This window comes from Rhizobium sp. P43 (genome assembly GCF_056730705.1).
Window position 1 is genome coordinate 2,787,575 of record NZ_CM161539.1, and the last position, 453,772, is coordinate 3,241,346.

The window sequence follows — 453,772 nt, forward strand, 5'->3', positions numbered from 1 at the left end:
TGAAGCAGACCCATGTGCACCTGATCAGCGTTCTTCTGCGATGCGAGGATCATCTTGGCCGGCTTGCCCATCAGCACAAAACAACGCTGCAGGCCGGTCGCACCCATGGTCAGCACGCCCTGCCAATGACATTCGGCTTCAAGGCGGCCGCCTGGCATGCGGAACTGCGTCGTGGCCGGGAGCGCCTCGCGGTCCGGGCGGACGGTGCTTTCCTCACTTATTTCGGCGGCGCCATCGGCACCTTCGCGGCCATGGGCGGCAAGGGCCGAGCCGTGGAAGAAGTCGCCGCCCGACTGCTCGGCCTTGCGCCGGCAAGGCTACCCGTACGCTCATCCTTCGACAGGGTGGCGGATTACCTGGCCGGGTTTGCCGTGCTCGCCGGCACGCTTCAGAAGATCGCCGGCGACATCGTCTTTCTGCAGAGGACGGAAATCGGCGAAGTGGAGGAAGCTTTCCACATGGGCAAGGTTGGGAGTTCTACCATGGCCCAGAAGCGCAATCCCTCCGCAGCCCTCGTTCTTGTCAGCCTCTGCCGCCTGCTGGAAGCGCGCGTGCCGCTGATCCTGTCGAGCATGGTACGCATGGATGAAGGCGACTCCTCCGCCACCAACGTGTCCGACATCGTTGTTGGTGAGATGGCGATCCTAGCCACATCGATCGCCGAAGCAGCAGAACGCGTGCTGGGCGGCCTCCAGGTAAACGAGGCCGCGATGGCCCGCAATCTGGAGCTCACCCAAGGGCTGATCATGTCGGAAGCTGCCATGATGCAGCTATCCCCGATGATCGGACGCCACAAGGCCCATCATCTTCTCTACGAGGCAGCACAGGAAACAGCCACGCGCGGAACGCCCTTCGCCGATACGATGGGCAATGCACTGAAAAGTGTCGAACTCGCCCATGTTCGCCTGGATCTCTCTCCATCGGCCTATCTCGGGGAGATCAGCGAGATCATCAAGGATGGCACGATCGACGACGCTTCCGCTAGCGACAGAGTGGATCAGCCCCTGGAGCTGGGCAAGAGCACGAGCAGCCGCTAACAGCTTCGTTCTTGCTCTTTCGACCTGAAGCCGAATGGCAGCTCTTACATTTGCGAATTGCGTGTCGAACGACCGACTTTGGGGGCGCGAAGCTGCCGCGCGAACATGCCCGCTTTAACCCCGCCTTGATGTTTCCGAGCGGAAACAATTGCCGCTCTCGCGCCGTGTTGACGTCGGCCCAAAGCCAGGGCACAAAGAAGGCATCCACGGTCGCTCGCGACAGAGAAACAGCGGAAAATCAAAGGCTATTTTTCTAAGCCATTGAAATCATGTGGATCCAAGTTTTTCAGGCAGGCCATTTTAGGCCGGTTTTCCGCTAAGAATCAGCACCTTTTTCTCAGAGAAAAAAGCGACGCCTTCTCAACAACTTGAGCAATCCCGGCCGCTGTTCTGCAGTCCATCCTGCGTGCTGAAGCGAGTCTTACTCGGCTCGGGGCCGGAACTCAACATCCGCTTGGGGTGTCACGAGCCACGTAATAAGGCCGTACTTAAGATGAGTTCATGTTTTTGGCAAGCACCTCCCTTTCGCCCTTTGATTGTGCACAGCTTGATACAACTGCCCTTCATAATTTCGTTGCAGGTTCGTTTCTTTTCATTTTGAATAGATAGCGCTTCAAACGAAGCGCACTTACGTCAGTTCTGGGAGGTTCTGACGACAAAATATCTGGTGAGCATATCGCTGGACCAGGTGGAACACTCGGGAGGCACCATGTCTAAGACACGTTTCGCTGCATCAGCAGCAACACTCGCACTTTCGCTTTCTTTCGGCGCTTCTGCCTTTGCAGCGACGGAGCTGCAGTGGTGGCATGCCATGACCGGCGCAAACAACGAAGTCGTCGATCAGCTTGCCAAGGAATTCAACGAGAGCCAGAGCGACTATAAAATCACACCCGTCTTCAAGGGCACCTATCCAGAAACTTTGAATGCCGGCATTGCCGCATTCCGTTCCAAGCAGCCACCGGCAATCATCCAGGTCTTTGATGCCGGTTCGGGCGTGATGATGGGCGCAGAAGGTGCCATCGTTCCCGTTGCGGAAGTGCTCCAGAAAGGTGGCTTCGAATTCAACAAGTCGGACTATTTGGCCGGCATTGTCGCCTATTATTCGAAGCCGGATGGCACTATGCTGTCCTTCCCCTACAATTCGTCGTCGCCGGTCCTATACTACAACAAGGACGCCTTCACGAAGGCCGGCCTCGATACGGAGAACCCGCCGAAGACCTGGCCGGAAGTTTTCGAAGCCGCGCGTAAGATCAAGGACAGCGGTGCCGCGCCCTGCGGGCTGACCTCGACCTGGCTGACCTGGATCCAGACCGAGAACTTTGCCGCCTGGAACAACGTCTCCTATGGCACCAACGAGAATGGCCTTGCCGGCGGCACCGTTGAACTGAAGGTCAATTCTGATCTCTACGTCCAGCACTTCCAGTCGATCGCCGATCTGGCCAAGGATGGTGCATTCCGCTACGGCGGCCGCACATCGGAAGCCAAGCAGCTTTTCCTCTCGGGCGAATGCGCGATCATGACCGAATCCTCGGGTGGTCTCGGTGATATCGTGAAGTCCGGCATGAACTACGGGATTGGCCAGCTTCCCTATTACGAAGGCAATGGTCCGCAGAACACCATCCCGGGCGGCGCGAGCCTCTGGGTCTTCGGTGGCAAGAGCGATGAAGAATACAAGGGCATCGCCCAGTTCTTCAACTTCCTGTCGCAGACGGAAATCCAGGCACGCTTGCATCAGGTTTCCGGCTATCTCCCGGTGACCAACGCGGCTTACGAGGCGACCAAGGCCTCGGGCTTCTACGAGAAGAACCCGGCCCGCGAAACGCCGATCCTGCAGATGACCGGCAAGGCACCGACCGAAAACTCCAAGGGCGTGCGTCTGCCGAACCTGCCGCAGGTTCGTGACATCATGAACGAAGAGTTCGAAGCCATGCTGTCAGGCTCGCAGGATGCCAAGACGACGCTCGACCGCATCGTCGAGCGTGGCAACGCAGCCATCGCTTCCGTCTCCAGCAACTGATCTGACTGAATGACAACACTGCCCGTGTCTGATGATGCGGGCAGTGCTTTTTCTCTGACCGGCTGAGGAGCTTTGCCTTGCACACGGTTCACTTCCCGAACAAAATCCTTCCCTACCTGCTCTTGGCGCCTCAGATCATTCTGACGCTGGTATTCTTCTTCTGGCCGGCAAGCCAGGCGATCTACCAGTCGATGCTCAGGGAAGATCCCTTTGGGCTGAAAAGCACCTTCGTCGGTTTTGCCAATTTCTCCGACATTCTCTCGGACCCCAACTATCTGCATTCGTTCCAGGTCACGATCGTCTTCAGCGTGTTGACGGCGCTCGTCTCAATGGCGGTCGCTTTGCTTCTCGCCACGGCTGCCGACAAGGTAGTACGCGGTCAGACCTTTTACCGCACACTGCTGATCTGGCCCTATGCCGTGGCGCCTGCCGTTGCTGGCATGCTGTGGCTCTTCATGTTCAACCCGGCCATGGGAACGCTTGCTTATCTGTTGCGCTCCACCGGCTTCGACTGGGACCCGCTTCTGAAGGGCGATCAAGCCATGGCGCTGATCGTCTTCGCGGCTGCCTGGAAGCAGATCAGCTACAATTTCCTCTTCTTCGTCGCCGGCCTTCAGGCGATCCCGAAATCGCTGATTGAGGCGGCTGCCATCGACGGGGCCCGTGGTAGCAGACGGTTCTGGACCATCATCTTCCCGCTTCTGGCGCCGACAACCTTCTTCCTGCTGGTCGTCAACACGGTCTACGCCTTCTTCGATACCTTCGGCATCATCCACGCCGTCACCGGCGGCGGCCCGGCAAAGGCGACCGAAACGCTGGTGTACAAGGTTTACAATGACGGCTTCGTCAACCTGAACCTCGGCTCATCCGCAGCGCAGTCGGTCATCCTGATGATCATCGTGATCGGCCTGACGGCCTTCCAGTTCCGCTTCGTCGAGAAGCGGGTTCATTACGGCTGAGGACCGGACATGATTGAAAAACGCCCCATCGCCAATCTGATTGGCCATCTGATCCTCGTCATCGGCATCATCGTCGTTGCCTTTCCGATCTACTACACCTTCATCGCCTCATCGATGACGTCGCAAGACATTATCCGGCCGCCCATGTCACTGTTGCCGGGCGACCACCTGGCCGACAACTACTCTGAAGCCATGTCAGGCGGCGTCGAACGTGTCGTCGGCGTCAGCCTCGAGCGGCTGCTGTTCAATTCCTTCGTGGTCGCGATCGCGATTGCTGTCGGCAAGATCATCATCTCGTTCCTGTCTGCCTTTGCGATCGTCTTCTTCCGCTTCCGATTCCGGATGTTCTTCTTCTGGATGATCTTCATCACCCTGATGCTGCCGGTCGAGGTGCGCATTCTGCCTACCTACAAGGTCATCGTGGATCTCGGGCTAATCGACACCTATGCGGGGCTCACACTTCCCCTGATGGCGTCTGCGACGGCAACCTTCCTGTTCCGTCAGTTCTTCCTGACCATACCGGGCGAGCTGGTGGAAGCCGCGCGCATCGACAATGCCGGGCCTTTCCGGTTCATGAAGGACATCCTGCTGCCGCTCTCGACCACCAACATCGCAGCCCTCTTCGTGATCCTCTTCATCTATGGCTGGACCCAGTATCTCTGGCCCCTCCTGGTGACGAACGACGCCAAGATGAACACCATCATCATCGGCTTGCGCCGCATGGTCGATTTCACCGACGCCTCCACGCCCTGGAATTACGTCATGGTGACCGCGATCCTCGCCATCATCCCTCCCATCGTCGTCGTCGTTCTGATGCAGCGATGGTTCGTCAAAGGTCTTGTGGAGACAGAAAAGTAATGGCCCAGATTGTTTTAGATGATGTCCGCAAGATGTATGGCAATGTCGAAGCCATAAAGGGCGTGTCTCTCCAAATCGCCGATGGCGAACTCGTCGTGCTGGTCGGCCCTTCGGGTTGCGGCAAGTCCACGCTGCTGCGCATGATTGCCGGCCTTGAGGGCATTTCGGGTGGTCAAATCTCGATCGGTGACCGGGTGGTCAACGAGCTGGAACCCTCCGAACGCGATATCGCCATGGTGTTCCAGAACTATGCGCTCTATCCGCATATGACCGTCCGCCAGAACCTCGCCTACGGATTGAAGAACCGCAATACACCGAAGGACGAGATCGACCGCCGTATCGAACAGGCCGCCAAGGCGCTGGAGATCGAGCAGTTTCTCGAGCGCAAACCGCGCCAATTGTCTGGCGGCCAGCGCCAGCGCGTTGCCATGGGGCGGGCGATCGTGCGCGAACCGGCGGCCTATCTCTTTGACGAACCCCTGTCGAACCTCGATGCGAAGCTGCGCGTACAGATGCGGGTCGAGATCAAGCGGCTGCAGCGGTCGCTCGCCACGACCAGCGTCTACGTGACCCACGACCAGATGGAAGCGATGACGCTGGCTGACAGGCTGGTGGTGCTGAATGCTGGGCGCATCGAACAGGTTGGCACGCCGATCGAGCTTTACGAGCGTCCGGCAACGACCTTCGTGGCGACCTTCATCGGTTCACCCTCGATGAACTTGCTGCAAATGGCGAAGGCGAGCGAGAGCTGGTCGATGGCATCAGATACGGCGGTTCCGTCAGGCACGGCTACCCTCGGCATCCGCCCTGAAGACCTGCACCTGACCACGGACGTGCCGGGGAACGAGATCTTCACCGCAAGCGTCAAGGTTGCCGCCGTCGAGTTGGTCGGGGCCGAAAGCTATGTGCATGGAACGCTGGCCGATGGCAGCGACATTGTCTTCCGGGTTGCCGGTCGCTCGCGGATCGAGATGGATGACATGGTGGAGATCGGTGCGAAGGCATCGGACCTGCACTTCTTCGGGTCAGACGGCGCCCGTCTTAACTGATGCCATCGGGAAAACTGTGGAGCGGGGCCTCTTTCGGCCCCGCTTGAAAACCTAGAAGAAATGGTGCGGCTGCAGTCTTAAAGCGTGTCGCATTTATTCAGCCTCATATCCTGCGGCTTTGAAGAAGTTTCGGCATTCAGTGACAGAGAAGAGGGCGATGATGTCGCCGAGGGCTTGGGCAATCGTGTCGAAGCTCCTGGCTGCTCGCTTTCGCAAGAGCGCCTTGAGCTTTGAGAACGCCATTTCGATGGGGTTCAGGTCCGGCGAATAGGGCGGCAGGAAGAGAAGCCAGGCCCCCTTCGCCTTGACCAGTTGTTCGGCTTTCTCGCTTTTGTGGAAGCCGACATTGTCGAGGATGACAACATCGCCGGGCGACAGTGTCGGCGCAAGCTGTGTCTCGATCCATGTTTCAAAGATGCGGCTGTTCATGGGTGCATCGACAATCCATGGCGCGGTCAGGCCATGGCAGCGCAGTCCGGCGATGAATGTCTGCGTCTTCCAGTGGCCGAAGGGAGCGTAAGCCGCAAAGCGACTGCCTTTGGCAGACCATCCGGTGCGCTTCGTCAGACGGGTATTCGTGGACGTCTCATCGATAAAGATGAGCCGTGACAACGCCTTGTTGAAGAACCGCTTTCGCCGGCTAATCCAAAGATCACGCGCCTTGGCGATCTCCGGTCTGAGCTGCTCGCTTGCCTTGAGGCTTTTTTTTATTGCTGAGCCCAAGCCGATGTAGAAACCGCCCGACGGTTGCGCGGTGGACTTCGATGCCGCGCTCGGCCAGTTCGAGACACAGTTCGTCCAGCGTCACTTCGCCATTGAGGGCTACGCGCTCGCTGATCCATTCCCCATGCGGCGAAAGTTTACTGCCAGGCGGGTGGCCCTGTCTGGCAGGCCGAAGAGAACCAGAGGAACGATGCAGGATCATCATGTTGTTGACGAACCGGGGCGAAACCCGGAAATGCCGGGCGGCTTCCCGATTGCTGTTGCCTTCATTCACAAACGCAACGACACGCTCACGCAACTCCATCGGATGCGGCTTGCCCATGGCGCTTCTCCTTCCACGGGCACAGTCAATCACAGATCAAGAAAAACCGGAATCCTGAATCCCGTTTGCCGCGACACGCTTTAGAGATTGCTGATGTGCAAATCCAACAGCTCATCGTAGCAGGACCGATTTGCCGCCAGGACCGGATGACCCTGGAGGAATTCTGCACCACTTCCCGGGAAAGCAAGATTCTTGCCTCCTGCTTCGCGCACCAGGCAGAAGCCGGCCATGCAGTCCCAGGCGCGCATATGCGGCTCGTAATAACCGACCAGTCGGCCGGCGGCAACATAGGCGAGCATCAGGGCGCCAGAGCCATTGCGAATGAAATTACCGCCACGCTGCATGAGGCCGGTGATGATGGCGCCGACGCGCTCCGGCGTGACATAGTTGTTGCAGCCGATGCCGGTCATCGCGTTTTGCAGGTTACGGCTGGGGTCGAGGCTGAGGGGCTCGTTGTTCAGCGTCGCACCCAAGCCATGGGCGGCGGCAAACAGCTCGTCGGAACAGGGCACATGGATCACGCCGACGACCGGTTCACCATCCCGCACGATTGCTACGGAGACACACCAGGTGGGCATGCCGTTGACGAAGGGGGCGGTGCCATCGATCGGGTCGACAACCCAGGTGAAGCCCGAGGAGCCTTCGTCATGACCGAACTCCTCGCCCAGAAAACCGTCATGGGCGTAAATCTCGGCAACGCGCTGCTTCAGGAAGGTTTCAACATTGCGGTCCGCGATCGACACCACATCCTGCAGGTCGCGCTTCGTTTCAATCACTAGCGTATCGCGCCGGTTGAAATAGTCGAGGGCCATAGCTCCCGCTTCCGCTGCCAGCGTCTTGGCCAGGGCAAAACGCGCTGCGAGTGCCGTATCATTCACTGTCATTCTCGTTTTCCTTGGTCTTCTTTTAAAAAAATCATCAGCCGCTGATGACGGCAATCCCACGGTTCTTGAACGCGAGTGTGACATCGCTTGTGGCGGCATGGGCATGGTCGACATCGTGATCGATCACGAAGAGTGTGCCGACATCGGTCTCGACCTCATATTCGACATGCCCGCCGAGATAGGCAGAGTGCAGGACCCGTCCCTTCAGGCCCTCTGCGCCGGCAGAGCCGATCCGGATGGCACCGGGCCGCACGGCAAGTTTGGCTGGGCCTCGGCCTGCTTTGGACTGCAGGCGGTGCTCGATATTGCTGACCCGTACCAGGACTTGGCCGCCTTCAGATTGGACCACCTCACAGGGAAGCACATTCGCCTCCCCCATGAAGTCGGCGATGAACGGCGAAGCCGGGGCTTCATAAAGTTCGCGCGGTGCCCCCGACTGGGCGATTTCGCCATCCTTCATCACGATAATCCGGTCGGAAACGGCAAGTGCCTCGTCCTGATCATGGGTCACATAGACGGCGGTGAAGCCGAGACGCTGCTGCAGGTCGCGGATTTCGGTGCGGACTCGGCGTCGCAGGCGCGCGTCGAGATTGGAGAGTGGTTCGTCGAGAAGCAGCACCTGCGGCTCCAGAACCAGGGCACGGGCGACAGCGACACGCTGTTGTTGCCCCCCCGAAAGCTCTGCTGGCAGGCGATGCCCCATGCCGGCGAGACCTACGAGCTTCAGCCCTGCCTCCGCCTTTTCCCGTGCTTCCTTCTTGCCCAAACCAGACGACTGTAAGCCATAGGCGACATTCTCGAGCGACGTCATATGCGGAAAGAGCGCATAGGACTGGAACACCATGGAAACGTCGCGCTCGTTGGCCGGTAGCATGGTCACATCCTTGCCGCCGATGAGGATCTTTCCGGAAGACGGGTGCTCCAGACCCGCCAGCATGCGCAGCGTCGTCGTCTTACCGCAACCGGAGGGGCCAAGCAGGGTCACCAGCGTTCCGGGTTCGATGGTGAGTGAAAGATCGTGAATGGCGGTGAAGGCACCGAAGGTCTTGCGGACGTTCTGGAAGGTGACGGATCCGGCTTTGACGGTGATCATGCAGTTTTCTCCTGACCGAGAGGAACGGAACGGGTATTGCCGAGACCGGCAATACGATTTTCACGACGCAGCTTTCGTTCGCCGACAAGGAGCTGAAACCCACCGATGACAGTGATCATCACGACGATCAGCATCGAGGAATAGGCAATGGCCACCCCGTATTCGCCGTTTTCAACCAAGCCGACGATGTAGGAGGTCGCCATGCTGTGTTCAGCGCTGACCAAAAAGATGACAGCGCTGATCGAGGTGATCGCCCGGACGAAGGAAAAGACCAGTGCGGCTGTAATCGCCGGACGCAGAAGAGGCAGAATGACCTTGCGCACGGTGCGGAAGCTATCAGCCCTTAGCGTCAGTGAGGCTTCATCCAGGCTCTTGTCGAGCTGGCTCATCGCCGCGATCCCGCCGCGCACGCCGACCGGCATGTTGCGGAAGACGAAGCAGGCGATCAGGATCAACGCTGAGCCGGTCATTTCGAGCGGCGGCAGGTTGAAAGCCATGATGTAGCTGACGCCGATGACCGTGCCGGGGATGGCGAAGCTCATCATCAGGGCGAACTCGAAGAGATTCCGACCGGCGAACTTCTGCCGGACGATGATGTAGGCGGTCAGCAATCCGACTGCGGCCGTCAGAGGTGCAGAGATCAGCGAGATCTCCATGGTCGTCCAGAAGGAGTTCCAGGCGACACCGGTCCAGGCGATTGAGCCGTTCTCAATGCTGATAGAAAACGCGCGGGCATAGTGTTCGAGCGTCAGCGTGTTGTCGAGACCCCAGGTTGTGACGAAGCCACCGACGAGGATCATGCCATAGACGACAACGGTGAAGATCATCCAGGGGATGACGATGGCATGCACGCCGATCGAGATGCTCTGGGGCAGGGCAATATGGGCGCCACTGTCTCCCTTGCCGGTGACGGTCGCGAAATTCTTGCCGGAGAGCCAGAGACGCTGGGCGAGAAAGGCCGACAGCGTAAAGAAGAGGAGAACGAGCGCAAGCACCGCTGCTCGTGAGGGATCGTTCTGGGAGCCGACAACGGCAAAGAATATCTCGGTGGAGAGCACGCCATTGCTGCCGCCGAGCACCAATGGATTGCCGAAGTCGGCCATGCTTTCGATGAAGCCGATCAGGAAGGCATTGGCGAGACCCGGTTTCATGAGCGGCAGCGACACGCGCCAGAAGGTGCGCCAGCGGTCGGCACGTAGCGTCTGCGATGCTTCCTCCATCGACGGACTGACGCCCTCGACAACACCGATGAGAACTAGGAAGGAGATAGGGGTGAAGGACAACACCTGGGCAATCCAGATGCCGGTCAGGCCATAGAGCCAGCGTCCCGGTTCAATGCCGAACAGGCTGGACAGAGTTTCAGTGACCACGCCGGCGCGACCGAACAGCAAAACGAGCGCCAAGCCAATGACGAAGGGCGGCGTGATGATCGGCAGGACAGTCAGGAGCCGCAATCCTTTCTTGAATGGGAAGCGGGTGCGGGTGGCGACAAGCGCGAAGGCGAGGCCCAGCAGAGTGGAGGCAGAGGCGGTCATGATGGCGAGGGCAAAGGTCCGCCAGGCAACGCCGCAGCGTCCTTCGCCGATGACGCAGCTCAGGCTCCAGATGCCGGGATCTTGCAGGTTTTTTATAAACCCATCGGGCTTGAAGGAGCCGTCGAAATCCTGGACGGCCGCCACCAGCATGCTGCCGATCGGATAAAAGACAAAGACGAACACCAGGAACACCAGCAGCGAAATCGAACCGACAACGAAGGCGTCGCCTTTCATCACCCCGCGTTCGACAAGGCCGAAGGCGAACATTAGGACGAAAACGATCGCCATGGTGACAGCACCGGCACCCATGGAGGGTTGCCCGTCAGAGAGCGATCCGAACAGGGTCTCGCTGATCCCCCAGGTCCAGCCGGAGAACCCGACCGCAAGCCCCTGCAGGCAAAGATAGACGAGGCCTGCGGCACCCGCTGCCGCAAAGAACGCACCCCGGCGCATCGGCTCTGCGATGAACCGGGCGGCGACACCGAGCCCGAAGAAGAGGACGACGCCGAGTAGCCAGAGGCGACCGTGACCGAAGAGCTGCAGGATCCCCGGCGCTGTGTTTTCGGCGAGTGGGAAATCGCCGAGCCAACTAAGGCCGAAAAAGCCGGCTTCCTGCCGATACCAGGGAAGCAGAAGGAAGGACGCGGCGCCAAAAGCCAGCAACAGGTCCAGTCTGCGGTTGCCATGTCTCATGGTCGACCTCATTCAAGGGAAAGCAAAGGTGGGAGGGGCCGGCAATCGTGGGACTGCCGGCCGGAATGTTGTCGTGTCAGTTTGCGACGGCACCGATTTCACGATCCCAGCGCTCAAGCAGCGCCTTCCGCTTGTCCGGATCGCCAAAAGTCTTGAAGTCGTAATCGATCAGCTTGATGTCCTCGAAGCGCGGCGCTTCCTTCGGAATTTCGGCGCTCTTGTTCGAGGGAAGCTGGAAGGATTTGGCATCCTTCATCCGGGACTGGACCTCAGGCTTCAACGACCAGTCGTACCAGATCTTGGCGTTTTCCATGTTGCGGGCGCCTTTGACGATCGACATGGAGCCGATCTCGTAGCCGGTGCCTTCGCACGGTGCGATCGACTTGACCGGGAAGCCCTCGGACGTCTGGGCCACGGCGTCATGCATGAAGACGATGCCGAGGCCGGTCTCGCCACGGGCAGCAGCCTTCACCGGCGCAGAGCCGGACTTGGTGTACTGGGACACGTTCGTATTCAGGGACTTCAAATATTCGAAGGCCTTGTCTTCACCCATGATCTGGACGAGCGAGGCGAGCGCTGTGTAAGCCGTTCCCGACGAATTGGGATTGGCGATCTGGATCTCGCCCTTCAATTCAGGTGCCAGCAGGTCAGCCCAGCAGGTCGGTTCCTTGTAGCCCTTCTGCTTGAAGATCTCGGTGTTGTAACCCCAGCCGAGAGCACCGGCATAAACGCCGACGGTCTTGAAGCCGGAGCTTTCGGCCTGGTTCTTGGCCCAGTCCTGCAACTGGTCGAGCATCGGCGACTTGTATTCTTCCGTCAGCCCTTCGGCAGCGGCCTGCAGATGGGGGTCGCCGGTGCCAGCCCACCAGAGGTCGGTCTTCGGGTTGCGGGCTTCGGCACGGATCTTGGCATAGGCTTCGCCGGAGGACATGCGCACCATATTGACCTTGATGTCATGGGCCTTTTCGAAATCGCCCTGCATCTGCTCGCAGATGACGACGTCAGCAGCGCAGATGAGGTTGAGCTCACCGGCGGCAAGAGCCGAGCCGGCAGACAAGCTCGTGCCGGCAAAGAGTAGCGTGGAGAGTAGGGTCAGTCGCATGGGTATCCTCCTGTTGCTTGCGTCTGATGGAAGTCGACGAAAACGGACAAGCCTTCGGCGGCGGTGCCTTTGGGGCACCGGGTTGATGGCGGTCCGGTTAAAGTGAAATCAGTTGGTCGGGTTGATCTCGCTGTCGAAGCGGCTCAAGAGCCGACTTCGCTGTTCGGGCGATCCGAAGGTGGCGAAATCATAATCCACCATCTTGATCATCGAAATGTCGGGAGCGGCAGGCGGAAGTATCGCCCGGGCATTGGATGGCACCTGGTTCTGGCCGGCGGCGGCACCCGTTGCCTGGCCCTCCGGGCTCAGCGCAAAATCGACAAAGCGGCGCGCCTCCTCCAGATTACGGCTGCCCTTGACGATGCTGACAGCGCCGATCTCGTAGCCGGTGCCCTCGCAGGGAGCGACGATAACCAATGGCGCGCCCGCCTCCTTTTGCGTCACGGCATCATGCATGAAGGAGATCCCGATGGTGATCTCTCCCCTGCCCGCCGCCTTCACGGGCTCTGCGCCGGCCTTGGTGTATTCAGTGATGTTCTGGCCCAGCGCGCGCATGTAGGCGAAAGCTTCGTCTTCGCCGAGCAACTGGACGAGCGTCACCAGCGTGGTGAAGGCTGTGCCAGAGGAATGGGGATTACCGGAGAGGATCTGGCCACGATAAACAGGCTTGGCAAGATCTTTCCAGCAATTGGGCGCGGGCAGGCCTGCCGCCGAGAGAAGATCCGTGTTGTAAGCGAAGCCAAGTGCTCCGGCGTACAGGCCGACGGATGTGCCGCCCGACAGAGAGAAGAAGTTTCGCGCCCAGGGCAGAAGGTCTGCTTCCTGTTGAGGGCGGTAGGGTTCGAGCAGACCTTCATAAGCAGCCTGCAGGTGTGTGACGCCTGTGCCGCCCCACCAGACATCCACGGTTGGCTGATCCTTTTCAGCCCGGACATATTCGAGAATCTCGCCCGTGCTCATGCGGGGCATGTTGATCTGGAGACCGGTTTTTGCCTCGTAGGTCTTTTCCATGACGGCACACCAGACCTCGTCAACACCACAGAGAATGTTGAGCGTATCCGTCGCACCACTGTCCGTGGCCGTGGCCAAGGTCACGAGTACCCCGGCACCGATGGCGGTCAAGAGCTTCACGTCGTCCTCCCCTGGAACCTCCCCGTTCCAATGACTTAAGCATGTCGCGATCGGTTGGGACTGGCAACCGGAGAATGGTTACCGATCTTTCACTGCATTGACGGAGCCCGTTGCAGAGATTGCAAATATTACAATTGTGACGCCCGCCGATAACCGGCAAGTCTTTGGCCTTTTCGTCCCACACGGTTATGATCACCGTGGGAGGACTGCACATGTTGAACCAGAAGGTGAAAATTCTGATCGTCGAGGACGATCCGGATATGGCGGAGCTTATCTGTGATCTGGTGGAGGCAGAGGGATGGATACCTGTGACGGCTCCATCCGCCGAGGCTGCGCAGGAGCGATTGCAGCAGGGGGCGGTTCAACTGGTTCTGGTCGATCACAATCTGCCGGGCCTCTCTGGCCGAGCCTTCGCGCAGCGGCTGAGGGCGCAGACCGATGTCGGCATCGTCATGGTGACTGCAGCCGGGAGCGCGACCGATCGGGTGCTGGGGCTGGAGACCGCGGCGGACGACTATGTCGTCAAACCGTTCGAACCGAACGAACTCACAGCACGGATCAAGGCGGTTCTCCGACGCACGCACCCGCAATTTCGCCATGACAGAGAGAGCGACCGCGACCATCCGGCAGCAGCGCTTCGGCTCGGTGAATGGGCCGTTGATCTTACGCAGCGGCGCGCGGTCTGCCTTGCCGATCCGACGAAAACGCTCACCGCAGCGGAGTTCGCTCTGCTCGAAATCCTCGCGGAAACACCGAACACCCCTGTCAGTCGGGCCCAGATTCTAGACCGGATGGGAGCCGACTCCGACCGTTTTGTCGATCGTAATGTCGATGTTCTGGTGCTCCGGTTGAGACGCAAGATCGAGCGAAATCCGGACCTCCCCCGCCATATCCAGACGCGACGCGGCAAGGGCTATGTGCTGCACACCGACGACGCAGGGTCGTCGCCGTGATCAACCGCGCCTTTCTCTCCTCCATCGCCTTTCGATTGCCCTTCGCAATCGCCTTCATCTGCGTCTCCGTTCTCCTCCTATCGGTCGTCGCAATCTATGGTCTCCAGAGAGCGCGCAGCGAGATGTCGGCCTACAGCGTGCAGGCCTTTTCGAGTCTCGCCAAAGCCTCTCTGGTCTCCCGTCAGGTCTCCGACCTCGTCTCAAGCGCTCCATTTTTGATGAACGCGACATCGCCCTACCGGGTTTCGAGCGAAAGCCGTGCCGTGGTCGCCCAGGTTGAGACCCTCCTCACGACCATGTCTCCTGAGGTGACCGGCACAGGATTGCAGGGCGATGGCGCACGCAGGATCATCCAATTGCTGGAAAGCATCGAGGCACAAACGCTTGCACTGGCTCAAAACGCGGATGCCGCGCAAGCCCATAAGGCTGAAGCCGCGGTTGCCTTGGGCGAGATTGCGACAGCACGGGCCATTGAAGATCAGGATCTCCGGCAGCGTCTGAATGGCATCGCGCAGTCCGCTTCGACATCGGACAGCCTGTTCCAGCTTGGTGAGCTTCAACGACGTTTCGTGGCCGAAACATCCGCCCGAATGATCGTGCCTGGCCCCAATTTGCGCGTCTCCCCCGAGCAGCTTGAGCCCTATCGTAGGATCTTCGAGGCGCAGACACGCTACCTCCTGGAAATGTTCACCATTCGCGCCTCGGTCTCGCGGCTGCATACCGTCTCGCGTGATCTCTCGCATGCGACGGAAACACAGAGCGCATGGGTAGCAGGCGCGCTGAACCAAAATCTTGAGGCCACCTCGAGTGCCTTGCGCCAGTTGCTTGTCATGATCGTGCTCGCGTCCTTTGCGGTCGTGATCCTCGCCATTCTGTCCATCCGATCCGTCATGCGCGTCTCGCATGGGATCGGAGATCTGTCTCGCGGGATGAACGCGCTGGCCCGTGGAGAGGAGAATGTCGGGCCACCTGCCTATACCGGGACAGAAACGGAGCTGATCCGCCTGCTGGATGCATTTCGCGCCTTCAAGGAAAGCGTCGATCGAGTGTCGCGGCTCAGGCGCACGGCTGAGGCGGCAGCCCGCACAATCCGCTCGACCTTCCGCATGATGAACGAAGGCATTGCGCTCTTCGACCCCTCTGGCCGGCCGATCACCATGAACCGTCGTATCATAGAGCTCATGCGACAGACAGGCTCGTCGCGGAAAATGCCGCTGCGCCGCTTCGTCGAGACGGTCCCGGAGATCGATCCAGATTTAATGCCGAGTGAGAACGAGAGCGGTTCACTCTTAGAGCGTCACGTCCTCCGGCATCGGTTCGTTGGCGACCAGGTCGTAGAGATCTCTGCCTCACGACAACCTGACGGCGGCGTGGTCCTGCTCGCTCGCGACGTGACGGCGATGGATCGCCAGGAGATGGAAGCAGCCCGCGCCCAGCGCCTCGATGTCGTGATGCGCATGACGCATCAGGTGAGCCACGAAGTCGGCAATATGATCGGCATCATCACGGGAAGCCTTGGCCTGCTGGAGCGCGAACCCGGTTTCACAGAACGGCAGAAGCGCCACCTTGGGCGCATCCGCAAGGCGGCGGAACGCGGGCGAGCGCTTGCATCCAGCATGTTGTCCGTCGGCAGTCAGCAGCAGATCCGTCCGACATCGATTGATGTTGCCACCATCCTTCATGGGATGGCGGATGTTCTGGAGATGGCAATCGGCACCCGCAATCGTCTGGAACTGGAGCTTGCAGCCAATCTGCCAACCGTTAGCCTTGATCCGGCGCTGCTCGAGCAATCCATTCTGAATCTGTGCCTCAATGCGTCGGCCGCAATGCCGGATGGCGGAACAGTCCGGATTGAAGCGCGGGGGGAGGTGGACACGGTCACCATCGCAGTCATCGACGCAGGTGTCGGTATGTCGCCCGAAGTCCTCGACCAAGCGATGGAACCCTACTTCACCACACGGTCGAAAACCGGAGGGTCTGGCCTCGGGCTCGCCATGGTCTACGGATTTGTTCGCCAGTCAGGTGGTGAAGTCAGAATCACCTCTCGTTTGGGGGAAGGAACGCGAGTGGAGCTTCGTTTCCTTCCGTCGAAGTCCGATGGAACGCCTTGGCAGGCTGAACACGAGCGGGTCCAAGCCCACCATTGAAGGCCTTTAGCCCTCACCATTCAACCGAATATTACAGAAACCTGGATAACCAGAAGCGGAAATAATTGCCGCTCTCCCGCCAAGTTGACGTCGGCCCAAAGCCAGGGCACAAAGATGGCATCCACGGTCGCTCGCGGTAGGAAAACAGAGGAAAATCAAAGGCGATTTTGTTAAGCCTTTGAAATAATGTGAGAATCCAGGTTCCCCAGCCAATTCTCCCTAAAAGCCTTGATTCTCTTCTTTTTTCCGTCGTACCGGATCCCGTTTTGGCGTCATCGGCGACCTGATGCCCAAAGGTGAGACCCAAGCCGAAATCGGCACGGGGTGACCTCAGGGGCTGATTCAGGGTGTCTTCGTCATGGCAGTCCGCCACGGGGTCGAAAATCTTATCCGCCGGGGAAACATCTTCACCTGGCCGCCACGCATTCCAGCAGCCTTCATTCACTGCCAACCCGGCAGCCGACTTTCACTGACCCTTCATTGTTCGGATCATAGGAAGGCACAGATGATCGGCCGCAAACTCAACACGCGGCTTGCCGAATTGAAGATGCAGTCGAAGGAAACAATGTCAATGAAACCGGCAGCAGGCCAAATCTGTTGTTCGGAGCAGCGGTTGGCGCCCAGTTCGACAATGGAAAGTGGTGTGCAAGACTTTGAACACGCTCGGAGTGCTTGTCGCCATCGATTGTCCGGGTATAACCGACCTCGACGTCGTTTAAGCCAATCTGGGCAGAACAAAAATGATCAGGAGAACGACCGATCAGGCCCTCTACGGTCACTCAAAAAAGGCGTTCAGGGCCTTGCTGGTCGTTCAGGGGCTCAGCGTGTTTGCGCATAATCAATTGCGTTTCTGGCTGCTGACCTTTGTGGCCTTCGGCAATGTCTCATTTTTAGGACTCCCTGGCGAAACCGTCATTGGGCTGAGCACCATCATCATGGTGCTCCCCTTACTTCTTGCTTCCGTGCCGGCTGGCCGAATGGCCGACCGATGGGACAAGTCCGCGATCATCCGGCGGGTCAAGTTTGGTCAGTTACTGCTGTTTGCGGTGTCGGCGCAGGCGTTGTGGTGGGATAACTTCCCCCTGCTTTTGGTGTGTCTCGCCCTATGCGGCCTTGAAAATGCGTTGTTTGGCCCGGCCAGATACAGCATATTGCCTGAACTCGTTCCACCCGCCGCACTCGTTTCCGCCAACGCTTCCATGAAGGCTACGATCATCACCTGCATTCTCGGTGGGATGATCACGGGCAGTCTCTTGGCCCAAACGGAAGCTGGGAAAACATGGGTGGCTCTACTGGGTATTGCTGCCGCCTCTGTTGCTTGGGCAGCCAGTCATGCTTTGCCGAAGCTTCAAGCCCGTGCGCCTTCAATCCCAGTGTCGATTCTGGAAATCCTGCTTGATTTCAGACGCGGTATGAAGACAGTTCTCAGTATCCCAGGTGCAAAGGCACCAATCATCGGGGCCAACTGGTTCTGGTTCCAAGGAGCCATTACCACCACCCTCTTACCCGTATATGTGCAACAATCGATGGGCTTGCCGCCGAGTTCAGTGGCCGTGCTGCTCACCGTCACGAGCATTGGTGCAGTTGCGGGGGCAGCAATTGTCAAAGCCGTTGATTGGCAAAATGCGAAGGAGATAGCACCGTTCCTGACCCTTTTGGTCATCTCGGGACCGGCGCTCTGGATCTGGTATCTCGGGACCGGCGTGAGATCGGAGAGTTTTCCGCTGGTGCTCACCGCTCTCTTCGTCATTTCAGCGGGGACCGGTTTTTTCGTTGTTCCAGTTACCACTCTCGTGCAGCTTCTTTCTCCGGAAGCAGAGCGATCCAGATTGATTGGTGTCAGCCAGACCTTGAGCGGCATAGCTTTGGTGGCTTCAGGCTTGGTCATTACGAGCCTAGCGGCCATCGGCTTAAGGGCAGTGGATATTCTCACGCTTAACGCCATGACGACCGCGATTGTCGCGGCATTCACGCTCAGGAAATCAGTCACTTGGCTGAATGTTCACCTTGATACGCTGCAATCAACGGTCAATACTCGCCGTTTGTAATCATGACTTCTTGAAACAGTGCATGAGTTGTAAATTTCGTCAATAAACGACCTCATTGCAAAGGTGCCTCAGCGTGAAAGAGACGTGGAACTGGAGACCGGATCTTGGGCCTTGGCAGCTTGATCGGCATGGCTTCCCGTCGGAGCCTACGCCTGTGTCTATTTCGACCTCCAGCGTTCATCACTCCCAAGCCTATGACTACTGGCGTACCATCGCGTTCACCGATTTCTGTGCCGATGCGCCGTCCAAACAGATCGAGCGAAGATTCCAGGCGGCAGCCAGGGGCGTAACTTGCGAGGCTGCTGACTTTTTCGTTACACAGTCTGATCCGGTAAGCGGCAAGCGCTTGATGAAGCATATAGACCAGGACGGCTTGGACAGCATCAGCCTTGGCTTCATCCTGCAAGGGACGAGGCGGGCGCGCAGCCAAGACGGAACTGAGTCCGTCGCCAGTGCCGGGGATCTTTTTGTCTACGATGCGCGGGTTCCAAGCGAAGTGTCTTTGACGCGTCACAAGGCGATCTATCTGGTGATCCGACGCAAGGAGCTAAGAGAGGTACTTGGCCCGGATATCCCGTCGGTTGCAATTCTGAAGCAGCGCCTTCAGACCTCGCCCTTAATGCCGGTTCTGCGAGAAAATCTAGGTCTGCTGTCACGTAACCACGAGACACTAACGGGCGGCGAGAGGAACGTTCTCATCGATCAAGCACGACAGATCTCAAGGCAAGCCTTCATGGACCGGACCGTAGGTTCGGCGACGAAGGAGGGCGACCCGCTGATCTTCGTGGCCGCACTCCGCCATATCGAAGGCAATTATGCCGATATAAACCTCGACGTCGATAGTCTTTGTCATGCGCTGAAGTGCTCTAGATCAACGCTTTATCGCGCATTTGCCGCGCGGGATCTGAAGGTGGCGGAGACCATTCTCGCTGTTCGGCTTGATCGGGCCAAACAACTGATCGAGCATCGCGATCTGTCCATGACGATTTCGTCGATTGCCGAGCAATGCGGGCTGTTTGACTCAGCGAACTTTTCTCGCCAGTTCAAACGCCGTTTCGGTATGACACCCACTGAGCGGCGGCATGAGGTGTCGACGATGTAATTGCGATGGAAGAGACCGTCTGATCGCGTGACCAAGGCCGGATTCACTCTCTCGCGGGTGCCGTCACGTCGTCAAAGCACGGCAGCTCTGAACCGAACAGGCACGTTTGCGCAGACTGTACTCCCGACACACCATGCGGCATGTCGGGAGTAGCGCTGTTAGGTTGTACGCCCTAGAAGGCATCCAGAGTAAAGCGGCGTATACTTAGAGCATGTACCGTGAAAACGGGATCACCTGAAAGGCTCTATCTATCTGTTTTGACCTAGTCAGGACGCAAAACCGCCAATGAAATTTCACCGGACCTGCTTTAGCTGGCAAGTCCAGGGAGGAAAGGGAAGAAATGGGATAAGCGTTGGTTCATCTTACGAAGCTCAGCCTCGGTCAATTTCCCGCTTATGTACAAATTCAGATTATCTCCCTGCCACTTAATCAAGTCAAGAAGGAATGCAGCATAAAGATCGTCCACTAAGAATTGACGCAGATTCTCATCGTTTCGTACAACGAGCATAATCATATTGGGGGTTATTCCTTCAACCCGGTCTCCCAGCCCCTCAAGACGTGCCTCTATCAGGGCTATGCGCACCGCGTCTGCGGCCTGCTTCAGAGTGGCATTAACGCTCGTCTGCTGTGCATGCGCCGTGACGGGCAAGGCCGCTGTAAGTATTGAAAAAGCAAGGGCCGCCGAAGTCCGGACGATAAATCTCGAAAGTTGTTTTTTCATTTCACGCATCCTCGGTTTTCTTGTTTCATGCGGAGAGATATTTGGCATTCATCTCAAAACCTGTAATTCATGCCTGCCGAAATCTGGGTGAAGTTAAACTTACTGTTGCCAGCCCATGTAAGACCGCTCACTTTCAGATCAATCTTGTCGGATAACGCATAGGTCGCGCCAAGCTCAAGGGCCGTCCAGTTTCTGTCATTGGGCGTGTCGGCCGGCGCAACAGTCTGGGACAGGATATGATTGAAGCTGACTTTCCCCCAAACGGTCAGATCCGGCATTGCCTGGTAGTCAGCCCCCAGGGTCAGGGTCATCATTTCCGCATCCCATGATGCTCTTGGTGGGTTATTGGTCGGGGCATAGCTCTGATCGTTCCAGATCGTGAGATAGTTGACGTCAGCGGAGAATAAAAAAGGCCCGACGGGATAAATGCCTCCGACAAAGCCGCCAAGGCGTTTGCTCGTACTGTCGCTATCAGAACCGCCAGCGAAAGCGGTAAAGGCGTAGTTTGCATCACCATTGCCAATGCCGCCGGTCACGCCCATGCGAAGGAAGGGTAGGACGTTTAGACCGATTGCGGCGTCGATGTCCCGAGCATAGGCGTCGGCGGCGAGGTCCAGCGGAAACTCTACCACCCTTGATTCCATTTGGTAGGCGGAAAAACTGCCCCGAACGACGGCGAAGCCAACTCCGCCAAGACCGGTCGCAAGGCTGATATCGGCGCCCTTGCTCTCTGCTCGAAGTCGGGCCGGCTGTCCGTCCCTGTGCTCCAGATAGCTATAGTTTCCTTCGACGGAGAGTATGACATCGTGGAAGAAACTGGGTTGATATCCGTCGAGAGCGGATGGCGGTAGCGGCTTGATCTCTTCAAGGCTTGGCAAACGCGAATTGTCGAAAGAACTATCGTCTGCCTTCGCGTTGCTATGGAATAGCAGCGAGACGAACGCAGTGGATAGTAGAGCGAATTGTTTCATGGACCAAAAGCCCTTGTTTCACCAATTCGCCTTGGCTAGCAGCAATTGCCGCTGGACCAGAAATCACTGCGTCTCACCGATCATCAATCTGTCTCATTGAGCGAAGATATCTCGCAATGTTGCAAAATTCACGCAGCAGACGATCATGTAGCGCAGCTGCCGGAGCCTTTGAGTCTCTATAAGAATGGTGTTGAGTCAGCGGCCCCCGTGATGATTCGGATGAGATGTCCGAAGCCTGAATTGCAGCGTCATGCGGAACCCAACACTCGGCGGCATTGCCGTCGCGATGAGTCCCGATATGAAGTTGAGGGGCTTCTCCGTGAGTGATGTCTGCTTTGAGGAAGTGACAAGTGCAGCGCTAGAAGACCGATTGGGAGGAGCTCAGCTGCTAGGCTCCGGCTTAGCGCCCCAGAGCGAAAATAATTGCCGCTCTCCCGCCATGTAAACGTCGGCTCAAAGCCAGGGCACAAAGATGGCATCCCCGGTCGCTCGAGGCACACAGATGGACGAATACCCGCACCATGCGAATGTAGGTCAAGTCCATCGCTCAGCCTCTGGTATGGGCCGGGCAACCGCCAGCTTGCGGCGCGCGGCTTGATATGGTGTCTCTTGTTCACGGCATCGAAGCCGAAGTCAGGCAGATGCTCCCCTTATCCTGGCTGTCAGATTTCCCACGCCACCTCTCTCCAATCTCCTGAGCCCGATGATGATGATTGACTTGCTCCTCGGGTGAATTGAAGTAGTTTCTAATTCAGGGCTAGGGGGCATTCGTGGATCATTCGACATCTGCATCGCAGCGCTTGGTGCTGGAGCGCAAAGGGCCTGATTTTCCGTTTTACTCAGACAAACCGGCGAGCGTGTCGGGGACCGCCTGGCTTTGGGTTCTCGCGGCTGCAGGGGCCGGCTTTGCTGCGCTGGGTGTTCCGTTGCCCTTTGAGGACAATATTCTGACCGGCTGGCTTAGGGCCGTTGCTTTCGTGGCTTTACCGCTGGCCGCTCTCGCCATCGCAGCCCCCAGTCACTGGCGGGCAATCTTCCGGCGCATTGGCATCGGCGACGTGCTGCTGATGCTTGGCTTCGCCATCCTCAACATCATCGTGACCCTTGCCGTCGGAGCGTTGGTTCAGGCCTTCGGCACGGTGAACTCCAATGCAGCGATTGCGGATGCGGCCGACCTCGAAGGCGCGCGGTTGGCGAGTTTCTTTGCCAAGGTCGGCTTCCAGTTGCTCGGGGAGGAGTTGATCACAATCCTGCCCTTCCTCGCCATTCTTGCCTATCTGCATAACAAGGCGGGTCTGGGCCGCAATGCAGCGGTGCTGGCTGCGTGGCTTTTGTCGGCGGTCATCTTCGGGATGTTGCACCTGCCGACCTATGACTGGAACTTTGTGCAATGCTTTGTTGTGATCGGCTGCGCCAGACTGATCCTGACCTGGGCCTATGTTTGGACCAAGAATATCTGGGTCAGCACCGGGGCGCATATCATCAACGACTGGCTGTTGATCGGCTCGACAGTCTTCCTGGCCCCGCTTGCCACTGCGGCCTGAAGCTCTCGGCTGGCGCAGACTGGTACCCCGGCATGGGAGGGGCCCTTTTGGCAGCGGTCATTTCCCGTCTGAAGCCGCTTATTCCATAGATCCAAGCCGGAGACGGGATGAAACTCACCCTCTGCAGTCTTGGGGTGTCAGGACAATGAGCCAGCGCCTGAAAGCCGGGCTGTCCTCATAGCGTCCGGCCCCTTCATAGCGCACGGGTGGCAGGCCCAGCCGGGCCATATCAGCCAGCGAAAAGCCCCAGCCACGCTGGGCACCGCTCAAGCGATTGTCGAAGCGCGAGCCGACGCCGCAAACAGCGAAGGTATCGTTGGGCAGTCCGATCCTGGCATAAAGTGCCGCCTCCTCAGTCATCCGGGCCTCGGCGGCTGTGACCGCTTCGTCGAGAAAGGCTTCCATGTCGACCGGCTTGCCATCTGGCCCAACGGCGTCGCTCGCCTGCGGGGCCACCATGGCGCGCAGGTGTTCGCGCAATGTCACCCCCTCTTCGGCAGCCGTAATGGCAAAGCCACGATCATTGCCGTGCCATCCCAGGAAGGCGTTTTCGCGGATCGCGATCGTCGCCGCAGCGGGTGCGATGAAATTGGCGCAGGATGAAAAACAGCCCGTATCGATCGTCAGATGTGGCTTCAGGTCGGCGATGATAAAACCGATCTGGATGGCGGCCTTGGTGTCGCCGCCGCCGGAATTCACCAGCATTTTCGTGATCTGGCCATCCTGAACCTTGGCCAGCACCGCCTTCAGCGCCTGCAGGCCATGGTCGTTGGTCCCGCCGATATAGATCAGGATGTCGCCATCGATCCTGACATCGGGCATGGGGTTGGTCGAAGGCTTGCCTGCCGCATCAGCGAGAGCGGGGCTGGCCAAGCACGCTATGGCAAACATGGCCGTCAGTAGTCTCATCGCGTCCTCTCCCAGTCTCGACTTAGGGGTTTCTCCATGGCCAGCTCTGCGGCACACCGGCAGACGGTTCACGCCATGATGACGAAGTCCTTGCCTGTGCGGGTGTCGGGCGCCAGCGGTGCATCGGTCAGGATGAGCACTGCGCCGGGGTGCAGGACCCTCTGCATGGTCGATACAAAGGCCGAGTCGGCGGATATCCGGGCAAGGAGGTTTGCGGCCATGTTGACCACGCCTTCATCATCGTTCGGATTGGCAAAGGCGATCCAGCGCATGCCACTTGTCGCTTCGTCGAGGCCATCGAGCAGGAAGACGTGGCTGCCGAGCTTGTCCCGACCGTTGACGATGATCCGGCCCTCGGCGCGGATCTCGGAGTTTTCAACCAGCAAAGCCCGCCCATCGAAAGTCGACATGATGACCGAGACGACGGGTTGCTTCTTGAGGTCGGTCCAGTCATTCGGCCGCTCTCTGCCGCGCAGCGCCGTCACGGCATCGCTAAACTCGCGGGCGGCATAGGCACCAAGCACCTTGCCGGGATGGACGAGTTCCTGCGGATCGGCGGCAGCACCCGAGATAATGACGGGAGTGCCGAGATGGGTAATGTCGAAGAGGCGTTCGGAAAAGGCGAGTGGCAGGCGCACGCAGCCATGCGAGGCCGGATAAGCCGGCAGATTGCCGGCATGCAGCGCGATCCCGGACCAGGTCAGCCGGTTCATGTTCGGCATCGGCGCATCGTCATAGGTGCTCGACTTGTGGTGCTTGTCCTTCTGCAGGACGACAAAGACCCCGGTCGGGGTCTCGTGGCCGGGCTTGCCGGTCGAACAGGTGGAGACGGCGATGCGAATGCCGTTGCGATAGACATGCACGCGCTGTTCCGGAAGAGAGACTACGACCGCCACCGCTCCCGTGCGCTGCCGCTCCGGATGCCACGTGAATTCGCCGGGCTTCAGCGCGGCAATTTCCTTCATCACCTCGCCGGCGAGTGTGCGGGCCGGGCCGGCCAGAGCGGCGAAAGCCACCAGACCGGAGATGAAACATCGCCTGCGCTGATCCTTTCCCGTCATGGCCGATCTCACCTTCAAATTCGCGTTTGCTCAGACCATTTCAGGGCTGGTCGCAGCTGTCCAATGAGTTTCCTGCTTGTATTTCAAAAATCTCTCATGAAACGTTGTATCGTTCCGCCACCTCAGCCGAAGCGCGCGTGAAGCGCTGCGGATTCCTGGGGCCCGCATCGAGGTGATCAAAGCATGGATTGTCGGCATAACCTGCGCGCGCTGCACACGTTCGAAACGGTATCCCGCCATCTCTCCGTTGCGGCTGCAGCCGCAGAACTCGGCGTCACCCAAAGCGCTGTCAGTCACCAGTTGCGGATACTCACAGAAATCGTGGGCGAGAGGCTGATCCAGAAGAATGGGCGTGGCATTGTTCTGACCGATGCTGGTCGCGATCTCGCACGGCGCCTGCAACCGGCTTTCGCCGAAATCGACCGCTCGCTCGCCGAGGCGATCGGCGGGTCTCGTGATCGCGTGCGGCTTGCCGTCTGCAGCAGCTTTGCCAGCGCGTGGCTCGTGCCGCGGCTAAAGTCCTTTTATGCAACGCATCCCGACATCGACCTGCAGATCATGATGTATGCGCAGGATCCGGAACTCAGCGATGCCACCGGCGACGCTTTCGTCACGACCTTGCCGAAAGACCGCGGTTATCACGCGCAGCTTCTCTGGCCTGAATTTCTGGTGCCCGTCGTCTCGTCTGCACTCCCCTGTGGCAAGGCAGCGCCCAGCTACATCACCACCGAATTGTTGCCTGGTCGGATCGGTTCGGACTGGCAAGCCTATGCGCGACACAGCGGACGTACCGACCTCATTCCGCCCACCGGTCGTTGGCTCTTTGCATCCCACTACGTCGTCGCGCTCGATATGGTTCGTATGGGCCTTGGTGCGGCACTGCTTCCCGATTTCCTGGTCGAGCCCGACATCAGAGCGGGGTACCTCCGCCTTCTGAACGAGGCTGCGATGCCGACACACGAGGATTATCATCTCTGCATCAAGCAGAGCCGCCGGTCCGAACCTGCGCTCGAGGCATTGGGGCGATGGTTCCGGCAGGAGTTGGCAAAAGACGAGAGGCTGCCGCAGCGGGAACGGCTGCGGCTCGTGCAACCATGAGGCAATTTCACTTTAGACTAATTTAATTCACTGGTTCCTTCTCTTTGAGCGTGCCAGTCTCAAGACATCGACGGGCTGCGGGGCAACCGATCCAGGCTTTGCGAGCGGGAGATGTACGATGCGTTGGTGGCGTGCCTGCGTGGGTGGAATGGTTGCAGTGATGCTTGGCATCACGGTCAATGCCGGGTCTCAGACGGCCATGGCACAGGATCGAAGCGCCCGGGTCGAGTTCTCACGCGGCCAGAGCTCGACGGTCATCCGTGGCACGGTCCGGGGCTATGAGGGTGTCAGTTACCGTGTGAGTGTTCGTGGAGGACAGCGACTTGCCGTGACGATGAACACCTCGAACGGTAGCAACTACTTCAATATTCTCGGTCCCGGCGGCGGTGAGGCCCTGTTCAACGGGTCGATCTCCGGCGATTTCGCTGACATCATCGTTCCCGACAGCGGTGAATACACCGTCCAGGTCTACCTGATGCGCAATGCTGCGCGGCGTAACGAACAGGCGCGCTTCACGCTCCGCATCGAGGTCACAGGCGGTAGGCCGGTTGCGCCGCCCTCGCCCGATTTTGCCGACGGCCTGTCCGGTGGCCCGGACTTCTTCCAGGTGGCCGGCGTATCGCGTGGCGATGCGCTGAACATCCGCAGCCGACCGAGCGCCCAGAGCCCGATCATCACCCGCGTCGTCAACGGCGAAATCCTGCGCAATGGCGGCTGCCGGATGACTGGGCAGACGCGCTGGTGCAGGGTTTCGCGGCCCGATGGCAGCGATGCCGGATGGGCTGCGGGTCGGTTTCTGATCGAGGCGAGCAACTGATACCAAGTGTCGATGACGAACGAGGGCAGCCTCTAGGTCGCTTAAGCCGAGCCATCAGGCCAAGCTTGCGACCTCGCGTTTCAGGAAAATCAGCCAAGGGGATCACCATGCGACCGTTCACCTCCAGTCTGCTCCTCTGCCTTGCCATGGCCCCTGTCGCCCACGCCAATGATCGGCCACCTGTTCCTGCGATCGGACCCGATCAGTTGGCCTTTTCCCTTGAAAACATGGACAAAACATCCGACCCGGGCACCGATTTCTACCGCTTTGCACTCGGCGGCTGGATCGATCGTGTCGAGCGTCCGGCGGACCGGGCGATGATCGATGCCTTCGACTTCATGGGCCAACGGCTGACGGCGCAAATGGAAGAAACGCTGCTCGATGCCGCCGCAAAAGCCGGAACGGCGGAAAAGGGAACGCCGATCCAGCAGGTGGGGGCCTTCTATACCTCCTTCATGGATGTCGCGACACTCGATGCCAAAGGCATGACACCTCTGGATCCTGAAATGGCCAGGATCGATGCGATCGCCGATCTGGGCGACCTCGCCAGCTATCTCGGCCACTACCTGCTGGTCGCCGAGGATCTGGCACTGGCGGGCTTCGTACCCACGACCGACATGGCCGATTCCACGCGCAATTCACTCTACTTTGTCGGCGCGTCCCTCGTGCTCGGCAAGCAGAACCTCTATGACGAGCCGGCCGGTTCCGCGCTCGACCTCGCCTTGCGCAAGAACCTGGCGGACATGCTGGTCGCAGCCGGCTATGACCCCGCGCGCGCGACGACGGTCGCGGCGCTCGTCGCCGATATCGACCGCGAATTGCATGGTGGGATGCTCACGCCAGTGGAGGCGGCCAATCCGGCCAACACCTATCAGCCGATCACCTTCGCCGCCCTACAGGCCGAAATCCCAGAGCTGGACCTGACCGCTCTGCTCGCCGGTCTCGGCATGACGCCGCCGGAACGGATCATCAAGTCGGAGCCACGCTACCTTGCCGTCCTCGGCAAGCTGCTACGTGAACGCCCTATCGAAGACATCCGGGACTACCTCAAGGTCAAACTGATCAACCGCTTCAAGCTTTATCTTGGCAGCCGATTCGAGCCAGTGATCGCCGATCAGCAGAAGATCCTGCTCGGCGTCGAAAAGCTGCCGCCCCGCGAGGAACGGGTGCAAGACGAGCTCAAGCTCTTTCTCGGCCATCCAGTTTCGCAGCTCTATGTCGAGCGCCATTTCGACGATGAGAGGCGGGCCAAATCGGCTGACATGGTCGGACGCGTGAAGGATGCCTTCCTTGCGCGGATCGAGACCCGGGACTGGCTGACGGAGGCCACACGGGCGGCGGCGAAGGACAAGCTGGAGAAACTCACCTTCGAGGTCGGCTACCCCGAGACGTGGATCGACATGTCGAGCGTTGAGGTGCGCCCGGACGACCTGATCGGCAATATCCAGCGGCTGATCGCCTTTGACGTGAAGCGGTCGCTCGACAAGTTCGACGACCCGGTCGAGCATGAATCCTTCGCCAATGTGCAATCGACGCTGCCGATCATCATCAATGCGGCCTACAACACATCGATCAACGGCTTCGAAGTTCCTGCCGCCATCCTGCAGCCACCGGCCTTCGAGGCTGACCTCGATGCGCCGGTCTACTTCTGCCGGCTCGGCGCCGTGCTGGGACATGAAATGACACATGGCTTCGACAGTCGCGGTAGGCAATACGATGCCGATGGCAATCTGCGCGACTGGTGGAGGCCCGAGGATGCGGCTGCCTTTACACGAGAAGCCGAAAAGCTCGTGGCGCAGGCAAATGCCTATGAAGTTCTGCCGGGGCTTACCCTCAACGGTGCGCTGACGGTTACGGAGAACATGGCCGATGTCGGGGGCATCACGCTCGCTTATGCGGCGCTGCAGGACTATCTCGCCGAAAACCCGACGGAAAATGTTGAAATCGACGGCTTCTCGCCGGCGCAGCGTTGCTTTCTTGCCTGGGCGCAATTCTGGGGCATGAAGGGAACCGACGGGGTCATCCGCAGCGTCTTCATGAGCGATGTGCACGCACCCGGCATGTACCGCTCGGTGGCCGCACTCAAACATGTCGACGACTTCTATACCGCATTCGACATCACTGAAGGCGATCCGGAATGGCTGGCGCCGGAAAAGCGCGTGCGGGCCTGGTGAGACGCCTGTCTTGGCGGTCTGGGTGACCGATGCGGTCCATGATTGACCTGAGTTGAGGAGATCGAAAATGCAGCGGTGGTTTGGCGGGATTGGGGCGTTGCCGATCGTTCTGGCACTGATCCTACTGTTGGGTACAGCGCCTGCGTCACAGGCCTCCGGAGCGCTTCCGGACTACGAGGCAAAGGCCGGGATGCTCGAGATCGGCATCGACCCCGAGCGGCCGGATGCCGAGATCTTCCACATGGATTACATCCTGAAGGGGGGCGATCCGGCCACGCGGCCGGTGACCTTCGTGTTCAATGGCGGCCCGGGGGGATCGAGCATCTTCCTGCATATGTCGGCGCTCGGCCCGAAGACGATCAAGACGTCTGGAGACGGCACATTCCCGGCCGTTCCGGCACGGCTGGAGGACAATTCGGAAAGCTGGATCGTCTTCACCGATCTCGTCTTCATCGACCCCGTCGATACCGGATACAGCCGCATGCTGCCGAGCGCAGACGGCAAGCCGGGCGATCCCAAGCCGTATTACAACACGACGGCGGACGTGAACTCGATGGCCATCTTCATTCGCAAGTGGCTGACGGTGAACAATCGCTGGGCTTCGCCGAAGGCGATCGCCGGAGAAAGTTATGGGGGCCTCAGGGTCGCGGCCCTGATGCGGATCCTTGCGGATCCTTGCGGAGAACTATGCCGTCAACATCAACCGCGCCATCCTGATCTCCCCTGCCCTCAAGGTCGATGTCGATGCGGGCAACTATTCCATCCTCTATCCGATGACCCTGCTGCCCACCCAAACGGCGATCGCCTCCCATCACGGCTTGAACGACGTGAAGGTCGATGAGGCAGGGATGAAGGCGGTCGAAGACTATACGCTGAACGGGTTCCTGACAGGGCTTGTCTCAATCGGACGCTCGACGCCGGACGAGCGAAAGATCTTCTTCGATACGGTGGCCCGCTATACGGGTCTCGATCCGAGGCTCGTCGAGCTTCACAACGGGCGCATTCCGGAAACGCTTTATGTCGGCAGCCTCTTGTCCGATCGCGGTCTCATTCTCGACCGGTATGACGGGACACAGGCGACCGACAACCCCACCCCACAAGAGCCCGGCCTCGCCGTGCTCGACCGATCGCTGACCGTGTTGAGCGGCGTTCTCCTCGCGCCCTTCATGGACTACGTCCGAAACGACCTCGGCTATACCAGCGACAGGCCCTACATCCCGCTCAACTTCGTGACCAATGCCTCCTGGGATTATAGCGGAGACATTGGCACTCCGGACGATATCGGCATTGCGCTTGCCCAGAACCCGGATCTGAAGGCGCTAGTCGTACATGGATACCACGACCTCGTGACCAACTACTTCCTGTCCCGCTACACGCTGGAGCAGACGACACGGGCGCGTGGCGCTCGGGAGCGGCTTTATTTCGGGACTTATCCCGGTGGTCACATGTTCTATCTGCAGAGCAAGAGCCGATCGGAATTCTTTCAGGACGTGAAGGGGTTCTTCGCGGAGTAGCCAACAGCGAGCATCGCGGGCGGCTGTCACAAGTTGAACTACTACGGCTGTGCCGGATACCCCACCTCGTGGGAGGTGGGGACCATGTCAGCCAAAACGACGAACAGAGTTTCTTCCGAAGTTCGTGGCCGCGCGCTTATTTTAAGGCGCTTGTCGTCTTCGCAGGAGGCTGGAAAACGGGGTCGGCACCTGCTAGTGGTGTAAAGCTCATCAACCCTGTTTTGTGACCTCGATCCGGCCCTGCCGGATCAGGTCTGCTGCTTTTTCGGCGATCATGACAACCGGAGACGCCGTGTTGCCGGAGATGATGCGCGGCATGATGGAGGCGTCGACAACGCGCAGGCCCTGGATGCCCACCACGCGCAGCGAGGGGTCGACCACGGCATCGGGGTCCGGACCCATGCGGCAGGTGCCGACGGGGTGGAAGATGGTGGTGGCGATGTCGCCGGCCTTTTGCAGCAAGGTTTCGTCATCCTGGAACTCTTGGCCGGGCAGGATTTCCTCGGGTTGGAAGGGACGCAGGGCGGCAGCCGACATCACCTGTCTTGCCTGGCGGATGGCGGCGATCGCGACGGAACGATCATGGTCGGTCGAGAGGTAGTTCGGACGGATTTCCGGCTGCAGGGCCGGGTCGGTCGAGGTGATGTGGCAGGTGCCGGCGCTGGTCGGGCGCAACTGGCAGACCGAGACGGTGATCGCCGGAAACGGGTGCAGCGGGTCACCGAGCTTGTCGGTGGAGAGCGGCTGGATGTGATATTCGATGTCGGGCCGGTCTTCTTCCGGGCTGGACCGGGTGAACATGCCGAACTGGCTGGGTGCCATCGACATAGGGCCAGAGCGGAAGAGCGCATATTCGGCAGCGATCTTCATCTTGCCGCGCCAGGAATTGGCGAGCTGGTTCAGCGTCACCGTGTTCTTCACCTTGAAGACCGTGCGGATCTGCAGATGATCCTGCAGGTTTGCGCCGACGGCCGGCTTTGCCATGATAACATCGATGCCGAGCGACCAGAGACGAGCGGGATCGCCAATTCCGGAGAGTTCCAGGAGCTTCGGCGAGTTGATGGCACCGGCAGCGAGGATCACTTCGCCTGACGCCTTTGCGGAGAACGCGCCTCCCGGCGTGCGATAGTGGACGCCGGTCATGCGTTTGCCCTCAAAGGTGAGGCGTTCGACCAGGGCATGCTGGACCATGCGCAGGTTGGGGCGTTTCAGGGCGGGCCTCAGAAAGCCGCGGGCGGTGTTCCAGCGGACGCCCTTGTGCTGGTTGACGTCGAAGAAGCCGGATCCTTCATTGTCGCCATCATTGAAGTCGGCGCGCGGTTCGATGCCGAATTCACGGGCACCTTCCTGCACGGCTTCGAGGATATCCCATTTCAGGCGCTGGCGGCTGACCTTCCAGGGGCCGCCCTTTGCATGCATGTCTCCTGAAGGCCCGTGATAGTCCTCGGATTTGCGAAAATAGGGCAGCACATCCGACCAGCCCCAGCCGGGATTGCCGAGGTCGCGCCAGCCGTCGTAGTCGGCTGCCTGGCCGCGCATGTAGATCATGCCGTTGACCGAGGTGCAGCCGCCGAGCACCTTGCCGCGCGGATAGGCAAGGCTGCGGCCGTTGAGACCGGGTTCGGATGCGGTGCGCATCATCCAATCGGTGCGCGGATTGCCGATGCAGTAGAGATAGCCGACGGGGATCTGCACCCAGTGATAGCGGTCGGAGCCTCCGGCCTCCAGGAGCAGCACGCGGATCGTCGGATCCTCCGTCAGGCGGGCGGCGAGCACGCAGCCTGCCGTCCCTGCCCCAACGATGACATAGTCATAATCGCCATCGAGCCGTGTCGTGTCCGGCATGGTCTGTCCTTTCGTTGGCGATCAGGATCGCCTCTGTTCGTCTGTCGTCTTGGGCCGACCTAGGACTTCAGGCGGAGCGCGCTCCAGAAGTCCCGCATCTGGTCGGTCAGGGCGGTGTATAGCCCGTATCGCCTGCGAAAATGCTCCGTCCACCCGGTATTCGGCTGGAAGTCTCTGGCAGAGCGGGTCATGGCCGCCACGGCCTCTTCATAAGAAGCATAAAGGCCGATCGCGACCGTGGCACCGATCGCCGCCCCCAGAGCACCCGTCTCCCGGGCCTCAGCAACGGTGAGCGGGATCTCCAGAACGTCGGCCATCATCTGCGGCCAATGAGGGCTGCGCGAGCCGCCGCCGGACATGACTGCGCGGTCGACGGACAGTCCGGCATTGCGCAGCACTTCGATGTGCCGTCGATGTTCGAAACAGACGCCTTCGAAAAGCGCTCGGAGCATGTGGCCTTCGCCATGCCATCCGGCCAGTCCATAAAAGCCGCCGCGAAACTCGGCACCAAGGCGTGAGCCGAAGATGAAGGGATGGAAGAACGGGTCGTCGGCGCGGGCTACGACCTTGCCGACCTCCTCGTTGCAGCGATCGAAGGCCTCGCCGCCATGGTCGCCGCGCATGCGATGCACATACCATTCGAGATTGGCGGCGGAGGTCGCGCTCGACTCGATGTTCACATAGCGATCCTTGCCGAAGGTGGTGACCATGAAGACGTCGGGGCTGATGACGGGCTCATCGGCAAAGACCTGGTTGATGCTCCAGGTCCCCGCGATTACCGAGGCTTCACCGGCATGGATGACGCCTGAACCCATGGCGCTGGAGACCACGTCGAAGTAGCCACCGATCACAGGCGTGCCTTGCGCCAGACCCGTTGCCTTGGCCGCCGCTGCGGTAACCCGGCCGACGATATCTGCGGACTGCACGCGCTCCGGGAAGAAGGCCAAGGCATCCTCGAGGTGATAGAGGCCAAGCAAATCAGCGTCGAGTTGGCCCTCCGGCATGGCGAGGAGCCCGGCGCCGCTCAAGTCGGAGATATCGTTGGCGAGGCGATCGGTCAGGCGGAAGTTGATGAAATCCTTGCAGAACAGGACGGTGCCGATCTTGGCGTAGGTCTCCGGCGCGTGGCGCTTGATCCAGGCGAGAAGGCTCGGGGTCTGAGATGGCCAGGGGCGCTGCAGACAGCGCGCCTGGAGCGCGTCTCCATTCTCGCGGTCGAGCTCTGCCGCGATATCGGCTGCCCGGCTGTCCAGCGACTGGATGCCCTTCAGCGGCTGGAAGGCCCGATCGAGCAGATAGAGGCCATTGCCATGGCCGGCACATCCGAGACCAAGGATCCGTGTCGGATCAACACCGGAGTTGGCGATGACCTCGCGGATCGCCGCGCAGCCGTTTTCCCAGAGTTCGGAGAGATCACGCTCGACATGGCCTGGCTCGGGAAAGCTCGACTGGCCGTCGATGGCGCAGTGGGCGATCTGATGGCCTTGCGTGTCGAAAAGCACGGCCTTGATAACAGTGTTTCCGGCATCGACGCCCAGAATGTAGTTTTTCTCAGCCACGGTTATAGACATCCCATGCTTGATCGCCGCTGGCGCGCTGGTGGATGATGGCCATCAGCGCCTTCACGACAGCCTTTGGATTGTCATGCTGATAGATGTTGCGTCCATAGACCATCCCGTTTGCGCCTTGAGCCATCAGGGCCGCTGATTTGGCGAGCACGACGCGCAGATCTTCGCGACCGCCACCACGCACCAGAACCGGGCAGCGGGCAGCTTCCACGACCTTGTGAAAGTCTTCGGGATCGCTGGTCGGATCGGCCTTGATGATATCGGCGCCCATTTCGGAGGCCAAACGGACCAGCGTGACGATCTTCTCGGCGTCGCCATCCACCTGGTAGCCACCCCTGATGTCGTTGGGCAGCATCACCAAGGGTTCGATCATCAGCGGCATGCCGTAGCGATGGCAATCGGCGCGCACGCGGGAAATGTTTTCGACGCATTGGCGGAAGAGTTCCGGCTCGTCCGGCAGCATAAACAGATTGACGACGACGCAGGCCGCGTCCATTTCCAGCGCGCCGATGATCGGTTCGTCATGGTTCTGCAGTTGCGACCACATGCTGCGGTGGCGCGTGGAATTGTAGGGGTTGCCCATGTCGATGCGCATGACGAGCGCCGGCTTGTCGCGCTCGGGTCTTGCCTGCAGCAGATCGGCCTGGCCATAGGCCATCTGGATGGCATCGGGGCCTGCTTCGACGAGCTTGTCGACCACGCCGGCCATGTCCTCCAGGCCGATCAGGAAGCTCGGCTCGTTGCAGACACCGTGATCGATGGCGACGTCGAGGCAGCCGCCCTGGCGAAACAGCCTGTTCATTCGTGCCTTCTTTGAAATTCGCATCATGACGCCTTGTCCTTTTCCTTGCATCTGTCCTGAAGCATTGCGACCGAGACCCCGTAATAGGTCCCCAGTTCATCGATGAGTTGCCGCCGCTCCGCCAACATCTGCTCGCCCGACCAGGCGAGCTCGCGGGCCATGACGGTCAGCAGGGTGTCGAGAATTTCGAGATCGATCTGGCCGGTGATCGCAAGGCTCGTGCGGCGGAGCACGATGTCGGCCAGGTGGTGAACGTCTTCGCCTCTCATGAGCCAGAGGATTTCGGCGAGCGTCATCACAGTTGTGGAGGACAAGGGAACGTCATCCGGGTGTCCGTCGCAGAAGGCCATCACATCGAAGGCCCTTGATCCATAGGTGGATGCCAGGTGATCAGCACGGGCCTTGCCGATCGGAAACTCGCGGGAGAGCAGCGCCGACAACCGCTCGCCATCGGCCGGATAGTTCCTGCCGCCACCGATGGGACGGTCGGCGGTCGTCGCGATGCGGGGACGACCGAGGAAGGCGAGCACCTCGTCGGTCACCTGTTCGCCGAAGGCGCGGAAGGTCGTCCACTTGCCGCCCACCATGCAGAGCTGGGGCGGATCGCTCTCGACCCGGTGGATGACATGGCTGCGCGAGATCTTGCCCGTAAATTCCGCATCGCTGCGCGGCAGCGGACGGATGCCGCTGAAGCTGAAGACGATATCGGAGGCAGCGATGGCGAGATCCGGAAAGACGATGCGGATGGCAGCGAGGATGTAGTCGCGTTCCTCGGGCTCGCAGCGCGTCCGTCCCGGCTTGTCGACCTTGATATCCGTCGATCCGGCCAGTACGCGGCCGAGATAGGGAAAGAGGATGCAGACCCTGTTATCGGTGTTCTCGAAGAAAATCATGTGGCCGTTCAGGGCCTGATAAAGGGCGTCATTCGCGAGGATGAGATGTGAGCCCTTGGTGCCGGTCACCGTCTTCTCGGCAGGTGCTGCGCCGTCGCTGAGCGCCGTGATCGTCTGATCGATCCATGCGCCTGTGGCATTGACGATCATGCGTGGCCGCACGACGATCAGTTCGTTCGAACCTTCTGCCGAGAGCTGGTAGCTGTCACCGATCCGCAGGAGTTTCGCGTAGTTCAGCGCGATCGCCTGGGGCGCATCGCTTCGCGTGTCGAGGACGAGTTCGAGCGCCAGGCGTTCCGGCTGACTGATCCAGGCATCATAATAGGTCGCGGAATAGCGGACTTGAGGCGTCAAGGCCGGCCAGAAGGCCCGGGTGCTGCGGGCATTGCGGAACTGGTGGCGCGGAAGAAGCCGGTTCTTGCGGGTGACGAAATCATAGAGCGAGAGGCCCGCCTTGATCGCGAGCGCCCCACGGCTCGACGGTTTGCCGGCCGAGCCGAAGAAGGTCGCAGCCGCGTTGAAGAAGCCGCTGAAGATCGAGTGGATCGGGATCGTCGTCGGCAGGGGGTGAACCATGTGGGGTGCGAGCCGCAGCAGGGCGTCGCGCTCGGCCAGGGATTCCCGGACGAGATTGAATTCGCCATTTTCGAGATAACGCAGGCCGCCATGGATCATGCGCGAGGGGGCGGCGCTGCAACCGGATGCGAAGTCGTTCCGCTCGACCAGAAGCACGCGCAATCCCTGCAGCGCCAGATCGCGATAGGCGGCAATGCCATTGATGCCGCCGCCGACCACGACGACATCGAAATCGCCGTCCTGTCGAATTCGCCTGAGCGCGTCCTCGCGGAATGTGGACATGGAAGTACCGTTCGCTGGTTTTGAGGCCAACGTCCCAATTCTCTGTTGTAGTCTGTGATGGTTACCGGTCGAGTTCGACCAGATGGTCTCTTATGCCGTCCGTGATGGTCGACAGTTCGTGTTCGGTCAGGCGCAATCGTGCGGCACCGGCATTCTCGATCGCCTGGGTTGGGTCGCGCGCACCGCAGAGCGAGAAGGTGATGCCCGGCTGGGCGAGCGTCCAGGCGATGACCACCTGGGCGACCGATGCCTTGTGCTGGTCTGCGATCGGGCGGATCACGTCCATCAGTCGAGCGACCTTTTCCCGATTGCTGAAACTGAAGCGCGGATTGCCATGCCGCTGGTCATCATCCGCAAAGACGCGGTCGGGACCGATCTTGCCCGAGAGCAGGCCGAGCGCCAGCGACGAATAGCTGAGAATGGAAACCCCGTTGTCGATGCATGTGGGTACGAAGCTCGTCTCTATGTCGCGCTTCACCATGGAGTATTCCTCCTGGATCGCATCGAGCGCACCCGTCGTGAGATAGGCGGCGAAATCCGCTTCAGACACATTGCTTGCGCCGATCGAACGGATCTTGCCCTCCTCCTTCAGGCGAAGCAGTTCCCCGACCGTCTCGGCAATCGGCGTCGTCGCATCCTGCCAGTGGGTGACATAGTGGTCGATATAGTCGGTACCCAGGCGGCGCAGGCTTTGTTCGACTTCGTAGCGAATGGACGACGGCCCCAAGTAGCGATGAACCGGCTTGCCAGCCTGCTCGAAGAAGTAAGTCCCCTCGCCCACATGCCAGACGAGACCGCATTTGGAAACGAGCACGACCTTGTCGCGCTGGCCTGCAATCGCCTTGCCAACGATGGTTTCGGCCAGCCCCATGCCATAGGCGGGTGCGGTATCGATGAGCGAGATGCCGGCATCCACCGAGGCCTTGATGGCGTCGATCGATTGTTTCTCGTCCGTGCCGCCCCACATCCAGCCGCCGATCGCCCAGGTGCCGAGCCCGACCGCCGATGCCTTGATGCCACTTCGGCCGATGGGCCTGTTGAGTATGCCTTGGTCCGTCACCGGATCATCCTTCCCCATGTGTATCGAGTGCCCGGGCGATTTCTTCGTCCACCACGAGCGAGGTCAAAAACCGCCCGGCAAGGGTTGCTGCCACCGGGCCCGCCTTCAGGCTGCCAGCCGCCACGCCAATGATGGTCGGGCAGTTGGCAAGGTCTGCCGGGTCGAGTGCCACGACCCGCGAATTGAGATCGATTTCGGCGAGCGAACCGTCCGCCTTGATCAGATGCGCCAGGAATTCCCCGGCAATGCCGGCGTCAACAAGCGCCTGGCCACCCCGTGCCGGATCCGGCAACAGGTCGTAATAGCCGGAACCCGGCGCCTGGACCGAGCCGATGCCAACCAGGGCCACGGTTGCCTTACGCGCGAGATCAAAGACCTCGCGGATCGAGGCGACATTCATCAAGAGGTCACGCTGCTTATCGTCCTCGGCAAACAGCGGCGCATGGACGAGTTGGGCACTGCCACCAAGCTTGTCGGCCAGTTGCGTCGCCAGATGGTTGACGTCGGTATAGTGCTTGCCCTGAACGCCGCCGGTCAGCGGCACGACCCGGACATCGAAACGACGCTCGGCTTCCAGGTTTTCGACCACGGCACTCACCGCCTTGCCGCCGGTGATGGCGATGACATCGCCATCCCGAAGCGTTTCGAGGAGATGGTTGGCCGCAACACGTCCGACCATCTGCAGCGTCGTCTCGGGATTATCCGATACGGTTGGCGTGACCACCGACTGCTTCAGGCCGAAGCGCTGGGTGACGTCGTTTTCCATGTCGACCAGCCGCTGATAAGGGCTGGAGATGCTGATCTTGACCATGCCCGCCTTGCGGCCGGCGGCGATCATGCGGTTCACCTTCGTATGCGAGAGGTTGAGCTTCTCGGCGATCTCCGACTGCTTCACTCCCTCGATGAAATGCAGGACGAGGACCGAATACATCTGGCGCTGCTGATCGAATTCATCCCTGTTGTCCACCATGACGCGTCGTCTCCTCGTTGCTTCCCGGCTGCTCAGCGGCGGCGCTTGACCAGGTAGTGGTCGAACAGCACGGCGGTGAGCAGAATGCTTCCCTTTATGATGTCCTGCCAGTAAACCGACACGTTGAGCAAGGATAGCGAGCTGGAAACCACCGAAAGCAGGACCGCGCCGAGGATGGCACCGAAGATGGTGCCGGCACCGCCCGAGAGGCTGGCGCCACCGATGACCGCTGCCGCGATCACGTTCAACTCCATGCCGACGCCGAAACTGGGCTGGGCGGAGCCGAAGCGGGCCATGTAGATGACGCCGGCCACGCCGCAGAGCGCAGAGCAGAGCGTGGTGGTGGCGAAGACCACGCGACCGACGCGGATGCCGGAATAGGCGGCCGCCTTGGGATTGCTGCCGGTATAGAAGACCTTGCGGAAGGCCGTCGTCCGGCGCAGCAGGAAGTCGAAGGATACCACGACGACCACGAAGATGATGATGACCAGCGGGATGCCGTAGACCGCGCCCTGGCCGATGAACTTGAACTCCGGCGGCAGGGAGAAGAGCCCGAGCGGTCGCCCTCCCGTCGCCAGCAGGCAGACGCCGCGGGCAATCACCATGACGCCGAGCGAAACGATGAAATGGTGCAGACCAACCACCGTGGTCAGGAAGCCCATGAACATGCCGATGCAGGTGGTGACCGCGATGGCAAAGGCGGCTGCGGCCCAGGGGTCGATCCCGTTGATGAATAACCAACCGGCAACCACCATGGCAAGCGCCGTGACCGAGCCGACCGACAGGTCGATGCCACCCGAGATCAGGAGGATGGTCATGCCGACCACCACGATGCTTTCCACCGCAAAGGCCATGGCCATGGCGCGGAGGTTGTCGACCGTCAGGAAGTAGGGCGAGATGAAGGACATCACCGTGAACAGCGTCAGGATGATGACGATCAGGCCCGTCTCGCGCGCCTTGATCGCGGGTGTCCACCACTGGACCCGGCGCTCGGCGGCCGAGCCTGCGTGATGCTGTGTTTCGATCGTTGCCATCTTGTCCCACTCCCTCATGCTTTGCCCACGGGCGAGGTATCGCCCTGGGCCAACTGACTGCTGATCGATGCAAGATGCATGATCCGTTCTTCGGTCATCTCGGCACCGGTGACCTCTCCCGTGATGCGCCCCTCGCGCACCACCAGCACCCGGTCGCTGACCCCGATGAGCTCGGGGAGTTCGGACGAGATGACGACGACGCCGACGCCCTCATTGGCGAGATCCCTGATCTGACGATGGATCTCCGCCTTGGCGCCAACATCGACACCTCGGGTCGGCTCGTCGAGAAAGACCACTTCGGGCTCGACCGACAGCATTCTGGCAAGCGCCACCTTCTGCTGGTTGCCACCGCTCAGCGTGTTGACCGCGTCGGCAACTCCGTTGGAGCGCAGCTTGAGCCGCGTCCCGAACTGTTCGGCCCTGGCCGTCTCCCCACGCCGATTGATCAAGCCGAAGGGGTTTGAGACCCGCTTGAGGTCCAGCGCCGAAACATTGTTCGAGATCGACATGTTGAGAAACAGGCCGTCGCCCTTGCGGTCTTCGGATACATAGACCAGCCCCTCGCGGATGCTGTCGCGATAGTCGCGGAGAGAGAGTTTGCGGCCCTTCAGGACCACCTCTCCCTCGGCCTTACCTTCCAGCCGGCAGATGGCACGGACGATCTCGCTGCGCCCTGCCCCGATCAGACCGGCCAGGCCGAGGATCTCGCCCTTGCGTAAGTCGAAGCTGACGTTAGAAACCCTTCGCCCTTCGGTCAGATTGCGTACAGAGAGGATGACATCGTCGGACTTTGCATCCGGGGCCTGCTTGGGCGGATAGAGCTTGTCGAGCACGCGCCCCACCATGCTGTTGACGACATCCTCCGGCGTGATCGCCGCAATGTCGGCCGTCTTGATGTGGCAGCCGTCGCGCATGATGGTAATGCGGTCACAATGCTGGAAGATCTCCGCCATGCGGTGGGAAATATAGATGATCGCGATGCCGCGATCGGCGAGGCGACGCATGATCTTGAACAGCGTCTGCGCTTCGGTTTCGGTCAACGCCGCCGTCGGCTCGTCGAGGATCAGGATGCGGCAGTCGAGCGTCAGCGCCTTGGCGATCTCGACGATCTGTTGCTGCGAAATCGAGAGATCGCCGGCACGGCGCCTCGGATCGATATCGCCGATTTCCTTGAGGATCTCCCCGGCGCGGACGACCAGCGCGCGGTAGTCCATCAACAGGGTACGGCTGCTGCCGGTTTCGGCCATGAACATGTTTTCGGCGACCGAGATCTCCGGGCAGAGGGCGATTTCCTGGTGGACGAAGCCGATGCCGAGCCGGTTGGCGACATTCGGCGAAGCAATGCGAACGGGGGCGCCGTCGAGGCGGATCTCGCCGCTGTCGGGCTGCAGGATACCGTCGATGATGTGCATCAGCGTCGACTTGCCTGCGCCGTTTTCGCCCGCCAGCGCGTGGATCTCGCCGCGGCGCAGTTCGAACTCGGCGCCGCGCAGGGCCTGGACCGGTCCGAACGACTTGTGCACATCCGTCAAGCTGAGGACGACCTCGGCCATGACACCCCTCCCCTTCCATCACTTCGACTTCCCCGGCGCCGCAAGAGGCGCCGCCGGGGTCACGTCGGGTCGCGCTCAGCGGCCCTTCATGTATTCGTTGAGGTCGAAGGATGCGGCGTTGGCCTTGGTGATGACCGCAAAGCCATTGTCCATCGACGGGATCTGCATCGGGTTGAAGCCGGAGACCTTGTAGTCGTTGAACGGATCGATCAGCTCCGGATGGGCGCCAAGGAAGGTGTTCATGAAGCCCATGAAGCCCTGGATGCCCTGGTTCGGGTTGATCGACATGTGGATGTTGCCCTGCTTGATGTGTTCAAGCGTGGTGGGCGTGATGTCCGCGTGGAGGATCAGGACCTTCTTCCTGGCTTCGAGCACGGAGGCAACCGCGCCTTCTGCCGAACCGGCTTCGGGGATCCAGAGCGCGCCCAGGTTCGGATTGGCCTGCAGCATGGCGGAGACTGCCTGATAGGCCGCGTTGGAATCCTGGTTCGTCGCCTGGCGGCCGACCAGCTTCATGTCCGGATGGGTCCGCTCCATGTAGTCGATGAGCGCCGTGACCCGAAGATCATGGTTGCTCTGGCCCGGGTTCTCGAGAACAGCGTATTCACCCTTGCCGCCGAGCGCCTTGACGATCTCCTCGGCTGCAAACTTCGCCTCGGCGACATTGTCAGAGGTGATATAGGCAGTGCGCTTCGACTTCGGTGAGTTTGCCGCAAATGTCGTGACCGAGATGCCGGAGTCGATGGCCCGGTTGATCGGCTCGATGAAGGGATCCGACTGCATCGGATGGAGCAGGATGCCCTTCGGCTTCTTCACCACTTCCTGCTCGAAAGACGCGATCTGCTTGGTGATGTCGTATTCCGGCGTGCCGGTAAAGGCAGCTTCGCAGCCCAGCGCTTTGGCCGCCTGCTTGAAGCCTTCGAAGACCGGGACCCAATAAGGATGGCCGGAGACCATGACGTTCATGACATAGGTTTCGCCCGGCTCGCAGGCAAACTTTCCTTCGGCGTTGGCCGGCGCGACGGCCCCGGCAATGGCGGCGGCGGCAATCAGGCCGATGGCAGTCGCGGCCTTCAGAGACTTCAGCATTTTTCCCCTCCCAGAGATGGTGATCATCTGCAATAAAAATCGCTTTAAGCAATTTATTGCATGACGCGATCAATATCGCGGCGGCGGGCTTGCGTCAACCACATCCGCATAATATTTTTCATTCTGAAATTTATTGCGAGAAAGGAGGATCACATGAACCAGCAGCGGCGGTCGATTGGGGTGCATCTGCGGATCACCTGCGCACCTCTGGAGGCAGAACGCCTGCTGAGTGCCCTTCAGGATCTGCAGCGCTTGAGCCGCGCAGAACCCGGAAACCGAATGTTCGACATTCTGCAGTGCTGCGAGAATGCCGGTGGATTTCTGGTGCTCGAGGAATTTGAAAACGAAGCCGCGCTGAAGGCGCACCGGGAATCGAACCACTTCCGGCGTTTCAAGGAGGCCACGGCGTCGCTAAGGTTGACGATCGAGCGTTATGCTCCGGTCTGATGAAGAACCTTAGCGGGTGACTGCAGCATTGGATTTTGCAAGCATGAAAGTCTCAGGCCTTTGATCGACATGGTGCCACGGAGGGATGTGGTAGATCAGACGCGGACATCATCACCGCTCTCCCGCAAAGCAGGTTTTGGCCCAAAACCGTTGGACCCATTGGTTCTCGGCCGACCATACCCAGACGGAAGAAGCACTGAAGGCCTCGGGCCTGACCTCTACGATCCTGCGCAACGGCTGGTATTGGGAAAACCACACCGTCGCCATCGCCCCGTCCCTGGCGCATGGCGCCTTGATCGGCAGCGCAGGCGATGCGCTCATCTCCTGGGCTTCGCGTCAGGACTTTGCGGATGCGGCAGCGATCGTGCTGACGACGCCCGGCCATGAGGGCAAGACCTACGAACTCGGCGGCGACAAGGGCTATCGTATGGCCGATATCGCAGCGGAAGTAGCCCGTCAGACGGGCAAGCCCTATGTCTATCAGAACCTGACCGAAGCGCAGCACGCAGGCGTTCTGGAACAGATCGGCCTTCCGAAGATGTTTGCCGAAGTGATCGCCGGCGTCGAAGCCCAGGGCGTCTCCACCGGCGTCCTGCATGAGGACAACGGCCAGCTTGGCAAGTTCATCGGCCGGCCGACGGCCACCCTGGCCGAGGCCGTCTCCGAAGCACTTTCCGTAGCGCATTAGCGCCGACACCAATCCGGCTCGCTCTCTGGCATAGCAAACAGCGAGCCGGCTACCACGCCATGCGGAATCAATAACCCCGGCGATCCAGGAAGGTTGAAGCAACTCGACCAGTCAGCTGCGATCGACGGAAGGCAGACGATTTGCCGCTGTGGTCCTCCGAGAGGCGCTCTCACGAGCGCACTGAACGTGCGGAATAGAGTTGAGCTGCAAGGCCTTCTAGACTTTGCAGCTCAGACCCAACGGGCCAAAGCCCCCTTGTGAGCGGGATTGCTTACTTCGCAGCTGCGACCGCCGCATCCATGCGCTCACGGGCCTTCTTCGGCAGTTTGGCGGCGTTGAAAGCGTCGAGGTTGGCGGCGGGGGCTTCTCCAACGAGTATGGCCGCGACCATGCCCATGCCGACATGCGGCGCGCATTTGACGCCGTAGAGACCCGGCACATCAAAGGTCACCTTGATCTCCTCATTCATCTTGCCCTTGAACTCGGCAGCTCCCTCCGGGATCATGCCCTTGATCGCCTCGGCATTGTGGCTCTTGTCCGTGGGAACAAAGGTGACGGTGTCGCCGGGAGCAATCTTGAGGCCAGCCGGTTCAAAGACCATGGCACCTTCCGCGCCCTTGTTGAGCATCTGGATCTGGAAATCGGCGGCTGCTGCAAAGCCCGGAATGGCGAGTGCCAATGCGGCGACGGCAGCGAGGTTTTTGAAGTGGCGTGTCATGGTTTGTCTCCTTGAAACGGGAACGTCAGCGTTCCGTTGACCGAGACTTAGGCTGACCCAGGGCGTCCTTCTTTGCGCAAAATCAATTAGAAAGACGGTAGGCGGCATCGAGCGGTCAGGGCGTCAGCGGCGCTCGACGGATGCCGTGGCGAGTTGCTCGAGCGCGACGAGATCCCGGACGAGCAATTTCTGACGGCCGCCCTCTATCAGGCCCTTGCCTTCCCAGGCGCTGAAGATGCGCGAGACCGTGTGCAGGGTCGTGCCGGTCATTTCGGCGATGTCCTGGCGTGAAATCGGGAAATCGATACGCAGGCCGGCGGGCTCGGGTCGTCCGGCCTTCTTCGCCAGCCGCAGGACCGTGTGTGCCACACGCCGTTCGACCTCCTGGGTCGACATTTCGCGGATGCGGATATGGGCTTCTTCCAGCCGCTGGCCGATGGTTTCCATGGCGCTGACTGCAAGGCGCGGATTGTGTTCGACGAAGTTCGGCCAGAGATCTGTCGGCCAGCAGAGCGTCACGCTGTCGACGGCTGCGATCGCGGTGCCCGGATAATCCGAGCGCTGCAGAGCCTTGGCGAAACCGAAGAGATCGCCGGGATGGACCATGCGGACGATGATCTGCTGCCCGTCGGCGGTCACCTGCGTCACCTTCAGCCGCCCATGCAGCAGCAAAAAGAAGTTTTGCGCCGGTTCGCCCTGTTCGAAGACGGTTTCCCCGATCGGGACGCGTCGGGATTGAGCCGGCACGAGCAGGCGGTCGAGCTCGTCATCGGTCATGCGATCGAAGAGAGGCAGCGATTTGATGATCGTCCGGTCGAGTTTCAAAACGGCTTCCTTCGCCCAGGCGCATATCGCATCGGCCGACATCAGAAACCGGCCGCTTCGCATCAGTACAAGCTGCACGAAGCGGGGGCAGGCTACATCACCGCGCGTGAAGAGCAAAGAGCAAGGGTGCGTACCAGCTGTTGTCCTTGACGAGGCGGAAACCGACATGATCCGGTGGCACACCGACCACACAGCCACCGCTCTTCGGGTCGCGGATGAAGGAACTGAGCGGCGTGCGATGCTTGCCAGACGCGATATAGACGCCGCAGCTTTCCACGCTGCTCGCCTTGCCGCTGGAGGTCAGATCGACGCGGCGGTTGCAGGTCGAGGTCCATTCCCAGACATTGCCGGCGAAATCAGCCAGCCCATGGCTGTTTTCACCAAAGCTGCCATAGGGGAGCGGGTCCGGATCGCGCGAGCGTTTGCGGGCGGCTTCGCGTTCGTAATCGGCAAGCCAGCGCAGCGCCGGATTGCCACTGTCGGCATCGACGCCGAGAGCGTCATCGGGAAAGTCTTCGGCAGCGGCGAAGGCGAGCTCACGGTCGCTGGGCAAGCGCCAGAGCGTGCCGGTCTTATCCGACAGCCACTTCGCATAGGCGCTGGCATCGTCATGGCTGATGCCGGTCGCCGGCATATCGGCGCGCGAGGCCGTTGTAGTTTCACGCGCGGGGCAGACACTCTCGGCGACGCAGGCATCATAGTCCAGCGTGCTCACCTGATACTTCATGATGGTCAGGCCGTGATTTACCGTCTCCTCCGCCTTGGGTGCATCAACCGCAAAGCCCGAACGATAGAATTCGCCAGGCTGGCGGTAGGCAAAGCTGCCTGGCTCGACGGTTATGACCACCGGTTCCGCGCGCGACGGGGCCCTGAACGGGATCACGCCCGTCTGCAGGACGACGCCCGCAGACAGGGCGACGATCAGGCCCAGGGGCACCAGGAGGGAACCGAGGGCTTTATGTGGCAGGGCGACGGATATCGAGGCGGGCATCGAACCGATCCTCAGAGAGAGCGGAGTTGAGCGAAAGGGCGCCCGTGTCGAGGCGCCATTTCGCAGTTCGATCAGCTTTCCGGCTTGACCACGGCGGTCATCAGATCGTCGTTCCAGTCGCCGGTGACCTTGAAGTGGGCGGCGGCACCCTTTTCGAAGGCTTCGATCAGGTTGTGGTTGACATAGGCGTAGATGCCAGGCTGCTGGAAGGTGTAGTAGGCAGCACCCGCAGCGCCTCCGGGGATGAACCAGGTTTCCTGGTCGAGTTCCGGCGGGTTGGCGAATTTGCCGGTCGCCCAGACATAATCACCATGGCCGCCGATCAGGTGCGGACGGGTGTCGCGATTGGCCTGCGAATGCAGGATCAGGACCCGATCGCCGACTTCGGCCGTCATCGCGTTGTCGCCGGTCAGCGCACCGACCGCACCATTGAACACGATGTGGCTCGGGGTCAGCGTGTTCATGACCTCCAGGACATCCGCATAGGCGTCGCCGGCGCTTTCGTATTTCTTGTAATTGCCCTCGGCATCCTTCGGCACGTAGAAGTCCTGTTCGCCGACATAGTAGACCTTGTCATAGGGCAGATCGTTGCCCTTGTGGTCCTTCAGGCCCTCTCGCGGCAGAACCATGATCGCGCCGTTCATGCCGGCGGTCACGTGCCACGGCACCATGCCGGGAGGTGCGCAATGGTAGACGAAGACGCCGGCCTTGGTGGCCTTGAAGCGCAGGACGGCCTTCTCACCCGGGTTGACCAGGGTCAGCGCACCGCCGCCGAGCGCACCGGTGGCCGAATGGAAATCGATGTTGTGCTGCAGCGTGTTGGTATCCGGGTTGATCAGCGTCAGCTCGACATAGTCGTTCTGGTGCACGACCATCATCGGGCCGGGGACCGAACCGTTGAAGGTCATGGCATGGACTTCCGTGCCGGCATCATCGACGATGATCTTCTTTTCCTCGATGGTCAGCGTGAACTCGACGACCTTCGGGGCGCCTTCGGCCTTCTGCGTATGGGCATGGACGAAGGGCGGCGCGACGAGGTCGACTTTCACGCGTTCCAGCTTGGCAATATCGGCGGCAACGGCGGCCGCGTTGGTCTTGAGGTCGCCACCTTCGGCGCGGGCAGCGGTCGCGGCAACCATCGGCATCAGAGCGCCGGCGATTGCGGCACCGGCCAGCATGGTGCGTCTTGTCAGTGTAAGGCCTTGGGTCATCTCAGTCACTCCTTTGGAAAGAGCGAAGCGTCAACCGCTCCGTTGCTTTCCGTTTTACGACCAAAGCGGGATTTCTATTTGTTGCGGAACAAATTCGGGAGGAATTCCGACCAATCATGCTTCTGATTGGCAAGAATAAATTCGTCTGCCGTTGATGTGGATCAAGACAAATTCGAAAGGCTGCAGGAGTTCAGCCCTGGCGCGAGCAGATTACCTTTGCCGATGGGCACAGGCATGCCGATACGCCGCCACATGACGTCGTCGTGCGGTGTCGAGATGGGAAGAGTGCGGGATCAGCCGCCGCCGACGCGGATCAGCATCCGGTAACCTGAGCCGTTTGTATCGGGTTTTCCGACCCATTGATGGCCATGCTTTTCGAGCTTCCGGCATCAGAAAGACCGGCTCTTCTGAAAAGACTGCAAAGAGAACTTCGCCTGGCTCCATGAGGCCTATGCGCGACAGGACCTTTTCCATCGGGACCGGGGCGTCCTGCCCGACGAGATCGAGCTGCCAAAGCGGATCGGGCCAGCCGGCGGCTTCCTCGGCACCGGTTGACACAGCGATATTGGCGGCAGCGCTCGGGATGGGAGAGAACAGGACTTGCCAGTCGCCCTCGCCCAGTTCCGTGACGTCGGCCTCAAAGCCGCGTCTTGCCATGACGGTCAGCAGGGGTGTGGGGCGGAAGGTGGCGAGCAGGCGGAGCCCTTCGCCCGGCTGAAGCGCCTGCACCGCCTGCATGATGGCCGGGAAGGGTTCGCCGCCTTCTTTCAGGATCGGACGGACATCGAGGTCCTTGAAATATGGCGCCATCGGCTTTTCCTCCCAGAACCGGCGGCCTTGAGGCTTCACCGGTCGTCTTGTCCGCGGCGCGACATGGCAGTCCTGTCGCGCCGCTTTTCTTCAATGACCGCCACCGCAATTGCAATTGCAGCCGTCATGCTTTTCGCGGGCAATCCGCACGCGCCAGTTCTCCGGGCCGCGCTCCAGATAGTCCCAGCCGAACAGGCCAGAGAAATGCATCTCCAGATGATAGTAGAGCGGGAGCGGGTCGTGGTCGACGGTCAAAGTCACACCATGACCGGGCTGAAGCGAATTCAGCATGCCGAAAATGCGCGGGTGGCGTTCCGGGCGGGGGATGGTGCGGACATCAAGTTCAAGGACATCGGAGGCGGTCGCTGTCATGGGATATTCCTGTCGAAAGAGGATCGGGCCGAACCGCGCCATGCGGGCCGGCGTGCCATGCCATTTGAGCTGCGGCATCGCGGCTGTCGTTGTGCTGCGACAAAGAGAAGAACAGAGGACATGCCGAGACCAAGAAGGCCCGGGCCGATCTCTCGACCCGGGCCTTCGGATGCGCGCTCGCGGATCAGCGGACGAGCGTGCGGTAAATCTGCGGCAGGGCGGCCGGCAGGCGCCGGATGTCGGGTACGACCGCATAGCCATGATGGCCGAAGACGGCGGGCACATAGGTCTTGGCATCCTGATCAACGGTGACGCCGAAGACATGGATGCCGCGCCGGCGAGCTTCCGTCACCGCGCGGCGTGTGTCTTCGAGCGCGAAGCGGCCTTCATAGTGATCGACATCATTTGGCTTGCCGTCGGTCAGGACCAGCAGAAGATGTTTGCGGTTGGGACGTTCCGCGAGCTTGGCCGTAGCGTGACGGAGCGCGGCCCCCATGCGGGTATAGTAGCCGGGTTTGAGGGCGGCGATGCGATGGCGCACCAGCGCACTCATTGGCTCGTCGAAGTCCTTGATGGTCTCGACACGCACCCAATCCCGCCGCCTCGAGGTGAAGCTGAGGATGGAATGCATATCGCCGCAGGCGGATAGGCCCTCGGCCAACACCAAGAGAGCCTCCCTCTCGACATCGAGCACCCGGCGGTCGTTGAACCAGGCGTCGGTGGACAGGGAGACGTCAACCAACAAGGTTACGGCGAGATCATGGGCCTGCGGACGGCTTGCGAGGTGGATCCGATCGGAGCATTCGCCGCTCGCGGCAAGCTCGGTCCGGCTGCGCACAACCGCATCGAGATCGAGATCGGCGCCATCGACCTGCGCCCGCAGCAATTCGTGACGCGGGCGCATCGCCTCGAACTGACGCCTCACCCGGCGCACCAGCGCCTTCATATCCTCCGACGGCACCATGGGCGAACTGTCATCGGACGCCGGGCCGGCGAAGACCCGGCAATGATCCTTCAGATAGGTGCCGCGCCTGTAATCCCACTCCGGATAAGTGAGGTCCGCTTCGAGTGCGGAATGGATGAGCGCTTCCGGCGGCAGGTCGAGGTCGAAGCGGAACTTTGCCGAGGGCCGACCCTTGCGCTCGCCCAGCACCATTTCATCGAGTTCATCTGCGGCTGTGGCATCGTGATCGTCGCTGTCATCGGCTGGTCGGTCGACATTGACCATCTCGGCCATGGCCAGGATCTTTTCAAAGCGGTTAAGGATGAAGGGGCTTCGCTCGCCCTTGGCAGCGGAATCCTTCTCACGGGTCGCCACATGGCGGCCGGCCGCCTCAGCAGCCGCCTGGCTCGAGCCAACCGGCTGATCCATCTCCTGTCGGCCAGCCCATTCCTCTCTGATAACGGCCTGCGGCCAGAGCGGCACGGGCAGCATCGGGAGATAACCGGGAGGCGCCCGCTCCGGAAAATCCTGATCTGTGGAGAGCGGTGCCAGACCTGCGCCCTGACGCAGGAGGTCTATGATCCTGTCTTCGAGCAGACCTTCGACGCGGGGGAGCGAGCCTCGGCGACGTTCCGACAGCAATGCAAGGCAAAGCCGGCGATAGGGGTTGGCAAGGCCGGGGAAGGTCTCCAGCACTTGCCCTACCAGCGTCGATGCGGCGCCCAGTTCTGCCAAATCGGCCCTCAGCGGATCGCTTTCCGTGATCGGCTGAAGCGGCATGAGGGCCATGGCGGCAGCCAGCCAGCCATAGAGATCTCGGTTGAGCGCCGGCTCCGGCATCAGGTCGAGAACCGGGGGCAACATGACGCTTGCTTCGTCCCGGGCGGGGTGGATGAGCTTCTCCTCGCCCAGACCCATCCGCTGGCGGAGCTTCAGACGGTGCTGCGAGGTCTTGCCCCTGGCCGGCACGAGCTGCACGGTTCTTTCGCCGCCGAAGCCCCGGAAGCAGACGGACAAGACCGGCAGCATGTCCTCCAGCGTGACGGCGGCTTGCGGGTATCGCGGCCAGGTTCGGGTGTCGCCGGCCAGCCTGTGCCAGGCGCGACCAACCGTTTCCTCAAGCTCCAGAAAGTCCAGCATGACAGTCTCTCCTAGCGGATAACCGCCTGGGCCAGTTCGAGAAGGGCGGTGCGCACGTCCGGTTCATCGGTCAGAGGCTCGATCATGGCCGCACGGACGGCTTCGCGGGGGGAAAGGCCGGCGTCGATGAGACTGGCACAATAGACGAGCAGGCGGGTGGAGACCCCCTCCTCCAGATCATGGCCTTTCAGAGCCCGCAGCCGCCGCGCCAATTCGACCAGCGGCTCGACCGTTACCGCCGGCAAGCCGCTTTCGGCCGAGACAACCTCGATCTCTCGGGCCTTGGGGAGGAAGTCGAATTCGATGGCAACAAAGCGCTGACGGGTCGAGGGTTTCAGCGCCTTGAGCAGGCTCTGGTAGCCGGGATTGTAGGAGACGACGAGCATGAAGGAGAGCGGCGCTTCCAGCTCCTCGCCGGTGCGTTCCAGCGGCAGGATGCGCCGGTCGTCAGTCAGCGGATGCAGCACGACGGCAACGTCCTTGCGAGCCTCAACCACTTCATCGAGATAGCAGACCCCGCCTTGACGCACGGCGCGGGTCAGCGGGCCATCGGCCCAGACCGTTTCGCCGCCCTTCAGGAGAAAGCGCCCTGTCAGATCGGCTGCGGCCAGATCGTCATGGCAGGAGACGGTGGTGAGCGGCAGGCTTAGTTTCTGGGCCATATGGCTGACGAAACGGGTCTTGCCGCAGCCTGTTGGTCCCTTGAGGAGAAGCGGCAATTGTCGTGTCCAGGCTGTCTCGAACAAGGCGCATTCGTTGCCGGCGGGGGAATAGGCCGGGATATCCGGCTCAATGTTGCGGGCGATGATATTCATGGAGCTGATCCTTCAAGATTGGGGAGGACCCCGCCGCTTTTGAAACAGCGGGGCCGCTGTTTCACTCGGCAGGCTCGACATAGCCGCCAAAGGCAGGCTCTTTTTCCTTGCCCGGCATCAGCACAGCCCATACGAACATCAGGGCGGAGACCAGCACCACGGCACCAGAGCCAAGACGCACCCAGTAGAAAAGAGCCAACTGGTCCTGGACGGCCATATAGCTCTCACCCAGCACGCGCTGCAGATGCACCTGCAGAACCCCGGCAAAGGTGAGCGCGAAGGTCATCACCGACATCGCCGTGCACATCATCCAGAAGCTCGCGATCGACAGCCACTGGTTATAGGGCTGGCGGCCGCGCATTTCCGGAATGGCATAGGCCATGATCGCAAGGTTGAGCATGACATAGGCGCCGAAGAAGGCGAGATGCCCGTGGGCGGCTGTCACCTGTGTGCCATGGGTGTAGTAGTTCACCGAAGACAGCGTGTGCAGGAAGCCCCAGACGCCGGCACCGAAGAAGGCCATCACCGAGCAGCCGATCGACCACAGCAGTGCTGCCTTGTTCGGGTGCTTGCGGCCAGCCTTCCAGGTCATCACGAAGGTGAAGATGACCATCGTGAAGAAGGGTGCGACTTCCAGCGTCGAGAAGAGCGAGCCGATCCACTGCCAGTAGCCGGGGGCACCGATCCAGTAATAGTGATGGCCAGTGCCGAGAATGCCGGAGAACAGCGCCAGACCGATGATGACATAGAGCCACTTCTCGACGACTTCGCGGTCGATACCGTTGAGCTTGATCATCAGGAAGGCGAGTACGGAGGCCATGATCAGCTCCCAGACGCCTTCGACCCAGAGGTGGACGACATACCACCAGTACATCTTGTCCAGCGCCAAGTTGACCGGATTATAGAAGGCGAACAAGAAGAAGATAGCCACACCCCAGAGGCCGAAGATCAGGATGTTGGTGACGACGGTCTTGCGCCCCTTCAGCGACGTCATGGTGACATTGAACAGCAGCATAAGGGCGACGATGACGATGCCGACCTTGATGATGAAGGGCTGTTCGAGAAATTCGCGACCTTCATGAATGCCGAAGAGATAACCGACGACGGCTGCGGCTGCGGCGATCAGAAAGATCCAGAACTGCACGATGGCGAGCTTCGGGCTGTAAAGCTCCGTCTCCGCCTCTTCCGGCAGCAGATAATAGGTCGCGCCCATGAAGCCCATGAGCAACCAGACGATCAGGGCGTTGGTGTGGATCATGCGGACGATGTTGAAAGGCAGGAGCTCGGAGAGCGTATTGGGCAGGACGTAGATCGTGCCCGCGACGACCCCGAACAGGACCTGGGCAACGAAGAGGCCAAGCGCGCCGTAGAAATACAGCATCGCGACCTTCTGGCTTTGATATTTCATGGTGATGTCTCCTTGGGTCACGAAGGGCTCATCCGGCCTCGTTCGGCGGCCAGTTCTGCGTCTTGATCTTGCTGGTCCATTCGAGGAAATCGGCGAGGTCGTTGATTTCCTCGTCGGTCAGATTGAATTGTGGCATCTGCCGGCGGCCTTCGACGCCCGAGGGCTGGGCGGCCATCCAGGCGCGCAGCGTCTCGCGGGCGCTCTCCCGGTCGTCCTGCCCGCCCCAGCGGGTCCAGACATTGCCGAGTTCTGGCGCGAAATAAGCCCCCTCGCCGAGGATCGAATGGCAGTTGATGCAGGCGTTTTTCTCCCACACGTGTTTGCCGCGCGCGACGCTGTCGGTCAGCGTCGTCTCATCTGTGGAGGTGGTCCGGATGTAATAGTGACTGTGGGCCGTGAGCCCCACGAAGATCGCAAAAAAGAATATGGAGCCGCCGTAGAAGACGTTGCGTGCTCCGGTCTTGGTCAGGCGCTCTGCCATGCCTTTGTCCTTCCGTCTGCCGGTGTTTGTGATGCCGGTCGTTGAGGCCGCCGCGATGCGCCGGTGGTTGCGTGGTCGTCATGCGGGACGGTTCGTTTCTAGCGACTGGTGGAAAGTCTTCTTTGCGCATCGACAAACAGCGCAACGATCACCCGGTGATCGCGATCGTCAGCGAACGGGCAAAGGCTGCGGTGAGCAGCAAGGCCGGCCAGGCCATCAGGGCAAAGCGCATGGGATGAGCGCCGCCGCGAAGCTCAAGGAAGTCGAGAATGACAAGGCGCCCCTTGGCAAAGGCGATGGCGAGCGCTGCGAGGATCGGCACGACCGTCTCGCCGGCAAGGGCTGCGACGATGGCGCCACCCACGGCAAAGGTGATGAGCATGGCAAGAACGCCACGAAGGTCTTCCTGTTGTCTGCGGGTCATGGGGGCCTCACGCGAGATAGAGGATGGGGAAGATGACCAGCCAGACCAGGTCGATGACATGCCAGAGGGTCGCGATCAGGAGGAGGTTCTCCCGTCCCGGTCGCCAGGCGACCAGAAGAAGGGCTATCGCGCCGAAGACGACATGCAGGAGATGGAAGCCGGTGATGATGAAATAGAGCTCGAAGAAGGTGTCGAGCGTCGCATCGCCGGCGAAGCGGACCTCGCCCCAGTATTCGAAAAGCTTGACCGCCACGAACCCGAAGCCGAGCATCGCTGCTCTGGTGAGCGGCCGTTTCACTGCGTTGAGATCCTTGCGCTCCCGCATTGCCACAGCGACGAAGTATCCGCTCAACAGGAGGATGAGGGTGTTGGCGCCGGCGATCCCCGGTCTCAGATGCAGGCGGGCGAGTTCGAAGGCCTCCGCCTCGAAGGTCGAGACCACGAGAAAGCCGAGGATCAGGATGCCAAAAGCGATCAGCTCGCTCCAGACCAGGATCCAGAGCAGCAGGTGGTCGTCTTTCGTCTCGTCACGGAGGCTCGTTTGCATGGCCATGGTCGCATCTCCTTTGGGTCGGGAGATCTTTAGGCGAGCAAAGACTGTTCCTCTTTGTGGGAGCGCAAAGAAGCCTGACGAAAGACAAGGCAGAGTGGCGGCATAACGAAAGGAAGATCGCCATGACGGATGCACAAATTGGCCTCGTCGTCGCCACGCCCGTGATCATGGGCTTTGCCCTCATGCTGCATCGCATGGGCGTGCTGCAGCCGACCGGCACAATCTCCGCGATTGCCGCTTCCGGGCTGATTGCCGCCATCCTGTTTCTCGGACAGTGAGGAGGGGTTCATGCGCAGGAAAGACCGTTTGCCCGCTTCGCAGGTCAGTCTTCTGGAAGACCGCCATCGCGCACTGCTTGCGCTGTGCCTGGAGCTTGAGGATCTGGCATTGGAACTCGACGGCGGGGCGATCCCGGCGGCAATCTCTGGCATTGCCCAGCGACTGGAGCCGCTGCTGACTTCTGCCCAGACGCTCGAGGAAGAGAGCTTCTATCCGAGCCTTGAAGACAATGCCGGCTCCTGCTTCGGTTCGCTGATGATCGCCCAGATCAAATCCGAGCATCGTCTCGATCGCCGCGCCGCCCACGAATTGTCCAGGACATTGGAGGCGGTGGCCACCGGGCGCTGTGGTTTAGGCCTCGATACGGTGGCGCATATGACGCGCGGCTTTCAGGAATATCTGCGCCGGCACATCGCTGCCGAACAAATGCTGCTTGAGACGCTGACTGCGACCGCTGCAGAAGACGCGCCGGAGCCAGTCTCATGAACGTGCTTCTGCTCTCGCTTGCGGTTTTCGTGGCCTTGCATTCCATTCCGGCGATCCCGGCGCTCAAAACGGGATTGATCGCGCAATTCGGACGGAAGACCTATCTTGTCGTCTATTCGCTCGTCTCCACTGTCGCGTTGATCTGGGTCCTCCAGGCGGCGCTGGCCAGCGATTATGTTGAGCTCTGGCCTGTTGCCTCCTGGCAGGTCATGGTGACGCTCACGCTATCTCCGGTCGGTCTCTTCTTCGTTCTGGCGGGGCTGATCAGTCCGAACCCTGCCTCAGTGACACTGCGTGCCGGGGATGCCATGGGCGCCATCACAACGATCACCCGCCACCCGGTGCTTCTGGGCTTCGTTCTTTGGTCGTTGGGTCATCTCGCGCCGAACGGGGATCTTCGCTCCCTCATCCTGTTCGGAGGGCTTGGCATCTTCTCTATAGGCGGGGTGTTCATGGTTGATGCGCGCGCCCGACGACGGCTCGGCCAGGACTGGGATCAGATCAGGTCGACAACGACCATCGTGCCTTTCGCGGCGGGTCTGAAAGGGGACACACGGATGCGCGTCGATTTCCCCCTGAGCATCGCTCTGATCGGGACCGTCGTCCTGACCATTTGGTTTCTCCATGGTGGCCATGCGCTGCTCTTTGGCCCGGATCCCCTGTCGGCACTCGCCTTTTAGGGCTCCCTTTTCCTGTCTCTCCCCCTCAGAACTCGTCCCCAGCCCCGGGGATCGGCTCACGGCTTCGCCTCGAAAGGCCTCTTCATGCGTACAATTCCCCATCGTTCCTTGATCGAAACGCTGCTCTCCAGTGGTTTTCGTTTGTTCTTTCCGGCAAGTGCGCTCGTCGCGGCGCTTCTCGTCGCCCTCTGGGTGCCCTGGTATATGGGGTTTCTCGACATACCATCGGCGCTGCCCCCGCTTTTCTGGCACCAGCATGAACTGCTGTTCGGTTTCGTTCCGGGTGTTGTGGCCGGCTTTCTCCTGACCGCCGTACCGAACTGGACGGGACGACCGGCCATCGCGGGAAGAACGCTGCTCTTCCTGTTCCTGCTCTGGCTCGCAGGCCGGGCCGCGATCGCGCTTTCCGGCTGGATCGGCATGGTGATCGCCTTCCCCGTCGCATTCGCCTTTCTGCCGGTGTTCACGCTGATGATTGGTCGTGAACTCGCAGCCGCCGGCAATCGCCGCAACTACAAGATCCTCGTCATTCTTGTGGTTCTCAGTCTAGCGCAGGCAATGTTCCACTGGGAGCTCCAGCATTTCGGCGATGTCTTGATCGCTTCCCGTCTGGCCCTTTCGACAATCATTCTGATGATCAGTCTGGTTGCCGGCAGGATTGTTCCCGTCTTTACCGGCAACTGGCTGAAGGCCAACAAGCCCGGCCGGCTACCGACCCCGTTTTCGCGCTTCGATGTCGCCGTGGTCATCTTGTCTCTGGTGACGCTGGTCGCCTGGATCGGGCAGGCGCGTTCGTCTTTTGATTTGGCCGCGCCAGTTGCCTTTCTGATGCTGGCCACCGGCATCGCTCATCTCGTTAGGCAGCTTCGCTGGTGCCCGGAACGAACCCTCAAAGAGCCGCTGCTATGGATCCTGCATCTCGGCTATGTTTTTGTGCCATCAGGTTTTCTGCTGACAGGGACGGCCCTGCTTCTGGACCACGCCGGTCTTTCCACCGCTGGCACACATGCCTGGACGGCCGGCGCGATCGGCATCATAACGCTCGCGGTCATGACCCGCGCCACGCGGGGACATTCGGGTCAGGTGCTGCATGCTCCCTGGACGACGACCTGGTTGATCTATGCCCTCGTCATCCTCGCCGCACTCGCCAGGCTCGGCGCTGCCCTCCTGCCGTTGGCCGCAGGCTTCTTGCTGCCTCTCTCGGGGCTGGCCTGGGTCGGAGCATTTTTGGCCTTTGTTGCACTCTACAATCCGATCAAGCCTGTTCGGTCCTAAAGCGAGCCTGCAGTCGGATCACATGGACCGGCGCGCCGACGCCCGGCTCCGGCAGCCATCAAGCATAGTCTGCCAACATGCGTGACAGCGGCAGGCGGACACGCAGCCTCATGCCGAGTAAAGCAAGGCCAGTGATCTTCCGCTGCAGAAACATCTTGTCGGGGGACGGCAAGGCCCAGAGAGCCCGATCTGCAAAGATCGGGACCGCGCGCTGACGGATCTCGACGAGCGGACCACGATCGCTGAAATCCACCAGTCCATCCGGTGCCTTGAGCACTTGGTCGAGGACGACGCGGGTCATTTCATCCAGTGTGTGGCCATACCGTGCCGTCTGGGCGCGGGAGAGATACTGCATGACGATCAGTGCCTCTCGGACCTCCTTCACGCTGCCCGCCAGAGTGGCTCTGAGGAGCGTGCGATAGTCCGTGGCACTGGTGTGGGAGACGGGTCGAACGGCGCCGAAATCGAGCAACACGATACGATTGTCGGCCGATCTCCAGAGATAATTGGCGAAATTCGGGTCCGTCTGCATGAAGCCGAAGACGAAGAGTTCTTTCAAAGCCAGTTCGGACAACGCGGTCATGGCTGCATTGCGTTGCGCCTCGGTTGCCTGCAGCAGCGTATCGAGAGGCTCGCCATCAATGAAGTCCATCGGCAAGACGGTCGGTCGCAATAGGTCTTCGACCGGGGCCGGCACGATGAAGCGATCGTCTGCGGCGACCAGTTTACCGAAACGGCGCATTTGCTCGGCTTCGCGCAGATAGTCCGCCTCTTCGTGCAGCTGGCGTTTGGCTTCCTCCAGGTGCGGCGCGATATCGAGACCTGCGGGAAGAAGGCCGGACAAACGCAGGAATGTCGCCACGTTGTCGATGTCGGAATCGATGCTGCGGGCGACACCCGGATACTGGACCTTGACGGCGACACGCCGGCCGGACACCAGGGTACCCCGGTGAACCTGGCCGATCGACGCTGCCGCGATCGGCGTCATGTCGAAGTGGCTGAAATGGCGGCGCCAATCCGCGCCCCAGGCATGGGAGAGCGCCGCCGAAAGCTGGCTCGCCGGCATGAAATGGGCGGAGGACCGCAGTTGGGCGAAGATTGCCTGAAGCTCGGGCGGCAGGAACTCACCCGGTTCCAGCGAGATCATCTGGCCGAGCTTCATCGCTGCACCGCGCATACGCGACAACTGATCGGCTGCTCTCAACGCATTGGATGGCGTCAGGAGCATGTCGCGCAGATGCGGCCGCTCGCCCTTGGCGAGGCGGCTTAAGCCTTCCGCCACCATGCCCGAGGCGACGCCACCGGCGATCTGACCAAGGGCAGCCAGGCGGCTCAGGCGCCCCTGCGGAACGGACCTGTAACGATCGCGGTCGCTCATGGATATCCTTGTGGCATAAAAGACACCATGTCAGCCCCTCGCACTTCGGACGAGCGTCGGTATTTTTTCCTTGAGCGCGAAAAAGCCCTTCCGGCAATGTGGCCAGCCGTGACGGTCCCAGTCGCGCAGGCTCTCAGTCAAAGCCAGACCCGATCGGACGCACTCGGCGCGAATGGCCACAAGAGACGAAGCGACCGGCCCGGTTGGCAAAAAGGCGGTGGCGATCTGTGCACATCCTGCCGCTTTCGCCGTAGCGGGGAGATCGCCCGCAGACTTTGCGCCACACAGGACGGCCTCTGGCCAAAGCAGGGCTGCGCGCGCAAGCGCGTCGTCAAGGGCGACCTGATCCCATTCATTGCGACCTTGCATGATCGCGATGGCACGGACCGGCAAAGCGCGCAGCTCTGCGATCGTCTCGATCGACAGATCCTCCGTTGTCAGCAGCAACAGGGTTGCCAGCGCAGGGTCCGGCGCGGCGGCCGCGCGGATGGATGTCGGAGGCGGGATCTGAATGCTGTCGGCAGGAATGCGGGCATGACGGGCAAGACCCGAGGGCGAATAGCGGCCGTCGGTCATGGCGCGGATACGTTCGGCATCGGCGAGATAGGCCTTGCCAGCCGTATGCAGTCCCGCAACCCAGCGCCATGACAGGGTGTTCGATGCCGGATCAGCATCGATAAGGCGATTGAACATGAAGTCGGCCCCGAGCTCCCATGGAAGATCCAGCGTGAAGATCCAGATCGAGGCGAATTGCATTCGGGCCCAATTGTGCAGGTAGCCCGTCTGCCGCAACTCGTTAACCCAGGCATCGAAGCAGTCGATGCCGGTGCGCGCTTCGATGGCCGCCTCATATCGCGCACGCCTTGCCGCAGAAACATCCAGGCCGTTCGACGCATGCTCCAGCGCGGCGAGATATTGCTCCCAAATCGTCGCCCTCTGCTCGAGCCAACCCTTCCAATAGGTCCGCCAAAAGACCTCGCTGACAAACTTTTCGGCCGCTGTGAGACCGTGCCGGTCTAGGACGGCGGATACGACCTCCTCTTCGCTGATCAGCCTTCGGCGCAACGCGGCAGAAAGCCGGGACACATGCTGGTGTTGCCCCTCCCCTTTTTCCTTGTTGCGCAAGCGGGCATAGGCACCACCGGCTGCGGGAAGAAAGGCGTCGAGGCGCTCAAGTGCATCCGTCCGGGTGAGCGGAAATTGGGGGGGTGCCATCTTTACTCCGGGCTGGTCCGTCGGCCGTACAGGCTAGGCTTGCTTGCCTGATGTTTGCCGACACTACGCAAGCGAACCGGGGATGGACCTGCGATCTCATCCTGATATCGAGCCGCTGCGGCAACGCGTCCCTGTGCCGTTATGAAAGTGCACGGCAAGGGTATCAACCGCCCGCACCGAACGGACCGTTCTTCGCCATCTCGGGATACTGCACCGTCTCTTCGTCCTTGGTGTCGATCGACGGCGAAGCCGGCGCAGAAAGACGTATGCCGGCACCGCCAGCAGCGCTTGTTGTCCGCGGATCGATAAACGTGATGCCAGCATCCTCAAGCACGCGTCTGATGGAGGCTGTCTCTTCGGCGTCAGCGGCAGCGTCTGCATCATCAAGGCGCGCCTCAATGCGTTGGACCACCGTCTGCGACAACCCGGCTGCATCGGCAACCTCGGCGTCCGTCATCCCGAGGAGCGCGCGCGCCGCTGCAATCTGTCTTCCAGTTATCACGGCAAACCCTTTCGACTTCAGCTTATGGGCGAACTTGCATGCTCACAAAACTAAATAGAAACAAGAGCCTGCAGTTCAACCCTGGACGCGATACCCCGGTTTGGACGGCTTGCGGGTAGAAAGCCAGGCTGCGTTCGGTCTGCCATCGGCCGATTCAGTCAAAATCGGGGGGATAAAAGTGGCGATTGATAAATCCGCACCACTAAATTCAGAAGAATCTTAAGGAACGCGTGCTGAATTAGGCCTTCAAGGGAGACCACATCATGCGCCTTATCGTTTCTGCCGTCCTCTGTCTGTTGCTGACCTGCCTTGCCAGCATTGCCTCGGCCGCCGGGGATGCCTGGGTGGCTGCCAAGACGACAACGCAGGTGGCGTATACGGTCGATAAGAAAACCTGGATTCCACTCAAGCGCGGAATGTCGGTGCCGAACACGGCCTGGATCTCGACGGGTCCGCGCGGACGCGTGCAGTTGGTTCGTGGTCCCGAAAGCATCGCTTTCCAGCCCAACACACTGGCTGCGATTATCACGCGAGGGCGTGCCAGCGACCGCAAAACGGAAGTGGTTCAGCAGATCGGGGAGATCAACCTCGAGATCGAGAAGCGTCAGCGGCCACATACCACCGTGCAGACGCCTTTTCTGGCAGCCGTGGTGAAAGGCACGCAATTCACCGTCAAAGTCGGCAAGACCAATGCCGCTGTCGCCGTCGAACGCGGATTGGTGCAGGTCACCAGTTTCAGCAGCGGCGAACGCAGCGATCTTGGCGCCGGCCAGGGCGCACGTGTGGATTCCTCGGGCATGACGGTCGCAGGTCTTGGGCAAGAACCGGCCGTCACCCGCGTTGCGCCTTCACGCTCTCTCGTGCCCGCCGTCGGCGCCGTTATCAACACGAGATCTGCGGCTGATGATGCGGGAGAGATGCCCAACCGCAGCCAAGCGCTCGGGAATGCGGCTGGAGAGGCCAACCGCAATGACGGAAACAGCGGCGGCAATGGCAATGGTGGTGGGAACGGCAATGGCGGCGGAAACGACAACGGTGGCGGGAATGGAAACGGTGGCGGGAACGGCAACGGCGGCGGGAACGGCAATGGTGGCGGGAACGGCAACGGCGGCGGGAACGGCAATGGTGGCGGGAACGGCAATGGCGGCGGGAACGGCAATGGCGGCGGGAACGGCAACGGTGGCGGGAACGGAAACGGTGGCGGGAACGGAAACGGCGGCGGGAACGGAAACGGTGGAGAAAACGGAAACGCTGGCGGAAACGGAAACGGCAATGGCAATGGCAATGGCTGATAGCCATCGTATCCAAAGCGCAAGCCGCTGGATTTCTCGATGAGGATGAAAGCACGTCCAGCACCAAGCCTGCTTTCCCGACTGTTGTCATTTCGGGTCGCCATGATCGCCGTGATCATGGCGCTTCCGCTTTTGCTGCCGTCACTGTCTGTCGTGCAGCATCTCGACAATGAGCTGATCGCTTTTCGCGCTGATGCGGCGCCTCGCGACGCGACTGGGGATTACGTCTTTGTTGCCATCGACAAGAAAAGCCTGACACAGGTCGGGACATGGCCATGGCCGCGTGAGGTGCATGCGGAGATCATCGACCGGCTTGTGGCAGCTGGCGTTGGCGACATCTTTCTGGACATCGACTTCAGCACGGCATCGCGGCCAGAGGGAGACGCGGAACTTGCAAGGGCGCTCGACGATGCCGGTGGCGGCGTTATCCTGCCGATCTTTCGTCAGCAGTTCGGGGCACGGTCCGCAGATCCGCTAACGGTGACATCGCCTCTGCCACTCTTTGCAGATCGAGCCTGGTTGGCTCTGGTGGACGTGGCTCTGGATGAGGATGGCTTGATGCGATCCTTCCCCGTGACCGAGTTGATCAACGGCATCCCGACACAATCGGCACCGGCGGTGCTTGCGGGATATAGCGATGCCCGCGCCGGCAAGCTCGACATTGATTTCTCGATTCGTCCTGAAACCGTGCCGACGTATTCGGCGGCAGATCTTTTGTCCGGCGCCGTGCCGCGCGACGCGCTTGAGGGAAAGACTGTCGTGGTTGGCGCCTATGCGACGGAACTGAAAGACCTCTTCGCCGTTCCAATCTATGGCATCCTCAGTGGACCCATGCTGCATGTGTTGGCCACAGAAACCCTCGTCCAGGATCGTATTCTGACGTCGCTGCAAGTTGAGCCTATCGGGTTCTTGCTTGCGGCCTTGATCGTTGGCTACACGCTCGCCTTTCATCGGATTTCCCTGGCTGTGCCTATCGCGGCCTCAGCCGTTCTTTTCCTCTCGGGAGAGGCAATCGCCTTCCTGCTCTACAAGCACGATGCACTCGTCTTTCAGACTGCAACTCTGTGGCTGACGCTGGGCTTCGGTTTCTTCATGTTGATGGCCGAGAAGGTCGGTCTCAACGGCTGGCTTGCCGAAATTGCCGTCGTCGAGAACCGCGAGATCCGCCGTGTCTTGAAGCGGGTGATCAATGATAGCGTCGATCCCGTGATCGTGCTCGACGGGAAGCGGAATCTGCGCGATGCAAGCCTGACGATGGGCGAGCTGCTGGAGCTTGATCACGCTGTTTCCCCTGGAAGCAATCTGGTCAGCTTTGCCCCAGTTGCACTCGTTGATGCCGTTCTTGTGCTGGAAGAGAGATACGAGACCGAGCCAAACAAGGTGCACAGCGAAACAGTGCCGATTGATCTGCCCGGGCGGCATGGTCGCCGACACCTGGAGGCGGCGATCACCATCTCGCCATTCGAGACCCATGACGGTCGAGGGCTGTCTTCCGTTGGTCGATTTGTCATCTGCATCACGTTGCGGGATGTGACGGCACGCCGTCTCTACGAAACCAAACTGGAACAGATGGCGCGGATCGATGACTTGACGGGTCTTTTGACCCGGCGCGGGCTTGCCGACGCATTAGCCTCTGCCGGTGGGGAGTTTTCCGTCTTCGTTATCGATTTGCACCGGTTCGGACATCTCAACGAGATGCTCGGTCGTGAGAAGGGAGATGGCGTCCTGCAGGCTGTCTCGGCAAGGCTGCGCCGCTATGCCGGCGTCGACGGGTTCACGGCAAGAATTGCCGGTGATGTTCTCTGTCTGGCGACACCTGGCATTGATACGCCAGAGGCCCTCGCTGAGAACGCCGCACGTCTGCTTCATCTCTTCGATACACCTTTCGGCGTCGATGGCGTCAAGATCGAGCTCAACGCGCGCATCGGCGCCTGCCTGGGCTCGTTTGATCTGGGCGATCCGTGCAAATGGGTCGAGGCGGCGGAACTGGCGCTGATCGAGGCGAAGAAGGTCGGTGGCAGCGGTTGGCGCGCTTATGATCCGGCCTCTGCGATGCGAAGGGCCCGCTCGCGTCTGCTGGAAGCAGAGATGCGATCCGGGCTGGATCAAGGCGAGTTCTTCCTGCTCTACCAGCCTCAGGTCTCGCTGAAGTCGGGGCGCCTGACCGGGGCTGAAGCGCTTTTGCGCTGGCAACACCCGACACTGGGCATGATCTCGCCGGCCGAGTTCATCGGCATTTCCGAAGCCAATGGCTTCATCTGCGATCTCGGACAGTTCATGTTCAAAGAAGCCTGCAAGGCGGCGACCAGTTGGCCAGCGCATGTCAATGTCGCGGTCAACATTTCGCCGGTGCAGTTCCTGCGTGGTGATTTGCTGTCTGACATCCGTGCGGCATTGGCGGTCAGTGGGCTGGCGCCGCATCGGCTGCATGTGGAAATCACCGAGTCGATCTTTATCGAGCGCTCGGAGGAACTCTTCTCGACCTTGGATTCGTTGCGCGACCTCGGGGTGACGATCGCGCTCGACGACTTCGGGACGGGCTATTCGTCACTGAGCTACATCTCGAGCATGCCGCTCGACAAGTTGAAGATCGACCAATCCTTCGTGCGCGACATGGTGGGTGATCCCTCAGCTCAAAGTATCGTTCAGGCTGTGACAAACCTTGCCCATGGTCTTGGACTGAAGGTGGTGAGTGAAGGGATCGAAAACGCGCTGCAATGTGAAATGCTCGCGGCCATGGGCTGCGAAGAGGGTCAAGGCTATTTGTTCGGTCGACCGCAATCGGCCCGTCAGATCCAGGCGCTTTCGGCGGTCCATTCTCTGTTGAAGACGGAGGAGAACGACCGCGTCACCGGCCTGGCGCAGGCCGGCTGAGCACGAAGGCCGCGCAGCCGACGAGGATCGCGCCGATCAACAGCTTCAGCCAGAGCTGCGGTGGCCCGAAGACCAGCACGATGCCGTAGCTTGCTGCCATCAGCCAGACAGAGGCGATTTTTGCCTTGCGGGAAATCGCACCTTCGCGGCGCCAGTCGATCAGGGGCTGGCCGTAGCGAGGATGGTCGAGCAGCCACTGCTCAAAGCGGGGTGATGAGCGGGCGAAGAGCGCAGCTGCAAGGATCATGAAAGGCGTCGTGGGCAAAACCGGCAGGAAGATGCCGATCACTCCGATGCCGACACACAGCCAGGCAGCGGCAAGAATGAGCAGGCGCATGGCATTCCCCTCGCTGGCCACTGACTTATCAGCTGCAGATATGGCATGATTCGGTGCCGACCAAGGATTTTGAGGATTGCGGCAAATGCGGCGATTTTTCGTTTGCGCCGCAACAGGCTGAAATGCATCCTTGACCGCGTAATCCCACCTGCAGGAATTCAACTCCCATGTCCAAGGTCACCCTCGTGCTCGGCGCCGGCATCATCGGCGTTTCCACAGCCATCCATCTCGCCCGTCGGGGGCGTTCGGTGGTGCTGGTGGATCGCCGGGGGGCTGGCGAGGAAACCTCCTTCGGCAATGCGGGCCTGATCCAGCGGGAAGGCGTGGTGCCCTACGGCTTCCCCCAAGACCTGAGCATGTTGATCCGCTACGGCTTCAACAACCGGATCGACGCCCATTATCATGCAAGCGCAATGCTGAAGCTCGTGCCTTTCCTGTCGCGCTACTGGTGGCATTCGGACAAGAGTCGGCATCAGGCCATCGCGCGCGCCTATGCGCCGCTGATCGAGAACTCGATCACCGAGCATCAGGACCTGATCCAGGCCGCAAATGCCGACCATCTGATCCGCAAGGACGGCTGGATGGAGATCTTCCGCACCACCGGCAAACGCGACACGGAACTCGCCGAGGCAGAGCGTCTGGCGCGCGAATACGGCGTCAGCTACCGCGCGCTGAACCGCGAGGAGCTTGCCAGGGAAGAGCCGCACATTCGCGGTGACTTTGTCGGCGGGTTGAAGTGGAACGATCCGTGGTCGGTGACCAATCCGCATGGCCTGACCCAGGCCTATCTCAGCTATTTCCAGTCTCTCGGCGGGCGCTTCGTCAAGGGCGATGCCATGTCGCTGGAGACCGGCGCCTCGGGCAAGGGCTGGCGCGTGAAGACCGACGACGGCCTGGTCGAGGGCGACGAGGTGGTTCTGGCGCTCGGGCCTTGGTCTGAGGAGATCACCCGCAAATTCGGCTATCGCTTCCTGCTCGGCGTCAAGCGCGGCTATCACATGCATTACGCACCTGCCGGCAATGCGGTCCTCAACAACTGGACCATGGATGCCGAGCGCGGTTACTTCCTCGCGCCGATGGAGAAGGGCATTCGCCTGACGACGGGCGCGGAATTTGCCAATCGCGATGCACCGAAGTCGCCGGTGCAGCTCGCGCGGGCCGAAAAAGTGGCGCGCGAGATCTTCCCGCTCGCTGAGCGTCTGGATGCCGAACCCTGGATGGGTGCCCGCCCCTGCACGCCCGATATGATGCCTGTTATCGGCAAGGCGCCGCGCCACGAGGGCCTGTGGTTCGCCTTCGGCCATGCACATCACGGCTTGACACTGGGTCCGGTCACCGGCCGTCTGATCGCCGAAATGATGGATGGGGAGAAGCCATTCCTCGACGCCAAGGCCTGGAGCCCTGAGCGTTTTCGCCCCTGACAAACAAAGCTTTTCTGGCCCCCGTCTCAGGGGGCTAGCCTTTTTGGCGCCGAGGTGGTACTCAGTTCGCACAATTTGATCAAATTGTTTCCCGTCGGAAACAGGCCGGGCTGAAGCATGCGTCGCCAGAACGCGACCGGTCGAGGGGATCAGCAAGAGACGGACAGTGGCATGCGCCGGTGTTTGATCCATAACGCGAAAAGCGTCTATCGTTAGCGGACCAGCATCCGCTCGCGCCCTTGCGCGTTTCGACCCGATCGACATCAGCCACACGGTGATCCATGGACATGGCCGAAGAGGCACGCGAATTCTTCGCGGCAAATCCCGATATTGAAGTACTTGAAGCTTTCGTCATTGACGTGAACGGCGTTCCCCGCGGCAAGTGGATCCCGCGCGAGCGAGCGATCGACGTGCTGACCAAGGGCATGGCCATGCCGCGCTCCGTCTATGCTCTCGACGTCTGGGGGCGTGACGTGAATGCCGCAGGTCTCGCCGAGGGGACTGGCGATCCGGATGGCATCTGTTTTCCAGTTCCCGGCACGCTGTCCCGCGTGACCTGGCTGTCGCGCCCGACGGCGCAGGTGCTCTTGCAGATGCACACGCAGGAAGGCGAAAGCTTCTATGCCGATCCGCGTCAGGTGCTCGCCAATGTGCTGGAGCGCTTCAAGGCCGCAAAGCTGACGCCTGTCGTTGCCACCGAACTCGAATTCTACCTGATCGACCCCGTTCGCTCGGCGCTCGATCCGGTGCGTCCGCCGAACACGCGAGACGGTCGCTGGCATACCGGCCAGACGCAGGTCCTGTCGATCTCCGAACTGCAGGACTTCGAAGAGGTCTTCCACGGCATTTCGACGGCCGCCCGCGCACAGAAGGTGCCGGCAGACACGACACTGCGGGAAAACGGTCCCGGCCAGTATGAGATCAACCTGAACCACGTGCCGGATGCGCTGGCGGCTGCCGACTACGCGGTGCTCCTGAAGCGCATCGTCAAGGGCGTGGCGCGTGCCAGCGACCTCGACGCGACCTTCATGGCCAAGCCCTACGGCACCCAGGCCGGCAGCGGCATGCATGTGCATTTTTCCGTGCTCGATGAGAACGGCCGCAACATCTATGTAGGCGAAGACGGCCCTTCCGAAGCGCTCTTCCATTCCGTCGGCGGGCTTCTTGAAAGCATGGGCGAGAGCATGGCGATCTTTGCGCCGCACCAGAATTCCTACCGTCGCCTGCGTCCATCCGAACATGCGCCGACCTATGCATCCTGGGGCTTCGACAACCGCTCGGCGGCCGTGCGCGTCATCACCGCATCGAAGCCGGCGACCCGCATCGAACACCGCGTCGCCGGTGCCGATACCAATCCCTATCTGGTTCTGGCGATGATCCTGTCGGCGGCGCTTGCCGGCATGAAGGAGAAGCTTTCGCCGGGTGGTGCGATCTCAGGCGATGACCATGCGGTCAGCCACGAGCCTTTGCCGACCAACTGGGACTACGCGCTGCAGCGCTTTGCCAAATCGAGCTTCGCCTATGCGGCGCTCGGACCGAAGTATCGAAGCCTTTATACCGCCTGCAAGCAGCAGGAACTCTCGGAGTTTTCGCTGCGTGTGACCGACGTCGAATACGATGCCTATATCCGGACCGTGTGAGGTGAAGCCATGACCAAGTCGATCGGACCAAACCCCGGCCATGCGGCCTCCTATTACGCAGCCTCTGCCCGCGACAAGCGCGTGCGCCCGAAGCTCGATGGCCAGCACACCGCCGACATCTGCATCATCGGCGCTGGCTTTACCGGCATTTCGGCGGCACTCGAGCTGTCGGAAAAGGGCTATGCGGTCATCGTGCTAGAAGCCGACCGCATCGGCTTCGGCGCGTCCGGGCGCAATGGCGGCCAGATCGTCAATGGCTATAGCCGTGACCTCGAAACCATCGCCCGGCGCTACGGCCAGGACAAGGCCGACAAGCTCGGCGAGATGTCGCTGGAGGGTGGCCGCATCATCCGCGAGCGCGTGGCGAAATACGGGATCGAATGCGATCTCGTGAATGGCGGTTTCTTCGCTGCCTTTACCGACAAGCAGGTCAAGGAAATGGCCGGCGTCCGGGAACACTGGATGAAGCATGGCCATGACGGGCTGGAAATGGTCTCCAAGGCCGAGGTTGCGAAATATGCCAAGACCGACCGTTATGTCGGCGGCATGATCGACCGTCACGGCGGCCATATCCACCCGCTCGATCTGGTGCTCGGCGAGGCCGCCGCCGCCGAAAGCCTCGGCGCCAAGATTTTTGAGAACTCCAAGGTCGTGCATCTCGACACCGGCCCGCAGCCCTTCGTCTGCACCGAGGGCGGCATCGTCAGGGCCAAGCATATCCTGGTCTGCGGCAACGCCTACATGGCCGGCATCGCGCCGAAGGTGACCGAGAAGATGATGCCGGTTTCCAGCCAGGTGATGGCTACGGAGCCGCTCGATGCCAAGCTGATCGAGGAACTGCTGCCTTCCAACTACTGCGTCGAGGATGCCAATTACGTGCTCGACTACTACCGCCGCACCGCCGACAACCGCCTGCTTTATGGTGGCGGCATCGGCTATGGCGGCCAGGATCCGAAGAACCTGACGGGCGTCATCCGGCCGAACATGCTGAAGACCTTCCCGCAGCTGAAAGACGTGAAGATCGACTTTGCCTGGAGCGGCAATTTCGCGCTGACGCTGACGCGCATCCCGCATATGGGCAAACTGTCGGACACGGTCTACTTCTCACATGGCGACAGCGGCCACGGGGTGACGACCACGCATCTGCTCGGCAAGATCCTCGGCGAGGCCGTGCATGGCCAGATGAGCCGCTTCGACGTCTGGTCGTCGCTGCAGGCCTATCCGTTCCCGGGCGGACGCATGTTCCGCGTGCCGTTTACCGCACTCGGTGCCTGGTATTACGGTCTGCGCGACCGGCTTGGCGTGTAAGGAGAGAAGAGATGACCCGCACCGTTACCGTCGCCGCCACGCAGATGGCCTGCTCATGGGATCTGCCCGGAAACATCGCACGGGCCGAAAAGCTCGTGCGTGACGCGGCCGCCAAGGGCGCGCAGATCGTCCTGATCCAGGAACTCTTCGAAGCCCCCTATTTCTGCCAGGACCAGATCGCGGAGTTTTTCGATCTCGCAAAGCCTGCGCATGACAATGCCTTGATCGAGCACTTCGCATCCCTCGCCGAAGAGCTCAACGTTGTCATTCCCGTCAGCTTCTTCGAGAAGGCGGGGCAGACCTTCTTCAATAGCGTGGCCATCGTCGATGCGACCGGCGACGTGCTCGGCATCTATCGCAAGAGCCACATTCCGGATGGTCCTGGTTATACCGAGAAGTTCTACTTCTCGCCCGGCGATACCGGGTTCGAAGTATGGGAGACCCGGCACGCGACGATCGGCGTCGGCATCTGCTGGGACCAGTGGTTCCCGGAGGCGGCCCGCGCCATGGCACTGCAGGGGGCGGAACTTCTGTTCTATCCGACAGCCATCGGCTCTGAACCGCAGGATGCAAGCCTCGACAGCTCGGGCCACTGGCAGCGGGTGATGCAGGGCCATGCGGCGGCCAATGTCATGCCTGTCATCGCCTCCAACCGGATCGGCAAGGAAGACGGTCGCAAGGGCACGTCGCTCACCTTCTACGGCTCGTCCTTCATCTGTGATCAGACCGGCGCAATGGTGGCGACCGCCGATCGGGAGACTGAGACGGTGTTGACCGCGACCTTCGACCTCGACCGCATTGCCCGTCAGCGCGCCAGCTGGGGTCTGTTCCGCGACCGTCGTCCGGAGCTTTATGGCCCGCTGATGGGCTACGAAGGCTGAGCCTTAGACTTCAGGCACCAAGACCCTTGAGGGCGTCGGCGACGATGCCCTCGACCGGCTGGTCGATGGTGACAGTGACCACACCGGGTTCGCCGGTCGGCACTTCCAGCGTCGCAAGCTGGCTGTCGAGCAGCGTCAGCGGCATGAAATGGCCGGTGCGGGCGCCCATGCGGCGGCTAAGCAATTCTCGCGAGCCCTCGAGATAGACGAAGGAGAGACGGCCATCGGTCGCGACGCGCAGGTGGTCGCGGTAGGTCTTCTTCAGCGCCGAACAGGAGACCACGATCCCCTCGCCGCGCGACAGTGCATCTGCCATACGTGCACCGATCAACGTCAGCCACGGCCAGCGATCCTCGTCGGTCAGCGGCGTTCCGGCTGCCATCTTCGTGACATTGCTTTCGGGATGCAGCCTATCGCCTTCGATGAAGGGGAGCCCGAGGCGGGATGCGAGCGCCTCGCCGACCGAGGACTTGCCGCAGCCGCTGACGCCCATGACGATTACCGCCCGGGCGGCGACGGGCATATTCTCCTGTGGCATTCTCTTCCTCTTCCCCACCCCTCATCCAAGGGCCGCGACAATAGGAAGGTTCAGGCGAAATGCAATCCGCTCTTGCTGGCTGCATCACGGGTGACACCGCGCTCTTTCGCTGGCCGCAGTTCGCCACGGATCGATGCCGCAATCTTCTCGGCCATCATGATGACGGGCGCATTGGTGTTGCCACCGATCAGGCGCGGCATGACGGAAGCGTCCACGACGCGCAGGCCCTCAATGCCGTTGAGCCTCAAGGCAGGGTCAACAACCGCTTCCTCGTCCGAGCCCATGCGGCAGGTGCCGACAGGATGGTAGATGGTGTCGGCCCGGGCGCGGATGGCGGCATCCAGTTCCGCATCGGACTGACCGGCCGGATAGAGTTCCGCACCGCGATACTTGTTGAGGGCGGGAGCGCCCATGATCTCGGCCATCATCCGGGCCCCCTTACGCAGGGTTTCGACGTCGCGCGGGTCGGAAAGGAAGGCGGGATCGATTAGCGGGGATGCCGAGGGATCGGCGCTTGAGAGGCGAACCGTACCGCGCGAATGCGGACGCAGCACGCAGACATGGCAGGAATAGCCGTGGCCCCAATGCATCTTGCGCACGTGGTCATCGACCATCGCGACAAGGAAATGCAGCTGGATATCCGGACGATCAAGGGATGGATCCGTCTTCAGGAATGCTCCCGATTCCGCGCAGGTGGATCTCAAGTGGCCCATGCGCTCGGTGCGCCACTCGTTTGCGGCGCGCAGGATGTCGCGTGTTGCCGTGATGCCCAGGCCAAACATGTCGGTATCCGGCGAGCGGAAGATCATGGTGTAGTCGAGATGGTCCTGCAGGTTGCTGCCGACTTCGGCGCGGTCCAACAGGACCGAAATCCCGAGGGATGTCAGATGGTCGGCAGGGCCGATGCCTGAGAGCATCAGGATCTGGGGTGATTGCAAAGCGCCCGCCGAGAGTATCACCTCACGACCGGCGCGGACGATGCGCTCTTCCTTGCCAAAGCGGTAGGCCACGCCCACCGCCCGACCCCGCTCGACGATGATGCGCGAGACATGCGCCTCGGTGACGACGGTCAGATTGCGGCGCGTCATCACGTCGTGGAGATAGGCGGCCGCCGCCGAGCAGCGCTCGCCACGCTTTGGGCCGTTCCAGAACTGGGTGGCCTGATAGACGCCTGCCCCCTCCTGCGTCGAGCCATTGAAATCGTCGTTCTGCCGATGGCCCTTTTGTTCGCAGGCCTTCAGGAAGGCCTGGTTGATGGGGCGTATCCAGTTCTGGTCGCAGACCTGGAGAGGGCCGCCACGGCCATGCAGATCATCCGCCCCACGGATATTGTCCTCCGATTTCCTGAACCAGGGCAGGACATCGTTCCAGGACCACCCCTCGCAGCCCAATGCGGCCCATTCGTCGTAGTCCTTTGCATGACCACGGACGTAGAGCATGGCGTTGATCAGGCTCGACCCGCCCAGACCGCGACCACGCGGCTGATAGCCACGGCGTCCGTTCAGGCCTGGCTGGGGCACGGTCTCAAAGCGCCAGTTGCCGCTTTTCACATGACCCGGCACCACGGCGGCAGCGGCCATCGGCACCCGGGCAAAGATGCTGTCACCCCGTCCGCCGGCTTCCAGAAGGCAGACGGTGATGGACGGATCCTCGCTCAGCCGCGCCGCCAGAACCGAACCGGCCGATCCACCACCAATGATGACAAAATCGTACATGCTCTCCCCCCAGAGATCTGCACTTCGACGGCCTGTTTCGCATCGCCCTAATTAAGCAGACTTATAGTGCCGTGAACGTAAGCGTAGCAGAGCGCTCGAAGGAAGCAATACGGGAAGAGGCAGCTTGTAAGGCAACGAAAAACCCGCCTTTCGGCGGGTCGCAGTCTGTCATCAATTCGAAACTCAAGCCGCAGGAGCGGAGGCAACGCGACGCGGTTGCAGGTCGTCGATGCCGAGCAGGAAATTGATCTGCGGACGGGCCTTCACCAGATCATCGATCGTGTACTCGGCGAGCACGTCAAAAAAGGCATTCAATGCCTTTCGCAGCGCTGAATTCAGGCCGCAGCTGTCGATCAGAGGGCATTCAACATCGCCGTCGTCCTCGAAGCACTCGGCCATGGCGAAGCTGTCTTCGGTCACCTTGACCACATCGAACAAGGTGATCTTGTCCGCAGCACGCCCGAGACGCACACCACCATTGCGGCCACGCACGGTCTCGACCAAGCCGGCCTTGTTCAACGGCTGCAAGATCTTAAACAGAAAGAGCTCGGACACACCGTAGGCCTTGGCGATCTCCGGAATACGGCTCAACTGATCATTGTTTGCTGCACAATACATCAGCATGCGCACGGCGTAATTTGTCTGCTTTGTCAAACGCATGCACGATTCCTCTGTTTTCTTGCGATTTATATAGCGCCTTTTGCAGTTTTGAACAATTCCAAAATACTCAAGTTCTCTGCCTCACGTGTTGGTGATTAAACTGGACTGCAATTGACAGCTTATCTGATTTCATGAATATGCGCCTCAACAATCCGCAAGAGGGAGGCCTACCATGACATCCATCCGTAGCATCGCACTCGGCGCAGTTTCTGTGCTGGCCCTTTCGGCCGGCTCGGCACTGGCAGAAGGCGAAGTCAACATCTACTCCTATCGCCAGCCGGAAGCTCATCCAGCCACTGATGGACGCCTTCACCAAGGAGACCGGCATCAAGACCAATGTGCTCTTCCTCGACAAGGGCCTGGTCGAGCGCATCGCTGCAGAAGGCGCCAACTCGCCGGCCGACGTGATCCTGACGATCGACATTGCCCGTCTGACGGAAGCCAAGGACGGCGGCGTGACCCAGTCGCTCAATGATGAAGACATCAACAAGCAGATCCCCGCGCAGTATCGCGATCCCGAGGGCAACTGGTTCGGCCTGACCACCCGTGGCCGCGTCCTCTACGCCTCCAAGGACCGTGTCTCGGAAGACGCGATCACCTATGAAGAACTGGCTGATCCGAAGTGGAAGGGCCGCATCTGCATGCGTGACGGTCAGCACGCCTATAACATCGGCCTCTTTGCTTCGATGATCGCTGAACACGGCGCTGAATACACCGAGAAGTGGCTTGCCGGCCTGAAGCAGAACCTCGTCAAGAAGCCGGATGGCAACGACCGCGCCCAGGCCAAGGCCATCCATGCCGGCGAATGCGATCTGGGCCTTGCGAACACCTATTATCTCGGCCTGATGGCGACCAACGAGAAGGATCCGGAAGAGAAGGATTGGGCTGCTGCCGTCAAGGTTCTCTTCCCGAACGCGGCTGACCGTGGCACGCATGTCAACATCTCCGGCATGGCACTGGCCAAGAACGCTCCGAACAAGGATAATGCCGTCAAGCTGATGGAATTCCTGGCGTCTGACGAAGCCCAGACCCTCTATGCCGAGAAGGTCTTCGAATATCCGGTCGGACCGAACGCCAAGGTTTCCGATGTCGTTGCCGGCTTTGGCGCAATCAAGGCCGATCCGCTGCCGCTCGCCGAGATCGCTGCCAACCGCAAGCTTGCCTCGGAACTGGTGGACAAGGTTGGCCTGAACGAAGGCCCGACCCAGTAAGCCTGGGTAGCAATCATGACAACCGTAGAAGGGGCGGTCCGCGACCGCCCCTTCTTCCATTCTGGCCCTTGCCGGCCAACTTGCCACAATGTCCGGAAAACGTTCAGCTCCCACCCGCACCGATGGCTTTGGCGTGATCATCGATCGCCTGGCGACGTTCCGTCGTACCGGGATGGGTTGAGAGAAATGACGAATCTCCGTCCAAGCCAAGCTTTTCTTCGAGCCTCGCAAAGAAGCGGCCGATAGCACGGGGATCGCGCCCCGCCTTAGCCATCAACTCGACCGAGATACGATCGGCCTCATTCTCGGCGTCACGCGAATGGGAGAGCGACATGAGAGCCGCACCATTGGTCAAAATGTCTTCGCCGGCAGCACCGACATCTCCGGCGATCAGCATGATAAGGCCGGCCATGCCGGCTGCGCGGTAGAGCTGACGCAGCGAGTGCTCTTCCTCCACATGGCCGATCTCATGGGCGAGGACTCCGACGATCATGTCCATGTCGTCTTCAGCCAGCTCGATGAGTTCGTCGGTGATGACGAGCGTCCCGTCCGGCAAGGCGAAAGCATTGGGGCCAATCGGGCCGCCTCCACGGAAGTTCAGATTGTAGCCGGCCACACCGCGCGAGGAGAATGCCGCGACCTCGTTGAATGCGTTGAGGATTTCCGCCTGCCGCGTGGCGGGCAGCCGGGTTTCCGTAAAGACTGCCTGATCTAGCGAGAGGAGCGTACCGCTGGACATCCACTGCGTGACCGCCGGTGGCGTCACCAAGACTGCGACTTCGACAAGGGCGGGCAAGGCGAAGCGATAGATCAATCCGGCGAACAGGAAGACGGCAAGGACCACGGCGAGCAGGCGTGGATGGAAACGCTCCAGCTCGTGGACAAAACCGCGTCTGCCATGCCGCTTCAACCATCCATCAATGGCATCGTTGTCTTCGGTCTCGAACAGCGAGCCATCAGCGAAGGTGATGCGACGCGGCACCCGCCCGATGCGCGCTGACACTTCAGTCCGGGCCAGGTCGCTGATCGACACCGGGTCCCCGCCAGCGGCGAGCCGCACGTAGAGCGTTTTCCCTTCACCCCGAAGGTCTGCGGGCTCCGCCCGGCTGGAGCCGGGCGGATACCAGCGACCGGAGGCGATGCGCTTGTCGTCAGAAGCCAAAGTCGAACCCTTCGAGATCAAGATATTCGGCCGTCAGGGCCGAACCCGATGCCTGCATCGAGGATACCACATCGTCGAGCTCGCCATCGACAACGATGCCGGAATGCTCGATCACATAGCGGTGCTCGCGCACAGCCGCCCAGGGGCGCATCAGGCTAAGCGTCAGGATGGTGACGACCAGGTTGGAGATGACGATCCAGAGATAACGCAGACGACCGAGATCCGAGAACAGGCTGTGACGCCCATCAAAGCGGGCAGCGTTCATCACGACGTTGCGAACGCCGATGCGATAGAAGATGGCGGCGACACCCCATAAGACGAGGATTGGGATGAGGGCCGCATAGATGGCCGCCACCACCAGCATCTCCGGGTCGGCAGAGGGATCCTGGACGCCCTCCGCGCCATAAAAAGCAAAGATGCCGATCACAGCGCCGATTGCGCCGCCCACCAGCATCAGGAGAAAGGCAGGTAGCCAGACGCGGTAGAGCGCGCCGATCTTTGGATCGGTCTCGAAGGCGCGGTCGCCGTAACGCAGGTTGTTGAAGATGTAGCGATGGAGCCAACGGCTGGCGAAAGGAGCCAGGAGCCCCAGCGAGAAGAAGGCAACAAGGCCACCAAAGATGATTGCGACGAAGGCGCCCCAGGTTTTTCCGACAAAGTCGAAGCGGATGTTGCGGTAGCTCGTCACGCGTGCGTTGAAGCGCAGGCTGCGCATGACGATCCACGGGAGCAGGAACAGCATCAGCAGCGCCAGAATGCCGCCGGCGATCGGGCTGAAGGTCAGAAGCACGTTGTAGGCGATGATGTAGCCGAAGACGATCGCGCGACCGATAAAGATCTGCAGGCCCTTGGCGTGGTAGTCGAAGGAGTGACCATCGACGAAGGAATTGCCGTAGAAATAGCGGTTGCGGCGGACCTTGGCCCAGGCCGAATAGATGCCGAGCGTGACGATGGTCAGGAGGATGTTGACGATCCAGATGCCGAAATACTCGCCGGCGCTGCCGCGGAACTCGCCACGACGCAAAGCGTCCACCCGGCCGAAAACTGCCTGCTGCATGAAAAATGTCCCTCATGAAATCACTTCGCGTGACGCTATCCCCCGCGTCACACCTGACATTGATCACGAGAGCGTCATGCACTCAAGTGCGCTTGGACACTCTGGAACAGAGTGTCAGGCCTCACGGATCTCGATGCACCACCATTTGGGCCGTCCGCCCTTGTAGGAATGGTAGGTGGGCTTGAGGTCTGCGGCGCTGGTGCGATCGAAGGCGCCGAGCAGGAGAGCCACGGTCGGCTGATCGTCAATCGCGCCGAGCGAGGAGCCGCAGGTCGGACAGAAGGCGCGGGAGGAGAAATCCGAAGAGCGCCAGGTGGTCGGAAGACCGCCGGGGCCGACCCAGCGGACAGCTTCGCGTGGGAACTCCACCCAGGTTGCCGTGAGGCTTCCCGTATGGCGCTGGCACATCTTGCAGGAACAGGTGTGTGGTTTGGCGGCCGGCGCATCGGCCTCGAAGCGGATCGCCCCGCAAAGACAGCCACCTGTATGCAGTTTCTTCTTCGGCATCTTGAGCCCTCCCCGACGGGGGAAGCTAGCATCCGGGTTGCGGCTGACAAGAGAACGCCACCCCCTCTTTCGAGGGGGTGGCGCGAAAGTGATAGAACGGGTGGTTCGCTTACTTCATGGTCGGCATCACGAATTCAGCACCGTCCTTGATGCCCGCCCGACGCCCGCAGCAAACGAAGTGCCGCGAGGACGTCGAAACAGGCAATCGTCCGGCATCACTTCATCGTCGGCATGACGAACTCGGCACCGTCCTTGATGCCGGACGGCCAACGGCTGGTGACCGTCTTGGTGCGGGTCCAGAACTTGATCGAATCGGTGCCGTGCTGGTTCAAGTCGCCGAAGGACGAGGACTTCCAGCCACCGAAGGAGTGGTAGGCGAGCGGAACCGGGATCGGCACGTTGATGCCGACCATGCCGATGTTGATGCGGCTTGCGAAGTCGCGGGCGGCATCACCGTCGCGGGTGTAGATCGCAACGCCATTGCCGTATTCGTGCTTCATCGGCAGCTCGAGGGCTTCCTCGTAGTTCTTGGCGCGCACGACCGAGAGGACCGGACCGAAGATTTCGGTCTTGTAGATGTCCATGTCCGGCGTGACGTGATCGAAGAGGCAACCGCCGACGAAATAGCCGTTCTCGTAGCCCTGGAGCTTGAAGTCGCGGCCATCGACCACGAGCTTGGCGCCGGCTGCAACGCCGCTGTCGATCAGCGACTTGATGCGGGCCTGGGCTTCCTTGGTGACGACGGGGCCCATGTCGGCCTTGTCATCGGTATAGGGGCCGATGCGCAAGCTTTCCACCATCGGGGTCAGCTTCTCGATCAGGCGGTTGGCGGTTTCCTCGCCGACCGGAACGGCAACCGAGATCGCCATGCAGCGCTCGCCGGCAGAGCCGTAACCGGCACCCATCAGCGCTTGCGCAGCCTGGTCGAGGTCGGCATCCGGCATGATGATCATGTGGTTCTTGGCGCCGCCGAAGCACTGGGCGCGCTTGCCGTTCATGGCAGCCGTTCCATAGACGTAACGGGCGATCGGGGTCGAGCCGACGAAGGAGACGGCCGAGATATCAGGATGCGTCAGGATGCCATCGACGGCAGACTTGTCGCCGTTGACGACGTTGAGGATGCCGGCTGGCAGGCCTGCCTCGATCATCAGTTCGGCGAGGCGGATCGGAACAGACGGGTCACGCTCGGAGGGCTTCAGGATGAAGGCGTTGCCACAGGCGATCGCCGGGGCAAACATCCACATCGGGATCATGGCCGGGAAGTTGAACGGCGTGATGCCAGCGCCGATGCCGACCGGCTGGCGGATCGAATACATGTCGATGTTCGGGCCGGCCCCTTCGGTGAATTCGCTCTTCGACAGATGCGGAATGCCGATGACGAATTCGCAGACTTCCAGACCACGGACGATATCGCCCTTGGCGTCTTCGATGGTCTTGCCGTGTTCGCGCGACAGCGTCTCGGCGAGGCTGTCCATGTTGTCGTTCAGGAGCTGGACGAACTTCATGAAGACGCGGGCGCGGCGCTGCGGGTTCATGGCGGCCCACTTGGCCTGAGCCGACTTTGCGTTCTCGACGGCGGCGTTCAATTCCTCAGCGCTGGCGAGCGAAACCTCGCCCTGCACTTCGCCGGTGGCCGGATTGAAGATGGCCTGCTTGCGGCCCGAGGTGCCGGCGACATGCTTGCCGCCGATGAAATGACCAACCTGATACATGGGTTTCCTCCTGGATTGTTGTGGAGGCAGTATGCGCTTTGATTTGCACAAATCAACGCGATGATTTACGCATCTGTTGTGCGTAGATTGATGTTCTGGTGATGACTTGCAACGATCTGAGGTGTGGTACCCCCCTCTGCCCTGCCGGGCATCTCCCCCTCAAGGGGGGAGATCGGATTGCGTTGGCCTCACGCCCTGTTTCAGCCTTCAGAATCTGATCAAGTCGGCCTTCAGCCCTGCACGGCCTCGCCGCAACGCTCGAGGCGATGCAGACCTCGGCGTCGCGCCGATCTCCCCCCTTGAGGGGGAGATGGCCGGCAGGCCAGAGGGGGGTAACGCGCATTCAGAGTTCAGAGGCATATGCCATGAACTGGGATGACGTTCGCATCTTTCTCGCCGTGGCCCGGACTGGGCAGATTCTAGCCGCCTCCAGACGTCTGGGCCTGAACCATGCCACCTTGTCCCGACGGCTAACGGCCTTGGAGACGGCCCTTAAGACACGACTCTTCATTCGACGCACTAACGGCTGTGAACTGACCGCCGAGGGCGAGGCGTTTCTTGGCTCTGCCGAGCGGATGGAAACCGAGATGCTGGAGGTGCAGGCGCGGCTTGGGCGTACGGATACGCAGGTGGCGGGCACTGTGCGAATTGGGGCGCCGGATGGTTTCGGTGTGTTCTTTCTGGCCTCGCGGCTCGGCGCGCTCATCGAGCGGCATCCGGAACTGAAGATCCAGCTGGTGCCGGTCCCGCGATCGTTTTCACTGTCTCAGCGCGAGGCGGATATTGCCGTGACCCTGGAGCGGCCGGATCAGGGACGGCTCGTTTCGTCGAAGCTCGTCGATTATACGCTCGGGCTTTATGCTTCGAAGGGTTATGTCGAAGCGAACGGCCTGCCGGCGACCCCGGAGGAGCTCAAGGCCCATCGCCGGATCGGCTATGTCGAGGACCTGATCTTCACGCCGTCGCTGAACTTTACCGGCGAGGTGATGCGCGACTGGAATGCGGGCTTCGAGATCTCATCCGCCATTGGCCAGACGGAAGCGGTGCTGGCGGGTGCGGGGATCGGCATCCTGCACAGCTACATCGCGCGGCAGCACAAAAGCCTGGTTCGCGTGCTTCCCGAGATCACGATCCGGCGGGCCTACTGGACAACGTTTCATGAGAGCGCGCGTGAACTGGTGCGGGTGCGAGCGGTGGTGCAGTTCCTGCAGGATGCCGTCGAGCAGGACCGGGTGATCTTCGGCTGACCCAGCGGATCTGTTGTAACGCTTTTCTGCTGACGTCGCCCGCGATAGACTGAGGCGATCGCATCACCAATGGATATTCTCATGCGCCAGCCTCTCGTTCGCCTCGGGCTTCCTGCCGCCCTGCTCGCCTTTCTCTCCGCCCTGCCGGCCAGTGCCCATGTGATGGACGGGCCGCTCGGCGGCTTCGGCTCGGGCTTCGGCCATCCGCTCGCCGGTTTCGACCATCTGCTCGCCATGCTGGCGGTCGGGCTCTGGGGCGCGCAAATGGGTGGGCGCTCGGTCTGGACGCTGCCGGCCACCTTCCCGATGATCATGTGCGTGGGCGGGATCATCGGCATGACCGGCATTCTGCCGGACCAGCCGATCGAATACGGAATTGCGCTCTCGGTCATCGTCCTCGGGGGCGCCATCGCTGCGGCCTGGAAGGCGCCGGAATGGGTGGCGCTGGTGCTGATTGCCGCCTTCGCCCTGATGCACGGCTATCCACATGGGGTCCTTGCGCCCCGCGCCAGCGACCCGGCGGCCTTCACCGTCGGCTTCGTCGTCTCGACCGGTGTCATCCATGTGATCGGCATTGCGATCGGTGCGGCGCTGAAGCCGATCGGCGGCGGGCGGCTGGTGCAGGCGATGGGTGCTGCCATTTCGCTGGCCGGGTTCTGGTTCCTGTTTCAGCTCGTGTCGGCATAAAACAGCTGCCGGCCCTGCGATACAGGCGTTTTGCTGCATCGCGATAGCATGGTTTCTGTTGACAAATCCGGATCAAACCGCACAAACGACGGCACCGCCCGCGACCGCACACAGCGGCGCGGCCCGCGCAACCGTGAACAGTTCAGGCATAGGCTCTCCATGACCACGAATCCCGCACTCCTCGACTTCCAGATCGTTCCGAATGCCTCGCCCATGCCGGAAGCCGAGCGGCTGAAGGCCTTCGAAAACCTGGGCTTCGGAACGCTGTTCACCGACCATATGGCGGTGGTGCACTGGCATGTCGACAAGGGCTGGCACAGCCCGGAGGTTTCCGCCCGCAAGCCGTTCCAGGTCGATCCGGCCGCAAGCGTGCTGCATTATGCTCAGGAAATCTTCGAAGGCATGAAGGCCTACAAGGGGGCCGACGGCCGCATCACGCTGTTCCGTCCGGAAGAGAATGCCCGCCGCTTCAACAAGTCGGCCGAGCGCATGGCGATGCCGGAAGTGCCGGAAGAGCTTTTCCTGAAAGCCGTCGAGGAACTGGTCAAGATCGACGCCAAGTGGGTTCCGGAAGGCGAAGGCAGCCTTTATCTGCGTCCCTTCATGTTCGCCAGCGAGGCCTTCCTCGGCGTTCGTCCCTCGCGCGAATACGTGTTCTGCGTCATCGCCTCGCCTGTCGGTCCCTATTTCAAGGGCGGCAGCAAGCCGGTCACGCTTTGGGTCAGCGAGCACTACACGCGCGCGGCCCCTGGCGGCACGGGTGCCGCCAAGTGCGGCGGCAATTATGCGGCCAGCCTTCTCGCCCAGAAGGAAGCGTCGAGCCGCGGCTGCGACCAGGTCGTTTTCCTAGATGCCGCCGAGCACAAGTGGATCGAAGAACTCGGCGGCATGAACGTCTTCTTCGTCATGGATGACAACACGGTCGTCACACCGCCGCTTTCGGGCACGATCCTGCCGGGCATCACCCGCAACTCGATCATCAAGCTTGCCAATGACAACGGGTTGAAGGTCATCGAGCGCCCGTACTCGTTCGATGAATGGATGGCGGATGCCCGCAGCGGCAGACTGCGCGAGGCCTTTGCCTGCGGCACGGCTGCCGTCGTTGCCGCCATCGGCACGGTGCGCCATCCGGGGGGCGAATTCGTCATCGGCAATGCCGGCACCGGCATCGAAACCGAAAAGCTGCGCAACCAGCTGACCGGCATCCAGCGCGGTTCCGTCCCCGATACCCATGGCTGGGTGAAGGAAGTGACGCGCGTCTGACGGCCTGCCGCAGAGCAGCATTGTGAACCCCGCCATGGCAGCATGGCGGGGTTCCTCGTCTCGGCAACTGTTTCAGAAAATGGAACGGTTCTCGCCGAACAATGAATTTTTCAAACTGGCTTTGCTGCGGCATCAGGGCAATACGCAGTCGCTTCGGGATTTGAGATGCAGGACAACAGCAAAAGGTCAGAGGTGGTCCTGCCACAGCGGGTGGCGATGGCGACCATGCACGGCAAGGAGCAGTCCCTGAGGCCGGCCTTTGCCGCTCTGGGCCTGGAGCTTGTCCTGCCTGTTGGGCTCGATACCGACCAATTCGGCACCTTCACCCGCGATCGCCCAAGGGCCGGCACGATGCTGGACGCAGCGAGGGCGAAAGCGGAGGCCGCGATGGAGGCGACCGGGCTTCCTGCCGCTCTTGCCAGTGAAGGGTCCTACGGTCCTCACCCGACCGTTCCCTTCATCGCCGCCGGGCGGGAAATGCTGCTTTTCGTCGATCGCGAACAGGGATTTGAGATCGTCGAGATTGTTATCGACGAGGAACCCGTCTTCGCTCACTGCCAGGTATCATCGACGACGGAGGTTGCCGAATTTCTCGAGCGCATCGGCTTTCCGGCACAAGGGGTGATCGTCGCGCCTGCCGGACGGCTGAACGAGCCGGTGGCGAAGGGCATCCGTGCCCAGAGCGATCTGGAAGCCGCGATCTCGGTGGCGGTAGAGCGCTCGGCGGAGCGTAAGGCGCATATCGAAACGGACATGCGCGCCTTCATGAACCCGCGTCGCATGGAGGTGATCGGCAGGCTTGGCGGGCAGCTCGCCGCACGCCTTTCCACCCCTTGTCCGCATTGCAGACATCCCGGCTGGGGACAGGTTCGAACCGAGCGAGGCCTGCCCTGCAGCCTGTGCGGCAGCCCGACCTCCCTGCCACGATTTGATGTCTATGCATGCGTTTCCTGCGATGGGGAAGAAAAGCGGGAGCGAGCCCCGGGCAACCAAGCGGATCCGGCCTATTGCCCGCTGTGCAATCCCTGAAATACGGGTCCTCAGCTGTACAGCGGCGACGGAATGTGTGGCTGAATCCGGCGGTAGGCGGCTGCGCTTCGCCAGTTGCAGATCCGTGCGCCAATCGTCTCGCCGTGTCGCCAAATGACCTCGCCATGCACCACGCCGAAGATCTCGCAAGACAGCACAAAGGCATCCCGGTCGGCAAGCGCCAAGCCGTCTGAAAGCTGAAGTCTCAAGCCATGACTGCTAAAGTCCGCAATCCGTCCCCGGAATTGGCATCCGAAGCTGAGCACCAAAGCCCTTATGTGGCAAGGGATGCGTATGCCGGTTCGCCGCTCCATGAGATCTCCGTCATCAAGGGTTCGAGCAGAGCATCAAACCGAGACACGGGAAACACGAAGTTGCGGAAACCCTTTCATTCGGGTCAACACAATCAGTAAAATTTTACAGATCAAGATTGCAGAGAAGCCTGTAGAGCAGATGACGCTGCCAACATGCCAAACTCAAAAGCATTCGTGTGGAAAATGGTACGGTTGGGGGGTCTCGAACCTCCGACCTCAGGTGCCACAAACCTGCGCTCTAACCAACTGAGCTACAACCGCACATGACCGCGTCGTTGACGCCGTCGAGGGGTCACATACGAGCAGACGGATTTTTTTTCAAGCCCTTTTCTGCGAGCTTATGAAATGGTTTGTCATAGAAAGGGCCGGGCACGAGGCCCAGCCCTTCATCCTTGGGAGGATCTTGTCTCAAGCCTGAAGGATCAGGCGACCTTGAGCGAGGACATGACCTTCTCGGCAGCTTCCTTGCCCGGCTTGGTCACGGTTTCGGCAACCTTCTTGGCGGTTTCCTGGATCGCCTTGGCCTGTTCGATTGTCACTTCAGCCTGCTTGCGGATGAAGGCGGTCTGCAGCTCGACGAACTCAGCCATGGACTTCACGCCGAGAAGCGCTTCCATGTGGGAGAGCGAGAGATCGGCATTGGTGCGCATGGCGTCGATGGCCTTGAGGCCGAGTTCAACGGTGCCGGCCTGGGCGGTCTGGACGGTGGCTTCCACGGTCTTCGTGGCTTCTTCCGTGGCAGACTTCATCTTGGCATAGGCTTCCTTGGACTGGGCTGCGCCCTTTTCGGCGAAGTCACGGAAGCTTTCCTGCATCTTCGAGGGATCGAAGGAGGAGAAAGAGAAGATATCCTTGGTGTTCATGACGCATTTCCTCTTGTCGGGGGACCTCGGTGATCCCGTTGTTTCATTCATGAACCCTATATAGCATCACTCATTGTGCATTGCAATATGATTGTGCGCTGCACAATTAGATTTTCTGCATGTTGATAATCCTGCCGGATTAACCTTACCGACCGAAAGGCCCCCGACTTTCTGGACCCGAAGGCACTGCCTAGCTATTAAAAATCTGTTAATTTACTCGCAGGCCATGAAGCGACAGGTCCGAAGATGCCCGCTCAATACCCATTCATCGACGTCGCCGTGCACGACCTCATCCGACCGCGCCTTGCGCGGGGTGAGGCGCTCGTACTGTTTGCGCCGGCGTTGGCACGGGTTCTGTGGTGCAATGGCGCCGGCGCGCGTTTCTTCGGTTCGACATCGATCTATGACTTTCTGGAAGAAGGTCCGAACCGCTCAGACATCACCTTTCGGCAGATCGAGAGTGTTGCCCGTCAACTCGCCTCGATGGGAGACAGCCGCAGCCTGATGCTGCGCGTCACATCGGGCTTCCAGAAGCTCGCGGTGACGGCAACGGCGGAATTGGTCGAGATCAAGAAGGGCGAGCCGGTGATCCTGCTCGCCATCCCTGCCCTGAAGCGGGACTCGGGTGACAGTCGCCAGCTGGCACTCGAACTGATGAGTGGCTTTGATGACCCTGATACGCATATGGCCGTTCTCGATGGCGACGGTGGACTAGTTGCGCATTCCGAGGGCTTCGCCAGCCTTGGAATGACGGCACAGACGGCGCGCATGCTCATCAATCTGGTGGAGGCGGATGCAGATCGGCTGGTCAAGCGGCCAATCCCGACAGGCCGAGGCTATCTGCCCGCCGCCATCGGCAAGATCGCCGATATGCCGGCCTTGCATCTCTTGTTTGCGGTCGAGACAATCCTCGGCCAGATGGATCCGAGCGACGATTTCTCGAAGTCAGAGGTGATCGAGACAGTCGAGACCGAGCAGAGCCCCGCTGATGACACGCCGGGCGACGAACCAGAGATGGATGTCGAGCTGTCTGCCGATCCGGGAGCCGATGCTGAGACCGAGACCGTCGAGGTTCAATCGCAAGAAACAGGGTCAGCCCCTGCCGAGAGCGACGAGCTGGTTTCACCGGATATCTCCGCCCCTGCCGCCCCTTTCGAGAGCGTGATTGCGGCGATCGGTGATATTGAAGAGATAGAGCCCGAAACCGATGCGCTTGATGAGCGGGACGACACCAGCGCGGTTGACGAGCCCGCGGCGGAAGCTGTGGAGACTGTTTTCGATGAGACAGAGACAGCTGCCGACATCGCTGCGGACACGCCGGCTGAAGAGCCATCACATGCGATAGAGACGGTTGATCGGCCGCTGCTTGCGGCTTCCCTGAACGTCAACACTGAACCGACCTCCGCTGCAACTGCTGCAGCGAACGGGGGCCCAGACGGTGACAGCTTTACCTTCCGCCAGGATCGGCGTGCTACGCGCTTCGTCTGGAAGATTGATGCGGAGGGGCGCTTCAACGAAGTATCTTCAGAGTTTGCCCAGGCCGTCGGGCCACGCGCGGCAGACATTCAGGGGGTCGCCTTTTCCGATCTCGCGGCGCTCTTCAATCTCGATCCGGAAGGCAAGATCGTCGAACTTCTGAAGAAGCGCGATACCTGGTCTGGCAAGACAATCTATTGGCCGGTCGAGGGCACCAGTCTGGTCGTGCCCGTCGATCTCGCAGCGCTGCCGACCTATACCCGCAACCGCGAATTCGACGGCTTCCGCGGTTTCGGGATCGTGCGTGTGGCCGACGCACAGGAGGACCCGGACGCCATCGGGATGACTTTCGTGCGGGCAGAGCCTGCGGCCGAAACCGTTCTGGACGACACGATGCCAGTCGATGGGGACCGGGCCGGGGAACTGGATGAGTTCCTGACTGAGCTCAGCGAAGGCGAAAGCCATCCGCCAGAGGACTTCATTGAGGACCAGATCGCCGAGACCGGTGAGGACACGCTCGACGCTCTTATCGATGGAGAGGACGAGCAAACCGACATCATGGTCGACGAGCCCGAGGCGTCGCAGGACGAGCCGGCCGCCAGACCGGTCAGCTATGAGCCGCCGGTGCTCCGGATCATGGAGCCGCGAAAGCCGAATCTGCCGGACAAGGTCGTCCAGCTGCAGGATCATCGCGCGCGGCAACGCGACAGTCTCACACCGGGTGAACAGGCAGCCTTTCAGGAAATCGCGCGTAAGCTCGATCCGCTGAGCCTGCGCGCCAAGGTCGAACAGTCACTGGCACCGTCCGAACCTCCGGCTCTTCGGTCGGAACAGACAGCTGACAGCCAAAAGGCGTCCGAACCCTCGACAGGTTTGACAGGGTCGGCCGAACCCGAATCGCCCGTTGCTACACCTGCAACAGAGGCAAATCATCGGGAACCGCAGAGCGAGCGCTCCCCGGTCAAACGCGAGCGCAGCCTGACAGCAGATATCGTCGATTTGATGCCCGTCGCGCTGCTGGTGCATGTCGGCGACCGGCTGATCCATGCCAACCCGGAATTCTTCAGCCTGACGGGCTACAAATCCTTGACCGAACTGGACGAAGCCGGTGGCCTGGATACGCTCATACAGCGGCGTGATCTGCAGGAACCGGGTGATGAGGCCGGCCAGATGATGGCACTTTGTGCAGACGACCGACTGGTGCCAGTGACCGCGCGGCTTCAATCGGTGCGCTTCGATGACACCAGTGCTCTGATGCTCGCGCTCATCGCCCAGCCGGAGCAAGCGGCGACCCCGGACGTGCCCGCCACCCAGAACGTCGTTGCGCCGGCATTGGTTGCACCCATGGCAACCCCAGCTCAGGCCGGTGAGCTCTCCCGCCTGAAGGTGGAAGTCGATGAGCTGCGCTCGATTCTTGAGACGGCGACCGACGGTGTGGTGATCCTTGATTCCGACGGAGATATCCGTTCGATGAACAGGGCGGCCAGTGCGCTGTTCAACTTCGACGATATGGAGACTCGCGGCAAACCCTTCGTCATGCTGTTTGCCCATGAGAGCCAGAAGTCGATCCTCGACTATCTCAACGGGCTCTCGGGTCATGGCGTGGCCAGTGTCTTGAATGATGGCCGCGAGGTGATCGGCCGCGAAGCATCCGGCGGTTTCCTGCCACTGTTCATGACCATCGGCAGACTGAACTCCTCAAACGGCTACTGCGCCGTGATCCGCGACATCACCCAGTGGAAGCGGACGGAAGAGGAGCTGCGTAACGCCAAGCGAGCCGCTGAAACCGCCAATGCCCACAAGACGGACTTTCTCGCCCGCGTCAGCCATGAGATCCGCACGCCGCTCAATGCGATCATCGGTTTTGCCGACATGATGGCAAACGAGCATTTCGGTCCCGTCGGTCATCCGCGCTACGGCGAATATGCCCATGACATCGTGCGGTCCGGCCGGCACGTGCTCGACATCGTCAACGACCTCCTCGACATCTCCAAGATCGAGGCCGGCGAAATGGAGCTCGACTTCTCCTCCGTGGGCTTGAACGAGATGGTCCAGGCTGCGGTCTCGATCGTGCAGCCGCAGGCGAACGGGCAGCGGGTCATCATCCGCACGGCCCTGTCGCAGGCGGTGCCGAATGTCGTTGCCGATGGTCGCTCAATCAAGCAGATCGTGCTCAATATTCTCGCCAACGCCATCCGCTTCACACCGTCCGGCGGGCAGATCATCGTCTCGACCGCCTATGAGGCCAACGGCAGCGTGGTGCTTCGGATCCGCGATACCGGGATCGGCATGTCGCGCAGCGAACTCGAACAGGCGATGAAGCCTTTCCGCCAGGTCTCGACCGGCACGCCGCGCAATCGCGGCGACGGCACCGGCCTTGGCCTGCCGCTGACCAAGGCGATGGTGGATGCCAACCGGGCGCAGTTTGCGATCTCATCGACGCCCAACGAGGGTACGCTGGTCGAGGTCACCTTTCCGTCGCCCAGGGTGTTGGCCGACTGAGGTCTCGCAGCAACAACGACGAAGCGGAGAACGGCATGACAACATTCGGTGTTCTCCTTAGCATTGCAGTGGCCATCGCGATCGGCGCGATGAGCCCGGGGCCGAGCTTCGTGCTGGTGTCGCGCATTTCCATAGCCAATACGCGGCTGCACGGCCTTTCGGCAGCGGTCGGGATGGGGCTTGGCGGAGCCCTATTCGCCGTTCTGGCTTTGGCCGGTCTCGTTGCCCTGCTCGAACGGGTGGAATGGCGCTATCTGGTTCTTAAAATTGCCGGCGGGCTTTACCTCATTCATCTCGGCCTGATGATCTGGCGCGGCGCCCGCGAGCCGATTTCGGTGAGCTTGCCGGATGGCAGGAGCATGCTGTCTGCTCCGCGTGCCCTGGTTCTCGGCTTCGTGATGCAAGTGAGCAATCCGAAGACGGCCGTGGTTTATGCCAGCATCTTTGCCGCCCTGATGCCACAGAACCCGCCGCTTGCGGTCATGCTTGCGCTGCCTCCAGTGATCTTTCTCATCGAGGCCGGTTGGTATTCCGTCGTGGCGATCGCCTTTTCGGCGTCTCGGTCGCAGAAGGCCTATCTGGGGGCGAAAGTCTGGGTCGACCGGCTGGCCGGAGCCGTCATCGGGGCGCTTGGCGTAAGGTTGATCGGCGAAAGCCTGGCGCAGTTACGCCGCTAAGCGGAGCCGCGACAGTCGCGCCGGTTTTCATTGCCGCCGCTTTCGGTTAGAGGAAAGCCATTCCCGCTTTCGCAAGGGCCGACCGCTTGTCCACATTGCCGCGCACGGGCACTGCCCAATCTGTCCAAGCCAAGGGCACCCATGCCCCCCGACGTATGGGATCCGCCACGTTTGCAGCCCTTGTTGCAGGCGCGATCGTCTTCATGCCGATTGCCGCGATCTTCGTGATCGGTTTCTCGGCTGAGCCCGAAAACTGGCAGCATTTGGTCACCAATGTGCTTCCACGCGCTGGCGTGCGGACTGTTTGGCTGCTGTTTTTTACCGGTCTGGCGACCGCCATCATCGGGATTGGCACGGCCTGGCTGGTTGCGGCTTGCGACTTTCCGCTCCGCCGGTTCCTGTCACCGGCGCTGGTGCTGCCGCTGGCCATCCCGTCTTATCTAGCGGCTTATGCCTTTGGGGAGTTTCTCGATTTTACAGGCCCCGTGCAAACGGCCTACCGAGCATTGTTCGGGTTCACCACAGCGCGGGATTACGACTTTTTCGATGTAAAGTCGCTCGCCGGCGCTGTTTTGGTCATGTCAGCGGTGCTCTATCCTTATGTGTACCTTGCCTGCCGCTCGATGTTCCTGATGCAGGGGCGCGCAGCAGCCGATGTGGCCCGAACACTGGGCTCAAGCCCATTCAGGGTCTTTGCCCGCATACAGGTTCCAATGGCACGCCCGGCCATCATGATCGGCCTGACCCTGGTCATGATGGAAACGCTGAACGATATCGGCGCCGTCGAATACCTCGGCGTTCAGACTTTGACCTTCTCGGTCTACGACACCTGGCTCAATCGCGGCAGCCTGGCCGGAGCAGCCCAGATCGCCTGCGTCATGCTGGTGATCGTGGCGGGTCTCCTGATCGTCGAACGGATGGCGCGTCGGCAGCAGCGTTTCACCAGCCATAAGACCACAGCGATAGTCCCCGACGCCATTCGCCTCCAGCTCAAGGGGCTGAAAGCCTGGCTCGCGACGACCTTCTGCCTCGTGCCGATCCTTGTCGGTTTTGTGGTTCCCGTCTTCGTGCTCGGAGGTTTTGCTCTGCGTCGCATGGAAGACTTCCTGGAGCCACGTCTGCTCGATGCACTTTGGAATTCGACGGTCGTGTCATCGGCCGCCGCGCTGATCACCGTCTTTCTTGCCTTTGTCCTTTCCTATGCCGCCCGGGCAGATCGTTCTCGGCTTGCCAAAGGCGCCGGACGGCTGGCTTCTCTCGGTTACGGCATTCCCGGCACGGTCCTGGGGATCGGCGTGCTGATCCCGCTCGCCAGCTTTGACAATGCTCTGGATGGCTGGCTCCGCGCCAATCTCGGTGTTTCGACAGGTTTGCTCTTGTCCGGCACCGGCTTTGCCATCGTTTATGCCTATACGGTCCGTTTTCTCACCATGGCGGAAGGCACCGTTGATGCCGGCTTCCAGAAGCTCTCGCCGCATCTGGATATGGCGGCACGAACGCTTGGACGCTCCGGCCTTCAGACACTGCGGCAGGTCTTGCTGCCCAATCTGAAGCCTGCGGTCCTGACAGCCGCATTGCTGGTGTTCATCGAAACGCTGAAAGAGCTTTCCGCAACGATTTTGCTGCGCCCGTTCAACTTCAACACGCTTGCGACACTGGTTTATGAAGATGCCTCGCGCGGCATGGCGCAGGATGCTTCCGTCGCGGCGATCATCATCATTGCGGCGGGTCTGATCCCGGTGATCCTCGTGTCGCGATCACTCGACGAAAAACGCTGAAGATAACATCCGAACAAAAAAATGGGCGGCCGAAGCCGCCCTTAGTTCAATGCTGTCGAACCGGAGTCATGAGGCGACCGTCGCTTGTTGCAGGCCCTATTCTGAAGGCTCACCACGGCTGATCGCACATCTCCAAGTTGGGCATAGTCTTGCCGAATGCCAGTTAAGAGAACCTTACCGCAAGTCGCCCCCAGCTACCCAACATTTGAGGTATTGTCCGGAAAACGCAGCCTTTCGGGACACTTTTTCGTCAGGAGCGGAGCTCGGCCAAGTCAGCATAGAGGGAAAGCGCCTCCGGATTTGCCAAGGCCTCCTTGTTCTTGACCGGCCTGCCATGGACCACCTCGCGAACTGCAAGCTCGACAATCTTTCCGGACTTGGTCCGGGGAATGTCGGTGACCTGGATGATCTTGGCAGGCACATGGCGCGGTGATGCGCCGGTGCGGATCTTGGTCTTTATCTTCTTGTCGAGATCATCCGTCAGGGACACATCCGGCGCAAGGCGCACGAAGAGGATGACACGGACATCATCTTCCCAGTCCTGTCCGATGCACAAAGCCTCGACCACTTCATCCAGTTGTTCGACCTGGTTGTAGATCTCGGCCGTACCGATCCGTACACCGCCGGGGTTCAAGGTCGCATCGGACCGTCCGTGGATGATGATGCCGTCATGCTCTGTCCATTCGGCGAAATCACCATGGCACCAGGTATTGTCGAAACGATCGAAATAGGCGGCTCGATATTTGGATCCGTCGGGATCGTTCCAGAACATGACGGGCATGGAAGGGAATGCCTTGGCACACACAAGTTCACCCTTCTCGCCCCGCACAGGTTTGCCGTCATCGTCCCACACATCGACGGCCAACCCCAGGCCCGGCCCCTGGATTTCGCCACGCCAGACCGGCTTCAGCGGATTGCCGAGCACGAAGCACGAGACAATGTCGGTGCCGCCGGAGATGGATGCCAACTGGATGTCGTCCTTGATCCCCTCATAGACGAAGGAGAAGCCTTCAGGAGACAGCGGCGAGCCGGTCGACGTCATCAGCCGCAGGCTTGAAAGATCATGGGACGTCTTCGGCACCAGACCGCCCTTACGGACGGCATCGATGTATTTGGCTGATGTGCCGAAAATCGCGAATTTTTCAGCGCTGGCATAATCGAAAAGGATATTGCCATCGGGATAGAAGGGCGAGCCGTCGTAAAGGCACAGTGTCGCGCCGCAGGCGAGACCCGATACGAGCCAGTTCCACATCATCCATCCGCAAGTGGTGAAGTAGAAAAGCCGCTCGCCCGGCTCCAGCCCGCAATGGAAACGGTGCTCCTTGAGATGCTGCAACAATGTGCCGCCGGCAGAATGCACGATGCATTTGGGGACACCTGTCGTACCAGAAGAGAAGAGAATGTAGATCGGGTGGGAAAAGGGCAGGCGTCGATACTCGATCTCTTTCACAGAGAACGCAGCGATGAACTGATCGAAGCTTTTGCCATCCGGCAGGCGCTCAAGCAGGGCGGGGGTGTCGCCCGCATAGGGGACGATGAGCACAGGCACATTAAGCTTGCCGGCGACAGCGACGATCTTGTCGGCCACGTCCTGGCGCTTGCCGTTGTACCAATAGCCGTCACAAGCGATGAAAAGCTTTGGCTCGATCTGGCCGAAGCGGTCGAGCACGCCCTGATTGCCGAAGTCGGGCGAGCAGGACGACCAGATCGCCCCGAGCGAGGTGACGGCCAGCATGAGCGCGACAGTCTCCGGCATATTCGGCATCATCGCTGCAACGCGATCACCTTCACCGATGCCCATGGCCGAAAGCGCCTGCTGCAGGCGCGAGACAGTTGCCGTCAGACGCGACCAGGACCATCGGGCAGAAACCTTGTTTTCGCCTCTGAAGATCAGCGCGTCGCCTTCCCTCGCATGGGCGAGAAGGTTTTCGGCGAAGTTCAGCCGGGCTTCGGGGAAGAAGCGTGCTTCCAGCATTCGGTCGCCACTCGAAAGCGCCACGTCGCCCTTGTCTCCGAGGACAGCGCAGTAGTCCCACAGGTGAGACCAGAAAGAGGCACGATCGTCGATGGACCAGCGATAGAACTCATCATAATCGGCAAAGCGCCTGCCAACCCGTTCGGCACACCAAGCCATAAAATGCGTCAGCGGCTGCTTCGCCATGAAGGCTTCACTGGGCGTCCAAAGGGCTTGCTGTGCAGTCATGCTGATCCTCCTCTTAAGCATGATCAGTCTATAGCATGCCGCATTGCAATAAACAGGCGATAACGCCTTGGAATATGGTCGGAGATTTGCACAAAAGTCCGATTTCCTATATCCGCCCTGAAGTTCAAAAAACCTCAGGATCAATCAACGGGCATGCACAAAACAGGAGCCGGCGACCATTCTCCACGCTCTTCTTCCCGTTGGCCGCGCGGTCGCGCTGGTGGAATGATAAAGCTCGTCCTGCTGGTCGTCGCTTTGGCCATTGTCGTTTCAATCGCTTTGCGCGTTGTTGCGCCCTATCTTGTCTCAAGCTCAGTGGTTCGATCGGCCATTGCCTCGTCGATCACTGCCTGGGTCGGCCATGAGGTTTCGATCGATGATGTCGCGGATGTCCGTTTCTGGCCACAACCCGAGATCACACTGACCGGCATCAAGGTGACCCGCCTCGCATCCGGTCGGGCGGAACAGGTGGGAGAGATCGATCGTCTGTCAGCCCGGTTTGGCTTGATCTCCGCCCTGGCGGGGCGCCCAGACTTTAGCTCGTTTCGCCTCGAACGGCCTCGGCTTCTGGTCTGGCGTGACGCTGAGGGCGGGTTGGACTGGAGTGATCAAGGCCTGCTGAGTGACGCGGTTCGCGCGGCCGTCGCCGAGACCAACGGTATTCCAGGAGAGCACTCCACCCACGCGGAAATCGGATCGGTCGAAATCGTTGATGGCGAGGTCAACCTCACCGATGTTGCAAGCGGTGCGACCGTCATGGTCAGCCAAATCAACGCTGTGATCGACTGGCGAGATCTGACCGCTCCGCTCACGGGACGAGCAAACTTTCGCGTCACGGACAAACCGATTTCCCTCACTCTGCAGACGCCCACACCGCTGGCACTGATCGGCGGGGCCGCAAGCACGGTGGATCTGTCTGCGACCCTGGCCGGCATGAGTCTGGAGGTCCAGGGAATAGCCAACCTGCGAGACGTCAGTCTGCAGGAGACGGAGGTCAAGCTCCGCGTTGCGGATGTGTCTCAGACCAGTGCAGCGCTTGGCTTCAGGCTCGCCGGTACCGAACGCTGGAGAACCGCTTCGCTGGACACGAAGGTGACGCGCACCGATGACGAATGGCGCTTCGAAAGCCTTGAGTTTGAGATCAACGGCAGTCGCGGCGATGGCATTGTCACCTTGCGCAACAGAAGCGGCAGTCGGCCGTTGCTGGGCAGCACGCTGGCCATCGACCATCTGCAACTGGACGATCTGTTGCAGGCATTATCCATCAACATGGGGGATCGGGCTGATGTGCGGTTGCCCAGCCTGACGCAGTGGATGGATATTGATCTGCGCCTTTCGGCGACAACTGCCAGCTTTCGCGATTTCCCTCTGACCGACCTCGGGGCAAGTCTTGTCGGTCGGGGTGACACGCTCAACCTCGTGATCGGCGATACACGGTTCCTTGGTGGGACGATCTCCGCACAACTGACCGGCGCAGGTCACGGGTTCGACAAGGGAGCCGATGTATCCGTCTCCATGGAACGGGTTGATCTCGGACAGCTGACGTCAAAGCTCGTGCTCGAAGGTGGTCCGACGCTGGCGGGCGTGGGTTCCGCCAACTTCAGTGCCAAACTGGTGGGAACCGGATGGCAGCGCAATATCGAAGCGATGTCTGGACGGCTGACAATCACATCCGATGACGGCGAAATCCTCAATTTCAGTGCGGCGGGTCTTCGACGGCTTGCCGCCGACCGCGCTTATTTCCAGCTCAGTGCGGCAGGCGACGAGAGCTTCGACTACCGCACGCTGGACATTGCGGTGCGCTTCTCTGAGGGATCGGCCGAGGTGGAAAAGGCGGAGATCGTTGGCACCAACCAGACGCTCAAGCTCACCGGCATCATTCCCTACAGTCGCCGAGCGCTGGCCCTGACAGGGCAACTTTCTGGCAACACCGCCGGCTCCGAGGGGCAGGCCCCGCTCAGCTTCTTCATCGGGGGGGCCTGGAATGACCCTGTGATCTCCCCTGTCCCGTCCGTCACACCATCAGACGAATAATCCGCACAGTTCGAGCCGTTCCTGCTGTTCCATTCGAAAACCCAAATACTAGAATGGGCGAATCAAGCATGGGAGTCGGCGGGTGCAAACAGTGCTGTCGGGTGTTCTGAAACTGGCTCTGGCATCGCTGCTGGCGGGAAGCCTGCTGTCTGTTTTCGGCATCACCCCGCGGTCGGTCCTGGAATTCCTGGGGCTGACCGCCGAGGAACTGCGTGATGGTATGGTCGCGGCTTTCGCCTGGGCCGCCCCTCGCATGCTGATCGGGGCGGTGGTGATACTGCCGATCTGGCTTGTGACCTATCTGCTGATGCCGCCCCGCAATTGATACGTCAGATTATGGTCTCAGGTCGCGGTTCCGCGTGCTGCAACATGCTCGTCTCGCTGGCGCTGCAGTTCGCGCTGCTTCGTGCCGATCGAGGCGATGATGACGCCGATTGTCACGATGCCGATCAGGATGGTGCAGATGGCGTTGATTTCGGGTGTAACCCCTAACCGAACCTGCGAATAGATCTTGATCGGCAGCGTCGTCGCGCCCGGTCCGGTGGTGAAGCTCGCGATGACGAGATCGTCCAACGACAGTGTGAAAGCGAGCATCCATCCGGAAATCACTGCCGGCAGGATCAGCGGCAAGGTGACCTTGAAGAAGGTCCGAACAGGCGGGCAACCGAGATCCTGGGCCGCCTCTTCGAGGCTCGTGTCGAAGATGAGCAGCCGCGACTGAACGACGATTGCCACATAGCACATGGTGAAAGTCGTATGCGCGATCACCACGGTCATGAGACCGCGATCAACGCCGATCGCGACAAAGAGCAGTAGCAGCGACAGGCCCGTGATCACCTCCGGCATGACCAGCGGCGCATAGACCATGCCGGAGAACAACAGGCGCCCTCGGAACCGCGTAAAGCGAACGAGGGTGAGAGCCGCCAGCGTTCCAAGGATGGTCCCCAGGGTGGCACTCAGGAGGCCGACCTGAAGGGTCACCCAGGCGGCACTCATCAGACCGTCATTGTTCCACATCTCGCCATACCATTTCAGCGAGAAGCCACCCCAGACCGTCACCAGCTTCAACTCGTTGAACGAGTAGATCACCAGGATCAGGATCGGGATGTAGAGGAAGGCGAAGCTGAGCGTGAGGATGGTCGCGTCGAGTTTTCCAGGTTTCATCGGTCCGCCCTCATACCTTCTGCTGCTGATTCTGGAAGATCGCGATGGGCACGACCAGAATGAGCAAGAGCAGGACGGCAACGGCAGATGCCAGCGGCCAGTCGCGATTGCCGAAGAACTCGGTCCAGAGCGTCTTACCGATCATCAGCGTATCGGCGCCGCCGAGCAGGTCGGGGATGACGAATTCGCCGGTGATCGGAATGAAGCAGATCATCGAGCCGGCAATGACGCCGGGGATCGAGAGGGGGAAGGTGATCTTCCAGAAGGCCTTCCAGGGCGGGCAACCGAGATCGCTTGCGGCTTCGAGCAGCGTGCCGTCCATCTTTTCGAGTGCCGCATAGAGCGGCAGGACCATGAAGGGCAGATAGGAATAGACGATGCCGATGAAGACCGCGATCTCGGTGCGGAAGATCTGAACCTGACTGCCCTCGTCCATCAGGCCGACGGATTGCAGCAGAACGGTCAGCAGGCCTTCGGGCTTCAAGATACCGATCCAGGCATAGACGCGGATCAGGAACGAGGTCCAGAAGGGCAGGATCACCAGCATGACCAGCGTCGGGCGGATGGTGACCGAGGCGCGCGCCATGGCCAGCGCCATCGGATAGCCGATCAGCAGCAGAAGAAAGGTCGAAATCAGCGCAATCCGCACCGACGACAGGTAGGCGTTGACGTAAAGCGGGTCCTCGGTGAGAAAAATGTAGTTCTCGAAGTCGAGTTGGCTGATGAAGTCACCGATTGCCGAGAAGCCTTCCAGCACCGGCGTGTAGGGCGGCATGGCGATCGCCGTATCGGACAGCGAAATTTTCAGAATGATCAGGAACGGCGTCAGGAAGAAGAGCGCCATCCATAGATAGGGAATGATCACGACCAGCCATTTGGCTGATCCGGGCTTTGAGGGAGCGACGGTGTCGGCCATGCTCGCCTCCTCAGCGTGTCAGTACGAGGCCGGCATCGGCCGACCAAGACAACCAGACCATGTCGCCGAAGGTGATCGGGCGATCGACAAGGCGGGCAACATTGGCCTGGGCGGCGCGAAACATGCGTCCATCGTCCAGACGGACGATGAAGACCGAGAAGTCGCCGAGATAGCCGATGTCCCAGACCTCGCCATGAAGTGCGTTTGCAGAATTGCCTTCCGGCTGGGTGGTCGAGATGCGCACCTTTTCGGGCCGGATGGCAAAGGCAACGCTGTCGCCCTTGTTTGCCTCGCAGGCCTGTTCGACCGTGATCTTCACACCGTCGCTGTCGATGCGGACGAGGTCACCTGCACCATTGATTTCCTTGGCCTCGACCTTGGCTTCGAGGATGTTGATGTCACCGATGAAGTCGGCGACGTAACGCGAGTTCGGCGCCTCGTAGATTTCGGCCGGCGTTGCCACCTGAACGAGGATGCCCTTGTCCATGACGGCGATGCGGTCAGACACGGTCATGGCCTCTTCCTGGTCATGGGTGACGATCAGGAAGGTCAGGCCAAGCTTGGTCTGGATGTCCATAAGTTCGAACTGCGTCTCTTCGCGCAGCTTGCGATCCAGCGCGCCAAGCGGTTCGTCGAGCAGCAGGACCTTCGGACGCTTGGCCAGCGAACGGGCGAGCGCCACGCGCTGGCGCTGGCCACCGGAAAGCTGATTGGGCTTACGCTTGGCGAACTGTTCGAGCTTGACCAGCTTCAGCATTTCCTGGACGCGGGCATCGATCTCCGCCTTCGGCAGATTGTCCTGCTCCAGACCGAAGGCGATGTTCTTCTCCACCGTCATATGCGGGAAGAGCGCGTAGGACTGGAACATCATATTGGTCGGACGCTTGTAGGGCGGCACGCCCGACAAGTCCTGCCCCTGCAGCAGGATGCGGCCCGAGGTCGGCTGTTCGAAGCCGGCCAGCATGCGCATCAGCGTGGTCTTGCCGCAGCCCGAAGGTCCAAGCAGGGAGAAGAACTCGCGCTCGTAGATGTCGAGGCTCAGATTGTCGACCGCGACGAAATCGCCGAAGCGCTTCGTGACGTTTTCGAAGCGGATGAAGGGAACGGCATCCGGATCGGTCCAAGGAGAGAATTTACGCTTAACAGGCCCCAGTGTCTTCGCCATTACCAACCCAGCCGTTTTTCTTGTTGCCCCTGTCCATAAGAAATTCGCCGGGCGTTTGTGGCGCCCGGCGAATGATCCTTTTCATCAGCTACCGGTCTTGATCTGTGTCCAGACCCGGTTCAGCACGCGTTGTTCTCTCGGGCCGTAAGGCGAGATGGTGAAGAGTTTCGCCATGACGTCTTCCGGCGGATAGACGGCCGGGTTGTCCTTTACGGCCGGGTCCAGCAGTTCCTTCGAGGCCAGGTTGCCGTTGGCATACTGGACATAGTTGGAGGCCTTGGCGATCACGTCGGGACGCATCAGGAAGTTGATGAATTCGTGGGCTTCGGCAACGTTCTTGGCATCCGCGGGGATCGCCATGTTGTCGAACCACATGTAGGTGCCTTCCTTCGGGATCACATAGTTGATCTCGACACCATTCTTGGCCTCTTCGGCACGCGCCTTGGCCTGCAGGATATCGCCCGACCAGCCGATGGTCATGCAGATGTCGCCATTGGCAAGATCATCGATATAGGCCGAGGAATTGAAGGTCCGGACAGACGGGCGGATCTTCTGGAAGACTTCACCGCCGGCTTCGAGATCGGCGGTTTCCTTGCTGTCCGGATTCTTGCCGATGTAGTTCATGGCGATCGCGAAGGTTTCGTCCGAGGCATCAAGGATGTTGATGCCGCAGGCCTTCAGCTTTTCGGCGTTCTCCGGCTTGAAGATCGCATCCCAGCTATCGACCTTGAAATCGGCGCCGAGCACTTCCTTGACCTTGCCAACATTGTAGCCGATGCCGGTCGTGCCCCACATGTAATTGACGGCGTATTCGTTACCGGGATCATATTTGGCCAGCCGTTCCGATACCATCGGCCAGAGGTTCGGCAGATTGGTCAGCTTTGACTTATCGAGCTTCTGGAAAACACCGGCCTGGATCTGACGGGCCAGGAACGGTGCCGTCGGCACGACCACGTCATAACCGGAACCGCCGGCAAGCAGCTTGGTTTCCAGCAGTTCATTGGAATCGAAAACGTCATAGACGACCTTGATGCCCGTCTCCTTGGTGAAATCCTCAAGGACCGACTCGTCGATATAGTCCGACCAGTTGTAGACGTTGACGACGCGTTCCTGCGCCTGGACAGCCGATGCGATGAAGATCGTCGCCAGGCCTACCGACGCCATACGGATGAATTGAGTCTTCATTTTTTCTCCTGTTCCAGCCCTGGAGGCACAGGCCTCCGATGCCATTCCCTTTGTTTTTTTAAGAGACTAGAAAGGAATTGGACGGGCGACAAGCGAAAATCTTCGCAGTCGCGAATGCGTTATCGGCTATCATCCCATCACTGAAAATCGAAGGCGGAAAGTCCGGTGACCATCTCGTCGAGCCCGAGCGGACGGGTCAGCGGCGGCTCGGCACGGGCAAGACAGCCTGATCGCTCGCAGAGTCGGCAGGCCGGCCCGACGGCAATCGCAGGCACAGACCGATCCGGCAGAGCGGCGGAATAGGCGACCTCATCGCGGCTTGCCGCATCGCAGCCGATCAACAGCGCGGTCCGCCGGATCCGTTCGCCGAAACTCGCCTGCGGCCCCTCCAGGGTCCTGGACATGGTCAGGAAGGCCGCACCATCCGGCATCTCCACCTGCTCGACCAGAACCTGGCCCGGCTGGGCGAAGGCGGCATGCACATTCAGCTTGGGACAGCCGCCGCCGAAACGCGCCTGGGGAAAGCCGCTCGCTCCAGCCCGACGGAAACGATTGCCGGCATTGTCGATCTCCATCATGAAAAAGGGAACGCCGGTGGCACCCGGTCGCTGCAACATGGTGAGCCGGTTGGCCGCCTGCTCGAAGGAGACGTTGAAGCGGGCGCGCAGTACGTCGATGTCATAGCGGGCGCGAATGGCTGCCGACAGGAACGCGCCATAGGGCATCATCAGCGCGTGGGCGGCATAGCGGGCCAATTCGAAACGGGCGATGCGACGCGCCTCGCCGGACGACAGCTCGAGCGCCTCCAACTCCGCCTGCACATGCTCCCCGAGCGCCAGCAGCACGACCTCCATCGCCACCTCACGCAGCTGATCGAAGGGCGACAGCCGTTCGGAAAGAAAAAGGCGCATGGAGTGGCGGTCATAGCGCCTGCGCAGCGAGGGCATCGTCTGAACCGGCAAAGCGCGCACCACGATGCCATGGGTCGAGCGCAGCCAGGCTTTGAGGGCGACGGCGAGATCGTCACCCGGCGCAAGGCTCAAACCGGCATGGAAGACCTCGGCTGCCTCGTCGAGCCGGGCAAAATAGTTCGGTCGGCGCTCGAAGACTTCGCGCACTTCGTCGATCGGCAGGCGCGCACCCGAGAGCGATGTTTCATGTCCCTCACGGGCGAGAAGGTCAGCGAGATCGGAAAGCCGCGCGGCCTGCTCACGATAGGCTCTGTAGAGCTTGACGATGCCGCTTGCCGCATTCGGAGCCGCTTCCGCCACCTCGATCAGCTCCTGATCGCCGGGAAGCTCACCCGACAGCAGCGGATCGGCAAAAACCTCGCGGAGCTGGCTGGTCGAGCCGCCCGCCTCGCCCTGCAGTTCATCGAGATCGACCTTGTAGACGGAGGCCAGCTTAAGCAGCAGCTGCACCGTCAACGGGCGCTGATTGCGCTCGATCAGATTGAGATAGGACGGCGAAATCTCGAGCGCCTCGGCCATGGCGGTTTGGGTCAGACCCAGGCCGTTGCGAATACGACGGACGCGAGGGCCGGCGAAAATCTTGCGCTCTGCCATTTTACAGCTCCTTTACAAGATTGGCCATCTTCGGCGCCACAACGATCTTGACTAGATTTACAATTTTACATGGGCCGTCTGTCAAAGACAATACAGCCTAACCTCTTTCATCTCGTTGTTTTATCGAATTTTCTAGGCGCATTTCGCAGTGCGGTGTAAATCTAGTCACATCAGAAGCGGTACAGAGGACCGGAGACTTCCGGCATGATCCGCCTCTAGCAGTGAACAGGGAGACCCGACATGACTGAATTTTACAATCTCGTTCCGAATGCACCCAAGGGCCGCTATGACGGCATTGATCGTCCCTACACTGCAGCAGACGTCAAGCGCCTGCGCGGCTCGGTCGAGATCAAGTATACGCTTGCCGAGATGGGCGCCAATCGTCTTTGGAAGCTGATCAACGAGGAGCCCTTCGTCAATGCGCTCGGCGCCCTCTCCGGCAACCAAGCCATGCAGATGGTTCGTGCTGGCCTCAAGGCAATCTATCTTTCCGGCTGGCAGGTCGCTGCCGATGCCAACACGGCATCTGCCATGTATCCGGACCAGTCGCTCTATCCGGCGAATGCGGCACCGGAGCTTGCCAAGCGCATCAACCGGACGCTGCAGCGCGCAGATCAGATCGAGACCCAGGAAGGCAAGGGCCTTTCGGTCGACACATGGTTCGCACCGATCGTTGCCGATGCAGAAGCCGGTTTCGGCGGACCGTTGAACGCCTTTGAAATCATGAAGGCCTTCATCGAAGCCGGCGCTGCGGGCGTTCACTTCGAGGACCAGCTCGCATCCGAAAAGAAGTGCGGCCATCTCGGCGGCAAGGTTCTCATCCCAACAGCGGCCCATATCCGCAACCTGACGGCTGCGCGTCTGGCGGCCGACATCATGGGTGTGCCGACGCTGATCGTCGCTCGTACCGATGCGGAAGCCGCAAAGCTGCTGACCTCCGACATCGACGAGCGCGACCAGCCCTTCGTTGACTACGATGCCGGCCGCACGGCGGAAGGCTTCTATCAGGTGAAGAACGGCATCGAGCCCTGCATCGCCCGTGCGATCGCCTACGCACCCTATTGCGACATGATCTGGATGGAGACCGGCAAGCCGGATCTGGAACAGGCCCGCAAGTTCGCCGAAGCCGTGCACAAGGTCTATCCGGGCAAGAAGCTCGCCTATAACTGCTCGCCTTCCTTTAACTGGAAGAAGCATCTGGATGACGCGACGATCGCGAAGTTCCAGCGCGAACTGGGTGCCATGGGCTACAAGTTCCAGTTCATCACGCTCGCCGGCTTCCACCAGCTGAACTACGGCATGTTCGAACTGGCGCGCGGCTACAAGGATCGCCAGATGGCGGCCTATTCGGAACTGCAGGAGGCGGAATTCGCGGCTGAGGTCAACGGCTACACCGCGACCAAGCACCAGCGCGAAGTCGGCACCGGTTACTTCGACGCCGTCTCGCTTGCCATCACCGCCGGCCAGTCCTCGACGACCGCGATGAAGGAATCGACCGAAACCGAGCAGTTCAAGCCGGCTGCTGAGTGACCGGGGCGATAGCCCCTCACCCTACCCTCTCCCCGCAAGCGGGGAGAGGGAGCCCTGAGACCGACGCCTGCGTAGTGCGTCTTCTCCCCGCTTGCGGGGAGAAGGTGGCGGCAGCCGGATGAGGGGCCGAGCTTCACGAGATCAACAGTTCAAGAACCCCCAACACCAAGAGGAGAAATGCCATGACACCCCAGACCCGAGTCAAGGAACGTGCCGAAGAACAGTCCTCGGCCATGAACGCCGATCAGCAGGCCATGATCCGCATGCTGGCCAACGACCTGCATCGTCTCAACCATTCGATCATGAAGGCCGTCGATGCCGGCGTTTCGGTCGAACTCGTTCGCTCCGCTCGCCATCATGGTGGTGACGGCAACTGGGGTGATCTCTTGATCCCCGTCATCGTGACCCAGGGCAACCATCAGGCCGCCTGAGTCCCGACACATCCCCCGTCCGGCACCTGACCTCCGGATCGGTAGCCGCACGATGATCGCCTCTGGGGAGGAGGCAGATCGTCGTGCGGTTTTTTCGTTGTCCCGAAATGGGCCCGGACGAGCCGGACCTATGGATCATGCCAGAGCCGTCGAGATCAGGCTGCGCGCCCGACCTGACGCTGGCGATCGGCCTCGATACGGAACTGTTGCAGGAGGTCGCGTAGCGCATCCGTCTGGGCCGAGAGGTCCTGGGTGGCGGCTGTCGCCTCCTCGACCATGGCGGCATTCTGCTGGGTCATCTGGTCCATGCGGCCGACGGCGCCATTGACTTCCTGCAGAGCGCCGGACTGCTCGCGGCTGGTCTCGGCGATCTTTTCAATATGTTCGCTGATTGCAGCGATCTGGCCACCGATGCGTGACAGAACGGTGCCTGTCTGCTGCACATGGGTGGAGCCGCTCGCCACCTCTTCGGCCGAACGGTTGATGAGGGCCTTGATTTCCTTCGCCGCGCCGGCAGAGCGCTGGGCGAGTTCGCGGACCTCCTGTGCGACGACGGCAAAGCCCTTGCCGGCTTCGCCGGCGCGTGCGGCTTCAACACCGGCGTTCAGGGCAAGCAGGTTGGTCTGGAAGGCGATCTCGTCGATGACGCCGATGATGTTGGAGATCTGGCGCGAGGCCTCCTCGATACGGCCCATGGCCGAGATCGCGCTGCCCACGACCACAGCGGATTCATCGGCATTCTTCTTGGCTTCGTGGACAACACCATTGACCATTTCGGCACGCTCGGAGGACGAACGCACAGCGGCCGTGATCTCGTCAACGGCAGCGGCGGTCTCCTCAAGGGAAGCTGCCTGCTGCTCGGTGCGGCGGGCAAGATCCAGCGCCGACTGTGCCATCTGGCGGCCGTTGTTCTGGATCTGGTCAACATTCCCGGAGATCTGGTGCATGGTGTCACGCAGGCGGGCCAGCGACAGGTTGAAGTCGTTGCGCAGCTGTTCCAGGCGACCGTGGAAGCGGCCTTCGATCTCGAAGGAGATATCGCCATTGGCTAGACGCTCCAGCGCCTGAGCGAGCTTGCCGACGGCATGTTCGATCTCGCGGTCGAGAGCCTGCTTTTCCTCGTCGTTGCGGCGACGCTCAGCCTCTGCCTCGATCTGCTCACGCTGCCGCTCGGATTCGATTTCGAGCTTGGTGCGGGCATTGGTCTTGAACACGGCGAGTGCGCGGGCCATGGCGCCGATTTCGTCACCGCGCTTGTCACCGGCGATACCGGCCTCAAGGTCGCCTTCTGCAAGACGCTGCATGGTCGAGGTGATGCGGGTGATCGGACGCTGGAGGGTCACCACAAGAGCAATGCCACCGATCACAGCAAGCAAGACGCCAGCGATCATGGTGCCGATCGACAGGCGGTTTGCTTCCTGGCGTTCGGTGCCGGCAACATCCTTCTGCAGGTCGGCAAACGAGGTGAGCGATGCCCAGATCGCGTCCATGGTCCGGCTTGCTTCATCGAAGCTTGCAATGCGGTCGGCGCTGGTCTTCACCAAGGCTTCCGTATCGGTGGTGAGCGAGGCGAGCAGCGGCGTGATGGCGGCCGTCAGGCTGTCGTAGAAGGCCTTGTCGGCGATACTGCCGCCGAGCACGGCGAGATTGTCACCGATCAGCTTGATCTGGCGCAGGATCGGCTCGCGGGTCTTGTCGTCCTTCACGTTGAGGAAGGTCGCGGTCATAATGCGCAGGTCGTAGACGTCAGCGATCAGAGTGCGGCTGCCGACGAGGACGTCAGCGGCCTGAACGGCACCCGTCTCCACGGCTGCGAATTTCTGCACCGACGCCGAATATTTGGACGCCGCGCCCGCAGCCAGGGTCTCTTCGAAGCCACGGAAGCGGGCGATGATCGAGCCGATCGCGCGAGCGTTTTCGAGACGCGTGTCGCCGCTTGCGACCTTCGGCTTGATTTCGTTGATCGCCGCGAGAAAGGCCTTGCCCATGTCCTTGCTTTCGGCCGGCAGGGCATTGGCGATCTTGCGCTGGGTCTTGACCAGTTCCGGCAGCTGTTTCTGCAGGTAGGGCAGTTGTTGTTCCGGAGTGGCTGCCGCGAAGAACCCCTTGGTGACCTCGGCCAGATGCTTGGCGCCGGACGACAGACGCTCGGCTTCCTTCAACGCGCCCTTGGCGTCGTTCTCACCCGCGACCACGGCGCGCTGGAGCTTCTGAGCTTCGTCCGCAACGCGGATCTGCTGGGCCATCAGACCTTTCAGGTGCTCCTGAATGGAGCCCGCGAGTTTCATTTCGCCCTCGTGGAGCTGCCAGAGCGTGTCGATCTTCTGGTTGACGGCGCCCGTTCCTGCGATCGCCTCGTCCAGGAAGTTTCGCCCGGTACCATCGGCGCCAATCTCCGAGATGTTCTGGGTCAGGGTCGCTTGCTGCGAGGCCAATTGATCCAGCACGGCGCTGCGCGTCTCCTCCGATGTCTGATCGAGGAAGCGTGTCATGGCGGCGGTGACGTTTTTGAAGCCATTCAGCGAGCGCATCGTACCGTTGGAGATCTCCATGCGCTGCTGCAGGAGACCAGATGCGTAGAGGCCCATGAGACCGACTGCGGTGATCGACAGAACAAAAGGCAGGACAAACGCCATGACCTTGGTTGAAATCGAAAAACGCGACAATATCTGATCGATCAACATAGTTCCCCCGAAAGAAGGCAGTGCTTGTGGCCTGCCCGCCTTAAAAAAATTGTGCGGCAGCGCCGACGCTCGGTCGTGCCGCCCAGACCCTACTCCGATGAAAAGAGTTGCACCAAAGTCTCAAGACGGAGTTAAGAGCCGGGGGTGTGCGCTTATGCCAAGCTCCGATGATGGCAACCTATAGGATCGGGTCGACCGGCCTTTGTGGCCAGGAGAGATCCGACGAGCGATGCGTCAGATTGGCCGGCTCGCCTCGCCTAAAAAGAGACGTAGGCGGGGCCTTTTATGCCACGCCGGCAAGTCACAGCTCAGCTTGGAGCGGATAGAAAAAGTTCTCCTCAGGCGAGGAGACCAAAGGCAAGCGCAGCAAGGGCGCTGACGGCGTAGAGGCAACCGATGCCGAGATGGCGCAAACGGGCGCGCTCTTCATTACGAGTTGCGGTTGCGGCAATTGCGATGGCACGGGGCTTGCGGTTCTCATGGATCATCGGCGCGGTCCTTGATACGGCCAGGGAGGAGATCATGCCCTTTCGGAGCTACAGCCGGCCTGACCTCATGTCGCGATATCAGCGGATATCACACCGGCATTCGAGCAGGATGACCGACGCATGTTAACAAGCCCTGAATTACCAATATAAGCTTGTCCGGAGCGTGAGCCTCCAACTATACGGCCTCACCAACCGCGTGGCCGGAAGCCCAGGCCCACTGGAAGTTATAGCCGCCGAGCCAGCCCGTGACATCGACACATTCGCCGATGAAGTAGAGACCAGGGATGGCCTTCGCCTGCATGGTGCGGCTGTCCAAAGCATCGGTATCGACCCCGCCCAGGGTCACTTCAGCGGTTCGATAACCTTCCGACCCTGCCGGCTTGATCGGCCAGCGGCGGATGCGCTCACCCAGCGAAACAAGTGCCTTGTCGGGCAGATCTGCGAGCGGGCGCTCGAGCTTGGCGGTCTCAGCAAGATATTGCGCCAGCCGCTTGGGCAGATACTGGGACAGCACGGTCTGAACCTGCTGGCGGCCGTTCTCGTGTTTTGCCGCCTTCAGGAGCCCGACGAAATCGGTTTCGGGCTGGAGCGATAGCTGAACCTCGTCACCTTCGCGCCAGTAGCTGGAGATCTGGAGGATCGAGGGGCCGGACAAGCCGCGATGGGTGAAGAGAAGCGCCTCGCGAAAGCGGGTCTTGCCACAGGACACATCGGCATCCACGGCGACGCCCGAGAGTTCAGAAAGTTCGCCCAGGAGGTTCGGCTCCAGGGTAAGGGGAACAAGAGCGGGGCGGGTCTCGGTGACAGGAAGGCCAAATTGCTCGGCGATGCGATAAGCAAAACCGGTCGCCCCCATCTTCGGGATCGATTTGCCGCCACAGGCGACAATCAATTGCTCGGCAAGGATCAAACCCTCGCTGGTAGACACTCGAAATCCATCAACGCCCTTGGCGACCTCGGAGATCTCGCAGGAAAGCCTCAAGTCCACTTGCACCGCGCGCATCTCATCGAGCAGCATGCGGATGATGTCCTTGGCGCTGTCGTCACAGAAGAGCTGTCCGAGGGTCTTTTCGTGCCAGGCGATCTTGTGCCGATCGACCATCGCGATGAAATCAGCAGGCGTGAAGCGGGCGAGCGCCGACTTGGCGAAATGCGGGTTCTGCGAGAGATAGTTCTTCGGTCCGGCATGGATGTTGGTGAAATTGCAACGGCCGCCGCCGGAGATGCGGATCTTCTCGCCCGGGGCTTTGGCGTGATCGAGCACGATGACGGATTTGCCACGCCGGCCGGCGGTAAAGGCCGCCATCATTCCGGCAGCACCGGCTCCGATGATCGCGACATCAAACTTTCTCGCCATAGGCTATTGCTCCCGGAAAACAGCCGTCTGTCTCGACAAACTTATGATCAAAGTCAACGCGTCCCCCTCGCCAAAGGCCAAACTCCGGCTATGATGACCATCATCAACAACCAACCGGTGAGACATGCCCGCGAAGAAATCCATGCTGAGACCCCAGAGCGCGCCCTCCAAAAAGGCGGTTGTTCCGCCGGATCCCGGATCGAAGCGCGGCGTCTCGAACTGGAAGGAAGCGGCAACCTGGCTTCGAGCGCGCGGCATCGAAGACATCGAATGCATCACGCCCGACCTTGCCGGCGTGCCGCGCGGCAAGATGATGCCGTCGTCGAAATTCACCTCCAATACCTCGCTGGCGCTGCCTTCGGCTCTCTATCGCCATACGATCTCGGGCGAATATCCTGACGAAACCGAGAACTTCCGCTACGAGCCGCGCGACAGCGACCTGAAGCTCGTGCCCGATCTTTCGACGCTTTCCGTCGTTCCATGGGAGACCGATCCGACGGCACAGGTGATCTGCGACATCGTCAATGTCGACGGCGAGAACGTTTCCTATACCCCGCGCAACGTCTTGAAGAACGTGCTGCGGCTCTACGAAGAGAAGGGCTGGAAGCCGGTCGTAGCACCGGAAATCGAGTTCTACCTGGTCGCGATGAACGATGATCCGGACTATCCACTGCATCCGCCGAAAGGCCGCTCGGGCCGTTCGATCGTCGGTGGTCAGGGCTATTCGATTGCCGGGATCAACGAGTTCGACGAGTTGATCGACGACATCTACCACTTCTCGGAAAAGCAGGGGCTCGAGATCGACACCCTGATCCATGAGGAAGGCCCGGCGCAGCTTGAGATCAACCTGCGCCATGGCAATCCGATCGAGCTTGCCGACCAGGTCTTCATGTTCAAGCGCACGATCCGCGAGGCGGCGCTGAAGCACGGGATCTACGCGACCTTCATGGCCAAGCCGATGCAGGGGCAGCCGGGATCTGCGATGCACATCCACCAGTCCGTGGTCGACATCAAGACGGGCAAGAACGTCTTCTCGAAGCCTGACGGCTCGGCATCGCCGGAGTTCTTCCACTTCATCGGCGGCATGCAGAAATATGTGCCGAATGCGCTGGTGATGCTGGCGCCCTATGTGAACTCCTATCGTCGTCTGACGCCCGACATGGCCGCGCCGGTCAACAATGCCTGGGGCTATGACAACCGCACCACCGCCTTCCGCGTGCCGGTGTCGGATGCCGCCGCCCGTCGCGTCGAAAACCGCCTGCCGAGCTCGGATGCCAATCCCTATCTCGCGCTCGCGGCTTCGCTGGCCTGCGGCTATCTCGGGATCATCAAGGAGATCGAACCGACGGCCGCAGCCGAGGGCTCGGCCAACGAGGGCTCGGTCGATCTTCCGCGCGGCCTGCTCGAAGCCGTCGCTCTTCTGGAAGGGGAGCCTGACTTCAACGAGGTGTTCGGCGCCGAATTCGTGGGGCTTTATGCTGGCGTGAAGCGCGGCGAATTCGAGACCTTCATGCAGGTGATCAGCCCGTGGGAACGCGAATTCCTCCTGCTCAACGTGTGAGGGAGGCGATCTCATGGCATGGCAAAGCCCGATTGCACCGGGGATCTCCTGGTATCAGGCAAGCTTGGGCGAGCGGCCGGAATATCCGGCCCTCGACGGCTCTGTAACAACTGACGTCGCCATCATCGGCGGCGGCTTCACCGGGTTGCAAGCCGCCTACAATCTCGCCCGGCTCGGTGTCTCCGTCGTGCTCATTGAGGGCAACCGCTTCGGTGACGGGGCTTCCGGTCGCAATGGCGGCCAGCTCGGCACCGGGCAGCGCGCCTCGCCGGCAGAACTGGAAGCAGAACTCGGCTTCGAGCGTTCCAAGGCGCTGTTCGACATGGCGGAGAACGCCAAGCGCTATCTGCTCGACTTTTGCGACCAGCATGGCATCGATATCGACTATCTCCCGGGCCAGATGAACGTCGCGCACAAGCGGGGCTGGGAATCGGACTATCGCCATGAAGCCGAGATCATGGCGGTGCGCTACGGCTATCCGCATGTCGCCTTCATGGATCGCGAGGAAACCCATGAAAGGGTGGGCTCGACGCGCTATCACTACGGCGTCCGCGATACGGGTACCGGACATATCCACCCGCTGAAGCTGCTCGTCGGCCTTGCCAAGGTCGCAGCTGCGGCAGGGGCAAAAGTCCATGAAATGACACCGGCAAGCGCGATCCGCCAGGCTGGCGGCAAAACGATGATCGAGACGCCGAGAGGCACGATCACCGCCGACCGGGTGCTGATTGCCACCAATGCCTATATCGGCAACCTGGAGCCGGTGACGGCGGCCCATGTCATGCCGATCCGATCCTTCATCGGCGCAACGGCGCCACTCGACCGGTTTCCGCAGGTTCTGAAGGGATCGGAAGCGGTGGCGGACAGCCGGTTCGTGGTGCGTTACTTCCGCAAGAGCCGCGACGGGCGTCTGCTGTTTGGCGGGCGCGAGGCTTATACCGCCGACAGTCCCCGCGACATTTCGAGCCATATCCGCCGGCAGATTGCAGAGATCTATCCGGATCTGCGCAATGTCGAGATCACCCATGCCTGGGGTGGTTCGGTCGGGATTACCCTGCCGCGCAAGCCGTTCGCCCGGGATGTGATGCCCGGCGTGACCTCGGTTGCCGGCTATTCCGGGCACGGCGTGATGCTCTCCAACTATTCCGGCAAGATGTATGCGGACATGGTGGCGGGCAATGCACGGGAACTCGATCTCTTCAAGGAATTGAAGATCCCGCCCTTCCCCGGCGGGGCGAAACTGCGCAAGCCGCTGCTGTTCCTGGCACTGACCTGGTACGCATTGCGCGACCGCTTCTGAGAACGCCATAGGTCGCTCCCTGACCCTGATTGCGCGGTGCCCGGGAGGTGTGTTGCATTGTCGCAGAACACATTTTGTTCATCCCTTCCGCGACATGAAAAGACAAATTCCACCCCATCGGGGTGGCTTTTTTAAATCGATTAGATTAGAACCGGTCCAACCAGATTGCCGAACGAGAGATGCGCATGAGCAGCCAGATCATCCCCGTTGAACCCTTTGACTACGTCGTCTTCGGCGGTACCGGCGACTTGGCGGAGCGCAAGCTTCTGCCCGCGCTGTTTCACCGTCAGCTGGCCGGCCAGCTGACCGAGCCGACCCGCATCATCGGCGCTTCGCGCACGGCGATGACGAATGAAGAATATCGCAAGTTCACGCTCGATGCCCTGCATGAGCATCTGAAGGCCGAAGAGCTGGAAGAAAGCGAAGTCGCGAAATTCCTCGCCCGAGTGTTCTACGTCTCGGTCGACGCGAAGTCGGACCAGGGCTGGGAAGATCTGAAGAAGCTGTTGGACCAGGGCAAGGACATCGTTCGTGCCTTCTACCTCGCCGTTTCGCCGTCGATCTTCGGCGACATCGCCGACAAGATCCGCGACCACAAGCTGATCACCAAGTCCACCCGCATCGTCGTCGAAAAGCCGATCGGCCGTGACCTCGCCTCGGCGCAGATCCTCAACGACACGATCGGCAAGGTGTTCAAGGAAGAGCAGATCTTCCGCATCGACCACTATCTCGGCAAGGAGACCGTGCAGAACCTGATGGCTCTGCGCTTCGCCAACGCGCTCTACGAGCCGCTGTGGAATTCCGCCCATATCGACCACGTGCAGATCACCGTGGCCGAATCCGTCGGTCTCGAAGGCCGCGTCACCTATTATGACAAGGCCGGCGCGCTGCGCGACATGGTGCAGAACCATATCCTGCAGCTCCTCTGCCTCGTGGCGATGGAAGCCCCCTTCTCGATGGATGCCGAAGGCGTGCGCGACGAGAAGCTCAAGGTTCTGCGCTCGCTGAAGCCGATTACACCTGCCAATGTCGAGAAGCTGACAGTGCGCGGCCAGTATCGCGCCGGCGCTTCTGCCGGCGGTGCGGTCAACGGCTACCAGGAGGAACTGGGAGCGGCGTCGGATACGGAAACCTTCGTGGCGATCAAGGCGGAGATCAACAACTGGCGCTGGGCCGGGGTTCCCTTCTACCTGCGCACCGGCAAGCGTCTTGCGACACGCATGTCCGAGATCGTCATCGCCTTCAAGCCGATCCCGCATTCGATCTTCGGCGATGCGGCCGGTCGTATCGAAGCCAACAAGCTGGTCATCCGCCTGCAGCCGGACGAAGGGGTCAAGCAGTGGCTGATGATCAAGGATCCGGGCCCGGGCGGCATGCGCCTGCGCCATGTGTCGCTCGACATGAGCTTTGCCCAGGCCTTCGACGTCCGAAATCCGGACGCCTACGAGCGCCTGCTGATGGACGTCATCCGCTCCAACCAGACGCTGTTCATGCGCCGCGACGAAGTCGAGGCGGCATGGAACTGGTGCGATCCGATCCTGAAATCCTGGGAAGAGATCGGCCAGAAGGCGCAAGGTTACACGTCCGGCACCTGGGGTCCGAGCCAGGCTATTGCGCTCATCGAGCGTGATGGCCGCACCTGGCACGAAAACGACTGAGGCCGGGACGGATGGCACATGAGATGAACACATTCGAGACGGGGGCAGCACTCGCAGCCGGTCTTGCCGATGCCGTCGCCTCGGCACTAGCTTCGGCAATCGGAGCGCGGGGCGAAGCTACGCTTGCCGTCTCCGGCGGCTCGACGCCCAAGGCCTTCTTTGAGGCTCTTTCAACGCGCGCGCTCGCCTGGCCGAAGGTCAAGGTGACGCTGGTGGATGAGCGCTTCGTACCGGAAGACAATCCGCGTTCGAACCACCTGCTGGTCAAGACGCATCTCCTGAAAAATGCGGCTGAAGCGGCAGAGTTCGTACCGCTCTACCGCCCGGAAGCGACGATCGAGGAGGCTGCAAGGACGGCTTCCGGCATCGTGCCCGGCATGACTAAACCCTTCGACGTTGCGATCCTCGGCATGGGCACGGACGGGCACACCGCCTCGTTCTTTCCCGGCGGCGACCATCTGGACGCCGCGCTCGATCTGAAGCAGCCGCGCCGCGTCATGACCATGGAAGCGCCAGGTGCGGGTGAAGCCCGCCTGACGCTGTCATTCTCCGCTCTTCATGATGCCGGCCTGCTGGTCGTGCATATCGAAGGTGCAGAAAAGAAAGCTGTGCTGGACAAGGCGCTTGCCGGCACTGACGAAAAGGAGATGCCGATCCGGGCCGTTCTTGAACGGGCTCAGACGACACCCGAAATCTATTGGGCGCCCTGAGGGAGAGCCCCGCCTGCCGTAGACGTTCGGCAGGCTGATGCGCATATGACGAGTTTCCCGGCCGGACAGGCCTTTGCGCGATGTGCGCCTTCAGCGCCCGCGCCAGATGAGGAGCCATATCCAATGAGTGCAGATCGCCGTATCGAAGCCATCACCAAGCGGATCGTCGAACGATCCAAGCCAACCCGCGAAGCCTATCTCGACCGGACACGCCGGGCGGTTTCCAAAGGGGTACACCGCTCGACACTGTCCTGCGGCAACCTCGCCCATGGCTTCGCCGTCTGTTCCCCCAAGGACAAGGCAGCGCTTGCGGGCGATGTCGTGCCGAACCTCGGCATCATCACCGCCTATAACGACATGCTGTCCGCCCACCAGCCGTTCGAGACCTATCCGGCACTGATCCGTCAGGCGGCCTCCGAAGCCGGTGGCGTGGCACAGGTCGCAGGCGGCGTGCCTGCGATGTGTGACGGCGTTACCCAGGGCCAGCCGGGCATGGAGCTTTCGCTGTTCTCCCGTGATGCCATCGCGATGGCAGCCGGCATCGGCCTCAGCCACAACATGTTCGACGCGGCCATTTATCTCGGCGTCTGCGACAAGATCGTACCGGGCCTGATGATCGCAGCGCTGACCTTCGGCCATCTGCCGTCGATCTTCGTTCCGGCCGGTCCCATGACCTCCGGCCTGCCGAACGACGAAAAGTCACGCATCCGCCAGCTCTATGCCGAGGGCAAGGTCGGCCGCGCCGAACTGCTCGAAGCGGAATCCAAGTCCTATCATGGCCCGGGCACCTGCACCTTCTACGGCACGGCCAACTCGAACCAGATGCTGATGGAGATCATGGGCTTCCATCTGCCCGGCGCCTCCTTCATCAATCCGGGCACGCCGCTGCGCGATGCACTGACCAAGGAAGCGGCGAAGCGGGCACTCGCCATCACCGCGCTCGGCAACGAGTTCACGCCGGCCGGCGAGATGATCGACGAGCGTTCGATCGTCAACGGCGTTGTCGGCCTGCATGCGACCGGCGGCTCGACCAACCACACGATCCACCTGATCGCCATGGCACGCGCGGGCGGGATCCAGCTCACCTGGCAGGATATCTCGGAACTCTCCGACATCGTGCCGCTGCTCGCCCGCGTCTATCCGAACGGGCTTGCCGATGTGAACCATTTCCACGCTGCCGGCGGCATGGGCTTCCTGATCAAGCAGCTCTTGAAGGCCGGCTATCTGCATGACGACGTGCGCACGGTCTATGGCCAGGGTCTTGCCGCCTACACGATCGATCCGAAGCTCGCCGACGACGGCACGGTGTCGCGAGAACCCGCCGCAGAGGTGAGTGCCGACCCGAAGGTGCTGACGACGATCGACAAGCCGTTCCAGCCGAATGGCGGGTTGAAGATGCTGACCGGCAATCTGGGCAAGGCCGTCATCAAGATCTCGGCAGTCAAGCCCGAGCGCCATATCGTCGAGGCCCCGGCCATCGTCTTCAACGACCAGCAGGAACTCCAGGAGGCCTTCAAGGCCGGCAAGCTGGAAAAGGACTTCGTTGCCGTCGTGCGTTTCCAGGGGCCGAAGGCGAACGGCATGCCGGAACTGCACCGCCTGACGCCACCGCTCGGCGTGCTCCAGGACCGCGGCTTCAAGGTGGCGCTGGTCACCGACGGGCGCATGTCTGGCGCATCGGGCAAGATCCCGGCAGCGATCCATTTGACACCCGAGGCCGTGGACGGCGGGCCGATCGCCAAGATCAAGGATGGCGATATCGTCCGCCTCGATGCGGTTGCCGGCACGCTGGAAGTGCTGGTCGATGCTGCCGAATTCAACGCGCGGCCACTGGCGACCACCAATCTCGAGGACAACGAATTCGGCATGGGTCGCGAGCTTTTCGCAAGCTTCCGCCGGATTTCCGGCCCGGCGGATCAGGGCGCGAGCGTCTTCTTCTGATCCTGAGTAGCAGAGCAGATCGTTTCTCAAGGGGGCCGCGTGCAAGCGTGGCCCCAAATGCGTTCAAGGCCTCGGCATCTTTGCAAAACCCTTGCCAATGATCGGGCCGGTCGGCTTGCCGGTTGGCGATCCCCCGAGCGGCTCGACTGTGATCTCGTAGAGCTGTTCTTCCATCGGTCCCGGCAGGTCCGGCCCTTCGATCATCGCCGTGCGCCAGCCGTCGAGGACGCCGAGCGAGACGGGACCCGTGTCGCGCGACGGCAAAGTCCAGAGCTGCAGGGATCGATCCGCAGCAACGGAAACCTCGGCGAGCGGGATGACCTTTGCCGTGTCGTTGCCGAAATCCTCGATCATCACGACCGGTTCGCCTTCGGCATTCATCAGGATGGCAACTACCTGAGGCTCCGCCTGCCGAAGAAGGGTGTAGGACAGCGCACCGACAAGCAGAAGCGAAGCGGCAGCGGCCGAAAGCCCGACGCCGCGCCACCAAGCAAGCCTGTTGTCGTTGACGGCAGGTCTTGGACTGGCCTCACGGATCGCAGTCTGCTGTGGGCCGAGCCTGGTCTCGATCCGGCTCCAGAGATCGGCCGAGACGGGTGACGTGGGGCCGACCAGATCCAGTTCAAGGAAACGATCGCGCGCTTCACCGACTGCGCGGGCGAGTTCCGCGTCGGCTTCGATCTCGGCTTCGATCGAACGGCGCTCGTCTTCGTCCATCAGGCCGAGGACGTAGGCATCTGCGCGTTCGGCGGGGGTTTGCCAGTTGCTCATGCCATGCACTCCCTCAAGGCGGAGAGAGATCGGCGTATCCAGGCTTTCGCCGTTCCGAGCGGTAGCTTCAGGCGACCCGCGATCTCGCCGTGGCTGTAGCCGGAGACGTAGGCCATCATCACCGTCTTGCGGCGCAAGCCGTCCAGGCGAGAGAGACAGGCGCGCAGCCGACTTGCGGTATCCAGTTGGTCGAAGAGGTCGTGGTAAAGGGCGTCCGCGCCTTCGTCCTGCAGGCGCTCCAGGCTGTCGGTTTCCGTCAGGTCCTCGCGACCACCGTCACGCAGGGCATTCAGCGATCGAGAGCGGACGATCGAAAAGATCCAGCCGCGTGCGGAGCCACGGGATTGATCGTATTGCCAGGCCTTGTTCCAGATCTGCAGGAAAGCTTCCTGGACGATCTCCTCCGCCAGATCATGGCGGCGCAGAATGCGCTCCGCCACCGTCACCATGCGGGCGGCCTCGCTTTCATAGATCAGCGCCAGCCCCTTGCGGTCTCCCGCAGCACAGGCCTTAAGCGCCGCAGCCAGTTTCTCCTGCTCGTCCCCCATCCGGGCTCCTTCGCTTGTCATGGCTCGGAAGTAGGCCTTCGCGCAGGTTTTGCAACGGGCTCCATCGCTCCGTTCCGTCACTGCGCCATTTTCCATCACGCCATCCATCCTGATCTCCTTTGAAGGAAGGACACGGCAGAACGGAAAACGGATGCAGAAAAAATTTGAAGCGGCTGCATCCAAACAGCATCGGCCGCGTGTCGTGAGATCAGGAGGCACCAGACCGGTGTCGCCACCATTCAATCGGGAGAGTTTTCATGACCAGCATCCGTATCCTCAGCCTCGCTGCCGCCACCGCCCTCACGGCCTTTGGAGCGCAGGCCGCTCAGGTCGTCGGCCTTGCAGGCGACAAGACCCTCGTCATGTTCGATACCGCCACGCCCGATACCGTAAAGTCGATGGAAGTCACCGGCATCGACCGCCTCGTGGGCATCGATTATCGTCCGGGCAACAAGACGATCGTCGGCGTGACGGCTGAAAACGCGATCGTCACCATCGACCCGGCAACCGGTGCGGCCACAGAGCTCGCCAAGATGGACAAGCCGCTGACGATCGGCGACGCACCCGTCATCGTCAACTTCAACCCGGCGGCAGACCGCCTGCGCTACATGACCGGCACGACCAACCATCGGGTGAATGTAGACACGGGAGAGGTCACGGTCGATGGCAGCCTCGTCTTCGAAGAGGGCGACATGCACAAGGGCGAAACCCCGAACATCGTCGCCGCTGCCTACACCAATTCGGTTGGCAAGCCGGAGAAAACGGCGATGTACAACATCGACGCGACGATCGGTGCGCTGATCCAGCAGACCAAGCCGAATGACGGCACGCTGAAGGCGATCGGCAAGCTTGGCATCGAAGGCAGCCCGAAGACCTATGCCTTCGACATCGAAGCGGGCGCAGACGGCAAGAACACGGCCTGGCTGGTCGCCGACAGCACCCTCTACACGGTGAACCTGGAAACGGGTGCGGCGACCAAGGCCGGCGACATTTCGGGCGCACCTGCCGCGATCAAGTCGATCACCGTTATCCCGGCTATGTAAGCCACAAGTCGACGGCCCCGTTGTTCGGCGCGGCGCCCCTATAAGCGATAAGGCCTCCGCGAATTGATCGCGGAAGCCTCTTCGTCAGAGCATTGCCATGTATTTTGGCAGTTCCCTCATGCTGGGCACGACGATGAGCGTGTGCACGTGCCCGCGCTTATAGGCATTGAGGAACTTGTTATAGTCCTCGAATACGACACAGCCCGAACTGTCACCGCGGCGGCGCAGCAGATAGGTGTGGGTCAGGAAGCCGTCGCGATTGTACATCTTCGCATCGCCGACCGGGTTCATGCGGATCGCCTCGACACCATGGAAGCGGGCTTCCCGCATACGCAGGCGATAGACGTTGGGCGGCGTCGGGCCCATGTTTTTGACATGGACGTATTTCGGATTGTCGCGCATGTGGCCGCGACCGGAATGGGCGCGCAGCTTCTCGCCGTTCGGCATATGGACCACAGCATCTTCGATGACATAGACGGCAATCCGGCTGCCCGGTCCCGGCAGGCCATTCTTGCGGTTGAAGATGCCCCCTGCCCCGTCATCCGTGGTGATCGGATTGTCGGGCTTGGCATAGGCCAGCATGTCAAGAAGGGTCTTCTTCTTAGGCTTTTCCTGCGTCTCGGCCGCCACGCGGGCTTCCGGTGGCGGCACGCGCTCAACGCGCGGCTTCGCCTTAGGCTTAGCGCCAGGAACCGGGCCGTCGTCCGGCAGGGCGCCATGATCTTCGGTGGCCGGTTCAGACAAAAGTTCCTGGAAAGGCTCCTGGCGCGGATCGTCTGCGGCCATGGTCTCGGACGCGGCCGGCGTTGCGGCATAGCCGAGCGCGACGGGAGACACGGCGGTCGTGCCTGTTGCGATGGAAGCGGTCACGACAGGATCGACGTCATCCATTCCGCTTCGGCGCTCATGGGCGGCCGTTGCGAGTGCTGCCTGCTGACGACCGGCTTCGGCCTTCAACATGGCATCGCGCAGCACGGCCAAGGCCTGAGAGCCCGTGACACTTTCGACGCGGGCAAGCAGCAGGCGATCGGATTTGTCCACCTCTGCGAGACGCATGGCAGCGGGCAGCATCAGCAATCCGAGATGGTCGGTCGCGGCGATGGCCTCCGCGAACCGGTCGCGCATGTCCTCGATCGCCGCAAAGTCGGTCGAGCGTGCCGGCTCGTTGCTCGGCACCGGCGGCTTGACGAGCGCTATTTCCGGTTTCGGCAGGCTGTGGCCTGCGATCGGGGATACTTCGATGGTGGAGGATGAAAGCCCCTTGAAGACGGCGAGGCTCGCTGTGCCCCAGAAGAGGCAGGCCAGTCCAATGCCCAAGACCGTCGGCAGGCTGGAGCCGCGCTTCTTTCTGCGCGACTTCGTCATTTGAACGGCGACGCCATTGCCGCCGGTGACCTTACGGGTCGAGGACGCCATGATACTTGAACTCGCTTACCAAAACTCTGGGGACCGGCCGCCTAGCAGCAGAAGCCGACCTTACTGAGACAGGGTTGTGGCAAGGCCGTCCTGTCGACTGCCCTAAAGAATGAAGAAGTTTGGTAACCAAGAGGTTTACGCCGGGCGGATTCTGTCACATTCCGAACGCCCGGCGTGAAATAGTTTCAGACGTGACGGGTTAACCCGCCGTCGACCTTCAGGTTCTGGCCGGTGATGTAGGCTGCTCCATCCGAGGCGAGGAAGGCGATCGTGGCGGCGATTTCCAAGCTCGTGCCGTAGCGCTTCATCGGCACGCCATCCCGCCGCTCCTCGGTCGACGGCAGGCTGTCGATCCAACCGGGGAGGACGTTGTTCATCCGAATGTTTTCCGCTGCATAGTTATCGGCGAAGATCTTGGTGAAGGATGCCAACCCGGCGCGGAAGACGGCCGATGTCGGGAACATCGAGGACGGCTCGAAGGCCCAGGCGGTGGAGATGTTGATGATGACGCCGGATTTCTGGGCCTGCATGATCGGTGTCACGAGGCGCGTCGGGCGGATGACATTGAGCAGGTAGACATCCATGCCCTTCACCCACTGCTCATCGGTGATCTCCAGGATCGGCGCACGGGGCCCGTGGCCGGCGCTGTTGACCAGAACGTCGATGCGGCCATAGCGCTCCATGGTGCCGTCAACGAGACGCGCGATGTCCTCCGGAGACTGATTGGAGCCCGTCACACCGAAGCCGCCAAGTTCAGCGGCCAGCGCCTCGCCCTTGCCGGAGGAGGAGAGGATGGCAACCTTGAAACCATCGGCGGTAAGCCGCCGCGCTGCCGCTGCCCCCATGCCGCTTCCCCCTGCCGTGATGATGGCTACCTTCTGAGTGGTCATTCGATATTCTCCCTTGAATGTGCGGGGAAGATCGAAGGTCCTGATGGCGAAGTCCAGTCAGAAATGCTGAAGGCCGGTGCAGCTTGCGCCACACCGACCTTCCGAAAAAGGGTTGTCAACCGTTACCAGCTGCGGACGTCGAGCACGCGGTCCTTGTGGGCCGGATGGGTGGAGAAGACGAAGATGCGATCCAGCTCCTTCTGCGTCAGCAGGCGAAGGAAGCGGATTTCGGCCGTGTTGTTTGCGAAGGTCTTCATCAACACCGCGCCCACCTTGTTAATGCGTGCGTCCGGGATGTCGAGATAGAATTGCTTGGGGAGATTGACCTGGGTGATCAGGCCGATCACCGCGCCGCTCAACGAGATGCGGAGCACATCGCAGCGCCGCGCAGCCATGTGGGTCATTCCGTTTTCTGTGTATTCCAGGCGCCCGGCATTCATCGTATCCTCCATGCGATACCGGTTTTCCCGGTCATACATGAAGGATTCCTCCTTCTTCAGGAAATGAGATCCGCCACTTGCCGTTCTCATCGTTGCTGCCCTCGTCTTTTGTCTGTTGTTATGGACAAAAAGCTAGCAGTGACAACTTAACAGTCGGTGTTGGGAAAGGGGCCATTCCTGCCCAGCAGAAAGCCCTGTTATCAGCAGGGATAACAGGGCCTTAAGCCGATCGTTAAAAAGCGCATCAACGGCGGTAGGTCTGGCCTGCCGCGTCGAACAGGTGGAGCTTGGTCTTGTCGGCGGAGAAGCGCAGTTTCTGGCCCTTCTTCACATCCACGATACCCGGCAGCTTGACGACAACAGGCTCTTCCTCGACCGGACCGTTGACATAAAGCAGCGTGACCTCGCCCAGCGCCTCGACGATTTCGACTTCGCCCTCGAAGAGAGACTCGTCGCCGGTGGCGATCGCCAGGTCTTCAGGACGCACGCCGAAGCTTGCGGTCTTGCCCTGTTCGGAGGCTGCGGTCGTCACATCGACGCTGACCTCCGAGCCGTCCTTCAGCTTGATGCGCGTGGTATCTCCCGTGCCAATGATTGTCACCGGCATGACATTCATGGCGGGGGAGCCGATGAAGCGCGCGACGAAGAGGTTGGCTGGACGCTCGTAGAGCTCAAGCGGCGGGCCCACCTGCTCGATGCGACCGGCCGAGAGAACGACAATGCGGTCCGCCAGCGTCATCGCCTCGACCTGGTCGTGGGTGACGTAGATCATCGTCGTGTCGGCCATTTGCTCGTTGAGCTTGGCGATCTCGATGCGGGTCGCAACACGCAGCGCCGCATCAAGGTTCGACAGCGGCTCGTCGAAGAGGAAGACCTTGGGGTTGCGGCAGATGGCACGGCCGATCGCCACACGCTGGCGCTGACCACCCGACAGCGCCTTTGGCAGGCGGTCGAGATAGGGGCCGAGCTGCAGGATGTTGGCGGCCGAGCGGACACGGCGGTCGATCTCTTCCTTGGTCTCTCCGGCGATGCGCATGCCGAAGGCCATGTTGTCGTAGACCGTCATATGCGGGTAGAGCGCATAGGACTGGAAGACCATGGCGATGCCGCGCTTGGAAGGCGGTACCTCGTTGACGAGCTGGCCGTCGATATACATCTCACCGCTGGTGATGTCCTCAAGACCGGCGATCATGCGCAGAAGCGTGGACTTGCCGCAGCCTGACGGGCCGACGAAGACCACGAACTCGCCTTCCTTGATCTCCAGATCGATGCCGTGCAGAACCTTGACCTGCCCGTATGCCTTGCGGATGTCCTTGAGAACCAGACCCGTCATGCTTTCCTCCCCTGTCAGGCGTGACGCGCGAAATAGGCGCCCCAAGCCGGCAATTCTACCTTGTTATCGTTGACTCCACTGTCGAAACCATGGCCCTCAAGCGCGATCCATTCTCCCGCCGGCAGGGCGATCGCGGTGGCTTCTGCGCTCATGTTGAACACGCAAAGCAGCTTCTCGTTGCCGAAGGCGCGGGTATAGATCAGCTGATCCTCGCCGGCATCGTGGAACGCGATGTCACCCTTGGCGAAGGCCGGATACTGACGACGGAAGGCGAGGAAGCGTCGATAGTGCTCCAGGACCGTTTCCGGCTTGCCGACCTGGGTGTTGACGGCGCGCAGCACATGCTCGACCGGGATCGGCAGCCAGGTCTTCTGGGCTGTGGAGAAGCCGGCCTGAACCGCGTGATCGTCCCAGACCATCGGCGTGCGGCAGCCGTCGCGGCCCTTGAATTCCGGCCAGAACTGGATGCCATAAGGATCCTGCAGATCTTCAAAGGCGATGTCGGCCTCGGTTAGACCCAGTTCTTCGCCCTGATAGATGCAGACAGAACCGCGCTGGGTGAGCAGCAGGGCCGAGCTGATCTTGGCATAGGCGTCGCGATCCAGAACATTGGCGCCCCAACGGGACACGTGGCGCACGACGTCGTGGTTGGAGAAGGCCCAGCAGGCCCAGCCTTCGGGAGCCGCATTTGCGAAGGCGTTCTGCGTGTTGCGGACGACGGCCGGTGTCAGCGGTTCCGGCGCCAGGAATTCGAAGGCGTAGCACATCTGCATCTTGTCGTTGCCGGAGGTGTACTCGCCGACGATCTCCAGACCACGCTGGCTGTCGCCAACTTCACCGACGGCGGCAATTGCCGGATACTCTTCGAGCAGCGCGCGGAAGCGTTTCAGGAAGGCGATGTTTTCCGGGCGGTTCTTGTCGTAGATGTGTTCCTGGAAATTGTACGGGTTGACGGCGGGTGCCGTCGACGCATTGCGGCGCTCGGGGGCGAGCGGCGGATTGTCCCTGAGTTCCTTGTCGTGGAAATAGAAGTTGATGGTGTCGAGGCGGAAGCCATCGACGCCGCGGTCGAGCCAGAAGCGCGTGGCGGCTAGTAGCGCATCCTGAACCTCGGGATTGTGCAGGTTCATGTCCGGCTGCGAGGTCAGGAAGTTGTGCATGTAATACTGCATGCGGGTCGGGTCCCACTGCCAGGCGGAACCACCGAAGATCGACAGCCAGTTGTTCGGCGGCGTGCCATCCGGCTTGGAGTCCGCCCAGACATACCAGTCGGCCTTGGGGTTGACGCGGCTCGAACGGCTTTCGACAAACCAGGGATGCTGGTCCGACGAATGCGACATGACGAGATCGATCATGACGCGGATACCGAGGCGGTGGGCTTCGGCGATCAGACCGTCGAAATCAGCAAGCGAACCGAACATCGGATCGACGTCGACATAGTTCGAGACGTCGTAGCCGAAATCCTTCATCGGCGAAGTGAAGAAGGGCGAGATCCAGATAGCATCGGCGCCGAGTTCGGCTATATGCGCCAGGCGGGCGGTGATGCCCTTGAGGTCACCGATGCCGTCGCCGTTCGAATCCTGATAGGAGCGTGGGTAGATCTGGTAGATCACCGCGCCGCGCCACCAATCCTTGTCGGCGACCAGCGTCGATTGCGTCGTGGAACTCATTCTTGATCCTCATGCATGTCAGTGTGTCGAAAAGCCCCGCTCAACCACCCTTCACCGAGCCCGCCAGCAGACCCCGGACGAGGTAGCGCTGGAGACCGAAGAAGACGAGGAGCGGAACGATGATGGTGATGAAGGCAGATGCCGTCAGGATTTCCCAGTTGCCGCCGCGCGAACCCAGCAGGTTGACCAGGCGACCGGTCAGGACCAGTTCGTCATTTCCGGTACCGAGGAAGACCATAGCCACGAGCAGGTCGTTCCAGGTCCAGAGGAACTGGAAGATCGCGAAGGAGGCAAGCGCCGGATAGGACAGCGGCAAAACGATCTTGATGAAGATCTCGAAATCGGAGGCGCCATCGACGCGGGCCGATTCCATGATCTCGCGTGGCAGACCGGCGATGTAGTTGCGCAGCAGATAGATGGCGAGTGGCAGGCCGAAGCCCATATGGGCGAGCCAGATGCCGACATAGCCCTTGGCCGGGACACCGAAGAAGGCGCCGACGTCGTTGTACATCTTCAGAAGCGGGATCAGCGACATCTGCAGCGGCACGACGAGCAGGCCGACGATCACTGCGATCAGGATCGAGCGACCCGGGAACTTCATCCAGGCGAGCGCATAGGCCGCGAAGGCTGCGACCAGGATCGGGATGATCGTCGACGGGATCGCAACCGTCAGCGAGTTGATGAAGGACTGGCCGATCCCTTCGGCCGTCAGAACCGTCTGGTAGTTCTCAAGCGTGAAGCGCGGCGGCGTCTCCGCGGTGAAGAAGATACGCTGGCCGCGCGATCCCTCGAAGGCTGTCGGCGATTCCAGGCGGAAGTCGCCGTTTTCCTGGACGGTCAGTTTCTGGCCGTCACGGATATCTGCGGTCGCGCCCGCCTCGAAAGCCGAGGGCTGCTGGCTGGTCGCACCGAAGGCCGAGACGGCACCAGGTCCACCTTCAAAGACATTGCCCTTGATGACGTAGACGCCGTTTTCCTGGACCTGCGTTTCAGGTCCGGGGGCACGGTAAATCTCGTTGCGTGTGGAGGACGACAGTGCCGTCCACCAGCCGGAAGCGACGATCTGATCCTTGTCACGCAGGGACGAGATCAGGAGGCCTGCGGTCGGCAGCGTCCAGGCGGCGACCAGAACGAGGACGGTGAGGTTGACGACGATCGTCAGCGGAGAAAGCTTGCGCGTCATGTCAGCGTCCTTCCATTTCCCGGCGGGCATTGCGGATGTTCCAGATCATGATCGGGATGACCATAACCATGATGACGACGGCAATCGCCGCACCACGGCCAAAGTCACCGCCGCCGCGGAACATCCAGTCGAACATCAGGTTCGCGAGAACCTGGCTCTGCCACTGGCCGTTGGTCATCGCCAGAACGATGTCGAAGACCTTGAGGACGAGGATGGTGATGGTGGTCCAGACCACCGCAATGGTGTTCCAGATCTGCGGCACCTTGATCTTGATGAAGATCTGCCACGGATTGGCGCCATCGATAACGGCAGCCTCGATGGTCTCTTCCGGAATGCCGCGCAGGGCCGCCGACAGCAGGACCATGGCGAAACCGGTCTGGATCCAGATGAGGATCACCATCAGGAAGAAGTTGTTCCAGAAAGGCAGCGCAATCCAGATCTGCGGATCGCCGCCGAAATAGACGACGATCGCATTGAGGATACCGATCTGCTCGGAGCCGGCGTCGCGGTAGTCGTAGACGAACTTCCAGATGACCGATGCGCCGACGAAAGAGATCGCCATCGGCATGAAGATCAGCGACTTGGCAATGTTGCCCCACCAGATGCGGTCGGTGAGCGCTGCAATGATCAGGCCGAAGAAGGTGGAGGCCGCAGGCACCACGATCAGCCAGAGCATGTTGTTGAAGATCGACTGGCGGAATTCCGCGTCATTGACCATCCAGCGATAATTCGCGAGGCCGACGTAGTTTTCGCCGCTGCGGTCCATCACGGAATAGAGGACCGAGGAAAACAAGGGGTAGATCAGGTAGATTGTCAGCGATACCAGAGCAGGCCCGAGAAAAAGCCAGGGGCGGATCAGGGCCGCACGTCTCAGGTTTCTCGATGCTTTCCCCGTATCGGCGATGCGGGACGGAAAAATCAGGTCCAGCAGATAATTCGAGCCGAAAAAGTATCCGATCGCTGCCGCAACGCCGACGATGATCGTCAGCAAGGCAAAGAGTAACTGTTCCAAAGACGTCCCCTCCCTGTCGATTGCTCCGGATCACAAACAAGCGCCGGATGCATTTTTCTTCTTCATCGACGTCCGGGCCGCATCCTGTCGAATGCGGCCCGGCATGCGTTTCGGGAGTGCTTACTTCAAGCCGTCCCAAGCCTTCTGGATATCGGCTGCGACGTCGGCTGCAGCCTTGCCACCCGAATAGTCAACCATACCCGTCCAGAATGCGCCAGCGCCGATCTTGCCCGGCATCAGGTCGGAACCGTCGAAGCGGAAGGTGGTCGCGTTCGTCAGGATCTCGCCCTGCTTGCGCAGCGCGTCGTTGGCATAGGTTTCCGGCTTTGCGGACTTGAACGGCGTCAGGAAGCCCGACTGTGCCATCCAGACTTCATGCGCGATCGGGGTCTTCAGCCACTCGATGAAGGCGCGAGCGGCAGGCGTATCCTTGGTGATCGAGACAAGGGTGCCGGCGCCGAGAACCGGGGTGCCGAGGTTCTTCTCGGCATAGGCCGGGAAGTAGAAGAAGTCTGCATCCACGCCAAGTTCAGTGCCTTCCGGGAAGAAGGACGGGATGAACGATGCCTGGCGGTGCATGAAGCACTTCGGCGGCGAGGAGAACAGGCCCTTCGGGCTGTCGCGGAAGTCGGTCGAGGCCACGGCCTTGGAGCCGCCATCGACGAACTTGTCGTTGCGGGCAAACCAGCCGAATTCTTCGATTGCGCCGACAACGGCGGGATCGTTGAACTTGATCTCGTTGGCGACCCACTTGTCGTAGACGTCAGGCGACTGCGTGCGCAGCATCATGTCTTCGACCCAGTCGGTGGCCGGCCAGCCGGTTGCACCACCAGAGCCGAGACCGATGCACCACGGCGTACCACCGTCGGCAACAATCTTCTCGGTCAGAGCCTTCAGCTCTTCCATGGTCTTCGGCACTTCGTAGCCTGCGTCCTCGAAGTTTTCCGGCGAATACCAGACGAGCGACTTCAGGTCGGCCTTGTAGGGGAAGGCGAAGAACTGTTCAGCGCCAGCCTTGTCCTTGTAGGTGCCGAGGCTGACCCAGCTGTCGCCAGCGGCGTAGTTGGCCTTCATCCAGTCGGCCGATTCAGTGCCGAGCGGAACGAGGAAGCCCTTGGAAGCGAGGTCGGCGAGCAGACCAGGCTGCGGCAGAACCGCGATATCCGGCGGACTGCCCGCCTGGGTGTCGATGACGATCTGCTGTTCGTAGTTTTCCGAGGACGAGTAGCTGACGTCGACGCCGGTCGCGTTTTCGAAGTAGGCGAGCATGGATTCGACCAGAACCTGGTCGTCACCGCGCCAGGGGCCGAAGATCTTCAGGGTCTGACCCTTGAGGTCGCCGTGAGCCTTCTTGAACTCCTCAAATGTCGACCAGCTGAACTTGGCATCCGCACCCGGAGCGAACTTCAATTCCTGCGCGCCGACCGAGCCGGCCACGAGCGCGGCAGCGGCCACGGTCATCAAAAACATTTTCTTCATGTGATTTACCTCCCATCACATCGGACGGCCAATCGTCCCAGGTCAGCGCGTTTTCCTCAAAGCGCTTTGGCCCCTATTTCATCACATTGGGCTCCATCCCGAGTCAAGGCCTTTTCATGGTGTTGCTGCAATTCATCGCAAAGCGCCGCCAGATCTCGTGCAAATGCATCTTCGATAGTCAGATTCCACTTGCCGCAAGGCTCGGCTCTGCGTCATATTCGAAGCGCTTTGGCCGTTGGCGGGGGAGGCCTTCAGCCAGGTGAGGAGAGGAAGTCCGCAGTGAACCTGAAAGAATTGTCTCAGATGCTCGGTCTGTCGCAGACGACGATCAGCCGGGCGCTCAACGGATATCCGGAGGTCAACGAGGAAACCCGGCAGCGGGTCATGAAGGCCGCGAAGGAAACCGGCTATCGTCCGAACCGCGCCGCCCAGAGGCTTGCGACCGGCAAGGCCGGCTCGATCGGCCTGATCATGCCGATTTCCCCCGATCACAGCTCGGACATGCACTTTGCCGAATTCCAGAGCGGGCTCGCCGAGGCATCGATTGTCCACGACTTCCATTTCGTCATCATGCCGTCCAAGGCCGAGGACGAGGAACAGGCTATCCGCTGGCTCGTCGCAAGTGGCAGTGTCGACGGCTATTACCTTGCATATGTCCGCGAGAAGGATCCGCGCATTGCGATGGCCAAGTCGCTGTCGCTGCCCTTCATCGTGCATGGCCGATCTTTCGGGCTCGATCTCGACTATCCGTTTCTCGACGTGGACAACGAGGGCGCCTTCTTCGATGCGACACGCTTCCTGCTGCAGCTTGGCCACAAGCGCATCGCGCTCCTGAATGGCCAGGCGGATCTCGACTTTGCCCATCGCCGTCGGCTCGGAACCGAAAGGGCGTTGGCAGAAAAGGGCTTGCTGCTGGACCCGCGCCACACGCGGCACAGCTTTATGGGCGACGAGCAAGGCTATCGCGGCATGAAGGAGATCCTCTCCGGACCCGACCGGCCGACCGCCGTGCTCTGCGCCAGTACGGTGCTTGCACTCGGTGCCGTCAGAGCCATGAACGAACTCGGCCTGAAGCTCGGTGTCGATGTCTCGCTGATTGCCCATGACGATGAGCTGCCGCTTCTGAAGCCAGAGAACTTCTCCACGCCGCTCACGACGACGCGCTCGTCACTGCGGGCGGCCGGAAAACGGATCGGTGACCGGTTGATCGCGATGATCAACCAGACGGAACCGGCGCCGCCGGAGCAGGAATTGTGGAAGGTGGAGCTCGTGGTCAGGGCGTCTACCGGGCCGGCGCCCGCCTGACCCGGCTACCCGTTATTCAGCCAATCAGAAGCGTGGAGCTGCCATACCCGCCCGGCGATGGGCGGCGATCACCGTATTGGCCATCAGCATGGCGATCGTCATCGGACCGACGCCGCCCGGAACCGGGGAAATGGCCCTGGCAACCGGCTTGCACTCGGCGAAGGCGACATCGCCCACCAGCTTGAACTTGCCCTCGCCCTTTTCGGGTGCTGCCACACGGTTGATGCCGACATCGATGACGGTGGCACCCGGCTTCAGCCAGTCAGCCTTCACCATTTCCGCACGACCGACGGCGGCAACGAGGATATCCGCCTGACGGGCAAGCTCCGGCAGGTCCCGGCTGCGCGAATGGCCGATGGTGACGGTGGCATTGGCGTTGAGCAGGAGCTGCGCCATGGGCTTGCCGAAGAGATTGGAACGGCCGATGACCAGCGCGTTGAGGCCCGAGAGGTCGTTGCCGTGGATCTGGCGGACCAGGATCATGGCACCGGCCGGCGTGCAGGAGAGAAGACCGGTCTTCAGATCACCGGTCGCCAGCTTGCCGGCATTGACGATGTGCAGACCGTCCACGTCCTTTTCCGGAAGGATAGACTGGATGACCGGCTCGCTGTCGAGATGTTTGGGAAGCGGGAGCTGGACGAGAATGCCGTCGACATCAGGGTCGGCATTCAGCGACGCGACCAGGGCCATAAGCTCTTCCTGCGATGTCTGTTCGGGCAGCGTGTGCTGGATCGACTTGAAACCGCACTGCTTGGCCATACGGCTTTTTGCGCCGACATAGGCGTGGCTTGCCGGGTCATTGCCAACGATGACGACCGCGAGACCTGGCTTGCGATGGCCGGAGCTTTCCAGCGTCGTTGCTGCTGAGGTTACCGCTTCGATCACCGAAGCGGCGGCTGCCTTTCCATCGATTACCGTGGTCACTGTGCTCAATCCCCGTCTTCAACTCGCAACAAGCTAGCGCCAACACGAAGGCGCCATTTGCCTGTCGCCGTCCTATGCTGTCAAATTGCGGCATATTGCAAGGCAGGATTTTGCTGCCCGGCCTCAAACGGCGGGCGTGGTCGGGTGACGCAGCCGGTGGCAAAGCACATGGGTCAGGAAGACGGGAATCCCGAGAACGTAGCGCCGCCAGAGACGGGACGGTTCCAACCACAAACGGAACAGCCATTCCAACCGCAGTTGACGCACCCAGTATGGCGCGCGCCGGATACGACCGGAGACGAAATCGAGCAGAGCACCGACACTGATCACCACGCGGGCATGATCCGCCGTCAGGTGCTTGTCCACCCATTTTTCCTGCAGCGGCGTTCCCATCGCGACCAGGAGAAGATCGATACGTGCGGCCTCTATGCGCTTGAGTATAAAGCTGGGATCAGCCCGGTCGAAATACCCATCGGAAATTTCGACGAACTCGTGCCAGGGCGTGTGCTTACGAAAGTTGGCCGCAGCATCGCGAAGCACGTCCGAAGAGGCTCCGAGCAGGCCTATGCGCAGGGGCTGGGTGATGAAGTTTAAGGCGGCGGGCACAAAGTCCGTGCCGTTCAGATTGGCCGTGAACCGGCCGCCATGCAGGAATTTTGCGGCAATATCGACACCTATACCGTCTGGCAGGACCAGGCACCTTGTCAGGACTTCACGATAGTCGGGATCGCGCATCATGACATTGGCATTGTTGGCATTGAGAAATGCGATATGCGTGAGGCCCTGCTTCGAAACAAGTTTCTCCTCCAGCAGGTGGAGGGCGGGCTTCCAACCCATGTCATGCACCGGCATATCGAGGATTGTCAGCACAGGAACTGTGCTTCGGACTACCTCGTTCCCAACGTGCTCGGGGACGCTGAATGCTGAAGAATGCGATGCTGGCATGGGGCAGGTCCCGAGGATCGATGTCGGGGAACCTATCAGTCACAGCTAAAGTTGCGGTTAAGCCCAGCCTGACAATTCGAGCTTTTTTAGCAGGGCTTTGTTTAGAATATCAGTGATGGCCGCATCAATGGCCGGACGAGGCTGGCTTCTCTTCGACCTGTTCGCCTTCGACCACGGTCGTCATCTCGAGCGGCTCCGAGCCGCCGTCGGCGGCCTTTCGCGCCGCCTCCTTGGAAACGTAGTCGAGCTGCTCGATCAGGACCTGGGCAACCATGCCTTCACCCAGTCTAGCATTCATCTCTGTCTTGATCTTCTCGCGAAAACCGTTGACGTCAAAGGCGGAGACATTGGCAATGTCGACCATCTTGTTGCCGACCAGTAGCGTGAACAGCTGATCGGTCATCAGTTCGGTTGTGGGCAGTGTCTGCCCCTTCACCTTTTCCTTGTCCATCATGAACGATATTCGGGTGAGGAAATAGCCGGTCACGTCACCGCCGCCGATCACTGGAATGGTGATCGGTTCGCCACGGATCAGCTCAAGTGCGGCCTGCTGGTTTTCTTCCTCGCTCGGACCGGCAGGGGCTGTCGCAAGGTAGATCGAACCGTAAACGGTCCCCAGCGTGACAATGCAGACCCAAAGGCCGATTCCGAGTATCTTGCCCATCAGAACTCGCTGAACTGGAACTGTTCCTGGGAATAGGTTCCGTCACCATCGGCGTCACGGACTGCGTTCTTCAGAAGGTCGGCAACGGCGCGAACGGCGGCGAGATGCGCTTCGACACGGCGGGCGTTGAGCGCGAGCTTTTCCTTGAGAACGTGAAGCTGCTCGACATAGTTGACGGCGAATTCGCGCGGATCCGTGTCGCGAAAGAGCATCGTCAATTCGTAGAGGCAACGGCTCTTGTGCGCGTTGGAGACCTTGAAATCGAATTCCGGATCCTTGCCAATCCGCTCGTTCTCATTGTCGATGATCCGCTCGAGACGGCTCAGCACCGTTTTCACACGATATTCGCTCGAAACAACTTCCATGAAATTCTGCCCTGCCGTTAGAAAATGAATCAGTTCTGGCTGTCGGTATCAGCGCTCGCACCCAGCGTGCGGCGCTCAAGATCAGTTACCCAGCTCATGGCGAGGCCGCGATCAGTCTCGTCTGTGGCAGCACTCACGCTTTCTTCGTTCCGTACGCGCTTCAGCGCTTCGTCATACATTTGTTGCGCGATGCCCACGCCACCGGACTCAGCGATGGTCGTGCCAAGTTGCTCGGCCATCATGCTCTTCCACATCTCGCCGGCATTGCCCTTACCGTAGACTTCCTCGCTTTCGTCCGGCAGCATGCTCTGGACGAAGTTGGTCAGATAGACGGCTTCGAAATCGCGGTAGACTTTCGGCGGCTTGCCGACCTCTTCTGCCCTCTCCGCAGTCGCCTCAATCCGCGCGGCATTGGCCGTCCGATTGAGAATATCGACGGTGGCGCTGAAACCGGCGCCCTTTTCGGCGAGGCTCGTCGCCATGAAGTTGGCGCGGTTGGTCTTCAGCTGTTCCTGCGCTGCCGCGACTTGCGCCGGATCAGCGGCGCGGATCACGTCCAGTACCAGATCGCTCGGAGGAGAAATGGCCACGGTGACATCCTCGATTTCGGTTCGAGGCGACTATCACTCGTGAAGCTTGCTGGAGGCTGGTGTGGCAAACTTGATGTCGATCAGGTCATAAATGGCGTCATCATCGCGCTCACGCTCCTCGTGATCGCGTGCGTCCTTCATGTTCTCTTCCAGACGGTCGCCCTTGGCGCGCTCACGCATCAGCTTCATCTCCTGGACCTGCTGGAGACCGTGCAGCTGTTTGTCGGTATTGGAGAGCCTGTCGAAACGGTCGGCATAGTTCTGAGCGAACAGCCGATGCAGCGGATCGAGCGATCCGATGGCATCCATCACTGTTTCCATGGATCGGGCATTTTCTTCGATGCGCTGGGCAGTGATGCCCAGGTCGCTTTCGGCCATGCGCTCCATATGGCGCTGCACGGCGACCAGGCGTTTCAGCTTGTCGGATTTCTTCTGCGGTCCCAAGGTGCCCTCATCAGAAATTGAAGATCATCGGAAAATACTGAGCGAACTGCATGACCATAGCAGCGATGGTGAAATACATCAGCAGCAAGCCACCGAGCAGCAGATATGGCGTCGAGATGTAGAACACGGGAACCTGTGGCGCGAGCTTGTTCACCAGACCGACGGCAACGTTGAACATCAATCCGAAGATCAGGAACGGGCTTGCAAGACGCAGCATCAGCAGAAACGTCTGCGACAGGGTATCCGTCAGGGTGATCAGCATTTTCTGGCTGTCCGGCATGCCGCCCAACGGCATAACAGCATAGGAATCGACCAAGGCTCTGAAGACGACATGATGGAAATCCATCATGAACAGGACCAGCAGACCACCGAAGGAGATCAGGTTCGTCATCTGGTTCTCAGGCGTGTCTTCGAGAATATCCGAGGCTCCGGGCGTGTTCAGACCGATGGCCATGGAGATTGCCGAACCAGCAAACTGGAGGCCGAGCACGAAGAACCGGGGCACCAGGCCATACATCATGCCGATCAGCAGTTCACCGACGATGACACCGATCAGAGATGCCCCTCCCCCCTGAACACGCGGATAGATCGTATCGAACAGGACAGGCGTCATGGCCATCGAGATGGCAAAGGCAAGGAAGAACCGCACCGTCATGGAGATGCGGGCCGAGGAGAAGCCCGGCAGGGTCATGATGCAGGCGCCGATGCGACAGAAGATCGCAAACAGCACCAGCACAGTCCCCTGCGGGTCAGCAATCATGAGATGGAGCCCAAAATCTTGATCTCGATGCCCTTGGCCAGTTCCACATGGGAGAGAACCGGCAGGGTGGCAAAGAGTCGTTCGATGATCATGCGCACATAGGACCGCGTTTCCGGCGATGTGACAAGAACGAAGGGCAGTCCGCGGTCCATGAATTCACGGATAACCTGGCTCGCCTGTTCGGAAAACTCTTCCAGGCTGCGCGGGTCGATGTCGAATTCGACGATTTCGCCCTTGGCGTCGCGCTTGAGCGCCTGGTGGAAGACGAGGTCCCACTTGGAACCGAGGCGCAGGACACGAAGGACACCATTGTCGGTAAGGTCGCCGCAGAGCTGCTGGGCCATGCGCACCCGGACGTGTTCGACGATCTGCTCGGTCTTGCGGACATGCGGCGCGAGTTCGGCGACTGCTTCCAGAATGAGATGCAGGTTTCGGATCGAGACGCGTTCGGCAAGCAGAAGCTTCAGGACGGCCTGCAGACCGGAATAGGACATGTGCGAGGAGCAGATTTCGTCCGCGAGCTTCTTGTACTCAGGGTCGAGGCGATCGATCAGCACCTTGACGTCCTTGTAGGACAGGAGTTGCGGCAGATTGTTGCGAATGACTTCCGAGACATGGGTCAGGACGACCGAGACGTTGTCGATCGGGTGGAAGCCTTCGCGCTTCAGTTCTTCGGTGAAGGTTTCGAGAACCGAGACCGCCGGCATGCCGAAAGCGGGTTCGCGGATATCGTCGCCGGGCACGTTCGGCTTGCGGCCGGAACCGGTGACGACGAGGACCTCTCCGACGCGCAGGTTGTTGGAGGCAACCGTCGTGCCGTGAATACGGATCTGGTAGGCCTTTTCCGGAATGGCGATGTCGTCGGTCACCTTAATTTCCGGAACCACGAAGCCGTACTGGCTGGCAAACTTCTTGCGCATCTTGCCGACGCGGAAGGCTAGCTCCTGGTGCGCCCCGAGAAGACGGGTGGAGACGAGCTTGCCGAGAGCGAGTTCGATTTCCGACGTCTTCAGGACAGACTTGACCGAATCCTTCTCGGCTTCCTTGCTCTGAATGACCTTCTTTTCTTCCTGCTCGCGCTTCAGCTGGTTTTCAGCTTCGAGCTGGCGGGGGATGAACCAGGCGCCGAAGGCCATGAGGCCACCAAGAGCGACGAAGGGGATGAAGGGCAAACCGGGCACGAGTGCCAGCGCGCCCATCAAACCGGCCGATACGAACAGCGCGCGAGGATAGCCGCTCAGCTGATCGACTACGGCCTTGTCCGTCGAGCCCGGGGTGCCGCCGCGCGAGACGAGGAGGCCGGCGGCCAGCGAAACGATCAGGGCCGGAACCTGAGAGACGATACCGTCACCGACCGAGAGCTTGACGAAGACGTCGGCGGCTTCGCCGAGTTCCATGTCGTGGCGGAAATAACCGATGATGATGCCGCCGAAGATGTTGATCGCGGTGATGATCAGACCGGCGATCGCGTCACCGCGGACGAACTTGGAGGCACCGTCCATGGCACCGAAGAACGAGCTTTCCTGCTCGAGTTCACGGCGCCTGTGCTGTGCTTCCTTTTCGTCGATGATGCCTGCCGAGAGGTCCGCATCGATCGACATCTGCTTGCCGGGGATCGCATCGAGGGTGAAGCGGGCGCCGACTTCCGCGATACGGGTGGCACCCTTGGTGATGACGATGAAGTTGACGGTGATCAGGATCAAGAAGACGATCAGACCGATGACGAAGTCGCCGCCCATCACAAGGTTTGAGAAACCCGCGATAACACCACCAGCGGCATTATGGCCTTCGTGACCATGGGAGAGAATGACGCGCGTCGTGGCAATATTCAGCGCCAGACGGATCATCGTCGAGATCAGCAGGATCGTCGGGAAGGACGAGAAATCGAGTGGCCGCTGGATCCAGAGCGCAACCATCAGAATCAAGACGGAGAGCGCAATCGAAAAGGCGAGACCGATATCGATCAGGAAAGGCGGAATCGGCAGAAACAGGATGCACAGGATCATTACGATCCCGAACGCAAATCCAATGTCGCGTCCGCTTGGGGCTACCTTCGGAATTACGATTGCAGGTGGTTGCGCCATGTCCGTTCCATCTCTTCATGAGAAGTCATCCGGAAAACCATGCTTCCGGCAGTCTGCCCATGAGAAATAGACGGTGAAGCTTGCGCGAGGATGGCAGTACGACGGTCGCTAGAAGCCGGACTCTATTCGCGAAAAGACGAGATTGGTGAAGAGGTTGATCTGTGCGCCGACAAATGGGGCGGAAATGCCGATTGTGATCATGATCGCGAGGATCTTCGGCACGAAAGTCAGTGTCATTTCCTGGACCTGGGTCAGCGCCTGGATCAAGGCGATGACGACACCGATGATCATGCCGGCTGCAACGGCGGGGCCGGAGGCAATGATGATTGTCCAGATCGCGGCTTGGAGAATATCGAGAGCATCGGCCTCATTCATGAGACGGTATCCTTTCGGAGCGGCGAATCATGCCTTCCACTCCGAAAGGCGTATCACGTCAGGAGCCGGTCGTCGTCCCGGTTGTTGGCTTTGTACCAACGCGAACACCAACGGTGATCGGGACTTCCTTGCCGTCCGTGGTCGTTGCGACCATAGTATCGCTGTAGACGCGAACGGAAGCCACGATGCCCGTGGTCTTTTCATCGGCGCTGGTGATCGTCTTGCCGATGTAGGATGACGCATTGGTCAGGGCATTGCCGGTGATCAGTGTTTCCAGGTTCGAGTTGGTCTGGATCGTCTGTTCAACCTGCGAGAAGGTCGCGAGCTGAGAGATCTGCTCGGTCGCATCCATCGGATTGGTCGGATCCTGGTTCTTCATCTGGGCGATGAGAAGCTTCAGGAAGCTATCGTAATCCAGCGATGCCTTCGCGGCGGCTTTGCTCGCGGTGCTGCTTGCCGAAGATGAGGAAGCGGCGTTTGCGGCGGCCGCAGCATTGGTCGCTGACGTCGTTGCCGCAGTTGCGTCTACCGCCATGGTGCGATCTCCTTGCGGATCTGCTCGATCGTCGCCGGCGCCATCTCCTGATTGTTCAGGATGCGGTCCTCGATCGGGTACAGCTGACGAATGGCCTTGAGAGCATCGAAGGCGCGGCCCGACGAAACCATGCCGTCGATGCGCTTCAGCTCGGCGAGGATTTCCTCGTTCTCGAAGCACGACAGAAGCATGATGACCGACTTGCGGAACATCGCAAGCGACTGATCCTTGCCTTCCGGGTTGATCAGCATCATCTGCGCGATGAAATAGAGCTGACGCAGGGGGGTGGTCGCCTGTTCCGGCTGCAGAACATGGTTCTCAAGCAGAAAGGTGACATCGTTCAGGAACTCGAGGGCAACCTTGCGGTCGACGCGCAGAACCGCTCCATTGATAAAAATACGTTCACCCGACTTGAGCGAAATGCGCAAAGTGCTCTTCATTTAAGTCCATCCCTGATGATGGTTGTCACGTCAATAATGCCCTGGAAGTTTTCGGATTCCCGTTTTCGAATCCGCTCACACTCTTTCAAGATCCAGATGGCGATGGAGATCAGATTGGCGCGGACTTCGTCGCCCAACTGGTTTTCGGGATTTTGTAGATCCTCAATGAGACGGATCCACACCCGGCGGGTATAGAACAGCGCCTCGATCGCCTCTCGGGAATATCCCTGCTTGTCCCGGGCCGCGCTCAGAAGCTGGATGCAACGGTCAAGGGCCTGACGTTCGCGATCCTTGGCGTCAGCAACGCCATCCTCCATGATTTCGGCATATGAGAACTGGTACATTCAGCTGCCCTTCAGGTTCATTTCACCCTTTGCTCATCAAAGGTAGTTTACAAGTGTCAACGCCTGGATCTTCGCAGTTAGCGTGTAGGATGCTTCCACCATGGAAAGCAGAGAGTTAACGCGAGTGGAGGCTTCGTACGCATCTACTTCAATCTTCGCCGACAGACTCGTTTCGATTATATCCACCTGAACCTTGAGCGAGGCATCCGCCTTCTCAACGCGGTTCTGGGAAAGACCGAGTTCCGACCGGACTGCGTTCACGCCAGAGATGGCGCGACCGGTGTAGTCGATGGCCTTGTTGATCGCGGCCGTCACGGCATTGGCAGGCGCACCGATCGTCATCAGTTCCTTGGTGACGATGGATGCGAGAGCGAAGTAGCGGAAGCCGTTTTCGTTGGCGGAAGCGGATGTCTGCACGGTTTCGGACTGGCTGATCCGGCTGGTCATTGCCCGATCAGTGGCGCTGGACCAGGTGGTGGTCCAGTCTGCGCCGGTGTACATGGGCTCCAGCACCGTGGTGATGAAGTCATCCATGCTGGGCACGCCGGTCGCGGCAATCGTCGCGGTGTTCGTCGTATCGGTCGGTGGAAAGCCGAAATAGCCGGTGAAGGCGGCATCAAATGCAAGCTTGGCTGGCGACGTGTCGGTGTATTCCGTGAGCGGCTTTACATCCGTATTGATGCCGGCGAAGAGAAACTCACCATTGGCCGTCTGGTTGGCCATGCTGGTCATGGTCGAGAGCGAGTTGGCGACCGTCATGACGGTCGTATTGATCGTGTCGCTATTCGACGAGCCGGAGATCGTGATCAGCGCGTTGTTCATATCCTCGGCTGCTTTGGCGATCTGATTGAGGGCCTCCTGAGAGGCCGACAGACGCTGTGTCGCAATCGAATTGTTGCTGATCATCGAGTTCAGCCGCAAGCTTTCCCGATTGAGATCGACGACCGTCGATGTCTTGCTGCCGAGCTCGGCGCCAACATCCGCATAAAAGCCAGTGCTGACTTCCTGCTGCGACTTCAGGAGCTCATTCTGCGCCTGACGGATCGTCAGTCGCATCGATGTCTGGGTCGAAAGATTAGAAACGCTTGACGTCGACATCAGGTTTTACCCCGCCATCTCGAGAACGGCCCTCAGCATCTCATCGACCGTTGAGACGAGCTTGGCTGCAGCCTTGTAGGACTGCTCTACATCGAGCAGCAGCGAGAGTTCTTCGTCGAGGCTGACCGCCGTCTTGGAAGAGTAAGTCTGGAAGGTCCGCTCAAAGAGCGCCTGCTTGTTTTCGTTGGCCGTCGTCGCGTTCGAGCGCAATTCCTCAAGCCAGCCGATCGAGTTGCTCGCAAATGCCAGAACGCTGGCATCCGTCTTCAGATCCGCGTCAGCGGAGAAGCTGCGATTGGCTGCGAGTTCATCGACATAGCTGTTGATCAGGTCGGTAAAGCCGGACGAACTGTCGGTGTTCTGCACATAGGCCGCACCATTGATGCCGCCGTCGCGGATGAGCATCGGGTCACCGCCAGCATCCGAACGAACCGCCGGGTTGACGCGGATCAGCGCGGCAAGTCCTGGTTCGACTGTTGCGGTGGTCGGGATCGTGCCGGTCGGCCATGTGAACAAGCCCGGCAGTTCGCCGCCGCCACCGGTGTCAAGCTCCTGGAAGGCTTCGATCAGGCCGCGAGCGATTTCATCGAGCTGTGTCTGGAAGGTTGGTGCAATGACATCACGGATCTGCACCAGCGAGGCAAGCGAACCCTGGCCGTCGGTGTTACCGCCGACGCCTGCCCGCACGGGCGTTCCATCGATGTAAATGGGATTGCCGCTGACCGTCGAGTCATAGGTGTAGGTGCGCACGAAGCTGACTTCGCGAGGATCCGTTTCGAACAGCGTGGTGCCATCATAGGTGTAGAGCACCATGTCGCTGTTGTCGCGCATGTTGACCGACACACCGACGATCTTGGAGATTTCTTTCAGCAGCGTATCACGACGGTCGAGATAATCATCGGCACTGCCGCCGGTCGCAGTCTGCCGAACGATTGTGTCATTGACCGTCTTGAATTCGGCGAGCAGCTTATTCAGCGACTGGACCTGCTCGAAGATCTGAGCATCGGTATCCGCACGCAGTTCCTGGGTCGTCTTTGTAGTGTTGTTCAGCGAATTGACGACGTCGATCGCATCGGTCACGACCGTCGAGGCAAGCGCATATTCACCCGGCGCGGCAGCGAAAGCCTGCAGGCTGCTCTGCAGGTTCGCGAGATAGGCAGAGGGTGACAATTCCTTGTCATTGCCGCCAAGTGCGTTCGAAAGCGTGGTCAATCCTTCCAGCAGCGTCGATTGGGCGCTTTGCTGCGCCGTCGAAGATGCCATCTGTCGCAGCAGAGCCATCTGCTGCGACCGCTCGTTCTGCACCGTCGATGCACCGTAAACCGTCTGCACGACCACCGCGTCACGGCGAACGTAGTTCTCGTTGCCGGTGTTGGCGATATTCGTCGAGATTACGGACGTCTGCTGCGACGTATTCCGGAATATCGAGTTTGCCGTGTTGAGTGACGATGCAAGCGACATAGGACTAACCTACTCTTTCGATTATCTCTTCAGGTTGACCAGGACTTCCATCAGTTCGGAGCCGGTCTGAAACACCTTGGAGTTTGCAGTGTAGTTGCGCTGGGATTCGATCATCGCGGTGAGCTCTTCGGCGACATCCACGTTGGAGTCTTCGAGAGCGCCGGACAGGATCGTGCCGAAGCCGCTGGAGCCGGCATAGCCGAGAATGACGACACCGGAATCGTTCGACTGGGTGTACATGTTGCCGGCCACGGGGTTGAGGTTGTCCGGGCTCTGGACGCTGGCAAGTGCCACACGGAACTTCGGCACCAGATCGCCATTTTCGTAGGCGATGGAGACGATGCCCTTGTCGTCGATTTCGTAACCCTTGACCTTCGAGGCCGCGTTACCGTCAACCTCACCTTCTTCGACCGAGAAGTCCGATGCCAACTGCGTGGTGTTGCCGATATTGAGCGTGATGCCGACGCCGCCGGTAAAGTCACCGACCTCTGCCCCACCTACCTGATAGGGATCGATGATGATTTCCGGCGGATCAGGGTCGATCAGATTACCGTCGACATCGAATTCCAGCACCGTGGGTGCAACAACCTGGGTGCCACCATCAGCTTCTTCCGCCGAAACCGTCCAGAAGTTGTCGGCCGTCTTTTCGTAGGTGAACGTGATGAGACGGCTCGTTCCCTGACTATCATAGACCTTCAAGGAAGTGGTCTTGATATCAGCTGCAACACCGACTTGGGCTGCGTTCGGCAAGTTCACATTCAGTGTGCCGGTCATCGAGCGAACGGCGGAAATGCCGGATCCCGACAGGTCGACCGGTTCCAAGCCGTCGAAGCCGTTCACGACGATGGTTGGATCAGCGGTCGAGTCATATTCATAACCCTGCAGCGTGTAGCCAGCCGTGTTCTTGAGCGTTCCGTCGTCCTGGAGGACGAACGAGCCTGCGCGGGTCAGATAGGGGGTTCCGTCATCGCCCTTGACGATGAAGAAGCCATCGCCGTTGATCGCGAGGTCGGTCTCAGAGGTTGTGTAGCTGAAGGTACCCTGGGTGGAAATCGAGTAACGGATGTCGGTCTCGACGCCGCCTGAATTGTAGGCGCCGTTCGTTGTCGGCAAAATCATGGATGAAAACTGCACCGAGGCCTTCTTGTAGCCGACGGTGGTGGAATTGGCGATGTTGTCCGCGACGGTGCTCAGCCGGTTCGACTGCGCATTCATGCCGGAGACACCCGTTCGCATGGTTCCGTAAAGGCTCATGTCAAAATCCTCGTTTGGTAGTCAATTCGGAGAGTATGAGGTGGGCCTTGCGTGAAGCTGTCTGGCTTGCTGGCCTTGGTGTTTTTTCATCTCAGGACGAGGAAAAAACGACGGCCGCACAACGGCGGCCGTGGGAATTCAAATCAGCTCCAGTCGATGCAGTAGCCGAGGAAGCGTTTGGAATCGACCGGGTCGAAACCGAGCTTCTTGCGAAGCTTTTTGCGAAGCTTCGAGATGTGGCTTTCGACGACGTTTTCTTCGACTTCCTCGTCGAAGATGCCGTAGATCGCGTTGAAGATCTGGGTCTTCGAGACGCGCCGGCCGCGGTTGGCGACCAAGTATTCGAGGATGCGGCGCTCGCGGCGCGGCAAGGGGAAGACGTCACCGGCGATCTCAGGGTCGCGGCCGTCGGAGAAGACCTTGATCGGGCCAATCTCGGTGAAGTTGGTAATGGCCCGCAGACGCCGGCGGATCGCCGCAGCGCGTGCCAGGATCTCACGAGGATGCACAGGCTTGCGAACCACGTCATCGACGCCGCAATCGAAAAGTGCTAGTGTTGCTTCCAGGGATGGTTGATCGCTGACCGCGATCACCGGGGCTTGGGTCCTGTCACGAATTGCCCGTGGCAATTCCAGGGTCGATTCACCCTGGCCGAGGAGAAATGCCTCGACTGCCGCAATGTCGGAATCGGCCGCTGTGTTGACCCATTCCCCGAACTCTCTCGGGTCAAACCCCGTCGAGGGAATTCCCTCTCGACCAAAGAGAGATGTGTATCCGTCCTTAACGAGCTCGCGCTCATCAACCACTACGATCATTCGTCCGCCTCCGAATCAGTGTGGTGTTTCGATGCACAATGCGTACGAATCGAGGGATTCATGAACAACTAGGAGAACTTAACCATAGTTATTAACGATTGATTAACCTTTTGGTGCCGATTTGAACTAGATCTAGTGGCTTTTCGATTAACGAGGCACAATTTTCTGGTGGAAAAGTTAACGCAAGTTTCGCACAAGGTCCCATCTGGGCTTGCCATATCGCAGTCTCGCCACAATTCGCAAATCGGCACAATCGTGACTGTCAAACAACCTTTGGCTGTTATTCACCGCAAAATTGTCGCGCATTAGGCGTCCAGTTTCCATAGCCCGTGGCCACCAGATTGGAGATGACGCGGCACACATAGCGCTTCTGCGCCGGGTCGTTGTTGGGGCCTGCATGGTATCTGGCAACAGCCATGGTCCATGTTTCATGGCGACCATGCAGATCGCTCAGGAAGCGTGCGGCGTATTCGACGTTGCGCCGGGGATCGAACATCGCCTCGACGGAGGTAAAATGTTCGCCGTGGAAGTGCTGGTTGATCTGCATACAGCCGACATCAATGAGGACTGCGCCGCCTTCCCGCGCCCGCTGAAAGGCTTCCAGCGCCTCGTCAAGATTGTCGAAATAGAAGGCCTTGCCCTCCACGTTCATCGCATAGGGCGCCAGGCTTCCCTTGCGACCGGTCTCAGTGAGACCAACCGAATAAAGGATGCCTTCGGGGACCCCATATTTGGCTGCGGCCGCACTGATCGCACCCTCACAGGCGCCCAGACTGGCCTGCACCTCAGACGTAAAGCTGATCAGGGCGAGCGTTGCGATTGCCGGAAACAGGGACGTCCGCCGCTTGAACCACACGCTCATCCGTCGTCCTCACCATATTGCCAGAGGTATCGCTGCGTTGCGACTGCCGTTCGTTGCCGGACTGGTTCCCGGACTGGAATGTCTGCTGTCCGGTCTGTTGGCTGGATTGCTGGTTCTGATTGCCGTTCTGTCCGGAATCAGTACCACGATCTGCCGGCGACATCTGCATGATGACCTGCACCTGATCGACCACAAGCCCTTGCGCCCGAAGCGCCTTCAACATGTCGCTCTGGTCGTTCTGGAGTTGGCGATAGGCAGCCGGATTGTCGACAGCCAGCTGAACACTGAGCTCCTCACCATTCAGTCTGAGCGTTGCCGTGACACTGCCGAGTTCGATCGGCGTCATCTGCAGCTTCAGGGTATGGACCACCTTCCCCTGGCTGGATTGGGCTGCGGCATTGGCAAGCTCCGAACCAGCCGACATGGCCGACACCCACTCACCGTCACCCAACATGGCAGCGGTAATTGAGGCGGCATTTGTCGTTGAAACGGGCGCAATATAGCGACGGCTATCAACCACGGTGACAGTTTCGACGACTTTCGGCTCGGTCTGCTCAGGACCTGCGGTTGTCTCGTTCCGGAGAAGCAGCGGCTGACCCTTGCCGTCTGCCCTGATGAAGCGGAAATCGCGATCCCCGTCAGACTGCTGTTCATCGGAAAGCGGAGCATCGCCCGGATCTTCGTTCTGGGCGACCATCGGAAGCCCGACGATCACCTTCTGCTCATCCTTGCCGGTCTTTTCGCCCTTGGCGACCTCTCCGGTCTTTTCGTTCACATCGGCCTGAGCGCTGGTCAGCAGTTGAAGCACGTCAGCGAGACCCGCGAGGGGGCCGTCTGTCGCGGGCGACCCTTCAGCGGTTGCCACCTCTGCCGCGATCTGATCGGTCGGGGTTGCGCTTGCCTCAGCCGGTTCCTTCCGGTCTCTGAAGGCCATCATCGCCTTGGCCAACTGGGCCTTGGTCTCCGGGTCCAACCCTTCGATCTCTACCTCCGGCTCCTTGGCGGCCGGTGTTTCGCCCTTGCCCTTAACCTGGGCCTTCGCCAAAGCCTTCATAAGGTCTTCGGTCGAGAGGTTATCAGGGAGAGCGTCGAGTTCGGCGAGCAAAGTATCATCAAGGACTTGCAGCGATCGCTCGCCAGTACGCAGAGGCGGTTTTGCAGACGCATCCTTGATTTCGGTATCCGGGGTCTGGCTGTCGTCGCTTGCGCGCTCTTGATTGGGCGCACCGGACTCCCGCTCACCCGACTTCGAAAGCACCTTCGAGAAGCTGCCTGTGTCGTCTGCCTTGTCGGCACGACTGGCTGACGGCGGTGACGCCGGGCCTTCCGATACAGGCAATCTGGGGGCTGAAAGTGCATCCATCATGTTACGGGCCTTCTTGGTTGAGAAGATCGTCAATTGCATCAAGCTTCGAACGACCGGACTCCACGAAGCTGCGAAGTTCCGGATCGATTTCAGCTTGCTGGGCTGGCGCAAGCGCCGGGTCCGCCGATGCTGGCTGCATTTCGGCGTTAGGGGCAGCGGCCGGCTCTGGGGCCGTCGCTGGTTGGGCAAACGGGTCCTGGAGATCCGGATCGATCGCGGCGGACTGTGCCTCAGCGCTGACGTCTGGCGCTGCTTGGCTTGCTATCGCAGGGCTCGGCATCGGCTCCGGCTCGCGTAGAACTTCCTTGGCAACGGTCTCGGCAGCCTGTCGCAATGCGCGGTCACGGGGCGACAAAACCTCCTCCGGCACCTGCATCAGAGCTTCCATGGCAGCACTGACATTTTCGGTCGGCACGCGAACCATGGTCCCATAGAGCCTTGCCAGCGCGTCGGCACCCTCTTCGCTTCCCGAAAGGAGCTTCGCCTGCTCCGCCGCCATGGTCGCCAAAGGTTTGCGACCGGCGATCGCGGCTTCCCGGGCAATTCGTAGATAGACCTCGCGCCGCCGGTCTGTGTCCATGTAGCCGAGCGTTGCTTCGATATCCTCGGGCTTCAGTACATCGTAGTGCTCGACGACAAAGCGGACAAAAAGATCGGCAAACTGGCTGGCGTAGGGGGAATAGAGAAAACGGCGCGCATAGCTGTTGGCGTAGAGCGAGGCCTTGTCGACGATCTTGGCATCAACCGCAACGGCGAGCGATCGGCGCAAAGCTGCCTCCTCGACAATGGTGCCAGGAGCCGTCAGACGGGCCCAGTCATAGAACTTGAGCGCAGCGGCCGGATCTCTTGTCAGGGTGACGTTACCTGCGACCAGCGCAAGATACGGACCGATCTTTTCGCTCTTGTATTCGGTGGCGATATCGGCGAGCGATTTGGCAATCAAGGTTCCCTTGCCACTCAGATACTTCCGTAAGACATCACTTACGCGGGTATCGAAATTGCCATCGATATCTCGGGCGACCAGAAACTCCAGAGTGGCGGGATTGCCCCCGCTCATCGCGTAGATCAGTGCCGCATCTACATTGCGCGGATCCTGAAACACTTTCGGATCGGCCGTGCGCAAACGCTCGTCAATCGTACTCAGCATGAAACGCTGCATCTCTGCAGCAGAATGATCTCCGCGCACCACCGTATCCTGAACGAATTGCAGCGAACGCAGCATGCGATACGGTTCGAGCGTCTCATCAACGGACTGCGCATGACCAATGGATGAGACCGAAAAGACGATCACACCGGACAACAGCAGTCGGAAGATGGAACGCTGGATGCGCATGATCACCCCTGCTCCGCTTCAATCAGGATCTCGATCCGTCGATTGGCATCGGCCAGCGGATCATCCGGAACCTGCAGGCGCCGATCGGCAAAGCCTGAAACCTGTTCGACACGGTCTTCGCTCAGACCACCACGAACGAGCATGTAGTAAGCGCTATGGGCGCGCGCCATGGACAGACGCCAGTTGTCGTTTTCAGTGCCCCGAAACTGGCGACCGTCGGTGTGGCCGCGAATGACAATACGGCCCGGCTTTTCCTGCAAGACCTGACCGAGCTTTTCCATCGCCAGCACCAGTTCGCGTCGCGGCACGGCCGAGCCGACATTGAACATGGCAGCGTCGGACTGGTCGCTGATGGTAACGAGGAGACCCCCTTCTGCGGGCGTGACGATCAGCCCTTCGGCGAGCTTTCCAGCGGCGCCACCAATCGCGTTCTCGATTTCGGCCTTGAGCTGATCTGCGGCGGCGAGCTGAACTTCCAGCTGAGCCTCGGCCGTTTCGGCGGCCGCTTCGGCTTGCTGGATCTCCTTGGCATCTTCCGGCTTATCCGCTGTCAGAGAGTCGCTCGGTGTCGTCTCGGGCTCAGGCCTTTGGCCCGGCACGACCAGCGCGATCTGCTGCTCGGGCTCCGTCAACGGCTCGGCTGGGTCCTGTGGCTGCTGCTCTGCAGTCTGAGCCTGTTCGGCTGGCGTCTGCGCATCTGTCGGTTCGCCCGGAGGGCCGTTGGCAGTCTGAACCTGCTGGGTCCAGAAATCAGGATCAAAGGGGTCGCGATAGGCTTCGCCACCCTGGGCGCCAGTCGAGGGACCGGAATCCGCTGCGCCCCCTTCACCCTTGGCACTCACATTCGCCTGCTGGCCGACTTCCTGCGCGATCTCGGCCAGGACCGAATAGGGATTTTCAAAGAAATCCGCTTCGGAATAATTGGCCTGGTCCCCTGAGGATGCCGTCTGATCGTCACCGGTTGCCGCAGCCGAACCGACCTTGTCCTGGTCTTCGTCGACCTCAGATCGCTCTTTCTTTTCCTCGCCTTCGCTCGTCTCAACCGGCTTTTCGAGCCCCTTCTCGGTGGGCTTTTCGTCGGCGAGCTTGATCGGATTGAAATAGCTGGCAACCGAGGCCTTCGTCTCCTCATTGGCGGCGTTGACCAGCCACATGACGAGGAAGAAGGCCATCATTGCGGTCATGAAGTCGGCATACGCAATCTTCCAGGCACCGCCATGGGCGCCATCGTGATCGCCTTTATGGCGCTTGACGATGATGATTTCGTTTTTGCCGTGGTGATGATTGTCTTCGCTCATCCCAGAACTTTCTTCAGGCTCGCAGTAAAGGCAGAGATCCGTGTAACGAGCGCGGCGTCGCCAAACTCGGCCGTCAGGTCGAGATCAGCACCCTCCGTGAAACGCAGGAAGTTTGCCTGTTCCGGCATCTCTGCCTGGAGCTTGTCGAACAGCTGGCGTGGGCCCGTAATGGTGATTGCACCCGCCTCTCCAGCTGATATCGCGGTCTGCAGAACCACAGAAAGATCCTTTATGGCTTTCTCGGCGAGAGCCTCGGCGATGACGGGCGCCAGGGCGACGGCGGCCTGCTCACTTACAGCCAGAGACAACTTCTGAATGACTTCCGACAATTTCACCGCGAGCACTGCAGCGAACTCTTCGCGCAGCTTCTGGTCACGCTCGGACAGGGCTTGTGCATGGGCGATCTCCATCGCCTGGCGATCGGCCTCGAAGCGTTCCATCGCCGCCTTTTCACCCGCCTCGTGTCCCTCGGCATAGGCTTCACGTCGGATGGCTTCGACATCAACCACTTGAACTTCGGGTTCGGGAAGTGCCGGAAAATCAAGGTCGAAAGCATCAACCGTGGGCATCTCGAAACTCGCCGGCGGCGATGGCGGCGGCGGTGCGTCGGTTGAGAAATCCTTGAGATAGCGGGCCAGAGGCATGCTCATCGGCAATCGCCTCCATCGGCGAGATATTGGAACCGGCAGGCACGTTCATGTGCGCAAAGAAGATCAAACATCAGCATATCCGTACGCGTTCTCTCATCTTCCGGGATCGATCGAAGTTCACTCGTCATGGACCGGGCATCACACGCCACGTCCTCTCGATGAAGCTAAGGGTTCAAACTTGCGCGAAGATGAATGGGGTCTGCGACGGCCTGCTTCAAAACGGCACAGAAACGCCGGATTCCAAAAGATCCGGCGTTTCAAGCGTTAGCGCTGGAAGAGGGTCAGGAGCTTCTCGGCGGCGGTGTTGGCAATCGAGAGTGCCTGGATACCGAGCTGCTGTTGGGTCTGGAGGGCCTTCAGACGGGTCGATTCCTCGTTCATGTTGGCATCGACCAGGCGTCCGATGCCCTTGTCGATCACGTTCATGAGGTTGGAAACGAAGTTGTCCTGCATTTCGATACGTGAGGTGATCGCGCCGAGCGTGGCTGCGGCGTCGGTCAACTGCTGGATCACATTGTCGACAACAGCAATCATATCGTCGAGAGTTGCTTTGTCGGTGGTTGTACTGATGGCAATCTCAGTGGCGCCAACGGGCGCCCCTCCCATGTCGAGCAGGAAGTATTCACGGGCGCCAGTCCCTGTGCCACGCAGTGCATCGGCATCAATCGCCTTGGTCAGAAATCCACGTGAGGCGTCGCCAGTATCGATCAGGACAGACTCTTCCGTGTCGAAATCGAGTGTGGTGACCTGGACGCTGCCGTCGGCGCCGCGAACGAAAGACGAGACAACCTGCTTCGTGCCGAGCTCAGCGGCATTCGTGTTGTACAACCAGTTTTCGCCAGAGAAGGAGGCAGACTGCGCCGCCGATATCAGCTGATTCTTCAGCTGCTTCATTTCCTCATTGATCTTGTTCTTGTCGACGCCCGGCTCGCTGGCCGCGACAAGCTTGGCCTTGATGGAAGACATGACATCGACAACGTTATCAAGCGCCGTGTAAGCGGTATCAACGGTTGCCGCACCAAGGCCCAGAGCGTCGGATACGGTGGAGAGCGCAGCATTGTCGGAGCGCATCGTCGTTGCGATGGACCAATAGCCAGCATTGTCGGCTGCGGTCTCTACCCGGTAGCCCGAGGAAACGCGTCGCTGGGTCGTCTCGAGGTTGTTGTCGATCGAACGAAGCGTCTGCAGCGCCGCCATTGCGGCTGCGTTGGTCATAATACTGGTCATGCTTGGTGCCCCTAAGCGTGTCGGACTGCACATCCGGCAGCTCGCCGGCGATACGGGTGGGCATCATGCTGACCGCTTAGCGCGCGGTCCCCGTCACTGTTAACAAATCGTTAACAGCGGCAGTTAACAAAGCGTTGCGGCATCTGACAAGGGCGGGCCACCGCTTTTGTCCAGGAAACGAAAACGTGAAAAGTTTCGCGCAAGCCACAAACGAAAATCCGCGCCTCTTGCGAGGCGCGGATTCACACCGAGCACATCCGACACCGTCAGGGCGGGACGAAGTCGCCCCTAGCCAGGGCGCCGCTTACTGACGGAAGAGTGTCAGGATGCTTTCGGAAGAGGTGTTGGCGATCGAGAGCGACTGGATGGCCAGCTGCTGTTGGGTCTGCAGTGCCTTCAGGCGGGTCGATTCTTCGTTCATGTCGGCATCGACGAGGCGGCCAATGCCGCTGTCGATCGAGTCAGTCAGCCCGGCCACGAAGTCTTCCTGCATGCCGATGCGCATGGAGATCGAGCCAAGGGCAGCTGCGGCACTGGTCATCTGCTGCAGGCCGTACTCTACGAAAGCAAGAGCTTCCTGCATGCCTGCCGTCGTCAAGCTGGTGATGACCAATGTGTTGATAGACATGGTGCCAATTTCGGTAGCACCAGTGCCTGCCGCGCCATCGTTATCCCAGTCCACTTCGTTGTCGAAGGTCGAAGACACGCTACCCAGGATACCCGAATCATAGTCAATGAGGCCGCTCACATCGCCACCAAACAGGACGGTCATGCCGTCCGTGGTCGTGGCATCGAGAGAGTAGGTGGTCGTGGAAACCGACACATTCCCATTCGAGTCGCGGATAAATCCAGAAACGACAGTCACGTCGGCGGGCTGCGTTACTGTATCGGGACCCGTTGCCACCCAGTTCTGGCCGCTGAAGCTGGCAGATTCGGAGATCGAGCGCAGCTGTTCCTGCAACTGGTCGATTTCTTCCTGGATCTTGTTCTTGTCGACGCCTTCTTCTGTGGCGGCAACGACCTTCGCCTTGATTTCCTTAACGACTTCGATGGCGCTTTCCATCGCGGCGTAAGCCGTGTCGATCTTGGCTGCACCGAGACCCAGCGCATCCTGAACGGCGGAGAGTGCCATGTTGTCTGATCGCATGGTGGTCGCAATCGACCAGTAAGCGGCATTGTCAGCTGCCCCACCAACGCGAAGGCCGGAGGATACACGCGCCTGGGTATCCTGCATCTTCGAGTCAAGCGAGCGGAGTGTCTGTAGTGCAGCCATCGCTGCATTGTTCGTCAAAATGCTGGTCACGGTCGTGTCCCTTAAATGGCTAGTTCTGGGGACATCCCGGTCTTTCCGGGAACGATGACGCGGCTTAATGCCCTTAACCATTTCTTCGTCTTGGTTAACTCATCGTTACATGTGACCTGTGTAGCGGTCTTATGGTTAACAGATGGTTAAGGAGGCACAAAAAAGTCGTTAAGACGCAAAAAGCCGCCCCGGAGGGCGGCTTCGATGCTGAAACTCTTCAGTCTTAACGGAAGAGCGAGAGGATAACTTCCGAAGAAGAATTCGCGATCGAGAGCGACTGGACAGCCAGCTGCTGCTGGGTCTGCAGGGCCTTGAGACGGGTGGATTCTTCGTTCATGTCCGCATCGACCAAGCGGCCGATACCGGAGTCGAGCGAGTCGGACAGCTTTTCAGCGAAATCTTCCTGCAGTTCGATACGCATGGAGATTGAGCCGAGTTCCGCACCAGCACTGGTCATCGAGGCAAGCGCCTCATCGACGAGCGTCAATGCTTCTGCCATTTCAGCACCGTCGAAGCCCGAGATGTCGAGTTCGAATACGGACACGTTGATCGTGGCGCCACCGGCAGTGCCGAGGATGCCCGAGGTGTCGAGAATGCCGCCAGAACCGTCACCACCGAAGAGCAGGGTGCCGTCTGCAGCGTCCGTCAGCGCGTAAGTCGTCGTCTTGACGGATACAGCATTGTTGGCGTCACGGACGAAGCCCGATACGACGGTTACGTTCCCGGCGTCACCGGCAATCCAGTTTTCGCCGCTGAAGGAAGCGGATTCGGCAATCGACATCAGCTGTTCCTGGAGCTGAGCGATTTCTTCCTGAACCTTTTCCTTGTCAACGCCTTCTTCAGTTGCGGTGACCAGCTTGGACTTGATTTCCTTCACAACCTCGATTGCCGATTCCATACCGGCATAGGCGGTGTCGATCTTGGAGGCGCCGAGGCCAAGGGCGTCGGAAACGGCGGACAGCGCCATGTTGTCAGAACGCATCGTGGTAGCGATCGACCAATAGGCGGCGTTGTCGGAGGCTTCACCGACGCGGAGACCGGACGATACGCGGCCCTGGGTGTCTTCCATGCTGCTGCCGATCGAGCGCAGCGTCTGGAGTGCCGACATTGCGGCGACATTGGTAAGAATGCTCGTCATAGTAGTGTTGCCCCTTGAATGGCTGACTAAGAAGGGACATTCCGGGCTCACCGGTAAGGGCGCACAGCATCATGCCTGCTAACTGGCTGATTTTAAAACGTTAGCTCGCCGCTTCGATAGGCCTAGATAAAACTATCAAGGTTAACGAAGACCTAAACGAAGACTGGGCCTGACGATTTTCCGAAATTTTTCTGCAACTCTTGCGCGTGCGCGCGCGTGCCAGATTAAGATTAATAAAACGCAAAGGCCGCGTTCGTTTTTTGAACGCGGCCTTCGTGTAGCTTCCGTTCCGGATCAGCCTCCGGAGGGTTGAGCTTTCCCTTCGCACGCCTCTGGTCAGCCACCAAGGCATACCGGCGATGGGATAGGCTGGCCGGCCCTTACGGGCCGACCTCATGGTACGATTAACGGAAGAGCGACAGGATGTTCTGCGAGTCGTTGTTGGCGATCGACAGCGCCTGGATCGCCAGCTGCTGCTGGGTCTGCAGGGCCTTGAGGCGGGTCGACTCTTCGTTCATGTCGGCGTCGATGAGACGGCCAACGCCGGTCTCGATGGCGTCAGACAGCTTTTCGGAGAACTCGCTCTGGAGATCGACGCGTGCCGAAATCGAGCCGAGAACCGCACCGGCGCTGACCATAGACGTCAGGGCGGTTTCGACGTCCGTCAGCAGTTCATCAATTTCATCGCTCGTCGTCGTGTCGCTGATCGTGAAACCAACAACGCTTTCACCGCTGACTGCACCAGCAGCGCCGAGAATACCGGTTTCTTCATCGATCACACCGGCGTTGTCAGCGGTAAACAGCAGGTTTGTCGCCGCATCGAGGGTGATGCTCGTCGACTTGACCGAAACCGTGTTGTCGGCGGCGCGTGTAAAGCCCGTCACGACGGTCACGTCGCCTGCTTCAGCAGCAAGCCAGTTCTGACCGTTGAACGATGCGGATTCGGCGATCGAGGTCAGCTGCTCCTGAAGCTGCGTGATTTCTTCCTGGATCTTGCCCTTATCGACGCCATCTTCCTTGGCGGCAACCAGCTTCTTCTTGATTTCCTTCACGACGTCAATTGCTGCCTCCATACCGGCATAGGCAGTATCAACCTTGGCGGCGCCGACGCCGAGTGCATCGGTAACGGCCGAGAGGGCCATGTTGTCAGACTTCATGGTCATCGAGATCGACCAATAGGCTGCGTTGTCAGACGCCTTGGAAACCTTCATGCCGGTCGAGATGGCACTCTGCGTCGATTCCATGCTGGATGCGATCGAACGCAGGGTAGAAAGCGCGGACATCGCGCTGGAGTTGGTCAGAATGCTGGCCATGTCTATTTGTCCCTTAAAACGAGATACAAGAGGGGACATACCGGACTTACTAAACTTACCGGTCACGAGCGTGCGGCATCATGCCATTTGGTATTTTTCTTAATTACCAGACCCGTCGTGCGAGCTCCAAACTCGCAGCGAATTCTTGCCAAGTCATTTAGATTCGACACCAGGTCCGTGGCCGGTGAGAACGTAGTGAATCGTCGGTAATCTGGCGTGGTAAACCATGTGCAAACGCACGTGGTTAACGCTTAGGCAAACGAGCGGACGAGGCTTCCCACGAGCAGGTTCCAGCCGTCGATCAAGACGAAAAACAGGATCTTGAAAGGGAGGGAAATCGAGGTCGGCGGCAGCATCATCATACCCATCGCCATCGTGATTGTTGCGACAACCATGTCGATGACGAGGAAGGGCAAAATGATCAGAAAGCCGATTTCGAAGCCGCGACGGATTTCGGAGAGCATGAACGCCGGGATCAGGACGCGGTAGTCGATCTTGCCGTCTACGATCGTGGCCTGGCCCCGCTCATTGGCGATGTCGACGAACAGTGCCAGATCCTTGTCGCGGGTGTTGGCGGTCATGAAATCGCGGAACGGCTCGGCAATCAGGGCGACGGCCTGCGCTTCGGTGACCTGACTGTTCAGCAAGGGCTGGACCCCCTCGCGCCAGGATCGATCCATGGTCGGAGCCATGACATAGAACGTCATGAACAGCGCCATACTGGTGAGGATCATGTTGGAAGGGGTCGTCGCAAGCCCCATGCCGGAGCGCAAAATCGAAAAGGCAATGATGAAGCGCGGGAAACTGGTGACCATGATCAGAATGCCCGGCGCGATCGACAGCACCGTGAGCAGACCGAAGGTACGAATGATCCACGCCGCCACCGATCCATCGATCGGGGTGTTGAAGATATCCGTCGGCAACTGCTGGGCCACAGCCAGTTGCGGCGCCATCATCATGACGGCGACGATGAGTAGAAACCGAATCATTCGATCACGAGTGTTCTGAACATCACCTTGGATACGCGGCCTTCCGAGCGCAGGTCAACTCGCTCCTGAAGGTCATCCTTGAGATATTGAAAGCCGCGCGGCCCCTCGACCTGCTGCAGTGATACCGTACGCATATAAGCCAGAATATCCTGGTGGACCGCTTCGGCGATCTGCACGTCCGGCGGACCGTTGAACATCAGAGCCACTTCAATGCGGATCCAGTTCTCCGAGGGATAAGCGAGGTTGGTGGTGATCGGCTCAAGAGCCACAACGCCGTTTGCCTCGGTGGAGATCTTGGGCAGGCCCTCTTCCTCCTTACCGCCCTTTTTCTCCCCCTCGGCGGCGGCCGCCTCCTCCGCCGCTTTCGCAGCATCGGCGGCCTGCTTGACCTGCGGAGCCAGCATGTTGCCGATGACCCAACCGCCGCCGCCGCCGACGGCGGTCAGCACCACCAGCGGGATGACGAGCGCCATAAGGCCCGACTTCTTCTTGCCTGCGCCTTCCTGGCCTTCTTCCATGTCCCTAAACCTCCCTCGCGTCAGAACGGCGAGTAGATATCGACAACCTGCTGGCCGATCGGCGGCTGCTGGACTTCGGTCAGGCGACCACGTCCACCATAAGAAATGCGCGCCTCGGCAATCCGGTCATAGGAGATCTCGTTGTCGGCATTGACATCCTGCGGTCGAACGATACCCGCGACGTTGAGGATGCGCAATTCGTGATTGACGCGGACTTCCTGCGATCCACTGATCAGCAAGTTGCCGTTTTCCAGCACACCGGTGACGACGGCGGCAACGAGCAGGTTCAGTCGTTCCGAACGCTCTGTTGAACCTCTGCCTGAAGAGCTTGTCGTCGAGTCGGTCGATAGGTCGCCAGTGGTCCCCGCCTCGGTCGAGAAGCCAAGGAAATTCGAGATCTCCGCGCCCCAGGTGAGGCCCGTGTTGTTGTCGCGACTGCGGTCGGTCTCGTTGTTGAACGAGGCCCGGTCATTGATCTCGATATTGACCGTCAGGATGTCACCGACGTTGAGCGCACGGGCATCCTTGAACAGAGCCGACTGACTGTCACTCCAGAGGGAGTACCCGCTGGCCGTCTGCGCCTGCTGCTTCGGATACATGGCCATCTGCGGTGTCTGACTGTAACGCAGCCCGGACCCGATGGGGCTCATCGACGGCGCATTGCCGATTTCCTTGATGGTCTGACTCTGGCAGCCGGCGAGGAGGAGAATGGCCAGCAGTGCCGGATAACGCTTCATCATGACGGGTCCTTCGAGGTATTGGGGTCGCCGGCACTCGACATGATCGAAGCGACCTGGGCCGCTCTTTCAGGACTCATCTCAGTGAGAATAAGGCTCGACTGGCGGGGAGGCAGTTTCATGATGATGGCCGCCGCGAGGAGCACATTCGTCTCCTCGAGCTGGGGTGCTGCCGCATCCGGCGCCATCTTTCTGTAGATTTCGACCAGCTGCCCTTCGGCTTGCTTCATGAACTCGTTGCGACGGGTCAGCCAGTCTTCATACTCGGTGCGACGCTGTTCCAAAATGGCGATGCGGCTGTCCACATCGGCCTGCAGCTTTTCAAGCTCCTGCTTCTGGAGCAGATAGCGCTGATCGCGTGCGGCATCGGCAATCCCTGTGCAGAACTGCCGGATCTCCGCCTCTGTGGGGCTTTCGGCAGGTTGCTGCTGCCCGACGGCCGTTTGGGCGAACGCCGGCAGCGTGGCAATCGCCACGATCAGGGCCGTGTTGCGAAGAACGGTCCGGGACAGGCCATAAAAGCGCGTGTTTATCATTGCAGGACGAGCTCCGCTTGCAGTGCTCCGGCAGACTTGATGCCCTGGAGGATTGCGATGACACCATCCGGCTTGACGCCGATGCTGTTCAGACCACTGACGAGGGTTCGCAAATCCGGGCCCTCGACGATGGCCATCTGATCGCCCTCTCGGCGGATGGAGATATCCGTCTGCGGCTGGACCGCCGTTTCGCCGAGCGAAAACGGTTCTGGCTGGATGACCTGGGGGGTTTCCTGGACCTGGACCGTCAGGGTCCCGTAGCTCACGGCAACACGAGAGACGCGAACATCTGCGCCAATGACGATGGTTCCGGTTCGTTCATTGATAACGACACGCGCCGGCGAGTCGGTCGTTACGACCAGATTTTCTATATCGGCCATCAAGCGGGCAAGATCTGCCGTGCGGGGACGCTGGACAACGACTTCCTGGCTGTCACGCGCTTCCGCAATCGGCGCACCATAATTGGCCGCTGCATAGGCGTTGATCGTATCGGCTATGCGCAGCGACGTCGTGAAATCGGGATTGCGAAGCTGCAGGACCAGATTGACACTGTCCTTGAACTTCGAAGGCAGTTCCCTTTCGATGATCGCGCCGGTCGGGACGCGGGCGGACGTTGTGATGCCTTCCTGAACGCTGGCTGCCGCGCCCTGCGCACTGATACCGGATACGACAACCGAGCCCTGGGCCACGGCATAAATCTGGCCATCAGCGCCAGTCAGCGAGGTCATGACCAGCGTGCCGCCGCGCAAGGATGTGGCGTCACCCAGCGAGCTCACAGTGACATCGATCCGGCTGCCGGGGCTTGCAAAGGGCGGAAGGTTTGCGGTCACCATGACGGCCGCAACGTTCGTGGCGTTCGATTGTCCGCCTTGGGTCGATATGCCGAGGTTCTGCAACATCGCGCGCATCGATTGCTCGGTGAAAGGCGAGGAACGCAGGCTATCGCCGGTGCCCTGAAGACCCACCACGAGTCCATAGCCGATCAACTGATTGTCCCGCCCGGACTGCAACGAAGCGATATCCTTGATGCGCGAATTGGCGCTGATCGCTGGCTGCAACGGAGCCATGACCAGCGCCAGTGCGCAAAGCGCGATCCGCATAGGAGCCATCATTCTCATTTTGCCATCACCTGTACCGTACCGTCGGCCATGACCGTGCCGGAGACGATCGAGCCGGAATCGATGTTACGTACTTTCACGATCTCACCGACGGATGCGTCGGCAAGCGGTGTTCCACTTGCGCTGATCAGCATGTTGCCGATCGCAAACGTCAGCCGGACACTGCTGCCACGCTTGACCGCGAAGGCTTCCCGCAATCCGTGGACCGGAATGGTGCGACCCGGCAGCAAGGTGCGCTTTGCCACCATGCCAACCACTTCCTCCTTGGTGCGGGCATAGCCGCCAGCGAGATTGGGATTGGTCACGGCCACGACGTCGAGCTGTTCGGAGGAAATGGTTTCGCCGGGATAGATCACCTGCTTGGGGATCACGGCCGTGTTCTGCGCCAGTGCAATGCCCGCGCCAAAGCCCAGCGCGGCAGCTGCGAAAGCGACTGCACGCAAGGCATGTCCGATTTTCCGGCGAAACCTCATGTTTGCCTCCAGTTGTCTTACTTGAGGTTCTTGCTGACGATCTGAGCCATCTCGTCGGCGGTGGTGATGACCTTGGAATTCATCTCGTAGGCGCGCTGGGCGGAAATCATGTCCGTGATTTCCTTCACCGAATCGACGTTCGAGGCTTCGAGATAGGACTGCTTGATGTAGCCGAAGCCCGGATCCTCGGGGGCGCCGACAATGGCAGCACCCGAGGCTGCCGTCTCTGCGAAGAGGTTGTCACCCAGCGGCTTCAGACCGGCTTCGTTGACGAAGTTGGCGATCGTCAGCTGCCCAAGCTCGGTGTAATCAGCATCATTGCCGATGCGCGCCTGCACCTGGCCGGTGCGGCTGATGATGACTTCGCTGGCATCCTGGGGAATCGTGATCTGCGGCGTGACGAGATAGCCGTCGATGGTGACCAACTGGCCCTCGGCATTCATGTTGAAGGCGCCGGAACGGCTGTAGAGGGTTGTACCATCCGGGCTTTCGATCTGGAACCAGCCACGGCCAACCAAGGAAAGGTCGAGTTCGTTGCCGGTTTGGGTGAGCTGTCCCTGGGTGTGAATGTTGCGGACGGCCGCCGTCTGCACACCGAGACCGATATTGGCACCCTCGGGCACAATGGCCTGGTTGGCACGGTTTGGAACGCCCTGAGCGCGCTCGGTCTGGTAGAGCAAGTCCGAGAACTCAGCACGCGCACGCTTGAAGCCGGTCGTGTTGATGTTCGCGATGTTGTTGGCGATGACTTCGAGATTGGTCTGCTGGGCGTCCATACCCGTGGCTGCGATGGCGAGCGCTCTCATAGTTCGGTACCCCTGTCAGATCTGCATCTTGGTGATTTCGAGATAGGCGTTGACGACCTTGTCGCGGAACGCGATCGCCGTCTGGAGCGACTGTTCGGCCTGCATGACGGCGTCAACAACCTCGCGGGTGTTGGCTCTGCCCATCAATCCTTCGAAGGAGGTATGCTCCGCCTGCTTGAGGTTGTTGGCAGCATCCGTTGCGATGTTGCTCAGCGCGGCCATGAAGGTCTCGCCGGTCATGGTGCCAGGCGTGGAGCCCTCTGTCGTAAGGCCGCGCGTCGACATGGAACTGGACAGTGAGTCCAGCCCGTTCAAGCTCGAAAGCGCACTGGTCTTGGTGATGGATTCGATCATTGCGAGGCCCTCAGAAGCGCGATTGTTGCGGAGATCATTTCCCGTGTCTGCTTGATCGTCTGCAGGTTGGCTTCATATGTCCGGTTGGACTCACGCATGTCGCCCATTTCAATCAGGATGTTGACGTTCGGCATCTTGACGATGCCGCGTTCGTCGGCTGCCGGGTTGCCTGGGTCATATTCCTCGATGAAGTCGCCCTGATCGACGCCGAGCTTCTTGACCTCGACCGTTTCAGCACCAGTCACACGGTCCAGCTCCGAGCCGAAGGTGACCGTCTTGCGCCGATAGGGGTCAGCGCCCGGGGTGTCGCCCGTGGTGCGAGCGTTGGCGATGTTTTCCGATACGATGCGAAGGCGGGTCGATTGGGCTTCAAGCCCGCTTCCTGCAACCCGCAAAGTTGCCAGCAATGGATCACTCATCAGCGTTTCACCGTCATTAGCATCATGCGATGGAAGGAAGACACGAGCGAGGTGTTGAGCTCGTGGTTGCGCTTGTTCTCGCCGGTCTTTCTAAGTTCCTGGGCCAGGGCAACAGTGTTGCCGGACTCCTGGATGCCGATCTCGTTGTTGAGATCTTCCTCTTCTACGGCGATGTTGCGATCACTGAAGTCAGCGGCGGCCATATGGCCGGGCTGGGTCACGGCCATGCCCTGCACTGTGCCCGTCTTTTCGAGGACTGCGCTGAAGGGCGTGATATCCTTGGCCAGATATTTGGGCGTGTTGGCGTTGGCGATGTTGGTCGCAACGACCTGCTGGCGGACAGAAAGCCATTCGGCCTGTCGAGATGCCAGCTCGAACAACTGGATGGGATTCATTCACATCACTCCGTCTATAACTGATCGGAGCTTAGAATGGTAATCTTGCGTGGGACTTGCCCGCCCCACGCCGCCTCAATTGTTTTGTACGACGTCTCCGGCGGAGGTCACGATGACCCATTTGCCATCGCGTTGCTCCAGCGTCGCGACTCGGCTGTTGTCCGGCAGAATTGATCCGACGCGAACCAGATACATTCCGGCCTTGTCTTCGATCAGCGCGCGACCGTTGGCGACATGCAGCAGACGGAAGCCCACCCTGCCAGGGAAGGGCTGAGAAACGGCCGTTTCGGATGGTTCCGGTGGCTCGAGACCCAGGGTTGGGACGGTCGCGGTGACGATTTGATCGACACTTGCAGCCTCGCCGTCGCCGCCTTCGTCATCCCGATCAACGAGTGCCAGAGGTGACACGCTCACGACATCGCGACCAGGACCTTCCGGCAGGTCACGCGTCCGCTCCCAGTCCGCGACCTGGATGCCGAATTTCTCTTCGTTGAAGAAGACGTACCAGGGAAAGAAGGCCGCACCACATGCAAGTGCGATACCCGTTATGGCCAAAACCCGGTCGATGGTCGGAATCCGGCGCTTTTTCAGGACCGGTCGCAGCGGAGCAACTGGCTCGTCAGCTTCGAAATCGGTCATGGTCAGCCCCTTTGTCTCATGCCCTGCCCGCCCGCTGCCGCCTTCAAGGCATTGGCAAGGTCGGCATAGGCATCGAGCGCCGGCTTCTCACCGGGCGTCTGCTTCAGAATATCGTAGATGACAGGCACCTGCTTGATCGCCATGTCGAGATCGGGATCAGAGCCGTTGCGGTAGCCGCCGATGAGGCGAAGATCTCGCGTTTCCTCGAAGCGATGGATCAGCGCCTTGAGACGCGACACCAGCTTTTCCTGCTCAGCAGTCCAGGCCTTGCGGGCCAATCGGGAAATCGAGGTCAAGGGATTGATCGGCGGATAGCGTCCTTCGTCGGCAAGTGCGCGATCAAGAACGATGTGGCCGTCGAGAATGCCGCGGGTGGAGTCGGCGATGGGATCATTGTGATTGTCGCCATCGACAAGAATGGAGATGATGGCAGTGATCGTGCCCGCCCCTTCCGCACCCGGACCGGCACGCTCCAGCAAACGCGGCAACTCCGTGAAAACCGAGGCTGGGTAACCGCGGGCAATCGGTGGCTCGCCTGCGGCGGTCGCCACCTCGCGGATCGCATGGGCAAAACGCGTCACGCTGTCGACGATAAAGAGGACATTCTGGCCTTTGTCGCGGAAGTGTTCGGCGATGGTGATCGCCGTCAGTGGCGCCATCTTGCGCAACATCGGGCTTTCGTCGCTTGTCGCAACCACCGCGATGGATTTGGCCATGTTGTCGCCCAGCGTATCCTCGATGAATTCTCGGACTTCACGGCCACGTTCACCGACCAGCGCGATCACAACCTTGTCGAAGGCATCCGCACGAGCCAGCATCGACAGAAGCGTCGATTTGCCGACACCGGATCCGGCGAAGATGCCGAGACGCTGGCCCAGGCAGAGCGGCGAGAAGATATCGATGGCGCGGACACCCGTCTTGAAACCACTCTCCACGCGTCGACGCGTCATGGACGGCGGTGCTGTGGTCGAGATGGGGCGGCGCTCGGGTCCCGGCGCAAGGGCCGGACCATTGTCGATCGGATCACCCAGGGCGTTGATCGTGCGCCCACACCAGCTGTCGTCCGGAGCGACACGGAATGCACCCTTTCGGATCACAACATCATGGATGCCGATGGGCTCACCAGGCTCGATCGGGCAGACGTAACAGACATCCGGTTCGACGCGAACCACCTCGCCCAGGTGCACGCCTGTCGCTGACCGGTGAGCGACGAACTCTCCCAGACGCACATGGCGGGACAGACCCGTCACGGTATAGTGGCCGGCGGCGATCGTGCGCACGTGGCCGCCCTGGGTCACCGAATTGGTAGGCTGCATGTAGCGATTGGCCAGAGCCGCTAATTGTCCAAGCTTGGGTGAAAGCGGGAACTCGTCGGATGTCAGCGTGCTCATGATGATCCGATCTCAGGCTTAGTTGCCGCCGCCAAGAACCTTGATGGCTTCGCTCATGGTGCTCTCGCTGGAGCTGATCAGGGCACTGATGGCCTCAAAGGCTCGGTTGACCTGAATAAGCTGGGTCATTTCGCCAATGCCGTTGACGTTGGAGTTCTCGACATAGCCCTGAAGCACGGAGATCTCAGGGTTATCGACGACAGGCTGCGGATTATCGACCGTGGTCACGCCACTGTTTTCGTAACGAAGGAAGCCGTTGCGAACGTCTGCGGTGAAGATGCCAAGCGTGGCAACGACACGACCATCCTGCATGATCTGACCGCCTGCTCCGACTTCCGGCGGGCCACCTTCGCGGTTCAGCTGGATCGGAGCGCCGCCGGCGTCGAGAACGGGGTAGCCACGGGTGGAGATAAGTTCACCTGCATCGGTCATGGTGAAGCGTCCGTCGCGGGTCAGAACCTGACCCACCGGGGTGTCGATAGCAAACCAGGCTTCACCCTTGATTGCAAAATCAAGCACGTTGCCGGTTTCGATGAGTTCGCCGCTCTTGGTGGAGAGATAGTCGTTCCCCTGGCTGACGAAAGCGATCTGGGCATTGAGCTCGTTGTTCGTTTTGCTCAGCACCTCGTCGAACTTCACCTCCGTCGAGCGGAAACCGACGGTGTTCACGTTGGCCATGTTGTCCGCAATGGTGGTCAGACGGCGCTCAAGAGCCATCTGCGACGACAGGGATACATAGATACCGGATTGCATCGCTTTGCCTCCGCAGGGAAGAAGATCAGTAAATCATTAATTAACGCAGAATAGCCTACGCTCGACCCGCTCTTCTTGCGGCAAAAGGCTTGTGCGAAACTGTCGAGGGCAAGCTTGTGACCGAGAGCCCGCGCAGCTCAGAACGGGTGCCCGGATTCAGCCTCACGCAAGGCAGGAGCACTATCGCTTACGATGAATAGTAACGTTCGGGTGCGGGCAAAATGAACATCATTGTCGGTTTCATCATAACATTGGGCTGCGTTCTCGGCGGCTACATGGCCATGGGTGGCAAGCTCGCCGTGCTGTTTCAGCCGTTCGAGCTCGTCATCATCGGTGGTGCGGGTATCGGCGGCTTTATCATGGCCAACCCGATGAAGGTCATCAAAGACACCGGCAAGGCCATGGGCGAAGCGTTCAAGCAGACGGTGCCGAAGGAGCGTGACTATCTCGACGTTCTCGGCGTGCTCTACTCACTGATGCGCGACCTGCGTACCAAGTCACGCAACGAAATCGAAGCGCATATCGACAACCCGGAAGAATCCTCGATCTTTACCGCAGCTCCGAACCTGCTGAAGAACAAGGAGCTGACCGCATTCATCTGTGACTATGTTCGCCTGATCATCATCGGCAATGCCCGCAGCCATGAGATCGAGGCGCTGATGGACGAGGAAATCGAGACCATCCATTACGACAAGATGAAGCCGTATCACGCGATGACCGCTATGGGTGACAGCTTCCCGGCGATCGGTATCGTCGCGGCGGTTCTCGGGGTTATCAAGGCCATGGGCGCCATCAACGAGTCTCCCGAGGTGCTTGGCGGCCTTATCGGCGCGGCCCTCGTCGGCACCATGCTCGGCATCTTCCTCTCTTACTCCCTCTGCAACCCGATCATCACCCAAATCAAGATGGTCCGGACCAAGCAGCACCGCCTTTACATCATCGTCAAACAGACGCTGCTCGCCTACATGAACGGCTCGGTTCCGCAGGTCGCTCTCGAATACGGCCGCAAGACCATCTCCTCCTACGAGCGCCCGTCGATCGACGCCGTGGAGCAGGAAATGATGAACCCCGGCGGCGGCGGTGAAAGCAAGGCAGCCTGATCATGACCGAAACGATCACCGAAAAAGCCCCAGGCATGGATCGCGCCCTTCTCGCCAAACTGACCGGCGGGCTGGGTGATTCCAAGACCCTGCAGCGTCTCTGCGCAGACTTTGGCCAGCTCTATATCGAGTTTCTGCCCGATGTTTTTCACAGCGAAACGGGCCTTACCATGCAGGTCCACTACAACGGTCACGAGAGCGGTCTGATGACCGATTTGATCGCCGAACTCGGCGACAATGTCTCGCTTGCCGATGGACAGCTGCGCAATTGGTCGCCGAACTTCGTCCTGGCTTGTGGCAACAGCTTTGTCATCACGCTGATGGAAAACCTGCTCGGTGCCTTGCCCGAGACCATTCAGGAGCCGATAGAACGGCCACTGTCACAGATCGAACTCGATCTCGCCGTGATGATCTTCGACAAGATTGCGAATGTTCTGCGATCCGGCGTCAATGCTCCCGGCGGTTTCGAGCCCCTGCTCGAAAAGGCTCACAACGCCGAAGATCGTCCAAAGCTGGACGAGGACCATGTCGATGAATATGCCGTGACCGTCAAGCTTGGCATCACACTCGGGACGGTGACCTCCGAATTCTACCTCGTCATCCCGCAGAAGGCGCTGCTCAAGACTGTGGTCACCATGCCGAAGTCGAAGAGCCAGTCCGGCAAGGCGAAGAAGGAATGGCAGGAGCAGATCGCCGAGCAGGTGCGCCGCTCCCAGGTCACGCTCGAAGCCCGGATCCGGCTCGAACAGCTGACACTGGCAACCGTTTCACGCCTGATCGCAGGGGATGTCATTCCGTTTCGCGACAAGGGCGACGTGATGGTCGATGTGAGTGCCAACGGAAAGAACCTTTACAGATGCGAATTCGGTCGCGCGGGGGATCGGTATACGGTTCGGGTGAAGGACAATGTCAGTAGCGAAGATGAAATTTTAAAGCATTTGATGAGCTAGCAGTTTAGGGGCTCAGCCCACGGCAGCTTGAGGCAAGTTTCAAGAGGAATAATCACTCCATGGCAACGAAGAAGACACCACCGAAGGATGACGACGCGCTGGCAATGCCAGGCGCGAGCGACATGGACTTCGACCAGGCCGTAGATGACCTGCGTGGCGTTCTGAAGGCGGACGCTGAAGGCGGGCTCGGGGATTTCGGCTCGGACCTCGGACTCAAAGACGACCCGCTTGCTGCGTTCGAATCGGATTTTGGCGGCGGCGCTGCAGCCGCGCCGAGCGATGATTTCGGACTGGGCGATTTCGGCGGAGCGAGCGATCTCGACGGAGCTAGCGACTTCGGCGGGACCAGTGATTTCGGCGGTTCGAGTGATTTCGGGGGCTCCAGCGATTTCGGAGGCTCCTCCGGCACCCAACAGGAGCCTGGCAGCGGGCTCAGCGCCAATCTTGACCTGATCATGGACATTCCGATCGAAGTTCAGATCGTGCTGGGTTCGAGCAAGATGCAGGTTTCTGGGCTTATGAATCTTGAGGAAGGCGCCATCATCGCGCTGGACAAGAAGATCGGCGAGCCTGTCGAGATCATGGTGAATGGCCGGCGGATTGCGCGCGGCGAGATCACCGTCCTCGAAAATGACGATACGCGATTTGGTGTCAAACTGATTGAAGTGATGGCGACCAAGACATCCTGACCCATGACGGGCCAGAGAGGAAAAGACCATGATGGACTTTGACGATTTTGGCGGACCTTTAACCGGAAAACCGCTTTCCCAGGCCGATAAGGCAGCCGCAGTGCTGCTGGCCATGGGAAAGGGTGTCGCCGGCAAGCTGCTCAAATACTTCACGCAGGCGGAACTGCAGACGATCATCGCGTCGGCACAGACCCTGCGCACGATCCCGCCGGATGAACTGACCGAACTCGTCAACGAGTTCGAAGACCTGTTCACCGAGGGTGCGGGCCTCATGGACAATGCCAAGGCCATCGAGAGCATTCTCGAGGAAGGCCTGACGCCGGAGGAAGTCGATGGACTTCTCGGACGTCGCACCGCGTTCCAGGCCTATGAAGCCTCAATCTGGGACCGCCTGCAGGATGCAGATCCAGACTTTATCGCGAAGTTCCTGATGCGCGAGCACCCGCAGACGGTTGCCTATATCCTCTCGATGCTGCCCTCTTCCTTCGGCGCCAAGGTTCTGCTGAAGCTGCCGGAAAGCCGCCGTGCCGACATCATGAACCGAACGGTCAACCTGAAGAATGTCAGCCCGAAGGCCGCACAGATCATCGAGAACCGCGTGCATGACCTGATCGCCGAAATCGATGCCGAGAAGAACTCGACGGGTTCGGCCAAGGTTGCGGAACTGATGAACGAGCTCGAAAAGCCGGAAGTCGACACGCTGCTCCAGTCGCTCGAATCCATCAGCAAGGAATCGGTCAACAAGGTTCGTCCGAAGATTTTCCTGTTCGAGGATTTGCTGGCGATGCCGCAGCGCAGTCGCGTGCTGCTGCTGAACGACATCTCCGGCGAAATCCTGACCATGGCGTTGCGCGGAGCAAGTGCGGAGATCAAGGAATGCGTTCTCGCCTCGATCAGCCCGCGTTCCCGCCGCATGATCGAATCAGATCTGCAGGCCGGCACGGCCGGAATCAATCCGCGCGAAATCGCGATTGCCCGCCGCGCCGTCGCGCAAGAAGCCATCCGACTGGCCAATGCCGGTCAGATCCAGCTCAAGGATACAGAGGGCGGCGATACACAGGCCGCCTGACAGGTCACCTCTGTTGAAAACTCCAACCATCATTGACCCGCCGATTGAACCCTGATCGGCGGGTCTCTACGTTCAAGAGGTTGGGTGTCTCCCGACGGCCGTGCAAGCGCGTTGCGAGCGGCTCAATTGACCGGCACATGATCGATTTGACCCGGTTCAGCCCCCAAGGATGTCAGCGGCCATGGCCGAAGATGACGACGAAGACAGCAAAACCGAAGACCCAACCGAGAAAAAGCTTCGGGATGCTTTGGAAAAAGGCAATGTGCCGACCTCGCGCGAGGCGCCGCTCTTTGCGACGGCGCTCGGCTTTTATCTTTATGCCGTCTTCTTCCTTCCCGGCGCGGTCACGCGACTGAGCCAGTCACTGAAGGACATCTTCGAACGACCCGATCAGTGGTATCTCGGCACGGCCGTCGATGTCGTCTCACTGTTTACCCATCTTGCCTGGGAGATCGGCGCGTTCCTGGCACCGATGCTGATCATGTTGATCCTGCTCGGGGTGGGGGCCAACGTGGCCCAGCATATGCCCTATTTCGTGCTGGAGCGGATCAGACCGCAGGTGAACCGCATCTCGATCTTTGCGGGGTGGAAGCGGATCTTCAGCGCTCAGGGCATGGTCGAGTTCGCCAAGTCGATCTTCAAGATCCTGGTGGTCTCGGCGATCATGGTCTTTGCGCTGCGTGGCGACTACTTCGCCGTGATCGACGCGATGTTCTCAGACCCGCAGGTCATCTTCGTCAAGATGGCCGAGATCCTCAACAAGATGATGGTCATCGTCGTGATGGCAACGGCGCTGCTGGCCGTCGTCGATGTCTTCTGGACACGGTACCACTGGTACGAACAGCTGCGCATGACGAAGCAGGAGGTGAAGGAGGAGTACAAGCAGGCCCAGGGTGACCCGATCGTCAAAGCGCGCCAGCGTTCCATTGCCCGCGACCGGGCCCGCAAGCGCATGATTGCAAGCGTGCCTCGCGCCACTCTGGTGATCACGAATCCGACCCACTATGCCGTGGCTTTGCGCTATGTCCGTGAAGAAAACGAGGCACCTGTCGTGGTGGCCAAGGGCCAGGATCTCGTCGCACTGAAAATCCGCGAGATCGCCCAGGAAAACAATATCCCCATTTTTGAGGACCCGCCGCTCGCACGCTCCATGTTTGCGCAAGTCTCGGTGGATAGCGTCATCCCGTCAATATTTTACAAGGCAGTCGCAGAACTCGTCCATCGAGTCTATGCGTCCAAGGCCCCCAAGAGACGGATACGCTAGGCCCGATGAAGAAGTGCTCCTATACAAATCAGCGTGAACGCATCGTGGCCGAGGCTATCAGCCCTGTTGCGAGTGAGTTGCGCCTTCTTGATGCTGCCGACCTGATTTCACTTTTGCGCTTTGAACTTTATGGGAACCTGTCCGACCTCGTTTCCTCCGCAGCCGAGCTTTATTTCCATCCGGGCACCGTCGTGTTTGGAGCCGGCGGCGATTTTCGGCTGGACTGGGGCGGCCCGCCCGAGGTGGTGCTTGATCTCGAAATCAAGCCACGCGGCATCACGATCTATTCGCAGCTGACGCTGACCAACGATCATGCCGGTCTCGACATCAAGCACATCGCCTTTCACGACACCTCAGGGGACCCCGACGCAAACACGCGGATGCTGGAAGATCGCCTGCAGGAGGCGCGCTTCGTCAAGGGTCAGGCGTCACCGCTTTACGGCTAAAGAGGCATCAGGTGATGTAGCCAAGGCGGATCGCCTTGGCGATGGCCTGGATTCGGTTGACTGAATCGAGCTTGATCGTGGCCGAGCCAAGATAGGCGTTGACGGTATGAACCGACAGACCCAGCCGCTCGGCAATTTCTTCACTGATCCGACCATCGCCGGCCAGCTGCAGGCAGGCAATCTCGCGTTCGCTCAAAGTCTCAGAAGGAGCGGCGCGCCGCTCATCGAGGGAGAGGATGTCAGTCATGACCTTGTAGCAACGGCTGTGGACAGCGAGAATCAGCTCTCCTGGCAAGTCAGCGCCACCGATGGTCGGGAAAACCACATAGCCGTTGCCAACCGCTCCGAGACGCACGGGAAAGGCGATACCGGAATGTGGCAGAAGCCGCTGCTCAAGCTGAATCCCGAACGGCGTGAAATCGGACGCATCCAGAAAGCTGGTCTTCTCCTCTGCGCTCCAGAGGATGGGCAGTGTCGATGTCTCGATATGTGCAAGAAGGATGTCGCCATAGGCTGCAACGAAAGCCTCGCGGCTGCTGCTCAGGCCACTGCTCCAATTCTCGAATTCCGGCTCCAGCCGACGCTTGTGCGGCAGGCTGGCCCCTGCAATGCGAAATGCCGCAAAACCGCGGGCGTTGAGAGATCGCTGCAGCGAAACGAGCTTCGGAAAGATGTCTGACCGCGATGTGACGGGACGCTGGCCAGACCAAGTCGCATCTTCGAGGATGGATCCGCCCGGTCTGGTATTGGTCGCCATTCCTGTTCCCTCAAACGAGATTGTTGCGCACCGCATAGGCGATGGCTTCTGAACGTGTCTTGGTCGCAGTCTTGCGCATCACGCTCGTGATGTAATTGTTGATCGTATTGCGCGAGATGCCGAGGATCATTGCGATCTCATCGCTGGTCTTGCCTTCTGCGATCCAGAATAGGCATTCCAGTTCCCGATCGGTCAGATCAAAGTCCCGGTCGCTCTTTTGCCCCTTGTTGGCTGAGAGGCTGAGCGCATAGGCCGCGAGAAGACCGACCTCCCTCAATCGCTCCGGAGACAGGACATAGTCCTGCGGAAAGAGCAGGAGCAAGGCCAGGCGGGTGCGCCCGACGTTCAATGTCACGGTGCAATACTGGCGACTGGTGCCGAGCGGCACATGCGCATCATCGGGAAGAATGGCGTATTTCGGTTGCAGCACCGAAAGGCACTTTTCCAGTTCCGTCGATTGGGAATAGCTCGTGGCCAGCTCGCTCTCAAGGCGCCTCACCAAATCGAAAGGCCAGTCGGCGGCAACGACGAAATCCAGCCCCTCCTCCTGCACAAGGTCGTAGCGTGCCAGCAAGTGATGAGAAGCACCGACATAGTCACAGAGAACCCGGAGACAATGACTCATGTCGCCCGAAAGCGCCGGCGTTGCGAGCTTTCGAATGAGAACGTCCTTCGAAGATGAACCCTTGTGTACAGGTTCCATCTGAGGGGCCGGTTGAGAGCGCCCCTTATTCCCCTCTGTGGTCAGCTCGGCATCCATTCAATGTGCCCCTTTGAATTGCCAGCCTAGCATTCTCTCTGATTTCACTGCGTTCGATTCGACCCGACTCATGCGGGTCAACGACCTCAGACTACCGAATCATGTCCAATGTAGAATATAAAGTGGCAAAGGTCACAAGCATTTGCGGTCTTGCGAGCAAGGCTGAAGCATGGCGACCGCGCGCTTCTGTTGCAATGCCTTATCGTTATGAGACTACAATGCAAAACCGCGCCCGGTGGGCGCGGTGGCTACTGACTTGTTCTTCGAGATCAGGCGGCGTTGTCCACAGCCCATTTGCGAAGGATCTTGGCGGCACGCTCTTCGGAGATTTCGACCATGCGCGACAGACGCCGTTCGGGGCCTTCCTTGACCCGGCGGTTGAAGCCGCCGTTCGGGTCGTCGTCCATGGTGAGCAGGTCGTCGGTCGAGTCGAAACCGAAGTCCGAGCCGAAGCCTTCCATGAGGCCGCCGCCACCCGCACCGCCGCCGATGGCCGGCGAGAAATCGGGCAGTTCGAGACCAGCCGCCTGTTCGCCGATGCCGCCGGCGAGTGCTGTGTCGGCACCCCCGCCACCTGCGGTGCGGATCATTGGACGGATACCCATCCAGACGATCAGGAAGGCGACGGCGACAAAGGCGAGCGAGTTGATGATGCCACCGATATTGCGGCTCAAGATTTCCATGAAGCCGGGGCCGGTCGAGGCCTCTTCCAACAGCTGGTTTTCCAGGAAGTCCATGGCGGTCAGCGTAACCACGTCACCACGCTCGACGTCGAGGCCAGAGGCAGAGGTCACGATCTTCTGCATTTCTGCCAGATAGGCATCGATCTTGGCCTGGTCGACAGGCTCGCCGACCATCTGGGCGATCCGGCCGCGATTGACGACAACGGCGACGGAGAGTTTTTCAACCGTGAAGCTGTTCTTTACAGTTGCGACCGTCTTGCTGTTGATCTCGTAGTTGGTCTGCTCTTCCTTCTTGTCCTGCTCGTCAGACGACTCCGGACCACCGCCACCCGCGTCGGGTGCGGCCTGAGGAATGTTCTGCTCGACGGTCGCGGCGGTGTCAGACTGACGCTGGAGCGACTTCTGCTGTTCCTTGGTGACGCGCACGGAGCGCTCGACGCGCGATTCCGGATCGTAGATGGTTTCCTGGATCTGCTGGCTGTCCGTGTTGATCTGGGCAGTAACGCTCGAACGGAAGTTGTCCATGCCGAGGAAGGGAGCCAGCGCCTTGTCGATATTGGTCTCGATTTCGCGCTGGACAGACTGGACCACGCCGAGCGAACGCGTCGCTTCGCCGCCAGATTCGTCGCCTGCGGCCAACAGCTGACCGGTCGAATCCAGGATCGTCACGTCCTCCACGTCCAGACCCGGCACAGAGGAGGCAACCAGCTGGCGGATCGAGGCCGCAGCCTTTCGACCTGCATCCGATGAGGCGCGAATCATGACGGAGGCGGTGGGCTTCTGTTCGCCGCGGCGGAAGTTGCCAATGTCGGGCATCACGATGTGGACGCGAGCGGCGGCGATGCCGGCGATCTGCTGGATGGTGCGTGCGACTTCACCTTCCAGAGCGCGGACACGCGTGACTTCCTGCATGAACGAGGTCAGGCCCAGCGAGCCGACATTGTCGAAGAGTTCGTAGCCGGCATTGGCGCTGTTGGGCAGGCCGCGCTCGGCCAGCAGAAGACGCGCCTTGCCGGTCAGGCCGGCACGAACGCTGATGCTCTGGCCGTCGGCACCGGTTTCAAAATCAATGCCGGATTCGGCGAGTGCGATGCTGATCTGGTTGAGGTCGACCGGTTCGAGGCCGACATAGAGGGTCTCATAGGAGGGTTTGTTAACGTAGAGGGCGCCAGCGATGATGACTGCGAAGGAAATTACGGCAACGCCGGCCATGGCGAGAATCTTCGCCTGGCCCATGGCCGCGAAATTTTTTGGTATCTGAACTAATTGATTTAACAGATTCATTCTGTCTCGCACCATCTACATAGAGGGTTTGGGCGCTTTTGCCCTTGGCGCGACAATAGAAATCGAAACTTGTGCGAACGTTTCGCCAGGCCGGAAAGCCGAACTCATTTCGGCAAATTGCAGAACCGGCGGATCTGCGGGCCTTGTTTCGCAGAGGCTTTAGAAGAAATCGAAGTCGCCAGCCGCCTTGACCAGTGGTTGGGAGTGGCCGTGTCTGAGACCCGCGCCGAGTGCCTTTTGCATATCGGCAAGCTTGACGAGACTGAGCGCTGTCGTCATGTCGATCATCCAGTCGGACGGAATCGTTCCGGTGATGGTATCGACGAATTCCGCAAGCCCGCGAGCCTTCTGTACGGCAAGATCGATACCCTGCAGCACCTTCAGACTATCAGGATGCTCCAGAACCTTCGGGCCGCCCAGCTCAAGCAAATGGGGCTCTACACGCTCGATCAGATATGCCACGTCGTGCAGCTCGCTGACGATGCGCATGAGGATTTCCGGAAGCTCTTCCAGTGTCTCCTGATTCCCCGCGAAATTTTCGTTTTGCATCCGTTGTCCAGTACTAGAAGAACTCGATTGATGTTTCCACCGGCTTCGAAACAGGAACCGGACGCTGCTCCAGCGCCACCGTCTTCTGTGTTTCTGCACCCGTGAGCGGATACTGTCTCGCCCGGCCGCTGACCGGCCAGAATTCCAATTTGCGGCCGTGTTCTCCGCCCGTAGAGGCCCCGACCACCTTGATGCCTTCGTCGCGCAGGAACTGCTGGGCGAAGGCTGCGTTCTGCTCGCCGACATTCGAGAATGTCGCGATCGTCTTGGCGCCGCCGAAGATCTTCGCCTCCAGGCGGTCCCTGCGGGCGCCCGATTTCAAAAGACCGTTGATCAGCAATTCCATGAGATGAACGCCATACCGTGTGGCGTCACCGCCACCGGCACCCGGCACTGCGGAACCCGGGAGGAGAAAGTGGTTCATGCCACCTACTCCTGCAATCGGATCCCGAATACAGGCAGCAACACACGAACCGAGGATCGTCGACAGGACCACATTCGGGTCCTTGCTGACTTTCCACTCCCCCTGGATAATATGGACGCGCTTTGCTGCACTGTCGTCAATCATTTCAGTGCTCCGAATACAGCCTCGATGGCCGCCTTCATCTTTTCGATCGTGAACGGCTTCGCCAGAACATTGTTTGCGCCCAGCTGTGCGGCCTTCTGCACGAGTGCTCGGTCACCCTGGGCGGTCAAGATGATGAAGGCCGCCTTCTTGGTGTTCGGGTTGGTGCGCACCGCCTGCAGAAGTCCCAACCCGTCCATCTTCGGCATGTTGAAATCCGAGATAACGAGGTGATGGGGCTGCTGCTCCATGATCTTCATGCCCTGCTCGCCGTCACCGGCGGCAGTGATCTGCTTGAAGCCGAGCTGGGTCAGCGCGTCGCTGAGCAGCAGGCGACTTGTGACCTGATCGTCGACGATCAGAACTTTGATTTTTTCAGCTAGGGACATTATTCGATACCTTCTTTTCGGGCAGCAGTGAGTTTCAGGATTTCCTCCCCAATGGAGGTAAGCGGCAGTTGATGCTCGACAGCGCCCAGTTCATAGGCGACTCGTGGCATCCCATAGACCACACAGGTCTTTTCGTTTTGGCCGATGGTGCGAGCGCCGGCGTGACGCATCTTCAACAGGCCGGAAGCGCCGTCGCGCCCCATTCCGGTCAGGATCACGCCGACTGCATTACGACCAGCGAGCTCGGCAACCGAATCAAACAGCACATCGACCGAAGGACGATGTCCGTTGACCGGCGGGCGCTCAACCAGACGGCAACACGGTGCAGATGCGTTCGACACCTGCAGATGACGCTCGCCACCCGGCGCCAGATAGATCTTGCCGATCTCAAGCCTTGCACCATCCGTGGCCTCCTCCACCACGGGGGCGCAGAGGCGGTTGAGGCGCTCGGCGAAGCTCTTGGTGAAGGTCGGAGGCATATGCTGCGTGATCACCGTCGGCGGGCAGTTGCGCGGGAACTTCTGCAGGACTGCAATCAAAGCCTCGACACCACCCGTCGAAGACCCGATGGCGACGATCTTGCGTCCGACACGAAAATCTGCGGCCGGCGTGGCGGTTGCCACGGGCTGAACCTGGGGAGCGCCATGATAGCGATGCTGCGAGCGGGCAGCCGCCTTCACCTTGTCGGCAAGCTCCCCGAACGGACGCGCCTCACCCGGCTGGGGCTTGGCGACGCAATCGAAGGCCCCGATTTCCAACGCGGCCAAGGTTGCCTCTGCGCCACGATGCGTCATGGTGGACACCATGATCACCGGCATCGGCCGGAGCTTCATGATTTTTTCCAGGAATTCCAGGCCGTTCATGTTGGGCATCTCGATGTCGAGGGTCACGACATCGGGATTGAGCTGCTTGATCGCCGCGCGGGCTTCCATAGCATCGCCGGCCTGGCCGATGACGTTCACGTCCGGATCCTGATTCAGGACAGCGGTAATCAGCCCGCGCATGGTGGGGCTGTCATCAACGACGAGAACGCGTGCAGGAGCCGCCATTATTTGCGCCCCCCGTTCTTGCCGAGATAGCGATAGGTCGTAATGCCGATATTGTCGAAGTCGTTCTTCGAGTCGCCGGAGACGCGCTCCGAATGGCCGATATAGAGATGTCCGCCAACCGGGAGGAGATCGGCAAATCGGGTCCAGATCCGCATCTGGGTCGGCTCATCGAAATAGATGACGACGTTGCGGCAGAAGATCACGTCAAACTTGCCCTTGAACGGCCACTGGGCCATCAAGTTCAGCTCATTGTAGGTGATCAGACGCTTCAGCCGGTCATCAACCTGGAATTTTCGACGACCGTTGACATCGACTTCCTTGAACCATTGTTTGCGTATGGCAGGAGAGACCGTTTCAAGCGCCTGCTCGTCATAGGCACCCTGACGGGCGATCGCGAGGATCTTCGGATCAATGTCGGTCGCGAGGATCTTGAAGTCGTAATCGAGCACGTTCGGGAAAGCCTGGAATACCGTCAGCGCGATCGAATAAGGCTCCTGACCATCGGAACTGGCGGCCGACCAGATGCGGACACGACCGCCGGACTTCGCACGCTGAATCAGTCCCGGAAGAACATCATCACGCAGATGATCGAAGTGATGGTTCTCGCGGAAAAAGCGCGTGAAGTTTGTCGTCAGATGCGACAGCATTTCGCGGCGCTCGGCCGCGCCCTCTGCAGAGGCGACGAGCTGGCAATAAGCGCGGAAGCCAGAGAGGCCGAGATTGCGGATGTGCTTCGACAGGCGCGAATAGACGAGCGACGCCTTGCTGTCGTTCAGTGCGATGCCCGCATCCGAATAGATCATGGCAGCAATCTCGTTCAAATCCCGTCGGGTCAGCGGGTATTCGCCGCTGGCCAGGACTTCATCGTCCGATTGACGGGATGTACTCATTGCAAAGGTCATGCAGCCTCGCTTTCGGCGGCTTCGTTGAAGAGTGCACCAAGCTCGACGAGACAGATCATCCGCTTGTCGATGGCGAGAATGCCCCGGGCATATTGTTTCTCGAGGTCGGAGGAAACCTCCGGCGTCGGCTGAATGTCTGCGTCGGTCACGGTGAGGATGTCAGACACGGCATCCACCAGCAGGCCGACGACCCGAGACTTGACCTGGGCCACGATAATCACGTGGCGGGCGGATGGCTCGGCGGGCTTCATGCCCAAACGCAGGGACAGATCCATGATCGGCAGAACGGCACCACGCAGATTGATGACGCCCATGACATAGTGCGGAGAATGCGGTAGCGGGGTCGCCGGGGTCCATCCCCGGATCTCGCGCACCGACATGATGTTGACGCAGAACTCCTGGTCGCCAATACGGAAGGCGATGAGTTCCCGGCTCCCATGCATCAAGTTTTTGACCGCATACGACATACTATTACCCTGCGACGGCTAACGACATTTCCTGTTTGAGGGACTGACCACGCGAGGCGGCGACGACGGCATCCACGTCAAGGATGAGAGCGACGCGACCATCACCAAGGATGGTAGCTGCTGCAATGCCCGGAACATGGGTGTAGTTGGCTTCGAGCGACTTGATGACGACCTGACGCTGACCCTGGATGGCATCGACCATCAGTGCGCGCTGACCGCCGCCTTCGGATTCCACCAGGAGGGCGACGCCATCCATCGGGTTTGCCTGGGAGGCTCGGAAGTTGAGGATCCGGCCCACATCGACCAGTGGGCAGAAAGAGTTGCGGATCGAGATCAGGCGCTGGTTTGCGCCGAAGGAATGGATGTGCTGCGCTTCCGGCTGCAGCGTCTCGACGATCGCGGTGAGCGGAACGACGAGGGTCTGACCGGCGACCGTGACGACCATGCCGTCGAGAACGGCGAGTGTCAGCGGAAGGCTCATGGTGAAGGTCGAGCCCTGCCCCGGACGTGAGGTGATCGAGATACGACCGCCCAGTGCCTGGATCGAGCGCTTGACGACGTCCATACCGACGCCGCGACCGGAAATGTCCGAAATCTTGTCCGCCGTGGAGAAGCCCGGCATGAAGATCAGGTTGTCGATTTCCTCATCCGTCAGGTTGGCATCGGCTGCGATCAGATCGTTGTCGATGGCTTTCTGGCGGACACGTTCGCGATTGATACCGGCGCCGTCGTCGACCAGTTCGATGACGATACGGCCCGAACGATGCTTTGCGGTGAGCTTGACCGTGCCTTCCGGGTTCTTGCCGGCGGCCGCACGCTTCTCGGGGCTTTCGATGCCGTGGTCGACGGCGTTACGGATCATGTGAGTCAGCGGCTCGGCCAGCTTGTCGATGACCGTCTTGTCGACTTCGGTGTTTTCACCTTCCGTGACGAGGCGGATCGACTTGCCGACCATGTCGGCAACTTCGCGGACGATACGCGACATGCGCTGGAAGACGGGCTTCACCGGCTGCGCGCGGATCGCCATGACCGAATCCTGGATCTCGCGGGTGAGCTGCTGCAGCTCTTCGAGGCCCATGTTGATCGACGACGTGCCGCCATTGTTGTCGTTTTCGATGACGCTCTGGGAGAGCATCGCCTGGTTGATGACCAACTCGCCGACGAGGTTGATCAGACGGTCGACGCGATCGAGATCGACGCGGATGGTCTGACCGGCGGCGGCATTGGCCTGCGCGGCGGCGGCAGCGGCGGCGGCAGCGGCCGGAGATTCCTTCTTCTCCGGCTTTGCCGCGCTGGCAGCCATCTTCATAACGTTGGACGCGGTCTCTGCCGCCTCGACGGCTGCCTGGACGTTGTCATCCGAAGTCTCTTCAGAGGCCTCCGGACCTTCATCCAGGGCCGAAAGGTCGAAGGGAACCGGGATCATCGGCAGCTCTTCGCTGGCCTGTGTGGCTTCCGGCTCACGGAGCTTGATCTCGAGATCACAGTCCCACTCGGCGAATTCGAAAACCTGGCGAATGCCTTCTTCGCCCTTCTCGGCCTTGATCTGGATTGTCCAATGGAAATACGCGGCTTCCGGATCGAGATCCTCGAGCGACGGCAGGTCGTCCATGTTGCAGTTGATGCTCATCTCGCCAAGGCGGGAGAGGTCACGCAGCAGGAGCGCCGCTTCATTGCCCTTTGAATAGAGATCACGGCGCGGCTTGAAGGTGACATCGAAGGTCGAAGGCACAACCGTTTCTTCGTCTTCACCATCAAAGCTGTCGAAGGTGAAGGGAATTGGCTGGAAGCCGCTGTCATCGGTCGGAGCGACTGCAGGTGCCGGAGCCGGTGCGGGTGCTGCGGCTTTTGGAGCCGGCTTTGCAGCGGCCACGGGAGCTGCCGAGGGCGCCGGTACCTCGCCATTTGCCAGCGCTTCGAGTTCCTTGACCAGACCGCTTGAGCGGCTTTCATCGACACTGCCGCCGTCACGCGATGCACTGACCAGGTCGGCCAGAACGTCGGCCGACTTCAGCATCACCTTCATGACTTCCGGGCCGGGCTCCAGCTTGTTGGAACGAACGCAATCAAGAGTCGTCTCGAAGACGTGCGCAAAGGCGACCAGGTCGTCAAGACCGAAGGCGCCTGCACCGCCCTTGATGGAGTGAACGGCGCGGAACACGGCATTGACCGTCTCCGGATCGCGATCCCCATCGTTCATTTTCAGAAGACCGGATTCCAGTTCGGCGAGCTGCTCCTCGCACTCCTGGAAAAAGATCTCTTTGATTTCGTTCATATCCATAGGAGAAATTCCCGACTTAGGCGGTTACACGCTCAATGGCATCGATCAGCTTCGTCGGATCGAACGGCTTGACGATCCAACCGGTCGCGCCAGCCTGACGAGCGCGGTTCTTCTTCTCGGCATCGCTTTCCGTGGTCAGAACCAGGATCGGAACCGCACGATACTTTTCGTTCTTGCGGACACCTTCGATGAAACCGAAACCGTCGAGACGCGGCATGTTGATGTCGGTCACGATGACGTCGGGATTGCATTCCTCGAGCACTTCAAGGCCCTCGACGCCGTCTTCGGCCTGAATGGTCTCGAAGCCTGCGTTGTTGAGGGTGACCAGAAGCATGTTTCGAATGGTTCTGGAGTCATCCACGGTGAGCACTTTTTTCTTCATTGCCGGATCTCCTTAGCGAGCAGATGATCGATGTTCACGCCAATCAGTTGAAGGGTTTTGAGGAAAGCCTCGGAGGCCTTCCCGTACGAGAAGGGGTGCTTGTCGGCTTCCCAAGCCTTGGCGGCGGCCACCAGGACCTGCACGCACTGTGCGCCGACGCGCTCGACGCCGGAGGCATCGATCGTGAGAGGGGCACCACGCATCGAGAGAATGTTGGCCTTAAGATTGGAAGCCTCGTTCAGGTCCAACACTGCGGCCAGCTTCAGACTCTTCTGTTCGCCTTTCTTACTTGCCATTACTTCTTTCCTTGTGTCCCGAGGCTGCGGCAACCAGACCCGACTGAGGGTCCCTGGAGAACCATTCTCCCGGAGAAATTGCCGAAATTCCCGCCCTTAGCTTTCTTGTGTAGCGCATGGTGGTAAACAATCCCCTCATCTTCCAAGCCCGGCGATATGGACCGGGAAGCCAAAGTCAGTGGATGTGTCTTCCTCGCCCTCATCGGTCGAGAAGGCTGCAGTCGAGGGTGCCGCCACAAGCTGCTCGCGCTGACCCGTCAGCTGGATGCGGCTTGTCGCAGGTCGTGGCGCACGCGTCTGTCGCTCGATGTGGAATTCGCGGATTGTCGCGCCCAGTTCGAGGATGACCTTGTGCAGATCGTCCGTGCCTTCGCTGGACTGGCGTGCAACGGCGGCCGTATTGCCAATATCAGCGCCGAGAGCGGCGACCGAGCCGGCGATCCCGGCAAGTTCGGTGGCCTGCCGATCCGTTCGGGCGGCGATGTCTGACACAGTGCCGCTGATGTCTCCGACCTGCACGACGATGTCGGCAATGGCCCCTTGCGTCTTGGCCACCATCTCCACACCGGCCTCGACCTGGTTCTTGGTGGTTGCGACAAGTGTCTTGATTTCGCGCGCCGCGTCGGCGGATCGCTGGGCGAGAGCCCGGACTTCCTGAGCGACGACCGCAAAACCCCGGCCGCTGTCGCCTGCGCGGGCGGCTTCGATGCCGGCGTTCAAGGCGAGCAGATTGGTCTGGAAGGCGATCTCGTCGATGGCGCCGATGATATGGCCGATCTGCTCGGCGGAAGCCTCGATATCGGCCATGGCGGATATGGCCTGGCCCACCACCTCGCCACTCGACTCGACCGAGGTGCGGGTGGCTGCGACCGTTGCCTCCGCCCGTTTCGTCTGTCCGGCGCTTTCGCGCACATTCATGGTCAGGTCCTGAAGCGCCCGGCTGGTCTCATCCAGCGCACCCGATTGGGTTTCGGCGCGGCCGGCATAGCTGCGCGAGGACTCGGCCATACGTGATGTTGCCTCGCGGGCAAAAGCAAGCTTCTCCTCTGAGGAGAGGAAAGCGGTCTGGAGCTGCTCTATCGCGTCGTTCATACGACCGGCCAGATCGGCATAGGCTTCCGGCACATCTTCGGCTGCTCTGACCGTCAGGTCGCCTGAGGCAAGAGCATCGACGATCGGACGGAAGATGCCCTCGAATTCGGCGCGGTCCTGCTCCCGTTGAGCGGCAAGATCGCGGTGATGCTTGAGCCGCAGCTCATTGAAACGCAGCGAAACAGAAATTTCGACATCGACCATCACCAGCCGGACGAGAGCTGCGACGAGATCGGCGGTTTCACGCTGGCGACGGCGACTGGACGGCAGAAGGCCGGATCCGGCCGCCTCGCCAATGGCATTGGTCAGAAGATGCTCGAGCACCACAGCGTGACCTGCAACATGCCAGCGCGGATCCAGGCCCATACGGCTTTCGCTGTCGGCAAGTACCTTCACGCGTTCGGCATAAAGCGCATCAAATCGCGCGTCGGTCAGGACATCCCAATGCGATGAAAGTAGATCGTGCAGCCGGTCGTATTGCCGCTCGCTAGTGAACACGCGCGCGGCGTCTGGAGACGACTGCAAGCGTTGGAAAAGGTCGCGGAGGGCTGTCTTGAGAGGCTGAGAAAGAACATGGCGGTTCTGACGGAGAAGCTCACACTGGGCTTCATCCAGGCCGGCAAAGCGTAGCCGATCGCGCAGGCTGCCCGCCTGTGATCCCGTCGCCCGCTCCGTGGACATCCCCTGACCCGTCATTCGCCCCGCACAATGTCTGCCGCTGCGGCAGACCTTCCGTCGCTCAACTTGACTACAGTCAAAAATGCGAGACTGGGAATGGTGGGAAATTGATCCCCCTGCCGCCCGCATCATGGACTGTCAGTTCGTCGAACTGTCTCCATCTGAAATACAGACCGGACCAGAACCGGTACGACGGGTTGGCGTCATGCCCGAAGGAAACTCTGAAGCGAGTCCCACTCCGACGTGTCTCCCAATCTTTATGGTTAATTCCTTGCTTGAAGGTTAATGAAATCTCCACTTCAAGCCGCAATCCCTAATATGAGAAAATATTGTTCTATATCCATGGAACGGATATTCGGGCCGCCGGAACAAAGCTGTTCTCCTCGTCGTTGCGCCAGAAAGCGAGGGGAGTGAAGCGTGAGCGCAAGAGCTATCTGGAAGGGACGTCTTTCGATCGGCGATCTCGGCTGTGCGGTTGCCCTCTATTCTGCCGTCAATGCCCAGGAGCGGACAGCCTTTCACATCATCAACCGCGACACGGGACACCGGGTTCGACGCGAATATGTCGGTGAGGATAACGGACGTCCGGTGGACAAGGACGATCTGGTCAAGGGGTATGAAACGCCGGAAGGACAGACGGTGATCCTGGAGCCGGACGAGATCCGCGATGCCGTTCCAGAAAGCGACAAACGGCTGGAGCTGTCGGCCTTTCTTCATTGCAACGAGATCGACACTTTGTATCTGGAACGTCCGTACTTTCTGGCCCCCGCAGACCGGCAATCCGTCGAAGCCTATGATCTGATCCGTACGGCGATGGAGAGCCAGGGGGTCGCAGCAATTGCACGCACCGTACTTTTCCGACGGGTCCGCAGCGTCCTGATCCGCCCGCAGGGCCAAGGTCTGATCGCTACGACACTGAACTACGATTACGAAGTCCGTGATCCCGCAGAAAGCTTTTCCGATATCTCCAAGGTCCGTATAGATAAGGAGATGATGGACCTCGCCCGGCATATCATCGCCACCAAGATGGGCGAGTTCGAGCCGAGCCAGTACGAGGATCGGTACGAGGCTGCCTTGACCGAACTGGGGAAGGCCAAGATCGCCGGCCGCAAGCCAAGGAAGCTGCCGAAACGCAAGCCCGACAACGTCACCAGTCTCCTGGATGCGCTGCGCAAGAGTGCGGACGCTGCAGGTTCAAAGGCGGCTCCGAAACGGAAGCCAAAGGCCGCACCGCAGAAGAAGGCCAGCTAACCATGTCGCTCACCGAGTATCGCCGCAAGCGCGACTTCAAGGCGACGCCGGAGCCCAAGGCAAACAAGGCCAAGAGCAAGGGCAACAGTTTCGTCATTCAGAAGCATGCGGCCCGACGGCTGCACTACGATTTCCGCTTGGAGATGGATGGCGTTTTGAAAAGCTGGGCCGTCACGCGCGGCCCGAGCCTTGTGCCGGGCGAAAAGCGGCTCGCCGTGCATGTCGAGGATCATCCGCTTGCCTATGGTGATTTCGAGGGGGTGATCCCGCCGGGTCAATACGGATCCGGCGAGGTGATCATATGGGATCGCGGCACATGGGAACCGATCCATGATCTGCAGAAGGGGTACAAGAAGGGACACCTGGAATTCACGTTGAAGGGTGAGAAACTCGGCGGACACTGGCACCTTGTGCGGATGGCCGGCAAAGAGGGCGAAACGCGGGAAAACTGGCTGCTGATAAAGGGTGATGACGAGGCGGCACGCCAACCTGATGACCCTGATATCATTGAGGAGATGCCGCTTTCCGTGAAAAGCGGCAGACCGATCGAAAGCTTAAAGGGCGACGGCAAGGCCGCAGTGTGGAACTCCCGCAAGACGGCGAAGAAGACGCGCGCGGTTCGCAACCCTCCGTCCCAGGCGGGGGAAGCCCCGATCAAAGGCGCTAAAGCCGCCGCTTTGCCGGACTTCCTGGCATTGGTCCTGGCGACCCTTGTCAAAACTGTGCCGAAGGGCAGCCGCTGGCTCCACGAGATCAAACTGGACGGCTATCGGATCGAGGCGCGGATCGACCATGGCCGCGTGCAACTCCTGACCCGCACGGGGCTGGACTGGACCGACCGTTTCGGTGAGCGCATGGTTGCATCCCTCAAGGGGCTGCCTGTGCAGACGGCGCTGCTCGATGGGGAAATCGTTGTCGAGAGCGGCAATGGCAGCAGCGATTTCTCCCTGCTTCAGCAGGATCTGAGCGCCGGTCGTGACGATCGCTTCACCTATTACGTCTTCGACCTCATGCATCTCGATGGGCAGGATCTGACCGCAGCCTCGCTGACGGACCGCAAGAGACGCCTCGAACTGTTGCTCGGCGATGCAGACCCGCCGCTTAAGTATTCCGGCCATTTCGACGAGAGTGGCGACCTCGTGCTGAAGCATGCCTGCCGCCTCAGCCTGGAAGGGGTGATTTCCAAGGTCGCCGATGCGCCATATCGCTCTGGGCGCGGGCGCGACTGGGTGAAGTCGAAATGCACGGCGCGCCAGGAGCTGGTCATCGGCGGCTATGTGCCATCCTCTGTTTCTGACAAAGCCATCGGCTCTTTGATCATGGGGGTCAACGAGGCAGATGGCCTTCGCCATGTCGGACGTGTCGGTACTGGCTACAGCCAGACGCTCGCCCGGCAGATCTTTGCCAGGCTGCAGCCCCTGGTGCGCGAGAAGAGCCCATTCAGCGGCAAGCTGACCGGCGCCGAACGCAAGGATGCGGTTTTCGTTGCACCGGAGCTGGTAGCCGAAGTCGAGTTTCGAGGTTGGACCGGTGACGCGCATCTTCGCCACGCCTCTTTCCGGGGGCTTCGCGAAGACAAGGCCGCTAGCGATGTCATTCAGGAGATGCCTCAGGACAGAGTCTCGCGCGACACCACGATGGGGCGGAGCAGGAATGCCACTGGATCGCTTGGGGAAACGCAGGCGGCACGGCGGCATATCACGTTGACCCATCCCGACCGTCTCTATTGGCCGGAGGCCGGCGTCACGAAAGAAGGCCTTGCGGATTACTATGCTCTGGTCTGGCCACGCATCGCCCCCTTCATCGTTGACCGACCGCTGGCATTGCTGAGATGCCCCGAGGGGCATGAGACCTGCTTCTTCCAGAAACACGGCTGGCGGGGCATGCGCAAGGAGATCATCACCATTCGTGACCCGCAAGATGACGAAGGTCTGGTTGGTATCCACGACCTCGAAGGCCTGCTTGCGCTGGTGCAAGGGGCCGCGCTCGAAATCCACCCCTGGGGCTCCCGAGGCGGCGATCTGGAACGGCCGGACATGGTGAATATCGATCTTGATCCAGGTCCCGATGTCGATTGGGAGCGGGTGGTTGAGGCGGCTTTCGAGGTGAACAGGCGTTTTGCGGACATGGGCTTGACCGGCTTCGTCAAGACATCCGGCGGCAAAGGGCTGCATGTGGTGGCACCGCTCAAGCCGAAGGCGAAGTGGCCTGACGTGAAGGCGGCCATGAAGGCGCTCGCAGAAAGCATGAGTGCGGACAGTCCCGATGACTACGTTTCGACCATCAGCAAGGCGAAACGCAAGGGAAAGATCCTGATCGATTATCTGCGCAATGGCCGGGGAGCGACCGCAGTCGCGCCCTATTCGACACGGGCGCGGCCGCATGCACCTGTGTCGATGCCGCTGTCGTTCGACGAGTTGAGCCCAGACATCCTGCCGAACCATTTCACGGTAGAGAATGTGCCGGGAAGGCTCGCAAGTCTTGAGGCAGACCCCTGGGCCGACTTTCGCAAGGCCGAGGCGCCTTTGGCCATTGCGGCCAAGCGGACCAAGAAAGCCCGCTGACGCCGCCTAGAGTATCCGTTTTGATCAAGCGGGTTTCTTCTCAGAGGCGATGCTGCGTCTTAGGGCTTCCATGATGTCGATGACATTATCCTTGCGCTCGGGTTCGGCCGCCTTTTTCGGCTTGGTCCGTTTGGATGTTTTCGTCCGGTTTTCGATGATCTCATGCAGGCGCTCCTCCACCGGGTCGCGCACCAGTTTCGGATCCCAGCTCCGCAGCCTCGCCTCCATGAGTTTTCTCATCATGGTCTTGGCCTTGGGAGCCACGGGGGAGCTTCCTGCCTTCTTGAAGAAGGGATCGGGATCACGGACCTCGTCGCCAAAGCGCAAGGTCCAGACAACCATGCCTTCATCACGGGGAACCAGCAGCACGGCGTGCTCGCGGCGATAGAGCACGAGGCGCGCAATGCCACCGGTATCGGTCTTGCGCATGGCCTCGCGGATGACGGCGAAGGCCTCTTCGCTGACCTTGTCTGCAGGAGCCAGATAGTGGGGACTGTCATACCAGATCCAGCCGATGGAGCTCCGCGGCACGAAACTCTCGATATCGATGGTGCGCGTACTTTCCAGCGCCACATCATCAAGTTCGTCGTCTTCGAACAGAACGTAGTCGTCCTCGCTGCGCTCGTAGCCCTTCACCTGATCTTCATCGTCGACGGGCTTGCCGGTTTCGGCATCGACATAGCGGCTCACAACCCGGTTGCCGGTCTTGCGATTGATGTTGTGAAAACGAAGCTTGCTGCTTTCCGTAACGGCCGGTGTCATCGCCACCCGACAGGTCACGAGGGAGAGTTTCAGATAGCCTTTCCAGAAAGCGCGCTGCGCCATTTGCCCTACCTCCCGAACGCCATCCAGCCATAGCACTGCCCCGGAAAACGTGCCCGGCAGGGAACCGTTCCGACGCCTGCTCAAATCGTCGGTTGCAACGGGAACTGTTTGCCCCTGATGGCGTTCCTCTGTTGCCAGTTCCTCTCCAATGATGAGCCGGCGGATCGTTGGTCGATATGGGGGTATCGCAGACTGATCCGACCGGGGAGCCGGCGGGTGCGACGAGACCGCGCTCGGCCGAAGTTCAGTGGTGGGTGGGCGGCAATGGGCGACGACGGAGACATGCCATGCCTGAACGAGACTATGACTGGATTGCCCGAAGAGCCTATTCGCTCTGGGAAGACGAAGGGCGCCCTGACGGGCGGGACGAAGCGCATTGGCAGACAGCACTGAACGACTGGGAAACCCTGAACGCTTCTGCGTCTCAGACGACGGCGAAGGCCGGGCGGCGGATTGCCGAGGCCAAGGCGTCGGCCGAGCAGGAAGGACTTGTGATCACCGAAGAGCCGGTTCGACCGGTCAAGAAGATGGCAAGGAGCCGAAAGGGGTGAATAAGGTGGCAGGAGTCGATCTTTCCCCGGCGCTCGGCCGGGCGCAATTCATCCAGCGGGTTCGGGAAGCCTATTATCGCGACGAGGAAGAGCAGCGTCCCAAGCGCCACTCTCCGACACGTGTGCCGCTGCATGTGCTGGCGGTGACCTCCGAAATCTATCCGCTGATCAAAACCGGCGGTCTGGCCGACGTGACCGGAGCTCTTCCCAAGGCCCTCTCCTCATTCGGGATCGAAACGCATACACTTGTCCCCGGCTATCCCTTCATTCTTGCACTGGCTCGGCTCCATCCACCGCTGATGGAGTTCGATGATCTTCTGGGTGAGAAGGCAACCTTGCGGCACCTGGAAATCGATGGCCTCAGCCTTTTCGTCCTTGATGCCCCGGCGCTTTATGAACGGCCTGGTGGCCCTTATGTGGACGCACATGGCGTCGATCATGCCGACAACTGGAAGCGGTTTGCCGTGCTCTCGCTGGCGGGCGCCGAAATCGCTGCGGGTGCCCTGCCCGGCTGGAAGCCGGATCTGGTGCATACGCATGACTGGCAGTCGGCCCTGACGTCGGTTTATCTCCGCCAGATGGGCTCCGCCGTACCCGTGGTGCTCACCATTCACAACATCGCCTTCCAGGGCCAATATTCGGCGCAGCTTCTGCCCCAGATCGGCCTGCCGCCGGAGGTCTATTCCATCGATCAAATGGAATATTTCGGTGATATCAGTTACCTCAAAGGTGGTCTGGTCACAGCAGACCATATCACCGTCGTCAGCCCCACCTATGCAAGAGAGATCCTGTCACCGAGCTTCGGCATGGGGCTTGATGGCGTGTTGAACGCCCGGATCGACAGGCTGCAGGGTATCGTCAACGGGATCGACAAAGAAGTCTGGAATCCGGCGACGGACCCGTACCTCCCCTTCCGCTACGATCTGAAGAACCTGCGCCTGAAGAAGAACAACAAGGCGCTTCTACTCGAGCGCTTCAACCTCGAGCCCGGGGACGGACCGCTGTTTTCGGCGGTCACACGGATTACCTGGCAGAAGGGCATGGACATGCTGGCCGAGGTCGCCGACGAGATCTTCTACCGCGGTGGACGGTTGATCGTGCATGGCCAGGGGGATCACGACATCGAGGACGCCCTCAAGGCGACTGCGGCACGCTTTCCGGGCCGTATGGCGGTTTCGATCGGCTATAGCGAGCCGACAGCCCATCTCATTCACGGAGGTTCAGACGCTATCATCCAGCCATCGCGCTTCGAACCATGCGGGCTCACACAGCTTTATGCGCTGCGCTACGGCTGCGTGCCCGTGGTATCGCGCACCGGGGGGCTGTCGGAAACCATCATCGATGCCAACGACGCGGCAATCTCCGCACGCGCGGCCACCGGCTTCCAATTTCATCCGGTGCGACCAGAAGGATTGCGCCACGCGTTGCGTCGCGCGGTGGACGCCTACGAAGACAAACGGAAATGGGCGCGTCTGCAGCTGCAGGCGATGCGTGCCGACTATTCCTGGGATCGCAGTGCCGAGAGCTATGCCGAGGTCTATGGCCACCTGACCGAAGCGAGGGTGCAGTTGCGCCACTGAAGCGTCTTCAAACAATCGCTCAACATGTCAAAGGGCCCGGAATTGCTTCGGGCCCTATGACGTTTTTCTGCAGCTGGTCAAGGTCTTGTCTCGCCACCCTGCGCGCCGGGAATGGTGCCTCCGGTGCCGGTTTGGGGTGTCGGATCGCTGTCGGACTCCATGGCGGGAAGCGTCCCGCTCGTCGTAGGACGGCTATCGCTGGCGTTGTTGCTGCTGCTTCCTCCCTCGCCACAAGCGGTGAGCAGGACAAGGACGGCGGACAGTGCGGTGACTTTGCTGAGGTTCATCTCCAGTCCTCTCTCTGATGATCGCCCAGAGCATGCAGCTGCTCGCGAAACGCGATGGTTCGTTCCAGGGCGGCGACGTCCTCGCCGTTTGCAGGGACGGGGTCTTCGACAATGGCCTCCAGGACGGCAGGATCAGTGACCCCAGAGCGGAGTGCCTGGCGTAGCGTTTCACGCGTCTGCCGTTCAGCCTCCAGCTGGGCGAACAGCGCAACAATCAGACGATCGCGCGGGTCGGGAAAGCGACGCCAGCGCGGCGGGCGCACCGTCTCGGACATGATCCACTCCTTAAAAGAGTTATTGCTCTTCAAGGAAACTTTTCGCGCCCGCCAAGGTTCCCCTCCCGACGGCTTAGCAGACACGGGGAGAAAGCATTTGGATGCCGATTTGAAGTCATTGGAGGCTCGGCTCAACGCGCACCGGGAAATTCTTGTCTCGCTGCTCAGCGAGATCCTCACTTCGCCGGAAAACGTTCCGGGATTACTACGAAACCTCGAACAGGAGGTGCTGCTGCGTGATGGCTCGGAAGATCCAGGCGTCGAGCCCTCAGCCGGAGTTGATCGCGGTCATCAGAAGGGCGAAGCGATCCGCGACATCCTGGACACTGCCAAAGAGCGTGCCGCAGCTCTGCGGCGGGCATCGAACGATCTCAATGCGCCCAATGGTTTCACCGAAGCACTCAAGAAAGGGAACTCGCCATGATTTCACGACTATTCACCCAATGGCTTCAGAGGTTCCGCAAGCCGAAGGAACAGGAGAATGGACCGGAGCATACCCAGGTCGCGCTGCCGCTGCGGGCCGATCTGCCGCTTCGCGAGCGCTCGCGCTCTCTCGTTGCTGTTCCTGCGCAGATCAACGGAGCCTGCATGGGGTCAGGCAAATTCTAACATCACCGGCGGTTCGTCTGGTCCCGGATGTCGAAATTGACATCCCAGTCTTTCGGCGGGTCTTTCTTGCCGGGCGGCCATTTGTTGATGGTGGCATCCTGCGAACCGGTGACGACGGTAGGCTTGGCGCTGACGACGCCGTCGCTATCGCCACCCGCTTGGGTCCCGGCGAACTGCCCTTCGGCATCTTTTTCAATCGTCCTCTTGTCTGTCTTCTTTCGATCTTCGCTCATGGTCTTTCCTCCGATGATCTCATCGTGATCAACCCGGTCATCGGCACAAAGGTTCCTGTTGCTACTCGGCGCTTGCCGCCAGGAAAGACGACAGCGAAGCGATCAAGGTCCAGCGCAGACCCTGCGGATCAAAGTCGATCTTGACCTCGCCCGCAAAGGCGCTTGCCGCATGCCGCTCGATGACGGTCGAGCCAAAGCCGCGCCGCGTCGGCTGCTTTACCGGTGGACCGTGCCGCTCGACCCAGGAGAGTTCAAGCCTTGGCTTGCCGGTCTCCTCGTGGGGATCAAGGACCTGCCATGCGATTTGAATACGGCCTTCAAGGACCGAGAATGCGCCATATTTCACGGAATTGGTCGCCAGCTCGTGAAAGACGAGGCCAAGGTTCTGAACCGCGTTGGCATTGACGAGCAGGTCCGGCCCTTGGCGATCCACCCGATCCATCGAACCGGTGACCGTCGTGAGATGCAAATCGATCAGCGAAGCAAGCGGAATGCCACCCCATTGCTGCTTGGCAAGCGCCTCGATCGACTGGGCGAGCCCCGCAAGGCGGCCGCTGACGGCACGCTGAAACTCCTCCACGTCACTCGTGCCGCGGGCCAACTGACGCATCATCGCCTGAACCAGGGACAGGATGTTCTTCGTTCGATGAACCAGTTCCTGTAGGATGAAATGAATGCGCTCCTCCGCCTCCGCGCGATCAAAGGAGGCGTTCGAAAGTGCAACGGCGACCTGGTTTGCCTCGACGATCTTGGTGGATTCAGGTGAGACGATTTCCCCCTGGCCGATGCGCTCCGCCATGCAGGCGATCCTGCGAATCGCGGAGCGAAGGTGGTGAGCCGCCACCGCCACAATGCCGAACAGAAGGCTCAGCAGCACCAGACTGCCGATCAGCAGGTTCTTCCAAAGCGTAACGAAAGACCCGTTCAGGCTATCGACAGGCCCCCAGACCACGGCGCGCCATGGCCAGTCCGCGACTTTGGCGTAACCCATCAGATACTGCCGACCGGCCTGATAGAAGACCGCACTGTTGTTGGTTCCGTACATCAGCTCAAGCCAGCTTTGGTCCAGTTGTGTCCCGGAGGACCGGGCCTCGACACCGTCGGAGACAACGATCCGCCCATCGCCATCCACCAGCGCGGAAGACCAGCCTGGGGGAAGCGCTTCTCGGGTGGCGAGGCTCGCGAGGCTGGCTGCATCTTGCGTGAGCACGACGGCATCCATTGGGCCTGATGCGACTGCAGCCATCGGCTTGGTCAGGTTGACCACCCAGCGCTGGCTTGTCGCACCGAAAAAAACTCCGGATAACTCAACTTTGCCGGACCTGATGGCAGCGCTCACCGAGCCGGGGTTTGCCATAGGCCGGAGCTCGGCTCCCCAAGGCATCCGGGTGTTGAGGATTTGAACCCCATCCTCCCGCGCCAGCATGACATAGAGAGAACTTTCCTTAAGGCTCTCGCCGACGCGCGTATGGAAGGCCTGGAGATCGCCCTGCTGCAACTCCACGGAGTTTGCGACCAAGGCGAGCGTTATCTCCATATCGGCGATCTTCCGCTCCACGGCCCGGCTGATCGCCTGTGCGTCGTCAGCCACGTCGGTTCGTAGTGTTTGGAATTGCGAGCGCTCGAGCTGCAAGAGTAGGAAAGCGACAAAAGCCAGCAAAGGCACCGTCGCCAGCAGCGCCATCGCCGCGAGATACGAACCGATGGACGCGGTCGGGAAAAGACCGAGAAACAGTCTGCCGACGCGGTTCAAAGAGCTCTCCTCCTGCCGTTAGGCGCAGTTTTCACGCTGCCGGGGTCGAACCAAAAGCGGATCGCGGCGTTAGAGACGGGAGACCTGCAGAGGAGGTTGCGATGATTTTCAAGCCACAGAGATTTCACGGAGACGCAGCTGCCGTCGCGCAGGAGTTTCCAGCCGAGGCGCAGCTTGAGCAGCGCGTCGCCGAAGCCTTGGCTGCGTCTGATGGGACCGGCGCCGAGGGCCTCAGGGTGGTTGCCACGAAAGGCGAAATCTTCCTCTTCGGCGTGGCGACACGCGACGAGATGGACCGAGCTGTGGAGGTCGCATTGGCGGTGCCCGGCGTCGAGAAGGTGACCGTTCGGATGGAAAGTGGGAAAGGGCCCTGAAACGCTGACATGCCCCCCAGAGCGAGGCTCCTGCGGTAGGACGAAGCCGGTCCGATGGGCGGCTTTAGGCCGGCACCACAGACCAGGCGGATCCGCCTTTGCGTCGATCGCTTTCACCGCTGTTCCGATGTTGTTGGACGGACCATGGGTCAGGCGCGGCCACTCATCCCAGTGCCGTCCGGACCCCATGGCTGCGTCATGCCAGCAATCTCCAGCATCCGGCCACGCAAATCCTGCTGTCGGAGCACCGTTACTTTGTGTTTTGTGCTCTGACTGTCAGAATAGGTTCGCGCAGCCTCAACGGCGAGCCTGTAGCTCGGGTAGACCGGCGACTGTCCCTCCTCCGAGAGAAAGCACCAGCCATTTGCCTGAGGGATGATGTCACAATAAACCTGAGTCATGCCGCACTCCTCCTGATGAGCGTCGAACTCGCGATCGGACGAACGGTTCCGGCGTCAGCCAGATTTATTTGTCGACCGGTTCAACTCATCCGCAGGCGAAGAGAAGCGAGTGGGAGCGGAAGTTGGACAGGTCACGCATGTCTGCCTCTGCCTCCTCAGGCGTTGCATGGATCGTGATGCCATGGACCGGTGGCAATGTTGCGTCACGGTCCGTGAAATTCGCGCGCAGCTGCCAGCGATGCTCACCCAGCTGCCAGTCGATTGCCAGCAGCCCCTCCTCGGCTTTCAGCACATGACCGACGCCGCCACCAACATCGCGCAGCAGAGGGATCAAATGGCGTCTGCGTTTTTCCAGCAGGCTTTGGCAGAGGCTATGCGCGATGCGTCCCCCGTCCGTCTCGGCCTCCTGCCAATCGAGTTTCGAGGCCAGAAAGGTTTCAATGTCATTCGGGCCGCGTATCTCGTCCAGCGTCAGATCGTCGGTGCCGAAGGCTTGCGATTGCCGCAGCCGATCCTCAGGACTGTTTTGGTCGAGGTCCGGAGGGTAGTCGCTGAAGAAGAAGAAGCGGCCCACAGACCGGAACTCATCGCCCATGAACAGCATCGGCACCTGCGGCGCGAGCAGCAACATCGCCATCAGACGCTCCGCCAGATCGGGAACGATGAGGCTCCACAATCGATCGCCACGGCCGCGATTGCCAATCTGGTCGTGGTTCTGGAGAAAGTTGATGAAGGTGATAGGCGGCAGATGTCCACTGGGTTCGCCGAGCGGCTTATTCCCTTTCTCTTTAATTCGTTCGCCCTGAAGGGCAAAGCCGCTTGCCAGCGTCCTGGCGATGCGCGGCCAGAAATCCCTGGCGAAGACCTTGAAATGACCGCCATGCTCGCCGGTTGCCCAGGCGTGGATGAGATGGTGATAGCCGTCATTCCAGACCCCGTCATAGAGCCGGGCCGAATTGTCATCGTTGCGCTCGTGCAGGGCGGTGATACAGCGTCCGTCCTCCACCACCAGATGGATATGCCGTTCCGGCAGGGATTTTCTAATCGTGAGCGCCAGCTCCTGCATGACAGGGATATTGCTGTCCTCGTCGCCCATCCGATCAGCGGCATCGAAGCGCAGACCGTCGAGGGCGAATTCCTTCAGCCAATAGAGGGCGTTTTCCGTGACGAAGTCCCGCATGGGCTGGCGCGAGACATCCGGCCTCGGTCCCCAGGGCGTGCCCTCGGCCATGAAGAGATCCGGCGCATAGATTTGCAGGTGATTTCCATCCAGGCCGAGGTGATTGTGGACAACATCAAGCATCACCATCAGACCAAGACCATGGGCCTGGTCAATGAAAGCCTTCATGTCGTCAGGTGCGCCATAGGCGGGGTGCGGTGTGTAAGGGAGCACACCGTCATATCCCCAGCCTCGGCTCCCTCCGAAGGCGGCGACCGGCATCAGCTGGATGACCGTTATCCCGAGTTCCGCGAGCGTAGGCAGCCTCTCTGCGGCGGCGGCAAACGTGCCTTCCTGCGTAAATGTGCCGACATGAATTTCGTAGATGATGGCCTCGGACCAGGGTCGCCCGATCCAGCCGCTGTTCTTCCAGCGATAGGCGGTCGGGTCGATGATCAGCGAGGGGCCGTGGACATCGCTCGCAAGCGCACGCCCGGCGGGATCCGGCACCTGCTTACCATCCGGCAGAACGAATGCGTAAGCGGTGCCCGGCGCTATATTGGTGGCTAGAAGCTCCCACCAGCCATCGCCCATGGCTGTCATCGGCACCTCTTCATCACCAAGGCGCAGGACCAGCATCTCGACGGCCGAGGCCCAGATACGAAAGCGAACTTCGCCGGCTGCGGTGTATTCCGCGCCCCAGCTTTTTGGGGAGACCCGATATTCCTGATCGACCGCGAGTGCCTCAGTCTCAGGCGTGGATAGCCGGTCATCCATTTCTTGCACCTTCGCGTGGTCGCTTGAGCGCATCGAACAGCGCGGCGCGCGGAAAGGTTCCGGCACGTGGAGATCGGAGGCCTCCACTTTTGGGTATCGGTTTATCTCAGGAACAAAGACGGGGCCGATCGAATTGGTCTTTCACGACGCCGACATCGATCGCATCCTGCGGCAGGCGGCTTTCTAGGAGATGACCATGCCAACACCCGATCCTTCATCGCCTTTTGGCGACCAGCCGCCCATGCCCGCCCCGGTCTGGACGCCGGAGATCCCGATCGACGAACCGCAACCGGATGTGCTGCCGGACGAGGTCCCGAGGCCCAATCCCGACGAAACACGGGATCCGCCAGTAACGGATCCCGGTGCGAATATCTGACGTGAGAAGGCTCTGCCGGTTTTATCGCAGGCCGGCGACCCGCTCCCAGCTCTTCTTGCCGGCAACCCAGTTCTGCCAGTCGGACACCGAGCCGTAGAAGACGTTGAGGTCGATCTTGCCGTTCACGCCCTGGGAAAGGCCGGAACCGGAATACTGCCAAAACACCCACTTGCGACCGGGATAGACCTTGGACGGATGGGCAGCCACCGAACGCAGCCAGAAGGGATAGTCGAGGAAATGGCCGCGCAGGTTGTCCTTGTAGAAATCGGGTGCCGTGTAGATCACCGGACGCTTGCCGTAGTGCTGCTCCAGGCGATCCATGAAGACCTGCATCTTCTCGCGCGCCTTTTCCGGCGACAGGCGGAAGCGGCAGCTCGACTCGCCGTTGTATTCGACATCGATGACCGGCGGCAGGGCATCCGGATCGCGCGGAACATTGCGGATGAACCAGTCGGCCTGCTCTGAGGCGACGCGGCACCAGTAGAAGAAGTGATAGGCGCCGCGCTTCAGACCGGCGTCCTTGGCCCGCTTCCAGTTGGTGTGGAACATGGGATCGAGATGATCACCACCGTCGGTGGCCTTGATATAGGCGAAGTTGGCGCCCTGGCTTCGCAGCGTCGCCCAATCGATATTGCCCTGCCAGCGCGAGACATCGACGCCGTGAACCGCATGATGCTTCGGTTTCACCTTGCCGAAATTGATCGGCTTGGCATCACTGAAACGCTGGTTGTAGACGCGGTGGCGGCCGGTCGAGCGCGCAGCGGGCTCCTGCGGGGCCACAGCGGAGGGCATCGGCGGAGCCAGCATGGCCATGGAGCGCTGATCGGGAACCGGCATGCCTGCCGTCATCGGGGACGTCTCGAAATGTGCCTGGTTCGGGGTCCTGCCCGCCCAGGCTAGAGCCTGAGGATCGGCAGCAGATGGAGCAGAAACTGGGGTGATTGCGCCAGTCTGCTCGTTCACGGCAACAGCGGGTGTTGGCACTGCAGCCGTCTGTGTCGGCTGGGGGCGCAACTGCAAGGCTTCGACAGGATTTGTCCGGGCACTGCAGCCGCTGAGCACAAGGCAAGCGATGAGGAGCGAGGGCAAGACCTTGGAACGCATGACACACGGACTCTAACTATCGGCCGGGCATAAGCGGAGGCGAGCACCCGGAGCTTCAGGGAAATTGCTAACAAAGCTTTACCGGAAAAAGGTGAATGCAATCTTTACGGATCAAACAGAGTGTTTTGAGAACCCATGGCTTCAATCAGCGAACGATTTGCGTTCACACGCATGTGCACCGTGAGCCCTGATCCTTAGGGCTTGAGCCATCGTAAGGCGTTTCATTCGGTCATTTCCAGCCCAGGGATAAGCCATGCTTCGCCGACGCTCCTTTCTCGTGACCTCGATGTTTTTCCTCGCCGGCGGCCCGGCACGCAGTGAGGATGCCTGGGAGGCTCTTCGCAGCCGGCGAGCCTTTGTGCTCCTGCGCCACGCGATCGCACCGGGTACGGGCGACCCACCGGGCATGCGACTCGGCGACTGCAGCACCCAGCGCAATCTCTCCCAGGAGGGCCGTGCGCAAGCCGCGCGGATCGGGTCCTTGTTCCGCGACAACGGCATTGAAAAAGCGGCGGTCTATTCGAGCGAATGGTGCCGGTGTCTGGACACAGCGACGCTGATGGAGCTTGGGCCCGTCTCGCCGCAGCGGCTGTTGAATTCTTTTTTCGGCCGACCGGAAGATGGTACGGGACAGACAGAAGCGCTGAGGACCTGGCTGTCCTCCCATACTTCGGAGTTGCCGCTGGTCCTCGTCACGCACCAGGTGAACATCACGGGACTGACCTCAATCGTGCCAAGGAGCGGAGAACTCGTCTTCGCAAGCCTGGATGCGGGCAGCAATGTCAGTGTCGTCGGTCGGCAGTCTACCGAAGCATGACCGGAACATGGGTTGGCGGGCTCAGGCCTGCCAGGGGTAAGCACGTCGACAATCGGCATCTGTCGGTTGAACGATCGGCTTTGCACTGACAAAAGTTCAAGATGTAATCGCTATCACGGCAAACCTGTTTGAAACATGTTACTTTGACGCTGCCACGATTGGGGAGCGGCGAGACCATGGACGTATTGCGGGCGAGGCTGGACGATCAGGCCTATGAGGATGCCATTCGCTATTGCGCCAACAGCATCCTGCCGATGCATTTCAGTGAGAAGCTGATCAACAAAATCTTTGGTCGCAACCTGCAATCCCATGCCGCTGGCCTTCTCGCCGTCATGCATTGTGAGGCGGAGCTCGGTCTGGGCGCACGCCCGACGCTAACGCGTATCCAGGCGGAGATGGGGCGCTCCCGAACGCTGTCGAGCTTCTTTGCCCTTCTGCGGTTCGCGCGTTTCATCGAGGCGATCGATCATGAGGAGGATCGAAGGGCGAAGGTGCTGGTGGCCAAGCCCCCACTTCTGGATGGGCTGAAAACCTGGCTGTCCCATCATATGACCTGCGCGGAAGTGGCCGGTCTTCTGCAGACCGGCAGCACGCATCGTCTGAAGACAGACGAGGAATATGGGCTGCGCTACATCGCGGCCGCGCGGCTGATGTTCGATCGGGTCAGGGCGCATATGGCCAATGGCCAGGATGCCTGGTCCTGGTTTGACGGCTTCGATTGCGGTGACAGGATAGCGCTAGCACTGCTGAGAGCGCATTACGAACATCCGGGGGATCAGGAAACGCGTTGGTTTCTTCTCGAAGCCCGGCAGCTTGCCGATCGCCTGGGCATTTCGCATTCGCATGTGCGCAATGTGATGAACGGGGCGGAGGAGCGGGGTTTCGTCCTTCAGGATCGTCGAACGCATAACATAGCACTCACGGCGCGGATGCTCGATGATATCAGGGACTACCATCTGTCCTTCTGGAGCTGGGTCGCCGAGACCGCAGAACAGGCAGAGAGCAGGCGATCGTCGCTTGCCTGATCGCCCATCTTACCTCTCGCACTTGCCGTCCTGCCGCACTGCAAAATAGGATCGTGTTGCAGCAACAGGCAGAGGGGATCTTATGGACGCAACGCATGACACGAGCCAGCTTGAAATGGTGGTCCTGATGACCCCCGACATGGCGAATTTCTCCGGCAAGGTACATGGGGGCGCCCTGCTCAATCTGCTCGACCGCGTGGCCTATTCCTGTGCCTCGCGATACTCACAGCAGTATGCGGTCACCCTTTCGGTCGATCAGGTCGTCTTCCGCCAGCCGATCCATGTCGGTGAACTCGTGACCTTCCGGGCCTCGATCAATCATGCGGGGCGCACCTCGATGGAAATCGGCATAAGGGTGGAGGCCGAAAACATCCGGACCGGCGAACGGCGCCACACCAATTCCTGCTATTTCACCATGGTCGCCGTGGATGCCGAGGGCAAACCGACTGCCGTTCCTCCCTATGAGCCGCAATCGGACATCCGCAAGCGGCGGCAGCGCGCCGCCGAGACCCGCCGCGCACTGCGTCTGGAATTCGAAGCGCGCTTCAAGGAGGCGAGCCAGATGGCGGATGGAGATCGGGCACACGGCTGAATCCCATCCTGCCCGTTCAGGTCAGGCGCTCACGGACTGATAGGCACGGCGGAAATAGACGAGGGCCTCTTCGCTATCACCGGCGCGAACATCAACGACACGGCACATCAGGATAAAGTGCGTGCCAACCTCGACCGTTTCGGTCACTTCACAGTCAAAAGAAACGAGTGCGTCTGCAAGGAGCGGTGCACCCGTCTGGCCGGATGTCCAGCGGGCGGCGGCAAAGCGGTCTTCCATGGGCGTCTTGCCGCCAAAGAGCGAGGATACCGCTTCATGGCCCGGCGCCAGCGCGTTGACGGATACCACCTTGTTTTCCATGACCGCCGGGGCAGCCGAGCTTGCCCTGTTGAGGCAGACGAGCAGCGTCGGCGGGTCGTCGGTAACGCTGGTGACGGCGGTTGCCGTGAAACCTGCTCGCCCCGACGGCCCGTCGGTTGCGATCAGGTTCACGGCGGCGGCAAGCGACGCCATCCCGTTGCGATAGGTTTCGCGCGTCACCGGCGGCAGCGGCGCCCTGGTGCCAGACGGGGCGCAATGAAGCTCTGTCATGACGGATCCTTCTCGTGAGGTTCGAACCAAGCCTTGGAGCCAAGCGATTATCGTCGTTGCGTCAGAATTCTCGCAGATTGTCGCGCAGCAGTTCGTGAGCGTATGACGTACGGGCGAGGCCTCGCTTCTGCAGCGCCGGCACCAGACCGTCGGCCACTTCCGTGAGGTAGCGTCGGGACACACGAAGCACCGGTGTCGTGATGAGGAAACCGTCGCCGCCGACTGCGTCCATGACCTCACCCATGCGCTCGGCCACCTGGTCCGGCGTGCCGATCAGCTCGACGGAGGAGACGAGACCGCCGCCGCCGGAAACGACGAGCTCGCGCAGCGTCTTGCCACTGCCCCATTGCTGGAACTTGTCGAGGGAACCAGACTCGCCGTTGGTCACCAGCTTTTCCGGCAGCGGCTTGTCGAGATCGAACTTTGAGAAATCGATTTCGGTGATGGCGGAAATCGACGCCAGCGTATCGGTGATGAAATAGTCGGAGGAGACAAGGCGCTTGTACTTTTCCTGCGCCTCGAATTCCGTCTCGCCGAGCGTCGGCGTGACGCAGAAGAGCACCTTGATCTCATCGGGATCGCGGCCCACCTTTGCCGCACGGGCGCGGATATCGTCGCGGAAGGCTTTCATCTCCGCCACGCCTGAGGCTACCGAGATGATCGAATCTGCAAAGCGGGCGGCAAAGTCGCGGCCACGCGGCGAGGCGCCGGCCTGGACATAGATCGGTCGATGCTGCGGCGACGGCACCGTGTTGAGCGGCCCGCGCACCTGGTAGTGCTTGCCGACGTGATCAATGGTCCGGACCTTGGACGGGTCGACATAGATCCCCTTCTCCCGGTCGAGGACGACGGCGTCCTTGTCCCAACTGTCGAAGAGCTTGTTGACGACCTCCATATACTCTTCCGCCATCTCGTAGCGCGTTTCGCGCAACGGCAGCTTGTCCATGTTGAAATTCTTGGCCGCCAGATCCTCGGCGCTGGTGACGATGTTCCAGCCGAAACGGCCGCGTGTCAGGCTGTCGATGGTCGAGCAGAGACGGGCGAGCAGGAAGGGCGGATAGGCCATGGTCGACATGGTCGCGACGACGCCGAGGCGCGACGTGGCCATGCCCATGGCGGTCGCAAGCGGCGCCGGATCGTGCTTTGGCACCATCATCGCGTTCTTCAGCGCGAAATCCCGCGAGCCGCCATAGGTCTGCGGCACCATAAGCTTGTCTTCGATCATGATGTAATCGAAGCAGGCACGCTCCAGGGTCTGCGCCATCTCGATGTAGAAGCGCCCGTCCCAGGGATAGCCGCCCTGCCCGAAGGGTTCGCGCCATTCGTCGGGCGTGAAATTCATGAACCAGGCGAGGTGCATCTTCTTGGCCATGGGAAGGCTCTCCTTTGTCAGCGGGCAGTCTGGAGGGGGATGATCTTGGAACGGGTGAGTTCGAAGCGGGCGGAATCGCGCACGATCCTGGGCTTGGCTTCGAAGTCGGAGATGATGCCGGCGCCGTAGCGCTCGGGCGCCTGTGGGTCCTTACGATGCTTGTCGATAGCAATCACACGGGTTCCGAGTTCGAAAGCCTCGCCCATGTCATGGGTCACCATGACGATCGTCATCTGGCGCTCGCTCCAGAGCTCGCGGATCAGCACATGCATGCTCTTGCGGGTTACAGGATCGAGCGCGCCGAAGGGTTCATCGAGCAGCAGCACCTTGGGCTGCATGATCAGCGCCTGGGCAATGGCCAGTCGCTGTTGCATGCCGCCGGAGAGTTGCTGGGGATATTTGTCGACCGCGTCTTTCAAGCCGACACGCTCCAGCAAGGCATGTGCACGCTCAAGCAGCGCCTTGCGTCGTGGACCGTAGAGCTTGCCGAGAAAGGTCGAGCCACGCCATTCGGGGCCGAGCATGATATTGCCGAGCACCGTCTTGTGCGGGAAGACCGAGTAACGCTGGAAGACGACGCCGCGATCCTCCGTCGGTTCGCCAGCAATCGGCTGGCCGTCGATGCGGATCTCGCCACGTGTCGGCACCTCCTGGCTGAGCAGCAGGCGCAGCAGCGTCGTCTTGCCCACACCGCTCGGGCCGACGATCGACAGGAATTCGTGATCCTTCAACGTCAGGCTGACATTTTCGAGGATGATGGCGTCGCCATACTCCTTCCAAACCTTGTCGAAGACGATCTCGACCATCTCAGCCCTCCTTCAAGACGGACCAGGGGAAGAGCCAGGCCGAGAGTTTGCGAAGGGCTAGATCGACAAGAAAGGCGAGGAGCGTGATCCAGATGACGTAAGGCAGGATGATATCCATCGCGAGATAGCGACGAACGAGAAAGATGCGGTAGCCCAGCCCGCCTTCGGCGGTGATCGCTTCGGCAGCAATCACGAAGAGCCAGGTTGCGCCGAGCGAGAGACGCACCGCGTTGATCAGTCCCGGCATGATCTGGGGCAGGACGACATGGATCAGCATGTGCCAGGTGGAGCCGCCGAGCGTCTGGGCCTTGATGATCTGCTCACGCGGGATGGCATCCACCCGCAGCACGACATCGCGCATCAGGAAGGGGGCAACGCCGAAGACGATCAGCACGATCTTCGAGACCTCGCCGAGACCGAAGAGGATGAAGAGGATCGGCAGAACGGCGAGCGGCGGCACCAGGGAGATCGCAGCCAGCACCGGATCGAAAGTGGCCCTAAGCTGCGGGATAAAGCCGATCGGTGTTCCCAAGACGAGGCCCATCAGGGCGGAGAGGCCAAGGCCGACAAAAAGGCGCCAGAGGCTGAGATATGTATCCCACCAGAAGAGAAGCGCACCAGTCGCACGATCCTGCTCAAACATCATCCGCTGCATGGCTGCGACGAAGGAGGGAACCCCCGGCATCAGCTTGTCTGTGGGATTGACCAAGAGACGGGCCTCGGACGCCAGGAGATAGGCGACCGCAATCAGGATGAAGGGAAGGATGCCGAGGAAGAGACGCTGGCCTCGGGACGGGGGGTAGTTGATGATCCGCTTCATGGTTCGTCCCCTTTCCCGTCCCCAGGCCTTTCGAGTTCAGAGCCCGCCGTCTGCGCCGAGCTTGGCGTAGGACGCGTCAATCCTCAGCTTGATGTTGGCGGGATCACCGAGCACGGTGCCATCAGCGAGTTCGATCCCGATCGCATCGACCGACGTGGCGCCTTGGCCGAAGAGGCCTCGGTCGAAGGAGAACTTGCGAATGTCATCCATGATGGTGCCGGTCTTGGGATCGGTGAGGAAAGCCGCGGCTTCGGCCGGCGTGTAGAAGAAGAAGGTCGTGTCGATCTGGGTTTGCAGGCCTGCCTGATCGGTGCCAAGTGCCGAGGCCATGTATTCGTTGACCGGCTTGGCTGCGTCACCGCCTGCCTTCATCGCCGCAAGCGCTTCATACCAGGCGCCGGTCAGCGCCTTGCCGAAGGCGGGATTGTCCTTGAGGACCTCAGTATTGCCGATGAAAACGTCCATGATCTCACCCGGGATCTTGGAGCTGTCAAAGAGCACCTTGCTCTCCTTGGACCCGGCCAGCATATCGGCCGACATGGGCTTCCAGGCCGCAGCATTCTGGATGTCCGGGTTGGCGAGATAGGCCGCGGCGATATCAGCATCCGAGATGTTGACCGTCTTCACCTCGCCGACGCCGCTCAAGCCGTTGAGGACCAGAGCGCGGTTCAGCAGATAGTGCGAGACGCTGTATTCGACGAGATAGACTTCCTTGTCCTTGAGATCAGCGACCGACGCCGCCGACTTGGACATCAGCATGTCATTTCCGTTGGAGTAGTCGGTGATCAGGAAAATCGACGTATCGATGCCACCCGCAGCCGGCATGGTGAGCGCATCCATACCGGCAACGCCAACGGCATCGAGCTCACCGGCGATGAACTGGTTGATGGAGCCGACATAGTCGTTGACGGCGATCATCTCGATCTCGATGCCGTATTTGTCGGCCCACTTCTTCAGGATGCCGCTTTCCTTCATGTAGCCCATCGGCATGAAGCCGATATAGATCGAGTACCCCACCTTGAAGCTCGTTTTCGCTTCCGCTGCAGCCGGCAGAACCGATGCGGCCAAGAGCGTGGTGGACAGGATGATGGACTGGGCAATGGCACGAATTGAGTACTTCATCGGCTTGTCTCCAGATCGGATCGCGGGGCTGATTGCGGTTAACTAAGCAAGCGTTTAATAGCTTCGCAAGTGCAAAAATGACGAAGATCAAATTTTGGGCAAACGAAATCAGTGATTTAGCGAGAAACCTGTTTTTTGGGCGCAAGCCAATGCTGCATTGCACATAATCCAGTCAGCGATTTTGCACTGGCATTGTCCTGAAAGTGGCGGTAACGGCTCCGGAACAACCTGACGAGGACTTCAAGAGTTTGGGCAAGGTGGCACGACAGAGGCTGGACCCGGAACGGCGGATGGAGCTCATCCTCGACGCCACGCTCGGGCTGGTGGGTACATCGCATTTCAGCGTCGTGACCATGCGGGACATCGCGCTCGCCTGCGACGTCAATGTGGCGCTTCTCTACCACTACTTCGCCAGCAAGGATCAGTTGATCCGCGCGGTGCTCGCCCGCGCGCTCGGGCAGGTCACCGGAGACTATGAGCTGAGGCGACATGCCCATCAGGACGACTTTCTCGGCGATATCGGTGCCTGGTTCGCCACCCATGCGGCGATGGCGCCGACCATGATGTCGAGGATGGTCAAGCTGATGTCGGACCAGGCCGCCCAACCCGTGCGGGATCCCGAGCTCGACACACTCGTACAGGGCTTCTACAGCTTCGAGCGAACACTGATCGTATCAACCCTTGAAGCCGGCATGACGTCCGAGCGCTATCGCAAAGTCTCACCTGAGAAACTTGCACGCTTCATCGGGTTGCATCTGGACGGGATCTTCCATGCCGCAGAAAGCCGTGGCGAGGTTTGCATCGCGGACGATATTGCCGAGCTTCCGGGAACTGTTGATCACGCAGCTGCGCCCCTGAACGTTAGAACAACTAGATCCGGGAAAAGGCCGCAAGCACGGTGCGTTCGGACTGCAGCAGATAGGCTTCCAGAGCTGCGGCTGCACCTTTCGGGTCCCCGGCTTCCAGCTTCTGCAGAATTTCCGCATTCATCTCGACATAGGGAGCATGGAGCAGCTCTGGCTCCTTGAGGAGACCGAAGCTCAAGCGCAGTTCGGCTGCGATCTGGGCATAGAAGCCGTTCAGGCGCTGGCTGTCGGCCAGATCGACGATCGCCGCATGGAACTTCATGTTCTCGCTGCCGACTGCCGTCCAGTCGTTGCGATCGCGGGCCGATCGAGCGGCGTCGACCGACGCGCGCATACGCGCTACGGCGGGATGATTGGGATAGGCGTTGGCGAGCGCCTGGCCCTCGACGATGCGTCTTACCCTGTAGATGTCGATGATCGAGGCCATGCTGGGGGTCGCGACGAAGACGCCACGGTTCGGCTCGTGCTGGAGAAGGCCGTCCTTGGTGAGCAGGCGGAACGCCTCGCGCAGAGAGTTGCGGGAGACATCGAAGTCAGCACTCAGGGCAGCTTCTGACAGACGCTGGCCTGGCTTCAGTTCACCGCTGATCAACCTGTCGCGAATTGCTTCCGCCAGGCGCGGAGCCAAGGCTGCAGTGGTATCCGTGTCTGCCATCAGTTTCCCCAGTTGGCCCGGTCAAGCCGGCACATCATCTCGGACCGCGCACCGACAGGGCGTCAGCAAGCTGCCCGCCGCTTTATCATCCAAGCGCGGAATCGCAGCAAGAAGTGGAGCAGAAAGCGACCAAAAATTGTTCCAGCTGCGCGGATATCCGCCCAACCGTGCATCATTCTGCTCATTTCAGAGTCAGAAAGTAGAACGATAAAATAAAATCGTTGAACAATATTGACAGAATTGTGAAACCACGCGAGGCTGACCTCGCAGGTGAACAACAAGCCCCGCGTCAAGCCGGGACAGGTCAACCGAGAGGGAAACATGGAACAGACTTCGACCACGGCCGGTGAGGCCGCACCCGGCGGCATGTCCGCCAAGACGCGGCGCGCCGCGCTGACTGCAGCAATCTTCCTGATGGCGACGTCCGCCATCGGACCGGGCTTCATCACCCAGACAGCAACCTTCACCACCAAGCTCGGCGCTGCCTTCGCCTTCGCAATCCTGGCTTCGATCCTGATCGACTTCGTCGTGCAGCTGAACATCTGGCGGATCGTGACGCTGACGAAGATGCGTGCCTCCGACATCGCCAATGCGGCCATTCCCGGTACCGGCTATCTGCTCGCGGTCCTCGTGATTGTCGGTGGTCTTTTCTTCAACATCGGAAATATCGGCGGCACCGGCCTCGGCATCAACGCCATGGTCGGGCTCGACCCGAAATGGGGTGGCGCGATCAGCGCGCTGATCTCGATCGGCATTTTCCTGTCGCATCGCGCCGGTGTTGCGATCGATCGGCTGATCGTGGTGGCCGGCGTCGCGATGATCATTCTGACGCTCTATGTCGCGATCGTCTCGCAGCCTCCGGTGGGTGACGCTCTCTTCCAGACCTTCATTCCGTCGACCATCGACTTCGCGACGATCACCACCATCGTCGGTGGTACGGTCGGGGGCTACATCACCTATTCGGGCGCCCATCGCCTGCTCGACAAGGGCACGGTCGGCATCGAGAACCTCAGCGCCGTCAACCGTGCGGCCCTGTCGGGGATCGCCGTCACCGGCGTCATGCGCTACGTGCTCTTCCTCGCGATCCTTGGTGTTGTCGCAAGCGGTGTCGTGATCGACGTATCCGGCAAGGGTGCCAACCCGGCAGCACAGGCCTTCCAGGCGGCCGCCGGTGACGTTGGTCTTCGCATCTTCGGTGCGGTGCTCTGGTTTGCGGCGATCACCTCGGTCATTGGAGCTGCCTATACCTCGGTGTCCTTCATCACCGTCTTCAAGCCTGATATCACCGAACGTGGCCGCAACATTGCGACTGTCATCTTCATTGCCGTCTCGCTGTTCTTCTACGTTATCATCACCACGCCGCCGGCGCAGATGCTGGTCTTTGTCGGCGGTCTGAACGGCCTCATCCTGCCGATCGGTCTTTCGATCTTCATCTATGCGGCCTGGGCACGCTCCGACCTGATGGGTGGCTATCGCTATCCGCGCTGGCTGTTGATCCTCGGAGCCCTCACTTGCGCGCTCACCTGGTACATGGGCTACAAGTCGATCGGACCGATCTTCGCGCTGCTGACGGCCGCCTGAGCAAGACGAAAGGGGAGGAAGACATGACTGCTATCGATCTGAACAGCGACCTCGGCGAAAGCTATGGCGCCTGGGCCATGGGCGACGACGAGGCGATGCTTTCCATCGTCTCCAGCGCCAATGTCGCCTGCGGTTTTCATGCCGGCGATCCTGTCGGCATCCTGAAGACCGTCAAGGCTGCCGCAGAGCGCGGTGTCTCGATTGGGGCGCATGTCTCCTACCCGGACCGCGTCGGCTTTGGCCGGCGCGACATGGATGTCACATCGGCGGAACTGACCGCCGATGTGATCTACCAGATCGGCGCGCTGAAGGGCGTTGCGGCGGCTGCCGGCGTCAGCGTCGGCTATGTGAAGCCGCATGGTGCGCTCTATAATCGCATCGCCCATGACCCGAAGCAGGGCCAGGCTGTCATCGACGGCATCCGGGCGATCGATCCGAAGCTCATCATGATGGGGCTCGCGGGCTCGCCGATCCTCGATCTCGCCCGCGCCTCGGGGTTGAAGGTTGTCGCAGAGGCGTTCGCCGATCGCGCCTATATGCCATCGGGTGCGCTTGTCTCCCGCCGGGAGCCAGGGGCCGTGCTGCATGATGCAGGGCTTATTGCCCGACGCATGCTGCAGCTTGCCCATGACGGGACGATCGAGGCGATCGATGGCTCGACGATCAAGATCGACGCGCAATCCATCTGTGTCCATGGCGACAGCCCCGGTGCCGTCGCGATCGCGCGGGAAATCCGGCAGGCTTTCGAGAAGGACGGGATTGCAGTGCGATCCTTCCTCAAAAAACACGCCTGAGGCTCAGATGCGTTTTCTCCCCGTCAGTCTGACTGTCCTGATCGTCGAATTGAAAGATCTCGACGAAACACTCGCGCTTTTCGCATCGCTGGAAGCCGAACCGGTGGACGGCATCGTCGACATCGTCCCGGCCGCGCGGACGCTGATGATCCGGTTTCGACCAGAGGTGCTGACAGCGGAAGGCCTGGCTGGGGCGATCAGCTCTCGTGATCTCTCGGCGAAGATCCCGCCGTCTGACATGCTGGTCGAGATCCCCGTCATCTATGACGGCGAAGACCTGCACGACGTCGGAGAGCTAACCGGACTTTCCGTTGCTGAGGTGATCGAGCGGCATACGGCGAGCGAATTCACCGTGGCATTCTGTGGCTTTGCGCCGGGTTTCGGCTATCTGGTCGGCGGCGATCCAGCGTTGCAGGTGCCGCGGCGGCAAAGCCCGCGCACGAAGATCCCCGCCGGATCGGTCGCGCTCGCCGGCGCCTTTTCCGGCGTCTATCCGCAGGCGAGCCCCGGCGGCTGGCAGCTCATTGGCACGACGCCGCTCAAGATGTGGGACCTGACGCGCGATCCGCCCGCGCTGTTCCAGCCGGGATACCGGGTGCGGTTCTTCGATCTTGCCAAGCGGCCGCAGAGCGTGGTTGCATCCTGTCGCGTAGAACCGACCCCCGCAGGCAACACTGCATCTCATGCCGCCACGACGATCACGGTCACCGCCGCCCCGATGCCGGCGCTGGCGCAGGATCTCGGCCGTTTCGGCCAGGCAGGACAGGGCGTCTCCTCCTCAGGCTCCCTTGACCAGGGGGCCTTCCGGGCTGCGAACCGGATCGTCGGCAATCCCTTGGAAGCGGCCTGCCTGGAGATCACGCTCGGTGGTTTCGCCTTCGAGGTTTCCGGGCCGACCGTGATGGCCCTGACGGGCGCCCCCTGCCCCATCTCGGTTCGCAACAAGGAGGGTCGGAGCATCGTCGCCGAAGGATATCAGCCGATTTCACTGGAAGCGGGAGACACGGTTTCCCTCGGTTTCGCGGCGCGCGGCGCCCGCAGCTATCTCGCATTTCGCGGTGGCCTCGATGTCGCACCGATTCTCGGCAGCGCCTCGACGGATACGCTTGCCGTCGTCGGGCCGGAGCCGGTCGGCGTCGGCGCGGTGCTTGCCATTGGCAAGGGGGAGCACCGCCTTTCGCCGGTGTCGCTGACCGAGAGCCCTGCCTTTATCTGTCCGGCACCGGGCGAAATCGTGACGCTCGATGTCGTCATGGGTCCCCGCAGCGACTGGTTCACCGAGCGGGGGATCGAAACGCTGTCGAGCCAGGTCTACGAGGTGACGCCGCAATCGAACCGGGTCGGGATCCGGCTCTCCGGTCCGGAGGCCCTTGAGCGCAAGGACAAGGCCGAGCTTCCCAGCGAAGGCACGGCGACGGGCGCGATCCAGGTTCCGCATAGCGGGCAGCCCGTGCTCTTCCTCGCCGATCATCCGCTCACCGGCGGCTACCCGGTCATCGGCACGGTTGCCGAATACCATCTCGATCTCGCCGGCCAGATCCCGGTGAATGCGAAAATCCAATTCCGGCCGATCACGCGTTTCGCCGAGATCGTGCCCGACCGGGCGTGATCCGCGAAGCGGCGATGGCAGGCCAAGAGAGACAGTGAGGAGACCCCGATGAAGAAAGTGCTGATCGCCAATCGCGGCGAAATCGCCGTGCGCATCATCCGCGCCTGCCGCGACTATGGGCTTCAATCCGTCGCAGTCTATGCCGATCCGGATCTGGATGCGCTGTTCGTCAAGTTGGCAGATGAGGCCTATGGGCTTGGCGGCAGCCGCCCGGCGGAGACCTATCTGGACATCCAGAAACTCGTCGAGATTGCCCGACGGTCAGGGGCGGACGCGGTGCATCCCGGCTACGGGTTCCTGTCCGAACGGGCGGAATTCGCCCGCGCCGTACAAGAGGCAGGCCTTACCTGGATCGGCCCCGATCCGCATGTGATCGAAGCGCTTGGCGACAAGGTCGAGGCGCGGCGGATCGCGCTTTCGGTCGGCGCGCCGCTGGTCGCCGGCAGCGATGGTCCGGTCGAGACTGCCGAGGAGGTCGTTGCGTTCGCCAAGCAGTACGGTTTGCCCGTTGCGATCAAGGCTGCGCATGGCGGCGGTGGGCGGGGCCTGAAGGTCGCCTGGAAGATGGAGGATGTGGCAGAGCTCTATCATTCCGCCGTGCGCGAGGCGCAAGCCGCCTTCGGTCGTGGCGAATGTTTCCTTGAGCGCTTTCTTGATCGACCGCGCCATATCGAGGCGCAGGTTCTCGCGGACAAGCATGGCAATGTGCTGGTGCTCGGGACACGCGACTGTTCGCTGCAGCGGCGCAATCAGAAGCTTGTGGAGGAGGCGCCGGCGCCCTTTCTCAGCGATGCCCAGCGGCAGGCGATCCACGATGCGGCGAAAAAGATCTGCGCGGCAGCGGGTTACTCCGGTGCCGGCACCGTCGAATTCCTGCTCGGTGTCGACAGCACGATCTCGTTCCTCGAGGTCAACACCCGCCTGCAAGTCGAGCATCCGGTGACCGAGGAAACGACCGGCATCGACCTCGTCGTCGAGCAGTTCCGGATTGCCGAGGGCAAGGCGCTCGAAGTGCTGCAGACCCCTGCCCCGCGCGGTCACTCGATCGAGTTCCGCATCAATGCCGAGGATCCCGGCCGGGGCTTCCTGCCGACGCCGGGCGCAATCACGCGCTTCGATCCGCCATCCGGCCCGGGCGTGCGCCTCGATACGGGCGTTACCACCGGCTCGACCGTTCCCGGGACCTTCGATTCCCTGATGGCAAAGCTGATTGTCACAGGCGCAACCCGCGAACAGGCGCTTGCCCGGGCGCGACGCGCCTTGGCTGAATTTGCGATTGAGGGTGTTGCGACGGTCCTGCCCTTCCATCGTGCAGCAATGGAGAGCCGTGATTTTACCGGTGAAGAGGGTTTCCGTGTTCACACGCGCTGGATCGAGACGGATTTTGCCGAGACGCTGACTACGGCTGTCCGACCCGAGCCGCTTCCAGACACAACGCTGATCCGCACCCATGTCGAGATCGACGGCAAGCGCCACGAACTTGCTATCCCGGCTCTGCTGCTGTCCGGGCTCGCCGGTGCCGCCGGAAGTGTTGCGAGTGACTTAGGGCACGCTGCGGCGAAGGCCGAGGATGCCTCCAGCATCATCGCGCCAATTTCCGGGACACTTCAGGCCTTCAAGATCGAAGACGGCGCCATGGTCGAAGCGGGTGACCTGATCGCGGTGATGGAAGCCATGAAAATGGAAACGCAGGTTATGGCGTCGCGCTCAGGGCAAGTGAAGCTGATTGCGGAAGCCGGGTCCTATATCCAGGCTGGCGCACTTGTCGCCCGATTCGAGTCCTGATCAAAACAGATAACGCCCGCAACAAGTACGGGCGCTCTGATCGACAATTCGCTTTGCCTCAGCGCTTGTAGGCGCCGAGACCGGGGCGGTAGGTCTTGTCGTCGAGGAACTGCTTCAGGCCCTCGGCGCGACCATTGCTCTTGTCGAGGAAAAGCATCTGCTCGAGCTTGGCATAGATGTAATCGTCGGCCTGCTCCCAAGGCATGTTGCGCACGCGCTTGAACGTGTCCTTCGCCGCCTTCAGGACGACAGGGTTCTTTTCAAGCAGGCTCGCGCACAGTGCACGAACGCGGGTTTCGAGATCGGCCAGCGGCACGGACTCGTTGACCAGGCCCATTTCGCGGGCCTTCTGGCCGCCGAAGGTCTCGCCGGTCATGATGTAGTAGAGCGAGTCGCGGTGGTTCATGACTTCGGCCACGGCGCGCGTGACATTGCCGCCCGGCAGGATGCCCCAGTTGATTTCAGAGAGGCCGAAGGTCGCCTCATCCGCGGCGATCGCGAGGTCGCAGGAGACCAGCGGGGTGAAGGCGCCGCCGAAGCACCAGCCGTTGACCATGGCGATGGTCGGCTTTTCGAAATACATGAGGCGGTTCCACCAGCCACCGGACTGACGACGGCTCTTCAGGACTGCGGCGCGACCCTTGCCGTCGTTCTCACGGAAGTATTCCTTCAAGTCCATGCCGGCCGACCAGGATTGGCCGGCGCCGCGCAGGACGAGAACGCCGCAACGATCGTCGGCTTCCAGTTCGTCGAGCACCTCAAGCATGCGGATATTCAGCGTCGGGCTCATGGCGTTGCGCTTTTCCGGCCGGTTCAGCGTGACGTAGGCAATCCCGTTGTCGAACTCGACGAGAACCGGGTCTGGCTTGGCATTGGTGTCGGACATGATTGGCTCCTTGAGGTATTTCGTTGGGGCGTTGGTGCCCATTCATAGGCGTTCAGTGCGATGCATGGGTCTGGCGCAGAATGTGTTTCTGCGCCTTGCCGGATGCCGTTCGCGGAATCTGGTCGAGGAAGACGATTCGGGCGGGCCGCTTGTAGGATGCAAGGCGTTCGGCACAATGGGCGATAATTTCATCTGCCGACGGGGCCTCCGCATGCGCCACGATAAAGGCAACGCCGCATTCCCCCCATTTCGGATCGGGAAGTCCGAGCACTGCGACGTCCCGAACCTTGGGATGAGCACCAATGACCGCCTCTATCTCGGCCGGGAACACGTTCTCACCACCGGAAATATACATGTCTTTCAGGCGATCCGGAACGTGAATCACACCGCCTTCCGCCCGACGCCCGAGGTCTCCGGTGCGATACCACTCCCCGACAAAAGCGCGTGCGGTCTCGGCAGGCTTTTTCCAGTAACCCGGGGTCACGGACGGTCCCTTGACCCAGATTTCGCCGACCTCACCATCTGGCACGTCCTGACCGTCTTCACCAACGAGCCGGACTGCGAGAAGCGGTGCAGGAAAGCCGACGCTGCCGGGATGGCGCGCAACCGCATCACGATCCAAAGGCATGTGGATCGAAGTGCCGGCCTCGCTCATGCCATAGCCGTTGACGAGGGGAATGCCGTCGTCAAGGAAGGTCTGGATCAAGGCCGGAGACAGCGGCGCTCCGCCGATGAAGATCGCCTGCAGTGCCTTGAGCGCCGTAGGATCCCAGGAGGGCGACTGTCTTAGGGCTGCGGCCATCTGCGGAACGGCAAAATAGTGCGTGATGCTGAGCGCGGGATCGCCGAGCACGGAGAGCGTCCGATCCGGGAGAAACCGGTCGGAGATGATCAGGCGCCCGCCCATCATCAAGGTGGTACGAGCGATGGCGACCAGACCGATCGTATGAAAGAAGGGAAGATCACAAAGGGCTACCGAGCGGCCCGTGACCTCGCCGACGAGCGAGAAGTTGATCGCAGATGCAAAGGCGTTTCGGCGGGTGATGACGACACCCTTGGGGCTGCCCGTGGTGCCCGAGGTGTAGAGCATGATGCACGGTGCACTATCATCAAGCGCGACCGGCTCTGCCTCTGTCGCCGTAGCGACCATCTCTGCCCAACCATTTTCGCCTTCAACAGCGATCGTCCTCGGCAGCGCCTCGCCCATATCGGCAACGACAGCTGCGAACTCTGCATCGTGCAACAGCAAAGACGGTTCGCAATCGGCCAGGATCTGGACGAGTTCGGCAGCGCCGAGGCGCCAGTTGAGCGGGACAAAGACCAGACCCGCCCGCTGACAGGCCAGGCAGAGAACCAGTTGCTCGATGGAATTGCGTCCTAGAAAAGCGATCCGCTGCGCCTCAAGCCGATTGCCGACGATTTCGCGAAGCCGATAGGCAGCGCGCCCGACCGCGGCATTGAGCGATGCATAAGTCTCGCTGCGTCCTGTCACGACCTCGTAGACCGCCTGCCGTTCGGGCGCGACCAGAGCGCGATAGATGACGGGATCATCCGTCTCCAATCCAACGGCTCCCTTGTCTGCCAAAGCCGGCCGGAATTCAGGCTGCATTCTGATCCTCCCTATCGCCACCCTGACAGGGCCTCCATGGCGAATTGTATGTTACACATACTAATTGTCCGGAAGGTGTTTGACAAGCGGTAATTTGACTGTTGCAGTCGAAGTGATCATGAATGATTCCACACCGTTGGTGCCGCATGAATGGAAGAGGAGCCATGACCTTACATAATGACCTGAAGCCGGCAAATGACGACGAGGTCTTCGAAGTTGGCTCCCCCTTGCGCACGGGCCGCCTCAACGACATTCTCGGCTTCCACCTGAGGATGGCAAATGTCGCCATCTACCAGGATTATACGGCGGCGATGGGAGACATCGGGCTGACGCAAAAGCAGTTCGCCGTCTTGGAACTGATCGCCGCCAATCCGAGGGTAAGCCAGATCGATATCGCCAACCAGCTTAGCATGGACAGGGCGACGATGATGGCGCTTGTGAACCGCCTGGAAAGCCGTGACCTTCTGGAGCGGCAACCTTCCCCGGTTGATCGGCGACGTCAAGAACTGCTGCTGACCGAGGCCGGCGCGGAAATCCTGAAGCAGGCGCGGAGCATTCAAGAGCAGCACGAGCTGCGCTTTACCTCCCGCTTCTCCCCGCAAGAGCTTGAGGATTTCATCCGCGGGCTGAAACGCATTTATGCGGACATCGTCCCCGGGGGCACGCAGATCGACTGATCCGCAAGGGCACATCCGAAAGCAAAACGGCCGCCCTAAAGGCGGCCGTCGCATTTCTGGGTTCAGAAAGGATAATGCTGGTTCGGATCCTCGATCGTGATCCAGCGCAGCTCGGTGAACTCGGAGATTGCCGCCTTTCCACCGAAGCGGCCGTAACCGCTGCCCTTGACGCCGCCGAACGGCATCTGCGGCTCGTCGAAGACGGTGGGGCCGTTGATGTGGCAAATGCCGGATTCGATGCGTGCGGCGACCGCCAGGGCGCGGCGAATGTCGCGGCCGAAGACTGCGCCAGAAAGACCGTATTCGGTATCGTTGGCGACACGGATGGCTTCTTCCTCGCCGCTCACTCGGATGATCGGCTTAACCGGGCCGAAGCTCTCTTCCGTGTACATGCGCATGTCGGGGGTGACCTGATCGAGCAGGGTTGCTTCTACAACACTACCCTCGCGCTTGCCGCCGGCCACGAGCTTGGCGCCCTTGGAGACGGCATCCGCAATCAACTCATCCATCTTCTTGGCCGATTCCAGGCTGATCAGCGAGCCGAGAACCACGTGGCCCTTGGGGTCACCGGCCGGCAGCTTCGAAGCCTTGGCAGCAAGCTTGGCGACGAACTCGTCGGCGATCTTCTCGTCGACGATGATGCGCTCGGTCGACATGCAGATCTGACCCATATTGGCAAAGGCGCCGAAGGCGGCTGCATTGACGGCAGCGTCGATGTCGGCGTCGTCGAGAATGACCAACGGGGCCTTGCCGCCGAGCTCGAGGAGCGCCGGCTTCAGATGGCGGCCGCAAAGCTCGCCGATGATCTTGCCGACCTTGGTGGAGCCTGTGAAGTTGACCCGCTTGACCGCCGGATTGGTGATCAGGGCCTCAACGATCTTGCCAGCATCTTCCGGGGCGTTGGTGATGACGCTGATCGCGCCGGTCGGCAGACCTGCTTCAACCAGGCACTGGGCGATCAGGCGGTGCGTGGCGGGGCACTGTTCGGAGGCCTTCAGGATGACGGTGTTGCCGCAGGCGAGCGGCATGGCAACCGCACGGGTGCCGAGAATGATCGGCGCATTCCAGGGTGCGATACCGAGGCAGACACCAACGGCTTGGCGAACGCCCATCGATAGTGATCCCGGCTTGTTCGAGGGGATCACTTCACCCGAAATCTGTGTCGTCATCGCGGCTGCTTCACGCAGAATGCTGGCAGCAAACATCACATTAAATGCGCCCCAGTGGCCAGTCGCGCCCGTTTCCGCAATCACGAGCTCCGAAAACTCGGCAGTCTTCGACTCCATGATCTCAGCTGCCTTGAGAAGAATCTTGCGGCGCTCGCCGGGGCCCGTCTTCGACCAGGCCGGGAAGGCTGCGGCGGCGGAATCAACGGCTGCCTTCACATCTTCGAGACTGGCGGCCGAAGCCGTGGTGGCCACTTCCTGGGTGAAAGGATTGATGCGGTTGAAAGTCCGTCCGCCAGTGGCCGCCTTTTCGGCGCCATTGATCAGCAGGGATACGTGCATGTTCATGGGTTAGTCTCCTCCGTAATGTTCGCGTTCGACTTCAGATCCCGCGCGGTGCTCCGCCTGTTGCCCTGCTCCGGTCTCTGAGGATCCGTCGGCAGGCCGATCTGGTCATGGGATACGCCTCCGTCACCCCATATTTTGTAAGTCTAGCAAACAAATATTTTTTCACAAGACCCAACCTGTCGAGTCAGTAGGGCAAGCCGACATAGTTCTCGGCCATGGCAGTGGATGCGGCTCGGGAATGGGTGAGATAGTCGAGTTCCGCTTCCTGGATCTTCTGGCCGAAGTCTCCCGTGTCGGGGAAGCGATGCAACAGCGTGGTCATCGACCACGAGAAACGAACCGCCTTCCAGACACGCTTCAAGGCGCGCTCGGAATAGGCGTCCAGACCGGCGTTGGATTTCTCTTCGTAATGCTCCAGCAGTCCGGAGATGAGGTAGTGCACATCGGACGCCGCCAGATTGAGGCCCTTGGCACCTGTCGGCGGCACGATATGGGCTGCATCCCCGACCAGGAACAGCCTGCCGAAGCGCATCGGCTCGGCAACGAAGGAGCGCAGCGGCGCGATGGATTTTTCAAAGCTCGGGCCTGTGACCATTGCTTCGGCATGGTGGGCCGGCAGGCGGCGGCGGATCTCATCCCAGAACCGGTCGTCGGACCACATCTCGACCTTGTCATCCAGCGCGCACTGCACGTAGTAACGGCTTCTCGTCTCCGAGCGCATCGAGCACAGCGCAAAGCCTCGCGGATGGTTGGCGTAGATCAGTTCGTGATCAACCGGCGGAACGTCGGCGAGAATGCCGAGCCAACCAAAGGGATAGATCTTCTCGAAGGTCTTGATCGCGCCTTCCGGAACCGCCTTGCGGCTTGCGCCATGGAAGCCGTCACAACCGGCGATGAAGTCACAGTCGATCCGCTGGCTCACCCCATCCTTCTCGAAGGTGACAAAGGGATGCTCGCCTTCGAAACCGGAGGGCACGACATTGACCGCGTCATAGATCGTAATGCCGCCGTCGCGCTCGCGCCGCTCGATCAGATCGCGCGTCAGCTCCGTCTGACCATAGACCATCACTCGCTTGCCACCGGTAAGATCGAAGAGATCGATGCGATGTTCGCGGCCATCGAAGGCAAGCGCAAAACCATCATGTGGCAGCCCCTCGCGATGCAGGCGCTCTCCGACACCGGCGCGGTCCACAAGGCCAACCGTTCCTTCTTCGAGCACACCGGCGCGGACACGGGCGAGGATGTGGTCCTTGCCGACGCGATCGACGATGACGTTGTCGATACCGGCATTGGTGAGAAGTTGACCGAGCAGCAGGCCAGACGGGCCTGATCCGATGATGACGACTTTGGTCCGCATGTGTCCTCCCACGACTTAACCAACTTGTCTTTCGGCAAATTCTGCGGATCCGGATGCCCATCAACAATGGACGTTTCGCGTCTTTTGTTGCACAAATCGAACATGACGAAACGCAAACAAGAGATGCGGGCACCCATCCCGACCTATGAGCTCTATGGTGAGGATGATCCCGCAGGATCGCGCTTTTGGGTGCATTGCGAGACGATTCCGGCTCGAAGTGCGCTTCACCATTGGGAAATTGGCCTTCATCGGCACGAACGCTACTTCCAGATCCTGCTGGTGACCGGTGGATCCGGAGATGCGATTTTCGAAGGAGAAATTGCCCGATTCGAACCGACATCCATCGTCACTGTGCCGCCGGCCATCGGACATGGCTTCCGTTTTTCCCCGGAGATCGACGGCTATGTGTTTACATTTCTGGCAAGTCGCCTCCCCGTTCGACCGGGCGAGCCGAATGCGCTTGGGCAATTCCTGTCCAGGCCCAGCGTCACGCGCCTTGAGCCACAAGATCCGGACGGCCAGCTGATCCTCGCCCATCTCCTGCGGGTTGCCGCAGAGTGGCAGGGACGGTTGACCGGACGGACCGTTCTCATGGAGACGGGCCTCGCAGCAGCACTTGCCCTTGCGGCCCGGCTCGCCGCACAGGGCCGGACCGAGACCGAGGAGACGGATGACAACGACAGGCGGGTCGAAGCCTTTTCTTCCCTTCTTCATCGCGAGGTGCGCAACCATCGGCCGGCTTCGTTCTATGCCGACGCGCTGGGCATTACGCCGACGCATCTGAACCGCGTTCTCAAGGCGAAAGCGGGCTTGGGCACCCAGGAACTCGTGGCTCGGCGCCTCGTCGAAGAAGCACAAAGAGAGCTCCTCTTTACGCCCGGGAGCATCAAGGAAGTTTCGTTCCGCCTCGGCTTTACCGACCCGGCCTATTTCTCCCGATTCTTCAGTCGCCAGACGGGAATGACCCCGGCCACGTGGCGTGCGCAGGAGCAGGCGCGGCTGGGATCGCGCGCGGAGCGCAACTAGAGCCATTCATTTTTAAATGGAAGCAGTTCTGCCGGAGCAGGTTTTCGTCAGGACAGCGACGATCGGCGCTGCACATACCCTGGGGTATGGGCGAGACGATCGCCGCTGATCCTGGCGGAAAGATGCCCGGCCCTTCGGGTTGGCTGGAACAGGCCGCCTGATCGCCCGGCTGGCTTGGCCGTATGCTGTGGATACGACGCGCGCCAGCCGGGCGACCATCCGGAACCGTTTCAGCCAACAGAACTGATTCCATTTAGAAATGAACGGCTCTAAGTGATCAGGGTTCGCTGAAAAGATCGATGAGAACCTGCCGCATTTCGTTCATCGGCCACTCGCGCGTCTGGCCCGCCGGGATCATGCCAGACAGGAAACCCTCGCGTTCAAATCGGGCGACAAGTTCCCGGTCAGACGACACAACATGGATCGGAACGGCGCGTGATGCATTCGGACCTGTGATGATCGCAGCAGGCTGGTGATCGCCGAGGATTACAAAGACGGTGTCCTCGCCAAAACGCGACATGTAGCTGCCAAGCGTTTGCAGAGAATAGTCGATTGTCTGGATGTACTGACTGCGCACACGTTCCGGGTCCGCCCAGACAACGGAAGGTGGATCACCGCTTTCCGCCTGCTCGTTGAAGATTGTACCATCCCCGACCGCATCCCAGTCGATGAGCCGTGCGACCGGCGTCCAGGGGGCGTGGCTGGAAATGAGTGCGACCTCGGCCATCACCCTATCGCCTGAAGCCCTGGCAGGCTGACGGCCCAGGCGTTCAAAGGCTGATAGCGTGTATTGATCCGGCATGGTCACCCAGTTGAACGGCTTGCCGCGATAATCCAGATCCGCCGCCGCCAGCACCTGTCGATAGCCGTAATAGGCGCTTTCCGGCCAATCCATGGTGATTGCGGGCATGGCCGCAATGCTCTTCCATCCCGCCTCGGCAAAGAGGCGGTTGAGGCTCGGTTGATTGCTGATCATCAGCCGGTCGTAGCGCGCCTGGCTATCGACCCAGAGCCCAGACAGGAGAGTGCCGTGGGCGAGCCAGCTCAAGCCGCCGACTGTCGGAGATGTCACCCATGCACTTGCGGAGTGGAGGCCTGCCTCCGAAATCTCGGCTGTCACGCTTTTAAGACGCGGAAGTGTCGTGGAAGCATAGCGCAGGTCTTCAATGGCGGATCGACCGTAGGATTCGACGAAAATCAGGACAAAATCCTTGTCCTTCAGCTGCTGGAAGAGACCGGAGCCGCTGCGCGGGCCTTCACCCCTAGACAATGCAGTTTCAAAGACATGCATGTCCTCGACCGACCGGATGACCAGGGCAATTCTGTTGTTGAGATAGGCGGGCATCCTCGCCTCTACGCGGGGTGTCCCAGCGTAAACGGCGATGCCGCCGAAAACCGTGAGCCCTGCCATTCCGAGCACCAACCACGATCGAGCCGGACGCGTCATCTGCGATAGCCAGCGGGCTGCCGACAGGAAGAGGAGGAGCACGAGAAGCAGTCCGATCAGCGATGCGGCAACGCCAGCGAATGCCGCAAGCGTTCCGACGGTACCTGACATCAAGTTCCAGCCATCCGACAGCATCTTGACATCAAGATAGGGATTAAAGGGCCGCTGGAAGGCAGCCTGCGTGCCAATATCGGCAAGCTTCAGAGACAGGATGGCCAGCAGCAGCAAGCCGCAGACCATGGCCAGCGTTCTCCTGAAACCGCTGGGCACAACGAGCAACAGAAGCACCATCAATGGCCATTCAAGCGGCAGCCGGGCGAAGGCCGAAACGCTGATCGCATCGGGATGATCCGGCAGTGTGAAGGCGATCCATGCGATGACCGTGACGACCAGGACGCCGATTATGGGCCGAAGAATACCTGTCTGGCTCATGGCTGCTTGGCCCCTAGTCCATGATGAACATTTCCGTTGCGTGCAGATGCTTCTGGAGCCATGAAGGTCCGCGAAGCGATTTCCTGCGTAACCGTCAACGACGATTGCTTCATCCTCGATGAGAGTTCCAAAACTTGCCCATCCTGCGTTTCCTTGCGCCTGCCGCGCTGATTGCTCTCCTGGCCTTTCTCGTTTCCAGAACGGATTTCAATGCGCTGGGCTCCGCGTTCTCGCAAGTCTCTGTCTTTCACGTCATTGCGGGTCTGATGCTCGTGCAGGTGCAGGTCGTCGTATCGGCGCTGCGCTGGCGCTTTACGACGATCAGGCTCGGTGAGCCGATCCCGGCTCCTTTGGCAGTGAGCGAGTATTATGTGGCCAGTTTCCTCAACCAAAGCCTGCCGGGCGGCGTGGCAGGAGATGCCATCAGGGCCTACCGAATGCGCAAGGCAGGAAATGGAGGCTGGAAGGGACCGGCCAAGGCGGTTGTTTTCGAGCGTCTCTCCGGGCAATTCGCCTTTTTTGTGCTTGCCATGACCGGCCTGTTTGCATGGCCGCTCGTTCTGGGCGGAGATGAGGCCGGGCGACAGGCATTGCTGCTGGTCCTGGGCTTCCTGCTTTTTGCAATCAGCCTGGGCCTCACTCTGGTGATCGCCAAGCGCAGGTTTTCGGCAATCAGAACAATCGGAGAAGATGTCGCCGAAGTCTTCATCCGTCGCGGAGCACTTGGAGCTCAGTGCGGTTTCAGCGTCCTGGCTGTCGGGAGCTATGTGGCGACTTTCTTTCTGGCGAGCCATGCTGTCGGCGCGCCGCTTCCATGGCTCGCGGGGCTCACCATCATCCCACTCTGCCTGATCGCGATGCTGATACCGGCCGGTTTCGGAGGTTGGGGTACGCGCGAAGCTGCCGCCATGGCGCTTTGGCCGCTGCTCGGCGCAACCCAGACCGAGGGACTGGCGGCGAGCCTGGTCTATGGTGGCCTCTCTCTCGCAGGCGCGCTGCCGGGGCTGGCCATCATCACGCTCGAAGCGATCCGTGGCAAACCTCGCCGCGCCTGAGCCAGTCATCATGGATTTTCGATCCGGGCGTAGACATCACCGGATTGCGCTTCCGGAGGCATTTGGGAGAGCTCAACCAGAAGCTCATCGGCTGATTTCCACCGGTCCCAGACAAAATGATGTTGCTCGCCAACGACGCGGTTGAAGCGGTAACCACCAAGTCCCATCAGCCGATCGATCGCATTGGACGCGACCGAGGGCATGGCGGGGATGTATTCGAAGGCAACCAGCGGGATGGGCTTGCTCAGGCCGTAGAGAATTTCCGCCTCCGCGCCCTCGACATCGATCTTGCAAAAGGCCGGCATGCCGTATTTCGAGATCAGATGGTCCAGCGTCACCATGGGCACCGTCACCTTGCGGTCCCAGACCACCTGCGAGAAGCCCTTGCTTTGCTTGACCGTCTCGACGAAGCGGCTCGAAATGCTGGTCACCGTCGGGTGACGGCTCGAGATCAGAAGGTCGATTTCACCCGCCGAGCGTCCAACGGCGACCCGTTCGAAACCTTTCAAACGATCCAGAAACCGGCTCTCGATGAAATCCGCAAAGGCCGGCTGCGGCTCGACGGCGACGACGTCGGCGCCGAGATCGAGCAGGGTGCGGCTTCGGCTGCCGACATGGGCGCCGATATCGAAGACCAGATCCCCCGGCTTGACGATCGAGGCATAGAACCGGCGCAGGGCAGTGCGGCGCCAGGGCTGGCCATAATAGACCACAAGCGACCGGGCGAGACCGAAGGACGTGGAGAGGCGCTCTGCAAAACCACTCATGGCGAGACCGGCTGGCGCAGGAGATACATGACGTCCACCGTGAAGGAGTAGACCAGTGCCAGAAGCGCCACGGCGGCGATCAGCGTCGAATAGGGCGGGGTGACAAAGGGAATGATGATCAGGCAGAGTGCTGAAATCTGCAAGACGCAAACCAGTTTGCGCCGGAAGGACGGAAACAGCTCGCCGTTGAGGCGCGGGAGCAGCCAGCAGGCCGCCACGAAGCCATAGCGCATCAGGCCGATCAGCAGAACCCACAGACCTGCCTTCTCCAGAAAGGCCGCAGCCAGAGACAGGACAAGGATCAGAAGGGCATCCACTTCCATATCGAAGCGGGCGCCGAGGGGCGATTCATGGCCGTAGGTGCGGGCGAGGTAGCCATCAACCCCGTCAAGCGCCAGCGCAATCAACACCACCCCGACGAGGGTCCATAGGGCAACGTCTGCGGCCCCAAGGCTATCGAACCATAGCACCGTCGCACCGGTCAGGCTGACCAGACAGGCGCGAAATGCCGTGACGAGATTGGCAGGGCCAAACTTACGATGCGGATGATCCGGGAGAGCGTAGACCACAAGGGCGAACATCAACGCGAGCGACAGGATGACGGAGGCGACGAAATCCCAACCGAGCGGCAGCCGGAAGGAGACCACAAGCGCCACCACCGAGGTGCCTACGAGGAGGCCTGACAGTCCCGACAGCGTGTCGGCCAACAGGCCGGGTCGCTGCCGCAGTCGGGACGACCAGTCGGCGGGCATATTTGACCAACGCCGACCGAAATCATCGCCGCCAAGCCGTTCAGGCTCGCTCGCCATCGCCTCTACCTCCCTGCCCGCTTTCGAGCTTACTCTGCAGCGACCAGCGTTTCCAGATCCAGCATATGGCCGGCACGCAGGGTCTTGGTGCGCAGATAGTTCTCGTTTTCCGCCGTAACGCGGCCTGTGACCGCCGCACGCGCCTCAACCTCAATGCCGCCAAGCTTGAGGCCTGCGATCTTCGTCGGATTGTTGGTGTAGACCGCAACCTTGGAGATCTCGAGATGGCGCAACATGGCCACGGCCGCCTCGTAGCGGCGGTGATCCTCGGCAAGACCCAGTTCCGCATCGGCATCGATCGTGTCGAGACCGAGGTGCTGATAGCCATATGCACGCATCTTGGCGCCGATGCCGGTGCCACGGCCTTCCTGGTCGAGATAGAGAAGCACCCCGCCGCCGGCCTGCTTCAGAAGCGTAAGACCATTGCGCAGCTGGTCACCGCAATCGCACTTCAGCGATCCGCAGAGGTCGCCGGTGATGCAGGACGAGTGAATGCGGATCGGAACGGTCTTCGTCACGTCGGGCTTGCCGACGACGATCGCGACCTGATCCTTCTGAGCCAATCCACCACGGAAGACGACGAAATCGGCATCTCCAAGATCCTTCAGCGGCACGCGGGTGCGCACCACCTTGTCGAAGCGCTGACGGGCGATGTCGGCGCCCTTGAGGCGGGTAGAGGCGATTTCGCAGCATGCGTCGAAGCGGTCGGCGATCGATGTCACATCCGCGAGCACCATGGCCGGAAGCAGGAGCGCCAGGCGCGCCAGTTCTGCCGACTGGGAGGCCAGCGCATCCGCCGGCTGCCAAATCGCAGGCTTTTCGGCGCCGAGTGCGTAAGCGAGACGCGACGCATCATCGAAGGAGACGCCTGCAAGAGGGGTAATCACGTCACGCTCGACACCAATGCCAAGCCGCCCGGCGCGCGGCGCGGTCAGCAGGAGGTTATGGCGGTTGTCGGTGGCCTCGGCGAATTGATCAAACAGCGACGGAGCGACACAGTCGAGCGCCAACACCGCGAGCTTTCGTTCTCCCTGCGTGACCACGACGGGGCGACCATAGCGCAGCTCGGCTACGGCGCGTTCAACTTCGATTGCGGCGGATGAGAACTGGAAAGCGGACTGGCTGGACTTTGTCATGAGGCGTACTCTCCCTATCAGTGGCAACCACTACGCCGGAGTTCCGGCTATGGTTTGCGGATCTGTCATAAAATTATTTTGATGACGTCCCGGGAACAAAATGCCTTCTTCCGCAATACGTTCCATTCGCATGCAAATTTAGGGTGGGGGTTACACAGTTTGAAGCTCGACATGGGTGAACAGACCGTATCTGCGGTAGAAACCAGTTCCGCGCTCTGGTTCGAGGCTCCAGAGATCTGCCGTATCCGTCAGGAAAGGCTTGCGTTTCCTGCGGAAGGCGAGGTTTTGGTCCGGACCCTCTTCAGCGGTATCAGCCGCGGGACCGAAGCGCTGATCTTCAAGGGTCAAGTGCCCGAAAGCGAATTCGAACGCATGCGCGGACCTCACATGGAAGGGTCCTTTCCCTTTCCGGTCAAATACGGCTATGCCGCCGTCGGCAAGATCGAAGCGGGTCCCTCCGGGCTCATCGGCCAGATGGTCTTCGCGCTTCATCCGCATCAGGATCGTTTCGTTCTGCCTGCCGATCAGGTGATCCCCCTGCCGGAAACCCTGCCCCCTCGTCGAGGCGTGCTCGCCGCCAACATGGAGACGGCGCTCAACATCACCTGGGATGCGGGCATTCAACCGGGCGATCGGGTCGCCGTCTTCGGCGCCGGCGTGGTTGGCGCGCTGGTTGCCTATCTCTCATCGCGCATCGTCGGTACCGAGACGGTGCTGATTGATCAGGACCCGACTCGCCAGAGCCTGGCCGCAGACCTCGGTATTCCATTTGCCGAACCTGGTTCTCTAGAGGGCGAATTCGACGTGCTTGTGAACGCGACCGCATCGGGGGCGGCGCTGGCAAAGGCGATCGACCATGCCGGGCTCGAAGCGCGCATCGTCGAGGCCAGCTGGTACGGCGACCGACAGGTCAGCGTGCCGCTGGGCGGTGCCTTTCACTCCCGGCGTCTGTCTCTCGTCAGCTCCCAGGTCGGCGGCATTCCATCCTCACGCCGGGCGCGCTGGAGCTATGGTCGGCGCATGGCAAAAGCGCTCGACCTGCTTCTGGACGTTCGCCTCGACCGCCTTATCTCCGGTGAGACGACATTTTCTGAACTGCCCGACGCTTACGCACGTATCCTGAGCACGCCCGGCACGCTCTGCCATCGCATCCGCTACTGACGAAAGAGATCTCATGTTTGCAGTTGAAGTTCGAGACCACATCATGATTGCCCATAGCCTGCCGCGCCCCGTGTTCGGACCGGCGCAGGGCATGCATGGAGCAACCTTCGTCGTGGATGCAGCCTTCTTCACCAAGGATGTCGACGAGGACGGGCTGGCCGTTGATATCGGTGCGGCAACGACGGTGCTTTCCGAGGTGCTGAAGCCGCTCAACTACCAGAACCTCGATGAACTCGATGTTTTCAAAGGTAAGGTGAGCACGACAGAGGTGATCGCCAAGCACATCTTCGACCAGCTGGCACAGGCAGTTTTCCACAAGCGTCTTGGCCCTGGCAGCCACCGGATCTGCCGCCTCAAGGTTACCCTGCACGAGTCGCATGCCGCGCGCGGCTGGTACGAGGCTGATCTTTGAGCCGTTCGCTGGTTTTCGCCTATCCTGGCGATCTTTCGCTGAAGACCGGCGGCTATGGCTACGATCGCAAGGTCATCGACGGCCTTCGGTTGCTCGGATGGCAGGTTAAGCTTTTGCCGTTGGGTGATGGCTTTCCTGCTCCTACGACGGCAACACTGCAGCGTGCAAACGAGGTCCTTTCCGCACTGCCGGATCAGACGCTCGTGTTGATCGACGGACTGGCCTTCGGGGTGCTCGATGCCTGGGTCGGTGCGAATGCCGACCGGCTGCGGATCGTGGCCCTTGTCCACCATCCGCTCGCGCTCGAGACGGGGCTCTCCGCAGACGAGCAGGAGCGGTTGCGCAAAAGCGAGCGGCTGGCGCTCGAAGGAGCACGTCATGTGCTCGTAACATCGCCAATGACAGCCCGCGAGCTGGCCCAGAATTATGCGGTCTCGTCTTCGGCCATCACCGTGGCTTTGCCGGGCACCGAAAGGTCGCGCCATGCTCGCAACACCGGCGAAATCCCGCGCATCCTTTCCGTCGGAACTCTGTCGCGCCGGAAGGGTCATGATGTGCTGCTGGCAGCGCTCAAATCTGTCGAAGACCTTGAGTGGCATGCCGTCATCATCGGGAGCAAGACGCTCGATCCATCGACCGCTGCAGCGCTTGCCGATCAGGTCGAGGCGCTGGAGCTGACGGGGCGTGTCGACTTGCTGGGCGAGGTGGACGACCCAAGAGACTTTTACACCTCATCCGACATCTTCGCGCTTGCAAGCCGCTATGAAGGTTATGGCATGGTGTTTGCGGAGGCGCTTTCCTTCGGCCTGCCGATCGTCGCCTGCCACGCCGGAGCCGTTCCCGACGTGGTGCCGGACGACGCAGGGATGCTGGTAACGGTCGATGACAGAAAAGCCTTTGCAGATGCCCTGCGCCGGCTTCTGACCGACGCCGGCGAACGTCAGGCCCGGGCTGAGGCCGCACGGCGCGCGGGCGAGGCGCTGCCGGAGTGGTCCGACACGGCCAAGATCATTTCCAACGCACTGGATCGTATTGCATGAGTGGCTTCGACAAGGATTGGCTGGCGCTTCGCGAACCGGTCGACATGCGCGCACGGGCCATGCCGCTCGTGCAGCAGCTGGCTGGCAACCTGGATAAGAGCGACCGCCGTGTCGTCCTCGATATCGGCTGCGGGACAGGCTCCACCTTTCGCAGTCTGTCGAACCATCTGCCTGCCGGCGTGCGCTGGCACCTGCTGGATTATGACCCGCTGCTTCTCGCAGAGGCCGAGCGACGGATTGGCAAGGTTGCTGATGTCACATTCCGGCAGTTCGATCTGAACGCGATCGAGAGCCTCGATCTCTCGGAGGTCGACGTGGTCACGGCGTCTGCGCTTTTCGATCTCTGCTCGGCGGCCTTCTGCGACAGGTTCACCCATAGCCTGTCGGCAAGCAGCACAGGTCTCTACGCGGCACTCAATTATGACGGTGTGATGGAATGGTCGATCGTCCATCCGCTCGATCAGCAGGTTGCCGCCGATTTCAATCGTCACCAGCATTACGACAAGGGGTTCGGACCAGCGCTCGGCCCCGATGCCACAGAACATCTGCGCCAGCGCTTTGCGTCAGCCGGCTATGATATCGCGATTGCCAGCAGTCCCTGGATCATGGGGCCCGAGGATGGCGATCTTCAGGTGGCATTCCTGGAGGGGCTTCGGCGGCCGCTTTCAGACATTGGCTCGCTGACCGAGCGTGAGATCCAGGCCTGGTTGGAGTTTCGGCTGGACAAGATCCGCGAGAGCGGCAGCTCATGCGTGGTCGGCCACACGGACATTCTCGCCCTGCCCCGCTTCTGAAGCGATCTTGTTGCGCAGATCGCAGTCGAAAACGATATCGCTGCCAAGGGTATAGACGCGGGCTGCCGGCCTGTGGGCGCTCGAAAGCCGTTCGATCGGCGGTAGGGTGATGCCGGTCGGTCCGGAGCCGATGATCAGCGGAGCAATCGAAACGTGAAGCCTGTCGACGAGATCAGCTTCGATGAAACGCGCAATCGTCCTGGCACCACCTTCGACCAGTATGCGATGAAGGCCGCGCGATGCCAGCGCGTCGAGGACTTCCTGCGGGTCTAGGCCGCTCGTGTTGTGACGGACCCTGACAACATCGGCATCGTAGGGCTTTTCCGGCGCGTCATGCCCCTGCACCAGAATGACCGGCGCACCACCGTCCCGGAAAAGCCGCTCCTCGCCCGTCAGTTCGGCGCGACAGTCGATGACCACACGAACAGGGTTCGGTCCCTTGACGGCACGCACAGAGAGCCTCGGATCATCGCATTTGACGGTTCCGACCCCCACGATGACAGCTTCCACCAAGGCACGGCAGCGATGGAGATGGGCGATACCCTCCGGGCCGGAGATGTCGCGTGCATCACCTGAGGGCGTTGCGACGCGACCGTCGAGGGATTGCCCCACCTGGGCAAGGACGAACTGGCGATCGGTCGATGCGATCGGAGCGTAAAGCGCCATCACGGGGTCAGCGTCATCCAGGACGACGGGGCTCTTATTGCCACGCATGGCAAGGAGGCGAGCCCACAGCTGATCCGTCATTTCGATGTTACGCATTCTATCAAGCCCTGAAGATTACAAAATTCGGTAGAGCGTGCGGTCACGGCGGATCACGTGGTGAAAGATGACCGCCGCGAAATGCAACGCAAAGAGACCCAAAAGGATCCATGCGCTCCAGGTGTGAATTGCCGAAAGCGTAAACGCGATATCCGGCGACTTGCCGATCGGGCTCCAGACCGTGAAGAGACCAAACAATTTGAGCGGAAAGCCATGCGCGTTCGTGGCGAGGAAGCCGGACACAGGCATGATGATCAGGAAGAGATAGAGAAGGCCATGCACGGCATGGGCCACAGTCTTTTCGAGCGGGGGCGCCTCGACCAAGGGCGCGCGACTTGTAAGTCTGGCACCGATACGCAGCAGCATCAGCCATAGCACCAGGAAGCCCAGGCTTTCATGGATCAGATAGAAGTCCAGCTTCACGTCATCCTTGACGAAGCCGATCATCTGACCGAGCGGCCATGTCATCAGAACAAGGATTGCAATCAGCCAGTGAAGAATGCGCAGCGAGCCCGCATAGCGCTCGCCTTCGCCCGTCGATTTTACACCGTTCATCCGATCACGCTCCGATCCCAGACCGTTTGTGCCCACGACCTCCTCGTCTGCAGCACATCAGTCACCCGTCACATAGGATGTGTCGGTTTGACGACAATGTAAACGAAGGATGACGGCCTGCAGATCAGGTCACACTGTGGTGATCAGAGAGTTGGGGGCGCCTTCTGGAAAAAGACGTAGGAGCCTTTGGCAACCTTGAAGATATCGCAGTTGCGGCGGATCTTGCGTTCACCTTCCAGGCGGAAGACACCAAGCGAGCCGGAGAAGCCATCCGGGGACATGATCCGCTCCGGAGCGAAGGCGACCTCACCATAGCGACCGGCAAGCCCAATCGCCATCGCCATGGCATCAAATCCATAGCCCGCATGGGCGGAAGCTGGCATGCCGTAGCTCGACATGTAACGGCTCCCGATGCGCGCCTGGACGTTCTGGTCGTAACGACAGACAATACTGCCCGTCAGCTTCGCCTCGTTCAGGTCCTGTGGTGTCAGGACGGCACTTGCGACAACCTTGCGCCCCGGGCGTGGGGGCTTGGCGGCGTCGGTCTTTCTCAACAGTTCGCCGGGCGCCTTGATGCCGGGCATCAAGACAACCATGTCCGCCTTGCTCCAGGATGTCAGACCGCGCGCTGGCACCGCGCCGCCCGCAACCTCGATGATCGGCTCAACCTTGCCACCAAAGGCCTTGATCTGCTGCGCAATACGCTCCGCCTGCGGTTTCTCGGCTGCAGAGGACGCGAGTATCACCGCATGGGTCGCCCCCTCGGCCATAGCGAAGGATGCACCCTCTATGAGGCTATCAGCTGGGCTGGATACAAAAGGATAGACGGACTCGGGAAGAGCGGCTTCGTTGGTCTGGAATGCGATCATCGGCACTTGCAAGCCACCCAGACCACGCTGGATAGCCTCAAACTCCGGTCCGCGAGCCGTGGTAATGATGAGAGAGACCTGCTCGCGCGCCAATGTCTTGGCGGCAGCCTCAATCGCCTCCGGCTTTTCCGTGGTCTCTAGCATTGTCAGTTTCACGACATCCGAGCCCAGCGTGTTGACAGCCAAGGCAGCGCCATCACGGAATTCAGTGTCGGCCTGCCGGCTTGGTTGGTCCGCCCGACGTACACCGAGATAGGCAACCTTAACCGCACCAGAGCCCAGGGTCTGATTGTAGAGCCCCGCGTCGCTCACAGGACCAGTGGAGACGGCGGTTCCTGCAGCCTCGCCCGCAGGTTTGAAGTCATCTGTTTGGCAGGAAGCCAAGGCGGCCAGCAAAAGAGTGAAAGCGCCCGCACGCCATGAGCTTCGGGTGATGTGTTTAATTCCGACCATGGTGCCGTTCTAGTCTCGCTCGGATCCTGCGGCGAACCGTAAGCATTGGCACACCTCGAAGCAAGGGGAAGAGTGTTCCATATCTGGGCGGATTGCGATCATGGTAACTATGGCTGCCATTCGTCCGTCAACGCGGGGGCCCTGGCATGCCCGCATGGATCCCTTGTTTTCAGGAATGCCGCGCGCCCAAGGTTAATGAACCGTGATCATCATCCATCGCATTTAAATATAATATATATTCGCAGATTTAAAGTATAGAATCTATATATCGGAACCGATAATTCAAACACTTACTCTATTCTCCACGCAACAATCGGAGAATAGCGATGTACAAGAAGAACAAAAACATTATCGCAATCTCGGCACTCGCAGCAACCATGCTGATCTCATCGGGTGCCAAGGCAAGTCCATTGCTGCCGCGGACCCTGTCTTCCTACTCACCCGTCGCGCAGACGCTCGTGCTTGGCATGGGCCCCGTCATGGCCTCACTTGGCCAGAATTTCATCGATAACTTCGAGAAACAGTGGCAGCAGGCAAGGCTTATCTTCCCGGCGCCGGCACAAACGACCAGCGTGGCTTTGGTTCCAACCGCCAAGGACCTTTCAACCGGTGCCGTGAACAGGCCGCAGAAGAACCTTGCACCAAATGCAGGAAAGACGCAGTCGGAAGATGTCTTCGGCTCGGTCGCCATTCCATTCAAGAAGCTCGGGGCGCTGAAGAAGGCCGCACCGACTTTTGCGGAAATCGCCAAGGGCACGGCACTGACATGCGGGGGCGCGAGCTGCTTCGATACGGATGCTGTTGTGCAGCGGACTGCCGTCGGGGGCGGCATGTCCTCGGTTCGTGATAAGTTGAATTTCGTGAACCACGAGGTGAACCGCCGCATCAAGTACCGCAAGGACACCGAGAGCCACGGCAAGCTTGATCAGTGGTCATCTCCCTCCCAGACTCTGGCTTCCGGCTATGGCGACTGCGAGGATTACGCCCTGCTGAAGATGGCGGTTCTTGAGTCTCAGGGCTTCTCTCTTCAGGATATGACCCTCGTCATCCTTTACGACAAGAAGCGGCATTTCTATCACGCAGTGCTTTCAGTCGAAGTCCAGGGAACGCATTATATCCTCGACAACATGCGCGATCAGGTGCTCGCTGACAGCCGCCTCCCCGATTATCAGCCTCTGTTTTCGATTTCGAACGGACGTGGCTTCCTTCATGGCACCCGAACAAAGGGCAAGGCCATGGCGATGAAGAGCTTCGACAGCATCGCCCCCGGTGAAGGCGGAGAGCTCTGAGCTCAAGCATTTCAGGTCGAGACGTGATCGCGTTGACGACGGATACTGTGAAAACAAAAGCTTGGAACGTTTCCGGCGGCCCCATGGTCACCGGAAATGTTTGCGTATTCAATGAAACCGGATCACGGTAGGCGCTCTGTTTCGTTGTTCGGACCGCACCCCGGAGTGGCTATTCCCGACGCATCGTTGCTGGAGTTGCACACTGTTGCGTCTCTCCGTTAGGAGACTTTTGTCAGGAAGACCTTGTATCCACCTGTTTCAGCGACGTGTCAGCCGCGCACGACGTAGCCGATGACCATTTGCTTTTGATGGCTGGGGGCCATTGCAAGGTTGATCTGACCGGTAAGCTGCTTGCCGGCACAGGTCGCGGTGAAACCCGTGGTTATCGTCTTTCCACGCGTTGATAGGGCCTGAAGCGCTTCATCCACCTGGGTGTCCAGCACGAAACGGAACCCAGCCGAAAGCTGTGCGATGTTACCAAGAACCAGCCGTTGCTTCAGCATCGCCATGAAGGACTCGTTGAAGAACTGAATCTTCCTGTCGCGTGTCAGGACGATTGCAGGCGTCGGGCAGGCTTGGATCAGAGCATTGAGATTTTCCAGGGAATAGACGTTTTCCGTGAGCGCCAGCCGCCGCCACATCCAACGAAATGCCATCACCCGCAGCATTGAGGCGAGATTGCTGTTGTCACCAACCTGCTCGGCCGCCTGGTCCACGACGTCGCCTAAAGACTGACGCGATCCGCCGAGAAGCCAGGCCAGACCGTCCCAGTAGACATTTTCAAGCCGAATGCCCCTGCGAGTGCCGCCCTTGCCTAGGATTGCCCGAAACTTTGGCTCCGCATCGTTCTCTTCGATGCGGCGCATTGCAGCCGGACTGAGATCCGCCTGCTCGAAAACACCCGACTGGCGATCGGGGAGAGCCATGGGTCACCGTTCAGTCAAGGCGACGGACTGCGCCTTGTTGATCGGCTTCATGAGATAGCTGAGAATGGTCTTGCGCCCCGTCATGATCTCCGCTGTGGCGACCATGCCCGGAATGATCGGATAGGACTTGTCGTCCCGGATCAGTTCGGACTTGTCGGTCTTGACCTGCACGAGATAGAAGGTTTCACCCTTTTCCTTATCGACGATACTGTCAGCCGAGACATTCGTGACTTCGCCTTCAAGGCCACCGAAGATCGAGAAGTCATAGGCGGACACCTTCACGATTGCCTTCTGCCCACGGGTCACGAAAGCGACGTCGCGCGGTGATATCTTGGCTTCCACCAGGAGCGTGTCAGCAGTTGGCACAATGCCCGCCACGACTGTGCCCGGATCGACATAGGCACCGATGGTGTTGACTTCCAGCGTGTTGACGATGCCATCCACCGGCGAGCGGATGTCGGTTCGGCTGACGCGATCCGTGGCGCCGCGGATCGTTTCGTCGATCACCGAGAGCTCGGCCAGTGTCTGCGCCTTTTCCGTCAGCGCCTGCTGGCGCAACTGCAGAGCAAGTTCCTCGACCTGAAGGCGGGCTTCTTCGACAGCACCGCGCAGGCGTTCCAGGCTCTCCTGATAAACCGTGATCTGGCCTCGCTGATCGGTCAGCTCTCTCTCCAGTCCGATCAGTTCGGTCTGGGCGACCAGCCCCCGCTTGGCGAGCGGGCTCATGAGATCATACTGGCGGGTGGACTGTGCAATATTCTGTTCGAGACGAACGATGTTGGCCTGGGCTTCGCTCAGTTCGTTCTCGCGCTGACGCACCCGCTCGCGCAAGACGCCCGCCTTGTTCAGATAGGCAGCCTTGTTGGCTGCAAACAGCCGCTCTTCGTTCTCACAAACCTGAACAGCGACTGCCTGGACTTCCTGCGGGCAGACGAATTCGACATCATAGGAACCGGCCTCTTCCAGGGCCAGACGCGCAATCTTTGCTCCCAGGGCTCGTGCCCTGGCAACAAACTCACCGAGTGAGGCCTCGGTCATGGTGTTGTTCAACTGAACAATTAGCTCTCCCCGACGCACCACCTGCCCCACCTGGACAGCAATGGTCTCGACCACACCAGCCTCTGAAGACTGCACAATTTGCGTCTTGGAGACAGGGATCACCTTACCTTCGCCCCTGGCGATCTCGTCAATCTCGGCGATTGCGGCCCAGGCCAGGAAGATCACAATCAGTGCCGCAACGAGTGCGACAATCATTCGAGCCATGAATGGCGGTGTATCGGCAACGGGGCGGCTCATGGCTTCACACCCTTGTTCTGCATGGCCTCAATGACCTGCTTCTTCGGTCCGTCAGCGACGATACGGCCCTTGTCGAGGACAATCAGACGATCGACGATATCCAGCATGGTGAAGCGGTGGGTCGCGACCAGCAATGTCGTGTTCCTGTCGAAGGCGGTCGACAGGCGATTGATCAGATGACGCTCGCTCGCCAAGTCCATCGCGCCTGAAGGCTCATCGAGGAAGACGATCTTCGGCTTGGTCAGAAGCAAACGGGCAATCGTCATTGCCTGCTTCTGGCCGCTCGACAGGTTGGAACCGCGCTCTCCGACCGGCATGTCAAAGCCACGGGGGTGGCGCGAGACGAATTCTTCAACGCCCGTCATTCGTGAAACCTCAAGCAGTTCCTCGTCAGTCGCATCTGCCCGACCGATCAGGAGGTTCTCCTTGACTGTTCCCGAGAAGAGATCCGAGGACTGGCCTGCGATGGCGACGGCCGAGCGAACCTCCGACATGTGGTACTGGCGAAGATCAACGCCATCGATCAGCACTCGCCCTTCCGTCGGTACGAAAAGGCCGTCGAGCAGTCGCCCTAGCGTCGTCTTGCCCGATCCGATACGCCCGATGATGCCCACCCGCTCTCCGGGGGCCACGGTCAGCGACAGCTTGTTGATCACAGGGTGATCGGAGCCCGGATACTGAAAACTGACGTCCTGGAAGCTGAAGCCGCCCTGCTTGATTTCACGATTGACGAAGCCAACGGTCGAAGGTCGATCGTCCGGTTGCTCCATGACCTGATCAAGGATGCGGAGCGACAGTGTCGCCTGACGGAAGCGGGCAAGCGTCATGGCGATCTGACCGAGCGGTGCGCCGGCGCGGCTCGCCAGCATCACGGTCGCGACGATCGCCCCCATTGCGAGACGCCCCTCGGAGAACTCGTAGGTGCCGGCAATGACGATCAATACGCCGACGATCTGCTGTATCAATGTCGTGAGGTTGATCGCATTCGTGGAGATGTGCTTGATCTCTTCGCTGGTCCGGCTCGAATGCTTCATCAGCTCCTGCCAGCGGCGCAGCATCGTCGCTTCCGCGCGCAGGCTTTTCAGCGTTTCGATGGTGGAGATCGTCTCAACCAGAAGCGACTGACGCTTTGATGCCTCATTGGCGGCGGCGGCCATACGATGCCCGATCTGAGCCTGGGCCCGCAGGCCGATGGCAACAGACAGGATCAGGGCGATGGCCGGAATGATCGCGAGCCAGCCTGAGATCAGATAAATGACGATCAAGAAGATGAAGACGAAGGCTGTGTCGATCATCAGGCCGATCGTGTTCGACGTGAAGAACTCACGGACAAACTCGTACTGCATCACGCGGTTCGCGTATTCGCCCGTGGACATCGGACGGGAGGCCAGCGTGGTATTCAGGACCTTGTCGAAGATCATCTGTGACAAGCGCAGATCGGCATTTCGACCGGCATGATCAATGAGAGCCGCTCGCGCTTCCTTCAAGAGATAATCGAAGAGATAGGCCAGCATGATGCCGACCGCGAGAACCCAAAGCGTCGGGATCGCCTTGTTCGGCAGAACGCGGTCATAGACGTTCATCGTGAAAAGCGGCGAAGCCAATGCAATCAGATTGATGAAGAGGGCCGCGACAATGACGCGAATATAGGTACGCCAATAGGGCATGAGCGCGCGCACGAGCCAATGCCGTTGCTCGATCTCATCGGCGCTTCCAACCAGCGCCTCTTCACTGTCGTTTCGGTAGTAGAGCGTGAAGCAGAATCCGAAATCGGGCGCGAGCGCCATAAGCTCCTTATGAGTCAGGCGTGTCGACGTCGTCGCGTCGCGGACGTCCAGGGTGTAAACGCCATCGTCTGTGACCTCCAGAAGAGACAGCGTACCGCCGTCCTTCAGAACGACGATTGCAGGACAATCAAAGTCGTTCTCACGGATCGCGCGCTCGCCAATCTGAATGACTTGGAGACCGATGCGCTCGGCAACATGCTCGACGTCATCGAGTTCAAGAGATTCGACGATTTCGTCCGGCAGTCCCGAAAACAACACGGTGTCTGAGCTGGGACGACCGTAATACGTCGCCACAGCTTTGAAGGACGCACGAAAGCTCAGGCGGGCACGAGTGCCCGCCGATTCAGTCCAGGAATTTAACATGTCATCCTATCGGATGGGCGTTTATTGGAGCGGCGCCAGGAGGTCCATCGGAATCCCCGCCTTTTGCCGCGAGTCCCGCTCGACATAAGCCCCATTCGGGGTTGTCTTCACGGTGAATTCGTTGCGTGCATAAGCGTCGGTTTCATTAACCGGCTTGACGTTCATGGTCTTCAGCAGCGAGCCCGACGCAGCCAAGATCTTGTATTCGGCGAAAAGTGCTGCGACGCGGGCCGTTTCAGCAATGATGCTGGTGTTGAAACGCGTGTTCTGCGCATCAAGAACATCCAGCAATGAGCGCTGGCCGATCTTGAACTGTTCGCTGTAGGAGGACACCAGTTGGGCGTTCTGCGACGACTGCGAATTCAGGATCTGCGCGAGTTCGCCACGGCTGCTGCGCTCGTTCCAAGCGGACCGCACCGACTCCTCGATCTCACGATGGACCTGGTCCGATGCAAACCGCTGTTCGCTGGCGCGGCGTATACGCTCCTGCTCGCGGGCTTGGTCGATACCACCACGATAGAGGTTCCAGCGAGCAACCAGACGAACCTGGACGTCATTAGTATTGCCCTGGCTGGAGCCAACGTCATTACCGACGCTTGCGCGACCTTCGAGGTCCAGCGTCGGCGCGTAATTGGATCGCGCCGCACGGACTGCGGCATCAGCCGCATCGATGTCGGCTCGGGCCGAGTAAATGCGAGGATTGTTCGCCTTGGCAGCAGCGATCGCATCCTGCAGGTTGCGCGGCAGGGACTTGGCGACAGAAGCTGGGACCTTTGCATTCACGATTGGCTCGCCGACCGTCTTCAGGAAGCGGATTTTGGTCAGCTCCAACTCTTCCTTGGCTTCACGCAGACGAGCCTGCGCGGCCGCAAGACGCTCGCGGCCCTGTACTGCATCGACCTCAGTCAGCGCACCGCCGGAGATGCCCTGATTGATGTCGGCAAGAATGCCATTGTGGAAAGACACATTCTGTTGGGCGACACCGACGATCTTCGTCTGCAGGATATACTCAAGGTAATCCTGCACCACCTGGAGCGCGATGGTTTCGGAACGCTCCAGCACCCGGAAGGATGCGCCATCGACACGTGAGGCCTGCTGATCGACCTGAGCCCGGCGGCCACCACCATCCAGGAGGCGCTGCGTCACGGTCAAACCGACTTCGGACGAGTTAAAATTTTCGTAGTCGCGCGTCAGCGTTCCCGTGCTGTTGTTCGACAGACGACGCTGTCCGACACTCGCCTCGAGATCGATAGACGGCAGATATAAGCCACGCGCCTGACGCAATTCAAACTCGACCGCCTCGCGGTTTTCGACCGCCTGCGAAATCTGGGGGTTCGTTGTCAGAGCCTTCTGAATCGCTTCCTGCAACGACATGGCGCTCGCCGGCGATATCGCCGCGATGGCAAAAGCTGCCGAAGTGTACAAGGCAGTGATTAATGTCTTTTTGGTAAACAACGGTGTGCCCCACGCAAATCTTTCATGATCGGCTTTATATATCAGTCAAACCTCGGCTGGGAAGCCGATTCAGGCTGTTCAAAAAATGCACCCAATTTTGATCTCTTCGGAATATGAGCTAGAGCTCAAATTTAGATAGAAATTTACTTTAATTTTCAGACTTTAACCCAACCATATTTCTGAACCAAAATATGTAATAGTTTTGTGTTTTCAATTATATCATATGTATATTTAAATGAAAAAAAATTAATTATTCACTAATATTTATTTTATGTCTTTTATTTGAGTTTTTTGCTTATGAAATATTTACATTATTTTATGATTTGTTCAAAGTTATCGTGTTTATTTTCTCATTTAAAATTACTTGTACGAAAATAAAATCTTTATTTGAGATTTGCATCAAATACCGCCCTAAATACTAATAGTAATTCCATTCTGGAAGCGCTAACACGACCGTTACCAATTGGTTTCGGACTAAGAATCGCAAAATCAATCACATGACACCGACAGTGTTCGCCAGGCCAAGGAAAAATTACTTAGTATATTTTCTGACTATGGGATCAATGCGACAATCTCACTGCCTATAGTCTGCAATAGCTATTGCCTTCACCGAGAATTTGATTTTAAGGATATGATGGATGAGCGAAAAATGATAAAACCAAATCTCCAAAGCGCTTAGGCATAACGGGTTATGCTTTGATGACGGACTTTCTGCTCTAGAGCAAGAAAGTCACCTGTGGCAGGGAGCAACCGAATCGGCCACCGGCTTGATACTCAAGCCAAGTCAGGCGCGCACAGAAGACCCGATCAGGAGATGCCAAGCACCCTTTGAGTGCCTGGCGAAAAGTGACATGGGAACTTTTGCAATCAATCTTCCGCGAAGATCGGATCGTTGACGAAGGGGCCACCCTGGTAGATCGCGATGGCGTCCCCAGGCAGGGGCTTTGGAACGGAAGCATCGATCTCGCTTCGGAAACGTTCCGCATTGTCCTTCGGTTGCCAGCCGAGATAGGAGACATGGGAATTGTCCCACCAGCGGGAGTCATTGTTCGAGCAGCCCCAGATTACGGGGCAGCCGAGGCGCGGAACGCGGAAGATGCATTCGATCATCGACAGGAAGTCATCGTAGCTCATCCAAGTGGAGAGCATGCGGTGGTTCTTCGGCTTCTCCATACAGCTGCCGATACGCACCAGAGCCGTTTCCTGGCCGAATTTCTCGAAATACATCCGGGCGAGCGCCTCACCGAAACATTTGGATACACCATAGAGACCGTCCGGACGCAGAGGTACCTCATGATCGAGATACTCATCCTGACGATAAAAGCCGATCGTATGGTTGGAACTGGCGAATAGAATGCGCGGCATGCCGTTCGCGCGCGCGGCCTCATATAGATTATAAAGACCAAGCAGATTGGCGCTCATGATCTTGGAGAACTTGTCCTCAACGGAGACACCGCCAAGATGAATGATGCCATCGCAGCCCTCCACGAGACGATCAACGGATGCCCGATCCGCGAGATCACACACCATTGCCTCTTCATGCTGAGCGGTCGGCCCGAGATCGACGATGTCCGAGACCCTGACAGTGTCTGCCAAGCCCTTCAGGCGCCCACGCATCGCCTTGCCAAGTCCTCCGGCAGCTCCTGTCAGCAACAGTCTCTTCACGCGAATTTCCTCCATGATGTATCAACTAAACTTATCATACAGGTTGCCCAGACCCGGTCAATATCGTAAACCTTGGGAGCAACAGGCTGACAAAACCTAACCGATTAATCATGATAGGGTGCGGTTAACAACAGGGAGGGGGAGCGCGAATGGCATTTCAGCTGCGGAGCGAAGCGGGCTCGGGAACCCTCGTGGAAAAACTCGGCGACACGCTGCGAAAGGCCATCGGTGGTGGCCAATTTCCCCCGGGCAGCAAGCTACCCAGCGAAGCGCAACTGTCTGAAGCTCACGGCGTTTCCAGAACCGTTGTGCGGGAAGCGATTGCCTCGCTGCGCGCCGATCGGCTCGTCGAGGCCCGGCAGGGAGCCGGTGTTTTCGTTCTTGCGCAACAGGAGGTGTCGCCAGCACCGCTGCTGATCGGCAGCGTCGATCCTGTTCGGGTTTCCTCAATGATTGAACTGCTCGAACTGCGGACGGCCGTCGAGGTTGAAGCGGCCGGACTGGCGGCGCTGCGTCGATCCCCCGCCCAGGAAGAGGTCATTTTAGAGCGGCACTATGCTGTGCGCGCCTGCCTGGAGGCGGGACAAACCACCACCGATGCCGACTTTGCTTTGCACCTCGCCATCGCTGAGGCGACAAACAACCCCCGTTTTCGCGAATTTCTCGCCATGATCGGCAAAAACGTTATCCCGCGCGCCGCCCTGCGCGACGAGGATAGCGAGGAAGATCAGCTCGCCTATCTTCGTCTCATAGACGCCGAACATGCCGATATCGTCGAAGCCATCTCCATGGGCGACGAAGATGCGGCCCGGGATGCGATGCGCCGGCATTTGCGGGGCAGTCAGGCGCGTTACCGGGCGCTTCTCCGAGAACAGCGTCAACCTGTACGATAACATTTGACATAGGCGTTGTTAATACGTATGACAACTTGGCCGGAGGAGGCCAAGAGAGGACATTCGATTATGACGCCGCAAGACATAAAGGCCGCGCTTGGCGCTGGCCTGCTCTCCTTCCCTGTCACGCATTTCGACGATCAGGGAAATTTCAAGTCCGACAGCTATGCAGAGCATGTGGAGTGGCTGTCGGGTTTCGACGCACCCGTGCTGTTTGCGGCCGGCGGAACGGGGGAGTTTTTCTCGCTGACGCCCTCGGAGGTTCCGCGCGTGGTTGCCGCAGCCAAGGAAGCGGCCGGCAAGACTGCAATCGTTTCCGGTTGCGGATACGGGACTGAGGTCGCAATTGAGATCGCGCGCTCCGTGGAAAAGGTCGGCGCTGACGGTATTCTGCTCTTGCCGCATTACCTGATCGACGCGCCGCAAGAGGGCATGTATCAGCATGTCAAGCGCATCTGCCAGTCGGTCGGGATCGGCGTCATGGTCTATAACCGGGACAATTCGGTGCTCGGGGTCGAGACCTTAAAGCGCCTGTGTGATGAGTGCCCAAACCTGATCGGCTTCAAAGATGGAACGGGCGATATCGGTCTGGTTCGCCAGATCACCGCGACCATGGGCGATCGGCTGACCTATCTCGGCGGCATGCCGACGGCGGAACTCTTCGCCGAAGCCTATCTCGGCGCCGGCTTTACGACCTATTCGTCTGCCGTCTTCAACTTCGTTCCCGGTCTTGCCGTCGATTTCTACAAGGCATTGCGCGCCGGAGAACGCGAGCGCTGCGAGACCATCCTCAAGGACTTCTTCTATCCGTTCATGGCGATCCGCAGCCGTCGCAAGGGTTATGCCGTGTCTGCCGTCAAGGCTGGCGTTCGTCTTCAGGGCTTTGCCGCCGGCAAGGTGCGCCCTCCCCTCGACGATCTGACGGCTGAAGAGGACGAGATGCTGGCCAACCTTATCGCCCCCTGGAAGCGCTGAGCAAAGGAGCTGTCCAGATGAAGATCGCCGAGGTTCGCACCCATCTTCTTGAGCACAGGCTTACCGTACCGTTCCAGAGCGCTTCCATGCGCTTTGATCGGCGGGCCCATGTGCTTGTGGAGATCATCTGCGACAACGGATTGACGGGCTGGGGCGAGTGCCTCGGTCCGGCTCGTCCGAATGCGGCTGTCGTCGCAGCCTATCGCAATTGGCTGATCGGCATGAACCCGCTGGAGACCGAGAAGATCTGGGCGGTTCTCTACAATGCGCTTCGTGACCAGGGCCAAAGAGGGCTCACCGTCACTGCGCTTTCGGGCATCGACATTGCGCTCTGGGACATCAAGGGCAAGCACTACGGTACATCCGTTTCGATGCTGCTCGGCGGTCGGTTCCGGGAAAGCGTAAAGGCCTATGCGACAGGCAGTTTCAAGCGCGACGGCGTCGACAGGGTCGAGGACAATGCCACCGACATCGCGCTTTATCGCTCACAGGGCTTTCACGCGTCGAAGATCAAGGTCGGCTTCGGCATCGAAGAGGATCTGCGGGTCATCCGGGCTGCACGCGACGCTGCCGGTTCCGAAATGCGCCTGATGGCGGATGCCAATCATGGCTACGGCGTTCTGGAAGCCGTGGAATTCGGTCGACGTGCGGCCGAATACGGCATCGATTGGTTCGAGGAGCCGGTGGTGCCGGAACAGCTCGGCGCCTATCGCGAAGTGCGCGCCAAGCAACCGATACCGGTCGCCGGTGGCGAGACCTGGCACAGTCGCTGGGGCATGAAGGAACCCATTGAAACCCGCGCGATCGACATAATCCAGCCGGATCTCGCCGGCGTCGGCGGGTTCAGCGAGGCCAAGCGCGTGGCGGATCTCGCCGCGCTGCATGGTGTGCGTGTGGTTCCGCATGTCTGGGGAACCGCCGTCCATATCGCGGCGGCGCTGCAGTTCATCGCCGCAATGGTGCCGGATCCGGTGCGGGTCAATCCGATCGAGCCAATCCTGGAATTCGATCGAACAGACAATCCCTTCCGCCAGGCGGTCATCCAGACCCCGCTCGAACACGAGAACGGTGTGGTGGCCATTCCCAATGCGCCCGGGCTCGGGATCGAGATCAATCGGGATGCCCTGAAGGAATTCAAGATGAAGGACGAGGCATGAGCTTGATCCGCACCCTTTCCGGCCGCAAGCCTGCGATCACCCTGCCGAAAGGCGCGATCGATACGCAGATGCATGCCTACCTGCCCGCCTTTCCAGCGGTTGCGGGCGGGCCGGGGCTTCCGGCAGGTGATCTGCCAACGCCGGAGCAATACCGCAAGTTCATGGACTGGATCGGCATCGACCGGGTCATTGTCACGCAGGGCATGGCGCATCAACTCGACAACGCCAATCTGATTGCCTGCCTTGAGTATTTCGGCGACATCGCCTGGGGCATCGCGGCTGTCGATGCGACGACCAGCGAAGCGGAGCTCGATCGTCTTTCGGCTGCACGCGTTCGCGGCGCACGGATCATGAACCTGCCGGGTGGAGCCGCCAATCTCACGAAGCTTGAAGAAGTGGATGCGATTGCCGCCAGCCGGGACTGGATGATCGCCATCCAGTTCGATGGCAGCGCCATACTGGATTATGAGGAACGCCTCTCGAAACTGAAATCGCGCTGGGTCCTCGACCATCACGGCAAGTTCTTCTGCGGCGTCACGCCCGACAGCCCACAGGTTCAGGCCACCAAGCGGCTGATCGATGGCGGTCGCTGCTGGTTCAAGTTCGCTGGCGCCTATGAATCATCAAAGACCGGCGGCCCGGACTTTGCCGATGTTGCGGCCGTTGCCCGCTCGATTGCAGCCCATGCGCCCGAGCGGATCGTCTGGGGCTCCAACTGGCCGCACAATCTTGCGCGCACGCAGGCCGATTATCCTGACGATGCCGCGCTCACCGACACCGTACTCGGCTGGCTGCCCGATGACGCCGCACGCCATCTGGCACTGGTGGAGAACAGCCAAGAACTTTTCGGCATACCGCCAGAAGGCTGATTGCCGAACTGCAATCCGCCGGAACGGGAGGTTTCGGCGGCTCAATCAAAGAGGAGGAATGAACAATGAAGACTGCCGCAATGCTAAGCCTCGCGATGGGGCTCACCCTTGGTGCGGGCGCTGCCTTCGCCCAGGAAATCACACTGCGTTCTGCCGACATCCACCCGGATGGCTATCCGACGGTTGAAGCCGTCAAGTTCATGGGTGAACTGGTCTCGCAGAAGACCAACGGCCGCATCAAGATCCAGGTGATGAACAACTCCGCGCTTGGCAGCGAAAAGGACACGATCGAACAGACCCGCTTCGGCGTCATCGACATGAACCGCGTCAACAGCGCGCCGTTCAACAACCTGGTTCCCGAAACCGTCGTTTTCGGCCTGCCCTTTCTGTTCCGTGACACCGCACACATGCACAAGGTGGTCGATGGCGAGATTGGCGACGAAGTCCTGGCCGCCTTCGAACCGCATGGCCTGATCGGGCTGGCCTTCTACGATTCCGGCGCCCGCTCTTTCTATTCGACCAAGACCCCGATCACCAGCCTTGCTGATCTCAAGGGCATGAAGGTGCGCGTTCAGCAATCCGATCTCTGGATCGCGATGATGGAGGCTTTCGGTGCCAACCCGACGCCGATGCCTTTCGGTGAAGTCTACTCGTCTCTGGAGACCGGCGTCGTTGATGCGGCCGAAAACAACTGGCCTTCCTATGAATCGTCGCGTCATTTCGAAGTGGCGAAGAACTATACGCTGACCGAACACTCCCTGACCCCGGAAATCCTGGCAATCTCCAAGATCACCTGGGACAAGCTGACGCCGGAAGACCAGAAGATCCTGCGGGAATCGGCCAAGGAATCGGTCGGCAAGATGCGCGAGCTGTGGCAGGCCCGTGAAAAGGCTGCCGAGGAAAAGATCCGCGCTTCGGGTGCGAACATCATCACGCCGAACAAGGATGAGTTCGTTGCCGCCATGCAGCCGGTCTACGACAAGTTCGTAACCGATCCGAAGATGAAGGACCTCGTCGAGCGCGTCCGCGCCGTCAAGTAAGCATCATGGACCGGCCGCATCACCGATGCGGCCGGTCTTTTCTCATTCTGGATTTCGGAGGGATCCATGTCGCGTTTTATGCGGGCCATCCGGCCAACGCTCGGACGTCTTAGTCAGTTGTGCCTGTATGTGTCCGGGGTCGGCCTTGTTGCCATGACCCTGATCATCGGCTGGCAGATTTTCGGACGCTACGTTCTCAACAACTCGCCAGCCTGGTCGGAACCGCTATCGCTGCAGCTTATGTCCTGGTTCATCCTCTTGGGATCGGCCGTCGGCGTGCGTGAAAGCGTGCATCTCGGCCTCGACATCGTGCGCCACGGCGCCTCGCCGCGCATTCAGCGGCTCATGGATCTGACCAGCCTTGGACTGATCGCCGCGTTTGGCCTGGCCATGAGCTACTACGGCGTTTTGCTGGCGGCCGGCACATGGACTGCAAGGATCCCTGTGCTTGGCTGGCCGGGAGGTGTGGATTTCTTTCCGCTCGTAGTCGGCGGTCTGGTCATCGCCGTGTTCGCCCTTGAGCGTTTCGTTGATGTCTTCCTAGGCGAAGAGGTCGCAGCATCCGTCGTCGCACAGGAGGCCGCATAATGGCTTACACAGTCCTTTTCGGTACCTTTGCAGTACTCATGCTGATCGGCATGCCGATCGCCTTCTGCCTCGGGATCGCGTCCCTTGCGACCGTCCTCTATATCGGCCTGCCGCCCATCGTCGTTTTCCAGCAAATGAATTCCGGCATGAACGTCTTTGCGATGATGGCCATCCCGTTCTTCATTTTCGCGGGCGACCTGATGGTTCGCGGTGGCATCGCCGAACGCCTCATCCGCTTTGCCGCGGGTCTGGTCGGGCACATGCGGGGCGGGCTTGGCCAAGTGAATGTCGTCGCCAGCACCTTCTTCGGCGGCATTTCTGGTTCGGCCGTGGCCGACGCATCAGCCGTCGGCGGCCTGATGGTGCCGCAGATGGCAGCTCGCGGCTACGACCGGGACTATGCCGTCAATGTCACCGTCAATTCTGCAATCATTGCGCTGCTGATTCCGCCATCTCACAATATGATCCTCTATTCGATCGCCGCCGGCGGGACGGTCTCGGTCGCAGATCTTTTCACGGCCGGTATCATTCCTGGCCTGCTGCTGGCCGCCGCATTGATGGTGACCGCCTATATCGTCGCCGTCAGAAAGGGTTACCCAGCGGAGCCGTTTCCAGGCCTTTACAAGGTCCTCTACTTCTTTGCGGCTGCACTTCCCGGCATCCTGCTGATCGGCATCATTTTTGGCGGCGTACGCTCCGGTATTTTCACGGCAACGGAGAGTTCCTGTATCGCCGTCCTCTACGCATTGCTGGTCGCGCTGTTCGTCTACCGTGAACTCAACTGGGAAGGCTTCGTCGAAGCGGTCCTGGGAGCGGTTCGTACCACGGCAATGGTGTTGCTGGTGATCGGGACAGCCGCCTCCTTCGGCTGGCTGATGTCCTATCTGCAGGTGCAAACGCTGCTCGTGGCGGCCATGGGTGCGGTCTCGGAAAACCCGATCATCATTCTCCTGATGATCAACATCATCCTTCTTGTGCTCGGTACCTTCATGGACATGGCGCCGATGGTCATCATCTCCACGCCGATCTTTCTTCCGGTCGTCTCGGCATTCGGAATCGATCCGGTCCACTTCGGGGTGGTGATGATCCTCAATGCCGGCATCGGTCTCAACACGCCGCCGGTCGGAACGGTTCTCTTCGTCGGATGCGCCGTCGGTAAGATCACCATCCGCGAAGCCATGCGCACGATCTGGCCCTTCTTCGGGGCAAGTGTTGCGGTGCTGATGGCTGTTACCTTCATCCCCGAGATCTCGCTCTGGCTGCCTGCGCAGTTCAAGTGATCCTCCCACCCTCGCATCGTGAGGGACTTTGACAGCAGGGGCTCCGGCCCCTGCTTTTTTCGTTGAGTGACAGTTTGCGCATTTGATGTCACCACTATGCTCAATGAATAAAGCAAAATGACAGATTATCGCCATTTCGGCGGTCAAGGCCCAACGCTACACTTCGTCCATCGTCGATTGCAACCGGTGGATCATGACAGCGCCAGCCCCTTCGGAAAAAGCCCTCGTCCCCTTCGTCAGTGTCGAGAACATGATGCGGCTCGTGCATCATATCGGCATAGAGCGGGTGCTGACCGAGCTCACCGACGTCATCGAGGCCGATTTCAAGCGCTGGGAACTTTTCGACAAGACACCGCGCGTCGCCTCCCACTCCCGCGAAGGCGTCATCGAACTGATGCCGACCTCTGATGGCGAGATCTACTCGTTCAAATACGTCAATGGCCATCCGAAGAACATGGCCGAGGGGCTTCAGACCGTGACGGCCTTTGGCCTGCTTGCCGATGTCTCGACCGGCTATCCGGTGCTTCTGACCGAGATGACCCTGCTGACTGCGCTCCGCACGGCCGCAACTTCGGCGATGGCCGCGCGCCACCTGGCGCCGAAGGGTGCGACGACCATGGCGATGATCGGCAATGGCGCCCAGGCTGAGTTTCAGGCGCTGGCGATGAAGGCCGTGCTTGGTATCACCCATGTCAGGCTCTTCGACATCGACACGAAAGCGACCGACAAGACACGGCGCAACCTCGAAGGCTCGGGCCTGCATGTGACGGCCTGCGAAACCTCGCAATCCGCGATCGAAGGCGCTCAGATCATCACCACCTGCACCGCAGACAAGCAGTATGCGACGATCCTGACCGACAACATGGTCGGGGCCGGGGTCCATATCAACGCGATCGGCGGCGACTGCCCGGGCAAGACGGAGCTGCATAGCGACATCCTCGCGCGCGCCGATACCTTTGTGGAGTATCCGCCGCAGACGCGGATTGAAGGCGAGATCCAGCAGATGCCGGCGGACTACCCGGTGACGGAACTCTGGCAGGCGGTGACCGGCCAGACCGCGGGCCGCCGGGATGAAAAGCAGATCACGCTGTTTGACAGCGTGGGTTTTGCGATCGAGGATTTTTCGGCACTCCGCTATGTCCGTGACCGGGTTGCCGGGACGGCGTTTTACCAATCCGTCGACCTGATCGCAGATCCCGATGATCCCCGCGACCTGTTCGGGATGCTGCAGCGGGCGAAGGGCTGAGCGGCTGCAGGATACCATTAGAATTTAAGCGAACTTAAATGTTTGGTATCTAATCGTCTTCGGGTGGCGAAGGAGCATGCCCGGATGGATGAAGTCGAACGCCTGCACATACTCGATCAGTACGGTATCCTTGACACGCCGCATGAAGAGCCTTTCGAGAGGATCGCCGCCCTTGCGCGCTTGATCTTCGACACGCCAATCGCGCTGATTTCGCTGGTTGACGATAGACGCCAGTGGTTCAAGTCGAATATCGGCCTGGCCATTCGCGAAACACCGCGCGAGCAAGCCTTCTGCAACGAGACAATTCGCAGCGACGATGTTCTGGTGATTTCCAACGCCGAGCGCGACATACGGACAGCGCGCAACCCTCTTGTGACAGGCAACCCCTACATACGCTTTTATGCCGGCGCCCCGCTGGTCACGCCCGAGAAGGCGCGGCTCGGCTCACTTTGCGTCATCGATCGGGAACCCCGGCAGTTCGACGAACGGCAGAAAGCCATCCTTCAATCCCTTGCCGGCCTCGTCATGAAGGAAATGGAGCTTCGGCGGCAGACCGACCACGACTGGCTCACCGGCGCTACGTCGCGTGCAGCTTTCCAGGCGACAGCGCAACGTCTGGTCGAAGGAAAGGGTCCTCCGTCCATCGGACTTATCAGCTTCGATATCGACCACTTCAAGCAGATCAATGATCGGTTCGGCCATTTGGCAGGCGATCGCGTTCTGGTCGATGTGGTCGACATATGCCGAACCGTCTTGCGTGACTGCGATGTGCTCTCGCGGCTGGGAGGTGAAGAGTTTGCCATTCTTCTTCCTGGTGCGACGCAGGCATCCGCTGTCACCATCGCCGAACGCCTGCGGCAGGCTGTTGCGACCTGTCATCATGCGGAAATCGATCGATCGGTCACCGCAAGTTTCGGAATTACCATGCTGGAGCCAAGCGATGAGGGTCTGGCAGACGCCTTGCGTCGCGCCGACGCCGCTCTCTATCGCTCCAAGGCGACCGGGAGAAACCGGGTCTCCTGTTCATGGACATCGGCTCAAGCGGCTTCGAGCCAGGACCGCATTGCCCGCACGCGGGCATAACACGGATAGGGCCTACAGACCGAAGATCGAGATCAGGAAGACCTCAGAAGGATCTCTTCCGATTCGTCTCGCTCCATGTCGAGAACGCGCTTTGCAAGATCAAAGCTGAAGCCCTGTCGCGCGAAGGACGAGATTTCCTTCGTCCAGCGTGTTTCGTCGACCTCGACATCCGGACGCCGGAAAGGACCAAACCCCTTCTTGCGCGCATAGACGATGGCTGCGCGCAAATCGTCGGCGTCGAGCAGCACGGATGCCACGATCCCTTTGTCGACACCCTTTTCGGCAAGCTTGCGGGCAATGGCTCGCTTCGATCGACCACTGCGGGCCGCAGAATTTGCCCGGATCTCGGCATAGTTCTGATCGTCGAGCGCCTTCATGCTGCGGCCGAAGGCGAGGGCCGCCTCCGCCAGCGCATTGACCTGGGCCTCGCTGATCTCGTCGAATTTGCTGCGCGCCTTGCGCTTGATGGCGTCCGAGAGCTCCCGCTCCGTCATCATGCGCTTGGCAAGCCGGTAAGCGGCAGAGTTTTTCGCCCAAGCAAGCATGCGCGGTGTCGGCTGGTTTTCGTTGGTGTCAGCGGAAGCGTCCATAGCTCCGTCTCCCAACTTCAAGCGCGATCGTCAACTGGCAAGCGGTGACGTCCAGAACCGTCAGTGTGACCTCAGCCAGTCGGCGAGCTCGGCCTCAGCGCGCTCAAGGGCGCTATAGTTCAAGAGCTTGCGGAGGAGCGCCACGGTCACGGCCCGGGCGCGCAGGTTGTAGCGCCCCTCGTCCGTGTCGTCGGTCGCCATCTGGTAGACGCCCAGCTTCTCGTACAGCTGCTGTAGACGGTTCTGCACGCTGCGCAGCGACAGCCCCCGGCGCCTGGCAATGGTACGGTCCGTCAGACCGAGCGCGATATCAACCAGGATCTCGTATTCGCTATCGCTGAACCCCTTCACCTGGCCCAGGCTCTTTTGCTGCATGCCCCGCACTTCCCGATCGATGACGCATTGGGCTTCGACGAAAATGCTACGAAGAGCGAGTTTCAGCCGCTCGTCGGAGGCCGATTTCAGGACATAACCATAGGCGGCACCATCCGGCACGATGCGGGAGACGCCGCGGACATAGGCTTCGTCGGAATAGTTCGACCAGAAGAGGATGCGGGTGTCGGGCCGTTCCTTCCAGATGGTACGGGCCGCCTCAATGCCGTTGCGGGCATTCATCTGCAGATCCATGACGATGTGGGCGGACTTGTGCTCGCGGGCCATCTTTTCACCGTCGGCCCCATTTTCCGCCTCGAGCACGTCCCGGCATTCGGGAAGGGCGGCACAGACGGCTTCGAGCAGATAGGAGCGGTGAAGCGGGTCATCCTCAACAATCAGGACTTTCATGGCTCATCTCCCCTCAGCTTCGCCATTCGTGTGGGAAGCGGAAGCTGAACCCGCACGGTCGTCCCTGCGCCGTCTCGATTTGCGCCAATAGTGAATTTGGCCGAGATGAGACGAGCCCGCGTCATCATGTTATCGATCCCGCCGCCCTTGCCGCGAGCACCACGGGTCAGTCCACGGCCGTCGTCGGTGACCTCAATCACCAGGGCCGAACTGCTGCCCCGAAGACGCACGGCAAGACCTGCCGCCTGGGCATGTCTGACGGCATTGTTGATTGCCTCTTGGGTGATCCGAAAGAGCGCAATTCGGACCGTCTGGTCGAGAAGATCGATTTCTCCATCGGTTTCGTCGATCAGGCGCCAAGACAAAGCAGCGCCCTGGTCGCGTACAGCACGATCAAGATGATTTTCGATGGCATGTGCGAAACCGAAGAGCTGCAGAACCGCCGGTTTGGCCTCCTCGATAATGTCACGCAGGTTCTGCATGCATTGCTGCAAGCTGCGGGCGACAGGCTCCAGCATTTCCCCGCTCAAGTCCTTCTCCTGCATCATCCTGTCGAGGCGTCGGGACAACCGAGTGAGATCCGCCAGCGTCTGGTCGTGTAGGTCCATGCCGATGCGCTGGCGCTCGCTTTCGAGCGCTTCCGTCAGGTTCAACGCGCCCAGTCGCAAGCCTTCCTCGCGCGCCCGCGCCTCCGCCTCGATGATCGCCGACTGCTTGGCCTGTTCGGCAGCCCGAAGCGCGAAGAAATAGGGCGACAGGAGATCGGCAATCGACTGGGCGTTTTCGACGTCCTGCAAGGTGTAGAAATCCACCTGATGCGATGAGCAGCTGAGCGCGCCAATCACCTCCCCGCCCACCTTCAGGGGCACATGGATGCGGCTGCGCAGATTGTGCTCGAAGATCGGACTGGTGAAGGGTGTATCGCTGTAATAACGGCTCTCCGCTTTCGCATCCGGTGTCAGCAGGAAATCGATGTTACCCCAGAGCAGGCTCCGGATCGGACTGCTGGTCACCGGCGCCGGTGCCGCCTGGCCCCAGAAGGTATCGAGGCCGCTCTCATAGGCGGTATGGTAGAGGCCATTGACCATCATGATACAGACATCGAGATGGTCATGCGGCACGATATGCGATACTTCAACACCAACGGCCTTGATCGCCGAGCGAAAATCGAGCTGGCCGGCCAGAAGCCCGGATATGCCGAGATAATGATCGAGCAGGGCCGGTGGCGCGATCTTGAGCATTGTCATCCTCCCGCGCGGTCACTCCCCTGACCGCACTTCCCCTCATAACACATGACGAGACCTTCGTCGTCCTGCGGGATCCCGCATCATCTTGCGTAGATCCCGCAAACGTCCTGCCGAGCACGACCTCGACAGCCGATGTCATTCCAGCCATCCTGATCCTGCCGAGAAGAGGAACTCGGCGGGGAATTCAGACCGGGAGACGCCCGGCTGTTTGGAGGAAACCGGCACCAAGAGTGCCGGACAACAGGGAGTGAGATCATGAAGACCAGCAAGTACATTCTGGCGAGCGCGGCGCTGTGCCTTGTCGCCACATCCATGCCCGCAATGGCCGACACCTCGGGCAAAAAGATTGCCCTTTCGAACAATTATGCCGGCAATTCCTGGCGTCAGGCCATGCTGACCAGCTGGGAAAAGGTGACGGGTGAGGCGGTCAAGGCCGGACAGGTCGCAGCCGCCGACGCCTTCACCACCGCCGAAAACCAGGCGACCGAACAGGCAGCCCAGATCCAGAACATGATCCTGCAGGGCTATGACGCTATCGTCATCAACGCCGCTTCGCCGACCGCGCTGAACGGCGCCGTCAAGGAGGCCTGTGATGCCGGTATCATCGTCGTCTCATTCGACGGCATCGTCACCGAACCCTGCGCCTGGCGCATCGCCGTCGACTTTAAGGAAATGGGCCGCAGCCAGGTCGAATATCTCTCCGGCAAGCTGCCGCAGGGCGGCAACCTGCTCGAAATCCGCGGCCTTGCCGGCGTCTTCGTCGATGACGAGATTTCGGCCGGCATCCATGAAGGCGTGAAGCAGTTCCCGCAGTTCAAGATCGTTGGCTCCGTGCATGGCGACTGGGCGCAGGACGTGGCCCAGAAGGCAGTGGCCGGCATCCTGCCGAGCCTGCCGGAACTGGTCGGGGTCGTGACCCAGGGCGGCGACGGCTATGGTGCCGCCCAGGCGATTGCAGCCGCCAACCGTCCGATGCCCGTGATCGTCATGGGCAACCGCGAGGACGAGCTGAAGTGGTGGAAGGAACAGAAGGACGCAAACGGCTACGAGACCATGTCGGTGTCGATCGCGCCCGGCGTTTCCACGCTTGCCTTCTGGGTCGCCCAGCAGATCCTCGACGGCAAGGACGTCAAGAAGGATCTCGTCGTGCCCTTCCTGCGCATCGACCAGGATAACCTGGAAGCCAACCTGGCCAATACCCAGGCTGGCGGCGTTGCCAATGTCGAGTATTCGCTCGAAGATGCCCAGAAGGTGATCGCTTCCGCAAAGTGATCCCAAGGAAACCTCCCCGAGACCGTCCGGCCTTCGGGTCGGGCGGTTTCGGAGAGCCTATGTGCCTCATAAAGTGAAGAGTAGCTTCCCATGAATGCCATGCTCGATCCGGGCGGTGGACGCGCCGTCGTCAGCGTCACCGATGCGCGTGTACGTTTCGGCGCGGTCAAGGCGCTTGATGGCGTCACGCTGGAGATCGGTGCCGGCGAATGTGTCGGCCTGGTCGGCCACAATGGCGCCGGCAAATCGACCATCGTCAGCGTGATCAACGGAGGCCTCACCCCTCACGAGGGAAGCATCCGCTTCGGCCATAGTACGGCTGGCCATGGCATCAAGGCGGCGCGGGACGCCGGTATCCGCTGCGTTTTCCAGGAACTGTCGCTCTGCCCGAACCTGACCATCGTGGAAAACACCCGCGTCATGCATCGCAGCTTGAAAGGCTGGGGCTGGCGTAAGCGGGGTGCAGCTCTGATCGAAAGTAAGCTCGCGGAAATCTTTCCTGGCCATTCGATCGACTGCCACGAAGCCGTCGGCAATCTCACCATTGCCGAACGTCAGATGGTCGAGATCGCAATCACCTTCTGCGAGGTCGGCAGCCCCGTTCGCCTCGTCATTCTGGACGAGCCGACTTCCTCGCTCGATGCGCGGCTTGCCGAGCAACTGCTCGCCTATGTCGAGCGGTTTGTGCGCAGCGGCGGGTCAATCCTTTTCATCTCGCATATCCTCGGCGAGATCCTCTCTGTTGCCAGTCGCATCGTCGTTATGCAGGACGGCAAAGTGGTGACGCAACGTCCTGCCGAAGAGTTTTCTGAACATGGACTGATCGAGGCCATGGGCAGCGTCGTCAAGGCGCGCCAAGCCCGCCAGTCCGTTGATCGGGCAGCTGGGGAAGCCGTGCTCGCCGCTGCTCCGGTGCGCGGACGCGGGCTCCCCTTCCAGGCGATGAAAGGCGAGATCGTCGGCTTTGCCGGTCTCGGCGGCCATGGCCAGACGGACATGCTGGTCGGCCTGTTCGAGGCAAAGACCGGCAACTGGCTGCGGGCCAATGACCCGGCCGTGGCCTTCGTCGCCGGCGATCGCGCGGTCAACGGCACGTTCACGCTTTGGAGCATCTTGCGGAACCTCAGCATCGGCATCCTGCCGGATCTGTCGCGGCTGCAGACCCTGGATTTCGTCCGCGAGGAAACACTCGGCCAGACCTGGAAGGACCGGATCGGCATCCGCACCCCCGACATGGATAATCCGATCCTGTCGCTCTCGGGCGGAAACCAGCAGAAGGTTCTCTTCGCCCGGGCGCTTGCCAGCCGGGCACCGGTGGTTTTGATGGATGACCCGATGCGCGGCGTCGATTTCGGCACCAAGCAGGAGGTTTACGCCATCCTGCGCCAGGAGGCGGATGCCGGGCGGACCTTCGTCTGGTACTCGACCGAGATGGACGAGGTCTGCCTCTGCGATCGCGTCTATGTCTTCAACAATGGCAGCATCGTTGCCGAACTGAAAGGCGACGCGGTGACCGAAGAGAATATCCTGTCTGCGTCCTTCCAGGAGGCCGCATGACGAAGTTCTTCTCTTCCGAAGGTCTGCGCCTGCTGATCCCCGCCCTGTCGCTGGTCGGACTGCTCGCCGCCGTCTTCTATCTGCAGCCGCGCGCGATGAGTTATACGGGGCTCAACCTGCTGTTCAACCTAGCGGTCCCAATCGCGCTCGCGACGATCGCGCAGATGCTCATCATGACGGTCAACGACCTTGATCTATCGATGGGCACCTTCGTCAGCTTCGTCGCCTGCGTGACGGCAACCTTCCTGCAGTCGTCTCCGCTTATCGGCGTGCTCATCCTGATGGCAGCCATCGGAGTCTATGCTCTCATCGGCGTTATGATTCATCTAAGAGATCTGCCGTCGATCGTCGTGACACTCGGCATGAGCTTCGTCTGGGGCGGGCTTGCAGTCCTGATCCTACCGGCTCCCGGCGGTGAAGCGCCGGGCTGGATCCGTGCGATCATGACGGTCAAGCCACCGCTGCTTCCCATGGCGATCGTCGCCAGCATCCTGATCGCCGTTGTCAGCCACTATGTCATCATGCGCTCGTCCTTCGGGGTGGTGCTCCGTGGCGTGGGCGGCAACAGCCGTTCGGTTGCCCGGGCCGGATGGTCGATCATCGGCGCTCGGGCCGCAGTCTATGGTCTCGCCGGGTTCTTTGCGGTGCTCGCCGGTATGGCGCTGGTGGGGCTGACCACCTCAGCGGACGCCAATATCGCGCTCCGCTACACGCTGCTTTCAATCGCCGGCGTCATTCTCGGCGGCGGGCAATTCGTCGGCGGGCGTGTCTCGCCGATTGGTGCCGTCATCGGTGCGCTGACGCTGACGCTGGCCGGCTCCTTCCTTTCGTTCCTCCGGATTTCGCCGGACTGGCAGATTGGGGCACAGGGCGCGATCCTGATCCTGGTGCTGACGCTACGTCTTCTGCTCAATCGTGCCGAAGGCCGTAAGAGGAAAGCATGACACAGACACTTTCCACGCTCTTCTCGCGGACCTGGATCTGGTCGTTCATCGCAGCAGCCAGCGTCTTCCTAGTCACCATCGTCTTCACCGGCGGGGCAAGCACCGTCGGGCTCGCCCAGGCGGCCCTCACCTTCGGAGCCTTCTCGGTGCTCGTGGGTCTCGGGCAAATGCTGGTGATCACGCTTGGCCCTGGAAACATCGACCTCTCGGTTCCCGCCAACATGACACTTGCCGCGACCGTCTCGCTGAAGGTGATGAATGTCGAAAACAGCATGATCCTGACGGGGCTGCTGGTTGCCATCGCCATTGGGATCGCGATCGGGATCGGCAATTACGCGCTCATCAAGCTCCTCCGCATCCCGCCAATCATCGCGACCCTGTCGATGAGCTTCATCGTGCAGTCGACGGCCATCTGGACGAACCGGGGCCTGCGCATCAAGCCGCCGAGCTGGCTTGCCGACTTCACCACGGCCACCACGGCAGGCATCCCGAATGTCGCGCTCGTCGCCTTGGTGCTCTCCGTCATCGTCTGGTACGTCATCAACCGCACGGTCTATGGCCGCTCGATTGCCGCGATTGGCCAGAGCATCCGTGCTGCCCGCATGGCCGGCATTCCGATCGACGGCACGCGGCTCGTCACCTACCTGCTCTGCGCCGTGCTCGCTTCCCTATGCGGCTATCTGCTGGCCAGCTTCTCCGGTGGTGCGGCGCTCAACATGGGCACGGAATATCTGCTCATGTCGATCGCCGTCGTCGTGATCGGCGGGACAGCGGTTGCTGGCGGAAACTCGAATGTTCCGGGGATATGGGGCGCTTCACTCTTCATGTTCCTTGTCGTTTCGATGCTGAACACCTACGGCTTTGGCGCAGGCATTCGCCTCATTCTCACCGGTCTCATCATCATTGCCGTCATCATGCTGCCGACCACGCGCAGCGCCGGCAAAACCTGAAGCTCTGCCAGGATCGTCCCATGGAAAACCCGCATTACGAGATCCGCGACCCCCGCTTCCGCGACCTGCTCGTCTCCAGCGCCAGCCTGGATGAGCTTTACACCGGCTGCCGATGGGCCGAGGGTCCCGTCTGGTTCAACGATGGCGGCTATCTGCTGTTCAGCGACATTCCGAACGAACGCGTGTTGCGCTGGATCGAAGGTGTGGGCACCTCGGTCTATCGCGCGCCATCGCAATTCATCAACGGCAATACCCGTGACCGGGAGGGGCGGCTCGTGTCCTGCGAGCACGGCGGGCGCCGCGTCATCCGCACCGAGATCGACGGCACGATCACGACGCTTGCCGAACGCTACCAGGGCAAGCGGCTGAACTCGCCGAATGACGTGGTGGTGAAGTCGGACGGCAGCGTCTGGTTCAGCGACCCGTCCTACGGCATCCTCTCCGACTATGAGGGCTACAAGGCCGACGAGGAACAGGCGAGCCGCAATGTCTACCGGCTCGATCCTGCAACAGGCGAACTCACCGTCGCTGTCGACGATTTCCTGCAGCCGAACGGGCTTTGCTTCTCGCCGGACGAGCGCCTGCTCTACGTTGCCGATTCCGGCGCCAGCCACAAACCCGACGCGCCACGGTATATTCGCGTCTTCGATGTCACCGATGGCAAACGCCTGACGAATGGGCGGGTCTTTGCCCATATCGACAAGGGCATTCCCGACGGCATGCGAACGGATGTCGACGGAAACCTCTGGTCGAGCGCTGCCGACGGCGTGCACTGCTTCCATCCCGACGGCACGCTGCTCGGCAAGATCCTGGTGCCCCAGGCGGTTGCCAACCTGGCCTTCGGTGGTCCGCGCAGGAACCGCCTGTTCATCACGGCGTCGACCTCGCTCTATGCGATCTACACCGCAACACGGGGGGCTCAGGTGCCCTGAGGGGAGCTCAGCTGAATAGTTACGGTGCGCTTGTTGCCCAGTCTTCGACGCGAAGCCCCGGGACACGGTCGAATTCCCGGCGGTTGTTGGTCACGACGATCAGCCCACGCGAGCGTGCGTGGCCCGCGATCATCTGGTCATAAGGGCCAATCGGAGTGCCGCACTTCGCCAACTCTGCTCGCAACTGGCCTGTGTGACTGGCAGCGATCTCATCGTATGGGAGAACATCGAGGCGCGCTGCGAAACCCTCGATCACAGCCAGGTTGCGCTCCGGCGACACGGATTTCTCAGCCCCGTAAATCAGCTCCATCAGGCTCACAGCGCTGATGCACATCTGCCCGTGATGCCGGTTGAACACCTCGCGCATATGGGCGGGACGATTCTTCACCGTGAAGATGCAGATGTTGGTGTCGAGCATGTATTTGAGCATCAGAGCGCTTCCCGCTCCTGCTCTTCTGGCTGATCGCGATCGGTCATGTAGTCATGGGTTGCCGTCTCGCCCTCGAACCAGCTGTCCCAGATCTCGCCCGCCGGCGCGATGATCCGGGTGCGTCCCACGGCAACAATGTCGACGCGCTTCACATCATCCGGCAAGGCGACCGCCTTCGGTAGGCGGATGGCCTGGCTGCGATTGCTCTGAAACACGGCACCCTTTTCCATATCGCAACGCCCTCGCCATATACGGTGAACATATCCCACATTCTGGCATGGATGCGGGATATGTCAACGGGATATACCTTAAGCGGCCAGACGACCTGATATCACTTCCTCGACGCGATATAGGCGCGCCAGCCGCCGAGATCCGTGACTTCCTGCGCGCCCTTGATGGCATAGGGTTCGCAGAGGAAGCCGGACACCTGACTGCCGTCATCAAGCGTGACCTTGCCGATGCCGAGCGGTGCGGGGATGTTCTGGACGAAGCGGCCGAAGGCAGCAGGCGTGACCTTCCAGACCTCCACCTCCAGTCCCTTGCCGCCGAAGCCCGGCTCGCGGATCAGGCCCGGCTTGGGCGGCGTGGTGTTGGGCAGGACGAAGAGGCGGTAGTCGCCGGCCGTGCGGCAGGTCTTCACCAGCTTGCCGCCGGGGCCTGTCAGTTCGTGGTTGAGCGGCATGCCGGTCAGATGCGCGCCGACGACCATGATGGTGACGAGGCCGTCGTCGGGTTCGGCAACCTTGGAGGCTTCCGGCAGGGCTCTCGTCTTGTCCTTGCCCATGCCGGACTGGGCGGCTCGGTGCATGGCATCGGCAAAGGGGGCCAGCGCATCGTCTGAGAAGGAGGGGCCGAAGAAGGTGACGCCGCTGGGCAGACCATCCGAGCCAAAGCCGCCGGGCACGGCGATGGCCGCATAGCCGAAGAGATTGGCGAAGTTGGTGTAGCGACCGAAATGGCTGTTCTTGACGATCGGGTCTGCGAGCATCGCCTCAACCGTATAAGTCGTCGGCGAGGTCGGCAGCATCAGGACGTCGAGCTTTTCCCATTCGACAAGCGCCTTCTGGCGGAGATGGCCCAGCTTGTACTGGCCTTCGAAGGCCGCGACCGCGTCGTAACCCTTGGCACCTTCGATGATGGTGCGCACCGTCGGATCGAAATCATCGGCATTGGTGCCGATGAACTCCTTCACCGCTGCGAGACGCTCGGCAACCCAGGGGCCGTTGTAGAGCAGTTCGGCGGCCTGGCGGAAGGGCGCGTAGTCGAAGGGAACGATAACAGCGCCAAGCGACTTTGCCCGCTCGATAGCCTGATCGTAGAGGGTTTCAACAGCCTTGTTCCCGAAAAATTCGCGCTCGGGGCCTTCGAGGACGCCGATGCGCAGGCCTGAACCCGGCAGGGCCACTGGCGACGCCTTGCGGGAATAGGGATCACCCGCGTCATAGCCGTCCATCACCTTGCGGATCGTGACGCCATCGCCGACGGTCGCGGCAAAGACCGTGACGACATCGACACTGCGGCAGGCCGGCACGACGCCAACATTCGGCACGAGGCCCGGCGTTGGCTTGATACCGACGAGGTTGTTGAAGGCGGCGGGCACGCGACCGGAACCGGCGGTATCGGTGCCGAGCGCAAAGCTTGCAAGGCCGGCCGCAACCGTGACCGCCGAACCGGAGGAGGAGCCGCCGGAGACATAGGCGTTGTCGAAGACGGAGCGCGGCGCACCATAGGGCGAACGCGTGCCGTTCAGGCCCGTCGCGAACTGGTCGAGATTGGTCTTGCCGATGACGAGGGCACCAGCGGCCTTCAATCTGGCAACGACTGTTGCGTCCTTCTCCGGCTGATAGGCAAAGGCCGGGCAGGCTGCGGTGGTCGGCAGGCCGGAGACATCGATATTGTCCTTGGCGGCGAAGGGCACGCCCCAGAGCGGCAGACTGTTCGGCTCAGGTGCGCGCTCCATCAGGGCCTTTGCGGCTGCCCGCAAGTCATCATCCGGCGTCTGCGTGATGAAGACCGCCGGATCGTCGGAGGCCTTGCGGCGGGCGATCACCTCTTCGACGAGGTCGAGCGGGGTCAGCCCGCTGGCATAGGCGGCCTTCAGCGAAGCGAGATCTAGAATAGTCGGCAGCATTACAGATCCTCCAAGATGACCAGGACATCGCCGGCCTTGACATTGCGACCCGGCCCGGCACGCAGATCCCGGACTTTGCCGGCAGCATGGGCGGTGACGGTGATTTCCATTTTCATCGACTCGATGATGGCAAGCGTATCGCCAGCCTGCACGGACTGGCCATCTTCGACCAGCAATTTCCAGACATTGCCGGGTACGGCACTTTCCACCCCGAAGCAGCCTTCGGGAATATCGCCGCCGAGGCTTACCCCCGCGCCGTCATCCACCTGGAACGAGTCGAGCCCCTCGTCCTTCCAGCGCTTCCGCTCGGCCTCGAACGCCGCCTGCTGTCCCTGCTTGAAGGCGCCGATGCTCTCTGCATTGCGGGCCATCTCCGCCTCGTAATCGGCATAGGAGAAGGTGCCCTCGTCGATCCGGATCGGATAACCGCCATGCGGGAATGCGGCGCGGGCCTCCGTCAGTTCTTCGTGGGAGACGGGGAAGAAGCGGATCTGGTCGAAGAAATCGAGCAGCCATGGCTTGTCCTTGGCGAAGACATCCGTCTGGCGCCAGGTATTCCAGATCTGAATGGTGCGACCGAAGAGCTGATAGCCGCCCGGCCCTTCCATGCCGTAGATGCACATATAGGCACCGCCGATGCCGACGGCGTTTTCCGGCGTCCAGGTGCGGGCCGGATTGTACTTCGTCGTCACCAGCCGGTGGCGGGGATCGACGGGGGTGGCGACCGGCGCGCCGAGATAGACATCGCCGAGGCCCATAACGAGATAGGAGGCGTTGAAGATCGTGTCCTTCACCGCCTGGTCGTCGGCAAGCCCGTTGATGCGGCGGATGAACTCGATGTTCGACGGGCACCAGGGCGCATTGGGGCGCACGAGTTCCTGATACTTGCGCATGGCCAGTTCCGCATCCGGATCGTTCCAGGAGAGCGGCAGCCAGACGGTCCGGCTCGGCACCTTGACGGCGGAGGCCGGAGGCAAGCTTTTCTCGATCTCGGCTAGGGCGGCAAGGAGTTTAGAGCGCGACAGCACGGTGCTGTCGTAATGGATCTGCAGCGAGCGGATGCCGGGCGTCAGATCGATCAGGCCCTGAAGCCTCGCCTCCTTTACCGCCTGCATCAGCAGATGGACGCGCATGCGGATGCCGATATCGAGCTGCATCGGGCCGTATTCGACCAGCAGGTTGTCATCCCCCTGGCGGCGGTAGACGACGGGGATGGGGCCGGTATCGTTGGAGGCGAGGATGGGGGAGCCGATGGCGGAGTGCCGAGCCTTACCCCCCTCTGCCCTGCCGGGCATCTCCCCCACAAGGGGGGAGAGCGGCACGACGCCGGCCTCGCCCGAGACTGCAAAAGAGCTCACGTCCAATTCAACCGATGCGGCGGGCGAGACGGCTGCCTCCCCGCTCTCCCCCCTTGTGGGGGAGATGCCCGGCAGGACAGAGGGGGGTAAACCGGGCACGGAACCTGCGGAAAGGACACCATCAGCCTCACGCGCGACGGCATGGAACCGGATCTTATCCCCCGGCTTGAACTGGCCCATCTTCCACTGCTCGTCCCGGGCGATGACCGCCGGGCAGACGAAGCCGCCGAGGCTTGGGCCGTCGGGGCCGAGAATGATCGGCATGTCGCCGGTAAAGTCGATCGCGCCGATCGCATAGGCATTGTCATGCAGGTTGGAGGGGTGAAGCCCCGCCTCGCCGCCATCCGTGCGCGCCCATTTCGGGGCAGGGCCGATCAGGCGCACACCCGTACGCGCGGAGTTGAAATGCACCTCGTAAGGGGTCGAGAAGAGTGTCTCGATGTCTTCCTCAAGGAAAAAGTCGGGCGCGCCGTGGGGGCCGTAGAGCACGCCGACGGACCATTCGCGGGTCAGTTCCGGCGGTTCCGTTGCCAGCAGCACATCGGCCTGGTTCCGGCGGGCCAGCCGCAGCACATGGCCGGCCCGCAACGTGCCGGTGGCATTGCCGCCGAATTGGCCGAGGCCGAAAGTGGCGCGGGAGCCCATGACCAAGGGCGCATCGAAGCCGCCCGATACTGCAAGATAGGCGCGCTGGCCGGCACCGGTGATGCTGCCGATGGCCAGCGTCTGGCCGGCTTTCACCTGGACCGCCTGATTATGGGGCACCTCGACGCCGTCGAGCTTCATCGGCATTGCAGCTCCGGCGAGCGCGATCACGGTGTCGGAGAAGAATTTCAGCACCGGCCCGGAGACGGTGAGTTCCAGGGTCGCCGTATGATCGTGGTTCCCGACCAGCCGGTTGGCATGGCGGAAGGAGCGTTCGTCCATCGGGCCCGAGGGCGGGACACCGACATGCCAGAGGCCAAGGCGGCCCGGCAGTTCCTGGAGGCTCGACTGCGCGCCGGGGGCGATCACTTCGACGACATCGGGCACGAAGGCGAAATCCTTCAAGGCCGTGGTCGCAACATCACCGCTGCGGAACAGGTCGGAGGCGGCAATCGCCTTCAGATATTCGAGATTGGTCTCGATGCCCGCAAGCGAGGTTTTTTCAAGCGCGGAGGAGAGCGCCGCAATGGCCGTCTCGCGATCCGCGCCCGAGACGATGACCTTGGCCAGCATGGGATCATAGAAGGGCGTGACTTCGGTTCCCGTTTCCACCCAGCCGTCGACACGAATGCCCTCGGGGAAGACCACTTCCGTCAGCAGACCGGCACTCGGGCGGAAGCCGGCATGGGGCATTTCGGCATAGAGACGCGCCTCGATCGCGGCACCCTTCGGCACGAGGTTTTCCTTGCCCGTCAGCACATCTTCGCCGGCGGCCTGGCGGATCATCCATTCGACGAGGTCCACACCGAAGACGGCTTCCGTGACCGGATGCTCGACCTGCAGTCGGGTGTTCACCTCAAGGAAGTAGAATTCCTCGCGGGCGGGATCATAGATGAACTCGACGGTGCCGGCGGAGGCATACGCCACCTGCTCTCCAAGCGAGACGGCAGCGGCATGCAAGCGCTGGCGCACGGCATCGGACAGCCCGGGGGCCGGCGTTTCTTCGATGACCTTCTGGTTCCGGCGCTGCAGCGAGCAGTCGCGTTCACCGAGCGCAATCACTCTCCCCTTGCCATCGCCAAAGATCTGCACCTCGACATGGCGGGCCTTGGAGACGAAGCGTTCGAGATAGACGCGGGCGTCACCGAAGCTGGATTTTGCCGTGCGCTGGACCGTGTCGAAGGCTGCGGCAAGCGCCTCCGCACCTTCGCAGAGCTGCATGCCGATACCGCCGCCGCCGGCTGTCGACTTCAGCATCACCGGATAGCCGATCTGCTCCGCTGCGGAGAGCGCCTCTTCCCGGCTGTCGAGCAGGCCGGAGCCGGGTAGCAGCGGCACGCTGCTCGCCTTGGCCAGTTCGCGGGCTGTGTGTTTCAGGCCGAAGGCGGAGATATTGTCCGGCGTCGGACCGATAAAGGTGATGCCTTCCGCCTTCAGCCGTTCGGCAAAACCGATATTCTCCGAGAGGAAGCCATAGCCGGGATGCACGGCTTGCGCACCCGTCTGACGGCATGCGGCAATGACCGCGTCGACGTTCAGGTAGCTTTCGCTGGCGGGTGCGGGGCCGAGGCGCACCGCCTCGTCGGCCATTAGCACGGGTTTCGAAAAGCGGTCGGCATCGGAATAGACCGCAACGCTTGCGATCCCCATCTTTCGAAGCGTCTTGATGACGCGCACGGCGATCTCGCCGCGATTGGCAATCAGAACCTTGTTGAACATCAGGCCGCCTCGTCATCCCAGACGAGCACCCGGATCGGCGTGGGATCGAAGCCGTTGCAGGGGTTGTTGATCTGCGGGCAATTGGAAATGACGAGCAGTACGTCCATCTCCGCCTTCAGCTCGACATAGTCGCCGGGGGCGGAAATGCCGTCCACGATGGTCATTTCGCCTGAGGGTTCGATCGGCACATTCATGAAGAAATTGATGTTCGGCACCACGTCCCGCTTGCTCATGCCATGTTTGGAAACTTCGATGACGAAGTTGTCGCGGCAGGCATGCAGGTATTTCGTGTAGTGGCCGAAGCGGACCGTGTTGCTCTCGCAGGAGCATGCGCCGGCAGAGGTATCGTGCCGTCCGCAGCTATCGGCGGTCACCGTCAACATCACCCGGCCTTCGTTGGAGATCACCTTGGTGCCGGTCGAGATATAGGCCGCCCCCTGTTCGCGCATGGTGTCCTGGCTGGAATAGCGCTCGGAAAAATCATGGGCGTTGTAGAAGAGCGTATCGACGGCCTGCTGGCCATAGGTGTCCTCGATGCGCACCACCTGACCCTTTTTGATGAAGGTCGAGAAGGGCGCTTCGGCAGCGATATAGTGATCCTGCGCGGTGTTGGAGGGTGTGCGGGCGCGAGAGGTCTGGATGAAATGGGTCATGATCGCCTCTCCTCTCACAGGGCCGCAAAAGCGTTGTTTTCAAAGCCACGGATGGCTTCTGCAGTCGCGGTCCGGCACAGATCATCCGCCGCCGGCTCGATTGCGGCGATCCTGAGGATGTTGACGGGATTGGGGGCGTAGACCGGGTTCGGATCGAGCGGGTGCGGGCAGTTGGAAAAGCCGACGATCATGTCCATCTCGGCACGCAGATCGACATAGTCGCCATCGGATACGAGATCCGGTTTCCACTCGAATTTGCCATCGGCATCGACACAGACGGGTGCGAACAGGGCGAGAGCTGCCGGAATGTCGCGCTTGTCGAGGCCTGATTTGGTGGCGATCAGCACGAAGTTGTCGCGGGTGTTGCGCAGTGCCGGACCGTTCTGTCCGGCATATTTCTTCGCGTTCGATGAAGCTGTCGAGCCACCCATCAGAACGTCATGGGCGCCGGAGCTGTCCTCGGTGATCGAGAACATGACCTTGCCCATGTCGGAGAAGATGACACGCCCCTTTCCAAGCCCGGTGGTCCACTGCACCTTGACGGTATCAGGCAGGTTCATGCGCTCCGTCGGGTCCTCGGCATTCCAGGCGACGACCGATACGGTTGAAACACCTTCGTCGAGCGCGATGCGCAGCGTCTCGTTGGCCTTGACGCGGGTCCACCAGTACCAGCCGCCGGGCAACTTTTCCTGGTGCATAATCTTGTCGGCAGCAATTGCGGGTGCGGGCTTTGCGCTCTTGGGCGGCAGCGCCTTCGGTGCGAATTCCAGCCCCTTCTTCTGATGCTCCTCGTAGCGCGCCCGGTTGGCGGCGATCTCTTCGGGGGAACGTCGGATATGCATTGTCATCTCCAGTGGTTTCGTTGGCCGGGTCGTCCCGGCTATTGACCCTGTGAAGAGACCGGGCCGTCCCGGTCGGGGCGAAAGAGGGAGGCCTCGCCCGCCTTGCGGGGTGGCCAGATGGCGATGTCGCGGGTGATCGTCGCGCCGTAGCGGAGCTTTTCCTCCGGGCGGTCGCGGGGACGCTCGAAGGCAACGACGCGGGTCGCCAGCGTGAAGGCCTCGCGCATGTCATGGGTGACCATGACGACGGTCATCGGCGCCTCATGCCAGAGCTTCTTCATCAGCGTGTGGATCTCGGCGCGGATGCCGGGGTCGAGCGCGCCGAAAGGTTCGTCGAGCAGCAGCACCTTGGGTCGCATGATGAGCGCCTGGGCGAGCGCCAGTCGCTGCTGCATGCCGCCGGAAAGTTGGGCCGGATACTTGTCCTCTGAGCCGGCAAGCCCAACCGCCGCGATCATCGCGCGGGCTTCGTCCTCGACCGCGCGCTTCGCGGCGCCAAACAGGCGGGCGGCAAAGCGCGAGGCCTTGAGCTCCTTGCCGAGCATGACATTGCCGAGCACGGTCAGGTGCGGAAAAACGGAGTAGCGCTGGAAGACGACGCCGCGGTCCGGTCCCGGCTCTTTCGGCAGGGCCAAACCATCGAGCAGGATCTCACCCTTGGTCTGGCGCTCCTGGCCGAGCAGCAGGCGCAGGAAGGTGGACTTGCCGCAACCGGACGGGCCGACCAGCGCGACGAAGGCTCTCGATTCGATCTCGATCGAGACATTCTCCAGCACGATCTGGTCGCCATATTCCTTCCAGAGGTTCTTTATGGACAGCGCGCTCATTTGCCCTTCTCCAGTTCGGACCAGGGGAAGACGGCGATGCGCAGGCGATCGAGCAGGATGTCGGTGAGGATCGCGAGCAGCGTGATCCAGAGGACATAGGGGAAGATGACGTCCATCGAGAGATAGCGACGGACGAGGAAGATGCGGTAGCCAAGGCCGCTGTCGGAGGAGATCGCTTCGGCCGCGATCAGGAAGAGCCAGGCGGGGCCAAGCTGCAGGCGGAGCGTGGTGATCAGGCGCGGCAAGATCTGCGGCAGCACCACACGCAACGCGATCTGCCAGGAGGAGGCTGATAGCGTTTCGGCCTTCACGATCATCTCGCGCGGTAGCGAGGTCGCAGTCAGGGCCAGATCACGGATCATGATTGGCGCGACACCGATGACGATCAGTGCAATCTTCGACGCCTCGCCGAGCCCCACGACGATGAAGAGGATCGGCAGCAGCGCCAGCGGCGGGACCATGGAGATGGCACCGACGAAGGGAGAGAGACCTGCCCGTGCATAGGGCAGGATGCCGATGACGAGGCCGAGGAGCAGCGCGATCGCGGTGGCGATACCAAGCCCGGCAAAGAGGCGCCCCAGGCTCGCCCAGGTATCCGACCAGAGCAGGTATTCGCCGGTTCTGACGTCAGCCGTAAAGGCCATCCGATTGACACCCTCCCAGAGGGCAGCGAAGCCGGGCAGCAGCTTGTCGTTCGGGTTTTCGGCGAGCCGTTCGGCTGAGCCGATCATGTAGGCGCCGAGCACCAGCACGAAGGGCAGGAGCACGAGCGTCAGGCGCGCGCCATTTCCAGGATGAGCATTGATCCAGCGCATCGACCACTCCAGGATTTCAGGGAGGCGGGAGCCGCCCGGGCGACATCGTCAACCGGGCGGCATGGATCTGCCTCAGAGCGCGCCCTTGGCGGCCGCGTCCATGTAGGTGGTGGTGAAGCGGAACTTGACGTTCTCCTTGTCCCCAAGAACCGTACCGTCAGCCAGCTCTATGCCGATGACATCGGCAGAGGGCGCGCCGCTGCCGAGAAGCCCCTTTTCGAAGAGGAAGTTGCGGACAAGGTCCATGGTCTTGGACAGATCAGGCGAGGCTGTGAAAGCCACCGCATCGGCCGGCTTGTCGAAGAGCTTGGTGGCAGCCATCTGGGCTTCGAAGCCGGCGAGATCCGTTCCGGATGCCGTGCCCATCGCGGTACGGGCTGCCTTGCCCTCTTCGGTATCGGCGGTCATCACGGCCATTGTGTCGTACCAGATGCCGACCAGCGCCTTGCCGAAGTCAGGGTTATCCTTCAGCACCTCGGTGTTGGCCACCATCAGGTCGATAATCTCCCCCGGGATCTGCGAACTATCGAAGACCTTTTTCGCGGAGGCGTCTTCCAGGATGGAGGAGACCAGCGGATTCCAGGTCACGACAGCGGTCACGTCAGGCGTCTGGTAGGCGGCGACCATATCGGCATCCGAGGTGTTGACCACCTTCACATCGCGCTCAGAGGAGCCGATGCTTTCGAGCGCGCGGGCGAGCAGATAATGGGAGACGGAGAACTCGACGAGATTGACGTTCTGGCCCTTCACATCCTCGAGCTTATCCTTGCCCTTGAGGATCAGCGCGTCGTTGCCGTTCGAAAAGTCGCCGACGATGACGGCGGTCGTGTCGACGCCTCCGGCAGCGGGGATCGACAGGCCATCCATGTTGGTGAGCGTCACCGCATCAAAGGCACCGGCGGTATACTGGTTCATCGATTCCACGTAGTCGTTGAACTGCGTGACTTCGATGTTGATGCCGTATTTGTCGGACCACTTCTTCACGATGCCGGTGTCATTGGCATAGCCCCAGGGCATCCAGCCGACATAGATCGACCAGGCGACCTTGAAGTCCTTTTTCGGTGCGGCTTCGGCCGGTGTCATCTGGCTTAAGGCGAGAGCGCCCGCCAGTGCGGTGATCGACAGGAGTGTCTTGACAGTCTGCATGTAGAAATTCCCCTTTTGCGTCTTCGAAAAGGGATCGGCATGGACCATCGCGCCGCCAATCCCTTGGCTTACGAGGTCTCCCGGGCTTTTGTCCCGCCGTGCACCCGATGGGATGTCTCTCCATCGGGAGCCGCTCTCGGACCAGCCACGCATACTGCGCCGGAACCCTAGCGGCTAACTCGAAGACTGAGAGAGCAAGGCGTGTGCCAAGTCGATGAATCGCGGCATCCGCAGGATTATGCGCCCCGTTTTGCCTGAGCACGCCGGCTAAATGCATTTCTCGCGGGCAGATATGCCTGCGAAACAGGCAATCCCAACAGGTGCTGCAGATATCGACATCCGTAAGAAAAAACGAAACCGCCCGTTCGGGGGAACGGGCGGCCGCGCGGCCATGCCATCTGTGGGGAATGGCATCACCGCACCGGCCTGGCGGAGGCCGATCGGCGATGTCGAGATCGTCCTGCGTTCAATGGATCATGGAATCATGGACTTGAGCACAGGAGCCTGGCTCTTCATCCATGCTTCGAAGCTCTGCGGCTCGCGACCTGTCAACGCCTTGAAGTCGCCGGTGATGCGCGCAAGTCCGCCACTTCCAATCATTGTGTCTACCGAGGCGAAAACACGCGCAACCGGCTCAGGCATGCCTGCACCGACCATCCCCTGTACGAGGCCTTCCAGAGGAACATCGACAACCGTGATCTGTTTGCCGGCTGCGTCCGAGATGAGCGCTGCCATTTCGCGATGGGTGTAGGAAGAGGCGCCGGTCAGGGTGTAAACGGTCTTGCCGTTTCCGGCAGAAACGAGCGCGGCTGCAACGGCTTGACCAACATCGTCGCGTGCGATGTGCGCGACCTTGCCGTCGCCCGCCGCAGAATACCAGTGTCCGGAGGCAAGCGCGGGGCCGGCGCTCATCATGATGTTTTCAAAATACCAGTTGTTTCGAATGATGGTCCATGCCGGGATCGTGCTTGCTTCGATGGCGGCTTCCGTCCCTTCATGATCCGGCGCGAAAAGAAGCGGAGAATTGGCCGGCTCAGGCATAGACGTATAGAGGATATGCTGAACGCCGGCTTTTTCGGCAGCCGCCACGGCAGCGCGATGCTGAACAAGCCGATGCCCCGGACGGTCAAGGGTATCGGTGCTAATGATCAGAACCTTCTGAGCTTCAGCAAATGCCGCTTCCATGGACGCCGCGTCGTCGAAATCGACCCGTCGCAGCAGAACGCCCTTCGCGCCCAGCTCCGCCAGTTGTTCCGGCTTTCGGCTCGCCGCTATGATATCGCTTGGGGCCACGCCCGAAGTCTCAAGAAGATGATGAACAACACGCTGGCCAAGCTGGCCCGATGCGCCGGTGACGAGATACTTTGCTGTCATTTCCATTCCTTTTCAGGTGCCCTAGAACTTTAGGGCTGGTTTAAATTTCAGAGTAGGTCTAAAGAACAGATCTAGCTTTTGCCGTAAAGTAGGCAGTTTTTTAGAACCAGGTTCTGAGGACGGTACCGATGACAGCCCATGTGAAGACGAACGTCGATTACAGCGCCGCGATCCAGGAGATCCGGGCGATGATTGAAGCACCGGCGAACACGGTCTTCGACGCAAACAATTGTCCGGTCCGCGACGTCTTCTCTCATATCGGAGACAAATGGGCGTCGCTCATTCTCCAGACACTCGGCTACAAGCCGCACAGATTTGGGGAATTGCGGCGCGCGATCCCGGACATTTCACAGGCTATGCTGACCGGTACGCTCCGTAGCCTGCAGCGGGACGGGCTGGTGCATCGCGAAGTGTTCCCCACCCAGCCACCGAGTGTCGAGTATCGCCTGACTGAGCTTGGGGAATCCCTGCTCGGGCCGGTTGCCGCCCTCGTTGTCTGGACAGCCCAACATCATGGACGCATCCGGGAAGCACGTGCTGTTTATGACCAGGAGAACCCGGCGATCAAGAAAAAGGTGAGCGCAGCCTAGAGCCGGGCATGAGGATTTCGGTAACCACGATGATGAACGAATTTTAGGGATTAGCCCCGTATTCTTATCCCTCAGTATTGGGGATAATCCATGTTCAGAAGCTTTCTCAGCGATCGTAGCGGTAATTTTGGCGTGCTGACGGCGCTTCTCCTGGTTCCCGTTATCGGTGTTGCGGGTGTCGCGCTTGACGTCAGCAATGCGCTCATGGTGCGCTCGACGCTGCAGGCAGCTGCCGATGCAGCAGCCCTAGCTGCGGTATCGGAGACATCTGCCGGCGTCGCGCAGGCCCTGCAAATGCAATCCGATGGCCAGCTGTCGGCCGCTATCGCCGATGCGAAGAAGGTTTTCCTTGGGCACGCAAAAATGTCCGAGGACTATAAGCTCAAGAATTTCGACGTCGATGTGGTCAAGACAGGGACACAGCTGAAGGCTGTTTTCACGTTCGATGCGACTGTACCGACCACACTTGCACGTGTCCTCGGTCGGGCTGATGTGACCGTTTCAGGCAGGGCTGAGGCCGTATTCCAGACCGACACCTTCCGCGACTTCTACCTGCTTCTCGACAACACGCCTTCGATGGGGGTCGGCGCCACGCCTGCGGACGTTGCGACGATGGTGAACAATACCAGTGACGAGTGTGCCTTTGCCTGCCACATCGTCAATCAGGGCGTCGAGGACAAAAACAGCTACTATTATCTCGCCAAGAGCCTTGGCGTGACAATCCGTATTGACGTCGTGGCCAAGGCAACAGCAGCCTTGATGGACACCGCCAAAAAGACGCGTCGGAGCGCCAACCAGTTCCGGATGGCGGTCTACACCTTCGGCGAACGGGCGGAAGACACAAAGCTTCTCGAGGTTTCAGCGCTTACCGACAAACTTGACCAGGTTCAGGCGAAAGCATCGAAGATCGGGCTCATGTCGATCCCATGGCAAGGCTATGACAACGACCAGCAAACCGATTTTGACCGCGCCTTGAAGAATATCGGCGCTTTGATGGGGAGTTCTGGCACCGGCGCCTCCGCCGGCGATCCGGAGAAGGTCCTCTTCTTTGTCTCGGATGGCGTGGGCGACTCCTACAAGCCCAACAGCTGCACGAAGAAAACCACCAACGGACGTTGCCAGGAGCCGATCGATACGACGCAGTGTGAGGAACTGAAAAAGAAGGGATACCGGATCGCGGTTCTCTACACGACCTATCTGCCGCTGCCCACCAATGACTGGTACAAAAAATGGATTAGCCCATTCCAGTCCGAGATCCCGACGCGCATGCAGTCCTGCGCCTCGCCAGGCCTTTACTTTGAGGTAAGCCCAAGCGAGGGCATTACAAACGCGATGAACGCCTTGTTCCTGAAGATCGTCAGCACCCCGCGCATGTCGAGCTGAGCCCCCTTGGGTTCTGACTCTCGCCTGTCAACATCAGGAAGAATGGGCACGAGATACATTGGGATCTGCAGGTGCGGTTCGGCATTTGGCACGCTCGCGAGAAACACGCGGACGCCAGACTTGTTGTTGCCGTACGATCATGGCAGGAAGCATGGTGAACACAACGCCACAAGAGAGCAAGATCATGTCGAACGTCATCAAGTTCGAACGGCCCCCGGAAGAGAAACCGTCCAAGCCGAAAGCTGCCGTCTCGCCAGCGAGCCGCAAGATCCTGATTTGGGTCGGGATTGTGGCTGCCCTTGTGCTGGCTTGGGGCTATTTCACGGTCTTCGGCAGCGCAGCGCCACCCGCCTGACGGCGAATTTGTACTAGGGCCGTCTGACAGCCTCTGCGACCAGCGCGCCTTTTGCGCCAATCACCCTCCCGGCCAATTCGGCGCCTGCGGTTATCGCGTCATTGACAGCAGCACCGGTCAGTTCTGCCGCCAGAAAACCGGCATTGAAACTGTCACCTGCAGCCGTCGTATCCACGATCTTATCGACCGGCGCGATCGGGAATTTGGACAACTCACCATTGCTGTCCGCGAAAGTCACCTCTTCGGGTCCGTTCTTCACAATGACCCTTCGCGCCCCCTCCGCGCGGTAGCGCCTCGCGGTGGCGGCGGGATCACTGTCGCCAAACCAGGTTGCCTCATCTTCGAATGAAGGGAGACAAAGGTCGCTCACGGCTGCTGCGCGATGAATCCAGCCGCGCATGGTATCCGGATTATCCCAGAGACGCGGTCTGAGATTGGGATCGAAGACCACCGTGCCGCCTTTGCCCGCGAACTGGCTGAGTGCTTCTATCAGGGCGAGGCGATCCTGATTTGATAGGATTGCAAGCGTGATGCCTGACCAGTAGGCGACATCGGCTCCATCAAGGGCACGCGCAAGCGCAGCCGGATCACTGGCTAGGCGCTTGGCGGCGCTGTCGTTGCGCCAATAGGTGAAGCTGCGCTCACCATCCTTCAAGGTGATGTAATAGAGGCCGATCGTCTTGTCAGCCAGCCGGCTGACATGGTCTGTTCCGATGCCCTGGCTGCTCAGAAACTGCAAAAGTCTGTCCGAGAGGCCGTCACTTCCGACGGCGCTGACATAGTCGATCTGCCAGTCGGCGCCGAGGCTGTGGCGAAGGTAGAAGGCGGTGTTGAGCGTGTCACCGGCAAAGCCCATGTTGAGCGTGCCAGGCATGCCGGTTTCCGACAATTCGCCCATGCATTCGCCAATCGATACGATTCGTCCCATCTTCACCCCCGCCCCTTTGGATCTCATCTCTGCTTAACGCGCCAGCCAGCCGCCGTCGACGGGCAGGATCGTGCCATGCACATAGGCAGACGCATCAGACGCCAGGAAGACGGCAGCGCCACCGAGTTCGTCCGGATTGCCCCAGCGACCAGCGGGAATGCGGGCGAGGATATCGGTGGAGCGCTTGGGGTCTTCGCGCAAAGCCGTGGTGTTGTTTGTGACGAAATAGCCAGGGGCAATGGCGTTCACATTGATGCCCTTGCCGGCCCATTCACAAGCAAGCAACCGGGTTAGGCCCGCTAGTCCACTCTTCGAGGCGGTGTAGGACGGGATGCGAATGCCACCCTGGAAGGAGAGCATAGACGCAATATTGATGATCTTGCCGCGACCGTTCGGGATCATGCGTTTTGCCGCGGCCTGAGAGAGAAAGAAGGCCGTCTTCAAATTCACATCCATCACGGCATCCCAATCGGCTTCGGTGAATTCAATCGCGTCGGCGCGGCGAATGATACCCGCATTGTTGACGAGGATATCGATCGAGCCGAAGGCGGATACGGCAGCCTCGACGATGGCATCAACTGGCTCGATGGTGGAGAGATTCGCGGAATAGGACGCAAAGCGGCCGGCCGATGAGCCGATCAGGGCTTCGGTCTCGCTCATGCTGGAGCGGCCAACTCCAAGCACAGCTGCGCCAGCGGAGGCCATGGCCACGGCTATCGCTTGGCCAATACCGGTATTGGCGCCGGTAACGATGGCCGTGCGGCCGGACAGATCGAAGGAAGGCTTCATTGGTTATACTCCCGGGTATCGGTAAAAGCGGCGCCGTTCAGGCATCAAGAAAGAGTTCTGGGTCGAGATGCTCGATATCGTCGAGTTCTTCCGTCAACCGACCTATGTGCTGGGTCATCGCCAGGACCGCGGCTCCATCGTCCCGGCGACGCATGCCCTCAATGACAGCAGCGTGCTCGGCGATGACGAGATCAAGCCGTCCGTTTTGCGGCAGGGTCATATAGCGGTACCGGTCAATCTGCACCTTGACCTGCGCAATTACAGCCCAGATGCCAGGATAGCCGGCGATGTCAGCGATCAACTGGTGGAACTCGCTGTCGATCTGATGGAAGCGCGGGATTGCACCGGCATCGGCGGCTTGCTTCAGCGCCATCTGGTTGGCATCGAGTTCACGCAGCCGATCATCCTTCATGGACGCGATGGCGAGTGAAACCGTCGTGGCCTCCAGTGCCTTTCGGATCAGGATCGCCTCGTATAGAGCGCGTCGCGGGATCCGGGACACGAAGGTTCCGGACTGTGGGTAGATCTCGAGAAGTCCTTCGTCGGCGAGGCGGAGCAAAGCCTCGCGCACGGGCGTGCGACTGACACCGAAACGTTGGCCGAGTTGTTTTTCGTTCAACATGTCCAGCGGCTTCAACTGCATGCGAACTATTTCATCCCGCAAGGCCGCATGAATTTGCGTTGCGGCGCGTCCGTCGCGCGTCCTTCCACGATGATGTTCGCTTGGGACAACGCGTGAGCGCAGCCCGTTTCTGGATGCATCCGCCATGCTCGCTCCCAAAACTGGGATATTAATATATCAGTCTTGGGAGGGTGTAAATGTCCGCAAGATAGTTATGGCTAAATCCCAAGCTATCCCGATGGCCGGTCCGCTTTCTTAGCCTGAGAAAAGCGGACCTTGGTCGGCAAAGGAGCGAGCTATGCGTTTGGCGTATCTCCATTCCCGCAGACTTTTCTCTCAGCCCTTGGGACACCTTCACTGAACCCGCTTAGGGAGCAATGAGCTGCAGGGTTGGAAAATAGGTCCGGTAACGACCGACATCGCGGGTCAAAAGCGGCAAGCCCTCGACCGCCGCATGCGCACCGATGAAGAAATCAGGCAATACGCCTGTTCGTGAACCACCGGCCCTACGGTACGTCGCGAAGACCCGGGCCGCAAGGAAGAGCGCTGGTTGCGGTATGGTCGCGTGCAACAGTCCTGCATCAGTGATAAAGGAATTGAGTTTTTCGATCGTGTCGTAGCGGACAGACAACTCGGCGTAGATGACATCGTTTATGAGAAGAGGCCCAGCGATTGCGGCATTCTCTAGCTGCATCAAGGACCATTGGGCCCAGGTCGGATCGTCGGTCGCGAGGTCAAGCAAGACATTCGTATCGACCAGGATCAATCCGCCTCACCTCGCGTCAAAGCCATGATCTCATCGGTCGATGGTCCCGCAACTGCGCTTCCTCGCAGGGGCGAGAAGCGGCTCTCCGGGATCTTTCCATCTGCGCGTTCAAGCAGGACGCTTCCATCCGGTGCCCGGCGGAACTCGACAGCCGTTCCCGGCTTGATGCCGAGCAGATCTCTTACCGGCTTGGGGATCGTCACTTGCCCCTTTGATGTCACGGTCGTTGCCATATGAGCCTCGGTCATACCACATGTTATGAAGGTATTACCGGCCGCCCTGTTTTACAAGGCGGATCACTTCTCAGCGCAGATAGCGTAGCGATGCTGGGTGGCGCGTTCCAGGCCCTTGAAGAAGGAGAAGTTCTTGCGCTGCGTCTTGTGGATGGCCGCCATGTCCTCGTCGATGGTGACCTGGGAGAAGCCGGCCTGCCACAGCAGATCGGCCACTGCATGCGCCTGGGCACCCTGGGAGAAGTGCACGTGCGACAGGATGCTGGTGTGTCTTGCCGCCATATCCGAGTTCGGGGCGCCATGCTGCGCATCGCGAGCGAGACCAAGCCGGCTCGCCAAGGCTGTCAGCTTCTTCAGGATACGGGTCAAGGCCGATGTGTTGACGAAATCGCCATCGACGATCAGCACCTTGCCGCCGGGCTTTAGCACACGATGCCACTCTTTGAAGCAGGCGAGAGGATCGACCAGGGTCCAGACAAGATGGCGGTTGGTGATCACGTCATAAGCCCCGTCCGCTTCCATCGTCCGTTCGGCATCACCGATCAGGAATTGGATCTGCCGGTCCCTCGCCTTGGCCTTGGCGCGCGCCCGCTCCAGCATCGGCTCGGCCCAATCGAGACCGGTTACCCTGAACCCAAGATCGTCGAGCAGGTGCGAAACCACGGCAGTCCCGCAGGCGAGATCCAGGGCAGCCCGCCCCTCACCCTGACCGAGATGCTTGCGAAACAGCGCGTGCCAGGCCGCCTGTTCCTCTTCAGAAAAGATCTCATGACCCGGCTGACTGTCGAAAGTCTCGGCGCGTAGTGACCAGTAGGCTTTGATTTCGTCGCGAAGATCATGATTGGGGATTGCGCTAAGAGCTTGCATTTTCGGGGTCTTCCGTTTCCGGGCTGAAGAGGCTGGAACACTTCTAAAAGATAATTCTTGACTGTCAAACTCATAAAAACATAGATCACGGAAAATCACAAACAGGAGAACTGATCGTGTTCAAAATGGAGAAGGTGGCTTCTGCCGCCGCGGTTTCGCTCGTCCTTTTTTCAGGCGTCGCGCTTGCCGGCGAGACCGTGAAGATCAAGGACATCACCGGTCGTGAAGTCGAGGTGAGCGTTCCGGTCGAACGCGTGATCCTCGGCGAAGGTCGCCAGATCTATTTCACCGCGGCGCTCGACACCGACAATCCCTTCGGCCGTGTTATCGGCTGGCGCGACGATTTCAAGAAGGCCGACCTCGACGGCTACAACATCTACCTGAAGAAATATCCGGAGATGGAAAAGATCCCGACCTTCGGCGGGATGAAGGACGGCACGTTCGACATCGAGCAGGCTGTTGCGCTGAAGCCCGACGTGATCATCATGAACACGGAAGCGAAATCGGCGACCGAAGAGAGCGGCTATATCGAGAAGCTCGCCGCCGTCGGCATTCCGCTCGTCTACATCGACTTCCGCGAGAAGCCGATGGAACACACCGACGATTCGATGCGCATCATCGGCAAGCTGTTCGGCAAGGAAGAGCGCGCCGAAGAATTCGTGAAATTCCATGACGAGCAGATCGCCAAGGTGACGGACGTGCTGGCCAAGCAGTCCGACCTGAAGAAGCCGGTTGTCTTCATGGAGCGCGCCGGTGGTTACTCCGACGATTGCTGCATGTCTTTCGGCAACGAGAACTTCGGCAAGATGGTCGAACTCGCCGGCGGCATCAACATGGCCAAGGATTTCATTCCGGGCACCTTCGGCACCGTGAACCCTGAGCAGATCATTGCCTCCAATCCCGACCAGGTGATCGTCACTGGCTCGAACTGGGAATTGTATGTTCCCGGCGGCAAGTGGGTTGGCGTTGGCCCGGGTGCCGACAAGGCCGAAGCCGCGCGCAAGCTCGGCGAATTGATGAAGCGCCCCGGCTTTACCGACATCAAGGCCGTGAAGGATGGCAATGTGCACGCCATCTGGCACCAGTTCTACAACAGCCCCTACCAGTTCGTTGCCGTGCAGCAGATCGCCAAGTGGCTGCACCCGGATCTGTTCAAGGATCTCGATGCGGATGCCACCTTCAAGGAAATGCATGAGCGCTTCCTGCCGGTCGAATACCACTCAGGCTACTTTGCCTCGGTGAAGGCAGGCTCCTGATATCCATCCGGCCGGCGGGCAACCGCCGGCCACTTGCCGCTTGAGGCACCATTTGCAGGACACATCCATGGCTACCACCGTCGAAACGGCCCTTCCGGCCTCCAGCGACACCTATCGAAGCCTGACGGCGAAGCGCCTGGCCATTCTGGCCGGGCTTTTTGTCTGTCTCTTGCTGTCGATTGCCGTCGACATGGCCTATGGGCCGGCCCGCTACACCCTGTCGCAAGTCGTCTCGACGATCTGGGATCCGGCCTCGGCTGGCAACCAGCTGCGGGTGGTGATCTGGGATATCCGCATGCCGATCGCGCTGATGGCGGTCACCGTCGGCGCCTGCCTGTCGCTTGCCGGCGCCCAGATGCAGACGATCCTTGCCAATCCGCTTGCCTCGCCCTTCACGCTCGGCATTTCCGCCGCGGCCGGCTTCGGCGCGGCGCTTGGACTTGTCGCCGGTGTCGCCGTGTTTCCGGCCGCCGTCCAGTATATGGTGCCGATCAACGCCTTCCTGATGGCGATGCTCGCCTCAATGTTCATCTACGGCGTCTCGACCATGCGCGGGGTCACGGTGGAAACGATCGTGCTGCTCGGCATCGCGCTGGTCTTCACCTTCAACGCGCTGCTGTCGCTGCTCGAATATCTCGCCTCCGAACAGGCGCTCGCCGCCGTCGTCTTCTGGACCATGGGATCGCTCACCAAGGCGACCTGGAGCAAGGTGGCCGTCACCTTTGCCGTGCTGGTCTTCTGCGTGCCCCTGTTTGCGCGTCGCGCCTGGGCGCTGACGGCGCTTCGCTTAGGAGACGACAAGGCGGCCTCCTTCGGTGTGAATGTCCGGGCGCTCCGGCTTGAGACCATGTTGCTCGTGAGTTTGCTCGCCGCAATCCCGGTCTCCTTCGTCGGCACGATCGGCTTCATCGGCCTGGTCGGCCCGCATATCGCGCGCATGCTGCTCGGCGAGGACCAGCGCTTCTTCCTGCCCGGCTCCGTGCTCTGCGGTGCGCTTCTGCTTTCCGTCACATCCGTCGTATCCAAAATGCTGATCCCCGGTGCCATCATGCCGATCGGGGTGATCACGGCCCTTGTCGGCGTGCCCTTCTTCTTTTCACTTATCTTCACCAACAGGAGGCGCGCATGGTAGCCCTCAGGCTCGAAGCGCTCGGCGCACAGTATGGCCGGCGCCGCGTCTTCACGGATATCACCACCGGCGACATAACAGGCGGCGTGCTGACGGCGGTCATTGGCCCGAATGCCGCCGGCAAGTCGACGCTGTTCAAGCGGATCGCCGGGTTGCTGAAAGGCGAAGGCGTCGTGCATCTGTCCGGCGAGGAGAGCCTCCGTCCCATCTGTTACATGCCGCAGGACACCGGCGCCAATGCCGTACTTACGGTTTATGAGAGCGTGCTGCTCGCGTCCAAGCAGGGATCAGGCTGGAAGGTCGCCGACAACGAACTCCTGGAGATCGACCGCATTCTTGCGTCTCTTCGGATTTCGGACCTCGCATTCCGTGATCTCGGCGAACTGTCCGGCGGTCAGCGTCAGCTGGTCGCGATCGCCCAGGCGCTCGTGCGCAAGCCCGAAGTGCTCTTGATGGACGAGCCGACTTCGGCGCTGGATCTCTTCCGCCAGATCGAAGTCCTGCAGTTCATGCGGGAGCTTGCTGAAGAAAGCGGGATCGCCGTCCTCATCGCGCTTCACGACCTGAACCATGCGATGCGCTACTGCGACCATGCGCTTGTCGTGGCTGACGGTCGACTGGTTGCGAGCGGCGCGACCGCCGAGGTGATCACCCCTACCCTGCTTCGAGACGTCTATCGCGTCGACGCGCGCATCGAAGCCTGCACCCAGGGGCGCCCGCTCGTCATCGTGGATGCGGCTCTGGCATGACGCCAGACCGGGCGCTCAGCTGAGGCCCATATAACGACCGGGCTTGTGGTTGATCGCCAGGATCAGATTGGCGATCGCCGCGCCGAGGACCGAGAGTGCCAGACGGTCGGCGGGCAGCACGAAAAACGCGGCGGCAAGGATCGCGAGATCGACGCCGAGCTGGAAATAGCCAGCGCGCAGACCCGTCTTCTCCTGCAGATACATCGCGAGAATATTGATGCCGCCGAGACCGGTGCGGTGTCGGAACAGCATCAGAAGGCCCGTGCCGATCAACCCGCCACCGATGACCGTCGCATAGAGCGGGTTGAGATAGGAGAAATCGATCCACTGTCCGTTCAGCTTCGACAGGATCGAGACGAGCGCCACTGCCGTGAAGGTGCGCAGCGTAAAGGCCCAGCCCATGCGCTTCACTGCCAGGATATAGAAGGGCAGGTTGACGAGGAAGAAGATCACCCCAAAACCCCAGCCGCTGACATAGGACAGGAGCAGGGCCAGACCGGCACTCGACCCGACCGTCAGCATTGTCTCCGTGTAGATCAGCGTACCGAGGGATACGAACATCGTGCCCGAGATCATCGCAAGCACGTCTTCATAGAGGCGATGGCGCTCGGCACCCGCCTGGTTCACGGTCGTGGTGGTCATGGTGTTCAGCCCAGAAGCGGTTTCAGCACGCTGGCAACCCGCGGGATGTCCTGGCTCTTCAGGCCCGCGATGTTGATGCGTCCGGAGGTCGGCATATAGATGCCGTGATACTTGCGCAGCGACAGGACGTCCGCTTCCTTCAGCGGCAGGAGAGAGAACATGCCCTGCTGTTCGGCGATCTGCGGCGCAAGCTGCCAGCCATCCCCGAGGGCTGCCGCCAGTTCACGGCGCAGGCCGTTCAGGCGATCGCGCATGCTGTTCAACTCGTTGATCCAGTCCTGACGCAGGCTGTCGGTGGACAGGATCGTGCGGACAACGGCCGCGCCATGGTCCGGCGGCATGGAATAGCTGGTGCGGGCCATGGTGACCAGGTTCGAGCGGGCGATGTCAGCCGCCTCCTGGGTCTCCGCGACCGCAAAGATCGCGCCGGTGCGCTCGCGATAAATGCCGAAGGACTTGGAGCAGGACACGGCCACAAGAGATTCCGGTGCTGCTGCGATGATCGTGCGCAGACCGGCCACATCTTGCTCGATGCCGGCGCCGAAACCCTGATAGGCAGAATCGATGAGCGGCACGAGACGGCGCTCGGCGATCACGGCAGCCAGTTCCTCCCACTGCGCGGTGGTCAGAGCCGCACCCGTCGGATTGTGGCAGCTGGCATGGATCAGAACTGTATCGCCACGCGGAGCGCTGCTCAGCGCCTTCATCATGCTGGCAAAGCGTAAGTCCTGGGTCGGGACATCGAAATAGGGATAGGTTTCCACGTTAAGGCCGGTCGCGCCGAAGATTCCGGCGTGGTTGGGCCAGCTCGGCAGGCCGAGATGCAGACGGCCACTGCCGGCGCGCGCGATCAGGTCCGAAGCGAGACGAAGGGCGCCCGAACCACCGGGCGTCTGCACACCTGCCGCAAACTTGCCATGCCCCTTGCCGCCGACGAGGTCCCAGAGGAGATCGAGGAAGACGCGGTCGCCTTCCGGCGCGACATAGGACTTGCTGTCCTGCTTCTCCAGCAGCTCCTTCTCAGCCGCTTTCACCGAACGCATGACCGGGGTGCGGCCTGCATCATCACGGTAGACCCCTACGCCCAGGTCGATCTTATCCGCACGGTCATCGGCGTTGTAGAGCCCGATCAGGGCAAGCAGCGGATCATTGGGCTGGGAGGCGAGCTTGTCGAACATCGGAAACCTTCGTCGAAGAGCGATTGTGCTGGAGAAGAGATACCAAGTTTCCCGCGCAAAGTCTCTGCGGATTTCGTTGGATGAACTTAGCGAACTGGATACGTATTGCTCGACATCATCATTTCACGATAGGAATTTGCGCCAGACACTACAGAAGAGAATGATAATGGAAGCCGCGAGCCCGAGCCTGGACAAGATCGATCGCAAGATCATCGCCTGCCTGCTGCAGGACGCGGCTCTTAGCAATACCGAGCTTTCAGAACGCGTCGGCCTGACGGCCGCCCCCCTGTCGCGGCGGCTTGCCCGGCTCTATGCGAGCGGGATTATCAAGCAGAGGGTTGTCATTGATGCACCGAGCGTCGGGCTTGGCCTGCAGGCCTATGTGGAGATCACGCTCGACCGCACCACGCCGCAGGTCGGCGAGCGCTTCATCGAGCATGTCGGCAAGCTCGACGAGGTCGTCGAGATCCATGCCGTTGCCGGTGATTTCGACTTCCTCTTGAAGATCTCGGTAAAAGACATGGCCGACTACAAGCGGCTGATCTGGCAGGAGTTCGATCGGCTCGCCGAGATCAAGACGATCCGTTCGACCATGGTGTTCGACAGTCCGAAGATTTCGCACGGCTATCTGCCGAAATGAAAAAGGGCGCCGTTGGGCGCCCTCCTCGAAGCTTTGCTGAGACGTTCAATCATCCCGCAGCGGCGACCTTGCTGCGCCGCGCCATACGGGCGCGGATGGACTCGACATCGGCGCGCGGGGTCGCGGCAAACAGCGTGCGGGTATATTCGTGTTGCGGATCGGAGAAGACCGCATCCCGCGCGCCGTATTCGACCGCCTCGCCGTAATACATCACCATCACCTCATCGGCGATGTAGCGCACGACCGACAGGTCATGGCTGATGAAAACGTAAGTCAGGCCGAACTCTTCCTGCAGGTCGGCGAGCAGGTTCAGCACTTGAGCCTGGACCGAGAGGTCGAGTGCCGAGACGGGCTCGTCGAGCACCAGCAGCTTCGGATTGAGCATCAGCGCACGGGCAATCGCGATACGCTGGCGCTGACCGCCGGAGAACATATGCGGGTAGCGGTTGTAGTGCTCCGGGCCGAGGCCGACCTTGACCAGCATCTCGGTGGCGCGCTCGCGGCGTTCGGCGGCGCTCATCTTGGTGTTGATGAGCAGCGGTTCGCCGAGCACGTCGCCGATCTTCTGGCGCGGGTTCAGCGAGCCATAGGGGTTCTGGAAGACGATCTGCACCTTCTGGCGCATATCGGCGGTCAGGTGACCAGGACGGGTATCGACCTTCTGGCCGTCGATCAGCAGTTCGCCTGCCGTCGGCTCATCGATGAAAGTCAGGATGCGGGCAAGGGTGGACTTGCCGCAGCCGCTTTCGCCGACGATGGCGAGCGTCTTGCCCTTGTCGAGCTTGAAGGAGACGCCCTTCACCGCATGGACGATCTTGTCCTGCTTGAACAGGCCCTGCGGCACGCGGTAGTCGCGCTTGATGTCGCGGATCTCGAGCATCGGGGTTTGCGTCGCTTCGGTCATGCGACACCTCCTGTTTCAGCGGCGGCCAGGAAGTCGGAGACCGTGGTCAGACGGTCGCCTGTGGCGTTTTCCGGAAGTGCGGAAAGCAGCGCGCGGGTATAGGGGTTCTTCGGGTTTTCGAAGAGCGAGAGCACGTCGGCTTCTTCCATCTTCCGGCCCTTGTACTGGACGATGACGCGGTCGGCGGTCTCGGCCACCACGCCCATGTCGTGGGTGATCATGATGAGGCCCATGCCTGTTTCGGCCTGGAGCTTCATCAGGAGATCGAGGATCTGCTTCTGGATCGTCACGTCGAGGGCCGTGGTCGGCTCGTCGGCGATCAGGAGCTTCGGATTGCAGGCGATCGCAATCGCGATCATCACGCGCTGGCACTGACCACCCGACATCTGATGCGGGAAATGGTTCAGCCGCTCGGCGGGGTCCGGCAGGCCAACCAGCTTGAAGAGCTCAATGGCGCGCGCGCGGCAGTCCTGTCTGCTGAGGCCCATATGCAGGCGCAGGACTTCCTCGATCTGGAAACCGACGGTGAAGCAGGGGTTGAGGCTCGCGACCGGTTCCTGGAAGATCATGGCGACATCCTTGCCGATCAGCTTGCGGCGCTCGGCAGCAGAGATCTTCTGGATGTCGCGGCCCTGGAACTCCATCTTGTCGGCGGTGATCCTAGCCGTCCAGGGCAGAAGGCCCATGACGGCGAGCATGGCGACGGACTTGCCGGAGCCGCTTTCGCCGACAATGGCAAGCACTTCGCCCGGCTCGACCGACAGGGACACGCCGTCGACGGCCTTGAACCAGCCGGTTGCCGTCTCGAACTGGACGGTCAGGTTCTGAATATCGAGAAGTGCCATGATCAGGACCTCTTCAGCTTGGGATCGAGCGCATCGCGAAGGCCGTCACCCATCAGATTGATGGCGAGAACGGTGATCAGGATCGCCAGACCCGGGAAGGTGACGACCCACCAGGCCCGCAGGATGAACTCGCGTGCTTCGGCGAGCATCGTCCCCCATTCGGGAGCCGGCGGCTGGGCGCCCATGCCGAGGAAGCCGAGGGCGGCTGCATCGAGGATGGCATTAGAGAAGGAGAGCGTTGCCTGGACGATCAGCGGCGCCATGCAGTTCGGCAGGATGGTCTTGAACATCAGGCGCAGCGGGCTTGCACCGGCGAGACGGGCGGCCGTTACGTAGTCGCGTGTCTTCTCAGTCATGACAGCAGCACGCGTCAGACGGACGAAGTGCGGCTGGAGAACCAGTGCGATCGCGATCATGCCGTTGGTCAGGCCAGGCCCGAGGATCGCGACGAGGACAAGCGCCAGGAGCAGCGACGGGAAGGCCAGGATGATGTCCATCAGGCGCATGATCGCCGTATCGAGCCAGCCGCCGTAATAGCCGGCGATGACGCCGATGATGATGCCCGTGGTCAGCGACAGCGTCGTCACGAAGACGCCGATGAAGAGCGAATACTGCGAGCCGTAGATAAGTCGTGAAAGGATATCGCGTCCGACGGGATCGGTGCCGAGCGGATAGCTCCAGTTGCCGCCTTCCAGCCATGCCGGCGGAAGCAGCACCGCATCGCGATACTGTTCGAACGGCGAATGCGGGGCGATGACGCCGGCGAAGACCGCGACGAAGACGAGCGCCAGGAAGACGACGAGGCCGATCACGGCGCCGCGGTTTTCGGAGAAGTAGAACCAGAACTCGGCGAGCATCTGGCGGCGCATCTGCGCGCTCGACACCGGCTGGCTGTTGATTGTCTCTGCCATCAGATTTTATCCTTCTAGTGGCGGATGCGCGGGTTGATCAGGCCGTAGAGCAGGTCGACGATGAGGTTCACGACCATGATGATGCCGGCAATCAGGAGGAGGCCTCCCTGGATGACCGGGTAGTCACGGCGGAACACGCTGTCGACCATCCACTTGCCGATGCCCGGCCAGGAGAAGATCGTTTCGGTGAGGATGGCGCCAGCAAGCATGACGCCGATCTGCAGGCCGATCGTGGTGATCACCGGGATCATCGCATTGCGAAGCGCATGCAGGCCGACGACGCGCAGCGGTGACAGGCCCTTGGCGCGGGCGGTGCGGATGTAATCTTCCGACAGCACCTCGAGCATGGCAGAGCGTGTTTGCCGAGCGATGACTGCGAGCGGAATGGTCGCCAGCACGATCGACGGCAGGATCAGGTGGCTGACGGCAGACGCGAAGGCGCCCTTCTGTCCCGACAAGAGGCTGTCAATCAGCATGAAGCCGGTGACCGGCGGGAAGAAGAACATCAGCGAGATGCGGCCGGAGACAGGGGTCCATTGCAGGATACCCGAGAAGAGAATGATCAGCAGCAGGCCCCACCAGAAGATCGGCATGGAATAGCCGACAAGGGCGATGCCCATCATGGTCTGGTCGAAGAAGGAGCCGCGCTTGATGGCCGCGACGATGCCGGCGGGTACGCCGAGCGCGATCGCAATCAGGATAGCGCAGAGCGAGAGCTCGACCGTTGCGGGGAAGAGCGCGAAGAACTGGTCGATGATCGGGCTCTTCGACACGATCGATGTGCCGAAATCTCCCGTCAGCACACCACCGAGATAATCGAAATACTGTGTGACGATCGGACGGTCGAGGCCAAGCTGGGCACTGATCTGGGCATGGCGCTCGGGTGACATGACACGCTCGCCGGAGAGCAGCGCGACCGGATCGCCGGGAAGAAGCCGGATGAAGGCGAAGGCAATGATCGAGACACCGATGAAGGTCGGGATCAAGACGGCGAGCCGTCGCAGAAGAAAGCCAAACATGAGTGAGACCTGTTGTTGTCTTTTGAAGGTCGAACCGCGGCCCCATGGCCGGCTGACGTTTGCCCGAACCACTTCAGTGGAGCCCTCGGGCATGAGACGCGAGATTTGCGCATCAACGACAAACGCCGCGGGCATCAGCCCGCGGCGGAAGAGTGACGGTTCCGATTACTCGGCGATGTCGACGTTTTCGAAGGTGAAGTCACCCAGCGGGCTCTGGACGAAGCCGGAGACTTCCTTGCGCATCGGAACAACCGAGAGCGAGTGGTCGATCGTCGCCCACGGCGCTTCGCGCTTGAAGACCAGCTGGGCTTCTTCGTAGAGCTTGGTGCGCTCGGCCTGGTCGGAGGTGACCTTGGCCTTCTTCACCAGCGCGTTGAACTCCTCATTGCACCACTGCGCACGGTTGTTGCCACCAACAGCATCGCAGCCGAGCAGCGTGTCGAGGAAGTTGTCCGGATCGCCGTTGTCACCGGTCCAGCCGAGCATGACGGCGCCGTCACGATCCTTGGCCTTCGAACGGTCGAGGTATTCGGCCCATTCATACGACACGATCTCGACGGTGACGCCGATCTTGGCGAAATCGTCCTGCATGATTTCAGCGGCGCGACGTGCGTTCAGCATGTAGGGACGCGAAACCGGCATGGCCCAGATCTTCATGGAGAGATCCTTGACGCCGGCTGCTTCGAGTTCCTTCTTGGCAGCGTCGAGGTCGTAGGCGTCGTCCTGGGTGGCCTGGTTGTAGGACCACATGGTCGGCGGGATCGGGTTCTTGGCCGGCGTTGCCATGCCCTGGAAGACGGCGTCAACGATGGCTTCCTTGTTGATCGCCTTGTTCAGCGCCTTGCGGACTTCAGGCTTGTCGAACGGAGCCTGGGTCGTGTTGTAGGCGAGATATGCGACGTTCAGGCCTTCCTGCTCCATCACGGTCAGAGCCGGATCGGACTTCATGGATTCCACGTCGGCAGCGTTCGGGAACGGCATCAGGTGGCATTCGCCAGCCTTGAGCTTCTGATAGCGAACGGCGGCATCCGTGGTGATGGCGAAGACCAGATCGTCGATCTTCGGTGCGCCACCCCAGTAGTCGGCGTTCTTCTTGTAGCGGATGACGGCGTCCTGCTGGTAACCGACGAAGGAGAACGGACCGGTGCCGACCGGCATCTGGTTCAGCTGTTCCTTCTTGCCTTCGGCTTCGAGCTTGTCGGCATATTCCTTCGAAACGATCGAGGCAAAGGGCATCGCGAGGTTGGCGATGAACGGCGCTTCCGGACGGTTCAGGACGAACTTGACGGTGAGGTCATCGACCTTCTCGATCGACTTGATAAGTTCCGGGAAGCCCATGCCTGCAGCATATTCCCAGGACGTGCCTGCAACATACTGGTTCCAGGGATGATCGGCTTTCAGCTGGCGCTCCAGCGAGAAGATCACGTCGTCAGCGTTGAGGTCACGCGACGGAGTGAAGAATTCGGTGGTGTGGAACTTGACGCCCGGGCGGAGCTTGAAGGTGTATTCGGTGCCTTCGGCGTTGACTTCGTAGCTCTCGGCGAGACCGGCCTCGGCTTCCGTCGTGCCCGGCTTGAATTCCATCAGACGGCTGTAGACCGGATGGGCGGAGGCATCGAAGGTGGTGCCGGCGGTGTACATGCCGGGGTCGAAGCCCTCGGGCGAACCTTCCGAGCAGTAAACGAAGGTCTTGGCGCTGGCGGCGCCCGACAGGAAGGTCGCCGCTGCAAGCGCTGCGGCAGCAAGTGCAAACTTGGTTTTCATGAGCAGTCTCCCAAAGGCGAAGGACGAATACCTTCGCCGGTTCTTTTGGTCCCGCGGCGCGTGGATCGCGCCCGTGTTGTGTGAAGGTCGGGGTCAACCGGTCTTCCGGCAATCGGCGGCTTGCAGAGGCTTGCACGTCGTAATTTGACAAGCAGCAAAGATGGTCCGCCCGATCACTGCTGCAGTGTCTTATCGCCTTCGAAATTGTTGTAAAGAGAGATTCGGCTCAATTTCGTCACAGAATTGGTCTGCTTTTCGCCATATCCTGATTCAAGCAACTAAAATTTTGCCAGATTTTGCAACTGCAAAATCAGCGTATAAAATATTAGCAATTTCATATTAAGTCGAGGATTCAGCGTTTCCGGACGGACTGCGTCGCAAAAAGGAAAGCGACGCGCTGCTCGCCGGTGTGCGTAGCAGCATCGGAAATATTTATCAACCGGTCAAAAAATTAGATGCGTATTTGCCTGGGGAAACGACGGTCAGCGCGGCTCGTCGCGTACGAGCACAGCCTGATGCAAGAAGGAGGAGAGGCTTGGGGACACCCCTCCTCCTCCTTTTTTCGGTCACGCTTTGCGGGGAGAGCGACCGAAGAACAAGGCATAAGCCGCAGGCAGAACCAGGATGGTCAGGACCGTGGCCACCAGGATGCCACCCATCATCGCGTAAGCGAGTGGCCCCCAGAAAATGCCGCGTGAGATCGGAATGAGGGCAAGAACTGCCGTCAATGCGGTCAGGACGATCGGGCGGAAACGACGGACGGCGGACCCAATGATGGCTTCCAGCCGGTCCATGCCGGACGCGATGTCCTGGTCGATCTGGTCGATGAGGATAATCGAGTTGCGGATGATGATCCCCAGCAGCGCAATGACGCCAAGGATGGCGACGAATCCAAAGGGCGCCCCAGAGATCAGTAGAGCGGCGGCGGCACCAATGATACCAAGCGGTCCCGTGGCCAGCACCAGCATGGCCTTGCCGAAATGCTGCAACTGGATCATCAGCAGCACGACGATAACCAGCAACATGATGGGCGCTTTGGCGGCAATCGAGTTCTGGCTTTCGGCACTGTCTTCGGCACCGCCCTGAATTTCGATCGAATAGCCGGCAGGCAGGCTGTCGCGCAGCGACCGCATATCCTCAAACATATTCAGCGCCACGTCATTCGATTGTATGCCATCAGGCACGGTCGCGCGCACCGTCACAGTCGGCAACCGGTTGCGGCGCCATTCGATCCCCTGCTCCAGGGTCGGCTCGACCTTGGCGATCTGCGACAGGGGGATAAAAGCTCCAAGATCTGTCGGCACATAAATCGAATTCACGGCCGTCAGCAGACGGCGGCTATCTTCCGGCTCGCGGGCAACGATCGAGATCGTTTCTTCTCCGGCGCGCACATCGGCGAGCGGCGCCCCACTCATCGTTGCCTGCAACATCTGGCGCAAACGCTGCGAAGAGACGCCAAGTGCACGGGCGCGATCCTGGTCGACCACCAGTTTCATCGCGGTGACAGGTTCGAGCCAGTCATCATGGACTGCCTGAAGCACAGGGTTCTGATGGAAGCGGGCCTTCACCTGGTCGGCAATCCGGCGGACCTCATCGCGCTCAGGTCCGCTCACGCGCATCTGCACGGCCCAGCCGGTGGGTGGCCCAAGAAAAAGCCGGTCCACCTTGCCACGCACAGAGGGGAAGTCTTCGGCCAGTGTCAAACGTAGTTTGGTGATCAGGCGTTCGCGCGCATCCTCGTCCTTCGCCATGACCAGCAACTGGGCATAGTTCGGATTGCGAAGCTGCTGGTCGAGCGGCAGGAAAAAGCGAGGCGCACCTTCGCCCACATAAGTTGCCACAAATCGCTGATCCGGATCGGTCAGCAGTTTCTCCTCAAGGCGTTTCGCCTCCGCCTCGACTTCCTTGATCGAGGTGCCCTCCGGCAGCCACATATCGACTAGGATTTCGGGTCTGGACGACTGGGGGAAGAAGTTCTTCGGAATGAACTGAAAGGACCAGAGGCTCATGGCAAAGATCATCAATGTCGAGGCGATGACGACGATGCGATGCTTGACGGCCCAAGCGACGACGGTGCGAAGCCGGCGGTAAAACGCCGTATCGAATGCGTCGTGATGGCCGCCGGCATGGGCCCTCTGCTTCAGTATCATATAGCCGAGCCAGGGCGTAAAGTAGACGGCGACGAACCAGGAGATGACGAGCGAGATGCCGACCACGTAAAACAGCGAGCGGACATATTCGCCGGCGGTCGATTCCGCAAAGCCCACCGGGATAAAGCCGGCGGTGGTAATCAGCGTGCCGGTCAGCATCGGAAACGCTGTCGAGGTATAGGCAAAGCTCGCAGCATCCAGCTTGTCGAGCCCCTCCTCCAGCTTTCGCTCCATCATCTCGACGACGATCATCGCGTCATCCACGAGCAGTCCGAGCGCGATAATCAGCGCACCGAGCGAGATGCGCTGGAGGTCGAGACCGAGCTCATACATGACGGCAAAGGTTGCGGCGAGCACCAGTGGGATGGCGATGGCAATCACGAGGCCGGAGCGCCAGCCTATGGAGAGGAAGGAGACGACGAGGACGATCAGCAGGGCTTCTCCGAGCGCCTTCATGAATTCGCCGATCGCCTCGCGCACCACTTCGGGCTGATTGGATATCTGCGACACTTCAAGGCCGATGGGAAGCGTCGTTTCGAAGCGCTGAAGCGTCTGCTCGACCGCTTCACCGACATCCGTCACCTTGAAACCCTTGGCCATGACTACGCCGACCTGGACGGAATCCTTGCCGTTGAAACGGAATTTGCGCTGGTAGGGGTCCTCGAGCCCCTCTGTCACCGTGGCGATATCCCCCAGGCGTGTCACCTGATTGCCGGCCTTCAGGCGCAGTTCGCGGATGTCTTCTGCGTGAGAGAAACCACCGTCAACAGAGATCCGCACGGACCGAGAACCGGTGTCGATGCTGCCAGTGGCGTCGATTGCATTCTGTCCTGCCAGTGCATTCTGCAAATCGGCAAAGGTCAGACCGCGCTCCGCCAAAGCCTTGGACGAGACCTCAATAAAGATCTTCTGGGGCTGATCGCCGAGGATGACGGCTTTTTCGACGCCCTCGGTCGAGAGCAGCACGTCGCGCGCCTGGATCGCATATTGCTTCAACTCGGGATAGCTGTATCCATCCCCGGTCAGCGCGTAGAGCGTGATGTAGGTGTCGCCAAACTCGTCGTTGAAGTAGGGGCCGAGGAGACCGTCAGGCAATTCGTTCTCGATATCGCCGACCTTCTTGCGGACCTGATAGAAGGCTTCCGCAACATCTTCCGCATCCGTGTTTCCCTTGACCTGCAGCGTGATGATCGCCGATCCAGGGCGGGTATAGGACTTGACCCAGTCCAGATAGGGCGTTTCCTGCAGCTTGCGCTCGATCTTGTTGACCACCTGGTCCTGCATATCGCTGAGCGAAGCGCCAGGCCAAAAGGCCTGCACCACCATGACGCGGAACGTGAAATCCGGATCCTCTTTCTGGCCCATGCGCATCAGACCGAAGAGGCCAGTCAGCAGGATAAGGCCGAAGAGAAATCGGGCGATGCTGGGATGCCCGATGGCCCATCGGGACAAGTTGAACGAGCCCGTATCGACAGGTGTATTGCTCATGATGATGATGTCCCGAAGGTAAGGTCGCGAGGGCTCAGCGGGTGGCAGCGTCGGCCGGGGCGGCGCCGGATCCAGCCTCGGCCGCTCTGGAGAGGTCATGGTCTGCGAGCTTGACTTTCATGTCTTCCGCCATGAATTGCGTGCCCGCCACGACCACGAGATCGCCGGGTTTCAAGCCTGATGAGACCTGCACACCGGTATCGGAGAAGGTATCGATGGTGACCGGCCGCGCATGTACCGTTGCATCGGTGCGGTCTACGGTCCAGACCGTCGGCTGCTTGGCGGCGTCCTCGGTCAGGGCCGACAAAGGCAGTTCGAAGAGGTTCTTGCTCGACGGCGCAAGTGCGGTTACCCGGGCCGTCATCCCCAGCAGAATATCCGGATTGTCAGGCAGCGCGATCCGGACGGCGAAGGTCCGCGACGTTGCATCGGCGCTGCCGGCCACCTCCCGGACGGTGCCCGACAGGGTCAAGCCATCCTTGGACCAGAAGCTGACATCGACAGCCTTGCCCGGCTCGAATGCAAAAATCTCATGCTCGGGAACAGCGATCAGCGCTTCCTTTTCGCCGTCGGCCGCCACCGTCACGACGGGGCTGCCGGCGGCCACAACCTGGCCTGCATCGGCGCTGATTGCGGTCACGATCCCCGGCTTGTCGGCTTTCAGTTCGCCATAGGCGACCTGATTGCGCGCCTGTTCCAGCGAGGAGCGCTGGCTGTCCCGTGTTGCGAGCGCCTGGTTATAGCTCAGTTGCGCCTGTTCAAGTTGCGCTTTGGTCGTCACCTGCTGGCGATAGAGAGCATCGGCCCGCTTGAGGGCGAATTCGGCGGTCTCCAGCTGGCGCTCGGCGGCTGCGAGGCTCGCCTCTGCGCTGCGCAACTGAAGCTGATAATCGGTGACATCAAGGCGGGCCAGCACATCGCCAGGCGACACATGATCGCCGACATCCACCAGTCGCTCGATGATCTTGCCGGACACACGGAAGCCGGCGGCAGCTTCGCTGCGTGCCTTCACCGTGCCGGAATAGCGCAACTCCCGTGCGCTTGAAGGTGTTTCGACCTCCATCACCTTCACAGGGCGGAGGATTGGCTCCTGGACAATATCCGCCTCGCTCTCGGTGCAGGCGGTCAGCCCCATTGCAGCAATAAGAGACAGGGCAACAAGCGGAATGCGGACGCGTGCGGACATGGTGACTCCTCCCCGACCGGGGTGTCAGACTTTGAGGGCTCTGAGGGCAAATTCGGTCAAGTCCTCGGGCGTGGCCCGATTGTTCTTGCCGATGCACTGGGCGACCAATTGCGGATGATGGAGCGGCGAGGTCGCGGCACCGAAACAGCGGGCGGCGTGGGCGGGATCCCCCTTGGCGAATTCGCCATTTGCCATGCCCTCGGCGATGATGTCGGTCAGCACGGCCTGAAGCTGATCGATATGCTGATCGATAACGCCCCAGTTCTGTTCAATGGCGACAACAACCATTTCATGCACCTTGCTCTGATCGAGCATGGTGGCCACGGTGAATTCGAAATGCGTCATCGAGTAACGACGAAGCCGCTCTTCCGCGCTCATGGGAAGCGCGGCAATTGATTCCGCGATCGCCAGACTTTGTTGCAGGAGACGGGCGCAAACCCCTTCCAGCAGTTCGCTTTTGGAGCTGAAAAACCGGTAGATGTTGGCGGGCGACATTCCCATGGCTTTGGCGACATCGGCCACGGTCGTCTTGCCATAGCCATAATGCCGGAACTGGCCTTCGGCCGCATCCAGAATGCGGGTTGCCATATCGGCTGCGTCGGGAGTTTGTGCGGCGACTGGGGTCATGATGGTTTACGTCTGACGATTTTTGAATTTCGTCAGACGTAAACCGAAATGCGTCAGCGGTCAATATCAAAAATTGCTGATGGACGATTACGCGCACATGCGCACCGATACTCATGCCGGAATACATCTGAACAATGAGATAAAGGAGCACCGCGCAAAGGCTCTAAGCCTCGGCGAACGGCACATTTCAACCGCAGAAAACATCAATGCGCGGAGCGCAGCATCTGCATGCATGCGTTCGCCAAATGGTTTCGATGTCCTACGAAAAATGGTGCCCGGAGGCGGATTTGAACCACCGACACGCGGATTTTCAATCCGCTGCTCTACCAACTGAGCTATCCGGGCATCTCGGCTGTCTTGCGACGCCTGCCGGTCTTTTCTTGAAGACCGCCGGGGCATTTCCCCGGGAGCGAGCGGGGTTATAACATCTTGTTCGGCCATGGCAAGCGCCTTCGGCCACTTTTTTGAAGAAGATGTGAAAATCGCCGAAAGGTCAACGAGAACAAGGAGATCCGGGCAGAGACCTGATGGCTTTCTTGCCGGGCTTTGGCTTCAGTCGCGGTAGTCGTCGTCGGCCTTGGACTCATCATCTGCAACCGGAATGGCATAGGAACCCTTCAGCCAGCGTGAGAGGTCGAGATTGCGGCAGCGATCCGAGCAGAAGGGATAGTTCTCGCGCGTGGACGGACGGCTGCATTCGGGGCATGGCCGCGTCTTGCGCAGCGGCTCGACCTTTGCGGTCCGCTGTTCACCGGCGTCTGTCACGATCAGCCCTCCGTCCAGCCCGTATGCACGTCGTAGCCCTCACCCTGGAGCATCTGCAGCGTTTCAAAGAGCGGCAGGCCGACGACATTGGTGTAGGAGCCGACCATTTTCTGGACGAAGCTGCCGGCGATGCCCTGGATAGCATAGGCGCCGGCCTTGCCGCGCCATTCGCCCGAGGCCAGGTAGCATTCGATGTCGTAACCCGAGAGACGCTTGAAGCGGACCTTGGTCTCGACGATCTTCTGGCGCAGCGTGCCGTCAGGCGCGATCAGGCAGACACCGGTGAAAACCCAGTGACTGCGGCCAGAGAGAAGATGCAGCGCCGACGAGGCCTCCTGCGTCAGTTCCGCCTTGGGTAGGATGCGGCGACCGACGGCGACCACGGTATCAGCGGCAATAATGTAGCTGTTGTTCCAGGCCAGGTCCTTGCGGACCTGCTGGTAGGCGGCCTTTGCCTTGTCTGCGGACAGGCGGCGGGCAAGCGAGCGGGGGTGTTCGGATTTCTTCGGGGTCTCGTCCAGATCCATCGGCATCAGGCGTGCGGGCTCGATCCCTGCCTGCTTCAGGAGATCAACGCGGCGCGGCGACCCGGAGGCCAAAATCAGCTTCTGTCTCAGTTCCATCCGAACGCGCTCCTCAAGCCGAAGGGTCTTGGCTCAAGGCTTACTTGAAGCGGTAGGTGATACGGCCCTTGGTCAGGTCGTAAGGGGTCATCTCGACCAGGACCTTGTCGCCGGCGAGAACGCGGATGCGGTTCTTGCGCATGCGGCCTGCGGTATGGGCAATGATTTCATGTTCGTTTTCGAGCTTCACGCGGAAGGTGGCATTCGGCAGCAGTTCGGTGACGACACCGGGGAATTCGAGGACTTCTTCTTTTGCCATTGAGCGGTTGTCTTTCCTGAGGTTTTGAGAGGGAGCGCGCAGGGGCCCCTTAAAATGTGGGCGGAAACTACACAATCGCCCGGCATTTGTGAACCTTGTAGATCAGGCTTTCAGAAATTGTTTCAAGAGGGACAAAACCGGCCCTAATCGGGGGCCAGGACCAGTCTTTCACGGATCAACTTCGTCAGGCGGTCACGCACGTCCCGATAAGCGGCAAGCCGCTGATCGCGACTGCCGGTCTCAACCGTCGGATCCGGCATCGGCCAATACTCGACATCGACGGCTGAATGTCGCGTCAGTTCGAGTGCGGCGTGATGGGCTTCCGGCGTCAGCGTGATCACGAGATCGAAGAAGTCGTCGGCCATGTCCTCCAGCGTCTGGGGCTGGCGGCGGCCGAGCGAAAGGCCGATTTCGTCGAGCACAACATCAACGAAGGGATCGCGTTCTCCCTTCTTGACGCCCGCAGAGGCCACCCAGGTGCCTGATGGCAGGGCCTGCTTGGCGATGGCTTCGGCCATGGGGCTGCGAATGACATTCTGACCGCACATGAAGAGAATTGCGCCCGGCCGCGCCGGTCGGCGGTTGACGGCTCCGCCCTCCTCCATGCCCTCTAGCCCCTCCAATAGAGCACGCAAACCAGGGTGAAGAGACGCCGGGCGGTGTCGAAATCAATCTTGATCTTGCCCGAGAGCCTGTCCATCAGCGTCTGGGAACCGTCGTTGTGGATGCCGCGGCGGCCCATGTCGATTGCCTCGATCTGCGACGGCGTCGAGGAGCGGATCGCCTCGTAATAGCTTTCACAGATCATGAAGTAGTCCTTGATGATCCGCTGCAGGGGAGTGAGCGACAGGATGTGGACGGCGACGTCGTCGCCGGCTTCCGTCTTGATGGAGAAGACGAGCTTGCGGTCCATCAGCGACAGGTAGAGCTTGTAGGGACCACCGGCATGGCCAACGGGCTCGAAGGAGTTCTCCTCGATCAGATCGAAGATGGCGACCGCCCGCTCATGCTCGACATCGGGGGTCGAGCGCCCGATGGTCTCGTCCAATACGACATCTGAAAGCCGGAAGTCGCCCGCTGCCATCGGCTAGTCCCCGAGATTGAGACGGATGGCGACGGAGCGGGCATGGGCTTCCAGCCCTTCCGACTTTGCCAGCGCGATGGCGGCCGGTGCCAGTTGTCTGAGTTGTTCCGGGCCGAGGCGAAGGATCGAGGTGCGCTTGACGTAGTCCAGGACGCCCAGGCCAGAGGAAAAGCGCGCCGAGCGCGCGGTCGGCAGAACATGGTTGGAGCCACCGACATAGTCGCCGATCACTTCCGGCGTATGGCGGCCGACGAAGATGGCGCCGGCGTTCCGGATGCCAGCAATCAGCGGCTCCGGATCATCGACGGCAAGCTCGAGGTGTTCAGCGGCGATGCGGTTGGCCAGCGGGATACTGTCCTCAAGCTTCTCGACCGTGATGATTGCGCCGAAATCGCGCCAGCTGGCAGAGGCTGTCTCGGCGCGCGGCAGCGACTTGAGCTGGCGCTCGACGGCGGCCTCGACGGCTTGCCCAAGAGCGCGATCGTCGGTGATGACGATCGACTGGGCGCCCGGATCGTGCTCGGCCTGGGCCAGGAGATCGGCGGCCAGCCAATCCGGATCATTGTCCTTGTCGGCAATAATGAGCACTTCCGAAGGGCCGGCGATCATGTCGATGCCGACAGTGCCGAAGACCTGGCGCTTGGCGGCGGCGACATAGGCATTGCCTGGGCCGACGATCTTGGCGACCGGGGCGATCGTCTCCGTACCATAGGCGAGGGCTGCCACGGCCTGGGCACCGCCGATGCGGTAGATTTCGGTGACACCGGCAATGCTTGCAGCGGCCAGAACCGTCGGATTGATCGCACCACCCGTGGCCGGCACCACCATGACGACGCGCGGCACACCGGCAACCTTGGCCGGCAGCGCATTCATCAGCACCGAGCTCGGATAGCTGGCCGTGCCGCCCGGCACATAAAGGCCAACGGCATCAATAGCCGTCCAGCGCGAGCCGAGGCCAACGCCGATCGCATCCTCGTAGATATCGTCTTTCGGCAGCTGGCGGGCGTGATGACGCTCGATGCGCTCGGCAGCCAGCTTCAGCGCGTCGATGAGCTCCGGTGACGTCGAGGCGAGTGCCGCGGCGATCTCCTCGTCCGTCACTCGCATGGAAACCGTTGAAAAATCCACGCCGTCGAAACGTTTGGAATAGTCGGCAAGGGCCGCGTCACCACGGGTCCGCACATCATCGATGATCTTGCGCACAACGTCATTGACGTCGTCGGATACTTCGCGCTTGGTCGTCAGGAAGGCGGCAAAACGCGCCTCGAACTCTCCCGATGCCTGATCCAGCCAGATTGCCACGCCCCGTATTTCCCTCTCAAGCATTCTCAACTCAGTGAAACCGCGTCCAACACGCGGCTAGCGTCATCAGCCCGCTTCGTGTTCCGGCCGCGTCGTCGTTTCCCAGGCGCCGCCGGTATCGGCGAGCTGGGCCTCGATGCACTCGACCTCAAGCGCGATCATGCCGCCGCCTGCCAATACAAGCTCAACCACGCCATCCGGCCCCTCACCTTTCGGGACATAACGGATCGCCAGCAGGCTCATCACCTCGTCGGTACGATTGCGATCGAAGCCGATCGAGCGAACTGCCTCGACACGCTTGAAACTCAGCGCGGCACGGCGGCGCTCGAAGCTCTTCGCGGCGCGCGCCGCCTTTTCCCAGACGAAGCGGTTGGCGGCGAGCGAGAAGAGACCGGACCGGCTCGAAAAATTCAAGTCGCCGGCCTTGAAGACGGCATCCTGCATATGGGCCGAGATGATCGAGAGATCATCATTGTCGAGCGCCAGGAGCTTCAAGTCCGTCATGTCACCTCACCGTTCCGCCGCAAGGCAGACTTGCTGTCGAATTTCATGTTTTCGACATAGGTTGCGGCTTGTCCAGTCGCAACGGGGCAAAATGACTTTTCGCCCCATCCTGTCGCAATCTCCGGCGCTTATCGATCAGCCGCTGATGCGTTCGATGATCGCACCGCAACGTGTGAGCTTCTCTTCCAGACGCTCGAAGCCGCGATCGAGGTGATAGACGCGGGAGACCATGGTCTCGCCTTCTGCGGCAAGGCCAGCGATCACGAGGGAGACCGACGCGCGCAGGTCGGTCGCCATGACCGGGGCGCCGCGCAGGCGCGACACACCCTCGATCCGGGCCGTCTGCCCCGACAACGTGATCTTAGCGCCGAGGCGGGCCAATTCCTGCACATGCATGAAACGGTTTTCGAAGATCGTCTCCGTGACATGCGAAACGCCTTTGGCACGGGTCATCAGCCCCATGAACTGCGCCTGCAGGTCGGTCGGGAACCCTGGGAAAGGTTCGGTGACAATATCGACCGGACGGATCTGATCGCCATGGCCAATGACGCGGATGCCGCCCTCGACGGCGGAGACTTCGGCCCCGGCGCGGCGGATCGCCTCGACGGCGGTATCGAGGAGACCGATATCGGTTCCCGAAAGCGTCACGTCACCGCCGGTCATGGCGACCGCCATGGCATAGGTGCCGGTCTCGATGCGGTCCGGCAGAACGCGGTGGCGGGCGCCGGAGAGGCTCGTCACACCCTCAATGGTGATCGTCGAGGTGCCGGCGCCGGAAATCTTGGCGCCCATGGCAATCAGGCAGTTGGCGAGGTCGACGACCTCCGGTTCGCGGGCGGCGTTGCCGATCACCGTGGTGCCGCGGGCAAGCGAGGCAGCCATCAGCATCACGTGGGTAGCACCGACCGAGACCTTCGGGAAGGTATAGCGGGCACCGATCAGGCCGCCCTTCGGTGCCTTGGCATTGATATAGCCGCCGTCGATTTCCATTTCGGCGCCCAGCGCTTCAAGGCCTTCGATAAACAGATCGACCGGACGCGTACCGATTGCGCAGCCGCCTGGCAGCGAGACACGTGCCTGGCCTTCGCGCGCAAGAAGCGGGCCGATGACCCAGAAGCTCGCACGCATCTTGGAGACCAGTTCGTAAGGAGCGGTGGTGTCGGCAACCGTGCGGCAGGTGAAGTGAATGGTCCGCGCGTAGGAGCCGTCCTGGTGCTCGCGCCGGCCGTTGACCGAGACGTCGACGCCGTGATTGCCGAGGATCCGCAGAAGAAGCTCGACGTCGGCGAGATGCGGCACGTTTTCGAGCGTCAGCGTATCCGACGTCAGAAGCGAGGCGATCATCAGGGGCAGCGCTGCGTTCTTGGCGCCCGAGATCGGGATGATCCCGTTCAACGCATTGCCACCAACAATCCTGATGCGATCCATGAGAGCCTGCGATACGGGCAAGGAGTGCCCGCCTTTCCTGAAGAACGTGTAAGGGGAAGCCAATCCGGCGAGGTTGGCTCTTTAGACGAAAACGAAGAGCGGTTCAATTGAAGCCGCAACGCTCGGTTAATCACCGGGTTTGGACGAATTTGCGGCAGGGTCGGGATTAGCGGGCGATGATCCTTCGGCCCCATCCCCGGCAACTGCTGAAACCGAGACAGGACGCGCCGCCGGCAGACCGATTCCATCCTCGGCCTCGCCTGCGCGGCGCGCGCGCGCCTGCTGCTTGCGGCGCGCCAGGTTTTCCCTGAGCTTTGCCGCCGCACGCTCGCGCCGCCGCGCCTCCGCTTCGGAGAGCGCTCGTTTTCCGCGATCGGCGAGCCGGGCTGCCTCGATAGCGTCGGCCTCCGCTTCGCCCTTGTTTTCCGGGTCATTTGTCATGAAGGGGTGATAGCCGATCGGAGAAAAATCGAAAAGTCCAATCAACCTCCGTCACAAAACTTGGCCGCCCGGACGCTTTACGGCTTGCGCTCCCCAAAACTCTGTGGCAATAGGCGCCTCGTTCCGGGCGGACCACACGCTTCGCCCGCCAGATGCTGCTATAGCTCAGGGGTAGAGCACTCCCTTGGTAAGGGAGAGGCCGAGAGTTCAAATCTCTCTAGCAGCACCATTCCAAATTCCGAATTTTAGAGAAGGTCGCGATGTTTCATCGCAAAAGTTCGGCCGCCGCATATGTGCGGCAGCCGGCTGATCTGTATTGTTCGGTCCGTTTATTGCCGCCTATCTAGCGGCAAGGGTTTCCGAAATGCGCTGGAAAAAGGCAAGGTTTTCACGCTCGTAGCCGAGGGGGCTTGCCGTAGCGGAGAGCTTGACGATCACCAGGTCGTTTGACGGATCGATATAGGTGTACTGATTGAAAAGGCCGACGGCGGAGTAGGCGGTTGTGCCGCCGATCGTCCACCACTGATAACCGTAGCCATAGCCCGCCTCGGGGTCGACCAGCGTCGAGTCGGCAGGGGCGATCGTGGAGGCCTTGACCCAGTCTGCAGGAACAACCTGGGCATCGCCGACCTTGCCGTTTTCCAGCATCATCAGTCCGAAGCGTCCATAGTCCCGCAGGGTCGCATTGAAGCCTGCGCCGTAGAATTCGCGTCCGACCGCTTCCGAGCCGTCAAGGACATAGAAGGCCTCAGCCTCCATGCCGGCCGGCTTCCAGATCTTTTCGCTCATGTAGTCCGCACCCTTCATGCCGGTTGCGGCTTCCAGAACGCAGCCGAGAACCGAGGTATCGAGGGTCGAATAGTTGAAGGTGCTGCCCTGCGCATTCAGCGGCTTCGCCTCATCACGCGCGTAGTCGCACCAGCGATATCGGTAGCCAACCAGCGAATTGTCATGGACCTTGGTCAACTGGGTGTCACTGCCGAACTCGTAGATTTCCTTCCAGTCGATGCCGGAGCGCATGCGCAGGAGATTGAGGATCGTGACATCCGCATAGGCCGTCCCCTTGAACTCCGGCAGGTAGTCGGCGACCGTATCCTCTACGCTTTTGATCTTTCCCTCGGAAATCGCAATGCCAATCATAGTCGCCAGCATGGACTTTGCCATGGAGAAGGACATGAAGCGGGTCTGGTCGCTGCTGGCGTTGCGGTAGATCTCCTTGACGATCTTGCCGTCCTTGAGGACCAGAAGGGCATTTGTGCCCGTGCTTTCGAGGAAGGCGTCCAGCGTCTGCTCCTTGCCCTCGAAAACGAAACTGTCGCCGATGTCGCCTTCCGCACGGGGCAACTCCCGCAAGGGACCGCCGGCCGCGACAGGACGCGTGGCGAAGAGCTGGTCCATGTGCTGGAAGGTCAGATAATTGAGCTCTGGCATCAGCATGGCCGCCCGGCCGTTGATCATGGTCGGCGTCTCCCAGCGCGACACGGTCTCGGCGGCCTGGGCGCCCATTGCCATTGACACGGTAAGAGCGAGGGAACAGGCTAAACTCAGTTTCATGGGAACTCCTCCTTTGTTCGCAAGGCATACAAATTAGGTGACGCGCATGGGATGTTCTATCCAGGGTCCGGCGGTTGAAGCGCTCAAGAATTGGGCAGGGGCGACGTGGCGCTATCAGCGTCAACGCTTTGAGGATGTGACCGAGCAGGCAAAGAGTGCGGAGGGCTGGCAGATTGTCTGCAATCAGCTCGGTCGGGGTCGCTATGCGGCGAGATCGGATAGTCTCACCGTCGGCCGTATCACCATTACCCGGGACTGGATCGACCTGCCGGTCGGCCAGCAAACGCAAAGCCCGGCGGGACGCGTATCGCTTTTCTTTCCGCTTCGGTCGGAGGATGGGTGGCGTGTCGACGGACGCTGCGAAACCGCACAAGTGGTTGCCATCCGACAGGGCCCGACGGAGCTACTGATCGCGCCAGGCAGCCGGAGTGAGCTTCTGCATGTCGAGGTTCCGGCGGATCTGCTCGGCCTTGATGGCGCGCTCTCGACTGTTCGATCCCGAGCCCTCCGTCCCGATGATGCCGTTTTGCGCGATTGGCTTCTCTGCCTGCTCGATCAGGCTGAGGCGGGCATGGCCCACGGTTTGGAGGGTGCGGTCGCGCTGGAGGACATTCTGTTGATGCGGCTTGCTGCCTGTACGGCCGGATTTTCACTCATTCCATCGCAAACAATCCGCCGTTCCGCGGCCATTGATCTACTCAGCCGGTTGGAGCGCAGCCTGAGCGAGACGGACGACATTCCCGCAACCGTCGGGGCTTTCTGCCGGCACCAAGCGCTCGCTGCCAGCGAGCTTGCCTGCGCGACACATGCAGCCTTCGGGCAGCCGCCGGCACTCTGGTACCGTATTGTTCGCCTCAACGGCGTTCATCGCGAATTGCGAGCGCGATCAAGGGGGCTCACCGTGACACGCGCCGCAACGCGCTGGGGCTTTTTCCATCTCGGGCGCTTTTCTGGCGACTATGCCACCTTCTTCGGAAGGCACGCTCGGGAAAGCCTTAAAGTGAACTGAAGAGCTTGCCTCCGGCTGCTTTGCGAACGACCTCTGCCACTTCCGTCAGCTGCTTGGCGATCGGGCTCGTCTTTCGCCAGATCATGCCGATGGTGCGGGAGGGCTGCGGGTCGGCGAAGCGGGCGATCGAGACGTCGGCGGAGCGGGTTTCGACCGGCATGGCGATCTCCGGGATCAGCGTCACGCCGATTCCAGCACCGACCATCTGGACGAGGGTCGAGAGGGAACTGCCGTCGAGGATCTCGCGCGGACGGACCGCCCCCATGTCGCAGAAGGACAGCGCCTGTTCCCGGAAGCAATGCCCCTCCTCCAACAGCAGAAGCCGCATTTCGCGCAGCATCTCTCGGTCGGGCACGGGCTTTTCTGCATCCTCCCTCGGGCGAACCAGGACGAAATTCTCCTCGAAAAGCGGCGTCTCGGTCATCGACAGCTCCGAGATCGGCAGGGCCACTATCGCCGTATCGAGGCGTCCTTCGGCGAGTTCCTGCAAGAGTTTCGGGGTCACCGTCTCGCGCACATGAATATCCAGATCTGCGTTTTCGCGGGTCAGTGCCGAGATCATGCCCGGCAGCAGATATGGCGCGACCGTCGGGATGACGCCGATTCGCAGGCGTCCGACAAGATGCTTGCGGTGGGCGCGGGCAAGGTCGCCCAACTCGTCTACCGACCTCAGGATATCGCGGACACGCAGCAGGAATTCTTCGCCGAAGGCCGAGAGCCGCACCTGGCGTGCGGCGCGCTCAAAGAGCTCCGCACCGAGGCTTTCCTCCAGATCGCGGATCTGAACCGAAAGCGCCGGCTGGGAGATCGAGCAGTCGTCCGCCGCTCGCCCGAAATGACCGTGACGGGCCAGCGCTTCGAAATAGCGCAGCTGGCGAAGGGTGAAATTGATCATAATCTTTTCCTATGGAACTGATCACAATTTCCAAATTACATTAATCGAACTGCTTTGCTAGAACAATTCCAGATGACGTCGAACGGCTGCCTTAAGGGGGTGGCCGTTTCGCTTGCGACCACGGGGAAGCGAGCGGAAGACGGTCGGGCGGGGAAACCCCGCCTGCAGTTCATCGGCTTGTGATGCGGGCATGCTTTTCAAGGGCTTGCCAGCAATCCGATCCTGGACAAGCGGGTTCTTCAAGGAGGCAAAACATGGATACCATGAGCAACAAAAACGCCGGCAAATGTCCGGTGATGCATGGCTCGAACACCGAAAGCGGCGCGACTCCGATGGCCTGGTGGCCGAATGCGCTGAACCTCGACATCCTGCATCAGCATGATGCGAAGACCGATCCGATGGGCAAGGGCTTCAACTATCGTGAAGCCGTCAAGCAGCTCGATGTTGCGGCGCTGAAGGCTGACATGAAGGCCCTGCTGCGCGACAGTCAGGAGTGGTGGCCGGCCGACTGGGGTCACTATGGCGGCCTGATGATCCGTCTTGCCTGGCACTCCGCCGGCTCGTACCGCCTGGCTGACGGTCGTGGCGGCGGTGGCAGCGGCAATATCCGTTTTGCACCACTCAATTCCTGGCCCGACAATGCCAGCCTCGACAAGGCACGCCGCCTGTTGTGGCCACTCAAGAAGAAGTACGGCAACAAGATCTCCTGGGCCGACTTGATCCTCTATGCCGGCACCGTCGCCTATGAAGACATGGGTCTGAAGACCTTCGGCTTCGCCTTTGGCCGCCCCGACATCTGGGGTCCGGAAAAGGACGTCTACTGGGGTGCGGAAAAGCAGTGGCTCGCGCCTTCCGACAGCCGCTACGAAGACGTGACCAAGCCGAACACGATGGAAAACCCGCTCGCCGCCGTGCAGATGGGCCTCATCTACGTCAACCCGGAAGGCGTGAACGGCAAGCCGGACCCGATGGCGACGGCCGCGCAGGTGCGTGAAACCTTCGCCCGCATGGCGATGAACGACGAAGAAACCGCAGCGCTCACCGCTGGCGGCCACACCGTCGGCAAGGCGCATGGCAATGGCAGCGCCCAGGCGCTTGGTCCGGAACCGGAAGCCGGTGCACTGGAAAACCAGGGCTTCGGCTGGATGAACCCGAACCAGAACGGCAAGGCAAGCCTCGCCGTCACCTCGGGTATCGAAGGCGCCTGGACGACCAACCCGACCGTGTTCGACATGGGCTATTTCGAACTGCTGTTCGGCTATGACTGGGAGCTGACGCACAGCCCCGCCGGTGCCCAGCAGTGGGCTCCCATCGGCATCAAGGAAGAGCACATGCCGGTGGACGCCACCGACCCGTCGATCCGCCGCATGCCGATGATGACCGATGCCGACATGGCGATGAAGGTCGACCCGACCTACCGCGCCATCTGCGAGAAGTTCATGGCGGATCCGGCCTATTTCCAGGACACGTTCGCGCGTGCCTGGTTCAAGCTGACCCACCGCGACCTCGGTCCCCGCGTTCGCTACATCGGTCCGGAAGCGCCGACCGAAGATCTGATCTGGCAGGATCCGATCCCGGCTGGCCCGAAGAATTTCGATGTCGGCGCCGTCAAGGCCAAGATCGCGGCTTCCGGCCTCTCGATCGCCGACCTCGTCGCCACCGCCTGGGACAGCGCGCGGACCTATCGCCAGTCCGACATGCGCGGCGGTGCGAATGGTGCGCGCATTCGTCTGGCTCCGCAGAAGGACTGGGAAGGCAACGAGCCGGCCCGTCTCGCCAAGGTGCTCTCGGTTCTTGAGCCGATCGCGGCCGAATTCGGCGCGAGCGTCGCCGACGTCATCGTGCTTGCCGGCAATGTCGGCATCGAGAAGGCTGCCAAGGCTGCCGGTTACGACGTGACCGTGCCGTTTGCCGCCGGTCGTGGCGATGCCACCGCCGAGCAGACGGATGCCGAAAGCTTCAAGCCGCTCGAGCCGCTGGCCGATGGCTTCCGCAACTGGACCAAGAAGGACTATGTCGTTAGCCCCGAAGAGATGCTGCTCGACCGTGCCCAACTGATGGGCCTGACGGGTGCGGAAATGACGGTGCTTCTCGGTGGCCTGCGCGTGCTCGGCACGAACTACGGCGGCACCAAGCATGGCGTGTTCACCACCCGCGAGGGACAGCTGACGAACGAGTTCTTCGTCAACCTGACCGACATGGGCTTCACCTGGAAGCCGACGGGCAAGAACTCCTACGACATCTGCGACCGCAAGACCGGTGAGAAAAAGTTCACTGCGACGCGCGCCGATCTCGTCTTCGGTTCGAACTCCGTCCTGCGTGCCTATGCGGAAGTCTACGCCCAGGACGACAACCAGGAGAAATTCGTGAAGGACTTCGTGGCTGCCTGGGTCAAGGTCATGAACGCCGATCGCTTCGATCTCGAAGCTTAAGAGCTACGGCACGTGCCTCGTGCCCCGAGGTTCTGTGTCGATAGAGAAGGCCGGGGACGCGAGAGCGTCTCCGGCTTTCTGCATTTATGATGCCCAGCTGAGCCGTTCATTTCTAAATGGGATCAGTTCTGTTGGCTGAAACGGAGTCGGATGGTCGCCCGGCTGGCGCGCGTCGTATCCACAGCATACGGCCAAGCCAGCCGGGCGATCAGGCGGCCCGTTCCAGCCAACCCGAAGGGCCGGGCATCTTTCCGCCAGGATCAGTGACGATCGTCTCGCCCATACCTTAGGTTATGCGCAGCGCCGGTCGTCGCTGCTCTGACGAAAACCTGCTCCGGCAGAACTGATTCCATTTAGAAATGAAAGGCTTGTCTTATGACTTCCGTGCTTCTTCGTGAAATAAAGAAGCGCCGGAGAGGACGGCCATCCTTCTCCGGCGATGGGGGACGGATCGATAACGGCAAGGCCGCCATTCTTGCGAATGCCGGGCCGGGTTAGAGTTTGATCGCCCCCATCTTTTCCAATCGTCCTGAACGGATACCCGAGTTTTAAGGCTCGGATGACAAGCATGGGAGATGAGAAAAGATGACGGAGATTACCATCGGCGCAGACATCTCGAAAGACCATATCGACCTCTACAGCCTGCCGAATGGCCAAACGCTGAAGGTTGCCAATGGCCGCGAGGGTTTTGCCGCCATTCTCAAGTGGATCGGTACAAAGAGGGTGGTGCGCATCGTTTACGAACCAACCGGTCCCTATCATAAGGCTTTCGAGCGTTTCATGATGGTGCAAGGAGTTGCCCTCTCCAAGATCAATCCGCGCCTTGCCAGACGTTTTGCAGAAGCGACTGGTAGGCTTGCCAAGACAGACAGGATCGATGCCGGACTGCTGGCGCGTTACGGCGCGCTTCTTGAACCGCGCATCCTTGAGGGCAGCACGCAAATCTACAATGACTTGAAAGAGTTGCATGTGGCGCGCCTGGCCCTCATCAAGGACAGGAGGGCCGCGAAGAACAGGGAAAAGAACCTTTCGAACCCACTGCTGAAGAAGCAGAACGCAGACAGGCTCAGGCAGATCGAGCGCCAGATCAAGGCCGTGGACGAGGCCATCATGAGTCTGGTTGGCGAGGACGAAACCTTGCGGGCCCGGTTCGACATCCTCGTATCGATTCCTGGCCTCTCACAGATCACGGCCTTTACGCTCCTCATCGAGATGCCAGAACTGGGCGAGCTGGATGAGAAGGCCGCAGCCGCATTATCTGGACTGGCGCCCATGAGCCGCCAGTCCGGACGATGGACCGGACGCGCCTTCATCGCCGGCGGAAGGGCCATCGTCCGCCAGGCACTCTACATGCCGGCTCTCGTTGCCTGTCGCTTCAACAAGGACCTCAAGGCGAACTACGACCGGCTCAAAGCCGCAGGAAAACCAACAAAGGTCGCCATCACCGCAATCATGCGAAAACTCATCGTTCTCGCGAACGCACTGCTGAAAAACAATCGAAAATGGACCCCAAAACCAGCTTGATCAAAACGGATACTCTAGAGGAGCTTGAGGTTCAGAACCCGCTTGCCAACCTGCGGCGAAGGTCGCCGATATCGGGTGTTGCAAGCTGCTCCAGACGTCGCTCCCAGGCCAGCGCCGTTTCGACGATTACGCCGAGATCATCAAAACGCGGCGCCCAGCCGAGAACCTGCTTGGCCAATGTCGAATCCGCCACAACCAATGGCGCATCCCCCGGACGACGCGGCGCGTATTCGACCTGGAAGTTGACATTTGTCGCGCGACGAACGGCATCGACAATATCGAGCACCGAGTAACCCTTGCCATAACCGCAGTTCGCAACGAGCGGACCACCACCGCGACGCAGGTAATGCAGGGCCTGCAAATGAGCATCGACGAGATCGTTGATATGGATGTAGTCCCGGACGCCCGTGCCATCCGGCGTATCGTAGTCCGTGCCGTAGACCGACATAGAGGATCGCTTGCCGAGTGCCGCCTCGCAGGCGACCTTGAGCAGATGAGTGGCGCCTGCGGTGGAATTCCCGGCACGCCCCTTCACATCGGCACCGGCAACGTTGAAATAGCGCAGCGCCACATAACACAGACCATGGGCGCGAGCGGTGTCGCGCAGCATCATCTCGCTCATCAGCTTGGATTGTCCGTAAGGAGATTCCGGTCGCAGGGGCGCATCCTCACGCACCGGCAGCGGCTTGTCGGGCAGGCCATAGACGGCGGCTGTCGACGAGAAAATCACCTTGTCGATGCCAGCCTTGACGGCGGCGGCAAGCAACCGTCGAGTGTTCTCGGTGTTGTTCTCGTAATAGGTCAGGGGGTCGTTGATCGATTCCGGGACCACGATCGAACCAGCAAAATGGATGATCGCCTCGATATCGTTCTCGGCAAAGACCTGCTTAAGGACTGAAGGCTTGCCGATATCGCCCAGGTAAAAGCGCGCCTGCGGCGCGACAGCCCAGCGGAAGCCCGTGGACAGGCGATCGACCACGACCACGTCTTCGCCAGCATCGAGGAGAGCCCAGACCATGTGGCTGCCGATGAAGCCTGCGCCACCCGTCACCAAGATCGCCATGACTTTTCTTCCCGTTGTTATTCTTATCGGGAAATCAAAAGCAGACGCATCTTACGGAGTGCTTATCAAAGGCCTCCAAGTGACTGAGATAGCTTATCTATTCGGATTCTTCGTAAAGTTCGAGTAAGCCTTTTCCATCAAATTTTATCGATCCGATATCAGGTCAGCAGGTGGGTTCAGAGCGACTTGATGTAACCGCTCAACCGCTCGGCTGCGTCGGCGATGTGAGTGGGGTTGCGCAGGAAGCAGGCTCTGAGGAAGGGCAGGCCTCCCTCTCCGAAGGCCGTACCCGGCGCCATTCCGACGCCCGTCTTGTCGACGATGTCGAGGGCCGCCTTGCGGCTGTCGCTGATCCCATCGATCTTGAGGAAGGCATAGAGCGCTCCCTCGGGCTTCAGCGTCTCGACCCGGTTGGTGGTGATCAGCGCATCACAGAGAATGTCACGCGAGGCCGTGGCCCGCGCGATGTTCTCGCGAACGAAATCATCGCCGTGATCAAGAGCCACGACGGCGCCACGCTGCATGAACTGGGCGACGCCCGAGGTCGAATACTGGATCAGATTTTCGAGGACCCGGCCCAGTTCCGGTGGCGCTACGATCCAGCCGACGCGCCAGCCGGTCATCGACCAGTTCTTGGAGAAGGAGTTTGCGAACATGACCTTGTCGCCGTCTTCAATCACGTCAAGAAAGGACGGCGCGCGCTCTTCGGCGCCATAGTAGTAAAGCGCATAGATTTCGTCGGCGAGGATCCAGATTCCGTGGCGGCGGGCCAGATCGAGAATGGCCTTCAGGTCTTCGCGGGTCGCCGTCCAGCCGGTCGGGTTCGACGGCGTGTTGATGAACAGCGCCCTGGTCTTCGGGTTGATCGCTTTTTCCAGGCGATCTAGGTCGAGTGTCCAGCGACCATCGGTAAAGGAAAGCGGAACGCAGACCGACTTGGACCCGGCAAGGTCGATGGCTGAGACGATGTTCGGCCAGCACGGCGAAAGATAGATCATCTCATCGCCAGGCGATGTCAGTGCCTGGACGGCGAGCGCAATCGCCTGCATGCCTGACGCCGTCACATAAAAATGCTCGACGGGTAGATCGACGGCAAAGTGGCGCTGGTAATAGCGCGAAAGCGCCTGACGGAGCTCAGGGATGCCCCGCTGCCAAGTGTAGAAGGTCTCGCCACCCAAAAGCGCATCGCTCGCCGCGCGATTGATGAAATCGGGCGTTGGCAGATCCCCCTCGCCCGCCCAGAGCGGCAGCAGACCATCGCGGCCCCGCGCATAGTTGATGATCTCGACGATACCGCTTTCCGGTGCGGCGAGCGCGCGGGGGCTGAGGCTGTCCAACAGGGCCATGGGAATTCACTCCTTCGATCAGTGCGACGTGTCTAACTGATTGAAGCGCAAAAATCCCATGATATTCCGTGAGGACAAGATCGATCCTGCTGATGGGTTCCGCGATCCGCAACCGGATCGCGGAGAAGGTTCAGCGGCTCTTCAAGAGGTCGCGGATCTCTGTCAGAAGCTGGACGTCGGCCGGCGGCGGCGCCGCTTCAGCAGCCTTCTGCTCTTCCTTTTCCATGGATTTGCGCAGCGTGTTCACACCCTTCACCATCAGGAAGATGATCCAGGCGAGGATCATGAAGTTGATGACGACCGTGATGAAGTTACCATAGGCGAAGACGGCACCCTGTTCGCGGGCGGCGGCCAGCGAGCTCGCGGTGACATTGCTGCTCAGGGGGAGGAAGTAGTTCGAGAAGTCGAAGCCACCGAAGATGACGCCGACGACCGGCATGACGATGTCCTCGACCAGCGAGTTGACGATCAGACCGAACGCGCCGCCAATGATGACGCCAACCGCGAGATCCATGACATTGCCGCGTGCGATGAAGGTCTTGAATTCCTGTAGCATTGTCCCCTGCTCCTCAATGATTCTATCGAATGCCGGTGGAGAACCGGCCCTTGATCATGGTTAATCAATCTTAATGATTTCGAAAATGGTAATTCGGCACAGACCGCGACCCGATTTCGACTAAGGTCAATATTCGAAACGATTTCAAAAGAGGCCAACATGCCCTAAGGTTTCCGCTCGGGCGCAGTCGAGGAGGAAAAGGTGTTCCCAGGCTGGATCATCGTTGCGTCGGCGATCGGTTATCTTCTGTTGCTGTTTGCCGTAGCCAGCTACGGAGACCGCAAGACGCGCGTACATGGGGTTCCTCCTGGAGGACGACCCGTCGTCTATGCGCTGAGCCTCGCCGTCTATTGCACATCCTGGACCTACTTTGGCGGAGTCGGCCTCGCTGCCGACCACGGCCTCGAATTCATGGCGATCTACATCGGTCCGATCCTGATGTACACGCTTGGAATGCCGATCCTCAGACGGATCGTCGAGCTCGCGAAGACAGAAAAGATCACGTCCGGCGCCGACTTCGTGGCGGCACGATACGGCAAGAACCCGGTTGTCGGCATGCTGGTCACGGTGATCTATCTGGTCGGCATCATCCCCTACATTGCCTTGCAGCTGAAAGCAGTGTCGAGTTCGGTTGCGGCTGTGATGGATCCGACGGCCTATGGCATCGGCACTGGCAATCTCTATTTCATCGACCTGCCGCTGATCGTCGCCTTCATTCTGGCCTGCTTTGCCGTGATCTTCGGTACGCGCCACACGGATGCGACAGAGCATCAGGATGGCCTCATCCTGGCGATTGCCATGGAATCGGTGGTGAAGCTGATCGCCTTTTGGACACTGGGCGTCTTCGTCATCTGGGTGATGTTCGACGGGCCTGCCGACCTCTGGCAGAAGGCCGTCGAGAGCGAAGCGGTGATGGCCGCCCTCACCCATGAGACACCGCCGAGCCGTTGGCTGCTGCTGATCGCGCTTTCCGCCTTCGCGATCATCATGCTGCCGCGGCAATTCCATGTGACGGTGGTCGAAAACCGCACACCGCGGGAACTGAAGCTCGCGGGTATTCTGATGCCGATCTATCTGATCGCCATCAATATCTTCGTTCTGCCCGCCGCGATCGCCGGCATTCTGGTTTTCGGCGGCAGCGGTGATGCAGATCTTTACGTCCTCTCTCTGCCGCTGGAAGCCGGTTCCGGTTTCGTCTCGCTGCTGACCTTTATCGGCGGCTTTTCTGCGGCAACCGCCATGGTCATCGTGGCATCGGTTGCGCTGGCGATCATGGTGTCGAACGACATGGTGCTGCCGATCTTTCTCAGGCAGAAACTGCTCGGGCGGCCGAGCCAACGCGAAGATTTCGCCAAGACACTGCTACATATCCGCCGGACCGCCATCTTCGGCGTCCTTCTGCTCGGCTATGTTTACTTCCGCTCCGCTGACAATACGACGGGGCTCGCCAAGATCGGCCTTCTCTCCTTCACTGCCATCGCACAGATCGCACCGGCGATGTTTGGTGGTTTGATCTGGCGACGGGCCAATGCGCGGGGCGCAATCGCCGGCCTCACCATCGGCTTCCTCGTCTGGGCTTATCTGCTCTTCCTGCCGAGCCTCGGCGCTGACGATCATTCCTGGATCGCTTCTGCCGTCCTCGGCTTCCTGCTGCCTGGATTGTCGATGTTTGAGCCGCAATATGCGGATCCGCTGGTAAATGCGACAATCTTTAGCCTGCTTGTCAACACGCTCGCCTTCGTTATCGGATCGCTCAGCCGCAATCCGCGGCCTGTGGAACGGATTCAGTCTTCAATCTTCATCAAGCGCCAGCCACGTTCCAATTTCGCAACGCGCGGCTGGAAGACCAGCGTCGCGGTTGGCGACCTGAAGGCCGCGATCGCCCGCTACCTCGGAAATGAGCGGATGGAGCGGTCCTTCCGGTCCTACGAGCAGACAGTCGGCCGCAAGCTTGCCGACGACAGCCCGGCCGACATGGCCTTCATCCATTTTTCTGAGCAGCTTCTCGGCAGCGCGATTGGTTCATCATCGGCGCGACTGGTGCTGTCGTTGATCCTGCAAAAGGCGGAGGATCCCTCTGCCGATACGGTATGGTTGCTCGACCAGGCGTCCGAAGCCCTGCAATACAATCAGGATATGATGCAGACGGCGCTTGCCCAAATGGAGCAGGGGATCGCCGTCTTTGACGCCTCTGACCGCCTGACGATCTGGAACCGTCGCTTCAGAACGCTACTGGATCTGCCTGAGCATGTCGGACAGGTGGGCTTTCCGCTGGTCGATATCATCGCCATTCTGGCACAAAGGGGCGATGTTCCGGCGGGCGACAGCCAGGCTGTGATCCGCAGCTTCCATCAGTTCGACCGGCCATTTCAGATGGTACTCGCCGGGGGCAAGCGGATCATCGAAGTCCGCTGCAACCTGATGCCGGACAAGGGGCTGGTTGCGACGTTCAGCGACATCACCTCCCGCGTCGAGGCGGACCAGGCTCTGAAACAGGCGAACGAGACCCTGGAGCAGCGCGTGAGCGAACGAACCGCGGAACTGACGCGGGTGAACCATGCTCTGGCGGAAGCACGCGCAGCGGCCGATGAAGCCAATATCGGGAAGACCCGCTTCTTCGCTGCCGCCGGTCATGACATTCTGCAGCCGCTGAATGCCGCGCGGCTCTACTCGTCGTCGCTGGTCGAGCGGCTTGGCGATTCCGAAAACAGCGCGCTGGTCGGCAACATCGATTCAGCCCTAGAATCGGTGGAGAGCATCCTCGGCGCCGTTCTCGACATATCGCGCCTCGATACGGGCGCGATGAAGCCACGCTTCTCCAGCGTACCCCTGGACAGCCTGCTTCAGAGGATCGAAACCGACTTTGCGCCCATGGCGCGGGAGAAAAACCTCAAACTCGTGGTGATGCCGACGAGATTGTCGGTCCGCTCCGACCCGACATTGCTGCGACGCCTCGTCCAGAACCTTGTTTCGAACGCAATCAAATACACGCCGTCAGGCCGTGTGGTCGTCGGCGCTCGGCGTCAGGGCGACAAGGTCGTCATTCAGGTGACCGACAGCGGCATCGGCATTCCCTCATCGAAGTTCCGGACTGTGTTCAAGGAGTTCGCGCGGCTCGAGGAGGGCATGCGCACCGCTTCCGGTTTGGGACTCGGGCTGTCCATTGTCGATCGTATTGCCAAGGTGCTGCAGCATCCGGTGGAGCTGGCTTCCAAGCCCGGCAAGGGCACGACGTTCAAAGTGGCCATGCCGCTTGATGTTGCGAAGTCAGCTTCCAAGGGTGTGGTGCCCATCGATGCCAATTCCCGGTCGACGCCATCGCTTCAGGGCTTCCGTGTGTTGTGTATCGACAACGAGCCGAAGATCCTTGAGGGCATGCAGTTGCTCATCTCCGGTTGGGGCTGCAATGTCGAATGCGCGGGCTCGATTGCCGAGATGGATGAGTTGATCAAAGCCGGCAATGCTCCAGATCTTGTGATCGCCGACTATCACCTGGGAGACGGCAGCGGTATCGGTGCAATCCTGAGGTTGAGAGCACTGACCCAAACAGACGTCCCAGCGCTGCTGATCACCGCCGATCGTTCGGCAGAAGTTCGAGCGGAGGCTGAGCGCCATTCGATCACGCTGCAAAACAAGCCGGTCCGACCCGCAGCCTTGCGTGCCTTCATCACGCAGATCTCTTCCCAACGCCGCACGGCGGCTGAATAGGATACGCTGAGGGGAAAGCTGGTCCTGGATTACCAGCTTTTCAGGGCGCGCAGCGTCGCGGTCTTCTTGAAAACGTGATCGTTCATACGGCCCATGAGGCGGTCGAGAAGCGAAACTGCCTCGACCACGGCCGGCCCTTTGTTGAGCATCACGCATTCGGCGCGTGCCGCCATGGCGGCATCCGTCATCTCGCCGCGTGTCGGAATGCCTTCCTTGACCATGTCCTCCAGCACCTGCGTCGCCCATATGCAGGGAACGGAAGCCGCCTCGCAGATCCAGAGGATCTCCTCCTGCATCTCCGCGAGCCGTTCGAAGCCGATCTCGGCAGCAAGATCCCCTCGGGCGATCATCACACCGAAGGGTCCGCGCTTGCGCGCCCGTGCGATGAGGCCAGGAAGATTGGTGAGCGCCAGGGGTTGCTCGATCTTGGCGATCAGGCCGAGCGGATGATCCGTCCTGCCGTGGCGGGCAAGAACACTGTCGAGCAGGTCGATGTCTTCCGGCCGGCTGACGAAGGAATAGCCGATGAGATCAGCGCATTCGATCACCGTTTCGAGATCGGCTTCGTCCTTTGTGGTGAGTGGGGACAGTCCAAGTGCGGTATCGGGGAGGTTGATGCCCTTTTCCGCCTTCAGTCGTGTGCCGCCTGATTTGGTGCGGCGAACGAGGATGACGGCCTCTCCCAGTGCAACGCTTTCGACAACGGCTTCGAGCTTTCCATCGTCGTAACGAAGACGATCGCCGACTGACAGGCGTGTCACCATCTCCGGCAAGGAGACTGCGGCCGAGCGTGTTACGGCATCATCGATACGCGGTACGCCGTTCGCAACGAGACGGACGCGGTCGCCAATCTGCAGCCGCGGCTTTTTGTCTGCTGATGCCACCTCGGCCGTCCTGATCTTGGGACCAGCAATGTCCATCAGTATCTTGATGTCTCGTCCGACCACGCTGGCTGCCGATCGAACATAGGCGGTCATCGCGCGCCAGGCGTCCGGTCCGTCATGGGCGCAGTTGATCCGGGCGACATCCATACCTGCACGCGCGAGATCGAGGATGAGGTCTGGCCCCTCGGCTGCCTGACTGGGCAGGGTAACCATGATCCGGGTGCGTCGGGTCGCCGGCGTGGCCCCGAAGAGCGCGGCGCTTGCCGCTTCGAGGCGTGCCTCCCCGGCAAAAAACTCCAATTCGCTCGGCATAGCGGGGATATCTGCGCGAGCACCAGAGAGCGCCGCCAGTGCATGGATCACCGCATCAATCGTTGGCAAGACCCGGCTTTCAAGCCTGCCCATTGAGGACAAACCGAGCGCCATCAGCCGACGTTGCAACAGGCGGATGTCATGGCGACGGAGGGCCAGGTAGTGGCCCAGATTGACGATGGCCGGATCGTCGTCACCGGACGAGGATAACGTTGAGGGAGCCTCTTTGAGGATCGCCTCTCTGAGGTTGAGGATCTCAGCGTAAATCTCAGCCGCGCGCACACCGGTGTCATTGCTCTCTCGAATATTCATGATCGGCCCTGCCTCAGTCTGGCAGAACCCTAATACCGCCTTGTTGACAGGCCGATGACAATGAATTTCGGCGAAAGCTCAGAACCTCAGGCACCAGATTGTGGCGTTGCTGACGACGCCAGGCTCGGCGATCAGCCTTACGGAACGAATAGGCTCAAAGCCAGCGATGCGCTTGGTGCCGGCAAGCCTTCCTCCATCGGCAAAAACTTCCAGCGACCCATAGTCCAGGAAAACCCTTATGCTGCGAGCTGCCGCAGCCTTGGCCAGATACCGTGGTCCTGGCGGCTCTTCAGGTCTGTCGAGATAGGCGTGAAGGATCTCGAGGCCCTCTTCATGCTGTGTCACTGCGAGGCGAACATCCGGGTGGTCAAACTCCAGCCGAAATGCGCCACCGGGCTCCTTAAGTTCGAAAATGATTTCTGCTGCGCCGTTCGGCAGAAAGACCCGCTCTCCCATTGCGAGACGGGTGCGGTCCAGCATGCGGGCACGCAGGCTTTCCGCTGCGCCGATTGGCGGGGTGAGCAAGGTATCGCCTTCCAGCACTAGGGTGCGCGGCAGTGTCATGGCGGAGGGGAAATCGATGCTCGGACCGGTATCGGCCCAATTGCCGAGCCAACCAATACCAACCGGTGTACCGCCGTCCACGAAGGCCTGGAAGGCATAGTTGTCGGTGCCAAAATCGAGCTCGCGACCGAAGGCTTTGGCAAAATTCCGGCCATCGAACCAGCCGATATCGACCATCGTCAGGTTTCGCCGACCGGTTTCCTTGTCCTCGCCGTTCATGAGGCCATAGATAAGTGCCCAACGGGTCGAGGGATCGCGGTGGTCCCCATCAAGGGGCAGGAGGCAGGGGCATTCGAGCGCGGAAGTTTGATAGCGCGCCTCCGTGTAGAGCTTGCCGACATATGTCCAGCCGCCGGCAGCCGTATTGTCCTCGGTTTCGTAAAGCAGCACGACGCCCCCTTCATCGCTCTGACTGCCGAGCAGCATCTTCCAAAGCCCGTCCGGGCCTCTGAAGACGTAGGGATCGCGGAAATCGAAGGTCAGCCCCTCTCCGTCTGGCCTGCGAGGCAGAAAGACTTCGGCAGCACCGGCGCTGAAGAGATCTGTCGAGGTTGCGGTCAGCTGGATCTCCTGTTCGGGGATGCGATCGGCGATCTTCTCGGTGAAGAAGACGCGGATGCCCGGGCCATCGGTGCGGGCGATCGCAGATCCCGAGAAGGCACCGCCGCGCTTGTCGGGCCTCACCGTCAGTTCTTCGGATGGGAAGAGAAACACCGGCAGATGGCGCCAGCGCAGGTAGTCGGAGGAGACGGCATGGCCCCAATGCATGTTGTTCCAGATCCGGCCATGGGAATAGTGCTGGTAGAAGAGATGCGGGCGCCCCCCAAAGCGGCCAAAGCCGTTGGGGTCGTTCATCCAGCCGAAGGGCGGACGGAAGTGATAGCTATCGGGCAGATCCGGGGGCTCATTGGCGGGGTTCGTATGGATCACAGTGATACCGGTTTCCAAGACGTCTGAGGGCGTGAACCAGTAGCCGACCGAGAGCGAGGTGACGGTCGTGTCGTAAGCGAGCGTGACCGTCCCGCCGCCAAAGACGTGGTATATCCGGAAAGAGTTCTCCTCGGCATTGATCGCCTGGACCTCACCGAACTTTCCGTTGGCACTATAAAGGGAGACGGCACCCGGCTCGTCCGGAGTTATAGCCTTCAGCCACAAATGCAGGACCGCGTTGACGGGTAGCTCGACGTCGATGGCTTTCAGGCCCTCCGGTATGCCGGTCGCAGTCGTCATGTGCATCTCCCATTCTGTCCATAGCGCCCCCTTTGAACGGCATCGGTCCGCGACTGTTCCATGAGTCGATGTCACAGAGGCTTCAGAAAACCGTCACGGCGGCTTCACGCGACGCACCTATTGCGGCGGGAACGACACTGAAGATCGGAGCCCTGCTCATGCGTCTCGCCGTTCTCGTCCTCGGGCTCCTGCTCTCCCTCGTTACGGGAGCCGCGAGCCTTGCACCCATTCCGCCATCGAACCGGGCGGCCCTCATTCATGAGCGTCTGGCACATGCCAATCTCAACCGCGACCATGTCATGGTCGTGGCCCATCGCGCCGGTTGGAAGAAAGAGGGTGTCACGGTACGCGCCGAAAACTCCTTTGCAGCCATCGATCATGCCGTGTCGATTGGCGTGGAGATGGTCGAGCTCGATGTTCGACGTTCCAGGGACGGCGTGCTTGTCATCATGCATGACGAGACGCTGGACCGGACCACGACCTGTCGCGGCAAGGTGGCTGATCATACGCTCGCGGAACTACGAACCTGCCAGCTCATCGTGGAGGGTGACCGTCGCCTGACAGACGAGCATGTCTTCACGCTTGACGAGGCGATGCTGCATGCGCGCGGCCGCATCCTGATCAACATCGACAACAAGCTCGAGCCCGAGGCTCTGGTCGAAGTCGCCGATCTCGCACGCAGCCTTGGCATGCCGGATGGCGTCTTGCTCAAGCTCGCGGTCTGGAACGCCGAGCGGCTGCAGCTTGCCCGGGATATCCGCCGCGCCATAGGCCCCGACATCGCCTTCATGCCGATACTGGCGGACGACGCCGTAACGGAACCGGCCTTCATCGACCGCACGCAATCGGCGCTTAGCGCACCGGCGGCGGAACTCGTGCACTGGTATCGGGATGCATCAAAGCCCGTCACGACGGATGGCGGCCCCCTGCTCTCGCCGCTAGCTCGTGCGGTTGCCATCCGCAACAACGCCCATCTGTGGATCAACACCTATCCGATCACCGATCGCCCGGAGGGCATGGTATCAGGCGGGCGCGGCGACTATCTGGCGCTCTCAACCGGACGTCCCGAGGATGTCTGGGGTTTCTACGTCGAGCGCGGCGTGACGATCATCCAGACGGACGAACCAGAGGCGGTGATCGCATGGCTCGACGCTCAGGGACTGCGGCGTTCCTATGATCTGACGAACTGAGGCGTCACCCAAAGCCGGAAAGAGAAAAGGCGGCCCGAGAGCCGCCTTTTGCAGTTCAAATAGAGACTTGCCTCAGGCAGCCTTCGCAGCTTCACCGTAGGGGTCGAAGCGGCTGTAGAAGGTTTCACCCTTGGCGGCCATGTCCTTGAGCAGCGGCGTCGGGGTGAAGTGCGCGCCGTACTCCGTCGCGAGGCGTTCGCAGAGGCTTACGAAGTTCTTCACACCCATGCCGTCGATATAGGACAGGGCGCCGCCGGTGTAAGGCGCAAAGCCGAAACCGAGGATCGAGCCGACATCGGCCTCGCGCGGGTCGGTGACGATGCCTTCCTCCACGGTGCGGGCGGCTTCCAGTGCGATGGTCGTCAGGAAGCGTTCCTGCAACGTCTTGACGTTGACGTCATCAGGCTTCTGCTGCGGATAGAGATCCTTCAGGCCCGGCCAGACATGCTTCTTCGCGGGCTTGGCTGGATAGTCGTAGAAGCCCTTGCCGTTCTTGCGGCCGAAGCGCTCTTCCTTTTCGACCATGCGGGCAACCAGCTCCATATGGCGCGGGTCGACGGCCTTTTCGCCGAGATCGGCGACGGTCGCCTTCAGGATCTTGTAGGAGAGGTCGATCGCCACTTCGTCGTTCAGCGCCAGCGGCCCGACCGGCATGCCGGCGAATTTCGCGGCATTTTCGATCATCACCGGCGGCACGCCTTCGATGAGCATGTTGTAGCTCTCGGCCATGTAGCGCAGGACGCAGCGATTGACGAAGAAGCCACGGGTGTCGTTGACGACGATCGGGGTCTTCTTGATCGCAGCGACATAGTCGAGTGCCACCGCCAGCGCCTTGTCGCCGGTCTGCTTACCGAGAATGACTTCCGTCAGCATCATCTTCTCAACCGGCGAGAAGAAGTGGATGCCGATGAAATCGACCGGACGCTTGGAGTTCCCGGCCAAGCCCGTGATCGGCAGGGTCGAGGTGTTGGAGGCAAAGATCGCGCCTTCCGGCAGCACGGCCTCAACCTTTTCGATGACGGCCTTCTTGACGTCGCGGTCTTCGAAGACGGCCTCGATGACGAGATCGGCATCGGCGAGCGTGCCGTAGTCATCGGACGGCGTGATCAGGGCGAGCAGCTTGTCGCCGTCGTCTTTGGTCAGCTTTCCCTTACCGACAGCGCCAGCAACCAGGCCCTCGGAATGGGTCTTGCCCTTGCCGGCAGCCTCCATGTCACGGTCGATCAGCACGACATTGATGCCGGCTGCGGCGGTCACATAGGCGATCGACGCGCCCATGAAACCGGCGCCGACGACGCCGACCTTCTTGATCTCGGACTTCGGCTGACCGGCCGGGCGACGGGCACCCTTGTTCAGCTCCTGCATCGAGACGAAGAGCGAGCGGATCATCGAATAGGCTTCGGTGGTCTGGACGATCTCGGTGAAGTAACGCTGTTCGATCTTCAGGCCCGTATCGAAGGGTACCTGCAGGCCTTCATAGACGCTCTTCAGGATAGCGAGCGCTGCCGGATAATTGCCGGCGGTTTCGCGGCGCAGGATGGCGGAAGCGGCCGGCCAGAGCTGGGCTGCCGCCGGTGTCCAGATGCCGCCGCCGGGAACCTTGAAGCCCTTTTCGTCCCAGGGGGCGACCGGCTTCAGACCATCCTTGATCATCTGTTTCGCAGCGTTGATCAGTTCACCCGGTTCTACGACCTGGTGCACGAGGTTCATCGCCTTGGCGCGGGCGGCCGACAGCGTCTGGCCCGTGGTCATCATCTGCAGGGCATCCTGCGTGTTGGCAAGACGGGCAACGCGCTGCGTGCCGCCGGCGCCTGGGAAGATCCCGACTTTGACTTCCGGCAGGCCGATCTTGACCGACTTGGCGTTCGAGGCAACGCGGCCATGGCAGGCGAGCGACAGTTCGGTCGCGCCACCCATGCAGGTGCCGTTGATCGCTGAGACCCACGGCTTGCCACAGGTCTCGATCTTGCGCCAGAGCCAGGTCATCCTACCGGCGGCGTCAAAGAGCTTCTTGACGGCGCCGTCCGGGTCCTTGGCCTTTTCCTCTTCGAGCATGGAGAACATGCCCTTGATCATGGTGAGATCGGCACCGCCGGAGAAGGACGACTTGCCGGAGGTGAAGACGACGCCCTTGACGCCATCGTCGGCGCAGGTCTGGTCGACGATCTTCTCGATCTCGTCCATCACTTCGACAGTGAAGACGTTCATCGACTTGTCAGGCATGTCCCAGGTGACGAGAGCGATGCCGTCTGCGTCGGTCTCGATGGTGAAGTTCTTGTAGGTCATGATGGGATTCCTCTTCCCTGAAATCTTTTGTCGCTCAGAAGACGCCGAGAACGAAACACAGCCAGGTCACCAGAAGTCCGAGAATGACAACACTGAGCCAAAAGGTGATGCGGTTCGAAAGGACATCCTTCTTGGCAAGGATCGGAGGCCCCTTCTCGGCGGCCTCTTTCATGTCGCCTTCGATCTTTCTCAGCTCAAAGTGCCGTTTGGTCTCGTTGTGGTGACCGGCCATGGTGCGCTCCTCAAACGCGCTCGATCACCGTGGCCGTGCCCATGCCTGCACCAATGCAGAGCGTGACCAGCGCGGTGTTCAGATCGCGGCGTTCCAGTTCGTCGAGAACCGTGCCGAGGATCATGGCACCCGTGGCACCGAGAGGATGGCCCATGGCAATCGCGCCGCCGGCGACGTTCATCTTCGAATGGTCGACCTCGAAATGCTGCATGAAACGCAGGACAACGGCGGCGAAGGCTTCGTTCAGTTCGAAAAGGTCGAAGTCGGAGATCTTCATGCCGGTGCGCTTCAAGAGCTTCTCGGTCACGTCAACAGGGCCTGTCAGCATAAGGGCCGGATCGGAGCCGATATTGGTGAAGGCGCGAATGCGGGCGCGGGGCTTGAGGCCCATGGCCTCACCTCCGGCCTTCGAGCCGACGAGAACAGCGGCAGCTCCGTCGACGATGCCAGACGAGTTGCCTGCATGGTGGACATAGGTGATGCGCTCGATTTCCGGATGCGCCTGGATGGCGACGGCTTCGAAGCCGCCCATTTCGCCCGGCATCTGGAAGGATGCCTGGAGGCTTGCCAGCGACTGCATGTCGGTGCCGGGACGCATGTGTTCGTCGCGGTCGAGGATGACGAGGCCGTTGCCGTCCTTTACCGGGATAACCGACTTGGCGAAGTTGCCGGCAGCCCAGGAGGCGGCGGCGCGCTTCTGGCTTTCGACGGCATAGGCGTCGACGTCGTCACGGGTGAAGCCATACTTGGTGGCGATCAGGTCGGCGGAAACGCCCTGCGGCATGAAATAGCCCGGGAAGTTGACCGAGGGGTCCATGTACCAGGCGCCGCCAGACATGCCCATGCCCACGCGGGACATGCTTTCGACGCCGCCGGCAATGACAATGTCGTCGGAACCAGCCTTGACCTTGCCGGCGGCGAGGTTGATCGCATCGAGGCCCGAGGCGCAGAAGCGTGAGATCTGCATGCCCGGCGCCTTGAAGTCGTAGCCGGCTTCGAAGGCCGCAGCCTTCGGGATCACGGCGCCGGCTTCCATGACCGGGTCGACACAGCCGAAGATGATGTCGTCGACGGTCGAGGTATCCAAGCCATTGCGGTCGCGGAGCGCTTCCAGCGTCTTGGCGGCCAGCCGGGGTGTCGGCACTTCGTGCAGCGAACCGTCCTTCTTGCCGCGCCCGCGGGGCGTGCGCACGTGGTCATAAATGAAGACTTCAGTCATTGTCTCTCTCCCTTGGGCGCACGGGGGCGCCTTGAACTGAATGGGGCAATGCCCCTCATCCGCCTGCCGGCACCTTCTCCCCGCAGGCGGGGAGAAGGAGGAGCCCTCCACGGCCGCGTGAGCCGTTACCCTTCGCCGCAGCGGCGGCTTCCCCTCTCCCCGCGTGCGGGGAGAGGGTCAGGGTGAGGGGCAGAACTTAAAACGCTTCTGCGACCATTTCCATCAGGCTGTCCGCACCGGTTTCGATGCGGGCCTTGCGCAGGGCCGTCTCCGGCATGACCTTTTCCATGTAGAAGCGGCCGGTGAGCAGCTTGTTCTTGTAGTAGTCGGCGTCACCCGAACCGGCTTCCAGATTGGCGTTGGCAGCCTTGGCCATCTTCGCCCACATGTAGCCGAGTACAACAAGGCCGAAGAGGTGCATGTAGTCGGTCGAGCCGGCACCGGCATTGTCGGGCTTGGCCATCGCGTTCTGCATGAACCACATGGTCGAGGCCTGCAGGTCGTTGAGGCCCTTCTTCAGACCCTTGGTGAAGAAGGCCATCTGCTCGTCAGTGCGATGTTCTTCGCAGAAATCACCGATTTCCTTGAACAGCGCCATCACGGCACGACCGCCGTTGAGACCGAGCTTGCGGCCGACGAGGTCTAGCGCCTGGATGCCGTTGGCGCCTTCGTAGATCATCGCGATGCGGGCATCGCGGACATACTGGCTCATGCCCCATTCTTCGATATAGCCGTGGCCGCCATAGACCTGCTGGGCCATCACTGCGTGATCAAAGCCCTTGTCGGTCAGGACACCCTTGAGGATCGGCGTCATCAGGCCGAGCACGTCGTCGGCGAGCTGCTTTTCGGCGGCATCGCCCGAACGGTGGGCTATATCGGACTTCAGCGCAGTCCAGAGGGTGAAGGCGCGGCCAGCTTCGTTGAACGCCTTGATGGTCAGCAGGACACGACGAATGTCCGGGTGGACGATGATCGGGTCAGCCTTCTTGTCCGGCGCCTTGACGCCTGAGAGAGAGCGTCCCTGGATGCGCTCGCGAGCGTAGTTGGCGGCGTTCTGATAGGCGATTTCGGAGATCGACAGGCCCTGGAGGCCGACGCCGAGGCGGGCCTCGTTCATCATGACGAACATGGCCGCCAGGCCCTTGTTCTCGGCACCGATCAGATAGCCGGTCGCCTCGTCATAGTTCATCACGCAGGTAGCGTTGCCGTGGATGCCCATCTTGTGCTCGATCGCACCGCAGGAAACAGTGTTGCGTGCACCGACGGAGCCATCGTCCCCGACCATGAACTTCGGCACGATGAAGAGCGAGATGCCCTTGGTACCTTCGGGCGCCCCTTCGATGCGGGCGAGCACGAGATGGATGATGTTGTCCGACATGTCATGTTCGCCGGCCGAGATGAAGATCTTCTGGCCGGAAATCTTGTAGGAACCGTCGCCGTTCGGAACAGCCTTGGTGCGCAGCAGGCCGAGATCGGTGCCGCAATGCGGCTCCGTCAGGTTCATGGTGCCGGTCCAGATACCCTCGACCATCTTCGGCAGGTATTTCTGCTTCTGCTCGTCGGAGCCGTGTTCCAGGATCGCAGCGATCGCGCCCTGGGTCAGGCCAGGATACATCATCAGCGCCATGTTGGCGGACGACATGTATTCGCCAACGGCCGAATGCAGCGTATAGGGCAGGCCCTGACCGCCATACTCCGCCGGCACCGCGAGACCCAGCCAGCCGCCCTGACAGTAGGCGTCGTAAGCTTCCTTAAAACCCTTCGGCGTCTTGACCGAACCGTCGTCTGAGCGAACGCAGCCTTCCTGGTCGCCGGACAGGTTAAGCGGGAAAAGCTGCTCTTCCGCAAGCTTGGCCGCCTCGCCGACGATTGCCTCGATCATGTCGGGGGTCGCGTCTTCAAAGCCCGGCAGATTGTTGTACCGCTCGAGACCAAGGACGTCGTTGAGAATGAAAAGCGTGTCGTTTACGGGGGCCTTGTAGACAGGCATCGGTCATCTTCCTCCAAAGACTTCGGTTCCGACGGATCGGGCTGTTCTGGCTTATACAAATAATTGACGTGCGCGTAAACGTCAAAGTTTGTTGCCGCGGCATTTTTGCAGGGCCGATGGCCTGCTCCTCTTCCATTCAGAGCTTCTAACGAAGGGTACTTGCGCGGGGCGTGACGCCGAAAGACAGCCCTGCGGATTCATTAATTTTCGGCGAAGCTTAACGGCTTGTTTACCATGTTTCATGAAAGGTTGCGTTCGAAAGCTGGTGATCCATCCGCGATTCCGAACTGCTTGCCTGCCGCAACGGAAGGCACCCCGCTCGAAGCTGCAGTGGAGCACCTGAACCTATACGGATGAAGACGTCGTCCGGCATCATCAAGGCGAGCAGAACCATGAACGGATCGCGATCCCAGACCCAACGGCCCGGCAGCCCATCCTCCCTGGATGCGTTGAGCCGTACCATCGAGGGGCTTGAGGCGCGTATCGAAGGGTTGATCGGGCACCAGGTCAGCCGCAGCCGTGGAGCGGACGAGCCGGTCTCGCGCCCCCTGCCCGGCCGTCGTGCCGAAGACCTGCCGCGCAGCGAACGCGATGGGCGTGAAGCGCGTGATGCACGGCCGGATCCACTGGCCGAAATCCGCCAGCGCCAGCGGGCCTTGGAAGAAAATCGTGCGCGCGGCAATCAGCGGAGCCTCTACAGCCGTAGCGACGAAGCCCCGGTGCGCGCGCCCCTACGTCAACCGCCATCCTCTTATGTCGAACCGCAGCCGGCTTATGCCGCTCGCGCTAAAGCGCCGGCAACACCCCCCGCCCGCACCGGTCTCGACTTCACCGAGGCCCTGAACAGCCTTAAACGCGAGTTGAAGCAGGACATCGGTGAAAGCCTCTCGCGCGAGATTTCCGGCTTGCGCAACGAAATGCGCTCGATTCGCCAGCTCGCTGAGGAGAAGCGTCCGCAAGACGATATGCGCCAGGACATCGCTCGTCTGGCCGAAAGCATCCAGCGGCTTGAAGGCATCAAGGCTCCCGGCACTGACGGGCTGCGCCAGGACTTCAACGAGTTGCGCTCGCTGATGGACGGCCTTGCGCGCGAGGATTCGGTGCGCCGGATGGAGCGCCGCTGGGAAGACGTGGAAGGTCGCCTCGATGGCCTCGATACCGGCGCCATGCGCGACGAGATCATCCGTATCGCTGATCGTCTGGACGATATTCGCTCGCAGCTCGGCGGCATGGGCGATACGCGCACCATCCGGGCGCTTGAAGACAAGCTGGTGACGGTGGCCTCTGCCCTCGAACACATCGGTGCGCATTTCGATCCCAGCGAGCGTCTGTTGATGGAGCAGTTCAGCTCGCTCGACATGCGGCTCGACGAGATCACTCGTGCGATTGCTGCGGGCGGTCGCAATAGCGGCCCCGGCAATGATCCGGCAACGTTCCATAGGCTTGAGGAGCGCCTTTCCGGCCTCGCGCGGCAGATCGAATCTCTCGCCGAGCGACGGATGCCGCAGCAGGATGCCTCGATCGAAATGGCGGAACGGCTGGAATTGCTCACCGCTCGTATCGAGCAGCTCTCTGCCGAACAGAGCGCCACTCGCCTTGAAGAGCGCCTCGAGCAACTCTCCTACATGCTTGAGAACGTGCAGCGCCCGGCACCTGCGCCGGAGCTGACCGGTTATCTCGCCGATATCTCGCGCAAAATCGATGCGCTGGATGGCGGGGTGGTCAGCGACCGGCTGGCAAACCGTCTCGACATTCTGGCGCGTCGGATTGAAGACCTTGATGCACCGCAGCCTGTTGCTGTCATCGATGACAGCGCCCTGCGCAATCTGGAAAACAGGTTGAATGCCGTCGTCGATCGTTTGGAAGAAACTGGTTCCGCAGCACCTGTTGGTGAAAGCGCGAGCTTGAAGGGTCTCGAAGATCAGATCGCCCATCTCTCCGCGCTGATCAGTCAGCCTTCGCCGACCAATCCTGAAGTCTCTGGCCGCATTTCGGCGCTGGAGGATTATGTCGCGACGAGCGACGAATACATCATCGAGGCTGCCCGCCAGGCTGCCGAGACTGTCATGGCCAATTTCGCCCAGCGTTTCCCAGCGGGTAGTCCTGCGGCCTCGGCAGATATCTCGGCCCTTTCGGCACTGTCGGATCACCTGAAGCAACTCGAAGACTATACCCGTCATTCGGAAGAGCGCACGCACCGCACCTTTGAAGCGCTGCATGATACGCTCGTCCAGATCGCAGGCCGGCTCGACGAATTGCAGCACAGCGTTCCGCAGGCGCCATCTGCACCGCTCTTTGCTCAGGCGCCGATCGCTTCGGCACCGGCACCACGCGCGCCGGAAGCGGCGACGCAGCCCCACCAGGCTCCGCGCATGACCGCAGGACCTGTGGCCGAAGCAGGCCATCCGATCGACCAGGAACTGCTTCAGGCGGCCGACGATTTCGCCCAGACAATGACCGCCCTGCCGGTCATCGATGCGGCGCGCGAGAAGAAGGTTGCCAAACCGAGCCTGCTCGCCGGCCTGAGCAAGAAGCTGATGCCAGGCAAGAAGGCACAGAAGGGAAATACCGAGCCCCGTCAGGCCCTGGCTCCCTCGCCGTCGATCGATCCTGTCGATGTCCTGCCTCCCGATGATGCAAACGAGCTGCTTGAACCCGGTTCAGGCGCACCGGATGTACGCAAGATCCTGGAGCGGGTCCGCGCCAGCCAGCAGTCCGCCAAAAGTGCAAATGCCAGCGCTGCCGATACGGGTGACCGGACCGACTACATCGCCGCTGCCCGTCGCGCCGCACAGGCTGCAGCCATGGAAATGGATCGTGCACAGAAGGCCGCTCCGGCCGGCAACAAGACCATGGCCGGCGTAAAGGCCAAGGCGAAGAGCGGAGAGCCTTCGCTCTTCGCGCGCTATCGTCGCCCGATCCTGATGGCCGTCGGCGCCGTGCTTCTCGTTGCCATGGCCATGCCGCTGGTCAACACGCTGACCCGCAGCGAGGCACCGGCTGTTATCGAAGAGACTGCACCGGAAGAAACCAGCGAGGCCCTTGATCAGGCACCGGCAGCCGAAACCGGCATGGCAGCGACGGATGGCCAAGCGGCTGCGCCGGTCATGGGCGACGTCGTGGAAACCGAGGCCCCTGCCGAAACGCCTGATAATCTTGCTGTTGCACAGGCACCGGCAGCCCCCGTTCAAGCCGGAGACGCGGCCCCGGTCAGCGCCCTTATGGCACCGGCAGAGACGGCGCCTGCCCAGACGCTTGAAACTCCGGCAAATGTTTCTGGTCAGAATGTCGTCGTTGCGCAGGAGATCGCGCCGGCGGCACCGGCAGCCCCTGCGGCAGAGATCGTGGTCCCGGCCGAGATCACTCCGCCTTCACTGTCCATCGCGGCAAAGAACGGCGATCCGCTGGCCCTCTTTGAAATCGGCGCACGCTACACCGAAGGTCGTGGCGTACCAAACGACTTTGCCGAAGCCGCCAAATGGTACCGTCTGTCTGCCGACAGAGGCTTTGCGGTTGCGCAATACAGGCTTGCTAATTTCCTTGAGAAGGGAACGGGCGTCGCGCCCGACATCGCTGAAGCCAAGCGCTACTACGAGATGGCCGCCAATGCCGGCAATGCCAGCGCGATGCACAATCTCGCCGTCATCTACGCTTCCGGCAAGGATGGCGCGCAAGACTATGCCAAGGCGGTCGAGTGGTTCACCAAGGCCTCTGAATTCGGCGTCTCCGACAGCCAGTTCAATCTGGCGATCCTGAGCGCCCGTGGAAATGGAACAGCCCAGGATCTCATTGCCTCCTATAAGTGGTTTGCTATCGCGGCGAAGGGTGGCGATACGGATGCCGCTCAAAAGCGCGACGAAGTGGCCAATGCCCTGAAACCGGAGCAGCTTGAGCGCGCCCGCACCGAAGTCGATGTCTGGCAACCGAAAGAAATGAACCCAGACGCCAATTCCGCCAATACGCCGGACGAATGGGCGGGCAAGGGCCTGAAAACGGCCAGCGTCGACATGAAGAAGGCGATCCGCAACATCCAGGCGATCCTCAACAAGAACGGCTTTGATGCCGGCACGCCTGATGGTGTTATGGGCGCCAAGACCGTGGCGGCCATCAAGGCCTTCCAGACCTCGATCGGCGAGCAGCCGACGGGTCAGGTGACGGACAAATTGGTGACCGAACTGCTCGCACGCAACAAATGATGCGACTGTCATAAAACACCTTGAATGAGGGTCTATGACGGGCTCTCGAATTGACTTGATTGCCCATGAGGCGCAAGAAAGAATTCGAAGGCTAGCAAGTCCGATCAAGGACTTGCAGCCGCCCAGCATGAGAGAGATCCAAGGGTTTCACACCCTGACGTGACCGCGCAAGGCTGCGCGGCTGTCCGCATTTGAGGTCCTGACGTGACGATCTATCTGCCGATCGCCGAAATGTCGGTCAATGTGTTTATCATTCTCGGAATGGGCGCGGCTGTCGGCTTTCTCTCGGGCATGTTTGGTGTGGGCGGCGGATTTCTGATTACGCCGCTCCTGATCTTCTACAACATCCCGCCAGTGGTGGCTGTGGCGACCGGTGCCAACCAGGTGGTCGCCTCCTCGGTATCCGGTGCGATCTCGCACTTTCGGCGCGGAACGCTTGATGTGAAGCTGGGATCGGTCCTGCTGATCGGCGGTCTCGTCGGGGCGACCCTGGGTGTCTACATCTTTTCCTGGCTACGGAGGCAGGGCCAGCTCGACCTCATCATTTCGCTGCTTTACGTGATCTTTCTCGGCACCGTTGGCGGACTGATGCTGGCGGAGAGCCTGCGGGCGCTGCGCCGCGCGGCGCGCAACGAACCGGCGCCCCTGAAGCGGCCCGGCCAGCACAACTGGGTGCATCGCCTGCCCTTCAAGATGCGCTTCAAGAAGTCGAAGATCTATCTGAGCGTGATCCCGATCCTGGCGCTCGGCTTCGGCATCGGCATCCTGACCTCGGTCATGGGTGTCGGCGGCGGCTTCATCATGGTTCCCGCCATGATCTATCTGCTCCGGATCCCGACCAATGTGGTCGTCGGAACCTCGCTCTTCCAGATCATATTCACCACGGCCTACACTACGATCGTGCAGGCGGCGACCAACTATTCCGTCGATATCGTGCTCGCCTTCATCCTGATGGTGGCAGGCGTGATCGGCGCGCAATATGGCGTAAGGGTTGGCCAGAAGCTGCGCGGCGAGCAGTTGCGCGCGCTCTTAGGCCTCCTGGTTCTCGCTGTGGGCGTGCGTCTGGCAATCGAGCTGGTGGTAACCCCCGCCGACATCTACTCGCTGGCGATCGGGGGCTGAGATGAGCGCAAGGCTTCTCCTTCTCGCCCTTTCTCTTGTCGCGGTGCTGTCGTACCCGGTTGCGGCACAGGATCCGCTCGCCACGCAGCTGGCGGAGCGGGAAGGCCTTGAAATCGGCATCTCGACCAGCGAGATCGCGATCACCTCTGATTTCTCCGGCGCCGATCTGACGGTCTTCGGCGCCCTCACGAACACCGATCAGCTGCTGCTAGCCATCGGGCAATACGATGTCGTCGTGACACTGGAAGGACCGCGGGACTGGACGACCGTTCGCCGCAAGGAACGGCTGTTCGGGATCTGGGTCAACCGCACCTCGCTGACGTTCGAACAGATGCCGATTTCCTATTCGCTGGCCAGCACACGCCCGGTGGAGGAAATCGCCGAGGATGATCTCCTGACCTCGCTCGGCATCGGCATCGATCACCTGGCACTGACGCCGACCGGCTTCATCAGCAATGCCGTCAACCTCAGTGAGTTCCGCGATGCGTTTCGACGGCTGAAGCAGAATCGCGGTCTCTATCAGCGCGATACGGGCGGCGTGCGTTTTGTGTCATCCAGCCTCTTTCAGGCAACGCTCCGGCTGCCGGCCAATATCCCGAACGGGGTGCACACAGTGCACGCCCATTTGTTCAAATCCGGCGAATTCATCGCGTCGAAAGAGCTCCCGCTGCGGGTTATCAAGACAGGTCTGGAAGAAGCCATCACCGAGGCCGCCCATGAACAGCCGCTCGCCTATGGCACGTTTGCCGTTCTGCTGGCCCTGATCACGGGTTGGGCGGCTAGCTTGATCTTCCGCAAGGACTGACGGGATCAGCCCAGCAGGTTCCCGTAGCGCACCGAATAGATCCGGTCGCGCCCCAGAAGATGCGCGATCAGGTCGGCACGGGCAAAGAGGCCGGTAAAAGCCTTGTGGCGAAGGTCAAGGCCACCTGTTGTTACGCCGAAGGATGGCATGACCAGACGCAGGCCGTCGGTCGCGAAGCAGGGGCGACGGACGGATTTTTCCCGGCGGCGGACAGTCGCCGACGGATGGAGGTGGCCGGCGATTTCGCCCTTGCCATGCGCCAGGGACGGCTCGTGGCGGAAGGTAAGACCGGCCAGCGTGAACTCATCCATCGAATGGCCCGGCAGATCCGTCGTGCCATCCGGATCGTGGTTGCCGTTGATCCAGACAACATCGCGTCCGGCGGCCAGACCATGGATCATCTCGCGGAAGACCGGGGGCATCAGGGCCGAGCCGACGCGGTCGTGGAAGTTATCGCCGAGGCTGACGATGGTCGCCGGCTCATAACGCGCGACCACCCCTTCCAAGAGGCGCAGCGTTGCCAGCGTGTCATAGGGCGGCAGCAGCTGCCCGCGCCTTGCGAAGGCTGCGCCCTTTTCGAGATGCAGGTCTGAGACCACAAGCGTGCGATGATCTGGCAGGTACAGGGCACCGGTCAGATCGCAGACGGCTGCGACACCCGAAACCGCGATTTCGGTCGTCGTCTCCACTGTTTCTGTTGGCGCGAGGCGCCTTGCCGTCATACCCGTCATGTCGTCTTCCGCGATGCGCAGGTGTCTTAACCGCTCTTAGACCCTCACGCCATGGCCTCGGCGATCAGATCCTCTGCCGCCATCGAGAGCACATGTTCCTGCGCCTCTCCCGACACCGGCTCCTTGCCGATCTCCAGCATGACCGGAACCGCAAGCGGAGAGATCTGCGTCAGGCGCTTGTGCAGGATGTGGCCCTTGATTCGCTCCAGCATATCGGCAAGCCGGGCAATGTCCAAAAGTCCGGCGGCGGCATCCTGTCGCGTCGCCTGCATGAGGATATGATCGGGTTCGTGGCTACGCAGCACGTCGTAGATCAGGTCGGAAGAGACTGTGACCTGCCGACCTGACTTTTCCTTGCCCGGATGACGCTGTTCGATCAGGCCGGCGATAACAGCGCAGTTGCGGAAGGTGCGCTTCAGCATGAAGCTCTCGTCAAGCCAGGTTTCGAGATCGTCACCCAGCATGTCCTGATCGAAGAGCTCGGCGAGGCTCAAGGCGCCGCGCGCGATCAGCGAGCCCATGTCCTCGAGGCCCCAGATGGCGAGTGCATAATCGGTCGCGACGAAGCCCAGCGGCTTGGCGCGCATGCGCTCCAGGCGGCGAGTGAGCAGCATGCCGAGCGTCTGGTGCGCCAGCCTTCCCTCGAAGGCGTAGATCACCATGTAAAAGCGCTCGCCGCGCGGGAAGGTCTCTATCAGCAGATCTTGGCGCTTGGGCAGAACCGACTTCTCCGCCTGCAGGGACAGCCAGTCGCGCACCTGGTCAGGCAGGCCCGTGCGGCGATCTGGATCGTCGAGCATGGCGCGCACCTGGTCGGCGAGATAGGTCGAGAGCGGAAACTTGCCGCCGGCATAGGCCGGGATCTTCGGGTCCATCGAAAAGGCGTTGGAGACCAGACATTCGTTGTCCCGAATGCCCTCGAAGCGCAGCACCTTGCCGGCGAACAGGAAGGTATCGCCCTGAGTCAGCTGTTCGAAGAAATATTCCTCGACCTTGCCGAGCGTCATGCCGCCGCGACCGATGGAGCCGAGATGGTTGTGTTTGACCAGCCGCACATTCAGCATCGGCATCTCGACGATGGTGCCGAGGTTCAGGCGATATTGCTGGGCGACCTGCGGATTGGAGACGCGCCATAGCCCGTCCTTGCGGCGGCGGATACGGGCGTAACGCTCGTAGGTTCGAAGCGCATATCCGCCGGTCGCCACGAAATCGACGATGCGGGCAAAGGTCTCGCGCGGCAGGGCGGCATAGGGCAGCGCCGTCGTCACCTCGCGGAACAACTCCTCCTCGTCGAAGGCATCGGCGCAGGCCATGCCAAGAACATGCTGGGCCAGCACATCAAGCGAGCCTTCTCCGACAGGGGGCGTATCCTGGGCGCCGATATAGTTGGCATCGAGGGCGGCCTGGCACTCCATGACCTCGAAGCGGTTGGCCGGCACCAGGATTGCGCGCGAAGGCTCGTCCATGCGGTGGTTGGCGCGGCCGATGCGCTGGGCAAGGCGCGAGGCGCCCTTGGGTGCACCGACATGGATGACGAGATCGACATCGCCCCAGTCGATGCCGAGATCCAGCGTCGAGGTGGCAACGACCGCGCGGAGCCGGTTTTCAGCCATGGCGGCCTCAACCTTGCGGCGCTGGGAGACGTCGAGCGAGCCGTGATGCAGGGCGATCGGCAGGTTGTCGTCATTCACGGTCCAGAGTTCCTGGAAGAGCATCTCGGCCTGGGAGCGGGTGTTGACGAAAAGGAGCGTCGTCTGGAACTCCTTCAGCACCTTGTAGATTTCAGGGATGGCGTACACCGCCTTATGCCCGGACCAGGGGATGCGATCCTCGGTCTGCAGGATGGTGATATTGGGTCGCGCGCCGCCCTCGACCGTGATCAGACCAGCCGCCGCCTCGCCTTCCGCAGGCTGGGCGACCAGCCAGCGGCGCAGATCCATGGGCTGGGCCACCGTGGCAGAGAGGCCGATGGTCCTCAGGCCGAGGGCAAGCTCCCTCAAGCGCGCCAGACCGAGCGAGAGCAGATGCCCGCGTTTCGAGGTGACCAGCGAATGCAGTTCGTCGAAGATGACGTAACGCAGGTCCTTGAAGAAACGCGCCGCATCCGAATGCGAAATCAAGAGCGCCACCTGCTCGGGCGTGGTGAGCAGGATATCCGGCGGATTGGTCTTTTGCCTCTGGCGCTTGGAAGCCGGGGTGTCGCCGGTGCGGTTCTCGATGGTGATCGGAAGCCCCATCTCGGTGACGGGCTTCATAAGGTTGCGCTCGATATCGACGGCGAGCGCCTTGAGCGGCGAGATGTAGAGCGTGTGGATGCCAGTGAATGCCTCGCCCGGTTTCTTGCGGCCACGCTCGGTGAGTTCGGTCAGCGACGGCAGGAAGCCGGCGAGCGTTTTGCCGGCACCGGTCGGGGCGATCAGCAACAGGCTTTCGCCACCCTCTTCGCCCGATCTCGCCCGGGCCAGAAGCTCCAGCTGATGGTCACGCGGCTGCCAGCCCTTTTCGCCGAACCAGCGGAGGAAGGGAACAGGCAGAAGGGCAAGGGCGGAATCAGCTGTCGTCACCGCCCCAAGGTAGTGGACAAGCGGGGAAAGAGAAGAGGCGAAAGAGGTATCACCTCAGCGCGATATACCGGTCCGAGCGGTGGTTGATCGCGAGGAAGAGATTGAGCACCACGGCGCCGATCACCGAGTACATCACAACCGAGGGGCTGACGACGGCGAAGGCGAGCGCCATGACGCAGAGGTCGAAGGCAAGCTGCACGAGGCCGGCGCGAATGCCGAAACGGTCCTGGATATAGACGGCGAGGATGCCGAGGCCGCCGAGGCTGGCGCGGTGGCGGTAGAGCGCCAGAAGACCGAAGCCGAGCAGCAGGCCGCCAAGGACCGCAGCCCAGACTGGCGCGATGCTCTGGATGACGAGGACACGGCTCTCGATCTCGACGAGGAAGGAGGTGAGGCCGACGGCGACAAAGGTCTTGATGGTGAAATCAAGGCCAACGCGACGCAGCGACAGGATGTAGAAGGGCAGATTGAGCAGGAAGAAGAGCAGACCGAAGCTCCAGCCGCTCCAATAGTGGAGCACAAAGGCGAGGCCGGCCATGCCACCGGTCAGAAGCCCGACCTGGGCGAGGAAATAAAGGCCGAGTGCGGCGATCAGGCTGCCGGCGACGATGCCCTGCAGATCTTCCGCCGGAGTGTGGCGGGTGGGGTTTGAATTCCAGATTCCCAGCATGCTCGTGAGCTGCGCCATTTCGCTCTCCAGACATCAACCTCCCGACAGAAATCCTACCCGAGATCCTCTGGAAAACAAGGGCGATAGGTCAGCAAAGCTGACCTATGGATCAATTCGCAAGAAAGCTGCGACTCAGCCTATGCGGCTCGCAAGAAACAGAATGCCGAAGACCGGTTTTCCGCCATCCATGCGAATGGTGGTGCGGGTTAGAGTGAGGACCTCGAAGCCGTTTTCGGCAAGACGCTGTCGGACATGATGCTCGGTATGGGCATAACGCAGGCTTGGAGCCAAGAGATATCCCTCCCCTTCGCCTGCATCCTCGACCGAAAAGGCGAAGAGCGCCGCTCGCCTTGCAAGCCGCGCCGCCAGCGCAAAGGCATTGGCGAGATCACCGAGATACATCAGCACATCGGCTGCGGAGACGAGGTCGGCACGATGTTCGGGAAGGCCCTCATCGAAGAGGCCCGATTGCGCCGGATCAAGGGAAAGATCGGCCTTGGCGAGGACATCATAGAGACCCTTGTCCTCGGCCTTGGCCAGCATGTTGACCGAGAGATCAAAGCCCTCCAGCCGGGTCACCCGATCGCGGATTTCGGCACCGAAGAGCCCGGTCCCGCAGCCGAGATCGATGGCGAGTTCGAACAGCCTGTCGTCATGGTCTGCAATCAGCCGGGCGAGCTTGGCCGGGACGGTGTAATCCAGCCGTTCTACAAGTGCCGTATCGAAGCGATCGGCATAGTCGTCGAACAGCGCCTCGACGTAACGCGACGGCGGCTGGTCCGGCACCTCTTCGGCACCGAGCAGTGCGAGCTTCAGGCGCGCGCCGAAGATATCCTGCGGATCGAGCTCCAGCACACGCTGCAAGGCAGGAACGGCTTTTTCCGGCTGGTTCGCCTTCTCGGCGTAATCCGCCAGCCGCACGAGGCCCGCCGGCCAATCCGGCACCAGTTCCAGCGCCTGCTCCATCAATTCCACCGCTGCCTCATGTTCGCCATTCTCGGCAAGCATGCGGGCATAATCGGCGCGGCGATCGGCGATCACGTCGCCGGAGGAAAACTGGGTGGGGTGCATCGGAGATCCCTTCGATCCTTCCAGCCTGATATCGTCCGGCATGGAGTGGGCGCGCGGTCTTGACCGATCGCCGGAAAAAACTCAAGTCCTATCGCAAGCGGCTGCTTCGCCGGCTTGCAGGGCGGGCCGGTCACGCCCATATCAGCGGACGACAACAGGAGACAGACATGGCTGATGGCCTCAATCGATTTCTCGGCGACACCCCAGGCCGCACGCTCGTCAAGCTGATCGTCGTCTCGCTCATCGTTGGTTTCGTCATGTCGGTCTTCGGGCTTGATCCGATGGACCTTCTGGATGGCATCCGGTTCTTCCTGATCGATCTCTGGTATACAGGCTTTGATGCACTGGGCCGCGTTGGGCAGTATCTGCTGATTGGCGCGACCATCGTTATTCCCGCCTTTATTGTGCTGCGCCTCTTCGCGTCGCGGAACTGACGTCCCATGATCGAGCCTGTCTTGCATCGCCGGCGGCTTCTGCTGATCTCGGCTGGCGTAATGACGCCAGCGATTGCCGGCTGCCGTTCCACCGATATACTCAACCCCGATGAGAGCCAGTCGCGGGCAGAAACGGATGCCGCGTTACCGATGGTGAACACGCTTCGGCAATCGCGTGGTCTCGCGCCGCTCACACGCGGGAAACCTGCGGAAGTGGCGGCCCTCGCCCAGGCCAAGCGCATGGCGCGTGCCGGGGAGATGTCGCATCTGATCGGCTTCAACGACAGTTTCGGGGCCCGGATGAAGGGGCACGCGGTGCCCCTGCCCGCTGCCGAAAACATCGCGGCCGGTCAGGACAGCGTCGAACGCGCCGTGCAGGCCTGGATCGATTCCAAGCGGCATCTCGACAACATGCTCGGCAATTTCAACGGGCTCGGTGTCGCCGTGGCCTGGGATTCCGCTTCCGGCAACCGCCCCTACTGGGCCATGGTGCTTTCGGCCTGAGTGATTCCCTCTTCGCTCCGGTCCCCACCGGAGCGATCCATGCACAGCCCATCTTCTTCCGCCACCCGGACCATCGAGGTCAGCCATCGCAGCGTGCTTGCGATCGCGGTCCCTATGACGCTCGGCTTCGTCACGACGCCGCTGCTCGGGCTCACCGATACCGCCGTCGTCGGACGGAGTGGTGATGCAGCGCAGCTTGCCGGGCTTGCAATCGCGGCGGCACTCTTCGATCTGCTCTTTGCCAGCCTGAATTTCCTGCGAGCCTCGACGACGGCGCTTGTGGCGCAGGCGCAGGGACGCGGCGAGACCACGGAACTCTTCGCCGTCTTCTGGCGCTCGATCGTCCTGTCGGTTGGCTTCGGCCTCGTCATCCTGGTTGCGTCTCCGGCCATTGTCGGCTTCGGCCCGGCGTTGATGGGCGCCGACGGCGGCGTTCAGGCGGCAGCCGCGAGCTATATCGGCATCCGCATTCTTGCAGCGCCTGTCACGCTCACGAACTTCACGCTGCTTGGTTTCGTGCTCGGACGGGGAATGGGCTCCGTCGGGCTTGCGCTGCAGATCCTGCTCAATGGTGTCAACATCGCCATGTCGATCCTGCTCGGCATCACCTTCGGCTTCGGCATTGCCGGCGTTGCCTGGGGCACCGTCATCGGGGAAGTGGTTGCGATGATTGCCGGCTTAGCCTTTGTCTTCTGGCGCTACGGTCGGGCTGCCATGCCGCAGGTCTCGATGGTTACAGATCGGGCCAAGCTGATGGCGCTGTTCCGGCTGAACCGCGATATCCTGATCCGCACCTTCTCGCTGATCACGGCCTTTACCGTCATGACGCGGATCGGCGCTGGCTTCGGTGCCGTGACGCTTGCTGCCAATGCGGTGCTGATGAACTTCTTCATGATCGCGAGTTTCTATCTCGACGGCATGGCAACCGCCGCGGAGCAGATCACAGGTGAGACCATTGGAGCGCGCCAGAGGCCAGCTTTCGAGCGCGCCGTCCGACTGACGGGCATCTGGTCATTGGGGCTCGCGCTGGCGAGTGTCGCCTTCTTCCTGATCTTTGGCGATGCGATCATCGGCTTCATCACCACGGCCGGTGACGTACGCAGCGCTGCCGAGACCTATCTCGTCTATGCGGCGCTGACAGCGCTCACCGGGGCGCTCGCCTTCCACATGGATGGCGTGTTCATCGGTGCGACCTGGTCGGCCGAGATGCGCAACATGATGCTTCTCGCACTCGCCGGCTATCTCGCCAGCGTCGCCGTGCTTGTCCCGCTGTTTGACAATCATGGGCTCTGGATCGCGCTCAACGTCTTTCTGGCCCTGCGCGGGCTGCTGTTGCTGGCGCGGCTGAGGACGAAGACCGATCAGACCTTTACCGACAGCCAGTGATCGAGCCTTGAATCCCGGAGTTCGCGAATGCTCGCGACCTGCTCGCGGTCGAGCAGGCCGGACAAGCCTCGGATAATGCGCCCCGGCAGGGCTGGGCCCTCATAGACCATGCAGGAATAGAGCTGCACGAGGTCGGCGCCGGCACGGATCTTTTCGACCGCCGTTTCCGCCGAGGAGACACCACCGACGCCGATGATCGGCAGGGTGGGTCCGACGCGTTTGCGCATGCGGGCAAGCACGGCGGTGGACTTGTCGAACAATGGGGCGCCGGAGAGGCCACCCGCCTCGCCCGCAAGGGTAGGATCGGTCAGGCCATCGCGGGACAGCGTCGTGTTGGAAACGATCAGGCCGTCGAGATCGTGGGCGGCAACGACCTCGGCAATGTCGTCCATGCCCTCCTCGGTCAGATCGGGCGCGATCTTCAGGAAGACCGGCAGGCGCTTGCCCGCCTTCAGCCCCTCTTCCGAACGGGCGGCCAGCACAGCCGAGAGAAGCGCATCGAGGCTTTCCTTGGCCTGCAGATCACGCAGGCCAGGCGTGTTGGGCGAGGAGATGTTGGCGGTGAAATAAGTCGCGACGGAATAGAAGCGGCGGATGCCGGCAACGTAGTCGGCGATACGATCTGTTGCATCCTTGTTGGCGCCGATGTTGACGCCGACGATGCCGGAGCGGTTGCGTCGTGCCGAGAGCCGGGCAAGGGCTGCGGCGTGGCCCTCGTTGTTGAAGCCGAGGCGGTTGATCACCGCATGGTCGCGCTCCAGGCGGAAGATGCGCGGCTTCGGGTTGCCGGTCTGCGGCTTCGGCGTCAGCGTTCCGACTTCGGCAAAACCGAAACCGAGCGACAGGAGAGCATCCGGCACTTCGGCATTCTTGTCATAGCCGGCAGCCATGCCCAGCGGGTTGGGGAAGCGAATTCCGGCCACTGTCTGAGCCAGGCGCGGATCGGGGGCGGCCTTGCAGGTCGGGACGAGACCCGTCTTCAGAGCCGAAATCGAAATGCCATGGGCGGTCTCGGCATCGAAGAGGAAGAGGCCGCGACGGCCGAGCGAAAAGAGATCGGGCATCACGTCTTCTCCCCGGTCAGGTTTGGAAAGATATGCAGGCCATCCTCGCCGAGGACCAGGGGCTTTTCCCAGAGGACGGCATCGAGCGGCAGATCGGCATAGAGATGCGGGAACAGATCACCGCCGCGAGAGGCTTCCCACTTCAAAGCCTCACCGAAGAGGGTGGCGTCAACCGCCACCAGCAGAAGACCGGATTGACCGGCGAAATGCAGCCTCGCCGTTTCGACGGCCTGGGCTGCCGTCGAAAAATGGATGTAGCCGTCCTTGAGATCGATCGGCGCGCCCTTGAAAAGGCCTGCCTGGCGGGCTGGCTGCCATAATTCTCGCGGCACGATCTTGTATATAGTCTTGTCCAAGGTCCGGTCTCTCGCAGATCATGAGGGTCGAGGCGGTTTGCCGCAAACATCGACAAATGTCCACGCCCGGCGAGACGGACGACAGGAGGAGACTCGATGATGATCATCCGAAATACGGTTTTCGCGGTTGTGCTGCTGTCCGCAGGCATCCCGGCTGTCGTCGCGCAGGAGACGAATACGGATCGCTATACGCTGGAGAAATCTGAAAGCGGCTTCGTGCGGCTCGATCGCCAGACTGGCGCCGTGACGCTCTGCACCGAGGCCGACGGCACGCTCACCTGCCGGATGGCAGCCGACGAACGGGCGGCTTACGACGAAGATCTCGCCCGGCTCGAAAAACGCGTCGAGGCGCTGGAAAAGCAGATCGCGGACGGGACGGCTGCCCGCAGTGGCGAGCTCCCGAGCGATGCCGAAATCGACCGCTCGATCGGCATCATGGAGCGCTTTCTGCGCGCCTTCTTCGGTCTGGTGCAGGAGTTTCAGGGTGAGCAGCAGGAAAACCAACAGGGAACCGTTCCAGACAGAACCTGATCCCGATCGAAAGCGTTCTCGTCCATTCGTTGCACGACCATTGTCTAGTGCCTCGCCAAGCGCTAAAAGATAACCACGCAATCGTGCGCAATATGACATCGCTCTTGGGAGGGAGCTGTGACATGGCTGCATCGACCTTCATCATCGCCGACGATCATCCGCTGTTTCGCGGCGCCCTCCGTCAGGCCGTGACCGGTATTGACGGAACGCAGACCATCATCGAGGCCGGCGATTTCGACGCCGCGCGCAAGGCGGCGTCTGACCATCCCGATGCCGATCTCATGCTGCTTGATCTTGCCATGCCCGGCGTATCAGGTTTTTCCGGCCTGATGGCGCTTCGGGCGGAGTTTGCAAGCCTGCCACTCGTCATCGTCTCCGCGACCGACGATTCCGTTACCATCCGCCGGGCGCTCGAACTGGGGGCTTCCGGCTTCATTTCCAAATCGGCCGGGATCGACGAGATAAGGTCGAGCATCCAATCGGTGCTCGAAGGCGATATCGCCACACCGACAAGCTATCAGGGCGGCCAGGAAACCGATCCCGACGTGGCCGACCTGATCAACCGGTTGCGCACACTCACCCCACAGCAGAGCCGCGTGCTCGGCATGCTCGGCGAAGGTCTGCTCAATAAGCAAATCGCCTATGAGCTCGGGGTGTCGGAAGCGACGATCAAGGCGCATGTCTCAGCGATCCTCCTGAAGCTCAAGGTCGACAGCCGGACCCAGGCCGTCATCCAGCTCGGCAAGATCAACATGGCCATGGTCGCCTGATCGACCGACAAAAGGATTTTATTCCTTTTTTAGCTTTACGAATGAGCTGTGCTGATCTATTGTTTTCGCCATTGTAAGGCCGGGGATCCAAGATGCTCCGACTTGAAGAGGCGCGAAGATGCTTTCGCATGACAGCATATGGGCCGCGATTGACCGGCTGGCGGAGCAGCATTCGCTGACGCCATCGGGTCTCGCACGCCGCGCGGGCCTTGATCCCACGTCATTCAACAAATCCAAGCGCGTCGGCGCGGACGGGCGCATGCGCTGGCCCTCGACCGAATCCATCGCCAAGGTGCTGGAGGCAACGGGGGCGAGCCTGGACCAGTTCATGCGCCATATTGCGCCGGAAGCCTTGCGCGGGGCGCCCCTGCCGCAGGGCGCATTTCCACCCCAGGCAAGCTCGATACCCCTGCTCGGCATGGCCCAGGCGGGCGCTGGTGGCTTTTTCGACGACGGCGGCTTCCCCGCCGGGCAGGGCTGGGATCTCGTCGAGTTTCCTGCAGCCCCCGGCCGCAACAACGGCGTCTATGCGCTTGAGGTGCAGGGCGAGAGCATGAAACCGCTCTACCGCGACGGCGACATTCTGATCGTCGAGCCAGGTGCTCAGGTTCGACGGGGCGACCGCGTCGTAGTCAAAACCCGGGAGGGCGAGGTCATGGCGAAGATCCTCGCCCGCCAGAGCGCAAAATCGATCGAGCTTCAATCTCTCAATCCCGACCATCCGCCACGCACTCTCGACACCAGTGATGTTGAATGGGTGGCGCGAATCATCTGGGCAAGCCAATAGGAAAACGGACCTAATGCGAGGGATCGGCACCTTCATCGCAGGCGCGGTCGGGCTGGTTTTGTGGGCCTATCTGGTCATGGCCGCAGGCGCGACACTGCGCGAAGACCCGGTTGACTACAATATCGAGGATCTCGACGTTCCGGACCCGTCGGAGCTCGATCTGCCGGAGGTGGGATCCTTGCCGGCCGATACGGCAGACCCTGTGCAGGTCGCCGAGCCGAGACGGGAGGTCCGCGCCATAGAACCCGATGTCTTCGGATCGCCCGCCTTTGCCGATACAGGCGACCTCGAACGGGTGGCGCCGCGTGCGCCGCTCTCGCAAGCAGCGCAACGCGCCAAGCCAAAAGTCGTTCTACTGCATCGCCCCGCGAGCCTTTCGGCCGGCGTCATATCCTTTGGACGGTATCAACGGGTCCGGCTCACCGACATCGTCGAAACGCCGTCTGACCGCATCTGTCCTTCTACGGATGGCACCTCCTGGCCATGCGGCGCCATGGCGCGGACGCAACAGCGGCTCTTCCTGCGCAACCGGTCGCTCAACTGCGAAACCGGCTCATCAGCCTGGGAGGGGGAGATCCGTACCCGATGCTGGGTCGGCCTTCAGGATGTCTCGTCCTGGCTGGCAAAGTATGGCTGGGCAGAGGCCGAGGAGGGCTCTGCCCTTGCAGTTCTGACTGAGGAAGCCCGCGCCGCAAGACGCGGGCTTTTTGGTGAGCCTGTTAGATGAGACCGCCTGCTCCCTTGAAACACCCTGCCCCGCCTCTTACTCTCTGCCCCACTGTAACTGGAAACCTTCTTACATGAACAAGCCCGTCTCTCCGGAGGAAGCCCTGATCTTCGTTATGGTCATGGCGTCTGCCGTCGATAATGCCATGGCCGAAAAAGAACTCGTCCGCATCGGCCAATTGATCGACATCCTTCCAGTCTTTGAAAACTTCGACAAGGAACGCCTGATCGAGGTCTCGCAACGCTGCGCCGGTCTCCTGGCTGGCCCGGAGGGACTGGATATTGCGCTGGAAACCATTCGCGACGCCCTGCCCGACTGGCTGCACGACACAGCCTATGCGCTTGCCGTTGAGATCGTTGCCGTCGACCTCACGCTTCGAGCCGAAGAAGTGCGTCTCCTCCAACTGCTTCGCGATCGCCTGGAGCTCGACAAGCTGACCTGTGCCGCGCTGGAGCGCAGCGCCTCGGCTCGCTATCGCCGGATCTGAACACCTGATCAGACTTTCGTCGGCAAGCCGTCGAGCCATTGGCTTGGCGGCTTTGTTTTCTTGCAGGCTCTTATTGCAGAACCGTGAGAACTGCTTCCATTAGAAGAGGCCCGCCGGGAAGTATCGAAGATAGATCTCTTCCAGCCTTCCGTCCTCCGACACCGCCGCAAGTGCGCTTTCAAGGGCGGCGGCCAGGGCTCCGTCCTGTCCCGCGACCATGATCGTCATTCCCTCGCCAAGATGGCGCTCAGACAGGAAGGGACCATCGAGGAACCGGCAGCACCCGGCAGCGGCCGGGCTCATCATCCAGAAAGAAAGCTGGAGTGCATCGGCAAAGACCGCTTCCACCTGTTTATCCTTGAGGCCCGCCATCAAGGCGGCCTGATCCTCAAAGGTCGTTGGGGTTATGCCGGTGAAGAAAGCTTTCAGCATCGAGTGATGTGCCGTATCGCGAACGACACCTACCTTTTTACCAGCAAGCGCCTCGGCATCCTGCCGGGGCAGGACAACATCGTTTCGCGTCAGGAAGCGCGCTGGCAACAGGAGATAGGGACGGGTGAAGTTGAACTTTTCACGCAGCTCTTGCGTCACGGCGACGCCCGCGATCACGGCTTCGCCCTGTCCGGCCTCCAGAGCCGAAGTCAGCTGTCCGTAAGGCAGAGCCTGGACCTGGCAGCGCGCCTCAAGCGCAAGCTCCTGACACAGCGCCCTTGCAAGATCGATATGGAAGCCGGTCAGCCGCCCGCTCTGATCGATGAAGTTAAACGGCGGAAAGTCCGTCGTGGTCAGGAAGCGTAGGCGGAGCACCCCGCTCACATCGGGGCGGACCAGTCGTTCGCGCGCATCGAACAGAACTGGCAATTCCGTGTTTTGCGATCGCGCTGGCGACGCGGACAACACCAGCATCGCGAAAAAGGCCAATCCGAAGAGCCACAACCCAACTAAATCTAGGGATGTAACTTTGCCGCGCATCACTATCATCTTCAACCGGGGTCAGGGTGGGGCGTTATCCGAACCGGATGACGTGTAGCAGCTTGGTGTGGACGAGGGAATACGGCCCGCGGATGGTTGCCGCGCGCCTCGGTTCAGATCGGGGGCAAGTCCAGCGGAGCGCAGTCGGCGCTGCCGAAGCGGAGACATGGACGCGGCTGAAATACGAGGCGCGTCTGCTGCATGTGCTCGGCATGTCGAAACCATTGATTGCGCGCATGGCAAAGCGAGCTGCCGCCAACGGAACCAGCGTCGAGGCCGAACTGCTTGCAAGCGGACTGATCGAAGAAGAGGCCTATTTTGCAGGCCTGGCACGGATGTATGGTTTGCCCTTTCTGCCAGAGATCGACCCATCGCTGCTTGTTGATTACGCCCATGGCGATACACAGCTTGCAGAACCGAGAATGCTGCGGCTGCACCATAGCGACCGGCCACCGGTCATGGCAGTCGCACCGCATATTGTGAACATGGAAGGACTGGCGAAACGCTTCGTTCGCGATGGCAAAAGCGCCAGCAGCCTCGTTGTGACGACGCCGAGTGCGATCCGTCGCGCCAGCTGGAAAGTCGGAGAGAACCGGCGCGTGGCTCATGCCGTGCGGGGATTATTCGACAGGTTGCAGCCCCTTTCAGCACGGCTTGTGGTGACAGGCGATCAGGGTTTCGTGGCCGGGGCCGGACTTTGCCTGATCTGTCTACTCGCGTTCATGGCACCGATGCTTGCTGCCATTGCAGCACACCTAACGCTCTCCCTCTTCCATGCCGCTGCGCTCATGCTGCGTTTGGCGGTCGTTTCCCATGGACGACGCCACCCGGTTTCCGACGCGAAACTTGAGTGTGATAGCGAGACACTGCCGATCTACACCGTCATGGTGGCGCTCTATCGCGAGGCCGATGTCGTACCACAACTGATCAGGGCCCTAGATACGCTGGACTGGCCGCGCAGCCTGCTCGACATCAAGCTGGTTTGTGAGGCTGACGATTGCGAGACGATTGAGGCGATCCGCCAGTCGAAGCCCGGCCCCCATGTGGAGGTTGTGGCGGTCCCGGCCATGGCACCGCGCACCAAACCCAAGGCCCTGACCTATGCGTTGGCCGGCGCGCGTGGAACGTTTCTCACGATATACGACGCCGAGGATCGGCCGCATCCGCAGCAACTGCGAGAAGCCTATCACGCTTTCCGACTGGGGCCGCCAGACCTCGCCTGTCTTCAGGCACCTCTGGTCATCGGTAATGCCGGGGAAAGCTGGCTCAGCGCCATCTTTGCGCTTGAATATTCCGCGCTTTTTCGTCGGATTCTGCCAGCGCTTGGGCATCATCGCATGCCTCTGCCCCTCGGCGGAACGTCGAACCATTTCAAAACGGCCCTACTGAGAGAAAGCGGCGGCTGGGATCCATACAATGTCACCGAAGATGCGGATCTCGGCATGCGCCTCTACCGTATGGGCTACCGTTCATCTACCCTGACTTTGCCGACGCTCGAGGATGCGCCGACCGAAATTCGGGTTTGGCTTGCCCAGCGGACACGCTGGTACAAAGGATGGCTTCAAACTTGGCTGGTCCTGATGCGCAAACCGCTGCAAACGGCGCGCGACATGGGCTGGCGGGCGTTCCTTGTCTTCCAATTGCTGGTCGGCGGCATGCTGATTGCGGCGCTCAGCCATCCCGGTCTGATTGTTTTCATCACCCTGCTCGTGATCTCGCTGATGCAGCCTCCCTCGGCGCAGCCAGATCTCTTCACCACCATGATGCTGGCCATGGACATTTTTAACATTCTCGGGAGCTACGCGATCTTCTTCGTGCTCGGGGCAACGCCGATGACGAAAGGCGAGAAGGCAGGCGTGGGCTGGAAATGGGCGATGATACCGGTTTACTGGATGGCGGTGTCGCTGGCGGCCTGGAAGGCCGTGATCGAGCTCCGGCTCAAACCGTTCCACTGGAACAAGACACCTCATCGCCCCAGCCGAACCGCTTTGCCGGCGACTGAGTGATTGCCCCGGACAGGTGGTCCTTCTACTCTGGGACAACACGATGCATCCGGAGACGACGACTATGGTGACATTGCTCGGTATTTCAGGAAGCCTGCGTAAGGGCTCCCTCAACACAGCCCTGCTGCATGCGGCAGCAGCCCTGCCCGCAGACGGCTACCGACTGGAAACAGCCGGCATCCAGGGCATCCCGCTTTATGACGGGGATCTAGAGGCATCGGACGGGATCCCACCAGCGGTCACGGCCTTGAAGGACAGGATCACCGCCGCCGACGGCATCGTCCTGTTCACGCCGGAATACAACAACGGCATTCCTGGCGCCTTCAAGAACGCCATCGACTGGCTGTCACGTCCCTCCTCCGACACGTCACGGGTCTTCGGCGGCAAGCCTTGCGCGCTTGTCGGCGCCTCGCCCGGAAATTTCGGCACCTTGCTCAGCCAGAATGCCTGGCTGTCAGTCCTGCACACCCTCGGCTGCCGAACCTTTTCAGAAAAGCGGCTGATGGTGTCTCGGGCTCACACGCTGTTCGACGGGGATGGCAAGCTGACGGATGAAGCGACGCAAAAGCGGCTCAGCGAGATGCTTGCAGCGTTTGCCAGTTTTGCGCGGCAGACATAAGGCTGGAGCGGGTGAAGGGAATCGAACCCTCGTATTCAGCTTGGGAAGCTGCTGCTCTACCATTGAGCTACACCCGCGACGGTCAGAGGAATCCAACAGTTCGCTGCTGGTGTCAAGCGCCGGCAGCCGGCTTTGCCGGAGCCTTGGTCGTCAAGGTTGGCGAAAATGCTTGGAGAGCTTCAGACCCTGCGCCTGATAGTTGGAGCCTAGCCCCGTGCCGTATAGGCCTTCCGGGCGCTCCTGCATGTGCTCGTAAACCAGGCGGCCGATGACCTGACCGTGCTCCAGGATGAAGGGCACCTCGTGGCTTCTGACTTCCAGCACCGCACGGCTGCCCGAGCCGCCAGCGGCCGCATGGCCGAAGCCGGGGTCGAAGAAGCCGGCGTAATGGACACGGAACTCCCCGACGAGCGGGTCATAAGGCGTCATTTCGGCAGCGTAGAGCGGGGGAACGTGGACGGCTTCGTTGGAAACCAGGATGTAGAACTCGTCGGGATCCAGGATCAGCTCGCCGCGCCCTCGGCTGTAGAGCGGTTCCCAGAAGTCGAGGACGTCGTGGGCGGCCTTGCGATCGACATCGATGACCGATGTGTGGTGCTTGCCGCGATATCCGATGAGACCGTCCGGCCCCGAGCCGGTCAGGTCTATGGACAACGCAATCCCACCGCCGGAAATGTTCGGCATGTCGCTTGCGACCAGCGTCTCCGCCTTGTGCAGGTCGAGCAGCTCGGCCTCGTTCAGAAGCGCGTGGCCGACGCGGAAGCGGATCTGCGACAGGCGCGAACCACGGCGGACGATGATCGGGAAGGTGCGCGGAGAGATCTCAAGGTAGAGCTGGCCCTTGTATCCGGCCGGCACCTTGTCGAATTCCTGGGCGTAGTCGACCATGACGCGGGTGAAGATGTCGAGGCGACCCGTGGAGCTCTTCGGATTGGCGGAAGCCGAGATCTCGGAGGGAAGGTCCAGGCTCTCCATCAGCGGCACGATGTAGACGCAGCCGGTTTCGAGAACCGCCCCCTGCTCCAGATCGATCTCGTGCAGCGTCAGTTTCTCGAGCTTGTGGGCTACAGTGCTGTTGCGACCCGGCATGAAGCTGGCGCGTACCCGCATCGCCTTGCCGCCCAGACGCAGGTCGAGGCTGGCCGGCTGGATCTGGTCCTTGTCGAGCATGACCTCGCTTTTCAGCTGGCCCTGACCGAACAAGGCACCGATCGCGCGATCGGACAAAATCCCTGGCTTCATGGTGGCTTTCCCAATCCTGTTTGGGCTCGACAAAACCAAAGGCCACCAATTGACGCAAGGCCTGCAAAGGCGTAATTGCAGCCTTATCCCGTGGTGATTTGGCCGGTCGGCTTGCAGCCACGTTAAACAAGTGGCTAAATAGACCGGGTTTACAAAACCGGTCCGTTCTCGCGACCGGTTTTTTTGTGTTCGAAAGGCACGTGCATGAGCAAGAACTGGCGCCCGGCCACCCAACTCGTCCATGGCGGCACGCTGCGCTCTCCTTATGGCGAGACGTCGGAAGCGATCTTCCTCACCCAGGGCTTCGTCTATGAAAGCTCGGAGGCGGCAGAAGCCCGCTTCAAGGGCGAGAACGACGGCTATATCTACGCCCGCTATGGCAGCCCGACCAATGACATGTTCGAAAAGCGCATGTGCATGATGGAAGGTGCCGAGGATGCCCGTGCGATGGCGTCGGGTATGGCTGCCGTTGCTGCTGCCGTGCTCTGCCAGGTGAAGGCCGGGGACCATATCGTCGCGGCTCGCGCGCTGTTCGGTTCCTGCCGCTATGTCGTTGAAACGCTCGCGCCGCGCTATGGCGTGGAATGCACCCTCGTCGATGGTCGCGACCTCGCCAATTGGGAAGCCGCGATCCGGCCGAACACCAAGGTCATGTTCCTCGAAAGCCCGACCAACCCGACACTCGAGGTGATCGATGTCGCCGGCGTGGCCAAGCTCGCTGACCAGATCGGCGCCAAGCTGATCGTCGACAACGTATTTGCAACACCCCTCTTCCAGAAGCCGCTGGAACTCGGCGCGCATGTCGTCGTCTATTCCGCGACTAAGCATATCGACGGTCAGGGCCGCTGCCTTGGTGGCGTGGTGCTCTCGTCCAAGGAATGGATCAACGAGAACCTGCACGACTATTTCCGCCACACAGGTCCTGCCATGTCGCCGTTCAATGCCTGGACGCTGCTGAAGGGCATGGAGACGCTGCCGTTGCGTGTGAAGCAGCAGACGACGAGTGCTGCCGCGATTGCCGATTTCCTGGCGGAACAGAGCGCCGTCGCCAAGGTCATCTATCCTGGCCGCAAAGATCATCCGCAGGCCGATATCATCGCCAAGCAGATGACGGGTAGCTCGACGCTGGTCTGCTTCGAGCTGAAGGGCGGCAAGGAAGCGGCCTTCAAGCTGCAGAACGCCATGGAGATCGTGAAGATCTCCAACAATCTCGGCGATGCCAAGAGCCTGATTACCCATCCAGCAACCACCACCCATAAGAACCTGACCGACGAGGCGCGTGCCGAGCTCGGCATCTCCGGTGGGACTGTACGCTTCTCCTGCGGCATCGAGGATACCCAGGACCTTCTCGATGACTTCGCACGCGCCCTGAAAGCCGTCTGAGCTCATCGATCGAATCGTCATGCAAAAATTTCAGCCGCGGGAAGCATCGCGGATGAGCAATTGACCTTGACGTGATCAGTCGCGTCGTTATCCCTTGAAAAGGCATGGTGTTCGTGTGTCGCCCTTGCTGCCGCCACAATGAACGCCATTTCTATTGGCATCGAAGGCAAGCTTTCGCAGGGTCCAGGCATGTATCGCGCTCTGACACGGGACATAGAGGTTCAAGTCGAACCTTACTATCTCGAGGAACAGTCTGACCCCGATGACAGCCGCTATGTCTGGGGCTACCGGATCGTCATCTCCAATCATTCTGCCAAGCCTGTGCGGCTGACTCATCGCTACTGGCATATCACCGATCAGAACGGTCAAATCGACGAAGTCAGCGGACCTGGTGTGGTCGGCGAGCAACCCCGGCTGGACCCTGGCGACACCTATGAATATTCCTCCGGCTGTCCGTTGGATACGCCTTCGGGAATGATGTATGGCACATACCGCATGGAAACCGACGACGGCGAGAGCTTTGATGTCGAAATCCCTGCCTTCTCGCTCGACAGCCCTGGAATGATCCGGACCCTCAATTGAGGATTGTCAGTTGAGTTGATCGGCCCCAGCCGCTATCTGGAGACATCGATCCCGACGTCGCCGAGGGCATATCCGGTATGAGCATAACCCATCTCGTAACCCATAGTGGCGGTTTTCATGCCGATGAACTGCTGTCGAGCGTTATCCTCACACGGCTATATCCGACGGCTCAGATCGTGCGCAGCCGGGCGCCGGAGTGGATCACACCCGCATCTGATCGCATCATCTACGATGTCGGCGGCGCGTATGATGACGCTCAACAGATTTTCGACCACCATCAGCGTGGAGCACCGCTGCGCGAGGACGGTCAGCCTTACAGCTCCTTCGGACTTGTCTGGAAGCATTACGGGCGTGCATATCTCGCCGACTGGGGTGTACCGGCCGATCATGTCGAGGCGGTTCATCAAAGCTTCGATACGAAATTCGTACTGCCCGTCGATTTGATGGACAATGGCGCGCTGAGCCCGGGAGCCGCCGGCCCGCTGGCAGACCTTACGCTGCCAAGCCTCTTGGAAACCCTGAAACCGGTGTTCGACGACAAGGAACCGGGCGCAGATGACAGGGCCTTTCATGCGGCTCTCGTGATCGCGCGCGCTGTCGTTGAGGCTGCCATCCGCCAGAGGGCGGCCAAGTTGCGCGCCGAGACCCTTGTTTTCGACGCCATTGCCGCGACTGGCAAAGGGCGCGTGCTGGAGCTGCCCATGGGCATGCCGTTCCGCCCCGCTATCGTGAAGGCTGGCGCCGACCACCTTCTGTTCGTCATCCATCCGCGTGACAAAGACTGGTGCATCACCGGGATCCGCAAATCGGACGACAGTTTCGACCAGCGAGCGGATTTGCCTGCGGCCTGGGCCGGGCTCAGTAACGGCGAACTGGAGACGGTCTCTGGCGTGAAGGGAGCAACCTTCTGTCACAACGGTCGCTTTATTGCTGCCGCCAATTCACGGGAAGCCATTCTGGAAATGGCAAAGATCGCCGTCGAGACGGCACTGCAACCGGCTTGAGGGTCTGTAAGACCTGTGCGCTGGATCTCGCCCGGCTATAGACCACTTATGCGAGGTTGACGTTGACAGGCTGGCGGGCGTCCACCATCAGCAGGCTCAGGACATTCCGCTGCGACATGGGCTTGCCAAAGAGGTATCCCTGGATCAACTGCGGGGAGAGAGGCGCAAGCGTTGCCATCTCGGCCTCGGTTTCTACACCTTCCAAGACGCATTTGAGCCCCAGGTTGCGGCAAAGCGTGATGATGCCCGCGACGATTTCCCGCGACGTCGCGCTGGCGGCTACCTTGCGAACGAAAGTCTTGTCAATCTTCACTTTGTCGAGCGGCAATTGGTCGATGTATTCGAAGCTCGAATAACCGGAGCCGAAATCGTCGAGCGCAATCTTGAAGCCGGCAGACGAGAGATCCTCCAGAAGCACGCAGGAGGCCGCGATATCCTTCATGACGGCGGTCTCCGTGATCTCGAACTCGATCCGAGCCGGACTGATCTGGCGCTTGTGAACCTGCGCCGCGAGCGAAAAGATGAAGGCGCGATCGGCAAGATCCTGCGCCGAGAGATTGAATGACACGGTGATATCGTCGGGCCAGAGCTCCAATGCGTCGAGCGCCTTGCCGAACAGGATTCGGGTGACCTGCTGGATGAGGCCAGCGCGCTCTGCTGCGCGAATGAAACGGTCCGGCCTGACGGGGCCAAGCGTTGGGCTCTCCCAGCGGGCCAGCGCCTCGAAACTTACGACCTTGTTTGCGGTGATGTCATATTGCGGCTGGAACTGGAGATGGAATTCTTCTTCCATCCGCGCCTCGCGCAGCGCCTTCTCCAGCGCCAGACTTTCGCGCATTTCCTTGTCCTGGTTGACTGTGAAGATCACCGACTGGTGGCGGGCCACTTGCTTGCCGTGATAAAGGGCGAAATCGGCCTTCTCGTAGATCTGCCGTGCGGTGGAGCCCATGGACGGGAAATGGGCAAAGCCGATCGTTCCGCTGACGCTCAGCACCAAAGGCTGAAGCTCGTAGTCCCGGCTGATGTCGTTGATCAGGCTGTTGCCGAAGGCCTCCACCTCGGCAGCACTCCTTTCGCCTTCAATGACGATGGCGAATTCGTCACCGCCGATCCGACCGAATTCGATGGCGTCCGTTTGCCGGAGCCTCAGCCGCTCCACGACAGCACAGAGAATATGGTCTCCGACAGCATGGCCATAGATGTCGTTGACGGACTTGAAGCCATCGAGATCGAGAACACCGACCCAAAAGGGTTTCTGGTCCTCGACCAGTTCTTCGATCCGGGCAAAGACGGAGCGCCGGTTGGCAATGCCGGTCAGGCTGTCACGCGCAGCGAGCTGGTCCGCCAGAAGTCGCGCATCAATTTGCCGGAGGATTGCCTTTCGCAATAGGCTTGCCATGCCGAAGGAGGCAAAGGAGGTGGCAAGCCCGATGAAAACGAACTGGTTGGCGATCTCGGGCGAAGCCTGTGCGGAAAACCAGAACAGGCTGCCGATCGACAGCGTGACGCTGGCCAATGTCGTCCTCAGGGTTACCCCCGTGGTTGAGAAGACCACAGCCATCAAGACGAAGTAGATGAGTTTCTGCTCCTCGAACTGCAAGAGCATGTAGGCGGCGACGTTGGAGTACATCAGCAGATTTGTGACGAATCCAACGATTTCGAGCCGCTGCAATGACGTGCCACGCGCTGGTAGCAATCCCCATCGAAAAACCGTGTAGAGTAACGCCGTGAGGAGACTGATGCCGCCTAAAATGAAGAGGTTGAGACCAGTTTCATCCCGCCAGTGCAGCCAGGTCACGAGATAGTAGTAAGCGGCGCCGGGCAGGAGGAAGCCGCGTACGATCGGTCTGTATGCCTCCGCCATCGCCCGCCTGCGGGTGACGCTGGTCCATAACCGGTATTGGTGTCTCAGCGCTTCGCTGAAGCCAGCCCACGGCCGCAGCTGTGGCCTGGTGTCCTTTTCGGCGGTGGCCGACAGTCCGGAATCAGCCGCATCTTTCGATACTCGCATTCACTATGTCCCCAAAGCGCTTCGAGGCACCTTAAGAAACATGTATTTAGAATAACTGAATAATTGCGTGGAAATACGCACTATTCCCAGAGCGTACAGCGCAGAGTTGCTGGAATGGGCATGCCTAGACTTCTCCACGGAAGCAGCCGCCGCAGAGAAGCGCGGTCTAGATTGGCAAAGTAACATGTCCTGTTCGACAGGTGTTCGACCGCCATGTAGTAGTCGAGGGCCGGTTACCCGGCCCTCTGCAGATCGATCAAGCGTTAGATCATTTCCGGTGAAAACGGGATCACCTGAAATGCTCTATCTATTTTTTTACGCAGTCCAGACGCAAAACCGCTGACGCACTTTTGCTGGACCTGCTCTAGACCGCTACCAATTCGTCCGGGCCGAATTCGTATTCCGTCGAGCAAAATTCGCAGGTGACGGTGATCTTGCCGTTCTCCGAACTCGCTTCGATTTCTTCGGCCGAGAAGCCCTGCAGAACGCCCTTCAAACGCTCACGCGAGCAACTGCAGCGATCATACACCGTCTGCGGCTCATAGGCGCGCACACCGCGCTCATGGAAGAGACGGAACAGCAGCCGTTCGATACCCACCTGCGGATCGGTGAGTTCGTCGGCATCGATCGTCTCGACCAGCATGCGGGCTTCATCCCAGGCATCGTCGCCATGCAGATCTGAATCCCGATCGTCACCGTCGCCGCCATGCAGATCGGGCTGGCGCATGCGCTCGGGCGCATCGGGCAGGAACTGGGCGATCAGGCCGCCTGCGCGCCAGGTGCGACGCGGCTTGCCGTCGGCATCGCGATCGAAGAGCTCGGCAGCCCCGAGACGCACACGCGTCGGGATCTGTTCCGACTGGCGGAAGTAAACACCGGCGATGTCTTCGAGCGAGGTGCCGTCGAGCGGGACTATGCCCTGGTAAGGCTGCATGAAGGAGCCCTGGTCGATGGTGAAGGCAAGCACGCCCTCGCCGAGCAACTCCTCGGGCGAAGCACGACCGGCCGCGACGGCATCGGCCACTGCCTGCTCGTCGAAGCGGGCATAGGCGCGCACGTTTTCCGGCGTCGCGAAGTCGGCGACAAGCAGGTCGACGGGGCCGTTGCCTTTGGTCTGAACCGTGAACTTGCCTTCAAACTTCAGCGAGGTGCCGATCAGCACGGTCAAGACAATGGCTTCAGCCAGAAGCCGCGCCACAGGCGCAGGATAGGCGTGGCGTTCGAGGATGGTGTTGATCAGCGGTCCGAGCTGGACGGCACGGCCGCGGACGTCGAGGCCCTCCACCTGGAAAGGAACCACGCGATCATCGCCGGCGAAACCGAATTCGCCGAGTTCTACTTGTCTCGTCGACATGAATGTACTCCCGGCACATAAAGCGCCATATGCTGGGCCCGAGCGGCCCGATCAGAAAGGGCACAGATGGGATCACCTGCGCGAAACGTCAAGTCGCCTGGCAGACGGCCCAAAATCCGATCTCAGATGGCGCCGAGGCACCAGGCGAGGATCGACTTTTGCGCGTGCAGGCGGTTCTCCGCCTCGTCGAAGACCACTGACTGCGCTCCATCAATCACCTCGTCGGTCACTTCTTCGCCGCGATGGGCTGGCAGGCAATGCAGGAACAGCGCTTCGTCCTTCGCCTTGCTCATCAGTTCGGCATTGACCTGGAACGGCTGGAAGACGTTGTGGCCGCGTGCCTTGTGCTCTTGGTTCATCGAGACCCAGGTGTCGGTGATCACCGCGTCAGCGCCAGCAACTGCCCGATCGGCGTCATGGCAGAGCATGATCTCACCGCCATTGTTGCGGGCCCAGTTGAGGATCTTGTCATCAGGCTCGGAGCCGAGCGGCACGGCCATGTTCATCTTGTAGCCAAAGCGGGCGGCACCTTCGACCAGCGAATGCAGCACATTGTTGCCGTCACCGGTCCAGGCGAGCGTCTTGCCGGTCACCGAGCCGCGATGCTCCTCGATCGTCATGATGTCCGCCATGATCTGGCAGGGATGGGTGAGGTCCGTCAGCGCATTGATGACGGGTACCGTCGCATGCTCTGCCATTTCCAGCAGGCGGGCGTGGTCAGTGGTGCGGATCATGATCGCATCGACGTAGCGGGACAGGACCTTAGCGGTATCGCCGATTGTTTCGGCGCGACCGAGCTGCATTTCAGTCCCCGAAAGGAACAGCGTTTCGCCGCCCAGCTGCCGCATGCCGACATCGAAGGAAACGCGCGTGCGGGTCGAAGGCTTCTCGAAGATCATGGCGAGCATCTTGCCGGCCAGCGGCTTGTCGGCCGTGCCGGCCTTCGTTGCCTGCTTGCGGGTCTTCGCGTCTTCGAGAATGCCGCGCAGGTCCTCTGCCATGACTGCAGAGAGATCGAGAAAATGCTTCGGAGATGCCATGAATGGGTCCTGTATTAGGCAGACGCTGCGACTGCCGCCTTGGCGCGGATATGCTCTGCGGCGTGTTCGATGCGAGCGAGACCATCGCGCGCTTCTGTGGCCGTGACTGTCAGCGGCGGCAGAAGGCGGATGACGTTGTCGCCGGCGGGAACACCGAGGAGATGTTCGTCGCGCATCGCCATGAGAAGATCGGTGTTCGGAACCTTGGCCTTGATGCCAAGCATCAGACCTTCGCCGCGCACTTCTTCAATCACGTCGGGAAAACGGTCCTTGAGTGAAGCAAGGCCCTGGCGGAAGACAAGCGCCGTATCGCGCACATTCTCAAGGAAGCCATCGCCGAGCACAACGTCGAGAACGGCATTGCCCACGGCCATAGCCAGCGGGTTGCCGCCATAGGTGGAGCCATGCGTGCCGGCCTTCATGCCATAGGCTGCCTCTTCGGTCGCGAGGCAAGCGCCGAGCGGGAAGCCGCCACCGATGCCCTTGGCCACTGCCATGATGTCTGGGGTGATGCCCGCCCATTCGTGGGCGAAGAGCTTGCCGGTACGGCCAACGCCACACTGAACCTCGTCGAGGACGAGCAGCAGACCGTGCTCGTCGCAGAGATCACGCAAGGCACGCAGCATTTCGACCGGAATCGGACGAATACCGCCCTCACCCTGGACCGGCTCGACCAGGATTGCAGCGGTGGCATCGGTGATAGCTGCCTTGACGGCCTCAAGGTCACCAAACGGCACCTGATCAAAACCTGGCGCCTTCGGACCGAAGCCCTCAAGATACTTCTCCTGGCCGCCGGCGGCGATCGTCGCGATGGTGCGGCCATGGAAGGCGCCTTCCATCGTGATGATGTGGAACTTCTCCGGATGGCCTTTGGCAAAATGGTAACGGCGGGCGGTCTTAATCGCGCATTCAAGCGCTTCCGCGCCCGAATTGGTGAAGAAGACGCGATCGGCAAAGGTCACGTCGGTCAAACGCGTGGCCAAGGCTTCCTGCCCCGGCACTTCGTAAAGGTTGGAGAGATGCCAGACCTTGTCGGCCTGATCCTTCAAAGCGCCGACGACATGCGGATGGCCATGGCCAACAGATGTTACGGCGACACCGCCCGCGAAATCGAGATAGCGTTCGCCAGTTTCCGTCACCAGCCAGACGCCCTCGCCTCGCTCGAAACGCAGTGGCGCCCGATTGTAGGTCTGATAGAGCGGCGTAGCATTGGCCATGGCTTCACAATCCTTCTCGACATTCCGGCACCAGGTACGGAACAGCCCATGACAGGGCCTCGAAAAAATTAAAAATGCCGCCTTGCGGCGGCGTCGGCACTATCAGCATTTCGTCCTGGGATGTCAACGAATTCCGCAGGAATCGCAGGAGTAGTCGCCGAATCGGCCCACTCGCCTAAAGAGCGTGCGCGACAAGATTCCACCTGTTGCATACTTGACTCACTCGGGAAGCAAGTTGGGGAAAACCGGAAAATCGATTCCAGATGATTCCCGCGACTCTTGTCACGGAGTCGGCGTGCCTCTAGGTTAAATTTCATTAATAGATTGCATGCGGCGGAAGTGCTCACCGACAGTATCGAGGCGGTTATGTTTCGGATTCGTCCGAGGCATGGGTGATTGATTCTGCCATGACAGACGCGAGCGGCGGAGAGATATGGCATGAACGTGCAGTGGAGTGATGAGAGGGTCGAAAGACTGAAACGGCTGTGGGCCGAAGGCCTCAGCGCAAGCCAGATCGCTGCCCAGTTGGGCGGCGTTAGCCGTAATGCCGTGATCGGCAAGGTTCACCGTTTGAACCTTCCGGGCCGCGCCAAGGCCGGTGGCAGCACGTCTGCTGCACGGCCTGCCAAGCGCCCGGCGCAGACGCAGCGTCCCGCTGCGTTTCCGAACCGCCCGGCGGCCAACACGACGACACGCACAGTGGCCCGGGCATCCGGAGCGACGATGCTGAAGGAAGAAATCGAAGTCGAAGTCTACGAGGAAGTCGAAGTCCGTCGCCCGCTCAATGTGGTCGTACCGATTTCGCGTCGCCTGGCGCTGACCGAGCTCACCGAACGCACCTGCAAGTGGCCGATCGGCGATCCGATGAAGGACGACTTTCACTTCTGCGGCTGCGAAATCGCAGATAGCGCGCCTTACTGCACCTATCACGCGAAGCTCGCCTATCAGCCAGTGAGCGAACGTCGGAAGGCGGCACGCTGAGCAATCGAGCGGTCGCAAGATCAGGACTTCGATCAGGCCCTTCGGGGCCTGTTTTCGTTTGACATGATGCCAACAGAAAAGGCCGCGACAGATAACCGCGCGGCCTTGCATAATCACTTGTCAGGAAGCCGTCAGGCTTCCATGGAATAGCCCGCTCCGCGAACGGTGCGGATGACATCCTGCATGTTGGAGAAGTTCAGAGCCTTGCGCAGGCGACCGACATGCACGTCTACGGTGCGTTCATCGACATAGATGTCATGACCCCAGACGCCATCAAGAAGCTGCGAGCGTGAGAAGACACGGCCGGGCGATGCCATCAGGAACTCCAAGAGCCGGAACTCGGTCGGTCCAAGACGCACTTCGCGGCTCTTGCGATGCACGCGATGGGTCTCGCGATCGAGCTCGATATCGCCGCAACGCAGGACGCTGGACAAGACTTCCGGCTTGGCGCGACGGAGCATCGCCTTGACGCGGGCCATGAGTTCCGGGGTCGAGAACGGCTTGACAACATAGTCGTCGGCGCCGGTCGCCAGACCCCGAACGCGTTCGCTTTCTTCACCCCGCGCCGTCAGCATGATGATCGGCAGGCGCTCGGTCTCGGGCCGCACACGCAGACGGCGGCAGAGTTCAATGCCGGATACGCCCGGCAGCATCCAGTCGAGGATCAGGAGATCCGGAACACGCTCCTGAAGCCTGATCTCGGCCTCATCACCCCGAAGGATGGTCTCAACTTCATAGCCTTCGGCTTCCAGATTGTAACGGAGGAGGACCGACAGGGCCTCCTCGTCTTCAACTACGGCAATCTTCGGCTGCATCGATCATCAACCTCGCTGGCCACAATCACTCGGTGATCGCACCGACGGAAGAAGTCAGGTCTTCCTTCGGGCGTTCGCCTTCCGGCTGGGCGCCGGTGGTCATGTAGTAGATGGTCTCGGCGATGTTGGTCGCGTGGTCGCCGATGCGCTCGATATTCTTGGCGCAGAACAGCAGATGCGTGCAGCTTGTGATGTTGCGCGGATCTTCCATCATGTAGGTCAGGAGTTCGCGGAACAGCGAGGTGTAGATCGCGTCGATCTCCTCGTCGCGGTCACGGATGGACTTCGCCTTCTCGGCCGAGCGTGTCGTGTAGACATCGAGCACTTCCTTGAGCTGGGCGAGTGCAAGGTCGGATAGATGTTCGAGGCCACGCGCGAGCTTGCGCGGCACGCCGGTTGCCTGGATGGCCACAACGCGCTTGGAATTGCTCTTGCCGAGATCGCCGACACGCTCAAGATCGGCGGCGATGCGCAGCGCACCGATGATTTCGCGCAAATCCGATGCCACCGGCTGCCGCTTGGCAATGGTTATGACTGCCTTGTCGCCAATCTCGCGTTCCATGGCGTCCATGAGAACGTCGTCGGAGATCACCTTTTGAGCGAGCGCGGCATCAGAATTCACCAGAGCGCGCACGCTTTCGGCGACCATCTGTTCTGCCAGACCGCCCATTTCGGAGATGCGGCGCATCAGGAACTTCAGTTCCTCGTCGAAGGCCGAGTAGATGTGTGTGGAGCCCATTTGAAACGTCCTTGAAATTGAGTTCGACCGTTGATGACGTCAGGGCTCAACCGAAGCGGCCCATGATGTAATCCTGGGTGCGCTGGTCATCCGGGTTGGTGAACATCTTGTCGGTATCGTTCTCCTCGACGAGGTTGCCGAGGTGGAACATGGCGGTGCGCTGGGAGACGCGGGCGGCCTGCTGCATGGAGTGGGTCACGATGACGATGGTGAAGTTCTCGCGCAGCTCGTGGATCAGTTCTTCGACCTTGGCAGTCGCAATCGGGTCGAGCGCCGAGCAGGGCTCGTCCATGAGGATCACTTCAGGGCTGACTGCAACGGCACGCGCGATGCAGAGACGCTGCTGCTGACCACCGGACAGACCGGTGCCCGGGGATTCGAGACGATCTTTCACTTCGTTCCAAAGCCCGGCCTTCTGGAGTGCAATCGCAACGATCTCATCCAGTTCAGCCTTGTTGCGCGCCAAGCCATGGATACGGGGACCATAGGCAACGTTCTCGTAGATCGACTTCGGGAACGGATTCGGCTTCTGGAAGACCATCCCGACCTTGGCGCGCAGCTGCACCGGATCGACCTTAGCATCATAGATGTTTTCACTGTCGATCTGGATCAGGCCCTCGACGCGGCAGCTCGCAATCGTGTCATTCATCCGGTTGATGCAGCGCAGGAATGTCGACTTACCGCAGCCCGACGGGCCGATGAAGGCGGTCACGGAGCGTGGGCGGATGTCGATGTTGACGTCCTTGATGGCGTGCTTGTCACCGTAAAAAACCTGCACATTGCGGGCGGTGATCTTGGCTTCAGTCATGGTCGGTGCTTTCGTCGTGGTCATCTTGGTCGCGAGATTGTTCATCATCTTGGAACTCCTTACCAGCGACGCTCGAAGCGGCGGCGAAGAATGATTGCGATCAGGTTCATGAGGATCAGAAACACCAGGAGCACGATGATGGCACCCGATGCACGCTCGACGAAGGCCGGGTCTCCACGCTGGGTCCAGTTGTAGACCTGGACCGGCAGGGCGGAAGCCGGATCGAAGAAGCCTTCCGGCGGTGCGCCTGGATATTCACGGACGAAGGCGACCATACCGATCAGGAGCAGCGGAGCCGTTTCACCGAGCGCCTGGGCGAGACCGATGATCGTGCCGGTCAGGATGCCCGGCATAGCGAGCGGCAGGACGTGGTGGAAGATCGACTGCATCTTGGATGCGCCAACACCGAGGGCCGCATCGCGGATCGACGGCGGCACGGCCTTCAGCGCCGCACGCGTCGCGATGATGATCGTCGGCAACGTCATCAGCGTCAGCACGAGGCCACCGACGACGGGCGCCGATTGCGGCAGCCCCGCATAGTTGATGAACACCGCCAGACCGAGAATACCAAAGACGATTGAAGGAACGGCGGCGAGGTTGGCGATGTTCACCTCGATCAGGTCGGTAAACCAGTTCTGCGGTGCGAACTCCTCCAGATAGATCGATGCAGCGACCCCGAGCGGCAGGGAAAGGAACAGCACGATCAGCATCATGTAGGCGGAGCCGAGGATGGCAACGCCAAGGCCGGAAGCTTCGGGACGCGTGTCGGAGGCGTCAGGCGCCGTAAAGAAGTCCCAGTTGAAGCGTGTCGTCAACACGCCGGCATCCTTCAATGCGTCCGCGAGACGCAGCTGTTCCGGGGACGTGTTGCGGTCAAGCGCGGCGCTCTCCATGGTCACGCGGCCTTTGTAGTATCCGTCGATGCGGCCGGCCGCCAGGAGATCGAAGCGCACCGTTGTTCCGATGACGCTGGGATTGGCGAGCACAAAGTTGCGCAGGCTGGCCGGCGCCTCTTTCGAGATCAATTCGGCTGCGGCCTTGGCATTCATGCCTTCGACAGCAATGCCTTTCTCCTGCATGACCTTGGCCAGAGCCGCTTCGATAAGCGGCGTATAGCCAAAGGTCGAAACCTTGGCGATGTCGGCAGGATTGCGGTTGCCCTGCTTGTCCAGCTTCGCGGCATCGAGAACCACGTCGAGCGAAATGTAGGTCTGCCGGAAGGACGACAGGCCGTTCGACAGGATCGAAGCCAGCAGACCGACCAAGGCCAGAACGCCGATGATGACGGCGATCAGGCCCATCATCCGGAAACGGGCTTCCGCTGCATTGCGGCTGCGGGTGCGGGCATCGGAAGCAAGGATCGACTTGGTTTCGGCGGCCTTGGGGGCGGCCTCGAAAGCGGTGATGTCGGTCATTCGTACTGCTCCCGGTACTTGCGCACGATGTAGAGGGCCACAACGTTGAGGCCAAGTGTGATAACGAAAAGTGTGAGACCAAGCGCGAAGGCGACAAGGGTCTCGGGGCTGGCGAACTCGGTGTCACCCGTCAACTGGCTGACGATCTTGACGGTAACCGTCGTCATGGCCTCGAAGGGATTGAGGTCTAGCTTCGCTGCGGCACCGGCGCCCAATACGACGATCATGGTTTCACCGATCGCGCGGCTCGCGGCGAGAAGAATGGCCCCCATGACACCCGGCAGGGCCGCCGGCAGGATGACGCGCTTGATCGTCTCCGACTGGGTGGCACCCAGACCATAGGAACCGTCACGCAGGGACTGGGGTACGGCATTGATAATGTCATCCGAGAGCGAGCTCACGAAGGGAATGATCATAATGCCCATGACGATGCCGGCGGTGAGAACCGACGAAGAAGAGGTGCCAAGTCCAAGCGGCTGAGCCAGCCAGTCACGGATTAGCGGGCCCACTGTGACGAGCGCGAAAAGGCCGTAGACGATTGTCGGGATGCCCGCCAGAACCTCGATTGCCGGCTTGGCAAAGCTGCGCAGCGTCGGGCTCGCATATTCCGACAGATAGATTGCGATTAACAAACCGAGGGGCACGGCGACGAGCAGCGCCACGAAGGAGACATACAGCGTGCCCCAGAGAAGCGGCAGGATGCCAAGTTCAGAGCCGCCGCGGAACTGCGGGTTCCAGACCGTCGAGAAGAAGAACTCGGATGCCGGATACATCTTGAAGAAATTGATGGTCTCGAAAACCAGCGAACCGACAATCCCGACAGTTGTCAGGATGGCAATCGTTGAGGACCCGATCAAAAGCACGGTGACGAAGGTCTCGCTGACATTGCGTGCCCGCATGTCGGTACGGATCCGGCTCAAGGACCAGATACCAAGACCAAGCGCAACCGCGATGACGACGATCGTCATGGCAAGTGAGCCTGTGCGCGACGCTTCGCGATAGACCTTTGCCGCAGCGAAGACTTCAGCCGGTACATCACCCGCCAGAGCCACGCCGACTTCTGCAAGTCGATCGCGCACTGTGGAGACATCGATCTCGCCATCCACGAGAGCGCTTGCGCTCGCATCCTGGTTGGCAATCATGGCGTCCAGGCCGTCGGCAATGCGGCGGACGTCCGACAAAACGAGGCTGCGGGCTCCGCCTTCCGGGATCACGCTGTCGGGGATCAGGGCATCGGCGCGCCCTTCAACGATGATCGGCTGGACAAAAAGCCAGGCCAGCATCAGCAAGAAGGCAGGCACTGCGGTAAAGAGGGCGACGGTCTGGCCATAATAGCCAGCGAGAGAATGCAGTTTGGTACCGCTGCTATCGGCAAGGAAGCGTGCACGGCGCTTGCCGAGGACGAAGCCGATCAACGCGAGCACCGCAAGAATGAGAACGATGATGCCGCCACTCATATGACAAAAGTCCCCTGCCAAACAAAAAAGACCGGCGGCACATCATATGCCGCCGGTCGATGCATAAGATCAGTTCAGCGGCGCCATCGGCGTACGGGCCTTGACGGCTTCCTGCGTCTTGGCCAGTTCCGGGTCGGAAACGAGGCCGTAGGCAGCGAGCGGGCCATCCGGGCCGGCCATTTCGTCAGAAACGAAAAACTCTACGTATTCCTGGAGACCGGGGATAACGTCGAGGTGAGCGTTCTTGACGTAGAAGTAAAGCGGACGCGAGACCGGGTATTCGCCCTTGGCGATGCTCTCAACCGTGGGAACCACGCCGCCCATGGTGGCTACGCGCAGCTTGTCGGTGTTGTTCTGGTAGAAGGACAGACCGAAGACGCCGATACCGTTCTTGTTGGCGTCGACGCGAGCGAGCGTCTCGGTGTAGTCGCCGTCGATGTCGATGGAAACGCCATCGGTACGGAGCGCCATGCAACCGTCTTCAGCCTTGTCCTCGTCGCCACCGGCGGCTGTCTTCAGGGCTTCGAAAGCACCGTTTTCTTCGCAACCAGCGACGATAACCTTGGTGTCGAACACTTCGCGGGTGCCGTGCTTGGTGCCCGGAATGAAAGCGAGGATCGGCTGAGCCGGCAGGTCGGCGCGGATCTCGTTCCAGTTCTTGTAAGGGTTATCGACCAGCTGGCCGTCCTTCAGAACCTTGGCAGCGAGCGCATTGTGCCAGTCAGACGGGGTGAAGGCGAATTCAGGACCGTTAATGTCGGAAGCGAAGACGATGCCGTCGTAACCGATGCGAACTTCCTGGATGTCGTTCACACCATTGGTCTTGCAGAGCTCGATGTCGGACTTGCTGATGCGCGAGGAAGAGTTGGCGATGTCGATGGTGTTCTCGCCCACGCCTTCGCAGAGCTTCTTGCGGCCGGCGCCAGAGCCGCCGGACTCAACAACCGGGGTCGGGAATTCGAAGTTTTCGCCGAAGGCTTCGGCGACGATGGAAGCGTAAGGCAAAACGGTGGAAGAACCAGCGATCTGGATCTGGTCGCGGGCAACGGCAGCGCCAGCGAAGGCCACGGAGGCCGCCAAGGCAGCTACGGAAAGTTTCAGAGCGTTCATGATCATCTCCCGGAAAGGGCTTGTGTGTCTTTGCGGCCGATGCGGCGTCTCCCGAGCAGCGGCGACTGCGTTCTTAGCGGCTCTAGGCCAACGCTTTTATGTCAGTTCAATGAAACATTTGTGACAGATATTCTGCCATAATTTCAGATACTTAAACTCACAACATCAAAACAGATGCGGCTTTTATGTCAAAATCTGACGGTAAAGACACTTCCCTCGCCCAGATCTGACTTCACAATAAGACGCGCACGATGACGTGTGAGGATGTGCTTGACGATCGCAAGCCCGAGACCGGTCCCCTTCTTGGACCGGCTGTCCTCGACATTGACGCGGTAAAACCGCTCCGTGAGACGCGGAACGTGTTCGGCGGGGATGCCCGGCCCATGGTCGCGCACGCTGACTTCCGTTGCGCCGCTGACATCCTGGCGCAGCGCCACCTCGACGACCTTTCCATCCTGTCCATACTTGCAGGCATTCTCGATCAGATTCTCGAAAACCTCGACGAGTTCATCACGTTCGCCCATGACCTCGATCTTCTCTTCAGGCAGATCGAGGCGGATTTCGACACCGAGTTCGGCAGCCAGCGGAGCCAGGCTATCTCTCACATGTCCGAGGATCGGCCCCAACTCGACTTTGCGATCCGGCGGCACGTGGGCTTTGAGTTCAAGACGCGAGAGCGAAAGAAGATCATCCACCAGGCGGCTCATCCGGTTGGCCTGATCAAGCATGATCGCTAGGAACCGATCCTTCGCCTTGGCGTCATCGCGGGCAGGCCCCTGGATGGTCTCAATGAACCCACGCAGTGAGGCCAGAGGCGTTCGCAGTTCGTGGCTGGCATTGGCAACGAAGTCGCTGCGCATGCGGTCCAGACGCCGCAGTTCGGAGATGTCCTGGAAGGAGAGCAGAAAATACGTCTGTCCCGACGTCTCCTGCGGATCGACCTGCGCCACACGGACTGTATAGACCCGCTCAGAGGGATGGCGCTCGGAGTGTTCGATCTGATTGGGGGCGCCGGTCTCCGTCGTCTCGCGGATCATGTCAAGGATTCCGGGAGACCGCCAGCGGGTCGAGACGTGCAGGCCGCTCAGCAAGGTGCCGAAGACTCTTTCCGCCGACTGGTTTTGCGCAATCATTTCAGCTTCGGGGTTGAGCACGAAAATCGGCATGTCCACTCCGTCCAGCGACGCGAGGATCAGCGGCAGAGGATCGGCGGGCGCCGGATAGGAGGCCATCACGGGCGGCGCGACGGGAGGCGCGTCGTCTTCCGGCAGTTGCCGAAATACCACCAGCAGGAACAGCAGGATGAACAGGATGACCGCATAGCCCGTTGCAGCGCCGGTGGCCCAGGCACTTATCGAGAGGATGCCGGCTGCAAGAATATAGACCCAGGCTGACAGCACCCGTCGAAGATCGTTGCGCCAGCCGTCACCTCTGTTGTCCTGCATGCGCGCGCGAATGCCCCCGTCTCATCACTTCAAGCCTGATAGCCGCGAATCATGACAGAAGTTACGCTGCGGTGCCATTGTCTCCCAAGCCTTTCCCCCGTGCGTCGATAGTGAGCGAGGAGGAACCGAGATGCTTGAACTTCATTTCCGCTTGGGCTCATGTAGAGAGACTGAAAGCGGATAAAACACGGGGAGCCGAGTATGGATGCACAGACGGAAAGCCGGGCGGTGACACTGACGGTCGCAGGCAGCCAGCGCCTATACGATATAGACCTGCCTGACCTGCCGGACTGGATCGAAGACAATGCGCTGAAATCCGGCGGCTTTCCCTATGACAAGAAGCTCTCCGAAAAGGATTACGAGAAGGAACTCACCCAGCTTCAGATCGAACTGGTGAAGGTTCAGTTCTGGATGCAGAAGACCGGCGAGCGGGTCATGGCGCTGTTTGAAGGCCGCGATGCGGCTGGCAAGGGTGGCGCAATCCACGCAACGCTCTCCTATATGAACCCCCGTTCCGCCCGTGTCGTCGCCTTGACCAAGCCGACCGAGACAGAGCGCGGTCAATGGTATTTCCAACGCTATGTCTCGCATTTCCCGACGGCTGGCGAATTCGTGCTGTTCGACCGATCCTGGTATAACCGCGCAGGCGTCGAGCCCGTGATGGGCTTCTGCACGCCAGACCAGTATGAGAGCTTTCTCGATCAGGTGCCGCGTTTTGAGAAGCTGATCGAACGGGAAGGCATCCGCTTCTTCAAGTTCTGGCTGGATACCGGACAGGAAATGCAGCTCAAGCGCTTCCACGATCGCAGGCACGACCCCTTGAAGTGCTGGAAGCTATCCCCGATGGACATCGCGGCGCTCAGCAAATGGGACGACTACACGAAGAAGCGCGACCGGATGCTGAAGGAGACCCATACCGAGCGGGCGCCCTGGACGGTTCTGCACGCCAATGACAAGCGGCGGGCGCGGCTGAACCTGATCCGCCATATGCTGCTCTCCCTCGACTACGAGGGCAAGGATCTCGAAAAGATCGGCAAGCTCGACAAGAAGATCATCGGCAGTGGGCCGGACTTCCTGAAATAGCCGGGGCCAGCGCACCCATCGTCAGCCCTGAGGCAATTCTACTGGCCAGGCAGAACGCGGACGGCGTACAAGTTTACACCCCGCCCACTGCCTGCCAGATCAGCATTGATCAAAAGACGGCCAGGTGTGGAGGGCGCCATGCCATTTTCGAATGACACACGGAAAAGCGCATCGAGTTTTTGAGGGTTCACCGTGAAGCGGTGGCGTGGACAAGCGCCCATGCGCGGGAAATCGCATTCGACGGAGATCTGAACCGGCTCGTCATCCATCGATTGCACCGTCAAGGCAATGGTCGATGTTCGACCTGCCATTTCGCGAAGCACATCGGTTGGCACCGTTACCTCGATCACGCCGGCCTGGTCGCCGCTGCGGGATATGATCTGAGCGGCGCTCCCGTCGCTCGCTGTGACGATATCCACAAGGGCATTGGCCCGTGGGCGGAGTGCGGACACCTGTTGCGGCTCGAAGACCTCGATCCAGTCATCCGAGAAACCGCCGCGCGCATCGAGTGCCTGGGGTCCGGCAGACCCTGCCGGGACCGCCGCTTCGGGCGCTCCGGAGAAGTCTTCGGCCTCAACACGCGGTGGCGGATTGGGAACGGAAGTATCGCGCTCGGCCTGCGAAAGAAGCATGCCTGAGGAATAGACCCACCAGGCGCCAATCCCGAGTGTCGCCAGAAAAACTGACAGGATCATCAGCCTTGCTACGAGGCCCCTGCGGCGCCGCGGTGCCTTTGACGGGCGTTCTGACCGCATGTCGGGCATCGGCCCTTCGTCATCCGCGTGGGCGTCCACCGGTGCGCGTGGCGCCCGATCGAAATCATCCTCGAATGAGGGCTCTCGCTGGAGAGACTGTGACGCCGGTGGCGGATCAACATTGGCGAAGCCTGGCTCGATACGTCTGGCTGGCCGATCGACCGATGACGAGAGCGCTTCCTGAGATGACTTGGGGGCGGGCATCGCGGGTGAAGCCATCTGCGGAGCGGCAGGCTCTGTCCGTACGTCAAGGCGGGCTCGCTCTTCCAACTCGATGGAATGGATGAGCGCCTCCAGACGACGGCGCTGATAATTCACGGCTTCGGCATCATCGATGTTCTGCTTGCGCAGCCCGGTTTCGAGCGCCTGACGGGCAGATTGATAGACCCGAGCCCGTGCTTCCGCATTTGAACGGTCGGCGCGCTCCAAGGCGTTTCTGATGGCCGTTTCCAATCCACTCATTGGCCGCCATACTCCTTCAGGGGTCACCCCAGCCACATCGCAATCATAGTCACGATTCGGTAAACGCTCGATTTTTCCAGCACAAGCCCGGAAAACCCGTATGGCGGCGAATAAACACAGGAATGAGGCCAGACGACGTTGTTGCCGGTGAACGGTCGGCCTCGGATTCCTGGGAAAGCAAGGACACGCTTTCCTATCTGCAGATCATCTGCTATTTGACGTTTGCGTAAACGTAAACTTCATGGGAGGTGAAGTGATGGCCCTGCCGCCGATCCTGAAAAACAATCTGAGGCTCCCCGTCGTCGCCTCGCCACTCTTCATCATATCACATCCGAAGCTGACGATCGCTCAGTGCAAGGCTGGCGTGGTCGGCGCCTTTCCCGCGCTCAATGCCCGGCCCGAGGCGCAACTCGATGAGTGGCTGGCCGAGATCACCGAAGAGCTTGCCTCCCACAATGCGAAGAACCCCGACCGCCCGGCCGCTCCCTTCGCGGTCAACCAGATCGTGCACATGTCGAACAAGCGGCTGGAGCACGACCTGATGATGTGCGTCAAATACAAGGTGCCGATCGTCATCTCCTCGCTGGGCGCCGTTCCGGAAGTGAATGCCGCCGTGCATTCCTATGGCGGTATCGTGCTGCATGACGTGATCAACAACCGTCACGCCAACTCGGCAATCCGCAAGGGGGCCGACGGGCTGATCGCGGTGGCGGCCGGTGCAGGCGGCCATGCCGGCACGCTGTCTCCGTTCGCGCTGATCCAGGAAATCCGCGAATGGTTCGACGGGCCGCTGCTGCTCGCCGGTGCGATTGCCAATGGTGGCGCAATCCTTGCGGCCCAGGCGATGGGTGCCGACATGGCCTATATCGGCTCGCCCTTCATCGCGACCGAAGAGGCGCGCGCCTCCGACGAATACAAGCAGGCCATCGTCGACGCCCAAGCCAATGACATTGTCTATTCCAACTACTTTACAGGCGTACACGGCAACTATCTGAAGCCGTCGATCAAGGCAGCCGGCCTTGACCCAGACAATCTCCCCGTCGCCGATCCCTCCAAGATGGACTTCGACAAGGCAACCACTGGCGCAAAGGCCTGGAAGGACATCTGGGGCTGCGGACAGGGCATCGGGGCCGTCAAGGCGGTCGAACCGGTCGCCGCCGTCGTTGATCGCCTTGAGCGCGAGTATATAGGCGCAAAAAAGGCGATTTGCGGCTGAGGCTGTCGCTGCTAGCGTCCCCGCAGAATCAGTTTTTTGCGGGGACTTCATGCGCCAGACCACCACGCTTCTCATGACTGTGCCCTTTGTCCTTGGCGGCGCAATTTCCGCGCAGGCGGAGGATAGCGGCTACAGGGAGTTCAAGTCGTGGCAGATCCTCTGCGAACAGACCCTGTCCTGCAGCATGCGGCAGTTTCTCTCAGACAGTCCGCTATCGCGCATCGAACTGAAGCGAAGCGGCAAGCCGGAGGCGCCGGTCACCATTACTGTCTCGGTGAACGACATGTCATTGACCGAAGGCCAAGGGGAGACCGAGGTCAGCATCAAGGTTGACGAGGAGGCGCCGGTCGTGGTGCGGGGTGGCGACATAGCCGTCGATACCTTGGCGAGTTCCCTGACGCTGACCGGCGACTTCATCGGCAGCGGCCTGATCGAGATGCTGAAAAACGGCTCGAATGTGGCCATCACAGTTTCCAGCGCCGACAAGAGAGTGGCAGCGACGTTTCCCCTCTCCGGTGCGGCGGCAAGCCTTCTCTTCATCGACGAATACCAGGATCGTATCGGGCATACGGACGCCATGATTTCGAAGGGTGAAAAGGCACCAAATCCGCCTTTGCCCATCAGCGACATCGCGATGATCGAGGAACTGCCCGAAGCGATTCGCAGTCAATTCGCCGAGGGCGGCGCCTGTGCCGATACGGAAATCTCGATGCTGGACGGCAACGCGCTCTCCCACCAGATCGACGAGAGCACGACCATATACATCACGCCCTGCGGCCCGAGCGGCGCCTACAATGTGACCTATGTCGCCTTCGTCGATGCCTTCGACATGATCACGCCTCTGGCCTTCCCGGGCATGATCGACGGCGCGCCGAGCGCCAGTACCCTGGCCTTCAATCTTGGCTATGACTGGAAGGAGAGGACCTTCTCGTCCTTCTTCAAGGCACGTGGCGTCGGCGACTGCGGCACCTACAGCGAATGGAAATTGGTTGACGGTGCCATCGGGACACAGCTGGCTCTTGTCGAGGAAGCCTCGCGCGAATGCCCGGTCGAGATCGACCAGAACGAAGCCATGGATCTCTCCAACTGGCCGAAGACCTGGCCGCTCAAGTGATTGATGAGCACACTTGGCGGTCGCGGAATTTTTCCCCGGCCGCCGAAATCCGTCTTGAAATCACCGGGCAATCCCTGTATCAGCCCCTCACCAAACGCGGCGGGTGATCACCCGTCCAGCGTGGGCCGCTTTAGCTCAGTCGGTAGAGCACATCATTCGTAATGATGGGGTCACGTGTTCGAGTCACGTAAGCGGCACCATTTCTTCCCCGACGACCACCGTACAATCAGTCCCTTGAGGCTATCTGCGTGTCTAGCGCGCTCAAAACAGCGCCCAGCATGCCCGCTTCCGCGCCGTGCCGGCTAGGCTCCAGCCGGCAGTCGAAGGGCAGCAGGGGTGCCAGATGGTGGCGGATGCGTTCGAAGAAGTAGGGCTGACTGCCAATGCCGCCGCCGATGACGGTGAGGTCTGGATCGACGATTGCATGGATCGCGGCAACGCCGACCGAGCCGCGACGGGCGAGATCGTCGATTGCCTTCCGCGCCGTGTCGTCGCCCGCCTCGGCGCGCTCAAAGAGATCGCTGACACCGCCCAGATCGGGATGGCGAGCAATAACGCCACGGGTGCCGACTTCGTCCTCGAAAAGACCGTTTTCCGAAACGGGCGCATACTGATGCACGTCTGATCCCGTGGGCAGATAGGCAATTTCGCCGGCGCGTCCAAAGGCACCGCGCAGCATTTTGCCATCGACCACGAGCCCCAGGCCGACGCCCGTACCGAAAGACAGGAAGGCGACGCTGGAAAGCCCCTTGCCTGCCCCGGCGACCGCTTCACCGAAGGCCGCAAGATTGACGTCATTTTCCACATGGACCGGCACAATCAGACGCTCTTCCATCACCTGAGCGAGGGGCCGGTCTTCGGGTAAGGCAAGATTGGGCGAGAGCGATGCAAGGCCCGTCATCGGCGATACGGCACTGGGGACACCGATCACCACGCGACGAACGGAAGACGCCCCGATCCCTGCGCGGCTCGCGAGTTTGTCAACAAGGGCGGCCATCTGATCGAGGACTGGAGCACCGGGGCCATGTTCAGTCGGCTCGCGCAGCGTGGCCAGGATCTTGCCATCAAGATCGGCAATGCCGGCCAGGATCTTGGTGCCGCCGAGATCTATGCCGACAACAGTTCCGGCCCGCATCGCGTCATCAGACGTTGCTGTTGCCTTATCAACCGCTGGATTGCCCGCCATGCCCGTCTCCCGAAATCGCTCTGCCGCGTGGTTTCCCCGGTCGGGCGCCGGTTGTCAACAATCAGAAACGGCGCCACCCGCAAGGGTGACGCCGTGGTCTTGATCTGTTGTGGAACCAGCCGATCGATCAGATCCAATAGGGCGGAACACCATAGTAGTCATAGACTGATCGGCCATTGTTGCGATACCACTCATCGCTGTCATCTCTGGCGCGAGGCGCCCCCTCGACCTGCTCCTTGGTCAGATCGATGCGATAACCGTCGAGGCTTTCATCATAGGTGAGCTTTTCCCAGGGAAGCGGATAGTAGTCGTCGCCAATTCCCCAGAAGCCGCCGAATCCAAGGACGGCATAGGCGACCCGGCCACCTTTCTTTTCGAGGATAACGCGCTGGATGGAGCCGATGCGGTCGCCATCGCGACCATAGACGGCGGTACCTTCAACCTTGTCGCTGGCGATCAGGCTCGGGGTATCCTTGACGTAGGGATCCTGGCCAGCGGCGGTGTTTCGGTTCTCCTGCAACATGGGAAGTTCTCCTTCTTGGTTGTCGATACAGAGGTAACGGGTGCCCTTGCGCATGGTTCCCCACAAACGACTTGCAAACCCGACTGACGGGATTATTGACGTTTACGTCAAGGTTATATAGCGTTCTTACACTTGCACTGCTGATGTGGAAGCATAAGCTTCGGTGCCTGAGGAGGAACCGGTCCCGCAAGGGCGTGCACAGAAGATGACAGATGTCGGGAGGAATACATGACGGACACCATGAGCCGCCTCAGCGGTCGCGCCGCCGAGAAAATCTGGATCAACTCCTACCCCGCCGCCGTGCCGGCAGAGATCGCGCCGCATGCGCATGCGTCGCTCGGTGCGCTTTTTGAAGCCAGCTGCGCCAAATTCGCTGATCGCCTCGCCTTCTCCAGCATGGGCCGCGGCATGACCTTCCGCGAGCTTGAGCAGCAGTCCCGCAAGGTCGGCGCCTGGCTGCAGTCCAAGGGTCTCGTCAAGGGTGACCGCGTCGCCGTCATGACCCCGAACATCCTGCAGAACCCGGTGAGCGCGTACGGCATCCTTCGGGCCGGCATGACCGTGGTCAACGTCAACCCGCTCTACACGCCGCGCGAACTGGAACACCAGCTCAAGGATTCCGGCGCCAAGGCGATCATCCTGCTCGAAAATTTCGCCCACACGGTCGAACAGGTGGTGGCCCGCACAGACGTGAAGCATGTCGTGGTCTGCGCCATGGGCGACATGCTGGGCCTCAAGGGCCACATCGTCAATCTCGTGGTGCGCAAGGTGAAGAAGCTCGTACCCGCCTGGTCGATCCCTGGTCATACCGGCTTCAAGGCGATGCTGGCCGAAGGCGAGAAGCTGTCGCTGAAGCCTGTCGACGTGGTCTCGAGCGACGTTGCCTTCCTGCAGTATACGGGCGGCACGACCGGCGTTTCCAAGGGTGCCACGCTCACCCATGCCAACCTGCTTGCCAACAAGCAGCAGATCGCGCTGTGGCTGGAAGCGGCCTTTGCCGGCAAGTCGCGTCCCGACGTGCTGAACTTCGTCTGCGCATTGCCGCTGTACCATATCTTCGCGCTGACCGTGAATTCGCTGATGGGCATTGCTCTCGGCGCCCATAACCTGCTGATCGCCAATCCGCGTGATATCCCGGCCTTCATCAAGGAGCTGCAGAGCTTCAAGGCGCATGTCTTCCCGGGCCTGAATACGCTGTTCAACGCGATGATGAACAACCCGGAATTCAAGAAGATCGACTTCTCCTCGATGATGCTGGTGCTCGCTGGCGGCATGGCGGTCCAGCGACCGGTCGCCGAGCGCTGGCTCGACATGACGGGCCGGCCGATCACCGAGGGCTACGGCCTCTCGGAAACCTCGCCGGTTGCCACTGTCAACCGTCTCGATGCGCGTGAATTCTCCGGCATGATCGGCCTGCCCCTGCCCTCGACCGACATCGAGATCCGCGACGAGGACGGCAACACGCTGCCGATCGGCGAAGTGGGCGAAATCTGCATCCGTGGCCCGCAGGTCATGGCCGGCTATTGGCAGCGCCCGGAAGAGACGGCCAAGGTGATGAGCGCCGATGGCTTCTTCCGCTCCGGCGACATGGGCCTGATGGACGAGCGCGGCTATGTGAAGATCGTCGACCGCAAGAAGGACATGATCCTCGTTTCCGGCTTCAACGTCTATCCGAACGAGATCGAGGAAGTCGCCGTGATGCATGCCGGCGTCTTGGAATGCGCCGCTGTCGGCGTGCCGGACGAACATTCGGGCGAGGCGGTGAAGCTCTTCGTGGTGAAGAAGGATCCAAACCTGACCATCGACGAGTTGAAGGCGCATTGCGCCGCCAATCTCACCAATTACAAGCGTCCGCGCTATATCGAATTCCGCACCGAACTGCCGAAGACCAATGTCGGCAAGATCCTGCGGCGGGAGCTGCGTGACGGAAAATAAATCGATTTAAATTTGGGGAGGCTTCTGCCTCCCCTTCGTCTTGATCCCGTCTCAAGTCACTAATAAGGTCCCCGACATCATCGTCGAACCAGGGACATTCCGATGCAATCCATCATCGACACACTGACGAGCACGGTCGCTGCCACCCATGCCGAGGACCTGCGCGCAGCCTTTGCCGCCGATCCCCAGCGTTTCAGCCGCTTCTCGGCCTCGCTCGACGATCTGTTGATGGATTATTCCAAATGCGCTGTGAATGACGAGGTACTCGACCAGCTCGAGCAGCTGCTGGCGGCTGCCGGTGTCGCCGAAAAACGCGATCAGATGTTTTCCGGCGCGCCGATCAACTTTACCGAAGGCCGCGCTGTTTTGCACACGGCGCTGCGCAACCGCTCCAATCGACCGGTTCTGGTCGCCGGTCGCGATGTGATGCCTGATGTGAACGGCGTTCTCGAGGCCATGGGCAAGTTTGCCGATGGCATTCGCTCCGGCGAGATGAAGGGCGCCACAGGCAAGGCCATCACCGATGTCGTTAACATCGGCATTGGCGGTTCGGATCTCGGTCCCGTGATGGCCACGCTGGCGCTCTCGCCCTTCCATGACGGCCCGCGCCTGCATTTCGTCTCCAATATCGACGGCGCGCATATCGCCGACACGCTGAAGACCCTCTCTGCCGAGACCACCCTCTTCATCGTCGCGTCGAAGACCTTCACCACCATCGAGACGATGACCAATGCCCAGACGGCGCGCGCCTTCATCGCCGATGCGCTGGGTGAAGCCGCCGTCGGCCATCATTTCTGCGCCGTCTCGACCGCCCTCGACAAGGTCGCCGCCTTCGGCATCGATCCCTCGCGCGTCTTCGGTTTCTGGGACTGGGTCGGCGGACGTTATTCCATCTGGTCGGCCATCGGCCTGCCGCTGATGATTGCGATCGGCCCCGACAATTTCGGCGACTTCCTTGCTGGTGGCCATGCGATGGACGAGCATTTCCGCAATGCGCCCTTCCGGCAGAACCTGCCGATGCTGCTCGGCGCGCTCGGTGTCTATCACCGCAATGTCCTGAACTATGCGACGCGGGCGATCCTGCCCTATGACCAGCGCCTGTCGCGCTTCCCGGCCTATCTGCAGCAGCTGGACATGGAATCGAACGGCAAAAGCGTGACGATCGACGGCAAGCCGGTCCAGGGCGCGTCCGGTCCGGTCGTCTGGGGCGAGCCGGGCACCAATGGCCAGCACGCCTTCTACCAGCTCATCCACCAGGGCACGAGCGTCATCCCGGCCGAATTCCTGATCGCCGCCAATGGCTTCGAACCGGAGCTGCGCCACCAGCACGAACTCCTGATCGCCAATTGCCTCGCCCAGTCGGAAGCTTTGATGAAGGGCCGCACACTCGCGGAAGCGAAGAGCCAGCTGACCGCCAAGGGTGTGCCCGACGAAGAAGCCGACTTCCTCGCCCCGCACCGCGTCTTCTCCGGCAACCGCCCGTCGATCACCTTCGTCTACGAGCAGCTGACCCCGTTTACGCTGGGTCGCCTGATCGCGCTCTACGAACACCGCGTCTTCGTCGAAGGCGTCGTCTTCCGCATCAACTCGTTTGACCAATGGGGCGTGGAGCTTGGCAAGGAACTGGCGACGGGGCTGTTGCCGGTGGTGCAGGGCAAGGTTGCGGCCACCGGGCATGACAGCTCGACGGCGGGATTGGTGTCGGCGCTGGCAGGGCGGAAGATGGGGTAATGTCAGAGGCGGTTGGGCTCGGCTGAAGGTAACTCCGATCGGACTTCTGAGCAGGCGTAGCTAGTACCAAAGCCCAATCACCATCATTTCTGGACAGATCTCCACCCTGATTTCAGGGCGGCCTCGGCTGACTGAACACTAAAATCGTTAAACATCAAAGGCTTCCATGGTTAAGCCGATCATGGCAGCGGAAGATGATGAACGACCTGCATCCTCGCCTAGATAACGAAAAGTCGTACAATGGTTGAGCGCTCCAGAGGACACTACTGAACAAACCAAGGCTTTCATGGCTAATGCCCTTCTCTCAGTGGGAGCCAAGTGGAATTGCATGACAGATCTTCAAATCAAAATTTCACGGCCCGCCTTGAATGTTCCAAATCACCACATTATCTTTAGTGACGTGACGGTACTGTCGCAAGGGTAGGCGTTGACCCGGGCAACGCGAAGGAGAGGTCAAAATGCCAAAGATCAAGCTCAAGATCGAAGCGGACTTCCAGAACGTACAAATTGATGTCTCCGGGCAGGCCTGCGGCCGATCCGTAGAACTCAGCGCACGTTATGGTCGCACTACGCCTGAGATCGTGCAAGAGCAGCCTCGCACGAAGGGCAAGCGCCTCTCGGGTTCTAAACCCGAAGACGCGGATTCCTAAGTGAGCGGCGAGCCGTCAGCCAAGACTGAGATGAAGACACCAATTTCACTGATCATGCGATGCGATTGAAATATTGAAAACGCGGCATGCACTCTAAAAATTGAATCTTCATCATCGGTTTTGGCGGGCGGCGGCTCAGAGCTAGAACAAGGTATTAGGCCGAAGAAAGATCGAGCTCATAGAAAGGGTACAGATCAATGTCTGTGAAACGTAAGGGAAAGTTGCCAACTCTCGTTGTCGATAACAACGTGTCAAACTTACCCTCGCGGAAGGAAGATGTCTCTGAGGTAAAGCTACACGTCAGAATGGATGCTCTGACATTTCGGCATATAGAAATGTTAAGAGCTGCACTTAGGACGTCCTCCGACCAAGAGATTTTTCGTAGGGCCTTGATGGCCTACGAAATATTCGAACCGGAAGGAGTTTACAATCAGGAAGTATCAAAAACTCAAAACGAAGCCACCAACGTTAAATCACTCCACAAGGATAAATACATAAATCTATCCAGGTGGATGAAGGACTTACTAGACGAGGCGAAGGAGAATTACGGAAAAACCTACACAGAAACCATAAGAGATGCTTTGATGATCCTTCTGCAGCTGGTTAAAAATACCAGAGATCTGCGAGAAGGAATTGAAAGCGGCGGCACGGATACGCGCCGCCTAATTCCAATTGCTCTCTAATATTGCACCCGCCTCTATGTTCAAGCATAGGGGCGGGCTTTTCTAAAATTCACAAAGAATTTATAGAGCCACAACGGAGCCTCAACTCTGGATACATCAAGCTAGAACATTAGGCACAACGCGCCCAGTATAGCTGACACCCCAGAATGCCAAAAAGAGCGAGAAAACTCCTGGCATTTGTCGATAACTGAATCAGAACCCAATCTCCGCCGCCGTCGGCGGGTTGGCCCCTGCCCGCGATACGGTAACGGCCGCCGCTTTGGCGCCTACCGTCAGCGCCTCGCGCACAGCCTCTTCCGAGAGCGTCGCCACCTTCTCCTTGGTCAGCAGTCCCTGACGCTTCAACGACGCCAGAATGCCCGCGTCAAAGGTGTCGCCGGCGCCGACGGTGTCGACCACCTCGACCTTGTTGGAGGGGACGGAGACCTTGAAGTTCGCGGTATAGGCTGTCGCGCCTTCCGCGCCCTTGGTCAGAACCACGAGCTTGGCGCCGCGCGTCAGCCAATAGGCGGCGCGTTCGTCCTGGCTGCCCTGGAGATCGAACCAGTCGAGGTCTTCATCGGAGAATTTCAGGATGTCGGACATATCGGCCATACGGGCGATGCGGGCCTGGTGGGCGGCCTTGTCCTTGATGAAACCGGGGCGGATATTGGGGTCGAGCGAGATCACGCGGGTCTTGTGCTCGCGGGTCATCAGCGCTTCATAGGTCGAGCCGCAGGGTTCCGGGATCAGGCTGATCGCGCCGAAATGCAGCGCCTCGCAGCTGTCATCGAGCGCGGGCAGATCGGCTTCCGTGATCATCCGGCCTGCCGTGTTCTCGTCATAGAAGGCGTAAGATGCCTGGCCGTTGGTCAGCTTGACCAGAGCGATCGTGCAGGGGCGCGATAGCGTGGCGCAATAGCTGTAATCGACGCCCGAGGATTTCAGCGTGTCACGCAGGATGTCGCCCAGCATGTCGTCGGAAAGGCCGGTGAAGAAGCCGGTGTCGATGCCGAGGCGCCCGAGCGCAATCGCCGTGTTGAAGATCGCGCCGCCGGCATAGGGCGCAAAGGCGCGCTCGCCGAGCGTGGTTTCGCGTGGCAACATGTCGATCAGCGCTTCGCCGCAACACAGGATCATCTCGACCTCCCAAGGATTCCGTTTCAATCGATTTAAACGAAGCCGCCCTGATTTTCCAGCGCGACTTTGGGCATTCGCTCAGGCGAGTGACGAAATCCCACCGTTGCGACCCGACCATTCGAGCGGGGCATCCAGGAAGGCCTCGACTTCCGATAGGGTCTTCTCGTCAAAAAGCTTCTGCTCGCGGGCGACGGCCAGAACATTGCGCCAGGTGGCGATGTAGTGGAGCTTCACCTTGCCATCGGCAAAACGCTGCTCGGCCTCTGGGAATATGCCATAGAAGAAGAGCGCGATGCCGTGATCTACAACGCCACCTGCCGCGCGGATCGCGTCGATGAACTTGAACATGCTGCCGCCCGCCGTCGTCAGGTCCTCGATGACGAGCACGCGTGCGCCTTCAGGCATGTGCCCTTCGATCTGGGCGTTGCGCCCATGGCCCTTCGGGGCCTTTCGCACATAGATCATCGGCAAGCCCAAGCGATCAGCGAGCAGGGCTGCAAAGGGGATGCCAGCCGTCTCGCCGCCGGCGATGCAGTCGAACTGTTCGAAGCCGGCATTGCGCATGAGGGTCGCGGCGGCAAAATCCATGACGGCGGAGCGCACGCGCGGATAGGACAAGAGCTTGCGGCAGTCGATGTAAACGGGGCTCCGCATGCCCGACGAGAGCTTATATGGTTCGGCCGCGTTGAAATGCACTGCCTTGATCTCCCAGAGCATCTTCGCCACGAGTTCTGCCATAATGGCCGGGTCGGTGAAGGGTGTCTGGATCATCGGGCGCTCCTGTCAAACATGGTCAGAAGCGCCATAGCAGCAAGCAGCCCTGCCCGCCAGATGCAGCGCCCATGGAACAATCGTCCTCAGCAGATCTTTAGGGCAGGCCAATCCACAAAGGACCGACAACCATGGACAACGCCCTCATCATCCAGCCCCTCGTCGCGCTCATCGCCGGCATTCTCATCCTGATCATGCCGCGCCTGCTGAACTATGTCGTCGCGATCTATCTGATTCTTGTCGGCATCCTCGGCCTCTGGCCGCAGCTCGGCTCTCTCGGCGCCTGAGCTGCGTCGCCAGTCAGGCGACATCCCAGTGCAGCGGGAATTTCGGATTGAAAACCGTCACCGGCCCGGCGCCGGTGAAGATCTTGACCGGAAACTCGACCGGCTCCTCGCGCTTGACGAGCGTAATCCTCTCCTCGTTTGCGGGCAGACCGTACCAGGCGGGCCCGTTCAGCGAAGTGAAGGCCTCGAGCTTGTCGAGCGCATTCTCCTGTTCGAAGACATGGGCAAGGCAGCTCATCGTGTTGATCGAGGTATAGATGCCGGCGCAGCCGCAGGCGCATTCCTTCAGCGGGTCGACATGCGGCGCGCTGTCGGTGCCGAGGAAGAAGCGGGCATCGCCTGAAACGGCCGCCTTGCGCAGGGCCTGGCGGTGGTTCTCGCGCTTGGCGACCGGCAGGCAGTAGTAATGTGGCTGGATACCGCCGACGAGAATGTCGTTCCGGTTGATGATCAGGTGATGGGTGGTGATTGTGCCCGCAAGATTGCGATCGGCCGAGCGGATATACTCAATGCCGTCTTCGGTCGTCACATGCTCCATGGTCACCTTCAGCTCCGGCAGGCGCTTGCGCAGCGGATCGAGAACCGTGTCGATGAACACCTTTTCGCGGTCGAAGATATCGATTTCGGGCGTTGTTACTTCGCCATGCACGCAGAGCGGCAGACCGACCTTGGCCATGCGCTCCAGCACGGGCATCGCCTTTTCCATGTCGCGCACGCCACCATGGGAATTGGTCGTGGCACCGGCCGGATAGAGCTTCACCGCCGTGATCAGGCCGGAGCGCTTGCCCTCTTCCACGTCATCGGGATTGGTGTGCTCGGTGAGGTAAAGCGTCATCAGAGGCTGGAAGCTATCTCCAGCCGGCACCGCGTTCAGGATCCGCTCACGATAGGCGCGGGCGTCTTCCGTCGTCACCACCGGCGGCACGAGGTTCGGCATGATGATCGCCCGGGCAAAGTGCCGGCTGGTATCGCCGATCACGCCCTCCAGCATGGCGCCATCGCGCAGATGCAGATGCCAGTCGTCGGGGCGGCGGATGGTGAGGGATGACATGGGGCGAGCCTCCGGCTTGACGAGAACTCGCCGCCCTTAGCATGTCCCTTCCTTGGGATCAAAGGATCAGGCGACCCGTTCGCTGACGGGAGTTACCGCCTTCTCCGCCTCTTCCATCTGCTCGCGACGGTCCTGCTCCATGATCGCCTGGATCCGCGGCAAAGCGCGCTCAAAAGCGGCGACACAATCCGGATCGAACTGGGTGCCGGCGCGGCCGAGGATGTGCTCCACGGTGCGTTCGAAGCTCCAGGCCGGCTTGTAGGGGCGCTCAGTGGTCAGGGCGTCGAAGTTGTCGGCGATGCAGACGATGCGGCCGGAAATCGGGATCGCGGCGCCGACCAGGCGGTTAGGATAACCCTGACCGTCCCAGCGTTCGTGGTGGCTGGCGGCAATCTCGGAGGCGAGCTGCAGCAGTGACGAATGGGAACGGCCAAGGATGTCGCTGCCGATCTGGGCATGGGCCTGCATCTGGCGATACTCGGCCTCGGTCAGGCGCCCCTGTTTCAAGAGAACGGTATCGGGCATGGCGACCTTGCCGATGTCATGCATAGGGGCTGCAAGCCGGATATCGTGGCAGACCTGGCCCGGCAGACCGAGCTCGATGGCAATTGCCTCCGAATAGGCGGCGACGCGCAAGGTGTGGCGGGCGGTCTCCGGATCCTTGTAGCCGGCGGCGAGCGTCAGGCGATGGATGATCTCCTGCTCGCGTTCACGCAGTTCGCCCACAGCACGCTCGACCTCGCGGCGCAGCCATTCGGCCTGATCGGCAAGCTGGCGACGGGCTCGCGAAAGGCTAACGATGTTCTGGACGCGTGCCTGGAATTCGACCGGGTTTACCGGCTTGGTCAGGAAGTCGATGGCGCCTGCATTGAGTGCTGCCATGCGGGTGGTCATATCCTTGTCTGCCGTTACAAAGATGACCGGGACATCGGCATATTTCTCGAAGCGCACGATCTCCGTGTAGAGCTCGACACCGTTGTACACAGGCATCTGGTAATCGATGATCGCGATGTCGAAATCAAGCTCCGGCAAAGCCGAAAGCACGGCGTCGGGGCTGGCAAAGGGCAGTGCCTCGCAATGATCGAGCTTTCCGACGAGTTTCGTCAGGAGCTTCAGATTGGTGCTGTTGTCGTCCACCAACAAAATACGCATGAACGCCTCCGTGCTTTCTCAGGCAACCAGTTTGAATTTGAGTGCGAGAATCTCCTCGCCGAGCATTTCGATTTCTGCAGGCTCTGGGGTATGGCTCCGCATCGCGTGGGCCTTTATCGCCAGATCATTGAGGCCGACGTTGAAGGCGGCACCCTTGATCGTGTGCAATACATGGTCGATCTTTTCGGGATCGTTCTTTTGCAGCGCCTCGTTCAATTCGCCGAGCAGGCTCGTCGCGTCATCGAAGAAGGATTCGACCAGTTCCTGGAAGACTTCTTCGCCGAGCGCTTCGACCAGTTCAGCATGACGCGCCTCGTCCAGCCCCTCGATGCCGAGCGCCGGCATCGACTGCAGTGACATTTCCGCCAGATCAAGCTCCGGCAATTCCAGCTTCTGAGGAGCGGCCGTGGTTGCAGACACCGGTGCGATCTCACGAGCTGTCGTCTGGGCAATCATTTTCTTCAGTCTTTCGAGGGTTACGGGCTTGGACTCAAAGCCCCTCATGCCGGCTTCCAAACAACGACGACGGTCATCGTCAGAGGCATTGGCGGTCATGGCGATGATCGGAACATTCGCAGACGGACCGCCCTCGGCGATGATCCACTTCGTCGCCTCGATGCCATCCATGACCGGCATCTGCATATCCATAAGGATGAGATCGAAAGCCTGCTCGCGGGTGATGGAGACAGCCTCGGCTCCATCGTTGGCGATTTCGACATCCTGGCCCAGCCGCGCGAGGAAGCGCGTCGCGACAATCTGGTTCACTTTATTGTCCTCGACCAGCAGGATGCGGAAACGGGGCAGCGTTCCCTCGGTCACCGTCTTCGCCGCCAGGCCGGTCGCTTCTTCCCGCGTGACCGGGACCACGCCGAGTTCGAACCAGAAGATCGAGCCCACTCCAACGGTGCTGCTCATGCCCAGCTCGCCGCCAAGCTTCTCGACAATCTGCTTGCAGATGGTCAGGCCCAGACCGGTGCCGCCGTAGCGACGCGTGATGGAGGCATCAACCTGCGAGAAGGGTTTGAACAGCTTGTCGAGACCCGCTTCATCGATACCGATACCGGTGTCCTCCACCTCGAAGCGGATCATCAGCTTGCCTTCGCGGTAGAAGTCGCGCAGGCGCAGCGTCACCGTTCCCTGGTGGGTGAACTTCACGGCATTCGACAAGAGATTGAGCAGGACCTGTCTCAGACGTGTCGGATCTGTCTTCACGTAGAGCGCCTGAAGCGAGTCCGGCAGGTCCAGGATTACGGTGTTCCCATGATCGTCGGCACGGCCTCTGAGGATGCTGACAGTGCTTTCGGCCAGCGCACAGACGTCGAAGGCGCGTTCCTCAAGTTCCAGCTTGCCATGCTCGATCTTGGAGAAGTCGAGGATCTCGTTGATGATTTCCAGCAGCGCCTCGCCGGAGGTGCGGATCGTCTTGACGCTGGATAAAGCGTCGTCGGGCAGCTCGGAGAGCTCCAGGAGCTCCGACATGCCGAGGATGGCATTCAGCGGCGTGCGGATTTCGTGGCCCATGGTGGCCATGAACTGCGACTTCGCGCGGTTCCCCGCATCCGCGGCCTCATAGGCTTCGCTGAGTTGGGTGGCCATGACCTGAAGTTCGTGGCTTGACTGGCGGACCGAGCGCAGCTGACGGTTGAGGGTCACGACGAGAAAGACCACCGACACCATCAACAGCGAGAGCATCACCGCCGACGTGCGCTCGAGCTTGAGGATCGTCGCTCGGCTCTCGGCACGCTCGTGACTGACGCGTGTATTCGTGTAGAGCAGAAAATCTTCGGCAACCCGACCCATAGCGACAAGGGTGCCCCGCAGCTCGGTCAGTTGCTCCGAGGTCGGTACGCTGCCGGCCGCATGGGCGTCAAACAGCGGCAACATCTTATGGACACCATCAGTCACCGAAGCAATGTAGCCACGGATCCGATCGTCGCCCGAGAAATAAGTGCCAAACTTTGCCTGATCGAGAAGCGAAACGCGCGAGTAGAGGATATCATAGCGCAGGGCTAGTTCGCTCAAGAGCTGGGGATTGCCCTCGTCATGCTGAACAGCTGCGAGGCTGTGGCTGAGTTGCCGAACCTCGCGGTCGAGTTGGTAGACGGACCAGAGCGAGTTTTCGCGTACCCCGTCCTCCATGATGCGGTATTGGCGTGCGATATCGACAAAGAGGACGAGAAGCACGATAAGCAAGGCCGCAGACACGGTCTGCAGGACGAAGGCAACCGTGCCTCCGCCTGCAAACTTCCGAGCTGTGGCGCCTGTGAGTGTCACTTGATGACCTCGATTTCCTTGATCTGCCAGACAGAGCGCGAGAAGTACTTCTCGTTGTACAGGTCGGCATCCAGATCAAAGGGATAGACGAGCATCAGCGGGCCCTTGTCGCGGATCGACATGGGCTTGCCGTCAAGCTTGGTGGCCAGGATTGTATCGAGCTTGGCGTCCTCGGCCGGCACGTCGGCAGCGTAGTCATTGAGTGCACGAACCTTCAGGTTGGTTCCGGTCGCACCGACTGCAGCCAGGATCTCACGCAGCAAAGGGCCTTCAAAGGTCACTCTGCCGGTCGTCCAGGGTGTTTCCATTTCACCCTTTCGTCCTTGCAGTTTTTCCAGCATGGCCATGTCGAATTGCGCTGTGTTTCCGGCATTGGTTTCCGAAATCTCGCCGGTAACCGTCAGCACAACCGGTCCGGTCGGTGCGTCAAGTGCAAGGGCAACATTCGCGGAGAGAGCGCTCAGAAGAAGCGCAGAGATGATGCTCTTCATGTGCGTGATCCCCTTCATCAAGCCGAACGCAGTTCCGGATGGACGACGGTCAGGCCGAGATGATCCGAAAGCAGCTTGCGGAACGCCACCGCTTCGACCGGCTTGTGCAGAAAGTCCGTCACGCCAGCAGACTGGGCTTCTTCGCGCAGACGCGGCTCGTCGTCTGCAGTCACCATAACCACCGGCACATCGCGGTAGCGATCCATGAGACGCACGGCCTGCACGAACTGGAGACCCGACATGCCTGGCAGCAGGTGATCGACGATCAGCATGTCGAAATTCTCAGCATGGCACATCTTGAGTGCCGTGCTGCCGTCGCCAGCAACCTTGATCTCTTCAGTCGTTACCTTCTTCGCGAGATGCTTTATGATCATCGCGTTCGTCGGATTGTCTTCGACAATCAAAATAGTCATAACTTCACCCCCGTGATTAAGCCTAACCTAGGCGCCGCAGGGACCATTGGCCCCGGCGGGAACTGCGTTAACCTTTCATGGAGGGGTTGTATCAGGGGGAGGCTGAAATTCGCTGAACCAAACCGATACAATTTTATCGATGGTCAATTTAATTAGAACTTAAGAATTTTCGAAGGCGTCGTAACGCCCTTGAATGTGGGGGATCAGGCGTAGTCGAAGGTGAAATCGGCGACCCTGCTGCGCTCGATAACCAGCCTGCCATTGGGCAGATCGTTGCCGTCAACTTTCGCGGCAATCTGTGCCGGTGTGAGACCATAATGGGTCCAGCGCGCCACGAGGCGCCGCTCCAACTCCGCGAGTGGGGGCGCGACCATCACCGTCAGATCAAACAGGTCTGCGAGACTTGCCCAGCGACCCTGCTGAAGCAGCAGGTAATTGCCTTCGGCGATGACGATGCGATCGTCGGCGGCGATGCAACGGGCGGCCGCGATTGCGAGTTCTCGCGATCGGTCGAACACAGGCGTGAAGACTTCGCCTCCAGCCTTGACGGCACGCAGGAGATCGGCGAGCCCGCGAACGTCGAAGGTATGCGGTGCGCCCTTGCGCGCAAGATCGCCGCGCGCTTCGAGAATGGCATTGTCGAGATGAAAACCGTCCATCGGTAGAACGGCATTGCGATGGCCTCGTTCTTCGAGGATCTCGTGCAGGCGCTCCGCAAGCGTTGACTTGCCGGCCCCTGGCGGACCGGCGACGCCAACAAGCAGGCGGGCACCCGTTTGCGCCCGCCGCTCGATTTCAGACACAAGATTGTCCAGAGCCGGCGTCATGCAGCCTGATCGACCTCGGGAGCCGCGCGGGCACCGGTCATGAAAGCGACTGCGTCGGACATTGTGTAGTCCTTGGGGTTGATGACGCAGAGGCGCTTACCCAGACGATGCACATGGATACGATCGGCCACTTCGAAAACATGCGGCATGTTGTGGCTGATGAGGACGATCGGCAGACCGCGCGAGCGGACGTCGAGGATCAGTTCGAGAACTTTGCGGCTCTCCTTCACCCCAAGTGCTGCCGTCGGCTCGTCGAGAATGATAACCTTCGAGCCGAAGGCCGCCGCTCGGGCAACAGCAACACCCTGGCGCTGGCCACCCGACAGCGTTTCGACCGCCTGGTTGATGTTCTGGATCGTCATCAAGCCGAGTTCCGAGAGCTTGTCGCGGGCGATCTTCTCCATTGCCGGACGGTCCAGCTTGCGGAACAGACTGCCCATGACGCCCGGTTTGCGGAGCTCCCGGCCAAGGAACATATTGTCGGCAATCGAGAGCGCCGGCGACAGAGCGAGGTTCTGATAGACGGTCTCGATGCCGGCCTGGCGCGCCTCGATCGGCGAACGGAAATGGACCGGCTTGCCTTCAAGGCGGATCTCGCCTTCATCGGGTGTGACCGCGCCGGAGATGGCCTTGATCAGCGAAGACTTACCAGCGCCGTTGTCACCGATGACGGCAAGAATTTCGCCAGGATAGAGGTCAAAATCAGCTTGATCGAGAGCTGTCACACGGCCGTAACGCTTGACCAGACCGCGAGCGGTGAGAATGGGTTCCTGGGTCATCAGCCTGCTACCTTTCTGATCCACTGGTCGATTGCCACGGCGGCGATGATGAGAACGCCGATCAAGAGATAGGTCCATTGCGGATCGGTGCCGATCAGGCGCAGCCCCAGCTGGAAGACGCCGACGATGAGCGCTCCAAAAAGCATGCCGAGCACCGAGCCACGGCCACCGAAGAGCGAGATGCCGCCGATCACCACGGCCGTGATGGATTCGATATTGGCGAACTGGCCCGCTGTCGGAGAGACCGAGCCGATACGGCCGATCAGTGCCCAACCTGCCAGCGCGCAGATGAGGCCGGACAGCGTGTAGACAGAGATCAGCATGCCCTTGACGTTGACGCCGGCGAGTTCTGCCGCATCCGGATCGTCACCGACAGCATAGACATGGCGGCCCCAGGCGGTGTGGTTCAGCACATACCAGAGGAGTGCAACGAGAAGCACCATGGCGATAACGCCATAGGTGAAGACGGCGCCGCCCATGCGGATGCTTTCACCGAAGAACTGCAGGATCGGCGCGTTTGCCTCGATATCCTGGGCGCGGATGGTCTCGTTGGCCGAATAGAGGAAGTTGGTCGCAAGCACGATCTGCCACATGCCGAGCGTCACGATGAATGGCGGCAATTTCATTCGCGCGACGAGCACGCCATTGATGAAGCCGCAGAGCGCACCGACGCCAAAGCCGCACAGGACTGCCAGTTCCGGAGGCAGGCCATAGCGGAAGGCGAACTGGCCCATAACGACCGAGGACAGCACCATAATGGCGCCAACCGAGAGATCGATGCCCTTCGTCAGAATAACCAGTGTTTGCGCAGCACCCACGATACCGACGATCGCAACCTGCTGCAGGATCAATGTCAGCGTGAAGGCGGAGAAAAACTTGCCGCCGAGAATGAGGCCAAAGACGGCGATCGACAGCACGAGCACGATCAGCGCGACGGCTGCAGGGCTCGAATGCAGGAAATGCTGGAAACGCTCAAGGGCACTCTTCTCATGGCGGTCGAACGAGGCGACTTCGGTCGAACTCGACGCCAGGACCTTTTCAAATTCCTGTGGTGCCCGCGTTTCGGGATTGGCCGGCTGCATGGGTCATCCTCCCTGCCGTTGTCTCAAATTCTTTTACATGAAGGATACGCCCGGCCTGCCGCCGCGCAAGGCCGGGCGTTGCGCCTATCGGCGGGAGCAAGAGCTCCCGCCTCTGTTTCAGTCAGGCGCAGGAGGCTGTATCAGCCCCAGCACTTCTCGGTGCCGGCCTTGGTGTCGATCGACTCGACGCCTGCTGCGGGCTTGTCGGTGACGAGGGCGACGCCGGTGTCGAAGAAGTTCTTGCCTTCGGAGGCAGCCGGCTTTTCACCGGTGTCTGCGAACTTCTTGATCGCCTCAATGCCGAGAGCGGCCATCAGCAGCGGATACTGCTGCGAGGTGGCACCGATGACGCCTTCGGCGACATTCTTGACACCCGGGCAACCGCCGTCGACCGAGACGATCAGAACGTCTTTTTCCTTGCCGACAGCCTTCAGGGCTTCGTAGGCGCCTGCAGCAGCCGGCTCGTTGATGGTGTGGACAACGTTGATGGACGGATCCTTCTGGAGAAGGTTTTCCATGGCGGTGCGGCCACCTTCTTCGTTGCCGTTCGTGATGTCGTGGCCAACGATGCGCGGATCGGTTTCGTCGCCGATCTTGTTGATGTCAACGGTGTCGATGCCGAAGCCCTTCATGAAGCCCTGGTTGCGCAGGACGTCGACCGACGGCTGCGACGGGGTGAGGTTCAGGAAGGCGATCTTGGCGTCCTTGGCAGCGTCGCCGAGGGTAGCGGCAGCCCACTTGCCGATCAGTTCGCCGGCGAGAAGGTTGTCGGTCGCAAAGGTCATGTCGGCGGAATCGATGGGCTCAAGCGGCGTGTCGAGGGCAATCACGAGCAGACCGGCGTCGCGCGCCTTCTGGACAGCCGGAACGATGCCCTTGGTGTCGGATGCGGTGAGCAGAATGCCCTTCGCGCCATCAGCGATGCAGGTTTCAATAGCAGCAACCTGGCTTTCAGAGTCGCCATCGACCTTGCCGGCATAGGACTTAAGGGTCACGCCGAGCTCGGCAGCCTTGGCCGTCGCACCTTCCTTCATCTTGACGAAGAAGGGGTTGGTATCGGTCTTGGTGATGAGGCAGGCAGAAACGTCGGCTGCCTGCACCGGAGCGGCGAAAACAACGCCGAGGGCCAAGGTCGACAGGGCAGCAGTGATCAGAGACTTTTTCAATTTGGTATCCTCCCGAATGGTATCGGCCAGCTCCTCCGGCCGCAGCGTGTCGGCACGGCTCGCCACCTGGCGAACCGATCAGGGTGCTCTTGGCATCCACTCCTCCACGAGCCCATTTAGAACATCAGAACATTTGGGCTGTCAATAAATAAATCCAGTTGAATTATTAAATCGGTGTGACATTCTGCGAGAGCTTTCGTAAAAGGGAGCGGTCGGGAGGAGCGACCTTCAGTGGCACAGGAAGATTTTGCACGACTGGCGGATCCAGCGCCCAGGGTGAGCGCTGGCGGCGGCTCAAACCAGGTGCGCGTGCGCGCTTACAACGAGCGCCTGGTGCTCTCGCTTGTGCGGCAGAATCCGGGCTGTTCAAAAGCGGATATCGCACGGCTCACCGGGCTCTCCGCCCAGACGGTTTCGGTGATCATGCGCTCCCTCGAAAGCGATGAACTGTTGATGCGGGGCGAGCCCATTCGAGGCCGTGTCGGCCAGCCCTCGGTCCCAATGTTTATCAATCCGGAGGCCGTTCTTTCCTTCGGCGTGAAGATCGGTCGTCGCAGTGCTGATCTCGTGCTGATGGATTTCGCCGGCACAATTCGGGAGCAGCGGCATCTGACATACCGTTACCCTCACCCAGACCATCTGCTGCCCTTCATCTGTGACGGCATTGTCAAGATGGAGGCTGAGATGGACGAGATGATGAGGACGCGCATTGCCGGTATCGGCATTGCGGCGCCCTTCGAACTCTGGAACTGGGCTGAAGAGGTCGGCGCACCGGAAGGGGCGATGGATATATGGCGCAAGGTCGACCTTCAGGTCGAGGTCCAGGCTCGCATGAGCCATCCCGTCTATCTGCGTAACGACGCGACCAGCGCCTGCGGCGCCGAGCTCGTCTTCGGCGCAGGGCAACGCTACCCGGATTTCGTCTATTTCTATATCGGCTCCTTCATCGGCGGCGGCATCGTCGTCAATTCATCGCTGTTCGTCGGCCGCACGGGGACCGCCGGGGCGATCGGACCGCTTCCCGTCCGCGACAAGCACGGCCAGACGCGCCAGCTGCTCGACATCGCGTCGATTTTCGTGCTCGAGAACCTGCTGCGCGAGCGCGGACTCGACCCGCAGCCACTCTGGTATGCGGCGGAACAATGGATCGACTTTGGTGAGCCGCTGGAGATCTGGATCCAGGATACGGCAGCCGCGTTGGCCCAGGCCGTGATCGCGGCCGCCTCGATCATCGACTTTGCCGCCGCCATCATTGATGGTGGCTTTCCCGCCTGGGTTCGCCACCGCCTGGTGAAGGCCACCATCGAGGCCATGAACCGCCTTGACCTTCAGGGTGTCGTGATCCCCGACATCGTCGAAGGCGAAGTGGGCGACCAAGCCCGCGCCATCGGCGGTGCCAGCCTGCCGATCTTCGACCGCTACCTCATCGATCAAACCGTGTTGTTCAAGGATACCACCCATGCTGAAGGGCATTGATCCCCTCCTGAGCCCAGAACTTCTCGCCACGTTGCGCGCCATGGGCCATGGCGACGAAATCGCCATCGTTGATGGAAATTATCCAGCGCTTGAGCATGCACGCCGGCTGGTCCGTCTTGATGGCCATCAGCTGGTGCCGGTGCTCAATGCCGTTCTCAGCGTCATGCCGATCGACGACTTCGTGCCAGAGGCAATCTTCCGCTCGGTTGTCGGCGGCAAACCGGATCAGGTCGATCCGGTGCATCAGGAAATCATCGACTGCTGCGCGCGCCACGAACCGAAGGTGCCGGTGACCAAACTGATTGGGGCAGATTTCTATAACCGCGTGAAGGCGGCCCATACGGTCGTCCAGACCGGCGAGCCACGGCTCTACGCCAATGTCATCCTGCGCAAGGGCGTAATCTATCCCTAGTCCAGCGAGGGCAATCAGCCCTCAAGTGCACGGGATATACGCCGGGAAAGCTCCACGGGGTTCTTGAGAACGATGGCACGGCTGGTGCGCTCCACGAGTTGCTCCCGCGCGAGCCGCGACATCTCCCGTGAGACCGTCTCGCGGCTTGCGCCGATATGTTCAGCGAGTTCAGCGTGGACAAGTGGCGGCGAGATGATGCGCTCGCGCCCGCCATCGTTACGGACACGGGACAGTCTGAGCAGCGTGTTATAGAGCCGGTGCTTGGTATCGAGGAAAGAGAGTTCCGAAAGCCGGTCGTTCATCACCCGGATTCTTTTGGAGAGCAGTTGCAGCAGCGCCAGCGCCACCTCCGATCTCTGTCGGAGGATGTCCAAGAAGACGATACAGGGGATGACCGTCACGGTCGCATCGCTGACGGCCATCAGACTTGCCGAGCGGGCCAAGTCATCAATCGCTGACTGTTCGCCGAGAATGTCTCCCCGCTTGAAACTGCCCAGGATCGCCTCCTTGCCGACAGAAAACCGTAGGACGGCGCGGATTTCACCGGTCTGAACGATAAAGACATCCTTCGACATGTCTTCAAAATCGACCAGGCTTTCGCCGGCGCTCAAGGTTCGGGAGTGGCAGCGCGCAAGCCATTCACGGTCTTCCTCAGCCGACAAGCCAGCAAAGATCGCGCAGCCGCGCAGTGTCGGGAGCGTGTTTGCCGAGAGCGGCAGGGAGGAACCTGTCGTAGCGTTTGCTTTCATTTACGGAATACTTGTCGCGTTCATGACGATGGAGTTTACTTACTCGTCAGCCTTGACCGTTAGCAAGATGCCGCCAGCCAAGACCCTTACAATTCAGCTACTGCATATGATCGAATTCAATTCAATTTGAAACAATGCAGAAATCAGCTGGGCAGTGTCAACCAATCGAGCCTGATGAAGGTCCCCAGACATCGGTGAGGGCAAAGCCGCGCTCGAAAGGATCGAAGGGATCGAGCGCCACCTGATGCAAGCCGAAGGTGAAGCCGCGCCCGCTGATCGTTGGGATTACCGCCGGTCGTCCGGCCACCTGGGTGACGCCAGACAGCCCAACCTCGAATTCGGAGCCGATGATCGAACGCGACAGCATCACATCGCCGACCTTGGCCTTGCCTCGGGCGTGAAGCGTGGCGAGATTGGCGGAATTGCCGGTTCCGCAGGGCGAGCGGTCGACGCGGCCCGGCCACATGGTCGTGCAGGTGCGGATCGCGCCATCCGGATCGGTATCGCGGAACATGACATAGGCAACACCTGAGATCGCCGGGATCTCCGGATGCACCACCGGAATCGTCCGGTTGATTTCTTCCTTCAGGATCATGCCCGCCTCGACAAGGGCACGGGCATTGCCCTTCTCGATGGTCAGTCCAACCTGGCCGACATCCACCAATGCATAGAAGATGCCGCCGTAACTCAGGTCGAAGGAGATGCGGCCCCACCGCTCTGTTTCCAGCGTGACATCCAGTTCGTGAACGAATGACGGCACCATAGTGAGCTTCACCCGCTCGCAGCGCCCGTCGCGGCAGGTCGCGGTCGCTTTGACGAGGCCGGCTGCCGTTTCCAGCATCACAATCGTTTCGGGCTCCTGCATCTCGACCATGCCGCTCTCAAGAAGGGCCGTCGTCACGCAAATCGAATTGGACCCTGAGCTCGCATGCGCCTGATCCGGCTGCAGAATGACGAAGGCTGCGTCGGCCGCTGGGTTCTTCGGTGGCAACAGCAGATTGACGGAACCGATCGGCGCACCGCGTGGCTCCAGCACAAGCATCCGGCGCAGGGCCTCGCCCTTGGGATCGGTATTCAGCCACAGCAACTGCTCGGCCACTGTCTCCCCCGGGATCTTCGGTACCCCGCCGACCGCGACCTTGCCGATTTCACCCTCGGCGTGAACGTCAAGCAATTGAAGAGTGCGCTTCCATCTCATGTCATTTTCCTGAGCAGACCTTGCAGCTTGCACCAAACGGGCATTCTTCAAGAGCACAAGCTTACGGATGGACTCAAGAGGAGACATCACAGGAGGCGACCTGCAACGTTGCCGGACCGCTGTGTTAGATCAGAGCGACCTCACAGCCAAGAACATTTATTGCGCTAAAGCGTGTCGCATTTATTCAGCCTCATATCCTGCGGCTTTGAAGAAGTTTCGGCATTCAGTGACAGAGAAGAGGGCGATGATGTCGCCGAGGGCTTGGGCAATCGTGTCGAAGCTCCTGGCTGCTCGCTTTCGCAAGAGCGCCTTGAGCTTTGAGAACGCCATTTCGATGGGGTTCAGGTCCGGCGAATAGGGCGGCAGGAAGAGAAGCCAGGCCCCCTTCGCCTTGACCAGTTGTTCGGCTTTCTCGCTTTTGTGGAAGCCGACATTGTCGAGGATGACAACATCGCCGGGCGACAGTGTCGGCGCAAGCTGTGTCTCGATCCATGTTTCAAAGATGCGGCTGTTCATGGGTGCATCGACAATCCATGGCGCGGTCAGGCCATGGCAGCGCAGTCCGGCGATGAATGTCTGCGTCTTCCAGTGGCCGAAGGGAGCGTAAGCCGCAAAGCGACTGCCTTTGGCAGACCATCCGGTGCGCTTCGTCAGACGGGTATTCGTGGACGTCTCATCGATAAAGATGAGCCGTGACAACGCCTTGTTGAAGAACCGCTTTCGCCGGCTAATCCAAAGATCACGCGCCTTGGCGATCTCCGGTCTGAGCTGCTCGCTTGCCTTGAGGCTTTTTTTTATTGCTGAGCCCAAGCCGATGTAGAAACCGCCCGACGGTTGCGCGGTGGACTTCGATGCCGCGCTCGGCCAGTTCGAGACACAGTTCGTCCAGCGTCACTTCGCCATTGAGGGCTACGCGCTCGCTGATCCATTCCCCATACGGCGAAAGTTTACTGCCAGGCGGGTGGCCCTGTCTGGCAGGCCGAAGAGAACCAGAGGAACGATGCAGGATCATCATGTTGTTGACGAACCGGGGCGAAACCCGGAAATGCCGGGCGGCTTCCCGATTGCTGTTGCCTTCATTCACAAACGCAACGACACGCTCACGCAACTCCATCGGATGCGGCTTGCCCATGGCGCTTCTCCTTCCACGGGCACAGTCAATCACAGATCAAGAAAAACCGGAATCCTGAATCCCGTTTGCCGCGACACGCTTTAGCGACAGGCCCTGGCACTCACCGATTTGGTAGGCGGATCGACGCGCGGGGTCGCACCTGAGCCAAACGGCAACAACGTGAAAAAAGTAGCGGAGAAGGAGGGAAATGGCGCACCCGAAGAGATTCGAACTCCTGACCCCCAGATTCGTAGTCTGGTGCTCTATCCAGCTGAGCTACGGGTGCTTGCCAAGGCCGACTGTGTCCGTCGGCGTGTGGCGATCCTCTAAAGCGGGACGCTCCGGATTGCAAGCGCCCTTTTCGAAAAAAGAGTCATTTTCCTGTCATGGCCTGGGAAGCGCGCGGTCAGGCGCGGGCGCGCCAGTCATCGAGAGCCACTGGTCTGTCAGGGATTTCGACACGGAACATGGTGCCGGGACCTGGCTTTTCCACAAGCGCGATTGTGCCGCCATGGGCGATGACGAGCTCGCGTGCAATGGCGAGGCCGAGGCCCGTGCCGCCTGATCGAGCTGACCCTCGAAAGGCGGTGAACAGGTTTTCGCGCGCCTTGCGGGGCATGCCGGGACCCGTGTCGTCGATCACGATGGCGACCACCGAACCGGTCCGCTGCGCCGAAACCGTTATTCTCCGAACATGGTCGGGATCGTCGGGGGTGAAGGTCGCGAGAGCCTGGACAGCGTTGCGGCAGATGTTGTGTATGACGCGGAACAACTGCTCGCTGTCGGCATCGACCTCGATGTCCGGGCTGACGATATCGACAAATTCTATGCCACTCTCGTGGTTGAGGTGGAGAAGGTCACGCACCTCCTGACAAACTTCCGATAGCAGGAAGCGACGTCGGCGGGGCTCGGCCTCCGAGGTCTGGCCATAGGATAGAACTTCACTGGTGTAACCGACGGCACGATCGATCGTGCGCAGCAGCTTCGGCGCAAAGCTCTTGACCAGAGGATCTTCGACATCCACGAGGCGGTCGGACATCAACTGGGCAGAAGCCAGAATGTTGCGCATATCGTGATTGATCTTGGAGACAGCGAGACCCAGATCCGCCAGCGTCTTCTGCTGACGCAAAGTCTTCTGCAATTGATCCTGCATGCGTGAGAGGTGACGCCCCGCGACGGCGATTTCGTCCTTGCCGAAGGTAATGGGAAGGACCCGTCCCGGATCCTCCGGATTTTCGGCGAAAATCTGCATGCTTCTAGCAAGCCGGCGAACAGGGACAATCATCACACGGTTAATCGCAAGGAACATCAGAAAAGCTGTAATGACGGAGATGATCAGCGACACGATCAAGATGTTGCGCGCGTAGCTCAGCATCGCCTGGCGCAGCGGCGTTTCGTTGATGACGATCTCAACCGTCACATCGCTGCCCTCCGCAATCGGGCCATAGACACGCAGCAGGCGGTCTCCGCCGAAAAGCAGGGTGTAAAAAGCGTCGCGAATGGAGGCGAGTTCGGAATAATTGGCCAGATCGAATGCCTCATCGACTTCGTTCGGCATTTCGGTGACAGCCAAAAGGCGTGAGGTCCCGTCCTTTCGCAGTACGATCGCATTCGTTCCGGTCGTGGCCAGCGCGTCTTCCTGAACGGCACGTGGGAGCTCGAAGGGCTGGAGCCCGTCGATCACTACGCCAGCGGCAGCTGCAGTATTCAGCCGGTCCTGTAACCAGCGCTGGCGCATGGTCGCGACGGATGGCGCAAAAATGAGGATTTCAGCCAGCATGACGAAGGCAATCGTCAGCCACAAGAGCTTTCCCGACAGACCGCGAATGCGCGACGGCATTGCGAACCCCCCGGAGAGGTCGGCCTGCGGATCATGATCCTGCCGGTCGAGCATCGGCTCTCGTTCCTGTCGTCCCTGTTGCCTGTGCGCATTGTGGCGATGCCTAAGGCGATCCACCCCTTCGTCCAATGACACATCGACATGCCTAACACGGACAAGCCGCGAAAAAACATGAAAGTTTGGTCATGTTAACGAAGGAAACTGCGTGGCGGATGTATGGCGCATCACGAATTTTTGCCTTTTTTGCACAGCATCTCGCCGCTGCGTCGGCGATTGACTCCTGGAGCCCCTGACACTATAAGCCGCGCACGTTCGGATAAAGGCGCCCGGCGGCGTTCACCCGTGCGACGAACAAAAACGCTGTTGCAATTTGCACATCCAAGAAGGGCCGCACACCGCGGTATTAAATAAATGTCGAAGCGTACTTTCCAACCTTCCAAGCTTGTTCGCAAGCGCCGCCACGGTTTCCGTGCGCGTATGGCCACCAAGGGCGGCCGCCAGGTGCTCAACGCTCGCCGCGCTCGCGGCCGCGCCAAGCTCTCGGCCTAAGGCCGGATGAGCCCGACGAGATTGACGGGCCCATGACGTCCACGGACTCCAAAAAACCTGTTGGCCGGCTCAAGAGCCGGCCTCAGTTCCTCGCCGTCAGGCACGGCGAAGCGCGCAAGGGTCGCACATTCCTTCTGGAGGTGCTTGATCACAAGAATGATGCGCCGGCCCGCGTGGGCTTTACGGTTACCAAGAAACACGGCAATGCAGTGGAGCGAAACCGCATGCGGCGCAGGCTGAAAGAAGCCGTGCGACTGAATGCGGCGTTTGCAATGCGGCCGGGACACGACTATGTCATTGTCGCCCGGCGCGAGGTGCTGGACATTCCCTTTGATCAACTGTCTAGGCAGCTGGTCCACCGCATCGAAAACCGCCAGACGAATAACTCCCGGTCCAACAAGACCGCTCCCAGGAAAGAGTGATGCAGAACAACCGCAACTATTTCATCGCGATTGCCTTATCGGTGGTGATCGTCCTCGCCTGGCAGTTCTTCTACATGAACCCGCGCATCGAGGCCCAGCGCCAGGCGCAGGAAGCCCAGCTTGCCCAGCAGCAGGCCCAGGCGGAGCAACAGGCGACCACCCCGGCGGCGACTGTGGATGGCAGCCTGCCGGCTGGCGGTGTCGCGACTGCGGAAGCAACCCGTGAGGCCGCTGTCGCGAGCGCGCCGCGCATCGCCATCGAGACCCAGGATCTTGCCGGCTCGATCAATCTGACCGGTGCCCGTTTCGACGACCTGAAGCTGAAGCAGTATCGCGAGACCGTCGATCCGACGAGCCCGATCGTGACGCTCTTCAATCCGGCCGAGACACGCGACGCCTACTTTGCCGAGCTTGGCTTCATCGCTGGCGAGAATGCAGGCTCCGTCCCTGGCCCGAACACCGTCTGGACCGCTCCGGAAGGTGCAAAGCTGACCGAAACCACCCCGGTAACGCTCACCTATACGAATGAAGCCGGCCTGACCTTCACCCGCACGATCGCCGTCGACGAACACTACATGTTCACGGTGGAAGACAAGATCGTGAACAACGGCACGGCATCTGCCAGCCTTGCTCCCTATGGCCGCGTGACCCGCTACACCAAGCCTTCCACGCCGTCGATCTTCGTACTGCACGAAGGTTTCCTCGGCGTTCTCGGAGCCGAAGGCAGCCTTGTCGAGTACGATTACACGGACATCGAAGAAGCGGCCGTCACCAATGCCAAGGCAACCGGCGGCTGGCTGGGCATTACCGACAAATACTGGGCCGCATCGCTGATCCCGCAGCAGACGCTCCCCTACGAATCGCGCTTCTCACACTTCACCGATGGGCAGCCCCGCTTCCAGGCCGATTTCAAGAACGATGCCGTCAGCATCCCGGCCGGTCAGAGCACTTCGGTCAAGACGCTGGTCTTCGCCGGTGCCAAGCAGGTTCCGGTCATCGACAGCTATCAGGAAAGCCTCGGCATTCCGAAGTTTGACCTGATGATCGACTGGGGCTGGTTCTATTTCATCACCAAGCCGATGTTCCACCTGATGGACTACTTCTTCCATCTGGTCGGCAACTTCGGTGTGGCCATCCTGCTCACCACCATCGTGGTCAAGCTGATCTTCTTCCCGCTTGCCAACAAGCAGTACGCCTCCATGGCGAACATGAAGCGCGTCCAGCCGAAGATGGAAGAGCTCAAGGAGAAGTACAAGGACGACCGCATGGGGCTGCAGCAGGCGATGATGCAGCTTTACAAGGACGAGAAGATCAACCCTGTGGCGGGCTGCTGGCCAGTGCTTCTGCAGATCCCGGTCTTCTTCGCCCTCTACAAGGTCATCTACGTCACGATCGAAATGCGCCATGCGCCGTTCTTCGGCTGGATCCAGGACCTTTCCGCGCCCGATCCGACAAGCTTGTTCAACCTGTTCGGTCTGCTGCCCTTCACCCCTCCGCTCTTCCTGATGATTGGCGTCTGGCCGCTGATCATGGGCGTCACCATGTGGCTGCAGATGCGCATGAACCCGACGCCGCCGGATCCGACCCAGGCGATGCTGTTCAACTGGATGCCCGTCATCTTCACCTTCATGCTCGGCACCTTCCCCGCCGGTCTGGTGATCTACTGGGCCTGGAACAACACCCTGTCGATCCTGCAGCAGGCTCTGATCATGAAGCGCCATGGCGTGGAGATCGAGCTGTTCAAGAATATCGGCAACATGTTCCGGCGAAAGTCGGCGCAATCCAAGTGATCATGAAAGCCCCGGTCATGCCGGGGCTTTCTCGTTGGTGATCGAGATACAGCCATGACAGACAGTTCTTCCCCGACACACCGTTCCTGGCTGGGCATCGCGCTTGTGACAGGCTCCGCGCTTGCGTGGAGCTATGGCGGAGCGATCCAACGCTTTATCGGCGTCGAAGACGGCTGGACGATCGTGTTCTGGCGCTGCCTGTTTGCCGGGCTCTTCCTTCTCGCCTTCATGCTGGTCCGCGACGGAGTCGAGGGTACGCTGAAGCTTTTTCGCGCCATGGGTCGGCCCGGCTTCTTCATTGCCATCGGCTTTGCACTGGTCTCGACCTTCTTCGTGCTTGCCGTATCGATGACTCCGGTGGCGAATGTGGTTCTGTTCATGGCCTCCATTCCGCTCTTTGCCGCACTTCTGGCCCGCATCGTGCTAGGCGAGCCGATCACGCCGGTCACTTGGGGCGCGATCGCAGCCGTCATTCTCGGCGTGGGCATCATGGTCTCCGCGTCGATCGGCGACGGCGGCTCGGTTTTGGGACTGGCGCTTGCAGCTGCGATCCCGGCAATTTTTGCCTGCATGACGGTGGTGACGCGGCGTTATCCCGGCATCCGGATGACACCGGCCGCTTGCGGCGGCTCCTTCATCGCGTCAGCCATTGCCGCCACACAGGCGGGCGCTTTCGCCGTGGGCGCCCAGGACCTCGCTTTGCTGTTCTGCTTCGGGGCGCTGAATCTCGGGCTCGGCATGGCGCTCTATGTCACGGGTGCCCGGATGATCCCGTCGGCGCTCGCAGCCCTTCTCGGGACCGCCGAAATGATCCTCGCCCCCGTCTGGATGGTGATCCTACACAACGAGATCCCGTCCGGCAGAACGATCCTCGGCGGCGCGTTGGTGATGGCTGCCCTTTTCACCTATCTGATCAGCCATGCGCGGCAGGCGTCGCGATCCGTCACGAGCGCTGCAGCTTGACTTTCCGGGTCAAAACCCGGATCTGTCCGGCTCAAGAAAGGCCAGACCCATGACCGATGCACACGACAAGAACGACCTGCCGCTCTTCGGCCGGCCCTGGATCTTCATCCGCGGCGTACCGTCGATGAAGTTTCTGCCACCGGAAGGACCGCTTGAGGTGGCCTTTGCCGGGCGCTCGAATGTCGGCAAGTCATCGCTGATCAATGCGCTCGTCGGCCAGAAGGGTCTCGCCCGCACGTCGAACACACCGGGCCGCACACAAGAGCTTAACTACTTCGTGCCCGACGGCTATTCCGGTGAAGGCGAGGATTTGCCGCCTATGGCGCTGGTCGACATGCCGGGCTACGGCTATGCGCAGGCACCTAAGGAACAGGTGGATGCCTGGACCAAGCTCGTTTTCGATTATCTGCGCGGTCGCGCAACGCTGAAGCGAGTCTATGTGCTGATCGACAGCCGCCACGGGCTGAAGAAGAATGACGAGGAAGTGCTTGGCCTGCTCGACAAGGCCGCCGTCTCCTACCAGATCGTGCTGACCAAGACCGACAAGATCAAGGCACCCGGCGTGGCAAAGCTGATCACCGAGACGCAGGACAAGATCAAGAAGCGGCCCGCCGCCTTCCCGGTCGTGCTCTCGACATCTTCTGAAAAAGGTGACGGCCTCGACCAATTGCGCGGGGCAATCAGCGAGGCCGTCGGTCGGAGCCTTTGACGCTCAGGCTCCGATCAGGTCGGCCCATGCGGCGGCTACAGGGCCGAACCAAGTCTCTTACATCTTCGGCAGGATCACCGCGTCAACGACGTGAATGACGCCGTTCGACTGCTTGACGTCGGCAATGGTGACGGTCGAGACGCCACCGTTCTCGTCGGTCAGCGTGACCTTGCCGTCAGCAGCCTTCGCCTTCAGCACGCAACCACCAACGGTGGTCACATCGGCTTCGCCGCCATTGTCGGAGATCATCTTGACCAGCGCCTCGGCCATGACATTGGCTGCCACGACATGGCAGGTCAGGACCTTGGTGAGCTGCTCCTTGCTTTCCGGCTTCAGCAGGGTGTCGACCGTGCCGGCCGGCAGCTTGGCGAAGGCATCGTTGGTCGGGGCGAAGACTGTGAAGGGGCCGGCGCCCGAAAGGGTCTCGACGAGGCCTGCGGCCTGGACGGCAGCAACCAGCGTCGTGTGATCCTTCGAGTTGACGGCATTTTCGACGATGTTCTTGGTTTCGAGCATTTCACCACCGCCGACCATCGGATTGGCGGCATAGGCTGCGGCAGCGCCTGCCAGGATGGCTGCGGAGAAAGCGAGAGGGCGAAGAGCGGTCTTGAACATTTTAGGTTTCCTCTGTCCTTGGTGTTCGCGATCCATGTCCCTGGTTTCGGGCGGGACACTGGGTTTCATTCCCGTCAGCGGGAACATCCTGAAGGACGGAAGCCTGCTCAAACAAGTTTCAGGCGGCTCGAAGATTTCGGCCGCCTGATCGACAATTGATTGTTTTATCTCAGAGAATTCTGCTTCAGGGGCGCACTTCGCCGAGCGCCACGACAGGACCGGTCGCCTTGCCGGTCGGCGAGCCGCCGAAGGGTTCGAGGCTGACGGCAAGCACCACGCCGCTGGTCAGGCGGGCGCGTAGCTCTTCCGGCACGTCGAGCTTGCCCTGGCCCGTCTGCGGCAGGACACCGAGCGAGATGGGCGCCTGTTCACCTTCCACGAGCCAGAGTTCCAGCGATTTCTGATCGGCGCCGCCGCTCGCCACCGGCGTGACCGCGAGGCGACCAGAGCTTCCGTCATAGGTTGCGTGGAGCGCGATTGCCTGGTTCTCGCCGGCCAGTTCTGCGGTGAGAGCCGTTTGCGGCTTCGGGCGCATGCGTTCGGCATAATCCAGCCCGACAACGAGACCGAGGGCCGCGATCGAGGCAAAGCTCAAACCCCGCCACAGCCAAAGCGCATTCCAGAGGCTGCCCTTCACCGCGGCCACCGCGGCGGGCGACGCAAAGAGCCGGTCTTCGATCCTGGAGAGCATCTGATCCGGGGCGGGCACCTCGGCATAGTCATCATTGAACTGGGTGAGGTTTTCTTCCCAACGCTTGACCATGGCCGCAAAGGATCGGTCGTGGCGCAGGCGCTCCTCGACCTTCTGCCGCTCAGCTCCGGCGAGAACGCCGAGGACATATTCGCCCGCGAGAACCTCGTCCCGCGATCGATCTCCCTTGCTTTGGTCAGGCGTGCTCATCCATGCACTCTCTCAGTTTCAAAAGGCTGCGTCGCAGCCAGGTGCGCATCGTGTTCAGCGGAACGGCGAAATGATCCGCCAATTCCTGGTAGGACAGTCCCTCCACATAGGCCTGCCGGACGGCGAGCGCCCGATCAGGATCCAATGCCTCCAGGCAGGTGTCAATGCGACCGCCCTCAGATCTGAGCACGGCATGCTGTTCCGGATCTGGTGCGAGGTCAGCCAGTTCAGCCGCTGCATCCAAGTCTTCACCCTGCGGTCGACGCGCCCTCAGACGGTCAATGCAGTGGTATCGAACGATGGCGCAAAGCCATGGATAAGCATTGTCGCCTTCGCCCGTGTAGCTCCCGGCCTTGTGCCAGATCTTGACGAACACATCCTGGAGAGCCTCTTCGGCCTCTCCCCTGTCTTTCAGCATACGCAGGCAGATGGCGAAAAGTTTCGCCGAAATGCGACTATAGAGCAAGGCAAAGGCGGCACGGTCCTTCAGCGCCACACGGGCCAGCAAACCGCCGATATCGTCGCGTTCCATTAAGCCCCCTGGTGCAGTTGGCTGAAATATAGCGTTTCATCATCACCGGACAATGCGACGAGAAGAAGAAGCGTTTTTGGTGAAGCTTATATTGCGGCGGAATTATTCCCTCCGTCGCATTGATGCGCTAAAAGGCCGCGATCCAAAGTGAGGTTTCCCATGTCAGCTTCCGAAAGCGAAACGCAGGCTCGGCTTCTCGCCCAGGCCCTGCCCTTCATGCAGCGCTATGAAAACAAGACCATCGTCGTGAAATACGGCGGGCATGCCATGGGCAATCCCGAGCTCGGCAAGGCCTTTGCCGCCGATATCGCACTTCTGAAGCAGTCCGGGGTCAACCCGATCGTCGTGCATGGCGGCGGCCCGCAGATCGGCGCCATGCTCGCCAAGATGGGCATCGAATCACGCTTCGAAAACGGCCTTCGCGTCACCGACCAGAAGACGGTCGAGATCGTCGAGATGGTCTTGGCCGGCTCGATCAACAAGGAAATCGTCGCGCTGATCAATCAGACCGGCGAATGGGCGATCGGGCTCTGCGGCAAGGACGGCAATATGGTCTTTGCCGAAAAGGCGCAGAAGAAAGTCCGCGATCCCGACAGCAATATCGAGCGCGTGCTCGATCTCGGCTTCGTCGGCGAAGTGGTCGAAGTCGACCGCACGCTGCTCGACCTGCTTGCCCGCTCGGAAATGATCCCGGTCATCGCCCCGGTCGCGCCCGGCCGCGACGGGGCCACCTACAACATCAATGCCGACACTTTTGCCGGCGCGATCGCCGGTGCGCTCAATGCCTCGCGCCTGCTCTTCCTCACTGACGTGCCCGGCGTGCTCGACAAGGACGGCAAGCTGATCAAGGAATTGTCGGTCGCCGAAGCCCATGCGCTGATCAAGGACGGCACGATTTCCGGCGGCATGATCCCCAAGGTCGAGACCTGCATCGAGGCGATCCAGGCGGGTGTCCAGGGCGTCGTCATCCTCAACGGCAAGACCGCCCATTCCGTGCTGCTCGAGCTCTTCACCGAGACGGGTGCAGGCACACTGCTCGTTCCTTGAGTCAATATCACAGGATGCTGCCGGTCACTCGATCGGCAGCGGTCGTTCCAGCTTCTCACTACCCGGCGTCACCGTGCGCATCGACAGCACGGCCACAAGCACGATCGCATAGGCGACGAAATTGTAGATCAGGCCAAGCGCCAGACCCTCGGCATAAACGGCCTTGCCGCTCAAGCCTTCCGCCGCATTGCGGGCCAGGTCGGAAAAGAAGATCTCACTGACAATTGCGATCCCAAGCGCACTTCCGACCTGCTGGATCGCCTGAAGAGCACCCGATCCGCCACCCGCATCCTGCGGCGGCACGCCGGCCAGCACGAGCTGGAACATCGGCGCGATCGCAATCCCCATGCCAAGGCCGCTCAAGAGGAACCAGGGCAGAAGCGCCATGCGGTCGATGGTATCGCCGACCGTCTGAATCTCGGCCCGCAAGAGGCCCATGCCGATGACAACCATCACAACACCAACGACGACGCGGACGCGGGGGGTAATGTTGCCCAATCGGCCGGAAATCAGCGAGGCGATGAAGATGCCGACGGAGAAGGGCACGGTGGTCATGCCGGACTGCAGGGGCGTCAGCCCATAACCCTGCTGCAGGAACATCGCGAGGATCAGGAAGAATCCGGGCAATGTCGAGAAGAAGGTCGCGGTCATCAGCGAGCCGATGACATAGTTGCGGTTCTTCATCAGTGCGACCGGCAGCAGTTCGGGCGCCTTGATCCGATGCTGGCGCCGCTCCCAAAGCGCAAAGGCGATCCCGAATGGAACTGCCATTGCGACCATCACGAAGCACCATAGCGGCCAGCCGAAGCCTCGGCCCTCGATCAGCGGGAAAATGACGCAGAAGATGGTTACGGCGGCCAGTGCAATGCCGCCGAAATCATTCTTCAGGCCTGGTTTCGACGGCAAAGCCGGAATCAGCCTCCAGCCAAGCAGGATCGTGACGATGCCGACGGGGATGTTGATGAGGAAGATCGGCCGCCAGCCAAGGCCCAGCACATCAAGGCTGATCAGCCAGCCACCGAGGATCGGACCCGAGACAGCCGCGAGCCCGGCGCTGAGCCCGAACAGGGAGAACGCCGCCGCCCGCTCCTTCGGCGGAAACATCATCTGGGCGATCGCCAGCACCTGCGGGGTCATCACTGCTGCTCCCGCACCCTGCAGGAGACGTGCCGCCACCAGCAAGCCGATATCGGGCGCCAGGCCGCACAGCAGCGAGGCGGAGGTGAAGGCCGCGACGCCTGCCAGAAACACCTGTTTCTTGCCCCTGACATCCCCGAGCCGGCCAAAGGGCAGCAGGCCGAGCGCAAAGACCAGAACGTAACCGGCCACCACCCACTCGATCTGGCTTGATGTCGCACCAAGTTCGGACTGCAGGCTCGGCAGTGCGACATTGACGATGGTGACATCAAGCAGGTTCATGAAATTCGCCAGCATCATCACCAGAAGCGCCGTCCAACGCTTCGGGTATGGATGCGCGGCGTCGGCGCTGATCGTTGGTATCGCGGGTGTCTTGGTATGCATGTTGTCTCCCCGCCCTCGGCGCGCTGCTGCGCCCGGTGTATCGCGCGGCGGGATAGGTCGCAACGGGGCAAGGGTGTCCGTCATGGTAAGCCGGGCATGGCGGCGTTCCTCTCCCCCTTGCGGGAGAGGATGGAAAATCGAAGGCTTAGGCGAGCGTAAGCCGCCTAAACTTCAGATTTTCCCGGTGAGGGGCAAGGTTCCGCTAGCACAAAGCTGACCGAGCCCCCCTCTTGCGAAATCTGAGGTTTGGCCCTGATCGGGCCAATTCCTCGATTTCGCTTTCTCCCCCGCAAGGGGGGAGATGACCCTCGCCCTCACACCACCACCAGCAACAGCACCCCGAACACGATCAACACACATCCGGCAATCTCCAGCCGGTTGATCCTCTCCTTGAAGAACAGCACCGACGACGCAAAGGTGAAGAGCATCTCGACCTGGGCGAGCGCCTTGACCACTGCCACCTGCTGCAGGGTCATCGCCGTGAACCAGCCGAAGGAGGCGGTGGCGCCGACGAAGCCGACGAGGGCGCTGACTTTCCAGGCGGAACGGACACGGGTGAATTCCGCCCGGTCGCGCCAGGCCATCCAGACCAGCATCGACAGCGTCTGGATGGTGATGACGACGCAGAGCGTGTAGCCGGCCTGAACCAGGGCGTCGGGCGCCGGCAGGCTCGGGGCGAGCGACAGCGAGGCCGTGCGGTAGGCGATCGCGGAGATGCCGAAGAAGAAGCCGGAGGCGAGGCCGATCAGGGCGGTGGGACTTCCGACCGAGGTCAGCAGGCTTGCCGGTGTGAAGGCGGTGCGCGCAACCGAGATCAGCATCACGCCGAGGATCGAAACGAGAATGGCCGCCGCTGTTCCGAGACCGATGGTTTCCCCGAAGAGGAGAAGCGCGATCAGCGCGGCCTGAGCCGGTTCGGTTCGGGAATAGGCTGTTCCGACAGCGAAGTTTCGGAAGGAGAAGAGGTGGACCAGCAGAAAGGTGGCCGTGATCTGCGCAAGCGCGCCGACCACAGCCCAGATCGCAAAGGTCAGCCCCGGCACCGGCAGCGGACGACCGAGGCCAAGATGCAGGATGGCGAGATAGAGGAAGGCGAAGGGCAGGCCGAAGCCGAAGCGGACAAAGGTGGCACCGGTCGTGCCCATCCGGCCTTTAAGATGTTTTTGCAGCGTCGAACGCAGGTTCTGCAGGAAGGCACTGCCTACCGTGATGATGGCCCAGAGTTCCATGGGAGAGTGTCCAGAAAAGCCGCAACGCGCGTCGGCAGGCATGCGGCGGAGTTGGGAAAGGGTGGCGGTTTTGCCACGAGCGCTTGGCGCGCGCGCGGGCCGGTTGGCTCAGCTCTGACGCTGGCGAATGGTGCCCGAGTGCACCGGATGAAAGCGCGCAGGCAGACGCTTGCGGTCCTGCAGGACCACGACCCGTTCCATCGCCGCAATCGACATCTTCTTACCCATCTTTCTGAGATAACACTTCCCGAAGCAGCTACCAATGCTAATTAGAGGCCGAAGCGCATAGCGGCGGCCTGCATTCCGCAGCCGCCCAGCACTACCCCAAGAGGACCTGATGAACAGCCCAGCCAAGATCCCCTCGCCCGCCGATTTTGCCCATGTGCGCGACTGGGTCTTCGACCTCGACAACACGCTCTATCCGCATCACATCAACCTCTTCGCGCAGATCGATACGAACATGACCGCCTTCGTGTCCGAACTTTTGCAGCTTGAGCCGGCCGAGGCGAAGCTTTTGCAGAAGCGCTACTACCATGAACACGGAACGACGCTGGCTGGCCTGATGCTGCATCACAAGGTCGATCCGAACGCCTTTCTGGAACGCGCCCATGCGATCGACTATTCGGCGCTGATCCCGGACGAGACGCTGGGGTCGGCGATCAAGCAGCTGCCGGGTCGGAAATTCATCTTCACCAATGGCACGGTGGCGCATGCTGAGGCCGCTGCCCGGGCACTGGGCATTCTTGATCATTTCGACGACATCTTCGACATCGTGGCCGCCGATTACGTGCCGAAACCGGCAGGTGCCACCTACGACAAGTTCGCGAGCCTCAATCGGATCGACACGAAACATGCTGCGATGTTCGAGGATCTGCCGCGCAATCTGACGGTGCCGAAAGCGCTCGGCATGAAGACGGTCTTGCTCGTGCCGCGCAACCTGGGCACGGCGATCCTGGAGACCTGGGAGCGGGTCGACCATGTCGATGGTGATACCGTGGATTATCTGACCGACGATCTCACCGGATTCCTGCAGGCGCTGTTGCCGCCGGACGCGTGAGCACAAGCTTACGAAAGTTTCATGCAGCTTACCGAGAGTTAAGTAGGTGCGACGGGTTGTCGCCGCTACGGTTATCCCATCGAAACGACACCTCGAAAGGATACCCGAATGAATGGCAAGACCCTGACGCTGGCGGCCCTGGCAGCCTCCCTCCTCATCGGGACGACCGCCGGCGGCGCATTTGCGCAGGACCGCGGCGACCGTCGCGACGGCCCCAGCCGTGGCGGTCCGGAAGTGATGTTCGTGCAGATGCTGCAGCAGCACGACATCGATAAGGACGGAAAGATCAGCAAGGAAGAGGCAAATGCTGCCGGCACCGCGCTGTTTGCCTCGATTGACGCCGACAAGGACGGCGTCCTGACGCCCGGCGAAATGCGCCAGCATCGTGAAGCGATGCGCGAAGAGCGCAAGGCTGCGATGCAGGCGTTGCGCGCCGAACGCGAAGCTGCGAGGGCCGATGCCCCGACACCGCCTAATGGCGCGCCGCAGGATCAGGCGATGAACGGTGACGGTCCGCGTGGCGAAGGCAAGGGCCATGACGGCAAGCGCCATGGCTGGCACAACGAACGCGCCGATCGCGGCGGAGATCGCGGTGGCCGAGACGGCATGCGCGGCGAAGGCCGGATGATGCGGGTCGCCGATACCGACGAGAACGGCCAGATCAGCCAGGCGGAAGCGACCGCCATGGCTGACCGGATGTTCACCCGGATGGATCGCAACAAGGACGGCGTCATCAGCGCAGACGACATGCCGAAGCGGCCGATCATGATGCGCTGATCAGCGCACCCGACGATCGTCCCACACCATCGTCAATGACAACGGGCGGCCCCTTACGGGGCCGTTTCTTCGTTCAGGTCGTAGAAGTCGGCAATGATCTTCCAGGCTTCTTCGGCCGTTTCGGCAAACTGGAAGAGGTCGAGATCCTCCGGCGCAATCGTGCCGAAAGCGGCAAGCGCCTCGAAATTGATGATGTCCTCCCAGAAGGCGCGGGAGAACAGGATCAGCGGGATTGGCGCCATGCGCTTGGTCTGGATCAGCGTGACGGTCTCGAAGAGTTCGTCCAGCGTGCCGAAGCCGCCGGGGAAGATGGTGATCGCTTTGGCCCGCATCAGGAAGTGCATCTTGCGGATGGCAAAATAATGGAAGTTGAAGCTGAGCTCCGGCGTCACATAGGGGTTCGGCGCCTGCTCGTGCGGGAGCACAATGTTGAGACCGACCGAGGGCGCGCCGACTTCCGAAGCACCACGGTTTCCGGCTTCCATGACGCCCGGGCCGCCACCGGTCACCACAACATATTCGTGGTAATCCATCTTCTTGGCCTGGGCCGAGCAGAGCTGGGCAAACTTGCGGGCCTCTTCGTAATAGATCGAGGCGTTTTCCAGGTTCTTCTTCTGAATGTCGTTCTTCGCTGCCCAGGCGGCCTGGCCTGGGGCCGGAATGCGTGCACCGCCGAACATGACCACCGTTGATTTGATGCTGCGCTCGGTGAGGATCATTTCCGTCTTCAGCAATTCAAGCTGCAGGCGGACGGGGCGAAGCTCCTCGCGGCAGAGGAATTCGTCATCGACATAGGCGAGCGTGTAGGACGACGAGACCGACTGGGGCGTGCGCGGAATGACCTGCGCAGTCTGCTTGTCGGTCGAGCTGTCCTTCAGCGGATCCCAGGATCCGTCCTTGCGCCTGTGCTTGCCGTTCTTCCACCGTGCCATGCCTCTTCCTTTCCCAAGCCCAGAGCTCCGCCGGCTGTTTTCTTCCAGCCCTTTATGCGCTAGAGCTTTGCGCGAATTTTCGATCAGATCCTGATCGTTTCCATCCCCACGGTAGACAACGAAGTTTAAGGAATTCAGATGAGCGCCTCCGATCTCACCCAGCTCGAACACGTTATCGAAGCGGCTTTCGACAACCGCGATACGGTTTCGACCTCCACCAAGGGCGAGATCCGCGATGCCGTCGAAACGGCCCTCAACCTGCTCGACAGCGGCAAGGTTCGCGTCGCAGCCCGCGGCGAAGACGGCACATGGGCCGTGCATCAGTGGCTGAAGAAGGCCGTGCTCCTTTCCTTCCGCCTGAACGACATGGAAGTCGTCAAGGGCGGCCCGGGTGCTTCGACCTGGTGGGACAAGGTGCCCTCGAAGTTCGAAGGCTGGGGCGAAAGCGAATTCCGCTCGGCCGGCTTCCGCGCGGTTCCCAATGCCGTCGTGCGTCGGTCGGCTTACATCTCCAAGGGCGTCGTCCTGATGCCGTCCTTCGTCAACCTTGGCGCCTATGTCGGTGAGAACTCCATGGTGGACACCTGGGCAACCGTCGGCTCCTGCGCCCAGATCGGTGCCAACGTGCACCTCTCCGGCGGTGTGGGGATCGGCGGTGTGCTTGAGCCGCTGCAGGCCGGCCCGACGATCATCGAGGACAACTGCTTCATCGGTGCGCGTTCGGAAGTCGTCGAAGGCTGCATCATTCGCGAAGGCTCGGTTCTCGGCATGGGCGTCTATATCGGCAAGTCGACGAAGATCGTCGATCGCGCCACCGGGGAAGTGATGTATGGCGAAGTGCCGCCCTACTCCGTCGTCGTCGCCGGCTCGATGCCCTCGGGCAATGCCGTCATGGCGAACGGTCTGCCGGCACCGCATCTCTACTGCGCCGTCATCGTCAAGCGCGTCGATGAAAAGACCCGCTCGAAGACCGGCATCAACGAATTGCTGCGCGACTGATCGCTGATGACAGGGCCGGGGCGTGAGACATCCGTCGGCTGGGCGCTCTTCCTCTGGGACGGGCGCATTGGCCGGCGCATCTTCATTCTCGGTTCCGCCTTCTGGATGATGGTCAATGCGGGCCTTGTGGCGCTTGCAACGGCACGAGCGTCCGAAGAAGCGATGGCCCTGGAGTTGCTTTCGATGTTTTTTGCTTCGATCGCACTCTCCATGGTCTCGCTCGTCATGCTCGGCATCAAACGACTGCATGATATCGGCCTGCCTGGAATCGCCGCGACATTGCTCATCATTCCAGCCTTCTCGTTGATCGCCTTTTTCCTGCTCTGCGTTTGGCCCTCCGCCGCTCAGGCCAATCGCTATGGACCAGCGGCAAACGAGCGCGCCGTATAGGGCTCTTGTGTGGGTGACAGGCAGCGGCGGATCGGCTAACACTCGCTGATCCTCAAGATGCCCATCCGGTCCTGAACCGGCATGCGGCCATTCCCGTATCAGTGTCCATGACCGCTACCAATCCCGTCGACGTTCTTCAGGCCCTCATTCGCTGCCCCTCCGTGACGCCTGCCGAAGGCGGCGCGCTTGATGTGCTCGAAAACCTGCTGTCACCGCTCGGCTTCAAAGTCGATCGGATGATTGCCAAAGACGAGGGAACGCCCGACATAGAGAACCTCTATGCCCGGGCCGGATCCGAAGGCCCACATCTGATGTTCGCCGGCCATAGCGATGTCGTGCCCGTCGGTGCCGAAAGCGACTGGAGCGCCGGCCCCTTCTCCGGCGATATCAGAGACGGCATGCTCTACGGCCGTGGCGCTGTTGATATGAAGGGCGGGATCGCCTGCTTCATTTCTGCCTATGCGCGGCTCGTGGAAGCCGGCAAGGTGCCGAAAGGCTCGGTCTCGCTGCTGATCACCGGTGACGAAGAAGGCCCTGCCGTCAACGGGACGGTGAAGCTGCTCGAATGGGCAGCGGAGCGCGGCGAGCGCTGGGATGCCTGCCTGGTCGGCGAACCGACCAACCCCGACACCCTCGGCGACATGATCAAGATCGGCCGGCGTGGGTCAGTTTCGGGCACAGTGACGGTCAAGGGCGTTCAGGGCCATGCAGCCTATCCGCATCTTACCGACAATCCGGTACGTGGAGCACTGTCGCTTGCAAAGAGCCTGATGTTCCCGGCCTTCGATCAGGGCACGGAGAACTTCCAGCCGTCGAACCTCGAAGTGACCACCATTGATGTCGGCAATGCCGCGACCAATGTCATTCCGGCATCGGCCCGCTTCAAGTTCAACATCCGCTTCAACGATCTCTGGACCGCCGACAGCGTCAAGGCCGAGATTGTGCGCCGGCTCGATGCGGCCGCCGTCGATCCGGAGCTTCGCCCGGAGAGGTTAGCGATCGCCTACGATATCGTCTGGTCGGAGCGTCCGAGCCATGTGTTCCTGACGCGCAACAATGCGCTGATAGCCTCGCTCTCGGCTGCGATCGAGACGGTGACCGGACGGACGCCCAAGCTGTCGACCACCGGCGGTACATCCGATGCACGTTTCATCAAGGACTACTGCCCCGTCGTCGAATTCGGCCTTGTCGGCCAGACCATGCATATGGTCGACGAGCGGGTCGCCGTCTCGGACCTGGAGACGCTGACCGTCATCTACCAGACCTTCATCGAGCAGTGGTTCGCCCATGCCCACGCTTAAGGAGGTCGAGTTCTATCTCAGGGGTCTCTGGCTGCTCTTCAAGCAGGATCAGGCCGGCTTCTCCTATCTGGATCTGACTGACCGCGGCGCCTTGCGGTCCTTCTGGGCGATTGTCTGGGCCCTTCCGGCCATCTTGATATCATTTGCCTGGTGGCGGATCCTTTACCTGCAGGGTCTACCGGAAGGGACTGAAACCGGGGCAACCTTCTTCTTCCGTCTGACGCTGGTCGAAGCATCGAACTGGATCTTTCCGCTGGTGCTGCTCGGCGTTCTCTGCCTGATCATCGGTATCGGTGAGAAATTCTCATCGATGGTGGTGGTCATCAACTGGCTGGCTTTGCCGATCTCGTATTCCTACGGCCTGCTCGTCCTTCTGATGATGTTCGTTCCGGCGCTGGCGGGCGTTGTGGCGCTGCTCTGGCTCATCCTGATGGTCTCGGTGATCGTCGCCCTCTTCCGCATCATCCGAATGATCGTCGGTGACCAATTGCTTATGGTCTCCACGATCGTCATGGTGCTGCTGGTGCCGTCGATGATCATCGCAGAACTGCTGGAACAGTATCTCGGCGTCTATCCGGGCTGACCTCAGCCCTTGAACGGCTCATCGCCGGGATAATCCACAGCCATGAAATAAAGGCCCTCAGGCGGCGCGACAGGCCCGCAGGCGGCACGGTCGCGCGCGTCAAGCGCAGCCCGGACATCAGCCGGCGTCATCTTGCCCTCGCCTGCGAGCTTCAACGTGCCGGCAAAGGAGCGGATCTGGTTGTGCAGGAAGCTCTGGGCCGTGGCGCGGATCTCGATGAGATGGCCCGAGCGGGTCACATCCAGCCGATCGAGCGTGCGGACCGGGCTTGCCGCCTGGCAGTGGGCTGAGCGAAAGGTGGTGAAATCGTGATGGCCGACAAGCTGCTGGGCGGCTTCGTGCATGGCCTCGTGGTCGAGCGGCTTTGGCACCCACCAGGCGCGCTTGTCCTCCAGAGCCAGACGCGCCGGACGGGTGATGATGCGGTAGAGATAGTGCCGCCGCAGGGCCGAGAAGCGGGCGTCGAATTCATCAGGCACGGCCTGCACGTCGAGCACGGCGACCTGCTCGGAGGCCATCGCCAGATGGGCGTTCAGCGCATTTCGCAGCTTGTGTGGCACCCAGGCACGCGAAAGGTCGGCATGGATGACCTGGCCCATGGCATGGACGCCGGAATCGGTGCGTCCAGCGCCACGGATGACCACCGTCTCGCTGGCCAGGGACAGGATCGCCTTTTCGAGGGCAGCCTGGATGGAATGGCCGTTCTCCTGGCGCTGCCAGCCGACATAGGCCGAGCCATCATATTCGACGGTCATGCGGAAGCGCGGCATCAGGTAATCACCGTGCCTTTTGGCAGCGGCGTGCCGCGCAGGAAATCCTCCGCGCTCAGCGCCTTGCCGCCAGCCTTCTGCAAACGCACGAGGCTGACAGCCCCCGTGCCGCAGGCGATCGTCAGGCGATTGTCAAGTGCTGTTCCGGGAGCGGCGAGCGCCCCCTCCTCTTGAACCAGATGCGAGGCGAGGAGCTTCACCCGCTCGGGCTTGCCGCCGACCTCAATCTCGGTCCAGGCCCCCGGAAAGGGCGAGAGACCACGGATGTGATTGTGGACCGCGGTGGCCGGGCGGGAGAAGTCCACACGGGTCTCGGCCTTGTCGATCTTTGCGGCATAAAGCACGCCGTCGTCAGGCTGGGCGACGGTTTGCAGCGTGCCGGCTTCGAGCTTTGCCATCGCCTCGACCATGGCTTCGGCGCCGACGAGGCTCAGGGCATCATGCAGTTCGCCGGCAGTCATATCGGGACCGATCGTGACCTTGCGGGTGAGTGCGACGGGGCCGGTGTCGAGGCCCTTGTCCATCTTCATCACCATCATGCCGGTTTCGGGATCGTCGGCCATGATGGCGCGCTGGATCGGCGCGGCTCCCCGCCAGCGCGGCAGCAAAGAGGCATGGCCGTTATAAGCCCCAAGCCGCGTGCCGTTGAGGATCGCCTCGGGCAACAGAAGGCCATAGGCGACGACCACGGCAACATCAGCGTCGAGCGCGATGAAGGCCTCGCGATCGGCCTGATCGCGGAAGTTCAGGGGGTGACGGACCTCGATGCCGAAGTCTTCGGCGGCCTGATGAACCGGCGACTTCTGCAGGTCGAGGCCACGGCGACCGCCGGGACGCGGCGGCTGCGAATAGGCGGCAACGATTTCGTGGCCCGCCGCATGCAGCGCTTTCAGGGTCGCGACGGAGAAATCCGGCGTGCCCATGAAGATGATCCGAAGTGCCATCGTATCTGCCTCAACGCGCGAATGGATAGACGCCGGGATCAGATCTTCTGACGGGCGGCCTTGGTGAACCTCTTGATGACCATCTCGCGCTTCAGACGGGAGATGTGATCAATGAAGAGCACGCCATTGAGATGGTCGATCTCGTGCTGAAGGCAAGTGGCGAGCAGGCCGTCGGCCTCCGTCAGCTGTTCCTTGCCGTCGCGGCCGATCGACCTCACCGTGATTGCGGCGGGGCGTTCGACCTCGGCATAATAGTCCGGGATCGACAGGCAGCCTTCCTCGTAGACCGAGCGCTCGTCGGAGGACTTGAGGATCTCGGGATTGATGAAGACCAGCGGTGCGGGCTCTTCGCCTTCTTTGGCCAGATCAATGACGAGCAGGCGACGCGGCACACCGACCTGGATCGCCGCAAGCCCGATACCGGGCGCGTCGTACATGGTTTCCAGCATGTCGTCGATGAACTGCTCGAGCTCGGAATCGACGCGCTCGATGGGCGCAGATACCTGGCGCAGCAGGGGATCGGGCAGGATGATGAGAGGCTTGATGGTCATGGCCTCCCTTAGCGCAAGTTCCGGGCGGAGGAAACGGAAAAACGCTGAGCTTTTCCGTTTCGTGAGCAGTGAAAATCGACAGTTTCGACTTGGATGGCGGAATGGTTGTCCGCAATCCCTGACGCGATCACGAAGCCATGCGGTAGTTGCCGCCGCCCGCATGCCCCGAAGCCTGCGCATGGCTGCCATCCGTCCGGAAGCCCTGAAGCGCCCGAACAAGCCGTTCGGCCTCTTCCATCAGCGTCGCGGTCTGGGCCGAACTCTCTTCCACCATGGCTGCATTGCGCTGCGTGATCTGGTCCATGGATTGCACTGATATGTTGACCTCGCGCAGCCCGCCCGACTGGTCGGCGGCAGCAGAGGCGATCTTGGCGACGATTTCGTTGATCTCACCAATGCGCACAATGATCTTTCCGAGGGCGTCGCCGGCATTGTTGACGAGGCCAACGCCAGCTTCGACCTGTGACGAACTCTGCGAGATCAGGTTCTTGATTTCGCGGGCGGCATTGGCGCAGCGTTGCGCGAGTTCCCGCACTTCCTGTGCCACGACGGCAAAGCCGCGTCCCGCTTCACCAGCGCGGGCGGCCTCGACACCGGCATTGAGCGCCAAAAGGTTGGTCTGGAAAGCGATCTCATCGATGACGCCGATGATCTTGGAGATCTCATCGGAGGACTTTTCAATCGCGCCCATGGCATCGACCGCACGAGAGACGACTTCTTCTGAGACGCGGGCTTCCGTCAGGGCGGCGCCGACGACTGTGGAGGCCTCCTTCGCCCCATCAGCGGTCAGCGTGACGTTCTGGGTCAGCTCATGCAGTGCTGCCGTGCTCTCCTCAAGGCCTGCGGCCTGCTGTTCGGTTCGCTGGGCGAGATCGTCTGTGGCATCCGAAATCGCTGTCGTCGACTTGAAGATCTCGTCAGCGGACTGACGCACGGTCGTGATGGTCGCACGCAGCGCATCGACCGAGGCATTGTAGTCGTGTGCCATCTGGACGAAATTGGCTGGCAGATCGGTTGGCAGGCGTGCCTGCAGATCGCCTGCGGAGAGTTTGCCCAGTGCGCTGCGCAAGGCGGCAAGGGCAGTTGCCTGCTCGGCCTCGGCCTTCAGCCGGGCGTCTTCCGCGGCCTGGCGCTGCTCGGCCAGGATCGCCAGGTAGACAGAGATCGAATAGTCCATGTCGAGAAGCGCTGCCTTGACGATTACTGAAATTTCTTCGGCCAACCGCTCAGAATTACGTCGACCGAAACGGCTCGGCCAGCGCTCGCGGGCAACCGCATGGACAAGCTGTTCAAGCACCAGCGCGTAGCCGCCGATATACCAGCGTGGCTCAAGACCAATGCGGGCATGAGCCTTTCCTACCTTGGTGACACCCTCGACATAGCTTTCGGTGAAGTCTGCGGTGCCGACGATGCCCCAATGGGCTTCCTGGCGGTTCTTGGCACTCTTCATGTGATCGTCGCTGCGAAAGAAAGCAGCTGTTTCGGGAACCTTGCGCACCTTGTCGTAAAAGATGTCCAGTGCACCCCCAATGTTCTGGCGGATCAGCGGCCCAAGCCGACGTAGGGTCTCTCGGCCCTTGTCATCAAGCCCGAGAAAACGAAGGCGATTCTTCAGGTCGGAATTGTCGGCTTGGGACATGTTACACACTTCTCTCTGCAATCCTGGGCAATATCAGCGAGTGCTGATTTATGAATTCAAGGGAGCGCTAAAATGGTAAAGCTTTGATTGCCGATTTCGGACAAATTCTTGCCTCTGCAGCGCGAAATGGCCCGGGCCGGCCCACAACTTGCGCTTCGTCAATTTCAGGACCGGATATTTTTGACGCCTGGCAAGCCAGCATCCCCGGAACACAAGGCGTGTTCACTCTTTGATCTGTTGATGGGCCTCGAATCAGCTATGGTCACGCCATGAACATTCAGGATTTTCCGGCGGTGACCATCGGCTCAGTCACCCTTTCACCCCTGCTCATTTTGACCGTCTCTGCGGCGTTGCTGCTGCTGCCTGTCTTTGGTCTGGTCGTGTTGTCGATCCGTGCGTCGGCGGCCCGTGCCCGATTGATGGAAGAGACGGCTCGGCGCGACGAGGCGGCCGAAGCACGGCTTGCGGAACTTTTGAAGGCGCAGGCGGAAATGCAGGGGCGGCTTGCCACTATGGCCGAAGTGTTTGGGAGCCGACAGGCAGAGCTCAACCAGTCGATCAGCCAAAGGCTCGACGGCATGACCCACCGGCTTGGCGCAACCATCACCGAACAAACGAAATCGACGCATGACAATCTGCGCACACTGCAGGAACGTCTCGCAGTGATCGACGCGGCACAGAACAATATCCAGTCGCTGGCCAAGGACGTGGTCGGACTGCAGGCAATCCTCTCCAACAAGCAGACGCGCGGTGCCTTCGGCCAGTCGCGGATGGAGACGATCGTCGCCGATGGGTTACCGATGGGCGCCTACGAGTTCCAGAAGACGCTGTCGAACGGTTCTCGCCCGGATTGCGTGATCCGGATGCCGAACAATTCGCCGCCGCTCGTCGTCGATGCGAAGTTTCCGCTGGAGGCCTGGAATACGATCCGGGACACCGAAAACCCTGACCAGAAGAAGATCGCGGCCCAGCAGTTTCGGCGGGATATGGAGGTGCATATCCGCGACATCTCCGAGAAATACCTGATCCAGGGCGAGACCCAGGACATGGCGTTTCTGTTTGTTCCCTCCGAGTCGATCTTCGCGGAGATCCATGAAAACTTCGAAGGCATCGTGCAGAAGGCGCACAGGCAAAAGGTGGTGATCGTGTCGCCATCTCTCCTCATGCTGTCGATCCAGGTCATCCAAGCCGTGCTCAAGGACCAGCGCATGCGGGAGCAGGCCCATCTCATTCAGGGCGAGGTGGTCCGGCTGATGGAAGATCTCGGGCGTCTGGACGACCGGACAAGGAAGCTCCAAAGCCACTTTCTTGCTGCGCAGAAAGATGTGGAGATGATCATCACCTCTTCGGATAAACTCGCCAAGCGCGGCGCCAAGATCGAAGCAATGGAATTCGAGACGCCTGGCGCGCGGGCCGAAAGCGACGATGCACCACGCAGCGTCGAAAGCAGGACAGGTCTGCTCAAGCTCAGGGTTGTTGACGAGGACTGAGCCCCGGTCCAAAAGAGCGCAGAACCTAGGGAGGCTGTGCTCATGATCACCGTTTTCGGCTCCATTAACATGGACCTCGTCGCCACCACGCCTCGCCTGCCGAAACCCGGCGAAACCGTGCCGGGTACGGGGTTTGCTACGGCCGCCGGCGGCAAGGGTGCAAACCAGGCACTGGCTGCCCGGCGCGCCGGAGCGCAGGTGCGTATGGTTGGCGCAGTGGGGCGAGACGAATTCGCAGGTCCGGCGCTTGATCTTCTCGACAAGGCAGGGACGGATCTTTCAAGCGTTGCCCAGGTCGATGGTCCGACCGGCACGGCACTCATCCTGGTGGGCGGCGATGGCGAGAACATGATTGCCGTCGTACCCGGCGCCAACGGCACGGTGAGCCCCGAGCAGGCCAAGGACGCCGTCTCCAGGAGCGTGGAGGGCGATTTCCTGATGCTGCAGCTTGAGGTGCCCGTCGCCTCGGTCAGGGCCGCGCTGGAAGCCGCCAAGGCGCGGGGTGTGCGCAGCGTGCTCAATACTGCGCCGCTCATTCCCGAGGCGGCGGAGCTCGCCCGGCTCGCCGACATCGTGATTGCCAACGAAACCGAATTCGAACGCCTTGTCGGACGTGACAACCTCAGCGCATCCGAGCGCGAGGAGATGCTGCTCAGCATGCATGGCGATACCGGCCAGACCCTGATCATCACGCTCGGCGCCGACGGTGTGATCGCAGCCGAAGGCGGCTCCCTGCATCGGACCAAAGGCCTGAAGATCGAGCCCATCGATACGGTGGGTGCCGGCGATACCTTCTGCGGCTACCTTGCGGCTAGCCTGGATGCCGCGCTGCCATTCGCAGACGCGCTTCGTCGAGCTGCGGTGGCCGGTTCTCTTGCGTGCCTGAAATCGGGCGCACAGCCTTCGATACCGGAGGCAGCCGAAGTCGATCAGGCGCTCAAGGCATAGCGAAAGAGCGCAATTCCGATTTATGCCCCGTTAAACAATGAAACATAGGCTCTAGGGTGATCAGGGTGCGGCCAGCCGCGCCCGGCTGCGCCATGAGGGCGCAGAACGAATGTCTCTGCGTCCTGATCCTCAATTTCGAGGCTCCTATGTTCGCCTTCTTTAAGCGTTCCATCGCCGCCAAGCTTCTCGTTGTCACCGGCGTCGCCATTGGTCTGGTGCTGTTTCTTTCCAATCTCGTATTGATTTCGCAAACACGCGATCGCGTCCACTCCCTCACCATGGAACAGGCCGATGCGGAGGCGAAATCCATCGCGCGTGAAATCGCCGGAGATATCGGCGAGTTGGCCAGTGCTGCCCGCACCATGTCGGGCGTTATTGGTCGCGGCCATGACGGCAAGTCCCTCGACCGGCTCGGTATCACCAATGTCCTGAAGGCCAATCTGGAGCAGAACCCGTTTGCCTTCGGCAGCTGGATGGCTGAAGAGCCGCGTGCCATTGATGGTCAGAAGGACGAGATTAAGGGCAAGACCGAGCTTTCGGCCAATGATGACGGCGACTTCACGCCCTACTGGTCGAAGAACAAGGATGGCGAGATCCAGTTCTCCACCTTCCGCGCCGACTATCCAGCCGAGTGGTATGCGCTGGCCGCCAAGAGCGGGAAGGGCGCGATCACAGCACCCTACATGGCGGAAGGCACGGATGTCCCGACGACGATGAGCTCGATCGCCTACCCTGTGTTTTCAGGCGGCAAGCTGATCGGTGTTACGGGTGTTGATATCTCCTTGAAGTCGCTTTCCGATAAGCTGAAGGCCTTGAAGCCGTTCGAAACGGGTCGCGTGTTGCTCGTTGCGCATAACGCTCAGTGGCTGGTTGCACCGACCGATGATCTGCTGATGAAGCCATATGAAGCGCCAGGCGCAGAGGCTCTGAAGACTGCCTTGTCGAGCGGTACCGGCAGCGTGGTGACGGATCTGGCGGATACGGGTGGCGAAGGCTTTGACCGCCTACTCTATCCATTCGCCGTTCCTGGCGTTAACGCCACCTGGGCCGTCATCATCGATATCCCGCATGCTGCCATCAACGCACCTGTCGAAGCACAGACGCTGATGATGATCGTCGGCGGGCTGATCGTGCTCGGTGCTGTCATGCTGGCACTCTTCCTGGCCGTGCGGTCGCTCGCCCAGCGGCCCCTGCATGGTCTCGTCGGCGATGTCGAGCGGATGACCAAGGGGGATTACGCGAACGACGTCTCCAACCAGAACAGAGAAGACGAAATCGGCCTCGTCGCGAAGGCGCTTGACGGTTTCCGTCACAAGCTCGCCGAGAGCCACACACTGGCGGCGGAGGCCGAAGCACAGCGCAGGTCCGCAGAAGGCGAGCGCCGTCGCAACGAAGAGGAGCGCAGCGCTTCCGCATCCGTGCAACAGCATGTCGTGACGGCACTGGGCAGCGGCCTCGCGCAGCTTTCGCAGGGTAATCTCACCTATCGCATTGCCGACGAATTCCCTGGCGAATATGCGGCCCTCAAGCGCGACTTCAACGACGCCGTGGCAAGCCTCGAACAGGCGATCGCCTCGGTCAATGGCAGCGTCGTCAACATTGCCGCCGGAACCAGCGAGATCTCCGAGAGTGCGGCCGATCTTTCGAAGCGAACCGAGCAGCAGGCTGCAAGCCTCGAGGAAACGGCTGCCGCGCTCAACGAGTTGACCGAGCAGGTCAATTCGAGCGCCGATAACGCGGGGACCGCAGCGAACACCGTTTCGGTGGCCGTGAAGGATGCCGAGAAGTCCGGCGAGGTGGTCCAGAAAGCAGTCGCCTCGATGCATGGCATCGAGCAGTCGTCGCAGGAGATTTCGCGCATCATCGGTGTCATCGACGAGATCGCCTTCCAGACGAACCTGCTGGCACTCAATGCCGGCGTGGAAGCCGCGCGCGCCGGTGAAGCCGGCAAGGGCTTTGCTGTCGTTGCCCAGGAAGTGCGAGAGCTCGCCCAGCGCTCGGCCACGGCCGCCAAGGAGATCAAGGCGCTGATCAATGCCTCGGCCGCACAGGTCAAGGATGGCGTCGAACTCGTCGGCGAAGCCGGGCAGACACTGGAAAAGATCTCCCAGCAGGTGATGCAGATCAATGGTCTCATCCGCCAGATCTCTGCCTCGGCCAGCGAGCAGGCGTCGGGGCTGAAGGAGGTCAACGCCGCCGTCAACCAGATGGACCAGGTAACCCAGCAGAATGCCGCGATGGTGGAGGAAACGACTGCAGCCAGCATGGCACTGCGCAACGAATCCGATACGCTGCGCGGACTTGTGGCGAAGTTTCAGGTGAGCGGTGCGAGCGCGCCTGGGGCGGCGCTGCGGGCGACGGCAGAGACTATGCGCACGGCCGTAAGCAGACCTGCCAGCAGCCCGAGGGCACCTGCCCATGCGCCGGCACCCCGCAAGATGGCTGCGGCAGGAGGAAGCTCGTCAAGCGGCGACAACTGGGAAGAATTCTGAGGCCCGGTTCAACACCGAAGGAAACCAGGGGCGCGGCACCGACCGCGCCCTTTTTTTATGGACATTAAAGGCGTGCGAAACGCTCGATCAGAAGGTCGAAGAAGCCATCGGCATCGACGCTGCGCATGAAGGTCGCATTCGCCTGACGGCCGGATACGCGCCACCAGTCAACGACAGTCATACCAACGGTAAGCTCAGACTGCAGCTCAATCTCAACATTGCAGTGGCGGCCGCTAAAGAGCTCCGGCTTCAGAAGGTAAGCAATGACCGTCGGATCGTGCAGCGGTCCGCCGTCCGAGCCGTACTTCTCTTCATCGAAGCGCTCGAAGAATTCCAGCCACTCGACCATGACCTTGGCGGGCCTGGTGCCCAGGGCAGCCAGGCGGGCCACGCGCGCCTTGGTGGTCATCAACTGGTGGGTGACATCGAGCGGCATGATGGTGACCGGGATGCCGGAGCCGAGAACGGCGGCCGCGGCATGTGGATCGACATAGATGTTGAACTCGGCGGCCGGCGTGATGTTGCCGCCCTCGGAGAAGCCGCCGCCCATCATCACCAGTTCCTTGACGCGTGGGGCGATATCCGGGGCCTTCTGCAATGCGAGCCCGATATTGGTCAGAGGTCCGAGCGTGCAAAGCGTCACCGTGCCTGCCGGCTCGCTGCGGATGGTCTCAATGATGAAGTCCACGGCGTGCTGGCCTTGCACTGCCATGGTCGGCTCTGGCAGAACCGCGCCATCGAGACCCGTCTTGCCATGCACGTGTTCGGCCGTGACAAGCGGGCGCACCATCGGCCTGTCAGCGCCTTCGAAGACCCGACGATCGGTCTGGCCACAAAGCTCGCAGACAATACGCGCATTGCGGCTGGTCAGGCGCAGCGGAACGTTGCCGGCCACCGTCGTGATGCCCAGCAGATGAAGTTCGTCGGGGCTTGCGAAGGCGAGCATCAGGGCGGCGGCATCGTCCTGACCGGGGTCGGTGTCGATGATGATCTTGCGTGGTTCTGTCATGAGGAGATCCTGAAATCGAAAGGGGGAGGCTTGGAACGCGGGTCCGCTTTTGTCAAGCAAGAGAGTGCTTGCCGGGGAACTTGCGATTTCCCATATTCGGCTAAGACACACGGCCATCCAGGCCGAAAACGGGACTGCAATGACACGCAATAGACTGCCGACGGAAGCCTTCATCATCACCTTCGACCCAGGCGACGGCAATGCCTTCCGGCGGCCACGCGGCGGTGACGGTTATCCGCCTTATGACATCGAGCGCCTGCCCCCTCAAAAGGGCGCCGAGCGGTTGCGCGTGACGCTTGCAGTGGCCGGATTTGCCGAAAACGAGCTCGATGTCAGCGTCGAAGCCAATCAGCTGGTCATTCGCGGTAAGCAGGTGGAGCGCGAGGAGGCCGATTATCTGTTTCGCGGCATCGCTTCGCGCCAGTTTCAACGGGTCTTCGCCATTGAGGACGGCATGGAGGTTACCGGGGCCTCGCTGCGCAACGGACTGCTCTCAATTGAGATCATTCGCCATGATCCCGTTCATCTAGTAAGGAAAATTAACATCTCCACCGCAGAATGAAGGTTGCGGCAATGTTGTGCCGCCTCTCCCTCATTCGCGGAGGATCGGAATGTTACTTAAAGAAGCTTCAGCCCGCCTGACGAAATCCGAACTGGCGCATCTCGGCGCCGGCGAAGTGGGCTATATCCGCAAGATGAAGTCCGACGAAGTGTTACGCTGCTTCCCGGAAGCCCCTGAAATCGATCCAACCTTGGATCTGTGGGCGTTGTTTGCCGCCGATGGCACGCCGATCCTGCTCACCGACAATCGCTCCAGCACCTTCTTCAAGGCGGCGGAAGACGACCTGAAGACCGTTTCGCTGCACTGATCGGTGCAAGCAGCCGTCCGCGCGGTTCAGGAGCTGCGCGGCCTAGCGCTTGCGGAAAGTCAGATAGGCCGAAGAGCGGCCTTCCCGACGGGCCTTGGCCTCGTAGCGCGTACCCGGCCAGCCCTCATAGGGCGTGAGCCAGTCGGCCGCATTGCGGGCCGTCCATTCAAACCCACCATGATCGCGGCAATGCTGCAGCGTCCAGTTGACGTAGGTGTCGATGTCGGAGGCAAAGCAGAAGATGCCTTCCGGCTTCAGGACCTTGTGGAAACGATCCAGGTTGACCTGCGAGACGAAGCGGCGCTTCCAGTGGCGCTTCTTCGGCCAGGGGTCGGCATAGAGGAGATCAATCTGGTCGATCTGCCCCTCAGGAAGCCAAGCGAGCAATTGCGTCGCGTCGTCATCATAGACGCGGATGTTCTTCAAGCCCTCGGCCTCGACCACAGCCAGCAACTTCGCCATGGAATTGACGAAGGGCTCAACGCCGATAAAGCCGGTGGTGGGATTGGTGCGGGCGCGGTGAACCAGATGCTCACCGCCGCCAAAGCCGATTTCGAGACGGATTTTTTCGACCGGCAGGGGAAACAGGGATTTCAGGTCTACGGGCACCTCAGAGGTGAGATCGACCTTCAGCTCCGGCAGGACGGTTTCCATTCGCTCAACCTGCTGGTCGCGCAATGGCTTACCCTTGCGTCGACCGAAGAAGGCTTCGGTCGACCTCGTCCTGCGTTCCTGTTCCGTCATTCAGTTCAAGCCTTGATCGCATCCTTGAGCGGCTTGACCAGATCCAGCTTCTCCCAGGAGAAGGAACCGTCGCGGCCAGCCTTGCGGCCGAAATGGCCATAGGCCGACGTCTTAGCATAGATCGGCTTGTTCAGGTCAAGATGACGGCGGATGCCCGACGGGGACAAGTCCATGACCTTGCGGATGGCAGCTTCGACCTGATCCTCGGTCACCTTGCCCGTGCCATGCAGATCGACGTAGATCGACAACGGCTGGGCAATGCCGATGGCATAGGAAATCTGGATCGTGCAACGGTCGGCAAGATCAGCAGCAACGACGTTCTTGGCGAGATAGCGAGCGGCATAGGCTGCCGAACGGTCAACCTTGGTCGTGTCCTTGCCGGAGAAGGCACCACCACCATGGGGTGCCGCACCGCCATAGGTGTCGACGATGATCTTGCGGCCGGTCAGGCCAGCATCACCATCCGGTCCACCGATGACGAACTTGCCGGTGGGGTTGATGTACCAGGCGCAATCATCGGCGATCTTCAGGTCGCCAAGGGCTTCGCGGATAAACGGCTCGACAACCTGGCGGACCTTCTTGGAGTCCCAGCTTTCGTCCAGATGCTGGGTGGACAGAACGATCGAGGTGGCCTCAAAGGGCTTTCCGTCAACGTAGCGCACGGTCACCTGGCTCTTGGCATCGGGGCCGAGCTTGCCGACGTCTCCTTCACCCTTCTTGCGAGCGGCGGAAAGCAGCTGCAGGATCTTGTGGGAATAGTAGATCGGCGCCGGCATCAGGTCCGGCGTTTCCTTGCAGGCGTAGCCGAACATGATGCCCTGGTCGCCGGCGCCTTCGCTGTTGGAGCTGTCGGCGGCCTTGTCGACGCCCTGCGCGATGTGGGCGGACTGGGAGTGCAAGAGCACGTCGATCTTGGCGTTCTTCCAGTGGAAGCCATCCTGCTCATAGCCGATGTCGCGCACAGCCTTTCGGGCGGCAGACTTGAACTTGGCGGGATTGATGACTTCGTTGCCGTTCTTGTCGGTCTTCATCAGGCTCGGCGGAAGACGCACTTCGCCGGCGATGACAATCCGATTGGTGGTTGCGAGGGTTTCGCAGGCGATGCGCACGGTCCAGGGATCGACGCCGGTCTTGGCCGCTTCCCGGTAAACCAGGTCAACGATTTCATCGGAAATACGGTCACAAACCTTATCCGGGTGACCTTCGGAAACGGATTCACTGGTAAACAAGTAATTTGCGCGCATCGGGATTCCCCTCAAAGTATGAACGGCCGGCATCGTTACTCAGTTCGCGTAGCGATGACAAGGACACAACCACATAAATATATCTTTATGTGAGTGAATTTTTCCCTCTCGGCGCACAAAAAAAGCGGCCCTGCGGCCGCCTTCTTTGTCAGGATTGAGGTCCCGTTTATTCGGTGTCGGCTTCGGCCGCCAGCGCCTTGACCAGGTCAACGATCTTGCGACGGACCTTGGGATCGCCAATCTTGACGAAGGCGCGGTTCAACTGAAGACCTTCGGAGGACGACAGGAAGTCCACGACGTAGTTGGAGCTTGAGGCTTCCGCCATACCCGAGCTTGAGGGCTGCTCGCCCGGCGCATCTTCAAAGAAGAAGGAAACCGGCACCGTCAGAATGTTCGAAATGTTCTGAAGACGGCTCGCACCGACGCGGTTTGTGCCTTTTTCGTACTTCTGAATCTGCTGGAAGGTGATCCCGAGGCTCTCACCAAGCTTCTCCTGGCTCATGCCAAGCATCGTGCGACGAAGGCGAATCCGGCTACCGACGTGGATGTCAATCGGGTTCGGCTTCTTCTTGTTCTCGATCATTAATGTCGTCCTGACAAAATTGTTGGCGTTGCGACTTTCACCCCATGCCCGCCACACCATAACGAGACGTTGTGCTCGCCATCGATGATCTTTCAGCATACTTGCAGATTACCGGTCTGAGCCACTATGCAATTTTAGGGGTTTTTGGTCAATTCTTCCGCCTAATAAAACCCAGACTAGAAACGCCCGCCACCAAAGTCATTCCGGCCAGGACCAACCAAAAGTTTAAAGCATGGTTGTATCTGCTTCGTTCTGGGACATTTTGCACACCAAAAGTTGTATCCACCGCCCCAACGGAGTTCAGAGAAAGTCCCTCAATGATACGCCCATAGGGGTCGATCACCGCCGAAATGCCGCTGTTTGCCACGCGAATGAGAGGAATGCCGGTCTCGACGGCGCGCAAGCGGGCCTGCTGAAAGTGCTGGTAGGGCCCTGGGGTTGCACCAAACCAGGCGTCATTGGTGACATTCAGGATGACGCTCGATCCGCCAAGATCGGGCGCAATCTCTGCTGGAAAGATCGCCTCGTAGCAGATGAGGGGATAGAAGCCGACACCCGATGGAAGCTTGAGGACAGAGCGACTCGACGCAGCCGTAAAGCCACCCGGCAGGCTGATCAGTTCCTCGATGCCAAACTCACGCAGTAGGTTTTCATAGGGTACGTATTCGCCAAACGGGGTCAGATGAACCTTGTCGCTTGCGCCAAGGATCTGCCCCTTGTCATCGATCATGTAGACGGCGTTGTAATAGAGCGGGGCCTGCCCCGCACCGCGTTCCTCGGCTCGCACGGCACCCGTCAGAAGAACCTGACCTTCCTCCAGGACATCCCCGATCCGCACGAGCGCATCGGGGTTCTCTGTCAGAATGAAGGGGACGGACGTTTCGGGCCAGACGACAATATCAGGCCGAGGCTTACCCTCTTCCGGTGGCGCCGCCGTCAGCGCCAGATGCTTTTCGAAGATGCCGATGCGATCAGTATTCTCCATTTTCTGGGACTGGTCGATGGCAGGCTGAACAAGCCGGACGGTCAGCGTGGTATCATTGGCCTGCGCCGGCGCGCCATACAGACGGACGGCACCATAGCCAAGATGTCCGATGATCAAGGCAGCAGCCAGCAGCAGTCCGGGCCACGCTCCACGACGGGTGCCCAGCAGCGCCGGGGCAGCAAAGACGAAGACCGCGAGTGGCGTGATGGCAAGAATGCCGAGCACATAGCTCGATTGCATCATCAGCGGCACCGGCATCGCCGCATAGCCGATCGCATTCCACGGAAACCCGGTCGCAACGAAGCTGCGCAGCCATTCCACAAATCCAAATGCCGCCGCAAGCGCGGCAATACGGCCCATGCCATCTGACCAGACCAGACGCGCGAGCATGGTCGCCAAGCCGTAGAAAATGGCCAACACGGCGGGCAAGCCAAGAACAGCGAGCGGAATCGCCCAGGCGAACTCGTCCGCCTCCAGAAGCAGAGCATTTCCCAGCCACCAGAGGCCGCAAACGAAATAACCAACACCAAACAGCCAGCCTGTCCAAAAGGAGGAAGACAACCCCGCCCTGCCGGTCTCGGCATTGCCTGTTGCCCCGTCCAACAGCCAGACAAGCAGCGTGAAGGAAATGAACATCGACGCGAAAATGTCGAATGGCGGGAGCGCGAGTGCCCCGACTGCGCCGGCGAGAACCGCTAGACCAGCTCGCCTAACACCCCACAACAGCAGGATCCTTGCTGCCAAAGCCTGCATATCCACCCCTTCCGACCGCGAATCAACCGCCGGCAGTCTTCCAAAAAACAGGAGCCATGTCGCGGCTTTCGGTTTCAGGGATCGCGATCGTCAGGCTGACGATCGCTCAGCCTTTTCCAGCTCGGTTTGCGGCACTTCAGGTGCCGTACCTGCGGTCTGCGCCTCGCTCTTTTGGCTGCGCGGCTTGGCCGGAGCTCGAGTGCGTGATTTGGTTACAGCCTCACCGCTCATCGCAGTAGCTTCCGACGCGGCCTTCGCATCATTGTCGGTCTCGACGCGAGTTTCGGCATCGCCCTTGGTGGTCACGCGGCGGCGTGCACCGGCACGTTTGCGCGCGACGCGGACCCGCTTGATGCGACGGGGATCGGCATCGAGGATATGGAACTCGAAACCTGGAAGGGCCTGGACAACCTCACCCCGTGCCGGGATGCGTCCAAGCGCAGAGAAGATCAGGCCGCCGAGGGTATCGACATCCTCGATCCGGTCAGCGATGTCGAAATCGGGTCCAATCGCCTCGGCAATCTCTTCAAGCTCGACACGGGCATCGGCGACGATGATGTCATCCGAAATGCGGCTGAACATGACTTCTTCGTCGTCGTGTTCGTCATCGATGTCACCGATGACCATCTCGACGATATCCTCATGGCTGACGAGACCGTCGGTGCCACCATATTCGTCGATGACGAGAGCCATCTGGGTGCGCGCCGCCTGCATGCGGCTCATGAGGTCTGCGGCAAGCATCGACGGGGGTACGAAGAGGATCGAGCGGATGATGCCGGCTTCGGCAACGGTCTTGCTGAGGTCGATGCGAGCAAGATCGAAATCCATCTTCGGCTTGGCGGTTTTCTCAACCTTTTCGCCGCCATTGGATGCGGAGGCTGCTTTCGTGGCCACCCGCTTGCGGCTGCGGGCCTGCTTGGTGACGTAGGAAAGCAGGTCGCGAATATGAACCATGCCGCGCGGATCATCGAGCGTATCCGCATAAACGGGCATACGCGAACGGCCGGAGACCTCGAAGATGGTCATCAGTTCGCCGATGGTCACGCTCTGATCGACCGCCTCGATATCGACGCGCGGGACCATGATGTCTTCGACACGGACCTCGCGGAAGCGGAGGATGTTATTGAGCATCGCCCGCTCTTCGGGCGTAAACGCCTCGCCCAGCTGGGCGTCGGCACTGAGTGCTACCGTCAGGTCTTCACGCAGGCTCGTTGAAGAAGATGGTTTCAGGATTCGGGCCAGTCGGCCCCAGAAGGATGGAGATTGTCGGGCCGAGCTTTCTGCTCGGAAAAGACTACTGCCCTCTTCAGAAGAGGGGCCCTCGTTACCTTCTTTGGCCTCCGGGGCCGCTTTTGTCGCAAAATCGCTCATTGTTCCAGACTATCAGATGGGGTCCTGCCCCGCATAGGGGTCAGATAGGCCAAGTTCCGCCAGAATGCGAGTCTCCAGCGCTTCCATTTTCTCGGCATCGTCGGTTTCGATGTGGTCATAGCCGAAAAGATGCAGAAATCCATGCACCATCAGGTGGGTGAGATGGTCATCGAAACTCTTCTCGAGATCGACGGCCTCGCGCTCCACCGTCTCGCGGGCAATGATGATGTCACCCAGCATCGGTCCCGGCATCTTGCCGGGCGTCACCGGAAAGGCCGGGAAAGACAGAACATTGGTCGGCTTGTCCTTGGCGCGCCATTCGGCATTGATCTCGCGGATCATCTCGTCATCGGCAAAAACAAGGGAAACTTCCGTCGGCTGCTTCGGGAAGGGCTGACCCTCGACCTTGGCGAGATGGGTTTCCGCCGCACCGAGCACGCGGGAGGCCAAAGCCTCCAGCGCCATCTCGTCTGCCCAACCGCCTGCCTCGACGGCAATCTGTATGTCCAACTGGCTCATCGTTCCCTAGCGGAGCGGGCTTAATGCTCGCTCTGCTCGCTCTCGTCCTGTACCTTGTACTTGGCGTCATAGGCCTGCACGATGCGGCCGACAAGCGGGTGACGCACGACATCGGTGTCCTTGAAGCGCACAACAGAGATGCCTTCGACACCCTTGAGCACATTCAGTGCCTCGACCAGACCCGAGGTTACACCGCGTGGCAGGTCGACCTGGCTCGGATCGCCGGTGATGATCATGCGACCGTTCTCACCAAGGCGGGTGAGGAACATCTTCATCTGCATCGAGGTGGTGTTCTGCGCCTCGTCGAGGATGATGGCCGCGTTCGCCAGCGTACGACCGCGCATGAAGGCAAGCGGAGCGATTTCGATGACGCCGGCCGTGATGGCGCGCTCGACCTTGTCGCCGGGAATCATGTCGTAGAGCGCATCATAAAGCGGGCGAAGATAGGGATCGACCTTTTCCTTCATATCGCCGGGCAGAAAGCCGAGGCGCTCGCCGGCTTCGACCGCAGGGCGGGTCAGGACAATGCGATCGATGACGCCACGCTCCAGCAACTGGGCGGCATGGGCGACGGCGAGATAAGTCTTGCCGGTACCGGCCGGGCCAACGCCGAAGACCATTTCCGAGCGCTCGAGCGCCCGCATATAGGCATCTTGCGTCGGTGTGCGGGCGGCGATCGTCTTCTTGCGGGTGGAGATCTGCGCCATCGAAAGCTTCGCCTTGCGTTCCAGCGTCGGCAGGGACAGCTGGTCGTCGGCAGCGACCGCCATGCGGATGGCACCCTCAACATCCGAGGCTTCCACCGAGCCGCCACTTTGCAGGCGGGCATAGAGGAAATCGAGCGCGCGGCGGGCCTGATTGGTGGCCTGCAAGTCCCCGGTGATGGCGACCGAATTGCCACGGGCACGGGCCTCGATCTGGAGGCGCTGTTCGAGCAGTTTCAGATGCTGGTCAAATTGTCCGAAGAGCTCGCTCGCAAGCCGGTTGTTCTCGAACGTCAAGATGAAGTGATTGGCGTCGGTCGCAGTGGTGCGGACATTGCGCGAGGGTGAGGAAACCACTTCTGTTGCGTTCAAGCGATCAGGCTCCTGTTGCGATCAGGTTCAGGCCCTCACTCTAACCCTCTGCCACCTCGGCAAACAAGCTGTTTGGGCCGGCTGCGGTGATTCGTACCTGTATAATGTCACCGATTTGCGATGACTTTGCATCAACATTCACCGACTGCAGCCAAGGCGAGCGTCCAATCAGCTGTCCCGGCATGCGGCCCGGCTTCTCCAGAAGCAGGTCGATGGTCTTGCCAATCATCGACTGCATGAAGGCCTGCTGCTGTTCAAGCAGCAGCGCCTGGAGCCGTGCCAGGCGTTCGGTCTTCACCTCTTCGGCCACGTGATCGGGCAGATCGGCACCGGGCGTTCCAGGACGTGTCGAATACTTGAACGAATAAGCCTGCGCATAGTTCACTGCGCGCACGAGGTTCATCGTGTCTTCGAAATCCTGATCCGTCTCGCCGGGGAAGCCGACGATAAAGTCGCCTGACAGCGCAATGTCGGGACGCACGGAGCGGATGCGCTCGATGAGCGCGACATATTCGGAGGCCTTGTGGCGGCGGTTCATCGCCTTCAGGATCCGGTCGGAGCCGGACTGCACCGGCAGGTGCAGATAGGGCATCAGCATCCTGAGATCGCGATGGGCCTCGATGAGGCGGTCGTCCATGTCGCGCGGATGGCTTGTGGTGTAGCGCAGACGGGCGAGACCGGGGATATCGGCGAGCCGGTAGAGCAGATCGCCGAGGCCGATCGCCCGACCCTTCTCATCTTCGCCATGCCAGGCGTTGACGTTCTGGCCGAGCAAGGTCAGCTCGCGCACACCGCTGTCCACCAGTTTTCGGGCTTCCGTCAGGAGCTGCGCCAGCGGACGAGAGACTTCCGAGCCACGGGTATAGGGCACCACGCAGAAGGTGCAGAACTTGTCGCAGCCTTCCTGGACCGTGAGGAAAGCCGTGACCGAGCGGGGCTTCCCGGCGATCTTGGTCGGATCCGGCAGATGCTCGAACTTGTCTTCGAGTGCATATTCGGTATCGACAACGCGCTCTCCGGCGCGGGCCTTCTGCAGCGCCTGCGGCAGGCGATGATAGGTCTGCGGACCAATGACCACATCGACGGCCGGTTCACGGCGGGAAATCTCCTCCCCCTCGGCCTGGGCGACACAGCCAGCGACGCCGATCATGAATTCCTTGCCCTCTGCCGCGCGCGCCTTCTTCTGCTCACGCAGGCGGCCAAGCGCCGAATAGACCTTTTCGGATGCCTTTTCGCGGATGTGGCAGGTGTTGAGCAGGACGAGATCGGCCTCTTCCATGACTTCCGTCGGGGCATAACCATCCGCCGCCAAGGCATCGGCCATGCGGCCGCTGTCATAGACGTTCATCTGGCAGCCATAGGTCTTGATGAAGACCTTGCGCGTGTTGGCGCCCGGCGCCGGGTTATCTGAGAGGCTCACGGTTTCCTGGGTCATGCGGCGCTATTTAGTGGTTTTCGCGCCGTGATTAAACCGAAAAATTGTTTGCGGCCTTCAGGGCTCGCGACGACCGCGCAAATGGGCGAGCAGCATGGTGCGCAGTTGCTCCTCGATGCGCAGAGCGAGCGTCTTGCGGCTGTCGCCCTTCCTGAACTCCACGGTCTCGCCGAAGGTGACGTCGACATCCAGTGCGCCGGCGCGCAGCACGCCGATCAGATGCTCCATGAGGCCGATATCGCCGGGCCAGCCGGCAATCGGCCTGTGGTAACGCCCCATCGGCATGCCCTGGACACGGGTATAGGCGATGGCAACGGGCTGGACGTGAACCACAGCATCCTCCTCGTCCGGCAGGGCAGCGGCGGCGGCGCCAAAGAGCGAGGACTTGATGCCGAGGATGCGGTTGCCGTCGGAGGTCGTGCCTTCCGGGAAGAGGACGACGATCTCGCCATCGGCCATGCGCGCAGCGATCTCGTTCACCTGATCACCGGTGCGGCGTTTTTCCTCGCGCACCACGAAAATCGTCTTTTGCAGCTTGGCCAGGAAGCCGAAGACCGGCCAGGATGCAACTTCCGTCTTGGCGATGAAGACGACGTCGGCGAGCGAACCGAGGACGAGGATATCCTTCCAGGAGGCATGGTTGGCGGCGAGCATCAGCGGACGATTGGCCTCGATCGTGCCATGGACATGCACGCGAATACCGAGGAACCGGAGCGCCATGCGATGCCAAAAGCGCGGCAAGCGGCGGCGCAGCGGCCAGTCGAAGCGCAGTGCCAGAAGCTGGAGCGGGATCATCAGGCCCGAGACGAGCAACAGCACGACGAAGAAAATGCCGACTCTGAGCCAGTTGATCACGCGGGCCTCACTGGCATGGCGGACATCGGCTTATTTCTCGTCCTTCGACAATGGAATGCCATAGAGTTCGAGCCGGTGACCGACAAGGCGGAAGCCGTGCTCGCGGGCGATGCGCTCCTGGAGCGCTTCGATTTCCGGCGAGTGAAACTCGACGACAGTGCCGGTCTTCAGGTCGATCAGATGATCGTGGTGTTCTTCCGGCACGGTCTCGTAACGCGAGCGACCGTCGCGAAAATCGTGGCGCTCGATGATGCCGGCGTCTTCGAAGAGCTTCACCGTGCGATAGACGGTCGAGATCGAGATCTTGGCGTCAATCTTGGACGAGCGCCGATACAGCTCTTCGACATCCGGATGGTCGTCGGATTCTTCCAGAATGCGGGCAATGACGCGGCGCTGCTCGGTCATGCGCATGCCCCGTTCGGCGCACAGCGTTTCCAGCGATTTCAAGGCGTCGTTCATGGTCCCAGCTTATCTGTAGAAGATCCGTTCGTCCAATCGCCGGGTTAGCGAAGATCGCGGCGCATGACAAGCGCGGAGGACCGACGGCCGTTTTCATCCGTGTAATAGGCGGGACGTTCTCCTGCCTTCTCGAAGCCGAGCTTGCGGTAGAGACCGAGCGCTGCCTGGTTGCCGTCATCGACCTCCAGGAACATCGCCTCCCCGCCCCGGCCCTTTGCTTCGCGGATGGCTGCCTGCATGAGACGCCAGCCGAGCCCGAAGCGGGAGACCTTGTCGCTCACCGCAATCGTCAGGATTTCCGCCTCGCCAGCGACTTCGCGCGCCAGGACGAAACCTGAGAGTGGCGCCTTGAAGATCAGCGTGTTGGTCTGCCAGGCCGCAAAGCCGAAGCTGTTCGGTTGCAGAAGAAGGCTCAAGAATTCGCCATCCCCCCAGGCGCGGGGAAAGCGCTGGGCATGCAGTTCGGCAACTGCGCGGCAGTGCTCAGAGGTCATCGGAACAAGTTCGAATTCGGGTTGGCGGTAGAACAGGCTGTCGCGCATGTCAGGCTCTCGATACGGCAAAACCCGTCTGCGGTTTCGCATCCGGTCCCCGCAGATAGAGCGGCTTCGGCTTGCCCTGAGCTTTCGCCGTCGCTGAAATGCGTACGACGATCTCGATCGGGTAGTGATCGGGGCCCGTTTCGGCCTCGCGGTCGGCGACAAGGGCGGCAGCCGAGCCGACGAGCACCGTGCCAGGAATGGCGGCTCGGGCGAGATAATCGTCCAGTTCGAGCAGCAACGGCTCACCCTGGGGAAGGCCATCTTCAAAGCTCTGGGCATAGACTTCGTCGCGATGGGCATTGATGGCCGCAAGAACCGGCTTTCCGGTTTCACCGGCATTGCGGGCGAGGACGTCGAGTGTGGAAACACCGACGCAATCCACACCGAGCGCCAGGGCAAGGCCTCGGGCGGCGGCAACGCCGACGCGGATGCCGGTGAAGGAACCGGGGCCAACAGTCACGCCGACGCGATCGACATCGGCAAGCGCCAGCTTCGCTTGCGCCAGCGCCTCATCGATCATCGCCATCAGCCGCTCGGCATGGCCGCGACCGATGGTTTCGCTGACGCGACCGAGGATCTTGCCAGTGTCGGAATCAAAAACGGCGGCTGCGCAGTCCACACCCGCCGTGTCGATCGCAAGAACGATCATCTCGTCTCCAGTCCGGTCACATCAGACCGCTTCGACTTCCTGCACTTCCGGTACGAAGTGGCGGAGCAGGTTCTGCACGCCATGCTTCAGGGTTGCCGTCGAGGACGGGCAGCCGGCGCAGGAGCCCTTCATGTTCAAGAAGACCTTGCCATCCTTGAAGCCACGGAAGGTGATGTCGCCGCCATCCTGGGCAACGGCGGGCCTAACGCGGGTTTCGAGCAATTCCTTGATGGTCGCGACGATCGTCTCGTCGCCGGCATCGAAGAATTCTTCGTCGCTGTCGGTTTGCGCAGAGGTCGAGGCGGAGCCCATGACCGGGGCGCCGCTCATGAAGTGTTCCATGATCGTGCCGAGGATGGCGGGCTTCAGATGCTGCCATTCCGGGCCGTCCTTGGAAACGGTGACGAAATCATAGCCGAAGAATACGCCGGTGACGCCGGGGATGGCGAAAATGCGCGAGGCCAGCGGCGAAGCTGCCGCGCTGCCGGCGTCGCGGAATTCGGCGGTGCCGGTTTCCATGACCACCTTGCCGGGGAGGAATTTCAGGGTCGCCGGGTTCGGCGTGGCTTCGGTCTGGATGAACATTTGGGCCTCCGGGCGGCGATACCACCGCTAAAGATTAGAATACTTCCAAAATAGACCCTGCGGGCCGCATCTTCAAGACGCGATCACGCAGATGGTGAAATCAGCAGAGGGCGTCGATTTCCTCGTTGGTCAGCGTATCCGGCAGGACCGTGACCGGGATCGGGAAGGCGGCGCCCCGTCCGGCGATCATCGAAACGAGCGGCCCGGGGCCTTCCTTGGTCGAGCCTGCTGCGAGCACGAGGATCGCAATGTCCCGGTCTTCCTCAATCAGGCGGTTGATCTCGGCAAAGGAGCTGCCCTCGCGAATGACGATTTCGGGTTCGATGCCGATCGTATCGCGCACGGTCTGGGCAGCCTTGGCCATGATCCCTTCCGCCTCTTCGCGGGCTTCGGCGCGCATGATCTCCTCGACGCCCAGCCACTGCTGGAAATCGCCTTCCGGGATCACATAGATCAGCACCAGTCCGCCATTGGAATTCTTGGCGCGGCGGCCGGCATAATGGACCGCGCGCGAGCATTCCGGGGTGTTGTCGATCACCGCCATGAACTTGCGGCGGTGACCTTCAAGACGTGACAGACGTGTTGAAACCATGGAGAACCCCGCCGCCGGACAGATGTGATGTGGCGCGGGCGGGCTCCGGGCGAATCCGCCAGCGACGGCGACCTTATCGCACGAAACCGATGATGTCGCGGACTTCGTTCATGGTCTTTTCGGCCCGCGTGCGGGCACGCTCGCCCCCGTCGCGCAGGACCGCATCGATGTGACCGGGGTCTTCCATCAGGCGGCGCATGTCGGCATTGATCGGGGCCAGAACCTCGACCGCGAGATCGATCAGCGCCGGCTTGAACACCGAGAACTGCTGGCCGCCGAATTCGGAGAGAATGTCGGCCTTCGACTTGTCGGCAAGGGCTGCGAAGATGCCGACGAGGTTGTCAGCTTCGGGGCGGCCTTTCAGGCCTTCCGTCTCGCTCGGAAGCGCGTCGGGGTCGGTCTTGGCCTTGCGGATCTTCTTCGAAATCGCGTCCTGGTCATCCATCAGGTTGATGCGCGACAGGTCGGACGGATCCGACTTCGACATCTTCTTCGTGCCGTCCTTGAGGCTCATGACGCGCGGGGCCGGGCCGTCGATCAGCGGCTCGACCATCGGGAAATAGGCATGCACCGGCTCGTCGCCGACCTTGATGTCGATGCCGAGCCCCGTCGGGCGGATCTTCTCCGCAAAGTCCATGTTGAACTTCATGGCGATGTCGCGGGCGAGTTCCAGATGCTGCTTCTGGTCTTCACCGACGGGCACATGGGTCGCGCGATAAACGAGAATGTCCGCCGCCATCAGGCTCGGATAGGCGTAGAGACCGAGCGAGGCCTGTTCACGGTCCTTGCCGGCCTTGTCCTTGAACTGCGTCATGCGGTTCATCCAGCCGATGCGGGCGACGCAGTTGAAGATCCATGCGAGTTCCGCATGCTGCGGCACCTGGGACTGGTTGAAGACGATGTGCTTCTTCGGATCGATGCCGGCTGCGAGGAAGGCTGCCGTGATCGAGCGGATCTGGGTTGCCATATCCTCGTGGACGAGCTGGGCCGTCAGCGCGTGCAGGTCGACGACGCAGTAGATGCAGTCGTTGTTTTCCTGCAGCGCGACGAACTTTCTGATCGCACCGAGATAGTTTCCGAGATGGAGATTGCCGGTCGGCTGAACGCCGGAGAAGACCAGCGGCTTGAACTCAGTCATTTTTGTCCTCAACAGGCTGGTGGAGGGCCCGATCTTCTGATCGTGTCGGTCACGGCTTATGCACGGCGGGCGGGGCGCAATCAAGCGCTCACTTCGGTCGTCAGGGCTTCGCCCGCTCGATCAGATCCCAGAGGTTTCCGTAGAGATCGGCAAAGACGGCGACGGTGCCATAGGGCTCGTGGCGCGGCGGCTCGCGGAAAACGACGCCGGCCTCAAGAAAGCGCTCATGGTCGCGGGCGAAATCATCGGTTTCGAGAAAAAAGCCGACACGGCCACCGGTCTGGTTGCCGATGGCCGCGCGCTGGGTCTCGTCTGAGGCCTCGGCGAGCAGGAGCGAGGCCCCCTCGCCGCCTCTGGGACGGACCACCAGCCAGCGCTTGCCGTCCGGCATTGCGGTGTCTTCCACGCAGTCGAAGCCGAGGCTGTCACAGTAGAAGGCCTTGGCCCGATCATAGCTGTCGACGATGAGGCTGACGAGAAAGAGGCTGTTTGCGCTCATGAAGTCGCACTTTCAGTTCGATGTGTGACGAGGAGGCTTTCGATGTCACGCATAGGGAAATTTCCTCCCAGAATCGAGGGGTTTAGGGAATGAATTCGCGACATTTGGAAACGACGATTCGCAGGCCCACGACACCTGAAAAAGCAGAAATGAGCAAAGCGCACCAAATTTGACACATTTGGGGGAATAAAAACCCGCCGCAAGCGATCTGGATCGCTCAAAACAACAAACCCATTCCAGAAGGTCACTCATGCGCACTTTGTTTCGCGTCGCGCTCGGCTGCGTTCTTTCGCTCGGTCTCATCTCCCCCGCAGGGGCCGTGGATAAGAAGCGGCACTTTTTCATGAAACACGATACGGCCGTCGCCTATACGCTGCAGCGGGTCAGCGTCAAAGCCAATTGCTTTCCCGACGAGCTGAAGGCGATTCTCGCCCATATCGCCAAGAAGACCGGCAAGAAGCCGGTTGTCACCTCGGGACACCGCCCGCGTTCCGGCCGCTCCCAGCACAGCCACTGTTTTGCCGCGGATATCCGCGTGCCCGGTGTATCCGAGAAGAAAATCGTCGCGGCCGCCCGCACCGCGCCCGGCATCGGTGGGATCGGGCGCTACTGCAACGGCATCGTGCATGTCGATATCGGGCCGAAGCGGACCTGGACCTATTGCTGATCCTGATCCGTCGCCGCTGGCTCGGCAGCTGTCTTTTTCCGGCGCCTGAGGCTGCGTCTGACCAGGCGCCAGTCCGCGCCACCGATCAGGAAGGCGATGCCGAAATAGACGGGCATGGCGATTGCAATCAGCCCACCCAGCGCCAGCAACTGATCGAACAACGGGCTCGACGGCTGTAGCCAGGCGGCCCAGCGATCGGAGAGGTAGACGAGCAGACCAGCCATGATGGCCGAGGCGATGATCAGACGCAGCGTGCGCGTGAGCAGTGACCATTCGAAGATCAGGTGACCGCGCCAGATGAGGACTGAGAATAGCAAGATGGTGTTGGTCCAGCCGGCAGCAGCTTCAGCGATCGCGATGCCGCTTTCCTCGAAGATCGGGAAGAGCGTGATGGCGAGGCCCGTATTGAGCGCGACCGAGACCATGGTGAAGCGCATCGGCGTCTTGGTGTCTTCGCGGGCGTAATAGCCCGGTTGCAGCGCCTTGATCAGCACGAAGCCGGGCAGGCCGATCCCGTAAATGGCGAGGATCGAGGCGACGACGGCGGTGTTCTGCTCGGAAAAGGCGCCGCGCTCATAGAGCACGCGGATGATCTCGTCGGAGAGCACCCAGATCGCGGCAGCGGCCGGCAGCGTCAGGAAGAGAACGAACTCGATCGATCGGTTCTGCAGGCCTTCCGCTTCCTTCATATGCCCACCCTTCAGCGCGCGGGCGAGTTCCGGCAGGAGCACGACGCCGACCGCGACACCGACGACGCCGAGCGGCAGCTGATAGATGCGGTCGGCATATTGCAGGGCGGCAATCGCACCTTCCTTGGTCGAGGCGATGGCCTGGCCGATCAGCTGGTTGATCTGGGTGATGCCCCCGGTGATCGCCGCCGGTACGGCCAGCACGAGAAGGCGTTTCACATTCGGTGTGAAACGCGGACGCTTGAAGCCAATCCGGATGCCGGCATGGCGAACGCCGACATAGACGACGGCCATCTGCAAGAGGCCTGCGCCGAGCACGGACCAGGAAAGTGCCCAGGCCGTGGTCGCCGGATCCGCTCCCGTCCAGAGTGCCCAGGCCAGCGCCCCGATCATCAGGATATTCAGGAAAACGGGGGCTATGGCGGCTGCGAAGAAATGATGCAGCGAGTTCAGCATGCCGCTCAGCATCGCCGTCAGTGACATGCACATCAGATAGGGGAACATGACGATGGCGAGGCGCACCGTCAGGTCGAATTTCTCCGGATCGTCGGCAAAGCCCGGCGCAATGATCCATTGCACGAGCAGCGGCATCGACAGCTGCATGGCGATGGTTAGGATCATCAGGACGGAGAACAGGACGCCGAAGACCTCTTCCGAAAAGCGCTTGGCGCCATCGATGCCGTTGGCCTCGATCTCCTTGGCGAAAAGCGGCACGAAGGCGGCGTTGAAGGCGCCCTCGGCAAACAGCCGGCGAAAGAGATTGGGAAAGCGGAAGGCGGCGTAGAAGACGTCGGCGACGGGGCCTGTGCCGAGTGCCGCCGCCATCATGGTCTCGCGGGCAAAGCCGAAGATACGGCTGCCGAGCGTCGCCCCGCCGACGGTCATGAATTTCTTGACGAGGCTCATTCTCTCACGCCCTGGCCTTTTTCGGCGGGACGGTGCTGCGCGACTGCGGCAGGGTCGTGACCGCGCCGGCCAAGGGCTGATCCTTGTTCGCCTGATCCTTCGCCTCGTCCGGCTGGTCGGTCATGACAGGCTTCAGCCTCGCCACGATATTGGCCTGACGGTTCTCATTGGTCACCTTCTGGCCGACGAGGTCGGTGACGTAGAAGGTGTCGATGACCTTTTCGCCGAAGGTGGTGATGCGGGCCGACTGGATGTCGAGCGAGAGATCCGAGAGGGCTGCGGTGATTTCCGCGAGAAGACCGATGCGGTCGAGGCACTCCACCTCGATGACGGTGAACTTGTTGGAGAGCGCGTTGGAGATGCGCACGTCCGGCTGGACCGGGAAGGTCTTGTTCTTCTTCTTCCCCTTCGACCGTGTTGCAATGACTTCCGGCAGGCGCTTGCGGCCGGACAGCACGTCCTCGATCATCTTGGAGATGGTCGCACCCCGGCGCATCTCGTCCTCGTCGATCGGGAATTCGCGGTTGATCAGGATCGTATCGAGTGCTCGACCGTCTGATGTCGTGAAGATCTGCGCGTCGGCAATGTTGGCGCCGGCAGCGGCGCAGGCGCCAGCGATGATCGAGAGCAGGCGCGGATGGTCGGGCGAGAGCACGGTGATTTCTGTGATCGCATGGAACTGATGAGTGCGCACCATGGTCGCCAGCGCCTGGCCTGATTTGTCGGCCTGGCGGATGAAATGGGCGTGGCGCACCTGGTCTTCGAGATCGACGGAAAGCAGGTAGGGCTCGTAGTGGAGCTTGGTATAGGTGCGCTGGTCCTTCTGGCTCCAGCCTTCGAGCGCCTTGGTGAGCTGCTCGGCGGCGTGCTTGGCGCGCTCCTTGCGGGACACCTGGCTGAAGCCGCCGGAGAGCAGAAGCTCGGTCTCGTAATAAAGCGTGCGCAAGAGCTGGCCCTTCCAGCCGTTCCAGACGCCGGGGCCAACCGCGCGGATATCGCAGATCGTCAGCACCAGCAGCATCTTCAGGCGGTCGAGCGACTGCACCTTTTCGGCAAAGTCGGTGATCGTCTTGCGATCATGCAGGTCACGCGTCTGGGCGACCATGGACATCAGAAGATGCTGGTCGATCAGCCAGGCGACCATTTCGGTCTGCTTGGGCGAGAGGCCAAGACGCGGGCAGAGCTTGCGCGCCACCTTGGCACCAGCGACGGAGTGATCCTCCTGGCGACCCTTGGCGATATCGTGCAGCAGCACCGCAACATAGAGGGTCTGGCGATCCTCGATTTCCGGCATGATCTTGTTGGCGAGCGGATGGATCTCCTCCGCCTTGCCCTTGTCGATCTCGGAGAGCACCTCGACCGTGCGGATCAAATGCTCGTCGACGGTATAGTGATGATACATGTTGAACTGCATCATCGAGACGATCTTGCCAAATTCGGGCATGAAACGACCGAGCACGCCGGCTTCGTTCATGCGGCGCAGGATGAAACCCGGATCCTTGCGCGACGTCAGGATCGACAGGAAGAGACGGTTCGCCTCCTCGCTTTCGCGGAAATCATTGTCGATGAGCGACAGAGAACGGGTGACGGCTTTCAGCGCATCCGGATGGAATTCGAGCCCGTTCAGATCGGCCACATGGAAGAGGCGCATGATCGACATCGGGTCATTCTTGAAGACACCGGGATCGGCCAGCGCAATGCGGCCGCGATCATCGATGAATTCGCTGGCACCGGGGATCTTGCGCGGGCGGTTGGCGAAACGGCCGAGCATGCCGCCAATGCCGGGGGCCGCCTTGGCCTGCTGGTCTTCCAACGCGGCGGCAAAGATGCGGGTCAGGTCGCCGACATCCTTCGCGACCAGGAAGTAATGCTTCATGAAGCGTTCAACGGCGGAGAGACCCGGTCGGGCCTGATAACCTAAGCTTTTCGCGATCTCCGGCTGGATGTCAAAGTAGAGCCGCTCTTCGGGCTTACCCGTGAGGTAATGCATGTGGCAGCGAACGGCCCAGAGGAAATCGTCCGCTTTCTGGAAAAGGCGCCATTCATGGCGCGAGAGGACGCCGAGGCGCACCAGTTCATCCGTATCCCGGACGTGGTAATTGTATTTGGCGATCCAGAAGAGGGTCTGGAGGTCGCGCAGGCCGCCCTTGCCTTCCTTGACGTTCGGCTCGACCAGATAACGGCTGTCCCCCGCCTTGCGGTGGCGCTCGTCACGTTCGGCAAGCTTGGCGGCGATGAATTCCGGCGCTGTGCCGGTCGTGACTTCCTGGTCGAAACGGCGCTGGAGCTCGGTGACGAGCGCCTCATCGCCACAGATATGGCGGGTCTCCAGAATTGCCGTGCGGATGGTCATGTCGGAGGTCGAGAGACGAATGCATTCCTCGACGGTGCGAGTCGCATGGCCGACCTTGAAGCCGACATCCCAGAGCAGATAGAGAATGAACTCGACTGCCTTGTGCATGGCAGGGCCAGCCTTTGATGGCAGCAGGAAGAGCAGGTCGATGTCGGAACCGGGCGCCAGCGTGCCGCGGCCATAACCGCCGACGGCCGCGACCGAAAGACCGTTCGCATCCTTCGGATAGACGTGGGTGCGGGCGAAATCGAAAATGACCGAAATCAGCTGGTCCTGGATCCAGGAAATGCGGTTGGCGCAATTCAGCCCGCTACCATCCTCAAAGAGTTTCAGCCGTGCCTGTTCGCGGGCATCGGCCGAGGCTTTCTTCAGGATCGGCAGGAGCTTGGAACGGGTTTCGAGCATGTTGCCGGAGCCGGCCTCGGCCACTGCTTTACAGGACGCCTTGAGAGCGTCGATGTCGAGGAGGTCGTCGAAGGCGAGGTCTGCTTTGGCCATGGGGGCTGCATCATCTCTTGGGAACCCGGGAATCAGCCGGGATTGGTGGCGCTATAGCGCCTTTCGGGCGCGATTGACAGGCACTCTACCGGTCAAGGCTTGCCAAGTTGTTTCTTGAGATCATAGAGCGCATCGAGCGCCTGGCGAGGCGTCAGATCGTCAAGATCGAGTGAGCGCAGGGCCTCCTCGACCTTCGACGGTCCGGATTTCTGGATCTCCTCACGGCGCACGGCGACCTGGAACAGCGGCAGATCGTCGATCAGCTGGGCGGCCGGGTTCTTGCGATCGCTGTCTTCGAGGCGGGTCAGGACCTCCCGGGCACGCGACACCACGGCTGCCGGCAGACCGGCGAGACGAGCGACCTGGATACCGTAGGAGCGATCCGCAGCCCCGGGGCCAACCTCATGCAGGAAGATGACGTCGCCGTCCCATTCCTTGACGCGCATCGTGACGTTCGACATGCGGGCAAGCTTTTCCGACAGCGCCGTCAGCTCGTGGAAATGGGTGGCAAACAGCGAGCGGCACCGGTTTGCCTCATGCAGATGCTCGACGGCGGCCCAGGCGATGGAGAGGCCGTCGAAGGTCGCCGTGCCACGACCGATTTCGTCGAGGATAACAAGCGAACGATCTGTCGCCTGGTTGAGGATGGCGGCGGTTTCCACCATCTCGACCATGAAGGTCGAGCGGCCGCGCGCCAGATCATCCGAGGCGCCGACGCGAGAGAAGAGGCGATCGACCACGCCGATGTGGGCGGCACCGGCGGGCACGAAGGAGCCCATCTGGGCGAGGATGGCGATCAGCGCGTTCTGGCGCAGGAAGGTCGACTTACCGCCCATGTTGGGACCGGTCAGCAGCCAGATGGCGCCGGGGCCTTTGGTATCCTGAGGCGAGAGATTGCAATCATTGGCGATGAAGGGGCTGGCCGCCTGACGGCGGAGCGCCTGCTCGACGACCGGATGGCGCCCGGCGGTAATCGTGAACATTCTGGTGTCATCGACGAGCGGGCGGCAGTAGCCCTGCTCTTCGGCCAAGGCCGCAAGGCCGGCTGCAACATCGATCACGGCGAGCGCCCGGGCAGCGGCCTTGATCGGCTCGGCAGCGGCGATCACTTGCGCCACCATCTGGTCGAAGGCGGCCAGCTCGAGCGACAGCGCCTGACCGGCAGCGTTGGCAATCCGGCTTTCGAGATCGGCAAGTTCCGTCGTTGTGAAGCGCATGGCGTTGGCCATGGTCTGGCGATGGATGAAGCGGGATTTCGCCTCGTCCGTGTCGGTCATCGGACCGGCATTGCCGGCGGTCACCTCGATGAAATAGCCGAGAACGTTGTTGTGCTTGATCTTCAACGACTTGATGCCGGCTTCCTCGGCATATTGCAGCTGCAGGCCTGCGATCACCCGGCGGGACTGGTCGCGCAGTGCCCTGAGTTCGTCAAGCTCAGGTATCGCGCCATCGCGCAAGAAGCCGCCATCACGTTTCAGGAGTGGCAATTCGTCAGCCAACATCGATGCAAGGCTCGGCGCGAGATCGGCGGGCAATGCGGCAAGATCGGCCAGAGCCTCGGTGAGTTCCTTCGGCAGGCTCGACGGGTCGAGCAGGCGGCCGACCTCGGCGGAGGCGGCAAGACCGGCGACGATCGAACCGAGATCACGCGGACCGCCGCGATCGAGCGCAAGGCGCGAGAGCGCGCGCGGCATGTCGGGCACGCGCTTCAGGGCATCGCGCAGGCGGTCGACGAGCAGGCCGTCAGCCAGCAGAAAGGCGATGGAATCCTGACGTTCGGCGATGGCGTCCGGATCAGTCAGCGGCGACATCAGGCGCTCAGCCAGCAGACGGGCGCCGCCACCTGTTACGGTGCGGTCGATGGCCTTAAGCAGCGAGCCATTGCGCTCGCCCGACAGCGTCTTGACCAGCTCGAGATTGGCGCGGGTTGCCGGATCGATGAACAGGGTCGAAGCGGCATTCTGGCGCTCGGGCAGGCCGAGCGGCGGGCGCTCGGAGATCTGGGTCTTTTCGACATAGGCGACAGCGGCGGCCGCAGCGGCGATTTCGGCGCGCGAGAAGGCACCGAAGCCGTCGAGCGTTCCGACGCCGAAATAGCGGGCGATGCGGCCCTCGGCGCTGGCGCTGTCGAAGAGCACGGCAGGTTGGGGCACGACGACACGACCGAGAACGTCGAAGGCGGGCTTCAGCTCCTCGTCGTGGAAGAGCGTGTCGGGCACGATGAGTTCGCGCGGCTCGATGCGCAGGATGTCGGCGAGCAGCCGCGTCTCGGTGGTTTCTGCCAGACGGAAGATGCCGGTGGAGATATCGATCCAGGCGAGCGCCAGCTGCGGGGCGGAACCGCCGCGGATGCGGGCAAGCGCCATCAGATAATTCGATTCGAAGGGGGAGAGGAGCTTGTCCTCAGTGATCGTGCCCGGCGTGACGAGGCGCACGACATCGCGCTTGACTACCGATTTCGAGCCGCGCTTCTTGGCCTCGGCCGGGTCTTCGACCTGTTCACAGACGGCGACGCGGAAGCCGAGTGTGATCAGCTTCTGCAGGTAATCATCCGCCGCATGCACGGGCACGCCGCACATCGGGATGTCCTGGCCGAGATGCTGGCCGCGCTTCGTCAGCGTGATGCCGAGCGCACGGGAGGCATCGACCGCATCCTCGAAGAAGAGCTCGTAGAAATCGCCCATGCGATAGAAGAGCAGGCTGCCCGGATTGGCCGCCTTGATCTCGATATACTGCTCCATCATCGGGGTCGCCGTGGCGCGGCTTTCCTCCGAGGTCAGCTCGGCGACATTCAGGACATCACTCGGGGTGGCTTGGTATAGCGTCACGGGCTCAATGTTTTCTTGAAAAGGATGCGCTGTGACACTAACGACTTAAGGCGAGGAAACACAACCAGGATGGGCCGGCGTTCGCCCGCTGCCCACAACAAGGTGAGGGGAAGCATGGCAAGCGAGACGAAGACCGGCCGGACGAAAGTGTCGGTCACGGAACAGGAAGCCTTGGACTTCCACTCCCAGGGCCGACCCGGGAAGCTGGAGATCACGCCGACCAAGGCCATGGCCACCCAGCGCGATCTGTCGCTCGCCTATTCCCCTGGCGTTGCCGTTCCCGTGAAGGCGATCGCTGCCGATCCGGCCACGGCTTATGACTACACCACACGTGGCAACATGGTCGCCGTCATCTCGAACGGCACCGCGATCCTGGGCCTCGGCAATCTCGGGGCGCTCGCTTCCAAGCCGGTCATGGAAGGCAAATCCGTTCTCTTCAAGCGCTTTGCCGATGTCGATTCCATCGACCTTGAGGTCGACACCGAAAATGTCGACGAGTTCATCAACTGCGTGCGTTATCTCGGTCCGTCCTTCGGCGGCATCAATCTCGAAGACATCAAGGCGCCGGACTGTTTCATCATCGAGAGCCGCCTGCGCGAACTCATGGACATTCCGATTTTCCACGACGACCAGCACGGCACGGCGATCATCGCCGCTGCCGGCCTGATCAATGCCCTGGAACTGACCGGGCGCGATTTCAAGACGACCAAGCTGGTGTGTAACGGCGCAGGCGCTGCGGCGATCGCCTGCATCGAGCTGATCAAGGCGATGGGCTTCAACGGCGAGAACATCATTCTCTGCGATACCAAGGGCGTGATCTATCAGGGCCGCACCGAGGGCATGAACCAGTGGAAGAGCGCGCACGCAGTCAAGACCGACCGGCGGACGCTGCGCGAGGCGATGGAAGGGGCTGACGTCGTGTTCGGCCTGTCGCAAAAGGGCGCCTTCGCCGCAGACATGATCGCCTCGATGGCTGACAATCCGATCATTTTCGCCATGGCCAATCCGGACCCGGAGATCACGCCGGAGGAAGTGGCCGAGATCCGTTCAGACGCGATCATGGCAACCGGGCGTTCGGACTATCCGAACCAGGTGAACAATGTTCTGGGCTTCCCCTACATCTTCCGTGGCGCGCTCGACGTTCGCGCCAGCCAGATCAATGACGCCATGAAGATTGCTGCCGTCCGGGCGCTGGCCAATCTGGCGCGGGAGGACGTGCCTGATGATGTGGCGGCTGCCTATCAGGGCCAGCGGCCGCGCTTCGGGCCGCAATACATCATTCCCGTGCCCTTCGATCCCCGCCTCATTTCGGCAATCCCGGTCGCGGTTGCGAAGGCCGCGATGGAGACGGGCGTGGCGCGCAAGGAGATCGAGGATCTCGGCGCCTATGCGCATGAGCTCTCGGCCCGCCGTGACCCGATCGCGGCTGCCACGCAGCGCATCTACGAGCATGTGCGCAGCCACCCCAAACGGGTCGTCTTTGCCGAGGGTGAAGAGGAACAGGTGATGCGCGCGGCGATCTCGTTTGCCAATCTCGGCCTCGGCACCGCCATCCTGCTTGGTCGCGACGAACCGCTGAAGGCGACTGCCGAGCGGGCGGGGATCGATCTCGACCGTCCCGGCATCGAGGTGGTCAATGCCCGCATGTCGACCCGCGTCGATGCCTATACCGAGTATCTCTACGCCCGCCTGCAGCGGAAGGGCTATCTGCATCGCGATGCGCAGCGGCTCATCAATACCGACCGCAACCATTTCGCCGCCTGTATGGTGGCGCTCGGCGATGCCGATGCGATGGTGACCGGCACGACGCGCAACTATTCCACCGCACTCGAAGACGTGCGCCGCTGCATCGACACGGCACCCGGCCACCGGGTGATCGGCGTGTCGCTGGCGCTGGCGCGCGGGCGCACCATCGTGGTGGCGGATACTGCCGTGCATGACATGCCGACGGCGGAGGAGCTCGCCGATATCGCCGAAGAGGCGGCTGGCGTTGCCCATCGCCTCGGGCTTGAGCCGCGTGTGGCGCTGCTTGCCTATTCCACCTTCGGGCATCCGACCGGCGAGCGCTCCGAGCGCGTGCGTGAAGCCGTAAAAGTGCTCGACCGTCGCGGCGTTTCCTTCGAATATGACGGCGAAATGGGCGCAGACGTTGCGCTCAACCATCACCGGATGGAGCAGTATCCCTTCTGCCGGCTCTCGGGCACGGCCAATGTTCTGGTCATGCCGGCAATCCATTCGGCAGCGATCTCGACCAAGATGCTGCAGGAACTGGGCGGGCTCACCGTCATGGGGCCGCTGTTGATCGGTCTCGACAAGTCCGTCCAGATTGCCCAGATGGGCGCCAAGGACAGCGACATCGTCAATATGGCGGCGATCGCGGCCTATAACGCGGCCGCCTGATACGCTTGATCCTCGTCCAAATCTATCTGTCGCCGCTTGGACAATCGAGTTTGAAGAAATGAACCCGTTCGTTCGCTTCTATGCGTCTATCGCATTTGCCTTAACCCTCCTTGGAGTGTTTTGGCTGCCGAAGGATGTTCAAGACTGGCAAGATGCGGCGGGACCGTGGCGTGATTTGTTTTCTGCCGTGGACCGGGTCACGGCACTCTGGATTTTTTCTGCCTTTGCAATGCTTTACATCTTTTGGATTGACTTCAGACCAATCGTCAAAAACCGCCTGGGATTGGACACCCAGCAGAGGCAATTCTATCCACCTAAGAGGCATGCATTATTTAGGAAGACGGCTCGTCTCTTCAGACCTGTGACTTTCGATTTTGACCGAGTGCTTTACATCAACGCGCCCCCACATCTATTCAGCGTTTTTGGTGTATTCTTCGGCGGCAGAAACAATGGAAGTCGTGAACTAAAAATCAAAGCCACATTGCGCGTGGAAGTGACACAGAAAACATTGCAGATGCATTTCTTTGTGAATGGAGAGCCATGCCCGATTGAGGACTCATTTTTTGTAATTCCGCCGTTCAAAGAGTTTAGTGGCCACACATCTCTCAACCGAAACCCCACTGCGGAGCTAGTCTGCGACAATACAATCTCTGACACAGTTTTCTTGTTCGAGTACGCGCCGTTCTCGATCAACATAGATTTTAACGGGCAATCTCTGTCGAAAAGATTCTCATACAAACGCCTTAAGCATGAGATCGATCTCGAAAAGGACAGGGTGCTCTTCCTGGAGCCAGGAAAGAAAGAATAACTGAGAATCAACGGAAGACCGGAGCGGCTTTTGCGAGCCGCTTCATGTCGTCGTCGATTTCGCCCTTCAGCCAGCGCTTGAACTTTTCCACCTTGTCGGAACGCCGCGCATTCTCTGAGGTCACAAAGTAGTGGCCGAAGCCGGTCTTCGCGGCCGGGCCGAAGGGCGCGACGAGCTGGCCGTGCTGCAACTGATGCGAGGCAATGATCTGCCAGGCAAGCATCACCCCCTGCCCGGCAATCGTCGCATCGAGGCAGAGCGAGGCTTCGCTGAAGGTATGGCGGGCCTTGATCTCCGCACCCTCGAGACCCACAGCGGAAAGCCAGACATCCCATGTGAACATGGCCCGGCCGTCTATGACTTTCGGCAGGTCGAGGATGTCGGCGGGCTTTTCAAGCGATACCGCCATGGCCGGTGTGCAAAGCGGGGCCACGCGCTGTTCGAGGATCAGCTCGGCCCTGAAGCCCGGCCAGTGACCGCGTCCAACCCGGATTCTCAGATCAACATCGGTCTGGCTGGCATCGGTGAGGCGGTCATTGGCGTCAATGCGCAGGCCAATCTCAGGGAAGCGCTCCGAAAAGGCCGGGATCCGATGAACGAGCCAACGGGCGGCGAAGACCGGGGCAACCGATATCGTCAGCACGCTGTCATCGCTGCGTTTTGCCAGGTCCACGGCAGCCGACAGGTGACGAAAACCATCCGATAGACGCGCCAGCACATCCCCAGCTGTCTCGACCGGGACCATGCCGCGGCTGGTGCGCTCGAACAGGGTGCGGCCCAGTTGCAGCTCGGTCTTGATGACCTGCTGGCTGACGGCGCCAATGGACACGCCAAGCTCGTCCGCTGCGGCCTGCAGCGAACCCAGACGTCCCACGGCTTCAACGGCGCGCAGGCCGTTCAGATGCACCTGATTGAGGTTTTTCATATAGAAAAGCTAAAGTCCGCGCGGACAAAACTCAATTGAAATCGAGGCCAATACAGCTGAAAATCCGATCATTCAGAACGCAAAGGTCACTGCCTCGCGGCGGTGACGAGGTGAAACCATGTTCAAGTTTCTCTGGAGACGATACGAAGCCACGCCATGCGAGGCTGCCGACTGGCGACACGACCCCCTTGGACATCCTGCGCTCACAGGCTTGAGCCTTCGCGAGCTAGCCGACCTGCCGATGGTCGCGGAGGTACCCATGCGGGTAGGCAAGCCTGAGCTCGCCCATGGCCGTCGACGTGACTTTGCTCCTGAGCTTTCTGCCCGATGTGGCGTGCCACGGTGAAAAGACAGAACCGAGGCCTTGTCTTTTGGCTTCGCCGCACCCTCATCCCCGGTGCAACGAGTTGCACCTGAGCGCCGCGCGCCACCTTCTCCCCGATGGGAATACGAGGATTAGCTGGCGCTGGCGAAGCGGCCGGCGTCCGCGCCGTAGTAGTTCACGTAACGGCCGGAGATGCTGGAGATCGGCAGGATGATCAGCACATCCGTCGTGTTGAAGGCCTGGTCAACCACCGCGCCGTTGCCGACCATGGCGCCGAGGCGCAGGTAGCCCTTGATCAGAGGCGGCATGGCGAAGAGAGCACGACGAGCATTGACCGCTTCTGACGGCATCAGGTCCATCTCGCGATAGAGATGCGGTAGCGCGTCGACAGCCCATTCGCCGCGAGCGACGGCGTTGTGATGCAGGAAGGAGAGTGCCAGGGCATGCTCCTCCGGCTGCGTACCGGGGAAGGAACCGCAGCCGAACATTGCGTCGATCCTGTTCTGTAGCGCATAGGCCCAGCAGCCCTGCCAGAGCAATTCAACCGTGCGCTTGGTGCGATATTGCGGCAGCACGCAGGAGCGACCGAGCTCCATGAAGCGCTTGTCCTTGTGGCGGGCAACGAGATCGCTGACGGCGAATTCGGAGCTGGAATAAAAGCCACCATGGCTCATCGCCATTTCGTGGCGCAGCAGTCGATAGGTGCCGACGATCTGGTCTTCCGTGTCGCCCTCGATTCCGCGGTCGAGAACGAGCAGGTGATCGCAGAGACCGTCCCAATGATCGATGTCGCGGCCGCGTCGGGCGCAATCCGGATCGACCTGCGCTTTCATCTCCTCGACGAAAACCCGGTAGCGGACGGCCTGGGCCGCATCGATCTCGCGTTCGCTTCTGGCGATGCGTGTCTCAAGGTTGCCGATACGCCCGAGCAAATCGCGCGAGGCGGGCTGCCCGAGCGGTGTCGCATTCGGGTTTGCCAGGGGAAGGTCTCGTTCGATCAGTTCCACGCTCATGAGATCTATCCAGCGTTGAAGTCACGGGCCTTTAAACACGACACTGCTACAGGAAAGTGACAAAACTTCGAAGGCCCGCCACCCGGATCAGGCCTCAGGCGGTTTCGGCTTGCGGTGCTGTATGATCTCGTCAACGACGATGCAGATGGCGCCGATCGTAATGAAGCTGTCAGCCAGATTGAAGACCGCGAAAGACCAGGTCTGCGTGTAAAACAGGATGTAATCGACCACATAGCCGTAGGTGAAACGGTCGATGATGTTTCCGAGCGCGCCGGCGATGATCATCGCAAAGCCAAGATGGGCGAAATGCTGCTCCGGGCCGGTCTTGCGCCACAGCCATAGAACAAAACCGACGATGACGAGGCGCAGGGCGATGATGAACCAGCCATCGAGATGCGACAGCATGGAAAAGGCGACACCGAGATTGTGGGTGCGGTAGAGCGCCCAATACGGCAGGACCGGGATCAGTTCATGCATCGGCAGATAGGTTTCCACCGCGTATTTGATCGCCTGATCGAGCATCAGGACGATCGCGATGAATGTCAGAACAGGCAGCGGTCGATTGAAGGCTGCGAGCATTGTCACTTGGCTCCGTCGAGGGCGAGCAGATGGCGGCGGACTTCGAAGAGCATCACGCCGGTGGCCACTGCAAGGTTCAGGCTGTCGGCCATACCGACCTGGGGGATGCGGGCGAGCTTGTCGGCGGCCTCCGCCAGATCATCCGGCAGGCCGGATTGTTCGTTGCCCATCATCAGGATCACCGGCTTCGACTTGTAGTCGATGGTCCGGTAATCGACGGCGCCGGCAAGATGGGTGGCAACCAGGCGGGCATCGATCGACTTCTTCCACTTGAGAAAATCGGCGGGCGTGGTCTTCACCAGCGGCAGGGCGAACATAGAGCCCATGGTGGCGCGCACGGTTTCCAGCGAAAAGGGATCGGTGCAATCGCCAACCAGGATGACGCCCGCCGCACCAGCGGCGTCTGCCGTGCGGATGATCGTGCCGAGATTGCCGGGGTCGCGGACCCGGTCGAGGGCGATCCAGGTTTCGGAGCCCTTCGGCTGGATGTCCTTTAGCGCCGTCCAGCGCTGTTCGAAAACGGCGGCGACCATTTGCGGGTTGTCGCGCCGCGTGATCGAGGACATGACCTTTTCGCTGACTTCCAGCACGAGACCGCCTGCGGCCACCGTACGGGCGGCTACCTTCTCGACCATGGGCTTGCCCTTGCCGGCCTTGGCATAGACCAGCGTGCGGATGGTCCAGCCGCGATCGAGCGCGTCGATCACCAGTTTCAGGCCCTCAGCCATGAAGGTGCGGCTTTCATCGCGCGCCTTCTTCAGCGACAGCGCCTTGATATCCTTGATGATAGGATTGGCAAGGCTGGTGACTTCCTTGACCTGGCCCACGCGGCGCGGGCCCTCGTTTCGATAGTCGTCGGTCATTTCGGCACCCAGCGGCTGAAGAGAGAGGTGGACAGCGCCCGGCCCGGCGTCCTGCCGTCGAGGCCCGCCTCGCGGATGACCAGTTCTCCGGATTCGACCAGACCGCCCTTGCCGCGCATGGTTTCGCGCATCAGTTCGTGGATCGAATAGAAGCTCGCGCGGATCGAATAGGCTGTTAGCACCAGGCCGACAGCCTTCGGCGCCAGCAGCTCGCGGCAGACATCCAGCATCAGCGGCAGGTGGTCGAACAGCTGCCAGACCTCGCCATTCGGGCCACGGCCGAATTTCGGCGGGTCGGTCAGGATGATGTCGTAGCGATGACCGCGGCGTTCCTCGCGCAGGATGAACTTCATCGCGTCCTCGCAGATCCAGCGGATCGGCGCCTTGTCGAGGCGGCTCAGCGACTGGTTTTCGCGCGCCCAGCCGATCGCCTTCTTCGACGCGTCGACATGGGTGACTTCGGCGCCGGCGGCAGCGGCGACCAGCGAGGCGACACCGGTATAGCCGAAAAGGTTGAGGACCTTCAACGGGCGTTTTGCCTCTTCAATCCTTTCCTTCATCCAGCTCCAATGGGCGATCTGCTCCGGGAAGACGCCGACATGACGGAAGGCGGTGAAGCGGCCATGGAAATCCACGCCAAGCAGCGCGAGCGGCCAGGTTTCGCCGAGCGCTTCGCGCGGGAAACGCCAGCGGCCCATGCCGTCCTCATCCGTATCGCCGGTAAAGACGGCATCTGCCTTGTCCCAGACATGGGAAGCAAGCGAGCGCGGCCAGAGTGCCTGCGCCTCGGGGCGGACGATGCGATAGGGGCCGTATTGTTCGAGCTTCTGCCCCTCACCACTGTCAATCAGATGAAAATCACCGGCACCGGTCGATTCCAGAATCAGCGGCACGCGCTCGGCCGGGCGGTCACCGCCGCGGACCGTCAGGACGCGGGCCGGCTCGGACCCGGTCTCGGCGGCCTGCGGCTGGGGCTTGGATTTTGCGACATCGGCTTCGCGACGCGGCGCACGGTTCTGGCGCTCGTCCGACCGCTTGGCTGATGCGGGCTTTGCCGATCCAGACCGTGTATCGCCACCGGCTTTTGCCTTGGCTCCCGGAAATGGCTTCGCGCCGGGGCGGCGTTCCTTGTTCTTCACGTCTTTGATCCGTGGGTGTCGTTCGTCTCGGCCTGCCCTTAGCATTGCCGGAACGGTGCGAAAAGGAAATTTGCCGCGAGAACGGCCCGGACCGCTTTACTTGGCGCCAAGTTGCGGAAGGTTCGAGCCGGCGATCTGTTCGGCACGTGTCTTCTGGCGATCCGCTTCCGCCTGCCACTGCTGCGCTGCAAGCGATTGGTTGCGCGCCTTCTTGCGGTGCTCGCCCTGGGTAAACCAGGTGACGACAGACCCGAGAAGGACGCCGAGCATGACGGCCAGGATGAGGAAGACAAAGAACGGGGCGGAGACGGAAAGTGCCTGATCGGCAGGATCGAACGGATTGAGCGCGAGACTCACCGGTGCTCGGTTGGCGACGGCAAGAACGACCAGTACGACACCCAGCGGAACGAACACCACGAGGCTCACGACTTTGCGGATCATCTCGACAACTCCCTGTTCCGTCCGAGGTGCAAGAGATCACCCCACCCGGCCCAAGTTAAGGACAGGGGCGGAATTTTCAACGCGAAAAGCGACTATTCGTCGTCCTCGTCGCCCATGCCCGGGTTGAGACGCTCGCGCAGTTCCTTGCCGGTCTTGAAGAAGGGGACCCATTTTTCTTCGACGAAAACGGTTTCGCCGGTGCGCGGATTGCGGCCCGAACGCGAGGGACGGTTCTTCACGGAAAAGGCGCCGAAGCCGCGCAGCTCCACGCGGTTGCCCGCGGCCAGGGCATCGGTGATTTCGTCCAGGACCGCATTGACGATGTTTTCGACATCACGGTGATAGAGATGCGGATTACGGGCCGCGACGATCTGCACCAATTCCGACTTTATCACGCGGACCCCCTGCATTTTCTATTGTGACATTGAGCGGCGACAAAGTTGCCAAAGCAAAAAAGCTCAGTCAAGGAACAACTTAACCATAAATTGCCGGCTTTGCGAGCGATATGACGTGCGTCACACGCTAAATTGTGATCATGCCCGCCTCACTTTCTTCGCGTGGCCACGGCATGGGTCACGCGCATGTTTGCTGTTACAGGCCCGACACAATCTTATTGGCAAGGCTCGTTGGACATGCGAAACCGGGATGAAAGGTGAGCGGGCGCAAGCTGGCTGCCACAAGGATGGACATAGGAATGCTGCAAGCGACAGGAGCTGGAGTTCAGACGACCGGAAACCGATCCGACGCCGATGCCTATCGGCGCGCGGTCAGTCACTCCCGGCGCGTCCGGCGCCTGCGTATCCTGCTACCGGTCGCAGCGCTCATCATCACGCTGGCATTCATTGCCGTCTCCATGGTGCGCAGCCTGTTGCCCGACGAACTGCAGATCGAGTCCGCCAAGATTGAAGACGGCAAGGTCGTCATGGAGAAGCCGGCCATTGCCGGCCGCAACGAAGATGGCGTGCGCTATTCCATGCGCGCCGAGCGCGCCCTGCAGGACATCAAGAACCCCAACATGATCACCCTCGATACGATCGCGGCCGCCCTGCCGGTGAGCGACACGGTGATCGCTCGCGTGGTTGCCGCCAGCGGCATCTTTGACCGCGCCGCCAATTTTCTTACGCTCGACAAGCCCTTCACCCTCAATCTGAGCAGCGGCATCGATGCGCAGTTCAACTCGGCGCGCCTTGACATTGCCGGCGGCACCATGAAAACCGACGATCCCGTGGCCATCCAGACCAAAGGCGCGTCGATTGTTGCGAACTCGCTCGAGATGAAGGATAAGGGGCGAACCATGATATTCGCGGGCAGTGTGAAGTTGAACATCGAGCCGTCCGCCATTCGCAGCAATCGGTCCACGGAAGCCGTCCAGCCATGATTTACCGCTCCTTTGCCCAGTTTACCCTCGCTGGCGCTCTCCTCGTTTCGGCAAGCGCGTTTGCCACGATGGCTTCGGCACAGACGACCAGCAGCCAGATGAACGGCCTGAAGCTGTCGAACGATCAGCCGATCCAGATCGAAAGCGATCAGCTCGAAATCCGCGAGCAGGAAAAGAAGGCCTTCTTCACCGGGAATGTGAAGGTGGTTCAGGGAACGACGACGCTGCAGGCCGGCACCATGGTGGTGCATTATCGCGGCGAGGGCCAGACGGTGACCCAGGGCAATGCCGACATCGAGAAAATCGACGTCGCGGACAAGGTCTTCCTCTCCTCCGGAACCCAGCAGGCGACTGCCGACACCGGCTATTTCGATATGGCCAAGCAGCTTTTCGTGCTCGAGGGCGAGCGCGTGGTGCTGTCGGAAGGCCAGAATGTCTTCGTCGGCTGCAAACTCACGGTTCAAATGGAATCCGGCCAGGCCAAGCTCGATAGCTGCGGCAGGCGCGTTCAGATCCAGCTCGATCCGCAGTCGCAGAAGCCGAGCAACTGACGGATCCGCGTGAACGTGCAAATTCCCTTTTTCTCCAGGACGAAGCAGCCCAAGAAGGCCCCGACCCCAGCCGGCCTTCCGGGCGACAAGTCGCGCTATGAAGGCACGCTGATCGCCCATGGACTGACGAAAACCTATAATTCCCGTCGTGTCGTCAACGGTGCATCCCTTGTTGTGCGCCGTGGTGAAGCCGTTGGTCTGCTTGGGCCGAACGGCGCCGGCAAGACGACCTGTTTCTACATGATTACGGGCCTGGTGCCGGTGGATGCCGGAACGATTTCCATCAACGGCAATGATGTCACGTCGATGCCGATGTATCGGCGGGCGCGTCTCGGCGTTGGCTATCTGCCGCAGGAAGCCTCGATCTTTCGCGGGCTCACCGTGGAAGAAAATATCCGCGCAGTGCTTGAGGTGCATGTTTCCGACAAGCGCCAGCGCGAGGCGAAGCTCGACGAGCTGCTCGCCGAATTCCATATCGAAAAACTGCGGAAATCACCGGCTGTTGCGCTTTCAGGCGGCGAACGTCGGCGCCTGGAAATCGCGCGCGCCTTGGCGACGGATCCGACCTTCATGCTGCTCGACGAGCCGTTTGCAGGCGTAGATCCGATTTCCGTCTCAGACATTCAGAACCTGGTACGACACCTGACGGCTCGCGGAATCGGCGTTCTGATCACCGACCACAATGTGCGTGAAACGCTGGGCCTGATCGACCGGGCCTATATCATCCATGCGGGTGAAGTGTTGACCCATGGCCGGGCCAACGACATCGTCAACAATGCCGATGTGCGCCGTCTTTATCTCGGCGATAAGTTCAGCCTCTGACGTCCCCACGAAGAAAACGACGTTCCGCGCCCCGCTGCGGCTTGACCAAAGTAAAATAAAAAGCAATTTTTGGGCCAAGTGGAATTTCCCGTTATGAATGGCGGGATTGCGGGGGAATGTAGGGGAGTCGAACGTCCGCCATGGCCTTATCCGCCAACCTGATGCTGCGACAAAGCCAGTCTCTGGTGATGACTCCCCAGTTGATGCAGTCGATTCAGCTGTTGCAGATGACCCATCTCGAACTGATGCAGTTCATCTCACAGGAAGTAGAACGGAATCCGCTGCTTGAAATCGCGGCAGATGACGGAGATTTGAGCGGTGAGACTCCAGACAATGCCGACCGCCACGCCAGCGCCGCCCCGGACAATGCCTCCGACGAGATGGGAGCCGTGCCATCGCTCGACAGCGACTGGTACGAGAATGGCGCCAGCGAGCGGCTGAACGACCGGCTGGACACCAATTTTGACACGGCTTTCACCGACGAGGGTTCGGCTCAGCGACCGGATGCCCCCGAACTGCTCGGCCAATGGAAGTCGATGCCAGGACAATCCGGCGAAGGAAGCGAGGGCTACGACCTCGATGACTTCGTGGCCGGCCAGGTCAGCCTTCGCGATCACCTTCAGCAGCAGGTTCCCTTTGCGCTTCCCTCCGCGTCCGACCAGTTGCTTGCATCCGTGCTGATCGACCATCTCGATGAAGCGGGCTATTTGCGTGCCGATCTCGATGAGGTGGCCGTTCGTCTCGGGTTGACGACGGCCAGTGTGGAGCTCGTGCTGCACACCCTGCAGACGCTGGAACCTGCTGGCGTCTTCGCTCGCAATCTCAGCGAATGTCTGGCGATCCAGCTTCGCCAGCGGGATCGCTACGATCCGGCGATGGCGGGTCTCGTGAACAACCTCGAACTTCTTGCCAAGCGCGACTTTGCGACGCTCAAGAAGATCTGTGGCGTGGACGAGGAAGATCTCATCGACATGCTGGCGGAAATCCGCAAGCTCAATCCGAAACCCGGCAGCTGTTTCGAGCATTCAGTCAGCGAATCCGTGACGCCCGACATCGTCGTCAGGGCGGACGGGGCCGGCGGCTGGCGGGTTGAACTCAATCCGGATGCCCTGCCCCGCGTGCTTGTGAACCACAGCTACATGGCTGCCGTCGGGCGACGCGGCAGTGCGAAGGAGACGCCGGACCAGGCTTTCATGTCGGAATGCCTGCAGAATGCCAACTGGCTCACCCGCAGCCTCGACCAAAGGGCGCGGACGATCACCAAGGTGGCAGCCGAGATCGTGCGTCAACAGTCCGCTTTCCTCGATCACGGCGTCGATCATTTGCGGCCGCTCAATCTGAAAACAGTCGCCGATGCGATCAAGATGCACGAATCGACCGTCAGCCGCGTGACGACCAACAAATACATGCTGACACCGCGCGGGCTCTTCGAGCTCAAATACTTTTTCAGCGTATCGATTGCCTCGGCCGAAGGCGGCGACAGCCATTCCGCGGAATCCGTTCGTCACAAGATCCGCGCGCTCATCGACAAGGAGAGCCCTGATGCCGTCCTTTCCGACGATGATATCGTCGATCAGCTGAAATCATCCGGCGTCGATCTCGCACGCCGCACCGTGGCAAAATACCGCGAGGCCATGAACATACCCTCCTCCGTCCAGAGGCGGCGCGAAAAGCGCGCTTTAGCCAAGGTTTCGGCTGTTTGAAGGGCGCCTTTTCGCCGCAATGATTAACGGGAGATTGACTCTCGATCTCAAGGCGGCTAGAAGCGCGCCGCAATCGACAGCGCACACTGTTGACCGAGGGAGAGACCCTCGAAGACGCCCGACAAACGAAGGTAGAGACTGACCGAACCGCTCGAAAAGCTTGGACGCGGACGTCGCTTGGCGTAAAATGGATACGCAACCAATCATAAGAAGGGAAACTCCATGAGTGTGCGTGTATCCGGCAAGCAGATGGAAATCGGTGAAACGTTCCGGCAGCGGATCGAAGATCGAATCCAGGATGCGGTTACCAAGTACTTCGACGGAGGGTATTCCGGGCAAGTGGTCGTTACGAAGTCGCAGTCGCGCTTCTCGGCTGATTGCCTGGTGCATCTCGATACCGGCGCAAACCTGCATGCGGCAGGCGAGGCCAATGATCCGCAAGTGGCCTTCGATACGGCTTTCGAGCGCGTGGAGAAGCGTCTGCGGCGCTACAAGCGCAAGCTGAAGGATCATCATGCCGGAGAGCCGGTCAACCCGCCGGTTGAGATCGCTTATACGGTCATGGATTCGGTCGCCGAAGAGCATGACGAAGTGCCGGAAGACTACGCGCCGACCATCGTGGCGGAAAGCAGCAAGAAGCTGCGGACCATGTCGGTGGCTTCAGCCGTTATGGCTCTCGACATGACCGACGAACCGGTTCTTCTGTTCAGAAGCCCGGGGAAAGAACAATTGAATATCGTTTATCGTCGCAATGACGGTAATATCGGGTGGATCGATTCCGCCAACATCAAAGGCTGACGGTTGACTTGGGCGGCCCCGACAGGCGGCCGCCCAAGCTTCGGCCTGAAGCATGAAGGACATTGATATGGCATTGGCAGATTTGCTGCAGCAGGATGCTGTCGTACCGGCCCTCCGGGTCAATTCCAAGAAGCAGCTGCTTCAGGAACTTGCGGCCAAAGCCTCCAAGCTCACAGACATCCCGGAGCGGGAGATCTTTGACGTGATCCTGCAACGCGAGCGTCTCGGCTCGACGGGTGTGGGCAACGGCATCGCCATTCCACATGGCAAGCTGAACAAGATCAGCAAAATCACCGGCATCTTCGCGCGGCTCGAAACCCCCGTGGATTTCGAGGCCCTCGATGACCAGCCGGTCGATCTCGTGTTTCTGCTGCTGGCGCCGGAAGGTGCCGGCGCCGATCATCTGAAGGCGCTGTCGCGGATTGCTCGCGTGCTGCGCGATCAGGATCTCGTGGCCAAGCTTAGGGCAACGGAGTCTGCGTCGGCGATCTACACCTTCCTCAACGAGGAACAGGCGTCTAACGCTGCTTGAGTGGACCTTATCCTGACACGAGCTAAAAAAAGCGCCCCGAAAGGCGCTTTTTTCATTTGAACATGACAGCCCCGGCCCGTCAGGCCTTGGCCGCATCCTCGGCCACGGCCTCCGTCTTCGGGCCACCCTTGGCCACACCGACCATGGCCGGGCGCAACACGCGCTCGCCGATGGCGTAACCGGCCTGGACCACCTGCACGACGGTGTTGTTCGGCACGTTCGGGTTCGGAACCTCGAACATCGCCTGATGGAAGTTCGGATCAAACTTCTGGCCTTCGGCATCTATCTTGCGCACGCCGTGGCGCTCCAGCGTCGACAGCATGCCGCGCTCGGTCATTTCGACACCTTCGATCAGCGCGGTGATGGTCGCGTCGGCCGCGGCGCGGGCTTCTTCCGGCAGGGTTTCGATGGCGCGGCGGAGATTGTCGGAGACCGACAGCATGTCGCGCGCGAAGCCGGTGACTGCATAGGACTTGGCATCCTTGATTTCGCGGTCGGTGCGGCGGCGCAGATTGTCCATCTCGGCGGCCAATCGCAGGAAGCGATCGCGCAGGTCGGCATTTTCGGCCTTCAGGGCCTCGACAGGATCAATATCCTGCGCGGCTGCGGTCTCGTTTTCGTTTGCAACCTGACCTTCGGCGGCCGCGGTTGCTTCTGCCTCTGTGGCTGCCGCGTCAGGTCCGTTCTTGTTGGCTTCTTCGGTCATGACGTTCTCCGGATGATGTCTCGTTTTCGAAGCTAAAGGTTTCGAATGCGTGCCCGATATCAGGGTTTGACGAGAAAAAATCAAGGGTTTGAAGGGAAATTGCCTCACCGCTGGCCGCGCGAGAGCTTGGCCATCAGTTGTGCAGTGTAATCGACCATAGGAACGATGCGCGAGTAGTTGAGGCGCGTTGGACCGATGACGCCGACAGCACCTACGATCCGGTCTTCGCCGTCGCGATAGGGCGCCACGATCAGGGACGATCCAGAGAGCGAGAAGAGCTTGTTTTCCGATCCGATAAAGATCCGAACGCCTGGACCGCTTTCTGCGAGATCCAGGATTTCGATGAGGCTTTCCTTGCGCTCCAGATCGTCGAACAGCAGACGCAGGCGATCGATATCCTCTGACCCCGCCAGCCCTTCGAGCAAATTGGCGCGGCCGCGCACAATCAGACGGGCTGGCTGCTTGTCAGCCACTTCTCCCGACCAGACGGCGAGCCCACGTTCCACGAGATCCTGCGACAGGCTATAGAGCTCGGTCGCAACCTGGCTTTTGAGGTTTTCGATCTGGCCGCGAAGTTCCCGAAGTGTCTGGCCGGAGAGATTTGCGTTGAGGAAATTCGCCGCCTCCGTCAGTTGCGAGGCTGTCACGCCGGCGGGCAGATCAATGATGCGGTTTTCGATCTGGTTGTTTTCTCCAACGAGAACCGCGAGTGCCTTGGTGGGCTCCAGACGAATGAACTCCACATGTTTCAGCACGGGATCGTTCTTGGCCGAGATCACCAGACCGGCGCCACGCGAGAGGCCTGAGAGCATCCGGCTTGCCTCGGTCAGTAGTGCTTCCATCGGTTGATCGGCGCTGGTCGGCCGGATCTGCCGTTCAATCTCGTCACGCTCGCCGTCGGAGAGATCGCCAACCTGCATAAAAGCATCGACAAAGAAGCGCAGGCCTGCCTGGGTGGGTAGGCGCCCGGCGCTAACATGCGGCGCATAAATCAGCCCGAGCGCTTCAAGATCGCTCATCACATTGCGAACCGAAGCCGGCGAAAGCGACATCGGCAGGAGACGCGAGAGATTGCGCGAGCCCAAGGGATCGCCATTGTCGAGATAGGTTTCGACGATACGGCGGAAAATCTCTCTGGAGCGATCGTCCAGCGAGGCGGAAACGTCTGCGACGGTCGTCTTGGGTGATGCCATTATCAGAGCGGACAAGATCTCAGAGGTTTCATGCTACAAATATAATCACTGCTTTTTGGATGACCAAGGGGTAATTCGATCCAGCTTGATCTCGCGGCGCTGCGGGATGGTTTTTCTTTGCAAAAGACAGGCTGCGTCCTTAGAAGGCAACAGACAACCCAGGAGATTGCAATGCGGCCATCCGGCAGAAAAACCGATCAAATGCGCAAGGTTTCGTTCGAGCGCAACTTTTCCAAGCATGCGGAAGGCTCCTGCCTGGTGAAGTTCGGCGATACGCATGTGCTGTGCACGGCAAGCCTCGAAGACAAGACGCCGCCGTGGCTGCGCAATTCCGGCAAGGGCTGGGTGACGGCGGAATATGGCATGCTGCCGCGCGCCACCGGTGATCGCATGAAGCGCGAGGCATCGTCTGGCAAGCAGAGCGGTCGCACGCAGGAAATCCAGCGGCTAATCGGACGCTCTCTCCGTGCAATCGTCGATCTCGAAGCGCTCGGCGAGCGGCAGATCTCGATCGACTGCGACGTCATCCAGGCGGATGGCGGCACGCGCACGGCCTCGATCACCGGCGCCTGGATCGCACTGCATGACTGTCTGAAGTGGATGGAAGCGCGCAACATGGTGAAGGTCGAGAAGGTCCTGAAGGACCATATCGCCGCCGTCTCCTGCGGGATCTTCGCCAGCCAGCCGGTCATCGACCTCGACTATCTCGAAGATTCGGCGGCCGAGACGGATGCGAATTTTGTCATGACAGGCTCCGGCGGGATCGTCGAGATCCAGGGCACGGCCGAAGGCAAGCCCTTCAGCCAGGACGAATTCCTGACGCTGCTCGGCCTTGCCAGGAACGGCATCGATGAACTGGTTGCCCTGCAGAAGCAGGCGATCGGCTGACGGGCCGCAAAGAGAGATCCATGCGTAAACTCGACACTCGCACCATCGTTGTTGCCAGCCACAATGCCGGCAAGATCGCCGAGATCGCCGATCTCATCGGCCCGCTCGGCTTCTCGGCCAAGTCGGCAAAGGAACTGAACTTCGTCGAGCCCGATGAAACCGGGACAACTTTCGAAGAAAATGCCGCGATCAAGGCACTCGCCTCGGCCAAGGCTTCGGGCATGCCGGCCCTTTCCGACGACAGCGGCCTGGTGATCGATGCTCTCGACGGCGCGCCCGGCGTCTACACGGCGAACTGGGCCGAGCGCGAGGATGGCAGCCGCGATTTCAAGATGGCGATGGAGAAGGTCGAGAAGGCCTTGCAGGAGCGCGGGGCCGCGTCGGCTTCACAGCGGACCTGCCGCTTTGTCAGCGTGCTCTGCCTCGCCTGGCCGGATGGTCACACCGAATTCTTCCGGGGCGAAGTCGAAGGCGTGATTGCCTGGCCGCCGCGTGGGACAGCCGGTTTCGGCTATGATCCGGTGTTTCAGCCGGAAGGACATGTGCGTACATTCGGCGAGATGACCGCAGACGAGAAGCATGGCTGGAAGCCGGGCGATCCGGAGGCCCTGTCGCATCGTGCCCGGGCCTTCAAGCTCTTCGTCGAAACCTGCCTGGAGGCCTGACGCGTTGACCGACCGGTCCTTCACGCTGCTGCCCGATACCGGTGAACCCGGCTTCGGCGTCTATGTGCACTGGCCCTTCTGCGCGGCCAAATGCCCTTACTGCGACTTCAACAGCCATGTGCGTCACCAGCCGGTGGACCAGGCGCGCTTCGTTTCGGCCTTCCTCGCCGAACTCAAGGCCGTGCGTGCGCTATCCGGCCCGAAGACGGTCACCAGCGTGTTCATGGGTGGCGGCACACCGTCGCTGATGGACCCCTCCACCGTTGGCGCAATCCTGGACGGGATCGCTGCCAACTGGCACATGCCCGACGGCATAGAGATCACCATGGAGGCCAATCCTTCGAGCGTCGAGGCGACGCGATTCCATGGCTACCGGGCCGCCGGGGTCAACCGTGTTTCGCTCGGGGTGCAAGCGCTGAACGATCCGGACCTGCGCTTTCTCGGCCGCCTGCATGACGTGGCAGACGCGCTGAAAGCCATCAAGCTGGCGCGCGAGATCTTCCCGCGCATGTCCTTCGACCTGATCTACGCCCGCCCGAACCAGACGGTCGAGGCCTGGGAGCGCGAATTGAAGGAGGCGATCTCCTATGCGGTTGATCATCTGTCGCTCTACCAGCTGACGATCGAGGAAGGCACCGCCTTCTACGGCCTGCACAAGGCCGGCAAGCTGATCGTGCCCGACGATGATCACGCCGCA

Annotated in this window: 424 protein-coding genes, 6 tRNA genes, 5 pseudogenes and 2 riboswitches (2 of these 437 cut by a window edge); of the genes and pseudogenes, 158 read left to right on the forward strand and 277 right to left on the reverse strand. The window is 60.7% G+C overall.

The window, feature by feature from the left end; genetic code table 11:
• The 5 genes from AC1PUL_RS14025 to AC1PUL_RS14045 form a co-directional block, all read left to right on the forward strand.
• Positions 1-1,037, forward strand: the 3' portion of a protein-coding gene (locus AC1PUL_RS14025; protein WP_480464770.1) for a class-II fumarase/aspartase family protein. It extends 343 nt beyond the left edge of the window; 1,037 of the gene's 1,380 nt are visible here — the last part of the coding sequence; its start codon lies off the left edge, out of view; its stop codon occupies positions 1,035-1,037.
• A gap of 709 nt (positions 1,038-1,746) precedes the next feature.
• Entirely contained in the window at positions 1,747-3,054 is a 1,308-nt protein-coding gene (gene ugpB / locus AC1PUL_RS14030) for a sn-glycerol-3-phosphate ABC transporter substrate-binding protein UgpB (RefSeq protein WP_480464771.1), read from the forward strand.
• Between the two features lie 77 nt (positions 3,055-3,131).
• Positions 3,132-4,013: a sn-glycerol-3-phosphate ABC transporter permease UgpA gene (gene ugpA, locus AC1PUL_RS14035; RefSeq protein ID WP_480464772.1), complete on the forward strand. Its 882-nt coding sequence runs from the start codon at positions 3,132-3,134 to the stop codon at positions 4,011-4,013.
• Between the two features lie 9 nt (positions 4,014-4,022).
• Positions 4,023-4,871: a sn-glycerol-3-phosphate ABC transporter permease UgpE gene (ugpE, locus tag AC1PUL_RS14040; protein ID WP_480464773.1), complete on the forward strand. Its 849-nt coding sequence runs from the start codon at positions 4,023-4,025 to the stop codon at positions 4,869-4,871.
• Positions 4,871-5,920, forward strand: a complete 1,050-nt coding sequence (locus AC1PUL_RS14045; protein ID WP_480464774.1) for a sn-glycerol-3-phosphate import ATP-binding protein UgpC — start codon at positions 4,871-4,873, stop codon at positions 5,918-5,920. Before ugpE ends, AC1PUL_RS14045 begins: the two co-directional genes overlap by 1 nt.
• A gap of 93 nt (positions 5,921-6,013) precedes the next feature.
• Here AC1PUL_RS14045 and AC1PUL_RS14050 read toward each other — a convergent pair whose 3' ends face one another.
• The 7 genes from AC1PUL_RS14050 to AC1PUL_RS14080 all read right to left on the reverse strand — a co-directional run bounded on the left by AC1PUL_RS14050 (position 6,014) and on the right by AC1PUL_RS14080 (position 13,403).
• On the reverse strand, positions 6,014-6,532 hold the full coding sequence (locus AC1PUL_RS14050; RefSeq protein WP_480464775.1) for an IS630 family transposase: 519 nt from the start codon (positions 6,530-6,532) through the stop codon (positions 6,014-6,016).
• A gap of 40 nt (positions 6,533-6,572) precedes the next feature.
• Complete coding sequence (locus tag AC1PUL_RS14055; protein WP_480464776.1) at positions 6,573-6,965, reverse strand: helix-turn-helix domain-containing protein; 393 nt, start codon at positions 6,963-6,965, stop codon at positions 6,573-6,575.
• An 80-nt stretch (positions 6,966-7,045) separates the two neighbouring features.
• Positions 7,046-7,849, reverse strand: a complete 804-nt coding sequence (locus AC1PUL_RS14060) for an inositol monophosphatase family protein (protein WP_480464777.1) — start codon at positions 7,847-7,849, stop codon at positions 7,046-7,048.
• A 34-nt stretch (positions 7,850-7,883) separates the two neighbouring features.
• Positions 7,884-8,942 carry an ABC transporter ATP-binding protein gene (locus AC1PUL_RS14065; RefSeq protein ID WP_480464778.1) on the reverse strand — a complete coding sequence of 353 codons (1,059 nt, stop codon included), beginning with the start codon at positions 8,940-8,942 and terminating at the stop codon, positions 7,884-7,886.
• Positions 8,939-11,170, reverse strand: a complete 2,232-nt coding sequence (locus tag AC1PUL_RS14070; protein ID WP_480464779.1) for an ABC transporter permease — start codon at positions 11,168-11,170, stop codon at positions 8,939-8,941. The genes AC1PUL_RS14065 and AC1PUL_RS14070 overlap by 4 nt, the downstream gene beginning before the upstream one ends.
• Positions 11,171-11,246: 76 nt before the next feature.
• Positions 11,247-12,272: an ABC transporter substrate-binding protein gene (locus AC1PUL_RS14075; RefSeq protein WP_480464780.1), complete on the reverse strand. Its 1,026-nt coding sequence runs from the start codon at positions 12,270-12,272 to the stop codon at positions 11,247-11,249.
• 108 nt (positions 12,273-12,380) lie between these two features.
• The gene (locus AC1PUL_RS14080; protein WP_480464781.1) at positions 12,381-13,403 is read right to left on the reverse strand and encodes an ABC transporter substrate-binding protein; all 1,023 of its coding nucleotides are present in this window, start codon (positions 13,401-13,403) and stop codon (positions 12,381-12,383) included.
• A gap of 212 nt (positions 13,404-13,615) precedes the next feature.
• Here AC1PUL_RS14080 and AC1PUL_RS14085 point away from each other — a divergent pair, with 212 nt between their 5' ends.
• The 4 genes from AC1PUL_RS14085 to AC1PUL_RS14100 all read left to right on the forward strand — a co-directional run bounded on the left by AC1PUL_RS14085 (position 13,616) and on the right by AC1PUL_RS14100 (position 19,653).
• Positions 13,616-14,356 carry a response regulator transcription factor gene (locus AC1PUL_RS14085; RefSeq protein ID WP_480464782.1) on the forward strand — a complete coding sequence of 247 codons (741 nt, stop codon included), beginning with the start codon at positions 13,616-13,618 and terminating at the stop codon, positions 14,354-14,356.
• Positions 14,353-16,503: a sensor histidine kinase gene (locus AC1PUL_RS14090; protein WP_480464783.1), complete on the forward strand. Its 2,151-nt coding sequence runs from the start codon at positions 14,353-14,355 to the stop codon at positions 16,501-16,503. Before AC1PUL_RS14085 ends, AC1PUL_RS14090 begins: the two co-directional genes overlap by 4 nt.
• 740 nt (positions 16,504-17,243) lie before the next feature.
• On the forward strand, positions 17,244-18,551 hold the full coding sequence (locus AC1PUL_RS14095; protein WP_480464784.1) for an MFS transporter: 1,308 nt from the start codon (positions 17,244-17,246) through the stop codon (positions 18,549-18,551).
• 154 nt (positions 18,552-18,705) lie between these two features.
• Positions 18,706-19,653, forward strand: a complete 948-nt coding sequence (locus AC1PUL_RS14100; RefSeq protein WP_480464785.1) for a helix-turn-helix domain-containing protein — start codon at positions 18,706-18,708, stop codon at positions 19,651-19,653.
• Between the two features lie 307 nt (positions 19,654-19,960).
• On the opposite strand, the gene AC1PUL_RS14105 is transcribed toward AC1PUL_RS14100, so the two are convergent.
• The gene (locus AC1PUL_RS14105; protein ID WP_480464786.1) at positions 19,961-20,374 is read right to left on the reverse strand and encodes a hypothetical protein; all 414 of its coding nucleotides are present in this window, start codon (positions 20,372-20,374) and stop codon (positions 19,961-19,963) included.
• A 53-nt stretch (positions 20,375-20,427) separates the two neighbouring features.
• Positions 20,428-21,345 carry an outer membrane beta-barrel protein gene (locus AC1PUL_RS14110; protein WP_480464787.1) on the reverse strand — a complete coding sequence of 306 codons (918 nt, stop codon included), beginning with the start codon at positions 21,343-21,345 and terminating at the stop codon, positions 20,428-20,430.
• A gap of 770 nt (positions 21,346-22,115) precedes the next feature.
• Here AC1PUL_RS14110 and AC1PUL_RS14115 point away from each other — a divergent pair.
• Positions 22,116-22,889: a CPBP family intramembrane glutamic endopeptidase gene (locus tag AC1PUL_RS14115; RefSeq protein WP_480464788.1), complete on the forward strand. Its 774-nt coding sequence runs from the start codon at positions 22,116-22,118 to the stop codon at positions 22,887-22,889.
• A gap of 114 nt (positions 22,890-23,003) precedes the next feature.
• Here the strand turns inward: AC1PUL_RS14115 and AC1PUL_RS14120 are convergent, their stop codons facing one another.
• Positions 23,004-23,798 (reverse strand): hypothetical protein, encoded by a 795-nt coding sequence (locus AC1PUL_RS14120; RefSeq protein ID WP_480464789.1) that lies wholly within the window; start codon positions 23,796-23,798, stop codon positions 23,004-23,006.
• A gap of 68 nt (positions 23,799-23,866) precedes the next feature.
• Entirely contained in the window at positions 23,867-24,859 is a 993-nt protein-coding gene (locus tag AC1PUL_RS14125; protein WP_480464790.1) for a L,D-transpeptidase, read from the reverse strand.
• A gap of 183 nt (positions 24,860-25,042) precedes the next feature.
• On the opposite strand from AC1PUL_RS14125, the gene AC1PUL_RS14130 reads away from it, so the two are divergent.
• The 4 genes from AC1PUL_RS14130 to AC1PUL_RS14145 all read left to right on the forward strand — a co-directional run bounded on the left by AC1PUL_RS14130 (position 25,043) and on the right by AC1PUL_RS14145 (position 29,789).
• The gene (locus AC1PUL_RS14130) at positions 25,043-25,957 is read left to right on the forward strand and encodes a LysR family transcriptional regulator (RefSeq protein ID WP_480464791.1); all 915 of its coding nucleotides are present in this window, start codon (positions 25,043-25,045) and stop codon (positions 25,955-25,957) included.
• A 118-nt stretch (positions 25,958-26,075) separates the two neighbouring features.
• Positions 26,076-26,774: an SH3 domain-containing protein gene (locus AC1PUL_RS14135; protein WP_480464792.1), complete on the forward strand. Its 699-nt coding sequence runs from the start codon at positions 26,076-26,078 to the stop codon at positions 26,772-26,774.
• Between the two features lie 107 nt (positions 26,775-26,881).
• Positions 26,882-28,948 (forward strand): M13 family metallopeptidase, encoded by a 2,067-nt coding sequence (locus AC1PUL_RS14140; protein WP_480464793.1) that lies wholly within the window; start codon positions 26,882-26,884, stop codon positions 28,946-28,948.
• Between the two features lie 67 nt (positions 28,949-29,015).
• Positions 29,016-29,789 (forward strand): S10 family serine carboxypeptidase-like protein, encoded by a 774-nt coding sequence (locus AC1PUL_RS14145; protein ID WP_480464794.1) that lies wholly within the window; start codon positions 29,016-29,018, stop codon positions 29,787-29,789.
• 883 nt (positions 29,790-30,672) lie between these two features.
• Here the strand turns inward: AC1PUL_RS14145 and AC1PUL_RS14150 are convergent.
• From AC1PUL_RS14150 to AC1PUL_RS14190, 9 genes are all read right to left on the reverse strand, one after another.
• Positions 30,673-32,307 carry a GMC family oxidoreductase gene (locus tag AC1PUL_RS14150; protein WP_480464795.1) on the reverse strand — a complete coding sequence of 545 codons (1,635 nt, stop codon included), beginning with the start codon at positions 32,305-32,307 and terminating at the stop codon, positions 30,673-30,675.
• A gap of 59 nt (positions 32,308-32,366) precedes the next feature.
• Positions 32,367-33,866: an FGGY-family carbohydrate kinase gene (locus tag AC1PUL_RS14155; protein ID WP_480464796.1), complete on the reverse strand. Its 1,500-nt coding sequence runs from the start codon at positions 33,864-33,866 to the stop codon at positions 32,367-32,369.
• Positions 33,859-34,701: a class I fructose-bisphosphate aldolase gene (locus tag AC1PUL_RS14160; protein ID WP_480468585.1), complete on the reverse strand. Its 843-nt coding sequence runs from the start codon at positions 34,699-34,701 to the stop codon at positions 33,859-33,861. The genes AC1PUL_RS14155 and AC1PUL_RS14160 overlap by 8 nt, the downstream gene beginning before the upstream one ends.
• Complete coding sequence (locus AC1PUL_RS14165) at positions 34,701-36,428, reverse strand: glycerol-3-phosphate dehydrogenase/oxidase (RefSeq protein WP_480464797.1); 1,728 nt, start codon at positions 36,426-36,428, stop codon at positions 34,701-34,703. Before AC1PUL_RS14165 ends, AC1PUL_RS14160 begins: the two co-directional genes overlap by 1 nt.
• Before the next feature lie 61 nt (positions 36,429-36,489).
• Positions 36,490-37,488 (reverse strand): aldo/keto reductase, encoded by a 999-nt coding sequence (locus AC1PUL_RS14170; RefSeq protein WP_480464798.1) that lies wholly within the window; start codon positions 37,486-37,488, stop codon positions 36,490-36,492.
• A gap of 4 nt (positions 37,489-37,492) precedes the next feature.
• Entirely contained in the window at positions 37,493-38,458 is a 966-nt protein-coding gene (locus AC1PUL_RS14175; protein WP_166600775.1) for a sugar-binding transcriptional regulator, read from the reverse strand.
• 32 nt (positions 38,459-38,490) lie between these two features.
• On the reverse strand, positions 38,491-39,492 hold the full coding sequence (locus tag AC1PUL_RS14180) for an ABC transporter permease (RefSeq protein ID WP_480464799.1): 1,002 nt from the start codon (positions 39,490-39,492) through the stop codon (positions 38,491-38,493).
• A 14-nt stretch (positions 39,493-39,506) separates the two neighbouring features.
• Positions 39,507-41,045 (reverse strand): sugar ABC transporter ATP-binding protein, encoded by a 1,539-nt coding sequence (locus tag AC1PUL_RS14185; RefSeq protein ID WP_480464800.1) that lies wholly within the window; start codon positions 41,043-41,045, stop codon positions 39,507-39,509.
• A 75-nt stretch (positions 41,046-41,120) separates the two neighbouring features.
• On the reverse strand, positions 41,121-42,134 hold the full coding sequence (locus AC1PUL_RS14190) for a substrate-binding domain-containing protein (RefSeq protein WP_480464801.1): 1,014 nt from the start codon (positions 42,132-42,134) through the stop codon (positions 41,121-41,123).
• Positions 42,135-42,287: 153 nt separating this feature from the next.
• On the opposite strand from AC1PUL_RS14190, the gene AC1PUL_RS14195 reads away from it, so the two are divergent.
• Both AC1PUL_RS14195 and AC1PUL_RS14200 read left to right on the forward strand, forming a co-directional pair.
• Complete coding sequence (locus AC1PUL_RS14195; RefSeq protein WP_480464802.1) at positions 42,288-42,581, forward strand: putative quinol monooxygenase; 294 nt, start codon at positions 42,288-42,290, stop codon at positions 42,579-42,581.
• Between the two features lie 136 nt (positions 42,582-42,717).
• Positions 42,718-43,269: a Rossmann-fold NAD(P)-binding domain-containing protein gene (locus AC1PUL_RS14200; protein WP_480464803.1), complete on the forward strand. Its 552-nt coding sequence runs from the start codon at positions 42,718-42,720 to the stop codon at positions 43,267-43,269.
• Between the two features lie 271 nt (positions 43,270-43,540).
• Here AC1PUL_RS14200 and AC1PUL_RS14205 read toward each other — a convergent pair whose 3' ends face one another.
• The 12 genes and pseudogenes from AC1PUL_RS14205 to AC1PUL_RS14260 form a co-directional block, all read right to left on the reverse strand.
• The gene (locus AC1PUL_RS14205) at positions 43,541-43,987 is read right to left on the reverse strand and encodes a pseudoazurin (protein WP_480464804.1); all 447 of its coding nucleotides are present in this window, start codon (positions 43,985-43,987) and stop codon (positions 43,541-43,543) included.
• 123 nt (positions 43,988-44,110) lie between these two features.
• Positions 44,111-44,812: a Crp/Fnr family transcriptional regulator gene (locus AC1PUL_RS14210; protein ID WP_480464805.1), complete on the reverse strand. Its 702-nt coding sequence runs from the start codon at positions 44,810-44,812 to the stop codon at positions 44,111-44,113.
• Positions 44,813-44,909: 97 nt separating this feature from the next.
• On the reverse strand, positions 44,910-45,803 hold the full coding sequence (locus AC1PUL_RS14215) for an SUMF1/EgtB/PvdO family nonheme iron enzyme (protein WP_480464806.1): 894 nt from the start codon (positions 45,801-45,803) through the stop codon (positions 44,910-44,912).
• 71 nt (positions 45,804-45,874) lie between these two features.
• The gene (gene nirK, locus AC1PUL_RS14220) at positions 45,875-47,014 is read right to left on the reverse strand and encodes a copper-containing nitrite reductase (protein ID WP_480464807.1); all 1,140 of its coding nucleotides are present in this window, start codon (positions 47,012-47,014) and stop codon (positions 45,875-45,877) included.
• A 293-nt stretch (positions 47,015-47,307) separates the two neighbouring features.
• Positions 47,308-47,824 (reverse strand): annotated as a pseudogene (locus AC1PUL_RS14225) (DUF2249 domain-containing protein).
• 90 nt (positions 47,825-47,914) lie between these two features.
• Complete coding sequence (locus AC1PUL_RS14230) at positions 47,915-48,274, reverse strand: DUF2249 domain-containing protein (protein WP_480464808.1); 360 nt, start codon at positions 48,272-48,274, stop codon at positions 47,915-47,917.
• Between the two features lie 106 nt (positions 48,275-48,380).
• Positions 48,381-50,279 (reverse strand): nitric oxide reductase activation protein NorD, encoded by a 1,899-nt coding sequence (locus AC1PUL_RS14235; protein WP_480464809.1) that lies wholly within the window; start codon positions 50,277-50,279, stop codon positions 48,381-48,383.
• Positions 50,280-50,290: 11 nt separating this feature from the next.
• On the reverse strand, positions 50,291-51,094 hold the full coding sequence (locus AC1PUL_RS14240; protein WP_480464810.1) for an AAA family ATPase: 804 nt from the start codon (positions 51,092-51,094) through the stop codon (positions 50,291-50,293).
• A gap of 61 nt (positions 51,095-51,155) precedes the next feature.
• Positions 51,156-52,502: a cbb3-type cytochrome c oxidase subunit I gene (locus AC1PUL_RS14245; protein WP_480464811.1), complete on the reverse strand. Its 1,347-nt coding sequence runs from the start codon at positions 52,500-52,502 to the stop codon at positions 51,156-51,158.
• 28 nt (positions 52,503-52,530) lie between these two features.
• Positions 52,531-52,983, reverse strand: a complete 453-nt coding sequence (locus tag AC1PUL_RS14250) for a c-type cytochrome (RefSeq protein ID WP_480464812.1) — start codon at positions 52,981-52,983, stop codon at positions 52,531-52,533.
• A 148-nt stretch (positions 52,984-53,131) separates the two neighbouring features.
• Entirely contained in the window at positions 53,132-53,407 is a 276-nt protein-coding gene (locus tag AC1PUL_RS14255; RefSeq protein WP_480464813.1) for a cytochrome C oxidase subunit IV family protein, read from the reverse strand.
• 7 nt (positions 53,408-53,414) lie between these two features.
• Positions 53,415-53,960, reverse strand: a complete 546-nt coding sequence (locus AC1PUL_RS14260; RefSeq protein ID WP_480464814.1) for a cytochrome c oxidase subunit 3 — start codon at positions 53,958-53,960, stop codon at positions 53,415-53,417.
• A 122-nt stretch (positions 53,961-54,082) separates the two neighbouring features.
• Here AC1PUL_RS14260 and AC1PUL_RS14265 point away from each other — a divergent pair, with 122 nt between their 5' ends.
• The 4 genes from AC1PUL_RS14265 to AC1PUL_RS14280 all read left to right on the forward strand — a co-directional run bounded on the left by AC1PUL_RS14265 (position 54,083) and on the right by AC1PUL_RS14280 (position 56,680).
• Complete coding sequence (locus tag AC1PUL_RS14265) at positions 54,083-54,238, forward strand: hypothetical protein (protein WP_480464815.1); 156 nt, start codon at positions 54,083-54,085, stop codon at positions 54,236-54,238.
• 10 nt (positions 54,239-54,248) lie between these two features.
• Positions 54,249-54,725, forward strand: a complete 477-nt coding sequence (locus AC1PUL_RS14270) for a hemerythrin domain-containing protein (protein ID WP_480464816.1) — start codon at positions 54,249-54,251, stop codon at positions 54,723-54,725.
• Positions 54,722-55,405 carry an NnrU family protein gene (locus tag AC1PUL_RS14275; protein WP_480464817.1) on the forward strand — a complete coding sequence of 228 codons (684 nt, stop codon included), beginning with the start codon at positions 54,722-54,724 and terminating at the stop codon, positions 55,403-55,405. Before AC1PUL_RS14270 ends, AC1PUL_RS14275 begins: the two co-directional genes overlap by 4 nt.
• A gap of 84 nt (positions 55,406-55,489) precedes the next feature.
• Complete coding sequence (locus tag AC1PUL_RS14280) at positions 55,490-56,680, forward strand: NnrS family protein (protein WP_480464818.1); 1,191 nt, start codon at positions 55,490-55,492, stop codon at positions 56,678-56,680.
• A 58-nt stretch (positions 56,681-56,738) separates the two neighbouring features.
• On the opposite strand, the gene AC1PUL_RS14285 is transcribed toward AC1PUL_RS14280, so the two are convergent.
• The 3 genes from AC1PUL_RS14285 to AC1PUL_RS14295 all read right to left on the reverse strand — a co-directional run bounded on the left by AC1PUL_RS14285 (position 56,739) and on the right by AC1PUL_RS14295 (position 59,775).
• Positions 56,739-58,058 carry an ABC1 kinase family protein gene (locus AC1PUL_RS14285; RefSeq protein ID WP_480464819.1) on the reverse strand — a complete coding sequence of 440 codons (1,320 nt, stop codon included), beginning with the start codon at positions 58,056-58,058 and terminating at the stop codon, positions 56,739-56,741.
• 30 nt (positions 58,059-58,088) lie between these two features.
• Positions 58,089-59,273, reverse strand: coding sequence for an FAD-binding domain-containing protein (locus tag AC1PUL_RS14290; protein ID WP_480464820.1), 1,185 nt, complete (start codon positions 59,271-59,273; stop codon positions 58,089-58,091).
• Between the two features lie 163 nt (positions 59,274-59,436).
• On the reverse strand, positions 59,437-59,775 hold the full coding sequence (locus tag AC1PUL_RS14295; protein WP_480464821.1) for a helix-turn-helix domain-containing protein: 339 nt from the start codon (positions 59,773-59,775) through the stop codon (positions 59,437-59,439).
• Between the two features lie 263 nt (positions 59,776-60,038).
• Between AC1PUL_RS14295 and AC1PUL_RS14300 the strand changes: the two genes are divergently transcribed.
• Both AC1PUL_RS14300 and AC1PUL_RS14305 read left to right on the forward strand, forming a co-directional pair.
• A complete protein-coding gene (locus AC1PUL_RS14300) occupies positions 60,039-61,067 on the forward strand; it encodes a FecR domain-containing protein (RefSeq protein WP_480464822.1) in 1,029 nt (342 codons plus the stop codon).
• A gap of 39 nt (positions 61,068-61,106) precedes the next feature.
• Entirely contained in the window at positions 61,107-63,941 is a 2,835-nt protein-coding gene (locus AC1PUL_RS14305; RefSeq protein ID WP_480464823.1) for an EAL domain-containing protein, read from the forward strand.
• Here AC1PUL_RS14305 and AC1PUL_RS14310 read toward each other — a convergent pair.
• Entirely contained in the window at positions 63,916-64,278 is a 363-nt protein-coding gene (locus tag AC1PUL_RS14310) for a YbaN family protein (protein ID WP_480464824.1), read from the reverse strand. The genes AC1PUL_RS14305 and AC1PUL_RS14310 overlap by 26 nt on opposite strands.
• 167 nt (positions 64,279-64,445) lie before the next feature.
• On the opposite strand from AC1PUL_RS14310, the gene AC1PUL_RS14315 reads away from it, so the two are divergent.
• The 4 genes from AC1PUL_RS14315 to aguB all read left to right on the forward strand — a co-directional run bounded on the left by AC1PUL_RS14315 (position 64,446) and on the right by aguB (position 69,528).
• Positions 64,446-65,699, forward strand: coding sequence for an NAD(P)/FAD-dependent oxidoreductase (locus AC1PUL_RS14315; protein ID WP_480464825.1), 1,254 nt, complete (start codon positions 64,446-64,448; stop codon positions 65,697-65,699).
• Positions 65,700-65,980: 281 nt separating this feature from the next.
• On the forward strand, positions 65,981-67,339 hold the full coding sequence (locus tag AC1PUL_RS14320; RefSeq protein WP_480464826.1) for a glutamine synthetase family protein: 1,359 nt from the start codon (positions 65,981-65,983) through the stop codon (positions 67,337-67,339).
• Positions 67,340-67,348: 9 nt separating this feature from the next.
• Complete coding sequence (locus AC1PUL_RS14325; RefSeq protein ID WP_480464827.1) at positions 67,349-68,647, forward strand: NAD(P)/FAD-dependent oxidoreductase; 1,299 nt, start codon at positions 67,349-67,351, stop codon at positions 68,645-68,647.
• 11 nt (positions 68,648-68,658) lie between these two features.
• Complete coding sequence (gene aguB / locus AC1PUL_RS14330) at positions 68,659-69,528, forward strand: N-carbamoylputrescine amidase (RefSeq protein WP_480464828.1); 870 nt, start codon at positions 68,659-68,661, stop codon at positions 69,526-69,528.
• A 10-nt stretch (positions 69,529-69,538) separates the two neighbouring features.
• Here the strand turns inward: aguB and AC1PUL_RS14335 are convergent, their stop codons facing one another.
• The 3 genes from AC1PUL_RS14335 to rirA form a co-directional block, all read right to left on the reverse strand.
• Positions 69,539-70,066, reverse strand: a complete 528-nt coding sequence (locus AC1PUL_RS14335) for a gluconokinase (protein ID WP_480464829.1) — start codon at positions 70,064-70,066, stop codon at positions 69,539-69,541.
• Positions 70,067-70,116: 50 nt separating this feature from the next.
• Entirely contained in the window at positions 70,117-71,781 is a 1,665-nt protein-coding gene (locus AC1PUL_RS14340) for a GMC family oxidoreductase (RefSeq protein ID WP_480464830.1), read from the reverse strand.
• A gap of 183 nt (positions 71,782-71,964) precedes the next feature.
• Positions 71,965-72,441 (reverse strand): iron-responsive transcriptional regulator RirA, encoded by a 477-nt coding sequence (rirA, locus tag AC1PUL_RS14345; RefSeq protein ID WP_480464831.1) that lies wholly within the window; start codon positions 72,439-72,441, stop codon positions 71,965-71,967.
• Between the two features lie 172 nt (positions 72,442-72,613).
• Here rirA and AC1PUL_RS14350 point away from each other — a divergent pair.
• Positions 72,614-73,652 (forward strand): annotated as a pseudogene (locus AC1PUL_RS14350) (Fe(3+) ABC transporter substrate-binding protein).
• Between the two features lie 103 nt (positions 73,653-73,755).
• Here AC1PUL_RS14350 and AC1PUL_RS14355 read toward each other — a convergent pair.
• From AC1PUL_RS14355 to AC1PUL_RS14370, 4 genes are all read right to left on the reverse strand, one after another.
• A complete protein-coding gene (locus AC1PUL_RS14355; protein ID WP_480464832.1) occupies positions 73,756-74,814 on the reverse strand; it encodes a M48 family metallopeptidase in 1,059 nt (352 codons plus the stop codon).
• Positions 74,804-75,871, reverse strand: coding sequence for a YjgN family protein (locus tag AC1PUL_RS14360; protein WP_480464833.1), 1,068 nt, complete (start codon positions 75,869-75,871; stop codon positions 74,804-74,806). Before AC1PUL_RS14360 ends, AC1PUL_RS14355 begins: the two co-directional genes overlap by 11 nt.
• 114 nt (positions 75,872-75,985) lie before the next feature.
• Complete coding sequence (locus AC1PUL_RS14365; RefSeq protein ID WP_480464834.1) at positions 75,986-76,378, reverse strand: GFA family protein; 393 nt, start codon at positions 76,376-76,378, stop codon at positions 75,986-75,988.
• 215 nt (positions 76,379-76,593) lie between these two features.
• Positions 76,594-78,090: a CoA-acylating methylmalonate-semialdehyde dehydrogenase gene (locus AC1PUL_RS14370; protein ID WP_480464835.1), complete on the reverse strand. Its 1,497-nt coding sequence runs from the start codon at positions 78,088-78,090 to the stop codon at positions 76,594-76,596.
• Between the two features lie 365 nt (positions 78,091-78,455).
• On the opposite strand from AC1PUL_RS14370, the gene AC1PUL_RS14375 reads away from it, so the two are divergent.
• From AC1PUL_RS14375 to AC1PUL_RS14390, 4 genes are all read left to right on the forward strand, one after another.
• Positions 78,456-79,337, forward strand: coding sequence for a LysR family transcriptional regulator (locus AC1PUL_RS14375; protein ID WP_480464836.1), 882 nt, complete (start codon positions 78,456-78,458; stop codon positions 79,335-79,337).
• Positions 79,338-79,418: 81 nt separating this feature from the next.
• Positions 79,419-80,024 carry a HupE/UreJ family protein gene (locus AC1PUL_RS14380; protein ID WP_480464837.1) on the forward strand — a complete coding sequence of 202 codons (606 nt, stop codon included), beginning with the start codon at positions 79,419-79,421 and terminating at the stop codon, positions 80,022-80,024.
• A gap of 159 nt (positions 80,025-80,183) precedes the next feature.
• Entirely contained in the window at positions 80,184-81,287 is a 1,104-nt protein-coding gene (locus AC1PUL_RS14385; protein WP_480464838.1) for a branched-chain amino acid aminotransferase, read from the forward strand.
• A 165-nt stretch (positions 81,288-81,452) separates the two neighbouring features.
• Positions 81,453-82,316, forward strand: a complete 864-nt coding sequence (locus tag AC1PUL_RS14390) for a DUF6671 family protein (protein ID WP_480464839.1) — start codon at positions 81,453-81,455, stop codon at positions 82,314-82,316.
• A gap of 11 nt (positions 82,317-82,327) precedes the next feature.
• Here the strand turns inward: AC1PUL_RS14390 and AC1PUL_RS14395 are convergent, their stop codons facing one another.
• The 3 genes from AC1PUL_RS14395 to AC1PUL_RS14405 form a co-directional block, all read right to left on the reverse strand.
• On the reverse strand, positions 82,328-82,630 hold the full coding sequence (locus AC1PUL_RS14395; RefSeq protein ID WP_480464840.1) for a PilZ domain-containing protein: 303 nt from the start codon (positions 82,628-82,630) through the stop codon (positions 82,328-82,330).
• A 184-nt stretch (positions 82,631-82,814) separates the two neighbouring features.
• Positions 82,815-82,891, reverse strand: a tRNA-His gene (locus AC1PUL_RS14400).
• Positions 82,892-83,052: 161 nt separating this feature from the next.
• Positions 83,053-83,493, reverse strand: a complete 441-nt coding sequence (locus AC1PUL_RS14405) for a phasin (RefSeq protein WP_480464841.1) — start codon at positions 83,491-83,493, stop codon at positions 83,053-83,055.
• Positions 83,494-83,739: 246 nt separating this feature from the next.
• Between AC1PUL_RS14405 and AC1PUL_RS14410 the strand changes: the two genes are divergently transcribed.
• From AC1PUL_RS14410 to AC1PUL_RS14420, 3 genes are all read left to right on the forward strand, one after another.
• Positions 83,740-87,471, forward strand: coding sequence for an ATP-binding protein (locus AC1PUL_RS14410; RefSeq protein ID WP_480464842.1), 3,732 nt, complete (start codon positions 83,740-83,742; stop codon positions 87,469-87,471).
• 35 nt (positions 87,472-87,506) lie between these two features.
• Positions 87,507-88,148 (forward strand): LysE family translocator, encoded by a 642-nt coding sequence (locus AC1PUL_RS14415; protein WP_480464843.1) that lies wholly within the window; start codon positions 87,507-87,509, stop codon positions 88,146-88,148.
• A gap of 155 nt (positions 88,149-88,303) precedes the next feature.
• The gene (locus AC1PUL_RS14420) at positions 88,304-89,926 is read left to right on the forward strand and encodes an ABC transporter permease (protein ID WP_480468586.1); all 1,623 of its coding nucleotides are present in this window, start codon (positions 88,304-88,306) and stop codon (positions 89,924-89,926) included.
• 250 nt (positions 89,927-90,176) lie between these two features.
• On the opposite strand, the gene AC1PUL_RS14425 is transcribed toward AC1PUL_RS14420, so the two are convergent.
• Positions 90,177-92,129, reverse strand: coding sequence for an acetoacetate--CoA ligase (locus AC1PUL_RS14425; protein WP_480464844.1), 1,953 nt, complete (start codon positions 92,127-92,129; stop codon positions 90,177-90,179).
• 225 nt (positions 92,130-92,354) lie between these two features.
• On the opposite strand from AC1PUL_RS14425, the gene AC1PUL_RS14430 reads away from it, so the two are divergent.
• Positions 92,355-94,163 (forward strand): AsmA family protein, encoded by a 1,809-nt coding sequence (locus AC1PUL_RS14430; RefSeq protein WP_480464845.1) that lies wholly within the window; start codon positions 92,355-92,357, stop codon positions 94,161-94,163.
• Between the two features lie 82 nt (positions 94,164-94,245).
• Positions 94,246-94,488, forward strand: a complete 243-nt coding sequence (locus tag AC1PUL_RS14435; protein WP_480464846.1) for a DUF6460 domain-containing protein — start codon at positions 94,246-94,248, stop codon at positions 94,486-94,488.
• 17 nt (positions 94,489-94,505) lie between these two features.
• On the opposite strand, the gene AC1PUL_RS14440 is transcribed toward AC1PUL_RS14435, so the two are convergent.
• The 5 genes from AC1PUL_RS14440 to AC1PUL_RS14460 form a co-directional block, all read right to left on the reverse strand.
• Entirely contained in the window at positions 94,506-95,327 is an 822-nt protein-coding gene (locus tag AC1PUL_RS14440) for an ABC transporter permease (RefSeq protein ID WP_480464847.1), read from the reverse strand.
• Positions 95,328-95,337: 10 nt separating this feature from the next.
• The gene (locus tag AC1PUL_RS14445; protein WP_480464848.1) at positions 95,338-96,243 is read right to left on the reverse strand and encodes an ABC transporter permease subunit; all 906 of its coding nucleotides are present in this window, start codon (positions 96,241-96,243) and stop codon (positions 95,338-95,340) included.
• A 10-nt stretch (positions 96,244-96,253) separates the two neighbouring features.
• Positions 96,254-97,408, reverse strand: coding sequence for an ABC transporter ATP-binding protein (locus tag AC1PUL_RS14450; protein WP_480464849.1), 1,155 nt, complete (start codon positions 97,406-97,408; stop codon positions 96,254-96,256).
• 84 nt (positions 97,409-97,492) lie between these two features.
• Positions 97,493-98,572 carry a polyamine ABC transporter substrate-binding protein gene (locus tag AC1PUL_RS14455; RefSeq protein WP_480468587.1) on the reverse strand — a complete coding sequence of 360 codons (1,080 nt, stop codon included), beginning with the start codon at positions 98,570-98,572 and terminating at the stop codon, positions 97,493-97,495.
• 158 nt (positions 98,573-98,730) lie between these two features.
• Positions 98,731-100,158 carry a helix-turn-helix domain-containing protein gene (locus tag AC1PUL_RS14460; RefSeq protein ID WP_480464850.1) on the reverse strand — a complete coding sequence of 476 codons (1,428 nt, stop codon included), beginning with the start codon at positions 100,156-100,158 and terminating at the stop codon, positions 98,731-98,733.
• A gap of 240 nt (positions 100,159-100,398) precedes the next feature.
• On the opposite strand from AC1PUL_RS14460, the gene aceA reads away from it, so the two are divergent.
• Both aceA and AC1PUL_RS14470 read left to right on the forward strand, forming a co-directional pair.
• Entirely contained in the window at positions 100,399-101,688 is a 1,290-nt protein-coding gene (gene aceA / locus AC1PUL_RS14465) for an isocitrate lyase (protein WP_480464851.1), read from the forward strand.
• A gap of 182 nt (positions 101,689-101,870) precedes the next feature.
• Positions 101,871-102,119 (forward strand): SMc00767 family acetate metabolism repressor, encoded by a 249-nt coding sequence (locus AC1PUL_RS14470; protein ID WP_480464852.1) that lies wholly within the window; start codon positions 101,871-101,873, stop codon positions 102,117-102,119.
• Positions 102,120-102,274: 155 nt separating this feature from the next.
• Here the strand turns inward: AC1PUL_RS14470 and AC1PUL_RS14475 are convergent, their stop codons facing one another.
• The 3 genes from AC1PUL_RS14475 to AC1PUL_RS14485 all read right to left on the reverse strand — a co-directional run bounded on the left by AC1PUL_RS14475 (position 102,275) and on the right by AC1PUL_RS14485 (position 106,648).
• Positions 102,275-104,803 carry a methyl-accepting chemotaxis protein gene (locus AC1PUL_RS14475; protein WP_480464853.1) on the reverse strand — a complete coding sequence of 843 codons (2,529 nt, stop codon included), beginning with the start codon at positions 104,801-104,803 and terminating at the stop codon, positions 102,275-102,277.
• A gap of 338 nt (positions 104,804-105,141) precedes the next feature.
• Entirely contained in the window at positions 105,142-105,291 is a 150-nt protein-coding gene (locus AC1PUL_RS14480; RefSeq protein WP_480464854.1) for a hypothetical protein, read from the reverse strand.
• Between the two features lie 175 nt (positions 105,292-105,466).
• Positions 105,467-106,648 (reverse strand): BaiN/RdsA family NAD(P)/FAD-dependent oxidoreductase, encoded by a 1,182-nt coding sequence (locus AC1PUL_RS14485; protein ID WP_480464855.1) that lies wholly within the window; start codon positions 106,646-106,648, stop codon positions 105,467-105,469.
• Between the two features lie 124 nt (positions 106,649-106,772).
• Here AC1PUL_RS14485 and AC1PUL_RS14490 point away from each other — a divergent pair, with 124 nt between their 5' ends.
• The 5 genes from AC1PUL_RS14490 to edd all read left to right on the forward strand — a co-directional run bounded on the left by AC1PUL_RS14490 (position 106,773) and on the right by edd (position 113,818).
• On the forward strand, positions 106,773-108,209 hold the full coding sequence (locus AC1PUL_RS14490) for a glutamine synthetase family protein (RefSeq protein WP_480464856.1): 1,437 nt from the start codon (positions 106,773-106,775) through the stop codon (positions 108,207-108,209).
• A 13-nt stretch (positions 108,210-108,222) separates the two neighbouring features.
• On the forward strand, positions 108,223-109,509 hold the full coding sequence (locus AC1PUL_RS14495) for an NAD(P)/FAD-dependent oxidoreductase (protein ID WP_480464857.1): 1,287 nt from the start codon (positions 108,223-108,225) through the stop codon (positions 109,507-109,509).
• Between the two features lie 185 nt (positions 109,510-109,694).
• Complete coding sequence (gene zwf / locus AC1PUL_RS14500) at positions 109,695-111,167, forward strand: glucose-6-phosphate dehydrogenase (RefSeq protein ID WP_298466298.1); 1,473 nt, start codon at positions 109,695-109,697, stop codon at positions 111,165-111,167.
• An 11-nt stretch (positions 111,168-111,178) separates the two neighbouring features.
• A complete protein-coding gene (pgl, locus tag AC1PUL_RS14505) occupies positions 111,179-111,877 on the forward strand; it encodes a 6-phosphogluconolactonase (protein ID WP_480464858.1) in 699 nt (232 codons plus the stop codon).
• Positions 111,878-112,000: 123 nt separating this feature from the next.
• Positions 112,001-113,818: a phosphogluconate dehydratase gene (gene edd, locus AC1PUL_RS14510; protein WP_480464859.1), complete on the forward strand. Its 1,818-nt coding sequence runs from the start codon at positions 112,001-112,003 to the stop codon at positions 113,816-113,818.
• Positions 113,819-113,881: 63 nt separating this feature from the next.
• Here edd and AC1PUL_RS14515 read toward each other — a convergent pair whose 3' ends face one another.
• Positions 113,882-114,589, reverse strand: a complete 708-nt coding sequence (locus AC1PUL_RS14515; RefSeq protein ID WP_480464860.1) for an anti-sigma factor — start codon at positions 114,587-114,589, stop codon at positions 113,882-113,884.
• Positions 114,586-115,137, reverse strand: a complete 552-nt coding sequence (locus AC1PUL_RS14520) for a sigma-70 family RNA polymerase sigma factor (protein ID WP_480464861.1) — start codon at positions 115,135-115,137, stop codon at positions 114,586-114,588. The genes AC1PUL_RS14515 and AC1PUL_RS14520 overlap by 4 nt, the downstream gene beginning before the upstream one ends.
• Before the next feature lie 257 nt (positions 115,138-115,394).
• Here AC1PUL_RS14520 and AC1PUL_RS14525 point away from each other — a divergent pair, with 257 nt between their 5' ends.
• Positions 115,395-116,180 (forward strand): DUF4394 domain-containing protein, encoded by a 786-nt coding sequence (locus AC1PUL_RS14525; RefSeq protein ID WP_480464862.1) that lies wholly within the window; start codon positions 115,395-115,397, stop codon positions 116,178-116,180.
• Positions 116,181-116,264: 84 nt separating this feature from the next.
• On the opposite strand, the gene AC1PUL_RS14530 is transcribed toward AC1PUL_RS14525, so the two are convergent.
• The 8 genes from AC1PUL_RS14530 to AC1PUL_RS14565 all read right to left on the reverse strand — a co-directional run bounded on the left by AC1PUL_RS14530 (position 116,265) and on the right by AC1PUL_RS14565 (position 125,603).
• Positions 116,265-117,596 (reverse strand): DUF2778 domain-containing protein, encoded by a 1,332-nt coding sequence (locus tag AC1PUL_RS14530; RefSeq protein WP_480464863.1) that lies wholly within the window; start codon positions 117,594-117,596, stop codon positions 116,265-116,267.
• Positions 117,597-117,781: 185 nt separating this feature from the next.
• Positions 117,782-118,486, reverse strand: coding sequence for an SDR family oxidoreductase (locus AC1PUL_RS14535; protein WP_480464864.1), 705 nt, complete (start codon positions 118,484-118,486; stop codon positions 117,782-117,784).
• Positions 118,487-118,608: 122 nt separating this feature from the next.
• Complete coding sequence (locus tag AC1PUL_RS14540; protein WP_113459857.1) at positions 118,609-119,016, reverse strand: hypothetical protein; 408 nt, start codon at positions 119,014-119,016, stop codon at positions 118,609-118,611.
• Positions 119,017-119,170: 154 nt separating this feature from the next.
• The gene (locus AC1PUL_RS14545; RefSeq protein WP_480464865.1) at positions 119,171-120,259 is read right to left on the reverse strand and encodes an ABC transporter ATP-binding protein; all 1,089 of its coding nucleotides are present in this window, start codon (positions 120,257-120,259) and stop codon (positions 119,171-119,173) included.
• Positions 120,260-120,273: 14 nt separating this feature from the next.
• Complete coding sequence (gene bglA / locus AC1PUL_RS14550) at positions 120,274-121,929, reverse strand: beta-galactosidase BglA (protein ID WP_480464866.1); 1,656 nt, start codon at positions 121,927-121,929, stop codon at positions 120,274-120,276.
• A gap of 40 nt (positions 121,930-121,969) precedes the next feature.
• Positions 121,970-123,112: a carbohydrate ABC transporter permease gene (locus AC1PUL_RS14555; protein WP_480464867.1), complete on the reverse strand. Its 1,143-nt coding sequence runs from the start codon at positions 123,110-123,112 to the stop codon at positions 121,970-121,972.
• A 1-nt stretch (position 123,113) separates the two neighbouring features.
• On the reverse strand, positions 123,114-124,124 hold the full coding sequence (locus AC1PUL_RS14560; RefSeq protein WP_480464868.1) for a carbohydrate ABC transporter permease: 1,011 nt from the start codon (positions 124,122-124,124) through the stop codon (positions 123,114-123,116).
• Positions 124,125-124,244: 120 nt separating this feature from the next.
• A complete protein-coding gene (locus AC1PUL_RS14565; RefSeq protein WP_298466323.1) occupies positions 124,245-125,603 on the reverse strand; it encodes an ABC transporter substrate-binding protein in 1,359 nt (452 codons plus the stop codon).
• A 279-nt stretch (positions 125,604-125,882) separates the two neighbouring features.
• Between AC1PUL_RS14565 and AC1PUL_RS14570 the strand changes: the two genes are divergently transcribed.
• Positions 125,883-126,908, forward strand: a complete 1,026-nt coding sequence (locus tag AC1PUL_RS14570) for a LacI family DNA-binding transcriptional regulator (protein WP_480464869.1) — start codon at positions 125,883-125,885, stop codon at positions 126,906-126,908.
• 24 nt (positions 126,909-126,932) lie between these two features.
• On the opposite strand, the gene folD is transcribed toward AC1PUL_RS14570, so the two are convergent.
• The 38 genes from folD to flgF all read right to left on the reverse strand — a co-directional run bounded on the left by folD (position 126,933) and on the right by flgF (position 159,624).
• A complete protein-coding gene (gene folD, locus AC1PUL_RS14575) occupies positions 126,933-127,832 on the reverse strand; it encodes a bifunctional methylenetetrahydrofolate dehydrogenase/methenyltetrahydrofolate cyclohydrolase FolD (RefSeq protein WP_480468588.1) in 900 nt (299 codons plus the stop codon).
• A 123-nt stretch (positions 127,833-127,955) separates the two neighbouring features.
• Positions 127,956-128,669, reverse strand: a complete 714-nt coding sequence (locus AC1PUL_RS14580) for a WecB/TagA/CpsF family glycosyltransferase (protein ID WP_480464870.1) — start codon at positions 128,667-128,669, stop codon at positions 127,956-127,958.
• 232 nt (positions 128,670-128,901) lie between these two features.
• Positions 128,902-129,441 (reverse strand): flagellar basal body-associated FliL family protein, encoded by a 540-nt coding sequence (locus tag AC1PUL_RS14585; RefSeq protein WP_480464871.1) that lies wholly within the window; start codon positions 129,439-129,441, stop codon positions 128,902-128,904.
• Positions 129,441-129,806 carry a hypothetical protein gene (locus AC1PUL_RS14590; RefSeq protein ID WP_298466333.1) on the reverse strand — a complete coding sequence of 122 codons (366 nt, stop codon included), beginning with the start codon at positions 129,804-129,806 and terminating at the stop codon, positions 129,441-129,443. The genes AC1PUL_RS14585 and AC1PUL_RS14590 overlap by 1 nt, the downstream gene beginning before the upstream one ends.
• Positions 129,807-129,835: 29 nt before the next feature.
• Positions 129,836-130,396 carry a rod-binding protein gene (locus tag AC1PUL_RS14595; protein ID WP_480464872.1) on the reverse strand — a complete coding sequence of 187 codons (561 nt, stop codon included), beginning with the start codon at positions 130,394-130,396 and terminating at the stop codon, positions 129,836-129,838.
• Positions 130,397-130,429: 33 nt separating this feature from the next.
• A complete protein-coding gene (locus AC1PUL_RS14600; RefSeq protein WP_480468589.1) occupies positions 130,430-130,783 on the reverse strand; it encodes a hypothetical protein in 354 nt (117 codons plus the stop codon).
• A 67-nt stretch (positions 130,784-130,850) separates the two neighbouring features.
• Positions 130,851-131,600: a flagellar biosynthetic protein FliR gene (gene fliR / locus AC1PUL_RS14605; RefSeq protein ID WP_480464873.1), complete on the reverse strand. Its 750-nt coding sequence runs from the start codon at positions 131,598-131,600 to the stop codon at positions 130,851-130,853.
• Positions 131,597-133,684, reverse strand: a complete 2,088-nt coding sequence (gene flhA / locus AC1PUL_RS14610; RefSeq protein ID WP_480464874.1) for a flagellar biosynthesis protein FlhA — start codon at positions 133,682-133,684, stop codon at positions 131,597-131,599. Before flhA ends, fliR begins: the two co-directional genes overlap by 4 nt.
• A 108-nt stretch (positions 133,685-133,792) precedes the next feature.
• Positions 133,793-134,059: a flagellar biosynthetic protein FliQ gene (locus tag AC1PUL_RS14615; protein WP_480464876.1), complete on the reverse strand. Its 267-nt coding sequence runs from the start codon at positions 134,057-134,059 to the stop codon at positions 133,793-133,795.
• 58 nt (positions 134,060-134,117) lie between these two features.
• Positions 134,118-134,594, reverse strand: coding sequence for a flagellar hook assembly protein FlgD (gene flgD / locus AC1PUL_RS14620; protein ID WP_480464877.1), 477 nt, complete (start codon positions 134,592-134,594; stop codon positions 134,118-134,120).
• Positions 134,585-135,034 carry a flagellar biosynthesis repressor FlbT gene (flbT, locus tag AC1PUL_RS14625; RefSeq protein WP_006726382.1) on the reverse strand — a complete coding sequence of 150 codons (450 nt, stop codon included), beginning with the start codon at positions 135,032-135,034 and terminating at the stop codon, positions 134,585-134,587. Before flbT ends, flgD begins: the two co-directional genes overlap by 10 nt.
• Complete coding sequence (gene flaF / locus AC1PUL_RS14630) at positions 135,031-135,378, reverse strand: flagellar biosynthesis regulator FlaF (protein WP_480464878.1); 348 nt, start codon at positions 135,376-135,378, stop codon at positions 135,031-135,033. The genes flbT and flaF overlap by 4 nt, the downstream gene beginning before the upstream one ends.
• A gap of 36 nt (positions 135,379-135,414) precedes the next feature.
• Positions 135,415-136,476, reverse strand: coding sequence for a flagellar hook-associated family protein (locus tag AC1PUL_RS14635; protein ID WP_480464879.1), 1,062 nt, complete (start codon positions 136,474-136,476; stop codon positions 135,415-135,417).
• Positions 136,477-136,482: 6 nt separating this feature from the next.
• A complete protein-coding gene (gene flgK, locus AC1PUL_RS14640; RefSeq protein ID WP_480464880.1) occupies positions 136,483-137,937 on the reverse strand; it encodes a flagellar hook-associated protein FlgK in 1,455 nt (484 codons plus the stop codon).
• A 21-nt stretch (positions 137,938-137,958) separates the two neighbouring features.
• Positions 137,959-139,191, reverse strand: coding sequence for a flagellar hook protein FlgE (locus AC1PUL_RS14645; RefSeq protein ID WP_480464881.1), 1,233 nt, complete (start codon positions 139,189-139,191; stop codon positions 137,959-137,961).
• 143 nt (positions 139,192-139,334) lie between these two features.
• Positions 139,335-140,006, reverse strand: coding sequence for a transcriptional activator Rem (rem, locus tag AC1PUL_RS14650; protein WP_480464882.1), 672 nt, complete (start codon positions 140,004-140,006; stop codon positions 139,335-139,337).
• Between the two features lie 280 nt (positions 140,007-140,286).
• Positions 140,287-140,868 (reverse strand): transglycosylase SLT domain-containing protein, encoded by a 582-nt coding sequence (locus AC1PUL_RS14655; protein WP_480464883.1) that lies wholly within the window; start codon positions 140,866-140,868, stop codon positions 140,287-140,289.
• Positions 140,792-142,234: a flagellar hook-length control protein FliK gene (fliK, locus tag AC1PUL_RS14660; protein WP_480464884.1), complete on the reverse strand. Its 1,443-nt coding sequence runs from the start codon at positions 142,232-142,234 to the stop codon at positions 140,792-140,794. The genes AC1PUL_RS14655 and fliK overlap by 77 nt, the downstream gene beginning before the upstream one ends.
• Position 142,235: 1 nt before the next feature.
• Positions 142,236-143,567: a chemotaxis protein MotC gene (motC, locus tag AC1PUL_RS14665; RefSeq protein ID WP_480464885.1), complete on the reverse strand. Its 1,332-nt coding sequence runs from the start codon at positions 143,565-143,567 to the stop codon at positions 142,236-142,238.
• Positions 143,568-143,569: 2 nt separating this feature from the next.
• The gene (locus tag AC1PUL_RS14670) at positions 143,570-144,865 is read right to left on the reverse strand and encodes a MotB family protein (RefSeq protein WP_480464886.1); all 1,296 of its coding nucleotides are present in this window, start codon (positions 144,863-144,865) and stop codon (positions 143,570-143,572) included.
• The gene (locus tag AC1PUL_RS14675; RefSeq protein WP_480464887.1) at positions 144,862-145,515 is read right to left on the reverse strand and encodes a FliH/SctL family protein; all 654 of its coding nucleotides are present in this window, start codon (positions 145,513-145,515) and stop codon (positions 144,862-144,864) included. The genes AC1PUL_RS14670 and AC1PUL_RS14675 overlap by 4 nt, the downstream gene beginning before the upstream one ends.
• A 264-nt stretch (positions 145,516-145,779) precedes the next feature.
• Positions 145,780-146,742: a flagellin N-terminal helical domain-containing protein gene (locus AC1PUL_RS14680; RefSeq protein WP_480464888.1), complete on the reverse strand. Its 963-nt coding sequence runs from the start codon at positions 146,740-146,742 to the stop codon at positions 145,780-145,782.
• A gap of 304 nt (positions 146,743-147,046) precedes the next feature.
• Positions 147,047-148,045, reverse strand: coding sequence for a flagellin N-terminal helical domain-containing protein (locus tag AC1PUL_RS14685; protein ID WP_480464889.1), 999 nt, complete (start codon positions 148,043-148,045; stop codon positions 147,047-147,049).
• A 223-nt stretch (positions 148,046-148,268) separates the two neighbouring features.
• Positions 148,269-149,183: a flagellin N-terminal helical domain-containing protein gene (locus AC1PUL_RS14690; protein WP_480464890.1), complete on the reverse strand. Its 915-nt coding sequence runs from the start codon at positions 149,181-149,183 to the stop codon at positions 148,269-148,271.
• Positions 149,184-149,587: 404 nt separating this feature from the next.
• Positions 149,588-150,496 carry a flagellin N-terminal helical domain-containing protein gene (locus AC1PUL_RS14695; RefSeq protein WP_480464891.1) on the reverse strand — a complete coding sequence of 303 codons (909 nt, stop codon included), beginning with the start codon at positions 150,494-150,496 and terminating at the stop codon, positions 149,588-149,590.
• Between the two features lie 251 nt (positions 150,497-150,747).
• The gene (gene fliP, locus AC1PUL_RS14700) at positions 150,748-151,485 is read right to left on the reverse strand and encodes a flagellar type III secretion system pore protein FliP (RefSeq protein ID WP_480464892.1); all 738 of its coding nucleotides are present in this window, start codon (positions 151,483-151,485) and stop codon (positions 150,748-150,750) included.
• The gene (locus AC1PUL_RS14705; protein WP_480464893.1) at positions 151,482-152,003 is read right to left on the reverse strand and encodes a flagellar basal body-associated FliL family protein; all 522 of its coding nucleotides are present in this window, start codon (positions 152,001-152,003) and stop codon (positions 151,482-151,484) included. Before AC1PUL_RS14705 ends, fliP begins: the two co-directional genes overlap by 4 nt.
• Before the next feature lie 20 nt (positions 152,004-152,023).
• The gene (gene flgH / locus AC1PUL_RS14710; RefSeq protein ID WP_480464894.1) at positions 152,024-152,743 is read right to left on the reverse strand and encodes a flagellar basal body L-ring protein FlgH; all 720 of its coding nucleotides are present in this window, start codon (positions 152,741-152,743) and stop codon (positions 152,024-152,026) included.
• Positions 152,740-153,276: a MotE family protein gene (locus tag AC1PUL_RS14715; protein ID WP_480464895.1), complete on the reverse strand. Its 537-nt coding sequence runs from the start codon at positions 153,274-153,276 to the stop codon at positions 152,740-152,742. The genes flgH and AC1PUL_RS14715 overlap by 4 nt, the downstream gene beginning before the upstream one ends.
• Positions 153,273-154,376: a flagellar basal body P-ring protein FlgI gene (locus AC1PUL_RS14720; protein WP_480468590.1), complete on the reverse strand. Its 1,104-nt coding sequence runs from the start codon at positions 154,374-154,376 to the stop codon at positions 153,273-153,275. Before AC1PUL_RS14720 ends, AC1PUL_RS14715 begins: the two co-directional genes overlap by 4 nt.
• Before the next feature lie 14 nt (positions 154,377-154,390).
• Complete coding sequence (flgA, locus tag AC1PUL_RS14725) at positions 154,391-154,867, reverse strand: flagellar basal body P-ring formation chaperone FlgA (RefSeq protein WP_480464896.1); 477 nt, start codon at positions 154,865-154,867, stop codon at positions 154,391-154,393.
• 17 nt (positions 154,868-154,884) lie between these two features.
• On the reverse strand, positions 154,885-155,673 hold the full coding sequence (flgG, locus tag AC1PUL_RS14730) for a flagellar basal-body rod protein FlgG (protein ID WP_480464897.1): 789 nt from the start codon (positions 155,671-155,673) through the stop codon (positions 154,885-154,887).
• Positions 155,674-155,688: 15 nt separating this feature from the next.
• The gene (gene fliE / locus AC1PUL_RS14735) at positions 155,689-156,027 is read right to left on the reverse strand and encodes a flagellar hook-basal body complex protein FliE (protein ID WP_480464898.1); all 339 of its coding nucleotides are present in this window, start codon (positions 156,025-156,027) and stop codon (positions 155,689-155,691) included.
• Positions 156,024-156,446, reverse strand: a complete 423-nt coding sequence (gene flgC, locus AC1PUL_RS14740; RefSeq protein WP_480464899.1) for a flagellar basal body rod protein FlgC — start codon at positions 156,444-156,446, stop codon at positions 156,024-156,026. Before flgC ends, fliE begins: the two co-directional genes overlap by 4 nt.
• A complete protein-coding gene (gene flgB, locus AC1PUL_RS14745; protein WP_480464900.1) occupies positions 156,446-156,841 on the reverse strand; it encodes a flagellar basal body rod protein FlgB in 396 nt (131 codons plus the stop codon). The genes flgC and flgB overlap by 1 nt, the downstream gene beginning before the upstream one ends.
• A 75-nt stretch (positions 156,842-156,916) precedes the next feature.
• On the reverse strand, positions 156,917-157,480 hold the full coding sequence (locus tag AC1PUL_RS14750) for a flagellar protein (RefSeq protein WP_480464901.1): 564 nt from the start codon (positions 157,478-157,480) through the stop codon (positions 156,917-156,919).
• Between the two features lie 2 nt (positions 157,481-157,482).
• Positions 157,483-158,871, reverse strand: coding sequence for a flagellar protein export ATPase FliI (gene fliI / locus AC1PUL_RS14755; RefSeq protein WP_480464902.1), 1,389 nt, complete (start codon positions 158,869-158,871; stop codon positions 157,483-157,485).
• Between the two features lie 18 nt (positions 158,872-158,889).
• A complete protein-coding gene (flgF, locus tag AC1PUL_RS14760; RefSeq protein ID WP_480464903.1) occupies positions 158,890-159,624 on the reverse strand; it encodes a flagellar basal-body rod protein FlgF in 735 nt (244 codons plus the stop codon).
• A 221-nt stretch (positions 159,625-159,845) separates the two neighbouring features.
• Here flgF and motA point away from each other — a divergent pair, with 221 nt between their 5' ends.
• The 6 genes from motA to AC1PUL_RS14790 all read left to right on the forward strand — a co-directional run bounded on the left by motA (position 159,846) and on the right by AC1PUL_RS14790 (position 165,142).
• Positions 159,846-160,724 (forward strand): flagellar motor stator protein MotA, encoded by an 879-nt coding sequence (gene motA, locus AC1PUL_RS14765; RefSeq protein WP_480464904.1) that lies wholly within the window; start codon positions 159,846-159,848, stop codon positions 160,722-160,724.
• A gap of 2 nt (positions 160,725-160,726) precedes the next feature.
• A complete protein-coding gene (locus AC1PUL_RS14770; RefSeq protein ID WP_480464905.1) occupies positions 160,727-161,674 on the forward strand; it encodes a FliM/FliN family flagellar motor switch protein in 948 nt (315 codons plus the stop codon).
• A 59-nt stretch (positions 161,675-161,733) separates the two neighbouring features.
• On the forward strand, positions 161,734-162,363 hold the full coding sequence (fliN, locus tag AC1PUL_RS14775) for a flagellar motor switch protein FliN (RefSeq protein ID WP_480464906.1): 630 nt from the start codon (positions 161,734-161,736) through the stop codon (positions 162,361-162,363).
• 28 nt (positions 162,364-162,391) lie between these two features.
• The gene (gene fliG / locus AC1PUL_RS14780) at positions 162,392-163,432 is read left to right on the forward strand and encodes a flagellar motor switch protein FliG (protein ID WP_480464907.1); all 1,041 of its coding nucleotides are present in this window, start codon (positions 162,392-162,394) and stop codon (positions 163,430-163,432) included.
• Positions 163,433-163,613: 181 nt separating this feature from the next.
• Positions 163,614-164,696 (forward strand): flagellar biosynthesis protein FlhB, encoded by a 1,083-nt coding sequence (gene flhB, locus AC1PUL_RS14785; protein WP_480464908.1) that lies wholly within the window; start codon positions 163,614-163,616, stop codon positions 164,694-164,696.
• A 5-nt stretch (positions 164,697-164,701) separates the two neighbouring features.
• Positions 164,702-165,142: a hypothetical protein gene (locus AC1PUL_RS14790; RefSeq protein ID WP_480464909.1), complete on the forward strand. Its 441-nt coding sequence runs from the start codon at positions 164,702-164,704 to the stop codon at positions 165,140-165,142.
• Between the two features lie 7 nt (positions 165,143-165,149).
• Here the strand turns inward: AC1PUL_RS14790 and visR are convergent, their stop codons facing one another.
• The 13 genes from visR to AC1PUL_RS14855 form a co-directional block, all read right to left on the reverse strand.
• On the reverse strand, positions 165,150-165,899 hold the full coding sequence (gene visR, locus AC1PUL_RS14795) for a transcriptional regulator VisR (protein WP_480464910.1): 750 nt from the start codon (positions 165,897-165,899) through the stop codon (positions 165,150-165,152).
• Positions 165,900-165,909: 10 nt separating this feature from the next.
• On the reverse strand, positions 165,910-166,659 hold the full coding sequence (visN, locus tag AC1PUL_RS14800; RefSeq protein ID WP_480464911.1) for a transcriptional regulator VisN: 750 nt from the start codon (positions 166,657-166,659) through the stop codon (positions 165,910-165,912).
• Positions 166,660-166,928: 269 nt separating this feature from the next.
• Positions 166,929-168,626, reverse strand: a complete 1,698-nt coding sequence (gene fliF / locus AC1PUL_RS14805; RefSeq protein WP_480464912.1) for a flagellar basal-body MS-ring/collar protein FliF — start codon at positions 168,624-168,626, stop codon at positions 166,929-166,931.
• 159 nt (positions 168,627-168,785) lie between these two features.
• Positions 168,786-169,175, reverse strand: coding sequence for a chemotaxis protein CheT (cheT, locus tag AC1PUL_RS14810; protein WP_480464913.1), 390 nt, complete (start codon positions 169,173-169,175; stop codon positions 168,786-168,788).
• Positions 169,176-169,188: 13 nt separating this feature from the next.
• The gene (cheD, locus tag AC1PUL_RS14815; protein ID WP_185808301.1) at positions 169,189-169,743 is read right to left on the reverse strand and encodes a chemoreceptor glutamine deamidase CheD; all 555 of its coding nucleotides are present in this window, start codon (positions 169,741-169,743) and stop codon (positions 169,189-169,191) included.
• Positions 169,740-170,129, reverse strand: a complete 390-nt coding sequence (locus tag AC1PUL_RS14820) for a response regulator (RefSeq protein ID WP_006726293.1) — start codon at positions 170,127-170,129, stop codon at positions 169,740-169,742. The genes cheD and AC1PUL_RS14820 overlap by 4 nt, the downstream gene beginning before the upstream one ends.
• Complete coding sequence (gene cheB, locus AC1PUL_RS14825; RefSeq protein ID WP_480464914.1) at positions 170,129-171,178, reverse strand: protein-glutamate O-methylesterase CheB; 1,050 nt, start codon at positions 171,176-171,178, stop codon at positions 170,129-170,131. Before cheB ends, AC1PUL_RS14820 begins: the two co-directional genes overlap by 1 nt.
• On the reverse strand, positions 171,178-172,080 hold the full coding sequence (cheR, locus tag AC1PUL_RS14830) for a protein-glutamate O-methyltransferase CheR (RefSeq protein ID WP_480464915.1): 903 nt from the start codon (positions 172,078-172,080) through the stop codon (positions 171,178-171,180). Before cheR ends, cheB begins: the two co-directional genes overlap by 1 nt.
• Positions 172,077-172,547 (reverse strand): chemotaxis protein CheW, encoded by a 471-nt coding sequence (locus tag AC1PUL_RS14835; RefSeq protein WP_480464916.1) that lies wholly within the window; start codon positions 172,545-172,547, stop codon positions 172,077-172,079. Before AC1PUL_RS14835 ends, cheR begins: the two co-directional genes overlap by 4 nt.
• A gap of 4 nt (positions 172,548-172,551) precedes the next feature.
• The gene (locus AC1PUL_RS14840) at positions 172,552-174,828 is read right to left on the reverse strand and encodes a chemotaxis protein CheA (protein WP_480464917.1); all 2,277 of its coding nucleotides are present in this window, start codon (positions 174,826-174,828) and stop codon (positions 172,552-172,554) included.
• A gap of 16 nt (positions 174,829-174,844) precedes the next feature.
• Positions 174,845-175,210, reverse strand: a complete 366-nt coding sequence (gene cheY1, locus AC1PUL_RS14845; RefSeq protein WP_027486933.1) for a chemotaxis response regulator CheY1 — start codon at positions 175,208-175,210, stop codon at positions 174,845-174,847.
• On the reverse strand, positions 175,207-175,506 hold the full coding sequence (locus AC1PUL_RS14850) for an STAS domain-containing protein (RefSeq protein WP_480464918.1): 300 nt from the start codon (positions 175,504-175,506) through the stop codon (positions 175,207-175,209). The genes cheY1 and AC1PUL_RS14850 overlap by 4 nt, the downstream gene beginning before the upstream one ends.
• A 135-nt stretch (positions 175,507-175,641) precedes the next feature.
• The gene (locus tag AC1PUL_RS14855) at positions 175,642-177,279 is read right to left on the reverse strand and encodes a globin-coupled sensor protein (RefSeq protein WP_480464919.1); all 1,638 of its coding nucleotides are present in this window, start codon (positions 177,277-177,279) and stop codon (positions 175,642-175,644) included.
• A gap of 414 nt (positions 177,280-177,693) precedes the next feature.
• Between AC1PUL_RS14855 and ku (AC1PUL_RS14860) the strand changes: the two genes are divergently transcribed.
• Both ku (AC1PUL_RS14860) and ligD read left to right on the forward strand, forming a co-directional pair.
• On the forward strand, positions 177,694-178,527 hold the full coding sequence (ku, locus tag AC1PUL_RS14860) for a non-homologous end joining protein Ku (protein ID WP_480464920.1): 834 nt from the start codon (positions 177,694-177,696) through the stop codon (positions 178,525-178,527).
• Between the two features lie 2 nt (positions 178,528-178,529).
• Complete coding sequence (gene ligD, locus AC1PUL_RS14865; protein WP_480464921.1) at positions 178,530-181,091, forward strand: DNA ligase D; 2,562 nt, start codon at positions 178,530-178,532, stop codon at positions 181,089-181,091.
• Positions 181,092-181,115: 24 nt separating this feature from the next.
• Here the strand turns inward: ligD and ku (AC1PUL_RS14870) are convergent, their stop codons facing one another.
• Positions 181,116-181,916 carry a non-homologous end joining protein Ku gene (gene ku / locus AC1PUL_RS14870; protein ID WP_480464922.1) on the reverse strand — a complete coding sequence of 267 codons (801 nt, stop codon included), beginning with the start codon at positions 181,914-181,916 and terminating at the stop codon, positions 181,116-181,118.
• 287 nt (positions 181,917-182,203) lie between these two features.
• On the opposite strand from ku (AC1PUL_RS14870), the gene AC1PUL_RS14875 reads away from it, so the two are divergent.
• Positions 182,204-182,467, forward strand: a complete 264-nt coding sequence (locus tag AC1PUL_RS14875; protein ID WP_480464923.1) for a DUF2934 domain-containing protein — start codon at positions 182,204-182,206, stop codon at positions 182,465-182,467.
• A 128-nt stretch (positions 182,468-182,595) separates the two neighbouring features.
• Entirely contained in the window at positions 182,596-184,047 is a 1,452-nt protein-coding gene (gene glgA / locus AC1PUL_RS14880) for a glycogen synthase GlgA (protein ID WP_480468591.1), read from the forward strand.
• Between the two features lie 77 nt (positions 184,048-184,124).
• Here the strand turns inward: glgA and AC1PUL_RS14885 are convergent, their stop codons facing one another.
• Both AC1PUL_RS14885 and AC1PUL_RS14890 read right to left on the reverse strand, forming a co-directional pair.
• Positions 184,125-184,334 carry a hypothetical protein gene (locus AC1PUL_RS14885; RefSeq protein WP_480464924.1) on the reverse strand — a complete coding sequence of 70 codons (210 nt, stop codon included), beginning with the start codon at positions 184,332-184,334 and terminating at the stop codon, positions 184,125-184,127.
• Complete coding sequence (locus AC1PUL_RS14890) at positions 184,331-184,609, reverse strand: hypothetical protein (RefSeq protein ID WP_480464925.1); 279 nt, start codon at positions 184,607-184,609, stop codon at positions 184,331-184,333. Before AC1PUL_RS14890 ends, AC1PUL_RS14885 begins: the two co-directional genes overlap by 4 nt.
• Before the next feature lie 97 nt (positions 184,610-184,706).
• Between AC1PUL_RS14890 and AC1PUL_RS14895 the strand changes: the two genes are divergently transcribed.
• Positions 184,707-185,033: a hypothetical protein gene (locus tag AC1PUL_RS14895; RefSeq protein WP_480464926.1), complete on the forward strand. Its 327-nt coding sequence runs from the start codon at positions 184,707-184,709 to the stop codon at positions 185,031-185,033.
• A complete protein-coding gene (locus AC1PUL_RS14900; RefSeq protein WP_480464927.1) occupies positions 185,030-185,218 on the forward strand; it encodes a hypothetical protein in 189 nt (62 codons plus the stop codon). The genes AC1PUL_RS14895 and AC1PUL_RS14900 overlap by 4 nt, the downstream gene beginning before the upstream one ends.
• A 2-nt stretch (positions 185,219-185,220) precedes the next feature.
• On the opposite strand, the gene AC1PUL_RS14905 is transcribed toward AC1PUL_RS14900, so the two are convergent.
• Both AC1PUL_RS14905 and AC1PUL_RS14910 read right to left on the reverse strand, forming a co-directional pair.
• Entirely contained in the window at positions 185,221-185,451 is a 231-nt protein-coding gene (locus AC1PUL_RS14905; RefSeq protein ID WP_480464928.1) for a hypothetical protein, read from the reverse strand.
• Positions 185,452-185,512: 61 nt separating this feature from the next.
• The gene (locus AC1PUL_RS14910) at positions 185,513-187,204 is read right to left on the reverse strand and encodes an HWE histidine kinase domain-containing protein (RefSeq protein ID WP_480464929.1); all 1,692 of its coding nucleotides are present in this window, start codon (positions 187,202-187,204) and stop codon (positions 185,513-185,515) included.
• A gap of 101 nt (positions 187,205-187,305) precedes the next feature.
• Between AC1PUL_RS14910 and AC1PUL_RS14915 the strand changes: the two genes are divergently transcribed.
• Complete coding sequence (locus AC1PUL_RS14915; protein WP_480464930.1) at positions 187,306-187,578, forward strand: BON domain-containing protein; 273 nt, start codon at positions 187,306-187,308, stop codon at positions 187,576-187,578.
• Positions 187,579-187,727: 149 nt separating this feature from the next.
• Here the strand turns inward: AC1PUL_RS14915 and AC1PUL_RS14920 are convergent, their stop codons facing one another.
• Both AC1PUL_RS14920 and treZ read right to left on the reverse strand, forming a co-directional pair.
• The gene (locus tag AC1PUL_RS14920; protein ID WP_480464931.1) at positions 187,728-187,979 is read right to left on the reverse strand and encodes a hypothetical protein; all 252 of its coding nucleotides are present in this window, start codon (positions 187,977-187,979) and stop codon (positions 187,728-187,730) included.
• Between the two features lie 85 nt (positions 187,980-188,064).
• On the reverse strand, positions 188,065-189,915 hold the full coding sequence (gene treZ / locus AC1PUL_RS14925; protein WP_480464932.1) for a malto-oligosyltrehalose trehalohydrolase: 1,851 nt from the start codon (positions 189,913-189,915) through the stop codon (positions 188,065-188,067).
• A gap of 196 nt (positions 189,916-190,111) precedes the next feature.
• Between treZ and AC1PUL_RS14930 the strand changes: the two genes are divergently transcribed.
• The gene (locus AC1PUL_RS14930; protein WP_480464933.1) at positions 190,112-190,291 is read left to right on the forward strand and encodes a hypothetical protein; all 180 of its coding nucleotides are present in this window, start codon (positions 190,112-190,114) and stop codon (positions 190,289-190,291) included.
• Between the two features lie 21 nt (positions 190,292-190,312).
• Here the strand turns inward: AC1PUL_RS14930 and AC1PUL_RS14935 are convergent, their stop codons facing one another.
• The gene (locus AC1PUL_RS14935) at positions 190,313-191,395 is read right to left on the reverse strand and encodes a glycoside hydrolase family 25 protein (RefSeq protein ID WP_480464934.1); all 1,083 of its coding nucleotides are present in this window, start codon (positions 191,393-191,395) and stop codon (positions 190,313-190,315) included.
• A 253-nt stretch (positions 191,396-191,648) separates the two neighbouring features.
• On the opposite strand from AC1PUL_RS14935, the gene AC1PUL_RS14940 reads away from it, so the two are divergent.
• The 3 genes from AC1PUL_RS14940 to AC1PUL_RS14950 all read left to right on the forward strand — a co-directional run bounded on the left by AC1PUL_RS14940 (position 191,649) and on the right by AC1PUL_RS14950 (position 193,829).
• Entirely contained in the window at positions 191,649-192,212 is a 564-nt protein-coding gene (locus tag AC1PUL_RS14940) for a histidine phosphatase family protein (protein ID WP_480464935.1), read from the forward strand.
• 176 nt (positions 192,213-192,388) lie between these two features.
• Positions 192,389-193,237 carry a hypothetical protein gene (locus AC1PUL_RS14945; protein WP_480464936.1) on the forward strand — a complete coding sequence of 283 codons (849 nt, stop codon included), beginning with the start codon at positions 192,389-192,391 and terminating at the stop codon, positions 193,235-193,237.
• Between the two features lie 82 nt (positions 193,238-193,319).
• Complete coding sequence (locus AC1PUL_RS14950; RefSeq protein ID WP_480464937.1) at positions 193,320-193,829, forward strand: acyl-CoA thioesterase; 510 nt, start codon at positions 193,320-193,322, stop codon at positions 193,827-193,829.
• Positions 193,830-193,850: 21 nt separating this feature from the next.
• Here AC1PUL_RS14950 and AC1PUL_RS14955 read toward each other — a convergent pair whose 3' ends face one another.
• From AC1PUL_RS14955 to AC1PUL_RS14985, 7 genes are all read right to left on the reverse strand, one after another.
• The gene (locus AC1PUL_RS14955; protein WP_480464938.1) at positions 193,851-194,378 is read right to left on the reverse strand and encodes a flavin reductase; all 528 of its coding nucleotides are present in this window, start codon (positions 194,376-194,378) and stop codon (positions 193,851-193,853) included.
• Between the two features lie 61 nt (positions 194,379-194,439).
• Positions 194,440-195,750, reverse strand: coding sequence for an NtaA/DmoA family FMN-dependent monooxygenase (locus AC1PUL_RS14960; RefSeq protein WP_298461305.1), 1,311 nt, complete (start codon positions 195,748-195,750; stop codon positions 194,440-194,442).
• A 17-nt stretch (positions 195,751-195,767) separates the two neighbouring features.
• Positions 195,768-196,556, reverse strand: a complete 789-nt coding sequence (locus AC1PUL_RS14965) for an ABC transporter ATP-binding protein (RefSeq protein WP_480464939.1) — start codon at positions 196,554-196,556, stop codon at positions 195,768-195,770.
• A gap of 1 nt (position 196,557) precedes the next feature.
• A complete protein-coding gene (locus AC1PUL_RS14970) occupies positions 196,558-197,376 on the reverse strand; it encodes an ABC transporter permease (protein ID WP_480464940.1) in 819 nt (272 codons plus the stop codon).
• A gap of 36 nt (positions 197,377-197,412) precedes the next feature.
• Positions 197,413-198,498 (reverse strand): putative urea ABC transporter substrate-binding protein, encoded by a 1,086-nt coding sequence (locus AC1PUL_RS14975; RefSeq protein ID WP_480464941.1) that lies wholly within the window; start codon positions 198,496-198,498, stop codon positions 197,413-197,415.
• A 719-nt stretch (positions 198,499-199,217) separates the two neighbouring features.
• The gene (locus AC1PUL_RS14980; RefSeq protein WP_480468653.1) at positions 199,218-199,340 is read right to left on the reverse strand and encodes a hypothetical protein; all 123 of its coding nucleotides are present in this window, start codon (positions 199,338-199,340) and stop codon (positions 199,218-199,220) included.
• 28 nt (positions 199,341-199,368) lie between these two features.
• Positions 199,369-200,019 (reverse strand): GntR family transcriptional regulator, encoded by a 651-nt coding sequence (locus AC1PUL_RS14985; protein WP_480464942.1) that lies wholly within the window; start codon positions 200,017-200,019, stop codon positions 199,369-199,371.
• Between the two features lie 321 nt (positions 200,020-200,340).
• Here AC1PUL_RS14985 and AC1PUL_RS14990 point away from each other — a divergent pair, with 321 nt between their 5' ends.
• Genes AC1PUL_RS14990 through AC1PUL_RS15005 form a run of 4 tightly spaced genes read left to right on the forward strand, consistent with a single transcriptional unit; the run spans position 200,341 to position 205,788 of the window.
• On the forward strand, positions 200,341-201,600 hold the full coding sequence (locus AC1PUL_RS14990) for an NRAMP family divalent metal transporter (protein WP_480464943.1): 1,260 nt from the start codon (positions 200,341-200,343) through the stop codon (positions 201,598-201,600).
• 23 nt (positions 201,601-201,623) lie between these two features.
• Entirely contained in the window at positions 201,624-202,394 is a 771-nt protein-coding gene (locus AC1PUL_RS14995; RefSeq protein ID WP_480464944.1) for a LamB/YcsF family protein, read from the forward strand.
• A gap of 7 nt (positions 202,395-202,401) precedes the next feature.
• Positions 202,402-204,003: a 5-oxoprolinase subunit B/C family protein gene (locus AC1PUL_RS15000; protein WP_480464945.1), complete on the forward strand. Its 1,602-nt coding sequence runs from the start codon at positions 202,402-202,404 to the stop codon at positions 204,001-204,003.
• Between the two features lie 48 nt (positions 204,004-204,051).
• Positions 204,052-205,788 (forward strand): acetyl/propionyl/methylcrotonyl-CoA carboxylase subunit alpha, encoded by a 1,737-nt coding sequence (locus tag AC1PUL_RS15005; RefSeq protein WP_480464946.1) that lies wholly within the window; start codon positions 204,052-204,054, stop codon positions 205,786-205,788.
• 58 nt (positions 205,789-205,846) lie between these two features.
• Here the strand turns inward: AC1PUL_RS15005 and AC1PUL_RS15010 are convergent, their stop codons facing one another.
• The gene (locus AC1PUL_RS15010) at positions 205,847-206,674 is read right to left on the reverse strand and encodes a p-hydroxycinnamoyl CoA hydratase/lyase (protein ID WP_480464947.1); all 828 of its coding nucleotides are present in this window, start codon (positions 206,672-206,674) and stop codon (positions 205,847-205,849) included.
• A gap of 52 nt (positions 206,675-206,726) precedes the next feature.
• Positions 206,727-208,283 (reverse strand): AMP-binding protein, encoded by a 1,557-nt coding sequence (locus AC1PUL_RS15015; RefSeq protein ID WP_480464948.1) that lies wholly within the window; start codon positions 208,281-208,283, stop codon positions 206,727-206,729.
• A 164-nt stretch (positions 208,284-208,447) separates the two neighbouring features.
• Here AC1PUL_RS15015 and AC1PUL_RS15020 point away from each other — a divergent pair, with 164 nt between their 5' ends.
• Complete coding sequence (locus tag AC1PUL_RS15020; RefSeq protein WP_480468592.1) at positions 208,448-208,960, forward strand: MarR family winged helix-turn-helix transcriptional regulator; 513 nt, start codon at positions 208,448-208,450, stop codon at positions 208,958-208,960.
• 62 nt (positions 208,961-209,022) lie between these two features.
• On the opposite strand, the gene AC1PUL_RS15025 is transcribed toward AC1PUL_RS15020, so the two are convergent.
• Positions 209,023-210,468 (reverse strand): aldehyde dehydrogenase, encoded by a 1,446-nt coding sequence (locus AC1PUL_RS15025; RefSeq protein ID WP_480468593.1) that lies wholly within the window; start codon positions 210,466-210,468, stop codon positions 209,023-209,025.
• A gap of 190 nt (positions 210,469-210,658) precedes the next feature.
• Positions 210,659-211,831: a 4-hydroxybenzoate 3-monooxygenase gene (gene pobA / locus AC1PUL_RS15030; RefSeq protein ID WP_480464949.1), complete on the reverse strand. Its 1,173-nt coding sequence runs from the start codon at positions 211,829-211,831 to the stop codon at positions 210,659-210,661.
• A gap of 123 nt (positions 211,832-211,954) precedes the next feature.
• Here pobA and AC1PUL_RS15035 point away from each other — a divergent pair, with 123 nt between their 5' ends.
• Complete coding sequence (locus AC1PUL_RS15035) at positions 211,955-212,857, forward strand: helix-turn-helix domain-containing protein (RefSeq protein WP_480468594.1); 903 nt, start codon at positions 211,955-211,957, stop codon at positions 212,855-212,857.
• 277 nt (positions 212,858-213,134) lie between these two features.
• Here AC1PUL_RS15035 and AC1PUL_RS15040 read toward each other — a convergent pair whose 3' ends face one another.
• On the reverse strand, positions 213,135-214,736 hold the full coding sequence (locus AC1PUL_RS15040) for an alkaline phosphatase family protein (protein ID WP_480464950.1): 1,602 nt from the start codon (positions 214,734-214,736) through the stop codon (positions 213,135-213,137).
• 134 nt (positions 214,737-214,870) lie between these two features.
• Here AC1PUL_RS15040 and AC1PUL_RS15045 point away from each other — a divergent pair, with 134 nt between their 5' ends.
• Complete coding sequence (locus AC1PUL_RS15045; protein WP_480464951.1) at positions 214,871-215,791, forward strand: lysylphosphatidylglycerol synthase transmembrane domain-containing protein; 921 nt, start codon at positions 214,871-214,873, stop codon at positions 215,789-215,791.
• Between the two features lie 8 nt (positions 215,792-215,799).
• On the opposite strand, the gene AC1PUL_RS15050 is transcribed toward AC1PUL_RS15045, so the two are convergent.
• Genes AC1PUL_RS15050 through ribA form a run of 3 tightly spaced genes read right to left on the reverse strand, consistent with a single transcriptional unit; the run spans position 215,800 to position 218,503 of the window.
• Positions 215,800-216,558 (reverse strand): FkbM family methyltransferase, encoded by a 759-nt coding sequence (locus tag AC1PUL_RS15050; protein ID WP_480464952.1) that lies wholly within the window; start codon positions 216,556-216,558, stop codon positions 215,800-215,802.
• Complete coding sequence (locus AC1PUL_RS15055) at positions 216,555-217,367, reverse strand: CDP-alcohol phosphatidyltransferase family protein (RefSeq protein ID WP_480464953.1); 813 nt, start codon at positions 217,365-217,367, stop codon at positions 216,555-216,557. The genes AC1PUL_RS15050 and AC1PUL_RS15055 overlap by 4 nt, the downstream gene beginning before the upstream one ends.
• A gap of 29 nt (positions 217,368-217,396) precedes the next feature.
• Complete coding sequence (gene ribA / locus AC1PUL_RS15060; RefSeq protein WP_480464954.1) at positions 217,397-218,503, reverse strand: GTP cyclohydrolase II RibA; 1,107 nt, start codon at positions 218,501-218,503, stop codon at positions 217,397-217,399.
• A 171-nt stretch (positions 218,504-218,674) separates the two neighbouring features.
• Between ribA and AC1PUL_RS15065 the strand changes: the two genes are divergently transcribed.
• From AC1PUL_RS15065 to AC1PUL_RS15080, 4 genes are read left to right on the forward strand one after another with little or no spacing between them, the layout of a single operon-like run.
• Positions 218,675-219,664 (forward strand): zinc-dependent alcohol dehydrogenase, encoded by a 990-nt coding sequence (locus tag AC1PUL_RS15065; protein WP_480464955.1) that lies wholly within the window; start codon positions 218,675-218,677, stop codon positions 219,662-219,664.
• A 13-nt stretch (positions 219,665-219,677) separates the two neighbouring features.
• Complete coding sequence (locus AC1PUL_RS15070) at positions 219,678-220,076, forward strand: 6-pyruvoyl trahydropterin synthase family protein (protein WP_480464956.1); 399 nt, start codon at positions 219,678-219,680, stop codon at positions 220,074-220,076.
• Complete coding sequence (locus tag AC1PUL_RS15075; protein ID WP_480464957.1) at positions 220,073-221,116, forward strand: glycosyltransferase family 4 protein; 1,044 nt, start codon at positions 220,073-220,075, stop codon at positions 221,114-221,116. Before AC1PUL_RS15070 ends, AC1PUL_RS15075 begins: the two co-directional genes overlap by 4 nt.
• A complete protein-coding gene (locus AC1PUL_RS15080) occupies positions 221,113-221,910 on the forward strand; it encodes a class I SAM-dependent methyltransferase (protein WP_480464958.1) in 798 nt (265 codons plus the stop codon). Before AC1PUL_RS15075 ends, AC1PUL_RS15080 begins: the two co-directional genes overlap by 4 nt.
• Here the strand turns inward: AC1PUL_RS15080 and AC1PUL_RS15085 are convergent.
• From AC1PUL_RS15085 to AC1PUL_RS15095, 3 genes are all read right to left on the reverse strand, one after another.
• Complete coding sequence (locus tag AC1PUL_RS15085; RefSeq protein ID WP_480464959.1) at positions 221,863-222,672, reverse strand: RibD family protein; 810 nt, start codon at positions 222,670-222,672, stop codon at positions 221,863-221,865. The genes AC1PUL_RS15080 and AC1PUL_RS15085 overlap by 48 nt on opposite strands.
• Positions 222,673-222,690: 18 nt before the next feature.
• Positions 222,691-223,227 (reverse strand): cytochrome b, encoded by a 537-nt coding sequence (locus tag AC1PUL_RS15090; protein ID WP_480464960.1) that lies wholly within the window; start codon positions 223,225-223,227, stop codon positions 222,691-222,693.
• Positions 223,228-223,370: 143 nt separating this feature from the next.
• A complete protein-coding gene (locus AC1PUL_RS15095) occupies positions 223,371-224,240 on the reverse strand; it encodes a type 1 periplasmic-binding domain-containing protein (RefSeq protein ID WP_480464961.1) in 870 nt (289 codons plus the stop codon).
• A 635-nt stretch (positions 224,241-224,875) separates the two neighbouring features.
• On the opposite strand from AC1PUL_RS15095, the gene AC1PUL_RS15100 reads away from it, so the two are divergent.
• A complete protein-coding gene (locus AC1PUL_RS15100) occupies positions 224,876-225,838 on the forward strand; it encodes a transglutaminase-like cysteine peptidase (RefSeq protein WP_480464962.1) in 963 nt (320 codons plus the stop codon).
• Between the two features lie 269 nt (positions 225,839-226,107).
• On the opposite strand, the gene AC1PUL_RS15105 is transcribed toward AC1PUL_RS15100, so the two are convergent.
• The 5 genes from AC1PUL_RS15105 to AC1PUL_RS15125 form a co-directional block, all read right to left on the reverse strand.
• A complete protein-coding gene (locus AC1PUL_RS15105) occupies positions 226,108-226,764 on the reverse strand; it encodes a ribbon-helix-helix domain-containing protein (RefSeq protein WP_480464963.1) in 657 nt (218 codons plus the stop codon).
• 3 nt (positions 226,765-226,767) lie between these two features.
• Positions 226,768-228,060 (reverse strand): HlyD family type I secretion periplasmic adaptor subunit, encoded by a 1,293-nt coding sequence (locus AC1PUL_RS15110; protein ID WP_480464964.1) that lies wholly within the window; start codon positions 228,058-228,060, stop codon positions 226,768-226,770.
• Entirely contained in the window at positions 228,057-230,210 is a 2,154-nt protein-coding gene (locus AC1PUL_RS15115) for a type I secretion system permease/ATPase (RefSeq protein WP_480464965.1), read from the reverse strand. The genes AC1PUL_RS15110 and AC1PUL_RS15115 overlap by 4 nt, the downstream gene beginning before the upstream one ends.
• A gap of 21 nt (positions 230,211-230,231) precedes the next feature.
• Positions 230,232-231,584 (reverse strand): TolC family outer membrane protein, encoded by a 1,353-nt coding sequence (locus AC1PUL_RS15120; RefSeq protein WP_480464966.1) that lies wholly within the window; start codon positions 231,582-231,584, stop codon positions 230,232-230,234.
• A 948-nt stretch (positions 231,585-232,532) separates the two neighbouring features.
• A complete protein-coding gene (locus AC1PUL_RS15125) occupies positions 232,533-233,330 on the reverse strand; it encodes an NAD-dependent epimerase/dehydratase family protein (protein WP_480464967.1) in 798 nt (265 codons plus the stop codon).
• Positions 233,331-233,479: 149 nt separating this feature from the next.
• On the opposite strand from AC1PUL_RS15125, the gene AC1PUL_RS15130 reads away from it, so the two are divergent.
• The 9 genes from AC1PUL_RS15130 (at position 233,480) to AC1PUL_RS15170 (ending at position 242,461) form a co-directional block, all read left to right on the forward strand.
• Positions 233,480-234,223, forward strand: coding sequence for a FadR/GntR family transcriptional regulator (locus tag AC1PUL_RS15130; protein ID WP_480464968.1), 744 nt, complete (start codon positions 233,480-233,482; stop codon positions 234,221-234,223).
• 69 nt (positions 234,224-234,292) lie between these two features.
• Positions 234,293-235,198, forward strand: coding sequence for a 5-dehydro-4-deoxyglucarate dehydratase (gene kdgD / locus AC1PUL_RS15135; protein WP_480464969.1), 906 nt, complete (start codon positions 234,293-234,295; stop codon positions 235,196-235,198).
• Between the two features lie 17 nt (positions 235,199-235,215).
• A complete protein-coding gene (locus AC1PUL_RS15140) occupies positions 235,216-236,355 on the forward strand; it encodes a mandelate racemase/muconate lactonizing enzyme family protein (protein WP_480464970.1) in 1,140 nt (379 codons plus the stop codon).
• Complete coding sequence (locus AC1PUL_RS15145; RefSeq protein WP_480464971.1) at positions 236,352-237,224, forward strand: amidohydrolase family protein; 873 nt, start codon at positions 236,352-236,354, stop codon at positions 237,222-237,224. The genes AC1PUL_RS15140 and AC1PUL_RS15145 overlap by 4 nt, the downstream gene beginning before the upstream one ends.
• Positions 237,225-237,289: 65 nt before the next feature.
• Positions 237,290-238,264, forward strand: a complete 975-nt coding sequence (locus AC1PUL_RS15150) for a TRAP transporter substrate-binding protein (protein ID WP_480464972.1) — start codon at positions 237,290-237,292, stop codon at positions 238,262-238,264.
• A 66-nt stretch (positions 238,265-238,330) separates the two neighbouring features.
• Positions 238,331-238,852 carry a TRAP transporter small permease gene (locus tag AC1PUL_RS15155; RefSeq protein WP_480464973.1) on the forward strand — a complete coding sequence of 174 codons (522 nt, stop codon included), beginning with the start codon at positions 238,331-238,333 and terminating at the stop codon, positions 238,850-238,852.
• Positions 238,852-240,132 (forward strand): TRAP transporter large permease, encoded by a 1,281-nt coding sequence (locus tag AC1PUL_RS15160; RefSeq protein ID WP_480464974.1) that lies wholly within the window; start codon positions 238,852-238,854, stop codon positions 240,130-240,132. Before AC1PUL_RS15155 ends, AC1PUL_RS15160 begins: the two co-directional genes overlap by 1 nt.
• Before the next feature lie 193 nt (positions 240,133-240,325).
• On the forward strand, positions 240,326-241,378 hold the full coding sequence (locus AC1PUL_RS15165) for an ornithine cyclodeaminase (RefSeq protein ID WP_480464975.1): 1,053 nt from the start codon (positions 240,326-240,328) through the stop codon (positions 241,376-241,378).
• An 84-nt stretch (positions 241,379-241,462) separates the two neighbouring features.
• Complete coding sequence (locus AC1PUL_RS15170; RefSeq protein WP_480464976.1) at positions 241,463-242,461, forward strand: sensor domain-containing diguanylate cyclase; 999 nt, start codon at positions 241,463-241,465, stop codon at positions 242,459-242,461.
• Between the two features lie 32 nt (positions 242,462-242,493).
• Here AC1PUL_RS15170 and AC1PUL_RS15175 read toward each other — a convergent pair whose 3' ends face one another.
• From AC1PUL_RS15175 to AC1PUL_RS15185, 3 genes are read right to left on the reverse strand one after another with little or no spacing between them, the layout of a single operon-like run.
• Positions 242,494-243,051: a regulatory protein RecX gene (locus tag AC1PUL_RS15175; RefSeq protein WP_480464977.1), complete on the reverse strand. Its 558-nt coding sequence runs from the start codon at positions 243,049-243,051 to the stop codon at positions 242,494-242,496.
• Positions 243,052-243,111: 60 nt separating this feature from the next.
• On the reverse strand, positions 243,112-243,834 hold the full coding sequence (locus AC1PUL_RS15180; RefSeq protein ID WP_480464978.1) for a response regulator: 723 nt from the start codon (positions 243,832-243,834) through the stop codon (positions 243,112-243,114).
• The gene (locus AC1PUL_RS15185; RefSeq protein WP_480464979.1) at positions 243,831-245,075 is read right to left on the reverse strand and encodes a GAF domain-containing sensor histidine kinase; all 1,245 of its coding nucleotides are present in this window, start codon (positions 245,073-245,075) and stop codon (positions 243,831-243,833) included. Before AC1PUL_RS15185 ends, AC1PUL_RS15180 begins: the two co-directional genes overlap by 4 nt.
• A gap of 261 nt (positions 245,076-245,336) precedes the next feature.
• Between AC1PUL_RS15185 and AC1PUL_RS15190 the strand changes: the two genes are divergently transcribed.
• From AC1PUL_RS15190 to AC1PUL_RS15210, 5 genes are all read left to right on the forward strand, one after another.
• Entirely contained in the window at positions 245,337-246,353 is a 1,017-nt protein-coding gene (locus AC1PUL_RS15190) for a substrate-binding domain-containing protein (protein WP_480464980.1), read from the forward strand.
• Positions 246,354-246,443: 90 nt separating this feature from the next.
• Positions 246,444-247,910: an ATP-binding cassette domain-containing protein gene (locus AC1PUL_RS15195; protein ID WP_480464981.1), complete on the forward strand. Its 1,467-nt coding sequence runs from the start codon at positions 246,444-246,446 to the stop codon at positions 247,908-247,910.
• Positions 247,907-248,854 carry an ABC transporter permease gene (locus AC1PUL_RS15200; RefSeq protein ID WP_480464982.1) on the forward strand — a complete coding sequence of 316 codons (948 nt, stop codon included), beginning with the start codon at positions 247,907-247,909 and terminating at the stop codon, positions 248,852-248,854. The genes AC1PUL_RS15195 and AC1PUL_RS15200 overlap by 4 nt, the downstream gene beginning before the upstream one ends.
• Positions 248,851-249,804, forward strand: coding sequence for an ABC transporter permease (locus AC1PUL_RS15205; RefSeq protein ID WP_480464983.1), 954 nt, complete (start codon positions 248,851-248,853; stop codon positions 249,802-249,804). The genes AC1PUL_RS15200 and AC1PUL_RS15205 overlap by 4 nt, the downstream gene beginning before the upstream one ends.
• A gap of 20 nt (positions 249,805-249,824) precedes the next feature.
• A complete protein-coding gene (locus AC1PUL_RS15210) occupies positions 249,825-250,736 on the forward strand; it encodes an SMP-30/gluconolactonase/LRE family protein (protein ID WP_480464984.1) in 912 nt (303 codons plus the stop codon).
• Between the two features lie 19 nt (positions 250,737-250,755).
• On the opposite strand, the gene vapC is transcribed toward AC1PUL_RS15210, so the two are convergent.
• The 11 genes and pseudogenes from vapC to AC1PUL_RS15265 form a co-directional block, all read right to left on the reverse strand.
• Positions 250,756-251,166, reverse strand: a complete 411-nt coding sequence (gene vapC / locus AC1PUL_RS15215) for a type II toxin-antitoxin system tRNA(fMet)-specific endonuclease VapC (RefSeq protein ID WP_480464985.1) — start codon at positions 251,164-251,166, stop codon at positions 250,756-250,758.
• A complete protein-coding gene (gene vapB / locus AC1PUL_RS15220) occupies positions 251,166-251,396 on the reverse strand; it encodes a type II toxin-antitoxin system VapB family antitoxin (protein ID WP_480464986.1) in 231 nt (76 codons plus the stop codon). Before vapB ends, vapC begins: the two co-directional genes overlap by 1 nt.
• 101 nt (positions 251,397-251,497) lie before the next feature.
• The gene (gene atzF / locus AC1PUL_RS15225) at positions 251,498-253,297 is read right to left on the reverse strand and encodes an allophanate hydrolase (protein WP_480464987.1); all 1,800 of its coding nucleotides are present in this window, start codon (positions 253,295-253,297) and stop codon (positions 251,498-251,500) included.
• Positions 253,297-254,547, reverse strand: a pseudogene (locus AC1PUL_RS15230) (carboxyltransferase domain-containing protein); the annotation flags it as partial. The gene atzF and the pseudogene AC1PUL_RS15230, both read right to left, overlap by 1 nt.
• A 146-nt stretch (positions 254,548-254,693) precedes the next feature.
• Positions 254,694-257,019 (reverse strand): annotated as a pseudogene (locus AC1PUL_RS15235) (5-oxoprolinase/urea amidolyase family protein); the annotation flags it as partial.
• On the reverse strand, positions 257,019-257,672 hold the full coding sequence (locus AC1PUL_RS15240; protein WP_480464988.1) for an urea amidolyase associated protein UAAP2: 654 nt from the start codon (positions 257,670-257,672) through the stop codon (positions 257,019-257,021). The gene AC1PUL_RS15240 and the pseudogene AC1PUL_RS15235, both read right to left, overlap by 1 nt.
• A gap of 14 nt (positions 257,673-257,686) precedes the next feature.
• Entirely contained in the window at positions 257,687-258,514 is an 828-nt protein-coding gene (locus AC1PUL_RS15245) for an urea amidolyase associated protein UAAP1 (protein ID WP_480464989.1), read from the reverse strand.
• Between the two features lie 4 nt (positions 258,515-258,518).
• Positions 258,519-259,341 (reverse strand): annotated as a pseudogene (locus AC1PUL_RS15250) (ABC transporter ATP-binding protein); the annotation flags it as partial.
• Complete coding sequence (locus AC1PUL_RS15255; protein WP_480464990.1) at positions 259,338-260,156, reverse strand: ABC transporter permease; 819 nt, start codon at positions 260,154-260,156, stop codon at positions 259,338-259,340. The pseudogene AC1PUL_RS15250 and the gene AC1PUL_RS15255, both read right to left, overlap by 4 nt.
• Positions 260,157-260,228: 72 nt before the next feature.
• A complete protein-coding gene (locus tag AC1PUL_RS15260) occupies positions 260,229-261,302 on the reverse strand; it encodes a putative urea ABC transporter substrate-binding protein (RefSeq protein ID WP_480464991.1) in 1,074 nt (357 codons plus the stop codon).
• A 75-nt stretch (positions 261,303-261,377) separates the two neighbouring features.
• Positions 261,378-261,484: riboswitch (guanidine-I (ykkC/yxkD leader) on the reverse strand.
• Positions 261,485-261,776: 292 nt separating this feature from the next.
• Positions 261,777-262,676 carry an SDR family oxidoreductase gene (locus tag AC1PUL_RS15265; protein ID WP_480468595.1) on the reverse strand — a complete coding sequence of 300 codons (900 nt, stop codon included), beginning with the start codon at positions 262,674-262,676 and terminating at the stop codon, positions 261,777-261,779.
• A gap of 128 nt (positions 262,677-262,804) precedes the next feature.
• Between AC1PUL_RS15265 and AC1PUL_RS15270 the strand changes: the two genes are divergently transcribed.
• The 3 genes from AC1PUL_RS15270 to AC1PUL_RS15280 all read left to right on the forward strand — a co-directional run bounded on the left by AC1PUL_RS15270 (position 262,805) and on the right by AC1PUL_RS15280 (position 265,004).
• The gene (locus AC1PUL_RS15270; protein WP_480464992.1) at positions 262,805-263,266 is read left to right on the forward strand and encodes a winged helix-turn-helix transcriptional regulator; all 462 of its coding nucleotides are present in this window, start codon (positions 262,805-262,807) and stop codon (positions 263,264-263,266) included.
• 90 nt (positions 263,267-263,356) lie between these two features.
• The gene (locus AC1PUL_RS15275; protein WP_480464993.1) at positions 263,357-264,649 is read left to right on the forward strand and encodes a pilus assembly protein; all 1,293 of its coding nucleotides are present in this window, start codon (positions 263,357-263,359) and stop codon (positions 264,647-264,649) included.
• A gap of 184 nt (positions 264,650-264,833) precedes the next feature.
• Positions 264,834-265,004 carry a hypothetical protein gene (locus tag AC1PUL_RS15280; protein WP_480464994.1) on the forward strand — a complete coding sequence of 57 codons (171 nt, stop codon included), beginning with the start codon at positions 264,834-264,836 and terminating at the stop codon, positions 265,002-265,004.
• A 13-nt stretch (positions 265,005-265,017) separates the two neighbouring features.
• Here AC1PUL_RS15280 and AC1PUL_RS15285 read toward each other — a convergent pair whose 3' ends face one another.
• The 6 genes from AC1PUL_RS15285 to AC1PUL_RS15310 form a co-directional block, all read right to left on the reverse strand.
• Positions 265,018-265,932, reverse strand: coding sequence for a sugar kinase (locus AC1PUL_RS15285; RefSeq protein WP_480464995.1), 915 nt, complete (start codon positions 265,930-265,932; stop codon positions 265,018-265,020).
• A 33-nt stretch (positions 265,933-265,965) separates the two neighbouring features.
• On the reverse strand, positions 265,966-266,721 hold the full coding sequence (gene kduD / locus AC1PUL_RS15290) for a 2-dehydro-3-deoxy-D-gluconate 5-dehydrogenase KduD (protein ID WP_480464996.1): 756 nt from the start codon (positions 266,719-266,721) through the stop codon (positions 265,966-265,968).
• Positions 266,722-266,758: 37 nt separating this feature from the next.
• Entirely contained in the window at positions 266,759-267,490 is a 732-nt protein-coding gene (locus AC1PUL_RS15295; RefSeq protein ID WP_480464997.1) for a GntR family transcriptional regulator, read from the reverse strand.
• A gap of 220 nt (positions 267,491-267,710) precedes the next feature.
• Positions 267,711-268,109: a type II toxin-antitoxin system VapC family toxin gene (locus AC1PUL_RS15300; RefSeq protein ID WP_480464998.1), complete on the reverse strand. Its 399-nt coding sequence runs from the start codon at positions 268,107-268,109 to the stop codon at positions 267,711-267,713.
• The gene (locus AC1PUL_RS15305) at positions 268,106-268,342 is read right to left on the reverse strand and encodes an AbrB/MazE/SpoVT family DNA-binding domain-containing protein (RefSeq protein ID WP_480464999.1); all 237 of its coding nucleotides are present in this window, start codon (positions 268,340-268,342) and stop codon (positions 268,106-268,108) included. Before AC1PUL_RS15305 ends, AC1PUL_RS15300 begins: the two co-directional genes overlap by 4 nt.
• A gap of 63 nt (positions 268,343-268,405) precedes the next feature.
• Positions 268,406-269,209: a class I SAM-dependent methyltransferase gene (locus AC1PUL_RS15310; protein WP_480465000.1), complete on the reverse strand. Its 804-nt coding sequence runs from the start codon at positions 269,207-269,209 to the stop codon at positions 268,406-268,408.
• Between the two features lie 125 nt (positions 269,210-269,334).
• Between AC1PUL_RS15310 and AC1PUL_RS15315 the strand changes: the two genes are divergently transcribed.
• The 3 genes from AC1PUL_RS15315 (at position 269,335) to AC1PUL_RS15325 (ending at position 272,343) form a co-directional block, all read left to right on the forward strand.
• Positions 269,335-270,465 (forward strand): ABC transporter substrate-binding protein, encoded by a 1,131-nt coding sequence (locus AC1PUL_RS15315; RefSeq protein WP_480468596.1) that lies wholly within the window; start codon positions 269,335-269,337, stop codon positions 270,463-270,465.
• A 67-nt stretch (positions 270,466-270,532) separates the two neighbouring features.
• Positions 270,533-271,597 carry a FecCD family ABC transporter permease gene (locus AC1PUL_RS15320; protein ID WP_480465001.1) on the forward strand — a complete coding sequence of 355 codons (1,065 nt, stop codon included), beginning with the start codon at positions 270,533-270,535 and terminating at the stop codon, positions 271,595-271,597.
• Positions 271,591-272,343, forward strand: a complete 753-nt coding sequence (locus AC1PUL_RS15325; RefSeq protein WP_480465002.1) for an ABC transporter ATP-binding protein — start codon at positions 271,591-271,593, stop codon at positions 272,341-272,343. Before AC1PUL_RS15320 ends, AC1PUL_RS15325 begins: the two co-directional genes overlap by 7 nt.
• Before the next feature lie 15 nt (positions 272,344-272,358).
• Here the strand turns inward: AC1PUL_RS15325 and AC1PUL_RS15330 are convergent, their stop codons facing one another.
• On the reverse strand, positions 272,359-272,985 hold the full coding sequence (locus AC1PUL_RS15330) for a DUF6198 family protein (RefSeq protein WP_480465003.1): 627 nt from the start codon (positions 272,983-272,985) through the stop codon (positions 272,359-272,361).
• Positions 272,986-272,990: 5 nt separating this feature from the next.
• A complete protein-coding gene (locus AC1PUL_RS15335; protein WP_480465004.1) occupies positions 272,991-274,163 on the reverse strand; it encodes an amino acid aminotransferase in 1,173 nt (390 codons plus the stop codon).
• A gap of 166 nt (positions 274,164-274,329) precedes the next feature.
• On the opposite strand from AC1PUL_RS15335, the gene AC1PUL_RS15340 reads away from it, so the two are divergent.
• Positions 274,330-274,803 (forward strand): Lrp/AsnC family transcriptional regulator, encoded by a 474-nt coding sequence (locus AC1PUL_RS15340; RefSeq protein WP_480465005.1) that lies wholly within the window; start codon positions 274,330-274,332, stop codon positions 274,801-274,803.
• Positions 274,804-274,852: 49 nt separating this feature from the next.
• Here AC1PUL_RS15340 and AC1PUL_RS15345 read toward each other — a convergent pair whose 3' ends face one another.
• The 18 genes from AC1PUL_RS15345 to AC1PUL_RS15430 all read right to left on the reverse strand — a co-directional run bounded on the left by AC1PUL_RS15345 (position 274,853) and on the right by AC1PUL_RS15430 (position 292,103).
• Positions 274,853-275,707 carry a dipeptide ABC transporter ATP-binding protein gene (locus tag AC1PUL_RS15345; RefSeq protein WP_480465006.1) on the reverse strand — a complete coding sequence of 285 codons (855 nt, stop codon included), beginning with the start codon at positions 275,705-275,707 and terminating at the stop codon, positions 274,853-274,855.
• Positions 275,704-276,552, reverse strand: a complete 849-nt coding sequence (locus tag AC1PUL_RS15350; RefSeq protein WP_480465007.1) for an ABC transporter ATP-binding protein — start codon at positions 276,550-276,552, stop codon at positions 275,704-275,706. Before AC1PUL_RS15350 ends, AC1PUL_RS15345 begins: the two co-directional genes overlap by 4 nt.
• A 2-nt stretch (positions 276,553-276,554) precedes the next feature.
• Positions 276,555-277,463, reverse strand: coding sequence for an ABC transporter permease subunit (locus AC1PUL_RS15355; protein WP_480465008.1), 909 nt, complete (start codon positions 277,461-277,463; stop codon positions 276,555-276,557).
• Positions 277,464-277,477: 14 nt separating this feature from the next.
• Positions 277,478-278,482 (reverse strand): ABC transporter permease subunit, encoded by a 1,005-nt coding sequence (locus tag AC1PUL_RS15360; RefSeq protein ID WP_480465009.1) that lies wholly within the window; start codon positions 278,480-278,482, stop codon positions 277,478-277,480.
• A gap of 165 nt (positions 278,483-278,647) precedes the next feature.
• Positions 278,648-280,246, reverse strand: a complete 1,599-nt coding sequence (locus tag AC1PUL_RS15365; RefSeq protein ID WP_480465010.1) for an ABC transporter substrate-binding protein — start codon at positions 280,244-280,246, stop codon at positions 278,648-278,650.
• A gap of 566 nt (positions 280,247-280,812) precedes the next feature.
• A complete protein-coding gene (locus AC1PUL_RS15370; protein WP_480465011.1) occupies positions 280,813-283,884 on the reverse strand; it encodes an efflux RND transporter permease subunit in 3,072 nt (1,023 codons plus the stop codon).
• Between the two features lie 34 nt (positions 283,885-283,918).
• The gene (locus AC1PUL_RS15375) at positions 283,919-285,070 is read right to left on the reverse strand and encodes an efflux RND transporter periplasmic adaptor subunit (protein WP_480465012.1); all 1,152 of its coding nucleotides are present in this window, start codon (positions 285,068-285,070) and stop codon (positions 283,919-283,921) included.
• A 24-nt stretch (positions 285,071-285,094) separates the two neighbouring features.
• A complete protein-coding gene (locus tag AC1PUL_RS15380; protein ID WP_480465013.1) occupies positions 285,095-285,697 on the reverse strand; it encodes a TetR/AcrR family transcriptional regulator in 603 nt (200 codons plus the stop codon).
• A gap of 269 nt (positions 285,698-285,966) precedes the next feature.
• Positions 285,967-286,042 (reverse strand) — tRNA-Phe (locus AC1PUL_RS15385).
• Positions 286,043-286,249: 207 nt separating this feature from the next.
• Positions 286,250-286,462 (reverse strand): DNA gyrase inhibitor YacG, encoded by a 213-nt coding sequence (yacG, locus tag AC1PUL_RS15390; RefSeq protein WP_185808215.1) that lies wholly within the window; start codon positions 286,460-286,462, stop codon positions 286,250-286,252.
• 2 nt (positions 286,463-286,464) lie between these two features.
• Complete coding sequence (locus AC1PUL_RS15395) at positions 286,465-287,085, reverse strand: Maf-like protein (RefSeq protein ID WP_480465014.1); 621 nt, start codon at positions 287,083-287,085, stop codon at positions 286,465-286,467.
• Positions 287,086-287,125: 40 nt separating this feature from the next.
• Positions 287,126-287,344: a translation initiation factor IF-1 gene (infA, locus tag AC1PUL_RS15400; RefSeq protein ID WP_004435948.1), complete on the reverse strand. Its 219-nt coding sequence runs from the start codon at positions 287,342-287,344 to the stop codon at positions 287,126-287,128.
• 143 nt (positions 287,345-287,487) lie between these two features.
• Positions 287,488-287,949 carry an arsenate-mycothiol transferase ArsC gene (locus AC1PUL_RS15405; protein ID WP_480465016.1) on the reverse strand — a complete coding sequence of 154 codons (462 nt, stop codon included), beginning with the start codon at positions 287,947-287,949 and terminating at the stop codon, positions 287,488-287,490.
• A gap of 5 nt (positions 287,950-287,954) precedes the next feature.
• The gene (locus AC1PUL_RS15410) at positions 287,955-288,428 is read right to left on the reverse strand and encodes a UPF0262 family protein (protein ID WP_480465017.1); all 474 of its coding nucleotides are present in this window, start codon (positions 288,426-288,428) and stop codon (positions 287,955-287,957) included.
• A gap of 3 nt (positions 288,429-288,431) precedes the next feature.
• The gene (gene hisD / locus AC1PUL_RS15415) at positions 288,432-289,730 is read right to left on the reverse strand and encodes a histidinol dehydrogenase (RefSeq protein WP_480465018.1); all 1,299 of its coding nucleotides are present in this window, start codon (positions 289,728-289,730) and stop codon (positions 288,432-288,434) included.
• Positions 289,731-289,796: 66 nt separating this feature from the next.
• Positions 289,797-290,234 (reverse strand): DUF2948 family protein, encoded by a 438-nt coding sequence (locus AC1PUL_RS15420; protein WP_480465019.1) that lies wholly within the window; start codon positions 290,232-290,234, stop codon positions 289,797-289,799.
• Positions 290,235-290,369: 135 nt separating this feature from the next.
• Positions 290,370-291,662 carry a UDP-N-acetylglucosamine 1-carboxyvinyltransferase gene (murA, locus tag AC1PUL_RS15425; protein WP_480465020.1) on the reverse strand — a complete coding sequence of 431 codons (1,293 nt, stop codon included), beginning with the start codon at positions 291,660-291,662 and terminating at the stop codon, positions 290,370-290,372.
• A gap of 126 nt (positions 291,663-291,788) precedes the next feature.
• Positions 291,789-292,103 (reverse strand): hypothetical protein, encoded by a 315-nt coding sequence (locus AC1PUL_RS15430; RefSeq protein ID WP_480465021.1) that lies wholly within the window; start codon positions 292,101-292,103, stop codon positions 291,789-291,791.
• 154 nt (positions 292,104-292,257) lie between these two features.
• Between AC1PUL_RS15430 and AC1PUL_RS15435 the strand changes: the two genes are divergently transcribed.
• Positions 292,258-292,332, forward strand: a tRNA-Thr gene (locus AC1PUL_RS15435).
• Between the two features lie 110 nt (positions 292,333-292,442).
• Here the strand turns inward: AC1PUL_RS15435 and AC1PUL_RS15440 are convergent.
• Positions 292,443-293,657, reverse strand: coding sequence for a serine hydrolase domain-containing protein (locus tag AC1PUL_RS15440; protein ID WP_480465022.1), 1,215 nt, complete (start codon positions 293,655-293,657; stop codon positions 292,443-292,445).
• A gap of 46 nt (positions 293,658-293,703) precedes the next feature.
• Here AC1PUL_RS15440 and AC1PUL_RS15445 point away from each other — a divergent pair, with 46 nt between their 5' ends.
• Positions 293,704-294,666, forward strand: coding sequence for a helix-turn-helix domain-containing protein (locus AC1PUL_RS15445; protein ID WP_480465023.1), 963 nt, complete (start codon positions 293,704-293,706; stop codon positions 294,664-294,666).
• On the opposite strand, the gene AC1PUL_RS15450 is transcribed toward AC1PUL_RS15445, so the two are convergent.
• Positions 294,653-295,561: a LysR substrate-binding domain-containing protein gene (locus tag AC1PUL_RS15450; RefSeq protein ID WP_480465024.1), complete on the reverse strand. Its 909-nt coding sequence runs from the start codon at positions 295,559-295,561 to the stop codon at positions 294,653-294,655. The genes AC1PUL_RS15445 and AC1PUL_RS15450 overlap by 14 nt on opposite strands.
• A 254-nt stretch (positions 295,562-295,815) precedes the next feature.
• Here AC1PUL_RS15450 and katG point away from each other — a divergent pair, with 254 nt between their 5' ends.
• Both katG and AC1PUL_RS15460 read left to right on the forward strand, forming a co-directional pair.
• Positions 295,816-297,993 (forward strand): catalase/peroxidase HPI, encoded by a 2,178-nt coding sequence (gene katG / locus AC1PUL_RS15455; protein WP_480465025.1) that lies wholly within the window; start codon positions 295,816-295,818, stop codon positions 297,991-297,993.
• Between the two features lie 585 nt (positions 297,994-298,578).
• Positions 298,579-299,517: an IS110 family transposase gene (locus AC1PUL_RS15460; RefSeq protein ID WP_480465026.1), complete on the forward strand. Its 939-nt coding sequence runs from the start codon at positions 298,579-298,581 to the stop codon at positions 299,515-299,517.
• Positions 299,518-299,548: 31 nt separating this feature from the next.
• Here AC1PUL_RS15460 and galE read toward each other — a convergent pair whose 3' ends face one another.
• From galE to mscL, 3 genes are all read right to left on the reverse strand, one after another.
• Positions 299,549-300,580: a UDP-glucose 4-epimerase GalE gene (galE, locus tag AC1PUL_RS15465; RefSeq protein ID WP_480465027.1), complete on the reverse strand. Its 1,032-nt coding sequence runs from the start codon at positions 300,578-300,580 to the stop codon at positions 299,549-299,551.
• A 176-nt stretch (positions 300,581-300,756) separates the two neighbouring features.
• Positions 300,757-301,926, reverse strand: coding sequence for a pyridoxal phosphate-dependent aminotransferase (locus AC1PUL_RS15470; protein ID WP_480465028.1), 1,170 nt, complete (start codon positions 301,924-301,926; stop codon positions 300,757-300,759).
• A gap of 130 nt (positions 301,927-302,056) precedes the next feature.
• A complete protein-coding gene (mscL, locus tag AC1PUL_RS15475; RefSeq protein WP_480465029.1) occupies positions 302,057-302,482 on the reverse strand; it encodes a large conductance mechanosensitive channel protein MscL in 426 nt (141 codons plus the stop codon).
• A gap of 201 nt (positions 302,483-302,683) precedes the next feature.
• On the opposite strand from mscL, the gene AC1PUL_RS15480 reads away from it, so the two are divergent.
• Positions 302,684-306,190 (forward strand): hybrid sensor histidine kinase/response regulator, encoded by a 3,507-nt coding sequence (locus AC1PUL_RS15480; RefSeq protein ID WP_480465030.1) that lies wholly within the window; start codon positions 302,684-302,686, stop codon positions 306,188-306,190.
• Between the two features lie 29 nt (positions 306,191-306,219).
• Here the strand turns inward: AC1PUL_RS15480 and AC1PUL_RS15485 are convergent, their stop codons facing one another.
• Positions 306,220-307,698, reverse strand: coding sequence for a pyruvate kinase (locus tag AC1PUL_RS15485; protein WP_480465031.1), 1,479 nt, complete (start codon positions 307,696-307,698; stop codon positions 306,220-306,222).
• 78 nt (positions 307,699-307,776) lie between these two features.
• Positions 307,777-309,492, reverse strand: coding sequence for a GH32 C-terminal domain-containing protein (locus AC1PUL_RS15490; RefSeq protein WP_480465032.1), 1,716 nt, complete (start codon positions 309,490-309,492; stop codon positions 307,777-307,779).
• Between the two features lie 158 nt (positions 309,493-309,650).
• Between AC1PUL_RS15490 and AC1PUL_RS15495 the strand changes: the two genes are divergently transcribed.
• Positions 309,651-310,682, forward strand: coding sequence for a glycerophosphodiester phosphodiesterase family protein (locus AC1PUL_RS15495; RefSeq protein WP_480465033.1), 1,032 nt, complete (start codon positions 309,651-309,653; stop codon positions 310,680-310,682).
• Positions 310,683-310,754: 72 nt separating this feature from the next.
• Here AC1PUL_RS15495 and AC1PUL_RS15500 read toward each other — a convergent pair whose 3' ends face one another.
• From AC1PUL_RS15500 to AC1PUL_RS15515, 4 genes are all read right to left on the reverse strand, one after another.
• Positions 310,755-312,971 (reverse strand): FAD-dependent oxidoreductase, encoded by a 2,217-nt coding sequence (locus tag AC1PUL_RS15500; RefSeq protein ID WP_480468597.1) that lies wholly within the window; start codon positions 312,969-312,971, stop codon positions 310,755-310,757.
• A gap of 31 nt (positions 312,972-313,002) precedes the next feature.
• On the reverse strand, positions 313,003-313,200 hold the full coding sequence (locus tag AC1PUL_RS15505; RefSeq protein ID WP_476379888.1) for a hypothetical protein: 198 nt from the start codon (positions 313,198-313,200) through the stop codon (positions 313,003-313,005).
• Positions 313,201-313,210: 10 nt separating this feature from the next.
• On the reverse strand, positions 313,211-314,419 hold the full coding sequence (locus tag AC1PUL_RS15510) for an acetyl-CoA C-acetyltransferase (protein WP_480465034.1): 1,209 nt from the start codon (positions 314,417-314,419) through the stop codon (positions 313,211-313,213).
• Positions 314,420-314,615: 196 nt separating this feature from the next.
• A complete protein-coding gene (locus tag AC1PUL_RS15515; protein ID WP_480465035.1) occupies positions 314,616-316,409 on the reverse strand; it encodes an acyl-CoA dehydrogenase C-terminal domain-containing protein in 1,794 nt (597 codons plus the stop codon).
• Positions 316,410-316,801: 392 nt separating this feature from the next.
• Here AC1PUL_RS15515 and AC1PUL_RS15520 point away from each other — a divergent pair, with 392 nt between their 5' ends.
• The 3 genes from AC1PUL_RS15520 (at position 316,802) to AC1PUL_RS15530 (ending at position 322,532) form a co-directional block, all read left to right on the forward strand.
• Complete coding sequence (locus tag AC1PUL_RS15520) at positions 316,802-320,605, forward strand: peptidoglycan-binding protein (protein WP_480468598.1); 3,804 nt, start codon at positions 316,802-316,804, stop codon at positions 320,603-320,605.
• 204 nt (positions 320,606-320,809) lie between these two features.
• Entirely contained in the window at positions 320,810-321,727 is a 918-nt protein-coding gene (locus AC1PUL_RS15525) for a sulfite exporter TauE/SafE family protein (RefSeq protein WP_480465037.1), read from the forward strand.
• A 1-nt stretch (position 321,728) separates the two neighbouring features.
• The gene (locus AC1PUL_RS15530; RefSeq protein ID WP_480465038.1) at positions 321,729-322,532 is read left to right on the forward strand and encodes a TIGR02186 family protein; all 804 of its coding nucleotides are present in this window, start codon (positions 321,729-321,731) and stop codon (positions 322,530-322,532) included.
• Positions 322,533-322,537: 5 nt separating this feature from the next.
• On the opposite strand, the gene pdeM is transcribed toward AC1PUL_RS15530, so the two are convergent.
• The 4 genes from pdeM to AC1PUL_RS15550 form a co-directional block, all read right to left on the reverse strand.
• Positions 322,538-323,254, reverse strand: coding sequence for a ligase-associated DNA damage response endonuclease PdeM (gene pdeM / locus AC1PUL_RS15535; protein ID WP_480468599.1), 717 nt, complete (start codon positions 323,252-323,254; stop codon positions 322,538-322,540).
• A gap of 53 nt (positions 323,255-323,307) precedes the next feature.
• The gene (locus tag AC1PUL_RS15540; RefSeq protein ID WP_480465039.1) at positions 323,308-325,827 is read right to left on the reverse strand and encodes a ligase-associated DNA damage response DEXH box helicase; all 2,520 of its coding nucleotides are present in this window, start codon (positions 325,825-325,827) and stop codon (positions 323,308-323,310) included.
• A 49-nt stretch (positions 325,828-325,876) separates the two neighbouring features.
• A complete protein-coding gene (locus AC1PUL_RS15545) occupies positions 325,877-326,515 on the reverse strand; it encodes a YitT family protein (protein WP_480465040.1) in 639 nt (212 codons plus the stop codon).
• Between the two features lie 114 nt (positions 326,516-326,629).
• Complete coding sequence (locus AC1PUL_RS15550; protein WP_480465041.1) at positions 326,630-327,568, reverse strand: class I SAM-dependent methyltransferase; 939 nt, start codon at positions 327,566-327,568, stop codon at positions 326,630-326,632.
• 167 nt (positions 327,569-327,735) lie between these two features.
• Between AC1PUL_RS15550 and AC1PUL_RS15555 the strand changes: the two genes are divergently transcribed.
• The 3 genes from AC1PUL_RS15555 to AC1PUL_RS15565 are packed head-to-tail and all read left to right on the forward strand — an operon-like array spanning position 327,736 to position 329,892.
• Positions 327,736-328,002, forward strand: coding sequence for a DUF6460 domain-containing protein (locus tag AC1PUL_RS15555; protein ID WP_480465042.1), 267 nt, complete (start codon positions 327,736-327,738; stop codon positions 328,000-328,002).
• 6 nt (positions 328,003-328,008) lie between these two features.
• A complete protein-coding gene (locus tag AC1PUL_RS15560) occupies positions 328,009-328,506 on the forward strand; it encodes a CAP domain-containing protein (protein WP_480465043.1) in 498 nt (165 codons plus the stop codon).
• A gap of 39 nt (positions 328,507-328,545) precedes the next feature.
• The gene (locus tag AC1PUL_RS15565; protein ID WP_480465044.1) at positions 328,546-329,892 is read left to right on the forward strand and encodes an MATE family efflux transporter; all 1,347 of its coding nucleotides are present in this window, start codon (positions 328,546-328,548) and stop codon (positions 329,890-329,892) included.
• Here the strand turns inward: AC1PUL_RS15565 and AC1PUL_RS15570 are convergent.
• Both AC1PUL_RS15570 and AC1PUL_RS15575 read right to left on the reverse strand, forming a co-directional pair.
• Complete coding sequence (locus AC1PUL_RS15570; protein ID WP_480465045.1) at positions 329,868-330,956, reverse strand: quinone-dependent dihydroorotate dehydrogenase; 1,089 nt, start codon at positions 330,954-330,956, stop codon at positions 329,868-329,870. The two genes, AC1PUL_RS15565 and AC1PUL_RS15570, sit on opposite strands and share 25 nt — an antisense overlap.
• A complete protein-coding gene (locus AC1PUL_RS15575) occupies positions 330,956-331,312 on the reverse strand; it encodes a DUF952 domain-containing protein (RefSeq protein ID WP_480465046.1) in 357 nt (118 codons plus the stop codon). Before AC1PUL_RS15575 ends, AC1PUL_RS15570 begins: the two co-directional genes overlap by 1 nt.
• Positions 331,313-331,411: 99 nt before the next feature.
• On the opposite strand from AC1PUL_RS15575, the gene AC1PUL_RS15580 reads away from it, so the two are divergent.
• The 5 genes from AC1PUL_RS15580 to AC1PUL_RS15600 all read left to right on the forward strand — a co-directional run bounded on the left by AC1PUL_RS15580 (position 331,412) and on the right by AC1PUL_RS15600 (position 334,614).
• Positions 331,412-331,843: a hypothetical protein gene (locus AC1PUL_RS15580; RefSeq protein WP_480465047.1), complete on the forward strand. Its 432-nt coding sequence runs from the start codon at positions 331,412-331,414 to the stop codon at positions 331,841-331,843.
• Positions 331,844-331,965: 122 nt separating this feature from the next.
• Entirely contained in the window at positions 331,966-332,613 is a 648-nt protein-coding gene (locus tag AC1PUL_RS15585; protein WP_480465048.1) for a response regulator, read from the forward strand.
• A gap of 118 nt (positions 332,614-332,731) precedes the next feature.
• A complete protein-coding gene (locus AC1PUL_RS15590) occupies positions 332,732-333,400 on the forward strand; it encodes a S24 family peptidase (RefSeq protein WP_480465049.1) in 669 nt (222 codons plus the stop codon).
• Positions 333,401-333,413: 13 nt separating this feature from the next.
• Positions 333,414-334,127, forward strand: coding sequence for a thermonuclease family protein (locus AC1PUL_RS15595; protein ID WP_480465050.1), 714 nt, complete (start codon positions 333,414-333,416; stop codon positions 334,125-334,127).
• Between the two features lie 73 nt (positions 334,128-334,200).
• Positions 334,201-334,614, forward strand: a complete 414-nt coding sequence (locus tag AC1PUL_RS15600; RefSeq protein ID WP_480465051.1) for a tellurite resistance TerB family protein — start codon at positions 334,201-334,203, stop codon at positions 334,612-334,614.
• A gap of 99 nt (positions 334,615-334,713) precedes the next feature.
• Here AC1PUL_RS15600 and AC1PUL_RS15605 read toward each other — a convergent pair whose 3' ends face one another.
• The gene (locus AC1PUL_RS15605) at positions 334,714-335,589 is read right to left on the reverse strand and encodes a transporter substrate-binding domain-containing protein (protein ID WP_480465052.1); all 876 of its coding nucleotides are present in this window, start codon (positions 335,587-335,589) and stop codon (positions 334,714-334,716) included.
• 23 nt (positions 335,590-335,612) lie between these two features.
• On the opposite strand from AC1PUL_RS15605, the gene AC1PUL_RS15610 reads away from it, so the two are divergent.
• Positions 335,613-337,592 carry a glycosyltransferase family 2 protein gene (locus AC1PUL_RS15610; RefSeq protein WP_480465053.1) on the forward strand — a complete coding sequence of 660 codons (1,980 nt, stop codon included), beginning with the start codon at positions 335,613-335,615 and terminating at the stop codon, positions 337,590-337,592.
• 61 nt (positions 337,593-337,653) lie between these two features.
• Positions 337,654-338,208, forward strand: coding sequence for an NADPH-dependent FMN reductase (locus AC1PUL_RS15615; protein WP_480465054.1), 555 nt, complete (start codon positions 337,654-337,656; stop codon positions 338,206-338,208).
• Between the two features lie 3 nt (positions 338,209-338,211).
• On the opposite strand, the gene AC1PUL_RS15620 is transcribed toward AC1PUL_RS15615, so the two are convergent.
• A tRNA-Gly gene (locus AC1PUL_RS15620) sits at positions 338,212-338,285 on the reverse strand.
• A 73-nt stretch (positions 338,286-338,358) separates the two neighbouring features.
• Positions 338,359-339,450, reverse strand: a complete 1,092-nt coding sequence (locus AC1PUL_RS15625; RefSeq protein ID WP_480465055.1) for a 2'-deoxycytidine 5'-triphosphate deaminase — start codon at positions 339,448-339,450, stop codon at positions 338,359-338,361.
• A gap of 80 nt (positions 339,451-339,530) precedes the next feature.
• Positions 339,531-339,609, forward strand: a riboswitch (SAM riboswitch).
• Positions 339,610-339,654: 45 nt separating this feature from the next.
• Between AC1PUL_RS15625 and AC1PUL_RS15630 the strand changes: the two genes are divergently transcribed.
• The 3 genes from AC1PUL_RS15630 to AC1PUL_RS15640 all read left to right on the forward strand — a co-directional run bounded on the left by AC1PUL_RS15630 (position 339,655) and on the right by AC1PUL_RS15640 (position 342,419).
• Entirely contained in the window at positions 339,655-340,833 is a 1,179-nt protein-coding gene (locus tag AC1PUL_RS15630; RefSeq protein WP_480465056.1) for an O-succinylhomoserine sulfhydrylase, read from the forward strand.
• 189 nt (positions 340,834-341,022) lie between these two features.
• Positions 341,023-341,415, forward strand: coding sequence for a Co2+/Mg2+ efflux protein ApaG (apaG, locus tag AC1PUL_RS15635; protein WP_480468600.1), 393 nt, complete (start codon positions 341,023-341,025; stop codon positions 341,413-341,415).
• Between the two features lie 77 nt (positions 341,416-341,492).
• Positions 341,493-342,419 (forward strand): MYG1 family protein, encoded by a 927-nt coding sequence (locus tag AC1PUL_RS15640; protein ID WP_480465057.1) that lies wholly within the window; start codon positions 341,493-341,495, stop codon positions 342,417-342,419.
• Positions 342,420-342,465: 46 nt separating this feature from the next.
• Here the strand turns inward: AC1PUL_RS15640 and AC1PUL_RS15645 are convergent, their stop codons facing one another.
• The 4 genes from AC1PUL_RS15645 to AC1PUL_RS15660 form a co-directional block, all read right to left on the reverse strand.
• On the reverse strand, positions 342,466-344,283 hold the full coding sequence (locus AC1PUL_RS15645) for a putative bifunctional diguanylate cyclase/phosphodiesterase (RefSeq protein ID WP_480465058.1): 1,818 nt from the start codon (positions 344,281-344,283) through the stop codon (positions 342,466-342,468).
• A 511-nt stretch (positions 344,284-344,794) separates the two neighbouring features.
• The gene (locus AC1PUL_RS15650) at positions 344,795-345,784 is read right to left on the reverse strand and encodes an Hsp33 family molecular chaperone (protein ID WP_480465059.1); all 990 of its coding nucleotides are present in this window, start codon (positions 345,782-345,784) and stop codon (positions 344,795-344,797) included.
• 122 nt (positions 345,785-345,906) lie between these two features.
• The gene (argF, locus tag AC1PUL_RS15655) at positions 345,907-346,824 is read right to left on the reverse strand and encodes an ornithine carbamoyltransferase (RefSeq protein WP_480465060.1); all 918 of its coding nucleotides are present in this window, start codon (positions 346,822-346,824) and stop codon (positions 345,907-345,909) included.
• Between the two features lie 14 nt (positions 346,825-346,838).
• Positions 346,839-348,041, reverse strand: a complete 1,203-nt coding sequence (locus AC1PUL_RS15660; protein ID WP_480465061.1) for an acetylornithine transaminase — start codon at positions 348,039-348,041, stop codon at positions 346,839-346,841.
• A 444-nt stretch (positions 348,042-348,485) separates the two neighbouring features.
• Here AC1PUL_RS15660 and AC1PUL_RS15665 point away from each other — a divergent pair, with 444 nt between their 5' ends.
• On the forward strand, positions 348,486-349,022 hold the full coding sequence (locus AC1PUL_RS15665; protein WP_480468601.1) for a GcrA family cell cycle regulator: 537 nt from the start codon (positions 348,486-348,488) through the stop codon (positions 349,020-349,022).
• Between the two features lie 131 nt (positions 349,023-349,153).
• Here AC1PUL_RS15665 and phoB read toward each other — a convergent pair whose 3' ends face one another.
• From phoB to phoR, 7 genes are all read right to left on the reverse strand, one after another.
• Positions 349,154-349,837 carry a phosphate regulon transcriptional regulator PhoB gene (gene phoB, locus AC1PUL_RS15670; protein WP_006727960.1) on the reverse strand — a complete coding sequence of 228 codons (684 nt, stop codon included), beginning with the start codon at positions 349,835-349,837 and terminating at the stop codon, positions 349,154-349,156.
• Positions 349,838-349,862: 25 nt separating this feature from the next.
• Positions 349,863-350,576, reverse strand: a complete 714-nt coding sequence (gene phoU, locus AC1PUL_RS15675; RefSeq protein WP_480465062.1) for a phosphate signaling complex protein PhoU — start codon at positions 350,574-350,576, stop codon at positions 349,863-349,865.
• Between the two features lie 46 nt (positions 350,577-350,622).
• Complete coding sequence (gene pstB / locus AC1PUL_RS15680) at positions 350,623-351,408, reverse strand: phosphate ABC transporter ATP-binding protein PstB (protein WP_480468602.1); 786 nt, start codon at positions 351,406-351,408, stop codon at positions 350,623-350,625.
• Between the two features lie 35 nt (positions 351,409-351,443).
• A complete protein-coding gene (gene pstA, locus AC1PUL_RS15685) occupies positions 351,444-352,799 on the reverse strand; it encodes a phosphate ABC transporter permease PstA (RefSeq protein WP_480465063.1) in 1,356 nt (451 codons plus the stop codon).
• Entirely contained in the window at positions 352,796-354,256 is a 1,461-nt protein-coding gene (gene pstC / locus AC1PUL_RS15690) for a phosphate ABC transporter permease subunit PstC (protein WP_480465064.1), read from the reverse strand. Before pstC ends, pstA begins: the two co-directional genes overlap by 4 nt.
• Positions 354,257-354,325: 69 nt before the next feature.
• Entirely contained in the window at positions 354,326-355,366 is a 1,041-nt protein-coding gene (locus tag AC1PUL_RS15695) for a substrate-binding domain-containing protein (RefSeq protein WP_480465065.1), read from the reverse strand.
• Positions 355,367-355,554: 188 nt separating this feature from the next.
• Positions 355,555-356,811, reverse strand: a complete 1,257-nt coding sequence (phoR, locus tag AC1PUL_RS15700) for a phosphate regulon sensor histidine kinase PhoR (protein WP_480465067.1) — start codon at positions 356,809-356,811, stop codon at positions 355,555-355,557.
• A 201-nt stretch (positions 356,812-357,012) separates the two neighbouring features.
• Here phoR and ppk2 point away from each other — a divergent pair, with 201 nt between their 5' ends.
• Positions 357,013-357,894, forward strand: a complete 882-nt coding sequence (gene ppk2 / locus AC1PUL_RS15705; RefSeq protein ID WP_480465068.1) for a polyphosphate kinase 2 — start codon at positions 357,013-357,015, stop codon at positions 357,892-357,894.
• Between the two features lie 38 nt (positions 357,895-357,932).
• On the opposite strand, the gene AC1PUL_RS15710 is transcribed toward ppk2, so the two are convergent.
• Complete coding sequence (locus AC1PUL_RS15710; RefSeq protein ID WP_480465069.1) at positions 357,933-359,111, reverse strand: hypothetical protein; 1,179 nt, start codon at positions 359,109-359,111, stop codon at positions 357,933-357,935.
• A 256-nt stretch (positions 359,112-359,367) separates the two neighbouring features.
• On the opposite strand from AC1PUL_RS15710, the gene AC1PUL_RS15715 reads away from it, so the two are divergent.
• The 3 genes from AC1PUL_RS15715 to AC1PUL_RS15725 all read left to right on the forward strand — a co-directional run bounded on the left by AC1PUL_RS15715 (position 359,368) and on the right by AC1PUL_RS15725 (position 361,641).
• A complete protein-coding gene (locus tag AC1PUL_RS15715; RefSeq protein ID WP_480465070.1) occupies positions 359,368-360,327 on the forward strand; it encodes an NAD(P)H-dependent flavin oxidoreductase in 960 nt (319 codons plus the stop codon).
• Positions 360,328-360,376: 49 nt separating this feature from the next.
• The gene (locus tag AC1PUL_RS15720; protein ID WP_480465071.1) at positions 360,377-361,441 is read left to right on the forward strand and encodes a DUF1176 domain-containing protein; all 1,065 of its coding nucleotides are present in this window, start codon (positions 360,377-360,379) and stop codon (positions 361,439-361,441) included.
• 124 nt (positions 361,442-361,565) lie between these two features.
• Positions 361,566-361,641, forward strand: a tRNA-Thr gene (locus tag AC1PUL_RS15725).
• A gap of 26 nt (positions 361,642-361,667) precedes the next feature.
• Here the strand turns inward: AC1PUL_RS15725 and AC1PUL_RS15730 are convergent.
• Together AC1PUL_RS15730 and AC1PUL_RS15735 are read right to left on the reverse strand one after the other, a co-directional pair.
• Complete coding sequence (locus AC1PUL_RS15730) at positions 361,668-362,627, reverse strand: ROK family protein (RefSeq protein ID WP_480465072.1); 960 nt, start codon at positions 362,625-362,627, stop codon at positions 361,668-361,670.
• 127 nt (positions 362,628-362,754) lie between these two features.
• A complete protein-coding gene (locus tag AC1PUL_RS15735) occupies positions 362,755-363,150 on the reverse strand; it encodes a PRC-barrel domain-containing protein (protein ID WP_076391827.1) in 396 nt (131 codons plus the stop codon).
• 228 nt (positions 363,151-363,378) lie between these two features.
• Here AC1PUL_RS15735 and AC1PUL_RS15740 point away from each other — a divergent pair, with 228 nt between their 5' ends.
• The 4 genes from AC1PUL_RS15740 to AC1PUL_RS15755 all read left to right on the forward strand — a co-directional run bounded on the left by AC1PUL_RS15740 (position 363,379) and on the right by AC1PUL_RS15755 (position 368,149).
• Complete coding sequence (locus tag AC1PUL_RS15740; RefSeq protein WP_480465073.1) at positions 363,379-365,085, forward strand: long-chain-fatty-acid--CoA ligase; 1,707 nt, start codon at positions 363,379-363,381, stop codon at positions 365,083-365,085.
• 102 nt (positions 365,086-365,187) lie between these two features.
• Entirely contained in the window at positions 365,188-366,816 is a 1,629-nt protein-coding gene (gene pgi / locus AC1PUL_RS15745) for a glucose-6-phosphate isomerase (RefSeq protein ID WP_480465074.1), read from the forward strand.
• A gap of 458 nt (positions 366,817-367,274) precedes the next feature.
• Positions 367,275-367,466, forward strand: a complete 192-nt coding sequence (locus AC1PUL_RS15750; protein ID WP_480465075.1) for a hypothetical protein — start codon at positions 367,275-367,277, stop codon at positions 367,464-367,466.
• A 197-nt stretch (positions 367,467-367,663) separates the two neighbouring features.
• Entirely contained in the window at positions 367,664-368,149 is a 486-nt protein-coding gene (locus tag AC1PUL_RS15755) for a hypothetical protein (protein WP_480465076.1), read from the forward strand.
• A 192-nt stretch (positions 368,150-368,341) separates the two neighbouring features.
• Here the strand turns inward: AC1PUL_RS15755 and AC1PUL_RS15760 are convergent, their stop codons facing one another.
• Together AC1PUL_RS15760 and AC1PUL_RS15765 are read right to left on the reverse strand one after the other, a co-directional pair.
• On the reverse strand, positions 368,342-369,268 hold the full coding sequence (locus AC1PUL_RS15760) for a carbohydrate kinase family protein (protein WP_480465078.1): 927 nt from the start codon (positions 369,266-369,268) through the stop codon (positions 368,342-368,344).
• A gap of 78 nt (positions 369,269-369,346) precedes the next feature.
• Positions 369,347-370,039, reverse strand: coding sequence for an orotate phosphoribosyltransferase (locus AC1PUL_RS15765; protein WP_480465079.1), 693 nt, complete (start codon positions 370,037-370,039; stop codon positions 369,347-369,349).
• Between the two features lie 131 nt (positions 370,040-370,170).
• Here AC1PUL_RS15765 and AC1PUL_RS15770 point away from each other — a divergent pair, with 131 nt between their 5' ends.
• Positions 370,171-370,326 carry a DUF3096 domain-containing protein gene (locus AC1PUL_RS15770; RefSeq protein WP_480465080.1) on the forward strand — a complete coding sequence of 52 codons (156 nt, stop codon included), beginning with the start codon at positions 370,171-370,173 and terminating at the stop codon, positions 370,324-370,326.
• Between the two features lie 13 nt (positions 370,327-370,339).
• Here the strand turns inward: AC1PUL_RS15770 and pyrC are convergent, their stop codons facing one another.
• From pyrC to AC1PUL_RS15815, 9 genes are all read right to left on the reverse strand, one after another.
• Positions 370,340-371,377 carry a dihydroorotase gene (gene pyrC / locus AC1PUL_RS15775; protein ID WP_480465081.1) on the reverse strand — a complete coding sequence of 346 codons (1,038 nt, stop codon included), beginning with the start codon at positions 371,375-371,377 and terminating at the stop codon, positions 370,340-370,342.
• A gap of 66 nt (positions 371,378-371,443) precedes the next feature.
• Complete coding sequence (locus AC1PUL_RS15780) at positions 371,444-372,529, reverse strand: response regulator (RefSeq protein WP_480465082.1); 1,086 nt, start codon at positions 372,527-372,529, stop codon at positions 371,444-371,446.
• An 18-nt stretch (positions 372,530-372,547) separates the two neighbouring features.
• Positions 372,548-374,803, reverse strand: coding sequence for an ATP-binding protein (locus tag AC1PUL_RS15785; protein WP_480465083.1), 2,256 nt, complete (start codon positions 374,801-374,803; stop codon positions 372,548-372,550).
• Positions 374,800-375,294 carry a putative pterin-binding protein gene (locus AC1PUL_RS15790; protein ID WP_480465084.1) on the reverse strand — a complete coding sequence of 165 codons (495 nt, stop codon included), beginning with the start codon at positions 375,292-375,294 and terminating at the stop codon, positions 374,800-374,802. Before AC1PUL_RS15790 ends, AC1PUL_RS15785 begins: the two co-directional genes overlap by 4 nt.
• Positions 375,295-375,311: 17 nt before the next feature.
• Positions 375,312-375,707, reverse strand: coding sequence for a response regulator (locus tag AC1PUL_RS15795; protein WP_480465085.1), 396 nt, complete (start codon positions 375,705-375,707; stop codon positions 375,312-375,314).
• Positions 375,708-375,910: 203 nt separating this feature from the next.
• Positions 375,911-376,534, reverse strand: a complete 624-nt coding sequence (locus tag AC1PUL_RS15800; RefSeq protein ID WP_480465086.1) for a nucleoside/nucleotide kinase family protein — start codon at positions 376,532-376,534, stop codon at positions 375,911-375,913.
• On the reverse strand, positions 376,531-377,313 hold the full coding sequence (locus AC1PUL_RS15805; RefSeq protein ID WP_480465087.1) for an ATP-binding cassette domain-containing protein: 783 nt from the start codon (positions 377,311-377,313) through the stop codon (positions 376,531-376,533). The genes AC1PUL_RS15800 and AC1PUL_RS15805 overlap by 4 nt, the downstream gene beginning before the upstream one ends.
• Positions 377,313-378,395, reverse strand: a complete 1,083-nt coding sequence (locus AC1PUL_RS15810; protein WP_480465088.1) for an ABC transporter permease — start codon at positions 378,393-378,395, stop codon at positions 377,313-377,315. Before AC1PUL_RS15810 ends, AC1PUL_RS15805 begins: the two co-directional genes overlap by 1 nt.
• 140 nt (positions 378,396-378,535) lie before the next feature.
• The gene (locus AC1PUL_RS15815) at positions 378,536-379,561 is read right to left on the reverse strand and encodes a substrate-binding domain-containing protein (RefSeq protein WP_480465089.1); all 1,026 of its coding nucleotides are present in this window, start codon (positions 379,559-379,561) and stop codon (positions 378,536-378,538) included.
• A 231-nt stretch (positions 379,562-379,792) separates the two neighbouring features.
• On the opposite strand from AC1PUL_RS15815, the gene AC1PUL_RS15820 reads away from it, so the two are divergent.
• Both AC1PUL_RS15820 and AC1PUL_RS15825 read left to right on the forward strand, forming a co-directional pair.
• The gene (locus AC1PUL_RS15820; RefSeq protein ID WP_480465090.1) at positions 379,793-381,037 is read left to right on the forward strand and encodes an ROK family transcriptional regulator; all 1,245 of its coding nucleotides are present in this window, start codon (positions 379,793-379,795) and stop codon (positions 381,035-381,037) included.
• Positions 381,021-381,449 (forward strand): RbsD/FucU family protein, encoded by a 429-nt coding sequence (locus AC1PUL_RS15825; protein WP_480465091.1) that lies wholly within the window; start codon positions 381,021-381,023, stop codon positions 381,447-381,449. Before AC1PUL_RS15820 ends, AC1PUL_RS15825 begins: the two co-directional genes overlap by 17 nt.
• A gap of 14 nt (positions 381,450-381,463) precedes the next feature.
• Here AC1PUL_RS15825 and AC1PUL_RS15830 read toward each other — a convergent pair whose 3' ends face one another.
• The 6 genes from AC1PUL_RS15830 to AC1PUL_RS15855 all read right to left on the reverse strand — a co-directional run bounded on the left by AC1PUL_RS15830 (position 381,464) and on the right by AC1PUL_RS15855 (position 386,401).
• Positions 381,464-382,198: a Crp/Fnr family transcriptional regulator gene (locus tag AC1PUL_RS15830; RefSeq protein ID WP_480465092.1), complete on the reverse strand. Its 735-nt coding sequence runs from the start codon at positions 382,196-382,198 to the stop codon at positions 381,464-381,466.
• A gap of 157 nt (positions 382,199-382,355) precedes the next feature.
• On the reverse strand, positions 382,356-383,396 hold the full coding sequence (locus AC1PUL_RS15835) for a 4-hydroxyproline epimerase (protein ID WP_480465093.1): 1,041 nt from the start codon (positions 383,394-383,396) through the stop codon (positions 382,356-382,358).
• Between the two features lie 180 nt (positions 383,397-383,576).
• Positions 383,577-384,095, reverse strand: a complete 519-nt coding sequence (locus AC1PUL_RS15840; protein WP_480464775.1) for an IS630 family transposase — start codon at positions 384,093-384,095, stop codon at positions 383,577-383,579.
• Positions 384,096-384,135: 40 nt separating this feature from the next.
• The gene (locus AC1PUL_RS15845; protein ID WP_480465094.1) at positions 384,136-384,528 is read right to left on the reverse strand and encodes a helix-turn-helix domain-containing protein; all 393 of its coding nucleotides are present in this window, start codon (positions 384,526-384,528) and stop codon (positions 384,136-384,138) included.
• 188 nt (positions 384,529-384,716) lie between these two features.
• Positions 384,717-384,793, reverse strand: a tRNA-Arg gene (locus AC1PUL_RS15850).
• Positions 384,794-384,913: 120 nt separating this feature from the next.
• The gene (locus AC1PUL_RS15855) at positions 384,914-386,401 is read right to left on the reverse strand and encodes a sensor histidine kinase (RefSeq protein WP_480465095.1); all 1,488 of its coding nucleotides are present in this window, start codon (positions 386,399-386,401) and stop codon (positions 384,914-384,916) included.
• A 357-nt stretch (positions 386,402-386,758) separates the two neighbouring features.
• Here AC1PUL_RS15855 and rpmH point away from each other — a divergent pair, with 357 nt between their 5' ends.
• From rpmH to yihA, 5 genes are read left to right on the forward strand one after another with little or no spacing between them, the layout of a single operon-like run.
• Positions 386,759-386,896: a 50S ribosomal protein L34 gene (gene rpmH / locus AC1PUL_RS15860; RefSeq protein ID WP_006727993.1), complete on the forward strand. Its 138-nt coding sequence runs from the start codon at positions 386,759-386,761 to the stop codon at positions 386,894-386,896.
• A 20-nt stretch (positions 386,897-386,916) separates the two neighbouring features.
• On the forward strand, positions 386,917-387,318 hold the full coding sequence (rnpA, locus tag AC1PUL_RS15865; RefSeq protein ID WP_480468603.1) for a ribonuclease P protein component: 402 nt from the start codon (positions 386,917-386,919) through the stop codon (positions 387,316-387,318).
• Positions 387,318-389,108 carry a membrane protein insertase YidC gene (gene yidC / locus AC1PUL_RS15870; protein ID WP_480465096.1) on the forward strand — a complete coding sequence of 597 codons (1,791 nt, stop codon included), beginning with the start codon at positions 387,318-387,320 and terminating at the stop codon, positions 389,106-389,108. The genes rnpA and yidC overlap by 1 nt, the downstream gene beginning before the upstream one ends.
• Positions 389,109-389,162: 54 nt before the next feature.
• Positions 389,163-390,071, forward strand: coding sequence for a DMT family transporter (locus tag AC1PUL_RS15875; RefSeq protein WP_480465097.1), 909 nt, complete (start codon positions 389,163-389,165; stop codon positions 390,069-390,071).
• Positions 390,072-390,120: 49 nt separating this feature from the next.
• Positions 390,121-390,780, forward strand: coding sequence for a ribosome biogenesis GTP-binding protein YihA/YsxC (gene yihA, locus AC1PUL_RS15880; protein WP_298460138.1), 660 nt, complete (start codon positions 390,121-390,123; stop codon positions 390,778-390,780).
• A 57-nt stretch (positions 390,781-390,837) separates the two neighbouring features.
• On the opposite strand, the gene AC1PUL_RS15885 is transcribed toward yihA, so the two are convergent.
• The 3 genes from AC1PUL_RS15885 to AC1PUL_RS15895 form a co-directional block, all read right to left on the reverse strand.
• On the reverse strand, positions 390,838-391,395 hold the full coding sequence (locus tag AC1PUL_RS15885) for a fasciclin domain-containing protein (protein ID WP_166602537.1): 558 nt from the start codon (positions 391,393-391,395) through the stop codon (positions 390,838-390,840).
• A 184-nt stretch (positions 391,396-391,579) separates the two neighbouring features.
• Complete coding sequence (locus AC1PUL_RS15890) at positions 391,580-392,296, reverse strand: anti-sigma factor (protein WP_480465098.1); 717 nt, start codon at positions 392,294-392,296, stop codon at positions 391,580-391,582.
• The gene (locus AC1PUL_RS15895; RefSeq protein WP_480465099.1) at positions 392,283-392,828 is read right to left on the reverse strand and encodes a sigma-70 family RNA polymerase sigma factor; all 546 of its coding nucleotides are present in this window, start codon (positions 392,826-392,828) and stop codon (positions 392,283-392,285) included. Before AC1PUL_RS15895 ends, AC1PUL_RS15890 begins: the two co-directional genes overlap by 14 nt.
• A 159-nt stretch (positions 392,829-392,987) precedes the next feature.
• On the opposite strand from AC1PUL_RS15895, the gene argB reads away from it, so the two are divergent.
• Positions 392,988-393,875 carry an acetylglutamate kinase gene (gene argB / locus AC1PUL_RS15900; protein WP_480465100.1) on the forward strand — a complete coding sequence of 296 codons (888 nt, stop codon included), beginning with the start codon at positions 392,988-392,990 and terminating at the stop codon, positions 393,873-393,875.
• Positions 393,876-393,899: 24 nt separating this feature from the next.
• Here the strand turns inward: argB and AC1PUL_RS15905 are convergent, their stop codons facing one another.
• Positions 393,900-395,396: an MFS transporter gene (locus AC1PUL_RS15905; RefSeq protein ID WP_480465101.1), complete on the reverse strand. Its 1,497-nt coding sequence runs from the start codon at positions 395,394-395,396 to the stop codon at positions 393,900-393,902.
• 314 nt (positions 395,397-395,710) lie between these two features.
• A complete protein-coding gene (locus AC1PUL_RS15910; RefSeq protein ID WP_480465102.1) occupies positions 395,711-396,625 on the reverse strand; it encodes an EamA family transporter in 915 nt (304 codons plus the stop codon).
• 337 nt (positions 396,626-396,962) lie between these two features.
• Between AC1PUL_RS15910 and AC1PUL_RS15915 the strand changes: the two genes are divergently transcribed.
• Together AC1PUL_RS15915 and AC1PUL_RS15920 are read left to right on the forward strand one after the other, a co-directional pair.
• Complete coding sequence (locus tag AC1PUL_RS15915; RefSeq protein ID WP_480465103.1) at positions 396,963-397,682, forward strand: pyrimidine 5'-nucleotidase; 720 nt, start codon at positions 396,963-396,965, stop codon at positions 397,680-397,682.
• Between the two features lie 108 nt (positions 397,683-397,790).
• Positions 397,791-398,459: an EF-hand domain-containing protein gene (locus AC1PUL_RS15920; RefSeq protein WP_480465104.1), complete on the forward strand. Its 669-nt coding sequence runs from the start codon at positions 397,791-397,793 to the stop codon at positions 398,457-398,459.
• Positions 398,460-398,512: 53 nt separating this feature from the next.
• On the opposite strand, the gene AC1PUL_RS15925 is transcribed toward AC1PUL_RS15920, so the two are convergent.
• The gene (locus AC1PUL_RS15925) at positions 398,513-399,391 is read right to left on the reverse strand and encodes an LOG family protein (RefSeq protein ID WP_166602529.1); all 879 of its coding nucleotides are present in this window, start codon (positions 399,389-399,391) and stop codon (positions 398,513-398,515) included.
• Positions 399,392-399,529: 138 nt separating this feature from the next.
• On the opposite strand from AC1PUL_RS15925, the gene dapD reads away from it, so the two are divergent.
• From dapD to AC1PUL_RS15945, 4 genes are all read left to right on the forward strand, one after another.
• Positions 399,530-400,390 carry a 2,3,4,5-tetrahydropyridine-2,6-dicarboxylate N-succinyltransferase gene (gene dapD / locus AC1PUL_RS15930; RefSeq protein WP_480465105.1) on the forward strand — a complete coding sequence of 287 codons (861 nt, stop codon included), beginning with the start codon at positions 399,530-399,532 and terminating at the stop codon, positions 400,388-400,390.
• 6 nt (positions 400,391-400,396) lie between these two features.
• Positions 400,397-400,780, forward strand: a complete 384-nt coding sequence (locus tag AC1PUL_RS15935; RefSeq protein ID WP_480465106.1) for a DUF805 domain-containing protein — start codon at positions 400,397-400,399, stop codon at positions 400,778-400,780.
• Positions 400,781-400,887: 107 nt separating this feature from the next.
• On the forward strand, positions 400,888-402,081 hold the full coding sequence (gene dapE / locus AC1PUL_RS15940; RefSeq protein WP_480465107.1) for a succinyl-diaminopimelate desuccinylase: 1,194 nt from the start codon (positions 400,888-400,890) through the stop codon (positions 402,079-402,081).
• Positions 402,068-402,664, forward strand: a complete 597-nt coding sequence (locus tag AC1PUL_RS15945; RefSeq protein WP_480465108.1) for a hypothetical protein — start codon at positions 402,068-402,070, stop codon at positions 402,662-402,664. Before dapE ends, AC1PUL_RS15945 begins: the two co-directional genes overlap by 14 nt.
• 2 nt (positions 402,665-402,666) lie before the next feature.
• On the opposite strand, the gene truA is transcribed toward AC1PUL_RS15945, so the two are convergent.
• The 4 genes from truA to AC1PUL_RS15965 form a co-directional block, all read right to left on the reverse strand.
• Complete coding sequence (gene truA, locus AC1PUL_RS15950; RefSeq protein WP_480465109.1) at positions 402,667-403,434, reverse strand: tRNA pseudouridine(38-40) synthase TruA; 768 nt, start codon at positions 403,432-403,434, stop codon at positions 402,667-402,669.
• Positions 403,434-404,378 (reverse strand): methionyl-tRNA formyltransferase, encoded by a 945-nt coding sequence (gene fmt, locus AC1PUL_RS15955; RefSeq protein WP_480465110.1) that lies wholly within the window; start codon positions 404,376-404,378, stop codon positions 403,434-403,436. Before fmt ends, truA begins: the two co-directional genes overlap by 1 nt.
• A gap of 38 nt (positions 404,379-404,416) precedes the next feature.
• Positions 404,417-404,929 (reverse strand): peptide deformylase, encoded by a 513-nt coding sequence (gene def / locus AC1PUL_RS15960; RefSeq protein ID WP_480465111.1) that lies wholly within the window; start codon positions 404,927-404,929, stop codon positions 404,417-404,419.
• A 127-nt stretch (positions 404,930-405,056) separates the two neighbouring features.
• On the reverse strand, positions 405,057-406,568 hold the full coding sequence (locus tag AC1PUL_RS15965; protein ID WP_480465112.1) for a methyl-accepting chemotaxis protein: 1,512 nt from the start codon (positions 406,566-406,568) through the stop codon (positions 405,057-405,059).
• 269 nt (positions 406,569-406,837) lie between these two features.
• On the opposite strand from AC1PUL_RS15965, the gene AC1PUL_RS15970 reads away from it, so the two are divergent.
• The 3 genes from AC1PUL_RS15970 to AC1PUL_RS15980 all read left to right on the forward strand — a co-directional run bounded on the left by AC1PUL_RS15970 (position 406,838) and on the right by AC1PUL_RS15980 (position 411,498).
• Positions 406,838-408,058 carry a DNA recombination protein RmuC gene (locus AC1PUL_RS15970; RefSeq protein WP_480465113.1) on the forward strand — a complete coding sequence of 407 codons (1,221 nt, stop codon included), beginning with the start codon at positions 406,838-406,840 and terminating at the stop codon, positions 408,056-408,058.
• A 42-nt stretch (positions 408,059-408,100) separates the two neighbouring features.
• Positions 408,101-409,006 carry a ribokinase gene (locus AC1PUL_RS15975; protein WP_480465114.1) on the forward strand — a complete coding sequence of 302 codons (906 nt, stop codon included), beginning with the start codon at positions 408,101-408,103 and terminating at the stop codon, positions 409,004-409,006.
• Between the two features lie 146 nt (positions 409,007-409,152).
• Positions 409,153-411,498, forward strand: a complete 2,346-nt coding sequence (locus tag AC1PUL_RS15980; protein WP_480465115.1) for a methyl-accepting chemotaxis protein — start codon at positions 409,153-409,155, stop codon at positions 411,496-411,498.
• 64 nt (positions 411,499-411,562) lie between these two features.
• Here AC1PUL_RS15980 and AC1PUL_RS15985 read toward each other — a convergent pair whose 3' ends face one another.
• The gene (locus AC1PUL_RS15985) at positions 411,563-412,507 is read right to left on the reverse strand and encodes a nucleoside hydrolase (protein ID WP_480465116.1); all 945 of its coding nucleotides are present in this window, start codon (positions 412,505-412,507) and stop codon (positions 411,563-411,565) included.
• Positions 412,508-412,646: 139 nt separating this feature from the next.
• Between AC1PUL_RS15985 and AC1PUL_RS15990 the strand changes: the two genes are divergently transcribed.
• Both AC1PUL_RS15990 and AC1PUL_RS15995 read left to right on the forward strand, forming a co-directional pair.
• Entirely contained in the window at positions 412,647-413,069 is a 423-nt protein-coding gene (locus AC1PUL_RS15990) for an Hsp20 family protein (protein WP_480465117.1), read from the forward strand.
• A 49-nt stretch (positions 413,070-413,118) separates the two neighbouring features.
• Entirely contained in the window at positions 413,119-413,376 is a 258-nt protein-coding gene (locus AC1PUL_RS15995) for a BQ00720 family protein (protein ID WP_480465118.1), read from the forward strand.
• Positions 413,377-413,418: 42 nt separating this feature from the next.
• Here AC1PUL_RS15995 and trmB read toward each other — a convergent pair whose 3' ends face one another.
• The 16 genes from trmB to AC1PUL_RS16075 all read right to left on the reverse strand — a co-directional run bounded on the left by trmB (position 413,419) and on the right by AC1PUL_RS16075 (position 427,405).
• Positions 413,419-414,120: a tRNA (guanosine(46)-N7)-methyltransferase TrmB gene (gene trmB, locus AC1PUL_RS16000; RefSeq protein WP_480465119.1), complete on the reverse strand. Its 702-nt coding sequence runs from the start codon at positions 414,118-414,120 to the stop codon at positions 413,419-413,421.
• 5 nt (positions 414,121-414,125) lie between these two features.
• The gene (gene metK / locus AC1PUL_RS16005; RefSeq protein ID WP_480465120.1) at positions 414,126-415,364 is read right to left on the reverse strand and encodes a methionine adenosyltransferase; all 1,239 of its coding nucleotides are present in this window, start codon (positions 415,362-415,364) and stop codon (positions 414,126-414,128) included.
• Positions 415,365-415,530: 166 nt separating this feature from the next.
• A complete protein-coding gene (locus tag AC1PUL_RS16010; RefSeq protein WP_185808421.1) occupies positions 415,531-415,947 on the reverse strand; it encodes a helix-turn-helix domain-containing protein in 417 nt (138 codons plus the stop codon).
• A gap of 148 nt (positions 415,948-416,095) precedes the next feature.
• Positions 416,096-417,685, reverse strand: coding sequence for an apolipoprotein N-acyltransferase (gene lnt / locus AC1PUL_RS16015; RefSeq protein WP_480465121.1), 1,590 nt, complete (start codon positions 417,683-417,685; stop codon positions 416,096-416,098).
• 90 nt (positions 417,686-417,775) lie between these two features.
• Positions 417,776-419,056 (reverse strand): hemolysin family protein, encoded by a 1,281-nt coding sequence (locus AC1PUL_RS16020; protein ID WP_480465122.1) that lies wholly within the window; start codon positions 419,054-419,056, stop codon positions 417,776-417,778.
• Between the two features lie 12 nt (positions 419,057-419,068).
• Positions 419,069-419,575: an rRNA maturation RNase YbeY gene (ybeY, locus tag AC1PUL_RS16025; RefSeq protein ID WP_480465123.1), complete on the reverse strand. Its 507-nt coding sequence runs from the start codon at positions 419,573-419,575 to the stop codon at positions 419,069-419,071.
• Positions 419,576-419,595: 20 nt separating this feature from the next.
• Complete coding sequence (locus AC1PUL_RS16030; RefSeq protein WP_298460198.1) at positions 419,596-420,651, reverse strand: PhoH family protein; 1,056 nt, start codon at positions 420,649-420,651, stop codon at positions 419,596-419,598.
• Between the two features lie 40 nt (positions 420,652-420,691).
• Positions 420,692-422,086: a tRNA (N6-isopentenyl adenosine(37)-C2)-methylthiotransferase MiaB gene (miaB, locus tag AC1PUL_RS16035; protein ID WP_480465124.1), complete on the reverse strand. Its 1,395-nt coding sequence runs from the start codon at positions 422,084-422,086 to the stop codon at positions 420,692-420,694.
• A 57-nt stretch (positions 422,087-422,143) separates the two neighbouring features.
• Positions 422,144-422,938 (reverse strand): lyso-ornithine lipid O-acyltransferase, encoded by a 795-nt coding sequence (gene olsA, locus AC1PUL_RS16040; RefSeq protein WP_480468604.1) that lies wholly within the window; start codon positions 422,936-422,938, stop codon positions 422,144-422,146.
• 33 nt (positions 422,939-422,971) lie between these two features.
• Positions 422,972-423,400 carry a Fur family transcriptional regulator gene (locus AC1PUL_RS16045; protein ID WP_480465125.1) on the reverse strand — a complete coding sequence of 143 codons (429 nt, stop codon included), beginning with the start codon at positions 423,398-423,400 and terminating at the stop codon, positions 422,972-422,974.
• A 44-nt stretch (positions 423,401-423,444) separates the two neighbouring features.
• Positions 423,445-423,942: a GNAT family N-acetyltransferase gene (locus AC1PUL_RS16050; protein WP_298460209.1), complete on the reverse strand. Its 498-nt coding sequence runs from the start codon at positions 423,940-423,942 to the stop codon at positions 423,445-423,447.
• 1 nt (position 423,943) lies between these two features.
• Positions 423,944-424,591, reverse strand: a complete 648-nt coding sequence (tsaB, locus tag AC1PUL_RS16055) for a tRNA (adenosine(37)-N6)-threonylcarbamoyltransferase complex dimerization subunit type 1 TsaB (RefSeq protein WP_480465126.1) — start codon at positions 424,589-424,591, stop codon at positions 423,944-423,946.
• A gap of 21 nt (positions 424,592-424,612) precedes the next feature.
• Positions 424,613-425,176 carry a NifU family protein gene (locus tag AC1PUL_RS16060; protein ID WP_298460213.1) on the reverse strand — a complete coding sequence of 188 codons (564 nt, stop codon included), beginning with the start codon at positions 425,174-425,176 and terminating at the stop codon, positions 424,613-424,615.
• 100 nt (positions 425,177-425,276) lie between these two features.
• Positions 425,277-425,768, reverse strand: coding sequence for a universal stress protein (locus AC1PUL_RS16065; RefSeq protein ID WP_298460214.1), 492 nt, complete (start codon positions 425,766-425,768; stop codon positions 425,277-425,279).
• A gap of 73 nt (positions 425,769-425,841) precedes the next feature.
• Positions 425,842-426,906, reverse strand: coding sequence for a tryptophan--tRNA ligase (gene trpS / locus AC1PUL_RS16070; protein ID WP_480465127.1), 1,065 nt, complete (start codon positions 426,904-426,906; stop codon positions 425,842-425,844).
• 100 nt (positions 426,907-427,006) lie between these two features.
• On the reverse strand, positions 427,007-427,405 hold the full coding sequence (locus AC1PUL_RS16075) for a VOC family protein (protein WP_480465128.1): 399 nt from the start codon (positions 427,403-427,405) through the stop codon (positions 427,007-427,009).
• Positions 427,406-427,655: 250 nt separating this feature from the next.
• On the opposite strand from AC1PUL_RS16075, the gene AC1PUL_RS16080 reads away from it, so the two are divergent.
• The gene (locus AC1PUL_RS16080; protein WP_298460219.1) at positions 427,656-428,072 is read left to right on the forward strand and encodes a peptidoglycan L,D-endopeptidase MepK; all 417 of its coding nucleotides are present in this window, start codon (positions 427,656-427,658) and stop codon (positions 428,070-428,072) included.
• Here the strand turns inward: AC1PUL_RS16080 and murJ are convergent.
• From murJ to mutS, 3 genes are all read right to left on the reverse strand, one after another.
• The gene (gene murJ / locus AC1PUL_RS16085; RefSeq protein WP_480465129.1) at positions 428,063-429,667 is read right to left on the reverse strand and encodes a murein biosynthesis integral membrane protein MurJ; all 1,605 of its coding nucleotides are present in this window, start codon (positions 429,665-429,667) and stop codon (positions 428,063-428,065) included. The two genes, AC1PUL_RS16080 and murJ, sit on opposite strands and share 10 nt — an antisense overlap.
• Positions 429,668-429,671: 4 nt before the next feature.
• Positions 429,672-432,518 (reverse strand): [protein-PII] uridylyltransferase, encoded by a 2,847-nt coding sequence (locus AC1PUL_RS16090; RefSeq protein ID WP_480465130.1) that lies wholly within the window; start codon positions 432,516-432,518, stop codon positions 429,672-429,674.
• Positions 432,519-432,610: 92 nt separating this feature from the next.
• Positions 432,611-435,262, reverse strand: a complete 2,652-nt coding sequence (gene mutS, locus AC1PUL_RS16095) for a DNA mismatch repair protein MutS (protein ID WP_480468605.1) — start codon at positions 435,260-435,262, stop codon at positions 432,611-432,613.
• Positions 435,263-435,460: 198 nt separating this feature from the next.
• On the opposite strand from mutS, the gene AC1PUL_RS16100 reads away from it, so the two are divergent.
• The gene (locus AC1PUL_RS16100; protein WP_480465131.1) at positions 435,461-437,746 is read left to right on the forward strand and encodes an NADP-dependent malic enzyme; all 2,286 of its coding nucleotides are present in this window, start codon (positions 435,461-435,463) and stop codon (positions 437,744-437,746) included.
• Between the two features lie 58 nt (positions 437,747-437,804).
• Entirely contained in the window at positions 437,805-438,554 is a 750-nt protein-coding gene (locus tag AC1PUL_RS16105; RefSeq protein WP_480465132.1) for a hypothetical protein, read from the forward strand.
• A gap of 7 nt (positions 438,555-438,561) precedes the next feature.
• Here the strand turns inward: AC1PUL_RS16105 and AC1PUL_RS16110 are convergent, their stop codons facing one another.
• From AC1PUL_RS16110 to AC1PUL_RS16140, 7 genes are all read right to left on the reverse strand, one after another.
• Positions 438,562-439,479, reverse strand: a complete 918-nt coding sequence (locus AC1PUL_RS16110) for a LysR substrate-binding domain-containing protein (RefSeq protein ID WP_480465133.1) — start codon at positions 439,477-439,479, stop codon at positions 438,562-438,564.
• A gap of 456 nt (positions 439,480-439,935) precedes the next feature.
• Positions 439,936-440,817, reverse strand: coding sequence for a l-ornithine N(alpha)-acyltransferase (gene olsB / locus AC1PUL_RS16115; RefSeq protein WP_480465134.1), 882 nt, complete (start codon positions 440,815-440,817; stop codon positions 439,936-439,938).
• An 87-nt stretch (positions 440,818-440,904) separates the two neighbouring features.
• The gene (gene lspA / locus AC1PUL_RS16120) at positions 440,905-441,396 is read right to left on the reverse strand and encodes a signal peptidase II (protein ID WP_298460230.1); all 492 of its coding nucleotides are present in this window, start codon (positions 441,394-441,396) and stop codon (positions 440,905-440,907) included.
• A gap of 2 nt (positions 441,397-441,398) precedes the next feature.
• Positions 441,399-442,259, reverse strand: a complete 861-nt coding sequence (locus tag AC1PUL_RS16125) for a TrmH family RNA methyltransferase (protein WP_480465135.1) — start codon at positions 442,257-442,259, stop codon at positions 441,399-441,401.
• Positions 442,256-443,398 (reverse strand): class I SAM-dependent methyltransferase, encoded by a 1,143-nt coding sequence (locus tag AC1PUL_RS16130; protein ID WP_480465136.1) that lies wholly within the window; start codon positions 443,396-443,398, stop codon positions 442,256-442,258. The genes AC1PUL_RS16125 and AC1PUL_RS16130 overlap by 4 nt, the downstream gene beginning before the upstream one ends.
• Positions 443,399-443,494: 96 nt before the next feature.
• Positions 443,495-443,839 carry a DUF1049 domain-containing protein gene (locus tag AC1PUL_RS16135; protein ID WP_480465137.1) on the reverse strand — a complete coding sequence of 115 codons (345 nt, stop codon included), beginning with the start codon at positions 443,837-443,839 and terminating at the stop codon, positions 443,495-443,497.
• A 92-nt stretch (positions 443,840-443,931) separates the two neighbouring features.
• Positions 443,932-444,234 (reverse strand): integration host factor subunit beta, encoded by a 303-nt coding sequence (locus AC1PUL_RS16140; protein ID WP_054149157.1) that lies wholly within the window; start codon positions 444,232-444,234, stop codon positions 443,932-443,934.
• Between the two features lie 299 nt (positions 444,235-444,533).
• Between AC1PUL_RS16140 and lptC the strand changes: the two genes are divergently transcribed.
• The 6 genes from lptC to ptsN all read left to right on the forward strand — a co-directional run bounded on the left by lptC (position 444,534) and on the right by ptsN (position 449,623).
• Entirely contained in the window at positions 444,534-445,217 is a 684-nt protein-coding gene (lptC, locus tag AC1PUL_RS16145) for an LPS export ABC transporter periplasmic protein LptC (RefSeq protein ID WP_298460488.1), read from the forward strand.
• The gene (locus AC1PUL_RS16150; protein ID WP_298460241.1) at positions 445,214-445,768 is read left to right on the forward strand and encodes an LptA/OstA family protein; all 555 of its coding nucleotides are present in this window, start codon (positions 445,214-445,216) and stop codon (positions 445,766-445,768) included. The genes lptC and AC1PUL_RS16150 overlap by 4 nt, the downstream gene beginning before the upstream one ends.
• 21 nt (positions 445,769-445,789) lie before the next feature.
• The gene (gene lptB / locus AC1PUL_RS16155) at positions 445,790-446,590 is read left to right on the forward strand and encodes an LPS export ABC transporter ATP-binding protein (protein ID WP_480468606.1); all 801 of its coding nucleotides are present in this window, start codon (positions 445,790-445,792) and stop codon (positions 446,588-446,590) included.
• Between the two features lie 140 nt (positions 446,591-446,730).
• Positions 446,731-448,293 carry an RNA polymerase factor sigma-54 gene (gene rpoN, locus AC1PUL_RS16160; protein WP_480465138.1) on the forward strand — a complete coding sequence of 521 codons (1,563 nt, stop codon included), beginning with the start codon at positions 446,731-446,733 and terminating at the stop codon, positions 448,291-448,293.
• Between the two features lie 222 nt (positions 448,294-448,515).
• Positions 448,516-449,091: a ribosome hibernation-promoting factor, HPF/YfiA family gene (gene hpf / locus AC1PUL_RS16165; protein WP_480465139.1), complete on the forward strand. Its 576-nt coding sequence runs from the start codon at positions 448,516-448,518 to the stop codon at positions 449,089-449,091.
• Between the two features lie 67 nt (positions 449,092-449,158).
• Positions 449,159-449,623: a PTS IIA-like nitrogen regulatory protein PtsN gene (gene ptsN / locus AC1PUL_RS16170; protein WP_480465140.1), complete on the forward strand. Its 465-nt coding sequence runs from the start codon at positions 449,159-449,161 to the stop codon at positions 449,621-449,623.
• Positions 449,624-449,702: 79 nt separating this feature from the next.
• Here the strand turns inward: ptsN and grpE are convergent, their stop codons facing one another.
• Together grpE and hrcA are read right to left on the reverse strand one after the other, a co-directional pair.
• On the reverse strand, positions 449,703-450,329 hold the full coding sequence (gene grpE, locus AC1PUL_RS16175; protein ID WP_480465141.1) for a nucleotide exchange factor GrpE: 627 nt from the start codon (positions 450,327-450,329) through the stop codon (positions 449,703-449,705).
• Positions 450,330-450,433: 104 nt separating this feature from the next.
• Positions 450,434-451,522, reverse strand: a complete 1,089-nt coding sequence (hrcA, locus tag AC1PUL_RS16180) for a heat-inducible transcriptional repressor HrcA (protein ID WP_480465142.1) — start codon at positions 451,520-451,522, stop codon at positions 450,434-450,436.
• 171 nt (positions 451,523-451,693) lie between these two features.
• On the opposite strand from hrcA, the gene rph reads away from it, so the two are divergent.
• The 3 genes in view from rph to hemW are tightly spaced (at most 20 nt apart) and all read left to right on the forward strand, a layout consistent with a single transcriptional unit that may run on beyond the window.
• The gene (gene rph, locus AC1PUL_RS16185) at positions 451,694-452,410 is read left to right on the forward strand and encodes a ribonuclease PH (protein WP_480465143.1); all 717 of its coding nucleotides are present in this window, start codon (positions 451,694-451,696) and stop codon (positions 452,408-452,410) included.
• A 20-nt stretch (positions 452,411-452,430) separates the two neighbouring features.
• Positions 452,431-453,075, forward strand: a complete 645-nt coding sequence (gene rdgB, locus AC1PUL_RS16190; protein WP_480465144.1) for an RdgB/HAM1 family non-canonical purine NTP pyrophosphatase — start codon at positions 452,431-452,433, stop codon at positions 453,073-453,075.
• Between the two features lie 4 nt (positions 453,076-453,079).
• Positions 453,080-453,772, forward strand: partial view of a radical SAM family heme chaperone HemW gene (hemW, locus tag AC1PUL_RS16195; RefSeq protein WP_480465145.1) — the 5' portion only. 489 nt of this gene lie beyond the right edge of the window; 693 of the gene's 1,182 nt are visible here — the first part of the coding sequence; the start codon lies at positions 453,080-453,082; the stop codon falls past the right edge of the window.

What these genes read in the sequence shown, in the direction of transcription:
- fliG (WP_480464907.1), top strand. Translation starts at nt 162,392, where the DNA reads ATGATGGACTTTGACGATTTTGGCGGACCTTTAACCGGAAAACCGCTT.
- AC1PUL_RS14515 (WP_480464860.1), bottom strand. Translation starts at nt 114,589, where the DNA reads ATGAGCAACTGGCAAACCCCCGCCGAACGCGCAGATGCCTACGTCCTC.
- fliR (WP_480464873.1), bottom strand. Translation starts at nt 131,600, where the DNA reads ATGATTGCTGACCCGCAGGGGACTGTGCTGGTGCTGTTTGCGATCTTC.
- AC1PUL_RS15100 (WP_480464962.1), top strand. Translation starts at nt 224,876, where the DNA reads ATGTACAAGAAGAACAAAAACATTATCGCAATCTCGGCACTCGCAGCA.
- AC1PUL_RS15175 (WP_480464977.1), bottom strand. Translation starts at nt 243,051, where the DNA reads ATGGACGCTTCCGCTGACACCAACGAAAACCAGCCGACACCGCGCATG.
- AC1PUL_RS14940 (WP_480464935.1), top strand. Translation starts at nt 191,649, where the DNA reads ATGCTTCGCCGACGCTCCTTTCTCGTGACCTCGATGTTTTTCCTCGCC.
- AC1PUL_RS14320 (WP_480464826.1), top strand. Translation starts at nt 65,981, where the DNA reads ATGGACATGGCCGAAGAGGCACGCGAATTCTTCGCGGCAAATCCCGAT.
- aguB (WP_480464828.1), top strand. Translation starts at nt 68,659, where the DNA reads ATGACCCGCACCGTTACCGTCGCCGCCACGCAGATGGCCTGCTCATGG.
- AC1PUL_RS14250 (WP_480464812.1), bottom strand. Translation starts at nt 52,983, where the DNA reads ATGGCAGAGCGCCTGACCAAGACCGGAGCACGCAACGTCTTCTACGGC.
- AC1PUL_RS14555 (WP_480464867.1), bottom strand. Translation starts at nt 123,112, where the DNA reads ATGACGCGCAAGCTTTCTCCGCTGACGATCGTCGTCAACCTCACCGTC.
- cheT (WP_480464913.1), bottom strand. Translation starts at nt 169,175, where the DNA reads ATGCAAAACGAAAATTTCGCGGGGAATCAGGAGACACTGGAAGAGCTT.
- AC1PUL_RS15640 (WP_480465057.1), top strand. Translation starts at nt 341,493, where the DNA reads ATGAGCATAACCCATCTCGTAACCCATAGTGGCGGTTTTCATGCCGAT.
- AC1PUL_RS14920 (WP_480464931.1), bottom strand. Translation starts at nt 187,979, where the DNA reads ATGACTCAGGTTTATTGTGACATCATCCCTCAGGCAAATGGCTGGTGC.
- AC1PUL_RS15970 (WP_480465113.1), top strand. Translation starts at nt 406,838, where the DNA reads ATGAACATTCAGGATTTTCCGGCGGTGACCATCGGCTCAGTCACCCTT.
- mutS (WP_480468605.1), bottom strand. Translation starts at nt 435,262, where the DNA reads ATGATGGAGCAGTATATCGAGATCAAGGCGGCCAATCCGGGCAGCCTG.
- AC1PUL_RS14205 (WP_480464804.1), bottom strand. Translation starts at nt 43,987, where the DNA reads ATGACACGCCACTTCAAAAACCTCGCTGCCGTCGCCGCATTGGCACTC.
- vapC (WP_480464985.1), bottom strand. Translation starts at nt 251,166, where the DNA reads ATGCTCAAATACATGCTCGACACCAACATCTGCATCTTCACGGTGAAG.
- AC1PUL_RS14260 (WP_480464814.1), bottom strand. Translation starts at nt 53,960, where the DNA reads ATGGCCATGCAAACGAGCCTCCGTGACGAGACGAAAGACGACCACCTG.
- pstB (WP_480468602.1), bottom strand. Translation starts at nt 351,408, where the DNA reads ATGACCACGACGAAAGCACCGACCATGACTGAAGCCAAGATCACCGCC.
- AC1PUL_RS14900 (WP_480464927.1), top strand. Translation starts at nt 185,030, where the DNA reads ATGATTTCACGACTATTCACCCAATGGCTTCAGAGGTTCCGCAAGCCG.
- AC1PUL_RS15165 (WP_480464975.1), top strand. Translation starts at nt 240,326, where the DNA reads ATGACAGCGCCAGCCCCTTCGGAAAAAGCCCTCGTCCCCTTCGTCAGT.
- AC1PUL_RS15555 (WP_480465042.1), top strand. Translation starts at nt 327,736, where the DNA reads ATGGCTGATGGCCTCAATCGATTTCTCGGCGACACCCCAGGCCGCACG.
- AC1PUL_RS15130 (WP_480464968.1), top strand. Translation starts at nt 233,480, where the DNA reads ATGGCATTTCAGCTGCGGAGCGAAGCGGGCTCGGGAACCCTCGTGGAA.
- AC1PUL_RS14875 (WP_480464923.1), top strand. Translation starts at nt 182,204, where the DNA reads ATGCCTGAACGAGACTATGACTGGATTGCCCGAAGAGCCTATTCGCTC.
- AC1PUL_RS15335 (WP_480465004.1), bottom strand. Translation starts at nt 274,163, where the DNA reads ATGTTCGACAAGCTCGCCTCCCAGCCCAATGATCCGCTGCTTGCCCTG.
- pgi (WP_480465074.1), top strand. Translation starts at nt 365,188, where the DNA reads ATGCAATCCATCATCGACACACTGACGAGCACGGTCGCTGCCACCCAT.
- AC1PUL_RS14950 (WP_480464937.1), top strand. Translation starts at nt 193,320, where the DNA reads ATGGACGCAACGCATGACACGAGCCAGCTTGAAATGGTGGTCCTGATG.
- AC1PUL_RS15710 (WP_480465069.1), bottom strand. Translation starts at nt 359,111, where the DNA reads ATGAGTGGATTGGAAACGGCCATCAGAAACGCCTTGGAGCGCGCCGAC.
- yihA (WP_298460138.1), top strand. Translation starts at nt 390,121, where the DNA reads ATGACCGATGCACACGACAAGAACGACCTGCCGCTCTTCGGCCGGCCC.
- AC1PUL_RS15150 (WP_480464972.1), top strand. Translation starts at nt 237,290, where the DNA reads ATGAAGACTGCCGCAATGCTAAGCCTCGCGATGGGGCTCACCCTTGGT.
- fliF (WP_480464912.1), bottom strand. Translation starts at nt 168,626, where the DNA reads ATGAATCTGTTAAATCAATTAGTTCAGATACCAAAAAATTTCGCGGCC.
- argB (WP_480465100.1), top strand. Translation starts at nt 392,988, where the DNA reads ATGTCAGCTTCCGAAAGCGAAACGCAGGCTCGGCTTCTCGCCCAGGCC.
- AC1PUL_RS14135 (WP_480464792.1), top strand. Translation starts at nt 26,076, where the DNA reads ATGCGTTGGTGGCGTGCCTGCGTGGGTGGAATGGTTGCAGTGATGCTT.
- cheD (WP_185808301.1), bottom strand. Translation starts at nt 169,743, where the DNA reads ATGATTGACGACAGTGCAGCAAAGCGCGTCCATATTATCCAGGGGGAG.
- AC1PUL_RS14230 (WP_480464808.1), bottom strand. Translation starts at nt 48,274, where the DNA reads ATGCCGCAGCTCAAATGGCATGGCACGCCGGCCCGCATGGCGCGGTTC.
- AC1PUL_RS15020 (WP_480468592.1), top strand. Translation starts at nt 208,448, where the DNA reads ATGACCTTACATAATGACCTGAAGCCGGCAAATGACGACGAGGTCTTC.
- phoU (WP_480465062.1), bottom strand. Translation starts at nt 350,576, where the DNA reads ATGGGCTCCACACACATCTACTCGGCCTTCGACGAGGAACTGAAGTTC.
- AC1PUL_RS15360 (WP_480465009.1), bottom strand. Translation starts at nt 278,482, where the DNA reads ATGTTTGGCTTTCTTCTGCGACGGCTCGCCGTCTTGATCCCGACCTTC.
- AC1PUL_RS14390 (WP_480464839.1), top strand. Translation starts at nt 81,453, where the DNA reads ATGCAGGACAACAGCAAAAGGTCAGAGGTGGTCCTGCCACAGCGGGTG.
- fmt (WP_480465110.1), bottom strand. Translation starts at nt 404,378, where the DNA reads ATGGCACTTCGGATCATCTTCATGGGCACGCCGGATTTCTCCGTCGCG.
- ppk2 (WP_480465068.1), top strand. Translation starts at nt 357,013, where the DNA reads ATGGATGCACAGACGGAAAGCCGGGCGGTGACACTGACGGTCGCAGGC.
- AC1PUL_RS15590 (WP_480465049.1), top strand. Translation starts at nt 332,732, where the DNA reads ATGCTTTCGCATGACAGCATATGGGCCGCGATTGACCGGCTGGCGGAG.
- AC1PUL_RS15330 (WP_480465003.1), bottom strand. Translation starts at nt 272,985, where the DNA reads ATGACCACCACGACCGTGAACCAGGCGGGTGCCGAGCGCCATCGCCTC.
- AC1PUL_RS14060 (WP_480464777.1), bottom strand. Translation starts at nt 7,849, where the DNA reads ATGACAGTGAATGATACGGCACTCGCAGCGCGTTTTGCCCTGGCCAAG.
- AC1PUL_RS15600 (WP_480465051.1), top strand. Translation starts at nt 334,201, where the DNA reads ATGAACAAGCCCGTCTCTCCGGAGGAAGCCCTGATCTTCGTTATGGTC.
- katG (WP_480465025.1), top strand. Translation starts at nt 295,816, where the DNA reads ATGGATACCATGAGCAACAAAAACGCCGGCAAATGTCCGGTGATGCAT.
- AC1PUL_RS14715 (WP_480464895.1), bottom strand. Translation starts at nt 153,276, where the DNA reads ATGATAAACACGCGCTTTTATGGCCTGTCCCGGACCGTTCTTCGCAAC.
- vapB (WP_480464986.1), bottom strand. Translation starts at nt 251,396, where the DNA reads ATGGAAAAGGGTGCCGTGTTTCAGAGCAATCGCAGCCAGGCCATCCGC.
- ku (WP_480464922.1), bottom strand. Translation starts at nt 181,916, where the DNA reads ATGGCGCAGCGCGCTTTCTGGAAAGGCTATCTGAAACTCTCCCTCGTG.
- ybeY (WP_480465123.1), bottom strand. Translation starts at nt 419,575, where the DNA reads ATGAGCCAGTTGGACATACAGATTGCCGTCGAGGCAGGCGGTTGGGCA.
- AC1PUL_RS15980 (WP_480465115.1), top strand. Translation starts at nt 409,153, where the DNA reads ATGTTCGCCTTCTTTAAGCGTTCCATCGCCGCCAAGCTTCTCGTTGTC.
- phoB (WP_006727960.1), bottom strand. Translation starts at nt 349,837, where the DNA reads ATGCAGCCGAAGATTGCCGTAGTTGAAGACGAGGAGGCCCTGTCGGTC.
- AC1PUL_RS14680 (WP_480464888.1), bottom strand. Translation starts at nt 146,742, where the DNA reads ATGACCAGTATTATGACCAACGCAGCCGCAATGGCGGCGCTGCAGACG.
- AC1PUL_RS14160 (WP_480468585.1), bottom strand. Translation starts at nt 34,701, where the DNA reads ATGCGAATTTCAAAGAAGGCACGAATGAACAGGCTGTTTCGCCAGGGC.
- pobA (WP_480464949.1), bottom strand. Translation starts at nt 211,831, where the DNA reads ATGCGGACCAAAGTCGTCATCATCGGATCAGGCCCGTCTGGCCTGCTG.
- AC1PUL_RS14190 (WP_480464801.1), bottom strand. Translation starts at nt 42,134, where the DNA reads ATGCTGAAGTCTCTGAAGGCCGCGACTGCCATCGGCCTGATTGCCGCC.
- AC1PUL_RS14600 (WP_480468589.1), bottom strand. Translation starts at nt 130,783, where the DNA reads ATGGAGCGCATGGCCGAAAGCGACCTGGGCATCACTGCCCAGCGCATC.
- AC1PUL_RS15825 (WP_480465091.1), top strand. Translation starts at nt 381,021, where the DNA reads ATGCTGAAGGGCATTGATCCCCTCCTGAGCCCAGAACTTCTCGCCACG.
- AC1PUL_RS16060 (WP_298460213.1), bottom strand. Translation starts at nt 425,176, where the DNA reads ATGTTCATCCAGACCGAAGCCACGCCGAACCCGGCGACCCTGAAATTC.
- AC1PUL_RS14180 (WP_480464799.1), bottom strand. Translation starts at nt 39,492, where the DNA reads ATGGCAACGATCGAAACACAGCATCACGCAGGCTCGGCCGCCGAGCGC.
- AC1PUL_RS15085 (WP_480464959.1), bottom strand. Translation starts at nt 222,672, where the DNA reads ATGCGTAACATCGAAATGACGGATCAGCTGTGGGCTCGCCTCCTTGCC.
- AC1PUL_RS15315 (WP_480468596.1), top strand. Translation starts at nt 269,335, where the DNA reads ATGGAGAAGGTGGCTTCTGCCGCCGCGGTTTCGCTCGTCCTTTTTTCA.
- AC1PUL_RS14065 (WP_480464778.1), bottom strand. Translation starts at nt 8,942, where the DNA reads ATGATCACCGTCAAAGCCGGATCCGTCACCTTCCAGAACGTCCGCAAG.
- AC1PUL_RS14240 (WP_480464810.1), bottom strand. Translation starts at nt 51,094, where the DNA reads ATGAATATCATCGCCCGCAACATTGAGCCGGATATCCCGGCCTATTCC.
- AC1PUL_RS14310 (WP_480464824.1), bottom strand. Translation starts at nt 64,278, where the DNA reads ATGCGCCTGCTCATTCTTGCCGCTGCCTGGCTGTGTGTCGGCATCGGA.
- AC1PUL_RS15035 (WP_480468594.1), top strand. Translation starts at nt 211,955, where the DNA reads ATGCGGGCACCCATCCCGACCTATGAGCTCTATGGTGAGGATGATCCC.
- flgG (WP_480464897.1), bottom strand. Translation starts at nt 155,673, where the DNA reads ATGAGAGCGCTCGCCATCGCAGCCACGGGTATGGACGCCCAGCAGACC.
- AC1PUL_RS15830 (WP_480465092.1), bottom strand. Translation starts at nt 382,198, where the DNA reads ATGAAAGCAAACGCTACGACAGGTTCCTCCCTGCCGCTCTCGGCAAAC.
- AC1PUL_RS15560 (WP_480465043.1), top strand. Translation starts at nt 328,009, where the DNA reads ATGATCGAGCCTGTCTTGCATCGCCGGCGGCTTCTGCTGATCTCGGCT.
- cheB (WP_480464914.1), bottom strand. Translation starts at nt 171,178, where the DNA reads ATGGCGGCTCCTGCACGCGTTCTCGTCGTTGATGACAGCCCCACCATG.
- AC1PUL_RS15070 (WP_480464956.1), top strand. Translation starts at nt 219,678, where the DNA reads ATGTTTGCAGTTGAAGTTCGAGACCACATCATGATTGCCCATAGCCTG.
- AC1PUL_RS15580 (WP_480465047.1), top strand. Translation starts at nt 331,412, where the DNA reads ATGATCATCCGAAATACGGTTTTCGCGGTTGTGCTGCTGTCCGCAGGC.
- AC1PUL_RS15010 (WP_480464947.1), bottom strand. Translation starts at nt 206,674, where the DNA reads ATGTCCGACACCAATGCCAAGCCAGACCCGGTTCTCGTCGAGTTCGAC.
- AC1PUL_RS14455 (WP_480468587.1), bottom strand. Translation starts at nt 98,572, where the DNA reads ATGGCGTCGGTAGGCCTGGCGACGATCTTCATCGCATCGGCTGTCCAG.
- AC1PUL_RS14265 (WP_480464815.1), top strand. Translation starts at nt 54,083, where the DNA reads ATGACGGATGCACAAATTGGCCTCGTCGTCGCCACGCCCGTGATCATG.
- AC1PUL_RS15780 (WP_480465082.1), bottom strand. Translation starts at nt 372,529, where the DNA reads ATGCGTATTTTGTTGGTGGACGACAACAGCACCAATCTGAAGCTCCTG.
- AC1PUL_RS15380 (WP_480465013.1), bottom strand. Translation starts at nt 285,697, where the DNA reads ATGACCCCAGTCGCCGCACAAACTCCCGACGCAGCCGATATGGCAACC.
- AC1PUL_RS14540 (WP_113459857.1), bottom strand. Translation starts at nt 119,016, where the DNA reads ATGAGAACGGCAAGTGGCGGATCTCATTTCCTGAAGAAGGAGGAATCC.
- AC1PUL_RS15160 (WP_480464974.1), top strand. Translation starts at nt 238,852, where the DNA reads ATGGCTTACACAGTCCTTTTCGGTACCTTTGCAGTACTCATGCTGATC.
- AC1PUL_RS15875 (WP_480465097.1), top strand. Translation starts at nt 389,163, where the DNA reads ATGACAGACAGTTCTTCCCCGACACACCGTTCCTGGCTGGGCATCGCG.
- AC1PUL_RS15295 (WP_480464997.1), bottom strand. Translation starts at nt 267,490, where the DNA reads ATGGCGGATGCATCCAGAAACGGGCTGCGCTCACGCGTTGTCCCAAGC.
- AC1PUL_RS14495 (WP_480464857.1), top strand. Translation starts at nt 108,223, where the DNA reads ATGGCATGGCAAAGCCCGATTGCACCGGGGATCTCCTGGTATCAGGCA.
- fliP (WP_480464892.1), bottom strand. Translation starts at nt 151,485, where the DNA reads ATGATTCGGTTTCTACTCATCGTCGCCGTCATGATGATGGCGCCGCAA.
- lptC (WP_298460488.1), top strand. Translation starts at nt 444,534, where the DNA reads ATGCTGCAAGCGACAGGAGCTGGAGTTCAGACGACCGGAAACCGATCC.
- AC1PUL_RS14415 (WP_480464843.1), top strand. Translation starts at nt 87,507, where the DNA reads ATGACAACATTCGGTGTTCTCCTTAGCATTGCAGTGGCCATCGCGATC.
- pstC (WP_480465064.1), bottom strand. Translation starts at nt 354,256, where the DNA reads ATGAGTGGCGGCATCATCGTTCTCATTCTTGCGGTGCTCGCGTTGATC.
- rdgB (WP_480465144.1), top strand. Translation starts at nt 452,431, where the DNA reads ATGCGTAAACTCGACACTCGCACCATCGTTGTTGCCAGCCACAATGCC.
- AC1PUL_RS15185 (WP_480464979.1), bottom strand. Translation starts at nt 245,075, where the DNA reads ATGCTCAAGATCGCGCCACCGGCCCTGCTCGATCATTATCTCGGCATA.
- AC1PUL_RS15260 (WP_480464991.1), bottom strand. Translation starts at nt 261,302, where the DNA reads ATGCAGACTGTCAAGACACTCCTGTCGATCACCGCACTGGCGGGCGCT.
- AC1PUL_RS15275 (WP_480464993.1), top strand. Translation starts at nt 263,357, where the DNA reads ATGTTCAGAAGCTTTCTCAGCGATCGTAGCGGTAATTTTGGCGTGCTG.
- AC1PUL_RS15490 (WP_480465032.1), bottom strand. Translation starts at nt 309,492, where the DNA reads ATGACGACTGCGACCGGCATACCGGAGGGCCTGAAAGCCATCGACGTC.
- AC1PUL_RS15805 (WP_480465087.1), bottom strand. Translation starts at nt 377,313, where the DNA reads ATGACCCAGGAACCCATTCTCACCGCTCGCGGTCTGGTCAAGCGTTAC.
- AC1PUL_RS16105 (WP_480465132.1), top strand. Translation starts at nt 437,805, where the DNA reads ATGAACCCGTTCGTTCGCTTCTATGCGTCTATCGCATTTGCCTTAACC.
- bglA (WP_480464866.1), bottom strand. Translation starts at nt 121,929, where the DNA reads ATGAGTTCCACGACGCAATCGACGCTGGTCGCCGACAAGGATTGGTGG.
- flaF (WP_480464878.1), bottom strand. Translation starts at nt 135,378, where the DNA reads ATGTACCAGTTCTCATATGCCGAAATCATGGAGGATGGCGTTGCTGAC.
- AC1PUL_RS16010 (WP_185808421.1), bottom strand. Translation starts at nt 415,947, where the DNA reads ATGATCGAGAACAAGAAGAAGCCGAACCCGATTGACATCCACGTCGGT.
- AC1PUL_RS15625 (WP_480465055.1), bottom strand. Translation starts at nt 339,450, where the DNA reads ATGAAGCCAGGGATTTTGTCCGATCGCGCGATCGGTGCCTTGTTCGGT.
- zwf (WP_298466298.1), top strand. Translation starts at nt 109,695, where the DNA reads ATGAGCAGCCAGATCATCCCCGTTGAACCCTTTGACTACGTCGTCTTC.
- AC1PUL_RS14695 (WP_480464891.1), bottom strand. Translation starts at nt 150,496, where the DNA reads ATGGCCAGCATTCTGACCAACTCCAGCGCGATGTCCGCGCTTTCTACC.
- AC1PUL_RS15695 (WP_480465065.1), bottom strand. Translation starts at nt 355,366, where the DNA reads ATGAACGCTCTGAAACTTTCCGTAGCTGCCTTGGCGGCCTCCGTGGCC.
- visN (WP_480464911.1), bottom strand. Translation starts at nt 166,659, where the DNA reads ATGGATGCCGAGCTGACCACAGAGGGGAATAAGGGGCGCTCTCAACCG.
- AC1PUL_RS14360 (WP_480464833.1), bottom strand. Translation starts at nt 75,871, where the DNA reads ATGCAGCAGGCAGTTTTCGGCCGGGTGGACGCTTTGCGTCGTGGCGAG.
- AC1PUL_RS15095 (WP_480464961.1), bottom strand. Translation starts at nt 224,240, where the DNA reads ATGCTAGAGACCACGGAAAAGCCGGAGGCGATTGAGGCTGCCGCCAAG.
- AC1PUL_RS15145 (WP_480464971.1), top strand. Translation starts at nt 236,352, where the DNA reads ATGAGCTTGATCCGCACCCTTTCCGGCCGCAAGCCTGCGATCACCCTG.
- fliI (WP_480464902.1), bottom strand. Translation starts at nt 158,871, where the DNA reads ATGAGCACGCTGACATCCGACGAGTTCCCGCTTTCACCCAAGCTTGGA.
- AC1PUL_RS14340 (WP_480464830.1), bottom strand. Translation starts at nt 71,781, where the DNA reads ATGTACGATTTTGTCATCATTGGTGGTGGATCGGCCGGTTCGGTTCTG.
- AC1PUL_RS14720 (WP_480468590.1), bottom strand. Translation starts at nt 154,376, where the DNA reads ATGCGGATCGCGCTTTGCGCACTGGCGCTGGTCATGGCTCCGTTGCAG.
- pstA (WP_480465063.1), bottom strand. Translation starts at nt 352,799, where the DNA reads ATGACCGACATCACCGCTTTCGAGGCCGCCCCCAAGGCCGCCGAAACC.
- AC1PUL_RS15965 (WP_480465112.1), bottom strand. Translation starts at nt 406,568, where the DNA reads ATGTCCCAAGCCGACAATTCCGACCTGAAGAATCGCCTTCGTTTTCTC.
- flgH (WP_480464894.1), bottom strand. Translation starts at nt 152,743, where the DNA reads ATGATGAAGCGTTATCCGGCACTGCTGGCCATTCTCCTCCTCGCCGGC.
- AC1PUL_RS15450 (WP_480465024.1), bottom strand. Translation starts at nt 295,561, where the DNA reads ATGATCAATTTCACCCTTCGCCAGCTGCGCTATTTCGAAGCGCTGGCC.
- nirK (WP_480464807.1), bottom strand. Translation starts at nt 47,014, where the DNA reads ATGACCCAAGGCCTTACACTGACAAGACGCACCATGCTGGCCGGTGCC.
- AC1PUL_RS14270 (WP_480464816.1), top strand. Translation starts at nt 54,249, where the DNA reads ATGCGCAGGAAAGACCGTTTGCCCGCTTCGCAGGTCAGTCTTCTGGAA.
- hrcA (WP_480465142.1), bottom strand. Translation starts at nt 451,522, where the DNA reads ATGGCATCACCCAAGACGACCGTCGCAGACGTTTCCGCCTCGCTGGAC.
- tsaB (WP_480465126.1), bottom strand. Translation starts at nt 424,591, where the DNA reads ATGATCGTTCTTGCGATCGACACGGCGGGTGTGGACTGCGCAGCCGCC.
- AC1PUL_RS14445 (WP_480464848.1), bottom strand. Translation starts at nt 96,243, where the DNA reads ATGGCCGACACCGTCGCTCCCTCAAAGCCCGGATCAGCCAAATGGCTG.
- AC1PUL_RS14055 (WP_480464776.1), bottom strand. Translation starts at nt 6,965, where the DNA reads ATGGGCAAGCCGCATCCGATGGAGTTGCGTGAGCGTGTCGTTGCGTTT.
- pyrC (WP_480465081.1), bottom strand. Translation starts at nt 371,377, where the DNA reads ATGTCATCCCTCACCATCCGCCGCCCCGACGACTGGCATCTGCATCTG.
- AC1PUL_RS15585 (WP_480465048.1), top strand. Translation starts at nt 331,966, where the DNA reads ATGGCTGCATCGACCTTCATCATCGCCGACGATCATCCGCTGTTTCGC.
- AC1PUL_RS16020 (WP_480465122.1), bottom strand. Translation starts at nt 419,056, where the DNA reads ATGAGCGATTTTGCGACAAAAGCGGCCCCGGAGGCCAAAGAAGGTAAC.
- AC1PUL_RS15515 (WP_480465035.1), bottom strand. Translation starts at nt 316,409, where the DNA reads ATGCCTGTCTACAAGGCCCCCGTAAACGACACGCTTTTCATTCTCAAC.
- AC1PUL_RS14385 (WP_480464838.1), top strand. Translation starts at nt 80,184, where the DNA reads ATGACCACGAATCCCGCACTCCTCGACTTCCAGATCGTTCCGAATGCC.
- AC1PUL_RS15270 (WP_480464992.1), top strand. Translation starts at nt 262,805, where the DNA reads ATGACAGCCCATGTGAAGACGAACGTCGATTACAGCGCCGCGATCCAG.
- AC1PUL_RS14125 (WP_480464790.1), bottom strand. Translation starts at nt 24,859, where the DNA reads ATGACGGGAAAGGATCAGCGCAGGCGATGTTTCATCTCCGGTCTGGTG.
- AC1PUL_RS14480 (WP_480464854.1), bottom strand. Translation starts at nt 105,291, where the DNA reads ATGATCCATGAGAACCGCAAGCCCCGTGCCATCGCAATTGCCGCAACC.
- AC1PUL_RS14905 (WP_480464928.1), bottom strand. Translation starts at nt 185,451, where the DNA reads ATGAGCGAAGATCGAAAGAAGACAGACAAGAGGACGATTGAAAAAGAT.
- AC1PUL_RS14915 (WP_480464930.1), top strand. Translation starts at nt 187,306, where the DNA reads ATGATTTTCAAGCCACAGAGATTTCACGGAGACGCAGCTGCCGTCGCG.
- AC1PUL_RS14475 (WP_480464853.1), bottom strand. Translation starts at nt 104,803, where the DNA reads ATGTTGATCGATCAGATATTGTCGCGTTTTTCGATTTCAACCAAGGTC.
- AC1PUL_RS15630 (WP_480465056.1), top strand. Translation starts at nt 339,655, where the DNA reads ATGAGCAAGAACTGGCGCCCGGCCACCCAACTCGTCCATGGCGGCACG.
- AC1PUL_RS14195 (WP_480464802.1), top strand. Translation starts at nt 42,288, where the DNA reads ATGAACCAGCAGCGGCGGTCGATTGGGGTGCATCTGCGGATCACCTGC.
- miaB (WP_480465124.1), bottom strand. Translation starts at nt 422,086, where the DNA reads ATGACCCAGGAAACCGTGAGCCTCTCAGATAACCCGGCGCCGGGCGCC.
- AC1PUL_RS15845 (WP_480465094.1), bottom strand. Translation starts at nt 384,528, where the DNA reads ATGGGCAAGCCGCATCCGATGGAGTTGCGTGAGCGTGTCGTTGCGTTT.
- AC1PUL_RS15905 (WP_480465101.1), bottom strand. Translation starts at nt 395,396, where the DNA reads ATGCATACCAAGACACCCGCGATACCAACGATCAGCGCCGACGCCGCG.
- fliK (WP_480464884.1), bottom strand. Translation starts at nt 142,234, where the DNA reads ATGATGGATGCACTTTCAGCCCCCAGATTGCCTGTATCGGAAGGCCCG.
- AC1PUL_RS14335 (WP_480464829.1), bottom strand. Translation starts at nt 70,066, where the DNA reads ATGCCACAGGAGAATATGCCCGTCGCCGCCCGGGCGGTAATCGTCATG.
- AC1PUL_RS14935 (WP_480464934.1), bottom strand. Translation starts at nt 191,395, where the DNA reads ATGCGTTCCAAGGTCTTGCCCTCGCTCCTCATCGCTTGCCTTGTGCTC.
- AC1PUL_RS16045 (WP_480465125.1), bottom strand. Translation starts at nt 423,400, where the DNA reads ATGAACGACGCCTTGAAATCGCTGGAAACGCTGTGCGCCGAACGGGGC.
- AC1PUL_RS16110 (WP_480465133.1), bottom strand. Translation starts at nt 439,479, where the DNA reads ATGAAAAACCTCAATCAGGTGCATCTGAACGGCCTGCGCGCCGTTGAA.
- AC1PUL_RS14120 (WP_480464789.1), bottom strand. Translation starts at nt 23,798, where the DNA reads ATGAGACTACTGACGGCCATGTTTGCCATAGCGTGCTTGGCCAGCCCC.
- flgA (WP_480464896.1), bottom strand. Translation starts at nt 154,867, where the DNA reads ATGAGGTTTCGCCGGAAAATCGGACATGCCTTGCGTGCAGTCGCTTTC.
- AC1PUL_RS14960 (WP_298461305.1), bottom strand. Translation starts at nt 195,750, where the DNA reads ATGGCCAAGAAGATGCACCTCGCCTGGTTCATGAATTTCACGCCCGAC.
- AC1PUL_RS15985 (WP_480465116.1), bottom strand. Translation starts at nt 412,507, where the DNA reads ATGACAGAACCACGCAAGATCATCATCGACACCGACCCCGGTCAGGAC.
- AC1PUL_RS14450 (WP_480464849.1), bottom strand. Translation starts at nt 97,408, where the DNA reads ATGGCGAAGACACTGGGGCCTGTTAAGCGTAAATTCTCTCCTTGGACC.
- AC1PUL_RS14420 (WP_480468586.1), top strand. Translation starts at nt 88,304, where the DNA reads ATGGGATCCGCCACGTTTGCAGCCCTTGTTGCAGGCGCGATCGTCTTC.
- AC1PUL_RS15350 (WP_480465007.1), bottom strand. Translation starts at nt 276,552, where the DNA reads ATGGCACTTCTCGATATTCAGAACCTGACCGTCCAGTTCGAGACGGCA.
- AC1PUL_RS15050 (WP_480464952.1), bottom strand. Translation starts at nt 216,558, where the DNA reads ATGAGTGGTTTTGCAGAGCGCCTCTCCACGTCCTTCGGTCTCGCCCGG.
- AC1PUL_RS14820 (WP_006726293.1), bottom strand. Translation starts at nt 170,129, where the DNA reads ATGTCCCTAGCTGAAAAAATCAAAGTTCTGATCGTCGACGATCAGGTC.
- AC1PUL_RS15155 (WP_480464973.1), top strand. Translation starts at nt 238,331, where the DNA reads ATGTCGCGTTTTATGCGGGCCATCCGGCCAACGCTCGGACGTCTTAGT.
- AC1PUL_RS14300 (WP_480464822.1), top strand. Translation starts at nt 60,039, where the DNA reads ATGCGCCTTATCGTTTCTGCCGTCCTCTGTCTGTTGCTGACCTGCCTT.
- AC1PUL_RS14410 (WP_480464842.1), top strand. Translation starts at nt 83,740, where the DNA reads ATGCCCGCTCAATACCCATTCATCGACGTCGCCGTGCACGACCTCATC.
- AC1PUL_RS14995 (WP_480464944.1), top strand. Translation starts at nt 201,624, where the DNA reads ATGACTGCTATCGATCTGAACAGCGACCTCGGCGAAAGCTATGGCGCC.
- AC1PUL_RS15765 (WP_480465079.1), bottom strand. Translation starts at nt 370,039, where the DNA reads ATGATCCAGACACCCTTCACCGACCCGGCCATTATGGCAGAACTCGTG.
- rph (WP_480465143.1), top strand. Translation starts at nt 451,694, where the DNA reads ATGCGGCCATCCGGCAGAAAAACCGATCAAATGCGCAAGGTTTCGTTC.
- AC1PUL_RS14965 (WP_480464939.1), bottom strand. Translation starts at nt 196,556, where the DNA reads ATGGTCGAGATCGTCTTCGACAAGGTTTGGAAGGAGTATGGCGACGCC.
- AC1PUL_RS15995 (WP_480465118.1), top strand. Translation starts at nt 413,119, where the DNA reads ATGTTACTTAAAGAAGCTTCAGCCCGCCTGACGAAATCCGAACTGGCG.
- AC1PUL_RS15910 (WP_480465102.1), bottom strand. Translation starts at nt 396,625, where the DNA reads ATGGAACTCTGGGCCATCATCACGGTAGGCAGTGCCTTCCTGCAGAAC.
- AC1PUL_RS15790 (WP_480465084.1), bottom strand. Translation starts at nt 375,294, where the DNA reads ATGAAGAGCATCATCTCTGCGCTTCTTCTGAGCGCTCTCTCCGCGAAT.
- AC1PUL_RS15055 (WP_480464953.1), bottom strand. Translation starts at nt 217,367, where the DNA reads ATGGCGAGCGAGCCTGAACGGCTTGGCGGCGATGATTTCGGTCGGCGT.
- visR (WP_480464910.1), bottom strand. Translation starts at nt 165,899, where the DNA reads ATGGCGACCAATACCAGACCGGGCGGATCCATCCTCGAAGATGCGACT.
- AC1PUL_RS14790 (WP_480464909.1), top strand. Translation starts at nt 164,702, where the DNA reads ATGAAGAAGTGCTCCTATACAAATCAGCGTGAACGCATCGTGGCCGAG.
- AC1PUL_RS15340 (WP_480465005.1), top strand. Translation starts at nt 274,330, where the DNA reads ATGGAAGCCGCGAGCCCGAGCCTGGACAAGATCGATCGCAAGATCATC.
- lspA (WP_298460230.1), bottom strand. Translation starts at nt 441,396, where the DNA reads ATGCTCGCAGCCTTCAATCGACCGCTGCCTGTTCTGACATTCATCGCG.
- AC1PUL_RS15520 (WP_480468598.1), top strand. Translation starts at nt 316,802, where the DNA reads ATGAACGGATCGCGATCCCAGACCCAACGGCCCGGCAGCCCATCCTCC.
- AC1PUL_RS15800 (WP_480465086.1), bottom strand. Translation starts at nt 376,534, where the DNA reads ATGACGCCGGCTCTGGACAATCTTGTGTCTGAAATCGAGCGGCGGGCG.
- AC1PUL_RS15890 (WP_480465098.1), bottom strand. Translation starts at nt 392,296, where the DNA reads ATGAGCACGCCTGACCAAAGCAAGGGAGATCGATCGCGGGACGAGGTT.
- AC1PUL_RS14705 (WP_480464893.1), bottom strand. Translation starts at nt 152,003, where the DNA reads ATGGAAGAAGGCCAGGAAGGCGCAGGCAAGAAGAAGTCGGGCCTTATG.
- AC1PUL_RS15200 (WP_480464982.1), top strand. Translation starts at nt 247,907, where the DNA reads ATGACGAAGTTCTTCTCTTCCGAAGGTCTGCGCCTGCTGATCCCCGCC.
- AC1PUL_RS14885 (WP_480464924.1), bottom strand. Translation starts at nt 184,334, where the DNA reads ATGAACCTCAGCAAAGTCACCGCACTGTCCGCCGTCCTTGTCCTGCTC.
- AC1PUL_RS16080 (WP_298460219.1), top strand. Translation starts at nt 427,656, where the DNA reads ATGCGCACTTTGTTTCGCGTCGCGCTCGGCTGCGTTCTTTCGCTCGGT.
- argF (WP_480465060.1), bottom strand. Translation starts at nt 346,824, where the DNA reads ATGGCATCTCCGAAGCATTTTCTCGATCTCTCTGCAGTCATGGCAGAG.
- AC1PUL_RS15025 (WP_480468593.1), bottom strand. Translation starts at nt 210,468, where the DNA reads ATGCACGTATCCCTGCTGATCAATGGCGCCGAAAAGGCGGCCACTGGC.
- AC1PUL_RS14175 (WP_166600775.1), bottom strand. Translation starts at nt 38,458, where the DNA reads ATGGTGGACAACAGGGATGAATTCGATCAGCAGCGCCAGATGTATTCG.
- trpS (WP_480465127.1), bottom strand. Translation starts at nt 426,906, where the DNA reads ATGACTGAGTTCAAGCCGCTGGTCTTCTCCGGCGTTCAGCCGACCGGC.
- ribA (WP_480464954.1), bottom strand. Translation starts at nt 218,503, where the DNA reads ATGACAAAGTCCAGCCAGTCCGCTTTCCAGTTCTCATCCGCCGCAATC.
- AC1PUL_RS15115 (WP_480464965.1), bottom strand. Translation starts at nt 230,210, where the DNA reads ATGTTAAATTCCTGGACTGAATCGGCGGGCACTCGTGCCCGCCTGAGC.
- AC1PUL_RS15505 (WP_476379888.1), bottom strand. Translation starts at nt 313,200, where the DNA reads ATGGCCGGTCACCACAACGAGACCAAACGGCACTTTGAGCTGAGAAAG.
- AC1PUL_RS14590 (WP_298466333.1), bottom strand. Translation starts at nt 129,806, where the DNA reads ATGGAAGTTGTTTCGAGCGAATATCGTGTGAAAACGGTGCTGAGCCGT.
- phoR (WP_480465067.1), bottom strand. Translation starts at nt 356,811, where the DNA reads ATGCAGGACAACAGAGGTGACGGCTGGCGCAACGATCTTCGACGGGTG.
- AC1PUL_RS15755 (WP_480465076.1), top strand. Translation starts at nt 367,664, where the DNA reads ATGTCTGTGAAACGTAAGGGAAAGTTGCCAACTCTCGTTGTCGATAAC.
- AC1PUL_RS15375 (WP_480465012.1), bottom strand. Translation starts at nt 285,070, where the DNA reads ATGTCCGCACGCGTCCGCATTCCGCTTGTTGCCCTGTCTCTTATTGCT.
- AC1PUL_RS15310 (WP_480465000.1), bottom strand. Translation starts at nt 269,209, where the DNA reads ATGCAAGCTCTTAGCGCAATCCCCAATCATGATCTTCGCGACGAAATC.
- AC1PUL_RS14315 (WP_480464825.1), top strand. Translation starts at nt 64,446, where the DNA reads ATGTCCAAGGTCACCCTCGTGCTCGGCGCCGGCATCATCGGCGTTTCC.
- AC1PUL_RS15255 (WP_480464990.1), bottom strand. Translation starts at nt 260,156, where the DNA reads ATGCGCTGGATCAATGCTCATCCTGGAAATGGCGCGCGCCTGACGCTC.
- AC1PUL_RS14075 (WP_480464780.1), bottom strand. Translation starts at nt 12,272, where the DNA reads ATGCGACTGACCCTACTCTCCACGCTACTCTTTGCCGGCACGAGCTTG.
- AC1PUL_RS15595 (WP_480465050.1), top strand. Translation starts at nt 333,414, where the DNA reads ATGCGAGGGATCGGCACCTTCATCGCAGGCGCGGTCGGGCTGGTTTTG.
- AC1PUL_RS14970 (WP_480464940.1), bottom strand. Translation starts at nt 197,376, where the DNA reads ATGAAGCGGATCATCAACTACCCCCCGTCCCGAGGCCAGCGTCTCTTC.
- AC1PUL_RS15460 (WP_480465026.1), top strand. Translation starts at nt 298,579, where the DNA reads ATGACGGAGATTACCATCGGCGCAGACATCTCGAAAGACCATATCGAC.
- lnt (WP_480465121.1), bottom strand. Translation starts at nt 417,685, where the DNA reads ATGCAGGCTTTGGCAGCAAGGATCCTGCTGTTGTGGGGTGTTAGGCGA.
- AC1PUL_RS14370 (WP_480464835.1), bottom strand. Translation starts at nt 78,090, where the DNA reads ATGTATCAGGTTGGTCATTTCATCGGCGGCAAGCATGTCGCCGGCACC.
- AC1PUL_RS14835 (WP_480464916.1), bottom strand. Translation starts at nt 172,547, where the DNA reads ATGTCGTATGCGGTCAAAAACTTGATGCATGGGAGCCGGGAACTCATC.
- AC1PUL_RS15325 (WP_480465002.1), top strand. Translation starts at nt 271,591, where the DNA reads ATGGTAGCCCTCAGGCTCGAAGCGCTCGGCGCACAGTATGGCCGGCGC.
- rirA (WP_480464831.1), bottom strand. Translation starts at nt 72,441, where the DNA reads ATGCGTTTGACAAAGCAGACAAATTACGCCGTGCGCATGCTGATGTAT.
- atzF (WP_480464987.1), bottom strand. Translation starts at nt 253,297, where the DNA reads ATGCTGCCGACTATTCTAGATCTCGCTTCGCTGAAGGCCGCCTATGCC.
- truA (WP_480465109.1), bottom strand. Translation starts at nt 403,434, where the DNA reads ATGCCGCGCTTCCGCATGACCGTCGAATATGATGGCTCGGCCTATGTC.
- ugpB (WP_480464771.1), top strand. Translation starts at nt 1,747, where the DNA reads ATGTCTAAGACACGTTTCGCTGCATCAGCAGCAACACTCGCACTTTCG.
- AC1PUL_RS16150 (WP_298460241.1), top strand. Translation starts at nt 445,214, where the DNA reads ATGATTTACCGCTCCTTTGCCCAGTTTACCCTCGCTGGCGCTCTCCTC.
- AC1PUL_RS14985 (WP_480464942.1), bottom strand. Translation starts at nt 200,019, where the DNA reads ATGGCAGACACGGATACCACTGCAGCCTTGGCTCCGCGCCTGGCGGAA.
- AC1PUL_RS14690 (WP_480464890.1), bottom strand. Translation starts at nt 149,183, where the DNA reads ATGACGAGCATTCTTACCAATGTCGCCGCAATGTCGGCACTCCAGACG.
- AC1PUL_RS14850 (WP_480464918.1), bottom strand. Translation starts at nt 175,506, where the DNA reads ATGGCAAGTAAGAAAGGCGAACAGAAGAGTCTGAAGCTGGCCGCAGTG.
- AC1PUL_RS14615 (WP_480464876.1), bottom strand. Translation starts at nt 134,059, where the DNA reads ATGAATGAGGCCGATGCTCTCGATATTCTCCAAGCCGCGATCTGGACA.
- AC1PUL_RS15545 (WP_480465040.1), bottom strand. Translation starts at nt 326,515, where the DNA reads ATGGCGCAGCTCACGAGCATGCTGGGAATCTGGAATTCAAACCCCACC.
- flbT (WP_006726382.1), bottom strand. Translation starts at nt 135,034, where the DNA reads ATGAAGAGCACTTTGCGCATTTCGCTCAAGTCGGGTGAACGTATTTTT.
- kduD (WP_480464996.1), bottom strand. Translation starts at nt 266,721, where the DNA reads ATGAAGCCTTCCTTCGATCTGTCCGGCCGCACGGCCATCGTTACCGGC.
- AC1PUL_RS15895 (WP_480465099.1), bottom strand. Translation starts at nt 392,828, where the DNA reads ATGGAACGCGACGATATCGGCGGTTTGCTGGCCCGTGTGGCGCTGAAG.
- AC1PUL_RS15320 (WP_480465001.1), top strand. Translation starts at nt 270,533, where the DNA reads ATGGCTACCACCGTCGAAACGGCCCTTCCGGCCTCCAGCGACACCTAT.
- AC1PUL_RS15355 (WP_480465008.1), bottom strand. Translation starts at nt 277,463, where the DNA reads ATGGCAGAGACAATCAACAGCCAGCCGGTGTCGAGCGCGCAGATGCGC.
- AC1PUL_RS14145 (WP_480464794.1), top strand. Translation starts at nt 29,016, where the DNA reads ATGCAGCGGTGGTTTGGCGGGATTGGGGCGTTGCCGATCGTTCTGGCA.
- AC1PUL_RS14380 (WP_480464837.1), top strand. Translation starts at nt 79,419, where the DNA reads ATGCGCCAGCCTCTCGTTCGCCTCGGGCTTCCTGCCGCCCTGCTCGCC.
- AC1PUL_RS15570 (WP_480465045.1), bottom strand. Translation starts at nt 330,956, where the DNA reads ATGCCCGATCTCTTTTCGCTCGGCCGTCGCGGCCTCTTCCTCTTCGAT.
- AC1PUL_RS15735 (WP_076391827.1), bottom strand. Translation starts at nt 363,150, where the DNA reads ATGTTGCAGGAGAACCGAAACACCGCCGCTGGCCAGGATCCCTACGTC.
- AC1PUL_RS14440 (WP_480464847.1), bottom strand. Translation starts at nt 95,327, where the DNA reads ATGAAACCTGGAAAACTCGACGCGACCATCCTCACGCTCAGCTTCGCC.
- ligD (WP_480464921.1), top strand. Translation starts at nt 178,530, where the DNA reads ATGTCGCTCACCGAGTATCGCCGCAAGCGCGACTTCAAGGCGACGCCG.
- AC1PUL_RS15550 (WP_480465041.1), bottom strand. Translation starts at nt 327,568, where the DNA reads ATGCACCCCACCCAGTTTTCCTCCGGCGACGTGATCGCCGATCGCCGC.
- AC1PUL_RS14325 (WP_480464827.1), top strand. Translation starts at nt 67,349, where the DNA reads ATGACCAAGTCGATCGGACCAAACCCCGGCCATGCGGCCTCCTATTAC.
- AC1PUL_RS15370 (WP_480465011.1), bottom strand. Translation starts at nt 283,884, where the DNA reads ATGAGCAATACACCTGTCGATACGGGCTCGTTCAACTTGTCCCGATGG.
- dapD (WP_480465105.1), top strand. Translation starts at nt 399,530, where the DNA reads ATGAGCGCCTCCGATCTCACCCAGCTCGAACACGTTATCGAAGCGGCT.
- AC1PUL_RS14990 (WP_480464943.1), top strand. Translation starts at nt 200,341, where the DNA reads ATGGAACAGACTTCGACCACGGCCGGTGAGGCCGCACCCGGCGGCATG.
- AC1PUL_RS15915 (WP_480465103.1), top strand. Translation starts at nt 396,963, where the DNA reads ATGAACAGCCCAGCCAAGATCCCCTCGCCCGCCGATTTTGCCCATGTG.
- AC1PUL_RS14285 (WP_480464819.1), bottom strand. Translation starts at nt 58,058, where the DNA reads ATGAGCGACCGCGATCGTTACAGGTCCGTTCCGCAGGGGCGCCTGAGC.
- AC1PUL_RS14235 (WP_480464809.1), bottom strand. Translation starts at nt 50,279, where the DNA reads ATGCTGGACTTTCTGGAGCTTGAGGAAACGGTTGGTCGCGCCTGGCAC.
- AC1PUL_RS15615 (WP_480465054.1), top strand. Translation starts at nt 337,654, where the DNA reads ATGGTGACATTGCTCGGTATTTCAGGAAGCCTGCGTAAGGGCTCCCTC.
- AC1PUL_RS14945 (WP_480464936.1), top strand. Translation starts at nt 192,389, where the DNA reads ATGGACGTATTGCGGGCGAGGCTGGACGATCAGGCCTATGAGGATGCC.
- ptsN (WP_480465140.1), top strand. Translation starts at nt 449,159, where the DNA reads ATGGCATTGGCAGATTTGCTGCAGCAGGATGCTGTCGTACCGGCCCTC.
- AC1PUL_RS15000 (WP_480464945.1), top strand. Translation starts at nt 202,402, where the DNA reads ATGCGTTTTCTCCCCGTCAGTCTGACTGTCCTGATCGTCGAATTGAAA.
- AC1PUL_RS15750 (WP_480465075.1), top strand. Translation starts at nt 367,275, where the DNA reads ATGCCAAAGATCAAGCTCAAGATCGAAGCGGACTTCCAGAACGTACAA.
- AC1PUL_RS15430 (WP_480465021.1), bottom strand. Translation starts at nt 292,103, where the DNA reads ATGACAAATGACCCGGAAAACAAGGGCGAAGCGGAGGCCGACGCTATC.
- dapE (WP_480465107.1), top strand. Translation starts at nt 400,888, where the DNA reads ATGACCGCTACCAATCCCGTCGACGTTCTTCAGGCCCTCATTCGCTGC.
- AC1PUL_RS15445 (WP_480465023.1), top strand. Translation starts at nt 293,704, where the DNA reads ATGGGATGTTCTATCCAGGGTCCGGCGGTTGAAGCGCTCAAGAATTGG.
- pgl (WP_480464858.1), top strand. Translation starts at nt 111,179, where the DNA reads ATGGCACATGAGATGAACACATTCGAGACGGGGGCAGCACTCGCAGCC.
- AC1PUL_RS14245 (WP_480464811.1), bottom strand. Translation starts at nt 52,502, where the DNA reads ATGAAATATCAAAGCCAGAAGGTCGCGATGCTGTATTTCTACGGCGCG.
- AC1PUL_RS14140 (WP_480464793.1), top strand. Translation starts at nt 26,882, where the DNA reads ATGCGACCGTTCACCTCCAGTCTGCTCCTCTGCCTTGCCATGGCCCCT.
- AC1PUL_RS14955 (WP_480464938.1), bottom strand. Translation starts at nt 194,378, where the DNA reads ATGACAGAGCTTCATTGCGCCCCGTCTGGCACCAGGGCGCCGCTGCCG.
- AC1PUL_RS14530 (WP_480464863.1), bottom strand. Translation starts at nt 117,596, where the DNA reads ATGGCGTCCTCGACCCGTAAGGTCACCGGCGGCAATGGCGTCGCCGTT.
- AC1PUL_RS15015 (WP_480464948.1), bottom strand. Translation starts at nt 208,283, where the DNA reads ATGCAGCCTGAATTCCGGCCGGCTTTGGCAGACAAGGGAGCCGTTGGA.
- AC1PUL_RS14275 (WP_480464817.1), top strand. Translation starts at nt 54,722, where the DNA reads ATGAACGTGCTTCTGCTCTCGCTTGCGGTTTTCGTGGCCTTGCATTCC.
- AC1PUL_RS14635 (WP_480464879.1), bottom strand. Translation starts at nt 136,476, where the DNA reads ATGTCGACGTCAAGCGTTTCTAATCTTTCGACCCAGACATCGATGCGA.
- AC1PUL_RS14375 (WP_480464836.1), top strand. Translation starts at nt 78,456, where the DNA reads ATGAACTGGGATGACGTTCGCATCTTTCTCGCCGTGGCCCGGACTGGG.
- ugpE (WP_480464773.1), top strand. Translation starts at nt 4,023, where the DNA reads ATGATTGAAAAACGCCCCATCGCCAATCTGATTGGCCATCTGATCCTC.
- flgF (WP_480464903.1), bottom strand. Translation starts at nt 159,624, where the DNA reads ATGCAATCCGGTATCTATGTATCCCTGTCGTCGCAGATGGCTCTTGAG.
- AC1PUL_RS15945 (WP_480465108.1), top strand. Translation starts at nt 402,068, where the DNA reads ATGCCCACGCTTAAGGAGGTCGAGTTCTATCTCAGGGGTCTCTGGCTG.
- flgC (WP_480464899.1), bottom strand. Translation starts at nt 156,446, where the DNA reads ATGAGTGATCCATTGCTGGCAACTTTGCGGGTTGCAGGAAGCGGGCTT.
- AC1PUL_RS14535 (WP_480464864.1), bottom strand. Translation starts at nt 118,486, where the DNA reads ATGACCACTCAGAAGGTAGCCATCATCACGGCAGGGGGAAGCGGCATG.
- AC1PUL_RS14585 (WP_480464871.1), bottom strand. Translation starts at nt 129,441, where the DNA reads ATGGGCAAGATACTCGGAATCGGCCTTTGGGTCTGCATTGTCACGCTG.
- murJ (WP_480465129.1), bottom strand. Translation starts at nt 429,667, where the DNA reads ATGAGCCTCGTCAAGAAATTCATGACCGTCGGCGGGGCGACGCTCGGC.
- AC1PUL_RS14095 (WP_480464784.1), top strand. Translation starts at nt 17,244, where the DNA reads ATGATCAGGAGAACGACCGATCAGGCCCTCTACGGTCACTCAAAAAAG.
- AC1PUL_RS14395 (WP_480464840.1), bottom strand. Translation starts at nt 82,630, where the DNA reads ATGGAGCGGCGAACCGGCATACGCATCCCTTGCCACATAAGGGCTTTG.
- AC1PUL_RS14425 (WP_480464844.1), bottom strand. Translation starts at nt 92,129, where the DNA reads ATGACTGCACAGCAAGCCCTTTGGACGCCCAGTGAAGCCTTCATGGCG.
- apaG (WP_480468600.1), top strand. Translation starts at nt 341,023, where the DNA reads ATGTATCGCGCTCTGACACGGGACATAGAGGTTCAAGTCGAACCTTAC.
- AC1PUL_RS14565 (WP_298466323.1), bottom strand. Translation starts at nt 125,603, where the DNA reads ATGAAGAAAATGTTTTTGATGACCGTGGCCGCTGCCGCGCTCGTGGCC.
- AC1PUL_RS15770 (WP_480465080.1), top strand. Translation starts at nt 370,171, where the DNA reads ATGGACAACGCCCTCATCATCCAGCCCCTCGTCGCGCTCATCGCCGGC.
- AC1PUL_RS14045 (WP_480464774.1), top strand. Translation starts at nt 4,871, where the DNA reads ATGGCCCAGATTGTTTTAGATGATGTCCGCAAGATGTATGGCAATGTC.
- AC1PUL_RS14105 (WP_480464786.1), bottom strand. Translation starts at nt 20,374, where the DNA reads ATGAAAAAACAACTTTCGAGATTTATCGTCCGGACTTCGGCGGCCCTT.
- AC1PUL_RS15990 (WP_480465117.1), top strand. Translation starts at nt 412,647, where the DNA reads ATGACACGCAATAGACTGCCGACGGAAGCCTTCATCATCACCTTCGAC.
- AC1PUL_RS15180 (WP_480464978.1), bottom strand. Translation starts at nt 243,834, where the DNA reads ATGAAAGTCCTGATTGTTGAGGATGACCCGCTTCACCGCTCCTATCTG.
- AC1PUL_RS15265 (WP_480468595.1), bottom strand. Translation starts at nt 262,676, where the DNA reads ATGACAGCAAAGTATCTCGTCACCGGCGCATCGGGCCAGCTTGGCCAG.
- AC1PUL_RS14405 (WP_480464841.1), bottom strand. Translation starts at nt 83,493, where the DNA reads ATGAACACCAAGGATATCTTCTCTTTCTCCTCCTTCGATCCCTCGAAG.
- AC1PUL_RS15715 (WP_480465070.1), top strand. Translation starts at nt 359,368, where the DNA reads ATGGCCCTGCCGCCGATCCTGAAAAACAATCTGAGGCTCCCCGTCGTC.
- AC1PUL_RS15110 (WP_480464964.1), bottom strand. Translation starts at nt 228,060, where the DNA reads ATGAGCCGCCCCGTTGCCGATACACCGCCATTCATGGCTCGAATGATT.
- AC1PUL_RS16090 (WP_480465130.1), bottom strand. Translation starts at nt 432,518, where the DNA reads ATGGCCAAAGCAGACCTCGCCTTCGACGACCTCCTCGACATCGACGCT.
- AC1PUL_RS15810 (WP_480465088.1), bottom strand. Translation starts at nt 378,395, where the DNA reads ATGCAGCCGGCCAATCCCGAAACGCGGGCACCACAGGAATTTGAAAAG.
- AC1PUL_RS14890 (WP_480464925.1), bottom strand. Translation starts at nt 184,609, where the DNA reads ATGTCCGAGACGGTGCGCCCGCCGCGCTGGCGTCGCTTTCCCGACCCG.
- rem (WP_480464882.1), bottom strand. Translation starts at nt 140,006, where the DNA reads ATGATCGTAGTGGTTGATGAGCGCGAGCTCGTTAAGGACGGATACACA.
- AC1PUL_RS15040 (WP_480464950.1), bottom strand. Translation starts at nt 214,736, where the DNA reads ATGAGCCAGACAGGTATTCTTCGGCCCATAATCGGCGTCCTGGTCGTC.
- AC1PUL_RS15510 (WP_480465034.1), bottom strand. Translation starts at nt 314,419, where the DNA reads ATGACTGAAGTCTTCATTTATGACCACGTGCGCACGCCCCGCGGGCGC.
- AC1PUL_RS14675 (WP_480464887.1), bottom strand. Translation starts at nt 145,515, where the DNA reads ATGAGCATGCCTCTGGCCCGCTATCTCAAGGATTTCTCAACCGACGCA.
- AC1PUL_RS14165 (WP_480464797.1), bottom strand. Translation starts at nt 36,428, where the DNA reads ATGTCCACATTCCGCGAGGACGCGCTCAGGCGAATTCGACAGGACGGC.
- AC1PUL_RS14290 (WP_480464820.1), bottom strand. Translation starts at nt 59,273, where the DNA reads ATGGCACCCCCCCAATTTCCGCTCACCCGGACGGATGCACTTGAGCGC.
- AC1PUL_RS14770 (WP_480464905.1), top strand. Translation starts at nt 160,727, where the DNA reads ATGACCGAAACGATCACCGAAAAAGCCCCAGGCATGGATCGCGCCCTT.
- AC1PUL_RS15920 (WP_480465104.1), top strand. Translation starts at nt 397,791, where the DNA reads ATGAATGGCAAGACCCTGACGCTGGCGGCCCTGGCAGCCTCCCTCCTC.
- AC1PUL_RS14215 (WP_480464806.1), bottom strand. Translation starts at nt 45,803, where the DNA reads ATGCCCGCCTCGATATCCGTCGCCCTGCCACATAAAGCCCTCGGTTCC.
- AC1PUL_RS16075 (WP_480465128.1), bottom strand. Translation starts at nt 427,405, where the DNA reads ATGAGCGCAAACAGCCTCTTTCTCGTCAGCCTCATCGTCGACAGCTAT.
- AC1PUL_RS15285 (WP_480464995.1), bottom strand. Translation starts at nt 265,932, where the DNA reads ATGGGACGAATCGTATCGATTGGCGAATGCATGGGCGAATTGTCGGAA.
- AC1PUL_RS15410 (WP_480465017.1), bottom strand. Translation starts at nt 288,428, where the DNA reads ATGGCAGCGGGCGACTTCCGGCTTTCAGATGTCGTATTGGACGAGACC.
- AC1PUL_RS16125 (WP_480465135.1), bottom strand. Translation starts at nt 442,259, where the DNA reads ATGACCGACGACTATCGAAACGAGGGCCCGCGCCGCGTGGGCCAGGTC.
- flhB (WP_480464908.1), top strand. Translation starts at nt 163,614, where the DNA reads ATGGCCGAAGATGACGACGAAGACAGCAAAACCGAAGACCCAACCGAG.
- AC1PUL_RS15345 (WP_480465006.1), bottom strand. Translation starts at nt 275,707, where the DNA reads ATGACCGAAGCGACGCAAACCCCGATGCTCGAGATCCGCGACATCAAG.
- rpoN (WP_480465138.1), top strand. Translation starts at nt 446,731, where the DNA reads ATGGCCTTATCCGCCAACCTGATGCTGCGACAAAGCCAGTCTCTGGTG.
- AC1PUL_RS15105 (WP_480464963.1), bottom strand. Translation starts at nt 226,764, where the DNA reads ATGGCTCTCCCCGATCGCCAGTCGGGTGTTTTCGAGCAGGCGGATCTC.
- kdgD (WP_480464969.1), top strand. Translation starts at nt 234,293, where the DNA reads ATGACGCCGCAAGACATAAAGGCCGCGCTTGGCGCTGGCCTGCTCTCC.
- AC1PUL_RS15485 (WP_480465031.1), bottom strand. Translation starts at nt 307,698, where the DNA reads ATGAATATTCGAGAGAGCAATGACACCGGTGTGCGCGCGGCTGAGATT.
- AC1PUL_RS15195 (WP_480464981.1), top strand. Translation starts at nt 246,444, where the DNA reads ATGAATGCCATGCTCGATCCGGGCGGTGGACGCGCCGTCGTCAGCGTC.
- AC1PUL_RS15395 (WP_480465014.1), bottom strand. Translation starts at nt 287,085, where the DNA reads ATGGAACTGAGACAGAAGCTGATTTTGGCCTCCGGGTCGCCGCGCCGC.
- hpf (WP_480465139.1), top strand. Translation starts at nt 448,516, where the DNA reads ATGAGTGTGCGTGTATCCGGCAAGCAGATGGAAATCGGTGAAACGTTC.
- AC1PUL_RS15565 (WP_480465044.1), top strand. Translation starts at nt 328,546, where the DNA reads ATGCACAGCCCATCTTCTTCCGCCACCCGGACCATCGAGGTCAGCCAT.
- AC1PUL_RS15530 (WP_480465038.1), top strand. Translation starts at nt 321,729, where the DNA reads ATGAGCGCAAGGCTTCTCCTTCTCGCCCTTTCTCTTGTCGCGGTGCTG.
- AC1PUL_RS14460 (WP_480464850.1), bottom strand. Translation starts at nt 100,158, where the DNA reads ATGGCAGAGCGCAAGATTTTCGCCGGCCCTCGCGTCCGTCGTATTCGC.
- edd (WP_480464859.1), top strand. Translation starts at nt 112,001, where the DNA reads ATGAGTGCAGATCGCCGTATCGAAGCCATCACCAAGCGGATCGTCGAA.
- AC1PUL_RS16050 (WP_298460209.1), bottom strand. Translation starts at nt 423,942, where the DNA reads ATGCGCGACAGCCTGTTCTACCGCCAACCCGAATTCGAACTTGTTCCG.
- AC1PUL_RS14470 (WP_480464852.1), top strand. Translation starts at nt 101,871, where the DNA reads ATGACACCCCAGACCCGAGTCAAGGAACGTGCCGAAGAACAGTCCTCG.
- AC1PUL_RS15720 (WP_480465071.1), top strand. Translation starts at nt 360,377, where the DNA reads ATGCGCCAGACCACCACGCTTCTCATGACTGTGCCCTTTGTCCTTGGC.
- motC (WP_480464885.1), bottom strand. Translation starts at nt 143,567, where the DNA reads ATGCGCATCCAGCGTTCCATCTTCCGACTGCTGTTGTCCGGTGTGATC.
- infA (WP_004435948.1), bottom strand. Translation starts at nt 287,344, where the DNA reads ATGGCAAAAGAAGAAGTCCTCGAATTCCCCGGTGTCGTCACCGAACTG.
- AC1PUL_RS16065 (WP_298460214.1), bottom strand. Translation starts at nt 425,768, where the DNA reads ATGGTTTCAACACGTCTGTCACGTCTTGAAGGTCACCGCCGCAAGTTC.
- AC1PUL_RS15080 (WP_480464958.1), top strand. Translation starts at nt 221,113, where the DNA reads ATGAGTGGCTTCGACAAGGATTGGCTGGCGCTTCGCGAACCGGTCGAC.
- AC1PUL_RS14750 (WP_480464901.1), bottom strand. Translation starts at nt 157,480, where the DNA reads ATGACCGATTTCGAAGCTGACGAGCCAGTTGCTCCGCTGCGACCGGTC.
- AC1PUL_RS15660 (WP_480465061.1), bottom strand. Translation starts at nt 348,041, where the DNA reads ATGGCCAATGCTACGCCGCTCTATCAGACCTACAATCGGGCGCCACTG.
- AC1PUL_RS15885 (WP_166602537.1), bottom strand. Translation starts at nt 391,395, where the DNA reads ATGTTCAAGACCGCTCTTCGCCCTCTCGCTTTCTCCGCAGCCATCCTG.
- AC1PUL_RS15205 (WP_480464983.1), top strand. Translation starts at nt 248,851, where the DNA reads ATGACACAGACACTTTCCACGCTCTTCTCGCGGACCTGGATCTGGTCG.
- treZ (WP_480464932.1), bottom strand. Translation starts at nt 189,915, where the DNA reads ATGGATGACCGGCTATCCACGCCTGAGACTGAGGCACTCGCGGTCGAT.
- olsB (WP_480465134.1), bottom strand. Translation starts at nt 440,817, where the DNA reads ATGAGCGTGGAACTGATCGAACGAGACCTTCCCCTGGCAAACCCGAAT.
- AC1PUL_RS16100 (WP_480465131.1), top strand. Translation starts at nt 435,461, where the DNA reads ATGGCAAGCGAGACGAAGACCGGCCGGACGAAAGTGTCGGTCACGGAA.
- AC1PUL_RS14855 (WP_480464919.1), bottom strand. Translation starts at nt 177,279, where the DNA reads ATGTCCACGGAGCGGGCGACGGGATCACAGGCGGGCAGCCTGCGCGAT.
- AC1PUL_RS15975 (WP_480465114.1), top strand. Translation starts at nt 408,101, where the DNA reads ATGATCACCGTTTTCGGCTCCATTAACATGGACCTCGTCGCCACCACG.
- AC1PUL_RS14545 (WP_480464865.1), bottom strand. Translation starts at nt 120,259, where the DNA reads ATGACGGGTCTGGTTCTCAAGGACATCCGCAAGGCATACGGGCAGGTC.
- metK (WP_480465120.1), bottom strand. Translation starts at nt 415,364, where the DNA reads ATGCGCGCAAATTACTTGTTTACCAGTGAATCCGTTTCCGAAGGTCAC.
- cheY1 (WP_027486933.1), bottom strand. Translation starts at nt 175,210, where the DNA reads ATGAAGAAAAAAGTGCTCACCGTGGATGACTCCAGAACCATTCGAAAC.
- fliN (WP_480464906.1), top strand. Translation starts at nt 161,734, where the DNA reads ATGGCAACGAAGAAGACACCACCGAAGGATGACGACGCGCTGGCAATG.
- flgD (WP_480464877.1), bottom strand. Translation starts at nt 134,594, where the DNA reads ATGGCGGTAGACGCAACTGCGGCAACGACGTCAGCGACCAATGCTGCG.
- trmB (WP_480465119.1), bottom strand. Translation starts at nt 414,120, where the DNA reads ATGACGGAACAGGAACGCAGGACGAGGTCGACCGAAGCCTTCTTCGGT.
- AC1PUL_RS15935 (WP_480465106.1), top strand. Translation starts at nt 400,397, where the DNA reads ATGACAGGGCCGGGGCGTGAGACATCCGTCGGCTGGGCGCTCTTCCTC.
- flhA (WP_480464874.1), bottom strand. Translation starts at nt 133,684, where the DNA reads ATGGCGCAACCACCTGCAATCGTAATTCCGAAGGTAGCCCCAAGCGGA.
- AC1PUL_RS14525 (WP_480464862.1), top strand. Translation starts at nt 115,395, where the DNA reads ATGACCAGCATCCGTATCCTCAGCCTCGCTGCCGCCACCGCCCTCACG.
- murA (WP_480465020.1), bottom strand. Translation starts at nt 291,662, where the DNA reads ATGGATCGCATCAGGATTGTTGGTGGCAATGCGTTGAACGGGATCATC.
- AC1PUL_RS14580 (WP_480464870.1), bottom strand. Translation starts at nt 128,669, where the DNA reads ATGGGTTGGAAGCCCGCCCTCCACCTGCTGGAGGAGAAACTTGTTTCG.
- yidC (WP_480465096.1), top strand. Translation starts at nt 387,318, where the DNA reads ATGCAGAACAACCGCAACTATTTCATCGCGATTGCCTTATCGGTGGTG.
- AC1PUL_RS15760 (WP_480465078.1), bottom strand. Translation starts at nt 369,268, where the DNA reads ATGATCCTGTGTTGCGGCGAAGCGCTGATCGACATGTTGCCACGCGAA.
- AC1PUL_RS15795 (WP_480465085.1), bottom strand. Translation starts at nt 375,707, where the DNA reads ATGACTATTTTGATTGTCGAAGACAATCCGACGAACGCGATGATCATA.
- AC1PUL_RS14430 (WP_480464845.1), top strand. Translation starts at nt 92,355, where the DNA reads ATGATAAAGCTCGTCCTGCTGGTCGTCGCTTTGGCCATTGTCGTTTCA.
- AC1PUL_RS14280 (WP_480464818.1), top strand. Translation starts at nt 55,490, where the DNA reads ATGCGTACAATTCCCCATCGTTCCTTGATCGAAACGCTGCTCTCCAGT.
- AC1PUL_RS14110 (WP_480464787.1), bottom strand. Translation starts at nt 21,345, where the DNA reads ATGAAACAATTCGCTCTACTATCCACTGCGTTCGTCTCGCTGCTATTC.
- galE (WP_480465027.1), bottom strand. Translation starts at nt 300,580, where the DNA reads ATGGCGATCTTGGTGACGGGTGGCGCAGGCTTCATCGGCAGCCACATG.
- AC1PUL_RS15495 (WP_480465033.1), top strand. Translation starts at nt 309,651, where the DNA reads ATGCGTCTCGCCGTTCTCGTCCTCGGGCTCCTGCTCTCCCTCGTTACG.
- AC1PUL_RS15650 (WP_480465059.1), bottom strand. Translation starts at nt 345,784, where the DNA reads ATGTCGACGAGACAAGTAGAACTCGGCGAATTCGGTTTCGCCGGCGAT.
- AC1PUL_RS14645 (WP_480464881.1), bottom strand. Translation starts at nt 139,191, where the DNA reads ATGAGCCTTTACGGAACCATGCGAACGGGTGTCTCCGGCATGAATGCG.
- rpmH (WP_006727993.1), top strand. Translation starts at nt 386,759, where the DNA reads ATGTCGAAGCGTACTTTCCAACCTTCCAAGCTTGTTCGCAAGCGCCGC.
- AC1PUL_RS15855 (WP_480465095.1), bottom strand. Translation starts at nt 386,401, where the DNA reads ATGCTCGACCGGCAGGATCATGATCCGCAGGCCGACCTCTCCGGGGGG.
- pdeM (WP_480468599.1), bottom strand. Translation starts at nt 323,254, where the DNA reads ATGACGGCAAGGCGCCTCGCGCCAACAGAAACAGTGGAGACGACGACC.
- flgK (WP_480464880.1), bottom strand. Translation starts at nt 137,937, where the DNA reads ATGTCGCTTGCATCGTCACTCAACACGGCAAACTCGATATTCCGGAAT.
- flgB (WP_480464900.1), bottom strand. Translation starts at nt 156,841, where the DNA reads ATGAATCCCATCCAGTTGTTCGAGCTGGCATCTCGACAGGCCGAATGG.
- AC1PUL_RS15925 (WP_166602529.1), bottom strand. Translation starts at nt 399,391, where the DNA reads ATGGCACGGTGGAAGAACGGCAAGCACAGGCGCAAGGACGGATCCTGG.
- AC1PUL_RS15645 (WP_480465058.1), bottom strand. Translation starts at nt 344,283, where the DNA reads ATGGCGGAGGCATACAGACCGATCGTACGCGGCTTCCTCCTGCCCGGC.
- AC1PUL_RS15280 (WP_480464994.1), top strand. Translation starts at nt 264,834, where the DNA reads ATGTCGAACGTCATCAAGTTCGAACGGCCCCCGGAAGAGAAACCGTCC.
- AC1PUL_RS14185 (WP_480464800.1), bottom strand. Translation starts at nt 41,045, where the DNA reads ATGGCCGAGGTCGTCCTCAGCTTGACGGATGTGCACAAGTCGTTCGGA.
- AC1PUL_RS15120 (WP_480464966.1), bottom strand. Translation starts at nt 231,584, where the DNA reads ATGTCGTTGCAGGAAGCGATTCAGAAGGCTCTGACAACGAACCCCCAG.
- AC1PUL_RS15065 (WP_480464955.1), top strand. Translation starts at nt 218,675, where the DNA reads ATGGGTGAACAGACCGTATCTGCGGTAGAAACCAGTTCCGCGCTCTGG.
- AC1PUL_RS14085 (WP_480464782.1), top strand. Translation starts at nt 13,616, where the DNA reads ATGTTGAACCAGAAGGTGAAAATTCTGATCGTCGAGGACGATCCGGAT.
- AC1PUL_RS14930 (WP_480464933.1), top strand. Translation starts at nt 190,112, where the DNA reads ATGCCAACACCCGATCCTTCATCGCCTTTTGGCGACCAGCCGCCCATG.
- AC1PUL_RS15005 (WP_480464946.1), top strand. Translation starts at nt 204,052, where the DNA reads ATGAAGAAAGTGCTGATCGCCAATCGCGGCGAAATCGCCGTGCGCATC.
- mscL (WP_480465029.1), bottom strand. Translation starts at nt 302,482, where the DNA reads ATGCTACAGGAATTCAAGACCTTCATCGCACGCGGCAATGTCATGGAT.
- AC1PUL_RS14255 (WP_480464813.1), bottom strand. Translation starts at nt 53,407, where the DNA reads ATGACCCGCAGACAACAGGAAGACCTTCGTGGCGTTCTTGCCATGCTC.
- AC1PUL_RS16135 (WP_480465137.1), bottom strand. Translation starts at nt 443,839, where the DNA reads ATGATCCGCAAAGTCGTGAGCCTCGTGGTGTTCGTTCCGCTGGGTGTC.
- AC1PUL_RS14130 (WP_480464791.1), top strand. Translation starts at nt 25,043, where the DNA reads ATGGATTGTCGGCATAACCTGCGCGCGCTGCACACGTTCGAAACGGTA.
- AC1PUL_RS15305 (WP_480464999.1), bottom strand. Translation starts at nt 268,342, where the DNA reads ATGGCAACGACCGTGACATCAAAGGGGCAAGTGACGATCCCCAAGCCG.
- cheR (WP_480464915.1), bottom strand. Translation starts at nt 172,080, where the DNA reads ATGACCTTTGCAATGAGTACATCCCGTCAATCGGACGATGAAGTCCTG.
- AC1PUL_RS14305 (WP_480464823.1), top strand. Translation starts at nt 61,107, where the DNA reads ATGAGGATGAAAGCACGTCCAGCACCAAGCCTGCTTTCCCGACTGTTG.
- AC1PUL_RS15470 (WP_480465028.1), bottom strand. Translation starts at nt 301,926, where the DNA reads ATGGCCCTGTTGGACAGCCTCAGCCCCCGCGCGCTCGCCGCACCGGAA.
- AC1PUL_RS15090 (WP_480464960.1), bottom strand. Translation starts at nt 223,227, where the DNA reads ATGAACGGTGTAAAATCGACGGGCGAAGGCGAGCGCTATGCGGGCTCG.
- AC1PUL_RS14490 (WP_480464856.1), top strand. Translation starts at nt 106,773, where the DNA reads ATGCCCGCGAAGAAATCCATGCTGAGACCCCAGAGCGCGCCCTCCAAA.
- AC1PUL_RS14520 (WP_480464861.1), bottom strand. Translation starts at nt 115,137, where the DNA reads ATGGGGGACGAGCAGGAGAAACTGGCTGCGGCGCTTAAGGCCTGTGCT.
- AC1PUL_RS15730 (WP_480465072.1), bottom strand. Translation starts at nt 362,627, where the DNA reads ATGGCGGGCAATCCAGCGGTTGATAAGGCAACAGCAACGTCTGATGAC.
- AC1PUL_RS15405 (WP_480465016.1), bottom strand. Translation starts at nt 287,949, where the DNA reads ATGGAGGAGGGCGGAGCCGTCAACCGCCGACCGGCGCGGCCGGGCGCA.
- AC1PUL_RS14365 (WP_480464834.1), bottom strand. Translation starts at nt 76,378, where the DNA reads ATGCCGAAGAAGAAACTGCATACAGGTGGCTGTCTTTGCGGGGCGATC.
- AC1PUL_RS14840 (WP_480464917.1), bottom strand. Translation starts at nt 174,828, where the DNA reads ATGGATATGAACGAAATCAAAGAGATCTTTTTCCAGGAGTGCGAGGAG.
- AC1PUL_RS15170 (WP_480464976.1), top strand. Translation starts at nt 241,463, where the DNA reads ATGGATGAAGTCGAACGCCTGCACATACTCGATCAGTACGGTATCCTT.
- AC1PUL_RS15365 (WP_480465010.1), bottom strand. Translation starts at nt 280,246, where the DNA reads ATGAAAACCAAGTTTGCACTTGCTGCCGCAGCGCTTGCAGCGGCGACC.
- AC1PUL_RS15140 (WP_480464970.1), top strand. Translation starts at nt 235,216, where the DNA reads ATGAAGATCGCCGAGGTTCGCACCCATCTTCTTGAGCACAGGCTTACC.
- motA (WP_480464904.1), top strand. Translation starts at nt 159,846, where the DNA reads ATGAACATCATTGTCGGTTTCATCATAACATTGGGCTGCGTTCTCGGC.
- AC1PUL_RS15835 (WP_480465093.1), bottom strand. Translation starts at nt 383,396, where the DNA reads ATGAGATGGAAGCGCACTCTTCAATTGCTTGACGTTCACGCCGAGGGT.
- AC1PUL_RS14070 (WP_480464779.1), bottom strand. Translation starts at nt 11,170, where the DNA reads ATGAGACATGGCAACCGCAGACTGGACCTGTTGCTGGCTTTTGGCGCC.
- grpE (WP_480465141.1), bottom strand. Translation starts at nt 450,329, where the DNA reads ATGACCGAAGAAGCCAACAAGAACGGACCTGACGCGGCAGCCACAGAG.
- AC1PUL_RS15190 (WP_480464980.1), top strand. Translation starts at nt 245,337, where the DNA reads ATGAAGACCAGCAAGTACATTCTGGCGAGCGCGGCGCTGTGCCTTGTC.
- AC1PUL_RS14655 (WP_480464883.1), bottom strand. Translation starts at nt 140,868, where the DNA reads ATGAGCGTGTGGTTCAAGCGGCGGACGTCCCTGTTTCCGGCAATCGCA.
- AC1PUL_RS15440 (WP_480465022.1), bottom strand. Translation starts at nt 293,657, where the DNA reads ATGAAACTGAGTTTAGCCTGTTCCCTCGCTCTTACCGTGTCAATGGCA.
- AC1PUL_RS15210 (WP_480464984.1), top strand. Translation starts at nt 249,825, where the DNA reads ATGGAAAACCCGCATTACGAGATCCGCGACCCCCGCTTCCGCGACCTG.
- AC1PUL_RS15240 (WP_480464988.1), bottom strand. Translation starts at nt 257,672, where the DNA reads ATGACCCATTTCATCCAGACCTCTCGCGCCCGCACACCCTCCAACACC.
- AC1PUL_RS14670 (WP_480464886.1), bottom strand. Translation starts at nt 144,865, where the DNA reads ATGAGCGAAGACAATCATCACCACGGCAAAAACGAAATCATCATCGTC.
- AC1PUL_RS14485 (WP_480464855.1), bottom strand. Translation starts at nt 106,648, where the DNA reads ATGGCGAGAAAGTTTGATGTCGCGATCATCGGAGCCGGTGCTGCCGGA.
- aceA (WP_480464851.1), top strand. Translation starts at nt 100,399, where the DNA reads ATGACTGAATTTTACAATCTCGTTCCGAATGCACCCAAGGGCCGCTAT.
- fliE (WP_480464898.1), bottom strand. Translation starts at nt 156,027, where the DNA reads ATGATCGAATCCATCACCAAGACCAGTGCGCTTTCGAGCTTGAACGGG.
- AC1PUL_RS15420 (WP_480465019.1), bottom strand. Translation starts at nt 290,234, where the DNA reads ATGACGGACTTGAAGCTCCTGGCGCTCGACAATGATGATCTCTCGATC.
- AC1PUL_RS14150 (WP_480464795.1), bottom strand. Translation starts at nt 32,307, where the DNA reads ATGCCGGACACGACACGGCTCGATGGCGATTATGACTATGTCATCGTT.
- AC1PUL_RS14975 (WP_480464941.1), bottom strand. Translation starts at nt 198,498, where the DNA reads ATGAAGTACTCAATTCGTGCCATTGCCCAGTCCATCATCCTGTCCACC.
- AC1PUL_RS15740 (WP_480465073.1), top strand. Translation starts at nt 363,379, where the DNA reads ATGACGGACACCATGAGCCGCCTCAGCGGTCGCGCCGCCGAGAAAATC.
- AC1PUL_RS15245 (WP_480464989.1), bottom strand. Translation starts at nt 258,514, where the DNA reads ATGCATATCCGACGTTCCCCCGAAGAGATCGCCGCCAACCGGGCGCGC.
- def (WP_480465111.1), bottom strand. Translation starts at nt 404,929, where the DNA reads ATGACCATCAAGCCTCTCATCATCCTGCCCGATCCCCTGCTGCGCCAG.